We start from the raw sequence: 404,101 nt of genomic DNA on the forward strand, positions 1-404,101 counted from the left end.
CTCCCTGGCCTTCTACCGCGACGCCCTCGGCTTCGAGGTCCGTAGCGACGTCGGTCAGGGCGCGATGCGTTGGATCACGGTCGGCCCCGCCGACCAGCCCGGCACGTCCATCCTCCTGGCACCGCCGGCCGCTGACCCCGGGGCCACCGAGGACGAGCGCCGCACCATCACCGAGATGATGGCCAAGGGCACCTACGGCTGGATCCTGCTGGCCACGCGGGACCTCGACACCACCTTCGAGAAGGTGCAGGCCGGCGACGCCGAGGTCGTCCAGGAGCCGACCGAGCAGCCGTACGGCATCCGCGACTGCGCCTTCCGCGATCCCGCCGGCAACCTGGTCCGCATCCAAGAGCTTCGTTGAGCCGTCCGTCCTCGATCGGCGCCGTTCGGGACAGCTGACGAGACCGGTCAGGAATCAAGAAGCACCGGTCGCCCGGCCGCAAATAGCGTCATCGCCATGACATCGATCGCATCCGTCACCCTCGACGTGGCCGACCCCGCGGCCAGCCAGCGCTTTCACACCGCCGCCTTCGGTCTGGACGGGCAAATTCGCCTGCGGGCCTCGGACGCGCCGACAAGCGGCTTCCGTGGGTTCACGCTGGCGCTCACGGTGTCCCAGCCGGCCACCGTCAACAGCCTCATCGGCACCGCCCTGGACGCCGGCGCCACGTCGCTGAAGCCTGCCGCGAAGTCGCTCTGGGGCTACGGCGGTGTCGTGCAAGCCCCGGACGGGACGATCTGGAAGATCGCGACCTCGGCGAAGAAGGACAGCGGCCCGGCTACCCGGCAGATCGACGAGATCGTGCTCCTGCTCGGAGTCGCGGACGTGGCTGCGAGCAAGCGGTTCTACGTCGAGCGCGGCCTTGCCGTGGCGAGGAGCTTCGGCCGCATGTACGTCGAGTTCGTTGCTGGGTCCAGCCCCGTGAAGCTGGCGCTGTACCGCCGTCGTGCCCTCGCCAAGGACGTCGGCGTCGCCCCCGGCGGCACCGGGTCGCATCGACTCACGATCGGCGGCGACGGCGGGCATTTCACCGACCCGGACGGGTTCGCCTGGGAAGCCTCATCGCTGGCGAGCGCGAAGTGACCGGGGGAGACATGCCGGAAGTTCCGCCGCGTGAGCTTGGGCAGAGGCTCCGGGACACTCGCGCCAGACTGGAGAGCGACATCGACCTCTGGGTCGCGACGGCGGGCTCCCCCGGGGGCGTACACCTCATCCCACTGTCGTTCCTCTGGGACGGGGCCGCGTTCCTCGTCTCAACGCCGCGCCACTCGATCACCGGCCGCAACCTGGTGGCGGATGGCCGGGTACGACTCAGCCTCGGGCCGACACGCGACGTCGTCATCGTCGACGGCACCGCCGAGCCGGTGGACATCGCCGACCTCGGCCCGCAGACGGGTGCTGCCTTCGCGACGAAGACGGGCTTCGACCCGAGCGGTCTCGACGAGCCCTACCAGTACTTTCTGATCCGACCGCAGCGCATCCAGGCCTGGCGGGAGGCGAACGAGCTGAAGGGACGCGTCCTCATGCGGGACGGCCGCTGGCTCGGCTGACCGCGCGTTGTACCTGTAGCACCATGATCGGGGCGGGCGGGTGCGTAACGTGCAGGGGTAAACGTTGTCGCGACGAGGAGACTTCATGTCCAAGCCCCCGCTTCCCGAGGCCGCGGTCGCCATGCTCCAGAAGCCGAACCCCGCCGTCATGACCACCCTGCGCAACGGTGGCCAGCCGGTGTCCGCCGCCACCTGGTACCTGTGGGAGGACGGCCGGATCCTGGTGAACATGGACGAGAGCCGCCGCCGGCTGGAGCATGTCCGCAACGACCCCCGGGTGTCCCTCACAGTGCTCGACGAGGCCGGCTGGTACACCCACGTCAGCATCATCGGGCACGTCGCCGAGCTGCGCCCCGACGAGGGCCTGGCGGACATCGACCGGTTGTCGAAGCACTACACGGGCAACGCGTACCCACGCCGGGAGCGGGCCCGGGTCAGTGCCCTGATCGAGATCGACCGCTGGCACGGTTGGGGCGCGCAGAAGGACAACAACCAGGTCGGCTGAGCGTTTCCGCGCCCTGGCACCCTCGACGGTGCCAGGGCGTCGTCAGCCGTCAGGGCGTCACCGCGGTGGCGGACCGGGCGCCGACGCGGGTCACCAGGACGCCGAAGGCCGCCGCGGTGAAGAACATGACGATGCCGTAGACGGCGCCCGGGATCGCCATCTGGGCGCTGTTGAGCAGCGCCGGGCTGAGCGCGATGGTGATGGCCAGGGTGCTGTTGTGGATGCCGATCTCGAAGCCGGCGGCCGTCGCGGCGCTCCGGTCGACACCGGCCAGGCGCGGCACCCCGTACCCGATGGCGAGGCTGAGCAGGTTGAAGGCGAGCACCGCCAGGCCGACCGAGACGAAGTAGTCGGCGATGTTCTCGCGCTCGCCGAGCACCGCGCCGGCGATCACCGCGACGAGGACGACGACGGAGAGGATCCGGACCGGGCGGTTCAACCGCTCGGCCACCTGCGGCTTCCGTGCCCGGATGAGCATGCCGATCGCGACCGGGACGAGCACGATGGCGAAGACCTGGAGCACCTTGTCGAACTGGAGGCCGATGCTTTTCCCGTCGGGCAGGAAGTACGCCGCCGACAGGTTGACCAGGATCGGCAGGGTGAGCACGGCGAGCACCGAGTTGATGGCGGTCAGGGTGATGTTCAGGGCCACGTGCCCGCCGAACAGGTGGCTGTAGAGGTTGGCGGTGGTGCCGCCCGGTGACGCGGCCAGCAGCATCATGCCGACGGCCAGCTCGGGTGCCAGGTCGAACGCGAGGACGAGGCAGAAGCAGAGCGCCGGCAGCACCAGCACCTGGCAGACCAGGGCGATGACGGCGGCTCGTGGATGCTGGGCCACCCGACGGAAGTCCGCAATTGTCAGTCCGAGACCCAGACCGAGCATGATGATGCCGAGGGCGACGGGTAGTCCGATCAGAGTCACGGCGGAGTCCATGGCACAACATCGTTACCACCCGGTAACGCCGCAACAATCCCCCATGCGGCTGGACGCTCTTGACCCCGGACGGTGACCGGCTTAACTTCATCAATCAGATAAGTGTCTTTACTAATTCTGCTTGATACCTCGTGGGAGTGTGCCGATGCGACCATTCCGCCACCGCCGTCTCACCGCCGTGGTCACCCTGGCGGCCCTGCTGTTCACCGCCGCCCCGCCCAGCGCCGCCAGCGCGGGCGACAATCAGCAGCGCCGCACCGGTTACCACCGGGTCGGCTACTTCACCCAGTGGGGCATCTACGGTCGGGCCTTCCCGGTCAAGAAGCTCGAAACCTCCGGGGCGGCGAGCCGCCTCACCCACCTCAACTACGCCTTCGGCAACGTCAGCGAGGACGGTCGGTGCTACCTGGACGGTGGGCCGGGCGAGGGCGACGCCTGGGCCGACTACCAGCGCCCCGTCCCGGCCGAGGAGAGCGTCGACGGCGTCGCGGACGCACCGGGCCAGGCGCTCAACGGCAACTTCGGCCAGCTCGCCAAGCTCAAGGCCAAGCACCCCGAACTGAAGGTGCTGATCTCGCTGGGCGGCTGGAGCTGGTCGACGTACTTCTCGAACGCGGCCCGCACCGACGCCTCCCGCAAGACGTTCGTCACGTCCTGCATCGACCTCTACCTCAGGGGGAACCTGCCGGGCACTGCCCCGGGCGCCGGGGCCGGCGTCTTCGACGGCATCGACCTCGACTGGGAGTGGCCCAACTGGGAGGGTGAGCCCGGCAACGTCATCCGCCCGGAGGACCGGGAGAACTTCACCAAACTGCTCGCCGAGTTCCGCCGGCAGCTCGACGCGTACGGGCGCACGACCCGCGCGCACCACCCGCTGACCGCGTTCCTGCCGGCCAGCCCGGCCACCATGGACGCCGGCTACGAGGGTCGTAAGATCTTCAAGTACCTGGACTTCGCCACGGTGCAGGGGTACGACTTCCACGGCGGCTGGGATGCGCGGGCCAACCAGCAGTCGGCGCTGCGCGTCCCGACGGGCGCGCCGGACAACCCGGACTTCTCCGTCGAGGTGGCCATCGACGGGTGGATCGCCCGTGGCGCTCCACGGGACAAGCTCGTGCTCGGCATCCCCTACTACGGTCGCGGCTGGACCGGCGTCACCGGCGGCGGCAACGGTCTGTTCCAGCCGGCCACCGGGCCCGCGCCGGCCACCTTCGAGGCCGGGTACGAGGACTACAAGAAGCTCAAGACCCTGGCCGGTAACGGCTACACGGTGCACCGCGACCTGCGCGCCGGACACGCCTGGTTGTTCGACGGTACGACGTTGTGGACGTACGACGATCCGGCGGTCGTGTTGCAGAAGACGCTCTACATCCGACGGGCCGGTCTGGCCGGCGCGATGATCTGGTCGCTCGACGGCGACGACGACAACGCCACGCTGACCAAGACGATCGGCCTCGGCCTGACCACCTGGTAGCCGCACGTGCGCCATCCGGCCCGCCGCTGGCCGACCTCTCGGCCGGCGGCGGGCCGGTTACGGCTGCGCGGGTGTCACAGCGCGCACCGCGGCCTCGATGAGCGCCGTCACCTGGTCCATGTCACGAGCCCGGTGAACGTCCACCTCGGCCGACCATCCGTCGGGCCTGGTGAGTGTCACAGTCACATCGTCGCGGCGGTGGGTCAGCCAGCCGGCGATCGCCTGCACCAGCACCATTGCGGTGCCCGCATCGCTGGCCGCCACCCGCAGGACGTCAGTTCGGCCCGCCGACATCTCGTCGGGGGACGTCGCGCTCACCCCTTCCCGCAGCCGATCCTCAGCGCGCAGCCAGGACGCCAGCGAACGCCGAGCATCGGCGGACGGAAGATCCGGATGGACCGAGAGAGTGATCATCTCTGGCACGTCTCCTCCTCCCGAACGACGACAAGCCCATGCCGCCATCCTGCCAGTCCGCGTCGGTACCGGCACGCCGAGTAGTCAGCGATATCGATCAACCCTTGACCGCCGTATCGGTGCTTCATAGGCTCCGGCCACTGCGCTGTTGTTCCCGAGAAGGGAAACACGACTGATGGCCCCATCGACACGTCCGTTCCGGATGGTCCCCGCCAGGCGGCTGGCAGGTGCCGCCACCATCGCGCTCGTGCTCGGCATGGTTCCCCTGCTCGGCGGTACACCGGCCGCGAGCGCCGCCCAGCCCTCCCGATGCAGCGACGACCCGACCGCCCGGTTGGGCACTGTGCCCACTCCGGAGCGCGTACTCGGCTTCCCGCTCGGCGTCGGGCAGGAGCGGGTCGTCACCAACGACGAGGTCCGGACCTACCTCGGTGCCGTCGATCGCGCCTCGAACCGGGTCGTCACCGGCGTGATGACCACCAGCGTGCTCGGCCAGCCGTTGCCGTACGCGGTGGTGTCCAACGAGCGCCACGTGCGGCCCGCCGCGCTACGCGAGATCGCCGACGACATCCGGGACTTGCGTGACCCGCGCCGGACCAGCGCACGAACGGCCAGCCGGACGGCGAAGGACAGCCCGGCCATCGTCTGGGTCACAGCCAACGTGCACGGTGGCGAGAAGAGCGGCGCCGACGCGGCGCTCAAGACGCTGTACGAGTTGGCGGCGGGCCTGTCCTGCGCCGTCGCCCAGCGCAACGACAACCTGGTCACCATCATCGTCCCCACCCAGAACCCGGACGGCCGCGACGCGACCCGCCGGCAGAACGAGTTCGGCTTCGACCTGAACCGGGACTGGTTCGCCCGCACCCAGCAGGAGACCGACGGCAAGCTCGAACTGCTGCGCCGCTACCCGCCGCAGGTGTTCGTCGACGCCCACGAGATGGGCGGCCGGCAGTACTTCTTCCCGCCCAACGCCGACCCGATCCACCACGAGATCGCCGGTGAGGCGGTGGACTGGATCAACCGTATCGGCGAGGCCAACAAGGCCGGCTTCGGCTTCAACGGGGCCTGCGACGAGACCGTCACCACCGAGTGCTACTTCAACTACGACACGTACGACATGTTCTTCATGGGCTACGGCGACACGGTGCCGACCACCGGGTTCGGCGCGGCCGGCATGACCTACGAGAAGGGCAGCGCGTCGGCCGTGGCCGACCGGGTCCAGCAGCAGTTCCACACCCAGTGGTCGACGCTCGGCTGGGCCGCCGCGAACAAGCGCGAGGTGCTCAACAGCTACTTCGACATCTGGACCGAGGCGCTCGCCCAGGGCAGGGCGGGCGCACTGGAGCCGAACGAGGTGGTGCAGCCCACCAACGAGGTCCAGTTCCCGGTGCCGGACCTCACCATCCGCTCGTACTTCCTGCTGCCCGACCGGCAACTCGCCGACGTCCGCCAACTCGTCGAGCGGCTGCGCCGGATGGACGTCGAGGTGTACGAGGTGCAGAAGGCGACCCGGGTGCCCACCGCGCGGGTCTTCGGCGGGCGCAGCGCCACCAACGTGACAGTGCCCGCTGGCGCGTACTGGATCCCGATGGACCAGCCGCAGAAGCACTGGATCCAGGCCATCATGGGCGAGGACCCGTACGTCCCGTTCCCGTACTTCTACGACGTGTCGTCCTGGAGCAACCCGCTGCTGATGGGCATCAACACCATCTACACCGGAGACACCGTCCGGCCGAGGGCCGAACTGGTGCGCAAGGTCTCCGGCGGTCGCACCGGCGCGGCGTGGCCCTGGGGCTCGTACACGTACCCGCTCGACTCGGCCGCCGCCGCGGAGTTCACCTTCAGCCTGCTCGGCCGTGGCGTACCCCTGGTCCGTGACCTCACCACCAGCCGGGTCGCCATCCCGGCCGCCTCTGTGAACCGGAGCGTGGACGAGCTGGCCGAATCCCTCGGGGTCAGCCTCACCCCGGGCGGTCGGCCCTCCGGCACCCGCCTCGATCTGCCCGACGTGGGGCTGTTCCAGGGCACCGGCATCTCCACCACCTCCGGCTCGCACGGCGAGGCCCGCTACGTGCTCGGCAAGCGGTGGGGCCTCGACCTGAAGCCGGTCAGCACCGCCGACATCAACGACAACACCGAGGCGTTCACCGGACGGACGGTGCTGCTGGTGCCGGACGGCAGCAGCGCCACCGGCGGTCTGACCGCCACCGGGCAGGCCAACCTGCGCGACTGGATCGGCCAGGGCCACACCTACCTCGGGCTGCGCAACGAGGGCACCCGGGTGGCCCGGGCCGCCGGGCTCACCTCGACCACCGAGAAGACCAAGCCGGCGGACTACCTGGTGATCGGCTCGCACCTGCGCGTCGACGTCGACCAGGACAGCCCGGTGGCGCTGGGTCGCCCGGCGGAGGACTTCGAGTTCAACAACAGCGACCCGATCCTCACCCCGAGCACCACCGGGACGAACGTGCTCACGTACCCGACGGGTGACACCTTCTGGGCCAATGGTTACACCGTCGCGGCGGAGACGCTGAAGGGCACCGCAGCCGTCGTCGACGAGCCGACCGGCGCCGGTCGAGCGGTGCTGTTCGCGTTCAATCCGCTCTTTCGCGCGTACAACGAAAATGGCCTGCACCTGGTCGCCAACGCGCTGCTCTACCCGGCGACCGCCGCGCCCGACGCCCGGCGCCCGGCCGGCGTCGACGCGGCGCGCGCCAGCGCCGCCGCCGCGCCGGTGCCGCCGGACCTGGGCGGCGGGTGGCGGCCGATCACCATCCAGGTGGCGGCCGGCGACCTGCCCCGCGCCCGGGCGATCGTCGAACGTTTCACCGCCGACGCGCAGGCGTCCGAGAAGAACGGCTCGGCGTACGTCGTGATCCCGAACCCGCGGGGACTCCAGGTGGACGAACACCCGTTCGCGAGGGATCTGGTACGCGCGTTGCGCGACGCGAAGGTGCCGCTGCGGTCGGTGGTCGGCTGACGGAGCCCGCACCACAACCTTCGCGCCGGGGCCTGTGCAGATCTTGGACAGTTTCCGTTACGTCGTAACGGAAACTGTCCAAGATCTGGTGGTGATACGGCGGACGCCGGATGTGGCAGTGCCCGCCCTTTGTCCGAGCGACAACGGGCGGGCCTACGGCTTGCGGGCGACGCCGCTGTAGCCGGTGCGGGCGACCTGCGGGTCGTCGGTGGCCGGCGGCTCGGCGTACGGCCACATGTTGACCAGCCCGGGCGGCTCCAGGACGAAGTCACCGAAGAACCGGAAGACATCGGCGTGGCCACGCGGCACGAAGGGGCTGTTCGCCCGGGCGTAGATCGCGGAGATCCGGGCCATCAGGTCGGGGTGCACGTCGGTGCTGGCGTGCGACAGCGCCAGGTAGCTGCCGGGGGCGAGAGCGTCGCGGTAGGTGGCGACGATCCGCTGCGGATCCTGCTCGTCGGGCACCAGATGCAGTACGAACATCATCAACACAGCGACCGGGCGCCCGACGTCGATCGCGGCGCTGATGTCCGGGTGGCCGAGCACCTGCGCGGGGTCGCGCAGGTCGGCCTGCACCACCGACACCGACGGCGAGTCGGCGAGCAGGGCGCGGCCGTGCGCGCAGACCACCGGATCATTGTCGACGTAGACGACCCGCACCGCCGGGTCGATGCGGTGCGCGATCTCGTGGACGTTGTCGCGGGTGGGCAGCCCGGACCCGAGGTCGATGATCTGTCGGATGCCCCGCTCCTGCACGAGGTGCCGGACCGCCCGGGCGATCAGGTCGCGGCCCTGCCGGGCAGCTTCGGGCATCCACGGCGCCACCTGCAACACCATCTCGGCGGCGGCCCGGTCGGCGGCGAAGTTGTCCTTGCCGCCGAGGTAGTAGTCGAACATCCGCGCCGCGTTCGGCCTGTCTGGTTGCAGGGCGACCTCCGGTTGCGACTGCGTCATGATCGCCCACCTCTCCCCCGCCTGTCCGATCCCGCAGCATAACGCCCACGATGATCGATTTCTGGCCCCCCGGGTCGGCTAGCGGACATCCACCGGGCCGGATCACGACAGCGTTCCCGGCACCCGTCGGCGCAGGCTTGCCGGGATCTGTGCCGAGCGTCGACACCCGGAGGAGGCTCGCGGCCCATGGGTGCACCCCGAGCACTGACGGCGGCGCTCGCCGGCGGTCTCGCCCTACTGCTGACTGTCACCACCGTCGGGTGCAGACGGTCGCGTCCGTCAACGGCCCCGAGTGGCGCCACGGCGACGGTCGGCCTGACCGTCAGCGCCGGGCAACCGTCGTACCGGGTGGGTGAGCAGATCAGCCTACGGCTGAAGCTCGTCAACAACCGCGACGCCGAGTGCCACCTCAGTCGGGTGCCCGACGCGGCGGTGACTGTCATGTCGTTGACCCGCGACGGCGCGGCTGTGGCACCCGCGCTCGGCGGTGCCGCCTACTACCGGGACTTCACCGCGTACCTGGTCGAGAACCTGGTACGGGTGCCGCCGCGTGGGTCGGTGGAGCTGACGGTGGGCAGCGACCCGCAGAGCCCGGTCGGCGCGGCGCTGACCACCTCCGCGCCGGACGGGCGGGGTGGGGCCACCGTCACCTGGTGGCCGGTCGACCAACCGGGGGCGTACCGGCTGGTGCTGGGCTACCTGCGAGCGCCGCTGCGCGGTGTGCCGGCGGACGCCTGCGCCGCGACGGCCGAGCAGGGCGCTGTCGCGTTCGAGGTGAAGGGCGGATGATCACGATGCGACGCCGAACGCGGCTCTGTCTCGTGTTGGCGGGCGTGCTGGTGCTCGTCGCCCCCCAGGCGGCGTCCGCCGTGGTCAGCGTCAACAGCGACCTGCAGGCAGAGTACGCGGGCTGCGTCGGACAGATCCGCAGCTCCGGCAACGGCGCCGTGCTCGACGAACTGGAACGCTCCGGCAAGCAGATCAAGGTGCGTAGGCCCGTCTTCGGCTCGGAGAGCAGCACCACCACGTACGTCCCGGGCAGTGACGTGCAGATCAACTGGGTGCCGGAGAACGACGGGCGGAAGCTTGACGACGAGGGTCCCGGCTTCACCGAGGACCAGTGCGCCACCCTGATCCACGAGATGAACCACGCCCTCGATGAGGTGAACGACACCGACCGGGGCCAGTTCTGCACGCAGGGCGGCCAACAGGCGAGCACTGTGGATCCGGCCGAGGTGCACGCGGTGCTGGCGGAAAACGCGTACCGCAAGGCGGTCGGTGTGCCGCTGCGCCCGTCGTACGGTGGGATGAAGCTGCCGTCGAACGGCAGGGACTGCGACCGGCCCACGCCCCGACCACCGGGTGGTGGTGGCTGTTCGATCTCGGTGATCGGCAAGGGTTACCGGTGCGCGAACAGCAACGGCGACCCGCACCTGCTCACCTACGACGGTCTGCGGTACGACTTCCAGGCCGCCGGCGAGTTCGTGCTGACCCGCTCGACGACCGACGACTTCGAGGTCCAGGTACGACAGACGATGTTCCCGGCCAGCTCGGTGGTGGCAGTCAACTCGGCGGTCGCGGTTCGGGTGGCCGGCGACCGGGTCGGCGTGTACGTCACCCCCGACGGCCCGGCGGTCCGGGTGAACGGCGCCGCGCCGGTGGCCGCGCCCGACGGGGTGAAGCTGCCGCGCGGTGGCACCGTCACCTCCTGGGGAGACGGCACGGTGACAGTGGAGTGGCCGGACGGCGCCCGACTGACCGCGCAGCCGATCGGGGTGTGGGGGCTGAGCGTGAGCGTCGGCGCGCCCACCACCCGGGCCGGGACGCTGGAGGGCCTGCTCGGCGACCACGACGGTGACCCCGGCGACGACCTGACAGTGCGGGGCGGGAAACGGGTGGCGCAGCCGCCCACGTTCGAGGCGCTGTACCCGGGCTTCGCCGACAGTTGGCGCGTCGAGGCGCAACGGTCGCTGTTCGACTACGAGCCGGGGCAGAACACCGGCACGTTCACCGACCGGCGATTCCCGGACCGACTGCTCACCGTCGGGGACCTGCCCAACCGGGCCACCGCCGAACTCGTCTGCCGGCGTGCCGGTGTCACCGATCCGCAGATCCTGGCCGGCTGTGTGCTCGACGTCGGCCTCACCGGGCAGGTGGCGTTCGCCGAGGACGCCGCCCGCGCGCAGCGCGGCGCTCCCGCTGCCGGTGACGTCGACCTGGCGGTGACCCGGGCCGGTGCCACTGCCGCGATGAAGGTGCCGGGCCAGGCCGGTCAGAAGATCTTCGTGGAGGTGCCGGCCGCCACCGTGCCGGATCGCTGCGGGGTGTTGCTGCTGCTCGACCCGCGGGGCCGTCAACTGGCGACCGGCTGCGTCATCTCCGGTGTCGGCTTCATCGACACGACCACCTTGACCGCCACCGGCGACCATCAGGTGGTGCTCGACCCGTGGGATGCCGACCTCGGTCGGGCGACGGTACGGGTCGTTGCGGTGGCCGACGAGGAGAAGACGCTCACGTTGGACGGGCCGCCGGTCCGGGCGACGCTCGCCCAACCGGGCGCGGTCAGCCGCCTGTCCTTCGACGGCCGCGCCGGTCAGAAGGTCTTCCTCCAGGTCACCGACGCCACACTGCCGGACCGGTGCAACCTGCTGCGCCTGCGCGACCCGGCCGGTGAACAGGTGACCAGCGGCTGCGTCATCGGCGGCACCGGATACGTCGACGGGTTCGTCCTGCCGGCCAGCGGCCGGTACGTGCTGGAGGTCGACGGGACCTCGACCGACACCGGCTCGGGGGACGTGCGGCTGCGCGACGCTCACGACGAGGAGGCCGACACCGTCGCGGACGGCAGGGCCGCCACCCTGACGGTCAGTCGACCGGGTGCGGTGAGCCGGCTGAGGTTTCCCGCCGACGCCGGTCGTCGCGTCACAGTCGAGGTGACCGGCGGGAGCCTGCCCGACCGGTGCGGCGTCCTGCTCCTGACCGGCCCGGACGGCGACCCGGTGGGCAGCGGCTGCGTCATCGGCGGGACCGGCCGGTTCGAGACGGGCCCGCTGCCGAAGCGCGGGACGTACACGTTCGTGCTGGACCCGTGGGCCGCCGACACCGGCTCGGCGACACTCACCGTCCGTCAGGTCGGTTGAACCTGCCGTCCGCCGGCCACCCACGGGAGCCCGCCCCCGACCGAGGCGCCGGTCGTGGGCGGGCAGTTGTGCGTCCTTCGCGCGGGGCAGCGACCTGTTGCTGTGGTCGGCGTCCAGGTCACCCGGCGCTAGGCGACCCCGCTCCGCCACCGGTCACAGGTGTCAGTGGCCCAGGCGGGTTGGTCCACACAGGAGCGAAAGCGGACGGTGCGCCCCTCGCCGAAGTTGTGGTCCCACTGCGAGCAGTCACCGCTGCTGCCCGGGTTGTAGTGCGACCCGGTCTGCAGGGAGCCGTCGATGCGGACGTACTCGAACGCGACGTACGAGATGAGGCCGTCCGAGGACGTGTCGCAGTTCTCGAACTTGTCTCCGTAGCTGATGAACCGCGACGACGAGCCGGTCACCGAGGACGACGCGTCGGTCCCGGCGTACGCGCTGGTCCCGGTCGCGAGGATCGCCGCCGTCGCGGCGGCGGCTACCACGCCGAACTTCCCGACCCTGTTCATGCGACACCCACCGCCCAGTTGCTGCAGGGATCCGGGATGATTCCCGGCATGTCAGCGCAGGCACGGAAGGTGACGCTGCGGCCCTCGCCGAAGTTGTGGTCGTACGAGGCGCAGGTCCCGCTGCCGAGGCCGTTGTACTCGATGTCGTGCTGGAGACTCCCGTCCTTGCGGATGTACTTGTACTCGTTGTAGACGTTCAACCCGTCGGTCGCGGTGTCGCAGACCGAGAATGAGTCGCCGTAACTGGTGAACGTCACCTTCGCACCGGACATCGTGGCCACCCGGTCGGTGCCGGCGTGGGCGATGCCGCCCGTGCCGAGCAGGATTGCCGCTGTCGTCGCGGTGACGACGAGTGGTCGTCTGAGCCATCCCATGTCGTTCTCCTCAATCTGGTTGCCAGCCCGCCCTGGGCTGTCCCGAACGACTATCGGCGTCGGGTCTGGGGTCGGTCTGGGACGTACCTGGTATCCGCTGGCGGAACCGGGGTAAGGCATAGACGGCGCCTCGGTGAGGAGATTCGGGTGGCAGTGCGATTCGGCTTGCTCGGGGACGTCGTGGCGACCGTCGACGACCGTCCGGTCGCCCTCGGGCATGCCCGGCAGCAATGCGTTCTGGCCGCGCTGCTGGTCGACGTCAACCGGGCGGTCTCCGTCGACCAGCTCATCGACCGGGTCTGGGGCGAGAGCCCACCGCAACGCGCCCGCGACACCCTCTACGGCTACCTGTACCGCTTGCGCCGCAGCCTGGCCGACGTTCCGGACGCGACGATCACGCGCCGGTCCGGTGGCTACCTGATGGCCGCCGACGAGATGGCGGTGGACCTGCACCGCTTTCGCCAACTGCGTGACGAGGCCCGCGCCGAGCAGTCTGAGGACGACCGCCTCGCCCTGTTCGATGAGGCGCTCGGGCTCTGGCGCGGCGACCCGTTCTCCGGGCTGGACGCGTGCTGGCTTGACTCGGTGCGAACGGATCTGGAGCAGGAGAGGCTGACAGCGGAGCTGGAACGCGTCGATGCGGCGCTGCGGGTCGGCCATCACGACGAGGTTCTGGCGGACCTGCCGCGGCTGGTGTCCGGGCAACCGCTCAACGAGCGCCTGGCCGGCCAGCTGATGCTCGCGCTCTCCGGTGCCGGCCGCTGCGCCGAGGCGCTGGAGCACTACCGGCGTTTTCGGGACCTGTTGGTCGAGGAACTCGGCGTGGAGCCGAGCCCGCATCTCCAGCAGTTGCACCGGTCGATCCTGGCGCCGGATGTCGCGGCGAGCCTGCCGCAGGCCGGGTCACCTGTCCCCCGACAACTGCCCATGCCGTCCGGGTCGTTCACCGGCCGGTCCGACGATCTGGCGCAGCTCGACGCTGCCCTGTTGACGAACTGCGCGACGACCGGTGCCGCAGTGGCCGTGAGCGGCACCGGCGGGATCGGCAAGACCTGGCTCGCGCTGCACTGGGCGGCCACCCACCTCGACCGGTACCCGGATGGTCAGCTCTTCGTCAACCTCAGTGGCTTTCACCCCACCGAACCGCCGATGACCCCGGCCGGCGCGGTACGCGCGATTCTGGACGCGCTCGACGTGGCCCCGAACGCCGTGCCCACGGATCTCGACTCCCAGATCGGCCTGTATCGGAGCCTGGTGGCCGACCGGCGGATGCTGATTGTGCTCGACGACGCCCGGGACCCCGATCAGGTCCGCCCGCTGCTGCCCGGCTCGGCCAGTTGTGCGGTCCTGGTGACCAGCCGGAATCAGATGTCGGGCCTGGTGGCGACCGAGGGGCTCCGTCCTCTGCCGCTCGGCTGTCTGAGCCGGGACGAGGCCCTTCACCTGCTCGCCGGCCGGCTCGGCCGGGACCGGCTCTCGACGGAGGCCGACGCGGCGGGCAGCATCGTCGGGGCGTGCGCCGGCCTGCCGCTCGCCCTGTCGATCGTGGCGGCCCGGGCCGCCACGAATCCGGCCCTGTCACTTAAGGATCTGGCCGACGAACTCGCCGACCAACACCACGGGTTGAACGCTCTGGCCGACCGCGACGCCGTTGCCGACGTGCGGTCGGTCATCGCCACGTCCTATCGGGCGCTGAGCGCGCCAGCGGCCGCGCTGTTCCGCCTGTTCGCGCTGTACGCCGGCCCGGACGTCAGCCTGCCGGCGGTGGCCAGCCTCGTCGGGCTTCCCGTCCAGCAGGTACGTGAACCGCTCGACGAGCTACTCGGGGCCCACCTGGTCGAGCTGACCGGTCCGGATCGTTACGCGTGCCACGACCTGCTGCGGGCGTACGCCGGCGAGCTGCTGGACGACAGCGACCGGGCCTGCGCGCTGCGCCGGTTGCACGACCACTGGCTGCACGGGGCTCACGCTGCCGCGTTGACGATCGAGCCGCATCGGGACCGCGTCGAACTGCCGCCGCCGGCTGCCGGGACGGCCGTCGCGTCGTTCGCCGACAGCGAGCAGGCACAGCACTGGCTCGACGCCGAACGGCTCGTGCTCCTCGCCGCGATCGACCAGGCAGCCGAATCCGGCTTGGACGGTCACGCCTGGCGACTGGCCTGGGCTGTCGCCACCTATCTCAGCAGGCTGTCCCGATGGACGGATCTGGCCTCGGCCCAGCGCACCGCGGTGCGCGCGGCGCGGCGGGCCGGTGACCTCGTCGGGGAGGCACACGGCCACCGTGATCTCGGCCTGGCCCTGCACCAGCTCGGCGAGTTGACCGACGCGCTGGAGCACCTCCGGCGCGCCGGTGAACTGTTCGGGCGGCTTGGCGACGGTGCCGGCGAGGCGTACGTCGCGCTCTACCTGGGCTGGGTGCACGAGGGGCAGGGGCAGCACCGGGAGGCGCTGGAGTGCGACGAGCGGGCCCTAAAGCTCTTCGGCGAGGTCGGCCACCTGGTCGGGCGCGCGAAGGCCCTCAACGCCATCGGCTGGGACCACGCCCGCCTCGGCGACCATCACCGGGCCGTCGACCACTGCCGTCGCGCCCTCGCTCTGCACGAGGAGGTCGGCAACCTGACCGGGGCGGCCAAGACCTGGGACAGCCTCGGCTACGTCCACCATCAGCGGGGTGACTCCGACGATGCCTGCGCCTGCTATCGGAGGGCACTGGAACTCTACGAGCAGTCGGATGACCGGTGGGGCGTGGCCGAGACGTTGACCCGACTGGGCGACGTCCTGCACGACGCGGGTGACGTCGCGGCGGCCCGGAGCAGCTGGCTGCGGGCGTTGCGCCAGCTCAACGAGGACAATCCGGTGGAGATCGCCGAGCTGCGCGGACGACTCGACAACGCCGGCTCGCCGTGACACCCCGCCCGCAGGTCGGGATGCGGCACGTGGTGGTCCGGTCGACCAGACGAGCGGGTCGGCCGGACCACCACTGTGATGTCAGCCGGTGCCGCAGACGGTGCCGTTGAGAGTGAACGTCGTGGGCAGCACGTTCGGTCCGCCGTACGCGCCGACGAAGCCGGCGCTCACGGTGCCGCCGGCGGCGATCTGCCGGTTGTCGGCGGTGGGCGTGACCCGCACCGCGGTGCCGACCTGCTCCCAGGTGGCGCTCCAACCACTGCTCACCTGCTGCCAACCGGTCGGCCAGGTCCAGGTGAGCGTCCAGCCGTTGATCGGGCGGGACCCGTTGTTGACGATCTCGACGCCACCGATGTAACCGTTGCCCCAGTCGTTGTTGGCGCTGAAGCGGACGGTGCACGCACTGGCGGCCGGGCTGCCGGTGGCGAAGGTGAGCGGGGGTGAGGCCCAGGAGACCCGCCCGGCGGTGTCGCGGGCCAGCACGTTGACTGTGTACCGGCTGCCCGGCACGAGGTTGCCGACAGTGAACGAGGTGGTCGTCGTCTCGCCGAGCTGCTCGCTCACCGCGCCGTTCTGCCGGTGCACCTCGTACTTGGCGATCGGGCTGCCGCCCGGGGTGGCCGCCGGCCAGGTGATCGTGGCGGCGCGGTCGGTGACACCGCTAGCGGTCGGCTGGCCTGGTGCGGCCGGCCGTCCGGCGGTCGCACCGGCCGGGCGCAGCACGAGCGTGGTCAACGAGTACGCCGGCAGCGTCCGGCTGGTCGCCGAGCCGGACTGGTTGGTGACGATGCCGGTGGCGCCGTTGGTGAGGGTGGACACCGTCGGCGCGACGGCCGACGGGGTGAACCCGGCGTAGTCGATGGTGACCGGGTGGTCGTTTTCCGGGTCCTTGTTCACCAGCAGCACGGCGAGATCTCCGTTGCTGCGGCGGACGGCGTGGGCGGTCACCAGGGGCTCGTCGGTGCCGGCGCGGACGAACTGGTCGCCGGTCTTCGCGAAGAGCGTCATCATGCTCAGCCCGTGGTACGGCGCGAACGGTGTGTTCAGCGGCGGTTGGCAGACCGAGCCGTCCTCGGTGCAGCCTCCGCTGGAGAGCATCCCGAAGTCGCCGTAGTCGGTCTGACCGGCGACCTGCGTCACGGTGCCCATGCCGTTGTGCACGTTCCACCAGTGGGCGGTGAAGACGCCGTTCTCCAGCAGAGCGCTGTAGACGTCGGCCAGGAACAGCGCGGCCGGTTGAGTGTTGCGGCCGGCGTCGACGTTCAGCTCGGTGAAGCTGACGCCGATGCGGTCAGCGTTCGGGCCGGCGTACCGGGCGAGCTGCTGCCGCAGCAGGTAGGTGGCGTCGGGGAGGTGGTTGACGCGGGCCAGCGACTCGGCGGCGGTGCCGCCCGGGTACCAGTGCACGTCCACGAAGTCGATCTTCGGGCCGGCGATGGAGAGCACTGTCTGGTTCCACGGGCCCGGATCGCTGCCGGCGGTGATTCCGTCCGGCCAGTTGCCCGGCATGGTCAGCACCGCTCCGACCTTGATGCTCGGGTCGACGGCCTTCATCGCGTCGGCGTACTCGACGACCAGCCCGGCGTACTGTGTCGCGCTCTTGTCGGGGTGGTCGTCGGCCTCCCACGCGGACCCGTAGTGGCCGTTGCCGTAGTTCTCGTTGCCAATGGTCCAGTAACGCGCGTCGTAGTCCTTTGTCACGTTGGCGTACCGCACCCAGTCGGCGGCCTCGGCCGGCGTGCCGGTGCCATAGTTCGCGATGATCATCGGCTGCGCGCCCACCCGTCGGACCGCCGCCATGAAGGTGTCGAAGTCGGTCCCCGGCGCGACGTAACCCCCAGGCGCGGTGTGGTCCTTCCAGTGGTAGATGTCGGCGTACGAGCCGCCGGGATAGCGCATCATCTGCACGCCGGCATCTCTGAGCAGGTCCGACGTCTCGGCGGTGCCGAGGTTCGAGTCCCAGATGGCGTGGTTGACGCCGAAAGCGGTGTCCGGCACTGTCGCCAGTCCCGCACGGGTGTTGACTGTCACGGTGACCGGGTCGGCCGCCGCGCTGGCGGTCGGCGGGTTGACGCCCGCGAGCACGCTCGCGACGAGCAGCAGGCCCGCCAGGAGTGCTGTTCGGGTCTTCGGTTTACGCATGGGCGGGGTTCCTTCGCGCAGATGAGCCGCCCTACCGGTCACTGTGCGACGCGGTGACGGGCGATCTCGTGGACGGCAGACCCTGATTGGTCCATCGCTCGTGTCACCGTCCCCCGGAGATCACATCTGGATCCCGGCTGCCCAGTGGACGGATGTCAGCCCGCGCGCGGCTCTTCATCGACGTATCACAATGGCACTGTCTGTTCGACAATCTCAAGGCGCGTCAGGTGTCCTCTTCGCCGCGCTCGCCGCGCCCGGAACGACGCCGCCGGACCTGCGCGGCAGCCAGCAGGGTGACGACCGCGGCGGCCAGTTGCAGCACGCCGACGAGCAGATCGACCACGCCGGAGATGGCAGTGGTGTCTGGCAGATGGGTCATGAGACGGCCTCCGGGTTCGTGCCCACCGTCCGCTTCCTGCGGAAGGCCCTCCCCCGGGCCCAGCGGTGACCGCTTGAGCGCCGGCCTCATTGTGGCACCCACTCTCCACCTGTGGAAGACGTGAACGCTCGACATGAGATCGACAGACGTCATACGTTACGGCTTGACGAACGGCATGTTATCGCTCACAGTCGATGCGGGGCGATCAGCGTCCGTGGCTCACCGGGAGGCCCTTCGCTGGTCCGACCTCAGTGGTCAGGACGTCCCTGGGCAGGTGAACGTCCCATCAGGATCTGTCCGCAGCCGCCGGCGACGCGCGGCGGACGTCGCGCGCCCCGGGACCGCCCAGGCGCCGCCGTCGACCGCCCGCGCCGGACCGTCGTGCTGCCGCCGGGTCCCCGACTCACGACAAGAGGAACCGCCGATGAGATCAAGGATCGCACTGCTGGCCGCCGCGCTGGCGACGGCCCTGGCGACGATGACAGCCGTGGTCACTGTCGCCACCCCGGCGTCGGCCGCGACGCTCACCCAGGTGACCAACTTCGGCACCAACCCGACGAACCTCCAGATGCACCTGTACGTGCCGGACCGGGTCGCGGCCCAGCCGGCCCTGCTCCTCGCCCTGCACTACTGCACCGGCAGTGGTCCGGCGGTGCACAGCGGCTTCGGGCTCAGCACCCTCGCCGACCGCTACGGCTTCATCGTGATCTACCCGTCGGTCACCCGCAGCAGCAAGTGTTGGGACGTCTCGTCGCCGCAGGCCCTGCGGCGCGACGGCGGCAGCGATCCGGTCGGGCTCAAGTCCATGGTCGACTTCGTCCGGAACCGCTACCCGGTCGACGCCAACCGGATCGGCGTTGGTGGGTTCTCCTCCGGCGCCATGATGACCAACGTCATGGTCGGCCTCTACCCGGACCTGTTCCACGCCGGGTTCAGCTCCTCCGGGGTTCCGTTCGGGTGCTTCGCCACCACGAACGGCGCGGAGTGGAACAGCGAGTGCTCCGGCGGGCGGATCGTCAGGACCGCGCAGCAGTGGGGTGACCTGGTCCGCAACGCCTACCCCGGCTACTCCGGCAAGCGTCCCCGGTTCCAGATCTGGCACGGCACCACTGACACCACGCTGAGCTACGTCAACTTCGGCGAGCAGATCAAGCAGTGGACAAACGTGCAGGGCGTGTCGCAGACCCCCAGCTTCACCGACTCCCCGCAGACCAGCGCCACCCGTACCCGATACGGAGGCACCGGCGGCACGGCGCCCGTCGAAGCGATCAGCTTCCAGGGGTACGGCCATTCCATCCCGTTCGACGCCGCGCAGGCCATCCGGTTCCTCGGCTTCGACAGCACGAGCCCCACCACACCACCACCCGGCGGCACGTCGGCACCGCTGCGCAACGCCGGCGCCAACCGCTGCCTGGACGTCCCGTCGCGGTCGCAGACCAACGGCACGCAGCTGGCGTTGTGGGACTGCAACGGTGGCACCAACCAGCAGTGGACGTCGACCGCCGCGAAACAACTCCAGGTGTACGGCGCCAAGTGCCTGGACGCCGAGGGCGCCGGGACATCGCCGGGTACCCGGGTGATCATCTGGGACTGCAATGGCGGCACCAACCAGCAGTGGAACGTCAACACCGACGGCACCGTGACCGGGGTGCAGTCCGGCCTCTGCCTGACGCCCAACGCCGCCGGAACCGCCAACGGCACCCCAGCGGTCCTGTCGAGCTGCAACGGCACCAACAGCCAGCGGTGGACCCGAAGCTGACGCGGTGACCGACGACGGCGTGCCCCGTCGGTTGCTCGTGCGGCGGGTGGCCCGGCTCGGGATCATTCCGAGCCGGGCCGCCGGTCTGCTGGTGGCCGTCGCCCGGCGCAGGTCGGCCGGTGGGCGCGCTCAGCGGTAGCCGGTGGCGGTGATGTCGCGCCGCCGAGGATGACGGCGCCCCCGGCTCGGGCCAGGGTGGCGTCCCGCTGCTCGGGCCCGGACTCCGAACAGCGGGACGCGACCCGGCGGCCAGGGCTGGGGGCCGACGGTCGTCATCAGAGCGGCCCAGGTGCGGGCTCCTGCCCATCGACGCCCGCTGGGCAGGTGAGCGAACCGGTTGTCGTCGCACGACTGTCCGGCTGCTGCGGTGCCCTGGAATCCCGGTGGCCGTTCATGCCTCGGCCGCGTGGCGCGCGGGTCGCCCGGGGTGGTCTCGGGCCGTCTCGCGCCGGCCAACGTGCCACCCGCCCCACGCCACGATCGTCGTTCAACCGCCCCGGGCCAATGGCGACAGCTCCGTCACAGCGGCCCGAACTCGGTCGAGGATCGACGACTGTCCGTCACGTTAACGCTAACAGTGAGCGATTGTCCATAGACAACTGCCTTCGTTTGCTGGTCGGAATGGTCAGCGGGTACGCCGACGACAGTCGTGGGCGCGGCCGGAATAGCCTTGCGGCATGCGGGGACGATTCGGCGCGGCCAGACGGTGGTACGGGGAGCACCGGCGGTTCGTCCGCGGTACGGTCCTCGCACTCGCGGTGGGGATCGTGGTGCTGACCGGCGGCACTGTGGCCAGCGTGACGTGGATCCGCGACATCGCCGAGGGCCACCTCTACGGCGAGGCCGAGGTGCCGGACGCCCCCGTCGCCCTGGTCCTGGGCACCAAGGTGGACGCCGACGGCACGCCCTCACCCGTCCTCACCGCCCGGTTGGAGATCGCGCGGCGGCTGTTCGACGCCGGCAAGGTGCGGGCGATCCTGGTGTCGGGCGACAACATGAACGCCGACTACAACGAGCCCGCCGCGATGCGGAACTGGCTGGTGCAGCGGGGTGTACCAGCGCACAAGGTGGTGCCGGACTACGCCGGCTTCGACACGTACGACTCGTGTGCGCGCGCTGAGCGGATCTTCGGTGTACGGCAGGCCACAGTGGTGACCCAGAGCTTCCACCTTCCGCGTGCCGTGGCGCTGTGCCGGCGCCTCGGCATCAACGCCAACGGCGTGGGCGACGACAGCGCGAAGCGGTACGCCCAGACGTGGTGGTTCAGTTCGTCCCGGGAGAACGGCGCGTGCCTGAAGGCCGCGCTGGAGCTGCTCTCCGGTCGGGACCCGGCACACCTCGGCCGCCGGGAGACCGGCATCGACGACGCTCTGCGGGACGCCTGACGTCAGCACCGAACGCGTTCGCGCCAACCGCGCCGTTCAGCGGGGCGGGCGGGCGCTGTCGCGGACGATGAGTTCCGTGGCGAGTTCGACCCGAGGACTCTCGGTCCTCTCGCCACCGGCGAGGCGCAGCACGGTCCGCGCGGCCAGCATGCCCATCTCGGCCAGGGGTTGCCGGACGGTGGTCAGCGGTGGCGAGCACCATCGCACCTCCGGCAGATCGTCGAAGCCGACCACGCTGACGTCGTCGGGCACCCGCAGACCCCGTTTGCGGACCGCCTCGTACACGCCGAGGGCCATCTGATCGCTGGAGGCGCAGATGGCGGTGGGCGGGTCGGGCAGGGCCAGCAGCTGCGTACCGGCTGTGAAGCCGGCCTCGTGGTAGAAGTTGCCGGGGCGGATCAGGGCGTCGTCGACGGGGATGCCGGCGGCGCCGAGGGCGGCCCGGTAGCCGTCCATCCGGGCCCGGCTGCACATCAGGTGCGGCGGGCCGGCGATGAAGCCGATGCGGCGGTGCCCGAGGCTGATCAGGTACTGGTTGGCGCTGAGGCTGCCCGCCCAGTTGGTGGCGCCGATGGTGGGTGACTCCTGCGGGTCGACCCCGGCCGGGTCGATGATGACGACCGGCAGGTGCAGCCGCCGCAGCTCGGCCTGCAACGGTGGGTTCACCATCGAGGTCACGAAGATGATTCCCTCAGTGGAGCGCGTACGCATGTTGTCGAGCCACTGCTTGGCCGAGGAGATGCGCCAGTGGATGGCCGACACGACGGTGCCGACGCCGTTGGTCTGGCCGACGTCCTCCACCCCACGGATGATCTCCACGGCCCACGGGCTGTCCAGGTCGTTGAAGACCAGGTCGATGAGGGCGGCGTCGGTACGCCGGGACGGTGAGCGGCGTCGGTAACCGTGCCGGTTGAGGAGCGCCTCGACGCGCTCCCGGGTGTCGGGGGCGACGTCAGAACGGCCGTTGATGACCCGGGAGACGGTGGGCACGGAGACTCCGGCCAACCGCGCGATCATGGCGATGGTGACGTTTCGGCCGTTCTCAGTGCCCACGGTCCCCCCTGCGTCCTGCTGGAAACTTCAGGTCTGCTCGCGCTGGCGCGTCGTCATCCGGCTGAACGGGCGGGGTGGGGAGCTATGGATCTCCGAAACTTTCATTGCTTCGCCGGTAATGTCGATCGATGGCCGGCACGCTACGAGCTGTTGTCTCAGCGGTCAAGACCTCTGTCCTATTGCGAAAAGACCGGCTAGCGTAAGCAGAGCTTCCAGCGATCCGGAGTGCGATTTTCCGGAAGTTTCAGACAGCCGTCCAGAGGAGTGCTCGTGTCGACCGACATCGCTAACGTGGCGACCGCTACCCGGTCGATCCGCAACCCCGTCCTCGCCGGGTTCCACCCGGACCCGTCGATCCTGCGCGTCGGCGACGACTACTACCTGGCCACCTCAACCTTCGAGTGGTATCCGGGCGTGCTCGTGCACCACTCGCGCGATCTGGTCAACTGGCGCAGCCTGGGTGGCATCATCACCGACCGACGCCTGCTCGATCTGCGCGGATGCGGCGACTCGAACGGGGTGTGGGCGCCAGACCTGACGTACCACGACGGTCAGTTCCACCTCGTCTACAGCGACGTGGCAAGCTTCGCCAGCGGCTACTGGGATCCGCAGAACTTCCTGGTCACCGCCGAGGACATCACCGGCCCCTGGTCCGATCCGGTGAAACTGCACGGGCGCGGGTTCGACGCGTCGCTGTTCCACGACGACGACGGCACCACCTGGCTGCTGGGCATGAGCGCGGACTGGCGGCCCGGCCGCGACCGCTTCGGCGGCATCGAGATCCAGCAGTACGACAGGGCCGCGCGCCGTCTGGTCGGCAGCCCCCGCATCCTGTTCACCGGCTCCCCGGCCGGGGTCACCGAGGGTCCGCACCTGTACCGCCACGACGGCTGGTACTGGCTGATCACCGCCGAGGGCGGCACCAGCTGGGAGCACCAGGTCACCGTGGCGCGGTCCCGGGAACTGTTCGGACCGTACGAGGTGGCCCCGGACGGGCCACTGCTCACCTCCTTCGGGCGGCCCGACCTGCGGTTGCAGAAGGCGGGTCACGGCAGCCTGGTGCACACGCAGAACGGCGAGTGGTACCTGGCCCACCTGGTGGGCCGCCCGTACTCTCCGCTGGGCAACTGCGTGCTGGGTCGGGAGACAGCCATCCAGCGGGTCGAGTGGCCGTCGGGCGGCTGGCCACGGATCGCCGGAGGGGTGCCCGCTGACGACGTCGTCGCGCCCGACCTACCCGCGCACCAGTGGCCGGCGGAGCCCGAGACGGACCACTTCGACGCCCCCGAGCTGGGCCCGTGCTGGTCGACGCTGCGTCGACCGGCCACCCCGGACTGGATCGACCTGCACACCCGCCCGTCCTACCTGCGTGTCCACGGTGGACAGTCGCCGGTCGGTCGACAGGCACCCAGCCTGGTCGGGCGACGGGTCGGCGCAAGGGAGTGCTCGCTGGAGACCGTTGTGGAGTTCGAACCGGCCGACCACCGTCAGCTCGCCGGGATCACCGCCTACTACAACACGCTCAACTGGTACCACCTCTACCTGACCCGGGCCGACGACGGCCGGACGGTGCTGGAACTGCTCAGCTCCGACAACGGGCGGCGCACCGCGTACCCCGAGCTGACAGTCGACGTCGACGGCGCCACCCGGGTCGGTCTGCGGGCCGTCTTCGAAGGGCCGGCGGTGCGCTTCGACTACGACCTCGGTGCCGGTTGGCAGCGGCTACCTGTCGAGCTGGACGCGACCATCCTGTCCGACGAGCACGCCGCGTTGATCATCGACGGTGAGCCGGCGGCGTGGGGCTTCACCGGGGCGTTTCTCGGCCTGTGGGTGCAGGACCTGGGCTGCGACGGCGTGCACGCCGACTTCGACCTCGCCACCTACCGGGAACAGTGACCACGCGGGCGGCACTCGGCGGGTGCCGCCCGCGTGCCCACTCGTCCTACTTCGTCTGAGCGGCGACGGCCCGCAGCTGGCCGAGAGTGGTGCGGAACCCGTGGCCGGACGCGGCCGGGTCCTCGGCGTTCAGACCGCTGACGGCCATCGTCTGCGAGCGGGTGGTGGCGACGGCCCCCGCGCCGGACCCGCTCAGGTCGAACACGCCGAAGTCGCCACTGAGCGTCCGGAACGTCGGGGCCGCCGGGTCCGCCGGGTCCTGGGCGAGGTAGAGCACCACGACCTGGCCGGCCTCGAGCTTCGACATGTGCGCCATGTCCGGCACGCCGGAGGGCAGCGGGGCGAGCGTGATCCGCGCCCCGGCCCGCACCGTCGATCCGGTCGTCGCGCGCAACACCTCGTCGACCCGGAATCCGGCCGCCTCGACCTCACCGCGTACCACCAGGTCCGCGGTGTCGCTGAGCTGCCGCACGGTGGCGTACCCACGTAGCTTGCCCTTGATCGGCGGGAGCGCGACGTCGGTCGGTGGGGCGGCGCTGCTCGGGGCGGCGCTGCTCGGGGCGGGCGCGGTGGCCGGGGCGGCGCCACCGCCGCTGCCACAGGCGGCCAGGGCCGCGGTGGACAGCACGGCGGCGGCCGTGGCCCACAGCGGCCGGGCACGGCGAAGGTCGACTGCCATGGAACGCTCCTCGCGTCTCGGTGCCGTCCCGGGCCGTCTCGCGCGGAACGCGGCACTGCTCACGCCTTCTATCTGTGCGTCCCGGGCACCGAGTTCCATTTTTTTTCGGGCTCAGCTTTCCGGGGTCACTGCCGCTCGCGCGCGAGCTGACGAAGCTCGGCCACCGTGGTGACGAACGCACGACCCGTGGCGGTGGCGTCCGCGGTACGCAGGCCGGTCACCGACATCGCCGGTGACCGGCTGGTGGCCGTCTCCCCGGCGACGTCGAAGATCCCGAACTCGCCGCCGAGCGGGTGGTAGACGCGCGTACCCGGGTCAACGAGGCCCAGGTAGAGGACTGTCGGCCGGCCGGCTGTCCCGGCCAGCTCCGCGGCCACCATGATCTCGGCGGGCACCGAGGCACCCGGGGCGCGGTAGAGCACCTCCGTCACCCGGTAGACCGCCCGTCCGTCCATCACCGACGCCACCTCGCCGCGGACCACCAGGTCGGCCGCGTCGGTGAGTTGGCGCACGGTGGCGTACCCACGGTTCTTGGCGGCCGGGCCCGGCGGTGCCGGCCGAGCGGCCGGACGGGTGGCCTCGGGTGACGGGAGCGCGGCCGGGGGCGCGTCGCCGGACCGGGTCGCGAGCCCGCCGCCGATCCCCGCCACGGCCAGCACCAGCGCGGCCGCCGCGAGCGCGGGCCGCATCGACACGAAGGCCCTTCTTCGGGTACGCGGCTCCTGCGTGATCGCCGCCAGCAGGCGGCTGCGGTGCAGGTCGTGCCGGCCCGGTGGCAGGTCGTGGTCACCGGGGTGGGGGGCGAACCTCGCCCACTCGGCCGGGTCCGGCGCGCTCACTGGCTGCCCTCCCCCACGAGCGAAACGTCCGCGACCGGCGGCCGTGCGGCGTGCGGCGGGGCGTCGACGAGGGTACGGAGTCGGGCGCGGGCCCGCGACAGCCGGGAGCGCACAGTGCCGACCGGAACGCCCAGCGCCTCCGCCGCCGACTCGTAGTCGAGGCCCTCCCACAGGCACAGGGTCAGCACCTCGCGTTCGGGTCGGCGCAGCCGGGCCAGCGCGTCGATGGCGGCGGCGATGCGTCGGCTGTCGTCGAGTCGGCCGGCGACCTCGTCGGCGTGGTCGGGCAGTGTGAAGTCGGAGGCGAGCAGCGCGGCGGCGACCCTGCGGTAGCGACGGTTGCTGCGGGCGTGGTTGCGGGCCTCGTTCGTGGCGATGCCGAGCAGCCAGGGCCGCAGCGAACCGCCCTCCTCGGTGACCCGCTCCCGGGAACGCCAGGCCTGTAGGTACGTGGCGGCCATGACGTCCTCCGCCGTGGCCCAGTGGGCGGTCAGCCGGAACGCGTGGTTGTACACCGAACGCGCGTACGTGTCGAACAGCTCGGCGAACGCGCCAGGGTCACCGGCTCGCACCCGAGCGCGCAGACTCGACTCCATGACCATCTTCTGTCCGTCGGACGGTGCTGGTTCCGATGGACCGGCCCGTAGATCAGTTACGGCCCGACGATAGCCACCGGCAGGTACGTGCCGCCAACGACGGGATGAACAGACGCCGTCACGCCTCGCTGTCGTCGATTGACGAAGAATCGACGTACTGGTATCTGTTAATACAGTTTCCTGATGCTCGCGGTGCCCGCCGGGGCTGAACCGTCGCGCCGGGCCACCGACCGGCTGGCGGCACGCCGCCCCTTCCCCGAGGAACACCAATGGTTCACAAGAGAACAGCCGCCTACGTCGTGGGCACCCTGCTGATCGGCGTCGCCGCCGTCGGCTACGGCCTGCCGTCGGCGAGCGCCGCGACCGCCGGCCCGATCACCGGCCTCGGCGGTAAGTGCATCGACGTGGCCGCCGCCAGCTCGGCCAACGGCACGGCCGTCCAGCTCTACGACTGCAACGGCAGCGCGGCCCAGACGTGGACCGTCGGCAACACCGACAACTCGATCCGAGCACTCGGCAAGTGCCTCGACGTGACCGCCGCGTCAACCGCCAACGGCGCCAAGGTCCAGCTGTACGACTGCAACAACACCGGCGCGCAGAAGTGGACCGCCAGCAACGGCGCGCTCGTCAACTCCGGCTCCGGCAAGTGCCTCGACGTCACCGACCGGAGCACCGCGAACGGCGCCCGGTTGCAGATCTGGACCTGCGGCGGCACCACGAACCAGCTGTGGACCCTGCCGGGCGGCGGCAGCACCCCCACGCCCACGCCCACCACCCCGAGCGGCACCAACCTCGACGACCCGACGAAGAAGAACGTCGCCATGCAGCTCGTCTCGGCCGCCGAGAACTCCTCGCTCGACTGGCGCGCGCAGTTCTCCTACATCGAGGACATCGGCGACGGGCGGGGCTACACCGCCGGCATCATCGGCTTCTGCTCCGGCACCGGCGACATGCTCGAACTGGTCGAGGCGTACACCCGCACCAAGCCGGGCAACGTGCTCGCCGGCTACCTGCCGGCGCTGCGCAACGTCAACGGCACCTCGTCGCACGCCGGGCTCGATCCCAACTTCACCCGCGACTGGCGGACCGCGGCCACCGACTCGGTGTTCCAGGCCGCCCAGGAGGCCGAACGCGACCGGGTCTACTTCAACCCATCGGTACGCGACGGCAAGAACGACCAGGTCCGGGCGCTCGGCCAGTTCGCCTACTACGACGCGGCGGTCATGCACGGGTACGAGGGCATGCGCCAGATCCGCAGCCGCGCCCTGAACCGGGCCAAGCCGCCGGCCCAGGGCGGCGACGAGCGAACCTGGCTCAACGCGTTCCTCGACGAGCGGGTCATCGAGATGAAGAAGGAGGAGGCCCACTCGGACACCTCCCGCGTCGACACCGCCCAGCGGGTGTTCCTCAACAACGGCAACTTCAACCTCAACACACCACTGGTGTTCGCCGTCTACGGCGAACAGTTCCGCATCGGCTAGGGCGGTGGTGGTGGCGGGGTCGCCGGCACGGACTTTCCGTTGACCGGCTACCCCGCACGTCACCGCCCGAGGGCTGACAAAGAGGAACTGTTCATTTTCCGTCACTCGCCGCGCTCCTATCCATAGCTGCACTGGAGCTGACCCTGGATTAGCCTTCGGTAGTGGATGGCCGCCAGAGAGTCACGCAACGGACACAGCGCTTCCGTCGCGATCTCTACTGGATCATTCCGGTCGGAGTACTGACCGCAGCGGCAACCTTCCTGCTCGCCCGAGTGCCCGAACAAGGCGCCGACATCGCCACCATCCTCGCTTTACCAGTGGCGGTGGTAGCGACAATGGCTGGGATTCTCGCGGTGCGGAGCGGCACCCCAACCGACAGCCCGGCACGTGCGGCAGGCGGTCACCGGATGCGATACTGGCCGGTCGCCACCCTGGCCGGCGTGACGCTCTGCGCGATGCTGGCCGCGATCCTCCTCCACCTCCCCTCTGACGGGGACGACGTCGCGCAGCAGCTCTCCGGTCGCTTACGGATCGGCATCACCGGCGTGATTCCAGGTTGGAGCGAGAAGAACGGCGAACGCTACGAAGGCTTCGAGATAGCACTCATCGACTACCTACAGGCCCGGCACGGGTTCAGGCCGCAGTACGTGGAACTGCATCCCGAAGAGCAGACGGCGGCCTTGGAATCGGGCCGGGTCGATATCTTGGTGGGGAACTACACGATCTGGGAAGCGCGAAATGCGACAGTCGTGTTCGCCGGTCCCTACTACATGGACAAAGTCGGGATCTACGTGTCCGCGCGCAAGGTCAAAAAGCCACCCGTGGCCGCCGATCTGACCGGTTGCGCACTCCCGATAACCTACCCTCGACCCGACGACCTGGGCGTGACCTTCGAGCACGCTTCAAGCCTGCAGGAATGCATGCTCCGACTCTTCGATCCCGAAGATCGGATCAATGCCGTCTTCATGCACCACTCCATCCTCGTCAGCCTGGCGGTCCGTCGAGGTCTGGATCCGCGCGACATCGTCCTGTTCAAGCAACACGACTACGCGCTGTACGCAATAGGGCTGGCGAAACGCAACCAGAAGCTGTGCCAGGCGCTCGGGCGGGACATCGACCTGTTCCTGAACCAGGAGTGGGATAGGGCAGCCGCCCGCCATCTGCCCTATCTCGACGGGTCGGGCAAACCGCTGTACAGCTATTCCGCCTTCTGCGACTGACCGACCTGCCACAGCGGGTCATTCTTGTCGTACACCTGTTCCGGTCTAGGGTCATGGTCGAGGAGTTGGCGCAGGCAGACGACGCAGTCGCCGCCTGTGTCGACGGCGCAGTCTGGGCCCTTCCGGAGCGCGACCTGATCACCGCGCTCGACGCCGCGCACCGCCTTCAGCAACGCCTCGCCGCCGTCACCCTCGCCCTGGTCCGCGAGCTGGACGGCCGCGGCACGGCCCGCGCCCAGGGCGCCTCCTGCACAGCGGTCTGGCTGCGCGAACGTCTGCGACTGACCGTCCCCGCCGCACGCCGCCTGGTCAACCTCGCCATCGCCGTGGAGACCGGCCACCCCGGCATCCGGCAAGCGCTTGCCCAGGGCACCATCACCCTGGACCAGGCCCGGGTCATCGCCGACACCATGGGCACCGTCGACAGGTCGGCCGACGCCGCGACCGCCGACAGGGCAGTCGGTGTCCTGGTCGGCTGGGCTGGGCAGTTCGACCCCACCCACCTGCGCAAGCTCGGCACCCGCATCCTCGACCACGTCGCCCCCGACCTGGCCGACGCCGCCGCCCGCGCCGCCCTGGAGGCCGAAGCCGCCCGCGCCGCCCGCGACCGCCACCTCGTTCTCTCCGAGCAGACCGACGAGCGCCTGCGACTCAGCGGCACCCTCGACGCCGAAGCCGCCGGCCTGCTACGGGCCGCCATCGACCTACTGACCGCCCCGTCCGGGCCGGACGACTCCCGATCCCCCGGTCAACGACGCCACGACGCCCTCGCCGACGTGTGCCGACTCGCCCTGCGGGCAGGTGAGCTGCCCGACAGCGGTGGCGACGCCGCCCAGATCGTCGTCACCACCAGCTTCGACGGGCTGGCCCAGCAGTTGTCCACCGGCGCGCTCGACGTCGGCCTCACCCTTACCCCGGGCACGGTGCGCCGACTCGCCTGCGACGCCACCATCCTGCCCGCCGTCCTCGGCGGCACCGGTGAGGTCCTCGACGTCGGCCGGCAACGCCGGCTCATCACCGGCCCCCTCCGCCGCGCCTTGGTGCTGCGCGACCGCGGCTACGCCTTCCTCGGCTGCGACCGCCCACCCCGCTGGTGCGCCGCCCACCACATCCACCACTGGGCCGACGGCGGCCCGACAAACTCGACAACGCCGTGCTGCTCTGCGGCCACCACCACCGACACGTCCACCAGAGCGACTGGGTCGTCCGGCTCGGCAACGGCGGGCACGCCGAGTTCGTCCCACCCGCCTGGCTCGACCCCGAGCAACTGCCCCGCCGCAACCACTACCACCGACGAACATAGGAGCAGCCCAACCCACCACCTCACGTCGAGGTGGCATGCCAGCGCAGGCTCAGACAGCCGACGCGGCGAGCGACATCGTCCGGCACACCTGGCGCGGCCGGGCCGAGCAGAGGCCAGCTCACAGTGGGGTCTGCTGCGACATCGCGGGCACCGCGCCGCCATCGGTGAAACGGGCGCACAGCAGCCCGCAGTGGTGCTGAAGCGCGGTACCTGTCGCCGTGGACGACACCGGTGCGCGAGTGGGCGAGGACCGGTGTGCACGATTCGTGGCCGCAGCCTCGCGCGGCGGCTTGACCTCAAGCTCGGGTGAAGTCCTAACCTGCCGTATCGGAGGTAACGAATGAGCATGGAAGTTACCGCGTGGATGTCTATGCACCACGCGATGAACGCGCAGGATGAGCGACCGCTGTCCCGCGCCACCTTGAAGCGGATCGCGCAGTTCGCGCGGCCGCACCGCGCTTTGATCATCAGATTCCTGCTGCTGAGTGTGGTGACGGCGGTCCTCACGGTGGCGGCACCCGTTCTCGCCGGGCGGGTGGTCGACGCGATAGTCGACGGCGCCGACAGCGGCGTGGTGATCCGGTTGGCCGTCCTGATCGCCGTGATCGCGCTCGCCGAAGCCGGGCTGGGTCTAGTGACGCGGTTCCTCTCCGCCAGCATCGGTGAGGGGTTGATCGTCCAACTGCGGACGGCCGTCTTCGACCACGTGCAACGGATGCCGGTGGCGTTCTTCACGCGAACCCGCACCGGAGCGCTGGTCAGCCGCCTCAACAACGACGTGATCGGCGCGCAGCGGGCCTTCAGCGACACCCTGTCGAGTGTGGTCGGCAACGCCGTCACGCTGATGCTGACGTTGGGGGTGATGCTCACCTTCTCCTGGCAGATCACGCTGCTGGCGCTCGTCCTGCTGCCCGTCTTCGTGATCCCGGCCCGCCGGATGGGTTCCAAGCTTGCCCAGTTGCAGCGTGAGGCGGCCGAGCACAACGCGGCGATGAGCACCCGGATGACCGAACGTTTCTCCGCACCCGGCGCCACGCTGGTCAAGCTGTACGGGCGGCCGGCCGAGGAGTCCGCCGAGTTCGCGGCGCGGGCACGTCGGGTCCGGGACATCGGCATCCGCTCCGCGATGCTCCAGTGGGTCTTCATCACCGCGCTCACAGTCGTCGGCTCGCTGGCGTTGGCCCTGGTCTACGGGCTGGGCGGTCTCTACGCCCTACGGGGCAGCCTGGACGCCGGGACCGTCGTCGCCCTCGCGTTGCTCCTGTCGCGGCTCTACGCGCCGTTGACCTCACTGGCCAGTGCTCGGGTCGAGGTGATGAGCGCGCTGGTGAGCTTCGAGCGGGTGTTCGAGGTCCTCGACCTCACGCCGCTGATCCTCGACCGTCCCGACGCCCGGCCCCTTCCGGACGGGCCGGTCGCTGTCGAGTTCGACGGGGTCCGGTTCGGCTACCCCTCGGCGGACAAGGTGTCGCTGGCGTCCCTGGAGGACGTGGCGAAGCTCGATACGCGCGGCGGTGAGGAAGTGCTGCACGGTGTGTCGTTCCGCGCCGAAGCGGGGCAGATGGTGGCGCTCGTCGGGTCCTCCGGGGCGGGCAAGTCGACGATCGCGCAGCTCGTGCCTCGCCTGTACGACGTCGAGGACGGCGCGGTGAAGCTGGCCGACGTCGACGTGCGTGAACTGTCGGCCGAGTCGATCCGGTCGGCGTTGGGCGTGGTGACCCAGGACGGGCACCTCTTCCACGAGAGCATCCGTGCCAACCTGGCGTTCGCCCAGCCGGACGCGACCGAGGACGAGATGTGGGAGGTGCTCCGGCGGGCCCGCCTCGACGACCTGATCCGCTCACTACCCGATGGCCTGGACACCGTCGTGGGCGAGCGCGGATACCGCCTGTCCGGCGGGGAACGGCAACGGCTCACCATCGCGCGCCTGTTGCTGGCTCGCCCGCGCGTGGTCATCCTCGACGAAGCCACAGCGCATCTCGACTCCACCTCGGAGGCCGCGGTTCAGGACGCCCTCGCCGAGGCCCTCACCGGCCGGACCAGCGTGGTCATCGCACACCGGCTCTCCACCATCCGGGCGGCCGACCAGATCCTCGTCGTCGAAGCGGGACGCATCGTCGAACGCGGGCGACACAGTGACCTGCTCGCGGCTGGCGGCCGGTATCACGAGTTGTACCGCACCCAGTTCGCCCAGGACCAACCGGCCGCCCAGGGCGGACCAGCAGTCCAGGAGCAACGCGTCGCCATCTAGACCAGCGGGCCGGCGCAACCAGCACTGACCACACCAACACTGACCGCACCAGCACCACTGACGCAACCAGCCTGACAGGCAGCACGAGGACGCCGCCCGCCACGGGTCGATCCCCGGGGCGGGCGGCGGGATCCGACGATCAGTCGTCGTCGTCCTTGTCGTCCGCGTCGTTGTCCTTGTCGTCCGCGTCGTCGTCGTTGTCGTCGGCGTCGTTGTCATCGGCGTCGACCGGCTCCTGCTCGGCCTTGACCACCGAGCCGTTCTCCCGGTCGACGTCGACCTCGTGCTCGGTGTCGCCGGCGACGATTTCGATGCTCCAGACCGGGCGGCCGTTCTCCTGCTCGGCTTCGACCTCGACGATCTGACCGCCACCGGCCTTGGCGAGCGCGATCTCACCGGCGCGCTTCTCGTCGACCGCGCTGCCCGCCGGCGCGGTGCCGGTGGTCGGCGTACCGCTCGACGGCGTACCCGATGGGGTGCCGGCCGACGACGAACCGCTGGCCGACGGCGAACCGCTGGCCTCGGGCGCGTCAGTGGGCGTCGGCGCGACGGTCGCCGCGGCGAGCGTCGTGCCGGTCCGTGCGTCGTTCGCGGCGGTGACGCCGAGGGCGACCCCGGCCGCCGCCAGCACCGCCGAACCGCCGACCGTCGCCAGGAGCAGATTGGTGCGCCTCATCGTGGTGTCCACCTTTCCTCGGTTGTCGACTTCGAGGATCGGCTGAACCGGGATAGCACCGCGCTGTCCGGACGCTAAGGGCGGGTTAAGGCGTTCGAGGGCCGGGTCAGCCGCGCCTGTTGAGTTCCGCCTCCAGCCGCTGAACGAGCGTCTTGCGGTCCTTGCTGGCGCGCTCGTTACGCAGCGCGGTATTGAGCTGTCGCGTGTCGAGGCCACGGATCAGCTTGGCCGCCTCCGCGACCGACATCTCCGTCATCCGTCCGGCCGTGGTGGCGTCCCTACGCGCCCGCTTGGCCGGCCCGGTGTTGGCCACGTACTGCCTGCCGGATCGGGACGCTTCGCGCTTCTTCGTATCGGTCGCGCGCTTCTGGCTCTCCGACATCTCCTCCCAGGCCTTCTTGGGCAGGTAGCGACTCGTCGTGGCGCCCTTGCGCGCACGGGTGTCGCCCTCCTTCGTCTGCCATTTCTCGTTGCCCCAGCGCTGGAGAGACTTCTGCCGCTCGTCCTTTTCGCCCAGGAATCCGCCGCCGCGCTTCTTGTACTCCTGAGTGACCAGCTGTGACTTGCGCGCCGACCACTGCCCCGGCCGGCCGCCCTTGTCCGAAGCCTTGATTTCTTCCTTGATCTGCTCTCTGAGCTCGGGTTTCGTATACCGCGCCATGACTGGCAGCTACCCGCCACCGCACTGCCTATGCGTCCCGCGGCGACGTCGCAGGCCCGAGCCGGAGCAGCACCTGCGCACCGCCGTGCGGGCCGGGCCGCACCTCCAGTCGACCGCCGGCGGTCTGCGCGGCACGTCGGGCGATGTCGAGGCCCAAGCCGGTGGATCCGGCCGCGCTGGCACCCCGCCGGATCGCCCCGGCGGGCATGCCCGGGCCCTCGTCGGCGACAGTGAGCACCACCTCGCCCGCCTCGCGCGCAAGCCGGACGGCGAACGGCGTCCCGTCGGGGGTGTGCGCGAAGACGTTGCCGAGCAGAGCGTCCACTGCCGCCGTCAGGTTGTCGGCGGCCACACCGACGGGAAGAGGGCCGGGCGCCAGGTCGAGGGTGACGGTCCGGCCGGTGTCCTCGGCCAGCACCGACCAGAACGCGACCCGGTCCGCGACGATCGCCGCCGCGTCCGAGCAGGCCGGTTGCGCCGGTGCGTGCCGCCACCGGGCCTGCCGGATCAGCCCGGTGACCGCGCGTTCGAGCCCGTCGGCGGCGGCGGTGATCCGGGCGGCGTCGTCCGGGTCACGCAACGACTCCGCCTCCAGCCGCAGCGCGGTCAACGGCGTACGCAGTTGGTGCGACAGGTCGGCGACCTGTTCGCGCTCCTGGACCAGGAGCACCTGGATCCGGGTGGCGAGATGGTTGAGCGCGCCGGCCACCTCGCGCAGCTCGGGTGGGCCGGCCGGGGTGACCCGGGCGTCCAGTTCGGCGTTTGCCAGCCGGTGTGAGACGGCCGAGAGGTCGCTGATCGGCCGGACCAGGGTGCGCGCCAGCCGGTCGGCGACAAGCAGCCCGATCAGCACGAGGATCACGCCGAGCAGCGCCAGCACCAGCCAGGCCCGGGTGACCCCGGCGGTCAGCTCGTGCTGCGGCACCGCGATCCGGATCACCCCGGTGCCGTCCGCCCGACCCTGCACGGCGATGACCACCTCCCGGCCGGCCGCCGACTCGCCGGTGAGGCTCTGTCCGCGCGCGGCGAGGGCCACCGCCGGCGTACGCGGTGTCTGGGCGCCGAGCACCGTCCCGTCGGGCAGGAAGACGCTCACCGGTCGCCCGGACTCCGCGGCGAGTTGCTCGACGGTGAGCCGGATGGTCGCCGCGTCGGCGGTGCCGACCACCGGCACCAGGCTCTGCGCGTCGGCGGTGGCCCGGACGGTGGCCCGGTCCTCGGCGACGGTGCGGACCAGCAGCGCCAACGGCACCAGGAACGCGATGAGGGTGAGGACGCTGACCGCGGCGACCAGCAGCGCGAGACGGGCCCTCACGGCTGCGCCGCCGGGGCTTCGAGACGCACCCCGACACCACGCACCGTGTGCAGGTAGCGAGGTTGTTGGGCGTTCTCCCCCAGCTTGCGACGCAACCAGGACAGGTGCACGTCGACGGTCTTGTCGGCACCGCCGTACGGGATCTGCCACACCTCGGTGAGCAGCTCACGTTTGGTGACCACCTGGCCCGGTCGGCCGGCGAGGTGGTGCAGCAGATCGAACTCGCGGGGCGTCAACTCGACCGCCGCCCCGTCGAGGGTCACCTGCCGTGCCCGGGGGTCGACGCGGAGCCCGCCGACGACGAGCGCCGGGTCCTGCCCGTCCGCGCCGGAGGGGCCCCGCCGCAGCACCGCCCGGACGCGGGCGTCGAGCTGCGCCGCGGTGAACGGTTTGACCACGTAGTCGTCGGCGCCGGCGTCGAGTACCCGGACGATCTCGGTCTCGTCGTCACGCGCCGTGGCCACGATGACCGGCACCGAGCTGACCGCGCGCAGCATCCGCAGCAGCTCGCGGCCGTCCAGATCGGGCAGGCCCAGGTCGAGCACGACGAGGTCGGGTCGGTCCTCCAGCGCGTCGCGGAGGCCGGCCATCGCGGTCGAGGCCGCCGCCACCGCGTGGCCGCGTTCGCGCAGGGCCCGGATCAGCGGGGTACGGATCGTCAGGTCGTCCTCGATGAGCAACAGGCGGGCCACAGCTGGCAGGCTAACCGCTGCCGCCGGCAGCACGGCGCACGTTAACCACGCCTTAGCGTTCGGATGTGCGAACGACAAGGACGGATCGTGGATAGTCAGGGGATGGGCCGTCGCTCGATCCTCGTCGCCACCGGCTGGGTGGCCACCGCCGCCGTCGCCACACTGATCGGCCTGGGCGCGATCCGCCTGGTGGGCGAGAGCCTCACCGGCACACCGGGCGGCGTGCGCAGCGAGGCCGAGATCGAGCGGGCGCTCGCCGCACCGGAGCCGCCACCCACCGGCACCGCCTCGGCCGCGCCGGGCCCGACGAGCACCGCCTCGGCCGCGCCGGGCATGACGGGGCCTGCGCCGGGCGCCAGCTCCGGGGCCCGCCGGGGTTTCGCCACCGACGGCGGCACGGCCGTCGCCGAGTGCGGCATCGGCGGCGTACGCCTCGTCTCCTGGGCGCCCGCGCAGGGTTACCGGGTCCGCGACGTGGACCGGGGCCCGGACGACGACGTCGAGGTCACGTTCCAGGGAGCGGCCCGGGAGTACGAGTTGAAGGTGCGCTGCATCGGCTCGGAGCCGGTGGCTGTCGCCGACGACTGAGCCGGGCGCCGACGCGTAGCCGCGCTGTTCACGATTGGCGGCCCATCGGGCGGACCATGGGCAGGGCTGCGCCGTGATCACGTGATGAGAAGTAGTCGTGTGGGGGCCACCGGAGCTACTGAGCATCACGTGATCGAGGCGAGTCCGCCCCCACCGCCCGATCGGACGGTGGGGGCGGACTCAGGTGGTGGTTCAGCTCGCGTACGCCTCCACCTCCCAGAGCGAGTGGCCGTATCCGGTGCCCCGGGCGGTGCCGTTGATCCGCAGGTAGCGGCCGTTGGCGCCGAGGGCTGTGTGCTCGTCCACGCCGCCGTCGGCCCCGGTCACCGTCTTCACTGTGGTCCAGGTGGTGCCGTCATTCGAGGTCTGGATCTGGTACGCGCTGCTGTACGCCGCCTCCCAGCTCAGCTTGACCCGACCGATCGCTGTGGGACTGCCGAGGTCGACGCGGATCCACTGCGGGTCGGAGAACGTGCTCGACCAGCGGGTGGTGAGGCTGCCGTCGACGGCCTGGGCGCCGGACACGTCGGCCCCCTCGTTGCTCGACGTCGACGTGGGCTTGTTCAGCAGCAGGTTGCCACCGGGCGGACCGGTTCCACCGCTGCCGCCGTACACCTCGAACTCGAACAGCGAGTAGCCCCAGGCGGTCCCCCTGGTGGTGCCGAGCAGCCGGACATACCGACCGGAGCCGCTGAGCCCGGTCAGGTCGTCCACCCCGCCGTCGCCACCGGTCACCGTACGGATCGTGGTGAAGTTGACGCCGTCCGGTGAGGTCTGGATCTGGTATCCGCTGCCGTACGCGGCCTCCCAGGTCAGCTTGACCCGGTTGATGGCGTACGTGGCGCCGAGGTCGACGTCGATCCACTGCGGGTCGCCGAAGGCGCTGCCCCACCGGGTACCGGCCACGCCGTCGAACGCGTTGGCCGCGGTGAACGCGCCCTCGAAGCTGGACGCCCGCGCCGGCTTGCCCCGGGCCAGGTTGGCACCCGGTTCGGGGTCCGGGTCCGGGTCCGGGCCGGGACCGCCGGGGCTGGTGGAGAGGGTGAACTCATCGATGTCGAAGTACGGGCCGGTGCCCTTGAAGACCAGGAACAGGGTTCGGGTGCCGGTCGGGGCGGTGACCCCACCGGTGACAGTGGCGAAGGTGGCGTACCCGCCGGTGGGCACGACGGTGGCCGAACCGACCAGCGGCCCGGTGGGTGAGTCGACCCGCAATTCCAAGGTGCCGCCACCGCCGGCCGGCGCGCCGACCCGGGCACTGAACGACTGGACGCCGGTCAGGTTGTACGGGCGGAACGAGATCCAGTCGTTGTTGTCGACGTAGCCGACCGCCGCGCCGCCGTGCCCGGCCGCCCCGGCGACGATCTGGACGCCTGACGAGTCACCGAAGTGCTCGGCCTGGCGTACCCGGGGTTGCAGCACCGCCTGGGTGTGCGTGGTCAGCGCCGGCTGGCCGCCACCACCCAGATCGGTGTACTCGGCGTCGATGATGCCGAAGATGTTCGCCGCCGTGTCGTGCTCACCGTCGGCCGAGGTCTGGATGACCCCGGTGCAACCCTGCACGCTGCCGAGCTGGTGGCCGTGCGAGTCGTGGCCGAGGACATAGTTCACCTTCACTCGGGCGCAGTTGATAGCACCGTCCTGGGCGTCGGTGACGGTGACGGAGAACGGCACCGCGTCCCCGAAGGTGAAGGTCTGCCCGTTCAACGGGGTGTTCACGGTGACCACCGGGGCGCTGTTGCCGACGGTGACGACCACGCTCGCGGTGGCCGTCTTGCCGGTGGTGTCCCGGACCGTCAGCGTCGGGCTGCGGGTCCCGTTGGTGGTGTACGTGAAGCTCGGGTTCGCCGCCGTCGAGTCGGTGGTGCCGTTGTTGTCGAAGTCCCAGGCGTAGGTGAACGGGTCGCCGTCCGGGTCGAGGGTGCCGGCCGAGGAGAAGGCCACCGTCAGCGGCGCGGTGCCACTGGTCGGCGTGGCGGACACCTTGGCGACGGGCGCTCTGCCCTCGCGGGCGTACTCGATGCGGTAGAGCGCCGAGTTGGCGTCGCCGTTGAACCAGCCGGTGCCGTAGTCGAGCACGTAGAGCGCGCCGTCCGGGCCGAACTCCATGTCCATGACCTGGGTGCCGGTCCACGGGAACGGGTTGATCTTCAGCGGTTGGCCGGACGCGTCGAGCTTGATGTTCTTGATCCAGCGGCGACCGAACTCACCGGCGAAGTAGGTCCCGTCGTAGTACTCGGGGAACGCCACTGGCGAGGTGTTGTTCGGGTCGTAGCGGTAGACAGGCCCGCCCATCGGCGACAGGCCACCGCCGGTGAACTCCGGCGGGGAGCCGGAGCCGCCGTACGGCAACCAGGCCGAGATGGCCGGCGGCAGTTGGGTGATACCGGTGTTGTTCGGCGAGTTGTTCACCGGCCCGCCGGCGCAGTTGAACTTCGCCCCGGACGGCCCGGACGGGAAGGTGTAGTCGTTGTAGGCGTCGTTGCGGGCGGTGCAGTACGGCCAGCCGTAGAAGCCGGGCCTGTCGATCCGGGCGAACTCGACGTTGCCCGCCGGCCCCCGGTTCGGGTCGGCGGTGCCCGCGTCCGGACCGTAGTCACCGAGGTAGACGATGCCGGTGGCCTTGTCCACGCTCATCCGGAACGGGTTGCGGAAGCCCATCGCGTAGACCTCCGGGCGGGTCCGCGCGGTGCCCGGGGCGAACATGTTGCCGGCCGGGATGGTGTAGCCGCCGGCCGCGCTCGGCTTGATCCTGAGCACCTTGCCGCGCAGGTCGTTGCTGTTCGCCGAGGTGCGCTGCGCGTCGAAGGCCGGGTTGCGCCCGGCCCGCTCGTCGATCGGGGTGAAGCCGGCCGAGTCGAACGGGTTGGTGTCGTCACCGGTGGACAGGTAGAGGTTGCCGGCTGCGTCGAAGTCCATGTCACCGCCGACGTGGCAGCACATGCCCCGGCTGGTCGGCACGTTGAGGATCAACGTCTCGCTGGCCAGGTTGATGGTGTTGTCCGCGTTGACGGTGAACCGGGCCAACCGGTTGACGCCGTCCCAGACGGCGAAGTCGGCCGGGGTGCCGGTGGCCGGCGCACCACCGCCGGGGGTGTTCAGCGGTGGGGCGAAGTACGCGTACACCCAGCGGTTGGTGGCGAAGTTCGGGTCGGCCTTGATGCCCTGCAATCCCTCCTCGTCGCCGGTGTAGACCGGCAGGGTCGCGGCTATCTTGGTGTTGCCGGCGGCGTCGGTGTGCCGGATCACGCCGTTGCGGGAGGTGTGCAGCACGCCCCGGTCGGGCAGGACGGTGAGGCTCATCGGCTCACCGGTCTCGGCCGCGCCCTTCGCCAGCTCGACCTGCTGGAAGCTGCTGGTGACGGTGGGGCCGCAGTCGGCGTCGACAGCGCCGGCGGCCGTCCGGATGCCGCCGAGCAGGTGCTGGCGGAAGTTCGCCTCGCTGTACGACGCGTCGGTGTGCCCCAGGCCCGTGTACCAGGCCCGGCCTCCGGAGTAGTTCTGGCACCAGGAGATCGGGTGGTCGGCACCCATGCTCCCCCCGGTGTAGGTGCTCTCGTCCAACGTGGCCAGCACGTGCGCGTTGCCGCGGGGGTTGGTGCGGTAGTTGTACAACTCGTCGAACCGGTTCCACCGCTGCGGCAACGTCGCTGTGGACGGGTGCACCTGGTCGGCGACCTTCACCGTGACGTTCTGCTCGGCCGGGTGCGAGGCGAAGTACGCCCCGACCAGTCCCCCGTACCACTGCCAGTCGTCCTCGGTGTCGGAGGCGGAGTGCACGCCGACGTACCCGCCGCCGCCGGTGATGTAGCGCTCGAACGCGGCCTGCTGGGCGGCGTTGAGCACGTCGCCGGTGGTGGAGAGCCAGATCACCGCGGCGAACCGGTCCAGGTTGGCGTCGGTGAACTGGGCGGCGTCCTCGGTGGCCTCGACGGTGAAGCCGTTCGCCGCACCGAGTTGCTGGATCGCGGCGATGCCCGGAGCGATGGATCCGTGCCGGAATCCGGCGGTCTTGCTGAAGACCAGCACGGTGAACGGTGCGGCGCTGGCCGTAGGTGGCGAGGCGACGATGCCGCCGGCCACGAGGATCGCGCTCAGCGCGAGGCCGAGCCACGATCTCAGGGATCTGCGCACAGTGGGGTCCTTTCGCGGTGCGAGGGACGGCGTGCGCCGATCACGCCTGGCGGTGGTGGGACGAGACATGCGAATGCATCGTTGCGCCCGGATCACTGGCGCGTCAAGCACTCTCCCACCATCCGTGAGAGCGTTATCTCCGCAGGTCAGGGGCGACTGTGTGGAGCGAGATCGAATAACGGTTTTCGGGCCACCATCCGTCCCGGAGGGCTGGCTGATCCACCGCGGCATCCGGACGAACCCGGCGGCGGTTAGGCAAGGCTCGCCTATGCAAAACATCCCAAAAGAGGTGGCTGACAGGGAGTTGTCCCGTCGAGGCCGGGTATGACGGTGACCCGGCAGCACCGACGGAAGCGAGATCGCCATGACCGACATGCTGGAGATGCCGCGGGTACACGAATGCACAGTCACCGACTGCGGCTACAACCACGGCGGTTGCCACGCGTTCGCCATCACCATCGGGCAGCAGAACGCCAGCTGCGCCACGTTCATCGACACCTCGGCGAAGGGCGGGCTGGACCGCGTCATCGCCCAGGTCGGCGCCTGCAAGCGGGACGACTGCCAGCACAACGCCGAGCTGGAGTGCCACGCGCCGTCAATCCGGGTGGGTCCGGGTCAGGACATCGCGGACTGTCAGACGTACCAGCCGCGTTGATCCAGGCGCGACGCGGGTGAGGGACGGCCGCCACCGCCGCCCCTCACCCGCGTTCGAGCCGGCTACCCGGCAACGACCATCGGCGTGCCGGCGGTCGGACGCTCAGCGCCCGCCAGCGGCCAGCTCGGCGATCATCCCCTCGCAGCTACGGACCACCACCTGAGCGCCGCGCCGCTGCGCCAGCGGAAGCAGAGGATCCTCCGCCCGGTCCCGCCACCGCCACTGCGCCTCGGAGGCGACCTCCCAGAGCTGCCGCACGTCGGCCTCATGCTCGACACCGAGCCGCGCCGCGAGGCCCACCCCGTCGCCGCCAACCAGCCGCTGCGCCTCGCCGGCCAGCTCCGCGTCGAACCCCAGCCGGGTGTTGCGCAGGGCCACCAGCAGACGCAACTCCCGGAACTCGTGCGCACCGGCGAGGATCTGCTCCACCGCACCGACCAGCTCGGCGGAGCCCCTGGTGGGTTCGGCCCGCAGCAGCGCCTCCACCGCCGCCAGCGCGGACCGCGCCTTCAGCGCGTCCCGACGATCGATGAAACAACGCGTCACCGACTCGCGCAGCTCGGTGAGACCGCTACGCCGAATCAACTCAGCGGAGAGCTTCACCCGGCTGTCGAAGCCACTGCGCACCAGCGTGGCCGCCAGCCGGACACCGAAGACCCCGAACCGGCCCAGCAGCGCGGCGCGCACCTCGGTGTCCAGCCGTACCGGCAGCTCGCCGCGGAGGAAGCGGTCGGCGGAGATCAGGTGGACGTCCAGCTCCGCCCGGGGCACCTGAGCCAGTGTCGCGAGCGCGGCGAAGTCCGACTCGCCCAGCATCCGGCCGGCCAGACCGATCATGCCGCTGCACGCCACGACGTTGACGCTGAGCGCGTTCACCCTCGGGTCGCGGTAGTGCCGGCGAGCGAGCTGGCGGGCCGTGAGCAGACCATCGATCCGGCCACCGCCGGTCTCGTCGGCGCGGGACAACACCATGATCACGTTGACCGGAGCGGACTGCCCGACGGCACTGTCCCGTGCCGACTCCAGCACCCGCAGGTCGCTGTCGCGGCCGTCGCGGGTCAGGTACAGCACCGCGTCCGAATCGCGCAGCACCCGCTCCAACACCGGCGCCCGGCCCTGCTCGGCGCCGCCGCTGACCGCCGGGGTGTCGATCAAGGTGATCTGCCGTAGCGCCCGCGTCGGCCACCGCACCACGATGTCCCGCACCTCCCCCGCACCCCAGCCCAGATCCACCCGCAGCCCGGTCGCCGACTTGACCACCACCAACTCCTGTGGTGGCTGCCCGACCGGATAGGCGGTGGCGCGCGGCGCGGCCCCGTCCTCATACCAGGTGAAGGCCCCGTCCGCCCGCTCGACCGGCGCGACCTCCTCGCCCATCAACGCGTTGAGCACCGTCGACTTACCCGATCGCCACGGGCCGACGATGGCGATGCGCAGCGGCTGCTCCAACCGGGCCACCTGTTGCCGAAGCTCGGCGACGGCCCGGGGATTGTCCTGGTACAGCTCGATGGCCTGGTGCAACAACCCCCACGCCGCCTCGTCCAGGCGCACTCCCACAGTCATGCCTGCGGCTCCAGCAACAGCGGGGCGGAGCGGGCACCGGTCAACTGCTGAGACTGCTCGTACACCGCCGCCAACCGGGTCATCTTCAACCGGATCTCGCGCTGCCGCTGCTCGCGCACTGAGGCATCGGTGTCGGCCTCCTGCTTCGCGCTGCGGAACGACTGCACGATTGCCTCCTGGAGCTCCTCGGTCAACCCGGTGAAGTGGTCCCGCAGCATCCGCTGCACCTGCCGGGCGGCGTCGCGGCAGTCTCGGATGATCCGGACGAAGAAGTCGTCGACATGCCGCTGGATGGCCGTCTTGACAGTCGCCTGCCGACGACGGAGCAACTGCTTGCTCTCGTCACGGATGCTCTTGCCGCCGAAGAGCGCCCCGATGCCGACCGAGACCGGATTGATCATCGGCATGCCGGCCAGGGTGGTCGCCAGACCGAACATCAGCATGCCGCCGTACGAGCCCTTCATGCCGGTGAACAGCTTCTGGCTGGTGGTGAACCGGTCGATCGTCGGCCGTTGCAGCTCGGGCACTCGCTCGCCGATGTCGTCCGGCATCGTCATCGACCAGGGCGGCAGCACGTCGTAGCCGTACCTGTCGAAGTTGGCGGCCACCCGCCGGGCGATCCAGTCACAGCGCTGGATCAGCCACTCGTGGTTCGCCTCCGCCGCCTCCACCAGGCTCCGCTCCAGCCAGTCCTGGAAGGTGTCCCAGGCGACCAACGGGTCCGCGGTGTCGAACGCCTCGTCCACCGCGCGCAGGATCTGTCGGGTCCGGTCACGCAGGTCGTACTCAAGGTCGGCGAGCAGGTCGGTGATCTCGTCGGTCAGCGTGTTCTGCCACCGGGTGGAGCACCGGCGCAGCTCGTCGACCTCGCGCTGCGCCGCGTGCAGCCGGGAGATCGGCCCGGACTGCTCCTCGGCCTCCTGGGTCGCCAACTCGGCGCGCAGCGGCGCGGCCAACTGCTCCACCACCGTCCGGGCCACCGTCTGCACCGCCGCCCGGGCCAGGTGGTCGGCCTTGCCGGCCAGGTCACGTTGCAGGCGGGCGATCAACGCGGGGAAACCCGACTCGGCGTTGAGCCCACGGTCGTCGGCCGCTGCCGCGCGCAGTCGCAGCGCCGCCGAGACCGGGATCAGCGTCGCCGCAATCCCCGCCTCGGCCAGGTGCTGCCGGTTGCGCTCGGCGACCGTACGCCAGTCCGCCACCAGATCGGTCTTGCTCTGCACCACCACCACGTTCGAATGCGAACGCATGATGTGCAGCAGCATGTTCAGTTCGGCGACCGACAACTCCCGCGTGGAGTCGGAGACCAGCAGCACGGTGTCCGCGCGGGCCGGCGCGGCGACCGGAACAGCGGCGCCGACGCCGGCGACCTCGTCGGTGCCGGGAGTGTCCACCAGCACCAACCCGGCACCGAGCAGCGCACGGGGCAGTCCGATCTCGACGTACGCCGGGCCGCCGCCCGGCCGACGACCGACCAGGCCGGCAACGCCCGCCGCCACCTGGTTGAGCGCCACCGGGGTCCGCTCGACGGCCACCGCGTCGGCGGTGCCGGTGGGGTGCCCCGGGGCAGGTGGCGGCGCCTGCGCCACCGCCGCTGTGGGCGCCTCGGCGTGTCGCACCACGGTCGGCAGGACTGTCGTCCGGCCGTCGCCGACCGGGCAGGCCGGAGCGTTGATGATCGCGTTGATCAGCTGACTCTTACCCTGGTTCGGCTCACCGATGACCAGGACGCGCAGCGTCGGGTCCAGCAGTTGCGCGCGCTTCTGCCGGACCGTTTGAAGGAGGTCACCGCGACCGTGTGCAGTGCAGGTGCGGGCGATCTCGTCCAGCACGTCCAACCAGATCCCGGCCATCACCGCACCAAGTGTGCGGATTTCAGGTTAATTATCAAGAGGGACCGGATGTGGAACCCGGAAGGGCCGGATCGCCTGAGACGATCCGGCCCTCCACTCCGACCGGAGATCCAGGTCAGAGCAGACCGCCGGTGATACCCAGCAGCCCGTGATCGGACGAGGCGTGTGAGTCGCCGAGCACGCCGTCGGTGACCCCACCGGTCACGTCACCGACCGTGTCGGTGACACCGGGGAGGAGGCTGTCCACCTGGTGCGTCACGCCGCCCACCGTCGACGGCACGTCGAGCGGCGGGACCCCGCCGACAACACCGTCGCCGTGCCCGAGGCCCAGCCCGTTGAGGGTGTCGTCGACACCCAGCGAGCTGACGACCCCGCCGAGCTGACCGTGGGTGCCGGAGAGGACACCGCCGGTCAGGTCGCCGCCGATCAGGTTCGAGTCAGTGACGCCGAGCAGACCGCTCGGGTCGCCGACGGTGCCGGTCACGTCACCGAGCACCGGGTCGGCGATCGCGTCCACCGGCTGCACCACGTCGGCGTCGAGAGTGTGCGCCACGTCGGAGACGCCGGCCAGGTCGGTGTCGAGGCCGGACGGACCGACGCCCAGACCGATGCCCGGCAGCACGGTGACCCCGGCGGCGGCGGTCGACGGGTCGACGGCGATCGCGCCGAGCACGCCGGCCTTGACGTCCACGCCACTGGGCGCGCTGGTGACGCTGATCTGCTGCGCCACGCTCTGCAACTGACCCACCACGTCGGTGGTGTCGGTGAGCAGCGGGTCCAGGCCGAGCTGCCCGACCGGCGAGGCCAACGGCGCGAGGCCCGCACCCGGCGCGTAGTCGACGACCAGTGGCACGACGTCCTGCACGTCCGCAGCGGTGATGTCGGTGAGCCCGGCGCCCCGCAACGCACCCTCGGGGTCGAGGTCGAAGGCCGACCGCGCGTCCGGGTTCGTCAGTAGGTCGAGCACGAAGTCGTGAAGCGTCTGCTGCGAGTCCATGTGCCGGTTCTCCTCGGATGTGGCATTGGCGGGTGTCGTACGTCGACAGTGACGACGCTATTGCCGGGGGTCGCCCCCGGGCATCGGGGCTGAGCCCGCATCCGGGCCGGTTGAACTAGGGGCTCCGCCACCTCGTACGTTAGGGGGACAGGGGGAAACCGTCCCGGCGAGATTAGGGTCCCGACCAGGGACTGATCTCTGGTACGAACGTAGGAGCCCGCGGGGTTCGCCGGGGGTGGGTCGTCGGGACAGCCGACGCCATCGCCACCAACCGGCCGACTCACGGGGAGAGACAGAGACGATGCCGTACGTCCTGGGGATAGACATCGGAAGCAGCAACACGGCCGCCGCCGTCGCACGGCGACGCGGCGCGACCTGGACCCGTCCCGAGGCCGTCCCGCTGAGCGCCGGCTCACCCCTCATGCCGTCGGTGTTGTGCCTGGCCGAGGACGGTTCGCTGCGCGTCGGCGAGCCCGTGACCGACGACGGCAGCCGCACCACCCGGGACTTCGTCCACCGGATCGGTGACGACGTGCCGGTGCTGCTCGGCGGCGAGCCGTGCGCCCCGCAGACCCTGACCGCCGAGCTGGCGGCATGGGTGGTGGAGCGGGTCCACGCCCTGGAGGGCGGGGCGGCCGAGGCGATAGTGCTCAGCCACCCGGCGGGGTGGCGCCCCTACCGGCGGGAGGTGCTGCACCGGGCCCTGTCGGACCTCGGCCTACGGCACGTGACGTTGCTGCCCCGCACTGTCACCGTCGCCGAGAGCCACGCCGCTCGCGGGTTCGCGGGCAGCACCGCAGTGGTCTACGCCCTGGGCGGCAACAGTTTCGAGGCCGCTCTGGTACGCCGCACCCCGCGCGGCACGTATGAGACGTTCGGCACCCCACAGGGTCTCGACTCGATCGGCGGCGCCGACTTCGACGAGGCGCTCGCCGAGCACGCACGTACCGTGCTGGCCCGGGAGTTGGCAGCGACCGGGCGTCGCGGGGCCCAGGTCGCGCTGCGCGGACTGCGCGCGGAGTGTGACCGGGTCAAGCGGGTGCTGACCGTCGACCTCACTGCCGACGTGGTGCTGACCCTGCCGAGCGGTCCGGCGCGGGTGCCGGTGACCCGGGCACAGTTCGAGGCCATGATCCGCCCGACGGTGCAGGCCACCGTCGACCTCCTGCTCCGGGCCGTACGCAGCGCCGACCTGACTCCGGCGCAACTCGACGGCGTCCTGCTGGCCGGCGGCTCCACCCGGGTCCCGCTCGTGAACGAGCTGATCGGCGCGGCCCTCCCGGTGCCCGTCGAGGTGGAGCCCGACGCCCAGTTGACCGCCGCCACCGGGGCGGCGATGGCCGCCTGCCAGGTGGTGTCACCACGCCCTCGCCAGCCGCCGCCGGCCCGCGTTCCGGCCCCGGTCAGCGGCGCCGGGCGGCCCACGATCCCGGCCCCACGCCGAACCCATCACACCGTTCCGGGCGATCCGCCACCGCGGCCGCCGGTTCGGGTCCTCCCACTGGAACTGCCGAAGCCGTCCCGCCTGGCGCTGGCCCGTGGCCGCGGACGCGAAGGATAACCCCGATGATCATGAATGACCTCGCCGCACCAGGGTTGACCCTGGACAAGGGGTTGCAGGCGCTACTGGACACTGTCGCGCAGGATCCGACCGGCCCCCTCGCCGTCGGCGTCGCCGGCCCGGCCGGTCACGGGAAGACCGCGCTCCTGGCCGAGCTGGAACGCATACACCAGCGTGCCGGGATCACCGTCCGCACCGCCGCCCCGGAGCCGGACGAGCAGGTGGACCCCGACACCGTGCTGCTGGTCGACGACGCGCACCTGCTCGACGACGCACGGACCGAAGCGCTGCTGCGTCTCGTCGCGGGCCGGCGACACCGGGTGGTGGTCGCCCACCGCCCGTGGCCCCGGTCAGCGGCGTTCAGTGAGCTGGTCGACGCCCTGCGACGCGACGGGCAGGCCGTGCTGCTCACGCCGTTCACCCGGGAGCAGACCGCCGCCCACCTCGCCACCACACCCGAGCTGGGCCGCCCCGCCGACCTGGTGGACTTCGTCCACACGCAGACCGCCGGTGTGCCCCGGGACGTGGAACGGCTGGCCCGTGGCCTGGCCGGGGCGGAGACCCGGGCCGGCACTGTGGACCCGCCCCGCTCCGTCATCCTCGAATTCGGGCCGGACCTGGACGTTCAGCCAGCCGCGGTACGACGACTGCTGCTCGCTGTCGCGGCCGGCGGGGCGCTGCCGGTGAGCATGCTCGGCGCGCTGCTGGGCCGGGACCCGGCCGGAGTCGACGAACTGATCGCCACGACAAGGGCGGCCGGGCTGCTCGGCGCTGACGGCCGGCTCGCACCGATCGTCCGGCGGGCCGTCGCGACACTCAGCCCCACCACCGAGCGGACAGCGGTGTGGCGGCGGCTCACCGAGTTGCAGCTCGCCAGAGGTGGCGCGGTGCTGCCGTTGGTCCGCTCCCTGGTCGCGCTCGGCGCGCTCGGCGACTGCCCGGCCGCGACCCTGGCCGCCGCGGCGGACGAGGCGCTGCCCGACGAGCCGGCGTTCGCCGCCGAGCTGTTCGCGGCGGCCACGGCTGCCGGGCAGGCGCCCAACGCGCGGCAGGCGCTCGCCGCCGCGCTCGCCGGTGACCTCGACGACGCGCTGCGGCTGGCGGACCGGCTCCTGGCCACCGCCGCTGCCCCGGAGCGCTGCGAGGCGGCGGTGGTCGCCGCCACCGCCCTGGCCCACCGCGGTCACGTCGGCCGCAGCGTCGAGCTGTTCCGGTGGTCGGGCAGCGCCTCGGCGGCGGCGTTCGCCATCGTCGGCGGGCTGGCCACCGGAGACCCGGCCGCCAGCACCGAGTCACCGGCCGGTGACCCGGCGGGCGAACCCCCGACACTGCACGCCAGCGCCGCCCGACTGATGGCCAACGGCGTACGGGAGAGCGTGACCGGCTCGCCGACCGCCGCGCTCTCCGCGCTCGTGCAGGCTGCCGCGCTGCTGGAGCCGGACGGCCGGGCGGCGCTGCTGCCGGACAGTCCGGCGGCCCTCGCCGCCCTGACGGCGGTGCACTGCGGTGAGCTGGAGATCGCCGAGCGGGTGCTGCACCGCGCCCTGGGCGCCGGTGTCGGCGGCCCGCTGATGGCCCGCCGCCACCGGCTGTTGCAGGCCTGGATCCTGATGGTCCGTGGCGAGATCCACGCCGCCGGCGAACGGCTCGCCACTGTGACGCTCGACGGGCGGCCACTGGAGTCACGCGACCAGCTCTTCGCCGCCGCGATCCGGATGGGCATCGGACGGCGCAACAGTGACCTCGGGGCGCTCAAGCGGGGTTGGGGGCAGGCGCTGGAGGCCGTGGTGCGGCACCCCGTCGACCTGTTCACCCTGCTGCCGCTGGGTGAGCTGGCCATCGCCGGCGCGCGGCTGGGTGACCTGGCCCGACTGGAGCCGTACCTGCACCAGGGGCGTGCGCTGCTCGACCGCCTCGGCAACCCGCCCCTGTGGAGTGTGCCGCTGCACTGGAGCGGGCTGCACGCCGCCATCCTGACCGGCGAGCCGACGATCGCCGACGAACACGTCACGGCGTTGCTCGCCGTCGCTGGTCACAGCCGGTACGCGGCAGTGGTCGCCGCCGCCGCGGAGAGCTGGGTGGAGGTGCTGCGGGGGGTCGTCGACCCGACCCGGGTGGAGGCCGCCGCGCGCGGGCTGCACGACACCGGGTTGTGCTGGGACGGAGCCCGCCTCGCCGGGCAGGCCGCCATCCGCACCGCGGACCGGCGGGCGATGACCACCCTGCTGGAGTGCGCCCGAGCGTTGCAGGGACGGCCCTCCGGTGGGCAGAGCGGGCAGACACCGACGACCGGCGCGAGCACGGCACGGGTCGCCGGACCCACCCAGCACGGTCTCAGCGACCGCGAGTACGAGGTCGCCGAGCTGGTGCTGGCCGGGTTGACCTACCGGGAGATCGGCGATCGGCTGTTCATCTCGGCCAAGACCGTCGAACACCACGTGGCGCGAATGCGTAACCGGCTCAACTGCGCCAACCGCACCGAACTGCTGGCGCTGCTGCGCACCCTCGTCGCCGACCGGGCCAGCGACACGGCCGGGCAACCGTGGCCACAGCGGGCGACCCGATGACCCGCAACGACGTGCGGCTGATCCGGACCAGGCTGGCAGTGCTGGCCGCCGTGCTGATCACGCTCTGGTCGTACGCGGCCTACGTGTCCTGCCAGGACGCCGTCGACCTGCTGCGCGTCCGGGCGCTGGCGGACACGTTGGGCCAGCCCATCGACCGCCTGGTGCTGAGCCTCCAGACGGAACGCCGGATCACCGCCGAGACGATCGCCGGGGCGGGGCAGACGACGCCCGCGCTGGTCGGGGCCCGCGAAGGCACCGACCGGGCCGCCGCCGAGATCCGCGAGTTCACCAAGGGCCGCGACTTTCGGCTGCTCAGCGCCGGCACCGTCCGCGACCGGGCCGGCGAGCTGGTCCGACGGCTCGACGGCCTGGGCACGACCCGGTCCCAGGTGGACACCGGACGGCTCGACCACGGCGCGGCGGTCGACGGGTACGACGAGGTCATCGACGTCGCCTTCCGGGTGTACGGCCCGGAGTGGGGCGCGTACGAGAGCGGGTTGGCGGCCGACACCCGCGCGGTGATCGCGCTGGCCCGCGCCCGGGAGTTGCTCGCCCGGGAGGACACGGTGGTCAGCGCGGGCCTGACCGGCGCACCACTCGACGCTGACGAGCGGCGCCGGCTGACCGCACTGGTCAACATCCAGCGGTACGCGCGCACCGAGGCCGCGGCCGGGCTTGCGCCCGACGGCCAGGCCGAGCATCAGCGCCTCGCGGCCGGCCCCGAGTTCGCGGCTCTGCTCGCCCTGGAGGACCGGCTGCTGCTCCAGGCCGGCACCGCCAACGCCCTGGCCGGTCTCACCGTCCAGGACTGGCGGGCCGCGGCGGACGCCGCCCTCGGCGCGCTGCAGGCCCTGGTGACGAACACCGCCCGCAGCAGCGTCGAGCGGGCCACCCCCGGTGCCGCGGTGCTCATCGCGCGTACCGGGGCCGTCGTGGGGCTCGGTCTCATCGTCGTGCTCATGCTCCTGCTGAGCTGGGCGGGCACCGTCCGACGGCTGACCGACGAACTGACCAGGACCGACGCGGACCTCCCGACGCCGGTGCCGGACACGCCGGCCCTCGCCCAGGAACCGGCGACGCCGGGGGGTGACGCCGAGCGGGAGCTGTTCCTGGGGCTGACCCGACGCAACCAGGTCCTGTTACGCGACCAGCTCAGCCTGCTGGACGGGATGCAACGTCGGGAGCGGTCCACCGAGGAGACCGGCGAGCTGTTCCAACTCGACCACCTCACCACCCGGGTCCGACGCAACGTGGAGAAACTGATCACCCTGGCCGGCGCGACACCCGCCCGCCGCTGGCGACGCCCGGTGGCGCTGCTCGACGTGGCGCGCGGCGCGGTCGCCGAGGTGCCGGACTACCACCGGGTCCTGATCGCCCCGCACTGGCCGTGGTCGCTCGCGGGGCCGGCCGTCACTGACGTCATCCACCTGCTGGCGGAGCTGATCGAGAACGCGCTGGCCTTCTCCGGGGCGGACACCACAGTCCGGGTCAGCGGCGAACAGCGACCGCAGGGGTGTGCCGTCCTCGTCGTCGACGACGGGCCCGGCCTGGACGTCGCCGCGCTGGCCGAGGCGAACCACCTGTTCGGCGATCCGCCACCGGACGGCCCGCCGGCGGGCCGCGCCGGCTGGTACGCCGCCGCCGTCCTGGCTAGCCGCTGCGGCGCCCACGTCTCGCTGCGCCCCAGCCGGCGCGGCGGGACCGCCGCCGTCGTGCTCCTACCCTCCCGACTGATCACGGTCACCGGCACCGGCCGCGCACCGGCCAGCGCACCACCCGGCACCCCGTACCCACCGGCGCGCACCGGCGCCGACCTGACCGACCCCAACGGCAACGGCGCGCTGCCGACGCGGGTCCGCCACCCCGGGCCGACCGTCCCGGAACACGGCAGGACCAGCCTCGACACGGTCGAGATGCCAGTCACCAGAACAGCAAGGAGACAACAATGACGTCTGCAGTGGTCACCGAGGACGGCCTGACCGACGCCCTGAACGACCTGGTCGACCGGGTGCACGGCGCGGAGTTCGCCGTGGTGCTCTCACCGGACGGGCTGCCGCTCGGCGGCTCGCGGCGGGTGGGGGCGAAGCTGGCCGAGCAGATCTCCGGCGTGGTCGCCGGCCTGATCGCGTTGGGGTTGGCCGCCACCCGGACCTGTGACGCGGGTCGGCTGCGTCAGGTCGTGGTGCAGATGTCGCGAGCGTTCCTGTTCATCGCCACCATCCCGAACGGGACCATCCTCACCGTTCGGATCGCCGGTGACGACGTCGAGGTCGGTGACATGGCGTACGAGGTGGCGCTCTTCGTGGGGCAGGCCGAGCAGCACCTGCCGATCACGCTGGGCCCGGCCTCCTCGGTGACGATCGGGGACACTGGTGCACACCAGCGGCACCACTGACGAGGCGTGGTACGACGACGACGCGGGCCCGGTCGCCCGTCCCTACACGATGACCGGGGGGCGCACCGCGCCCGCACGCGGCCAGTTCGACCTGATCTCGCTGGTCGTCGCCCGGAGGGGGGTCACGCCCCCCACATCACTCTTCCCCGAACAGGCGCGGATCGTCGAGCTGTGTCACCATCCAGTGTCGGTGGCCGAGGTGGGTGCCGAGTTGGATCTTCCGCTGGGGACGGTCCGGGTGCTGCTCGGTGACCTGCTCGCGGCCGGGCTGATCGAGACGCACGAACCGCCGATGTTGTCGGAGCTGCCGACCGAGGATCTGCTCGAGGCGATACTCGTCGGGCTGCGCGGATTGTGACCGGGCAGGTGCCACCCGCGATCCGAACGGATCGTGGGCGCGCACCCGGCGACGAACTGAAGGAGAGACTGGTAGTGCCGGCAACACCACCCCAGCCACGCCGTACCGTGGCGATCATCCTGCTGGATCGGGTCGTGGCCCTCGTCACGGCCGCACGGCGGGTGCTCACCGGTCGGGAGGACGTCTCGCGGGCCACCTGGGTGGCCGTCGTCGCGGCGCTCGGGGTGCTGATCGCGACGTGCGTCTCCGTCGTCGGGGTGCTGCGTACGCCGGAGAAGTTGACGCCGGTGACCCTCGACCCGCCGCCGTCGGTCGGGCAGGTGGGCGCGTCGCCGTCCACCACCCCCCGCGCGCAGGCGCGACCGGCGCTCACCAGCCCGGCGGTGACCGCTCCCCCGTCCGCCTCGGCCTCGTCGGTCCCACCGGTAGTCGCGTCGTCGACCCGACCCACACCGACCGGCGCTACCACCGAACCCACCCCGGCCGCCCTGGGCGCGGACTTCGCCATCACGGACAACGCCCTGCTCAGCTACGGCGCGACGGTGACGATCAGCAATCCCGGTTCGGTCCCGGCGTCGGGGTGGACGCTGGTGCTCACACTGCCCCGGGAGTCGCTGGGCATCAGCGGCGTGGAGGGGGCGCAGGCCAGCCGGGACGGTGCGGTGTGGACGTTCGTGCCGGACCCGGACACCGGTCAGGTGCCCGGCAGCGCCTCGGTCCGGGTGACGTTCCGGGTCAATGGATCGTTGACCGGTTCCGCCCCGAAGGCGTGCACCGTCGACGGGGTCGCCTGCTCCGGCCTGCCGAGCTGACCGATCCGGGACGCCCCGATCGAGCGCGGTACACCCGACGTTCCGGCGACCGCCATGCTTGATTGATCATCAGTTCGGGCGTGCTTCGTAGCGTCGCGGCCATGACTGTCCTACCCGTATCACCGTCACGTCGCCGCGCCGGGGCGCGCCTGGGCACCCGGGCCGCCGCCGTCGTCGCCGCTCTCGCCGTCACCGGCGCTGCCGCCGCGGTCGCTGTCGCGACCTCGTCGCCCGCCACCGCGGAGCCGGGCAACGTCGTCGTCTCGGAGAACTTCTCGGCCGGGTCGCTGCCCGCCGGTTGGCACGCTGTCGACGGCACCTGGAAGGTCGAGAACGGTCGACTGTACGGAACGTCCGCCAGCTCCAGCGAGAACAACAAAATCACCTTCGGTAGGCACCTGAACGACTTCCGCCTCGAGGCGACCATGCGCTTCGAGGCGGTCTCGGCGGCCACCCGCTGGGCCTCGCTCGGCATCGACGTCCCCGCCAGTGGCGCGACCCCCTGGTGGATCGCCACCATGCGCAGCGGCACCACCGCCGCCAACGGGCTCGAATTCGCCCAGCGGACCGTTGCCGACGCCTGGGTCGTGACGAACACCGCCTCCGCCCCGTCGGCCGCCGGCACCGGCCGGGACGTGCGCGTCGCCGTCGAGGTGCACGGCAACCAGGCCCGCTGGATCTTCGACGGGCGGGAAGCGATGCGGACCAGCAGCCTCCAGCGTTCCACCGACGGCGTCCAGGGGCTCTTCGTCAACGGCGCGACAGTGTCGTACGACGACGTCACGGTCACCGAGCTGGCGCCGAACGGCTATCTCCGCCCCGAGGGCAGCCCGTTCACGGTGATCGCCCACCGGGGCGCGTCCGCCGCCGCACCGGAGAACACCCTCGTCGCCCAGGAGATCGCCCGCAGGGGCGGCGCCGACTGGATCGAGAACGACGTCCAGCCAAGCAGGGATGGCATCCCGTTCATCCTGCACGACGGCACCGTCGACCGGACCACCGACGGCGCCGGCAACATCCGGGACCTGACCGCCGCGCAGATCAAGGCCCTCGACGCCGGCTCCTGGTTCGGCCCGCAGTACGTCGGCGAGCGGGTGCCCACCCTCGCGGAGCAGCTCGCTGACCTGCGGACGCGCGGTGGCAACCTGCTCGTGGAGATCAAGGGCAAGCACACCCGCGACGAGGTCGCCACGATCATTCAGGTGATCCGGGACGAGCAGATGATGGGCCGGGTGTTCATTCAGAGCTTCGAGGTGGATGCCCTGAAGTACACCCACGCGATCGCCCCCGAGCTGCCGCTCGGTCTGCTCCGCAGCACCCTGGACGCCGATCCGGTGGCGATCGCGAAGGAGCTGCACCTGACCGCGTACAACCCGGACGGCAACGCGCTGCTGGCCAAGCCGGAGGTCGTCGCCCCACTGCACGCCGCCGGGGTCGCCGTGATGGCCTGGACGATGGACTCCGCCGGCCTGTGGCAGCGGCTGGAGCGGATCGGCACCGACGCGATCATCACCAACCGGGCGGCGGAGCTGGTCGGCTGGAACTCGGCGTTCGTCCAGCGGGCCTCCACCGACCCGACCGTGCAGATCACCTCGCCGGCCAACGGGGCTCGGCTGGACCGGGCGCAGTCCCCGGTGATCGCGGTCGCCGCGACCAACGCGGACACCGTCACCGTGACGCTGGACGGTAAGAAGTCGGCCGTCGGACGCAAGCTCGACCTGGCCAAGCTGACCGCCGGGCGGCACAGCATCACCACCGAGGCGACCGGGCCCGAGGGCATCGCCACCGCGACCAGCACCTTCACCGTGACGGTGAGCCAGGCCGGCCTCGGCTACCTGATCCTCACCTCGGGCGCGGACCCGGCCGCCTTCACGGCGCTGACCATCAAGCTGGCCCACGCCCAGTACGCCGAGCTGGCCACCTACGCCGACCGGCAGGCCGGCAAGCTGGTACCGGCGGAGATCGCCAGCGTCATCGCCGCCGACGCCCGCACCCTCGCTCTGAAGTAGCGGGCTCGAAGGGTGGCGCTGGTCCGATCGGGCCGGCGCCACCCCGAGTTTCTCAGTGGGTGGAGACCGGCGACTCGGCACGCTCGCCCTGCTGTCGCACCAGCGGCAGCGCCGGGGCCAACGCCAGCGCCATGCACAGGCCACCGATGGGAAGCAGGTCGAGGGTGAGCACCGGCAGGACGATGCCGGTGAGGAGCAGCGGCACACTCCACGGCGGCAGCCGCCGTCGGGCCGCGAGCATCCCCGCGAGGACGAGCAGACCGAGGAAGAAGAACTGGGGTACGACGTCGTAGAAGGCCACCTCCACGCCGGGAATGTCCTTGAATTCCGCGCCGAGCCTCGACATCTCCGCTCGGTCCTCGGCCAGCAGCCCCTCGACGATGTCCGCGCCGAACTGCACCATCGTCGCGGCGAGGCCGACAAACGTGCCGGTCACCACCCCGGTGCGCAACGGACTGCGGGGCAGCAGACGGGACAGCGCGAGCACACCCGGAACGAAGCACACCATGCCGGCGAGGGCGACCAGGTGGGCGGCCTGCCAGTCGAGCCCGGGGCCGTACACCCCGTCGGATCTTGCCCACAGCCGGACCAGCCCGTAGGCCACGATGCCGACCGGTCCGGCGATCACGTAGAGCGCAGCGCGTTTCATGTCAGCCAGCATGTGGCCGCCGACGCCGGCCGACCTCCGGGAGGTCCCCTCGGGTCGCCCTGGCTTTCGTCTCAGGTCTTCCACCGAGCCACCCCGAGGCCCGGACTCAGCGTTCGCTGATGAGGGGGGCGTAGTCGCCGCGGGTGAGCGGTCTGCTGGACAGGGAGCCGTCGGCCCGGGGCACGCCGAGAGCCTTGCCGTCGCGCAGGAAGGCCACTGTGGAGACATCGTCGCGGCTGGTGAGAGTGCAGACGATCTGCCCGAAGGCGAGGACCTCGTCGCTGCGACCGCCCACCTCTGCGGGTTCGTCCACCGCGACAAGGGCCTGCGTCCCGGTCACTGTCGCGCGGGCGGCGTTGACCGCCCCCGGCAAGGCGCTGGTCAGATCGCTGTCCCGTTCAGCCCCGCTGGGCCCGGCGAGCAGGTGCCGCAACTGGTTGGCGACGGTGGGTGCGCTGTCGACCCGCCGGACCACTGGGACAATGCGGTTGTCCCGGACCAGGCAGAGCGTCTCGGCGGCACTGCCGGCCGGTGCTGTGGTGTCGGCGGGAGCGGCGCTGCTCACCGGCCCTCGCGGGGGCGGCACCGTGCGCGGGGTGTCGTCGGTGGGAATGCCGCATCCGGTCAGCAGCACAGCGATCGCCAACGGGGCGAGACGACGGCGCCTCACGAGAGGCTCCCCGGCAGGGTGACCCGGAAACAGGCGCCTCCACGCGGACGGTCGGCGACCGTCACCTGCCCCGCGTGCGCTGCGGCGTGCTGGGCTACCAACGCCAGCCCCAGACCGGTGCCGTCGCCGGCGCCACGGGTGTGGGCGGCTCGTCCCCGGACGAACCGGTCGAAGATCGCCTCGCGGTCCTCGACGGGAACGCCCGGACCGTCGTCGTCGACGGCGATGACGCCGCTGTCCCCGTCCCGACCCAGGCGAACAGCCACCGGGCCACCGCCGTAGGTGACGGCGTTGTCGAGCAGGTTCGCCAGGATCTGGGCGATCCGGCGCCGCTCGACCTGCCACGTCGCGGGTACGTCCGGTGCCAGGCGGACGAGGGCGCCCGGCAGGTCGTACGCGTTGCAGGTCTCCCGGGCCAGCTCCACCACGTTCACCGGGGCACGGTGGGCCGGCTGGTCGCTGCGGGCAAGGTCGATCAGGTCGTTGACGAGCCGTTGGAAACGATCGATCTCGTCGGCGACGAGCCCGGCGGCGGTGGCCGTCCGATCGTCCTGGTGTTCCCGACGGCGGGCCAGGACGCTGGCCGCCGCGGCGAGGGTCTGCAACGGGGAACGCAGTTCGTGGCTGACGTCGGCGGCGAACCTGCGGTCCCGTTCGATGCGCAGGGCGAGGCGGTCGACCATCTGGTTGAACGACGAGGAGAGGCGGGTGAGGTCAGGGTCGGTGGCCGGGTCGAGCCGGGCGGTGAAGTCACCGGCGGCGATCTTCTCGGCCGCGTCGGCGACCGCTGTCAGCGGCCGTAGCCCGTGCCGGGTGGCGTACCAGGCGAGGGTGGCGCCGGACCCGGCGACCAGCACCGCGACGCTGGTCAGCGCGAGGGCCAGCACCCGGAAGGTCTGCTCCAGCTCGCGCAGCGAGTTGACCTCGAAGTAGGTTGCGGACGCTGACAGCGGCACCCCGACCACCAGTGCCGGTTGCCCGTCGACACGGACGCGCTGCACGGCCGGCTCCCCGGCGGAGACGACCCGCAGGAGTTCGGTGGGGATGGCGGCCGTGGTGCCGGGATCGGCGGCGCGGGCGTACCACTCGCCGTTGAGGTACAGCACCGGCCGACGGCTTCCGCCGGTGTCCAACGACCGGAGCACCGCCACCACGTCCGGGGTGTCGGTGTCGAGGCCGGCATGCACCACGGCGGCGTCGAAGTAGGCGGCCCGCAGGGCGATGCGTTCGCGGTCGTCGAGCAGGGACCGGCGGGTCAACTCGTAGGAGATCAGGGCCATCGACGCCGAGAGCAGAAGCGCGCCGACGGCGAACGCGGCGGTCACCCTGGTGCGCAGTCCGAGGCGTCTCATCGTTGCAGCTTGTAACCCAGGCCCCGCAGGGTGACCAGGTGCCGGGGGTTCGCCGGGTCCGGCTCGATCTTCTGCCGTAGGCGGCCGACGTGCACGTCGACGAGCCGTTCGTCGCCGCTGTCGTACCCCCAGACCCGTTGCAGCAACTGCTGACGGGACAGCACCCGACCGGCGTGTTCGGCCAGCTCGCAGAGCAGCCGGAACTCGGTGCGGGTGACAGTGACCTGTTGGCCGGCGCGGCGCACCTCGCCCGCCTCCGGACTTATCTCCAACTCCCCGAAGGCGACCGCCGGAACGGGCTCCGGCGCCGAGGTCGTGACCACCGGCCGGGCACGGCGGCGCAGAGCCCGCAGGCGGGCGGTCAGCTCCCGGATCGCCACGGGTTTGACCACGTAGTCGTCGGCGCCGGCCTCGAGGGCGGCGACGATGTCGTCGGTGCCGTCGCGTGCGCTGACCACCACGATCGGGACGTCGTCGTCACGACGCAGCTGCCTGATGCACTCGAAGCCGTCGAGGCCGGGCAGCATCAGGTCGACGAGCACGTAGTCGGCCGGGTGGTGGCGTTGGGCGCGCAGGCCCTCCTCGGCCGTGGCCGCGCCGAGAGCGTCGTAACCCTCGTCCTCGAGCGCGAGCAGCAGCGCGAGTCGAATGCGGTCGTCGTCCTCGATCACCAGTACGGCCGTCATTCCGGAATCATCCTCGGCCAACCGCCGAGCGGCCAACCGTGACCGCCGGCCGGCGGTTTTGTCACACAACTGTCACAGAGCCTTGCAGTGACCGCCAACCCGGTCCAGCACGGTGGGGAGGAAGCGACGGGCGACGGAGAGGGGTACGGCAATGGCGACGCCGGTGCTGCCCGCGAGGTACACGCTGCCGCTGGTCGAGGTTCGTGTCACACAACTCGATCTGGCCTGTCTGCCGGAGGCCGGCGCGGTGTTCGACCGACTGCTCGCACTGCGCCCCGCACAGGTCGTGCTCGACCTGTCCGAGTGCCAGCACCTCGACGCCGCCGCCATCGGCCTGCTGCTCGATGTGCACCGGCGGCTGACCCGCGCCGACGCGGCTCTCACCGTCCGCGACCCAAACCCCCGGGTCCGGCGCATCCTGCACATCACCCGCCTGGATCAGGTGCTCTCGATCGTGCGCGAGGAAGGACCAGCAGCATGACCGTCGTCCCGGACGAGAATCTGATGACCCTGATCTGCGACACCTGCGGCGAGACCATCCGCGGCACCGCCTGTGTGCTCCCCGACGCAGAGGTCGTCTGGACCCTGGTGGCCGAGCACGGCTGGAGCGGTTCCCCCTTCGCGACCGGGCCGCACCGCTGCCCGCACTGCAGTCTCCTGCCCGCCTCCTCCGGTGGCCACGCGTCGCGCGACGACCACGGCCCCGGCGGCGTCCTCGGCATCGACCACCTCGACGGCACGACAGTCATCGCCGCGACTGGTGACATCGACCTCGACACCGGCGACAACCTGCGCACTGCGCTGCGGCACGTGGCAGAGGTGGGCGGGCATGTCGTTGTCGACCTGAGCCGGGTGCACATCATCGACTCGACCGGCCTCGGTCTGCTCGTCCGCGCCCACCGTGACGCCCGCGAACGCGGTGTCACGCTCTGCCTCGCCGCGCCGTCGCGATTCATCCGCACCGTTCTGCACACCATGCGTCTGGACGGGGCCTTCCCGATCTTCGACAGCCGCGAGGATGCCCTCGCCCAGCTCTGCGACGGTGGCGCGAGGACCCTCCCCGAGGGCCACGCGGTGGCAGTTCCCCGTTGAGGGAACGGGGCGAGCCGACCGGGTGGCGAGCATGTTTCATGCTGGAGTAATGATTCGTTTCGTACTGAATGTACTGTGGCTCGTCTTCGGTGGTGGCCTCGTGCTGGCCGTCGGCTACGGCATCGCCGCGCTGATCTGCTTCGTCCTGGTCATCACCATCCCGTTCGGCGTCGCGTCGCTGCGCCTCGCGGTCTACTCACTGTGGCCCTTCGGCCGCACGGTGGTGCCCAAGCCGGGCGCGGGCGTCGGGTCCGGCCTGGCGAACGTCCTCTGGGTCGTGCTGGCCGGCTGGTGGCTCGCGCTGTCCCACATCCTCGCCGGCATCGCCCTCTGCATAACGATCATCGGGATCCCGTTCGGCGTCGCCAACTTCAAGCTCGTACCGGCCGCCTTCTGGCCCCTCGGCCGCGAGGTCGTCGACGTGCCCTGAACACGGAAAACGGGAGGCACTCGGCCTCCCGCCACTTCTAACTTATACCGCACTGGGGGGCTTGCGGCAAGACCCCATTTATGACGCAGAATCGTCGGCCGAGGCCAAATTCTGCCGAAATGGAAGTCATAAATTGGATTCCTTGCCCACCTCCGTGTTCGACCTTCCCGATCACCTCGCCGCCAAGGCCGACCCGGCGCTCATCACCCAGGACGAGCGGCACTTCACGACCATGGCACAGAGCCTCGCGCAGCTGAACGCCGAACTGTCCGACCGCCTGGACACCGCACGTCGGGCGCCCGGCGGCAAGGGCCGGCAGGCCGTCGACCGGGACGACGAGGTCCGCCGGCTGACCGCCCGCCTGCGCTCGCTGAGCCGTTACGGGCTGGACCTCTGCCTCGGCCACCTGGTCGAGGCCGACCACAGTGAGCCGGTGTACGTCGGGCGTCGCGGCCTCACCGACAGCACGGGACGGCGGCTGCTGCTCGACTGGCGCTCACCCGCCGCCGAGCCGTTCTTCGGCGCGACCCACGCCAACCCGATGGGCCTGGCGAGCCGCCGCCGCTACCGCTGGACCCGCGGCCGGATCAGCGACTACTGGGACGAGGTGTTCACAGCGGACGGGTTCGTCGGGCACGCTGTCGCGCTCGACGACCAGTCCGCCTTCATCGCCAGCCTGGGCAGCGCCCGGTCGGCGCGGATGCGCGACGTGCTCAGCACGATCCAGGCCGACCAGGACGCCATCATCCGGGCGGGCTCGGCCGGCGCCCTCGTGGTCGACGGCGGTCCGGGCACCGGTAAGACAGTCGTCGCCCTGCACCGCACCGCCTACCTGCTCTACTCCGACCCCCGCCTCGGTCAACGCCGGGGCGGGGTGCTCTTCGTGGGGCCGCACCAGCCCTACCTGAGCTACGTCGCCGACGTCCTGCCCAGCCTCGGCGAGGAGGACGTGCAGACCTGCACCCTGCGCGACCTCGTTCCCGAGGGGGCCACGGCAACCGTCGACACCGACCCGGACGTGGCCCGGCTGAAGTCCTCGGCCGAGCTGGTCACGGCGATCGACGCGGCAGTCCGGTTCTACGAGGACCCACCGACCGCCCCGATGACGGTCCCGGTCGGCGACTCCGACGTCCGCCTGAGCGCCATCGACTGGGCCGACGCGTTCCAGACGCCGGGTCCGGGCACCCCGCACAACGAGGCGCGCGAGGAGATCTGGGAGGGGTTGCTCACCATCCTCATCGACAGGTACGACGGCGAGGAGCCGGACGCCGTGCTCCGCGACTCGCTGCTGCGTAACCGGGAGCTGCGGGCGACGGTCAACAGGGCCTGGCCGTTGCTCGACGCGGCTGATCTCGTGGGTGACCTGTGGTCGGTGCCCGCGTACCTGCGCAGGTGCGCGCCGTGGCTCAGCCCGGCGGAGGTCCGCAAGCTGCAACGCGACGAGCCCCGGGCCTGGACCGTGTCCGACCTGCCGCTGCTCGACACGGCGCGGCAGCGGCTCGGCGACGCGGAGAGGGCGGGGCGCAGCCGTCGGCGTGACCCGGCCGCCGCTGTCGAACGCGAGCACATGGCCCGGGTCGTCGACGAGCTGCTCGCGGCCGACACCTACGACGACGGCGAGGGCCTGCTGGCGATGCTGCGCCAACCCGACCTGCGCGAGGTCCTGGTCGACGAGTCGGCGCTGTCGGACGCCGATCCGGACCTGCTGGCCGGCCCGTTCGCGCACATCGTCGTCGACGAGGCGCAGGAGCTGACCGACGCCCAGTGGCAGATGCTGCTGACGCGCTGCCCGTCGCGCAGCTTCACCATTGTCGGAGACCGCGCGCAGGCCCGGCACGGGTTCGCCGAGTCGTGGCAGGAACGCCTCAAGCGGGTCGGGCTGGACCGGATCACGATGACCTCGTTGACCATCAACTACCGGACCCCGGCGGAGGTCATGGCGCAGGCCGAGCCCGTGATCCGGGCCGTGCTCCCCGACGCCAACGTGCCGACCTCCATCCGGGGCAACGGGCTGCCCGTCGTGCACGGATCGGTCGCCGACCTGGGTTCGATCCTGGACACCTGGTTGACCGCCAACGCCGAAGGGATCGCCTGCGTGATCGGCGACCCGGCGTTCCCGCCGACGTCCCGGGTCCGGTCACTGAGCCCGGAGCAGGCCAAGGGGCTGGAGTTCGATCTGGTCGTCCTCGTCGACCCGGAGACGTTCGGCACCGGCATCGAGGGTGCTGTCGACCGCTACGTCGCGATGACCAGAGCCACCCAGCAGCTCGTGATCCTGACCAGCGGCTGAGAGACCTCAACGAGCCGGCCGGATCACTGTGGCGTGTCGCCGACCCATCCGGTAGCGTCGCGCTCTTCGGCCGCCGCGCCGCCGGAGTCCACGAAGGCGCATCCCCGTGACGCAACCCACTTCCCCACGGCGTCGACTCGACGCCGCCCTGGCCCATCTCGCCACCACCTTCCGTGGCATGACCGCCCACCCCGACGACGGCAACTGCGAGTGCCACTGGGGCAGCGCCGAGGAACTCGCCCGACTCAAGACCCCGGACATCGAGCTGGACCCGGATCTGCTGCGCCGAACCTACTCGGCCGGGGACTGGGACTTCCCTGCGGCGATGCTGCGCCGGATCCTGCCCCAACTCGCCAGGGCGTTGGTCAGCGGCGAGTCGGAGCGTCTCGCCAGCATGGACTACGCGGGGCGGGCGTTCGCGCTCGGTCGCTGGCAGCAGTGGCCTGCCGAGCAGTCGACGGCGATCCGCGAGTTCCTGGACGCCTGGTGGGTCGTCACGCTCACCGACCCGGACGCCGAGGTGCCGGCGCACGCGGTGCTGGCCACGCTCGTCGAAGCCTCTGGCGTGCTCGACAACTGGCTCGGCGCCTGGGCGACGACGGACAGTCCGGTGGCGGACCAACGGCTCGCCGAGGCTTTCGCAGAGTGGGACTACGACCTGCTCAACGACGAACTGCCGTGGAGCACCTGGACGCTGACGGACGACGACAAGGAGGTCCTCCGCGCGGCACTCACCGCATGGCTGCTGCGGAACGCGCCGGCCCGGTTGCAGAGGATCGGCGCTGACCCGCAGATGCTGCACCGGATCAGGCTGCTCGGTCTCACCGGCCCGGCCCGCTGGGACGACCCGCACTGGCCGAGCCCTGCCTACTGACCGGGGTTCCGGCACAGGCGGCCTGGGCCAGCGGGTGCTGGACCACCCGCCCGTGCGGAGGCGCAGGGCCCCCGCACGGACGGATTCACCGATGGTCAGTTGCCCAGCGTGACGTGGAGAATTCTCTCGTTGCTGTTGTTCGGGGTGCTGTCCTTGTCCCCCTGGTTGGTGGTGGTCAGCCACAGGCCGCCGTCGGGAGCCGGCTCCACAGTCCGCAGCCGACCGTAGGTGCCACTGAAGTAGGTCTGCACGTTCGTCAGGCTGCTGCCGCTGATCACCGCGCGGTACATCCGAGCCCCCCGGGCGCAGGCCACGTAGAGCGCGTCGCGCACGATCGTGATGCCGGAACAGGACCCTTCGGCAGTGGGATAGGTGCGCGCCGGCGCGATGAACCCGGCCGTACCGCAGGCGCCACTGGTGCCCTCGCACGCCGGCCAGCCATAGTTTCCGCCCTTGGTGATCAGGTTGGTCTCGTCCATCACCGAGTTGCCGAACTCCTGCTCCCACAGCCGGCCCTGCGAGTCGAACGCCAGCCCCTGCGGGTTGCGGTGGCCGTAGCTCCACACGTAGTTGCCGAACGGGTTGTCCGAGGGGACGGTGCCGTCCGGGTTGAGTCGCAGGATCTTGCCTTCGAGGCTGGAGCGGTCCTGGGCGTAGTTGCCGTTCTGGGCGTCACCGGTGCTCGCGTACAGCTTGCCGTCCGGGCCGAACCGCAGGCGGCCACCGTCGTGGTACTTGTTCCGCCGGATGCCGCTGAGCAGGACCTGCTCGCTGGCGGTGTTGAGTCGCCCGTTCTCCAGCCTGATCCGGACGATGCGGTTGTCGCTCGGTGAGGTGTGCATGATGTACAGCCAGCGGTCGCTGGAGTAACCGGCCGAGATGGCGAGCCCCAACAGGCCACCCTCACCGTCGGTGCTCTGCACGTTCGGCACCGTGCCCAGGTTCGTCTTGGCCCCGGTGGTCGGGTTGAGCTGGATGACGTCGTGCGCGTCGCGGCGGTTGTAGAGCACGCTGCCGTCGGGCAACGTCACCAGACCCCACGGGATGTCGGTGTCGGTGGTGACCTGCCGCACCCCGCACACCGGGCTGGCGCACGCCGCGCCGGTGGTCACCGTCGCGGTGCCGCTGCGCGACGAGGCGTTGTCCTGCGCGTCCCGAGCCACCACGTAGTACTGGTAAGGGGTGTTCGCCGTCAGACCGCTGTCGGTGAACGTGGTCGCGGGCGGCGCGCCGGTGACCGTTCCCACCTTCGCCCCGGCCCGGTAGATGTCGTACGCCCGTACCCCGATGTTGTCGGTCGACGCGGCCCAGCGCAGCGTCACAGTGGTGCCCGACGCGGTGCCGGTGAGCTGTTGCGGCGCCGTCGGTGGCTGGCTGTCGGCCTGACAGGGCGGCGGAGTGATCGACACGGTCGCGCTCGCCTGCGACACGTTGCCGGCGGCGTCGCGGGCGTTGACGTACAGGCCCCAGGTAGCCCCGGGCACCACTGTCAGGTTGGCGGCGAGCGTCGTGCCGCTCACCGACGTCATCAACTGGCCGTCGTGGTAGATGTCGTAGAAGGCCACCGCGACGTCGTCAGTCGAGGCGTTCCACGCGAACGTGACCGAGTTGCAGGTCAGGCCGCTGACCCGTGGGCTACCCGGTGCCGTCGGCGGCTGGCTGTCGGCGCTGCCGAAGGACGTCGTCCACCGCTGGTTGGACTGCCCGTTGCAGGTCCAGAGGCCGACCGTGGTGCTGTTGGCGGTGCCCGCGCCGGACACGTCCAGGCACAGGCCGGACTGGACCCCGACGATGGTCCCGGAACTGGTGATCCGCCAGCGTTGGTTGGTGCCGCCGGTGCAGCCGTTGATCTGCACGGCGGCCGGGGCGGTGGTGTCCTGGCCGACCACGTCCAGGCACATCGTGTCGTCGTAGACCCGCAGCTCACCGCCGGAGGTGAAGGTCCACGCCTGGTTGGCCTGACCGTTGCAGTCGTAGATGTTGATGCCGGCGCCGGCGGTTCTGACGTTGCCGACCACGTCCAGGCAACGACCGCTGGCCACACCGACGACTGTCGACGGTGCCGCGGCGGCCGCCGGCACACCGACGGCCAGGCTCAGCAGCGTCACCGCCGCCATGGCCACCGGCATCAGCCGCCGTCGTGGGCGTAGTGGGCTTCTCCGCGCGATGACTCGCATCCGTCCTCCAGGCTCCGGGCATCGACCGGCCCGACCAGACGAGAAGCGCCCGACCACGCCGAACAGACACATCGACCATCAAAGATGCGTTGGGCGTACATGTCAAACGATGTCCCCCGATCGGGGGCAAACCCACGGATCGACGTACGCATCGCTCAACTACCCCGCAACGCCTCCCTGACGTACCGACGGGCGTGGTGGATCCGGGACTTCAGCGTGCCGATCGGAATGCCCAACTGCCCGGCGATCTCCTGATAGTCGAGCTGACACAGGTCGCGCAGCACGAGGGCCGTCGCCAGGTCCGGCCGGTGCGCCTCCAGCCGGTCCAACGCGTCCAGCAGGTCCAGGCGCGATCCGGCGATGACGCTCGTCGTACGGGGGTCGGCCACCTCGACGGGCAGCAGCGCGCTGGGCCGCTCGGCCGCTCGTCGCCGCAGTGACCGGTAGGTCTGGCGGGCGCAGTTGGCGACCACCGTGTGCAACCAGGTGGCGAAGAGCGACCGCCCCTCAAACCGTTGGATGTGCAGGGCCACCTGCAACAACGCGTCCTGCGCCGCCTCCTCCGCGTCCTGCCGACAGGGCAGGAACCGCCCGCACTGCTCCAGCACCCGGGGACCGATCGCGGCCAGCAGCGCGTCGAGTGCGGTGCTGTCGCCGGCCGCCGCCCGCCTCGCCAACTCCTCGGTGTCAGATTCCTTCGCCACCCGCGCTCCCCCGCTCGTGGGCGTCACCGGAGTCCCGGTCGCCGGATAATACGATCGTGTCCATCCCGCCGCAGGTAGGCCGATACCGCATCGCGCGCCCCGTCGGGGCCGGCGCGTTCGCCACCGTGTGGCTGGCCTACGACGACGAGCTGCACTCGCCGGTGGCCGTCAAGGTGCTCGCCGACAACTGGTCCCAGCGGGCCGACATCCGGGGGCGCTTTCGCCAGGAGGCCCGGTTCATGCGGCAGGTCGACTCCGATCACCTGGTCCGGGTGTTGGACATCGGTGAGCTGCCCGACGGCCGGCCGTACCTGGTGATGACGTACGCCGCCGGCGGTACGCTCGCCGACCGGCTGGGTGGCGGGCCGATGCCGGTGCGCGCGGCGCTGCGGATCGCCGCCGACATCGCCAGGGCGGTGGCGGTGCTGCACGACAGCGGCGTGCTGCACCGCGACCTGAAGCCGTCCAATGTGCTGTTCGACCCCACCCCGGCGGGGGACCGGGTGTTGGTCGCCGACCTCGGGCTGGCCAAGACCCTCGCGCACGCGTCCGGGTTCACGGTGGTGGCCGGCACACCCGCCTACATGGCGCCCGAACAGCTCGTCCCCGGCGCAGGGATCGACGTGCGTGCCGACGTCTATGCGATCGGCGCGCTGACGCAGCACATGTTGACCGGCTCGCCGCCCGGGCAGCCGGTGGCGGCGGCACCCCGCGCACCCGCCGCCGTCGAGCGCGCCGTCCGCCGGGCGCTGCACCGCGATCCGGAGCGCCGCTGGCCCACAGCGGCCGCGTACGCCGCCGCGTTGGAGGGTCTGCTCGCCAGGCGGCAACTGGCGGCCCGCCCGCCGTCGCGGCGCATCCGCCGGTTCCTCGCCGCCGTCGGCACCGTGACCGCGACGCTGGTCATGGCAGGGTCTGCCACCGCCGCCACCGCGCCGCACGGCTGGACCCGGGTGGGTGACTCGACCGGTGCTGTCTCGGTGGCCGTTCCCGACGGCTGGGCACGGCAACTGCGCGACGGCGGCTGGGCCCCGACGGTGATCGGCCTCGCCGACGGGCGCGGCCCCGGTCTGCTCGTCGGGGCCGACCTCACCCAGTGGTCCGATGTCGACAGCACCACACCGGGGGTCTTCGTGGGGGTGAGCCCCGGTCTGCGCGCAGCGGAGCAGCCGGCGCTGCCCGATCACGGCGGGTGCGCACCCGCCGCCGGCCGGGCGGTCACCGTCGCCGAGTTCAGTGGGACCGTTCGGCACTGGGCGCGATGCGGTGGCGCGCAGACGTCGTTCAGCGAGGTCACCCTTGTCGCGGCCGCCGGCACCTTCGGCGTGTACGTCCAGATCAAGCAGACCGACGGCGTCGACCGCACCGACGAGATCCTCGGTACGCTGCGGGTGAACGGCTCGATGGTCGAACAACGCTAGTACCGTTCCCAGTTCCCGGCGTGGTCGACAGTGCGCCACCGGCGTGTCTCGGTGCCACCATCGAGCTTGCGGACGGTGGCCTGCACGGCGTTGTCACGCACGACGCGATACGAGACGAACGTCATGACCCGGTCGCCGCTCGGACTGGGAGCGTCCCCCAGAATGACCGGCCGCGCCCACCGCACCCGGCCGGTGTAGTCGAGCTGAACCGGCACGAGGGCCTGCCGCCGCGCGGCGCCGGAGTTGCCCAACTCGACGAGGACGAGCGCGTCCTCGGTCGACGGCGAATTCGCCGGCTCCTCGGTGATGAAGTCGGCGTACACCGGCCGCGCGCCGCCCGGCAGGATTCGGCAGGGCACGTCGAGGCCGTTGGACCCGTTGCGGAACACCACAACGTCGTCGGACTCACCGCAGAACTTCAGACTGCGGATCACCGCATTCGGCCAGTCGGTCCGCCTGATCTCGCTCACCGGAGCGGCCGGCCGGGAGGTGCTGTTGGCCGGGGCGTCCGGGGTGGCGCTGCGGGTGGTCGGAGCACTCGGGCCGGCGCTGCCGGTCGCCGGAGCGCTCGACGCCGACGGGCTCGGCGGGCTCGCGCTGGTGAACGGAGAACCGGCAGGCCCGGCGTCGCCGTCGACCCGTTTCAGAGGTGACGTGCAACCGGCGACGAACGTGAGGGTGAGCATCGCACCGACGAGCAGGTTGCCGCGCATGGGTGCTCCTTCCTTCGCGGGTCTGTCACAGGGTTTGATGCACCGGTACGGGCCGTGGTTCACGCGACCGGAGCGGCACCTCTGTCCACCATCGGTGCACCCGCCCTCCTCCTCAAGTCGTAAGCGCATTGCCGTCTCGCGCCAGATGGCTCGGGGCGATCACTCGAACAGGCTTGTCCCAAGGCATCGGGTGACGCCGTACGGACCTGCTCCGGACACCCGTTCGCCAGGAAAGGCACTGGCAGACGATGCGCTCTCTCTCCCTTCTCGCCCCCGGCTCACCCCGACCCGCCCGGCCTGTCGTCCGGCTCGGCGCGGTGCTGGCGACCGCTGTCGTCATCGCCGTGGGCGCCGCCGGCTGCGGCGCGCCCCCACACAATCCCGCACCGCACATCGACGCTCCGGCGGCACCCGCGACCGGGACGGCTTCCGCCCTGACCGACGCCGACGTCAACGCCTGGCTCGACGGCCTGCTGCCGGCCGCGCTCGACCGCACCGGCATCGCGGGAGCCACCGTCGCCGTCGTGAACAACGGCAAGATCCTCACAACCCGGGGGTACGGGTACGCCGACACCGGCACCGGCGGCAACGGGGCCGTACCGGTCGACCCGGACCGGCATCTGTTCCGGATGGGTTCGGTGTCGAAGCTCGTCACCGCCACCGCGGTGCTGCAACTCGTGCAGAGCGGGAAGCTCGACCTCGACGCCGACGTCAAGGCGTACCTCGACTTCGAACTGCCCCTCCGCTACGAGCGGGCCGTCACACTGCGGCACCTGCTCACGCACACCGCCGGCTTCGAGGAGCGCATCGCCGGCCTCATCGGCTCCGACGCCGGCGATCTCAACCTGCGGAGGGCGCTGATGACCGACCCACCGGAGCAGATCTACCGGCCCGGCACGGTCCCCGCCTACTCGAACTACAGCAACGCGCTCGCCGGCTACATCGTCGAACGTGTCAGCGGGACGCGCTTCGAGGAGTACGTCCAACGCAACATCCTGGACCGTGCGGGCATGCCGTCGTCGACCTTCGAGCAGCCCCTCCCGCAGGCGCTACGCGACCGGATGTCCAACGGGTACGAGACGTCCGCCGCGCCCGCCGCGCCGTTCGAGATCGTCGGCACGCCCCCGCCCGGTGCGCTGAGCGCCCCGGCCACCGACATGGGGCGATTCATGCTCGCCCAGCTCGGCGAACCGGTCGGCTTCGCGCCCCTGCTGGACCAACCGACCCGCGAGCTGATGCAGCGGCCGGCACTCGACGCGACGTCGCTGGGCACGCTGGCCGACGGGCCCCGGATGACCCTCGGCTTCTTCACCGAGGACCGCAACGGTCACCGGATCCTCGGCCACGGCGGCGACACCAAGTACTTCCACTCGCACCTGCAGATCTACCCCGACGACCGGGCCGGCATCTTCGTCTCCCTCAACAGCAACGGCACCGGCGCGCTGGACAGTCACGAGCTTCGCGAGTCGATCGTGAACGGCTTCGCCGACCGCTACTTCCCCGCCCCCGGTGACCAACCGACCGCCGGCGTGGACCCGGCGACCACCGCCAGGCACGCCGCGCTCGCCGCCGGCACGTACGAGTCCTCGCGGGCGATTGGGAGCAACTTCCTGACGGCGATCGGCCTGCTCGGTCGGACCACTGTCAGCGTCACCGACGGCGACCGGTTGCTGGTGGAGCCGGGCCCGCTGTCGGACTCCCCCGCCCGCTACGAGGAGGTGGCCCCCTGGGTCTGGCGCGAGGTCGGCGGGCAGCGCACGATCGCCATGCGGGCGACCGACGACCGGGTCGAGGCGATCAGCTTCGACTCCGCGTTCGCGTTGCTGCCCGTCGAGCCGGCCCGCGCCTCTACCGTGGCCATTCCGGTGCTGGCACTGTCCACAGTCGTGCTGCTGCTCACCGTGCTGTCCTGGCCGGTCGGCGCGATCGTCCGCCGTCGGCTCGGCCGCGCCCCCCGGGAGCGGGCGGGGCGTACCGCGCGGATCCTGAGCCGCCTCGCCGTCGCCGGCACACTGCTCGCGTTCGCCGGTTGGGTGCTGAGCATCGGCAGCATCATGAACCTCCAGGACGTTCCCGGGCCCGTCCTGCGCACCACCCAGGTGCTGCAACTGGTCGGTTTGCTCGGAGTGCTGCCCGCCGCGGTCCGACTCGTCGACGACGTGCGACGCCACATCGGCTGGCGGCGGATCACCGGCAGTGCCCTGATCCTGTTCGCCCTCGCCGGCGCGGGCTGGTTCGCCGTGGAGTTCCACCTGCTCGCGCCTAGCATCTCCTACTGACCCGCCCGACCCGGGACGATCCGGAGCAAGGATGCGCACCGCATGAGGGACCACGCCGACACCGAACCCGGCACACCGCGACTGACGAAGTGGCTCGACGGACGGCTCACCCGGATCGGGGTGACCGGCGTGTTCCCCCGGGACTGCCTGCTGGCCGCGGCGCTGACCGTCCTGACGTTCGTCCTGTTCACCGTGCTCTTCTGGTTCGTGGCACCGGAGGACGGGGTGTCGTTCGACCCGACGCGGGCCTGGCTGCTCGTCGCCATCTGCTGCGCGCAGGCGATGCTGCTGTGCCTGCGTCGGGTCCGGCCGCTGCTCTGCCTCACGCTCATCGTCGGCCTTCAACTGCCCATCATCGGCTTCTCCCTGCCCGAGGCGACCATCCGGGGTCTCGCACCGTTCGTCGTGGCGTACACCGTCGGGTCGTTGCTGCCGGTCCGCCGTGCGCTGTTGGCCGTCAGCGCTGTCGTGCTGGTGGAGTCGATCGGGGCGGCCGTCGTGGTGATCCCGGATCTGCTGACTGCCGTCGCGTACGTCTCGGCGAGCGCCCTGACCTACGCCAGCGCGACGTTCGTCGGCGGCTACGTGGCCACCTACCGGCGCTACGTGGAGTTGGTCCGGGTGCGGGCGGACGAGGCGATCCGGGAGCAGCACACGAAGGTCCAGGCGGCGATCGGGGCGGAGCGTTCTCGGATGGCCCGGGAGTTGCACGACGTGGCGGCGCACCACCTCTCCGGCATGGTCGTGCAGGCGGCGGCGGTCGAGCGACTGATCGACCGGGACCCGACGGCCGCGAAGGCCGGTGTGGCCTGGATCCGTAGCCAGGGCAAGGAGACCCTTGACAACCTGCGGCTGATAGTCGGCGTGCTGCGCGGCAGGCCGGGGCACGAGGGCGGCGACGGCGCCGCCCCGGTGCCGGGGCTGGGCATGCTCGACGACCTCGTTCGCACGGCGGGCAGCCTCGCCGGCCCGGTGGAGTTCGTCCGGGAGGGCGAGCAGCGCGAGGTGCCGCCGATCGCCGACGTCGCGCTCTACCGGATCGCGCAGGAGTCGCTCAGCAACGCCCGCCAGCACGCCCCGGGCGCTGCGGCGCGGGTGGTGCTCCGCTTCGAGCCCCGCTCGGTGTCGCTGGAGGTGGTGAACGAACCCGCCGCGCCGCGACGCGTACCGGCGGCACGGACCGGTGGTGTCGGACTGGTGGGCATGCGTGAACGCGCCCAACTGATCGGGGCGACGTTCACCGCCGGCCCGACGGCGACCGGCGGCTGGTCGGTCGCCGCGACGCTCCCGACGAACGGTCCCGCCACATCCCGGTCGAAGGAAGAGGCCCCCGCATGATCAGAGTGATGCTCGTCGACGACCAGGCCGTCGTCCGCGCCGGCTTCCGCGTCATCCTGGAGCAGTCCGGCGAGATCGAGGTCGTGGCGGAGGCGTCGAACGGGTCCGCCGCCGTCGAGCTGGCCCGCCGGCTGCAACCGGACGTCATCTGCATGGACGTCCGGATGCCGCACGGCGACGGGATCACCGCGACCCGGCAGATCGTCGCCGAGGCGACCGGTACGCCACCGGCGGTGCTGGTCGTGACGACCTTCGACCTCGACGAGTACGTCTTCGGCGCGTTGGAGTCCGGTGCCAGCGGGTTCATCCTCAAGGACTGTGAGCCCGAGGAGCTGATCGAGGCGATCCGTCGCCTCGCGAGCGGGTACGGGCTCGTCGACCAGGCCGTCACCCGCCGGGTGATCTCGGAATTCGCCAGGCGGACGCCCGCTCCCCGCTCGGACGCGGCGGCGGCACACCAGCTCACCGCGCGGGAGACCGAGATCGTGGAGTTGCTCGCGCAGGGCCTGTCGAACGTCGAGATCGCCGAGCAGCTCTTCATCGAGACCAGCACCGTCAAGTCGCACCTCGGTCGCGCCATGGCGAAGATCGGCGCGCGGGATCGGCTGCAGACCGTCGTGTGGGCGTACCAGAACGGGGTGGTCCACCGGTGACAGCGACAGTGATCCCGAGCCCGGCGGCGGTGGGTCCACCGCCGGTCGAGAGTGGACATTGTCGGAGTACGATCCCGGGCGTACCGCTGTGGTGACCCCCAGCTGACGACCCCTCGATAGGAGCCAGGCATGGCCGGCCCGGACCCCGAACTCGCCGCGAAGCTTCAGCCCGACGTGCCGCACGCGGCACGGATCTGGAACTACTGGATGGGTGGCAAGGACAACTTCCAGTCCGACCGGGCGGCCGGCGACGCTGTCGCCGAGGTCTACCCGGAGATCGTCCTCATGGCGCAGCAGTCGCGGGTGTTCCTGGTGCGAGCCGTGCGTCACCTCGCGGCCGAGGCGGGCATCCGGCAGTTCCTGGACATCGGCACCGGCCTGCCCAGCATGCAGAACACGCACGCGGTCGCCCAGGGCATCACACCTGACGCGCGGATCGTCTACGTGGACAACGACCCGATGGTGCTGGTGCACGCACGGGCGCTGCTGGCCAGCACGACGTCGGAGGGTGTCACCACCTACGTACCGGCCGACTACCACGACCCGGAGAAGATCCTCGCCGAGGCGGCGCAGACGCTCGACTTCGACCAGCCCATCGCCGTGATGTACATGGGCGTGATGGGCTACGAGCCCGACCTGGACGTGGTGCGCTCGATCGTCGGGCGCACCATGGACGCGGTGCCGTCCGGCTCGCACCTGGTGCTCTGGGACGGCACCAACACCAGCCCGGCGGTGGTCTCCGGCGCCGAGCGGCTGGCGCAGAGCGGCGGGGCCCCGTACATCCTGCGCAGCCCGGAGGAGCTGAAGAGCTGCTTCGACGGGTTGACGATGGTGGAGCCGGGCCTGGTGCCGATCCCGCTGTGGCGACCGGAGGATCCCGACGCCGTCGGGATCGACGCCTATGGCGCGGTGGCCCGCAAGCCCTGATCGAGACGACGTCCGCCCCGCCCCCGCCATCGCGCCGGAGCGGGGCGGACGTCGTTCACCGCGCGCAGGTCAGGGTCAGGCCGTCGGGCACCGCGCTGGTCGTCACGAGCAGGCCGAACGTGGTCGCCCCGTCCATCGCCAGCGTCCCGTTGTAGGAGGCGTTGCGAACTGTGACATCGGCCCCTGCCGTCTCGGCCACCCCACCCCAGGCCGTCTGGACCTGCTCGTCACCGGACCACCGCCAGGAGACGCGCCACTGGTCCAGCGGCAGCGTCCCGGTGTTGCGGACCGTGACCGTCGCGACGAAGCCGCTCCCCCAACGGGCGTCGATGGTGGCCGTGGCGCGGCACGAGGTCAGCGACGCGGTGCGGGCCGAGGCGATGACGTACGGGTCGCGTCGGCCCTCGGCGTCGGTGAACCGGTACCAGTACTCCGTGTCGGGTGTCAGCCGGTCGATGGTCACCGAACCGTTGAGCTCCGGCCCGGAGACACCCTCGGCGACAGCGGCCCGCCACTGTTGGGCGTCCTCCCGGCTGCTGAAGAGGCTGACGGTCATCGGCGGGTTGTAGCCGCAGGGTGGGCGGAAGAAGATGACGTACGAGATGGTCAGGCTCGTGGTGGTGGTCCCGGCCACTCTCGCGCTGATCGGCAACGCTGGTGGACAGGTCGGTGTCGGTGTCGGCGTGACCGACGGCGTCGGCGCTGGTGTCGCTTCGGCAGCGTCGGTCGTCCCGGTCCAGGCGGCCAACGCCATGGTGGTGACAGCGAGGAACATGCGAAGCATCGGTACCTCCGTGGGTTACCGGCACCGATGACCGAGGTGGTAGCCGGTGCCGCGCTCGGGTGCCGGTCGCCGATGAGGGCTGCCCGGCACGGGTGACATGGTCACCTCGCGCGCCCCGTGGACCGGAGGAGATCTGGTGCGCGCTGGCTCCCCGAGCACGACCGAACCACAGCATGGCAGTCGACGAACATCGATACAACCAGATCCCAGTCCCGTCGAACACCGTCCGTCTTCTCGTCGCCACAGGGACACCCGCAGGGCGCCCGAGGCCCGAATGATCTATCACGGTCTATTCATTCGGACACGGGAGCACACCATGCTCGACGCAAGCAGCACGTCCCGGCGACCCCGGATGGTGAGGGCACTCATCGCGGCAGGCGCTGCGGCAGCGCTGGCGGCTGCCGCACTGGCCGCGCCGACCCCCGCCAACGCCGCCGTCAGCCGGGCCGAGCTGGCCCGCCGCTGGGCGCCCATCCACTACCAGGACGTCGATGCCACCGGTAGCCACGCCCTGAGCGGCCAGTCGGACTACCTCACCCGGGTCGACCTCGACGGCGACCTGGACGGACGCAACAACTGGGACCAGGCTGGCCAGGCAGGCACCGCCCTCGCCGCGCACGTGTACTACTCCGTCGTGGAGACGAGCACCCATTGGTACATCACGTACTTCTTCTTCCACCCTCGCGACTGGACCGACCACCCGTTCTTCGAGACCGAGCACGAGAACGACGGTGAGGGCGCGCTGTTCGCGATCGAGCGCGACGGCTCCACCTACGGCGTCCTCCGCTCGGCCGTCACGGTCGCGCACAGTGATTTCTTCTCGTACACGCCCACCGGCAGCACCTGGACCAACGGCGGGGAGAGCATCGACGGCACCCTGCGGTTCCAGGCGTCACCGCACGACACGTTCCAGCACCCGGTGACGGCGCAGGAGGCGCAGGGCCACGGCCTCAAGGCACACCCGCAGTACGACATCAACGGCGACGGCCTGGTCTACTACCCGTCCATCGTCGCCGAGACCCCGAGCAGCAGCAACGACCGCGACGTGCGGTATCAACTGATCGACATCTTCGCCGCCGACGGCCTGTGGGCGCAGCGATCCAACGGGAGCCTGTTCGCCAGCCTGGGCACGTTCGCCGGTGACACGTCCGGCGACTGCGGCGTCGGCACCTGGAGCTGTTCGACCAACTCGGCCAACGCACCCTGGGGCTGGGACGACGGCAACGACACTCCCGCGCGTGGCGAGATCGCCAGCGACCCGGCACGACTGTCGGCCGCCTACTTCACGGTGCCGACCGGCCTGGCCCGCACCTACAGCTACAACCCGTACGCCGGTGCGGCGGCGGCGCTCGCCGAGGCGGCGAGGACGGCTCCGCCGACCGTCGACTGATCTCTTCGTCTCCCCGGGGTCGGGCCGTCCCGGTCCGTCACCGGGGAGACGAACCGACCCGTGCCCGGTCGCTGTCGTTGTCGGAGAGGAAGGACGCCAGTGCCTGCCCCTGCTCGGTCACGGCGGCCCGCTCCGATCGGGAGAAGGGGCGCAGTGGGCTGACGGTCACCGTGCCCGACTCGACGCTCCAGGTCGCCGCGACCCGGCCGTCGACGAGCACCACACGCTCGCCGGCCACCGAGAGGAGACGGTGCGCGTCGTCGATGATCCGGCTGCGGTCGTCGTAGCCGAGGATCGCGTTGTCGAACGCCGGCAGAAACCGCACCGGGGCGGGTGTCTCCGGGTCCGGACGCGGCGCGTCGGCGAGGTCGATCAGCTTCCGACCACGCTCGTCCCGGAAGGTGACCAGCTCGTCGCGCAGAGCGGTCACCGCCGCCGGCAGCCCGGCGAGGCCACACCAGGCACGCAGATCGGCCGTGGCCGCCGGGCCGAACGCGGCCAGATAGCGCCGTACGAGCAGTTGGCCGACGGAATCGGTGCCCGCCGCGGTCGGCGGGGCGATCTCGCGGCCGAGCCACGTGCAGAGCAGGACGTAGCGCGCGCCGCCCTTCGCGCGCCACAACCCGCGGGGCGGCAGTTGCGTCACCGGGAGCAGCGCGACGGCCATCTCGCCCAGCGCCCGCGGGTCTGACGCCGGCCATCGTCCGCCAAGTGCCCGACCGATCTTGGACATCGCGCGGGGCACACCGTCGGCCAGCAGGGCGAGGGCGGCAGCGGCGAGGTCGTCGAGGTCCACCCCGTCGAGCTCGCCGCGGTAGACCCCGAGCACCCGCTGTCGCAGCATGGCGTCGTGGCGGGGGCGCCAGGCCACGGCGTCGTCGGCGGTGAGCAGGTGGACGGTGCGGCGCATGAGGTGCATCCGCACCACGTGTCGCTCGGTCAGCAGGGTCGAGAGCGCGGCCGGGTCGAAGGCGCGCAGCCGCGACCAGAGCCCGATGAACGGCTCCTGCGGCTCCTGGGCCTGGAGGCCACCGAGGTGGGCGACGGCGTCCATTGTCGACAGGTCGGCACGGTCGAGCAGCAACTGTCGGGCGAGCGTCGCGCGGTTGAGCGCTCGGGTGTCGAGAACGGTCATCGGGTCCCTTCGGTCGGCGTCATTATCCGAACCGGGGCCGACAGTCCGGGTGCCCGGCGTCCCGGGTACGCGAATTCGCCCCGTCCGCTGGCACCGGGCGGGGCGAATTCGGACGGTGCACCGATCAGTGTCTGCCCACGAAGATCCCGATGCCGTTGGCGACCAGACGCTCCGTACCGTCGGATGGGCTGTTGCGGGCGGTGGCCACGGCCTGGCCCGGCTCGCGGACGGCGACGGTGCTCGACCCGCCGCCGTCGAGGTTCACGGCGGCGTCCGCGCCCAGCGAGCGCATCAGGTCGGCCAGTTCGGCGATCGTGAACCCGGCGCTGGCCGGGGCGCGGCCGGCCAGCGCGACCAGGAACACGGTCCGACCGTCGGGGCTGACACCGGCCGCGCTGCGTACCGCTGCGGTCTTGGTGTCCAGGCCGGCCAGCGGCGCGCCGTCGCGCAGGATCGGCGCGCCACCGACCGCGAAGGTCAGCTTCGGCTTGCCGGCGGAGACGAGCTTCTCGCGCACCTGCACCCGGTCACCGACGGCGAGGTCGTCGAGCGCGTCCGCGCCACCCTCGCGGCCGACCAGCACCTGGGTGTCGGCCGGGATCGCGCCCGCACCGGGCGTCGGGCTGACCGCGGTCACCACACCGTCGCGTACGGTCACCTCGTAGGTGTGGGTGCTGCACGGGTCGCTGCGGCTCGTGTCGGTGCCGCAGGTGGACCGGACCCGGGAGGCGGTCCCCCAGTCGGCGGTGAACAGGCCGACGCCGTCGACCGGGAGCGCGTACTGGTTGAGGCCGCCCAGCGCGATCGTGCCCTTCGCGCTGCGCACCTCGCCGTCGAGGCTCAGGGTGTCGACGCGCGCCTGACCGTTCACGCCGACGCCGAACACGTCCCGGGTCGAGGTACCCGGGGCCAGGCCGGGGCCGAAACGCTGCGCGGTCGGCACCGCGAACTTCAACTCCTCGCCGTCGGCGATCTCCGGACCGGACGACGAGTAGGTCGGGGTGACGCCGGCGTGCGTCTCACTGTTGTTGAAGAAGTCGCCGTTGACGCCGGCGACCGCGCCCTGCTCGTTCGTCATCGCCGAGACCACAGTGCGCTGCGCCACCGCGTCGGGGTGCAGCAGGTCGAGGGAGACCTTGTTCTTCTTCAGGTCGGCGGTGAGCAGGTAACCGACGGTGACGCCCCGGGGCGTGCTCACCTGGAACGAGCCGTACGTGACGCCGGGGGCGAGCTGCACGGTCGAGGTGATGGTGATCGGGGCGCCTGTCGCGGGTACCGTGGCGGTCGCGGCATGGGCGACGCCGGCCGGCGTGACGAGCGCGGTGAGTCCCGCCGCGAGCAGCAGCGCCAGACGTGGGCGTACGAGGTGCGGTGCCCTCATTGCCGCTCCTTTCCTGGTGCGTTCCTGGCCGGGGCCGGGATGGTCGAGCCGGGCCGGCGGTTGACCGGACCGGCGATGATCTTCCTGGTCAGCCGATCACCCGGGGGTGAACGCGGGAGGCTGCGGACGTGAACCGCCCGCAGCGTCTTGATCAACTGCCGGAGCGGCCGGATCGGGCCGGCGTCCCCGGGGGTGCCAAAAAGTTTTGTGCACTTCCTACAACTGAGCGACGGTGGGTTCGGTGGTTGCGCCATAGCGCTGGCCGCCGCCACCCGGAAAGGTGATCACTGCTGGGAGCCGTCGTCTCCCGGCACGCAGGTCGAGGTCTAGCTAAGGGGTTCTTCGGGTGTTCAACCGTGTCGCCATCGTCAACCGTGGTGAAGCCGCCATGCGGCTCATCCACGCGGTCCGCGAGCTGGCCGCGGAGACCGGCATCCCGCTCGAAACCGTGGCTCTTTACACCGATGTCGACCGCAACGCCACGTTCGTCCGCGAAGCGGACATCGCCTACGATCTCGGCCCGGCCTCCGCTCGCCCGTACCTCAACCTGACGGTGCTGGAGCGCGCGCTGACCGAGACCGGGGCCGACGCCGCATGGGTCGGCTGGGGTTTCGTCGCCGAGGATCCGGCGTTCGCCGAGCTGTGCGAGAAGATCGGCGTCACCTTCGTCGGGCCGAGCGCGGACGCCATGCGCCAACTCGGCGACAAGATCGGCTCGAAGCTGATCGCCGAGAAGGTCGGCGTGCCGGTCGCGCCATGGAGCCGTGGCGCCGTCGAGACCCTGGACGCCGCACGTGCCTCCGCGGCCGAGGTCGGCTACCCGCTGATGCTCAAGGCGACCGCCGGCGGCGGCGGGCGCGGCATCCGCGTGATCAGGAACGAGGCCGAACTGGTCGACGCGTACGAGCGCACCAGCCAGGAGGCGGCACGGGCGTTCGGCAGCGGCATCGTGTTCCTGGAGCGCCTGGTCACCGGGGCTCGGCACGTCGAGGTCCAGGTGATCGCCGACGGGCAGGGCACCGCGTGGGCGCTCGGCGTCCGCGACTGCTCGGTGCAACGACGCAACCAGAAGGTCATCGAGGAGTCGGCGTCACCGGTGCTCGACCCGGCACAGGCCGCCGAGCTGAAGACGTCTGCCGAGCGGCTGGCAGTGGCCGTCGGATACCGGGGCGCGGCGACAGTCGAGTTCCTCTACCACCCCGGGGACCGGTTGTTCGCGTTCCTCGAGGTCAACACCCGCCTCCAGGTCGAGCACCCGATCACCGAGCTGACCACCGGGTTCGACCTGGTCAAGGCGCAGCTGCACGTCGCCTCCGGCGGGCGACTCGAAGGTGCGCCGCCGGCCGAGCGCGGGCACGCCATCGAGGCGCGGCTCAACGCCGAGGACCCCGACCGCGACTTCGCCCCGTCCCCCGGGCGCATCGCCCGGCTGGACCTGCCCAGCGGCCCCGGCATCCGGGTGGACACCGGCGTCAGCGAGGGTGACACCATTCCGGCCGACTTCGACTCGATGATCGCGAAGATCATCGCGTACGGCCGGGACCGCGACGAGGCGCTCGGCAAGCTACGCCGGGCGATGGCGAACACCACCGTGATAATCGAGGGTGGGGCGACGAACAAGAGCTTCGTGCTCGACCTGCTCGACCAACCCGAAGTGATCGACGCCAGCGCGGACACCGGCTGGATCGACCGCGTCCGCGGCGAGGGCCGCCTCGTCACCCACCGCCACTCCGCTGTCGCCCTGGCCGCCGCCGCCATCGAGGCGTACGAGGAGGAGGAGCGCGTCGAACGGCAGCGGCTGCTGTCGACGGCGGCCGGCGGACGCCCACAGGTGCAGCACGCCAGCGGCCGACCGTTGGACCTCAAGCTGCGCGGCGTCGGCTACCGCACCCGAGTGGCGCGGGTCGGCGCGCACCGGTTCCGGGTCGGCATCGAAGCCGGCCCGGTGATGCGCACCGCCGACGTCGAGCTCGACCGCTTCGACCGGCACACCGGTCAGATCGTCGTCAACGGCATCCGCTACCGCCTGCTCACCGGCACGTACGGGCCGACCCACCTGGTCGAGGTGGACGGCGTGACCCACCGGGTCAGCCGGGACGAGGGTGGCGTCCTGCGCTCCCCGATGCCCGCGCTGGTCGTCGCCACGCCGCTGGAGGTCGGCGCGGAGGTCGAGGCGGGCGCGCCGGTGCTGGTGCTGGAAGCGATGAAGATGGAGACGGTGCTGCGGGCGCCGTTCAAGGCGCGACTCAAGGAGTGCGCCGTGTCCGTGGGCAGCCAGGTGGAGGCGGGTGCGCCGCTGCTGCGCCTGGAGCCGCTCGCGGACGACGCCGAGCAGGCCGCCGACGACCCGAGCACCGAGACCGTCGAACTGGACCTGCCCACCGCCGACGCGGACATCCCGGCGTACGAGCGCAGCAGGCGCGGCCAGGAGGACCTGCGGGGTCTGCTGCTCGGCTTCGACGTCGACCCGCACGACGACCGTCGGGTGCTCGACGACTACCTCAGCGCGCGGCGGGCGGCCGCCGAAGCCGGTCAGCGGCCCCTGGCCGCCGAACTCGACCTCATCGAGGTGTTCGCCGATCTCGCCGAACTGAGCCGCAACCGGCCGACGGGCGAGGACGGCGGCGCCGCGCACGTGCACAGCGCCCGGGAGTACTTCCACACCTACCTGCAGAGCCTCGACGTCGAGCGGGCCGGGCTGCCGGACGCCTTCCAGACCAGGCTCGGCAAGGCGCTCGGCCGGTACGGCGTCACCGACCTGGACCGCACCCCGGCCCTCGAAGCCGCCGTCTTCCGGATCTTCCTCGCCCAGCAGCGCGCCTCCGCGGACGCGCAGGTCATCGCGGCGCTGCTGCGCGCGTGGCTGCGGGAGACCCCGCCGGACGAGACGCTGCGCGAGCCGGCCGGCCTCGCGCTGGAACGGCTGATCGCCGCGACGCAGGTCCGCTTCCCGGTGGTTGCGGACCTCGCCCGCGGCGTGGTGTTCGCCTGGTTCGCCCAGCCGCTGCTGCGCCGCAACCGCGCCCGCGTCTACGCCGAGGTCCGTGGGCACCTGCGGCACCTCGACGCGCACCCGGACGCCCCGGACCGCGCCGAGCGCATCGCCGAGATGGTGCGCAGCACCGAGCCGCTGGTCCGGCTGCTCGGCCAGCGACTCGTCCGCGACCACCTCGACAACGCGGTCATGTTGGAGGTGCTGACCCGGCGGTACTACGGCAACCGGTCGCTCACCAGCGTGCGCACCCGCGAGGTCGCCGGCTGCACGTTCGTGGTCGCCGAGCGCGGCGACTCGAGCGTGGTCTCCGCCGCGGTCAGCTTCGACGCGCTGGGCAGCGCCCTGCGCGGGCTGACCGAGCTGGCCACCGGCGAGGACGCCGTGGACGCCGACATCTACCTCGGCTGGGAGAACCAGCCGGAGGACTTCGACGCGATGGCGGGCGCGCTGGCCGAGGTCATCGCCGCGCACCCGCTGCCGCCCCAGGTCCGTCGGGTCACCACCACCGTCGCGGGTCGCGGCGGGGCGGTCATGCACCACCACTTCACCTTCCGCCCGTCCGGCGCCCAGTTGACCGAGGACCGGCTGATCCGCGGGCTGCACCCGTACATCGCGCAGCGGATGCAGCTGGAACGGCTGCACAAGTTCGACCTGACCCGGCTGCCGTCGTCGGACGAGGAGGTCTACCTCTTCCAGTGCGTGGCCCGGAAGAACCGGGCCGACGAGCGCCTCGTCGCGTTCGCGCAGGTGCGTGACCTGACCGAGCTTCGCGAGCAGGACGGCCGCCTGGTCGCGCTGCCGACGACAGAGGACGCCATCGCCGCCTGCCTCGACTCGATCCGCCGCGCCCAGTCGCGGCGACCGTCGAAGACGCGCTTCAACACCAACCGCATCGTGGTCTACGTGTGGCCGCCGAGCGAGCTGACCCGCGAGGAGATGGAGATGATCGCCGGGCGGGTCCGCCCGACGACCGCGGGCGCCGGCCTGGAGGAGATCCTGTTCATCGCGCGCCAGCGCGACCGCCGCACCGGCGAGCTGACCAAGATCGCCGTACGGATCTCGTTCGACGCCGCGGGCGGCGCCGAACTGGTCGTCGGGGAGCCGCCGGTCGAGCCGATCGAGCCGCTCGACGAGTACCGGCTCAAGGTGCTGCGGGCCAGCAGCCGCAACACCGTGTACCCGTACGAGCTGACCGGTCGGCTCGGCGACTTCGTCGAGCACGACCTCGACGACGACCATGTGTTGGTGCCGGTGCACCGGGCGAAGGGGCGCAACAGCGCCGCCATCGTCGCCGGGGTGGTCACGACGCCGACCGAGCGCTACCCCCAGGGTGTCACCCGGGTGGTGCTGCTCGGCGACCCGACGAAGTCGCTGGGCGCCCTGTCGGAGCCGGAGTGCCGGCGCGTGATCGCCGCACTGGATCTGGCCGAGCGGATGCAGGTGCCGCTGGAGTGGTGGGCGCTGTCCGCCGGGGCCCGGATCTCGATGACCTCCGGCACGGAGAACATGGACTGGGTGGCGGCGGCGCTCAAGCGGATCGTCGAGTTCACCCAGGCCGGCGGTGAGATCAACATCGTGGTCGCGGGCATCAACGTCGGCGCGCAGCCGTACTGGAACGCCGAGGCGACGATGCTCATGCACACCAAGGGCATCCTGGTGATGACGCCCGACTCGGCGATGGTGCTCACCGGCAAGCAGTCGCTCGACTTCTCCGGTGGCGTGTCGGCTGAGGACAACTTCGGCATCGGCGGCTACGACCGGGTGATGGGGCCGAACGGGCAGGCGCAGTACTGGGCGCCGAACCTGACGGCCGCGCGGGACGTCGTGATGGCGCACTACGACCACACGTACGTCGCGCCCGGCGAGGACGCGCCCCGGCGGGCGGTCACCACCGACCCGGCCGACCGCGACATCTCCAGCTTCCCGCACGACGTGGCGGGCAGCGCCTTCGCCACCGTCGGGGAGATCTTCTCCGTCGAGTCCAACCCGGACCGCAAGAAGCCGTTCGACATCCGTACGGTGATGCGGGCCCTCTCCGACCAGGACCACCCGGTGCTGGAGCGCTGGGCCGGCATGGCGGACGCGGACACCGCCGTCGTGCAGGACGTCCACCTCGGTGGCATCCCGGTCTGCCTGCTCGGCATCGAGTCCCGGTCGGTGCCCCGGCACGGCTTCCCGCCCACCGACGGCCCGGACACCTACACGGCGGGCACGCTGTTCCCCCGCTCGTCGAAGAAGGCCGCGCGGGCGATCAACGCGGCCAGCGGCAACCGGCCGCTCGTCGTGCTGGCGAACCTGTCCGGCTTCGACGGCTCACCGGAGTCGATGCGCAAGCTGCAACTGGAGTACGGCGCCGAGATCGGCCGGGCGATCGTGAACTTCCAGGGGCCCATCGTCTTCTGCGTGATCTCGCGCTACCACGGCGGCGCGTTCGTGGTGTTCTCGAAGGCGCTGAACCCGAACATGACGGTGCTGGCGCTGGAGGGCTCGTTCGCCTCGGTGCTCGGTGGCGCACCCGCCGCCGCTGTGGTGTTCTCCGCCGACGTCAACGCTCGTACGGCTGCCGACCCGCGGGTGCGGGACCTGGAGGCCCGCACCGCCGCCTCGGCTGGCACCGAACGCGCCGCGCTGACCGCGGAGCTCGACGAGCTGCGCTCGTCGGTGCGCGCGGAGAAACTCAGCGAGGTGGCAGCGGAGTTCGACCGGGTGCACAACATCCACCGGGCCGTCGAGGTCGGCTCGGTGGACGCCGTCATCCGCGCCGCGGAGCTGCGTCCGCGCATCATCGAGACCATCGAGGCCCGCCTGGGGTAGAGCGGCCGCAATGCCCGCACCAGGTCAGCACCACCGGTCGTCGGCCGGTGGTGCTGACCGGATGGGGTCTAGCTGAGCGCCGCGGCCAGCGCGACGGCGACGGCGAGCCAGACGATGACAGTGCCGACACCGACGCCGACCATGGCGAGCGCCTTGACCGCGGGTGCCATCCGGGTGTGGGCGACCGTCAGGTTCCCCCAGACGCCCACTGCTCCGACCAGCGCGCCCAGGATGCCGCCGACGGTGAACAGCAGGATCGGCAGCAGAACCAGGATGCGCAGGAGGATCGGCATGGGGGGCCCGGTGCGGTGCTGCACACCGTTGACCTCCACGGTCGGGTGAGGGTCGGCGAGCACTGTGCGTACCGTGGCCTGGACGACACCACCATCCACAGTTGGCAACGCGTAACGTCTGCCCGTCCTGGGGGCCGGCACTCCGCCGACGGTGACGGCAGGGTGGCCGAAGAATGCCTTGGTGGCGACGACGATCGGGCCAGCCACGCCGGCGACGTTGAGCGGTTCGGTGTTCACCGGCGTGATCTTAGGAAGCGGGGCACGCCCCGTCCATCTCGTTGACCGAGCGGGGGTTGCGCCCGCAGCTCTCGGGTCACCTCAGCCGGTTCGTCGCCCGTGGTTCGGGTCGGTGTCGGCCTGCCAGGCGGCGACGAGATCCTCGCGCGCCCGGGCGACCCGGGAACGGATCGTGCCGACCGGGCACTGGCAGACGTCCGCCGCCTCGGCGTAGGACAGGCCGAGCACCTGGGTGGCGACGAACGCCTCACGGCGCTCCGGGGTCAGTCCGGCGATCAACTGGTGCAGGGTCACGCCCTCGTCGGCACCGGCGGTGATCGCACCGGCGGTCTCGGCCGCCGCCTGCCAGTCCGGCACCGATGCCAGCCTCGGCCGGGCCACCGCCGTCCGGACGTGATCCACCGCAACGCGCCGGGCGATGGTGAACACCCAGGTGCGGGCCGACGAGCGGCCGGCGAAGCCGGGCAGGTTGCGAATTGCCCGTAGGAACGTCTCCTGGGTCAGGTCGTCGGCCTCTCCCGGCCCGGCCAGGTGCGACAGGAATCGCCAGACCTGGTCCTGTAGTGCCCGGATGAACGCCGTGGCGGCCTGCCGGTCACCCTGGCCCGCCTCCCGCGCCCACCGGGTCACCTGGTCGTCGTCAGCGACGCCGTTCCGCACAGACCACCGTCCTGTGTGCCACGGGCGCTCCTTCATGCCGAGATGCCGTCGTCGGAACGCCGCCGGTCGGCCGCGCACTCTGGTGGTCGCCGGCCGGTCCGGAAAAGTTCCCGAGGTTCCCAGGTTCGGCTGATCTCGGGATGTCCGAGGTGGCCGGGACCCGGGCCGCTCAGCGCGGGACGGGCTGGTCCGCGCTCTCCCGTTCACGCGGGACCGCCGGGTCGGGCATGCTCCACGAGCGCCACAGCTTGCTGTACCCGCCCCCGGCCCTGAGCAGTTCGGCGTGCGTGCCGTGCTCGGCGACGCGCCCCTGGTCGAGGACGACGATGCGGTCCGCGGTGGCGGCCTGACTGAGTCGGTGGGCGACGATCAGCGTGGTACGGCCCTCGGTGGCCGCCACGGCGGCGCGGTCGAGGTCGCGTGCGCCAGCGCTGCCCGCCTCGGCGGTGGCCTCGTCGAGGACCGCCACTGCCGGGTCGGCGAGGATGAGGCGGGCCAGCGCGAGTTGCTGGGCCTGGGCCGAGGTGAGCTGCCGCCCGCCCTCCCCCACCGCTGTGGCGAGGCCGTCCGGCAGGGTCCGCACCCACTCGGTGGCGCCGACGAGGTCGAGGGCGGTGGCGATCTCGGCGTCGGTGGCGTCCGGGTCGGCGAGGCGCAGGTCGTCGCCGAGCGGCCCGGCGAAGACGTGCACCTCCTGGCTGATCAGGGCGATCTCGCGGCGGAGGCGGTGCTCGTCGAGCTGTGTCAGCGGCACGCCGCGCAGGGTCGCCGCGCCGTCGGTGGGCGCGATGATGCCGGCGATGATGCCGGCGAGGGTGCTCTTGCCCGCGCCGCTCGCGCCGACCAGGGCGACGCGCTCCCCGGGGGCGAGACGCAGGGCGATGTCCCGCAGCACCACCGGCCCGTCGTCGTAGCGGTGCTGCCGGACGGTCACCTCCAGTGCCGCCGGTGCGCCCCGGTCGTGGCGGTTGGGCTCGGTGCCGGCGGAGGCCCCGGTGTCCGGCAGGGTGGTGACCCCGACGAGTCGGGCCAGGCTGGCCCCGGCCTGCAACACCGAGTCCGACTCGAACAGCAGCAGGCCGATGGGGTTGAAGAGGCGGTGGAAGTAGAGGGCGGCAGTGGTGGCGGCGCCGACGGTGGCCAGCTCACCGCGGACCAGCAGGAAGCCGGCGAGCAGCACGGCGGCGAGCCCCACGAACTCGGAGCGGTTGATGCGCAGCCCGAAGCGGGTGTAGAGACCGAAGATCTCCAGCGACAGGTCGCGGGCGACGCCGGAGCGCTGCGCGATCCGCGCGACGTGGGCGTCCTCCATCCGGTAGGCGCGCACCGTGGCCGCGCCCCGCAGCGCCTCGGCCGTCGCCTGCGCGCGCTCGCCCGTCGCCACCCGCTCGCGGGCGTAGTACGGCACCGAACGCTTGAGATACCAGCGCAGCGCCACCGCGTACGCCGGGGCGGCGACCAACCCGGCGATGCCGAGCCGCCAGTCGAGGGCGAAGAGCCCCGCCGCGGTCAGTACGACGGACAGCAGCGCGCCGAGGAAGGCGGGGCCGCTGGTGGCGATCACGTTCGTCACCACTGCCACATCGTCGCCGGCGCGGGCCACCAGGTCCCCGGTCCCGGCCCGCTCCAGAGTGGCCGAGGGCAGGTGCAGGGCCCGGTCGAGGACCCGCTCCCGGAGTCGGGCCAGCACTGTCTCGCCGAGACGCGCGGCGACCGCCGCTCCGACTGCGGTGAGGAGCCCGGCGAGCACTGCGGCGCCCGCGATCACGGCGGCCCAGGCGATCACCCGGGGCGTGTCGGTCCCGGCGATGACGTCGTCGACGAGGCGCCCGAGGACCCAGGGGGCGACCAGCCCGGTCGCGGCGGCGGCGATGAGCAACGTGCCGGCGACGGCGCTGAGCCTCGGCAGGAGCGCCAGCTCGCCACGGAGGGCGGCCCAGGTCTGCCGGCCGGTGGCCGTCGGCAGCAGGTGCCGGGTGGTCGGCTCGGACGTCATCGCAGGGTTTCCTCCCGGTAGCGGGCGTCGCTGGCGAGCAACCGCTCGTGCGGACCCTCGACGACGACCCGTCCCCGGTCGATCACCGTGACCCGGTCGGTGATCCGCAGCAGCGCCGGGCTGGTGGTGATCAGCACCGTGCCACGGGTGCCCGCCCCGCGAGCCTCGGCCAGCCTGGTGGCGAGCAACCCCTCGGTCACCGCGTCGATCGCCGTGGTGGGGTTGTGCAGCACCAGCACCGGCGGGTCGGCTACGAGGGCCCTCGCCAGCCCGATCCGCTGCCGCTGCCCACCGGAGAGGTTCGCCCCGCGTTCGGTGAGCAGACGGTCGAATCCGTGCGGGTGCGCGGCGAGCACGTCCTCGGCTGCGGCAGCCCGCACTGCGGCACGCAGCACCTCGTCGTCGACGGAGGCCCCGGCGCTGAGGTTGGCGCGCAGCGTCCCCTCGAACAGCGCCACGTCGTGCTGCTCGACCAGGACCACCGCGCGCGCGGCGTCGATGTGCAGCTCGTCGGCGGGCACGCCGTCGACGCGGACCGTACCCCGGTGGTCCGCGCGGGGCACCCGACCGGCCAGCAGCGCGACCAGCCCCTCGGCCTCGCTCGGGTCGTAGGCGAGCACGCCAAGGATCTCACCGGCGCGGACGCGCAGGTTGACGTCGTCGAGGCCCGCGTACGAGACGCCGTCGAGGGCGAGCCGGGACGGAGTCGGGGTGGGCGGCCCGGCGTCGCCCGGTTGGACGACCGGCGCGGCGCCGAGGACCCGGGCGACCCGCCCCGCGGAGGCTCGGGCCATGGCGAACAACTGGACGCAGTACCCGAGCGTCTGCACCGGCTCGGCGATGAACTGGGCCAGCCCGACCACGGCGACGAGCTCGCCGATGGTGAGCCGGCCCTGTAGCGCGAGCCAACCGGCGAATCCGGCGACCGTCGCGAGGAACAGGCCGTTGACACCGGTGGTGAGTCCGAGGTGCAGTCCCTTGGTGGTGGCGGCACGCAGGGTGACGTCGAGCGCGTGGCGGCTGGCTCCCGCGTACCGGCGGGCGGCGTGGTCCTGTGCGCCGATGCCGCGCAGCACGCGCAGACCGCTGACGAGGTCTACGGCGAGGGCGGTCGTGGCGGCGAGCGCCTCCTGCTGCGACGTGCTGCGCCGGGTGAGCAGCGGCGCCATCCGCTGCAGGGCGACGACCAGCAGGGGTACGCCGATGAGCACCCCGAGGCCGAGCGGGACGTCGACGACGAGCAGCGCGACGGCCGCGACCACGATGGCGGTGAGCGCCGCGGCGGTGAGTCCCGCGACCCGTACGACGAGCGCGGACAGCTCGGCATCGGAGGCCGTCACTGACAGCAGTTCGCCGTCACGCATGCCTGACCGGCGTCCACGTGGGTCGAGGGCGCTGCGGACGATCTCGACCCGGGTGGCGTGCGCCTCGTGTTCGACGGCGGCGAACGCCAGTCGCGCGCCGGCCCGGTAGGCGAAGGCGAGCACCGTGAACAGGGCGGCCAGGCCGCCCAGCGAGAGCAGCAGGGCGCTGACGTCCCCGGTGGCCACCGCGCTGTCGATGACCACGCCGATGGCCACCGGGACGAGGGCTTCGGTGGCCTGGTGGGTGCAGAGCAGCGCGATGCCGCCGGCCACCCGGGCGCGCTGCCGACGCAGCGCGCGACGGAGCACCACCCCACCGGTGGTCTCGGCGACTGTCATGCTCGGATCGATGAGGGCACGGCGACAGACTCCACTTATGCTTAGGGCAGGCTAACCTAACATGCCCCGGGAGTGGGATCGGACGCACGGTCCCGCTGCTCCCCCACCGGCACCGAAGCGGGCAGACCAAGACCCTTGACGGCCGCCGCGACCAGGGCCTCCGGCGCCAACGACACATCGAGTACGAGCACCGACTCGTCCGGCTCGGCCGGCTCCAGCGTGGCGAGCTGCGACTCCAGCAGACTGGCCGGCATGTAGTGCCCCTCGCGCCGGGCCAATCGGGCGCGGATGACCTCCGCCGGCCCGTCCAGGTGCACGAAGTCCACCCGGAGCGGGCCCTGGCGGAGCACGTCCCGGTACGACCGCTTCAACGCCGAGCAGGCCAGCACCGTCGAGCGGCCCTCCGCGCCGCGATCGGCGATCCACCCGGCGATGTCCCGCAGCCAGGGCCACCGGGTGGCGTCGTCCAGCGGTACGCCGGAGCGCATCCGCGCCACGTTCTGCGGGGAGTGGAACTCGTCCGCCTCGGCGAACGTCAGCCCGGTCGCCGCGCCGATCCCCCGCGCCACAGTGGTCTTGCCGGCCCCGGAGACGCCCATCACCACGACATGCCGGGTGGGCCGGGCGCCGCGCCGTTCACCAGTCATGGACCGTGCCGTCCTTGAGCCGGTTGAACGGCAGGTACGCCGGCTCGTACGGGAACCGGGCCGCCGCCTCCTCGTCGAGCTCCACCCCGAGCCCGGGCTGGTCGCCCGGGTGCAGGTAGCCGTCGGTGAAGGTGAACGACTGCCGGAACACCTCGTTGGCCAGCGGGGTGTGCTTCATGTACTCCTGGATCCCGAAGTTGTGGATGGCCAGGTCCAGGTGCAGGGCCGCGGCCATGCCCACCGGGGAGATGTCGGTGGGGCCGTGGATGCCGGACTTGATCTGGTACTGGGCGGCGAAGTCGAGCAGCTTGCGCATGGCGGTGATGCCGCCGGTGTGGGTGACGGCGGACCGGACGTAGTCGATCAGCTGCTCCCGGATCAGGGTCTGGTAGTCCCAGACCGTGTTGAAGACCTCGCCGATCGCCAGCGGGGTGGTGGTGTGCTGGCGGACCAGCCGCAGCGCCTCCTGGTTCTCGGCCGGGGTGCAGTCCTCCAGCCAGAACAGGTCGTACGGTTCGAGGGCCTTGCCGAGCTTGGCGGCCTGGATCGGGGTCATCCGGTGGTGACCGTCGTGCAGCAGCGGCAACTCCGGGCCGAACTCGCCACGCACCGCCTCGAAGACCGACGGCAGGTGGCGCAGGTACGCGCGGGTGTCCCAGTCCTCCTCGGCGGGCAGCGGGGTGCGCTGCGCGGGCTCGTAGTCGTAGCGTTGGCCGGTGGAACTGGGTTGCGCGGCCACGCCGTAGACCGCGTTGATCCCCGGCACCGAGGTCTGCACCCGGATCGACCGGAAGCCCTCGTCGAGGTGGCGGCGGATCGAGTCGAACAGCTCGGGGATGTCGCGTCCCGACGCGTGCCCGTAGGCCATGATGCCGGTGCGCGACGCGCCGCCCAGCAGTTGGTACAGCGGCATGCCGGCGGCCTTGGCCTTGATGTCCCAGAGCGCGACGTCCACCGCGGCGATGGCCGCCATGGTGACCGGGCCCCGCCGCCAGTACGCCGACCGGTACAGGAACTGCCAGGTGTCCTCGATCCGGTGCGGGTCCCGCCCCATCAGCAGCGGGGCGACGTGGTCACGCAGGTACGAGGCGACGGAGAGCTCGCGGCCGTTGAGCGTGGCGTCGCCCAGACCGGTGATGCCCTCATCAGTGGTGATCTTGAGGGTGACGAAGTTCCGGTCGGGGCTGGTCACGATGATGTCTGCTGCGACGATCTTCACGGGGTGCCTTTCGTTCTCGCCGGTCGGGGTCTCACCACTCCGCGTAGGAGCCGTCGGGGTGCCGCCAGGTCGGGCTGCGCCAGGCGTGCCCGCGCTTGTCAGCGGTCCGCACGGCGTGTTCGTCGATCTCGATGCCGAGACCGGGCGCGGTCAGCCGCTGCACGTACCCGTCGACGAAGGTCAGCGGAGTCTGGTCGAGGCAGTAGTCGAGCACCTCGGCGCCCTGGTTGTAGTGGATGCCGATGCTCTGCTCCTGGATCAGGAAGTTGGGTGTGGCGAAGCCGACCTGGAGGCAGGCGGCGAGGGCGATCGGCCCGAGCGGGCAGTGCGGGGCGAGCTGCACGTCGTACAGCTCGGCCAACGTGGCGATCTTGCGAACCTCGGTGATGCCGCCGGCGTGCGCGAGGTCCGGCTGAGCCACGGCGATGCCGGCCTGCAGCACGGGCAGGAACTCCTGCCGGCTGTAGAGCCGCTCCCCCGTCGAGATGGGGGTGGTGGTGCAGCGGACGACCTCACCGATCAGGTGCGAGTTCTCCGGCACCACCGGTTCTTCCAGGAAGAACGGCCGGTACGGCTCCAGGAGCGGGGCGATCCGGCGGACGTTGGCGACTGTGAACCGACCGTGGAAGTCGACAGCGACGTCGCGGTCGTCGCCGAGGACCTCGCGGGCGACGGCCACCCGCCGCACCACCGCGTCGAGGTCGGCAACCGAGGCGAGCGCGCCCATCCGCCCGGACGCGTTCATCTTCACCGCGGTCAGGCCCGCCTCGATCCGGGCGCTGATCTGGTCGCGGATCTCGGCGGGCTCGTCACCACCGATCCAGCCGTAGACCCGGATCCGGTCCCGGACCGGCCCGCCGAGGAGCTGGTGCACGGGGGCGCCGTAGTGCTTACCGGCGATGTCCCAGAGCGCCTGGTCCAGACCGGACACCGCGCTGGCCAGGATCGGCCCGCCCCGGTAGAAGGAGCCCTTGGTCAGCACCTGCCAGTGGTCCTCGATCCGCAGCGCGTCCCGTCCGGTGAGCAGCTCGCTGAGCTGGTGGACGGCCGTGCGCACGGTCTCGGAGCTGCCCTCGCAGGTCGCCTCGCCCCAGCCGACGATGCCGGACTGCGTCTCGATCCGGACGAACAGCCAGCGGGGCGCGACCAGGAACGTCTCCACCTTCGCGATCGTCGTCATGTCCGGTCAGCCCTTCGTGGCACCGGCGGTGAGGCCGGAGACGACGTACTTCTGCACGAACAGGGCGATCAGCATGATCGGCAGGGTGACCACTGTCGCGGCGGCCATCAGGCCGCCCCAGTCGATGCTGGCGTAGCCGACGAAGTCGAAGATCGCGACGGGAAGGGTCTTGGTGTCGGAGCCGGAGAGCACCAGGGCGAACATGAAGTTGTTCCAGGAGAAGATGAAGGAGAGGATGCCGGCGGTCGCGACGCCGGGCACCGACAGCGGCAGTGTGATCCGTCGGAACGCGCCGATGTGGGTCAGCCCGTCGACCAGCGCGGCCTCCTCCAACTCGGCCGGCAGGCCGTCGAAGTACCCCATCATGATGTAGACGATCAGCGGCAGCGACACGAACATGTGGCTCAGGATCAGCACTGTGAATCCGCCGACCATCTTCAGGTTCGAGAAGACGTAGTACCAGGGCACCAGGAGCGAGACGCCGGGGATGACCCGGGCCATGAGCACGACGAGCGCGGACTTCTTCATGCTGAACCGGCTCATCGAGTACGCGGCGGGCACCCCCAGCACCAGCGAGAGCGTGGTGGCCGCGAACGCCACCCAGAGGCTGTTGCCGATGAACTCCAGGTAGTTCGCCTGCTGGAGAACCGTCTCGTAGTTCTTCAGACTGGGTGAGAAGACGAACGCCTTGGCCGTGTCGTAGATGTCCACGTTGGTCTTGAACGATGCGGCGATCATCCACAGCAGGGGCGCCATCAGCGCGAACACCACGACGACGAGGGCCGAGTTGCGGAACACCAGGTACGGCTTGCTCGGCTTCATCGGCCCAGCCCCTTCTTGCGATAGGTGAGGGCCCACATCACCCCGATGATGATCAGGAAGAAGATGATGAGGACTGTCGACGAGACGCCGTAGTCGTTGTAGTCGAAGCTGAGGCCGTACGCGTAGACGTTGAGGGTCTCGACCTCGTGGAAGGAACCGCCGCCGCGCCCCTTTGTGGCATAGAGGATGTCGAACGTTTTCAGCGCGTCGATGCCGCGCAGCAGGATGGCGACGATCACCGTGGGCATCAGCAGCGGGAGGGTGACGTGCCGGAACCGCTGCCAGCTGCTGGCGCCATCGATCCGGGCCGCCTCCTGGGGTTCGTCGGAGAGCGAGGTGAGCCCGGCGAGCAGGATCAGCACCACCATCGGCGTCCACTGCCAGATGTCGATGAACATCGTCGTCGGCAGGGCCGAGTGCTGCCCGGCCAGCCAGGGTTGGGGGCCGATGCCGATCCAGCCGAGCAGTTGGTTCGCCATCCCGATGTTGGGGTCGAAGATCAGGCGCCACATCATGCCGACCGCCACCGGAGTGGCCACCAGCGGCAGCAGGATCGCGACGCGGACCCACTTCTCGCCGCGGAAGGGCCGCCACAGCAGCAGGGCGATCGCCATGCCGAGGACGACCTCGAAGAACAACACGACGCCGGTGAAGAGGACCGTACGCCACACCGCCGGCCAGAACCGGTCGGTGTCGGTGAGCACGTCGAGGTAGTTCTGGAAGCCGATGAACTCGGACTCGGCGCGTACCGAGCCCTCGGCGTCGGTCAGGCTCAGGTAGCCGGTCCACGCCACCGGAAAGATGATCAGCACGGCGACGAACGCCATGGCGGGTGCCGCGAAGAGCCACTTGCGGTGTTCGTTCGCCCACCGTGACAAGGCGGAGTCTTCCGGGGCCGCCGCAGGGGCCTCGGGCGTGTCGGTGCGGGGGGTGATGACGGCTGACATGAGGGGTCTCCGGGTTCGGGGGCCAGGTCCCGGCGGGGCGGCGGAGCGTGTCGGCTCCGCCGCCCTGCGCGTGGGTTACTTCGCCTCGTCGTCGAGGAACTTCTGGAACGCGGCGTTCGCCGTGTCCGCCGAACTGGCGGCGTCCTTGCCGGTGATCGCGTCGACGATCGGCTGGCCGACGATCTCCCGCGCCTGGGCCACCTTGACCACCAGCGGACGGTCGTGACCCACCCCGTTGGCGGTGCTGACCGTGTTGGCCTCGGCGAGGTCCTTCGGGTAGGAGGCGGTACCCGCCGGGTTCGCCCAGACCGAGGTGCGGGCACCGGGTACGCCGGCCGTCTGCTGCGCCAGCGCCTGCTCCTTGCCGGCCGCCCACTGGATGAACTTCCAGGCGTTGTCCTTGTTCTCCGAGCTGTCGTTCACACCGAGCGCCCAGGACGGGATGTTGTACGGCTTCGATCCGGCCGGGCCGGCCGGGAACGCGGCGAAGCCGACGGAGTCGACGACCTTGGACTTGGCCGGGTCGGTGGCGTTCTTGTAGAGCGAGTTGGCCTCGGTGTAGAAGGCGGCCTTGCCCTGCGTGAAGATCGCCATCGCCTCCGACCAGCTCATGTCGGTGCTGATGTTCTCCGGGCCGTGGTCCCTGAGAAGACCGCCGTAGTAGGCGTACGCCTGCTTGGCCTGCTCGGTGTTGACAGTGGCCTTCCCGCTGGCGTCCACGAAGTCGCCGCCGAAGCTGAAGAGGAAGCTGGAGAACTGTGTGACCGCTGCGGCCTTGCCGGTACGAGCGACGAAGCCGGCGACGCCCGGGTTGTCGGCCTCGATCTTCGCGGCCTGCGCCTTGAGTTCGTCGAGGGTCTTGGGCGGCGCTGTGAAGCCGGACTTCGTCAGCAGGTCCTTGCGGTAGTAGAGGACCTCCTGCTCGGTGATGATCGGCAGCCCGACGACCTTGTCCTCATAGGTCGTCGCCTGTAGCGGCCCGGCCTGGAAGTCACCGAACTCGAAGGCGCTGTCGGACTTGACCTTCTCGCTCAGGTCGGCGAGGTACTTGTTCTTACCGAACAGCTTTCCCTCCTGTAGGGGCCGGTACATCATCACGTCGAGGTCGTCGGACCCGGCGTTCAGCTTGACGTTGTACTGGTCGGAGAGCTGGTCCTCACCGAGCTGGGTGACTTCGACAGTGAGCCCGGACTGCTTCTCGAACTCCGGCAAGACCTTCTTGATGTTCTCTGTCCACACGTGGTTGACCAGTGTCACGCGGAGGGTCTTCGAGCCCTCGCCGCCGCCGTCGCCGCCACAGGCGGTCAGGCTCATGGCGGCGACCACAGCCAGAGAAGTGCCGATTATCGATCGACGTCGCACGCTTGTCTCTCCTTCTGTCGTGGCCGCTGCCCTTGTGAGAGCCGCTACCTCGGCGTTACATCCGCTTAACAACCGGATGCTAGGCCGAAAAAGCTGATTACCTCAAGAGGTAGATGCAAATGATATGATCTTTGAGTGGAACCGTCCTCACCAGAGGTTGCAGCCGCTCCGGCCCTCCCCGCCGAGTCCGGGCTGCACGCGCGCGTCCTCGACCACCTCGGCACCGCCATCTGCGGCGGCGAGCTGGCACCCGGATCGGTTCTCAACATCGACGAGCTGGTCGATCGGTACGCCGTGTCCCGCTCGGTCGTCCGCGAGGTGCTGCGGGTGCTGGCCTCGATCGGATTCATCGAGGCGCGCCGCCGGGTAGGTGTGATGATCCGGCCGGCGAGCGCGTGGAACGTCTTCGACCCGCAGGTGATCCGCTGGCGTCTCGCCTCGGCCGGTCGGATGGCCCAGCTCCGCTCCATCACCGAGCTGCGCACCGCCGTCGAGCCGCACGCGGCCTACCTGGCGGCCAGCCGGATCGGCCGGGACGAGGCCAGCGACCTCGTCGGGTTGGCGGCGAAGATGTGGGCGGCCGGCGAGGCCGGCGACGAGGAGCGCTTCCTGCACCTCGACATCGAGTTTCACCGGCGCGTCCTGCTCGCCTCCGGCAACGAGATGTTCGTCCGGCTCCAGGAGCTGGTCGCGGAGGTGCTCACCGGCCGGCACAAGCACCACCTCATGCCGCACCACCCGCATGAGCAGGCCCTCCAGATGCACGCCGACGTCGCCCAGGCGATCCAGCGACGCGACGGGGAGCGTGCCCGGCAGGCGATGGTGCGGCTGATGGAGCAGGCCTTCGACGAGATGAAGTCGCTGTGGGAGCAGACCGGGGCGCCCGACCGCGAGGCGACCACTCGCTGACCAGGCGCCCCTATGATCGACTCGGCTATCCGGAAGTCGCGGTATCGGAGCACCCCGGAGACCCCGACATCAGTGAAGCCAAGTCGATCACGCAGCCCGAGCCCACTGGACACGCCTCAGCGGACCACGCCAATACCCGTGAACGACCTGTCGTACTCGGTGAACGACCGGTTGGTGTACGGCGCGTAGATCCAGGTCCGCAGCGAGTTGGCGGCGGTGTCGACCTCGACCAGACGTACCGGGTTGGTGCTGTTGGAGTGGAACGTCTGGAGGAACGAATAGATCTTGTTCCCGTTGACTCCGGTGTCGACCCGGTTGGCGGCGATGCCGGTGTGACCGGAGAAGACGAACCGGATGTTGGCGTACCGCTTGACCAGGTTGTCGAAGAGGTACTGCGGGCTCGTCGCGCCGTACCCGGCGCTCTGCTCGATGGCGCCGTTGCCGTCGATGTAGTCGTGGGTGACCACGATGACGTTGTGCCGGGGGTTGGCGGCGACGACGCTCCTGGCCCAGTTCAACGCCGCGACCCGGGGCCAGAGTTCCAGGGTCAGCACCATCCACTGCACGCCACCGGCCGTGAAGGTCGAATACGAGTTGTCGACCTTGCCGGCTTCGAACTGCCCCCGGACCGCACGGTACTGGCTGACTGTGAAGTACTGGTTGAACACGCTGGTGTCGCGGATGAGTTCGCGGGTGCGGGCGGGGTCGCGGGCCGACCCGCCGACGCCGGTCGCCTGGGTGTCGTGGTTGCCGAGCGCCAGCGCGTACGGGATGGCCGCGTTCTCGATCGGTCGCATCGCGTTACGGGCGATGACGTACTGCGCGTGGTCCGGGGTGTCCCAGTTGACCACGTCACCGGAGGAGGTCACGAAGCGCAGGTCCAGCGCCGACCGGTTCTGCACCAACCAGTTCGTGCGGTTGAGGAACCGGGTGTCCGAGCTGTTGAGCACCTCCTGCTGGGTGTCCGGCAGGACGGCGAAGCTGAACTTCGGGTCGGTGCTGCCCGCGGTCTCCATCCGCGCGTACCCGACATGAACGTTGCGGTCGCAGGAGTCGGCCCTGAAGTCGTTGACGAACTGGATCCGCACTGTGTGCTGACCGCCGCCGACCGCCGTGCCGACCGGATAGGTGCCGTAGCTGGTCGCGCTGACGATTGTGGTCTGGCCGACGTTGACGCCGTCGACAGTCACCCGGACGGTCGGCCAGCCCTGGCAGTTGTCGCCGATGGCCCCGATCAGCACTCGACCGGAGCCACTGATGCTGGTGCTGGCGTAGCTGGAGTTGCCCCAGAGCGAGGCGTGCGTGCCGGACGCGGGCACCGGGGTGCCGGTCGCCGTACGGATCGCACCCTCCACGACGGTGAACGGGGAGGGCTCGGCGGCGCTCGCTGTGCTGCCGGCGAACACTCCCCCCGCGATGACGACCACGGTCGCTACTGCCATCGCGACGATCGTGGACCCTGATCTCCTGATTCGCACAGCTGATCCTCCCTTGACGACGTACGCCCAGAAGCTGGGCATTCCTAGCCTAGGAGGAATCGGGACGACACATGTGAATACATCACGACCATCCTGCGTCCCCGAGTTGCACTCTCCGGGCCGACAGTGCGGACGAGACGCGCACCACCATCGTCGCCGGGCGGGCGGCCACCGGAGTGACGCCCACCCGCGCAATCGAGACTGTCGGCGTCAATTGGTCCGGGTGCGGAGGCTCCGGGCCAGGACGGGGATCATCACCGCCGCGGCGACGAGGTGCAGCCCGAGCAGAGCGGTGATGGTGGCCGCGTTCGCCCCCGAGATGGGAGCCGGGACCAGCGAGAGCGCGGTCAGCGCCACGGCGGTCCAGACGAACCGGTCGGCGGGCCGAGCACTCCACCGGAGCAGAGCCACGGCGATGACGACGCCCACGACCGAGAAGAAGCCGGTCACCACGGCGAACCCGGACAACGGAATCGTCTCGCCGCCGTCGGGGATCTCGAAGTCGACGCCGGCGGCCCGGGCCAGCGCGGCGGCGACGGTGGTGGTCACCATCGCCGCGAGCGTGGCAATCACGCCGGTGCCGATGAGCCAGCGGAGTCGGTGGGGGAAGCTGGGGCGACCCGATGTCGGGCCGGCGACGGTCCCGGTGTCCTTCGTGCTGTTCATGTCGTCTCCCTGATGATGAGGCCGGCGTACAGGATGTGTCGACTGGCGTGTGACGGCCCCGGGCGTGAAGACACGCACCCTCGCCCTGCGGCGGCCGGGGTTGCGCAGCGCGCGGACGCCGGTGCCGCGCAGCCAGAACCCGGCGTCGCGGCCGAGGACCGGCCCGGGTTCGCCGTCGCGCAACTCCAGCTGCACCCGCCCACTGGTGACGACACCGAACGCGTCGTACCACTCCGCCGTGACCACCGCGGCACGCGCGCCGCGGCGCAGCGTGAGCGTCCACACGGGACTACTCCGTGCCGTCCGCCGGCAGGCGCTCCGGCAACCCGAGCCGTGGGAACTGGTCGTCGTGGAAGGTGACGATCTCGGTGATCGCGCCGCCGGTGATGCGCAGCACGTCGATCGTCAACGGCAGGTACGCGCCGTCCTGCTTCCGCCAGTGGTAGAAGGCGACGGCGGGCTGGCGGTTCACCGAGGTGGGGACCGCGCGCAGACCCGTCATGCCATCGAAGCCATCCTCGACCCAGTTGTGCACCACCGCTTCGCGGCCGACGTACAGGCCCGGCGTGGGCGGCATCGAGCAGCGGACGTCGTCGCGCAGCATGGTGGCGAGCGCGTCGATGTTCGTGGCCACGCTGGCGTCGGTGAAGCGGCGCACCAGCTCGCGCGTCCCGGCGTCCTCCTCGCCACCGGTCCAGTCCTGCCGCTCCGCGGGCAGGTGCTCCCGCATGCCGGCGCGAGCCCGCTGCAGGGCGCTGTTGACCGAGTTGACCGAGTCTCCGAGCAGCTCCGCGACGTCCTTCGCCGGCCAGCCCAGCACGTCGCGCAGGATCAGCACGGCCCGCGGACGCGGCGCGAGGTGCTGGACCGCTACCAGGTACGCCAGCTCGATCGTCTCCCGCGCGACGGCGACGGTCTCCGGCTCGTCCGCGTCGGCTGCGGGCAGCTCGTCGAGCAGCCGGTCCGGGTAGGGCTGCAACCACCGCACCTCACCGCCGGTCGCCGGTTCCGGGCGGCGCCTGGCGAGCAGGTCCAGGCAGGCGTTGGTGGCGATCCGGTACAGCCAGGCCCGGAACGTCGACCGCCCCTCGAACGTCTCCCGTCGCCGCCAGGCTCGCAGGAACGTCTCCTGCACTGTGTCCTCGGCGTCCTCGAACGACCCGAGCATCCGGTAGCAGTGCACGTGCAGCTCCCGCCGGTGCCGCTGCGCCAGCCCCACGAACGCCGGCTCGTCGACCTCGCCCAGACCGCTCACGCCCAGCTCCTCCAGCCGCGTGTCCGCACTCATCACGTCATCCTTCCGCCTCGTCATGTCCTGTCGTAGGTATGACGGGCGCGGACGCGACAACTCATCACTCGGGTCTGATCGAGATGGTGAGTACCTGCGAGTCATGACGCTCGCTGGTGCATCCGCCGCTTGCAGCGGCGGCGCGGCGGGGCGGGGCGGTCCTACCGGGCGGTGCCGCCACCCGATCGGCCCGCACCGGCGGAGGGCCGGTGCGCGATGCGGGGCGCCCGCACGGCGGAGGCGTTGCCCGACCCCGGGCGGTGGTCCCGTGCCGCGCTGGCCACCATCTCGTCGGCGTCGCGGGCGAGCGCCTCCCGGATGTGCGGTGGGACGAACTCGGACGTCGCCATCGCCAGTCGGACCTGCACCGCGCGGTCGTCGACCAGGCGGGTCAGGTCCGCCTCGTCCAGCTCGACGGCCCGCACCAGCGCGGCACGGACGTCGACCACCGGGTCCGCGGCGAGCGCGCTGCGCTGCTCGGCGGTGGTGCGCGGGTTGCGGGCAACCCCCTTGCGGACGCGTGCGGTGCGATCGGCCAGCAGCGCGTTGATCACGTCGGGGTCGTGGGTGTGCGTGGCGAGTCGTTCCCGTACCTCGGGTGACACGTCGCCGATCAGCTTGGCGGCCAGCTCCGGCTCGAGGTCACGGCTCTCCGCGAGGAGACCGCGAAGCTCCTTGTCCGAGGTCTGCGACATGACCTGGCGGATCGACTCGTCACAGGCCGGGTTGCCGGCGACCGCCCAGCGGACCCACCGATCGGCGTCCTTCACCAGGCGCATGAGGTTGGCGATCGAGGTGGAGGGGTTCCTCGCCACTGCCTCCCGGACCTGACGATCATGGTCGCGGGTGAGCGGTCGCAGGGCCTGCGCGGGTGCGTCGGCCCGAGAGGCAACCGCCTTGCGGACCAGGACCGACGGATCGGACGCCAGGTCGATAAGGGTCATTTGTGGCGTTGTGGGGTCCTGCGCGAGGGCGAGCCGAGCGTCAGCGCCGCCACCGATCGGACGGTGGGCGGTGGTGCCGGACCCGCTGTGACTGTCGGCTGCGCCGACGTCCTGCTGTTTCCCCATCCCGCAATCATGTCACGCGCCCGGTTCGGCAGTGCCGGCCGCGGGCGCAACCCGGGCGGGCAGGCGCAGGCCGGACATGCCGCCGTCCACCGGCAGCGACGAACCGGTCACCGACCCGGTCGCGGGTGAGGCGAGGTAGACGACGGCGGCAGCAACCTCGTCGGCTGTCACCAGGCGGCCGGTCGGCTGCCGGGACGCCAGTTGCCGCTTCTCGGCCGTCGGGTCGGGCGCGCCGGCGAGCAGGCGGGCCACCCAGGGAGTGTCCACGGTGCCGGGGGCCACACAGTTGACCCGGACGCCCTCAGTCACCAGGTCGGCGGCCATGGCGAGGGTGAGGGCGTGCACAGCGCCCTTCGACGCCGAGTACAGGGCGCGTCGGGGCAGGCCGACGGTCGCCGCGATCGAGGAGATGTTGACGATCGCCGCGGACGACGACCGACGCAGGTACGGCAGGGCGACGGCGCTCGTTCGGGCCACGCCGGAGACGTTGACGTCGAGCACCCGGCTCCACTGCTCGTCGTCGTCGTCCTCCACAGTGCCCACGGCCGAGATGCCGGCGTTGTTCACCAGGATGTCGATGCCGCCGAATGCCTCCGCGACCGAGGCGACGGCCGTGCTGAGAGAGGACCGGTCGGCCACGTCCGCCCGGACGCCGAGGACGCCGGGATCCTCCGGCAGACCGGACAGCTCCAGGTCCAGCACACCCACCCGGGCACCGGCGGCGACGAACGCCCGCACGCAGGCAAGGCCGATCCCCGAGCCACCTCCGGTCACCACCGCCACGAGACCGTCGCAGCGCATCAGGCGTCCCGGAGCGTGTTGCGCTGCCGACCGAGGCCGTCGATCTCGACCTCCATCACATCGCCGGCGGCCAGGTACGGAAAGCGACCGGAGAGTGCCACTCCCTGCGGGGTGCCCGTGTTGATGACGTCGCCCGGGTCCAGGACCGTGTACTGGGACAGGTGCCAGACCAGGTGCGCCACGTCGAAGATCATGTCCTTGGTGCTGGAGTCCTGGCGGGGCTCGCCGTTGACCCAGGAGCGCAGCCGCAGCGCCTGCGGGTCGCCGATCTCGTCGGTGGTGACCAGCCACGGGCCGAGCGGCTGGAACGTCTCGCAGGACTTGCCCTTCGACCACTGGCCGCCGGCGACCGCGAGCTGGAAGTCCCGCTCGGAGACGTCGTTGGACAGCACGTACCCGGCGATGTGCCCGAGGGCGTCGGCCGGCGAGGCGAGGTAGCGGGTTGGTCGGCCGATCACCACCGCCAGCTCCACCTCCCAGTCGGTCTTGGTCGATCCGCGCGGGATCAGAACCTCGTCGTACGGGCCGACGACAGTGTTGGGCGCCTTGTAGAAGATGATCGGGTCGGTCGGTGGCGCGGCACCGGACTCGGCGGCGTGCGCCGCGTAGTTCTGCCCCACGCAGAGCACCACCCCCGGCCGGGCGATCGGCGCGCCGACCCGCTGACCGGCGACGTCGATCTCGGGCAGGTCGGTGGCCTCGCGGGCCCGCCGGACGCCGTCGCCGGCAAGGAACTCGCCGTCGATGTCGACGGTGAGCGACGAGAGGTCGAAGTGCCGCCCGTCGACGTACAGCACCGGGCGTTCCCGCCCCACGGGCCCGACGCGCATGAATCTCACGAACCGACCTCCAGCGCATGGGTCGCAAAGGACCCAATTTCCTATAGGATGTTGCTTGGCTCGTGTGTACTCGCTCACACCGGCACAGTCAAGGGCTTGCTGAGGAGACGAGATGGCCCAGCAGGAACCTCGCGAGGGTCGACTTCGTCCCGCCCGTCGACTCACCCTCGCCGAGGACGTCTACGAGTCGATAAAGACGCTGGTCATGGACCACATCCTTCCCCCCGGCGAGCGGGTCAACATCGACGCGCTGGCCCGGGAGCTGGACGTCTCCCCCACCCCGGTCCGCGAGGCCCTCGCTCGGCTGGAGGCCGACGGCCTGGTCCGGAAACGCCCACTCTCCGGCTACACCACCACGCCGCTGCTGAGCCGTGCCGAGTTCGACGACCTGTTCGACGTGCGTCAACTGCTGGAGGGCGCCACCGCCGGGCGGGCCGCCACCCACGCCTCCGCCGAGGCCCGCGAACGGATCAGCGCCGAGGCGGCGGCGAGCATCGACGTGGAGGCCGGCGACGGCTACCGCCGACACGCCGCGTTCACCGCGCTGGACGCGAGATTTCACGACCTGATCGCCGAGGTCTGCGGCAGCCCGCTGCTGCGCGACACCGTCACGCGGCTGCACTCACACCTGCACCTGCACCGGCTGTACTTCCCGGTCGCCGGCGCGGCCGACACCAACACCGAGCACCAGCGCATCGCCGCCGCCATCGTCGCCGGTGACGCGGCGGCCGCCACCGGGGCGATGCGCGCCCACCTCAGCGCCGCCCGGGAGCGTCACCTGCCTGCCTTCGACCAGGTCCCCGTCCCCGCGAGACCGCGCGACTCGGCGTGACCCACCCCCACCCATCCGAGGAGCCGCCGTGCGGATCGCCCTCTTCATCACCTGCGTCAACGACCTCGCGTTCCCGGCCACCGGCATCGCGGTCACCCGCATCCTGCGGCGACTCGGCCACACAGTCGACTTCCCCGCCGAGCAGACCTGCTGCGGGCAGATGCACGCCAACACTGGTTACCGGGCCGAGGCCATGCCGATGGTGCGTAACTACGTCGACGTCTTCGACTCCTACGACGCCATCGTCGCGCCGTCCGGGTCGTGCACCGCGATGATCCGCGACCAGTACCCGCGCCTGCACCCGCCCGCCACCTCGGTGGCCGCCCGCACGTACGAGCTGTCCGAGTTGCTCGTCGACGTTCTCGGCGTCACCGACGTCGGCGCGGAGTTCCCGGAGACGGTCACCTACCACCCGACCTGCCACGGCCTGCGCATGTTGCGCCTCGGCGACCGGCCGCTGACCCTGCTGCGCCAGGTGCGCGGGATCAAGCTGGTCGAGCTGGTCGACGCCGAGGAGTGCTGCGGTTTCGGCGGCACGTTCGCACTGAAGAACCCGGACGTCTCCACAGCGATGCTCACCGACAAGTGCGCCCGGGTCCGCGACACCGGCGCGCGGGTGCTCGCCGCTGCCGACAACTCCTGCCTGGCGCACATCGGCGGCGGCCTCGACCGCCACCGCTCGGGCGTACGGGCCGTGCACTACGCCGAGATTCTCGCCGAGACGGGAGCCCTCTCATGAACCATCCGGTCGCACCCGCCACCGGGGGCGGGCGGATCCGCACCCCGCTGCCGTTCCCCACCGCCGCCAAGCCGGCCGTCGCCGACACGCAACTCCGGGCCAACCTGCACCGGGCCACCCGCACCATCCGGGCCAAGCGAGCACGGGTCGTCGACGAGGTACCCGACTGGGAGGCCCTGCGCGCCGCCGGCTCGGCGATCAAGGCGGAGGTCCAACGTCGCCTGCCCGAGTTGCTGGAGCAGTTCGAGGCGTCCGCCACCGCTGCCGGCGCCACAGTGCACTGGGCCCGCGACGCCGCCGAGGCGTGCCGGATCGTCGTCGCCCTGACCAAGGCCGCCGGGGCCGACGAGGTCGTGAAGGTCAAGTCGATGGCGACCCAGGAGATCGAGCTCAACGAGGCGCTGGAGGCCGCCGGGATCGCCGCGTACGAGACCGACCTGGCGGAACTGATCGTGCAGCTCGGCGACGACACCCCCTCGCACATCCTGGTGCCGGCGATCCACTACAACCGGGCCCAGATCCGGGAGATCTTCCAACGTCGCATGGCCGACGCGCCGGCCGACCTGAGCGACGAACCGGCCGCGCTGGCCGAGGCGGCCCGCGCCCACCTGCGACGGCGCTTCCTCTCGGCCCGGGTCGCCGTCTCCGGCGCGAACTTCGCCGTCGCCGACACCGGCACACTCGTGGTGGTGGAATCCGAGGGCAACGGCCGCATGTGCCTCACCCTCCCCGAGACGCTGATCAGCGTCGTCGGCGTCGAGAAGCTGCTGCCGACCTTCACCGACCTGGAGGTCTTCCTGCAACTGCTGCCGCGATCCTCGACCGGCGAGCGGATGAACCCGTACACCTCGATGTGGACCGGCGTCACCCCCGGCGACGGCCCGCAGGACGTGCACATCGTGCTCGTCGACAATGGCCGGTCCGCGGTGCTCGCCGACCCGGTCGGGCGGCCGGCGTTGTCGTGCATCCGCTGCTCCGCGTGCCTCAACGTCTGCCCGGTGTACGAACGGGCCGGCGGGCACGCGTACGGCTCGGTGTATCCGGGGCCGATCGGGGCGATCCTGTCGCCGCAGCTGACCGGTGTGGCCGACAATGCCTCGTTGCCGTACGCGTCTACCCTCTGCGGCGCCTGCTACGACGTCTGTCCCGTAAAGATCAACATCCCGGAGATCCTGGTTCATCTCCGCCAGCAGGCACCGCACCCGCCCGTCGAACGGGCCGCCATGCGCGTGCTGTCCTGGGTGATGCGCAGCCCCCGACGGTGGGCCGCCGCCCTGCGCCTGGCTCGGGCCGGCGCGGGGCCGCTCGGGGCGTACCGTGAGCGGCGCACCGGCGCTCGAACGCTGCGGCGACTGCCCTGGCCCGCCTCGGCGTGGACCCGGTCGCGCGACCTGCCGCTGCCCGCGCCGCAGACCTTCAGGGAATGGTGGGGAAAGCAGTGAGCGCCCGTGACGAGATCCTGGCGCGGCTCCGGACCGCGCTGGCCGACAGCCCGCCGCCGGTGCAGGTGCCCCGCGGGTACCGCCGGGTCGACCACCGCTCCGACGTGATCGAAACCCTGGTCGACCGCCTGGAGGACTACCGGGCCGTCGTCCACAGGGGCATCGACGCCCTACCCCGACTGCTCGGCGATGTCGACCGGCTCGCCGTCCCCACTGACGTCCCCGCGAACTGGCTGGAAGGTTACGCCGGAGAGGTGCACCGCGACGCGCCCCCACTGTCACCGGCAGCGCTCGACGACCTGGACGCGGTCCTGACCGGCTGCGCCGTCGTGGTCGCCGACACGGGCACCATCATCCTGGACGCCGGCGCGGCGCAGGGGCGGCGCGCGCTCACCCTGGTGCCCGACCGGCACATCTGCGTCGTCCGCACCGACCAGGTCGTCGGTCTGCTGCCGGAGGCGCTCACCCGACTGGACCCGCGCGCCCCGCTGACCTGGATCTCCGGCCCGTCCGCGACGAGCGACATCGAACTCAACCGGGTGGAGGGAGTGCACGGCCCGCGCCGGCTGGAGGTCGTCCTGATCAGTCCGGATGAGGAAGTCGTCAGAGCGGGCGGCTCAGGCGTCTGACGAGGACCGCTGCTCGTCGCTGCGGCTCTCGTCGGGGGTGGCGGTCGCGCGCAGCGGAATGCCGCGCACGTTGAGCAGCATGACGATGCCCACGCCGACCACCAGGGCGATGTCGGCGACGTTGCCGACGAAGAACCCGGCGTAGTCGATGAAGTCCACCACGTGCCCGCGGGCGAACCCCGGCTCCCGGAAGAGGCGGTCCAGCAGGTGTGTCGCCGCGCCGCCGAGCACCAGGCCCAACGCCGCCGCCCAGGCGCGTGACGTGACCCGCCACGCCACGACCGTCACCGCGACCACCGCCGCCGCCGCGACCACCGCGAAGATCCAGGTGTACGCGGACCCGATCGAGAAGGCGGCGCCCGGGTTGTACAGGAGTCGCAGTTGCAGCAGGTCACCGAGGACGCTGATGGTCTGCCCGCCGGAGAGCGCGGACTCGGCCCAGTACTTGGTGAGCTGATCCGCGGCGAGCACCACAGCAGCGATCAACACGACGGCGCGGAACATTCCGGAACCCTAGCCGGTCGCCGATGACCGTCACCACCGACGAATGGTTCCCGATCAACCAGAAGATGCACACAGTTGGTAATTGCCAAAGACTGGCAACTGTGTCACCGTGATGATCAACGGGGTCGGCGTCGCGCCCACCCGACAAACGATTCCTCCCCACACCACAGGAGCCCTCTGTGACCCGGATGCGTCCGACCTTCCGACGCCTCACGGCGTCGACCGCGGCGGCGGGGATGCTCGTCCTCGCCGGATGTTCGGCCCCGGCCAACCCCGACGGCTCATCCGGCGGCACCACGCTGGTCGTCGCCACCTCCGACGAGCCGGACGCGTTGAACCCGGTGCTCAACTACGGCGTCGACGGCGCCTCACTGATCTTCGACGGCCTCGTCAGCCGCGACGACGACAACCGCCTCGTCGCCGGCCTGTCCACGGCGTTGCCGCAGCTGTCACCCGACGGCCGCACAGTGACCGCGAAGCTGCGCGACGGCGTGCAGTTCCACGACGGCACCCCGCTGACCGCCCAGGACGTCGTCTTCACGTACCAGGCCGTGCTGGATCCGAGCGTCGACTCGACGCTCCGCTCCGACCTGGACATGGTGGAGTCGGTGACCGCGCCCGACGCGGCCACCGTCGTGTTCCGGCTGCGCTACCCGTACGCGCCGTTCCTGCAGCGGCTCACCCTCGGCATCGTGCCGGCGAAGCTGCTCAGCGGGCGGGACATCAACACCGCACTGTTCAACCGCAAGCCGATCGGGACCGGGCCGTACCGGGTCGACTCCTGGACGCCGGGCGACCGCCTGGTGCTCACCGCCAACGAGCGCTACTTCGGTGGCCGGCCGAAGAACAACCGGGTGGTGGTCGCGTTCGTCGCCGACGACAACGTCCGCGCCCAGCGGATGCGCGCCGGCGAGTTCGACGCCGCCGAACTGCCGCCGAAGCTGGCCACCGGTTTCGACGCCGACACCACGTACCGGGTGCAGCGGGTGCCGACCGCCGACTACCGCGGCGTGATGCTGCCGACGGGCAACCCGGTCCTCGCCGACCCGGCGATCCGCCGGGCGCTCAACCTGGCCGTCGACCGGGCCGCGATGGTGACCGGGCTCCTCGGTGGCGCCGGCGAGCCGGCGTTCGGGCCGATCCCGCCGACCTCCGAGTTCGCCGACCCGTCGATCATCGGCAAACCCACCGCCGACCCGACCTCAGCCGGAGCGCTGCTCGACGCGGCCGGCTGGACCCCCGGCCCCGGCGGGGTACGCGCCAAGGACGGCCGAGCGGCCCGGTTCACGCTGATGTACCCGGCGAGCGACACGCTGCGCAAGGACCTGGCCCTCGCCGTCACCGCCGACGCGAAGAAGGTCGGCATCGAGGTCACCCCCGCGGGGCTCACCTGGGACGCCATCGACCCGCGGATGAAGTCCGACGCCCTGCTGATGGGCTACGGCACGCCGTACGACCCGGACTTCGTCTCGTACAAGCTGTTCGGCTCGACGTTTGCGGGGCAGGGCTACTTCAACCCCGGCTCGTACCGCTCCGACGTCGCCGACCGGGCCCTACAGGAGGGCCGGGACCAGATCGACCCCGCCCGTCGCAAGGCCGCGTACGCGCAGTTCCAGAAGCAGTTGGCCGCCGACGTACCGTGGCTGTTCCTCACCTACCTGCGGCACACCTACGTGCTGAAGTCCTCGGTCCAGGGTGTGGCGGCGCGGGTCGAGGCGCACGAGCACGGGGTGGCGAACAGCCTCTGGTGGAACATCGACACCTGGACGCGGTCGTGACCCGCTCCGGCCGACTGGCCGGGGCCGGCGCGGTCGTCCGGCGTCGGCTCCTGGTCGCCGTGCCGGTGCTCGCCGCGACCAGCGTAGGGATGTTCGCCCTCGGTGCCGCCTCGCCGGTCGACCCGGCGAAGCAGTACGCGGGCGCTGCGGCCTTCACCGCCAGCGAGGAGAACCTGGCCCAACTGCGCGCGAACTGGGGCGTCGACGATCCCCTGCCGGTGCAGTACCTGCGTTGGATCAGCAACCTGGTCCAGGGCGACCTGGGTTGGTCGACCAGCCGCCACGAACCGGTCGCCTCGGTACTCGCCGCCCGGGCCGGCTGGACGCTGCTCCTGATCGGTGTGGCCCTCGCCCTGGTCATGGTCGCGAGCCTGCTGCTGGGCGCGCTGGCGGCGTACCGGCGCGGTGGTGTGTTCGACCGCGCGTTGCGGGCTGCCGCGTACGCGGTGCAGTCGATGCCGGTCTTCTGGCTGGGCCTGGCCGCGATCGCCGTGTTCGCGCTGGCCCTGGGCTGGTTACCGGCGGGCGGGCTCACCGACGTCACAGCGACCAGCACGTCCCGGTCCGATGTGGCCCACCATCTGATCCTGCCGGTCGGGGTGTTGGCCGTGTCGCAGGCGCCGTGGTTCGTGCTGTTCGTCCGGGACGCTGTCGCGGACAGCATGCGCGACGACCACGTGCTCGCGGCGCGGGCCCGCGGGTTGCCCGGTCGGACGGTGCTGTTCGGACACGCGCTGCGGACCGCGCTGCTGCCGTTCCTCACCCTGGTCGGCACCCACCTGCCCGAACTTGTCGGCGGGGCGGTGCTGGTCGAGACGGTCTTCTCGCTGCCGGGTCTCGGCGCCGTCACTGTCGCCGCCGCGCTGGGCAGCGACTTTCCGCTGCTGGCGGCGATCACGCTGGTCACCACCGCGGTGGTGCTGGCCGCGAACCTCGCGACCGACCTCGCCTACGCCGCCGCCGACCCGAGGGTACGACTCGATGGCTGACCTCGCTGCCCGACCGCCGCTGCTCCGGGTGGCCCGGTCCCGGCTGCGGCTGCGACCCGGCCAGACCGGTGTCATCATCGCCGGTCTGGTCCTGCTGGTGGCCGTCGCCGGCCCGCTGCTCGCTCCGCTCGTCTGGCCGCTGGACCAGAGCGCTGTCGCACTGGACCAGACCCGGTTGGCGCCGTCCTGGACCCACCTCGCCGGCACTGACGACCTGGGCCGCGACGTGGCGCACCGCGCCGTCTACGGACTGCGGGTCTCGCTGCTCGTCGGCGCGGTCGCCGCGCTCGTCGCCACAGTCCTCGGCGGCGTGGTGGGCGGGATCGCCGGTACGCTCGGCGGCCGGGTCGACCGGATCCTGATGCGGATCGTGGACACCATCGCCGCGATGCCGCACCTGCTGCTGGGCATCTTCATCGTCGCCATGCTGCGTCCCAGCCTCGGTGCCGTGATCGCCTCCGTCGGGCTCACCCACTGGCTCTCCACCGCCCGCATCGTCCGGTCCGAGTTGTTGAGCCTGCGGACCCGGCCGTTCGTCGACGCCGCCATCAGCGGCGGAGCCGGCCGGCTCCGGGTCCTCACCCGGCACCTGCTGCCGCACGTCCTGCCCCGGCTGGCCCTCGCGACCACCCTGATGATCCCGCACGCGGTGTGGCACGAGACCGCCCTGTCGTTCCTCGGCCTCGGCCTGCCACCACACCTCGCCTCGCTGGGCAACATGATCAACGACGGTCAGGGGTCGCTGCTGACCGGCGCCTGGTGGGCCAGCCTGGCACCGGGCGCTGTCATCGTCGTCGTCACCCTCGCCATCGCGGTCCTCGCCGCCCGCTGGCGTGACCGCCTCGATCCCCGGGTCCGAGCGGAGCTGCACCTGTGACCACCACCGAGTCCGTTCCGGCCCCGGCGTCGCCGCGCGCCGTCGCGGGTCAGCCGCTGCTCACCGTGGACGCTCTGGGCGTCGAGTTCCGGCTCCGCGACACGACAGTGCGTGCCGTCAGCGACCTCAGCCTCACCGTGCGGCCCGGCGAACTGCTGGCCGTCGTCGGCGAGTCCGGCTGCGGCAAGTCCGTCCTGGCCCACGCCCTGCTCGGCCTCCTGCCCGGCAACGCCACGACCACCGGTCACGCCGTGCTGCACCACCCCGGCGCCGACCCGGTCGACCTGCTCACCTGCGGCCAACGCCAGCTGGCCCGAAAGGTACGCGGACGCCGGGTCGGACTGGTCCCGCAGAGCCCCGCCACCGCCCTGAACCCGGTCCGCACCGGGCGGCGGCTGCTCGCCGAGACGCTGCGGGCGCACGGCCGCGACCGCGCCGACGCCGACCGCCTCGCTGTCGATGTCGGGCTCGACCCGGCGGACCTGGACCGCTACCCCCATGAGCTGTCCGGTGGCATGGCTCAGCGTCTGGTCACCGCGCTCGCGCTGGCACCCGACCCGTCGCTGCTCATCGCCGACGAGCCCACCACCGGGCTGGACCGGCCGCTGGTGGACCACACCCTCGACCTGCTGCGCCGTCGCTGCGACAACGGCGCGGCAGTCGTGCTCATCACGCACGACCTGGCCGCCGCACGCCGGGTCGCCGACACCGTCGCAGTGATGTACGCCAGTCGCATCGTGGAACACCGCGACACCGACCACCTCTTCACCGCGCCGACCCACCCGTACGCCTCGGCGCTGCTCGACGCCCTGCCGGACCGGGCCTTCCGGCCGGTGCCGGGTGACCCGCCGATGCTCACCGCGCTGCCCCCCGGCTGCGCGTTCGCGCCCCGCTGCCCACGCCGCACCGACACCTGCGCGCATCGACCACTGTCGACGCCGGTCACCGTTGGCGGCACTGTGGCCTGCCACTACCCGATCCCCTCCGGAGCCACCACGTGACCAGCGCGCAACACCTGCTCGCCGACGAGGTGAGCGTCTCCTACGGCCGCCAGGTCGTCCTCGACGGCGTCACACTGCGGATCGGCCGGGGAGAGACGGTCGGACTGCGCGGGCCGTCCGGCTGCGGAAAGTCCACACTGGTCCGGGTCCTGGCCCTGCTGCACCGCCCCGATCAGGGCCAGGTCAGCATCGACGGCACCGCTGTCGACGCCGTCCGGTACGCAGTGCCGGTCGCCCTACGGACCCGCGTCGCCGCCCTCTTCCAGAGCCCGCGCGCCGCCGCTGATCCTCGACTGAGCCTCACCGACCTGATCGCCGAACCGCTGCGCGCCACCCGGACGCCCGAGTCGGCGGTCCGGGAACGGGTGACCGAACTCGCCGACCTCGTCGGCCTCACAGCGGATCTGCGCAGCCGGCGTCCCCACGCGGTGTCCGACGGGCAACTACAACGCGCCTGCCTCGCCCGCGCCCTCGTACACCGCCCCGACTATCTGCTCTGCGACGAGGCCACCGCGATGCTCGACGCCTCAACCCAGGCGCACGTCGCCGCCGTCATCCGCGACTACCAGCGGACCCAGCAGGCCGGGGTTCTGGTCATCACCCACGACCAGACCCTGCTGGCCCGCTGGAGCGACCGCATCGTCGACCTCGCCAGCACAGCGGGGGCACGGTCCTGAACCTCGGTGCCGTGCGGTGCGAATGCCGGGGCAACGGGCGATCGGCATCGGAGGTCCGCCTCCGCCACTCGGGCGCGGCAACGTCAGCCGACGTCGAGGGGCACCCGCCGAGCGCGGGAGTCGGGGCGGCCGCCGAGGATGCCGGCGAGGATCTCCGCGCCGTCGACGACCCTCGGGCCGGGGCGGTTGAAGTAGGAAGGCCCGTCGACCACCCACACCTGCCCGTTACGCACCGCGGGTAGGTCCGCCCAGCCGGGTTGCGCGGTCGCCACGGACAACTCGCCGACGGTCCGCTCCGGCGTGAACCCGCACGGCCCGAACACCACCACGTCGGGAGCCAGGTCGGCGACCACCGACCACGGCTGCGGGGTGCTGTGCGCGCCCGGCCCGAGCAGCAGAGACCGCCCGCCCGCGTAGGCGATTTGCTCCGGCACCCAGTGCCCACCAGGCATCAACGGGTCGAGCCACTCGACGAACAACACCGTCGGCGCGCCGGGCGCCGACCCCGGCAACGCGGCGAGGCGACGCTCGGCGTCGGCCCGGATCTCCGCCGCCCTGCCTTCGGCGCCGGTCAGCGCGGCCACGGCGTCGACAGTGTCCAGGATCCCGTCGATGGTCCCCGCCTCCAGGGACATCACGCTGGTGCCGAGATCGATCAGACCAACCGCGTCGTTGACCCGCTCGTAGGAGACCGCACACACGTCGCACAGATCCTGGGTCAGGATCAGATCCGGCTTCAACCCCTCCAGCATGGCGACGTCGAGCTGGTACAACGACGAGCCTCGGTGCGCGTCACCGGCGATCGCCGCCGAGATCTCCCGGCTCGTCAAGGTCTCCGGCAGGGAAGTCGCGGTCACCGCCGGGACGTCGACCAGGGCCTCCGGCGGCCAGTCACACTCGTGGGTACGCCCGACCAGGTGCCCGGTCAGGCCAAGCATGGCCACGATGTCCGTGGCTGCCGGCAACAGGGAGACGATTCGCACACCCGCCTGCCTACCAGGCGCGGCCGAGCCACGTCCACTCCCCGACAGTGAGACCACGCTTGTGCTGGCGGACCTGCTCGTCCCAGACCTTTTGGTCGTAGTCCGGGTTCGGCCGGACCCACTTGTGCGAGCCGTCGCTGTAGTGGAACTTCTCGTCGCCAGGCCGCAGGATGCTCATCGGAGCCAGCCGGGAAGCGTCTGTGCAGCGCACCCGCCGGCACCCAGGTCAGGTCCTCGGAGGCCCGCACCAGCTGGGCACCCAGGTAGAGAGCCAGGGAGATCGGAGCGTCGTCGAACTCGGCGCGTCGCTCGCGCTGCCGCGTGCGGCAGGGCCACGGCGCATCGCAGCCGCCGCAGCTCCAAATCGGCAGCACCGGACCGTGCGTGGTCATGCGCGGCCTCCGAGCAGCGCCGTTGTCATCGACCGCGCCTGCCGGCTGGTCGCCCAGTCCACCCGCCAGCACGGGTACGGCGTGAGCCGCGACCACCACGCCCGGCACACGGACGGACAGATGACCGACGACCACGACGCCGCCGTCACCGCTGACCAGGTCGCCGCCTGCCCCCAGCCGTCGCCGACGTCATCACCGCCGCCGTCGCCGAATACGAAGCCGGCGAGACACTGGAAGCTGTCGTCGCCCGCGACGCTGACAAACTGGAATGCCTCGTCCAAGCCGTCGAGTACCGCCACCAAGGGGTCGACAACGTACAGCGCTGGATCGGCAGCTCACGAGCCGCCCTCAAGACCGCCAGCGCCCACCGTCTTGCCGACGCCGCCCTCAGCGGACAACCCCTGGCCTGGCTCACTCCCCCGCCGCGGGAGTAAGCGTTCAACACTGGCGTTGTTTTGATCCTGCTGCAGGGCACAGCGTCCGAACCGTACAAGATGCGCTTTGACGCTGCTGAGCTAGCCACCCGTGGCCTCTTGGCCCTCAGGCAACCCCAAGCCCTTCTCAGCGACCTTTACGCGTCGCTGATCTGGGTCCAGACATCCCTCGACGTCCGTGATTGTCCGTGATCGTCCGCAAGAGTGCGGCCCGATCGTCATCCAGGTTGCCGATTGCCGGAGCCAGGGCTGACCAAGGTTGATGCAATCAGCCTGCATCAACCTGATTGGACCGCCTACGATGAATTTCTGTTCTGATCTCCAACGCCCGCCGACGCAACGGCAGCGCCTCTTCCGCCTGCCCCAGAGCCACCAACGTATACGCCAAGTTTTCCAAGCGGATTGCGATGCTGGGGTGTCCCGCCGGCAACGCCGCCTCACTGATCTCCAGCGCCCGCCGCCGTAACGGCAGCGCCTCCTCCGCCTGCCCCAGAGCCACCAACGTATACGCCAGGTTGTCCAACCGGAGCGCGATGTCGGGGTGCCCCGCCGGCAACGCCGCCTCACTGATCTCCACCGCCCGCCGCCGTAACGGCAGCGCCTCCTCCGCCTGCCCCAGAGCCCCCAACGTGCCCGCCAGGTTGTTCAACCGCGTAGCGATGCTGGGGTGCCCCGCCGGCAACGCCGCCTCACTGATCTCCAACGCCCGCCGCCGTAACGGCAGCGCCTCCTCCGCTTGCCCCAGATCCTGCAAAGTGCCCGCCAGGTTGTCCAACCGGAGCGCGATGTCGGGGTGCCCCGCCGGCAACGCCGCCTCACTGATCTCCAACGCCCGCCGCTGCAACGGCAGCGCCTCCTCCGCCTGCCCCAGAACCCCCAACGTGTACGCCAAGTTGTCCAACCGGATTGCGATGCTGCGGTGCCCCGCCGGCAACGCCGCCTCACTGATCTCCACAGCCCGCCGCCGCAACGACAGCGCCTCCTCCGCCTCCCCCAGAGCTCCCAACGTGGCCGCCAGGTTGTCCAACCGGAGCGCGACGTCGGGATGCCCCACCGGCAACGCCGCCTCACTGATCTCCAACGCCCGCCGCTGCAACGGCAGCGCCTCCTCCGCCTGCCCCAGGGCCCTCAATGTGCCGGCCAGGTTGTCCAACCGGAGCGCGACGTCGCGATGCCCCACCGGCAACGCCGCCTCGCTAATCTCCAACACCCGCCTTTCGGCCTTCACGGCCTGGCGGTACCTGGCCTGCGTGTAGTGATAGAACCCCAGTTGGCCCAGCAGGTACGCGAAGGTCAGATCCAGGGTGTCCTCTGGCATGAGCGGGACGAACGCGTCGACGTGTGGGGCGAACACCCTCCATTGCGGCCAGGTGTCGACATCTTCTGATGGGTTGCCCGATGGACGGGCGCGTTCGAGCAGAGCCAATGCGTGGTCGAGGACCCGCTGCCACAACGAATCGGGTGGGTTGCTCTGCTCATCGTGGTAGTCAGCCTCGGCCTGCGTTTGCGCCTGGCTGCGGACCACCGTCTGGAGAAGTCGGTGAGTGCTGACAGTCGTCTGCGTGAGCGTGACCAGGTTGTACGACGCCAACGCCGACAGCGCCTGGTCCACAGCACCGGCCTGATCGGCATATCCAGCCAAGATCGAACGCGGCACGTCGTCGGGCGCGTAGCACGACAGAATACGCAGCAGGTCGATCGCTGCCGGCCGGACTTCACGCAGCCGGTCGAGGGTAAGGAGCCATACCTGGGCCACCGCCCGCTCGGCCTGGTCTCCCTCCGCGATCGTGTTCAACACCTCGGCGGGCTGGTCCCGCAGCCGATCCAGATAGACCGACACCGGCAGGCGGGTCTGCCTCAGATAGCCGGCCGCCTGCTGCAACGCCAACGGCAGATACCCCAACTCGTCGGCCAACACCGCCGCCGCCAACAGATCCTGCTGTCCCGCATGCTCCAGCAACAGCCGCACGGCGGACTCACGATCCAGCATGTCCAGTCGAAGACACCCGTCGGCCAGCGTCTCCCAATTCACATCACGCCGCGTCGTGATCAGGAGGTGCCCGGTGTCCAACTGCGCCAACAGTGGCTCGACATCCGAGCGCTGCTCTACATTGTCCAGCACCAGCAACCAACCCGACTGGTTCTGCAACCAGCCGACCGCCCACCCCGCAGCCTCCGCTGCCGTAGCCGTCAGCACCAGATCCGGGTTCAACCGGGCCGTCAACGCCGCCAAACCGCTCTCGATCGCCGCCGGACTGTCAGCAGTCACCCACCACCGCACCAGATACCGGTCGCGCCACCGGTGGGCGTACTGCAACGCCAACTCGGTCTTACCCACCCCACCCAGGCCATGCACCGCCTGACAGATCACCCCGCTACCAGCGGACATCACCTCCTCCAACGCAGCGAACTCGTCCCGACGGCCCACAAACAACCGCGTCGCCGGCTTGGGCAGGTTGTGCAACCGCTTCCCGGTATCGGGTGCCGTCGACGCCCGATGCAGCTCGATCCGCCGCGCGTCAACCTTCGCGTCGTCCCCCGTGATGGCAAGCCCGCTGATCTCACGCGCCGAGACCGACCGGTCGCCCTCAGCGCTTACTCCACCAGGCTCCCCGTCAGGGCCGGCAGAATACCGGTCGCTCATCGAGTCACCTGGCCGTCATCCCCGGTGATCACCACCCCACTGATCGTCTGGCTGGCGACAGACCGCTCGCCCGATGCCGTGATCGTCACCCCCGCTGACGCAAGCATCTGCGACAACTCGGCAGCCAACTCCGCATCAGCAGCCACCGCCTTCCGGATCTGCAACCGCAACGCCGCCAACCGATCATCATCAGCCGGGTCCTCGGCCACATCCAACACCGCCGCCTCCACCAACGGCGCTGACTCCTCCCGCCGCAGCAACCGACGCAAGAGCCGCCCACCCAGGCCAACCGTCGCGTCCGCCGCTACCTCCTGCACCCGCGCCACCACGCCCGCCCCGTACGCTCCGGCAGCCGCCGCCACGTACGGCACCACCGCACCCGCCAACGAAGTCACATCCGGATCCATCAACCCTCACCCTCGACGCCAGCAATCAGCGACCTCGATCAGTACCACACCAACGCACACAACGTCACGCTGCAACCACACCCAGCGCCATCCCGTCAGCCGTCGGCCTGCCCTGCTGAGTACGGGCCGCCGAACCGCTCCTGCACCATGTCCAGCAGCACGCCGCATACCCGGCGAAGGTCTTGAACCTTCAGCACGTCCGTCACGTTCACGGCCCTCCCGGCTGCGCCGCGCACCGACCAACGATCGCGGCTGCTCTACTTACCTGCTGTACAGGCAGCAAAAGGCCATCCCCGATGAATGGGAATGACCTTTGATCTGCGCAAACTGAGAGCTGGCGATACTCGGATCATCGGCATGTGAATCACCGGCGTGAGCTGTGTGGACACCGCACGGGTGAGCGGCCACAGCCGGCGCCCGGGCGCCGCAGCATGCGCACGTATTCGGACCGGATGAAACCAGCCACATCGGCGACGATGATCTTCACGCTCCGGGGGTTTATGTGATCTTGTTGCGTGAGACGGGGGTGACGTACTTCGATCGACTACGGATACGATCCTTACGTGTGCGAGATCCTTCAGGCCGGCGGCGCCCCGGAGAGCAGCGCTCCGGGGGAACCGTCGGTCGATCCCGCCCGGGTGACTGTGCTGACCAAGGTGGCCCCACCGTGGTGATCACCACGAGATAGACCACTGTGGACGCCGCGCAGCCACTCGCAGCCACGTTCCGAGACGCCGCAAGGCGCCGTATCGACCTGCCGACTTCAGCACTTCGTCGATAAGGGAGCAATTCATGCAGCGTTCGATTGATTGGGAACCCGGCTGCGTCGTCGCTGTCGATCAGACGACACTCCCTCACGAGATGACGGTTCTGCACATGACCGGCATCGATCAGATCATCACAGCGATTCAGCGCCTGGCCATCCGGGGCGCTCCGACCCTCGGACTGGCGGGTGGGCTCGGTGTCGCTCTGTCGGCGCACCTACGATCCGTCGCCGGCGAGGTCGATCATGCTGCCGTACGGGCGGACGCCGAACTGCTCGCGGCCGCCCGACCAACCGCCGTGAACCTGCGGTGGGGGGTCCAGCGGGCGCTCGGCCGGCTCGCGGACGGCCCGGACGCCGTTCTGCAAGAGGCCCTCGACATGATCACCGAGGACGAGCGGACGAACCGTGCCGCAGCGACACGTGCCGCGACCCTCATCCGTGAGGTGTCCCCGCGGCGGCCGATGCACGTCCTCACCCACTGCAACACCGGCCGATTGGCGACCAGTGGCTGGGGGACCGCCCTGGGCGCGATCCGAGAGCTGGCGGCCAGCCGTGATCTGGGTTCGGTGCTCGCGACCGAGACCCGGCCGCTGCTGCAGGGCGCCCGACTCACCGTGTGGGAGCTGGCCGAGGCGGACATCCCGCACCGGCTGTGTATCGACTCGGCCGCCGCGGCGGCCATGGCCGGTGGTTCAGTCGATTGCGTCATCGTCGGCGCGGACCGCATCGCCGCAAACGGCGACACCGCCAACAAGATCGGTACCTATGCGTTGGCTTTGGCCGCAGCGCGCCACGGCATCCCGTTCATCGTTGTCGCACCGGAATCCTCGGTCGACGTCACCACGCCGCACGGCGACGACATCCTCATCGAGGACCGGCCCGCCGACGAGGTACTGGAGATCGCGGGTGCACAGATCGCGCAGCCCGGGACGGCGGTGTACAACCCCGCGTTCGACGTCACACCGATCGACTTGATCACCGCCATTGTCACCGAGGACCGGGTCATCCGGCCCACCCGCATCGGCGACACGTCGCTTATCCGCCACGTAGCCGACGTCCCACAGCCAGACGTGACCTTCCGCGATCTCGCTGGCGTATACACGGACCCGCATGCTCTTGCGGCCCTCGCCCGCCGTTTGGCGGATACCTTCCGCGGACGGTGCGACCATGTCCTCGCCATCGAGCCCCGGGGCCTACCCGTCGGAACACTTGTCGCGCAACTGCTCGGCTGCCCGCTGGCGTTCGCCCATAAGGCCGGCAAGCTGCCCGGCGCGGTACACAGCGTCCAGTACGGCCTCGAGTACGGCGCTGACACGCTGCAGGTGCAGAAGGACGCCCTTGCTCCCGGCGCCAGGGTGCTGATCGTCGACGACGTCCTTGCCACCGGAGGAACCCTCGCCGCCGCAGCCGAATTGGTTTCTGCCAGCCATGCCCGTACCGCGGGCTTCGGTGTGCTGCTCGAGGTCGCCGGGCTCGGCGGTGTCGAGCGCCTCAACGGACGTCGCCTGGTCGTTGCCCTTGCTGACGAAGGAGCCACCGCGTGACAGGCGTCATCGACACCCGCGGCGCCGCTCACCTGGTGGGGGAAGCCCGGGAGCTGTACCTGCGGGGATGGCTCGAGGGAACGTCCGGCAACCTCTCCACCCGGCTCGACGACGCCAGCGACACGATACTCATCACCACGAGCGGACGCAGCAAGGGACGGCTGACGGAGAGCGACACCGTACCCGTCAGCGTGCGGACCGGGTTGCCCGTGCAGCCCATCGGGCCGAAGCCGTCCGCCGAGACCAGCATCCACACCGCCATATACGCCGCCGATCCGCGCTGTGGCGCGGTCATCCACGTGCATTCCCCGCACGCCACCGCTGTCGCCGTGTTGGCGGCCCGAGCCAGCCGGACGTCGGTACGGTTCGCCGATCTTGAACTGATCAAGGGCCTCGGCGTCGTCGACCCGGCCAGCGTCCACGTCCCGGTTTTTCCCAACTGGCCGGACGTCGCACGCATCGGTACCGACGTAACGAACCACCTGGCGCAGTCCGCGGCGACCCCGCCGGTGTTCCTGATCGCCTGGCACGGCGTCACTGCCTGGGGTCCGTCGCTCGAGGTGGCCCGCAATCGCCTCGAATGCCTTGAGGCGATGTGCCAGTTGACACTGCTCGCCGCAAGTGCCTCACCGAACACTGATCTATTTCAGGAGGGTCTGCTATGACACTGCTTCAGGTGATGCCGGCTACCGACGGCAACGACATTCGACTGCGCACTACCGACGAGGACCGCATCCGGGTCGAACTGTCCCGCTGGAATATCGTGTTCGAACGATGGGCCGCGACCCGGCCGCTCGATGCTGCCGCCGACTCCGCTCAGGTGCTCGAAGCCTACCGCGATGACGTACGCAGGATCAGCGAGGCCGGCGGCTACCGGCTGGTGGACGTCGTACGCATGCGGCCCAACGACGCCGACCCGGACTGGCCCGCCACGGCCCGAGCGGCACGGGAGAAGTTTCTCGAGGAACACGTGCACGACGAGGACGAGGTCCGGTTCTTCGTCGAGGGACGCGGGTGCTTCTATCTGAATCTGGACGGCATGGTGCACGCCGTCGTGTGCGAGGCTGGTGACCTGCTCTCGGTGCCGCGCGGCACCCGGCACTGGTTCGACATGGGCCGGCAGCCCCAATTCACGGCGATCCGGTTCTTCCAGGAGGAGGACGGGTGGATCGCCGACTTCACCGGCGAGCCGACCGCCCGTCAGATCCCTTACCTCGACGAGTTGATCGGCGCCAATTGGTGAGCCGTGCCGACGCGGTCGTCCTGGACGTCGAGGGCACGTTAGGTTCCCTCGCCTTCGTCCGTGATGTTCTTTATCCCTACTCTCGTGAGCGCGTCGCCACGTATCTCGACCGCGACACGACGGATGTCCAGGACATACTCCGGGCCACCGCGGCTCTGGCGGGCAAGCCGACGGCAACACGCGCGGAACTGGTCGTCGTCATCAACGGCTGGATCGACCAGGATGTCAAAGCGCCACCGCTCAAGGCGCTGCAGGGGATGATCTGGGCGGACGGGTACGCGAGCGGAGCGCTCACCGCACACGTCTTCGACGACGTCCCCACCGCGCTGCGGACGTGGCGTGCCGACGGCCTCGGCGTGCACCTGTTCTCCTCCGGGTCCGTTCAGGCGCAACACGACTGGCTGCGCCACACCGAGCTGGGTGATCTGCGACCGCTGGTCGACCGGCTCTTCGACGCGCAGGGCATGGGCGCCAAGACCGATCCCGCGGCGTACCAACGGATCAGCCGGGAGATCGGCGTAGCCGCGGACCGGATCCTGTTCGCCTCGGACCGGCCCGTCGAACTGGCCGCCGCCCGCGCCGCCGGCTGGCATACCCTGGGTGTGCACCGACCCGGGAACCCGCCAACTGACTTCGGCGCCCACGCCTGGGTCACTGATTTCTCGTCTGTGCGCCCGCAGCCGGTCGGCAGGCCGACGTGAGCCGGTCGCGGCATCAGAGTTCGACGATCTTCAGCGGGATGCAGCGATGCTGGCGGCACAGCACACGATCGGCTCTGCCCTCAACCAGTACGGGTGCCCTCTGGTCGCCACTGCGGCACAGGCACTCTTCGACGACATCGATGTGGGCCGGCAGTTCGTCCGCTTCGCGTTCTGCACAAGCGACGCGGCCATCGACGGGACAATCCATCGACTCACGAAATTCCATCCATGAGGAGAGAGATCATGTCAGCGCTACAAGCGTCGTTGGCGGTCATCGGCGGAAGCGGCTTCTATTCGCTGCTGGACGAAGCCCGCGAAGTGCATGTCAGCACCCCGTACGGCGAACCGTCGGACGCCGTCCTTGTCGGTCGCGTCGGCGACCGTGATGTGGCGTTCCTCCCCCGGCACGGCCGCGACCACCGTTACCCGCCGCACCGGATCAACTATCGCGCGAACCTCTGGGCACTGCACTCGATCGGCGTCCGCCAGATCATCGCCCCGTGCGCCGTCGGCTCACTGCGACCCGAACTCGGGCCGGGAAGCCTCGTGATCCCGGACCAACTCGTCGACCGCACCAGCGGCCGCCAGCAGACCTACTACGACTCCGGCGCGGCACATGTACCGTTCGCCGACCCGTACTGCTCGCAGGGGCGTGAGGTAGTCGTCGCGGCATCGCGTCGCGAGGGGATGCCCGTGACGGATGGAGGCACCATGGTCGTCGTCGAGGGACCCCGATTTTCGACCCGGGCCGAGTCACAGTGGTACGCGGCTCAGGGCTGGTCCGTGGTCAACATGACCGGCCTCCCGGAAGCAGTTCTGGCTCGCGAACTCGCGATGTGCTACACGGCGGTCGCGCTGGTCACTGACCTCGACGCCGGTCTGGACAGCGCTTCCGCCGTGAATCAGAGCGAGGTGTTCGACGTCTTCGCGAAGAACACCGACCGCCTCCGGTCGATTGTTCTGAATGCCTTGGCCGACCTGCCTGCCGATCGAACCTGCCCGTGCCGGGAAAGCCTCGACGGCATCGCAGTCGCCCGGGATGCCGTGCCCAGCTGACACGATCAAGGGCCGCACCCGGCCGGCACCTGCCCACGGCAGGGACACTGGACAGCCTTACCGCTGCTTCTCACACGATCGTCAGTCGAGGGGCGACTTCACCACGCTCCTACGTGGACCGAGCCCCTGCGGGCGTTGACCCATCCGTAGGCTCGACCTCTAGCCGGAAGGCACGCCGCAGCGCCGCCATCGTGGGAGCGATCTCTGCCTCGTCGCGGGCGCGGAAAAAGACGACCCCTGGCGTCGACGACGAGTTGAGGTCCGACGTGACCACGTCGCCAGCGCTCATGGTCATCCGCACGTCGATCAGTCCGGGTACCGCCGCGCGGATCTCCTCCTCGGAGGACATCTCGACGATCCGGCCCGGACGGATCGGAAGGTTCACGTTGACGACAATGCCGTCGGTCGACATGACGTCCAGCGCCGGCGTGTACCCGAGCCCCAAGGACCAGAATGCCTCCCACAGATCGACTCCGTGCTGGTGCCTGATGGCTTCGACGATGCCGCCGCCCGCGGGTCGGCACGCCGCCTCGCCGACCCGGAAGCCGTCGCGGGACCGGTAGAGCTCCACGTGGGCGACCCCGTCGCGGAGCCCCAACTCGATCGTGGCCCGGCTGGCGACCTCCAGCGCCTCGTCATGGTCAGGGTGGTCGGGGGGAACGATCCACGATCCGTCGAAGTCGTCGATCCGGCCGAGCAGCGGGTCGAAGTAGATCGACACGGCGGCGAACAGCACCTTGCCCTCGTGAAGAACGGCGTCGACGTGGAACTCGCGGTCCATCGCCACGTACTGCTCCACGGCCACCGGCATCTCCTCGGCGCGCAGACGCGCTCCGGTCGGCCCGGTCGCCCAGGCCCTCGCTGCCTCCGGCCCGTCGATCCGGGTCACGTCCATGCAGAGGGCGCCGAACGTCGGCTTGACGACGACCGGCCATCCCAGGCTGTCGCCCGCCTTCAGGACGTCTGTCGGTTCGAAAACTCGCTGGACCTGAGCTGTCTTCAGGCCTGCCTCGATCAGGCGTCGCTTCATGAGGAACTTGTCGGAGAAGGCGAGTGCGACGTCGTACGAATCTCCGGGGATCCCGAGCGAGGACCGCAGGAACCCGGCGGTCGGTACCCCGAACTCGACCGGCGAAATGATGCGATCCACAGGACGTGACGCGGCCACCCGACGGACGGCGACGAGCACCTGGGTCGTGTCGCGGATGTCGTCGACCTCGACGACCTGCATGGTGGGTAGACGGGACGCGCCGCCGCCGTCGGGGAAGTGGTGGGGGTGGCCCGCCTCCGCCACGATGGTCACGTGGTCGACGGATGCGGGGTCGAGCAGACGGAACGGGAAGGCGCGGCGCACGGTGGTCAGGACCACGGCGTGGGCGGTCACTACGGCACCATCCTTTCGATCAGATCTGGGAAGTAACGTCCTGTCGGAACTCGGCGAGGATCAGCAGATGGCTTGTGGCGGTCGCCCTTCGGGGGCCTGCCGTGGTCACTCAACATCGACGAGGTTCGGTTCTTCGTCGACACGTCCGCCGGTAACAGCCGCCACGAAGGCGACTGGGCAGCCGAGGGAGTGTCATGCCTGACCACTCTCGACGAGGAGCGAGGCCAGGACCGCGTCGATCTCCGAGCGGAACGCCGCAGCATCCACGGCGGGGAGCTGGGCCAGGACCGACCCGGCGAGCTCCTCGATCTTCTTCTTCGACGTGGTGGTTCCGGGTGCCACCGCCCACAGGCCGCGGACCCGCGCGCCCCGCCGACATTTAGCCTCGTAGCTGCGGGTGCCGAGGTGCAGGGATTCGATGCCGTTCTCCTGGGCGAACCGTACGGGCCCGTGCACTAGGAGCACCGCGTACTCCGCGGCATTGCGCAGCTCCCCGTAGTTCAGGCCGATCGAACGAAGCGCGAGTTGCCTGCCCGACCGGTAGCCGAGCGAGTACCCGGTCATGCGCGAGCCGTCGAAGACGGCGTGCGCCACGGCCTCCTCGCGGAGGATGCGGGCCTGGCGGCCGAGGGTTGCCCGCAGGTTCTCCTCCTCGTGCTCGTTGCCGTACTTGAGCTCGACCTGTTGCAGCAGCGGAGCCCCGTACGCGACGATCTCGTCGATCGACACCTGCCGGAGCTCGAGGCCGCTCTTGACGAAGCGCTGCCACTCGCGGCGCCAGTGTCGATGTTGCGACTTCGTCAGCTTCGACTCGAAGGGTCCATCCGCAGGAATTTGCTGCACGGTGCAGTCGGCGTCGACGAGGTGCACCCCGGGGGTCTCTCCGGTGAGCGAACGCGCGGCCGCCACGACGTGCGGCACGTCCTTCGACGGCAGGTATGGCCACCACCAGGCGCCGTGTACCTCGGGGAACGCCTCGAGGGCCGCGTCGATGAGCTCCGCCAGCGCTGCGGGCGACCGACGAGTCCCGATCACCGGGGAGCAGAATCCCCGGCGTCCACCGAGCAGCAGCCGCGCACGGTCGTCCTCGCTGTCGAGCAGGGTCTCGAAGCGATAGTCCGGATGACCTTCGTCCGGCGCGTGGTGGGCGACGAGCCCGGCACCGTCCTTCATCAGGTAGGCGGGACGGCCGACGCCGTCGGAGTCGACGAAGCGCAGCCAGTTCGGCGAAGAGTAGAAGCTCCCTGGTTGGGGCCAGGCTGATGGGACAGTGGAGCTGATCATTCCCCCCGGCTTTCGTCTGTCGCACACACATGCGTCGACGTCGTCACGGCGCGCCTTCTGACATCGACCAGTATAACGGTGATCTCCGTGCTACTCGGGCCCCGCGTGCCTGGCCAGCGAGGGGCCCACGAGCCGGGCGGCCAGCGCGCCGACCGCAGCGATCACGACGAGAAGCACCACGGCGACATCGACCTGATCGGCGAAGGGGGCAACGACGAGTGCACCCATGGCGAAGCCCAGCGCGAGGCTCGTGTTGACCCAGGACTGCGCCTCGGTCCGCTGCCCCGGGGGGGTGGTCGCCGCCGAGAGCGAGAAGACAGTGGCCAGGCAGGGTGCCGTGGTGGCGCCGACCAGGGGAGCGATGACGATGAAGCTCCATGGCGCGGCCTGACCCAGGAGCAGCATCAGGATGCCGCCGGCCGTCAGCAGCAGCATGATCGGCAACCAGCTCTGCGGAGTACGTCCACTGCCGTACGCGCCGAAGACAAGTCCTCCGACGAGGCTGCCCACGGCCATTCCGGCCAGCAGCAGTCCTCCCGCCCACTCGTAGCCGCCGGAGTGGCTGATCGTCAGCAGCAGCACCTCGACGGCGGCGCTGACCAGGGACGGGACCAGCGCGAGTAGCAGGGTCGTCCTGAACGGCGAAGAGGCAACCGGTCCCCATCCGCCCTTGCTCCGGGAGGCGGGCACCTGATCGGCCGGTTCCGACCGGATCACCAAGACCGCGGACAGGACCAGCAGGGCGATGACGGGCAGGACCGCGACGGCCGGATCCGTCCAAGTCGCCAGCAGGCCCGCTGCCGCGGGGCCGACGACGAAGGCCACCTCGAGCAGGACAGCGTCGAGAGCCATCGCTGTGTGCCGGCCCTTTCCCGGGAGGGTGAGGGCGATCCAGAGTCCACGGATCGTGGCAGCGACCGGCGGCATGAAAGCGCCGCTCAGCACGGCGACTCCTGCGATCACCGGCATCGACGAACCCTCGATAACGGCGACCAGGACGGCCACCATCAGGATGTAGAGGCTGGTGGTGACGAGGAGCACGGGTTGCACGCCCCGGCGGTCGATCCATCGGCCTCGTACGGGGGCCGTGAGTGCCTGGCCCACCGTATAGGCGGCCAACGCCAGGGCGGCCGACGCCTCGTCGCGCCGGTCGGCCACGAGCAGGAACAGCACGACCGACCACATGCTCATCGTCAGGCGCGCTACCAGGGCCGCGACGGCCAACCGGCGCATGTCCCGCTCGCCGAGCAGGGCCCTGTATGCCTGCACCCCCGTGCTGGATTCCTTGTTCACGCGCGCATTAACCCACGGCGGCACAAAGTCGACCCCGCAATGTCCACGGTGCAGTGTCGAGCGCGCAGCGCGTGGTCATGTTTGAGGTCGTCGCACCGGCACGACGTGGAGTGCTTCATGCGGACAACGTAACCGGTGGCGCGTGCCATGGGATGATCGGCGGGAGCCTCACCCAGGTCGATGGGCAGGATCCGGAGAAAAGGCCGCGACCCTGAACGACGACGAGAGCATCGCGGTCATCCGCATCTTGGTCGAGGCGGCGGAGGGCCGCGTGGTGATCACCGCCGGCGTCGGATCCAGCTCCCCCGCTCACAGCATCGACCTGGCTTCGCGGTCCGCCGAGATCGGCGCGCGGGCTCTGCTGCTCGTCATGCCCCACTACCGCAAGCCGATCCAGCCGGTGTCGCCGCGCACTCCCGCGCGGCAGCCGACTCGACCGACGTGCCTTACGACATCCCGCGGCGGGCGGGCGATCTCGCCGGAGTCCGGGAGATCCACGCGGCTCATCCCCCTGCCGGACGCCCTGTGACGACGCCCCAGGGGTGCCCTCAGGGTCAAGGCCATCCTCGTGGAGCTGGGCGTCATCGGGTCGGCCGGCCGCCGCAGGCAGACCCCCTCGCCGCGGACGATCGAAGCTCACGTGCGACGAGCCGGGCTCCAAAATGGAGGGGTTGACCCCCTGCAGTCACAATGCGATGATCCGTTTTCTTGTTCTCACTTCGGGGGTCTGATCAAGTTGCGATTCCGATTTCAGTATCCGAGACGTCCGATCGGGTGGCGTCGATGAGCGAGATCTATTTCGCACAGATCCGCGAGGACTCACGCATCGAACGTCGACTACAGGCCTGCTACGGGGCCCGAAGGGTCCTCACCATCGGCTCGGGCGGCTGCACGGCATTCTCGCTGCTCGACGACGAGCTGGAGAGCCTCGTCGTCGTGGACGCGAACCCGGCCCAGTGCGCGCTCATCGAGCTCAAGAAGGCCGCCCTGATCGCTCTCGAGCGGGAGGACTACCTCGCCTTCGTCGGCGAGCGGCCTGCCGTGAACCGCCTCGGCACCTACCGCGAGTTGGAAGAAGCCCTGCCCGACGGAGCCCGCGCGTACTGGCGGAGCCACCAGGCGCGGATCGCGTCGGGGATCAACGGCTGTGGCGTGACGGATCGCCACTACAGGCTGGTCGGAGAGAACCTGACGCAGCTCATCCTCGGCACCGAGAACGTCGACCTCCTCTTCGCGTGCTCGACCATGGACGAGCAGCGTGCCTTCTTCGCCGAGCACCTCGACAACGACCGCTGGGACACCGCCGTGCGGGTGTTGTTCAGCCGTTGGACCCAGTCACACTTCTACCCACCGCTGTGGTCCGCACGTAGTCCGGAGTCCAAGTTCGGCGAGTTCTACGCGGCGCAAATCAAGGACGCCATCGTGGGCAAGCCGGTCGCCAACAATTACTTCTTGCATCAGCTGCTCACCGGTCGCTACCTCCACGACCGGGTCGACGGCACACCCGCCTATCTCTCCGACGACGGATACGCGACCGCACGCCGCAACATCGACAAAATGCGACTGGTTAACAGCACGGTCGACCAGTGCCTCGACACCGTGACGGACGTGGACGCCTTCTACCTGTCCAACATCTTCGACTGGGGCAGCCCCTCGCAGCACGAGGCCCTCGCGGGCAAGGCTCGGAAGGCTTCGTCAGCCGGCGGAGCAATCGTCCTGCACCGGAGCATGTATGGCGAGGGGCAGCTGGCACCGGTGTTCGGTGACCACCTCGAGATCCGTCAGGAGCTGTCGAAAGAGCTGACAGAGCAGGAGCGCTCGATGCTCTATCGCGAGGTCACCGTCGGCGAGCTCGTGCGAGGAGCTGGCGGCACCCGGTGAGTGGCGCGAGGCAGACCGCATGGTCGAACAACTTCAAAATGGACGAAGGGTAAAGCCCGGCATGACTGGAAGCAACGACGATTTTCTCGGCGCGGTGCTGGAGTTTCTGCGCAGCCTCAATACTTCGACAGAGGCTCAGCGCTCGACGACGGGAACCGAGCTCGACGCGGACACGGACCTGATTCAGGCAGGCATCGTCGACAGCCTGTCCATCATGGAGTTGATCGTGTTCCTGGAGAAGGAGACTGGCGCGCACGTCCCGCTGGAGGACCTGATGCTCGACAGCATCCGCACTGCCCGGACAATCGCTGCCGTCTACGGTTCGCATACGACACCAATTGCCCGATGAGTCCGGTCGACGCGCAACTGGGCTTGAGCGACGTCGAGGCCCAGATCGACAGGATGCTGATCGGAATCCCCTCGTTCTCGGGTGCCGAGGAGCTCAAGCTCTCCCCGCTGCTCCCCAGGAGCTCCGTCCTGGCAACGCACTACGTGCGCAGCTTTCCCCAACATGCATTGGTGGTGTCGGGCGCGATGGGCTCGGACGCCGAGTTCCTCCTGGCGCCGACGACCTGCTACGCGGTGTTCGACCATCTGAGAGGACGCCAGCTTTCCAGTCCTTCCTTGTTCACACACAAGAATCTCTGCTTCCGGAACGAGGAGACCTACCGTCCGGGCGAACGCCAGTCCTCGTTCCTCATGCGAGAGTTCATCTTCCTCTCGACGGACGTGGGCCTGGTGCACGAGTGGATCGGGCACATCGTGCGTGACGTGCCGTCGTCACTCGCCGAGGAGTTCTGGGTGGACGCGGTCGTGAAGAAGGCGAGCGACCCGTTCTTCGACCCCAAGGACCTGCACCTGAAGTTCCAGGAGTCGGAGAACCTGAAGTCCGAGTTCGTCGTCGACGGCCTCGCCGTGGCGTCGGTCAACCTGCACCTCGGGGCGTTCGCTCGAAGCTGCAACCTGCGCTCGAACGACGGGCAGCCCCTGTACAGCGCCTGCTTCGGCCTCGGGTACGACCGGCTCGTCGCCAAGAGCACCGCGGCACGGGCGGATGTCCGGTCCACAGCCGGTGACGGCCGGGAAACGAGCGGATAAACCCATGAAGGAACGTCTCAGGCTGGGCGACCCGGCAGACGTCGGCCGGCTGCTTCGCGAGGAGAAGTTCCGGGTCGATCACCCGTTCCGGGTGTCGCGCCGGGTCTTCGGAGCATCCACGCTGGATCTGGAGGGAAGCGAGCACCTCAAGAGGAAACGCGGGTGGTGGGCCGGCTTCGGGAAGCAATGGGCCGGCAGCGTCACGGTCCAGGAAATGGTTGACTCCGCCGTCGCTGACGGATTCGCGCGTGCGCGCGACAGCAACGACCTATTGCAGGGCTGCGTCTACATCCCCAACCGCATCGTCCTGGACCTCCTGGACCTCCCTGAGGTCGACCCCATCGAGCACTACGAGAGCCTCAAGCCGGTGCTGCGGATCCTCGGCGGGCTTCCTGAGACCGACGACTCCGTAGCGCAGGCGAAGGACTACATCCAACGCCTCGTCCGAGACGTGACGGTGCCGTGGTTCTCGGACCTGCCGAACGAGGCCCGGTCGGCAGAGCTGGCCCTCTTCCTGGTGGCCGGCGCGGAGACTACCGTGGTCGCCCTGGAGGTCCTGACCTCCGCGTGGTGGAACGACGCGGATGCCGTAACGGACGCCGTGCGCAGTGCGGGTTCCGCGAGTGTCGTCATGCGCCTGTTGACGCAGGACGCCCCGTTGGGCCTGACGACACGCTATGCCTCCCGAGATGTGTTCATCGACACGGTCGGCCAGATACCACGAAACACCTTGATCGAAGTGGATTTGGCCAGTGCGAGCCTGCAATTGGGCATCGGTGAGACTGACGATCGCCGCAAGGTTCAGAGCTACGTCTTCGGGGCGGGAGCGCATCGCTGCCCTGGGGACCGCCTGGCGATGCTGGAGGCGCAGGCCTACCTGGAAGGGCTGCTCACCCTGGACGCTTCCGCGTACGCGCCTGTCGCCGCAGCCGAACCGCGGCCGTCGACGTTCCGGCATTTGCCATGGCAAGCACTGGAACGGACGACGAACTCGCGTGCCGGCGCTCCAGCTGAGAGAAGCGTCGGTGATGCATAGAATTCTGGTCGGTACCGCCGGACCAGCACATTTTCCGAACTTCCAGTATGTGATTGGGGACCCTGAGACCCGCCATGCTGTGGTCGTGGACCCTGCGTGGGACAGCGAGGGCATCGCCCGAAGAATTCAACGTGAAGGCTGGAGCCTGCAGGCGGTAGTGCTGACGCACGCGCATTCGGACCACGTCAACGGAGTTGCCGAACTGGTAAGACTCCTGCCGGCTCCCGTGTACCTGTCGGGTGTGGAAGCCGCCTACTACGGCTTCGACGAACCGGGGACGGTGCACTGCCGGGACGGCGAGACGTTGAAGGCTGGCTCCATCGAGGTAGGTGTGCTGGAGACACCCGGCCATACGGTGGGGTCGTGTTGCTTTCTTGTAGGCGACGCCCTCTTTGCTGGCGACACGCTGTTTCCTGAAGGCATAGGTTTCACGCACTTCGAGGGCGGCTCTGCCTCAGCCCTCTACGACAGCGTGCGGCGGTTGGATAACGAGATCTCCGAGGACGCTCGGCTCTATTCCGGACATCGGTACCGACGCGGACCCGGGCTAACCTTCGCAGAGCTTCGGCGACTCAATGTCTATTTCCACTTGTCCAACCGCAAGGAGTTTGTCGAGTTCGCCGATAGGCGGACGGTGGCGACGTCCCACGATCGGCTCCTGGCCAAGACGTCAACGACACTCCCCGATATTCATGGGTTGACTTGGGGTGATGGTGTGCTCCCCAACGCTTGACACCATCGGGCTCGCGGTAGATCGCCCAGTCCAAGCCGATCGCCCCGTAGGACCGCCGAGCACTCCGCGGGAACGAACGGCTCGGCTCAACCGGCGACGTCCACGACGACCTTGCCCTCGGCGGTGCCGCCGGCGACCAGGTGGTGGGCGTCCATGACCGTGTCGAGCGTGAACCTGCGCTTGTCCAGTCGGGGGCGCAGCGCGCCGGCATCGGCGAGCGTCGCGATCTCGCGCAGAATGGCGCCGTGGTGTTCGCGGCCCCGCCCGGTGAGCATCGGCAGCAGAGTGAACACGCCGGAGTAGGTCGCGCCACGGAACGACAGCGGGGCGAGCGAGTGTGAGCCCCAGCCCAGCGCGCTGACGACGTGCCCGTGATAGGTGCGCACCGCCGCGAACGACGCGTCGAGTGTCGCGCCGCCGACGTTGTCCACGACGATGTCGAATCCCTCGCCGCCGGTGTACCTCTCGACGTACTCCTCGACAGTGCTCGTGGTGTAGTCGATCGGCACGGCGCCCAGGCTCTCGATCACCCGTACGCTCGCCGGCCCGCCGGTGGCGTACGCCTCGGCGCCGCGGGCCTGGGCAAGCTGCACGCCCACGTATCCGACCCCGCCGGCACCGCCGTGCACCAGCACCTTCTGCCCGGCGTGGACCCCAGCCCGGTCGACCAGCCCCTCCCAGGAGGTGACCGCCGCCAGTGGCAACGCGGCGGCCTCCCGCATCGAGAGGCTCCTCGGCTTGTGGGCCAGCATCCGGGCGTCCACTGCGGCGTACTCGGCCAGCGAACCCTGGAGGTCGCCCACGCCCCCGCACAGCCCGTACACCTCGTCCCCCGACTCGAAGCCGGTCACGTCCGCGCCCACCGCCGCGACGACACCGGCAAGGTCCAGGCCGAGCACCGCAGGCAGCTCGACACGCGCGTGCGCGGCCTTTCCCGCCTGGATCTTCGTGTCGAGCGGGTTGACTCCACTGGCGACGACCCGCACCAGCACCTGCCCGCGCCCGGGGGTGGGTTGATCGATCTCCTCGACCGTCAGTGGAACGTCGAACTCCCGCAACAACGCGGCGCGCATAACCATCCACACTCTCCGTGATCGAGGCTTCAGGTGGACGCTATCCGACCGGATAGGTGCCGGGGCTGGTTCCTCGCGGACCGCGCCGGTGTCCGCCGGAACTTTCCGCCGATCCGGCCGACCACCCGGATACCGGCCGTGATGGCTGGTCAGCTTTTGTCATCTGAGGAAGAAGATCGCCACCTCTTGAAAAAAGTCTCGCGAGGGTGAGGATATCCAGATGCGTCGTCTCCCTCAGACTTGCGGGCGGGTGGTCTCGGGCCTCCTCGCGTTCCTCCTCGCCTCGGCGGTCGCCCTCCTCGCGTCCGGCCAACCCGCCGCAGCGCACGGGACCCTCGCCGAGTCCACACCGGCGAGCGGCGCCACCGTTCGCGAGCCGTTGACGTCGGTGCGGCTGTTCTTCACCGAGAAGGCCGCCGCCAACGCGTTCTTCACGATCACCGCCCCGGGCGGCACCCGTGTCGACAACGGCTGGTCGCAGGGGGAGCCGAAGCCACTCGACAAGCCGGTACGCGAGTACTTCCTGGTCAACGGGCAGTTCGAGCCACGGGAGTACACGACGGGGTTCCCCGCGGTGGTGTCCGTCGCCCACCTGCCCGCCAAGGGTCAGTATTCGGTGAGCTACCTGTCGGTCGCCTCGGACGGCGACACCGTGCGGGGCACCCTGACCTTCCGCTACGACGGGCGGGTGACGGCGGCGCCGAAGGGTTGGAGCCCGCCGTCGACTCAACCGGACCCGGCGCTGGTGGCCGCCACCGAGCAGCACAACACGTCCGGGCAGGCCTCGGCGGTGCCGACCACCGCGGACGATCCGACGACCCCGCCGGCTGCGGCCGCCCCGTCGACCGGGTCGACGAAGGAGAGCGGTCCCGGGGCGCTGGCCTGGGCCGGCTGGGCGGCGGCGGTCGCGGCGGTCGGGGCGGCGGTCGGGTTCATCATCCGGCGTCGCCGATCCGCCGGCACTCCCACCGGCCGGGGCCGTGCCTCGGCGGTGACCTCCGGTCGACGCGGCGGTGGCGCCCGTACCACGAACAGGGCCGGCACTGGCAAAACCGTTGGCGGCAAGGCTGCCGGGGACAAGACCGTCGGCAAAGCCGGCGCTGGCAAGGTCGGCGCGGCGAGCGGCGTCGTCGCGCGTACCGCGAGCGACAAGCGGCGTCCCACCACCGTGCCGGCGGCGCGCAAGGGCAACACGGTCGTCACGGCCCGCACGGGCGTCGCGGTCGATCCGACGCCCACCGATCAGGTGACCAAGGCCCTCGCCAGCACGGACGGCGAGCTGACGGTCGACCCCGGTCAACGGCCCGACACGGACCTCGCCGCCGCGACGCCTGGGTCCCGGTTGAGCAACACCCACCTGGCGTTGTTCGTCGGTGGGCTGATGCTGGCCCTGCTGGCCGGGTTCGGGTTGGCCCGTATCGGCAGCGCCGACGAGAGTCCGGCGACCGGCAGTTCACGACCGTCAGCCGGTGGAGCGCCCGACTCGGGCCAGGTGGGCTCCGCGACCGACGGGCACCAACATTCGGCCGGCACGGGGCCGCACACGCATCGGGGTGACGACGCGACGGGCGCGACGCTGGCGACCGGCACGACGGTCAGCGCCGGTGGGTACACCCTGCAACCGCTGGAGCGGTCCCAACCCTCTGGTGTACGCGCCGATTACCGGTTCCGCATCGTCGGGACCGACCGGCAGCCGGCAACGACCTTCGCGGTCGTCCACGACAAGCCGTTGCACCTGATCGTGGTGGGCCGCGACCTGTCCGGCTACCAGCACCTGCACCCGACGATGGCGCCCGACGGCACCTGGAGCGTCCCCCTGACGCTGGCCCGACCCGGCGGCTACCGCGTCTACGCCGACTTCTCCGTCACCGCGGCCGACGGCACGCAGCAGCCTCTGGTGCTGGGCGTCGACCACACTGTGCCCGGCGCGCACACCCCGACCGCGCTGCCGCCGGCGCAGGCGCAGGCGACGGCTGGTCCGTACACGGTGTCGATGACCGGCACCCCGACTGTGGGGGTGACGGCGCCGATGCACTTCCAGGTCAACGGCGCCGACACTGCCACGCCCGCCCTGGAGCGGTACCTGGGCGCGTACGGGCACCTGGTGGTGGTTCGTGAGGGTGACCTCGGCTACGTGCATGTCCACCCCGAGCCGGAACTGGTCGACGGGACCGTCAAGTTCTGGCTGACCGCGCCGAGTTCAGGCCGGTACCGGGCCTTCTTCGACTTCCAGGTCGCCGGCAAGGTGCACACCGGGGAGTTCACGATCAACGTTCAGTGAGCCCGGAACTTTCTCCCAGCTGCGGCCGACCACCCTCCCAGCCGCAACCTTCGGAGGAAGAACACATGCGCACCACCAGCCCGAACGCTTCACGCCGCCGCTCGGCAGCCATCCTCGCCGCCGCGATCCTGACGGTGGGCCTCGCCGGTTGCGGCTCGTCCGACTCTCCGTCGACAGCGCAGGCGGGACCGCCGGCACCGACCTCGGCCAACCCGGACGCTGGTGTGCTCGGCATTCGTGACCCGTGGGTGAAGGCGGCCGACAAGGGCATGACGGCCGCCTTCGGGACCCTCGTCAACGACGGCGACATCGATGTCACTCTGACGAGTGCCACGACGTCGGAGTCGCCGATGGAGCTGCACGAGATGGCCATGAAGGACGGCAAGATGGTCATGCGGCAGAAACAGGGCGGCATCGTGATCAAGGCCAGGAGCACGCACGCCCTGGAGCCCGGGGGTGATCACCTGATGCTGATGAACCTCACCAAACCCGTTCAGGCGGGCGACGAGCTGACCTTCACACTGACCTTCGCCGACGGCAGGACCCAGCAGTTCCGCGCCATGGCCAAGCCGTTCACCGGCGCGCAGGAGAGCTACGCCCCCGGGCACGGCGAGCCGATGCCCGGCATGAGCGCCACGCCGGAGATGAGCATGAGCCCGGCATCGTGACGCGGATACCACCTGTCCGACCGCTGAGCAGGCGTGGCCTGCTCACCGGCGGAGCACTGGCCGCCGGCGGAGCCCTGGCCGGCGGTGCCGCCATCGCCGCCACCAGTGTGGGGAGGGCCGGGCCACCGCCCGCGGCGGTTGCCGACACGACGCCGGTGGCGTCCGTCGGCGGCCTGGTCGAGCCGTTCCACGGCGCTCGGCAGGCCGGGGTGGCCACCGAACCGCAGGCGCACGCGTCGTTCGTGGCGCTCACAGTGCGGGCCGGCGTCGACCGGGCCGCGCTGGGTCGGATGCTGCGGTTGCTCACCGACGACGCCGCCCGGCTCACCCAGGGCCGACCTGCGCTGGCCGACACCGAGGCCGAACTCGGGCTGCTGCCGGCACGGTTGACGGTGACCTTCGGCTTCGGGCCGGGCCTCTACCGGGCGGCCGGCGTCGACGACCGCCGGCCGGCATCGGTCACCGAACTGCCGTCGTTCCGCATCGACAGGCTTCAGCCAGCCTGGTCCGGTGGTGACCTGCTGCTGCAGATCTGCGCGGACGACGCGATCTCCGTCGCCCACGCCCAGCGAGTCCTGATCAAGGACAGCCGACCGTTCGCCACAGTGCGGTGGGTCCAGCAGGGCTTCCGGCGCGGCCCCGGTGTCGAGCCGGGTGGCCACACCCAACGCAACCTGTTCGGTCAGCTCGACGGCACCGCCAACCCCCGACCCGGCGCACCCATGGACACCGCTCTCTGGGTCGCGGACGGCCCGGTGTGGCTGCGCGACAGCACCACAGTGGTGCTCCGACGGATCAGCATGAACCTGGAAACCTGGGACCTGCTCGGCCGGACCGACCGTGAGCTCGCCGTCGGGCGACGGCTCGACACCGGCGCCCCGCTCACCGGCACCGCGGAACACGACGAACCCGACTTCGCCGCCACCGACGCCGACGGCCTCACCGTCATCCCCGACTTCTCCCACCTGACCCGCGCCCACGTCACCGACGATCGGCTGAAGATCCTGCGCCGGCCCTACAACTACGACGGGGTGCCGACGGCGGAGGGCCACGCGGACAGCGGACTGATCTTCACCTCGTACCAGGCCGACATCGCCCGACAGTTCCTGCCCATCCAGCGCCGGCTGGCCGACCGGGACCTGCTCAACGAGTGGACCACGCCGATCGGGTCCGCTGTCTTCGCCATCCCGCCCGGCTGTCAACCGGGCGGGTGGATCGGCGAGCAGGTGCTCGGATGACCACGCCCACCGTCATCGCCGTACCCTCGTCCCGCCGCACCGCCGTCCGGCTCGGCGCGGCGGTGCTCGCCGTCCTCGTGGCGGTGCTCATCCCGGCCGGCCCGGCCTGGGCGCACAACTCGCTCAAGACGGCCACGCCCGCTCGGGACGCGACAGTGCCGAGCGCACCGACCGAGGTCACGCTCGAATTCATGCAGCGACTCGACCCGGCGTTCACCACCATCGTGCTCACCGACACCGCCAAGCGGAAGCTTCCCACCAGCGAACCGGTGGTCACCGGAGCGAAGAGCACGGTCCAGGTGACCGACAGCCTGCCGAACGGGACGTACACGGTCGCCTACCGGGTCGTCTCCGTGGACGGGCACCCGGTGCAGGGGTCCTACCCGTTCACTGTGGCCGATCCGACGTCCAGCGCAGCGCCGGTTGCCAACGTCAGCGCGTCAGCGCCCACCCCGTCCGCCGCCGCACAGTCCGGCGGTGGTCCGAGCGCCGGTGTCCTCGTCGCGGTTGCCGCGCTGGCCCTCCTCGTCCTGCTGACCTCCGGGCTGCTGTGGCGGCGGGCGGCCCGGCGCTGATCCGACCCGCCCTCGCGCGGTCCGCCCGCCGCCCGGGTCATCGGGAACCGACCCTCGGGAACCGCCGGCGTCTCTCCCCCGACTATCAGTCAGGGCCGACGCGACACCTCACCGGGCGACCAGACCAGTACGGGAAACAGCCTCGGGCGCTTCCCGACTCTTCGATCGGATCACCATGTCTCTCACCGAACTGTCCGGCACGCCGACGCCGGAGCCCGCCACCACCACCGAGAAGCCGGCCCGGCCCGCCCGGCGCACGTCACCGTTCGGCGCGCTGCTGCTGCGGCTGCACTTCTACGCCGGCATCCTCGTCGGCCCGTTCCTGGTGGTCGCCGCACTGACCGGCCTGGCCTACACCACGACCCCGCAACTCGACGCGATCCTCTACGGCGACCAGCTGACTGTCGCCCAGGTGGGTGACCGTCAGCTCCCGCTGGCCGAGCAGATCGGGGCCGCGCGCAACGCGCACCCCGACGGCAGCATCACCACAGTGCAACCCGGCGACGGCGACCGGACCACCACTGTGGTGTTCTCCCTGCCCGAGCTGGGCGAGAACCAGCACACCGTCTACATCAATCCGTACACCGGCGAGTCCCAGGGGCAGCTCACCACCTGGTTCGGGTCCACGCCGGTCACCACCTGGCTGGACGACCTGCACCGTCACCTGCACCTGGGCACTGTGGGCGAGCACTACTCCGAACTGGCCGCGAGCTGGCTGTGGGTGATGGCGCTCGGCGGGGTCATCCTCTGGTGGCGTCGACGCGGCGCCGCCCGAGCCGCCGCCCGGCACCTGCTCGTGCCGGACCTGTCCACCGGTAAGGGGGTCCGCCGTACCCGGGGATGGCACGCCACCACCGGCATCTGGCTCACCGTCGGACTTCTCTTCCTCTCGGTCACCGGCCTGACCTGGTCCCGCTACGCCGGCGCGAACTTCGCCGCCGGCCTCGACGCGCTCAGCGCCCGCACCCCGGAGATCTCCACCAGCCTCACCGCCGCTCCGCCCGCCCCTGCCGAGACCGGCGGGGGCCACGAGCACGGTGCCGCCGGGGCGGGCGGGGTCGTCGAGTCGGCCGCCTTCGACCGGGTCCTGGCGGTCGCTCGCGGCGCGGGCCTCTCCGGGCCGGTCGAGATCAGCCCCGCGCAGGAGCCGGGCTCCGCCTGGACCGTCACGCAGGTCGACAACACCTGGCCGGTAAGGAAGGACCGCATCGCCGTCGACCCGGCCTCGGACACGGTGACTGCGCGCAGCGACTTCGCCGACTGGCCAGTGCTGGCCAAACTGAGCGGCCTCGGCATCCAGGCCCACATGGGGATCCTCTTCGGCCTGGTCAACCAGATCCTGCTCGCCGCGCTCGCCCTCGGCCTGCTCTGCGTCATCTTCTGGGGCTACCGCATGTGGTGGCAACGCCGACCCACCCGCGCCGACCGCCGCGCGTTCGCCGGCACGCCGCCAGCCCGCGGCAACGTACGCGGCCTGCCGCTCTGGGCGCTGCTGATCGGGGTGCCGGTGACCGTGGCGATCGGCTGGACGCTGCCCCTGTTCGGGCTCACACTGCTCGCTTTCCTCGCCATCGACGTGGTGGTGGGTGCGGTGTCCCGACGCCGACGGCCCGCCGCGGCTCCCACCTCCCCGGCACCCGCGGGGAGCTGAGTCCACCGATCCGGCCGTCCGTCCTCGGACGGACGGCCGGACGCTTCGCTCAGATCACCACCTGTTTGGTGTTCGGCAGGCTGTCGACGATCGACTTCTGCACGTTGATCGTGTCGGCGATGACCTCGTGCGGCGTGTTTGCCATCCACTGCATCACCGAGATGTCCTCGAACCGGGGATGGCGGAACATTTCCAGGAACACCAGTGGCTCGTCGCCGGTGTTCTCGATGTAGTGGCCGTACGCGAACGGGACGTAGCCCACGTCGCCGGCCTGGAAGTCGAACGTCCGGGCCGCGGCCTGCGAGGCGAAGACACCCATCCGCCCGGTTCCGGAGATGTAGTACTGCCACTCGTCGGTGGTGGGATGCCAGTGCAACTCGCGCATCCCTCCCGGCTCGACCTCCACCAGGGCCGCGGCGGTGGTCACGGAGGCGGCGAAGTTGGTCGAGTCGGTGATCCGGACCGTTCCGCCGCGGAATCGCTGCGGGGTCTGCGCGAGCATCCGGTGCTTGAAGCTTCGTGGGATGTCGCCGGTCGGGCTGACCACCCGGTCCTGTTGCAACGGTGGTGGGACGTCGCCCTGGAAGATGTACTTCTCCCGCTCGGGCAGGTTTTCCATCTGTTCCAGCGTCCAGCCGAAGTTCTTGGCCAGCACGTGTCGCGGCGTGTGGGCGAAGAAGTCGCTGAGCAGGAAGGTGTTGTTCTCCGAGAACGCCCCGTCGTCGAAGACCAGCAGAAACTGCGCGCCGTCTTCCAACGCCTGGATGTTGTGCGGCACGCCCTGCGGAAAGAACCACAGGTCGCCCGCCTTCACGTCCTCGATGAAGTTGCGGCCCTCGTGGTCGACGGCGCTGATCCGGCAGCTGCCGCTGAGCATGTACGCCCACTCCGACTGCTGGTGCCAGTGGATCTCCCGGTACGCGCCCGGCTCGAGACCGAACTGGACGCCGGACAGCTGACTGGCGATCGGCAGGTCGCGGTTGGTGACCTCCCGGGTCCAGCCGCCCTTCTCCACCCGGGTGTGCGCCTGCGAGAACGAGAACTTGAGGTTGGGCACCAGCCGGCTGTCGGTCGTCGGTGGAACCAGCAGGTCCGGGTTCTGCCGCTCGAGCTCGACGTTGCGGCCTGCGAGGGGCGGGGCGCCCTGGTCGCCGCGCCGCGGCTCGGGATCGCTGTTCGCCATGATCGCTGTCTCCTCACTCGGGTTGGATCGGATGGGGCGCGGGAACGGACCCGCCCCGCAGCCGTAGCCGCGACGAGATCCCCAGCAGGGCACGCAGCCCGGGCCAGCCGTACTGGACCGCGATCGCGACCGGGATCGCCACGGCGGTCGCCACCAGCACCAGGCGGGTCCACGCCGGAGCGTGACCACCCACCCCGGTGCTGGCGTAGAGAACGAACATCAGCAGTACGACCCGAAGCCGACGCAGACCGGGAAGTTCGGTGAGTTGGGCCATGATTCGATGATCGGCGGCGGACGTCGCCCGTCGCATCCCGTGATCGCGCCATTACCAACTGCGGAATCCCGGACGGTGCTGGCCATTCGGCGCAATCGGCGTCGGTTCGTCGATCTGGTCGCCCGTACCTGCCGCCGTGGCTAGGCTCGGTCGCAGGACGGCCTTTCGACGCGCCTGGTAACAACCGGGGAGAACGCCATTGTCCGAATCACCCTTCACCTGTGGAACGCCTCCGGCCGACGACATCGCCGCCGACGCCGAGCAACGCCGGCACCGGCTGTTTGCCACGGCGGACCAGCTCCGGCTCGCCGGACGCGGGATGGAGGCGCTGCACGTCCTGGCCGCGGAGATCGCCACGAGTCGCAGCGGCGAGCGCCACCGCGCCCTCCTGCTGGGTCGCCTGGCGCAGATCGTGGCACTGGAGCAGCCGACCATCGCCATCGCCGGCCTGCGGGAGGCGTTGAACCTCCGACTGGACGCTCCCAGCCGCGGCACAGTGCTCGCCCTGGTCGCCACGGTCGCGGCCCGCACGGGACATCCGGACACCGATGCCCTGCTGCGCTACGCGGGCACCGCGCACGCCGCTTCGGGTGATCAGGCGTCCGCTCGCCATCTCGCCCTCGCCCGGGCCGCACGCTCGCTCGCGCACGGTGATCTGCCGGGTGCCCAGGCGGTGCTGGCGGCCCTGGACCCGGACTCCTGGGCGGCACGCGCCGACGCCCAGTCCATCCGGGCGGAGCGGATCCTCGTGCAGCTGGGTCTGGGCCGGTACCAGGACGCGCAGGCTGCGACCCGCCAGCCGCCCGAGGCGACGGATGTTTCACTCACTCGGCTGACCGCGCTGGACTGCCTGCGCATGGTGGCCGTGGGAGAGCTGCCCGAGGCGGCCGCGCTGGCCGTCACGACGCTCAGCTCCGGCTCTGCGGATCTCAGCAGGGAGGTGCGTGCTCTGTTGGTGGCGGTGATCGGCGAGGTCCGCTACCGCCGGGGCGAACACGACGATGCCCGGGCCATCCTCCGCGCCTGCCTCGCCGAGGACCGATGGCCGGACCGTTCGATGTGGACGTTGGCGTTCTGTGTGGCGGTGCGCGACCCCGCCCTCAGCGCGTCGGCCGACCTGCTCAGCACTGTCGTCGCCGACCTGCACCGGTCGGTCCGGTCACTGGTGCCGGTGCCGCACTTCGGCCCCCGACTGGTACGCGCGGCGGTGGTGGCCGACGACACCCGGGCCGCCCACCGGGTCACCGAGCTGGTGGAGCTGGTCTCCACCCGTACTCCGGTGCCGCTGTGGCACGCGCTGGCCGATCAGAGCCGAGGGTTGCGCGACGACGACCCGGATGCCCTCCGGTCGGCGGTGGACCGGCTGCGCACCACCGCCGCGCGGCCGGCGCTGGCCGACGCGTTGCTCGACCTCGCGAACAGTTCCCGGACGCGGTCCGGGGAGGCACGCGATGCCGCGCACGAGGCGGCTGCCCTCTACGCCCGGATCGGCGCTCCCGGCGATCAGGCGATCGCGGACCGGCGCTGCGCCGATCTCGCCGCCACACCGCGGCACCGGCGGTCGATCGACGAGCCGCCAAGCCGGGGCATCGGCGCGCTCACCCCCGCCGAGGAGCGGGTGGCCGAGATGCTCGCCGCGGGTGCCACGAAGAAGGAGGCGGCCAGGAGTCTCTTCGTCTCCTTCCACACCGTGGACACCCAACTCCGCTCCATATACCACAAGCTGGGCATTCACAATCGGATGCAGTTGGTACGGGCCTGGGAACGGACCAGACGATAATCAGCCGATGACCGCGCCAGCCGACCTGACCCCGCTCGCCGAAGCCGTGGAGTGCGAATTCATGCACTCCTACGAGTCCCAGGCGCCCGGGCCCACGTACACCGATCTCGGGATCGCGACCACCCGCATCGGCGGCGGTGTCGCCCTCGCCATGCGCAACGATCCCTCCGGCGGGTACTGGAACAAGGCCCTCGGCTTCGGCACCACCGAGCCGTTCACAGTGCAGACCCTGGATCGCGTCCTCGACTTCTACCGGGAGCAGGGCGTCGACCAGGCAGTCCTTCAGCTCGTGCCGTCGGTGCTGCCGGCGGGCTTCGACGAGGTCGCCGCCGCGCGCGGGCTTGAGCCGGGAAGCACCTGGGTCAAGCTCGCCGCCCGCCCGGGCGACGTCGCCGCGACGCAGACCCGTCTGCGCGTCGCCCCGGTGCCGGCCGCCGAGGCGCGGCGTTGGGCCGACGTGCTGCTCACCGGGTTCGGCATGCCGACCGGTGGGCTCACCGACATGCTGGCCGCGACTGTCGGCCAGCCGGCGTGGCGACCGTACGCGGCCTGGGACGGCGGCGAACTGGTCGCGGGCGGCAACCTGTTCCTGCACGGCGAGGCCGCCTCGCTCAACGCCGCCGCGACGGCCACCGGGCACCGCGGCCTCGGGGCGCAGTCGGCGTTGATCGCGGCCCGCGCCCGAGCCGCGACCGAGGCGGGATGCCGGTGGCTGTTCGCCGAGACCGGCAAGCCCGCGCCCGGTCAGCAGAACCCGTCGCTGAACAACATGCGCCGGGCCGGGCTGGTGCCGCTCTACGAACGTCGCAACTGGGTCTGGCGAGCAGCTAGCTGAACCCGCCCCGCCGCTGTCACTTCTCGCTGTCGAGCAGCGCCATCATGGCGGTCGCGTACCGCTGGCCGGAGGCGGCGCCGGCCGGCACGGCACGCTCGATCTCGTCCAGCGCGTCCTGGTCGAGCACCAGGTCCACCGCTGCCAGCGACTCGGTCAGCCGGTCGCGCCGCCGCGCCCCGACCAGCGGCACGATCTGTTCGTCCTGTGCTGCCACCCAGGCGATCGCCGCCTGGCTGGTGGTCGCCCCCAGCCGCTGTGCGACCCGGCCGAGCGCGTCCACCAGGCGCAGGTTGGCGGCCAGGTGCTCGCCCTGGAACCGTGGGCTGTTGGCCCGGAAGTCCGTGCCGGTCAGCGCACGGTCGGCGGACCAGTGGCCGCTGAGCAGACCTCGGGACAGCACCCCGTAGGCGGTCAACCCGATGCCCAGCTCGCGCAGCGCCGGCAGGATGGTGGCCTCCGGGCCCCGGGAGAGCAGCGAGTACTCGATCTGGACGTCGCTGATCGGCGCCACCGCCGCGGCCCTGCGGATGCTGTCCGCGCCCACCTCGGAGAGCCCGATGTGCCGGATGTGGCCGGCCTGCTGCATCTCCAGCAGCGCGCCCACTGTCTCCTCGACCGGCACCTGCGGGTTCAGCCGCGACGGCCGGTAGATGTCGATGTAATCGGTCCCCAACCGTCGCAGTGAGTACGCCAGCCGGTCCTTCACCGCCGCCGCCGACACGTCGTACGGTGCCGCCTGGAAGCCGCCGTCGGGTGTCCGGCGTGCGCCGAACTTGACGCTGAGCACCACCTCGTCCCGGCGGCGCTCCCGCAGCGCGCGGCCGATCAGCATCTCGTTGTGACCCGACCCGTAGAAGTCCGCGGTGTCGATCAGGTTCACACCGGCGTCGATCGCCGCGTGCAGCGTCGCGATGCTCTCCGCCTCGTCGGCCGGCCCGTACAGGTCGGACATGCCCATCGCGCCGAGCCCGATGATCGACACCTCCGGCCCGGAGGTACCCAACCGTCGCCGTCGTAGACCCGTCATGTCCCTCGTCCCCTTCGGTCGTCGTCGCGGTGCGTCGTGGTTTCCGGGCACCGCTGTGTACGCTGTGTCCATATAACCAGCAAGTAGACAACGTGTCCATATAACCGGGAGGACCAGTGGCCGAGCTCACGCCGGACGCCCAGAGGCCAGCGCGCCGTGGTCGCGGCCGCCGCCCCGCCGATCAGGTACGCGCGGAGATCCTCACGGCCGCGGGTGAACTCCTGCTGGCCGAGGGCATGGCCGGCTTCACCATCGAGAGGGTCGCGGCCCACGCCGGGGCCAGCCGGATGACCATCTACAAGTGGTGGCCCTCCAAGGGAGCGCTCGCCCTGGACGGCTACTTCACCGTCGTCGCGCCCACCCTGGCCTTCACCGACACCGCCGACATCGTCGCCGACCTGACCAACCAGCTCGTCGCCTTCGTCCATCTGGTGCGGGACACCACCGCGGGGCGGGTCGTCAGCCAACTCATCGGGCAGGCGCAGACCGATCCGGAACTGGCCGCCGCCTACCGCGAGCGCTACTCCGGACCCCGTCGGGCCCTCGCCGTCGAAATCCTCACCAGGGCCATGGCCCGGGGGCAGCTACGCGCCGACATCGACCCCGAATCCGTCGTCGACCAACTCTGGGGCGCCTGCTACCACCGGCTCCTCATCGCCGACCTGCCGCTCACCGAGGAGTTCGCCCGCACCCTGGTCGACAACCTCATCCGCGGACTGCGTTGACCGCCGTAGCTCACGCCCGGCGATGCCAGTCGTCAATGGCTCACCGGCCCGCGCCGGCCACAGGGAGCTCCGGAGCCTGGCCGGCCCGACGCGGTCGCCGTGGCTCACTCGGGCGGCTTGGCCCCCGACTGCTCGCTGACCATGTACGCCGCGTACCAGTCGGGCCAGTTGTCGTCGTGCTCGCCCGTACGCTTCTCGTGCTCCCCGTGCGCGGCGGCCGCGCGCCGAAGCGCGCTCGCCAGGTCGCTCGTGGAACCGAACGACGTGAGGCCACCCTCGATGCGTCCGGGAAGCCTGGTGGTGATCTCCTGCATCAGCCAGGTGTTGCCGTCCGGGTCGCGCAGCGTGGCGCGCGAGACGTAGCTGCGCCGCTGCGGGTCCGGCCCGTCGACCGGGCCGCTCGGGCTGACGTGGAAGACGTCGCCGACCTCGACACCGGCGGCGGCGACCGCGTCGTGGGCCGCCTCGATGTCGGACACGATCAGGTACGCCATCGCCGAGCCGGGGGCCGCCGAGGTGAGCCCGGCGCCGAACTGTACGGAACACGCGGAGCCGTGCGGCGTCAACTGGACGATGCCGGGCGGGGTCTGGTCGAGCCGCCACCCGAGCCGTTCGTAGAACGCCTTCGCCCGGTCGACATCGGAGACCGGGATGACAATCACCTCAAGCTTGACGTCCAGGCTTTCGATGCGCGACGTCGCACTCGCGTCACCCTGGGCCACCTTCGGGCTCATCGCCGCCCCCTTCCTGATCACCACGCTACTGCTTGCATCAGTGCTCGGCGCCGGCTTCCCGGCATCAGCCCGGCGCCATCCGGGTGGCCCTGCGCACCCCCAACAGGGCGACCAGGGCGAGGAGAATGACGGCGACGGAGTACTCGTCGGCGGTCCTCGGCAAGCCGCCGGCGTAGACCACGAGGAAGCCGGCGATCACCGTGGGCAGACCGAAGCCGACGTAGCAGACGACGTAGAGCACGGACAGCACGCTGGCGCGTTGGTGCGCCTCGACCAGCGGCATGACCGTCTTGAGGCTGCCCTGGAAGCCGCTGCCGAAGCCGACGCCCCCGAGCCCGAGACCGACGAAGAAGATCGGGACCGACTGCGCCATGACCGCCACCAACGTGACGACCATGCCCAGGATGAGCGCGACGATTCCGGTCAGGATCACGGTCCGCGCGGCGGTGTTGCGCTGTACCAGCACGGCGATCGACCCGAAGACGGCGAAAACGAAGAGGACCAGACCACCGACCACGATCGACGTGTTCATGAGGCTGCGGATCAACGCCGGGCCGAGCGCGCCGAAGAACCCGGCCAGCGCCCACACCGCGAAGAGCACCGGGATGACGACCAGGACGGGTTGGCGCACCGAGCGGGGCAGCGTGATGTCCGGCCGCAGGCTGCCTCGGGCCCCGGCCATCGGGGTGACGGTCTCCGGCATCAGCGCGACTCCAACGGCCTGGATCAGCAGGATCACGAGCAGCACGAGGTACACCAGTCGCGTCGGCGCGGGCAGGAACTGGATGAGCAGCGCCGAGAGCAGCGCGCCGCTTCCGGTGCCGATGCCGGGGGCGATCGAGTTCGCGAGCGTGCCCCGGGCCCTGTCGATGTCGAGCATGGCGGCGCCCACGGCGCCGGTGGCGGCGCCGGCCGCCAGCCCCTGCACGAGGCGGGCGACCAACAGGGCAGCAACGCCGTTGGCGACGATGAAGACGACCAACGCGAGCATCTGCACCGCGATCGCGACGGCCAGCACCGGCCGTCGACCGACGTGGTCGGAGAGCCTGCCGAACGTGAGCAGCGACGCCAGCACCGCGAGGGCGTAGACGGCGAACACCACCGTGGTCGTGACCGGCGAGAAGTGCCAACGTTCCTGGTAGACACCGTAGAGCGGGGTCGGGGCCGCCGACGCGGCCAGGAAGGACACCAGGATCGACGCCAGCAGCACCAGGGAGACCGTCGGTGTGAGTCGGGCCCGCCCCGCGATAGGCATGTCGGTGCTCCTCGGCTGCGTGAAGGACGGTCAGCCGGGGCGTTCCGCCGGCCCTGAGGGCCACGGGGGCGTACCCACTTGGCGCCGGCACATGCCCGCTCAGCCCTCGGTGTCCTGGCCCGTCGCCGGGAGACTCGCCACGCCGCGGGCCAGCGCGTCCCTGAAGTCGCGGTACCGGTCGGGGCCGAGCGTGTCGGCGAGCTTCTGCTCGATCAGGTGCACGAAGCCGTCGGAGGCCGCGATGAAGCTGAGACCCCGATCCGTCGGCACGATCAATTTTGCCCGGCGGTCGGCCGGGTCGGGCGTACGCCGGACGTAGCCCAGCCGTTCCAACTCGTCGAGAATCGCGCCCATCGTCTGCTTGTTGCGACCGGCCAGCCGGGCCAGCTCGCCGGGGCGGGTGCCCTCGGCGTCCAGGTACGCCAGGACCGCGCCGTGGCGCGGACGGACGTCGTCGAACCCCTGCTCCGCCGAGCGGCGGAAAATATCCCGCTGGACGCGTGCGGAGAGCTGCACGGCCAGGATCCCGAGGTCGGGGTCCTGCTCCTTCAGTGTGCTGCGCTTCATAATTTGGTCCAATCATTGGATGGTACAAGTTATGGACTATATCGTCGTCGGCGACCGGTGGGCCGACCTCGGTCCGCCTGACCGAGAGGATGACCATGACCATTCTGATAACCGGGGCAAACGGCACGGTGTCGCGGGAGATGCTGCGGGAACTGGCCGGCAAGCAGCCGGTCCGCGCTCTCGTCCGGGACGCGTCGCGCACACCGGGGCTGGACGGGGTCGAGTACGTCGTCGGCGACCTGGACCGCCCCACCACGCTGACCCCGGCGTTCGAGGGGGTGACGACGCTGTGGCTGCTGATGCCGATGGGCCCGCTGGCACCGAGCCAGAGCATGAACGCGGTGTGGGCGGCCCGACAGGCCGGCGTGCGGCACATCGTCCGGCTCTCCGCGATCGGGGCCGCGCACGACGCGCCCACCCGCAACGGCCGACTGCACGCGCTCTCCGACGCGGAGCTACAGCAGTCGGGTATCCCCTGGACCATCCTGCGACCGAGTCACTTCATGCAGAACCTGCTCGGCGCCAAGGCCGGTGAGCACCTCTACGGCCTCTTCGGTGACGCGCGGGTCGGTCTGATCGACGCCCGGGACATCGCCGCCGCGGGAGCGGCGATCCTCGCCGCACCGCAGCAGCACGAGGGCATGATCTACACGCCCACCGGCCCGGAGAGCATCACCCTCGACCAGGCCGCCGACGAGATCGCCCGCACCCTCGGCCAGCCGGTGCGCTACGTGCCGCAGAGCCCGGAGCAGGCACGCGACGGCCTGCTCCAGGCCGGCCTCGACCAGTGGTCGGCCGAGGTCCTCGCCGAGTACCGGGTCGCCTACGGTTCCGGATGGGGCGACTTCACCAACGACCATGTCGAGCGGATCGTCGGCCGGCAGCCGCGGACCTTCGCCGAGTTCGCCAGTGATCACCGCGAGCAGTTCGCCAGCGTCTGATCCGTCGACGGTTCGGCGCGGTGCCCTCCGGCGCGACTCCGCCGGAGGGCACCGCCGCGCGGTTCACTGGTCCGGCGGGCCCTCGTCGTCCGGCATCATCGTCGAGTCCCGCTCCGTCGTTCGAAATCGCTGCTGATAGGCGCGCGGCGGCACCCCCACCCGGGCGAGAAACATCCGGCGCAACGTCTCCGGGCTACCAATGCCGACCTGTTGGGCGCAGGCGGTGACGGATTTCCCGGCGTGCAGCAACCGGATGGCCGCGTCGACCCGCACGCCCTCCACGTACTTGCTGGGGCTGCTGCCGACCTCCTGCCGGAACATCCGGGAGAGGTGGCGGGGGCTGACGTGCGCCCGGGCGGCGAGGGCCGTCACCGAGTGGTCGTCGGCCGGGTCGGCAGCCACCGCGTCGATGACCCGCCGCAGCACCGGAGTGCGCGGTCGGGGCAGAGCAAGCGACGGCGAGAACTGCGACTGGCCACCGGGCCGTTGCAGGAAGACCACGAGCGACTGGGCCACCGACCGGGCGACCTCCGGACCGTGGTCGCGCTCCACGAGGGCCAGCGCGAGGTCGATGCCCGCGGACACGCCGGCGGAGGTGAAGATCGTCCCATCCCGCACGAAGATCGCGTCGCTCTCGACGCTGACCTGCGGAAATGCGGCGCCAAGCAACCGCGCGTGCTGCCAGTGCGTCGTCGCCCGCCGACCGTCCAGCAGGCCGGCGGCGGCCAGGACGAACGCGCCGGTGCAGACCGCGGCGGTGCGATCGGCGCCGCCCGACAGCGCTGCGGCGGCGGCGGTGAGTTCGGCACTGATCGGGCGCAGCGCCAGCACGTCGCCGCCGACCACGAGGGCGGTCCCGACGTCGGTCGCCGCATCGGCCGCGCCATCCACGTGGACGCGCAGGCCCGTCGAGGCACGGACGGCGGCACCATCGCTGGAGCGCACCTCCAGCTCGTACCGGGCGCCGAACTTGGCGGCCTCGGCGAAGACCTCGAACGGTCCGGCAAGGTCCAGCAACGTCATGCCGTCGAAGACGAGGGCCGTGACCCGGTGTACCCCCGCCGCCCGGCTGCCCACCGCGTCAACCCCTTCCGTTGTTGTCCTGATCTGAGGGAAGCATGGCAGATAGGACGGGGCAGGCGGCGGGTCAGGCGGGTGACGCTGGACGCATCGGAGCCCAGCTGAGCTCCCCAACCGACAGGACCGTGATGAGCCAGACAACGATCGCCGGCATCGAGATCCCCGACTCGCAGCTCGCCACCGACGCCACCGAACTGGTCCGCCAGGCCACCGACGACCTGCTGTTCCATCACTCGCGGCGGGTCTTCCTCTTCGGCACGCTCCAGGGTCGGCGGCTCGGCCTGAAGGCCGACCCCGAGCTGCTCTACGTGGGAGCAATGTTCCACGATCTGGGACTGACCGAGCGCTACCGCCGCGACGATCAGCGCTTCGAACTCGACGGCGCCGACGAGGCACGCCGCTTCCTCCGATCCAACGGCATCGGCGAACACGAGGCCCGACTCGTCTGGGAAGGGATCGCCCTGCACACCACGCCCGAGGTTCCGTACCGCCTGGAGCCCGAGGTCGCCCTGGTCACCGCAGGTGTCGAAACGGACGTGCTCGGGATCGGCTACCACGAGTTGTCGCCGGCCGACATCGCGGCGGTCACCACGGCACACCCGCGGCCGAACTTCAAGCGGGCCATCGTCGACGCCTTCGCCGCTGGTTTCCGGCACCGGCCGGACACCACCTTCGGGACCGTCAACGGCGACGTGCTGGAGCACCGGGTGCCCGGCTACCGCCACATCGACTTCGTCCGGGTCATCGAGGGCTCCGCCTGGCCCGAATGAACCCCCTACAGCTCGGGGTGGCCGAAGAGTCCCGGCAGACCGCCGCTGTGCAGAAAGACGACCCGGTCGCCGTGCGGGAAGCTGCCAGCCAGCAGCGCCGCCATCGCCCGACCGGTGTACGTCGGGTCCAGAAAGACTCCCTCCGTACGCGCGGTCACCTCCAGCGCCGCCCGGACGGCGTCGGTGAACGTGCGGTATCCCGCACCCACCTGGGTGCCGTCGATCCGCAGCGCGTCCGGTTCGACCTCGCCGACGAGCAGCCCGGCGACTGTCGCCCGTGGGTCCGGCACGGCACCGACGTCCACGCCGATCACCCGCTGCACGCCCAACTCCCGCACCAGGCCGGCCATCGTCCCGCCGGAGCCGAGCGCCGCCACCACCTCTACCCCGTCGGCGTCCGGCAACTGGGTCCGCAGCTCCCGAGCGCAGTCCACATAACCCTGGATCGACAGGGGTGAGGTGCCGCCGAACGGAATGACGTACGCCGATCGTCGCTCCGCCTCGGTCGCCACCACCTCGGCGAGCGGACGGTCGCCGCTCCAGACGATCTCCGCGCCGGCGAGCCCGTCGAGCAGCAGGTTGCCTCGTCGACGCTCCGGGGGCGAGCCGGCGAGCACCAGCACACAGGAGAGGCCGAGCCGCGCGGCTACGGCAGCGGTGAGCCGGGCGTGGTTGCTCTGCGGCGCCCCGGAGGTGATGACAGCGGTGGCACCGACGGCGATCGCCTCGGCGCAGGTGTACTGGAGCTTGCGGATCTTGTTGCCGCCCCCGCCGAGGCCGTTGAGATCGTCACGCTTGAGCCAGAGCTCGGCCAGCCCCAGCCGGGCGGCGAGCCGGGGCGCGGCCTCCAACGGCGTCGGCCAGGTACCGAGGGGAACCGGTGTGATCATCCGTGCAGCTAAACACTCTCCGGCTCCGCACGCAGCTTCCTGAGCGTGGGCGCTCTTCGGCGGCTATGCCCGACCTGCTGCTGCCCGGGGCAACGGACCGACGTCCGCGTGGCGACCGGGACGGAGCGCCGCGTGCCGCTGCCCGGGACCCGCGCCGTCGCGGGCGGCGAGCACGTCGGCCACCGCTCCGGTGGCGAACGCGTAGATGGACTTGTGCAACACGTCGATGGCGAGCTCGGGACGGGGCCAGGTCAGCGGAGGCGCCCCGACGCCGGTGGCGTTCTCCAGGATCTGGTCGTTGCTCAGGCGCGCCGCCGTGAACATCGTTGAAGCCCAGACACCACGCAGCCCGGCCTGCGCCATGACGCTGCGCAGCACGCCGACCAGCGCACCCTGGCCGTAGTGCATCGCCAGGTTCTGCCAGCGGGGCTGTTGCCCGGAGGATTCCGGCAGGCCGGTCAGCCTGGCCAGAACCCGGGCCGGCACGTAGGAGTCGGGCCGACCGGTCACCCGCTGTTCGATCTTCTCGGCGGCGGTCATCACCACCGCCCCGGCCAGGCCCGCCACCAGTCCCTGCCACACCGCTCGCTTCAGCATGATGCAGCCCTACCCACCGACCAGGCACCCACACCCACGAGCGGGCACCGGACCTGGAGCCCTGAGTCTCAGCCCACCGCCTGGGCGACCAGGGCCTCGGCGACCTCGCGCACCTTTCGGTTGGAGTCCTGGGAGATCTTCGACAGCAGCGCGAACGCCTCTTCCGACGAGCACCGCCGGCTCCCCATGATGATCCCCTTGGCCTGCTCGATCACGGCCCGATTCCGCATCGCCTCCTGCATCTGCGCCGCCAGCGTGGCGGCGTTCTCGTACAGGTGCGCGTTGGCCAGTGCGACCGCCGCGTACGCGGCGAAGCCCTCCGCGTTGGCGATCGAGGCTGGGTCGAACGCGTTCGCCGAATCGCTGTAGACGTTGAGCGCGCCGACCACCGACCCCTGGATGGGAAGCCCGATGGAGAGGGAACTCTGTACGCCGGTGGCGCGAGCCCTCTCCGCCCATGCCGGCCAGCGCTCTTCGGTGGCCATGTCCGGAACCGAGATGGTGTCGCCGCTGGCGGAGGCGTCCAGGCACGGGCCTCGGTGCTGCTCGTACTGCCACTCGTCCAGCTGACGGGCCAGCTCGCCGGTGGATGCCACGGTCCAACCGACCCGACCCCGCACCAGAGTGACAGTCACCTCTCTCGTCCCAGGAATGCTCCCCTTGGCGAGTTCGGCGATCCGGAGAAGCATGTCGTCGAGGCTGACCTCGTCGAGTCTGACCCGGCCCAGCTCGGCCAACGCGTCGGTGGGATCCATCGTCGGCTGCGTCATCGCAGTACGCCCTCCTCGATCGGCGTCCGCCGGAATGAAATTCCGGCACGGCCGGCACCACGTCGGATGTCGGCGCCTCCGCCCCCGGGCGGTCGTCAGCAGGCGTGGTCCTACCCCCTGAACCACCCACTCACACCCAACTGTTCGCCTGGTGGCCGGTGCTCCCGCCGATCAGCTCAACCGGGCCGGGGTCGCGAATGTCCGGCCACGACGGCTGTCGTTCGGTGGCCCCGTCACACCGAGCCGGTGAACTGGCTGACGTGGTGGGCGGAATGCTCGCACGCCTTCGCCGCGCCGGGTGAGCCCCGGTAGCGTCGACGGTCATGGCCACCAGCGTCGACGTGTCTCGGGCACTCGCCAGCCTCGCCGATCCACGTCGCGCCGAGGCGACGAGCCGGTTCCTCCAGATGGTGCCCGGTGGGTACGGCGAGGGCGACCGGGCCCTCGGTGTCTCAGTGCCCGACCAGCGCACTGTTGCCGGCAGGTTCTGGCGCGACCTCTCGCTGGCCGAGACGACGAAGTTGCTCACCGGCGGCGCGCACGAGGAACGGTTGACAGCGCTGCTCATCCTGGTCCGAAAGTTCGGCACTGGCGACGAGCCGCAACGGGGTCAGATCTTCGACGTCGTCCTGGCCAACACCGGCCGGATCAACAACTGGGACCTGGTGGACTCGTCCGCGCCGTACATCGTCGGCCCCTGGCTGATGGACCGGGACCGGAGCGTCCTGGACCGGTTGGCCGGGTCGAGCCTCGTGTGGGAGCGGCGCATCGCCATCATGGCGACCTTCGCCTTCATCAAGGCCGGTGACTTCGAGTGGACCTTCCGACTCGGCGACCGGCTCCTGCACGACCCGCACGACCTCGTCCGCAAGGCGGTGGGCTGGATGCTGCGCGAGGTGGGCAACCGGGACAGGGCGGCGGAGGAGGAGTTCCTCTCCCGCCGCTACCGGGTCATGCCCCGGGTCATGCTGCGGTACGCGATCGAGAAGTTCGAACCGCAGCGTCGCCGCGATTACCTGTCCGGTGCCCTCTAGGCGACCGGCCCCGCCGGTGGGATCGGGAAGTTCCGGTTGAAGACGTTGTCCGGGTCGTAGCTGGCCTTGATGGCGCGCAGCCGGCCGAGGGTGGGCTCGGGCCAGGCGTCCAGCAGTCGAGCCGGATCGGTGTCGCTCTCGAAGCTGAGATACAGGCCGTCGAGGTGCGGGTACAGCTCGGCCCACAGTTTGTCGAGTTGGGGCCGGCGGTCCGGGACCGTGGCGGCGAGTACCGAGAAGTTCTGCTCCCGGTGCGGGTAGGCGGTCGCGTCGCGGGCCACGTCGTTGACCGCCCCGCCGACGGATCGCAACTGCATGATCATCACGTCGCCGGAGTGGATCATGTTCTCCATGAGGTCGGCGGCCTGCGGTGTGACGTGGTGCAGCAGACCGCTGCGGGTGTCCTTGAGCCCCTGCCCCCGATGCTGGTTGCCCGGCGGCGCGACGATCGCCGGGTACGGCACGAGCTGCGCCTGCTGGTCGAGAATCGGTCCGATCTCCAGGAACGGGCTCAGGGCGGACTGTGCCGCCTCGACGTCCGCACCGGCGTAGACGAGGGTGACCTGGGCAGCCGGGGGGTTGCCACGGCGGCCGGGAAAGAGGGAGAGGAAGCTCGTCAACTCCCGTGGCGCGTCCTCGACCAGTTGGCCCCACCGGCGCAGCAGTCGGGCGGTGTCTGTCGCGTCCGCGACGAGCTGGGCGTAGACGACCTTGTCGACCTCGTACGCCTCCAGCTCAAGCGCGGTGACCACCCCGAAGTTCCCACCGGCGCCGCGGACGGCCCAGAACAGGTCGGGGTGATGCGCGTCGTCGACGCGGAGCAGCCGGCCATCCGCTGTGACGATCTCGGCGGCGACGACGTGGTCGATGGTCAGGCCGTGTTTGCGCGCCAGGTATCCGACGCCGGCGGTGGTGGCAAGACCACCGACGCCCACGTCTCCGTAGTCGCCCGAGCTCATGGCCAGGCCGTACGGGGCAAGCGCCTGGGCCACGTCGCCCCACCGGGCACCCGGCTCCAGCCGCACCCGACGTGTCGCCCGGTCGAGCACCTCGACCTTCTTCATCCTCGACATGTCGATGACGACTCCCCCGTCGTTCGTCGACCGGCCGCTGATGCCGTGTCCGCCGCTGCGCACCGACAGCGGGACATCCTGCGTCCGGGCGTACGACACGGCGTCGACCACCTCGGCGGCGTTCCGCGGACGGATCACCAGGGCCGGCGAGCCGTGCCAGCTGTAGGTGTGGCGTACCCGCTCGTACTCCTGGTCACCCGGCTCGACGGACCTGTCGGCCAGCGACGGGGGCAGCGCGTCGTAGTCGAGGCCGGGGTGCCGCTCGGCCAGCGCGACGGTCGTGCGGACCGGCCCGACGCCGACCTCACCCCCGGTGCGCTCCCTGGCGACCGCCTCCCGCAGCGCCGGGGCGATCTCCTGCCCGAGGGTCTGGATGAGGCGTGGGTCGTCGCGCCCGATCAGGAAGGTGCTGAACCCCTCCTCCAGGACCAGCGAAAGCAGTTGGTCGACCCACTGCTCGACGGGCCCCTGGAGAAAGCCGCTGCTGCGCGACGAGACGTCGACAGTGAACAGGTTGAGCAGCCGCCTGATCTCCCTGGGCTCGCGGCCCGCGGCGACGGCCGCCTCGTCGATGAGCCGGTTGGCGGTAACCCGGTCCGGAGATCGCAGGTATTCCAGCGTCGGCAGCCAGCCGTTGGCCTTCTGGCCGGTCAGGGCCAGCATCTTCGGCTGGTACGCGCCGAGCCAGATGTCGATGTCGTGTGCCGGCTTCGGACCGCGCTGCATTCCGGGTACGGGGTAGAACTCCCCGTCCAGCCGCAGCGGTCCGGTGGCGGTGTCGTCCCACACGCCGCGCAGGACGTCGATAGCCTCCCGCAGGGCCGCGACTCCCTGCCCAGCGGTCAGCCGACGTGCTCCCATGCCCTCGATCCCGTCCCAGAACGCGCCGGCGCCGAGGCCCAGTTCGAAACGGCCGTGCGACAACCGGTCCAGGCTCGCCGCGGCCCGGGCCAGCACGGCCGGCGGGCGCAGCGGCAGGCTGAGGACGTTCCCCGAGATCCGGAGCCGTTCCGTGCGGGCGGCGACCCAGTTCAGCAGGGTCCAGGTGTCGAGGAACTCCGCGTTGTACGGGTGGTCCTGGAAGGTGACCAGGTCCAGCCCTGCGGCCTCGGTCAGCTCGGCCAGCGTCACCACCTGATCCGGGTCGTGCACGCTGGGTGTCAGGAACGACCCAAACCGGAGTTCGTGCCCGTAGTCCGACATTGTCTCACCATCCATGCGATCGTTTGATCAGCCCATGATGTTCTGCGCCTATCGTTTGTCAGACAACCTATCTTGGTGGCCGATCATTCCTGGGCTGCGGTGATGTCGGATGATGATCAACGCGCCGGCCACTAGCATCGGGACATGTCCGTGACCGATCCGTGCGAGCTGCCGGCCGACCGCAAGCGCGGCTCGAACTTCGGTTGGTCGCTGGGCATGGTGCTGCGCCGCTGGCAGGAGCGCGTCGAGGAGCTACTGAAGGACCTGCCGCACGGCAGTCGGGGGTACCACATCCTGGCCGTCGTCGTGCACGAGGAGGTGCCCACGCAGGGTGCCCTGGCCGCTCGCCTGGCCATCGACCGCAGCGTGCTGACCTACGTCATCGACGACCTGGCGAACGCCGGCCTCATCGAGCGCAGGCCCGACCCCCAGGACCGACGGGCCCGACGGGTGGTGGCCACCGAACGCGGACGCCGGACGCTCGCCGAGGCCGAGCGGCGGGTCGCCCACGTCGAGGACCACGTCCTGGGCGGGTTACCCGAGCAGCAGCGCGAGGTCTTTCGTGACCTCGCCGCCCGGGCCGCCGAGGCGATCCACGTCGCCGCACCCGCCACGGACCCCTGCGTGGCGGTGCAGAGCGTCCTCCCGCCAGCCGACCAGACCGGCTGACCGGCAGTACCGCGCGGCGGCGTCAGCGCTTGCGGCCCACCCCGCCGAAGGCATCGATGTCGGCAGGCGTGTCGACGGCGTCGTCCGGTCGCCACTGCGGGCACGGCACGACGCCGGGCTCGACCAGCTCCAGGCCGTCGAAGAAACCGGCGATCTCGTCGGGCGAGCGCAGAGTGTACGGAGTCGCGCCACTGTCGTTGTAGTCGTCCTGCGCCTGCTGCATCTCGGCGCTGATCAGGCTCGTGCCGTCGTTCAGCGAGAGGTAACTGCCGCTCGGCAGCGCCGCCACCAGCCGCCGGGTGACCGAACGGGCCGCCTCGTAGTCGGGCACGTGACCCATGACACCACTGAGGATGAGACCGATCGGCTGCGCGAAGTCGAGCGTCTTGCCGGCCTCGGAGATGACAGCGGCCGGGTCGCGCAGGTCGCCGTCGATGTAGGCGGTCCTGCCCTCGGGCGTGCCCACCAGCAACGCGCGCGCGTGCACCAGCACCAGCGGGTCGCTGTCGACGTAGACGATCCGCGCGTCCGGGGCGATCCGTTGGGCCACCTCGTGCGTGTTGTTGGCGGTCGGCAGCCCGGTGCCGACGTCGAGGAACTGGCGGATGCCCGCGTCGGCAGCGAGGAACATGATCGAGCGGACCAGGAACTGCCGGGAGGCCCGGGCCACGTCGACGACGCCGGGAAAGACCTGGCGATACTGGTCCCCGGCCTCACGGTCGACAGCGAAGTTGTCCTTGCCACCGAGCCAGTAGTTCCAGATCCGCGCCGAATGCGGCACCGACGTGTCGATCTTCTGTTGCGCGCCAGCCTCACCGGCCTCGGCCCGGCCGGTCGTCGGTGATTCCATGGTCATGACGAACTCCCCCGTGTCGAACGCGTACCGGGACGGCCCAGTCGAGGAAGTGGCCACCCGTGACCGTGCCACGGTATAGAAGGCCGAGGATTCACACCACACCCCGTCACTCCACAAGTGACACGAGTGTTTGACGCACCCGCCACGCTGGAATCGCGTGCCCGTGTCCGGCTCTGTTCGGCGCACCCACGGTCCGGCCGGTCCCTCCCGCGAGGGAACGCCTTCCCCCGTCAGCGGGGTCCGCCCGCCGCGCGACGCCAGCAGGATCGGTGCATGACGACATCGAGGCAGATTGTCGGACGGAGCCTCCATGGCCTGACGTACGCGGTGCTCGGCTGGGCCGTGGCATACGGGGGCGTGCGTCTGGCCTGGACGGTCGGCGAGGCTCCGGAGTTCGGGCGGCTCGGGTTCGACCTGCTCGGCTTCACCGGCTGGTGGTCGGTGGCGTTGTGCGCGGCCGCGGGCGGGCTGGCGGTTGCCCTGGACCGGGTGGCGACCTGGCGGCCAGCGCTTGCCGGGCTCGCCTGGGCTGTCGCCGGAGCGCTGGTCGCGGCAGCCGCGATCCTGCTGCCGGAGCTGGTGGGCTTCCTGCTGTTCACCGTCGGCCCGTTCTTCGACCCGCTGGCGTTCGTCAGCCGGCTCGGTTGTGTCACCGGAGCGGTGCTGCTCGCTCTGGCCACCGCGCGTTATCAGCGGCGCACCCGGGGCGACTGTCCAGTCTGCTGCCGGACGGTCCGACCGGGTACGCGTCGCTCGGCGCCCGCGCGGTGGGCGCGCTGGGCCGCGTGGGCCGCTGTGGGCGGTCTGGTGACCCGCTTCGCGGCCCAGTTCGTGGTGGGGTTCGACCGCGTCGATCAGAGCGCCTCCCTGCTCGGGTTGGAGATCGGCCTGGTGCTGGCCGGAGTGCTGTTGCCACTGGCGCTGGCACACCACTGGGGTGAGGTCTGGCCGGAGTGGGTTCCGCTGCTCGCGGGGCGCACCATTCCTCGTCTGCTGCTGCTGGTGCCCGGCTTCGGGCTCGGCACCGGCATCGTGGCCTACTTCGGGATGGGGATGGCGCAGGTGATGTCGGGCTCGTACAGCGAGTTCTCCGATGCGTTCCTGTGGGTGGCGATGTCGGCGTACCTCGTCATGGGGGTGGGCCTGGTGATCGCGTCCACCGACTACCACCTGCGCACCCGCCGGCAGTGCGGCGCCTGCGGCCGGTGACGGCGCCGTCGCGCTCAGGCCGATTGCATTGACAGGATTCGTTATACGAATTAACTTTCTGAATCAAGCACCTGGGAGCGCTCCCAACCCCCACCGCACCACCACCGCTGATCTCGCCGCAGACGAGCCCTCCCGAGGCGTGGATGCCACCACCATCTCAGGAGGAGTTTCGTGAGAAGAAGAGCGAAGAACGCCGCCCTGGTGTCGGCCGGCGCCGTCCTGCTGGCATCGGCAGCGGTCGCCGTGGCGATGCCAGCGGGGGCCGCCGCCGCCGGCTGTTCGGTCAAGTACAGCGTGTCGTCGCAGTGGCAGGGCGGCTTCGGCGCCAACGTCACCATCACCAATCTCGGCGACGCGCTGACGAGTTGGACGCTGACCTGGAACTACAACGCCGGACAGACCATCACGCAGGCGTGGAACACAACGTTGACGCAGAGCGGCGCCGCCGTCACCGCCAAGAATGTCAGCTACAACGGGGCCATCGCGACCAACGGGACCGTCTCGTTCGGTTTCAACGGCTCGTGGACCGGCAGCAACCCCGATCCGACGACCTTCGCGTTGAACGGGGTGGGCTGCACCGGTGGCACCGAGACGACCCCGCCACCGACCGACCCGCCGCCGACCGATCCGCCGCCCACCACCCCGCCGCCGACCGGGCCGGCGGACATCACGGTCAACAGCGCGACCAGGTACCAGACGGTCGACGGCTTCGGGGCCGCGCAGTCCATCTGGGGTAGCGCCTGGTCGACGACGGACACCCAGACACTGGTCGGGATGGGTGCCAACCAGCTGGGGCTCTCCATCGTGCGGACCGGCCTGTCGCCGGAATCCAGCGAGTGGGCGACGCACGTGAACTCGTTGAAGACGGCGAAGTCGTACGGATCCAACGTGAAGATCCTCGCCTCACCGTGGACCGCGCCGGCGGCGTGGAAGACCAACAACAGTCGGGTCAACGGCGGCAAGCTGAAGACCGACTACTACGACGACTACGCGAACCATCTGAACAGCTACGTGCAGTACATGCGCGGCCAGGGCGTATCCATCGACGTCACGTCCGTGCAGAACGAGCCGGACTGGCACCCGGACTACGACTCGATGGACTGGAGCGGCACCGAGCTGCGCACCTTCGTGCGCGACCAGGGCACCAAGGTGCAGAACACCAAGCTGATGGTGGCCGAGGCGGTGAACATGAACTACAACTTCACCGATCCGACCCTCAACGACGCGACCGCCCGCAACAACATCGGCTACATCGGCGGACACCTGTACGGCACCGAGGAGTCGGGCCGACTGCGGCCGTACTCGCTGGCGGAGCAGCACAACAAGCCGGTGTGGATGACCGAGTGGAACCTGCACGCCGCCGACGGCGGCGGCTCCAACATCTGGGGCAACCCCGCCAACACGGCGGTCTGGAACGAGACCCTCGACGACATCATGCGCACCGTGCACAAGTCGATGGAGGCCAACTGGAACGCCTACATCTGGTGGTACGGCAAGCGCTACTACTCGTTCATCGGCGACGGTGAGTCGGCGTTCGGCACCGTCGCTGGTGCTCCGCTCAAGCGCGGGTACGCCTTCTCGCAGTACGCGAAGTACGTCCGCCCCGGCTACCAGCGGGTCGCTCTGTCGAAGAGTTCGAAGGCCTCGCCGCTGGAGGTGACCGCCTACCAGGGCGACGGGAAGATCACCCTGGTGATCCTCAACCGCTCGAACAGCGCGGTCAACAACGCCGTGATCCAGGCCCCGCAGAACGTCAGCCGGGCCGAGCACTACCTCACCTCGCAGAACGCCAACGCGGCCAGCCAGCCGACCAGCGTGAACGGCGGTCAGGCCACCATCAACGTCGGCGCCCGCAGCATCTCCACCCTCGTGTTCACGCTCTGAACACCTCGTTCGACCCACGCACGATCGGTGTCGCGGGAGCCCCGGCCACACGCCCGGGCTCCCGCCCGTCGGCGGGCATCCGGTGGAGGTTCTGGCTGTTCAGGTGGCGGTCGGCGGCGCCGTGCTCTGCCGCACCACGAGCTTGGGGACGACCAGCGGCAGACGCTGCGGCACCGTGTCGTCGATGGCCTGGGTGACGGCGGTGATGGCCCGCCGACCGACCGCGTCGAAGTCCTGCTGGATCGTCGTCAACGGCGGGATGAGGTAGGGCGCCTCGGGCACGTCGTCGAATCCGACGACGGAGACGTCGTGTGGCACCCGTCGCCCACACTCGTGCAACCCGCGCAGCACCCCGATGGCCATCTGGTCATTGGCGGCGAACACCGCAGTGGTTGCGCGCATCACACCGATCCGCAGCCCGGCGACGTAGCCGCTGTGCGCTCTCCAGTCCCCCTCGACCGGCTCCGGCGGGCGTAGGCCCGCGGAACTCATCGCCTGACGCCACCCTTCGAGGCGAGCGCGCGCCTCCGCCCAGTTGAGCGGACCACTCACATGCACGATCTCTCGATGCCCGAGGTCGAGGAGGTGCTCGGTGGCCATCCGGGCGCCGAGCACCTGGTCGACGCCGACCGTCACGCTGGCCCTGGACAGATCGCCCTCCACGACGACGAAGGGGACACCCGAGCGCGTCATCCGCACCACCTCGAGGGCCTCATCGTTGCCGGCGATCATCACGACGCCCTCCACGCCGACGCGCATGAGGTGTTCGGTGGCGTCGCTGAGCGCCCGTACCGTCACCTCGGAGAGGCTCACCGAGGTGGCGAAGTAGCCGGCCGCGCGGGCGGCGTCCTCGACGCTGCGGTGGATGCTCGTCGGACCGAACAGCGTCCTGGCCGTGCCGATGATGCCGATCATTCCGGACCGTCCGCGCACCAGCGCCCGGGCGGCGGTGTTGGGACGGTAGTCGAGTCGCCGGATGGCCTCCAGGACCCGCTCCCGCGTCTCGCGCCTGATGCTGGGTGCCCCGTTGATGACCCGGGACACCGTTTGGTGTGACACGCCCGCCAGGCGAGCGACGTCGGCCATGACCGGGGGCCGGTCGGCCGCTGTCACAGCGGCCTTTGCGTGAACTCGCACTGGCGGGCCGTCCGTTCTTCCATGGAATCAGTTCCTCGTGGGCCTCGTCCGGTCGTGGCCGTCAGTGTGAGTGACGGGGCACCGCGCTGCCGCTGCCACCGACGAGAAAGTCGAGGTCCGCACCGCTGTCCGCCTGTAGGACGTGCTCGCTGTAGAGCCGTACCCAACCCCGGTCGGCCACCGGACCCGGAGGCTGCCAGGCGGCACGGCGCTGGGCGAGTTCGGCGTCGTCGACCAGGAGATCCAGGCGGCGCGTCGAAACGTCGACGGAGACCAGGTCGCCGGTGCGTACCAGTGCGAGCGGGCCGCCCACTGACGCCTCCGGCGCCACGTGCAGGATGCAGGTGCCGTAACCGGTGCCGCTCATCCGGGCGTCGGAGATCCGCACCATGTCCGTGATGCCGTCGGCGAGCAACCGTCGTGGCATGGGCACGTTGCCCACCTCCGGGAACCCGGGGTAGCCCCGTGGTCCGGCGTTGCGGACGACGATCACCGTGTCCGGGGTGACGTCGAGGTCCGGGTCGTCGGCGGCGACCACGTACTCCTCGATTCGGTCGAAGACGAGCGCCGGGCCGGTGTGCGTGAGGAGGTGGGCGGAGGCGGCGGAGACCTTCAACACCGCCCCGGACGGCGCGAGCGAGCCGCGCAGCACGACCGTGCCCGAGCCGGCGGGCTGGAACGGCTCCTCCATGGTGCCGATGACGTCCCGGTTCCAGCACTGGGCGCCGTCGACGTTCTCCGCCACGCTCCTGCCGCTGACCGTGACGTGGTCCATGTGCAGCAGCGGGGCGAGTTCCTTCATCACCACCGGCAGGCCGCCGGCGTAGGCGAAGTCCTCCATCAGGTACTTCCCGGACGGCATGAGGTTGACGAGCATCGGCACCTCGGCGGTGAGGATGTCGAAGTCCTCCAGCGACAGGGGGACGCCGAGGCGTCCGGCGATCGCGAGCAGGTGTACGACGGCGTTGGTGGAGCCGCCGATGGCGGCGTTGACCCGGACGGCGTTCTCGAACGCCTGCCTGGTGAGCACCGAGGACAACCGCTGGTCCTGTTCGACCATGGCGACGATCCGGCGTCCGGCGGCGTGCGCGAGCGCGTACCGCCGGGAGTCGACCGCCGGCACGGCGGCCGCTCCCGGCAGTTGCACGCCCAGCGCCTCGGTCACACAGGCCATCGTGGACGCGGTGCCCATTGTCATGCAGTGGCCTCGGCTGCGGGACATGCCGACCTCCGCCTCGGAGCAGTCGGCCGCGGTCATCCGGCCGGCCCGCATCTCCTCGGTGAAGCGCCAAACGACGGTGCCGGAGCCGATGTCCTGGCCGCGGAACTTGCCGTTGAGCATCGGGCCGCCGGTCAGCATCAGGGTCGGCAGGTCGACGCTCGCCGCTCCCATCAGCAGGCCGGGGGTGGTCTTGTCACAGCCGGAGAGCAGTACCACCCCGTCGAGCGGGTTGGCGCGGACCGACTCTTCCAGCTCCATCGCCAGCAGGTTGCGGTAGAGCATGGTCGTGGGTCGCATCAGCGGCTCGCCCAGGCTCATCGCCGGGAACTCCAGCGGCAGGCCCCCGCTCTCCCACACGCCCCGCTTCACCGACTCGGCGAGGTCGCGCAGGTGGGCGTTGCAGGGTGTCAGCTCCGACCAGGTGGTGGCGATGCCGATCACCGGGCGACCGTCGAAGACGTCGTCGGCGAACCCCTGGTTGCGCATCCAGGATCGATGGATGAACCCGTTGCGGCCTTCCGCACCGAACCACTGCGCGCTGCGCAGCGGTCGATTCGTCGTCGACATCAGCACACCTCTCTGTCATCCGTCCGGCCGCGGTCTGTGCGGCGATCAATGCGTGTGGTGGGTTGGCAGCGGCCTACCGGAGACCTCCGACGGACAGTCCGCCGCGCCAGTGTCGTTGCAGGCTGAAGAACGCGATGATCAGCGGGATCACGGACACCAGGGAGCCGAGGATGATGAGGCTCCACAGCGAGGTGGTTCCCGCGTTGTTCGCGGACGCGATTCCCTGCCAGAGGCCAAGACCGACGGTGACCGGGAAGAGCCTGTTGTCGGAGAGCATGGCCAGCGGCAGGAAGTAGTTGTTCCAGGACGCCACCGCCGACAGCAGCAGCACTGTGACCACCGCGGGACGCATCAGCGGAAGAGCGATCTGGAAGAACGTCCGCAGCTCCCCCGCGCCGTCGACCCGCGCCGCGTCCAGGAGTTCGTCGGGCACCGCGTCGCGCGCGTACACGTGCATCAGGTAGACCCCGAACGGGTTGAGCAGCGACGGGAGGATCACCGCCCAGACCGTGTTCGTCAGGCCGAGCCGGGAGAACAGGATGAAGGTAGGGATGACCAGAGCGGTGGCGGGCACCATCAGCGCGCCGAGCACGACAGCGAAGCTGAAGCGTCGGGCGGCGAACCGGTACTTGGCGAAACCGTAGCCGGCCATCACCGCCAGGACGGTGGCGCCGACGCCACCGGCGATGGCGTAGAGCGTGGAGTTGAGCATCCACCGCAGATAGATGCCACCGTCGTAGGTGAAGAGCTGCCTGAGGTTGCCCAGGTAGTCGATCTGGTCGGTGAACCAGAGGGTGTTGCCACCGCCGAACAGGCCCGGTGCGTCCTTGGAGCTGTTGACGATGACCCACCAGAACGGCACGAGGAAGTAGATCACCAGGAAGCCGAGCAGGATCTGCATCGGGAGATAGCGCTGCGGTCGGCGGGCGCCGGCGCGGACGCTGCTGTGGTCGGTCATCTACAGGAAGCTCCTCCGCTTGCGGGTGAAGAACAGGAAGGCGTACACGCAGATGAACACGACCCCGCCGAGGGCGAAGGAGATCGCCGACCCGTAGTTGAAGTTGGCGAGCGAGAACGCCTGTTGGTACGCGTACATGTTCGGGGTGAAGTCCGAGCCGATGGTGCCCGCGGCGAGGTATCGCAGGATCTGCGGTTCGTTGAAGAACTGCAGGGTGCCGATGAGCGAGAAGACCAGGATGAGGATCAGGGCGGGCGCGATCAGCGGGATCTTGATCCGGGTCGCGATCTGCCACCGTCCGGCGCCGTCCATCCGGGCCGCCTCGTAGAGCGTCGGGTCGACGCCCTGCAACGCCGCGTACAGGATGATCATGTAGTAGCCGGCCCACTGCCAGGTGACGACGTTGAGCAGCCCGTAGAAGATCAGGTCGCTGCTCAGGAAGTCGGGTGCGGTGGCGCCGAACAGCCCGAAGATGTCGGTGAGCGGGCCGAAGCCCCTGCTGTAGAGGAAGCCCCACATCACGGCCCCGATGACGGTGGGGATCGCGTACGGAAGGAAGATCATGAGGCGGGAGAAGCGAGCGAACGCCGTGGTCACCGCGTCCAGGATGAGGGCCAGCGCGAGCGCGATGAGGATCTGCACCGGGATCGAGACCAGCGAGAAGCGGATGACGAACCACACCCCGGACAGGAAGCTCGGGTCGGTGAACGCCTTCACGTAGTTGTCGAAGAGAACGAAGCTGGTGCCGCCGATCAGCTTCTTCTGAAAGAGACTGAGGTACAGCGCGTACGCCAGCGGCGCGATGAGGAACGCCAGGAACACGACCCCGAACGGCCCGACGAAGAGCCATCCCATCAGGTGCTCGCGAAGGTGTACCTTGCCACGGATCGTGCGCGTCGCAGGCTGTGTACGCGCTGCGCGCTTCTCGGTCAGGGATGTCATCTTGGTCTCCGGGACGTGGACGCTGAGGGGGGAGGGTGGGCCGGCCGGCCAGTGCCGGCGCGGCCCACCCAGCCGGTCACTGAACGGTGAAGCCTTGTTCCTTGGCGTACTTCGCCACGTCTTCCTGGAGCCGGTCGGCAGCCTGCGAACCGGTGACGGAGCCCTTGATGATCTCGCTGACCTGTTTCTCCATGGCGTCGAGGTAGTACTGACCGAAGGGGGCGTACGCGACGCCCTTGTATGCCTCGGCGGCGGGAAGGTAGACCTCCTTGTTCGCCTGCTGGCCGTTGAAGAACGCCACCTTCAGGTCGACGAACGCGGGATCCTTGAGCGCCGTGAGGTTCAGCGGGAAGATGATCTGGTTGGTCCAGCCGTCGGTGAGCGACTCCTTGTCGGCGTAGAGCCCGTAGGCGACCTTCGCGGCCAGCTCCGGCTTCTTCGCCTGCTTGGTCACCGAGAACGCCGACCCGCCCCAGTTCACCTGCACCGGGTTGGCCGGGTCCCACTGCGGCAGCGGCGCCACAGCGAACTTGCCGGTGTCCTGGCCCTTGCCGACGCCCGCGCCGGTGAGGTAGCCGGGTGCCCACGCCGCCGAGATGTACGTCGCGTAGTTGCCGTTGATCACGCCGGTGATGTACTCCGGGGTGAACTGGTTCTGCGTGCCGACCAGGCCCTTCTTGGCCAGGCCGCCCCAGTAGTCCAGCACGTCCTTGGACGCCTGGTCGTTGAGCTTCACACCGATCGCCTTCGGCTGCGCCGGATCGAAGGTGAAGGGCGTGGCGCCCTTCTGGATCTGGAGCGCCATCAGGACCGCCGGGACGTTCGCGCCGAAGTCCCCGAAGAGCGGACCGCCGGCGTCCTTGACCTTCTGCGCGGCCTGCTCGTACTCGGCCCAGGTCTTCGGCGGGGTGACCTTGTACTTGTCGAAGATGTCCTTGCGGTAGATCATCGCCACCGGGCCGCCGTCGACAGGGACGCCGTAGACCGCGTCGCCGACCGACACGTCCTTCCAGGCGCCCTCGCCGTAGTTGGCCTTGACCGCGTCGTAGCCGTACTGCTTGATGTCGACGAGCGCGCCCTGGATCTGGAACGTCGGGATCCGGTCCGCCTCGACCATGATCACGTCGGGCGCCCCGGTGCCCGCCGAGATGGCGGTCTGGAACTTGTCGTACTCGTCGCTGCCCTGGCCGACGTTGGTCCAGCAGACCTGCACATCGTCGTGCTGCTTGTTGAAGTTGTCGACGACGAGTTGAGTGTTGGGGTACCAGCCCCACATCGTCACGACCGGCACGTTCTGCTTGGTGATGGTGTTCGTGCAATTGCTCGCGTCGCTGCCGCCCTCGTCGGAGGAGCAGGCGACGAGGCCGGTCCCCGCCGCGAGCATGGCTACCGTGGCGAGTATTCGTCTTCTCTTCATTGAGATGGTTCCCTTCGGCGATGGCGGTGCACTGCATCCATGCGCTGGCGGGCGCCACCGGGGGCAGGAAGCCCTGCCGCCGGTGGCGTCGCCGGCGATGGCTCCTAGCGCTTGAACAGACGGGGCGCCAGGTCGATGAGGTTCTTCTGCCACACGTCCCAGCCGTGCGGCCCGGGGGTGACCCCGTCGAACTCGTAGCGGATACCGAGGTTGTCCAACGTGGTCAGCGATGTCATGAAGCTCGGGTACACGAAGTCGGTCTGGTCACCGACGTAGAGGCGCAGCATCTTGGTGCCGTTGTTGATCGCCGCCACGTCGACGCCGGTGCCGCTGCCGAAACCGGCCGAGAACGCGGCGACGTAGGCGAACTCGCCCGGGTAGGCCCGCAGCACCCCGAACGCCTGCCCGCCGCCCATCGACAGGCCAGCGAGGGCCTGCTGCGACGGATCGCTGGAGATGTTGTAGCGGGCACGGGCCGTCGGAACGATGTTCTCCCGCAGCTCGCTGTTGAAGTTCGACGAGTTGCCGTTGCCCATCACGACAACCATCGGCGTGAGGTCGCCGTCGAGGAACTGGTTGTCGAGGATCTGCTTGGCACGGCCCATCTCGACCCAGTCCGTGTAGTTCTGCCCGCCGCCGTGCTGAAGGTAGAGGACGGGGTACGGCTGCGCCCGGTCCGGGTCATACCCGGGCGGGGTCCAGACCAGCGCGGTCCGGTCCTGGCCGGCCACCGTGCTGGTGTAGGTCATGCTCTCGACAGTTCCGCCCCGACCGGCGGGCACGTCCGACAGCAGTCGGGCGCCCGGCCCGGGAATGAGGAAGGTGCTCCACATCGGCTCGGTGGTGACCTTCGTCGGGTTCGAGGCGTCCTTGACCGCGACCCGGTCCACGATCAGCCGGTAGTAGTAAAACCAGGGCTTCAGCGGGCCCACTGTTGCCCGCCACCGGTCACCGTCGCGGGTCAGTGGCAGTCGCAGCCAGCTGCCGCCCGGCGCGACGTTCGCCCAGACCGTGACGTGCTGAGCGTCAGCGAAGTCCGTGGTGGTCTCGAAGGTGACGAACCCGTCCTCGCTGACGAAGGGCGTCGGGGTGGTGCCGGCCGGTGGCGGGTTGAACTCGCCCTTGAACTGCGTGTGACCCGGGCTCGGCCCGTGGTCGGCCACGTGCCGGAACAACCGCGGCGCGAAGTCGACGAGGTTCTCCTGCCAGGTGGTCCAGGTCGCGCCGCCGTCCGGGTTGACCCCGTCGAACTCGAACCGGACGTCGGCGCGGCCCAGCGCCTTCGTCAGCCGGTAGGTGGGGTTGTGAGCGGGATCGGTGACGTTGCCGGTGTACAGGCGGAGCAGCTTGACGCCGCGGTTGATCGCCTTGGCGTCCTTCCGGTCGAGCTGTGGAGCCGACGTGCCGGAGAACCAACCGACGTAACCGAACTGGCCCGGCCTGGTGAGCGCGGACCGCAACGCCTGCGTGGCGCCGTCGGACACACCCGCGATCGCCTGATGCGCCGGATCGCGAAGGACCCGGAAGTTGTCGGTGACCGCCTTCCGGAGGTCCCTCAACTCCTTGTCGTCCGAGGCGTCGGCGTTGTTGATCACCACCACCATCGGGCTCATGGCGCCCGCGGCCGAGAGGTTGTCGAGGATCTGCTTGGATCGACCGAGGTCGAGCCAGTCGGTGGCGGCCACACCGTCACCGGACTGCAGGAAGAGCGCCGGATATCCCTTCGGGCCCTTGGCCGCGTAACCCGGTGGCGTCCAGACCACCGCGGAGCGCTGCGCGTTCCTGGTCCGGTAGGTCAGCGTCTCGATCTTCCCGCCGGTGCCGGCCGGCGCGTCGAGCAGCCACCGGGCCGAGTCACCCGCGACGAGGAAGGTGCTCAGAAGCGGGTTGGACGCGACACCAGTGCTGTTCGTCGGGTCCTTGATGGTCTTGGTGTCGTCGGCCGTGAACTGGTAGTTGTACAGCCCGGGCTCCAGGGCGCCGAGAACACCCGACCACACGTCACCCCGGCGGGTCAGACCGAACTCCGCCCAACTGGCCGACGGCCCGAAGTTTCCCTCCACGACCACCTGCGAGACGGTGCCCAGGTTCTCCTGGACGTACGCAGCCGGGACGGCAAACGTGGCGTAACGGTCCGCGGACACGTCGAGCCACGGCGTGTCCGCCGCGGCCGGTTGCGGCGCGACGAGCACCACCGCGGTGGCGATGACCCCGGCGGTGAACGCCGCCGAGAGCCGCCGGCGTACGCCCAGACGGCGTAAGCGCCCGTGATACTGTTCGGTAGTCACACTCCACTCCTTTCATGTGCCGGCAGCGGATGCGACCCGACTGACCGGCTCAACTCACCTGTGGATCTGGGCGTGTGTGCTGCGTGCACCTCCTTCGGGCTGCTGCCACTGGCACACCTGACCTGATCGCTCTGTCGGGAGCGACCAGGCTCGTGCGCCAGTGGGCTGATGTCATGGTCGTGGCGCGCTCTTCGGTGGTGCGGTGGAGTCGCGCACGACGAGGCTGGTCGGAAGCACTATCTGGCCCGGCTCGTCCCACTCGCCGGTCACCAGTGACTTCAGCATCCGCGCGGCTTCGTACCCGAGCTGATACATCGACTGGTCCACTGTGGTCAGACCCGGCCGGGTCAACGCCGACTCGGGGATGTTGTCGAACCCCACGACGGACAGGTCCCCCGGCACCGAGAACCCCAGCTCCCTGGCGACCTCCAGAACCTTGAAGGCCATTCCGTCGCTCGCCGCGAAGATCGCCGATGGCGGGTCCGGTCGTTGCAGCAGGACGCGCGCCAGCGGGGTCGCCGACTCGGGGTTGAAATCTCCTCGGCCGATCAGTGTCGGGTCGACCGGAACCCCGGCGGTGGTCAGCGCGGCGCGGTATCCCTCCTCCCGCGACCAGGCCGAGGCCAGGCTGTCGCGGCCGGCGATGAACCCGATGCGCCGATGACCCAGGCCGAGCAGGTGCTCGACCGCCGTGGTGGCGCCAGCGAGGTTGTCGGAAATCACCGAGGGTGCCGTCGAGCCCCGCACCGGGTCGATGGCCACGACCGGCGTGCGGCTCCGGACCTCACCCCAGGGCGTGACGACGATGCACCCGTCGGTGAGGGTGCCCGACAGCCGGGTCAGGTGCCGCTGCTCCCAGCCCTCCGAATACGACCCGTAGAGGTCGCTGTTGGCGTAGATGATCAGATCGAAGCCCGAGCGGCTCAGCGCCTTCATCACGCCCTTGAGCACTTCCGCCGTGTACGACTGGAAGCTGTGCGCCACCAGGCCCAGAACATTGGTGCGGCTGCGCCGAAGGCTGGTGGCCACCAGGCTCGACTCGTAGCCGAGCTGCTCGATGGCGGAGCGCACCTGAGCGACCGTGCGAGCGCTGACGCCGTAATGCCCGTTGACGACGCGCGAGACCGTGGCGGTGGAAACGCCAGCAGCTCGGGCGACATCACTCATTGTCACCGGTGCATTGACTTCAATCATGCCGCTCTCTCTGGACTGCAATCGTTATCGGTTACGTTTCCAGGATGTTGCCAACGTAACTGAGAACGATTACGAACACAAGACCTCTTCGTCCTTACCCGACCATCGAGAAGAACGTCCCAACTGGACACTCCCGAGGGCGGGATTGACGCTCGGACGCCGTTGCGGATAACGCAATCAGCATCCTCTGCCGGGGTTCGGAGTGGGGCCCGATTTCCGCGGTGGTGCTACCCGTTGACAACAGGACGGCACACTCCGTCAAGAACCATTCCCCGACCCGGGTGAACGATCACAGTTGCCGAACTTCAACGGTCCCGGTAAAGACCTTCGACGTTGGCCGGTCCGGGTCCGCACTGATGACAAAGGTGCCGGCATGGGTATGGTCGACAGCCGAGAAGCCGACGTACACCTCGATCTGCCCCGCCTCCACCGCGTACGCCATGCTCCGGTCGTAGAAGCCGAGCTGGCCGGTGGGGAGCGCGAACCGTACCGCCAGCCGCTGGCCGGCGGCGGCCTCGACGCGAACGAAGGCCTTCAGCTCCAGCACCGGCCGGGTGATCGTGGCCTGCGGGTCGCGGACGTAGAGCTGCACCACCTGCTCCCCCGCCCGATGTCCGGTGTTGGTGACAGTGACCTCGACACCGACGCTGTCCCCGGCGCGGACCTCGGCGCTCTCCACCGTGGCGTCCTCGATCACGAACGAGGTGTACCCGAGGCCGTGGCCGAAGGCGTATCGCGGGGCGACCGGCGAGTCCACGTAGTCGCCGTGCCAGTATGACCGCCCGCCGGACACCTTGTGGCCGTAGAAGACGGGGATCTGGCCCACGCCGCGGGGGTACGAGATCGGCAGCCTTCCGCTCGGGTTCACCGCACCGAGGAGCACCTCGGCGATCGCCTGCGCCCCGGTCTCCCCCGGCAACCAGGCCATCAGCACGGCGGCGCACTTCTCGTGCAGGAAGTCACTGCCGACGGGTCGGCCGGCGACGAGCACCGCAACGACGGGCGTGCCGGTGGCGACGACGGCGCGCAGCAGCTCTTCCTGCACGCCCGGCAGGTCCAGACTGGACCGGTCCCGCGACTCCCCGGTGGTTGCTTCGCGCGTCACTCCCGAGCGGTCCCCCAGCACCAGCACCGCGACGTCTGCCGCCGCGGCGACCGCTACCGCTTCGGCGAACCCCTCGGTCGACGCATCGAGCACGTCGCAGCCCGGGGCGAAGCGCAGCCGGTCGCCCAGCCGCGCCGCGAGTTCGTCGCGCACCGTCGGCACACCGTCGGTGCTCTCGTCGATCTCCAGATCCTCCGGGATCGTCATCATCTCGCCGAGCAGGCCACGCCGCTCACGCGCCGCGGCCAACGCCTCGATGTGGGCCGCGAACGAGTAGTCACCGAGCAGGTGTCGGGCGTCGTCGGCGTTCGGGCCGACAAGCGCGACAGTTCCGGCCTCCCCGAGCAGCGGCAGGACGCCGTCGTTCTTGAGCAGGACGAGGCTGCGGCGGGCGATCTCCAGCGCCACGTCCCGGTGCCGCTCGGCGTTGGCCGTCGCAGCGGCCGCGTCCTCGTCGACGTACGGGTTCTCGAAGAGCCCGAGTTCGACCTTGTGCCGAAGGATCCGTGCGACAGCCTCGTCGAGCTGGGCCTGGCTGACCTCGCCGGCGTCCAGGGCGCGGGTGAGGGCGTCCGCGTACGCGTCCGTCGCCGGAAGCTCGACGTCCACGCCCGCGCCGAGGCCCACCGTCGCGGCCTGCTGCTTGTCCTGCGCGAAGTGGTGGTACGAGTGGAGGTCGTTGACGGCGAAGTAGTCGGAGACCACGCTGCCCGTGAAGCCCCACTGCCCACGCAGGACGTCGGCGAGGAGCTCCTGGTTGGCATGGCACGGGACGCCGTCGAGTTCGTGGTAGCCGGCCATCACCGACTGGAGCCCGCCGTCGCGGACCGCCGCCTCGAACGGGTACAGGTACACCTCGCGCAGCAGACGCGGCGGCAGGTGGGCCGGCGCCCAGTTCAGCCCACCCTCGGACGCCCCGTAGCCGACGAAGTGCTTGGCGGTGGCGAGGACGCCGTCGGTCAGGTCGGCGCCCTGCAGGCCCCGGACGAACGCCACGCCCATCCGGGACACCAGGTACGGGTCCTCGCCGTAGGTCTCCTCCGTCCGGCCCCACCGTGGGTCGCGCACCACGTCCAGCACCGGCGAGAGCCCCTGGTGGCTTCCCATGGCGCGCATCTGCGCGCGAACGGTGTCCGCCAGTTGCCGGTTGAGCTCGGGCGCCCAGGTGCTCGCGACGCCGATCGCCTGCGGGAAGATTGTCGCCTCGCGGGCCATCACCCCCGAGCAGACCTCCTCGTGCACTATGGCCGGGATCCCCAGCCGGGTCTCGCTGACCAGGAAGCGCTGGATCGCGTTGGCGGCCCGCGCCACCTGCGCCGCCTTCAGGCTGGTCGCGCCCGCGACGCGGGTCACGTGCCCCAGGCCGTGTCGAAGGATCGGCCGGGCCCGCTCCGCCGCGAACCGTCCGCCCTGCAGCACTGTGAACGCCCACGTGCTGCCGAGTTGCGCGAGCTTCTCCTCGCGGGTCATCCGGGCCAGCAGATCCGACACCCGTTCGTCGACGGGCGCTGTCGCATCCGTGTAGGTCGCCTCGATCTCCGGCTCAACAGTTGTCACCCGGTCACCCCTATCACCGCGACGAGCTGGTCTTTCGGCCTCGTCGGCCACCACGACGGCGGCGTCTGGACGCGCGCTGCGGACGACGCCAGGGAAGCGGTGGCGGCGAGGCGGGTGGGAGCGGACACCCGGTCAGCCGGGGCGGCATGGCTGTGGGGGCCGTGCCAGCCGGACATTGATCCAGGTGCCGTGTTCCCTTACGTAAACGTAATCGGTAACGTTTACATAGATCGAGAACGTAATCGAAGACGATCACGTTGTCCAGAGCTCACACCGCCTCCACCACCCCTCGGTCCCGGCGCTCGGGCAGAGACCTTCGCGTCGGACCCGCACGAAGGGAGCCAGCCCTGAACACCCACCACGACAGCGCGCCGGAGAACGTCGTGAACACGGCACGCCTGACCCTGGACCCCCGCAGACGCGTCGCACCGGTGCCGCGTCGGCTCTTCGGCTCGTTCGTGGAGCACCTGGGTCGCTGCGTCTACAACGGGATCTACGAGCCGGGACACCCGACGGCCGACGCCGACGGCTTCCGGGGCGACGTCCTTGAGCTGGTGCGCGAGCTGGGCGTCACCACGGTCCGCTATCCCGGCGGCAACTTCGTCTCCTCCTACCGCTGGGAGGACGGCGTTGGCCCGGTCGACAAACGACCGGCGAGGCTCGACCTTGCCTGGCACAGCCTGGAGACCAACGCATTCGGGCTCGACGAGTTCATGCGATGGGTCGGCAAGGCCGGCGTGGATCCGATCATGGCGGTCAACCTCGGCACCCGTGGCACCGCCGAGGCCGTCGACCTGCTCGAGTACGCCAATCACCGCGGTGGGAGCCACCTCGCCGACCAGCGCCGCGACAACGGCGCTGTCGATCCGTACGGGATCAAGCTGTGGTGTCTGGGCAACGAGATGGACGGCCCGTGGCAGGTGGGCCAGCGCAGCGCGACCGAGTACGGGCGGCTCGCGGCGCAGACCGCGAAGGCCATGCGCCGCTTCGATCCCGATCTCGAACTCGTCGCCTGCGGCTCCTCACACCTCGGAATGCCGACCTTCGGCAGCTGGGAACGCGACGTGCTCACCGAGGCGTACGACGACGTCGACCTGATCTCGCTGCACGCGTACTACCAGCCGGTCGACGACGACCTGGCCAGCTTCCTCGCCTCGGCCGAGGACATGGACAGGTACATCGACGCCGTCACCGCCATCGCCGACTCGGTCGGGGCGATCCGCCGGTCCACCAAGAAGATCATGATCGCGTTCGACGAGTGGAACGTCTGGTACCAGTCCGCCGCCCCGTCCACGCCCCCGAGCGGCGAGGACTGGCCGGTCGCGCCGCCCCTGCTGGAGGACCACTACAGCGTGGCCGACGCTGTCGTCGTCGGCGGACTGCTCATCAGCCTGCTCCGGCACAGCGACCGGGTGAGCGCGGCCTGCCAGGCCCAACTGGTGAACGTCATCGCACCGATCATGACCGAGACGGGCGGCTCGGCCTGGCGGCAGACCATCTTCCACCCCTTCGCCCGCACCGCCCGGCACGCTCAGGGCGCAGTGTTGGACATGCTGCGCGAGGGCAGCACGACGACCACCGACCGCTACGGTGAGGTCGACGCGGTCGACGCGGTCTCCACCTGGGATGACACCACCGGGGAGATGACCGTCTTCCTCGTCAACCGGGCCCTCGACACTCCGGCCGAGGTGACAATCGACGTCGCCGGCGCGCAGGTCAGCGACATCATCGAGTGCGTCACCGTCGGCGGCGCCGACCTGCACGCCAAGAACACGGCCGACGGTCCGGACCACGCCGCGCCGCGCCCCAACGGCACGGCACGCGGCACCGACGCCAGCGTCCAGCTCACTCTTGCGCCGGCCTCCTGGACCATGCTGCGACTGAGCGCCACCGACACGACGCGGTGACCGGCTGACGAACCGCCGGCCCTACGGACCGGGACGTGCCCCGGCCACGCACACCCTGGCAATCACCAGGGGTGCGCGGCCGGGGCTTCCCCACCACAGGGAGTACGGCGTCGAGCCCGTTGCTACCGGGCGTCGACAGGGGAGCTGTGGGAGCCGTTGAAGAGCTTGTCGCCCTGGTAGCGGGCCACCACCGGCGCGTTCAGCTCACCGTGGACGGTCTTCTTCAGCCGGGCGACGCCGTGGTGCACCGGGGCCGACCCGAGGTGCGTGTCACCCGCGTAGAAGTCGACAGTGCCGGAGGGTGTCGAGGTGCTGGTGCTGACCGTGCCGACCGTCGCGGTGGCGGCGACCAACGCGTGGTGCGATCCGCCCGCCGGTGACGTGGTGACGTCGAGATCGGTGGTGGTGGCCCGGAACGTCAGGGTGCGCAGGTAGTGGTTCAGCAGCGGACGCCACACGTGCCACGTGTGCACGCCCGGCACGTTGTACTCGTCCAGCTCGACGCCGGCGGCCCGCAGTGCGGCGGCGTTGCGCTGCGAGTTCTCGGCGATGTTGCCGAGCCGGTCCTGCAGCCCGGTGCCGATCATGATGCCGCCGGCCACCGCCTTCATGCTGTCGACCTGGGCCTGGGTGGCGGCCGGGCCGCCCGCGCTCCAGGCCGCGTGGTAGCCGAACAGGTCGGTGTGGTTGTACATGATGGTGTACGCCCGGCTGCCGCCTGCGGAGAAGCCGGCGAACGCGCGGTCCTGCGCCCGGGTCGAGACGCGGTAGTTCTGCTCGACGAACGGGAAGATGTTGTTCCGCAGCTCGTTGACGTAGCCCTCGTTGCCACCGGGGAGGCCGTTGAAGTCGGTGGACACGATCACCATGGGCTGCGCCGCCCGGTCCTTGATCGCGTTCTCCAGGATGAGATGGGCCACGCCCTGCATCGTCCAGGCGGTCGAGTGGTCACCGCTGCCGTGGCTCAGGTAGAGGGTCGGGTACGGCGTGGCCCGGTGGGGGTCGTAGCCGTGCGGCAGGTAGACGACGATGTCGTGGACTCCCGCCGGGTTGGTCGACAGCGGTGAGGTGTACCGCCGCGACTCCAGCCGGCCGACAGTGGCCAGCGGCGCCTGGTAACCGGTGTCGTACGTCGGGAACTTCCGGCTGGCCGGGACGTAGAGCGTGCTGCGTACCGCGCCGGGCGCCCCGGGGTACTGCGGCTGGATCTGCCACCGGTTGGCGGGGTCGTCGTGCAGGGCACAGCCGGTGGCGAGTTCGTTGGCGCAGTCGTGGGTGAACGCGTAGCGGAAGGTGCCCGCCGGCAGCGGGGTGGTGAAGGTCCAGACCCCGTCCGGGCCCTTCCGCATGGCCTGGATGTGCCACGGGGTGGCGGCGACGTCGCCGGGTCGCCACTCGGCGGGCGGTCGCGCGTCGCCGCAGTCCTGGCAGGCGATGCTCTCCGGTCGGGAGTAGAACCAGTCGCCGTAGACGTGGACCTGCTGGACGTCCGCGGGCGCCCGGTACCGGAAGGTGACTGTGTATCCGGTCGGGGGCTTGTCGGTGCGGGTGACGGTCGGGCCCAGCGGCGCGGGCGGTGCCGCCGAGGCCGCCGGGGCGGCGAGCGTTGCGGCCGTCACGGTGACGGCGGCGAGCAGCGCGAGCATCAGCCGGCGTGTCCGTGCCGGCAGCGGGGGACGGGGAGGTGCGACGGGCATGTTCCTGCTCCCTCTTCGGCGTGTGGTCAGACCGCACCGAGCGGCCGACCGACCATTCGATGGTGAGGTGAAGGGATACCAGTAACGAGCGATGCAGCCGTGCGAGCGCTAACATCGTTCCCTGTCGAAAACAGAACCATGAATTGCATTGACGGTCAAGACGGAAATTGGAGCGGAGAATCGCGTCCAAACAATTCGGGCGCGCTTCAGCGGCACCAGGAAAACTGGCGCGCGAATTCTCTGTCGGGTCAATGTCGTCAAGGAATTCGCGCGCCAGTCCCCGGTGGCCCGGAAACGCGCCCGGAAGAGACCGGCAGACGCAGTTACTCGACCGCTGGCTGCAACCTCCCGTCGACTCGCCGGGAGATGACGGTGTACTCGTCGCGCAACTCCTCGGGGAGAACCCAGGCCGGGGCGTCCTGCCACGCCAGCGGGCGCAGGAACCGCCGGATCGACGTGGCGCCGACCGATGTGTGCACGGCGTTTGTCGACGGCCACGGTCCACCGTGGTGCTGGGCCCACGACACCCGGACGCCGGTGGGGTAGCCGTCGAAGACGATGCGACCCGCGCGGGCGGCGAGCACGTCGACCAGTCGGCGTACCACGTCGGCGTCGTCGCCCGGCCCGCTGTGAAGCGAGCCGGTCAGCGACGGCGGGACGGTGGCCAACGCGGCGTCGAGGTCAGCGGCGTCGTCGTAGCGGACCACGACCAAAAGCGGGCCGAAGCACTCGTCGGCGATCTCGGCGGTCAGGCCGGCGAGGCCGACCTCCAGGAGGGTCGGGGCCACTGTGAAGCCCGCCCCGGGCTCGACAGTGGGCCGCGCGGACACCCGGGCGCCGGCCCGCTCGAACTCGGCGGACCGGTTCTGGTACGCGTCCCGGATGCGCTCGTTGAGCAGGACCGTGCCGCCCGAGGCGTCGACTCTCGCCCGCAGCGCCTCGACCAGGCCGTCACCACCCGGGTCCGACGCAACGAACGCCAGGCCGGGCTTGGTGCACAACTGACCGCCCGAGTTCGTGAAGGAGCCGAACAGTCCCTCGGCGATCTGGTCCGCCCGGGCGGCGGCCGCGTCGGGCAGGACGACGATCGGGTTCACACTGCTCAGTTCGGCGTACAGCGGAATGGGGTCCGGTCGTTCGTCGATGGCCGCCTGGATGGCACGGGCGGCGTTGACCGAGCCGGTCAGGGCGGCCGCGCGGATCGCCGGGTGACGCACCAGCGCGCGACCGGCCTGCTCCCCGTACACGGTCGCGACGACACCCTCGGGTCCGCCGAGGTCGCGGACGGCCGACTCGATCGCAGCGGCGGAGGCGTGCGAGGTCAGCGGGTGGGACGGGTGGGCCTTCAGGATCGTCGGACACCCGGCGGCGAGCGCCGCGGCCGTGTCACCGCCGGCGACCGAGAAGGCGAACGGGAAGTTGCTGGCCCCGAAGACCGCGACCGGCCCGAGGGGCACCAGCATCCGCCGCAGATCCGGGCCGCGGCCGAGCGGTGTGTCGGCGGCGTGGTCGATGGTGGCCTCGATGTACGCCCCGTCGCGCAGCACCTCGCCGAACATCCGGAACTGCAGGGCCGCCCGGGTGAGTTCCCCGTCGAGCCGCGCATGACTCAGCCCGGTCTCCGCCTCGGCGGCAGCCACCAGATCCACCCGACGGAACTCCAGCGACGCGGCGATCGCGTCCAGCAACTCCGCGCGGCCGAGCCTCCCGCGCGCGGCCAGCCACTGCGCCGCCGGGGACGCCTGACCGGCGATCACCTCCAGCCGAGACTCGTCGGTCTCGGTGAGCTCCGTCGCGCGACGCTCACCGTCGCGCGGATCGACAGTCATGACCACGTTCACAGCAGTCCTCTCCTCACCAGATTGCCCATCAGATCGCGGACGCCGAAGTGCCAGGGCTCGCACTCCTCCGCGTGCCGCACCCTGTTGACCAGGGTGCCGAGCGCCGGGCAGCTGATCCGTACCACGTCGTCGACCTTGTGGGTGAAACCCTCGCCGGGGCGGTCCCGGTCCTGGATGGGCGCGAACATGGTGCCGAGCATCAGCGCGGCGCCGTCGGGATAGTGGTGGTGCGGGCCGATCAGCTGCCGGACCAGTTCCTCGGGATCGCGCGACATCTGGGTCATCTCCGAGACCGCCTCCAGATGGAAGCCGTCGACGCCGCGAACCTCCAGGCGCACCTCGAGTTCGCGTACCCGATCCATGCCGAACCGGTCGTCGAAGAGCCGGATCAGGGGGCCGAGGGCACAGGAGGCGTTGTTGTCCTTCGCCAGGGGCAGCAGGAGCGCCGAGCGGCCCTCGATGTCGCGCAGGTTCACGTCGTTGCCGAGGGTGGCGCCGACGATCCGGCCACTGGACTGGATGATGAGCGTGACCTCGGGTTCCGGGTTGTTCCAGGTCGACGCGGCAAGCACGCCGACCGGAACGGCGGTGCCGACGGCGGAGAGGATCTGCCCCTTGGTGAAGATCTCGGCGTCCGGGCCGATGCCCACCTCCAGGTACTGGCTCCACATGCCCTCGGCGACCAGCAGGCTCTTGAGCCGATCCGCCTCCGGCGAGCCCGCCTGCAGACTGTGCAGGTCGACACCGACGTCGGCGAGCATGCGGTGCCGGATGTCCGCCGCCAGTGCCAGGTCTCCCCGCGCCCGTTCCTCGATCACCCGCTCGATCATGGAGACGGGGAAGGTCACGCCCGCGGCCTTGAGCGCCTGAAGGTCGACCGGAGCGAGCAACCAGGGCCGGCCGTGGTCCCGGGTCGCGGCCCCCGTGTTGGCCAGTATCTCCGCGAAGTCACCCACCCTCGGCCCGTCGAGCCCGGCCACCGTCACGGCGGGATCGGGCAGCTCGCAGATGTCGCGGACGGTCGGAATCCGGTGGCTGATGTCGATGACCTCGCCGTCGCGGACGGTCACCGGGGAGGGGCCGCCGCCGGACGGGTCCCAGATCCGGCCGATGAGGACGCTGTCGGCATCGTCCGGCAACGCTTCGGCGGCGGTGCCTACCCAGTCCGCGGCCGCGGCCGACCCCCGGGGCCGTGGCAGCGTCATGAGTCGCTCTCCAGGTTGAAGAAGGACCGCTCGTCGCGGGGACGGATGTCGAAGACGGCGTCCTGGAACATCCGCAGCGGGTGCGGTGTGAACGGATGCTGCTCGATCGCCGTGAGGTCCACCTCGATGCCCAGGCCGATCCCGGTCGGGATGAGGATGTCGCCGTCGTCGGTCAGCACCAGCCGCTCGTTGGTGATCTCGGGACGCCAGGGCACGTCGGTCGCCATGATCTCCAGGTACCGGAAGTTGGGCAACGTCGCACCGAGTTGCAGCGTCGCGGCGGTGCTGAGTGGACCACTCGGGTTGTGCGGCGCGAAGCCCACGTAGCTGGTCGCGGCGAGCGTGGAGATGAAGGCCAGCTCGGCGATCCCACCGGCGTGCGTCACATCGGGCTGGACGAAGTCGACCGCCTGGCGGGCCAGCGCCGGCGCGAAGCCCTGCCGCCCGTACCACCGCTCCCCCGCGGCGATCGGCACCGGCGACGCGCGGCGGATGTCGACGAGCGCATCGAGGTTGTCCGGTGGGCAGGGCTCCTCGAACCACACCGGGTCGAACTGGGCGATCTCCTTCGCCACCTTGATGGCGTGGCGGACGTCGAAGCGGCCGTGCCCCTCGACGAACAGCTCCACCTCGCGGCCCACCGCCTGACGCACGGCGTCGATCTGGGCCAGCACCCGGTCCAACTGGGCGGTGGTGATGGTCATGTCGTAGTTCTCGAACGGGTCCCACTTGAGGCCCCGGAAGCCCGCCTGCACCGTCCGGCGCGCGGCGGCCGCGTAGTCCTCCGGCGTGACGGCACCGGAGAACCAACCATTTGCGTACGCGCGGACCCGGTCGCGGGTCGCGCCGCCGAGGAGCCGGGATACCGGTACGCCGAGCTCACGCGCGGAGATGTCCCAGAGGGCCATCTCCAGCGAACTCAACGCCGTCATGATCACCGGCCCGCCGCGCCAGTACCAGTCCCGCGCGGTCTCGTAGAGGATCTTCGAAATGCTGGTGGGGTCCAGGCCCACCACGGCCTCGGCCAGTTCGGCGATGGCACCCTGGACGGCACGTTCCTTGCCCTCCAGGGTGGCCTCACCGAGCCCGATGATCCCCTCGTCGGTGTGGACCCGCACGATGACGAGGTTCGTACGGTAGAAGTCGACGACCAGTGTGTCGACAGAGACGATCTTCATCTTCCGGCTCAACCCTTCACCGCACCGGCGGTCATGCCGGACACCACGTACTTCTGCACCAACAGGTAGAAGGCGACGGCCGGCAGCGTGAACAGGAAGGCGACAGCCATCACCGTCTGGATCGGTGTACCCAGTTCGCCGATGAAGTTCGCGATGCCGACGGAGGCGGGCTGCAGGTCGGGGTTGAAGATGAACGTCACAGCGAACACGTACTCGTTCCAGGCGTGGAAGAAGGCGATGACCGCGGTGGCCGCGATCGACGGCGCGATGAGCGGCACGTTGATGCGGGTCAGGGTGGTGAAGGGCCGGGCGCCGTCGGCGCGGGCGGCCTCCTCCAACTCCTTCGGGATTCCGTCGATGGCGCCCTTGAGGATCAGCGCGACGATCGGCAGGACGAACGCGGAGTTCACCAGGACGAGGCCGGTCAGCGAGTCGAGCAGTTCGAAGCGGCGGAACAGCGCGAACAGCGGGACGACCATGAGTGCCTCGGGCAGCATCTGCGTGAACAGCAGCACGACGGTCAGCACGGCCTTGCCCCAGAACGAGAACCGGGACAGCGCGTAGCCGAGCGGGATGCCCAGGCCGACGGAGAGCACCATGGTGCCGACGGCGATGATCAGGCTGTTCAGCAGCCACCCGGCCGCCTTGCCCTCGGCGAGCGCGTCCACGAAGACCCCGAACTGGCCGAGGTCGGGCGTGAGCCGGGGTTGATCGGCGAAGAGATCGCTGTTGCTGGACAGTGCCGTGACGAACATCCAGTACAGCGGGAACACCGCGACGCCCAGCACAACGAGCACGGCGACGATCCGTGCGGTGACACCGAATCGGAAGCGTCTCATCGGACGTCCCCCTTCTCCACGGCACGGGCGACCAGGCGGCTGCCGATGATGACGATGAGCGAGATGACGACGCCGACCATTCCGATGGCCGCCGCCGATCCGAGTTCCTTCGAGTCGAACGCCTGCGAGTAGAGGTCGATGACCAGCGTCTCGGTGGCGCCGACCGGCCCGCCCTTGGTCATCAGCCAGATCAGCTCGAACCGCCGCAGCGACCAGATGGTCATCAGCAGGGCCAGCAGGCCCACCGTCGGCTTGATGACCTGCCAGGTCACCGCCCGGAAGGTGGCCCACCGCCCGGCGCCGTCCACCGTCGCGGCCTCGTTGAGATCCTGCGGAACGGACTGCAGGGCGGAGAGCAGCACCACGGAGGTGAACGGGAACAGCTGCCAGATGGTCGTGGCGAGCACCGCCGGGAGCGCGTAGCGCGAGCTGTCCAGGATGGCGCCCCCGGGGACGCCGAGCCCTACCGCGTCGAGGAAGCGGTTCACGATGCCGTACTGCGCGTTGAGCATCCAGGTGGCGATGAGCGCGACCGCGATGCCCGGAGCGGCCCAGGGGACCGTCACCAGCGCCCGTGCCACGCCACGGCCGCGAAACTTCTTGTTGAGCAGGAGCGCGACGGCAAGCCCGGCGCCGATCGCGACGACCACACAGGTGATCACGTAGACGACGGTGATCAGCAGAGTGCTGTGGAACTCGGGGTCACCGAAGATCCGTTTGAAGTTGTCGAGCCCGACCCACTCGCTGCGGGTGGGGTTGAGCAGCCTCGTCCTGGTGAAGCTGAGGTACACCTCCTGAACGAGGGGTACCGCCTGGAAGACGAGGATGAACAGGGCGGCGGGAGCCAGGAAGAGATACGGCGTCCACTTGCTACCCAACGGGCTGGGCCGCCGCCGGGGCCGGCCTGGGGATGTTGTCTTCGGTGCTCCGGTCTGCTCGACCACAGTCATCGGGTTCGATCCTTCTGGGGGAAGGACGCTGCCGGCGCACGGATCGTTGCGCCGGCAGCGTCGCCGTGTCGAGCGGTCAGCGGACCAGTTCGCTCGCCTGCTGCTGGGCGCGATCCAGTGCCGACTTGAGGTCGGCCTTGCCCTGCAGCGCCGCGACCACGTTCTGCACGACCACCTTGCGGATGTCCGGCGTCTTGGCCTCGAATCCCAGCACGATCTGCGGCAGGCTGGTCTCGGTGAGTCCGTCGAAGACGGGCAGGAACGGGGTCGCCTTGAGCGCCTCCGCGCTGCGCTGCGTGGTGGTTGCCACGCTGCTCGCGCCGAGGATCTCCTGCAGCTTGACCTGGTTCTGCGGCTCCAGCGCCCACTTGATGAAGGTGCCGGCCTCGTCCTTGCCCTCGCTCGCCTCGTTGATCACGATCGGTGCGAGGATCGCGCCCTGCTTGCGGACCGGGAACGGGATGGGCGCGACGTTGAAGTTCAGCTTGGCGTTCTGACCGCGGGTGGCGGTCACGTAGCCGCCGTTGTTGAGCTCCATCCCGACCTTGCCCTCGGCGAACATCCGCCGGAAGGTGGCCGCGTCCGCTCCGCGCGGAATCACGTTCGCGTCGTACAGGTCCTTGAACGCCTGCAGGCCCTTGAGGTTCTCCGCGGAGTTGATGGTCAGGTTCTTGCCGTCGGACCAGGCCCCGCCGAAGCCGTACACGTAGTTGAAGATGTCCTGCCAGACGCCGGCTTCCTCGGCCTCCGTCTGACGGAACGCCAGGCCGAAGACGTCGCCCTTGGTCAGCGACTTCGCGGTGGAGGTGAACTGCTCGTAGGTGCTCGGCGGCGTCGGGATCAGGTCGGCGTTGTAGAACATCGCGTAGTTCGACGCTTCGAAGATGACTCCGTGCCGGACACCGTCGTGGACCATGAACTGGTCCGGCTGCTTGAGCAGGTCGTACTTGCTGGCGTCGATCACCTTGTCCAGCGGCGCGATGAGGCCGGCGTCGGAGGCCGCCTCGAACTCGGGCATGTCGAAGCGGACCAGGTCGGGGCCCTTGCCGCTGCCCATCTGCGTGAGCACGGTCTGGCCGAAGGTCGGGTACGGCACCGCGGCGGCGGACACCTGGACCTTGCTCTGGCTCTGGTTGAACTCGTCGAGCCACTTCGTCAACAGGGGCCCGCGGCCCGGGTCGCCGAAGGTCGAGGCGGCGAAGGTCAGTTTGGTGACGCCGTCGCCGGAATCGCCGTCCGAGCCGCAACCGGTCAGGAGGGTGGCGACCAAACCGAGGGCACAGGTCGCACTGGCGATGCCGAAATGAGCGCGCTTATTACCCATCGTTACTCCACTGTTACGAGTTGGCGTCAAGCCGATGAAATTGCAACGATCGTAGCGTCATGTGCAACGGTGTCAAGTGGCGATTGCGCATCGCGTCATCTATGTTGCATCATGTGCAATGACAGCGACGGCAGGCCCGTCGCGCGAGGGGAGACAGAGCCTTGGCGCAATCAATCCGCCGCGCGATCGACCTCATCCGTCGATCCGCGGAGCACCCGCTGTCCCTTACGGAGGCTGCGGACGTGCTCGGCGTCCACAAATCCACAGCCCTGCGCATCCTGCAGACACTGGAGTCCGCGCGCTTCGTCCGCCGGACCGGCGCGGGCACCTACGTGCTCGGCAGCGGCCTGATCGAGTTGTCCGAGCTCGCGCTCGGCTCGATGGACCTCCGCCAGCCCGCGGCCGCACACCTGCGTGCGCTGCAACGCGCGACCGGCCACACCGTACACCTGGCACAACTGACCGGCGACGAGATCATCTATATCGACAAGGTGGACAGCCCGGCCTTCGACGCCGTCAAGCTGCCCTCGCGGGTGGGACGCGCGGTGTCCATCTACGCGAGCGCTGTGGGCAAGACAATCCTGGCCTACCTTCCCCGGCAGGAACGCGACCGCCTTCTCTCCCACGTCGTCTTCGAGAAATTCACCGACACCACCTTCACCGACCACGACTCCCTGGAAGCCGAACTAGCCCGCATCAACGGGTGCGGCTGGGCCGTGGACAACGGCGAGCACGACGCGTACGTGATGTGCGTGGCCGCCCCGATCAGGGATTCGCGGGGGCAGGTCATCGCCGCCGCCTCGATCACGGCGATCGAGGTCATCGCAAGCCTCGACCAGCTCAAGAGCAATCTTCCGCTGCTCCTGGAGACCGCCGACAAGATCTCGTACGAGCTCGGCTACGCGCCGACCACCTTGGCGAGCGCGGACGGTGGGAGCCGCCCCGCTGTCTGAACGCACACGTCCCGGGTGATCACCGCGCCGTCGGCGGCGACCCGCCGGTGAGGCGGTGGTGCTCGTCGGTCTCCATGTCGATGAAGGCCTGGATCATGCTTCGGTAGATCCGCTCGATCAGATCCGGGTCCGCGCCGGCCTCGCTGGCCACCGTGCGGACCCGGGCCACCACCTGCGCCACCCGGTCCGGCGCACGGACCGCCTGGGCGTCGCTCTTGAGCGGGGCGGCCCGCCGGACCAGCGCCTCCCGTCGGGCGAGCAGGCCGACCAGTTCCCGATCCAGCTCGTCGATCCGGGCACGGATCTCGGTCAACGTCGCCGCAGTCTCTGCCACGCGGAAATCGTCGCACGACCGCGACACGATCAGGCGACCCGTTCGCCGGCCATCGCGTCGAACGCCGGCTATCGCCCTAATCTCGACACGTTCATGTTCGCCTCGGCACGGCAAGCACGGAGGGTGACGATGGGCGGAATGCCACGGCGTCAGTTCGTCAGACTCTCCGGGACCGCCGGCGCCACGGGACTGCTGGGACTGGTCGGTACGGACCGGGCGTTGGCCGACGGCGGCCCGACCCCCGCGCCGTCCCCCTCGACACCCGGCGACCCCGGCGCAGCGGTCTGCCCCACACCCTCGGCCCTGTGCGGCTACCCCACCGACACCGGCGGCAGGTACGACCTGTGGGACCGGGTCCAGGTCTGCGAGGGCACGAAGACGGGCCCGCCATTCCCCCAGTGCCTGCGGACCACTCCCACGTACGTCATCCTCAATGGCGGGTCGGGCTCGAACCACGACTTCCTGCTCGTGCCCAGTTGCCGGATCAGCGGCATCGAGTGTCCGTTCATCACCACCGCCAACGCGCCGAACTACTGGCTGGACGCCTGGAACAACGCCCAGCCGGGGCAGCCGGGGCACGTCGTCTATCCCCACCTCGGGCTGGGCGTCAACTCGGCCGACCCGACGATCCGTCAGCAGGACCAGCTCCACATCCACCTGGCCGGGATCCACTCGGGGATCCAGACGCAGCTGAACAACCACGACAGCGCGATCAGCAACGACCCGGCCCGGTGGCGCAACCAGATCGTGCCGATCTGGGGCCTGACGAGCACCGGCCTACCCGCCCCGCGCTCGTACCGGGTTCTGCACGTCGCGAACCTGAACGGAAACCTCTTCCGGCTCCTGCTGGACAGCGTCGTGCGGCCGACCGGAGCGGCCATGGCGGCGCAGATGCTGGCCGTGACGCCCCGCCTGATCGGCGGCGGCGGGTTCTACGTCCTGAACAGCGAGCCGGGCCTGCCCGTCCCAGCCGGTCAACCCGGCGGTACGGGCACCGTCGACTTCCTGCTGGCGTACGCCTGAGCCGGCCGCTGAGCGCAGCAGCGCCATCCGGTCGATGATGGAGTCGCGCAGCCCCGGCGGCCAGGGGAACAACGGCGCCGCCATTTGGAGCCGGGCGGATCCGTGCAGCCCGAAGCAGAGCGCCATCGCGTCGACCGCCTGTTCATCGAGGGCTGGCGAGTCTCCAGCTTCGGCATCTTCGCCGCGCTCGTCGCCCTGCTCGCGGTCAGGCCGCGTCGAGCGGCCGGCGTCTGGGACATCGCGCGATGAGTTGGCGCACCGCCGGGCTCACTCGCTCGGGAGCCGGCCGACGTACGGTCGGCCGACGGCGGCCGCCAGCTCGCCCAGATGGCGGCGTTCCGCGTCGTCGAGTCGCAGTGCCCGGGCAAGCGCGTCGAGAACCTCCGGTGAGGCGTTCACGGCCTGCCCCTGCTCCAACCGGGTGTAGTACGAAACGCTCACCTCGGCCAGCAGCGCCAACTCCTCCCGGCGCAGCCCTCGAACGCGGCGCCGCTCACCGTACGTCGCCACGCCGGTGTCCTCCGGCCGCAGCTGGGAGCGCCGGGCCCGGAGGAATTCGCCGAGCTGTCCTCTCGCGTTCATGACTCGAAGTCGGGGTGCCGGCGCGAAGGCCCTGATCGATGAAGTTGATCAGCCAGGTGAAGCTGTCGTCGACGGACGCGTCGATCTGGAATCCACCGGCCACCTCCAGGGTGGCGAAGCCGTGCAGGACGCTGCGCAGCGTCCGCATGGCGTGGATCTCCTGGTCGGGGTCCAGCCCGTACCCGCTCAGCATGGCCGCCCAGGAGGCGAGCACCCGCTCGCTGGCCGGGATGAACGGGTCGTCGGGGCCGGTCGGACGGGTGGCGTTGGCGGCCGCGTACCGGCCGGGGTGTTCCCGCACGTAGGTCCGCATCGCCTGCGCGCCGGCGGCGAGGGCGTCGCTGCCGGACCGGCCCTGAATGGCGTCGCGGATGGTGTCGCCGGCCTCGGTCATGGCCAGGACGGCGATCCGGTGCGCCAGCTCGGCCTGGCTGGTGACGTGCTTGTAGAGCGAGGGGGTCTTGACCCCGAGCCGTTCGGCGAGCAGACCCATGCTGAGGTTGTCGAAACCGACCTCGTCGACCAGCGCGGCCGCGGCTTCGGTGACCGATGCCGGGGTGAGCCGGGCCTTAGGCACTGGTCAGCGTCCGGGTGAGGAAGGGCAGGGCCAGGGCGAGGACCTCGTCGGGCGTCTCGACGTGCGGGTAGTGGCCGGCGCCCTCGATGACAGCCAGGTCGCCGAGGCCTCGCGGCAGGTCGGCGATGATGCGCTCGCCCTCGGCTCGCGGGTCGGCCCAGTCGGGGTCGGCGCTGCCCTGGATCACCAGGACCGGAGAGGTGACGTTGGGCAGTTGCCGACCGGCGTCGGCCGGACTGGTCTTGGCCATGGCCTGGAGGACCTTCATCCGGCCTGGCTCACTCATCTTGGCCTCGATGCGCGCCAGCTCGCTGTGCCAGTCGGCGGGCTTTGTGGGGATCGCCAGGTCGAGGTACCTGCGCCAGTTCGCCAGGCTGCCCCGCAGGAGGACCTGCGCCAGTTGGGTGAAGCCGGCCCGGAAACGCTTCACCCGCAGCAACCCGCCAAGGTCGAAGGACTGCGCGCGGGTGAACGGCGCCAGCTCGATGACGCCGACGATCAGCTCGGGCGCGGTGGCGGCCGCGATGGTCGCCGCGCCGCCGCTGATCGACTGGCCGATGATCACGGCCGGTCCGCCGAGGTGGCGCACGACGGCGACGAGATCCCCCGCGATGTCGGTGCGGCTGTAGCCGTCCCAGCCGAGGCTGGAGTCGCCGCAGCCGCGGATGTCGACGTTGGCCACCCGGTATCCGGCGGCGGCCAGGGCCGGCGCGACGAACCGGTAGGAGTGGCGGCTGTCGCCCATGCCGTGCGCCAGCACGACAAGTGGGCCCTGCCCGGTGACCTCGTAGGCGATGGTGTTGCCGGCAATGCTCAGGTGTTCGGTCATGACGCCCTCCAACAAAGCTAACGTGATTAGCTATAGGCTAACCGCATTAGCCGAAGAGTGCAAATGACGTCCCTGCACGAAGGCCGAGCTGGGACAGCGGCGGCGGAGGCGGCGTTCCGTATAGTGCCGCGATGGAAACGGACACGGTGCGGCAGGCTTACACGTCCGTCGCGAAGCTCTACATCGAGATGTTCGGCACGGGCCAGCAGGTGGACACCGGCGACCTCGCCCTCATCAGACGACACCTGGGCAGCCGGCCCGGCCGGGTGCTCGATCTGGGGTGTGGGCCTGGCCACCTCACCGGTTACCTGTGCGAGCTGGGCGTCGACGCGATGGGGATCGACCTGGTCCCCGAGTTCATTGCGCATGCGCGGGCGTCCCACCCGGGCGTCGAGTTCCACATCGCTTCGATGGAATCCCTCGACGTGGCCGAGGGCTCCATCCACGGCATCCTGGCCTGGTACTCGTTGATTCATCTTCCGCCGCCGGAGTTCGACGGCATGCTCGAGGAGTTCCGGCGGGTGCTGGTTCCGGCCGGACGGTTGGTCCTGGGCCTCTTCGACGCCGATGAGGTCGGCGCCTTCGACCACAAGGTCCTGACCGCCTACCGCTGGCCGGTCGACGAGATTTCCGAGCGACTCGGCCGGGCCGGCTTCCGGGAGGTCGAACGCCTCCGGCGGCCCGGCACCGACGAGCATCGACCGCTTGCCGCCATCGCGGCGATCGCGGTGTGAGGACGCCGAGGGCCGGCCTCCCCTCGCGGGAGACCGACCCTCGCCCGGCTGAGCACCGCGTCGACGCGGTGCTCAGTTTCGGCGCCAGCGCGATCAGGCGCTGAGCTTCCCGGCGATCTTGACGACCCGCTCGGCCATGTGGTCGAGGGCAGCGAACTGGGCATCGCCCAGCGGGGCGTCGTTGCTTCCGCCGGTGACGTGCGAGACGCCGTACGGGTTGCCGTCGGCGAACTTCAGCGGGTCGGTGTAACCCGGGGCGACGACCAGACCGCCGAAGTGGTGGACGGTGTTGTAGAGCGCCAGCAGGGTGGACTCCTGGCCGCCGTGGGCGGTCATGGACGCGGTGAAGCCGGCGTACACCTTGTCGGCGAGCAGCCCCTGCGCCCACTGCGGGCCGAGGGTGTCGATGAACTGCTTGAGCTGGCTGGCGACGTTGCCGTAACGGGTGGGCGTGCCGAACAGCACCGCGTCCGCCCAGACGACGTCGTCGGCGGTCGCCTTCGGCTCGTTCTTGGTGGCGTCGAAGTGCTGGCTCCAGGCGGCGTTGGAGGCGATGGCCTCGGCCGGGGCGAGCTCCGGAACCTGACGCAGCCGCACCTCGGCGCCCGCCTTCTCGCCAGCCTCGGCGAGGCGCTTGGCCATGGCGTGGAGGGTTCCGGTGGACGAGTAGTAGATGACGGAGAGCTTGGTCATCGGGGGCATCCTTCCCAAAGTATTTGCCGCTGATAAATTTGCGGCCGCAACAATCTCGACTGTAGCAGCCACCCCCGCGGCACCCAACGTCCTGACCATGCCCACCTGCGTGACGGAGCACACCAGGAGACGGGCCTGGGCCAGCGGCCGTCCAGCCGATGAGCCGGACTCACTCGGGCCCCTACGATGAGGCGATGGATCCCGCGGGGACGCCACCGGCGGCGCGCTACCAACTGCTCGGGCCGGTCGAGGTCCGGTCGGCCCGCGGGGAACGGCTGGCCCTCGGCACGCCGATGCAGGTGCGCCTCCTGGCCGTGCTCATGTCGCAGCCGGGCACCGGATGGTCCATCGACCAGCTCGTCGACGAGCTGTGGCAGGGACGCCCACCGAAGACGGCAGCCGGCAACGTGAAGACCTACGTCTGGGCGCTGCGCCGGGCGCTGCGCTCACCGGGCTTCCCCGACCCCGCCATCCTCGCCGGGCCCACCGGCTACCGCCTCGCCCTGAACGGGCTGGCGGTCGACAGCCTGGCCTTCGACGATCTGTCCCAGCGCGGGTATTCCGCGCTGCGGCAGGGTCACTGGTCAGCCGCCCAGGAGTCGTTCGAGGCCGCGTTGGCGCTCTGGCGTGGGGAGCCGTTCGCGGGCCTCCCCGGCTGGGGGGTGTTGCTCTCCGTCCGAGCGCGGCTGCAGGAGCAGCGGTCGAGCCTGGTGGAAGAGGTGGCGGACCTTCAACTGCGCGCCGGACGCCATCACGAGCTGATCGAACCGCTGCGGAGCCAGGTCGACGACGATCCGCTGCGCGAGCGCCCATGGGGGCAACTGATGGTGGCCCTGGCGCGGACCGGCCGACGGGCCGACGCGCTGGCGACGTACCGGCAGCTCCGCCACCTCCTCGCCGAGGAGGTGGGAGTCGAGCCCGGTCCCGATCTCCAACACCTGCACACCCGCATCCTGCGGGCGGAGCCGGAGCTGTTGACACCCGATCCGCCGCCACCGGAAAGAACCCCGCCCCGACTCGTCCCCCGGCAACTGCCGGCCCCGCCGGCGTTGTTCACCGGTCGGGCCGGGGAGCTGGCCCGGCTCACCACGCTGCTGCTCGGTGACTCCAGCTCGGCCAGCACCGCCGTCATCACCGGTACGGGCGGCGTCGGGAAAAGCTGGCTGGCGCTGCGTTGGGCGCACGACAACCTGCATCACTTCCCCGACGGGCAGCTCCACGTCGACCTGGGTGGATTCGGCACCGCGACGAAGGAGGCGTCACCCTCAGCTGTCGTCGTACGCTCGCTTCTGCCCGCCCTGGGTGTGAAACCCCTGGAGATCCCCGCGGAGCCGGCGGCCCAGTTCGCCCTGTACCGCAGCCTGACCGCGGACCGGCGGCTGCTCGTGCTGCTCGACAACGCCCGCGACGCGGAACAGGTGCGGCCGCTGCTTCCGGGGTCGACCCGCTGCGGCGTGCTCGTGACGAGTCGCCACACCCTGCCCGGCCTGGTCGCCACCGATGGCGCCCATCCCCTCGCGCTGGAACTGCCCAGCGACGACGAAGCGCGCCAACTGCTCGTCCGTCGACTGGGTGCGCAGCGGGCCGCCGCCCAGCCGGCAGCGGTGGACGAGCTGGTCAGACGTACCGCGCGGCTGCCCCTGGCACTGTCCATCGTGGCCGCGCGAGCCGCCGCCCGGCCCACGTTTCCGCTCCAGGCCATCGCCGACGATCTGGCGGCGAGCCGGGGCGGGCTCGCCGCCCTGACCACCGACGATGCCGCCACCGACGTGCGCACCGTACTCTCCTGGTCGTACCGACTGCTCAGCGCGGACGCGGCCCGACTGTTCCGGCAGATCAGCCTGCACCCCGCCCCGGACGTCAGCGCGGCGGCGGCAGCCAGCCTCGCCGGGGCGCCACCGCACCTGATCCGGCCGGCCCTCGACGAGTTGACCCGCGCGAACCTGCTCGCCGAGCCGTCCCCCAACCGCTTCCGCTGTCACGATCTGCTCCGCGCCTACGGGGACGAGCTGACGCACGCGCTCGACCGCCCGGCCGACCGTAGCGCCGCCCGCCGGCGGGTGCTCGACCATTACCTGGTTGTCGCCCGGGACGCGGCGAGGCTGGTCGACCCCGGTTGGCAGCCGCTCGATCCGCCGCCCCGGCCCGCCGACGCGTCACCGTCGGCGTTCGCCGACCACCGGGCCGCGCTGGCCTGGTTCACCATCGAACAGCGGGTGCTACTGGCCGCCGTCGACGACGCGGTCACGCACCGCTTCGACGCCCACGCCGGGCAGCTCGCCCAGGCCCTCGCTCCCCTGCTCAGCCGGCTCTCCCAGTGGCACGACCTGGCCACCGTGCAGGCCATCGCTGTCACTGTCGCCCAGCGCCGCGGTGATCCACGGGCCGAGGCGCTGGCCCGCCGGAACCTCGCGCTGGCCCACATCCAGCACCGCCAGTTCGGTGCGGCCCACCATCACCTCCAGCGCGCCATGGCCCGGTACGACCAGGCCGGCGACCGACCGGGGCAGGCCAGCACCCACCTGCACCTCGCCTGGCTGTCGGACATCGAGGGCGACGCCGGGGCGGCACTGCCGCACGCCAGGCAGGCGCTGGCGCTGGCCAGCAGCACCGACGACCGGCTCGGTGAGGCGGCGGCGCTCAACGCGCTCGGCTGGAGTTACGCGCGGCTGGACGAGCACGCCCGCGCCGTCACCTACTGCGAGCGGGCACTCGCGCTCTACGAGGAGGCCGAGGACCGGCTCGGCGCGGCCCACACCTGGGACAGTCTGGGATTCGCCTATCACGGCCTCGGAAAACTCCCGAACGCTGCGGACTGCTACCGGCGCGCGCTCACGCTCTACTCCGACGTCCAGGACCCGTGCGGCAGCGCTGACACACTCGTCCGCCTCGGCGACACCCATCAGGCGGTGGGCGACAACGACACCTCGGTCGACCTGTGGCGGCAGGCCTTGGCGATCCTCGACCGGGTCGGCCATCCACAGGCCGCGGTGCTGTCCCAGCGGCTTGAGGCGTACCGGTGAACGCCCTGCGCCGAGCGGCCGCGGACCGGCGTGGATCCGACGTGGACCGGGCGTCGGCAGGCTGGACGAATGTTCACCACGAAGAGAACCACCTTCCGGCCTCCCCGCGGGGTTGACAGTCGACGACGGAGACTCCTCGGCGGCGTCTCGGCCGCCGTCGCGGTCCTCGTCGCCCTGTCACTCAACGCCCCACCGTCGCTCGCGGACACCACGCCGCCGGCCGGCGGCACCGGGCCGGCCGGCGCAGACACCACCGGCGGTTGGAACGGGCGGATCGAGTGGCAGGCGTGCCCGGAGCGACCCGACGATCCGGGCACGCGGTGCGGCACTCTGCGCCTGCCGGTCGACTGGGCCCGCCCGGGAGGGGAAACCTTCCCGCTGGCGCTGGCCCGGCGCACCGCCACCGACCCGGCCGCCCGCATCGGCGCCCTGGTCTTCAACCCCGGCGGTCCGGGCCTGTCCGGTGTGGACGTGGCGCTGACGGCCGACAGCCAGCTCGGCCCGGACGTGCTGCGCCGCTTCGACATCATCGGCTTCGACCCCCGGGGCACTGTCCGCAGCGCACCGGTGCGCTGCTCATCCGCGCTGCTGGCCCGGCATCCCGCACTGACACCCGCCAACGCGGCGGAGTACGAGCGGCTTCGCACCTACAACCGCCAGTTGCGCGACGACTGCCGCGCCAACAGTGGCCCACTGTTCGACCACCTGGACAGTGTGAGCGTCGCGCGCGACACGGACGCCATCCGGGCCGCACTCGGTGAACGGCAGCTGAGCTTCTATCAGTGGTCCTACGGGACCCTGATCGGGCAGTCCTACGCCGAGCTGTTCCCCGACCGTGTCCGCGCACTGGTGATGGACAGCGTGATGGACCACAGCCAGGGGGTCAGGGAGATTTTCCGCAGCGGGGCGGCCAGTAACGAGGCGCTGTTCCACGAGTTCGTGACCTGGTGCGAGCGAAGCACCGGTTGCGCCCTGCACGGACGCGACGTGCCGGCGCTCTACGACCGGCTGATCCGCCGGGCCGATGCCGGCACACTTGTCGACGCGGCCACCGGCACTCCGCTGACGTGGTTCGAGCTTGGGTTCGCGACATTCGTCAACTTCTTCGACGCGACCTGGGCCGATCTCGCGAACATGCTGCTCGCGCTGGAGCGGGGCGAGCCCGCCGCGCTCGCGTCCCCGATGGTGCCGGTCGACGGCGACGAGGACCTGACCGAGTACGCACTACCGGCGTTCTGCCAGGACTGGTCGCTGCCGGTCGACGGGTTCGCCGAGTGGAACCGGTATCTCGAACTGTCCCGCGCCGCCGCGCCGCACCTGCGGGCCTCCCCGTTGGCGGTCCGCTTCGGCGCGATCTGCCTGGGCTGGACGGCGACCAACCCACAACGTCAACTGCGGGTCCGGACGAGCGCGCCGCTGCTGGTGCTCAACGGGCGGTACGACCCGGCCACCCCGTACGACGGGGCGCAGCGGGTGGTGCGCCAGCTCGGCAGCCAGGGCCATCTCCTCACCTACGAGGGGTCGGGCCACGCCAGCTACCCACGAACCGAGTGCACCCGTCGTCGGGTGGAGCGGTACCTCATCACCAGAACCACACCGCCGACAGGCGCGAGCTGCCCGGCCGCGCCGGTCTGACGGGTCGACGTCGTCACTGGGACGCCCCAGCTCACTGTAGGTAGCGCGACCGGTCCGACGGCGTGTCGGCCAGCTCTCCTACCCCCGGTGGCTGGGGCGTCGCCGCCGCAACCGGTTCCGTCAGGCACCGTCGGGCGGGTCGGCGGGCTGCTGTCCCGGCCAGAACGGCCACTCCTCGAATGAGCGGCACCGTCCGTCGTCAGCGAACCGCATGACCCACAGGTCGCGGTACTCCTTGTCGACCGGGTCCCCGTAGCGGACCTCGTGGCGTGACACGGCGGTGTCACTGTCGACCGCGACGATCTCAGTGGTCAGCTGGAACACCTCGTCGGGGCCCTTGCGCTGCTTCTCCCACATCCGAGCGATGGCCGGCAGGCCGACGACGGGCGTCCAGTACGGCCCCTGCTGATAGCTCGCGTCCTCGGTGAAGAGCGTGACCAGTGCGTCAGTGCCCGGGGTCCGCCAGAGCCGCTCGTAGGTGGCAAGCCAGTCCTCGACGTGCTTCCTGTCCATGGGCCTCACCTTGCCATCCGAGCGGCGCTCAGCGGGCAGAACCCGCAGGCCACGGGTGGCGCAACCGTGGAGGCGCTGGCCGGCCTCGGCCCTGGGCACCCTTGACATCGAAAGGAGCACCCAGTCACACTCCCGATGCTAATTCGATTTAGCTGCCATCAGAGCCCTCAACTCCCCGCACCGGACCAGACCGCGACGAGCGACCACCACAAAGGAGTCTTCGCGCATGAGGGAAACGACCGGAAGACGCAGGCTCCGGCTTGCGATCTCGATCCTCGCGCTCACAGCACTCGGCGCGGGGGCCGTCCTCCCCGCGCCGGCTGCCGCCGCCGGCAGGCCCACGCCCGTGCCGGGCGCGACGGTCAACGCGGACCGCAACTCACCGACCGGATACACGGTCACGTTCGTCTACCGCAATCCCCACGCCACCCAGGTCCGCCTCGCCGGGGATCTGACAGTGCTCGACGTCAACACCGGCAGCACGCGGTACCAGCCGGAAGAGTGGCAGCCGGGGCGCTACCACGCGGGCGGCACCGAGTTCCTCCGGGACATGACCAGGGACCCGAAGGGAAACTGGTCGATCTCGGTCCCGCTGCACGCCGGAGGCCTCAGCTACTGGTACCGGGTCTGGGACCCGACCCAGGGCTGGGAGAACAAGCGCATCTGGGACCCCGCCTCGAAGAACCCACGCCCGCCGGGCGAGTCCTCGTTCCGGGTCAGGAACAACGACGTGCTCGATGCCGTGCACGTGCCGTACGCCAAGAAGCAGAACGACCCGGTGCTGAAGGCGCGGGCGGACTACGAGTTGCCGGTGGCCGACCGCGCGAAGCGAGGAACCGTCCGGTACGTCCCGTACACCACGATCCTCGGCGACAGCGGCCACTACCTGGGCGTCTACCTGCCGGCGAACTACGACGCCAACCGCGCGGAGCCGTACAAGGTCGCGTATCTCGCCCACGGCATCTTCGGCGACGAGACCGACTTCATGGTCCCCGCGAACGTCCCGAACATCCTGGACAACATGACGGCCAGGGGCGAGATCGAGCCGACGGTGGTCGTCACCATGGGCAACCACTTCACCGGCACCAGCCTCGGCTTCGCGTCCTACAACCAGACCAACGCGGCCAACAACCTGGTCCAGACGATCCTGCCCCTCATCGAGAGCAGCTACAACGTCTCGACCGAGCGCTCCGGGCGGGCCTACGCCGGGTTCTCGTACGGCGGGATGACGGGCGGCGTCGTCATCAGGAACTACCCGACCACCTTCGCGTTCTACGGACACTTCTCCGGCAACCCGTCGCTCACCACCCAGGACTACGACACCTTCGCGAACGCGGTCGGGGACGACGACCTCACCGTCTTCCTCGGCAACGGCGTCTTCGAGGGCAACCTCAACGCCCAGAACGCCATCGCTGACAACTTCCGGGCCCGGGGATACGCCGCCGCGACGACCCAGGTCCCCGGCGCGCACGACGGGATGACGGCGGGCCAGCTGTTCACGATCTTCGCCCGGGACCACCTGTGGTCGGGGGTCGACTCCGTGTCGGTGACGCCCGCGACGGTGAACCTGACGAAGGGCTGGAACTGGGAAAGACAGTTCACCGCCCAGGTGGCCACCAACGAGGGTGTGAGCCCGGCGGTGACGTGGTCGGTGCAGGGTGCGACCTCCACCGGCACCAGCATCTCCGCGACGGGTCTGCTCACGGTCGCCGCCGCGGAGACCGCGTCCGCGCTCACCGTCGTCGCGACGTCGGTCGTCGATCCCACCAAGTTTCGCTCGGCTCAGGTCACCCTGACGCCTGCGGGCCCGGCACGGGTCGCGGTGAAGGCGAAGGCCACGCCGGCCTCGGTAGTGCACGGTGGCACGTTCACGCTGACCGTCGACGTACGGGCACAGTCTGCGCACCGCAAGGCTCCGAAGGTGACCGGCGAGATCGCTGTCACCTTCGGCGGCACCACCCAGGTGGTTCCGCTGCGTGGTGGCGCGGCCGTCGTCGAGCTGCCGACCGACGGGCTGCCCGCGGGGGTGTACCCGGTGCACGTCGCCTACTCCGGTGACCCGGCCCACGCCCCCAGCGCAGCGGTCCACCAGCAACTACGGGTCCGGTAGGCCGGCAGGCAGCGGTGGGCCGGCGACCTCCCGTCGTCGGCCCACCGCCAACCGGCCGTCCGGACCGTCAGCTCACGCCCCGAACCGCCTCGATGATCGTCTCGGCGACCTCGCTCGGCCGGGCCACCGCCATCGCGTGCGAGCCGCCGACCACCTCGCGCTGCCCCCGAGGGTTGGCCCGCTCGGCCATGAAGCGGTGCGCTTCGGCGGGAATGTTCTTGTCAGCGTCGCCGAACACGAACCAACTCGGCAGCGACCGCCAGGCGGGGTCGCCGGTGAGCTTGCCACCCAGGCCCTCTTCCACGATGATCGGCCGCTGGGTCCGGGCCATCAGCGCGGCCATGTCGTCCGACACGTCCGCGCAGAACTGCGCGTGGTACTGGTCCTGGCCGATCGCCACCTCGTTGCCGCCGGTGGACACCGGGTACTGCACCAGCGTGTCGGCGAGGGTGCTGCCGGGGTACTTCGCGGACAGCGTCATCGCCGACTCGCCGGTGTCCGGTGCGAAGGCGTTGACGTACACGAGGGCCCGCACCGAGGTGTCGCCGGCTGCGGCCTGGGTGATCACCATGCCCCCGTACGAGTGGCCGACGAGCACGACAGGACCGCCGATCCCCCGGACGACATCCCGCACGTAAGCGGCGTCGCCCGCCACGCTCCGCAGCGGGTTCGCAACGGCCACCGAGTCGTACCCGGCACCCAGCCGCTCGAGCACACCGTTCCAGCTCGCCGACTCGGCGAACGCGCCGTGCACGAGCACGATGGTGGGCTGTGGATCAGGCATGATAGGTGCCCCCTCACTCCGTGAAGCTGTTCACCGCCGGTCGCACTGGTACGCCTGGATACCCGTCACGCGAGGGTGAAACGTCCGGCCCGACGAGCAGGAGGCTGCGATGGCTACCACGACGCTGACCGAGGTGACGGCCGAACTGGGCGTGCTGGAGGACCCGAAGGTGCGGGAGGTGAACGCCCGACACGGCGACGCTCATGGTGTGCACCTCGGCGCGCTTCGGGCGCTGGCGAAGCGGCTGAAGACGCAGCACGATCTCGCACGCCAACTCTGGGCGACGGGTGATGCCTCGGCGCGGCTGCTGGCGATCCTGATCTGCCGTCCCAGGGCGTTCGAGCGGGACGAGTTGGACGTCATGTTGCGCGAGGCGCGCGCCCCGAAGGTGCACGACTGGCTCCTGAACTACGTGGTGAAGAAGAGCCCGCACTCCGAGGAACTGCGGCTGGCGTGGTTTGCCGACCCGGATCCCGTGGTCGCGAGTGCCGGCTGGGCGCTGACCACCGACCGCGTGACGAAGAAACCCGAGAGTCTCGACCTTGCGGGACTGCTCACTGTGATCGAGACCGGGATGAGGGACGCGCCGGATCGCCTGCAGTGGGCGATGAACCACTGCCTGGCGCAGATCGGCATCGCGCACGCCGAGCACCGCGCCCGGGCGATCGACATCGGCGAACGCCTCCAGGTGCTCAAGGACTACCCCACCTCCCCCGGCTGCACGTCTCCGTTCGCGCCCACCTGGATCAGCGAAATGGTGCGCCGAGCGGGATAGGCGGCACGTTCTCGGTCGATCTCCGCATCGGCGGGGTCGACGCCGTCTCCCGTACGCCCCTATAGTGAGTTCCATTATGGGACTTACTGCATTCTGGCGGTGGTGGGTCGCCGGCACGACCAGCCAAATCGGCTCGGCGGTCGGCACACTGGCGCTACCGCTGACCGCGCTGACAGTGCTCCACGCGTCGGCCTTCGAGATGGGTCTGATCACGGCGGCGGGCTATCTGGCCTACCTGCTGATCAGCCTGCCGGCGGGCGTGATCGTGCAGCGCCTGCCACTGCGCGGCATGCAGGTCGCCCTGGATCTGGTCCGGGCCCTCGCCATCGCGTCGGTCCCGCTGGCCTGGTGGTTCGACATGCTGACGGTTGCCCAGCTGATCGCTGTCGCCCTGGTGGTGAGCTTCGCCAACGTGCTGTTCGACGTGGCGAACCAGACCTTCCTGCCGGAGATCGTCCCGGCCGCACAGTTGCAGGCCCGCAACAGCCTCACCTCCGGCACGCATGCCGCCACCGCGCTGGGCGGGCCGTCCCTGGGCGGTCTCGCGGTGCAGGTGCTGGGTGCGGTGCCGACGCTGTTCGTGGACGCCGTCAGCTACCTGCTCTCGGCCACGTTGCTGCGCACCCTGCCGGCCGGGCGGGTGCAGCGACCGGCCGAGCGGCCGCCGATGGTCACGATGATCCGCGAGGGCTGGCACTTCGTGCTCCGGCACCCGATCATCAGACCGGCCATGTGGGACGCCACCGCGACGAACTTCGTCAGCGGCGCCATGCTCGCCCTGTTCCCGTTCTACCTGGCGCGTGAGCTGCACGCCCCGCCGCTCATGATCGGGCTGTTGATCGCCGCCGACGGCCTCGGCTCGCTCATCGGCGCCGCGCTGACGACCCGCTTCACCGATCGTTTCGGCACCGCCCGTGGCCTGATCATCGCGGCCGTCGTCGGCGTGGGCGGCGCGCTAATCATCCCGCTGGGCACCGGCGCCGCCGCATTCCTGGCCTTCGCCATCGGAAACGTCATCCTGGCCAGCTCCACTGTGGTGCTCAGCGTGACCACCCGTACGTACCGGATGCTCGCCAGCCCACCGGAGCTGCTGTCCCGGGTGATCGCCACTGTCAAGTTCGTCTCCTGGGGCGCCATCCCGGTCGGCGCCCTGCTCGCCGGCATCCTGGCCGGGTCACTCGGCGCCCGGACCACCCTGCTGATCTTCGGGGCGCTCACGGCGCTGTCCCCGATCATCTACCTGTCGACGCCGATCCGCCGAATGCGTGACCTGCCGCTCGACCCCACCCCGACACCCACCGTGGCCCGGGTGTGAACCGATCAGCTTCCCTCCCGGTAGGTCCACATCGGTCACCGGAGATATCGACAGAAGGTGTAGCCCACGGTTCCCCGGGGCAAGAACCCGCGCATGGAGGTAACGGCAGGGTGCGAGGGGCAACAGCTCGGCCGGTGGCACCGCACCGGTGAGTCGGGCCGGGCAGGCCTGGCGACCCCACTGCCGCCGGCCTCCGTCTGATGCGGCTGAGGCACAGCCTCCCGCCGGTGGCGCTCGGCGCGGTGGCGCTCGGCGCGGCACTGGGTGCCAACCCCGCCCACGCGGACACCCCGTCGCCGCCGCGTCTCCCGCTGGTGGAGATCGCCACCTCGCCGGAGGCCATCAGGGTTTCGGTGGCCGACGTGGTCGAGGTGGAACTGCCCGTCCCCCCGCCCCTGCCGACAGTGGTCGTCTCCCTGCCGCTGCCGCTGCCGCTGCCGCTGCCGTCGACGGACCCGCTGCCGCTGCCGACGGCCGTCCCGCTGCCGACGGCGTCGGCCACCCCCTCCACCGCGAGGACAAGTCGGCCGGCCCGTACCCCATCGCCGCGGGCCACACCCGCGCCGTCGACCTCGGCGTCCCCAGCGGCACGCGGTGCCGCGCGTCCGTCGCCGGCATCGTCGGCGCGGGTGCCGGCACCCCGGGACGCCGGCCACGGCACCTCCGATGGCCGGGCGTCGATGCGGCCGCGGGCGACGATGACCGCCGTCACCGGACAGCCGCCCAACCCGCCTGCCCGTCCCGCGCCGGGGCCACCGGCGTTCGTGCTGGCGCTCGCGTCCGCACCGACCGGCGGCGGCGCCGGTGGCGCTGATTCGCCCACGTCAACAGCCGAAGCGTCGCCGCCCAACTCTCCGCTGCGGCCAGGACTCACCGTCACCGCCGTCGACATGCGCGCTACCAGCCGTCCCGTCGAGCGGGGTCCTCCCCCGCCCCGAGAACTCCTGATCACCCACTCGCGTCCACGACGTTGATCAGGAGAGGTTCATGGAAATCGCCGTTATCTGGATCCCCGCCCACATCGAGCCGTCGGAGCCCGCCGTCGCGAGGTGTCTCAGCCACCTTCACCGACACTCCTACCGATTCGCAGGAATCATGCGGGCCCCGTGGGAAACCGTCGAGCAGACGATGATCGACGGTGAGGTGGATGTCGTCGTCATCGCCGACTTCGCCCACCTCCCGCCGGATCGGTCCCCCCGGATCGAGCTGGCCAGCTCCCCCGACGGCGACGCGGACGAGGACCGAACGGTTCCGGACACACAGCCCAACTGACAGCACGAAGCGCCCCGTCCGCACTGGACGGGGCGCTTCGTCGATCTGGCTAAGAGGTGCGGCAGCGAACCCCTTGGTCAGGCCGCGACGGCCGCCCGGACGTCGTCGTCAGCGGCGCGCAACCGGGCTGCTGCCTCCTCGGCCGTGCAGTTCGCCAGCAGCAGCACGATGGCCGTCTTGGCGTGCCCGTGCGCCGCCGCGAGCGCCCGCGCGGCCGTGTCCAGGTCGGTGTCGGCGGCCTCGGCGACGATTCGACGCGCCCGGTCGACGAGCTTCTCGTTGGTGGCGTTCATGTCCACCATCAGATTGCCGTACACCTTGCCGAGCCTGGCCATCGTGGCGGTCGAGAGCATGTTGCAGACCAGCTTCTCGGCGGTGCCGGCCTTGAGCCGGGTGGAGCCGGTGAGCACCTCGGGGCCGGTAGGCACCTCGATGGCGACGTCGGCGTGCCGGCTGGTCACCGCGTCGGTGTTGCAGGCCACCGAGACGGTCGCCGCGCCAAGCGCGCGGGCGTGATCCAGCCCACCCACCACGTACGGGGTACGGCCACTCGCGGCGAGCCCGACCACTGTGTCGCGGGCGGTCAGGCCGACGGCGTCGAGGTCGGCGACGGCGCGGCTCGGGTCGTCCTCCGCGCCCTCGACGGCGACACCGAAGGCTCGTGCCCCGCCCGCGAGCAGGCCGACGACCCGCTCGGGCGTCGTACCGAACGTGGGCGGAATCTCGACGGCGTCGAGCATGCCGATCCGGCCGCTGGTGCCCGCGCCGAGGTAGATCAGCCGTCCGCCCTGACGAAGCGACGACACTATGACGTCGACGGCGGCGGCGATGTCCGGCACTGCCCGGCGGACTGCGTCGGCGACCGTCTGGTCCTCGTCGTTCATCGCGAGAAGCAGCTCGGTGGGAGACATCCGGTCGAGGTCGCCGGTCTTGTCGTTGCGGGTCTCGGTGCCGAGGGTGCTGAGGTCCACGGGGTGCTCGTTCCTCTCGCTGGTGTGCAGTCGCCGGCCGGCGGGGAGAGGTCCTCCGGTCGCCTGGCGGTTCGCCGCTGAGCGCGTCCTCGCGACCCGCCGCCGCGGCCAGGCCGAGGGCGCAGCTGCGAACAGTCCCCGTATCAGCAGGCTGAAACCACAGCGTAACCAGCCCGGACGGGCGGTGGCAAAAAGTTTCGCGTTAGGGTGGGTCAACGTCACTTATTGACAACCGCTGGTTGGGAGCGAGCCGTGCGTCAACTCGACCTCGTCGTGATCGTGCTGTACCTCGTGGTGATCGCCTTCGTCGGACTGCGCCTGTCCGGTAAACAGAAGTCCGCCAAGGACTACTTCGTGGGCGAGGGTCGACTGCCCTGGTGGACCGTCTCGTTCTCAGTGGTTGCCACCGAGACAAGCGTTCTGACCGTGATCAGTGTTCCCGGCGGCGCGTACAGCGGTCAGGGCTTCGGCAACGTCGAGCTGGCCCTGGGCTACGTCATCGGTCGGGTCGTCGTGGCCGCGGTGCTCATCCCGCTCTACAAGCGGGGTGGGTTCGTCAGCGCCTACCAGTACCTCGGTGAGCGGTTTGGCCTGAAACTTCAAGGGCTGGCGTCGGTGACGTTCGTCTTCACCCGCCTGCTTGCCGAGGGTGTACGGCTGTTCGCCTCGGCCATCCCGATCAAGCTCCTTCTCGACGAGTTCGGGCTGAATGTCGGCTATAAGGCCATCATCATCGTCCTGACGCTCATCACAGTGGTCTACACCTACCTCGGTGGCATCAAGGCGGTCATCTGGACCGATGCCATCCAGATGGGGCTGTACCTGGGCGGGGCGATCCTGGCCATCGCGGTGCTCAGCCACGCCGTCGGCTTCGACGGCTACTCGCAGGCGCTGGACGCCGGCAAGTTCCAGCTCTTCGACACCAACTTCGCCCTCTCGCACGTGCTCACCAGCCCGTTCGCCCTGCCGACCGCGATCATCGGTGGCGCGATCTTCGCGATGGCCAGCCACGGGTCGGACCAGCTGATCGTGCAGCGCATCCTGTCCACCCGCACGCTGCGCGAGGGGCAGCAGGCGATGATCTCCTCGGGCATCTTCGTGGTGATCCAGTTCGCGGCGTTCTCCCTGGTCGGCGCGCTGCTGTGGTCGTACAACAAGGGTCAGACCTTCAAGGAACTCGGCCTGGCGAGCAGCGACAACCTCTACCCGAGCTTCATCCTGCACGCCCTGCCGGTGGGCATCTCGGGTCTGCTGGTGGCGGGCATCCTCGGCGCCGCGATGGGTTCGCTGTCGTCGGCGCTGAACTCGATGTCGAACTCCACAGTCGCCGACTTCATCCACAGCTTCTTCCGCAAGGTCCCGTCCGACGACGCGATGCTCCGCCTCGCCCGGGTGATGACACTGGTCTGGGCGGTGCTGATGGCGGTCTTCGCCTGCGCGTTCAGCTCCAGCACCGGAAACGTCTACCTGACCGGTCTGACAATCGCCGGCTACACCTATGGGGCATTGCTCGGCGCCTTCCTGCTCGGCCGCCTGGTGAAGCGGGCCAACCAGGTCGACGCGGTGATCGCCTTCCTGGTCACGGTGGCGGTGATGACCTACATCGTCCGCTACGTCAAGATCGACGTGACGACCGCCGGGACGACCACGGCCACCGCCATCGCCGCGCAGTGGCTGGTCCCGATCGGCGTCCTGATCACCCTGGTCGTCGGCGCGGTGTCCAGCCGGTTCCACCCGGCCCCGGAGACTCCGTACGACCATGGACGTACCGACGAGGTCGACGACGACGCGGCGGCGCCAGCCGGCCGGGCGTGAAGGAGGACGTGATGCGCGTGATCGGCCTGATGTCCGGAACCTCCTACGACGGCATCGAAGCCGCCGCGGCCGAGTTCGAGGTGAGCGGCGACGCTGTGCGGATGCGACCGCTGGGCCGGCTCGGGCACCCGTACTCCGACGAGTTGCGCAGGCAGATCGCCGCGGCCCTGCCTCCCGCGGCGACCACCACCGAGGCGATCTGCGTGCTGGACACCGGCATCGGCCAGGCCTTCGCCGAGGCCGGCGTGCGGGCCCTCGCCCACCTCTGCGACGGCACTGCCGACCTGGTCGTCTCGCACGGGCAGACCATGCACCACTGGGTCGAGGATGGCACGGTCCGGGGCACTCTCCAGCTGGGTCAGCCGGCCTGGATAGCGGAGGCCAGCGGCCTCCCGGTCGTGGCCGACCTGCGCAGCCGCGACGTGGCAGCCGGCGGCCAGGGCGCTCCCCTGGTCGCCCTCTTCGACGCGCTGCTGCTGGGTGGCCTGCCCGGCGTGCCGGCCGCGCTGAACCTGGGCGGCATCGCCAACATCACCGTCGTCGCGCCGGACACGGACCCGCTCGCCTTCGACACCGGTCCGGCGAACGCGCTCCTCGACGCCGCGGCCCGCCACTTCAGCGGAGGCACCGAGGAGTACGACCGGGACGGGCGCGGGGCGGCCGCCGGGCAGGTGAATCCGGACCTGCTGCGGCGGCTGCTCGACGAGCCGTACTACCGGCTGCCCGGCCCGAAGAGCACCGGGAAAGAGCTGTTCCATCTGCCCTACCTGCTCGCCGCCCTCACCGACGCGCCCACACCGGACCCGCAGGACGTGTTGGCCACGCTCACCCGGCTGACGGCTGTCACTGTGGCCGGCGCCTGCCGCGACCACGGCGTCACCCGGCTCGTCGTCTCCGGCGGCGGCGCACACAACCCGACGCTGATGCGCATGCTCGCCGACGAGCTGCCCGGCGTACAGCTGTCCTCCAGCGACGACCTGGGCGTCGCGTCGGACGCCAAGGAGGCGCTGGCCTTCGCGCTGCTGGGCTACCTGACAGTGCACGGGCTGCCGGGCACCCTGCGCTCGGGCACCGGCGCGCGGCACGCCTCGGTGCTCGGCAGCATCACCCCTGGCCGGCAGCCGCTGCGGCTGCCGGCTCCGGCCAGCACCGCCCCTACTCGGTTGCTGGTCGTCGCGTCTCCGGTGGCCGACTGACACCCCTCCCGGGAGGACCCGTCCATGAGACCCGTCGTAGGAGTACCCGCACCGGCCGCGGCCGGCGCCCGCGCCCGTGCGGTCGCCGAGCTGCTGCGCTCGCACCTCGATGACCCGAGTCGGGCCAGCGCCGAGCTGCCCCGGCGGCTGGCGGCGGCGCACGATGCCTCGCCGTACCTCTTCGAGCCGCAGGCGGTGGTTCGCGCCGTCTCGGCCGCCGAGGTGGGGGCGCTGATGGCCGGCGCCCGGGAGGCCGGCGTGCCGCTGACCCTGCGCGGCGGCGGCACCAGCCTCGCCGGGCAGGCCGGCGGCGCGGGCGTGCTCGTCGACGTCCGCACCGACTGGCGGCACGCCGAGGTCCTCGACGACGGCCGCCGCATCCGGCTCCAGCCGGGCCTGACGATCCGACAGGCCAACGCCCGGCTGGCCCGCTACCGACGCCGCCTCGGCCCGGATCCGGCCAGCGAGGCCGCCTGCACCGTGGGCGGCATGGTGGCCAACAATTCCAGCGGGATGACCTGCGGCACCACCGACAACGCGTACCGCACCATGGAGTCGCTGCGTTTCGTGCTGCCGTCCGGCACCGTCGTCGACTCCGGCGCCCGCGACGCCGACGACCGGCTGCGGGCCGACGAGCCCGAGCTGCACGCCGGGCTGCTGCGCCTGCGCGACCGGGTGCGATCGACACCCGGGTCGCGCGCCACCATCGAGCGGCTGTTCGCGATGAAGAACACCATGGGGTACGGGCTGAACTCGCTGCTCGACCACAGCACCCCGGTCGAGATGCTCGCCCACCTCATGATCGGCAGCGAGGGCACGCTCGGTTTCGTGGCCGAGGCCGTCTTCCGCACCGTCGAGATCCACGACCACGCCGCCACCGGCCTGCTGATCCTGCCCGGTCTCACCGAGGCCACCGACGCGCTGCCGGCTCTGCTCGCCGCCGGCGCCCGTACCGCCGAGCTGCTCGACGCGGCCGCGCTGCGGGTCAGTCAGCGCGACCCGGGTGCGACTCCGGCCCTGCGCGGGCTGACGGTCACCGGGCACGCCGCGCTGCTGGTGGAGTTCGCCGAGGACAGCGCCGAGCTGTTGGCAGCGACGCTTGCCGACGCCCGGCCCGTGCTCGACCGGCTGCCGGCCGTCACCGGCACCGAGCTGACCCACGACCCGCGCGAACGGGCCAACCTCTGGCACCTGCGCAAGGGCCTCTACACAGCCGTCGCCGGGGCCCGCCCGCCCGGCACCACGGCCCTGCTGGAGGACGTCGCGGTGCCGATGCCACGCCTGACCGGCACCTGCGACGGGCTGATCCGCCTGTTCGACAGGCACGGCTACCCGGACGCGGTGATCTTCGGACACGCCCGGGACGGCAACCTGCACTTCATGCTGACCCAGTCCTTCGACAGTCCGGCCGAGATCGACCGCTACGCCCGGTTCACCGACGACATGGTCGACCTGGTGCTCGCCGAGGGCGGGACACTCAAGGCGGAGCACGGCACCGGTCGGGCCATGGCACCCTTCGTCCGCCGGCAGTACGGCGACGAGCTGTACGACGTGATGCGCGAACTCAAGCGGTTGTGCGACCCGAGCGGCCTGCTCAACCCCGGTGTGCTGCTCAACGACGACCCGACAGTGCACCTGCGGCAGCTCAAGGCCGTCCCGACTGTCGACCCCGAGCTGGACGCCTGCGTCGAGTGCGGCTACTGCGAGCCGGTCTGCCCCACCGCCGACGTCACCACCACGCCGCGCCAGCGCATCGTCCTGCAACGGCAGATCGCCCTCGCCACCGCCGCCGGTGACGAGGAGCGCCGCCGGGAGCTGACCGCCGACTACGAGTACGCCGCGGTGGACAGCTGCGCCGCGGACAGCCTCTGCGTCACCGCCTGCCCGGTCGGCATCGACACCGGGGCGGCGATGAAACGGCTGCGCGCCGAGCGGCACAGCCCTCGCGCCCAGCGGACCGCCCGCACCGCCGCCCGGCACTGGAAGGCCGCCGTGACGGGCGTCCGGGTGGGACTGACCGCCGCGCACGCCGTACCGGCGCCGGTGACCCGCGCCGCCACCGGGGTGATCCGTGGGCTGGGCGGCACCGAACTCGTGCCGTTGTGGAGCGACGACATGCCGCGCGCCGGCACGCCCCGCCCCACCCCGCGCAGCGCCCCGGACGCCCGGGCGGTGTTCTTCGCGGCCTGCGTCGGCAGTCTCTTCGCACCCGAGGAAGGCTCGTCCGGCGGAACGGCTGCGGCGTTCCTGCGCCTCTGCGAACTGGCGGGGGTGCCGCTCGTCGTGCCGACCGGCACGGCGGGCCTGTGCTGCGGAACGCCGTGGCAGTCCAAGGGCTACCCCGCCGGTCACCGCGAGATGGCCGAGCGGACCCTGGCCGCGCTCTGGACCGCCAGCGACGCGGGCCGGCTGCCCGTCGTGTGCGACGCGTCGTCCTGCACCCACGGGCTGACGCAGCTCACCGCCGCGCTGGCCGAGGAGGATCGGGCACGGTACGCCGCGCTGCGCTTCGTCGACAGCGTGACGTTCACCGCCGAGCACCTCCTGCCGGCGCTGCCGCAGCCCCGGCGACTGGGCTCGCTGGCGCTGCACCCCACCTGCTCCACTGTGCATCTGGGCGGCATCGACGACCTGCGCACTGTGGCCGGGGCGGTCGCCGACACCGTCACAGTGCCGGACAGTTGGGGGTGCTGTGCCTTCGCCGGTGACCGGGGGCTGCTGCACCCCGAGGTCACGGCCGGCGCCACCGCGGCGCAGGCCGCCGAGATCAATGAACGCGACCACGACGCGTACGCCTCCTGCAACCGCACCTGCGAGATGGGCATGAGCCGGGCCACCGGCCAGCCGTACCGGCACGTGCTCGAGGTTCTCGTCGAGGCGGTCGAGCCGCCGGCGTAGCCGGTGTCGTACCCACGAGCGCGCCGCCCGCCGCGATCTGCGGCGGGCGGCGCTGTTGGTGCATGACCTCAGGAGAGCGCGATGTCGCGGTAGTAGTAGCGAAGGATCGCCTGGTAGTTCTTGCCCGCGTTCGCCTGGTCACGCGAGCCGTACTGCGACATCCAGTCGCCGTCCACCCAGCCACCGCACGCGGTTGTCGTCGCGCAGTAGTGCGCCCGCAGGATGTTGCCGCTGCGGGTCATCCGGGTCGACCAGGTCCGGTCCACCGCGGCGGACGTGGACGAGACTGCCGTCGACGGCCGGTACACCTGGTCGCCGGTGTCGTCCCGGACGTCGTAGCACTGTCCGCCGGACGTCTTCCGGGTCGAGTGCAACGCCCAGTACCAGGCGTAGCTCTTCACGGCCATCGCACCGGCGTCCAGCGAGGCGGCCGGCCAGCTCGTGATCCACTCGTTCGGGAGGACGTTCTTGACGTACGTCTTGAAGTCGACCCGGTCGACCTGGCCGAGACTGACCCGGTAGACGAGGATGGTGCTCGGCAGCTTGCTGTTGGTGCCGTCGGTGCTACAGCCCGTCGGCCCGCTCAGCAGTTCGTGCGAGGCGTTGTTGTTCTTCAGCGTGGCGTTGAGGTTGCCCTTCGCGCCGGCCGCGAAGTCCTGGTAAGAGCCGGCGAAGTTGCTGTTGAAGTAGACCCGCACCGTCTTGCCGGTGCGGTTCCACACCGACGCGGCGTTGTTCTTCACGCACAGGCCCTTGCCGCTGCCCGCGCCCTTGAAGTCGTAGCAGGTCGGTTGGGTCGTGCCGTAGTCGTCAAGTGAGTCGGTGAAGTCGGAGACCGAGCCGGCCTGGTTGCTGTTGTAGTAGTAGCAGAACTCACCGCTGTCGCAGGCGCCGTCCCGTGCGGCCGCCGCTGCCGGCGAGGCGACACTCAGGATGGAGGTGGACATGGCGAGGACGGCGCCGACGACGGCGAGGCTCTTGCGGATATTCACGACGCCCTACTTCTCGTTGTAGCCCTGGGAGTTCCAGAACGCGGTCGGGTCGGCGTTGTCAAGGGTGGGGTCGCCGACGCTGACGGCCGCGTGGGTCTGCCGGCCGGCTCGGACCTCGACGTGGGTGTGCGCGCCCGAGCTGGAGGACACCCCGTGCCACGACTCATCGGCGATGATCTCGCCCTTGCTGATGGCGTCACCCACGCTCACTCCGGACTTCGGCGCGGTGTGCAGGTAGATCACCGACTTGTTGAGCGAGGAGTTGTAGACGGAGATCGTGGACAGGCCGCCGCTGCCGGTGGTGCCCCGCGCGACGTAGATGACCGTTCCGGAGACCAGGGCGCGCACGTCCGAGCCGACGCTGCGGGCGATGTCGATGCCCTCGTGCCGGCCCGGCGTGGTGGTGTAACCGTCGAAGCCGCACGTGACAGTGCCGCCGCTGGCCTGGTACAGGGCGTACGACAGGTTCGTGCGCGTCGACGGCGAGAACTGGTGCGAGGCGTTGTTGTTCTTCAGCGTGGCGTTGAGGTTGCCCTTCGCGCCGGCCGCGAAGTCCTGGTAGGAACCGGCGTAGCCGCTGTTGTAGTAGACGCGCACGGTCTTGGTGCTGCGGTTCCAGACCGAGGCGGCCTCGTTCTTGATGCACAGGCCCTTGCCGGCGCCAGCGCCCTTGAAGTCGTAGCACGAGGGCTGCTCGGTGCCGTAGTCGTCGAGCGAACCGGTGAAGTCCGAGAGCGATCCGGCGTTGTCGCTGTTGTAGTAGTAGCAGAATTCGCCGCTCTCGCAGACCCCGTCCCGGGCCGCCGCCGACGCGGGCGATGCGACGCTGAGGATCGAGGTGGTCGCGGCCAGCGCGACGCCGACGGCGGCGAGACTCTTACGGATGTTCATGGTGTCCTTTCAGAAACGGTGAGGGGGTGCGGGTCACTGCCCGCGCTGGTACTGCTCCCAGGTCTTGATCAGGACCTGGGGGCCGTCGTCCGGTCCCTGGTTGGCCAGGCCGTTCATGCCGAGGTAGTAGTCGCCGACCTGGTGCTGCGCCTGGCTGGACAGGTCCGTGTCGTTGATCGCGTTGGCGTGGATGTGCCACGGCCAGTCGCCCTGGTTCGGGTTGCGGACCCAGGCGGCGAAGCCGACCTGACGCAGGGCCCGGGCGACGGCGGTGCGCCTGGTCGCTGTCATGCCGGTGACCGCGATGTCCACCACGCCCCCGCCGTCGTGCGTACCGGCCGAGGTGGGGTCGCCGCCGGGGTTGTAGGAACCCTGGTCGAGCACCAGGGGGTAGCCGAGCAGACGCTGCGCCTCGGCCAGCATCGCCTGGGTACGGGCGTTGACGACGTACCCGTCCCGCGGGACCTTCGCGCCCGGACCGATCGTGTTGGCGACTGTGTAGCGGTTCAGCCCGAGCTTCGTCAGCGACGCCGTACCGGGCAGCCCGTTCGCGGCCAGCCCGGTGTAGCCGAGTGAGCGTTGGTACGCCGCGTACGCCGAGACGGTGACGGTGCCGAAGTAGCCGTCGACCCACTGCGCGTTCAGCAGGCCCTTCGCCTGCAGCGCCTGCTCGACGGCGAGCACGGAGCTCTTCGCACCCGGGGTCAGTGTGTTGTCGGCCCGGCGTGGGTCGATCTGGGCGGCCAGCACGGTGGCCTCCATGTCCACCACCGGCCGCGCGGCAGTGGTGACGGTTCGCTGCGCTGTGGCGCCGGATGTCGCGGCCCAGGCGTGGGCCGGGACGCCGACGGCCACACAGAGCGCGGCGATCCCGACGGATAACCAGGGACGGCGCACTGTCGATCCTCCTCGCAGTTGGTGAGTCGTTCGGAACGGACATCACCTTGCGAGAATCGACCTGCTGTTCGGTACCCCTGCGGCGCTGTCAGATCAGTCAGAACGGCGGCGACCTCGATGGATGTGGTGTTGTCAGCTTTGGTGGCACCCGGGAGCTGACATCGAGCGTTCGCACCCTGACACCGCGCCGGGCGACCGGAAGCGCGCGCTCAGGCGGTCACGGTGACCATGAAGTACACCGGCCGGCGGGTGGGAAAGTACTCCTGCCCGTTCTCGTCGACCATCTTCCAGCTGACCCAGCACTTCCCGGGACGGCTCGGCGCGGTGACCTCGACACTGATCATCACCTGCTCGTCGGGCGGTGTGTCACCGATGGCCACCCGGTCCGGCACCCGGCAACCGTCGGCGTCGGCGGCGGGGTTGGTGCGGGCGAGAAAACGGTTGTGCCAGGCGACCTTCCCCACGTTCTTGAGGGCCCACACCTTGACGAACTGGCTGTTCACCCGCACCCGGGTGCCGTCGGGGATGGTGACGTCGGAGATGAACTTGCTGGAGTCGCCGGGAATCAGCGAATCCGAGAACGCCGACGCTGACGGCGACACCGACGGTGTGGACGACGCCGCCACGGTGCCGGGGTCGTCCCGGGACGACCTGCCCCGGACGATGACACCCAGGACGGCGACCATGGCCACCACCAGGACCACCGCGGCAGCGGCGAGCCACGGCAGTCGGTGCCGCCGCGCACCCGCGGCGTCCTCGTCGGTCGGCGGATAGTCAGTGCTCCGCAGCGTGTTCTGCTCCTCCGGCGACGGGGCCGGAACGACGGACACGACGGGCCCGTGGGTCTGCGAGGCGTCGGTCCCGGTCTCGGGCTCCATTCCACCGGTGGTGATCGGGGTGTCGGCGCCGGGCGGCGAATCGGCGCCGACCGGCGCGACAGCACCGTCCGCGCTGCCGTGAACCGAGCCGGGGCGCTGCGCGTCCTCCCATCGACGTCGCCACTGGGCCTCGTCGGCCTCGCAGGCCCGGACGAACTCCCGGACCGTCTCCCAGGAGGGGAACCTGGTTCCGGCGGCGGCCTCGTGCAGCGTGGTGTGCGAGATCCGGCCCGAGCGCCCAGCCATCTTCCGGAACGACGGATCACCCACGCTGGTCCGCAGGGCCCGTAGCTGTTCGGCGAACCTCTCGGCGGCCTGTCTGTCCTGAGTCGGCTCGGCGGCGGAACGCTGTTCCTTCATCACTCCCCCATGTCAGACGACGTTGTCAGGCGTTGTCAGAGCGTGTCAGAGGGTACCGAACGGGCCACGGCGACCATCAATGTGGTGCATCGACGACACCGGGGGCGACGGTCCCCGGTGCATTGAAGGAGGTCACCGATGAAGAAGCTTTCCCGTCGCGGCGTCCGCGTCCTCGCGGCCGCCGGTCTGGCCGTGCCCGCGACGCTGGCGTTCGCCGGACCAGCGCACGCCGAGACCAACCCGCGCTGCGTCGACTCGGTGCAGATCGGCGCGACCGCGTACGTCACCGTCGGTGGTCAGACCGCGGCATCGGTCAAGCAGTACAAGGGCTGCGGCAAGAACTACGCCTACACGTACGTGTGGCAGCAGTATCGGGCCAGCCACGGCTCGTACCAGGTCTGCACCTCCATCGTGACCGGTAGCACGCTGCGCGACCTGCAGTGTTCCAGCGGCCCGGAGGTCTGGTCCTCGGGCGCCAACACGCTGTCGGTGTGCACCAGGGCCCTCGGCGGCATCTCGGACGTGGCGCAGAAGGAGACCGAGGTGCGCTGCTGACCTCTGGCGAGTTCGACGTGCACCCCGGCGGGGCGCTGGCGCCGCCAGCGCCCCGCCGGGCGTTTCAGGCGACCTTGGGCGTGGCGCGCATGCCCACGTAGCAGACCTGAGTGCCGTTGGTGAGGGTCGCGAAGACCACAGGCATGTAGTCCTCGCTGAAGGACGGTCCCGCGCCGGAGGCGGCGAAGACCGTCGCGGTGACCGGTTCCAGGTCCATCTCCAGGGGCGGTGACATGTCCGCCATGTCGTCGACGAATTCGTACCGCAGGTGCGGCGAGCCGTCGTCGCTGCGCGAGACGGTGAGGACGACGCCCTCGCGCCGGTACGTGCCGAGCAGCGGTTCGAGGTCGATCGTCTGTGGCACGGGGGCCGGGGCGAACGGCGCGGGCATCGTGACGTCGGCGAGTTCGGCGAGCAGGTCGCGGAACAGGTCGGCGTAGAGCAGTCGGGCGGCGCCGCCGTTGGTCATCAGGACCAGGGCGAGGTTCGCGTGCGGGACGACACGCAGGTAGGCGTACTGACCGATGGCCGCGCCGTCGTGGCCGTAGCCGGGGACGCCGTCCCAGTCGTAGAGCGTCCAACCCAGACCCCACCCGTCGGCGCTCACCGTCCACTTGTCGGGCACGTCGACAGCCCGGTCCCGCATGGCGGCGACAGCATCGGTGGACAGCACCCGGGTGCCGTCGGGCGCGAGGCCGGCGTCGAGGTGCATCCGGGCGAAGCGGGCCATGTCGCCGGCGGAGACGATGACCCGGCCCGCCGGACCCATGGAGCGGGGCATCAGGTCCCAGGACGGAGCCGGCTCGGGATAACCGCCCGCCTCGCCGAGGTGGCTCATGGCGACCCGGAAGCGCAGGGCCTCCTCCGGCAGCGTCATTGAGCGTTCCAGGCCGAGCGGCTCGAACAGGAGGCTCTTGAGCGCCTGGTCCCAGGTGAGGCCGGTGAGCTTCTCAATGACGCGGCCCAGGACGATGTAACCGAGCCCGCCGTACGAGATGGCCGTGCCGGGCGGGCAGTCCAGCGCCACCCGTCGGGCGGCGCTGACGTATCGGGCGAGGCAGTCGTCACCCCGACCGCCGTCGAAGTTGAAGTCGTTGGTCACGCCGCCGGTGTGGGACAACAACTGGCGAATGGTGATCGTCCTGGTCGCCTCGGGATCCGGGGTGGCGAACTCGGGCAGCACGTCCACCACCGGCGCGTGCAGGTCCAGCTTCCCCTCGTCGGCGAGCCGCATGATGAGCGTTGCGGTGTAGACCTTCGCGATCGAGCCGGACAGGAACACCGAGTCCGGGGTGACCGCCACGCCGGTGCCGCGGTGCAGCAGGCCACTTGCCAGCTCGTGGACCTTCCCGTCGAGGAGCACGGCCAGACTCGCGCCGGGGACGTGGTGGGTGTGGCGCAGCTCGTCGAATCGCCGCTGCCAGCGGTCGACGTCGAACGGCCGGCTGGGCGACCTCCGCACGGACGGGGGGCGCAGGTCGCTGTCGGCGTTCCGGCTCAGCGTCTCGGTCATGGTTCTTCCCCTTCGGTCGGGTCAGGTGTCCACGGCTCGCGTGGAGCCGGGGAGGCGGCGGCCGCGTGTCAAGGCGTGCGCGATGACCTCGGCGTCGAACAATGGCACGGCACGTGCCGTGCCGTCAGGTAGATCGCGCTCAGTCTGTTCACGCATCCGCACAATGTCAACGGCACGTGCCGTGCCGTTACAGTGACGGCATGAGCGACGAGCGCCGCACCACTGCCGCCGACCGGACCCGAGCGATCATGCGTACGACGCTGGAGCTGGCGCAGGAGGTCGGTTACGCCAAACTCAGCATCGAGGGGGTCGCGGCCCGCTCCGGCGTCGGCAAGCACACGATCTACCGGCGCTGGCCTTCCAAGGGCTCGCTGTTCCTGGACGCGGTGCTCACCTCCGGCGAACCCGCGCTCGACTACCCCGACACCGGCGACATCGTGGCCGACCTGCGCCAACAGATCCACGCGGCGGTCGACCTCCTGGGCCAGCCGCCACTGGGCCCCCTCTACCGGGCCCTGGTCGGCGAGGCCCAGCACGATCCGATGGTCGCCGCGGCGCTCAACGAACGCTTCATCCGCCCGCAGGCGGACCGGACCGTGGCCCGGCTGCGCAGCGCCCAGCAGCAGGGGCAGATCTCACCCGACTTCGACCTGGACGTGGCCATGGCGATCCTGTCCGGCCCGCTCTACTTCCGGTTCCTCATCACCCAGGAGCCGTTGACTCACCAGTACGTCGATCGCGTACTCAAGGCTCTGCTCATGGGGATGACGCCACTGTCGTAGCGCGCGCCGGCCCGCCGGGATGGTCGTCCCGGCGGGCCCGGCGTCACGGGCAGGGTGTCCGCGCGCAGACGTCGACGACCTTGCCGGTGAGCAGGAAGACCGCCTTCTGCTTCTGGGCTCCGGCCTGGGCGCGGGGGAACTCGTGCGGATCGTCGCCGAACTCCGGCCCGACCGGCGCGAGGTTGGTCGGCGGTGGCGCGTGGGCCGCGCCGCTGTTCCAGATCACGATCGCCGAGCCGGCGTACGGATAGCGGCGGATCGGTGTGATGCCCCAGTACGGGCGCACGTCCAGTGACCAGCCGTCGGCGAGCGCGGGGGTGTGCAGGCGCGCGCCGATGGTGCGCGCCTGCACCTCCGCCGCGGCGGGCGAGACCTGGTGGTCGCCGAAGGCCACGTGCATCAGCACCTGGTGCGCCGGGGTACGCGGTAGTGGCCGGTCGGTCATGTGCTGGGCGTACCCGTTGGCCTCGGACCGGTCCCACAACATTTGCAGCAGCGCGAGGATCAGTTGTTGGTCGACGGTGTCCGGGTAGTAGCCGTCCAGCACGCTCTGGAACGGTGCGAAGTCGACGCTGCGTTGCAGCAGCGTGGAGTAGTTCATCGCCGGTACGCCGAGCACCGACCGGGTCCAGTCCTGGGCGATGGCGGTGAGCGCGCCCCCGTTGATGCCGCCCTGGCTGTTGCCGTCGTAGTGCAGCCCACCGGCGCGGTTGATCAGCGGCCGTGCGGTGGCGTCCCGGAACGCCGGGTGGGCGGCGAACCCGTCCGGGTGGATCATCGCGCGGCCCAGGAAGAGGAAGTTCAGGAAGCTCTGCTGCAACCGGTCCGCCACCGCGGGGAAGACGCTGAGGTCGGTGAAGGCGCCGGCCACGAAGGGGACGTCGGCGGCGGCCATGCCGATCCAACTGGTGGCGCAGAAGGTGAAGTTGTGGGTGTTCGACATCGTCTTGACGTTGCCGGCGTTGATCTCGGTCGGTCGGCCGAGCAGTCCGTGGCCGTAGAGCGAGAGGTGCGCCGGCCGCGCGGCCGAGGCACTGCGCGGGATGTTGCAGACGAAGTCCGCCGCCACGGTCGCGCCGGACGGCGTGGGCAGGGCGTTCGGCGTGGGCGGCGTCCCGGCGCCGCCGGCCGGGCCGTAGTGCAGCCGGGAGCCGGGCCCGCCGTCGCCGGTCAGATAGGACGGAACGCCGATGGTGCCGGTCACCTGCCGAGCGATCAGCGGATCCTGCGCCGGCGCATAGTCGGTCACCTGGGTGACCGTGACCGACGGCGCGGCCCGGCCGAGGTCGGCGAACGCGTCGTCCCGGACCGCCAGCATCCGGCCGGTCAGCCCGTGCCGGCTGGCCACGGTGAAGTCCCAGGCCAGGTAGAGGCTGTGCCGTTTGACGCCGGTCCGAATCAGGTCGGTGACGATGCGCCTCACCTGCGGTCCCCGAGCGTCCCGCTGCTTGCGGCCGGCACCGGTCAGGTACGCGGTGAACGCCTTCGGCGCCGGGATCAACGCCCGGTTGCCGTCCCGTAGGCCGCGCAGCCCCACGACGTAGCGGGTGCCCTCGGTCAGCGCCACCGCCGGCCGGATGATCAGCAGCTGCCGGTCGGGCTGACCGGTGGCGTGCGCGTCCAGCTCGGCCCAGTACGGTGTGCGCTCACCGGTCCGGGTGTTGAGCAGCACGATCGGCGCGTCCGGCGCCAGCGAGCGGCCGATGTCGGTGACCGGGGCGATCCCGGTCGCCGCGGCGTCGAGGCCGGGCACCCGCAGCAGGATCGGCGAGCCGGGACTGAACCCGTCCTGCCGGTTCCACTCCGTCGGGTCGATCGGGGTTCCCTGCACGTTTGCGGGCATCGCTTCGGCGGCGAACCGCACCCGCTTGCCGGTGGGGCTGCTCCGGTCCGGCACGGTGAAGTAGTCGTTCGGGAACGGCAGCAGACAGGCGGTCGGGTCGATCGGGTCGCAGGACGGCTGCCCGACCGAGGCGGAAGTCGGTGGCGGTGCGGCGGGGGCTGCCGTGCCGAGCAGGACGGTGCCCGCTGTCACCAGCACGGACACGGCGAGGCGGAGCCCTCTGGAGGTGGTCACACGCATCTCCTTCGACGCTGGACGGCGGATCGATGCAGGGGCCGACGGTGGTGGTGTTCTTCCTACGCTCGTGAAAGAAGCTCAGCAAGCGTCGATGCGTCCGTCCGCGCCCGAGCACGGGTGCCGCCGCAACAGCAGGCCGCCCGCGATTCCCGCGACGATCGGGAAGGCGGCGACCAGCAGCAGTTGAGCGCTCGCCGACAGGGGGGCGGCGAGGCCCAGCAGCCCGGCGCCGATGGCCGAGGCCGCCACCTTCAATCCGGCGCCGATGGTGAAGACCTGGGTACGGATCGCCTCGGCGGCCAGCTGATTCCGGGCCAGGAACAGCGCCGCGGCAAGCGGCCCGGTGCAGAGGCCCGACAGCGCGAACAGCGCTACGGCCAGTGCCAGGGAGTGCACCGCGGCGGCCAGCGCGAGCGGTACGCCGACCGCGGCCATGGCCCAGACCGTCACCCGGGGCGCGCGGGACGCCGGCAACGGCCGCCATGCCCAGAGCAGCGATCCCACGAAGGCGCCACCGGCGGTCACGCTGAGGAGCAGCCCCGCTCGGCTGGGTTCGTGCGCGGCGGCAGCGAGGGTGGTGGCGACGACGGCCAGACCGCCGAGGCCCAGTTGACCGAAGCTGGTGGTGAGGGTGATCGTTCGCAGGGCTGGGATCCGGGTGATCGCGCGGGCGCCCTCGAACAGGCCGACCGTTCGTGTCTGCCCCACCGTGGTGGAGGCGACCAGACGCAGGGATGCGACGCCGAGGGCGCCGAGCACTGCGGCCACCGCAAGCGCGAGGATGCCGGCGCCCGGACTGGCGGCCGCCGCCACCAGGCCCACCGCCGCCGGCCCGAGCATGCCGGCGACGCTGTAGGACAACGAGTCCAGCGCGAACGCGCGAGCCTCCTGCCCGGGGCCGGCCAGTGCGGCCAGTCGGCTGGTCAGCCCACCGGTCAGCGCGGGCCCGCAGCACCCCGCCAGCGCGAGGACGAGGCAGGTCTGCCATAGCGGCGCGTGACCGAGCAGGGCGACCGGGGCGGCGAGAGCGGCGGCGAAGACGGCGATCGCGCCGGCCAACACTGCCGCCGGCCGTCGCGACCGGTCGACCAGCGCACCGACCAGGGGCGCGGCGACGACGTGTGGGAGGAGCAGGGTGGCGACCAACGTTCCGCCAACGGCGGCACTGTCGGTCCGGTCCAGGGCGAGGATCACCAGCGCGACCCGGGCGCCTTCGTCGGCGGTACGCGCCAGCAGCGCCGCGGCCAGGTAGTGGGTCAGTCGCCCGTCGCGGCGGGTACCGGGATCCGCGCCCGTCACCTGTTCAACCAGTGATGCCATCGCATCACTCTTGCATCGCATCACGTCACCGGTCAATATGGTGACGTGACGTTCGAGTTCATCGCCGACCGGCCGGTACTGGACTTCCTCCCCACGCTCGCCGAGCGCGGCCACACCGATGTCGAGCAGCTGACCGCACCGAGAGATGTCGCCGACTGGGCCGTCCAGGCCGGCATCGTGGAACGTCCACCCACTGTGGACGCCGCCGGGCTGAGCCACGCCAAGGCACTCCGAGAGGCGATGTTCCGCCTGGTCCAAGCCCTGATCAACGACACCGAGGCGATCCCGGCAGACCGTGAGCTGGTCAATGCGGCCGCGGCGGAGCCGCTACCCTCGCTACGGCTTGAGGCCGACGGGGTGCACCGCGACGGCGACCTGGCCGCCGTCCTGGCCGTGCTGGCGCGCGACTGTCTGGAGTTGCACGCCGGTGACGACCGTCTGGTCCTCCGCTGGTGCGCCGACGAGCACTGCACCCGGGCGTTCGTCGACCGGTCGCGCGGCGCGCGGCGGCGCTGGTGCGGCATGCGCGGCTGTGGAGACCGCGCCAAGGCGGCCGCGTACCGCCAGCGACGGCGCACTCCGACCCCCTGAGGGGCGACAGGCTCACGGTCGGTGGCCGACAGCCCGATCGTGCTCAGGCTGCCGGCCACCGACCGCACCAACGATGACTCACGGAAAGGTCACGCGGTGATCACCGGCCAGGCGTAGGCGAGCAGGGCGCAGGCGGCACCCAGAAGCGCGAGCGAGACACCCCTCGTGGGCAGCGGCAGGGCGGCGAGCACGATCAGGATGACGGCGATGACGTACAGAACTGCCTGGGCCGACATGTTGTTCTCCTCGATCAGGGGGGCGGGCGGCTGCCCGTCACCCGCCGAGATGCCCCCGGGCGTGAACGCGGAAACGTCCCGCCGATCACGGTTCGGCCCACAGTGCTACGACCGGCTCGTCCGGCACAGCGCCTACGTCTGGAGAAGGAGCGCCTCAGCGCCCACCGGCCGGAACCCCGCCGCCTGGAAGGCGCGCACGCTGCGCGCGTTGCCGGCGGCCTGCTGGGCCCAGACCGGCTGACCATCGGGCACCAGATGTCGGGCGGCCGTCGCCAACGCCCGCCCCAGGCCCCGGTGGCGACGCTCGTCGTCGACCTCAATCGCCGCCTCCCACCGGCCGGCCACCCCTCGACCGAGCACGACCACCCCGCCCTCGGCGGCCCAGACGCGAACGTCGTCACGGCGCCGACGGGCCCGCACCTCGCGGGGATGATCGCCGTCCGCAAGCTCGGTCAGCCGCAGCGGCGCCGGCCCGGCAAGGCAACTCGCGACGGTCAGCAGGTCGATCGTGTCCATGGACCGCCGGGTCCGGTCGAGCAGCGCACCCAGAAAGCGCGGATTCATCGTGGCCGCCAGGGAGTCACAATCGAGGATGGCCAGCGTACGACGTACCCACTGGGGATCTTCGTCGGTGAACACCACCGAGTGCCCGGTGAAGGCGATGACTCCGGCGTCGCGGCGGCTCGGCTGCGACACCACTGTCGTCCCGCCGTCAGGCGGCGGGAAGTGGCCGCGCGCCGCCGCGTCCAGGATGTCGGTCAACGTACGGTCCATTGTCGTCTCTCCTCGGCCCTTGACCGCACGGCTGCCGAGGGCGGACACGGCAACGCGCACCCCGCCCTTGCCGCAGTGCGGACCAAACAGTGTTCAGACATCCTCGCGTGTGAAGTACGGATCTGTGCGCCGCGGCGGCTCGACCCGCGCTCCGTCGGCGCCTACGTCGCCTGGCTGCGGTACCAGATCCGGGGTCGGCCGTCAGCGGCGATGGCAACGTCCGTCCGTACCTGGTACACCTGCTCGATCCGGCCGGTGGTGAGAACCTCGACGGGCGTACCCGCCGCGACCACTCGTCCGCCGTGCAACAGCACCAGCCGGTCGCAGTGCTGCGCGGCCAGATTGAGATCATGCAGGGTCACCACGACGGTGCTGGCCGACTTGGCGAGGAATCGCAGCAACTCCAGCTGATGCCGGATGTCCAGGTGGTTTGTCGGCTCGTCGAGCAGCAGCAGATCCGGTTCCTGTACCAGAGCGCGGGCCAGGTCCACCCGCTGCCGCTCACCGCCGGAGAGGCTGGACCAGCGCCGCTGCTCGAACCCGGCCAGGCCCGCCTCGGCGAGCGCGCGCCGCGCCAGGTCCACATCCGCGGCGCCGACCCCGGCGAGGCGTGGCCGGTACGGGGTCCGGCCCAGCAGGACCACCTCCAGTGCGGACATCTCCACGTCGGTGGCCACCTGTTGGGTGACCACCGCGATCCGCCGAGCCAGCGCACGCCGGGGTACCGCGTTGACCGCGACGTCGTCGAGCAGCACCCGCCCGGACTCCGGCCGGGTCAGACCGGCAAGTAGTCGCAGCAGGCTCGACTTGCCGGAGCCGTTCGGCCCGAGCAGCCCGACAGTGGCGCCCGGTTCGGCGGTGAGCGCCACCCCGGCCAGGATCCGCACGCCGGCCACGCCCCATCCGATCCCGTCCGCGTCCAGCCGCGCCGGCAACGCTGCCTCCGGGTACTGGTCACCGCCGGTCGCCCGACCACTGTCGCCCACTGCCCGACCGGCAGCGCCCGCCGCGATCACGGCGTACCCGTCCGGCGTCGCATGACCAGCGCGAACACCGGCACCCCGAGCAGCGCGGTGAGCACGCCCACCGGCAGCTCCTGTGGTGCGTAGACCGTCCGCGCCACGGTGTCCGCCCCGATCAGGAAGATCGCGCCGATCACCGCGCAGGCGGGCAGCAACGTCCGATGCCCGGAGCCGAACAGGAACCGTACGGCGTGCGGCACTGTCAGCCCGACGAAACCGATGGCACCGCTCGCCGCGACCAACGCGGCCGCCATCAGGGCGGTGACTGTGAACAGCAGCAGCCGGGTGCGTCCGGGAGAGAAGCCGAGCGAGCGGGCGGTATCGGTGCCGAACGCGAACGCGTCCAGCGCCGTGGCACTGGCCCAGCAGACCAGCAGGCCGACGCCGACAACCACGGCGCTCAGCGCCACCGATGCCCAGGAGGCCGCCGTCAGCGAGCCGAGCAGCCAGAACGTCACGCTACGGGTGTCCTGGGTGTGCGCGTCGGAGATCACGATCAGGCTTGTCACCGCGCTGAAGAGCTGCGAGACGGCCACCCCGGCGAGAACGATCCGGGTCGGCTCGCCGGCCCGCCGGCCGGCCAGCAGGAGCACCGCGCCGAACGCGGCCATGCTGCCGACGAACGCGCCGGTGGTCAGGTCGACCGGGCCGGCGCCGATCCGGATGCCGAGTACCAGCACCGCCACCGCTCCGGTGGAGGCGCCGGACGAGACACCGAGCAGGAACGGGTCGGCCAGCGGGTTGCGGGTGAGCGCCTGTAGCACCGCCCCGCACACCGCCAGACCGGCACCGACCAACGCGGCCAACAGCACCCGGGGTAACCGGAGATCCCACACGATGCTGTCCGGCAGCGGCGGTAGCGGCTGGACCGGGAGGCCCACATGGCTGGCCACCGCGCGCAGGACGGTGCCGATCGGCAGATCGGCCGAGCCCACGCTGACCGCCGCGGCGGTGGTGACCAGCAGCAGGAGCACTGCCAACGGAAGGACGTACCGGCCGTTTCTCGAGATGCCAGCGAGGGGTGGCGGGTCTCGTCGCGTCGACCCGTGCGGGCCGCTCGCCGGGATGAGGGATCGTGCGACTCGCGGGTTCATCGGCGGGCGAACACCACGTAGTCGTCAAGGTACTGCCAGACGGTGCCGACCTCGGCGAACCCGGCCGTGCGCAGGGCAGCCAGGTGGAACCCCAGTGCGGCCGGGGCCTGCGGCGGGCGGTCGGCGAACCTCCGTTCCCGCTGGGCTGCCAGGCCGGCCAGTTCCGGGTGTCGGGCCGCCTCGGCGTACCAGGCGGAGTAGGTGAGCGCTCCGGCAGCGAATGTCTCCTGCTGCACCTGCGCGTCGTGCCGACTGGCGATGTCGCGCAGGGTGGGCGCCGACTCGTCGTAGCGGAGGTGGTCGGCGTTGAGCAGCACACCACCGGCGGGCAGCAACCGCGCCGCGGTGGTGTAGACCCGCAGCAGTTGCTCCGGCGCGAGCCAGTGCAGTGCCGTCGAGGTGAGCACGGCGTCGATCCGCTGTCCGGTCAGCGTCTGCTCCCAGCCGTCGGCCACCAGGTCGACGTCGTGGACCTCGACCCGCCGGGTGTACCGGTCCAGGGCACGCCGCGCCACCGTCAGCAGAATCGGGTCGTAGTCGACCGCGACGGCGGTGGAGCGGGGGAACCGGGCCAGGATCCGGTCGCTGATCGCACCGGGACCGCAGGCCAGATCGAGGATCGCGAGATCGTCCGGGCAGTGCAGCCGCAGCACGTCGGCCATCGCGTCGAACCGCAGGTCGCGGTGGGCCACGTAGGCGGACTGCTGGTCGTTCCAGAGTTCGAGCAGGCGGCGGGCGGCCGACTGGTCGAGCGCGGCGACACCGGTGCCGGCCGGCCGGGTCATCGGACGGTCCCGTGCAGGTTGGCGCCGACGAGTTCCGCCGCCTGAACGCTGCGGATCGACGGATCCATCGACGAGCCGGGCACTGTGACGAACCGTCCGGCGACCACCGCGTCCAGCTTCGACGTCACCGGGTTGCGGCGCAGGAAGTCGATCTTCGATTGAGCACTGTCGCCGTCTCCACCCCTGGTCAGATCGGCCAGCACGATCACCGCCGGGTTGCGTTTGGCGATCTCCTCCCAGTTGCCGGCCGGCCACTTCTGGCTGGCATCGGTGAACGTGTTGCGGGCGCCCAGCAGTGAGCTGATCGCGTCCGGAACCCCGCCGTGCCCTGCCACGTACGGGGTGCTCGTTCCGGAGTAGTACCAGAGGAGTGACGGTCCGGCGCTCGGCGCGGCCGTCGGCATCGCACCTCGGGCGGCGTCCAACCGACTCCGCTGCTCGTGGATCAGCTTGTCGGCCCGCTCCGGCACGCCGAAGACGCCGGCGATGTCGCGGATCTCATCGAAGATCCCGTCGAAGGTGACCGTCCGGGTCGCGTCCGCCGGCTTCTCGCAGGCGAACCCGGAGAGGTACGCCGGTACGCCGAGGGTGGCCAGCTCAGCGCGCGAACCAGCGGCGTCCGGCGCGTACGCGGAGGTGTAGGTCGAGTAGACGAAGTCCGGGTTCGCCGCCCGGACCGCCTCTCGTGAGGGGTAGAGCTTGGCCAGCACCGGCACCTTCTCGTACGCGGGGCGCAGGTCGGGCAGCACCGGGTCGGTCTGGTAGCTGGTGCCGACCATCCGATCGGCGAGACCAAGGCTGAGCATGATCTCGGTGGCGTTCTGTTCCAGTGCGATCGCGCGCCGGGGTGGCGCGGGGACGCTGACCGGCAGTCCGCAGTTGGTCAGGTGGATCGGGGTGGCCGGGTGGTCCTGCGCGGCCGGCTCGGCGGCTCCACCATCGGAGCAGCCGGCCGCGGCCAGCACCAGGCACAGACCCGCCTTAATGAAAACGGTTTTCATAGCCGCGAACATATCAACAGCACCTCCGCGGCCTGGCAGGCGGGGGTGCGGTACGCCAGCCGGCGGCGGACGCCAGCCCACGTTCCGGCCGCCCACTCACGCCGACGCAGTCGAGGGTGTGACCCAGGTTCCGGGTCACACCCTCGACACATTCATCACCATTGCGGGCGCCGCTGACGGGCCCGTCCACGACCCCGAAGGGTCAGCAGCCGATCCGGCTGGACCCCAGCGCGACGTCGTCGTACCAGAGGGTGTCGGCTCCGCCGCCGTAGCTCTCCCAGCCCAGCTTCAGGTCGGTGAGCTGCGGCCGCCAGGTGCGGTTGTACCACTGGCCGTCGATGTCGTGCGTCGGTGCGCCGTCCGCGGTCAGCCCGGGGATGGCGGTGCCGTCCACCCAGGTACGCAGCTGACCGGCCGCGCCGTCCACCATGAACTCGACGCAGGTCCACCGGTTGGTGGGTAGCGGCAGGCTCTGCGCCACCCCGGCCGGGCTCTGCTCGGGCAGTGTCGCGTCGTCGGAGGCGCGGTTCCACTGCAGGGCGCCGTTCTGGCCACCCAACCGCAGGTCCTTGTTGCCGTCGGCGGCGTCGGCCATCGCCATCATCGTGGTGTGTTCGGTGGGCTGGGCGGTGGTGTGCCGGACCCAGATCCGGCCGTACCGCACGTTGCCCACGCTGCCGAGGTTCTTCGTGGATCTGATGAAGACGTGGTTACAGTACCCGGCGGCGCCATTGATCCGGACCGACCGGCTGCCGCTGTGCGTGGTCGCCGTGTCGATGGCGGCGCTACCCGCGCCGGAACAGTCCGGGCTCACCACGGCCCAGTCACCGGACGGCGTCGACCCGGTCTGGCCCTCGAAGCCGTCGCAGAGCACCGCGCCGGCGCACCCGGTCGGCGGCTCGGTGGTGGGCGGCGGGGTGGTCGGTGGAGGTGTCGTTGGCGGCGGGGTGGTCGGCGGCGGGGTGGTCGGCGGAGGGGTCGTCGGCGGCGGCGTGGCGCCGTTGCACGGCACGCCGTTCAGGCTGAACCCGGTCGGCGCGCCACCGCTGGAGCCGTACGTGCCCTGCAACCCGAACTCGGTGGAGCCACCGGCCGGGATGCTGCCGTTGTACGACGCGTTGCGGGCGGTCACCGTCGATCCTGACTGGCTGACCGTGGCGTTCCAGCCGCTGGTGACCCGCTCGTCCCCGGCGTACGTCCAGGTGACGGTCCAACTGGAGACGGCCGCGTCCCCCGGGGAGACCTTGACGGTGGCGGTGAATCCGCCGGGCCACTGATTGGGCGTGTAGTCGACCCGGCAACCCTGGGCGGCTGTGGCCGGGCCGCTGAGCACCGCCGCTCCGGTTGTGGTCGCGGCGGCGGCCAGCGCGGCTACGACCACCAGGGTCGCGGCGGGGCGGGCACGGAAAATCGTCATGAAGGGTCCTTCTGCCATCGAGCTGAGCGGAGGCGGCACGGCGGCGCGTCCTGGACGGACACGGCGCGACATCGTGCCCTGGATGTGGCGCGGCGGTGCGCCACAGCGACCGGTCGCGCGTACGACCGAAATGCCCGGCTCGGGGTGGACCTGTCAGCCGCCGACGGCCCGGTCCCCCGGACCCCGGCGGCGCCCACCCTCAATCTATTGACGATTGCCTATTGAATCAAGCGGCGGCGACGCTCCCCGCCACGTCGATCATGCAGTTTCAGCTGTCGACATGGGTGAGATGCTCCGTATGTCGGGACAGCAAGTGCAAGATCGCGGAGCCGGGACAGGGAAAGAATGTTCCGGGACCCGTGTCGATCCGCGGGCCGCCCGTTCGACGTGGGGATGCTGGAGCCGGGAGACGGCCCCGTCGGACGAGGAGAACGCGATGTCGAAATACATGTTGATCATGCGGGGCACCGATGAGACGAACGCGGCCATGATGGCCAACATCGACGAGATGATGGCCAGCACCCGCCAGTTCATCGAGGACATGATGAAGGCGGACGTCCTCGTCGCGGCCGAAGGGCTCGACGACCCACGCCAGGGCGTCGTGGTCGACTTCGGCAGTGAGGCACCGGTGGTCACCGACGGTCCGTACGGCGAGACCAGGGAGTTGTTCGGGGGCTACTTCCTGCTCGACGTCGCCACGAAACAGGAGGCGGTCGAGTGGGCCAGGCGGGTCCCGGCGGTCCGCGGGTCCACGATCGAGGTCCGGCGGGTGGCCGAGGCCGACGAGGTCCCGCAGGGTGGCGAGAGCAACGGCCAGGCCTGATGGGTACGGCCGACGTCGAGGCCGTCTGGCGGATCGAGTCGGCGCGGATCGTGGCCGCGCTGACCCGGCTCACCGGTGACTTCGGGCTGGCCGAGGACGCCGCCCAGGAGGCGGTGGCCGAGGCGCTGGTGTCCTGGCCGCGTGCCTCTCCGGCCAATCCGGCCGGGTGGCTGATGGCTGCGGCCCGGCGGCGGGCGATCGACGCCATCCGCCGCCGGGTCGCCCTCCACAAGCGATACGCCCTGTTGGCGGCCGATCCCGCCCTCGACCAGGAGATCGACACCGACGCGATCGTCGACGACGTGCTGGCGCTGATGTTCGTCAGCTGCCACCCGGTGCTCACCCGCGAGGCGCGGGTGGCGCTGACCCTGCGGGTGGTCGGCGGGCTGTCCACCGAGGAGATCGCCCGCGCGTTCCTGGTGCCGGTACCGACCGTGCAGGCCCGCATCACCCGGGGCAAGAAGGCGATCGCGGCGGCCGGGGTGCCGTTCGAACTGCCGCCCGCCGATGAGCGCCGGGAGCGGCTGGGCGGTGTGCTCAGCGTCCTCTACGTGATCTTCACGGAGGGGTCGACGGCCACCTCGGGCGACCGGCTGCTGCGCCCCGACCTGGCGTACGAGGCGATCCGGCTGGCCCGCACACTTGCCGCGCTACAGCCGGACGAGCCGGAGGTGCACGGCCTGCTCGCCCTGTGCGAGCTGACGGCCGCGCGCTTCCCGGCCCGGACCGGCCCGGACGGCACCCCGATCCTCCTTGAGGACCAGGACCGCCGGCTGTGGGACTTGCGCGCGATCCGCCGTGGGCTGGCCGCGCTGGCCAGGGCATCGCAGCGCGGCCTCGGCCCCTACGGTCTACAGGCCGCGATCGCGGCCACGCACGCGTCGGCACCGTCGGTCGAGGAGACCTACTGGGCCCGGATCGTCCGGCTCTACGAGATGCTCGGCCGGGTCGCGCCCTCGCCGGTGGTCGACCTCAACCGGGCCGTCGCCGTCGCCATGGCCTCGGATCCGGCGCCAGCCCTGGCCATCGTGGACGAGCTGATCGCCGCCAACCGGCTCCCCGGGTCACACCTCGTCCCGACCGTACGCGGCGAGCTGCTGACCCGCCTCGGCCGGCTTCCGGAGGCGCGCACCGAGCTGGAGCTGGCCGCCCGGCTCTGCGCCAATCAGCGCGAACGCTCGGTGCTGCTCGCCAAGGCGGAAAGGCCGTCGCGGTACGGGTTGCCGGCCGGATCAGGGCCTGACGGTCGGCATAATCAGGGGGCATCGATTGCCTGAGCTGGAGGCCCCCATGCGCGTCATCCGCATTCTGCCCAACCTTCCGGTGGCTGACGTCAGCGCCGCCAAGGGCTTCTACACCGACTTTCTCGGCTTGAGCACCGAGGCGTTCAACCTGGGTTGGGTGGCCCGGTACACCTCGCCCGACCCCGACGTGGCTGTGCAGCTCGTCTCCGGCGACGCGACCGCGCCCGAGGACTCGATCATCAGCGTGCAGGTGGACGACGTGGACGGCGCCTGCGCCGAGGCACAGCGGCTCGGCTACGAGATTGTGCACCCGCTGACCACCGAGCCGTGGGGCGTGCGCAGGTTCTTCGTCCGCGCTCCGGACGGCAACGTCATCAACGTGGCGGCGCACCACGCCTGAGGTCATCTCGACAATCCCGAGGGATTGACCGTCGCAGACGCCCAAGGTTAACTGCACATCAGCGATGTGGATCGATGTCATCCGGATGCCGGCAACCCGGCACTGTGGCACCGCTCCGCGTCGTCTCGACATCGCCCTCGTTTCGGCGGACGTGGGCACACCGGGGAAGTTCCCGGGGTGCGAGACCCGCATCCGCACGACGATCCAGAGGAGATCGTGTCGATGAAGATGACGCCGCCGCTACGAATCGCGCTCGCTGTCCTGCTCGCCGTTGGCGTCGCCGCCGTCGGGCCGGCCGGGCCAGCGACCGCGGCCCCCGAGGCCGCACCGCTGGGCAAGGTCCTGGTTTTCTCCAAGACCGCCGGCTTCCGGCACTCCTCCATCCCCAACGGCATCGCCGCCATTCAGCAGCTCGGTGCGACGAACGGCTTCACCGTCACCGCCACCGAGGACGCGGCTGCCTTCACCACTGCCAACCTCGCCCAGTACCAGGCGGTGGTCTTCCTCAGCACCACCGGTGACGTGCTCAACGCCGGCCAGCAGGGCGCCTTCGAGGCGTACGTGGCCGCCGGTGGCGGGTTCGTCGGCGTGCACGCCGCCGCCGACACGGAATACGACTGGCAGTGGTACGGCGGGCTGGTCGGCGGGTACTTCGCCTCGCACCCGGCCACCCAGCAGGCGACAGTGCGGGTCGAGGACCGGGCCAACGCCTCGACCGCGCACCTGCCGTCGACCTGGACCCGCACCGACGAGTGGTACAACTACCGGACCAACCCCCGCTCGGCGGTCAAGGTGCTGGCCAGCCTCGACGAGTCGTCGTACACCGGCGGGTCGATGGGTGGTGACCACCCGATCACCTGGTGCCACAGCTATGGCGGTGGACGTTCCTGGTACACCGGCCTCGGCCACACCGAGCAGAGCTACGCCGACCCGAACTTCACCCGCATGCTGCTGGGCGGCATCCAGGTGGCGGCCGGGGCGGTGGCGGCCGACTGCCGGCCGGAGCCCGGCTACACCCCGCTGTTCGACGGCACCCAGGCCAGCCTCGGGCAGTGGCGGCAGGCGGGGCCGGGCGGCTTCACGCTGGCCGACGGCACCCTCACGTCAAACGGTGGCATGGGGTTGCTCTGGTACCCGGTGCGCACCTTCGCCAACTACTCGGTCAAGGTCGACTGGATGATGCCGGGCGACGACAACGGCGGGGTCTTCATCGGCTTCCCCGATCCGCAGGGCGACCCCTGGGCCCCGGTCGCCGCCGGTCACGAGATCCAGATCGACGCCACCGACGGCGACCCGACGCGCACCACCGGCAGCGTCTACAGCTTCCAGGCACCCAACCAGGCCGCCCGCGCGGCGGCGCTCAACCCACCCGGCTCCTGGAACACCTACGAGATCGGGGTGCACGGACAGCGGGTCGAGATCTGGCTCAACGGCGTCAAAATCAACGACTACGTCAGCAGCCGGGCCATCGCCAACGGCTACATCGGGTTGCAGAACGACGGCGCCGGCATGGACATCAACTACCGCAACGTGCGGATCAAGACCGACGGCCCGAGTGAGCCACCCGCCACCGACCTGGCCCAGGGCCGGCCGGTGACAGCGTCCAGCGTCGAGCCGGGCAGTGCGCACGCGGCGGCCAACGCCGTGGACGGCAACACGACCACCCGCTGGGGCAGCGCGTACGCCGACCCGCAGTGGATCACCGTCGACCTGGGTGCCGCGTACGCGATCAACCGGGTGCGGTTGGCCTGGGAGGCGGCGTACGCGCGGGCGTACCAGGTCCAGGTGTCGCCGGACAACGTCACCTGGTCGACGGTGCACACCACGACCACCGGAGACGGCGGCGTCGACGACCTCACTGTCACCGGCACCGGCCGTTACCTGCGGGTGTACGGCACCCAGCGCGCCACCCAGTGGGGCTACTCGCTGTGGGACCTCAACGTCCACGGCATCGCCGCCGGTGGCACGGTGCTCTCCCGGGGCAAGCCGGTCACCGCGTCCAGCGTGGAGCCGGGCAGCGCGCACACGGCGGCCAACGCCGTGGACGGCAACACGACCACCCGCTGGGGCAGCGCGTACGCCGACCCGCAGTGGATCTCGGTGGACCTCGGCGCGTCCCGCACCCTCGACCGGGTCCGGCTGACCTGGGAGGCGGCGTACGCGCGGGCGTACCAGATCCAGATCTCCCCGGACAATGTCACCTGGTCGCCGGTGTATACCACGACCACTGGCGACGGCGGTGTGGACGACATCGCCATCTCGGCCACCGGCCGCTACCTGCGCGTCCAGGGCACCCAGCGGGCCCTGCCCGCGTACGGCTACTCGCTGTGGGAGCTGGAGGTGCACGGCAGCTGAGGAATCCTTTGCCTACCTGCAACTCCGCGGCGGAGACGGCGGTGCCGAACTCGACGCCACCGCCACCGCCACCGCCATCGACCAGACCGTTGCCGCCCCGCAATTCACCAAGACGTTCCTCCTCGAGGCTCAGACAGGCAGCTGACGGGTAGGTAAGTCGGGCGGTTGCCGAGGCCGTAGAGCCCGACCATGTCGGTGGCTCAACTGCGTCCGCAAGATGGTTCGCCAGTAGCCAGCGGACTCCAACTGCCAGTGCGCGAGTTCGACCGTCCGAGCACTCAGCCGCGACACCCCGGGCCTGGCTCACGTACGGGTAGTGAGCGGACCAGGCCCGCGTCTGTCCGGTTCGGTAGCTCTCGTCCTCGCCGTGATTGGATCGCGCCGACTCGGGGGCACAAACCGTGCCCCCGAGTCGGCGCGACATTCGGCAGCCCGTTACCGGCGGCCGAACTTGACACCCACCTCTGCCACTGGTCAGGCGGGTACGAACTGCCATTGCTGGTTGGTCCCGCCGTTGGCGGCCCACTGCACGACCTGCGCCCCGTCGCTGGTCGAGGCGGCGTAGACGTCGGCTGCGAGTCCGCTGCTGCGGCTGACGACGGTGTAGTAGCCGTCACCGGTGGGCCGCAGGTACCACATCTGGTTGGTGCCGCCGTTTGCCGACCACTGCTGCAGTTGCAGGCCCTGCGTGGTGCTGCCGGCGTTGACGTCGAGCATCTTCCCGGAGGCGGTGTAGCGCAGGGTGTAGGCATCCTGGGCGGTGCTGATCGTCCAGGTGGGGGTGCCGCTCTGCTGGGCCGCCTTGGCGCCGTCGGCGGTGGAGTTGCCGGCGATGGCGAGGGGCTTGCCGCTGTTCCGGTTGACGATGCGGTAGGTGCCGGGTGCGGGCCCGGTTCCGCCGCTTCCGCCAAGGTTGAGGTACTCGACCGCGTCGGTGAAGACGGTGCTGCCGGACTTCGTGGTCGACAGTTGCAGGTACACGCGGCTACCGGTGGCGGGGGCGGTGAAGGACACCGGTTGGGTGACCCGTGAGCCGAGCGGGATGGTCAGGTTGCTGCTGCCGGAGGCGACGACCGCGCCGGTCGGGCTGTCTAGCCGGGCGGTCCAGGCGAAGTTCACCGAGGTGTTGGTGAAGTCGTCGTTGAACACGGTGATGTTGCGGGTCACCGTGGCGTTGCGGGCGTAGCTGGGCACGGCCTGCGGCAGCGGGAAGGTGCCGTTGGAGTCCGAATTGCCGGAGGCGGACCAGTACGGGAGGTCGACCGCAGCCACCGGGTTGAACGCCGCCTGCACGCGCTGGATCTGCGGGTTGCTCCACGGGTCGGGCAGGTTGTCGGCGCCGTAGATGGGGTGGCCGCCCTCCTCCGGGGTGAAGTCGGTGGACCGCACGCCGGGCACGACGCTGGCCCAGGCGGACAGCAGCGTGTACGGGCGCAGGTCGGTGGCGCCCTTGCCTCGCTTGGCCAGGGTTGCCGTGGCGAACCACTCGAAGCCCTGCTTGTTGTTGCATGCCGGCCAGATGTACTCGCCCTCGCCGTCGGGCCGCCCATTCACGGTGATCAGGCCCTCTCCGTACCTACCGAAGCCGTCGACGTAGTGCGGGATCACCGCGAAGTTGGCGTACGTCATCCCGGGATACAGGCTGACATTCCCGCCGACGCCCACCTCGACAATGATCGGCCGGGTGCCGTCGGCACCGTTCATCGCCGCGTACAGGTCCTTTTCGAACTGTTCGGAATCCTGGCCGCTCTGGTTCGGCTCGTTGTTCTGACTCCAGCGGATGATCGCGGGGTGGTTGCGGTCGCGCAGGACCAGCGCGCGGGCGTGGTTGATCATGTTGTCGCGCCCGACGGAGTTCTGCCACTCCTGCGAGGACTGGGAGCCGCGAATCGCGACCTCGTCGATGATCATGAGGCCCATCTCGTCGGCGACATCCAACATGTACGGGCTTCCGGGCTCCTGGTGGATGCGCACCACGTTGTAGTTCAGCCGCTGGTAGTTGTCCACCGCCTGCGGCCAGCCGCCGTTGCCGGACGACGGGGGCAGGAAGCCGGGCAGGGTGTGGTACGCGTCGCCCTTGCCGCCGTTGTTGATCCGGTCGTAGTCGGCGCCCTGGAGGTTGTCGCCGCGGAAGTTCACGCGCACGCCGTTGAGGTAGTAGTAGTCACCGTTCTGGGTGGCCTCCCGGAACCCGAACCGGTACTTTGCGTCGCTCGTCCGGCCGTCGTCGGTGACGGCATGCACCGTCAGCCCGTGCAGTTGCGCCCGGTACCCCGACCGGTACGGCACGTTGGGCCACCAGTACGAGGTGCTGTCGAGGTTCCACGCGACCGGCCCGACGGTCACGGTCGCGGTCGAGCGGGCCGCCACGGTGACCGTACGGCTGGGCAGTGCCGGGTAGCTGAAAGCCGTTCCGTTGCTGGACGACAGCGACCCGGTCAACGTCACCGACCGGGCACTGCCCGACGTGTTCCGCACCGTCACGTCGTAGGTCAACGTCTTGTTCGCCACCGACGTACGCACGAATGCGTCGCTGACGTACACCGCCGGGTACACCCGCAGGAACGCGGACCCGAAGATCCCCTGCGGTATCGCCTCGGACCACGTGGCGGCGTCGGGCACCAGGTACCGGCCGTTGGATGCCTTCAACGCGCCGCGGCCCTTCACGTTCACTGTGATCGTGTGGGTGGTGCCGGGCGCCGCGTATGCGCTGATGTCGAAGTTCGACGGGGTGAACGCCGTCGTTTGAGTGGCGACCACGCGGCCGTCGACCGACAGTGTCGCCTGGTGGTTGACGGCGCCGAACTCGATCCAGGTCGACTGCGGCTGCCCCGAGTCCGGCACGGTGATGCTGCGCGAGTACACCGCCTCGTTCACGTCGGTGAAGCCCTGCTTGTACCACCCGCCACCGGGTACCGCGATCGTGGTCGCCGCCCGGCCCGCGGGCGTGAAGCCCCAGGTTCCGGCCAGGTCGACCGAGGCGATCGCGGCGTTCCCGGCCGCCACACCGTCAACACCAGCGGCCGCGGCACTCTGCGCCGCTACCGGCGCGGCCAGGGCCGACCCGTGGATCGCCAGGGCCACGCTCGCGGCGACCACGGCTACGGCCAGCCCTCCAGCCGCTGCCGGCAACCAGCCGCGCCACCGGGCGTTCGAACGATGCATGCCAACCTCCTGTGACTCATCCGCCAGCTCCGCGACACCGGTTCAACGCCCAGCCTCAAGGCCGATACTCGAACCGATTCGACGAATCCGCCAGCGTCGCCGACCACCGGGGAAGGGTGATTACGGCCCGATACATAGGTATGCATTAATGGGCGCATCGAGCGTGAAGTCAAGGTTTCAAGACGCTTACTTCCTGCTGCGGGACGTTTCGCAGGCTTCGATTGGCCGCCGCTGAGTACGACCCTTCCGGAGTGTTAGGACATCGCGCTCAGGCATGCTGCGTCGCCGGCTCACCGACGCGGCACCGATCGAATAGCGAATCGATTCGCCGCTGCGGCACCGGGCCGCGTGACACGTCGAAGACGTGGACAGCGACTGCGGCCCTCGGCGAAGTCGGCGGGCGGCCCCGCCTGACCTGTTCGGTTCGAAACTGCGGTTAGGGTGTTGGCAAGCGACGTGCTTCGCCAGCGTCAGGGGCGGGTTACGGGATCTTGATGGCGAGTTTCTGACTGCGTAGACATGACTGCGCAATCATACAGGACTATGGCCGGCGATGGGAGGTGCCGTGACGCGACTAGCGAGACCGGGTGGAAGCCCTCCGACGCCGCGCAGCGTGGACGTCGCGCGGCTGGCCGGCGTCTCCCAGAAGACGGTGTCCAGGGTCCTCAACGACGAGCCGTATGTCTCGGCCGACGTGCGCCGGCGGGTCCTGGACGCCGCCGCGGAGCTCGGCTACCGGCGCAACCAGGCGGCCCGGGCGCTGGCCTCCGGGCGGACCCGGTCGATCGGCGTGGTGACGCTCGGCAGCGCTCTGTACGGGCCGGCGTCGTGGCTCATGGGCATTGAGCGGACGGTCCGGGAGGTGGGCTACACGCTGCGGGTGGCCACCACGATCGAGGGCGACCCGGGCGGCATCGCCAGCGCCCTGGCGTCGCTGCTGGACCAGGGCGTGGACGGCGTCGTCATCTCCGAGCCGATCGACGAGGGCGTCGGCCTCATCAGTGTCGACGTGCCGGTCCTAGTCCTCGGCGCGCCGCCCACCTTCACCGCGCCGCAGGTGGTTACCGCCAGGGTCGGCGCCGGCCGGCTTGCGCGGGCCGTGACCGAGCACCTGCTGGAGTTGGGGCACGCGACCGTCCATCACCTGGCCGGCCCGCAGCGGTGGTATTCGGCACGGGACCGTCTCGCCGGCTGGCGCGAGGCGCTGCGAGCCCACGGCGCGCACGAGCCGCCGGTCGTCGAGGGCGACTGGTCGGCCGCGTCCGGCTACGCGGCGGGCCGGGAACTGGCGGGCGACGGCACCGTTACCGCGGTGTTCGCCGCGAACGACGACATGGCGATCGGTCTCATCCGCGCCCAGCTCGAGGCCGGGCGCCGGGTGCCCGAGGACATCAGCGTCGTCGGGTTCGACGACATCCCGGTCGCCGCCTACGTCACTCCCCCGCTCACCACCGTGCGGCAGCCGTTCGACGAGGTCGCGCGGCAGGGCCTCGCGCTGCTGGTACAGGTGATCGAGAAGCCGGACGTCGAGCTTCCACCGGCGGCCGACCAACCGGTCGAGCTCGTCGTCCGCGCCTCGACGGCGCCACCACCGCCCCAGCCGATCCCCGGACGTGGCCGCCGTGCGAGCCCTCATGCCCACGGTGGCCCGCACGGTCAGCCCGCCGGCAGCGACGTCCCATCCACCCAGCCCTGATCAGCGTCGATCTGTCCACCTACGGCGGCACGTCACCCGAGACCCGCACCAGCCGTCGCTGACGAGCGGCGCTAGCACCCGCGCGGTCGCGCACCTCTCTGATATGCCCTGTCCCCAGCACTCCTTGCTCGGCGCGCCGGCCCCCTGCCCTTTCGATGAGAGTTCGCCATGGCCACATCGTCCCCACCCTTCACGGACGCGGCAGGCAAGAGCGCAACGAGCCGCTGCCACTGGGCGTCGGTGAGGTCGTGCCGTCTCGTCACCGCCAGGGTGGTCACTAGGTCTCCGGTATGAAGTTCGAGCGTGGTCGCTGAACCGTCTACCGGAGACCTCTCCAGTTATCGATCACCACCACGCCGTGACCTCACCGGCCACCCACGACTTCTGAAACACGCCTTAGCGCAGTTCCACGATCCTGGCGCGGGTGTTGGCTGGCGCTTCGGGGTGCCCGCGCTCGACGTCGGCCCGGACGTCCGCAACGGTCTTGCCGGCCAACTCCCGCCGCCAAGCCAGGTCGGCGCCGCGCATGGCCTGAGCGAACGCGCAGGACTGTCGATAGTCGACGCCCGCGTGCTCGCCCGGGCCCTTGCGGAGGATCTGGTCGCACTGAAACAGCTCCTCTGGGCCCTCGATGGCGGCCACGATGTCCAGCAGAGAGATCGCCGCCGGGGTCCGTGCCAGTTGGAAGCCGCCACGCGGCCCCGAGGTCGACGTGAGGATCCCGGCCCGGGCCAGGGCTTGGAGCTGCTTGTTCAGGTACGCCGGTGGCAGCTCGTAGAAGGCGGCGAGGGTGCTGGTCGGCACCGGGGCGTCCAGCCAGCTCAGGTTGAGGCACGTGTGGAGGGCCCATTCGACGCCCTGGCTCATCCGCATAATCCTGGACTCTACCTGTCCAGAACTTGTGACCCGCGCCATGATCGCTGGCGTGGGCTGATTCTGGACACCTAATGTCTAGGAATCGACGGACGACGAAGGAGACGACAATGACTTTGGTACGCGCAGCCCAGGCCGAGGTTCTCGACAGCGATCCGGCCAGCGTGATCACGCTGCTCCTCGACCCCGAGCACACCGGCGGCGCCCTGACCAGCAACCGCACACTGCTCAAGCACGGCACCGACGGTGCCCCGGCACACCTGCACACCCACTCCGGTGAGCTGTTCTTCATGCTCGACGGCGCCCTCGAGATGCTCGTCGACGACGAGGTGCACACCCTGCACAAGGGAGACGCGCTCTTCGTCCCGCCGAACACCCCGCACGCCTTCGCCCCCGCCGACGGCCAGGACGCCGACTTCCTCGTCGTGATCACCCCCGGCAAGCCCCGGTTCGACTACTACCGACTGCTCGACAAGGTGCACCAGGGCGAAGCCACCTGGCAGGAAGTCGGCGAAACCCAGGACCGCTACGACAACCACTACGTAGACAGCCCGTTGTGGGCCGGCCGGCGAGGCTGACCGACGCGACCCTTACGTGCAGAGGTTGCCCCGCCGGCGCTGGTGGTCCGCACCGACGGGGCAACGATCGCCGTGAGGGCTACCTCTTGGCGATCCTGATCGTCGCGGTGCGGTAGTTGTTGCGCTTGTCGTTCTTCGTCGGGTCGTAGTTCTTCTCGATGTTGCCGGCGCTGTCGACCGAGAACCAGTTGAACGTCGTCGTCTCGGTCACGTGGAACACCTGCCCCGGCTCACGGAACTCGGTCGCCGCGTAGCGGGGCGACTCGAGCGTGGGCCGGCTGCCGTCGGTCGTGTAGTAGATGGTGGCCGGCTCGCTGGTCTCGAAGCGCACGTCGACAGGCCCGGAGTAGCGCCCAGCGCCCGGAACCAGCTGGGACGTCGGGTCCTTCTTGTCCCTGCCCCAGTCGGCCGCGACCCGGAACATCTCCATGATCCCGTTGGCGTACTCCATCGTCTCGGCGTGGCCACTGACGAGCTCGGGGTTTCCGTCCCACTCCGGCTGGAACGAACCGCCCTGCCAGTCGCCGGTGGCCGGGTTGTAGACGGAGCCCCCGACCTCCCAGCCGAACGCGTAGATGCCGTAGGTGTGGTACAGGTCCTCACGTACGTTGCCCGCCGAAGAGTAGAGGACGTCGGACGAGCCGCCGACGTTCTCCGGCGTGACGACAGTTTCCCGGTGCGCCTTGACCTGCGACAGGATCCGGGCGGCGGACTGCCAGTAGAACGCCTCGTCACCCAGCGGCGGACGCGGCGTGGTGATCCGGCCGTCCGCGATGTAGGCGCCGGGCTGCCAGAAGAGCTGGCCGCCGTTGGAGTGCACCGACATCATGAACTTGATGTTCTTGTACTTCTCGACCAGCCAGATGATGTTCTTCGACTCGGGCTCGGACAGCTCGCCCGGCCCCTGGTAGGTGCCACTGACGCAGTTGGTCGACCCGCCCGCGTAGCCGTCGTGGCCCGACCCGACCCGGTAGTTGCGGTTCAGGTCGACGCCCCAGGAGTTCCGCTGCGCCGGATCGGCGCTCGCGTCCGGGCAGTGGTTCGTCATGTTCTTACGCTGCGAGGCGAAGTTGTAGAAGCTGTAGTTCGCCCCGTCGGGATTGTTGGACAGGATGAAGAAGACGTCGGTGTTCTCGACGATCTTCTTCGTCTCCCGGTCGGACCGGTAGTTGTGCACCAGACGTTCGGCCGACTCCAGGCTGGTCGTCGCCGGCACCCACTCGCGGGCGTGGTCCTGCGCCTGGATGAGGACACCAGGCTTCTTTCCGTCACGGTGCTTGCCGATCCGCAGGACCGGGATCGTCGCGGGGCCGCGCGGCACCTCGCCCTCCGGTGCGCCGACGCGCTTCTGGTCGAGGAAGTCGGTCAGCGCGACCGGGCCGGCCGTCGGCGCGACGATGCCGGTGCCCTCGTTGGTGCGGTACGGGTGCGCCCGGTCGATGAGCCCCGCTGAGCGGGTCCGCAGCGCCTCGGCCACCTCAGCTGCCGTGCTCGCCGGCGCACCCGAGGCGTCCGTGGCGAGCAGGACAACTACGGCCTTGCCGGTGACCTGCACCGCGAGCGGAAGGTTCGCGTCGGGCCGGTCCACGAAGTCCACAGTGATGTCGTTGCCGCCCTGGTGACCCCACGCCGCTGAGGTGACGACGACAGCCGCCTGCCCCGTACCGCCGATCTGGGCCTGCGCCTTGCGTTGGTACCCGTTCGTCTGGTTCGGCAGGTAGACGATCTCGGCGATGTCCGGGTACTGACGGGCGATCTCCTTGGCACGGCTGTAGAGCTGCTGCGGGTGCCGGTAACCGTCCACGAAGTCCGACTTGTAGGACGGGTTCGCCGTCAGCGGCGGCGGGGCGTCCTCCAACCAGTTCGAGACGACGCCGGTCGCGACGCCACCGGTGGAACTCGTCAGCTTGATCTTGTTGGGGCGTACGTCGAGCTTGAAGAGGTTCCGGTGGAACATGTACTGCCCCGAGTCGACGAAGCGGCTCATCGTCCGGGCGAAGCCGAACGGCGTGCCCTTCCCCGAGTCGTTCTCCAACTGCATCCCGACGATGGGGTCGGCCTGCTGCCCCTCGGTGGTCCGCGCCTCGACGTAGAGGAAGCCCTGCCCTTTTGTGGTGAACCAGTCGGCGCGGACCACGCGTACCGTCGCGTCGTGATTCGCCGGCTGAGCCGCCCGCGCGCCGGCCGCGCCGATGCCAATGCCGCCGTCGGCCTCGTTGCTCCAGGCGAAACCCGCGTCGTCGCCGAGCACCTCGACGCCCATCGTCGTGAGTTCGGTGACCTGCTCGGCGGTCACCACCGCTTCGCCCTCGATGCCGTTCGGCACGCGCCGGAGGCCGTGTTCGAGGTCGAAGCCGGCTGCGGCCACCTTGTCCAGCATGTCGGCACCGGTCAGCCTGATGTGCACGAGGCGTACCGACTCACGATCCTCAGGCTGGGATCGGCTGGTGGTGGCGGCTGACGGCCCCATGGGATCCGCGCCCGCAGAGCCGGTCGTCACGAGGATGCTACCCACCAGGGTGGACAGCGCGAGCAGCGCGATGCGCCGTGGTGATCGCCGCATTCCCCCTCCTTCTGCCTACGACGGGTGATTGCCGGCGGACCGGTCCGGTGAGCGTATGTGGGTTGGCAGCTCCAGTGGCTCACGTCGATCGAATTTGAGCATTCCTTGAGGCGACAGTCGATCCCGCCCTGCGCCGCCGCGTCCGTACCCCGGTCAGCCTGTCCCCCGGCGGAGGGAGCGCCTCCCCATTTGTCGGGGAGGAGAATCGATCCGCAACCGGCGACCGTGGGTCCATGGCTGTCATGCAGATACCGACCCGCGCAAGACAGTGGGCGCTGGCCTGTGCCATGTTCGTCGTCGCTGCGGTGGCCCAGCGGCTCTACTGGATCGCGGGTGGCCGGTGGGGGTACACCGCCTGCGACCGCACCGATCTGGTCGATCCGGCGGGCGGGTGCGGCGCGGACCAGGTCGTGGCGTTGCCGTTCTGGTCGGGGTGGGGCGCTGTGGGAGTCGGCGTCGCCCTCGCGGTGGTGCTCGGGTGCACTGTCCGGTTTCCCGGCACCCGGGCGACCGTCGGTAGCTGGGCCGCGGCCGCGCTGCTCCTCGTCGTCGCGTTCCCGCTGCACCTGGTCTTCGAGATTCCGGCAGCGCTGGCGGGGCGGCCCTCGGACTGGCGTGACCTCGGGGCCCGGCTCGTGCTGGTGGTCGGTGGCGTCCTGTTCGCCGGGCTCGCGAGCGCATCCGGGCCTCGGCGCGCACCGGCCGCCGTCGGCTACCGACCGGTGCCGCGGTGGACGCGCCGCTGGGCGTACGTCGCCGTCGCGCTGCCCGTGGTCGGTTGGGCCGTGCCGCACGCGCTGTGGGTGCTCGGCGTTCCGATCGGCATCTCCGAGCGGGAACTGAACGACATCGAGAGAGACCTCTCCACGCCGACCGGGGTGGCGATAACCCTCGTCCCGCCGCTCGCCGGCCTGCTCGTTCTCGGGCTGGTACAGCGGTGGGGTCAGCAGTTTCCGCGCTGGGTGCCGGGACTACACGGTCGACAGGTCCCCCGACGGCTGGCGGTGATCCCGGCCGGCGTGGTGGCGCTCACGTTGGTCACCTACGGCGTGCTGAGCGTCGCGGTGCTCGTCGGCCAACTGTTCACCGGTGACGCGCGCTGGTCCGACGTATGGGAGGGGTGGGCCGCCGCCGCCACGCCGCTGGTCTTCCTCGGCTGGGGAGTGTCGTTGGCCGTCACCACCACCGGCTACGCCCTCACCACCTCGGCGGACACCGCCACGACCGCCTTCCAGGATCGGAGCGTCCATGAAACCCACTGACCCTGCCCGCGTCTGGACCGCCGACCCGTCAGCCTGGGCGGTCTGGGCCGCCTACGCCGTCCCGCTCTGCGTCCTGCCGTCCGCACTCTGGCGACTGTCGTTGGTGTTCACCGACAATGCCGTCACACAGTGGTACATGATCTTCCTGTCCGCGTTGTCGATGGGCCTGGCCCTGTTGACACTCGGGCTGGTGCACGGGTGGGGACAGCGATGTCCACGCTGGTTACCCCGCGTCGGAGGCCGGCGCATACCCGCGCGTCCGGTCGTGCGCGTCGCGCTGATCGGCGGCTGGTCGCTCGTCGCCATCTGCGTCTACTTCCTCCTGAACCACAGGTTCCACCTCGTGCAGAGCACCTGGGTTGGCATCGGCGACGACGAACCGGTGCACCCGACTCCCGGTTGGGAGGTGCTCCGCTACTACGCCCCGATGCTCGGGTGGGGACCACTCGTCATCGCTGTGGCGGCCGACTACGGCCGGCGCGCAGCCATTGGTCGAAGAATGGAGAAGCCATGACAATCCGCAGGTTGCTTGTCGCCGTACTCGCCGGAGTCGTGACGGTCGTCGGTGCCCCGGCGTCGGCGCGGGCCGACGACCAGGACCCACCGGAGGTGCCTGCCACGCCTGGTGCGTGGATCGCCGGCAGCGGCGGCTTCGTCTACGACGAGCCCGGGATAGTCGATCATCAGATTCGGTTCGGCGTCCTGGGCTGGGTCGACCGCCACGGGACAGGCCACGGCGTGCTCCACTTCCGGCACGCGAGGCCCGACGGGAGCGTGGCGAGCGAGGGGCACGCCGAGGTGACGTGCGTCAGCGTGGTGGGCGACACCGCGCTGGTAACCGCTGTCGTGCCGGAAGGCGGCAGCCCGATGGTCAACCACGTCTTCGCCCTCAAGATCATTGAGGGCGGTCCGGGTCGAGCTGACCAGATCGAGACGCTCCAGGCCGGTGGCGATCCGACGAGACCCGCCAAGCGGTACTGCATCGACACCGCGCCGTTCAACCAGTCCCGCTACCCGGTCCGACCCGGCGGCTACGCGTTTGGCACGTGACGTTTCAGCGCCTGCGGGAGCAGAACGTCAGCTCCTATTCTTGCGTGGTGTCGTACGCCGATCTCACGTATGCCCAGTGGAATGACCTCTCCGACGGCGCTGCCCGGCGCCTCGCCGAGGAGATCGCCGACCGGCACTGTCTGACAGTGCCGGTCGGCCCCCAGAACACCGTGTACGCGGGGCTGTCGCACCGGACAGCGCTGTTCGAGCGGGACGGGATGCGGTTCGCTCTGGTACCCGGTGGCCGACCGACGCTCGGCTACGACGCGGCCCGTTTCCGGCCCACGTCGGACCAACTGGCCAGCTACGCCGACAGCGCCGCGGAGTACGGCCTTCCACCGATGGCCGAGTACGTCGACGCCATGACCTCGTCGGTGCGCAGCGTCGAGTTGCCGGCGATGCTGGTCGCAGTGGAGGCGTTCGACCCCTGCGACGCCCCGCTGGCGCCGGACGACCCCCGGGTGCTCAAACTCATCGCGTCGGCGGGGGATCAGCTCGACGGGGTGAGCACGTTCCGGTCTGCCGGCGGGCTGAGCGTCGAGTTCGACCAGACCGGGCGGGTGACGAGGGCCCGAGCGAGTACTGACGTGTCCTACGACGAGGCGATGGCTCAGCTCGCGAGCACCGGCCTACGGACGACAACCGCGGATGAGTGGGAGTGGGCGTGTGGAGCGGGGGCGGCGACTCTGTTCCGCTGGGGTGACGACTGCCCCAACGACGGCTACCCGTTCGACTACACGACCGGAGTGCACAGTGAGACCAACCTGTGGGGGTTGGCGATCGGCCAGGATCCGTACAAGCACGAGGCGACCACCGAGCGCACCGTCGTGTGCGGCGGCGACGGCGGCAGCACCACCTGCGGCGGCAGCGGCTTCTTCCTGGGGTGGCTCGCCCTCGCGACCGCCTACCGGGACAAGGATTTCGGGCAGTGGCTCGCCTCCGCCGACGGGTACGCCGAGGAGATCCTGACCCGGCCCGTCCTGGAGCTGAGCTGAGCAGCGCCGAACCGGGCCGGCGTCGGGTGAAACGACGATCACAGGGGCGGCCAGGCGTTGGCCAGCAGTTGACGGAAATGCGCCGGGAACCACTCTCCGAGCGGCGGGGCGCCGGCCATCGCGCCGGTGTCGTAAACGGATCCGCGCGGCGGCAGGTAGTTCGGGTCGCACAACGGCTCGTACGGCTGGCCGACGTTCGGGCTGCCGCTGGCGCCATCGGACTCGCCGGGCGGCTTGACCCAGACGTAGGCGTCGATGCCCGGTTCCGGCTCGGCGACCGGACGCTGCCCGAGGCCGGCACCCCTCTGGTTGCACCAGTTCCCGATCGCTGCCCGCCGGTCGATCCGGCTGCCGTCGACGTACCGGTTCACGTCGCCCGAGGGCCCCGGGCCGGTGGGTCGGCTCGGGCCGCCCCACCCGTTGCGTGAGGTGTCGACGACCACGCCCGCGTTCGGGGAGAAGCCGGCCTCCGTCAACAGACCCCGCAGGTGTCGCACGTAGGGCACCTCGTCGATGAACGGGTTCCAGTCGACCCACTTGGACTGGCGCACCGGTTGGCCGTTGATGACATCGTCGGAGCGGAAGTACTCCTCGTGCAGGACGGAGTAGTTGGCGGTGTTGGCGACGAAACCATGAACGTCGGCCAGCGTGCTGCCGGCGGCGGTCGCGGCCTGCGACAGCAGCGCCGTCAGCGGACCGGAGTCCTCCGGCCAGCCGACTTCGGCGTGGTGACTGATGTCGAGATACGAGTAGACGTTGGGTACGGTGCCGAGCCGGGCCAGGGCGTAACCGATCCCGTGCTGGTAGGTGCCGCGCGCCAGCGCCTCGTCGCAGGCCGCTGTGGCCGCGTACCGGTTGCCGGTGTTGACGACAAGGTCCGGCAGCGAGTTCGGCTCGACGAAGACGACGATCCGCAGATCGGCGTAGTCGGGAGTAGCGAGGATCTCGACGATCGGGTCGACGAACTCCGCCCGGTACCGGGCCAGGTCGCCGATCGACAGCTCACCCTGCGGGGCCTGCCGGCCGCAGTCGCGGCCCGGCAGATCGTACAGGGTCAACTGGACGAGGTCGGCGTGCTGTGCGACGGCGGCGTCCAGGTGCTCGCGCAGGCCCATCCTCCCGTCGTCTCCCCCGATCCTGGCGATGCGGTCCAGCCAGACCGCTGTCGGCTGTCCGGCGACAGCGTCGCCGCCGGTCTCCGCGGTGGCGTGGTCGACCCACTCGGGATTGACGTAGACCTGGGCTCCGACATAGGGGTTGGCCGCCCGGTGCGGCGGATCGGCGGCGTTGGCTGGACCGGCGGCGGCGAGGACCCCCACGACGACGACGGAGACGGCGGCGGCGAGGACCGGCCGAACCCGGGCGGGTACGTGTTCCCGGCGTGACATGGTCATGGTGGTAGCCCTCTCAAAACCTGACCCGGCACCGCCCCGCGGCTACCGGCCCGGCCCGGTCGCTCCGACCGCGTCACAGCGCGGCCACAACCCTGCCAAGGATCCACATCCTTCTATCTACAACAGCATTATGCAGTACCGGCTGCGGACCGGGGGCCCTACGTGGGCACGATGGCCGCCATTGCTGCATGTGTGGCCCCGACTACCGATGCGGCGGCAGACGCCGCGCGGGTGGTCAGAACGTGGCGATCGGGTTGACCGGGCTGCCGGACGTGCCGGCGAAGCGGACCGGTGCGACCGCCAGCTGAAAGTCCCACTGGCCGAGCTCGGCAGCCGTCGTCGCGCAGGCCTCCAGGTCACAGTTGTCGAGCATCCACAGGCCCATCGCGACGAGGCTCACGGCGTGGACCGGCATCAACACGTCGTCGTACCCCGACGGCTGAACGTCCTGCGGGGTGTCGGCGCCGATCAGCGCCACCCCCCGCTCATGCAGCCACGGCAGGCAGGACGCGTGCCAGCCGGCCTGCGTGAAACCGCTGGCCGCGCCGTTCTCGTGCCGGAAACGGCCAGAACCGGTCCGCAGGAGTACCGCGTCGCCGGGCCGCACCTGCACCCCCTGGCGACGCTCGGCCTCCGCGAGATCATCGGGATGGACGCCCTCCCCCGGCTCCAGCCACCGCACACCGCGGGCCGCCGCGACGTCCAGCAGGACACCGCGCGTGACGATCCCGTTCGCGGCCGCCGTGACGGCAGCCCACGCCGAGCCCGTCTCGGCGTCGACAAACGAGTGCGACCGCCCGTTGTACATCGTGCCGTCCCAGAAGATGTGGCACGGCGAGTCGAGGTGGGTGAGGGTGTTGCCGTGGTACGAGATGCCGAGCCGCTCCGACGAGAAGCCCCAGCGTCGGTCGGCGTGGAAGGCGGGCGGCATGTTCTCGGCACCCGGCATGTCGGCGGTGCACGGGCACGTCGTCGTCGACCGCTCCATGTCTCCCGGCGCGGAGACCTCCCACGCGCAGGACACGCTCCTGCCGTGCCGTACGGCCCGCGCCGCCGCCAGCCGGACGTCGTCGGTGATGTGGTTCAGCGTGCCGAGTTCGTCGTCGTCGCCCCACCGTCCCCAGTTCGACAGCGTGTCGAAGTACCCGAGCACCTCGTCCTGGGTCGGCAACGGTCGTCCTGCCGTCATGTCAGCATCGACTCCTCTGGTCACGCGGTATCGAGGCACCGCAGGTCAGGGTAGCCCGCCTTTTGATCGACGGACGATGGCCTCAGGCAACGCGGGTGCGCCGCCGCGGCCGTTCTACTCACTGAACTCGGTCACGGAGAGCGCCTCGTCCAGCCGACCGGCGGCGAGGTCGTCGTGGCGGATGACGAAGCTGCCGTAGTAGAACTCCTCAGCGAGGGAGAAACGGGCGAGCGACACCCACTCGCTCGTCAGCCGATGCTGCTCCTTCTCCAGTTGGGTGTACCACTGCGCCACCGGGACGACGATCTCGCCGGCCTTCTCCCGACCGGCCAGGGTCTGCTCCGCGATACTCCTGATCACCTCGTCGTCGACATACCCGCCGATATCGGCGCTGGCAAGCCCTTCATCGGGCGGCCAGAGGTCGTCGGCCAGCGCACGAAGCTCCCCCAGATGCGGCAGGTCGCGCTCCAGGTCGCGGGTCAACTGCTGCTGAAACGGCGACAGGTCGTCCTCGTCGTCGTCGTCCTCGTCGTCATCGTCGTCCCGCGTCGCCATCCAAGGGGGCAGTCTCGCGACCAGCGTGGCGAAGACGTCGTACTGCTCGCCGACGAAGGTGGGGATGTGGGGTTGTTCCGCTACCTCGGTATCGGTGTCGGCCGGTAGATACACGACCCGCGCGTACCTCCGGTCTCCGGTGGCGCCGGCCAGGTGGTCCTCCTGGTGGGCCAGGAAGAAGAGCAGCGAGCCAGCTGCCGGCAGGCCGAAGCCGTCGACTCTCGGCAGCGCCGCACAGTCGACGGAGAAGATGAAGGGCAACGGGTTGGCTCCGGCGGTCGGCCAGTCGGTGCCCACCGGCAGTCGGGGCAACCCACCGAACTGCCCGACCGGCGCGCCGCCGGAACCCCCGCTCAACCGGATCGCCAGACGCAGGTGTGCGGTGAACTTCCCGATCTCGTCGTCCGGAATGCCCACCTCGGTCGCGGCACGGCGGAGCTGCCCTTGATGATCCATGGAGCAGCATGATGCCAGGCGGACACGACGAGAGGACGCCAGGTGAGCCTGTGGCTCGCCCTGTCGGCACCCCACCGCCGCCCGACGGTCAGAGGCCCTGCCCCACCTCGACCAGGTAGCCGTCCGGGTCGCGCAGGTAGCAGCGGATCTCCGTTCCGTGGTCCTTCGGCTCGGTGAGAAAGTCCGCGCCCCGGGACTTCCACTCCTCGTAGAGCTTCCGAATGTCCCGGACCCGGACGTTCATCGCGCAGCTCAGGGTGTTGGAGTCGGCCGGCGCCTTGGCCTGCACCGTCGGCTTGTCGTCCGTCGGACCGCCCTCGACGTTGATGATGATGTAACTGTTGAAGAACTTCATGATCAGCGGGCTGCTCTCGTGGACGCAGGTCGCCCCGAAGACCCGCTCGTAGTACTCCCGGGACCGCGCCAGATCGCGAACGATCAGCAAGGTGGCGAGGAACATCCCGTCCTCGGGCTCGAAGTAGTCGGGTGCCGGGTTGGCCAGTGCCATGACAGTCCTCCTGTCGGTGCCCGTTCAGCGCGAGAAGTCGGGCGGCGTCGTATCCCCCGCAGCTGGTGGTGAAAACACCACCGCGGCGGGTGATGTCCCGACTGACCCACCAGGCGCCGACACCGCTGGGGGATGGCATATCGCTCTGGCGAGGGAGGCCGCGGTGCCTGCGGCGATGCGATGGTCAGGCGGTGACCGGTGGCCGCCAGCGAACGAGAGCGTCGGTGATGGCGGCTGCGGCCGGGCGGGGTGAGGCGACGATGACCAAGCATGCTGTCCGGGTGGCCCGGCTGTTCGACGGCGAACGGCTCGTCGACGGCGAAGTGCTGGTCCTGCTCGCCGAGGGGCGCATCGTCGACGTGCACCGGGGTAGCGCCGAGGCGCCGGAGGGCTGGTCGGTACGTGCGGAGCCGAACGGCACTCTGCTGCCCGGTCTGGTCGACGCGCACGTGCACCTGTGCGCCGACGCCGGTCCCGACGCGCTCGGCCGGCTCGCCGATCGTCGCGAGTCGGACCTCGACGCGGTCGTCGAGGCGTCCCTGCGTACACACCTGGCGGCCGGCGTCACGACGGTCCGGGACCTGGGCGACCGGCGTGACGCGGTGCTGCGTTGGCGGGACCGGCGGGTGCCCGACGACCTACCGACCGTGGTGGGGTCCGGCGCGCCGCTCACCAGCGTCGGCGGGCACTGCTGGTCGTTGGGGGGTGGGGCGAGCGGTGTCGACGGGGTTCGTGAGGCCGTACGTCTGCGGGCGGCGGCCGGCGCAGATGTGGTGAAGGTGATGGCCAGCGGCGGGGTGTTCACCCCGGGCACCGACACCACGAGGCCGCAGTTCACCGACGAGGAGTTGACCGCCGCACTGACGCAGGCCCACGATCTGGGCCTGCCGGTGACCGCGCACGCGCACGCGCTCAGCGCTGTCGAGCAGGCGCTGCGCGTCGGCGTGGACGGCATCGAACACTGCACCTGCGTCACGGCGGCCGGCGCCGGTGTCCCCGCTGAGCTCGCGGACCGACTGGCCGCGTCCGGGGTGGCGGTCTGCGCCACGCTCGGCACCGACCCGGCCGTGGTCACGCCGCCCGAGGTGGTGGCGATGGCGGCGCGGGCCGGGCTCAGCGAGGCCGCGCTGCGCGACGGCGTTGCCACAATGCATCGGGCCGGGGTCCGCCTGGTGGCCGGTTCGGATGCGGGCCTCGGCCCCGCGAAGCCGCACGGGATCCTGCCGGAGACGCTCGTCGAGTACGTGGGCTGCGGCATTCCCGCCACCGCCGCCCTCGCCGCGGCCACCTCGGTCGGCGCCGAGGTGTGTGGTCTGGGGCGACGCAAGGGCCGGGTCCGCCCCGGGCTCGACGCCGATCTGCTGATCGTGGACGGCGATCCGACGAGCGACATCACGGTGCTGCGCCACCCGCTGGCCGTGTACCTCGCCGGTGACCTCGTGAGGTGAAGGTGTCGACCGGTCAGGACGCGCGGAGCTGCTCGCGGAACCAGGCCCGGTCGGGGTTCACGACGGCCCGATCGCCGAGCACGACGGTCGGCACCGTCTCGTTGCCGCCGGCCACCGCCCGGACGGCTGCGGCAGCGGCCGGGTCGCGCCAGATGTCCACCCAGTGCGCCCGCCGGGCGAGCCGGCCGAGAGAGAACCGGAGCCGCAGGCAGTAGTGACAGCCGGGACGCCAGTAGACGATCGGCCGGCCGTCGACCGCGCTGGCCCGCTGCGCCTCGGCGACGCCCGTCGAGCGGGGAAAGGCCCACGGGGACAGCAGCAGCGCCAACACCAGGAAGACCACCAACTCGACGACGCCGACGACGGGCAGACCATCGTCCAGTTGCGTCACCGCCACCAGCACGCCGATCGCCGCCATCAGGATCGCCAGGGCCCACCGTCGCAGCACGCCGAGGACACTACCTCCAGGTACGCAATGGCCGTTGTTCCGGCCAGGTGAGCAGCCTTCACGCCTTGACAGGTATCGATGTTAACGCCAACATGAACTCCGCCACCCGATAGCAACGCCACAGTCACATTCCCAGCCCTTCGCGCCTCCCCCGGTCCGGCCCGACGTCACCGCTCGGCGTCGACCGGATCGGCCACGGCATCGCCGCGGCGGCTAAAGGTGCTGGTCAATGGCCGTTCCCAAGCTCGCGGAGGACAGATGCCGCTGCCATCCCCTCGAACCGACCCGAACACCCGTCGGGCCGTCCACCGGGGGCCTGCCGGCCACGGTGTCCCTCGCCGTCTGCGGTCGCTGCTGGCCGCGATGATTGTGCTACTGGCCGTGTCGGCCGGCCTGCCCATGGCCGCACCGGCGCACGCCGCGCCGGCGGTCAACTACACCAACCCGTTGGTGAACCAGCGGGCCGACCCGCACATCTTCCGACACACCGACGGCTACTACTACCTGACCGCGACGGTGCCGCAGTACGACCGGATCGTGCTGCGCCGGGCGACCACCCTGCAGGGGCTGGCGACCGCCGCGGAGACGACGATCTGGAGCCGCCACACCAGCGGAGAGATGGGCGCCCACATCTGGGCGCCGGAGATCCACTTCATCAACAACCGGTGGTACGTCTACTTCGCCGCTGGCCGCACCGATGACGTGTGGCGGATCCGGATGTACGTGCTGGAGAACGCCAACGCGAATCCGTTGACCGGCTCGTGGACGGAACGCGGCCGGATCACGACACCCTGGGACACCTTCAGCCTGGACGCCTCGACCTTCGTCGCCAACGGGGTGCGCTATCTGACCTGGGCACAGCAGGAGCCGTCGATCGGCAACAACTCCAACGTCTACCTCGCCCGGATGGGTGCCAACCCGTGGCAGATCACCGGCACCGTGACCCGGCTCGTCGTGCCGACGTACGACTGGGAGACCCGCGGCTACCGGGTCGCCGAGGGACCGGCGGTGATCCAACGAAACGGCCGGATCTTCCTGACCTACTCGGCCAGCGCCACGGACGCCAACTACTGCCTCGGGATGCTGAGCGCCTCGGCCAGCGCGAACCTGCTCGACGCCGCCTCCTGGAGCAAGAGCCCCAGCCCGGTGTTCGCCAGCAACGCGGCCACCAGCCAGTACGGCCCCGGCCACAACTCGTTCACCGTCTCCGAGGACGGGCAGAGCGACATCCTCGTCTACCACGACCGGAACTACCGCGACATCTCCGGCGATCCGCTCAACGACCCGAACCGACGGACCCGGCTACAGAAGGTGTACTGGAACGCCGACGGCACCCCGAACTTCGGCATTCCGGTGCCCGACGGGGCCACACCGGTGCGGCTGCGCTCACATGACCAGGCCAGCAGCTACATCCGGCACTACGACTACCGGGCCCGGATCGAGCCGAACGTGGCGAACCTGGCCGACTCCCAGTTCCGCATCGTCACCGGCCTTGCCGGCGGCGGATCGGTGTCGCTGGAGTCGACCAACTTCCCCGGTTACTACCTACGCCACCGGGGCTACGCCCTGTACGTGGAGAAGAACGACGGTTCGGCGCTGTTCGGCGGCGACGCGAGCTTCCGTCGCCAAGCCGGCCTCGCCGACAGCGCCGGGATCTCCCTGGAGTCGCAGAACTTCCCGGGTCGCCACGTGCGCCACCGCGACGGACTGCTCTACATCGAGGCGGTCAGTTCGAGCGCCGAACGCGCCTCGGCCACCTTCCACCTGGAGTAGGCGCCCGCTGTCGTCGACCCCCGTCCAGGTACGCCCGGAGCCCAATCCAGCCAGGAGGAGCGATGCCCTTCACCAGCACGAGAAGACCGTCCGGCAGTGGGTCGACGCGTGGCGGCCGGCGTAAGGGCCTGGTGCTCGCCATGATCACCATGTTGGTCGGCGCGGGCGGTGCCGCCCTGGTCGGCGCGCCGCCGGCAGCGGCGGCGACCATCGACACCAACGCCTACTACGTCCTGGTCAACCGGAACAGCGGCAAGGTCCTCGACGTCCGGGACACCTCGACGGCAGACGGCGCGGTGATCCAGCAGTGGTCCCGTAACGACGGCGCCTGGCAACAGTTCCAGTTCGTCTCCTCCGGCAGCGGCTACTACCGCCTGAAGGCCCGGCACAGCGGCAAGGTCGTCGACCTGTGGGAGTGGAACACCGCCGACGGCGCCGAGTACCGCCAGTTCTCCGATGCCAACGGCGCCAACCAGCAGTTCCAGGTCCTCGACTCCGACAGCGGTTACGTCCGGCTGATCAACCGCCACTCGGCCAAGGCGCTTGAGGTCTGGGAGCGGTCCACCGCGGACGGGGGCCGGATCAGTCAGTACGCCGACCTCAACGGCCCGAACCAGCAGTGGCAGCTGGTGGCGGTGGGCGGCGGCACGCCACCGACCACCGGCTGTGGCAGCGGGTCGAGCAACGCCGAGGCCGTACTGAGCGGAGGCACCTGGACGGCCCGCAACGGCTCGTCGACGGTCTACTCGGGCGCGGACATGCTGTCGGCGATGCAGGCTGCGGTCAACTCGCTCTCGGCGGGTCGTACGTCGAAGCAGCGGGTGGTCGTTCGCGGCTCCGGCTCGATGAGCGCGGGCTCGCGGTTGTCGCTGCCGTCGTACACGACACTTGCCGTGTGCGGCACGATCAACGTGACCGGGTCGGGCTCGGGTGACCAGGCGCCGGTGTACTCGCGGGGAACCACCGACGTCGAGGTGCAGAACCTCACGCTGACCGGATCGCCGCTGTACGGGATCTTCATGCGCAACGTGAACAACCTGACCCTCGGGCAGATCGACATGCGGCTCTCCGCCGGTCTGGGTGTGCGCATCGACAACCACGGTGGAGATCGGGCGGTCAAGGTGCGCAACATCCGCATCGACAACGTCTACGTGTCGGGGACCGGTACCCACGGGGTGGAGACGTACGGCGTGGACGGTCTGACGATCGGCACTGTCACGGCCCGGAACACCCGGGACTCCGGCCTGCTGCTCAACGACACGATCAACGCCACGATCGGCACCGTCGACGCGCAGGGCGCCGGAGCCGGCACCGGGTACGCGGCGTTCCGGATGGCCAACCGCAACGGCCGGGTGGGCAACTCGTACCCGACCAACATCCGGGTCGGCACCGTGCTCGCGTCCGGCGGTGGCCGGGGGATCTTCTGCGTGTCCGAGTCCGGTGGCGCGGTCATCGACCGGGTGACGATCTCGAACACGGGCAACAACTCGATCCTGGTGGAGAACTGCTACAACGTCGTCATCGCCGGGGTCTCCGGGACGGTGACCGGCGGCGGCGAGGTGCGGATCGCGGCCCGGAGCGAGTTCCCGATCTCCTCCGGCATCCGGTTGCAGAATCTGACGGTCAGCGGCACCAACATCACCCAGAGCCCCTGCGGTGGGGCGAACAACACGATCAGCAACGTCACCCGGGTCAACTCGACACTGACCTGGTGCTGAACCGGGCGACGGGTGGCCGCCCGGGTTCGGGCGGCCACCCCGGCCCCGGGGCCCGGACAGGTCGCGGGGTTTCGTCGGCTGGCGCCTGCGGGTAGCGGATGGCGCATGAACCGCAATCTCGCCAAGGCTCTGCAGGTCGCGTGGGAGCTGCCGGAGTTCCGCTCCGGAGTGCGACACGTCGTCGATCTTGAGGAGATCGCGGGGCTGCTGGCCACCCTGTCCGTACCCGACCATGACCACGAGGTGGAGCGCAGCCTGCTGAGCCTGCTGCGGTCCGCCCTGGACACTGTCGAAATTCGGGAAGCGGTGTTGCTGCTGCTGGAGCGGGACGAGGTGCGCAGGCCGCTCGTCGCGGCGGCGGTGGAGCCGCTGGCGGACCGGCCGGGTCAGGCTGCCGCCATCGCGTCCGCGGCGGAGGATCCTGTGGTGCGGCGTGAGGTGCGGGCGGTGCTGGCCAGCGCCAAGGTGCGCGAGCTGATCTGGCAGGCGATCGAGAACCAGCTGAGCGACAACCGGCTCGGCCTGATCCGCCGGGCGGCGGTGCTGTTCGTGTGGCACCCGCGCGTCCGGCGTCTCGCGTGGGCGGTACGCCGGCACGGCGTGTTGCGGGAACTACGCCGCAAGCAGTGATCCAGACACGCCGATGCCACCGGCGTAACAAGTCTGTTAGCGTTAACAGTTATGACGATCAATCGGGGCCGGAGTGGTCGTCAGGATCACGGTCAACCCCGTGACAGCGCAGCAGACCGGTGCCGACCGGGCCTACGGCGCCGAGAAGGCGCGCACCACCACCACCCAGGAGGACGCGACAATGACGCAGGATCAGAATGAGCAGGTGACCGGCGAACGGAAAACGCTGACCCGGCGAACCGTTTTGACGACCATGGGGGCCGTACCGGTCGCAGCGGTGGCGACGGTCGTGGGGGCCACCGAAGCCGTTGCCGCACCGGCGAGCATCAACCCGTCGGCAACGCGGCAGACGATCCGAGGCTTCGGCGCCATGGCCCACGCGGCCTGGATCGGCGACCTGACAGCCGCCCAACGGGACACGGCGTTCGGCACCGGCGAGGGCCGACTGGGGTTCTCCCTGCTGCGGATCCCCGTCAACGAGAACCAGGCGGACTGGAGCCGCGATCTGGCGACTGCGCAGCGCGCTGTCGCCCTCGGAGCCACCGTCTTCGCATCTCCGTGGAACCCGCCGGCCAGCATGATCGAGACCTTCACCCGCGGCAACCAGACCAACGCGAGGCGGCTCCGATACAGCTCGTACGGCGCCTACGCCACGCACCTGAACGACTTCACCGCCCACATGCGCAACAACGGGGTGAACCTGTACGGCATATCGGTGCAGAACGAGCCGGACTACGCGGCCGAGTGGACGTGGTGGACGTCCACGGAAATGCTCCGGTTCCTGCGGGAGAACGCCGGCTCGATCAGCACCAGGGTCATCGCACCGGAGTCCTTCCAGTACGTGAAGTCGGTGTCGGACCCGATCCTCAACGACTCCGCGGCACTCGCCAACGTTGACATCATCGGCGCCCACCTCTACGGCACGTCGTACGCGAACTTCCCCTACCCACTGTTCAAGCAGAAGGGCGCGGGCAAGGAACTCTGGATGACGGAGGTCTACTACCCCAACAGCAACACCAATTCGGGTGACGCCTGGCCCGAGGCGCTCGACGTGGGGGAACACGTCCACCGCGCCATGGTGGACGCGGAGTTCCAGGCGTACGTCTGGTGGTATCTCCGGCGCAGTTACGGCCCCATGCGGGAGGACGGCCAGATCAGCAAGCGCGGTGCCATGATGGCGCACTTCGCCAGGTTCGTCCGCCCGGGCTACGTACGGATCGACGCGACGGCGAACCCCGCGTCGAACGTCTACGTCTCGGCGTACCGAGGTGGCGACACGGTCGTCATCGTCGCCATCAACAAGAACACCTCGTCGGTGAGCCAGCAGTTCACACTGTCCAACGCCACAGCGTCCGGCAGTGTCTCGAACTGGCTGACCGACGGGAGCAGGACCGTCGCGCCCCAGGGCGCGCTGAGCATGTCGAACGGCTCGCTCACCGTCACGCTGCCCGCCCGAAGCGTGATGACCTTCGTGACCAGCGTGAGCGCCACCACCCCCGGCGACACCTACAAGTTGGTGAACGTCGACACCGGCCTGGTACTCGGCGTGCAGAACATGTCCACCGCCGATGGCGGCCTGGCGGTGGTGTGGGGTGACAGCGGCACCGCCGACCACAACTGGGTCCGGATCACCGACGGCAGCGCGTTCCGGTTCCGCAACGTCAACAGCGGCAAGGTGCTCGGCGTCGAGAACATGTCGACCGCCGACAACGCCCGCGTCCTGCAGTGGAGCGACAACGGCACCGCCGACCATCGCTGGACTCTGGTGGCCAACAGCGACGGTTCCTACCGGATCCGTAACGTCAACAGCGGCAAGGTGCTCACCATCCTCAACGGCTCCAGCACCTGGGGAGCCCAGGCCGTCCAGTACGCCGACAACGGCAGCACCAGGAACAACTGGCGGCTGACCCGGATCGGCTGACAGTCACCGGCTCCGGGTCGACCTCCACGGCCGGCCCGGAGCCGAACCTCCGCCTCGCCGGTTGGCAGATCACCGACGGCGGCGGGCCATCCACTGCCAGATGTGGGTGCCGTTGAGACTCGGGTCGTTGCGGGCCACGTAGATCCAGGACCAGTGACCGGGGAACTGGTAGCCGTCCCAGACGACGTGGTCGTACAGGCTGATCAGTGACCCCGGGATGAGGTCGTGGGCGTGGATCGTGTTGGTCTCGGGTGGCACCGTGTCGTCGTCGCGCGAGGTGACCAACCAGGTCGGGGTCCGGATCTGCGCCAACTCCGCGTCGGTGATCAGCGGCGGGCCCTCCCCGCTGAGCGGCTCGACGACACCGCAGATCGGCACCGAGGCGGCGAACAGGTCGGGGTAGGTCGAGGTCATCTCGAGGGACATGTAGCCGCCGTTGCTGCAACCGACCACGTAGATCCGGTCCGGGTCGACACGCTTGCGGCGTACGAGGTCCCGAATGATCTCGCGGATCAGCGGGGCGAACCGGGGGCCGTCCTCCATCCAGTAGGAGGTGCTCTGCGGAGCGACGACGTACGCGCCGGAGAAGATCCGCTGGGCCTGTGCTGTGGCGAAGCCGAGCGCTCCCCGGTTGGCGCGCAGCGTGGTCTCGTTGTCGTAGTAGTCGTCCGGCAGCGAGGCGCCCTCGCCGCCACCGTGCAGCCAGACGATCAGCGGCCGCCGGCCGTGCCGGGGCGCGTGGTCGGGCGAGTACAGCCGGTACTTCATACCCGAGCCCGAGACGTGGTAGCTGAAGGCGTCCACCTCCGGGTTCGACAGCCCTGCCTGCACGAAGCGGCTGATTGTCACCGGCGAGCCGTGACGTCGGACGATCGGGGTGTTCTGGGTGATGGTGTAGACGAGGTCCAGCCGGACGTTGCGGCCCCTGCTCAGGATGTAGCCGAGGGTCCCGCCGCCGGGTTGGCCCTCGGCGTGGCTCAACTCCAGCACGATGTTGCCGTGCCGGTCGAGCCGGGCCGCGGTCACCGTGCGGTCCAGGTCGTACTCGCTGAAGATCTGGTCGCCGGTAGCGATCGGGATCGGGCTGGTGGCCTTGGCGTGCACCGTGAACGTGCCGGGGGTCAGCCCGGCCGGGTCGATCGACCCGAGCCGGCGAGTGTCGAGGGTGACCGAGGTGACCTGCTCACCGCCGTCGAGCGTTGTCGCGTCGAGGGTGAAGCTCACGCTGGTGGGGTGGTCTCCACCGGCGTGGGCGGCGACGCCGGGCAGGGCCAGGCCGATGGCGGCACCGGCTCCACCGGCCAGGACGGTGCGACGAGTGACGGACGTGGACATGCGGCCCCCGATACCTTGCGATGTAGAAGCTCATCGATGGCATTTCAACGTAACGTCGCGGAGATCCGCTGGCAACCGCTGCCGTCACGAGTGATCAGGGCGCAACGTCAGGGGAGCTGCCCGGGAGACGCACCGATCGGCGACCGGGCCGCCCGGCGGCCACCCGGTCGTACTTTGGGAGGATCTGGAGTCGCACCACCGTTCGTACGATGGAACCCATGCACCCTCGCCTGCGCGCGGTGTTGGCCGAGCCGCGGGTCTCCCCCACCCCGACCCGGGTGTGGCGCGACTGGGCGGTGATCGCGGTCCTCGCGCCGGCGATCGTGGTGGAAGGAATCTTCCGACCCGATCTGCCCTGGCGGGTGGGCTGCGTCGTCGTCGCGCTCGCGCTGCTGCCCACGATCCTGTGGCGGCGGACCAAACCGCTCGCGATGGTGGCGATCGCGTTCGGCTGCACGACTGTCGCCCCGTACGTGCTGCCCGGTGATCCCTGCCAGCTGTTCACGGCGAGCTTCCTGGTCCTGCTGGCCTATGCGCTGTTCCGCTGGGGTTCCGGCCGGGACGCCGTGCTCGGTTCTTTCTTCGTGGTGGCCAAGGTGACCGCCGCCGGCCTGGTCGGCTCGATCGACGGTGGCGAGCTGGTCGCCGGCTTCGCGGTGATGTTCGCCGCCGCCACGCTGGGTGTCGCGATCCGCTTCCGCGCCGCCGCCCGACTGCGCGAACTCGACCAGGTGAAGCTGTTGGAGCGGGAGCGGCTCGCCCGTGACCTGCACGACACGGTGGCCCACCACGTGTCGGCGATGGCGATCCGCGCCCAGGCCGGCATCGCCGCGTCGACGAGCCAGCCGGGTGCCGCCGTCGAGGCGCTGCACACCATCGAGGCCGAGGCGTCCCGGGCGCTTGCCGAGATGCGCGCGATGGTGCGTGTAATGCGCCGCGACCAGCCCGCCGACCTGGGGCCCAACCCGCAGGTCGCCGACATCGAGCGGCTCGCCGGCCAGTTCCGCGCCGGGCCGACCGTCGACGTGGATCTGCGCGGCGACCTCGGCGACCTGCCGCCCACTGTCGGCTCCGCGCTCTACCGGCTGGCGCAGGAGTCGGTCACCAACGCCCGTCGCCACGCTCGCCACGCCACCCGCATCGAGGTCAGCGTCGCGGCCGACGACACGTCCGTACGGCTGCGGGTCAGCGACGACGGCGAACCCGGCGCCGCCCGCCCGACCGGCCTCCCCGGTTTCGGCCTGGTGGGCATGATGGAGCGCGCCGACCTGCTCGGCGGCACCTGCGAGGCCGGCCCCAACCCCGACCGCGGGTGGACCGTCACGGCCGTGCTTCCCCGCGAGGGGGTCGGCGCGTGACGGTTCGCGTGCTGGTGGCGGACGACCAGGAGATCGTCCGCACCGGCCTCACCATCATCCTGAACACGCAGCCCGGCATCGAGGTCGTCGGTGGGGCCGGCGACGGCCGGCAGGCGGTCGAGCTCGCCCGGCGGCTCCGCCCCGACGTGTGCCTGTTCGACATCCGGATGCCGGGCCTGGACGGCATCGAAGCCACCAGGGCGCTCGCCGGGCCGACGGTCCCGGAGCCGCTCGCGGTGGTCGTCATCACGACCTTCGACCTCGACGAGTACGTGTACGCGGCGCTGCGGGCCGGCGCCCGCGGCTTCCTGCTCAAGGAGGCCGGTCCCGACCTGCTCACCCAGGCCGTGCACGCCGCCGCCAACGGGGACGCGCTGATCGCGCCGAGCGTCACCACCCGGCTGCTGAAGGCGTTCGCCGACGCCGATCCGGCCGCGCCGCGCCAGCAGCCCGTCGAGGCGCTCACCGACCGGGAGGAACAGGTCCTGGTCGCCGTCGCGCGGGGACGCACCAACCAGGAGATCGCCGACGAGCTCTACATCACGTTGAGCACTGTCAAGTCGCACGTCACCAGCCTGATGACCAAGCTGGGGGTGCGTAACCGGGTCGAGGTGGCGATGTGGGCGTACGAGACCAACCGCCGCCGACGGCACTGGTGAGCGCCGGAAGTACGACGACGGCGTGCGACCATGGGCCGACCCGATCGCGGCCCATGTGCCGATGAGCGGGGACGGGTGCGGCGTCCACCATCGATGGCATGACGATGCGCGAGTGGCGGCTACCGGCCGCGTTGATCCTGCTGGGCCTGATACCGATGCTCGCCGGCGCGGGGCGGCTCACCGAGCTGGGCAGCGGAGCTGAGGTCACCGCGGCGAACGCGCGCTTCGTCGCCGATCCGCTGCCGGTGGTGCTGCACATCGTCGGCGCGGTGGTGTACACGATCCTCGGCGCGTTCCAGTTCGTACCCCGTCTGCGCCGGCAGGGCTGGCACCGCCGGGCCGGCCGGGTGCTCGTCCCCTGTGGGCTGACTGTCGCGTTCACCGGGCTGTGGATGGCCTTCGCGTACGATCTGCCGGCCCATGACAACGACGTGCTCGCCGGTATGCGGCTCGTCTTCGGCTCGGCCATGGCCGGCTCGATCCTGGTCGGTCTCGCCGCCGTGCTCCGCCGGGACATCGCCCGGCACCGCAGGTGGATGGTGCGCGGCTACGCGATCGGCCTCGGCGCCGGCACCCAGGCGTTCACCCACGCGCCGTACCTCATCGCGACCGGCGAGCAGCCCGACGGGAACCTCCGGGCCGGGCTGGTGGTCGCCGGCTGGTTGATCAACCTTGCGGTGGCTGAGTGGTACCTGCGTCGTCCGGCGCGGGTCGTCACCGCGCCGGCCCTCAAGCCGAGCTGAGCCCGAGCCCGTCGGCAGTCGGTGACCGGCTCAGGCCGCCCCGGATGTCCTCCTCGATCCGCTTCGCGGCGGCCAGCAGCGGCGGGAGCAGCTCTCGACGGATCATCTCGAAGGACCCCCGGCTGGCGTGCGCGGAGACGTTCACCGCGGCGATCACCGACCCGTTCTCGCCGTGGATCGGCGCGGCCACCGAACGCAGCCCCTCCTCCAACTCCTGGTCCACGATGGCGTACCCCTGAACGGCGATCTTCGTCAGGACGGCGCGCAGCTTGGCCGGGTCGGTGACGGTACGCCGGGTCAGCGGCCGCAGCTGCGCGGTGGCGAGGTAGTCGTCCAGCCACTCCACCGGTTGCGCGGCGAGCAGCACCCGGCCCATGGAGGTGGCGTACGCGGGAAACCGGGTGCCGACGCTGATCCCCACGGTCATGATCCGCTTGGTGGGCACGCGGGCGACGTAGACCACCTCGTCGCCGTCGAGCACCGACACCGAGCAGGACTCGTGCACCTGCGCGACCAGCGCCTCCATGTGCCGCTGCGCGACCTCGGGCAGGCTCAGGCTGGACAGGTAGGCGTAGCCGAGTTCGAGGATCCGGGCCCGCAGCGAGAAGAGCCGGCCGTCGGTGTGCACGTAGCCCAACTCGACCAGGGTGAGCAGGAACCGGCGCGCCGCGGCCCGGGTCAACCCGGTCCGCCTGGCCACCTCGCTGAGCGTGAGCTGCGGATGTTCGCCGTCGAACGCCCTGATCACCGCGAGGCCGCGCTCCAGCGACTGAACGAACTCCGGCGACCTCGTCGCCTCCTCGCTCACGCTCACCCGCCCTCCTGCCGCAGGGTCTCCCGGGCCACAGTGAACGCCCGGTTCGCCGCCGGTACACCAGCGTAGACGCCGACCTGGAGCAGGACCTCCGCCACCTCCTCCGGGCTGAGCCCGTTGCGCAGCGCGGCCCGGACATGCATCGCCAACTCCTCGTCGTGGCGCAGGGTGGCGAGCACGGCGAGGGTGACGCAGCTACGGGTCCGTCGGTCGAGGCCCGGCCGGCTCCACACCTCCCCCCAGGCGTAGCGGGTGATGAAGTCCTGGAAGTCGGCGGTGAATTCGTCAGTGCCGGCGACCGCGCGGTCCACGTGGGCGTCACCCAGCACCTGTCGACGTACCGTCATGCCCGCCTCGTGCCGCTCGCTGTCGTTCACGCGTCACCTCGTCCCTCGTGGAAGTGCGCCAACAGGAGGCGGCACACCTGCTCGGGTTGCTCGACGTTGGCCAGGTGCGCCGCCGCGTCGACCACCGCCAGCCGGGCCCGTGGGATGCGCCCCACGATCTCGCGGGCGTGCTCCACCGGGGTGGCCGGGTCGTCCGCGCCGGCGATGACGAGCGTCGGCGCGCCCACCCGGCCGAGGTCGGGTCGGAGGTCCATCGCGGCTATCGCCTCGCAGCACGCGGCGTAGCCGGCCGACGGCGTCTCGGTCAGCATGGCGCGGTGGGTGGCGACCACCTCCGGCCGGGCGGCGGCGAAAGCCGTGGTGAACCAGCGGGCCACCACCGCGTCGGCGATCGCCGGCATTCCGTCGGCCCGGACCGTGGCGGCTCGTGCCCGCCACTGCTCGGGTGGGCCGAGCGACGCCGACGTGCAGAGCAGCGCCAGCCGCCGCACCCGCTCGGGCGCGTACGTGGCGAGCCACATGCCCACCATGCCCCCGAGGGACAACCCCGCGTAGTGCACCCACGGCACGTCGAGGTCGTCCAGCGTCCGCAGCAGCTCCCGGCCCAGCAGGTCCAGCGTGTACGGCCCGGGCGGCACCGCCGAGCGGCCGTGGCCCAGGTGGTCGTATCGGATGACCCGGAACCGTTGGGCGAGCGCCGACACCTGGGGTTCCCACATCGCGGCGACGGTGCCGAGAGAACTGCCCAGCAGCAGCACCGGCGCGGCGGCCGGGCCATCGACGCTGAGATGCAACCGGGTGGTCATCCGCCGGCTCCCCGGACGGCGGCGAGGGCACTGTCGACGAACCGGCCGGCCGAGCCGAGCCAGCGGTACGGGTCGAGCGCCTCGGCCAGCTCCGTGTCGGACAGGTGGGCACGGACCTCGGGGTCGGCGAGCAGCGCGGCGCGGAACGAGGGTTCGGCGGCGGCGCGGGTCACCAGATCGTGTGCGACGCGGCGACCGACGGCGGGTGCCAGGCGCGCGGCGACCGCCTCGGCGAGCAGGAGGCCGCCGGTCGCGTCGAGGTTCTCCCGCATCCGCTCCGGACGGACCTGGAGCCCGGTCAGCAGGCGGGCGCACCGGGCGGTGGCGCCACCGGTCACGTGCAGCAGATCAAGGAGCGGCTCCCACTCGGCGTGCCAGCCGCCCGCGGCCCGCTCGTGCTCCTGCACCGCCGTGGCGAACAGTGTGGCGACGAGACCCGGACCGCGTCGCGCCGCGGCGGTGACGAGGATCGAGTCCACCGGGTTGCGCTTGTGTGGCATCGCCGAGGAGCCGCCTCGTCCGGCGCCGCCCTCGGCGACCTCACCCACCTCGTTCTGGGCGAGCAACCCGACGTCGAGCGCGATCTTGCCGGCGGCCACCAGGAGCCCACCGAGGGCGGCGGCCAGGTCGAGCCAGGGTTGACGGCGGGTGTGCCAGGGCAGCGGGCTGGCCGGGAGGCCCAGGTGCGCGGCGAACCGCTCGGTGATCTCGACGCCGGCCGGGCCGAACGCCGCCAGGGTGCCGACCGCACCACCCAGTTGCGCGGGCTGTGCGGCGCGGACCTGACGCAGTCGGTCCCCGGCCTGGACGAGACCGGTCAACCAGCCGGCGGCCTTGAGCCCGAAGGTGCTGGGCGCCGCCTGCTGCCCGAGTGTCCGGGCGACCATCACGGTGTCCCGGTGGGCGTCGGCCAGCCGGGCCGCGGCGTCCACGGCGGCGTCGAGGTGAGCCAGCAGCGGCCCGAGCGCCCGCACGGCCACCAGGACCAGCGCGGTGTCCAGCACATCCTGGCTGGTCGCTCCGGAATGCACCCAGGCTCGCGCGTGCTCCGGCACGGCGGCGGTCAGCTCTTCCACGAGCGGGACGACCGGGTTGCCGGTGGCGTCGGCGGCCCGGCCCAGCGCGGCCGGGTCGTACCGCTCGGCGCGGCACCGCTCGGCGATCGCCTCGGCCGCCGGCACGGGCACGATGCCGGCGTCCGCCGCGGCCCGGGCGAGCGCCGCCTCCACGTCGAGCATCGCCTGGAGCACTGCCGGGTCGCTGAGTTCCGCGTCGACATCCGGGGTGCCGGAGAGGCCGCCGAGCAGTCTCTCAGAGGGCGAAGAAGACGGTCTCATTGTCGCCCTGAAGGTGGATGTCGAACCGGAACCCGTCTGCGGCGGGACTCGCCAGCAGGGTGCCCCGGCGGTCGGTGTCGACGCTGCTCAGCACGGGGTCGGCGGCGTTCGCCGTCGACTCGTCGGGGAAGTAGAGCCGGGTGACGAGGCGGTGCAGCAGCCCGCGCCCGAAGACCGACAGGGTCAGGTGGGGGGCCTCGGTGCCGCCGTCCGGCTCGGGCAGCGCACCGGGTTTGACGGTCAACAGCCGGTACCACCCCTGACCGTCGGTCTCGCTCCGCCCGAATCCGCGAAAGCCCGCGAGCGCTGGCGGCCGAGCGCCCCGAGGGTCGTCCGGATGGTCGAACCGGCCGTCCGGGTCGGCCTGCCAGCTCTCCACCATCGCGTCGACCACCGGTGTCCCGGTGCCGTCGACGATCCGACCGCTGATCCAGAACGCGCCCGGCGTGCCCTCGGGCACCACGTACGGACCGTCGGGCCAGCGCAGGCCGATGTGCAGGTACGGCCCGACGGTCTGCGCGGGCATGACGCCCAACTGCTCACTCATCGTCGTCCTCGTCCTCGAAAGGGGTGCTCTCCCGGCCGCGCAGCACGATGTCGAACTCGTACGCCAGCGCCCACTCCGGTGCGGTGCTGGCGTGGTCGTACCGGGCGATCATCCGTTCCCGGGCCTTCGGGTCGCGGACCGAGTTGAAGATCGGGTCCTGGAAGAAGAGCGGGTCGCCCGGGAAGTACATCTGCGTCACCAGCCGCTGGGTGAACGCGCGACCGAAGAGGGAGAAGTGGATGTGCGCCGGCCGCCAGGCGTTGTCGTGGTTACGCCAGGGGTAGGCGCCGGGCTGCACCGTGATGAACCGGTAGCGCCCCTGGTCGTCGGTGAGCGCCCGGCCCACCCCCTCGAAGTGGGGGTCGAGCGGCGCCGGCCAGGTGTCCCGTGCGTCGCGGTACCGACCGGCGGCGTTGGCCTGCCAGATTTCGACCAGCGTGTGGGGCACCGGTCGGCCGTCACCGTCGCGGACCCGCCCGTGCACGATGATCCGCTGTCCCTGCGGCTCACCGTCGTGCTGGCGGGTCAGGTCGTGGTCGAGCGCACCGAGCCGCCCCTCCCCCAGCAACGGCCCGGTGACCTCGGTCAGCCGCTGCGGCAGGTGGACCAGTGGGTGTCTCGGCGCTCGCGCCACTGTGGACTTGTAGCCGGGGCTGAGCAGAGGCGGGTGGGCGTCGACGTCGTCGCGCCGGTAGCGCGGCAGCACCAGCGCGCCGCCGGCCCGGGTGTTCTGGGTGGTCATTGTCGTCTCCCGTCGGACTTCGTCGCCTCCAGCGCCCGCAGCACCGCGAGTTCGCGGGCCGTCGGCGGCGCACCGGTGGCCAGGCCCTCGGCGACGGCGAGGTTCCAGCCGGTGGCCGCCCGCGCCTGCTCCCTGGTCACCCCGGGGTGCAGGTGGGTCAGTGTGAGTTCGCAGGTGACCGGGTCGGGCGCGAGGACACCGAGGTCGGTGATCACCGCTCGGGGGCCTCCGCCCCGCAGACCGAGTCGCTCCCGGTGGCCCGGGCCCGTGCCGTACCCGACCGAGGTGACGAAGTCGACCCGTTCGGTGAACGTCCGCAGGTCCTGCCGGACGATCACCACGACCTCGCCGCAGGAGGCGGCGATCTCCGGGGCGCCACCGGCGCCGGGCAGCCGGACCGTCGGGGCGTCGTAGTCGCCGCCGACGACAGTGGTGTTGATGTTGCCGTAGCGGTCGAGCTGCGCGGCGCCGAGGAAGCCCACGTCGATCCGGCCGGGCTGGAGCCAGTAGTTGAACACCTCGGGCACCGAGACGACAGCGTCAGCGGTGTCGGCGAGGATCCCGTCTCCGATGGAGAGCGGTAGCCGGTCCGGCTTCGCACCGAGGCACCCGGATTCGTAGATCAGCACCAGGTTCGGGGCGTGGCTCGCCCGGGCGAGATTCGCCGCGGTGCTGGGCAGCCCGATCCCGACGAAGCAGACGGCGCCGTCACGCAGTTGCCGCGCGGCGGCGACTGTCATCATCTCGTCAGCGGTCCAGCTGGTCATCGTGGTCTCGTCGGTCACGCCGCCGCCCCAGCCCTGTGCACGTGCTCGTCAAGCCAGGCGCGGAAGGTGTCGCGGTGCCGGCTGACGGCGTCCCAGTCCCGGTAGTAGTCGTTGTCCCGCACCGAGTAGCCGTGGGCGTAGGAGGGGTGCGCGCCTCCGGGCACCTCGGCCACCGCGGTGACCGCCCAGCCGGGCAGGACCACCTGTCCGGGTACGGGTGCCAACTCGTCCACGATCTCCTCGACGGTGACCAGTGACCGGTGGGCGGCGAGCACCGCCTCCTTCTGCACCCCGGTGATGCCCCACATCTGCACGTTGCCGTTCCGGTCGGCGCGCTGGGCGTGCACCACCGTCACGTCCGGACGCAGGGCGGGGACGGCGGTCAGCGTCTCGCCGGTGAACGGGCAGGTGATGGGCCGGATGTTGGTGGTGTGCCCGGGCAGGTCGGTGCCGGTGTAGCCGCGCAGGACGGCGAACGGCAGCCCGGACGCCCCGGCGACGTACCGGTTGGCCATGCCCGCGTGACTGTGCTCTTCCAGTTCCAGTGGACGTGGCCAGGCGTGCTGCACGGCGTCCCGGAAGCGGTGCAGCGACCCGACGCCGGGGTTGCCACCCCAGGAGAAGACGAGGCGACGGGCGCAGCCCGCCCCGATCAGCTGGTCGTAGATGACGTCGGGGGTCATCCGCACGAGGGTCAGATCCTGCCGCCCCTGGCGGATGATCTCGTGACCGGCGGCGAACGGAATGAGGTGCGTGAACCCTTCCAGGGCCACCACGTCGCCGTCGCGGACCAGGTCCGCCACGCCGTCGGTCAACGAGACGAGCTTCGCCATGGGCCTCCCCGCCTCCTGCCCGGACCGTGCTGCCGCCAGCCGTTCGCTATGCGGACTGCCGTACTCATCTCGAACGTACGACGGGGAACGACATCCGTCAACGACAGGCCGGACCGCCGTCCACAGTGCTCGACAATCACGCCGGGCGATGCGTTGACGCGAGCCGGACCACGTGCCAACGTTCATGAAGAGAACGGCCGTTCGGTACGCGAACACCTCCGGGCCCTTCGTGAGCGGAAGTCCGCCCGGTCACCCCGGGACCAGCCCACCCGGCCCCACGCTCCGAGGAGGACCGCCATGACACTGCTGGACGTCACGACCTGGCAGGGCACCCTGCACAGCGACGGCTGGGTGGAACCGGCCGGCGGCACGGCACCCGTGCGATCCCCCGCCACCGGCGAGGAGATCGGCCAGGTCGGCGTGGCGAACGCCGAGGACGTGACGCGCGCCTGCGCTCGCGCCGCCGTCGCCCAGCGCGCCTGGGCCGCCACCGGCTACGTCGAGCGGGCAGCGGTGCTGCGCCGGGCCGGGCACCTGTTCGAGCGGTACGCCGCCGAGATCGGCGACTGGATCGTGCGGGAGGCCGGGTCCGTCCCACCCAAGGCCGGCGTCGAGACCGACACCGCGGCGCAGGAGTGCTACGAGGCGGCCTCGCTGGCCTCACACCCGCTCGGCGAGATCATCCCGAGCGCGCAACAGCGGCTCAGCCTGGCTCGCCGATTGCCCGTCGGCGTCGTCGGAGTCATCGCGCCGTTCAACTTCCCACTCATCCTGGCCACCCGTTCCGTCGCCCCGGCCCTGGCGCTGGGCAACGCCGTGGTGCTCAAGCCCGACCCGCGCACCGCGGTCTGCGGCGGTGTCTCGATCGCCCGGGTCTTCGAGGAGGCCGGCCTGCCCGACGGGCTGCTGCACGTCCTTCCCGGCGGGGTCGAGGTCGGGGAGGCGCTGGTGGCCGACCCGAACATACGGGTGATCAGCTTCACCGGGTCGAGCGCTGCCGGCCGCAGGGTCGGCGAGGCGGCAGCACGCCACCTCAAACGCGCGCACCTCGAACTCGGTGGCAACTCGGCGCTGATCGTGCTCGACGACGCCGATCTGGACCTCGCGGTCTCCGCCGGCGCCTGGGGGTCGTTCCTGCACCAGGGCCAGATCTGCATGACCACCGGCCGACACCTGGTGCACGAGAGCCTGTCCGAACGGTACGTCGAGCGGCTGGCGGAGAAGGCGAACCACCTGCCGGTCGGCGACCCGGCGAAGGAGCAGGTGGCGCTCGGGCCGATCATCGACGAGCGCCAGCGCGACAAGGTCCACGCGCTGGTCACGGCGAGCGTCGACGCGGGTGCCCGACTGGCCGCCGGGGGCACGTACGAGGGGCTGTTCTATCGGCCCACGGTGCTCACCGACGTCACCCCCGCCACCCCGGCGTACGCCCAGGAGGTCTTCGGCCCGGTCGCGCCGGTGATCACCTTCGCCGACCACGACGAGGCTGTGCGGTTGGCCCGGCAGACCGAGTACGGCCTGTCGCTGGGCATCCTGGGCCGCGACGTGATGAGGGCGATGGCCCTCGCCGACCGGATCCCCAGCGGGATCGTGCACATCAACGATCAGACGGTGAGCGACGAGGCGGTGGCGCCGTTCGGTGGGGTGGGGGCGTCCGGCACCGGCTCCCGGTTCGGTGGGGCCGCGGCGAACGTCGAGGCGTTCACCGAGACCCAGTGGCTCACCGTGCAGGGCGCCATCACGCGGTATCCGTTCTGACACCGGGAGGACAGGAGCATGCCGGGAATGCGTACCCAGGTCGGCATCGTCGGTGCCGGGCCGGCCGGGCTCATGTTGTCGCACCTGCTGCACCTGCGCGGAATCGAGTCGGTGGTGCTGGAGAGCCGCAGCCGCGACCACGTCGAGCACCGGCTGCGGGCGGGCGTCCTCGAACAGGGCTCGGTCGACCTGCTCTGCCGCAGCGGTGTGGGTGAGCGGCTGCTACGGGAGGGGCTGCGCCACGAGGGCATCGAGCTGCGCTTCGCCGGGGAGTCGCACCGGGTGCCGATGGCGGATCTGACCGGACGGGCGATCACCGTCTACGGGCAGCAGGAGGTGGTCAAGGACCTGATCGCCGCCCGACTCGCGGCCGGCGGTTCGATCCTCTTCGAGGCCGACGCGGTACGCCTGGACGGCCTCGACTCGGACTCGCCGGTCGTCCACTTTCGACGCGACGGGCGTGACGAAGAGTTGCGCTGCGACTTCGTGGCCGGCTGCGACGGCTTCCACGGGGTGAGCCGGGGCGCGGTGCCCGAGGGGGAGCTGACCACCTACGAGCGGGCGTACCCGTTCGCCTGGTTGGGTGTCCTCGCCGCCGCGGCGCCGGCGGTGGACGAACTCATCTACGCCAACCACGAACGGGGCTTTGCCCTCTACAGCATGCGCTCCCCCGAGATTTCCCGGCTGTACCTACAGGTCGCGCCGGACGAGGACATCGCCGCGTGGCCGGACGAGCGGATCTGGACGGAGCTGCGGGCCCGCTTGGAGACGGTGCCGGGATGGTCGCTCAACGAGGGGCCGATCCTGGAGAAGTCCATCACCGGGATGCGCAGCTTCGTGGTCGAGCCGATGCGGTGGGAGCGGTTGTTCCTGGCCGGGGACGCCGTGCACATCGTCCCACCCACCGGCGCGAAGGGCATGAACCTCGCCCTCGCCGACGTCGCGCTGCTCGGGGACGCGTTCGCCGCGTGGTACGACGGGGGTCGCACCGATCTGCTGGATGCCTACTCGGCCACGGCGTTGCGCCGGGTCTGGCGGGCCCAGCACTTCTCCTGGTGGATGACCTCGATGCTGCACCGGCTGGAGCGCGGCGACCCGTACGAGACGAAGCTGCAGACCGCCACGCTGAGGTACGTCGCCACCTCCGAGGCGTACGCCAGGAGCCTGTCCGAGAACTATGTGGGCCTACCCGAGGTCTGAGCGCAAGCCGGTGCGACGCCTCCACAGCAGAGCGTTGTTCAACTTATTCATGACGGGCGTCAGAAATTATTGACTTTCGATGCCGGGGTGACTGACCATGGCCAACACAGCGGCGTGCGCCCCCACGCAGCGGTAGTTCACCTGCAGATCCGAGGCATCCGCCGACTTCCGACGCACCCACCACCCCGCCCAGGAAGGGCCTCGTCAATGAAGAAGGTCATGGCTCTCGGGCTGATCGCTGCTACCGCGATCGCCCTCACCGGATGTACCGACTCCGACGCGTCCAAACCGTCCGACCAGCCCTCCGGCGACCTGCGCAAGGTCCGGGTCGCGGCGCTGCCCATCACCGAGACCGCCGCGCTCTGGGCCGGCGTCAAGGCGGGCCTCTTCGCCGAGCGCGGGCTCCAGGTCGAGGTGCTGCCCGCCCAGGGCGGCGCGCAGGCCATTCCGGCACTCCTCAACGGCGACATCGACTTCGCGATCGGCCAGCCCTTCGGCCCGTTCCGGGCCGACCTGCGGGATCTCGGCGTCGTCATCATCGGCAACTACGCCTCCTCGTACGCCGACGGCGACGACATCAACGCCGTTGTCGCCTCGGCGAAATCCGGCATCAAACGACCGGCCGACCTCGCCGGCAAACGAGTCTCGGTCAACAGTCTCGGCGCGGCCGGCGACGTGACGATCATGGCGGCGGTCGAGAAGGACGGCGGTGACCCGGCGACAATCAAGTTCGTCGAGGTCGCCTTCCCGGACGCCCCGGCCCAACTCGAATCCGGCAACATCGACGCCGCCTGGGTGCCGGAGCCCTTCGTCACCCAACTGAAGACCCGCGGCGACACCTTCATCGTCGCGCCCTACCAGGCGGTGGTGCCGGGCCTGACCACGCTCACCACAATCACCACAAAGGAACGCACCGAGAAGGACGCCAAGCTGGTCGAGGACTTCACCGCGGCGATGAAGAAGACGCTGGAGTGGGCCAAGGACCCCGCCAACGAGACATCACTGCGGCAGGCCATCAAGGACAACCTGGAACTGCCGCCACCGGTGGCCGAGTCGGTGCGGCTGCCGGCCTTCGGTTGGCAGATCGACCGGTCGAGCCTGCAGACGCTCGCCGAGCTCGCGCAGAAGTACAAGGTTCTCGACAAGCAACCCAACTTCGACCGTCTCATCCAGCAGCAGTAGCTGGCGCGATCCCGCCCTCCCGACCCCCGGGACCGGGAAGGGGCCTCGCCGCCCGCCTGACGACGGGAGTGACATGCGTGTGTTCCCCACCCGACACCTGCGCGCGTTACGCAAAGCGATGCTGGGCGTCGTCGGCCTGACCGGGTTCCTCGTCGTCTGGCAGCTGATCCCGACGCTGGGCCTGGTCAACCCGCTGTATCTGCCGTATGTGACGGACGTGCTGGCGCGGCTGTTCGAACAGCTCGTCGACCTCGCGTTCTGGCGGCGGCTGGGCAGCACCATGACGTCCTGGGCGATCGGCCTGACGGTGGCGACGGTCGCCGCCGTCGTCCTCGGCGCTGTCGTCGGGTTGGTGCCGTTCCTGCGGCGCGCGACGCACACGATGGTCGAGTTCCTGCGACCGATCCCGTCGGTCGCCCTCATCCCGCTCGCCGTGCTGATGTTCGGCATCCAGCGCCAGGCCGCCCTCGTCATCATCATCTACGCGTCGTTCTGGCAGGTGTTCGTGCAGGTGATCTACGGCGTCGCGGACGTCGACGCGGTGGCCCGCGACACCGCCCGCAGTTTCGGTCTGACCCGGTGGGAACAGTTGTCGCTCCTCGTCCTGCCCACCACCCTGCCGTACCTCATGACGGGCCTGCGCCTGGCGGCGGCGGTGGCGCTCATCCTCGCCATCACCGCGGAGATGGTGATCGGTAACCCCGGCCTCGGGCGCATGATCGAGCTGTCCCGGTCCGCCGGAGACGCCGCCGGCCTGTACGCGCTGGTAGTGGTCACCGGCCTGCTCGGGCTCACTGTGAACATCGTCTTCCGGTTCATCGAGCGTCGGGTGCTGTCGTGGCACCAGTCGGTACGAGGAGAGGAGCCGTTGTGACCTCGTACACCGGGCGGATCGCCACCACGGCACGCGGCCGGACGGTCGGATCCCGGATCGCGGCGAGCCTGCTCTACCCGTTGGGGTTGCCGACGCTGCTGCTGGTGCTCTGGGGTCTGGTGGCGACGAGGACGACGAGTCGGTTCTTCCCCGACCCGTTGACGATCGCCGAGGCTTTCCGGGACACCTGGATCGGCCCGGCGTTCGTCGAGGACGTGCTGCCCAGCCTCGCCCGCCTCGGCCTCGGTGTCGCCGGATCGATAGTGCTCGGCATCGCCGCCGGCACCGTCATCGGCCTGACCCGCTGGTTGCGCGAACTCCTCGAACCGGTGCTGGAGTTCCTCCGGGCCATCCCGCCACCGGTGCTGATTCCGGTGGTGATGCTCCTGCTCGGGATCACCGACACCATGAAGGTCGTCGTGATCGTCTCCGGCGCGATCTGGCCGATCCTGCTGAACACGATCGAGGGTGTCCGGGGGACCGACAGCGTCATGACGGAGACCGCGCAATCGTTTCAGGTCACCTGGTGGGAGCGGCTCTGGTTCCTCGTGCTCCCCGCCGCCAGCCCACGGATCATGGCCGGGGTCCGACAGGCCCTCTCGGTGGCGCTGATCCTGATGGTCATCTCCGAGATGTTCGCCTCCTCCTCCGGCCTCGGCTACCGGATCGCCTACTTCCAGCGCAACTACCTGATCGCCGAGATGTGGAGTGGCATCCTCCTCCTCGGTCTCGTCGGCATCTTCCTCGCCGTAGCTTTCGGTCTCGTCGAACGGCGTGTTCTGCGCTGGTACCACGGAATCAGGGAGGTCAACCGTGCCTGACCGGAGCACGATGCTGCGGGTGGAGCACCTGCGGAAGGTCTACGAGTCGGCGACGGGCAGCGTCGAGGCGATCGGGGACATCAGCTTCACCATGGACGCCGGTGAGCTCGTCTGCATCGTCGGGCCGTCCGGTTGCGGCAAGACCACCCTGCTGAAGTGCCTCGCCGGCCTGCTGCGGCCCACCAGCGGCGTGGTCGAGATGGACGGCTCGCCGGTGACCGGGCCCAGCCCGGCCATGGCCGTCGTGTTCCAGGAGTACGGTCGCAGCCTCTACCCCTGGCTGACGGTGCGCGGGAACGTCGAGCTGCCACTGCGGCACAAGAAGCTCACCCGCGCGGCCCGGGACAAGCTGGTCGCCGACGCCCTTGAGGCGGTGGGCCTCGCGCACGCCGCGCGAAGCCACCCGTGGCAGCTCTCCGGGGGGATGCAACAGCGGGTGGCGATCGCGCGGGCGATCGCCTACCAGCCCGACGTCCTGATCATGGACGAACCGTTCGCCGCCGTCGACGCGCAGACCCGGGCCGACCTGGAAGACCTGGTCCGCGAGCTGCACGCCAGCCGCACCATCTCGGTTGTCTTCGTCACCCACGACATCGACGAGTCGGTGTATCTCGGTCAGCGGGTTCTAGTATTGTCCACGTCGCCGACCTGGGTCCAGGAGGACCTCGCGATCGACCTGCCGCCGGAGCGCGATCAGATCACGACCCGCGCTCTGCCCCGTTTCACGGAATTGCGGACGCACGTCTACGACCAGATCCAGCGGGCCAAGCGCGGGCAGGCTGCGGCCCCGCGATCCGCGCGGTGATCGTCGGCCAGGCCAACGAGTTCGCCGAAGGGAAGCACTGTGGGTAGTCGTCAGCCGAAGCAGTTGTTGCTCGCCTTCTTCGGCGAACACGTCGTCGACGCCGCCACGGGACCCATCCGGGCAAGCGCTCTGATCAACGTGTTGGAAGGCGCGGACGTCGCCGCGCCGGCCACCCGCGCGACCCTCGACCGTCTCGTGCACAGCGGCATCCTCGCCCGCAGCAGGAGCGGCCGGGAAACGCTGTTCTCACTGACCGAGCACGGGGCCGCTGTGCTGCGCGAGGCGACGTACCGGGTACGCGGGCCACGGCCGTTCGACCCGCAGGGCAGCGGATGGACCCTTGTCACCTTCTCGATCCCGGAGGGCCAGCGGATGCTGCGGCACCGCCTGCGTTCGACCCTCACCTGGGAGGGCTTCGCGCCGCTCCGGGACGGGCTCTGGCTGGCGCCCGGCGAGGTCGACCTCGCCGGGTCGTTGGAGCGGCTGCGGCAGGACCTCGCCCCCAACACCGTGGTCGCCTTCCACGCCCGCGAACTCGCCGGCTTCCCGATCGGTGAGAGCGTGCGCACGGCCTGGGACATCGAGGCGATCCGACGCGCGCACCTCGCCTTCATCGAGGTGTGGGACGACCCGTCCGCGCTGACGATGGCACCGAGTGCCCTCACCGTACGAACCATGCTGGTGGCCGACTGGCTCGCGCTGCTGCGCGCCGACCCGAGGCTGCCCGCGGAGTTCATGGACGAGGAATGGCCCGCTGCGAGATCGGTGCGGACCTACCGCCGGATGCACGGCAAGCTGGCCGAGGCGTCCGCCGCGGAATTCGCCGAACTCGTCGCGGCCCGGCCCGCGCCTAGGCGCCGAACCGGGTCCGCAGATCGGCCTTCCGCACCTTCCCCGACGCCGTCCGCGGCAGCTCGTCCACGATGACGACGTTCTTCGGGAGCTTGTAGCGGGCGATCCTGCCGTCCAGGCACGCGCGGACGGCGGCGGTGTCCACGGACGCCCCCTCCCGTACGGTCACGATCGCCCACGGCACCTCCCCCCAGCGCTCGTCCGGCACGCCGATGACCGCCGCCGAGGTCACCCCGTCGACCTCGGTGAGCAGCTGCTCGAGTTCGAGCGGGTAGATGTTCTCGCCGCCCGAAATGATCATGTCCTTGAGGCGGCCGGAGATGTAGAGGTAGCCGTCGGCGTCCAGGTGGCCGAGGTCGCCGGAGCGGAACCACCCGTCGGCAGTGAACGCCTCGGCGGTCGCCTCCGGCAACCCGTGGTAGCCGGGGAAGACGTTGGGACCGGCCACCTCGATCTCACCGACGGCGCCGACGGGCAGCACCGCACCGGCGGCATCGGTGATCCGCACGTCGGTGAAGAAGTGCGGCAGGCCGACACTGCCCTGCTTGACGCGGGTCATCGTCGGCGGCAGCGCGGTGGCGCCCGGCGCGGCCTCGGTCATTCCGTAACCCTGGGAGAACGACAGGCCCCGCGCCTCGTACGCGTTGAGGATGCGGGCCGGCACCGCCGAACCTCCGCAGGTGAGCTTCGTCAACGTCGACAGGTCGGTCGACGCCCACGCGGGGTGGTCGGCCAGCAGCTGGTAGGTGGTCGGCACACCGCTGAGCATGGTCACCCCGTGCCGCTCGATCTGCGCGAGCGCGCGGCCCGGCTCGAAGCCGTTCTCGATGACCATCGTGGCGCCCTTGAGGATGACGGGCAGGGCACCCATCCCGAGCGAGGCGACGTGGAACAGCGGCGAGATCATGAGGGCGACGTCGGCGGAGACGACGTCATAGTCGACCACACAGTTGAGCGCCACCCAGGTGAGGTTGCCGTGGGTCAGCACCGCGCCCTTGGCCCGGCCGGTCGTGCCCGAGGTGTAGACGATCGCCGCCGGATCCTCGTGGGCGGTGTCGACGTGGTCGGTGAACGGGGTGGCGGCGGCCCGGGTCAGGTGGGCCAGCCCGGGTCGGTCCGCAGTGCCCTCGCCGTTGACGATGACGTACGGGATCCGGACGGCCGGCGCGGCGGACGCCACCGGCACCTCGAAGTCCGGGTCGTGGACCAGCACCCGCGCGGCACAGTCGGCGAGGACGTAGCTGATCTCGGGTGCGGCGAGCCGGGTGTTGATCGGCACGAAGACCGCACCGACCTGCGCCGCAGCGAACATCACCTGGAGCAGTTCGGGGCTGTTCTCGCCCAGGTAGGCGACGGAGTCGCCCTTGCCGACGCCCCGCTCCCGCAGCACCGCCGAGATCCGGTCCGCGGCATCGGCGAACTGGCGGTACGTCATGGGTGGCCGGTCGCCGTGGATGATCGCGATCTGGTCCGGGGACTTGAGCCGGCGCTTGGCCAGCCAGGCGCCAATTCCGTGCTGGTGCATCATCATTCTCCCGGGGGTGGAGGTGGTGTGCTCGCCCGGCTCGACGGATGCCCCCGGGCTCAGGCGTAGAAGCGGTACAGCCCGCGCGCGACGACCGCCGGCTTGGTCCCGCCCTCGATCTCGATCGTCTGGTCGACAGCGAGCTGGTAGCCGCCGCGCACCTCGACGACCTCGACGACGGTGGCCCGCATCCGCACCCGCGCCCCGACCACCACCGGCGCGGGGAAGCGCACCTTGTCGAGGCCGTAGTTCACCTTCGTGGTCACGCCCTTGACCTCGAGCAGCTCGGTCCAGAACGGAACCGCCAGGGAGAGGGTGAGGAAGCCGTGCGCGATCGGCGCGCCGAACGGGCCGGTCCTGGCCCGTTCCGGGTCGACGTGGATCCACTGGTGGTCGTCCGTGGCGTCCGCGAACAGGTCCACCTGGTCCTGGGTGACAGTGCGGTACCCGGTGTGGCCGAGTTCGGTGCCGGCGAGGTCGCCGAGCCGGTCGTAGGTGATGGTCGTCGTCATGGCGTTCCCTCTCGTCGTCACCGGGCCAGGCCCAGCAGTCGGGCCGCGTTGTCCTTCAGGATGCCCGGGAGCACATCCGGTTTGAGGTCGGTCGCCCGCACGTCGCGAAGCCACCGGTCCGGGGTGAGCATCGGGTAGTCGGTGCCGAAGAGCACCCGTTGCTTCAGCAGCGAGTTCGCGTAGCGCACCAGCTCGGCAGGGAAGTACTTCGGGCTCCAGCCGGACAGGTCGATCCAGGTGTTGTGCTTGTGCGTGGCCACCGACAACGCCTCGTCCTGCCAGGGCACCGACGGGTGGGCCATGATGATCTGGAGGTCGGGGAAGTCGGCAGCGATCGGGTCGAGCAGGATCGGGTTCGACCGGCCGAGGCGCAGGCCGTAGCCGCCCGGCGTACCCGCGCCGATGCCGGTCTGCCCGGTGTGGAAGAGCGCCGGGACGCCGGCCCGCTCCAGCAGGCCCCACAGCGGCGCGTACTCGTCGTGGCTGGGGTCGAAGCCCTGCACAGTGGGGTGGAACTTGAAGCCGCGAACCCCCTCCTCCCGGATCAACCGGTCGGCGAGTTCGACTGCCGCTCCCCCGGTGCGCGGATCAACCGACCCGAACGGGATGAGCACGTCGGCGTGCTCGGCCGCCGCGCGGGCGATCTCGACGCTCGACAGTGGCTGGTGCTCCAGTTGGGTACGCGCGTCCACAGTGAAGACGACCGCCACCATGTGCCGCTCGCGGTAGTACCGCGCCACCGCCTCGACCGCGGGCCGTGGGCCGTCCGTCCTGAAGTACGCCGACGCCGCGGCCACGAGCGGTTCGGGCAGTGAGGTGTGACCGTGGTCGTCGACCTCGATGTGCACGTGCATGTCGATCGCCGTGACGTCGTCGAGGTCGATCGCGGGCTGGTACATGGGGCCAACCTTCGTCGGGCGGGTCGGTGCGGGCTGCTCCGCTCGGGCCGGTCAGGACGGCGCGGGCTCGAACTCCTCGGGGAGTTGCGGGAAGCGTTCGCCGACACTCTGCGCCGCACCGGCGAACGTCGTCGGCCAGGCCTCCACCAGCGCGTCGTACGTCCAGCCGCCCTCGCGGTGCGCGGTCAGCGCCGCCTCCGGGTGGGTCCAGATCTGCAGGCGGTCCCCGCCGACACCGATCACCTGCCCGGTCACCGAGGCCGCCGCGTCGGAGCCGAGGAACGCGACAAGCCCGGCCACGTCGTCCGCCGTGCCGAAGCCCAGTTCGTGTCGGAAGAACGCGGGCATCGGCTCGCCGTTCGCCTCGGCCCGCACCGCCGCCGCGAAGTAGGGAACGGTGGCGGTCATCGCGGTCGCGGCGACCGGGACGACGGTGTTGGCGGTGATGCCGGCCCGCTTCAGCTCCAGCGCCCAGGTCCGGACCATGCCGACGATGCCCGCCTTGGCGGCCGCGTAGTTGGTCTGACCGAAGTTGCCCCGCTGCCCGGTGGGTGACCCGACGCAGATGATCCGCCCGCCCTCGCCGGCCTGCCGCATGTGCTGCACCGCCTCGCGCACTGTGGTGAACGTGCCACGCAGGTGCACGTTGATGACGGTGTCGAAGTCGTCGTCGCTCATCTTCCACAGCACCGTGTCGCGCAGCACGCCGGCGTTGGTGACGAGGATGTCCAGCCGTCCGAAGTGTTCGACCGCCGTGCTGACGAGCTCCTTCGCGGTCTCGGTCGGGCCGACCGGTGCGACCACCGCGACGGCCCGACCGCCGGACGTCTCGATCGTCGCCACGGCGTCGGCGGTGGCCTCGGCGTCGACGTCGTTGACCACGACCGAGGCGCCTCGCCGCGCCAACTCCTGGGCGTAGGCGAGGCCGAGACCCCGCCCGGCGCCGGTGACGATGGCGACTTTGCCGTCCAGTGACATGGGTGCTCCCTTTCGTCGATGCCGATCTGCGCACGAAGGTGGGGAGTAACACGCGCACCGGCAACGTAATGCAGAATTTGACCGGGCGTCAACGATTCGCAGTCTGTCTACATCAGACGGCGGGGCCGGTGGAGCTGTTCAGCGCCCGGGAGACCACCCGACCGGCGGCCTGGACCAGCGGCGCCAACGCCACCGGGTCCGCCCGGTCGTGGGCGACCACCAGCGAGATCGCCGCCACCACACCCTCCGGTACGCGGATCGGCGCGGCCACCGAGAGGGCGTCCATCGTGACCTGACGGTCGCTGACCGCGTACCCGACCCGGCGTACCTCGGCGAGACAGCGACGCAGCCGCTTCGGGTCGGTGATGGTCAGTTCGGTGTACCGCTCCAGCGGCGCGGCCAGCACCTGCTCCTGAACCTCGGCGGGCGCGTGGGCGAGCAGGACCAGCCCGACGCCGGTGGCGTGCAGCGCGAAACGACCCCCCACCCGGGTGAGCACGGGCACCGCGTGTCGCCCGGCGATCCGTTCGATGAAGACGAGTTCGAGATCCTGCCGGACGGCGAGCTGGACGTTCTCGTGGGTCACCTCGTACAGGTCCTCCATCACCGGCAGGGCCAGCTCCCGCAGCCCCAGGCCCCTGGGGGCGAGCGAACCCACCTCCCACAGCCGCAGACCGATCCGGTACCGCCCGTCGTCACCGCGCTCCAGTGCGCCCCACGCGACAAGCTCCGCGGCCCGCCGGTACACGGTGGGCAGCGGCATCCCGGTGCGACGCGCCAACTCGCTCAGGGTCAACGCCGGGGTGACCGGGCTGAACGCGTCGAGCAACGCCAGCACCTTGCTCGTCACCGACCGTCCCGGCTCTGCGCGCACCCCGTCATCATCCCCGCCCACGCCGGCAGCTCACAGCTCCAGCACGAGTCGGGGCGTACGGGCCCGGGAGACGCAGATCATCATGGTGTCCCCGGCGGCCCGCTCCTCGGCGGTGAGCAGGCTGTCGCGATGCTCCGGCACACCGGCGAGCACCGGCGTCTCGCAGGTGCCGCAGGTGCCCTCCCGGCAGGACGAGAGGACCTGCACCCCGGCCTCCTCCACCGCTCGCAGGATCGGTGTGCCCGGCGGCACCGTCACCGTCCGCCGGGAGAGCGCGAGTTCGACCTCGATCGTCGTCTCCGGCGCGCCGGTGTCGCCCAGGGCGGTGAAACGCTCGACGTGCAGGCAGCCCGGTGGCCAGCCGCGGCAGTGCTCCTCGACCGCGCTGATCAGTGGTTCCGGGCCACAGCAGTAGACGAGCCCGGTGCCGGGCCGGCCCAGCAACCCGGCCAGGTCGAGCAGCCCGGTCTCGTCCTGCGGGTGCAGGCTCACCCGGTCGCCGTACCTCACCCGCAGGGTGGTGGCGAAGGCCATGGTGGCGCGGCTGCGTCCGCCGTACACCAGCCGCCAGTCGGCGCCCGCGGCGTTGGCCGCGGCGACCATCGGTGCGATGGGGGTGATACCGATGCCGCCGGCGATGAAGAGGTAGCGGCGTGCCGCGACCAGCGGGAAGGTGTTGCGCGGTCCGCTCACCCGGACGCTCGCGCCGACGGTGAGCCGCTCGTGCGCCAGCCGGGAGCCGCCGCGCCCGTCCGGTTCGCGCTGCACCGCGATCCGCAGGACGGACCGCTCCGCCGGGTCACCGCAAAGGGAGTACTGGCGGGTCAGCCCGGCGCCCAACTCCAGGTCGATGTGCGCGCCCGGCGTCCACTCGGGCAGGTCACCGCCGTCCGCGCGACAGAGGCGGACCGCCACCACCTCGGCCGCCACCTGATCGCGGCCGGCGACCACCAGCTCCGCCCCGGTCAGCACGTCCACTGTCACTCGCGCGTTGCCAGCCGTCTCGGCCGCCCGGGCAGCGGCACCGCCACGCCCTGGTGGCCCTGCGGGTGGGCGAGCAGCCACTCCCACAACTCGACCGGGTCCTCGGCGAGGCGCTCGGCCCCGCAGTGGCAGATCCCGCGCAGCGTGTCGGTGCCCGGCACCCAGTGGATCCGGTAGACCCGGTCCCCGCTGCGGGTGCCTGCCCGGGAACTCACCGCGCCGCTCCCACCGTCCCCGACCCGACCATCCGGGCCAGCAGCCGCCGGGCGGCCAGGCCACCGGTGTCGATGTTGATGCTCAGCTCCTGATACCTGTCCGGCTCCGTCGCGATCACCTGCTCCAGGATGTTGAGCGCGGTCACGTCCTGCATGACAACCGTGTGGTTGCTGTGGTGGAGGTACTCGCTGACCGACTCGTCGTCGATCGCGAAGTCGCGCGCCACCGCCCAGAAGTCATAGGTGGTGTGCTCCGTCGACGGGGTGATGGCGTACACGATCTCGGCGTGGAACGCTTCGCGGTCCTCGCCCTCCGCGGGCGGGTAGACACCCTGCGGCGCGATCCGGCTGTGCAGCAGGTAGAGGCAGGGCGGGTGGTACTCGATGTCCTGCCACCGGGTGATCCGGCCCTGGATGCCGGTGGAGCGCGCGTAGAACGGGGGGCACTCGGCGTCGTCCATGTGCCGACTGACGTAGACGATGCCCCGATCCTCGTCCACTTCGGTGGTGATCGGGGTGTTCGCCACCTCCGGCGTGCCGATGTAACCGCCGTGCAGATAGGTCTCGTGGGACAGGTCCAGGAGGTTGTCGACCAGCAGGCCGTACCGTGCGTTCAGTGGCGCCATGCCCCGCACCACCGCGTAACGCGGATCGGCCAGCCACGGTGCGCGCGGAATCGAAGCCGGGTCGGCCCGGTCCAGGTCGCCGATCCAGACCCAGATGAAGGAGTCCTGTTCGACAACCGGGAACGAGACCACCCGCGCGGTGCGCGGGATGCGCTGTTGACCGGGTACGAAGACGCGGGCGCCGGTCGGATCGTAGGTGAAGCCGTGGTAGCCGCAGACGATCGTGTCGCCGTCGAGCCGGCTCTCCGACAGCGGGAAGCGTCGGTGTACGCACCGGTCGGCGAGCGCCACCGCCTGCCCGGCGCCGGTGCGGTACAGCACCAGCGGTTCACCGAGCACCGTCCGGGCGAGCAGGTTTCGCCCCACCTCACTGCCGTAGGCGGCCACATACCACTGGTTACGCGCGAATGTCATGCGACCGGACCTCCATGCCGACGGATGTCGATGGAGCCGGATCGTCCCGTGCGGTGTCCCCGCCGGGGAACCGGAGCTTTCACTGAATGAAAGGCCGGGCTTTCGCACGTGACGGTGTGGCTGCCGTACCGGCGGCACGGCAGCCACACCCGGGCGTCACCTGTTCTGCTTCTCCTGGCAGGGCACGCAGAAGCGAGCGTGCGGAAGAACCGCGAGCCGCTCGGCCGGAATGCGCTGGTGGCACTTCTGGCAGGCACCGTAGGTGCCGTCACTGATCCGGCTCAGCGCACCGGTGATCTGCTCGATGTTCTGGCGGGTGGCCACCAGCAGCGCGGCCCGGTTGTGGGCCTCGCCGGGGTCGCCGGTGTCCGCGTTGAGTTCGGTCAGTTCCCGTAGCCGAGCCGTCTGGGTGGCGAAGTCGTCCGCCAGGGACGCTCGCAAATCAGCCAGCCAGCTCTGATCGAGGGTACGACGATGATCGACGGTCATGGTCTGCCTTTCCAGGGGATTGGGCGGGAAAAACAAAAAGGGCCGAAGCTGGATAGCTTCGCCCTGGCGGTCGTTCTGGGTATGCAACGATTCCGCAGGTGGGCCTCGGCCGGGTCGGGTGGGGCTCGACGTCTTGTGCGTGAGCGCGGTGTGCGGCGCACGGACAACCGGCACCCGCATGTCGGCCTTGAGCCGTGTCACCGTCGGCACCTGGACAGCACCGCCTACCGCCACCTCGGTGGCGGCGGGCGAGCGGAAGGTCACCGGCGGCATGCCCCCACCATAGATTGGTGTTTGCCGTAAAGCCAACGTCCGCGGTGGGACCTCACGTCGGCCACGAACTGCCACTTTTCGCCGCAACCGCGCCGTTGCCCGACCCGGCGGGCAGCCTTCGACATCCGCCGCACGATGGCGAACCGCGCGACCACCTCCGCCTGATGCTCCGCCGAGGTGGTGGCGAGGTCCACGTGCACGCGGTTCTTCACCGTCTTGGGCTCCGGGGAGACGACGAGGTCGATGCAGACGGCGACCGGGTCGGGGTAGACGAAATCCTCGGGTTCGAGGTTCGTCACGCCGGGCCCCTCGCTGGAGACCTGCCAACCGAGCGTCTGCGCCCAGAAGCCGCCCAGCGCGGCGTCGTCCCGGGCCTTCATGTTGATCTGCACAAGCCGGGTTGCCATGCCGGCGATGCTAGGGCCCGTGACGCAGTCCCGCTGCCCACCATCGCCGTCTTCGTCGGCTACCGTCCGCGCTCGTCCGGAGGCTGCTCCTTCGTCAGGTGGAGCAGCCACCCCTCGCCGGTGCGGATGAGCGCGTATCGCCGGTGGCCGGTGCGGCCGTGCAGGGTGAACAGCATCCGGCGGTCGGTGCGATCGTGCTCCTCCCAGGTGCCGATGTCGGCGATCGACTTGTCGACGTCCTCGTAGGTGAGGTGATCGAGGTCGTGGTCGGGCACGGCGATCGCGAGGCGGTTGTCGCTGGGGCTGTCCGGAAGGCCGCGAGGCACCGCCCAGGAGCGCAGCACACCGTCCTCCTCCAGCCGCAGGTCGAAGTGCGGTCGTGGTTTGCGGTGGTCGTGCAGGACGAAGGCAGGTGCCACTCCCCCATTGTCGGCGCCGGCCGGCCCTTCCGCCTGGCGACGCGGTCACCTCAGGTGGCAGGCACCCGTCATGGGGGGAGGATTTTGCGCGACACGCATATTTGCGTGTCGCGCAAATGATGCTAGCGTGGTGGCATGACGGGGCTACGGGAGCGCAAGAAGGCCGAGACGCGGGCGGCGCTCGGTTGGGCCGCGATCCACCTCACCGCCGAGCGCGGCTACGACAACGTCCGCGTCGAGGACATCGCCGATGCGGTCGGTGTCTCCCCGCGCACCTTCAACAACTACTTCTCCAGCAAGGCCGAGGCGATCGCCTCCCGCCACCTCGACCGCAGCCTGCGTACCGCCGCAGCGCTGCGCGAACGTCCCGCCGACGAACCGCTCTGGGCAGCGCTCACCCAGGCCGCGCTGGAGCAGTTCACCCGCGGCCCCGAGGTCGAGGCAATGCCCTCCCCCGACCACGCGCAGTGGGTTGCCGGCGTCCGCACCATGCTCGCCGAGCCCGCACTGCAGGGCGAACGGCTGCGCGCCACCGCCCTCGCCGAGGCCGAGCTCGCCGCCGCGGTCGCCGAGCGCACCGGCACCGACCTCGCCACCGACATGTACCCGAGGCTCGTCGCGGCCGCCGCCAGCGCCGCCGTCGGCGTCGCCATGCAGCACTATCTCGACAGCGCCGACCCACCCGCCCCGATCGAACGTCTCATCACCGACGCCTTCACCCAGATCGCCGCCGGCCTCCCGGCCCCACCCCGCTGAAGCTCCGCCCTCACGCAGGACACCACCTCACCCACGTCTCCAGCCGCGTCACACTCCCGCGGCGGGCCGGCCACGTGCCGCGCCTGCCGTGGCGATGACGCACACCCCGAAGGAACCACAGTCATGATCGATGTCGTCATCGTCGGCGCCGGCCCCAACGGCCTCATGCTCGCCTGCGAACTGGCCCTCTCCGGCGTACACCCCGTCGTCCTCGAACGCCACGCCACGCCCACCGGCGAGCCGCGCGCCAACGGCCTCGTGGGCCAGGTCGTTCGCTTGCTCGACCGACGCGGCCTCTACGCGCGGCTCAGCGGTGAGAGCACACCGCCGACCCCTCAACCGGCCTTCACCTTCGGCGCGTTCCCGCTGGATCTCACGATGCTCGCGGAGAACCCGCACTACGTGCTCGGCGTGCCGCAAGCCCAACTCGAAGCCGGTCTCGCCGTCCGAGCCGCCGAGCTGGGAGTCGACCTGCGCCGCGGCCACGAGGTCGTCGACCTCCGCCAAGGCCCCGACGGGGTCGAGGTCCACCTCGCCGACGGTACGCAGCTCACCAGTCGTTTCGTCGTCGGCGCCGACGGCGGCCGGAGCGCGGTGCGCCGCCTCGCCGGCATCGGCTTCCCCGGCGTCACAAACGACCGGTCGATCTCCCGTACCGCCACGGTGACGGTGCCTGCCTCATCCCTGGACCCCGAGACGGGCGGCCTGCGCGTCCCCGGCCTTGGCGTCGTCACGCCGTTCCAGCACACCCGCACCGCGCGTGGCCTGATCGCCTGGGCCCCGTTCCCCGGCCGCCCGGCGATCCTGAGCACGACGGAGTGGCCCGACACGCCAGCCAACGACGAGACCCCGATGAGCCTGGCGGAGTTCCGCGCCAGCGTCGCCCGGGTGCTCGGAACCGACATCCCCCTCGGCGCGCCCGACGGCCCCGGCCTGCTGAGGCGGCTGACCGGCCAAAACACCCGCATCGCCGCCCGTTACCGCGCCGGCCGGGTGCTCCTGGTTGGCGACGCCGCGCACGTGCACCCCGCAATGGGCGGCCCCGGTCTCAACCTGGGCCTACAGGACGCTGTCAACCTGGGTTGGAAGCTCGCCGCAACGGTGCGCGGCTGGGCGCCGCAGGGCCTGCTCGACACGTACGACAGCGAGCGTCGACCCGTCGCCGAACGGGTCGTCATGTCCACCCAGGCGCAGTCGGCGCTCATCGGCCCTGGCGACGAGATCACCGGCCTGCGGGAACTCTTCGCCGAACTGCTGCGCAAGCCGGAGGTGACCGGGCACGTCGCGGCGCTGATGTCCGGTGCGGACATCCGCTACCCCGCCGATCCCGCCGATCCCGCCGACCCGTTGGCCGGCCGCTGCGCGCCCGACGTGGTCGTGCACACCGACCACGGCGTGACACGTCTCGCCGAACTGACCCGCACCGCCCGGCCGCTGCTGCTGGACTCCACTGGCGCCTACGCCGGGATCGCCGCACCATGGCGGGATCGGGTCGACGTGGTCACCGGCCCGCTGGAGGGCACCACAGCGGCCGCGTTGCTCATACGCCCCGACTGCTTCATCGCCTGGTCCGCCGGGGACGCCGCCACGCTGCGCGCCTCGCTCACCCACCACTTCGGCCTCGCGCGATGACCGCGAGACATTTCCGGTCTGGCCTTCGTCAGCGTGTCTTGGCGTCGTAGACCTTCCAGTCCTCGATCGGAGTGAGCGCAACCGGTGCCGGTCGCTGTGCCGTCGTCGTCAGCTCGATCCGCTGGCCTTCGGCCGCCGACCGAAGCAGGCTGGTCATGGTTTCGAGTACGTGCAGTGCGACGTCGCCGTCAGCGCGTGGGGGACGCTCATCGTCGGCCCTGGCCAGGTCGATCAGACCGATGCCCCGGGAAGCCCCGGCGTAACCGGCACGCGGTTCGAGAGCGCGCCATTCGGTGTCGCCGAGCGCGAAGAGGCGGACCTCACCGTCGAAGTAGTTCGGATCGGGTACGGCGAGCGTGCCGGCCTCGCCGTGCACCTCGATGGGTGCGGCCGTCGTCCGGACGCCGTCGAAGCTCGTGGTAATTGTGGAGAGCGCACCATTGGTGTGCTCGAGTACGCCGGTGAGGTGGGTGTCCACCCCCACCGGGATCCGCTGGCCGGTGCGGGGACCCGAGCCGATGACGCGCTCGGCGCGCAGGCGGCTGGCGGCTCCGGTCACCGACCGGACCGGCCCGAGCAGGTGGATGAGCGCCGAGATGTAGTACGGCCCCATGTCCAGCATCGGGCCGCCGCCCGGGGCGTAGTAGAAGTCGGGGTTGGGGTGCCAGCGTTCGTGTCCCGGAGTGACCATGACTGCCGACGCGGACATCGGGCGGCCGATGAGCCCGCCGTCGATCGCCGCCCGCGCCGTCTGCGTACCAGTGCCCAGGACGGTGTCCGGCGCGCACCCGACGCGGACGCCGGCCGACGCGGCCCGATCGATGATCGAACGGCCGTCCGAGAACGTCACGGCGAGCGGCTTTTCCACGTACACGTTCTTGCCGGCGTCGATAGTGCCCAGCGAGATGTCGGCATGGGCCGCGGGGATGGTCAGGTTGAGCACTGTCTGCACGTCCGGGTGGGCGAGCAGACGCTCGACGCTCATCGCCTCGGCCCCAGGGATCGTGGCCGCGACCTCGGCTGACCGGGAGGCGTCGAGATCGGCCACCGCGACGATGTCGACCTCACCGTGGCCCGCGAGTGTGTCCAGGTACGCGCGGGAGATGACCCCGAGACCTACGACGCCGACGCGGTGCGGGTCGCCCACACCATCCCCCTTTCGATCACGGTACGGACATCCGGGTGCTCCAACACGTCGAGGCTGTGCCCAGGGGTCGTCACGACGATGCGCCCGGCACCCCACTGCCGGGTCCAGATCGCCGGTGAGGTGACCGGCCGGTGCCACGGATGCCACGCCTGCGTCGGGTGGGTGGTCACGGCCAGCACGTCGATCAGGTCGTCGTGCAGCACCCAGTACTGCTCGGTGACAAGGTCGAAGTCCTCGATGCCCGCAGTGATCGGGTGCTCCCGGCCGAGGTCGGTGACACGCACCGTGTGCGGCAGGAAATTGTCCTCCGGGCCACCGTGACGTTCACACGGCTCCCGGCCCGGATGGGTCGCGAACTGGCCGCCCACCAGGTGCAGGTATTCCGATGACGCGCGGAACGAGTCGACGATGCCGCCGTGCCAGCCGGTGAAGCCCGTGCCGGCGATGACAGCCGCGCTGAGGCCCGCCACCTGGTCCGCGGTGATCTGCGACATCGTCATGCACTGCACGACGAGGTCAATCTCGGCCATCTCGGCGGCGTCACCGTAGATCTCCGTCGACTCCTCGATGCGTACGGCATAGCCGCTGCCTTCGAGGAAGGGGAGGAACAACTCGGTCGCCTTGACCGGCTGGTGCCCCTCCCAACCGCCCCGAACCACCAGTGCTCTCCGCTGCGCCACCGTCGCTCCCTCCCACGGTCCGTCGCCACCGGGCTGGCCGATCCCGCCCCGACGACGTGCCGTCGGTGCCGGTACGTGTCGAGCATCGAAACCGTACCCTTGGTCGCCGACAAAGCCGACCTACGCCGGCCTGTGGATTCCACTGTGCACGGTCGGCTCACGCCGCAGCAAGAACACACAGGTGCCGAAACGGCGCAGAGGTTCCGGGCCGGCCGGGTCGAGATCGCGAGCGTCGCAGCGGTATCTGCTGATCAACCGCTACGGCGGTTGCCGTACTGGCGAGGGCTCTGGACCGAGCCCCGGCCGCCGAGGTGCTGACCCTTTCCGTGCGGTTGAGGCGAGGCGACCTTGCCCTTCGCGCGTCGGGCAGCCCGATTCGCGGGAACGGCAGGCTGCTCGGTCTCGGTCTCGGCCGGTGTTGAGGCGTCGGCAGCCACCGCGGGGTCGTCTTGGGCGGGTTCAGGCTCCGGCATCGGGTTCTCCCTTGGATTCTGTGGGCAGTGCGAGCCGTCGACGGCCGGCAGACGCGGACTGATCGACGCCGAGGTGCGCGCCTTGACGGTAGCGCAACGCCAGGCCCAGCCGAGCGTTCCCCCGCTGCAAACGGACAGTCGTCACCCGCTGCCTGCCGGCGCGGACCGAGCCCGAGGCCGCAACCGCATCGCCGCAACTGGATACTTCTCCTGGCCCGATCCGGCGCCCGATCCGGCGCCCGATCCGGCGTCCGTGCCGAAGCTCGCCATGGTCGCGTGGCCAGAGTTACGGCCCAGCTTGCGGAGGTGGGTGTTGGGCCGTCCGGAGAAGCCGGTGGATCCGACGGCGGGCCCGGTGCAACGGTTGGCGTGGCAGCTACGACGGTTGCGGGAGCACGCGGGCAACCCGAGCTATCGGCTCCTGGCTCGGCGCGCGCACTACTCGGCAAGCACGTTGGCGGACGCGGCGAAGGGTGGCCGGCTGCCGTCGCTGGAGGTGACGCTCGGATATGTCCAGGCCTGTGGCGGTGACCCGGCCGAGTGGCGGGCACGGTGGAAGACGATGTTGGTGGGTCCTACACCGTCGTCAGCGACCAGGCGGGTTATCAGGTGGCCGCGCCCGTCGGCAAGTACGGCGTCCTGCCATGCTCGCTGGTCTGGGGCGACGCCGGGCCGGGCACGCTGGCCCTCCAGTGGGCCCTGAACGACTGCTATCTCGCACCCGCGGGCAAGGCGCTGCTCAGCGATGACGCGGCGTTCGGCCAACTGACCTTCAACGCGCTGAAGTTCGCCCAGAGCAAGGCGGGCATCACCGCGGACGGCCAGTTCGGGCCGCAGTCACGGTCGTCCCTGAAGTTCCACCGCCTTCACGGGGCGGAACCTACGCAACCCCTACCTGTGCCCGACTCGGCCGTCCGCTGCCGTGACCGCCGCTGCGTAGGCCAGGCCGGCGGTGACAGCGCAAACGCTGTCACCGCCGGCTCAGCACGGTGCGCTGTGCCGGTGGACACGAATCCGTTGCTACACCGGCTTCGCGTTCCGGGGCCACTCCGCGGCCTCCGGGAGCAGGTCGAAGATGCGGTCCATGGAGTACGGCTGGTACGTCGTCTCGGACTCGGTGATCTTCTCCCAGTCCGAGTTGGTGAACTGGAACATCCACAGGGCGTCCAACTCGAAGTCACCGTGTCCTTCGGGAAGGTGTTCGAACTCCCGCTTCAAGGCGTCGGTATCGAGGCCGGCGCTCGTCGTGTGGCTCTCGAGGTGGGAGCGCGCTGCCTCGTCGAGCATCAGCAGCTCAGCGATGGTGTGTGGCACCGGCGTCACTCCCCTGGCCAGCAGGTCGCACAGGTCGACGCAGGTCTGCGCGAGCCGAACAAAGAATTCTGGCGGCTGCGCGATCAACGAAGCCGGAAACGCGACTGCGGGACCTTCGATCCCCCACATGAGGCCATCCGCCTGATCGACAAGGACCTCCGCCATACCGCACAACGACTGGTAGAGAGCAGCAGCCCAGCGAGGGCCGACGCCCCACGAGGGACATCCGCAAACATCTTCGTCGTCGTCCGAGCTCTCCATCAGGCAGCGGCACGATCCGCCGGGACCGCACTGGCCGCTGCCGGCGTCATCACGTCGGCGCTCGGCATACGACGGACAGCCGTCGCAGTAGTCGCACCCATCGGCGGGACACTGCGCGGCGGGAAACAACCGCGCCCAATCGATCTTGCTGCCATCCCTCGGCAGGTTGGGGGCGTCGAGTTCGCTCACGAACCAGGTGGCGAGGAACTGCCGTTCGTCGGTGACGTCGACGCGCTGTTGGGCTGCTTGCTCAAGCCCGGATCGGACGCTTGCCGGCAGACTGAGCCAGAGGCCGGAGAAGTTCTCCTGCCCCCTGTCTGGAGAGTTCAACAGGTTGCAGATGGCGACCGCCTGGTGTGGCCAGTCGAGCGTCGCGATGGCATCCAACTCGTTGCCGTTGCCTTTGTCGACGATTGCCATGACACGCGACTTGGTGGTGGTGTGTTGGGGCACGAAGGCGATGACTTCTCTGGGCACGACAGCTCCTCCCGGGCGCGCATGAGGGCACGCTGGGCTACGAGGTAGGAAAAGAGGTCCGCGCTGGTTGTCCCGGTGCTTCCGTGGACTCCGCTTCGCGGGACACCAAACTAGCATGCCGGTCAATTGCAGTACCGGTCCGCGGGCCGGAGCGGAGCCGATCGCTGAGGATCCGCGGCGGCGTACGCCCGGACGACTGGAATTGACGTGGTGCGTCCACCAGCGGCCGGGGGTGACACCGTCGGGAGCGTCGACCCCGAAAAGGTGCGGGCCGATGTACGTCAGGGAGCAGGCGCCGAAGCCGGAGGTCTGCCGCGACGCCACGAAGCGGCCCGCCGCACGGACAACGGCGGATTGCTCACAAGCAACCCGCCGTTGTCCGGCCTGGGAAGGCCACCGCTGAGCGGTCGTTACGTCCGGACGACCGTCAGACGGCGGTGCGGGACCACTGCTGGTTGGCGCCGGTGTTGCACGAATACTGCTTGAGGACGACCCCGTCCGCGGTCGCGGATGCCGGTACGTCCACGCACTTGTTGCTGTGCCGTGCCCGGAGCTGGAAGTAGCTGCCGTTGGCGACCATCTGGAACTGCTGGTTGGTGCCGGTGCCGCAGGTGTACTGGACGAGCTCGGCACCGTCGGCTGTCGATGCGCTCACCACGTCGAGGCACTTTCCGCTGTGCCGGCTGACGATGCGCCAGTAGCCGCTGCCGGCGTCCTGGAACTGCCACTGCTGCCACGCACCACCGCCGTACGTGTACTGGCCGACGCGCGCGCCGTTGTCGGTGTTCGGCTGCTGGACGTCCATGGCCTTGCCGCTGTGCCGCACGTCGATCCGGTAGAACGAGCCAGTCGATGGTGGGGGCGTGGTCGGGCCATCGCCGACGGCGTCGCCCCACGCGTACCGGATCCGGTCCGCGCCGGACGTGTTGCGGACGGTCAGGTTGAGGTCGGTGCCGCTGCCGCTGAGCGCGAACATCGAGTACCAGTCGTAGCCGATGGTGCCGGTCTTGCCACCGAGGGCGGGCCAGTAGGTGCCACCCATCTGGTTGTCGCGCATGACCTGGGCCATGGCGCGGATGTAGCGCACGAAGTTGTCGGTGCTGCCCGCGTCGGCGTAGTTGCGGCCGTCGTTCATGGGAGCGCCGAACTCGGTCGCGACCGCGCGGGAGGCGCAGTTGCCGAGGCGGGCCTGGATGTGGCTGCGGAAGGCGTCGTAGGTCATCGCGCCGTAGAAGAAGGCGTAGTAGTGGAAGGACAGCAGCGTCGAGTTGAAGCGGCTGTCGTTGCAGATGTCGCGCAGGTCCTGGCTGAAGCCGGTGCCGCCGATCAGCACCCGGCCGGGCACTGCCGAGTAGTGGTAGCTGAGCCAGTTCGCCGCGACGTTGCGCCACTCGGCCGAGCTGTAGCCGTGCGGCTCGTTCATCGGCTCGAAGTAGACGTTGGTGTTCGTGCCGTACGTGTTGGTCACGGTGGACCACATCGCGTTCCACGCGGCGAGGTTCGTGATCCTGCCGCCGGAGGCGGCGCCGTCCTCCCAGTAGGCGAGGATGACCTTGAAGCCGCGGGCGGTGGCCGCGTCGATGGCGCCTCGGTACGCCTCCCACCAGGCTGTCCCCACCGTGTGGGTGTTGATGGGCAGTCGGACGGTGTTGACCCCCATGGTGGACGCCATGTCGTCGTAGAGGGCGTTGGCCTTGGCCCGTACCGTCGCGTTGCTGTCGGACATGCTCAGGCCCTGCACGACGAGCGGACTGGTCTTGAAGTTGTCACCCAACATGGCCCAGTTCATGCCTCGGAACTGGTTGGTGGCGGCGGTGGCCGGCGACGACGCGACGGCGACGACGCCAACCATCGCCGTCATCGCGGCCACCAGGGCGGAGAGCACCCGTCGATGTAGTGCCACAGTCGGAACTCCTTGAAGAGGGACCAGGTTCAGCTGGTCACGCGGAAGGTGGCGTCGGCACGGCTCTGGGCGTCGGACACCGGATCGAGCCGGAGCAGGTAGCTGTAGTGCCGGAGGTAGCGGTCCGGGTGGCTGTAGGACTGGAACGACGTCCACGACGAGTTGGCGAGGCCGGCGACCTGCCGGAAGGTGGCGTCGGCGGCAAAGGTGGCGGTGCCGTCGTTGGCTTCCAGCCGGAAGTCGTATCCGTAGTGGCGCAGGTAGTGGCCCGGGTAGTTGACCGACTGGATGGAGACGGTGCCGGAGCCGACCAGGCCGGGCACCAGCCGCCACTGGCCGTCCTGGGCGGGGCTGACGTTCGGGTCGATGCGGGCGTCGTAGTCGTAGTGCCGCACGTACCGGTCCTGGAAGTTGTACGACTGGATCCGGTTGACCGCCGTGGCGGGCCAGCGGGCGAGCACCCGGTTCTGTTCGGCCGCGGTCAGGTTGAGGATCGAACCGTGCCGTTTCTTGGTGCCGCCCATCGCGTACGAGCCGGACGCCGGCAGTCGGTAGCTGCCCGGGCTCGACGGATCGGTGGTCAGGACCGGCAGGTAGCCGCGCCCGCTGGAGTACTGGTCAAGGTAGAGGACCCACTCGTTGCGGGCGTTCATCTTCATCCACATCGGGCCTTCGACCTGCGCGCCGGTCAGCCCGATGCCGGAGAGGTTTCCGAGGCTGGTCCAGGTGCCGAGGATGGAGTTGCTGCCTTCGATGGCGATCTGTCCGTCCCGGGAGGCCCGGACGTAGCGGTATGCGCCGACTCCGGTTGGCACCTCGACGATCTGGGTGTCGATGATCTCCTGGGTTCCCGGCCGGTTGACGAAGACCTGCGGCGTGGTGACGCTGCGGAAGTTCGCCGTGCGCGCGTAGTAGATGCGGTGCTTGGTCGCGCCGTTGAGCGGTACGTTCGTCGCCCAGTAGAGGACGTAGTCACCGGTGGCCGGGTTCCAGATCGCCTCCGGAGCCCAGGCGTTGCGTCCGTCTGGAATTGCGCCGGCGACGTTCAGCAGCCACGGCGCCGACCAGTTGACCAGGTCGGTGGACTCCCACACGACGAGGTTGCGACTGCCGTTGTTGATCGCGGTCGACCAGTCCTGACCGCAGCCGATGCACAGGTCAGTGGCGATGATCCAGTACCGGTCGCCGGCGGGCGAGCGGACCAGGGCGGGGTCGCGCACGCCGCGGGTGCCGACCGTGGACCGCAGCACGAGCCCGCCGTTGTTGAGGTCGGTCCAGCGTAGGCCGTCGGTGCTGTGGGCGAGGTAGATCTGCTGGTCGGTCGACGACTCTCCGGTGAAGTGCGCCATCAGGTAGCCGACGGTCGGGTCGAGCGCGGCCGCCTCCTTCGGTGTCGCCGCCGACCAGGTGGTGAACAGCAGGCTCGCGGCCACCGCAACCGCGCAGAGCCGGGCGAGGACTCTCGACATGTGTCTCTCTCCTTCGCGCAGGGGCTTGCCAGTCAGCTAGAGCGTCGGTACGACAGGCCGGATGGTGCCGTCGGTGCTGAACTCCATCCGGTCGATGGTGGTCTCGCGGTTGGTGCCGTTGCCGGCCGGTACGGCGAAGCGGTGGTAGGCGATGTACCAGGTGTCGCTGCCGGGTGCGCGGACCACCGAGTGGTGACCGGTGCCCTTGACGCCGATGTCGAGGCGCTTCTGCAGCACCACGCCGCGCCTTGTCCACGGCCCGAGGGGTGAGGAGCCGGTGGCGTAGGCGACCCGGTAGTCCTCACTGCGCGTGTCGTTCTCCGACCACATGAAGTAGTAGAGACCGTTGCGCTTGAACACGAACGGTGCCTCGTTGTAGCCCGAGGGGGTGACGACCCGCGTCTGCGTCGCGTCGAAGGAGACCATGTCGGTGTTCAGCCGCACCGCCCGAGCGACGCCCTGCCCCCAGTACAGGTAGGACTGCCCGTCGTCGTCGGTGAACACCATGGGGTCAATCGTCTGCCCGCCGGAGAACTGGTCGCTGCGGATCAGCGGCCGGCCCAGCGCGTCACGGAACGGCCCGATGGGGCTGTCGGCCACCGCCACGCCCAGCTGTTTGGCCGTGTTGCCGCTGGCCGCCCCACCGCTGAAGTACAGGTAGTAGCGGCCGTTGGCGCTGGCCACCGCCGGCGCCCAGGCCGAGTTGTCCGCCCAGGACACGTCCGGACCGTGGTCGAGGATCACGCCGTGGTCGGTCCAGTTGACCAGGTCGGTCGAGGAGAACGCCTTGTAGTAGGTGCCGGCCCAGCTCGCGTAGCCGTCGGTGGTCGGGTACAGGTAGTAGCGGCCGTTGAACACGGTGAGGTGCGGGTCGGCGAAGAGACCCGGGATCACCGGCCCCTTGGTGGTCCTGGGCGCCCAGGGCGCGACGAGACGAAAGGAGCTGTCCGCCCGGAACGCGGCCGTGTCCTGGTAGGCGTCGAGCCAGAGTGCGAAGTCGCGGTGCCGGATCCGCCGGTTCGGATAGTTGTACGAGACGAGTGCCACCGATCCGCCGACCGAGCCCTCCACGGCGCAGAAGGTGGCGTCGGCCCGGAATGCCGCGTCGCCGGTGTTCGGGTCGACCCGCAGCCGGTAGTCGCGGTGCCGGAGGAACAAGCCGCCCTTGGTCTGGAACGAGTAGCAGGTCGGCGACGCCAGACCGTTCACCACTGTGAAGGTGGCATCCAGCTTGGTCTGGTTGGCGCTGCTGGAGGTGACCGGGTCGAGTTGACCGAGGTAGTCGATGTGCCGCACGTACCGTCCGGCCTGGTTGACCGCCTCCAGCGAGACGGCGCCGGTCGGCAGCGTGGCGGCGTGGGCCGGTTTGTCGGCCACCACCACGACAGCCGCAGCGACCACGGCGGAGAGCACGAGGAGGGCACGCAGACGCATTGTCGATGCTCCCGACAGAATCGCCATCCCGGCCCCTCTCGTAAGATCATCTATGTTAGCGTTAACAAGAGCAGGCGGTATCCGGGCTCAGGCTTGAGTGGCCCTGGCGACGGGGTGGAGGGTTCGCACGTGGTGCCTCTGGTGCGTCACACGACCACAGACACAATGTGTTCGGTTCGTTAAGTTCGCGTTGCGGACAAGTGTTAGCGATCGCATCTATGAGTGTCAAGGGATCGACCATGGCCGCTCCCTCGCGACCCCGGTCACGCCACCCGTCATCCACGGTCCCGGTCAGACACTGCCGTCACCCTCCCGAAGCCATCGATGGACGACGGCGAAGTCCGCCTCGGTCAGGCCCGTGTACGGGTCGACGCGATGCAGCAGCGCCCGCGCCGGGTGGTGGGCCCTCACGAAGCGACGGTCGGCTTCGGTGATCTCGTCGTCGAGCCACACGAAGGGCGCTTCCTCAACTTGCCCGATCCGCATTGATCCGGACCGTGGTTTCACTGCCGGGATACTCGGCGTGAAGGTCGCCGTCGAACAGGCGCCAGCAGAAGTCGTTCATCCGGGCGGCTGCGGGGGCGTGTCTGGCGATGATCTCCCTCACGGGCGGCGGCACGTCCGGTGGGATGTCTCCGGTCGCACATCGGCGCACAAACTGGTCGCGGGCGATGGGACCGCTGTCGGCCGGCACGGGCACCCCGCACACCGAGGTGACCAGCCAGTTCACCAGCCGCATGGAAGCGTAGTCGGCATCGTGACCGGCATTGCGGGCAGCGAAGTCGCGCTCGGCGTCCGACAGGTCGAAGCGCGGTGAGGTGGCGAGCCCGAAGTCGACCAGGTAGAGCCGGTCGTCGTCGGCCCTGATGTTGCCGAAGTGTCCGTCCAAGTGCAGCAGCTCGCGGTGACACAGGAACGCCACCATCTCGAACAGCTGCCGCTCGACCGTCGCGGCTCTGCCGACCGGGTCGTCAAGCCAGCGGGGCAATCCGTCGGGGAGATATTCGAGAAACAGCACGAGGCTCGCGGTCGCGCCCGCCAGCGCTTCGAACCGGGCACGCACGGCCTGGTTACCACCGAACTGGGCGACGACGGCGTCGATGTCGAGGTGCTCGGGCGCGACCGGCGGGCGGCCGGGCAGCACCCGCCAGTGGTGCAACAGCGGGAACGATTCCGTCTCCCCGGCGAGGACGCCCTCGGTGACGCTCTGGTTTGCGGCCAGCTCGCGCCACGCGCCGAAGCCCGGACCGGCCAGGCGGTACATGCCGTATTGGCAACGGACCGGCAGGTCGAACAGGTTCGCCGTGCTGTGCGGATGATCCAGCTCCCGGTCGGTGATCGGAACCCGCTTGACGAACACGGGCGTGCCATCGACATCGGCGATCGAAGAGCCGCCTCCCACGCCTACACCCACGGGTGACGCGGCCTGCAACAACGCCGACAGTTCACCGTCGGCGCAGGCGGCCAACGACGCCGCGACGCGGTCATGAAGGGAACGGCGGGTAGGGAGCATCGCTGCATCATGCCATCGGGCGACAGCCCTCTTGGTGCAGTGCCGAGCGCCTTCCTGCGGCAGGCGTCGATGATGCGCCGAATGCGACGGTGACGGCGCCGCAAAGGTTGGAAGAGTACTGGTACAGAACGTGACGACTCACTGTCATGCGCGATCCGCGCGTCATCTCACGCCAACGATCCCTCGCCGCTGGCAACGACGGCGGGTTGCCCGGCTCACCCGGCGTCGCAATACCGATGGCCCGGGTGCCTCACGTTCCTGAGCGGGACGAGACTTCTCCGGAGGCCCCATCGGCATAACCGTGAGGTCCGCATAAGTCGCGTTATGCCGACTTCGGCATAACGGCACGAAGCCCAGCAGGTTGAGCCCTCGCCAACAGGCGGGGTCGCTCGCAGCCGGATCGTCGCGGTTCAGGCCGATGCCCCAGATCCGGTCGACCGGGCTGGCCTCCACCAGGACTCGCTGCCCGGTAGCCAGCAGAAACGCCCGGAGTGCGGGATGCTGATCGAATTTCGCGAGGTTGCCGGCCACCACGATCGCGAAGCGGTGTTCGCTCCAGGTCTGCTGATCGAAACCCGCGACGCGTCCCCCCAGCACCTTCGCGGCGTGGGGATGCGGCGCGGCGAGGATCTGTTCCGCCATCGCGCGGTCGCCGAACAGGGTGGCCTTGCGCCACATCATGTAGTGCTCCGCAGTGGCGAACCGCCTGTCGTCGGCGGTGAACGGCACCGGCCACCACTGGCTCAGGCAGCCTGCGCCGACGCCCCCGTCACGTTCAGGCTGGTGCCCCCAGAAGAACAGGAATTTGACCTCATGACCCTGCGCCTGCGCAGCGGCCAGGTCCGCGACGCTATGAACCGATGCCAGCATGATGGAGAGTCTGTGGCACCGGCGCTCCGCGTACCCCGCATTTTCGACCGCGACGACGTGTTCGCGGCCGCCGCGACGCCAGGCATGCCCACGGCGCTGTGACATATTGCCCACGTCCGGTGGCCATCGGATTCGACGGTCGATGCCTACAGTCGGACCATGAGCACCGATGACGGCGTGCGGGTCTGGCTCCGCCGGCAGGGAGCTGAGCAGATCGCCCATCCCGGAGGCAACCTGTACGCCCACCTCTGTCGAGTCAGCGAACGACTCGCCGTGCTCGGCTGCGCACGTGACGTGCAAGCAGCGGGCCTCACCCACGCCGTCTACGGGACCGACGGATTCGACCTCACCCTGCTGGATCGGGCCGATCGTGCGGTGCTGCGGGATCTCGTTGGCGCCGGCGCCGAGGAGCTCGTCTATCTGTACGGCGCCTGCGACCGTGGACGCAGCTGGCGGGAGCTGGCAAGGACCGGCGAGGTGTTCGACCGCTTCGCACGTCAGGTGCGGACGCCCGGCGAGACTCAACTTCAATCCCTGGTGGACCTGAGCATCGTCAACGAGCTGGACGTCATCGAGCACGATCCTGCGGTGGCGGACCGGCACGGGGCCTACTTCCGGAAGCTGTTCGCGTCGTGGGCCCCGATCGCCTCGGAGCAGGTCATCGGCGATGCGCAGCGGGTCTTGCGGCAGTGACACCCGAATCGTCGCGTCCGACAGCACGGGCCTCCGGCCGCGTACGGGTGCGAGCCGTCTACCCCGGCAGCTTCGATCCCTTCACTCCGGGGCATGCGAATGTGGTCAGCCGGGCACGTGCTCTCTTCGACGAAGTGGTCGTGCTCGTCGCGGTCAACAGCATCAAGCATCCTGGCAGCGACGAAGAGGCGCGGGCGGCCGCCGTCCGGGCCGTGCTGCCGGTCGAGTGGACCTCGGTCACCGTTGCGGCCTGGAGCGGGTTGACCGCCACCTACTGTCGTCTCCGGGAAGCAGGAGTGATCGTCCGTGGAGTGCGTAACACCACCGACCTCCGGGCCGAGTAACAGCTCGCAGCGATGAACCAGTCGCTGGGCGTACCCACGGTGTTTCTGCCGGCGCAGCCCGAACTGGCCGCTGTCTCGTCGACAGCGGTGCGCACGCTAGGGGCGTGGCGGGCCGAGTAGGGCGGCGATCATCGCTTCGGGCTCGATGGTGGTTGGTCGATCGCTGACCTGCCCGTCGGCGAGTTCGATGACCCGCCACACACCCGCGAGAGCGCCCAGGGCGCGGGTCGACCAGTCCGTTGTGCTGCGCATCGTCCTCCCTCCGCCTGGACCGCCGGCGGTGGCCGGCCAACGGACACTATCGATTCGAGTCGACGCGACGCCGAACACCCGGTGACGAAGCATCGACAGACCTGGGTCGACCAGTGCGGGGGTAACCAGCTCCCCAGCGGCGGTGGTGGTGGAGCTACGCGAAGGTGAGGCCGTCGGACCGGGCGCGTTTGAGCTCGGAGAAGGCCCGGCAGCCGGCGAGCAGGCGAGCGCCGTCGAAGACGCGGACGGCCTCCTCGCCACGAGGGATGGAGCTCAGCACGGGCCCGAAGAAGGCCACGTCGTCGACGACGACCGTCGGGGTGCCGAGGTCCTCGCCCACCAGTTGCTGCGCACGGGCGGTGCTGGCCCGCAGCTGTGGATCGAGGTCGCTGCGCGAGGCGGCGGCGGCCAGGTCGGCGGGGAGGCCGGCCTCGGCCAGGGCCAGCGGGACGACTGTGTCGAAGTCCTTGTCGCCGCCGTCGTGGATCCGGCGGCCGAGCGCCGGGTACAGCCGTGCGAGGGCGGCGGAGCCGTGTTGCGCCGCTGCCGCCACGCACACCCTGGCCGGGCCCCACGCCCGGTCGTTGAATTCGCGGTACCAGGGCTCCAGGTCACGATGCTCGTTGATCACCGCGAGGCTCATCACCTCGAACCGCAGAGTGAGCGGCCGCATCTTCGCCACCTCCATGAGCCAGCGGGAGGTGATCCAGGCGAACGGGCAGGACGGATCCACGTACGCCGTGACCACCGGAGCTGACGTTCGAAGGGAGTTATCTTCCACGGAAGACAACTTATCTTCCCTGGAAGGTAAGGTGCAACAGTGGCTGGAGACCGGATCGCCGACATCGTTGGGCAGTGGGGTCGCGAGCGACCCGACCTCGACCCCACCCCGCTGCTGATCATCGGTCGCATCCAACAACTGGCCGCCGTGCTCGATGAAGCCCTGCGGCCGCCGTTCGCCGCTGCGGACCTCGGCAACGGTGACTTCGACGTGCTCGCGGCGCTGCGTCGCGAGGGCGAGCCCTACACGCTCACTGCGGGCCAGCTGAGCCAACGAATGCTCGTGACCACCGGAGCCGTGACCAAGCGGGTGGACCGAATGATCGCCCGTGGCCTCGTGTCGCGCTCGGTCTCCGCGGCCGACGCGCGCGCCAGGGTGGTCGGGCTGACGCCGACCGGCGTGGTGTTGACCGACCGGCTCATCGAGCAGCATCTGGCCAACGAGGCGGCAATCCTGCGCGGCCTGACCGACAGCGACCGTCGAACCCTGGAACGCCTACTGGCGGCGATGAATCGGACCCTGGCCGACGGAGAGTTCGGACCCGGGGGCGGCGGCCACGACGGGTGACGTCTCCTCTCACGAGGGTCCAGTTCGCGGATTACCATTCGCTCATGGACGACACCACCGGCGGCGTACGCATCAGACGCGGTGGTCCGGCCGACGCACCCGCCGTACTGGACATGCTCGACTCCGCGGTGGTCTGGATGAACGACCGCGGCAACACCGAGCAGTGGGGCACGACGCCGTTCTCGGAGAAACCCGAGAGGGCCGAACAGGTCGACCGGTACCTGAGCGAGAACCTCCCGTTCATCGCGGAACTGGACGGGACGCCCGCCGCGGCCCTGGTGTTGGATTCCGGGCCCGACCCCCGGGCACCGATCGCGCCCGCGGACGAACCCGAGCGGTTCGTGCGCCTCCTGGTCTCCGACCGACGATTCGCCGGGCGAAAAATCGGGTCGACCCTGCTGGCACACGCGGTTGAGGAGACCCGGCGCGCCGGCGTGCGATTGCTACGGGTCGACTGCTGGGCGGGCGGTGGCGGCGAGTTGGTGGCGTACTACGAGCGCCAGGGGTTCACTCCCACCGAGACCTTCCTGGTGGGATCCTGGCCGGGGCAGGTGCTGGCCCAGCGGGTCGATTGAACCGTGCGCCCTCTGCCACTGAGGACGCGGCGGGGGCATCGGACTGATATCGGGGCGTCCCGCCGGGGTGCGTCCACTAGCGTCCCGCCTCATGGAGAACACCACCGTACGCACTGAACGCCTCGAGCTTCGCCCAGTGCGGGACGAGGACGTCGACCGGATCCTGGAGTACCGCAACCTGCCGCAGGTCACGCACTGGCTACTGCGCACGCAGGTCGACCCCGCATCCTTCCGCGCGGCATGGCGACGGACGGCCGCAGACCCCGACGACCACAGCATGGCGGCCACGCTCGACGGCGTGGTGATCGGAACCGTCTCGCTCGACGTCGTCGACGGCATGGGTCAACCCGGCATGCCACCACGGACCGAGGCCCAGCTCGGCTACATCTTCGATCCGGCCTACCGCGGAAATGGGTACGCGACCGAGGCGGTGACCGCTGTGGTGGCGCACGCATTCGACAGGCTGGGCATTCGCAGAATCACCGCCGGCTGCTTCGCGGACAACCTCGCCTCCGTGCGCATCCTCGAAAAGGTCGGCATGCGTCGTGAGCAGCACGGCGTCGGTGATTCCTGGCACGCCGAACTGGGCTGGGTCGACGGCTACACCTACGCTGTCCTCGCCGAGGCGTGGCATCGGGAGCCAGCACCGTCGGACCGGTCCAGCGGAGACTAAATCCTGATCTGTCCTCCTCCGGCGCAGTGCCCCGGGTGCGCCTCAGGCGGTCGCCAGCCGGACCTTGAACTGGCAACCGTCGGAGGTGTTGCGCACCTCGACCCGACCGCCGTGCGCCTCCACCAGGCCATGAACGATGGCCAGGCCGAGCCCTCCGGACGCCCCACCGTCACCGGGGCCAGGGGTCCGGGCCGGTTCACCACGGAACGCGATGTCGAACAGCCGGGGAAGGTCGGCCGGAGGGATGCCGCCACAGGTGTCGGCGACCGACAGCCAGGCGTGGTCGTCCTCCCGGCCGGCTTCGATGCGTACGGTGCCGTCGGCCGGGGTGTAGCGGACCGCGTTGAGCAGCAGGTTGGCCACGACCCGGGCCAGCTCCGGTTCACTCGCGGCGACAGTGGGCCACCCCGACTCGCTGGCAATCAGCTTGATCCGGCGAGCGTCGGCCAGCGGAATGGTGCTGGCCAGCGCGTCCGAGACCACCTCGCCGAGCGGCACCGCCGTCAACGACAACCGCAACGCTCCCGCGTTGATCCGGGACAGCTCGAACAGGTCGTCGACGAGTCGGGTCATCCGGTCGGTCTCCAGTCGGATGCGGCGGTGGTACTCGTCGACGGTGTCCGGATCACGCACCACCCGGTCCTCCAGCGCCTCCGCCATCGCCCTCAGCCCGGCGAGCGGGGTCCGCAGGTCGTGGGAGACCCAGGCGACCAGGTCGCGTCGTCCCTTCTCCAGTTGCCGTTCCCGCTCCCGAGCCTGGTCACGCCACACCGCGGCGCGGGCCAGTCGCCGGCCGAAGTGCCCGCCGACGGCGAGGCTGACCACCGCCGCCGCCGCGACGGTGATCAGGACCACCTCACTGTCGTGCGCGGAGAGGAACATCGCTTCCGCGACCGCCATCACCCCGACGGCGACGGCGACCACTGTGGTGGTGAGCAGCACGCTGAGGTGCACGGTGATCGAGCTGCGTCGGAGCGCGCGGAGCAGCACAGCGCCGGCGAGACCGATGCCGAGGGCCGCGCCGAGGGCGATCGCGAAGATCAGGAGTACGTCACGCATGGGCCGGCTCGTAGCGGTAGCCGACACCCCAGACGGTCACGATCCGCTGCGGATCGGCCGGGTTGGCCTCGATCTTCTCCCGCAGTCGGCGTACGTGCACTGTCACTGTCGAATGGTCCCCGAAGTTCCACCCCCACACCTGCTCAAGAAGTTCGGCCCGGCCGAAGACCCGGGACGGATGCCGCATGAGATGGACGAGCAGGTCGAATTCGCGCAACGTCAGGGCCAGATCAGCACCGGCGAGGCGCGCGGTTCGGGAGGCCGTGTGCACCACCAGGTCACCGTCGGTGAGCGCCTCCGGCCGCTCCGGTGGCGTCCCACCTCCGGCGCGACGGAGCACCGAACGGACCCGCAGCACCAGTTCGCGGGGTGAGAAGGGCTTGGTCAGGTAGTCGTCCGCACCGAGTTGCAGCCCGAGGATCCGGTCGGACTCGTCACCGCGCGCGGTGAGCATGACGATCGGCACGCCGTCGGGGCGTACCCGCAGCGCCCGGCACACCTCCAGACCATTGACCAGCGGCAGCATCAGGTCGAGCACCACCAGGTGCGGCGCCTGCCGCTGCACTGCCGCCAGTGCCGCCGCACCGTCCGCCGCGAGGCTCACCTGGAAGCCGTCGTTCTCGAGGTAACGACGAATGACGTCGCTCACTGTCTGATCGTCGTCGACCACCAGCACGCGCTGTGTCACGGGCATTCCCCGTTCCGCCCCGTCAACGTCTCCCCCAGATGTCCATCGGCCCAGCGTAGCCACGCACCAGCCACCGCCCGCACCAGCAAACCTTGCGAGGTTCTTACGGCTGCGTGCGGAAACCCGCCCCGGCGTACGCGGGGTCATACGGTGACCGGAATGCGGATACTTGTCACCGGTGCGGCCGGCTTCATCGGCTCACACGTCGCGGACCTGCTCACCGACGACGGGCACGAGGTGGTGGCCCTTGACGCGCTCCTGCCCGAGGCGCACAGTGCGACGGCGCCGCCCTGGACCGAGCGGCACGACCTGGTGGTCGGCGACGTGCGGAACACGGAGTTGCTGACCCGGCTACTGACCGGGGTCGAGGCGGTCTGCCATCAGGCAGCCATGGTCGGGCACGGCATCGACCCGGCCGACGCCCCCCGGTACGCCGCGCACAACGACCTCGGCACCGCCACCCTCCTCGCGGCGATGCACGCCGCCGGGGTACGCCGACTGGTGCTGGCCAGCTCGATGGTGGTCTACGGCGAGGGCCGCTATCACTGTCCCACCCATGGAATCGTCAGGCCCGCCGGCCGCCGGGTCGTCGACCTGGCCGAGGGCCGGTACGAGCCGACCTGCCCTCGCTGCGAACAGGCGCTCTCCCCCGGTCTGGTGCCCGAGGACGCGCCGTTGGAGCCGCACAGCACGTACGCCGCCACCAAGTTGGCCCAGGAACACCTCGCCGGCGCCTGGGCCCGGCAGACCGGCGGATCGGTCTGGGCCCTGCGCTACCACAACGTCTACGGTCCGAGAATGCCCCGCGACACCCCGTATTCGGGGGTGGCGTCGATCTTCCGGTCGGCCCTGGCCGCCGGACGAGCGCCCCGGGTGCTGGAGGACGGCCGGCAACGGCGCGACTTCGTGCACGTGACCGACGTGGCGGCAGCCAACCTGCTGGCCCTCACGACACCGGCGCCGGACCCCCTGACCCCAGTCAACGTCTGCTCAGGCGAGCCGCACACCGTCGGCGAGCTGGCCCACGAGCTGGCGTCGGCGATGGGTGGGCCAGCGCCGGTCACGGTCGGGGGCGGGCGGGCGGCCGACGTACGGCATGTCGTGGCCGATCCGGCGCGCGCCACCCGGCTGCTTGGTTTCACCGCCCGGGTCGGCTTCGCCGCTGGCATCGCCGACTTCACCACAGCGGTCATGCGAGACCCGGCATCGGTCACGACACCGTCCACAGTAGGTGGTTGACGGCCAGAGCCGTGGCGGCCTGGACGGCCAACCACCACCGCCGGTGACAGCGGGGCAGGTGCGCGGTGGCGACCAACAGCCAGACGGCGAACGGTAGCCAGATCCGCTCGACCTCCGCCTTGCTGAGCCCGGACAGGTCCGCCGCGAGCACCGCCACCGTCGCCGCGATGGGCAACCACACGGTGGGCCCGGCGCTGGCGATCCGCTGCCGAACGGCCGTCGCGAGCGGTGGGTGCGGCGCTCGGATCGACACGGCGGCCACCGCCCGCCGCAGCGCCGGCCCGACCACCGGGCCGGCCGAGAGCAGCAGGGCGGCGAGATTCGCCCAGACCCAGTAACCGTACGGGCGTTCCGCCGCCCAGCCCTGGTAGTACCGACGTGCCACCAGGTGGTAGCCGTCCAACCACCAGAAGCCGGCGACCGTGAACGCGGCGACGACGGCCGCGACCGCCGTCGCCGCGACCAGGAACACGCCGAGGCGGTCCCGCGCCCGGAGCAGCACCACTGCCAACGCGAGCAACCCGACCAGGACGAACCCGTACGACAGGTAGAGCGCGAAACCGAGTAACAACCCGCCCAGGACGGCCCCCGATCGGCCACCCACCGCCAGCAGCGCCAACCCGGCCGCTACCACCGCGGCGAAGATCCCGTCCGCGGACGCGCCCACCCAGACCGCCCCCGGGAGCAGCACCAGGAACGGCCACACCGCACGGGCAGCGTCCTCGGCGCCGAGTGCCCGCAGCGTCACCGGAACCGACACCGACACCGTGGCGCCGAGCAGCACGCAGGCGAGCCCGGCGGCGGTCCCACCGCCCAGGCCGATCCGCTCCAGCCAGACGAAGAACAGCAACGCTCCCGGTGGGTGAGCGGCAGCGTGGGTGGACCACGAATCGGGCTGGAAGTCGAGAATCCGGTCGGCGAAGCCGGACACCATGGTGCCGACGTCCGTCACCCGGGGCACCTCGTGCAGGTACTCGGCCTGCACGGTGAGCCGCTCGGTCAACCCCGCGGACCAGCCGTCCACCAGAGCCAGCGACAGCGTCCAGAGCAGCGAGGCGACGTAGCCGACCACCAGCAGCCGCGGCCACCGGGTGTCGGTTCCCCAGCGCGTGCCCCGCCAGACGAACAGCGCCGCGACGAGAAACGCGACGGGGGTGCCGGGCCCCAGATGGGGCTGCCAACTCGCGTAGAGCGGCGCCGCGTCGGCGTGCAGTCGTACGCCCTGATGGTTGAGCAGGGCGCCGACGGCGACGGCGACGGCGAGCAGTGCCACCTCGACGCCGAGGACGATCAGGTCGGCGGACCGGGTTCGTCCCGGCCGGGTCATCATGGTCATGGTGACGGCCGACGATACGACCTCCCACCAGGCATTCGACTGCCGCACGGTGAGACGTCAGAGAGTCGTAAGATCCGGTGCCGTGTAAGCGATTCGTAAGGAGCAACAGCGGTCCGGACGGCCGGTGGCGGGCCTAGCGTCGCCGGTATGCACACAACGATCGACGTGGTGCTGCCGTGTCTGGACGAGGCGGCCGCACTGCCTGCCGTACTGAGCGGGCTACCGCCCGGCTACCGCGCCATCGTGGTCGACAACGGCTCCACCGACGGTTCGCCGGTCGTCGCGGCGGAGCACGGGGCGCGGGTCGTCCACGAGCCGCGACGGGGGTACGGAGCGGCAGTGCACGCCGGCCTGCTGGCGGCGGAGACGGATCTGGTCTGCGTGCTCGACGCGGACGGCTCGTTCGACCCGGCCGAGTTGCCCAGGCTCGTCTCGGCGGTGCTCGACGGGCAGGCCGATCTCGCCGTCGGGCGACGTCGGCCGGTCTCGGCGGACGCCTGGCCGTGGCATGCCCGCGCCGGGAACGCGCTGGTCGCGGCCCTGCTGCGGCGTCGCGGCGTGCCGGTGTACGACATCAGCCCGATCCGGGTCGCCCGCCGGGCGGCGCTGCTCGGACTCGGTGTCGACGACCGCGCGTTCGGCTACCCCCTGGAGTTGCTGCTGCGCGCGGCCGGAGCGGGCTGGCGAATCCTCGAACTGGACGTCGCGTACGCGCCGCGGGCCGCCGGCACCAGCTCGAAGGTCTCCGGGTCGGTCCGGGGCACGCTGCGGGCGACCCGGGACTTCGCCGGAGTGCTGCGCGCCGACGCCGCCGGTGGTGGCCGGTGAACGTCCTGCTCCTGGTTGCGAAGGCACCGGTCCCCGGGCAGGCCAAGACACGCCTCTGCCCGCCCGCCGATCCCATCCAGGCGGCCCGGATCGCGGCGGCGTCGCTGTTGGACACCCTCGCGGCGGTGCGCGGCACCGCCTCGACCATTCCCGTGCTGGCCCACACCGGTCGGTTCGCCGATGCCGAGTACGGCGCGGAACTCACCGCCGCGTTGGCGGGCTGGCACCTGCTCGCGCAGCGCGGCGACACGTTCGCCGACCGTCTCGCGAACGCCCACGCCGACACCGCTGCGGCATTTCCCGGCCGACCGGTGCTGCAGATCGGCATGGACACCCCGCAGATCCGGCCGGTGGTGCTCAGCACGGCCCTGGACCGCCTCGCCGAACACCAGGCGGTGTTCGGACCGGCGCTGGATGGCGGCTGGTGGGCACTCGGGTTACGCGATCCCAGGTACGCGAGCGCGTTACGCGACGTACCCATGTCGACCGGCGACACCGGGCGCCGCACCCTCGCCGCGCTGCACGGGCGCGGCCTGCAACCGGCGATCCTGCCCGTACAGCGGGATGTCGACGACTGGTCGACGGCGCTGGCGGTAGCGGCCGACCTGCCCGGCACCCGGTTCGCGCACGCCGTCGCGGCAGTGGACCGCCATCTGCTGAGCGGGCACCCCCGGTGACTTCGACGATCAGTCTCGACGGTTTCGCCGTGGTGCTGGGCAGACTCGGCGGGTGGTCCGCCGAGTCTGACGCCTACGCCACGCCGGTCGGCCCGAGGCCCGCGACCCAACCCGACCATTGGCTGGTGCACACCGACGGGCGACGTGACCTGTTGCCGGTTCGGCGCTGGCACGGCCCGCCCGAACCGGCGATCGAGTCCGTCGCCGCGCGCTGCACCGGGCCCACAATCGATCTCGGCTGCGGCCCCGGCCGGCTGACCAGGGCACTCGCCCAGCGCGGCCTCGTCGCACTGGGGGTGGACATCTCCGCCGAGGCGGTACGTCTGACCCAGGACCGCGGGGTCATCGCGCTGCGACGCGACGTCTTCGAACCCCTTCCCGGCGAGGGGAGGTGGGCGCACGCCCTGCTCATCGACGGCAACATCGGCATCGGTGGCGACCCGGTCCGCCTGCTGCGCCGGTGCGGCACCCTGATCGCGGCGGACGGAACGCTGCTGGTCGAGGTGGAACCCCCGGGTACCGGGCTCTGGCAGGGGCAGGCGTACGTGGTGTCCGGGTCGTCCGGCGATCGGGAACTGCGCGGGCCGGTGTTCCGCTGGGCGCGGGTCGGAGCCGAGGCGGTGCCCGGTGCCGCCGCCGCTGCCGGCCTGCGGGTCGTCGACCGTTTCCGGTTCGGTCCACGCTGGTTCGCCGAGTTGGCGCGTCCATGATCCGCCGGCCACGCGTCCCCGTACCCGAGGACTTCACCGCGCCCTCGCACTCACCACAGGTCACCGCCCGGCTCGGTCTCTGGCTCGCTGTGGCGTTCGGGCTGTGTTTCGGCACCGGACTGCTCAGTCACTACATCCAGCACCCGCCGGGCTGGTTCACCTGGCCGACCCGACCGGTGAACCTGTACCGGATCACCCAGGGCGTCCACGTGCTCTCCGGTGTCGCGGCGATCCCGTTGCTGCTGGCCAAGCTGTGGAGCGTCTACCCCCGGCTGTTTGTCCGTCCGCCAGTTCGTCAGCCGATCCGGTTGTCCGCCCACGCCCTCGAACGGATCTCCGTCCTGGTGCTGGTCTGCGCGGCGTTCTTCGAACTGGTCACGGGCCTGTTCAACGTCGCCCAGTCGTACCCGTGGGGGTTCTTCTTCCCGACGGCGCACTACGCGGTCTCCTGGCTGGTGGTGGGCGCGCTGCTGCTGCACGTCGCTGTGAAGCTCCCGGTCGCCCGCGCGGCGCTGAGCACGCCACTGCGACGCAGCGGAGCAGCGCCGGCGGCGACGCCGGGGCCTGGCGATCGGGGCTCGTCCGAGCGAAGGGCGTTCCTCCGTACCTCGGCGGGCGTCGCCGGCATCGCCGTGCTGGCCACCGCCGGGGTCACAGTGCCGTGGCTACGTCGGGTGTCGCCGCTGGCGTGGCGTTCCGCGTCCGGGCCGCAGGGCGTACCGATCAACCGTACGGCGGCTGCCGCGCACATCGCCGTTCCCCCGGACTGGCGGCTGGAAATCGTCTGGGCGGGCGGGCGGAACAGCCTGTCCCTGGCCGACCTCGCCGCCCTGCCGCAACGCACAGCGGAACTGCCGATCGCCTGTGTCGAGGGCTGGAGCGCCTCGGCCCACTGGACCGGCGTGCCCGTCGTGCAGTTGCTCCGCTGGGCCGGCGCGCCGACCGGCCGACCGGTTCGAGTCACCTCACTGGAAACCGACGGCCTGTACGCGGCGAGCACACTCCCCGCGGCCCACGCCCGGGACCCGCTGACCCTGCTCGCGCTGCGGATCAACGGCGAGCAACTGTCGCCCGACCACGGTTACCCCTGCCGACTCATCGCGCCGAGCCGGCCGGGGGTCCTGCAGACCAAGTGGGTGGCCCGGCTGGAGGTGCTGCGGTGAGAGTCGCCAGACTGCTCCTGCTCGTGGTCGGCGCCGCGGCCACCGCGTACGGCTGTTGGTTGCTCCTGCCCCAGCTCGGCACCGCCCTGCCGTGGCTGATCGGCGGTCCGGTGCTGCACGACGTCCTGGTGGCGCCGCTGGTCGGACTGGTGGGGATGGCGCTGGGTCGACTGGTGACGAACCGGTTACGTCTGGCCTGGATCGTCGCCGGTCTGATGGCCAGCGCCACGTTGCTGCTGATCGCCGTACCCCTGCTGTGGCGACCACCCTCGGCGCCTCCGAACCCGGGCCTACCGGACCGCGACTACCCGCTGGGGCTCGCTGTCGGGCTGGCTGTCCTCTGGGCCGCGATCGTGGTCGTCCTGGTCGTCGCCAGCACGCTCGACCGGCGCACCGGCCGTCGGTGAATTCGCTCCACGCGTTCCCTACTCGTCGCCCAGGAGGGGCATCCATGTCAGCAGGAGAGATCAGCCCACCCGATGGCGCGCCGGTCGCCGTGATCGGCGGATCGGGGTTCTACGAGTTCCTCGACGACGTCGCCGAGGTCACCGTCGACACACCGTACGGACCGCCGAGTGACGCGCTGTCCGTCGGTAGTGTCGCCGGGCGGCCGGTGGTGTTCCTGCCCCGCCACGGACGTCGACACACCCTTCCCCCACATCGGATCAACTACCGGGCCAACCTGTGGGCACTACGCGCACTCGGCGTCCGCCAGGTGCTCGCACCGGGCGCTGTGGGCGGCCTGCGACCGGATCTGGGCCCGGGGACCCTGGTCGTACCGGACCAACTGGTCGACCGGACCAACGGCCGGGAGCAGACCTACCACGATGGGCAGCCACGCGCGGACGGGAAACCCCCACAGGTGATGCACGTGCCCTTCGCCGACCCCTACTGTCCGGTCGGACGGGCCACGGTCCTCGACGCCGCCCAGTCGGCCGGTTGGCAGCCGGTCGACGGCGGAACCATGGTCGTCATCGAAGGGCCCCGATTCTCCACCCGTGCCGAATCGTTGTGGTACGGCCGGCAGGGCTGGTCGGTCGTCGGCATGACCGGCCACCCGGAAGCGGTGTTGGCCCGCGAACTGGCGCTGTGTTACACAGCGCTGTCAGTGGTGACCGACCTCGACTCGGGGGTCGAGGCCGGTCAGGGCGTGACCCAGCAGGAGGTGTTCACGGTCTTCGCCCGGAACATCGATCGCCTGCGTCTCCTGCTCGCCGACGCAGTGAAGACGTTGCCGGAGGACCAGGGACCCTGCCCGTGCGGACGGGCGCTGGCAGATACCGAGCGGTGAGCGTCGTAAGAGTTCGGAAAGGGTTCGCGAACAGTTCGACAACGGCTGCGGCCGTACGCTGCGGGGGTGAGAGAACGGATGTTCCGGTCGCCGGTGGTCCGAACGGGTCTCGCCGCCGCTGTCGTCGTGGCGATGCTGGCCCTCTACTGGTTCCAGCCGTGGAAGCTGTTCACCGACACCTACGTGGACGAAGCGATTCCCGGCGCGGGAACGGCATCGGCCGCCCCGATCCCGGCGTCCGCGACGGCGGAGTCCTCGACGCCGGCCCCCGTGACCTCGGCGGCCATCCCGGCGGCGAACGAGATCCTGACCGCCGGCGAGTTCGTCACCCATGAGCACCGGACGACAGGCAGTGCCGAGGTTCACCGGCTCGCCGACGGGCGCCACCAGCTCGTCATCCGGGACCTGAACACGTCGAACGGCCCGGACCTGCGGGTGTGGTTGACCGACCAACCGGTCATCCGGGGCCCGGCCGGCTGGCGGGTGTTCGACGACGGCGTGTGGGTCGAGCTGGCGAAGCTCAAGGGCAACAAGGGCAACCAGGTGTACGAGCTACCGGCATCGGTGAAGCCGGGCGACTTCCGAAGCGTCTCCATCTGGTGCAAGCGGTTCGCGGTCTCCTTCGGGGCGGCAGATCTCACGAGGGCCTGACCGGCTCGACCGGGTCGCAACCCGCCGGACACGGCATTGACATATTTCACTACACGACCTAGCGTCGGAGCGAATCGATTCGACGCTGAGCCAGGTGCTCCGGCACCGTCGGGCGAACGGTCACGTGGTGTTCGGGCGCACGGTGTGGCCACCGTCGATTCGACAAGCGGCTGGTCCTGCGTGGGCGGCGAGACCAGTGGCGCAGACCTGTGCCAGACCTGTGTCGACAGCCGGCCGGGGCGCCGTCGGCACATCGCGTCTTCCGGGTTCGTCCGCGGCCAACGTGGTCGATGGGTGTGACCTGCAGCGGCGCGTCGTGGCGGCGTGCAGGTTGCCATGGACCCCTTTCAAGAAGTTCGTGCCGAGTGGCGGGAGCCCCTTCATGACAAGACGTAGACCCATCCTTGGACTGCTTGCGACGGCGGCGGCCGTCGTCGTGACAGTGAGCGCGGGGGCGCTGGCCGGTGGTCTGAACACCACCGCGTCGGCCGCGAACATCGGAGCGGCCGCGGCGACCGCCGGGTGCGGCAAGGCGCCCACGTTGACCAGCGGCCAACGGTCCATCCAGAGCAACGGCCAGAACCGTAGCTTCATCCTGAGGATTCCTGACAACTACGACAGGAACCACCCCTACCGGTTGATCTTCGGATTCCACTGGAACGGTGGCACCGCCAACGACGTCGACGGCGGCGGTTCCGACGGTGCGGCCTGGTCCTACTACGGGCTGCGGCAGCAGGCGAACAACAGCACGATCTTCGTCGCCCCCCAGGGCAACGGCAACGGCTGGGCCAACCCCGGCGGCCAGGACGTCACCTTCGTCGACAACATGATCAGTCTGATCGAAGCGGACCTCTGCGTCGACACCACCCAGCGCTTCGCGCTCGGCTTCAGCTACGGCGGCGGCATGAGCTACTCGCTGGCCTGTTCCCGGCCGGGTGTCTTCCGCGCTGTCGCTGTCTACTCCGGCGGGCAGCTCAGCGGGTGCAGCGGCGGCAACCAGCCGGTCGCGTACATGGGGATCCACGGCATCGGGGACCCGGTGCTCAACGTCTCCGCCGGGCGGTCCCTGCGTGACACGTTCGTGCGGAACAACGGGTGCACCGCACAGAACCCACCCGAGCCGAGGGCGGGCAGCCTGACCCACATCACCACCACCTACTCCGGCTGCCGTTCCGGCTACCCGGTGGTCTGGGCCGCCTTCGACGGCGGGCACACCCCCGGCCCGGTGGACGGCGGCGGAGACAGCGGCGCCAGGACCTGGACCAAGGGCGAGGTGTGGAAGTTCTTCACCCAGTTCGGTAGCACCGATCCCACGACGCCGCCGACCACCCCGCCGCCGACGACCCCGCCACCGAGCGGCACGTCGGCCCTGCGCAGCACGTCCTCCGGACGGTGCCTCGACGTCAACGGCGCCTCACAGACCAACGGCGCAGCGGCGATCATCTGGGACTGCCACGGTCAGAGCAACCAGAGCTGGACCTCGACCGCCGCTCAGGAGCTGCGCGTCTTCGGCGGCAAGTGCCTCGACGTCAACGGCGCCGGCACCGCGAACGGCAGCTCGGTGATCATCTGGGACTGCAACGGCCAGTCCAACCAGAAGTGGCGGCTCAACGCCGACGGCTCGATCACCGGAGTTGGTTCGGGCCGGTGCCTGGACATGGTCGGCAACGGCACCGCCAACGGCACGCGCGTCCAGATCTGGGACTGCACCGGCGCGGCCAACCAACGCTGGAGCCGGAGTTGAGCCCGACGAGGTTCCCGGGGAGAGGACCGGTCCAACGGATGTTCAACCACCCACAAGGAGGCTCCGCCGTGCCACTTCGCAAACTCTCCGCCCCCTGGCTGGGGGCAGCCATGGCGGTGCTGGTCCTGATCGCCGTCGGAATGTACGTCCTCACGACCGTCACACCGGCGGCCGCTGCCACCACAGCCGGCTGCGGCAAGGCTCCCGGACTGAACAGCGGCACCCACACCATCCAGAGCAGCGGGAAGAGCCGCAGCTTCATCCTTCGGCTGCCGGACAACTACAACAACACCTACGCCCACCGGCTGGCCTTCGGGTTCCACTGGTTGGGCGGCACCGCCAGTCAGGTCGCGTCGGGCGGAACCGACGGAGCCGCGTGGGCCTACTACGGCATGCAGTCGCAGGCGAACAACAGCACCATCTTCGTCGCCCCGCAGGGCCTCAACAACGGCTGGGGCAACTCCAACGGTGAAGACGTCACCTTCACCGACGACATGATCCGCGTGATCGACAACGCGCTCTGCGTCGACACCACACAACGCTTCTCGGTCGGGTTCAGCTACGGCGGCGCGATGAGCTACTCGTTGGCGTGTTCCCGGCCGACGGTGTTCCGGGCGGTCGCGGCAATCGCCGCACCGGGCGCTATCAGCGGATGCAGCGGCGGCACCCAGCCCGTGGCCTACCTGGGCATCCACGGCATCAACGACAACATCCCCAGCGGACGATCGCTGCGCGACAGGTTCGTCCGTAACAACGGATGCGCCGCGCAGAACCCGCCCGAACCGGCGGCCGGCAGCCGCACCCACATCACCACCGCGTACTCCTGCCAGCCCGGATACCCGGTGCTCTGGGCAGCCTTCGACGGCGGCCACCAACAGGGTCCGGTGGACGGGTGCGCCGGCTGCGAGAGCGGCGCGCGGAGCTGGGTCAAGCAGGAGGTGTGGCGGTTCTTCACCCAGTTCGGATCGGACGTGCCGCCCACCACTCCCCCGCCGACGACCCCGCCGCCGGGCCAGCAGAACGTGCTGATCGTGGGTAGCCAGTCCGGTCGGTGCATCGACATCCCCAACTCCAGCACCAGCAATGGCGCCCGCCCGCAGCTGTGGGACTGTCACGGTGGCACCAACCAGCGTTGGACCCACACCGCCAACCGCACCCTGACCGTCTACGGCAACAAGTGCCTGGACGCCAGCGGAGCGGGCAGCAGCAACGGCACAGCGGTCCTCATCTGGGACTGCAACGGCCAAGCCAACCAACAGTGGAACCTGAACTCCAACGGCACCATCACCAGCGCCCAGTCGGGGCTGTGCCTCGACGCCGTCGCATCCGGAACGGCCAACGGGACCCAGCTTCACCTCTGGGCCTGCCACGGTGGCGCCAACCAGCAGTGGGCCAGGCGCGCCTAGTACCACACCAGGCAACGCCCGCCTTGTCGGAGACGCGCCGCTCGGGTCCTGTCCCGGGCGGCGCGTGGCCGTCACGCGGCGGGACGGCGGAGACCGAGACGTGCGCGGAGAGGGTCGATCAGCCGGCAGCGGTAGCCACCACCGAGACGAGCGGCAGGCCGGCGAGGATCGTCATGACCCGGCACCAGCAGCCCGTCGAAGATCACGCCGACGCCGGTGACCGCATCGCGGCCGACTGTAACGGCGGGTACACCTGATCACCGACTCGCGTTTGTCGCCGGCAGGTCCAGGTCCATCCCGGCACCGGTCACTGCCAGCAGGTAGGTGACGCACGGAGCGGCAGCGTGGAGGGCCAACGTGACCTCGGCAGACTCGGCCGCGCGCTGTGTCCGCAGCAGAGCGCTGATGCCGTGGGCGCTGAAGAAGGTCACCCCGGAGAGATCGAGCACCAGACGTGCGGGTCGGCCTGTGATCACGTGTTCGGCCAGCTCGCTGATGAGATGCGCGGTGCTCATGTCGACCTCGCCGGAAACGGTGATCATTGGCGCATGCCGGTCGTTGTGCAGGTCGAGCGTCATGATCGGCTTGGCGGGCTGAGCGTGACGCCGGATGGGTTGAGCGTGCTGCCGGGTGGGTTGTTCGAGGATCGACATGACGCCTCCCGATCTGGTGCATCGGTGAGTCGGACCCTCCCGCGGCAACGAGACGCGGGCGGCGGACCTGGGCGCATGTCTTGACCCGCGAAACACCCTACCCACGACGTTCGCCGCTGACACCATTCGAGAGCGGCGGCGGAGTCTCGATCCCGGCGGCGACGTGCGGCTCCTCGAAAAGGTGCTGCCTGTCCGGTTCGGTCCGCCGGCCCCGGGTAGGGCACATGCTGAAGGCCTCGCACGCCCCAGCGGGTGCGACGACGCTGATCGTGAGCCCGGAAGGAGGACATCGTGGTGGACCGGATCGCCGACCCGTGGGGAGAGCGGACCCCGTACGGGCCGGAACAGCAGTGGCCGGTGCGGGTGGATCGGTACCTGGCCGACGGCCGGACCGATTCCGACGTGGACCGGTGGGTGCAGTCGGCGTCGGTGCTGCACTCCAACGGCGACGCGCTGGACATCGCGGTCGCCGACGGACGGATCGTCGGGGTGCGCGGACGGGCCGTGGACCGGATCAACAGGGGTCGGGTCGACCCGAAGGACCTGTACGGCTGGCAGGCCAACCACAGCCCGGACCGATTGACCCGACCGCTGGTCCGCGACGGCGGCCGCCTGGTCGAGACAGACTGGGACACGGCGATGGGCCGGATCGTGGCCCGGTCGAAGGAACTCCTCGACGGGCCGGGTGGGTGGGGGCACTTCGGCTTCTACACCAGTGGGCAACTGTTCCTGGAGGAGTACTACACGCTTGCTGTGATCGGTAAGGCCGGTCTGGGCACGCCGCACATGGACGGCAACACCCGGCTGTGCACCGCCACCGCGGCGGCGTCGATGAAGGCGAGCTTCGGCACCGACGGGCAGCCCGGCTCGTACACCGATGTGGACCACTGCGACGCGATCGCGCTGTGGGGTCACAACGTCGCCGAGACGCAGACGGTGCTGTGGATGCGGATGCTGGACCGACGCCGTGGCCCCAACCCCCCGGCGATGCTGGCGGTGGACCCGCGCGCAACCCCGGTCGCTCGGGAGGCCGATCTGCACCTGGCGGTGCGTAACGGCACCAACGTGGCCCTGATGAACGGCCTGCTCCGGGAGATCCTTCGACGCGGCTGGTACGACCATGACTACGTCGACGCGCACACAGTGGGTTTCCAGGAGCTGCGTCGGATCGTCGACGGCTACCCGCCGTCGCGGGTCGCTGACATCTGTGACGTGCGGGCCGCCGATGTGGAGCGCGCCGCCGAACTGCTCGGCACCTCGCAGCGGTTGCTGTCGACCGTGTTGCAGGGTTTCTACCAGTCGAACCAGGCCACCGCCGCCGCCTGCGCCGTCAACAACCTGCACCTGGTTCGCGGCATGATCGGTCGGCCCGGCGCCGGGATCTACCAGATGAACGGCCAGCCCACCGCCCAGAACAACCGGGAGACCGGCGCCGACGGCGACCTGCCCGGCCTGCGTAACTGGGACAATGAGCGGCACGTCGAGGAGTTGGCCCGGCTGTGGAACGTGGACGTGGACACCATTCCGCACTGGGCGCCGCCGACGCATGCCATGCAGATCTTCCGGTACGCCGAGCAGGGCTCGATCAAACTGCTCTGGATCTCCGCCACGAACCCGGCCGTCTCGCTGCCGGAGCTGCATCGGATCCGGCAGATCCTGACCAGGCCGGAGTTGTTCGTGGTGGTCCAGGACCTCTTCCTCACCGAGACCGCCGAGTTGGCCGATGTCGTGCTGCCCGCCGCCACCTGGGGCGAGAAGACCGGCACGTTCACCAGCGTCGACCGGACCGTGCACATCTCCGACAAGGCAGTCGACCCGCCTGGGGAGGCCCGTCCGGACCTGGACATCTTTCTGGACTTCGCCCGCCGGATGGACTTCCGCGACCGCGACGGCCAGCCGCTGATCGACTGGAGTGAGCCGGAGGAGGTGTTCGAGGCGTGGAAGGAGTGTTCGCGGGGTCGGCCGTGTGACTACACCGGCATCACCTACGAGAAGCTGCGCGGCGGCTCCGGCATCCAGTGGCCCTGCACTGACGAGCACCCCGACGGCACGGAGCGCCTCTACACCGACGGACAGTTCCACACCGACCCCGACTACTGCGAGACGTACGGCCAGGATCTGGCCACCGGTGCGGAGTTCACCGAGGCGGAGTACCGGGCCAAGGAACCGGACGGCCGGGCGTTCCTGCACACCGTCGACTACCAGCCCTCACCCGAGGTGCCCGACGACGGGCATCCGCTGCTGCTCACCACCGGCCGCACCGTCTACCACTTCCACACCCGCACCAAGACCGGCCGTGCCCCACAGCTCAACCAGGCGGCACCGGACGTGTGGGTGGAGCTCAACCCCGCCGACGCGGCCCGGCTCGGCATCATCGAGGGCGACCTGGTCGGCGTCTCCTCGGCGCGCGGCGCCATCCAGGCCCGCGCCCGGCTCTGCGGCATCCGCCCCGGCGTCGTCTTCCTGCCGTTCCACTACGGGTACTTCGACCAGGACCCCGCCGACCGCACCCCGCGAGCAGCGAACGAGCTGACCATCACCGCCTGGGACCCGGTGTCCAAGCAGCCCCTCTTCAAGGTCGCCGCCGTCGCGGTGACGAAACTCGCCGACGGGCGGGGCGTACCCTCGCCGGCGCCGACCGTCGGCGGCAGCGCACCACCAGCGGACGCTGACGTGCCGCCCACCGTCGGTGGGCCGGCAGCCGCGGCCACCAGCGGGAAGGAGTGAGCTGTGCACCTCGCCCACTACCTCGGTCTACTGCACCGCGCGCAGGTCAACCTGGCGGGCGCGTTCCGGCAGGTCGCCGACGCGCACGCTGAGGAACCGGACATCGAGCACCTCTGCCAGCAGCAGGCGAAGCGCTGCGACGCCCACGCCGAACAGTTGCACCCGTTCGTGGTCCGCTACTCCGAGGACGCCCCCGACGAACCCGACCGGCTGCACTCGCAGCTGTTCACCGGCACCCGCACCGGCGGCATCGGCCTCCTCCGGGACCTCCAGGACCTCTACCTGATGGCCGCCGAGTGCGACATCACCTGGACCGTCGTCGGCCAGGCCGCCTACGGTGCTCGCGATGAAGAACTGCTCGCTGTCGTGCGACGCTGCGAGGGAGAAACCGCGATCCAGCTCAAGTGGCTTCGTACCCGGATGAAGGCCGCCGCGCCCCAGGCGCTCGTCGTCGCCGACTGATGCCCCGGGTACTCTGGCGGGCCTGTAGCTCACATCCGCGTAACGGATGTGACGAATCGACGTCGAACACCTGGCGTTGGTCCCGGCTCCACCCCGTTGGGGTCCGTGCAGCGGTCCGCGGTCCGCGGGCTGCCATCCGCGCCCACGCCATTGTGATCTTCCACGTCCCGACGGGCGCGCCGGCCGTGAGGACCTGGTGCCATGACCCACTCGCCGACGGACCCCGCCGAAGCCTTCGCCGAACTCGGCCGCATCAAGCTCGGTGAGACCAGCCTCGACGACGTTCTGCAGCGCGTCGCGGAGCTGGCCAAACGGGTGCTGGCAGCGCCTGTGGAGGTGTCTGTCACGCTGGTCCGCGGCGGGACCGGGCACACCGCGGCGTTCACCGATGAGCTGGCTCTCGACATGGACGAGCGCCAGTACGCGAGGGGAAGCGGTCCATGTCTGGCCGCCGCCACCGCCGGCGACATCCTCGCCGTATCTGACCTCACCGGCGAGGATCGTTGGCCCGACTGGGCCGAACGCGGCCGCAAGGTTGGAATCGGCAGTTCCGTCTCGGTCGGCATGCCGATCCAGGAGGCGGTCGTCGGCGCGCTCAACGTCTACGCCCGCACCCCCCACGCCTTCGACGACGACACGGTCGCCGTGCTGGAGACCTTCGCCGCGTACGCCGCCGTCGCCCTGGCCAACGCCCAGCTCTACGAGAGCACCGCGAACCTCGCCCGCCAGATGCAGGACGCGATGGCCAGTCGCGCTGTCATCGAGCAGGCGAAGGGCATCATCATGGCTGAGCGCCGGTGCACCGGCACCGACGCGTTCAACATCCTGGCGAAGGTCTCGCAGGACTCCAACCGCAAACTCCGCGACGTGGCCCAGGCCCTGGTGGACCGGGCGGCGGGAGAACCTGGGCGCTGACCAGGGCCGCGGGCGCCTCGGCCCGCTGGTCTCGCGGCCACCCGCGACTATCCGGTCATCTCGTCCTCCTTGGGCGGTTCTGCCTCGCCCCGTCCCGCTACCCGGAGATGCCTCCCACGCACCCCAGCCCGCTACTCCTCCGGGACGCGCGGCCCAACCTCTCCCCGCCTCAGGTGCTCCGCGTTGCGATCGGCCTCGCTGTCGGCGTGGGCGGCCCCGGAGCCTGGATCCGTCGTTCGGCGTCCCTCGGCGTCCTGATACACAGCGCCGGTCTCGAGGTCTCTCTCCTGCTGACTCTGCTCAGGCGTGGTCATGAATTCGCACTACCCTCCGGCTCCACCAGCAAACGGTCAGGCCGGTGCTGCCCCGGTCGGCCGGCCGCAGCGCCGCCCGACCGGCAGTGATCATGGCATCAGGCGACGCAGAACTCGTTGCCCTCCGGGTCGAGCATGACGACGTGACCGAGGACGTCGCCGTACCACTCCTCGCGGACCACGGTCGCGCCCGCGGCAACCAGATGGGGCACTCGCTGCCGAATCAACCGGGCGCGCTCGGCCATGTCCCCGGAGCCCGGACCGGCCACCCGGACGTCGATGTGCATACGGTTCTTGGCGGATTTGCCCTCGGGGACCTTGAGGAAGCTGATGGCAGGGCCCTGACCGTCCGGATCGACGATGGACGCGTTGTCGGGACCATCGAAACCGGGTTCCTTGACATAGCCGAGGGCCAACGCCCAGAAGGCGGCGATCCGCTGGGGATCGTCGGCATCGCATCCGAGGGTCCAGAGAGTCGCCACAGCGCCAACGTACGTCAGGGATGACGCGCTGTCACCGACCTGACCGGGCGTTGCCGGCTGACGCCCGAGGGCAGGCCTGCCCCACGTACGGCGGTGGCCTAATGTCCCCGGAACGCCTCCTCCAACCACCAGGAGCCGCGCGCGGCGCTGACCTTGGCGTCGATCACCAGCGGCCGGGTACGGGGACCAGCGAGCCAGTCGCGTACCGGTTCGAGGTCGTCGACGGTCCGGACGGTCAACCCGTCACAGCCGTAACCACTGGCGATCGCGGCCAGGTCGGTCTCGGGGAAGGTGACCGTCTCCAACGGGTGCCCGTCCGGGCCGAAGTGGTGCACCTCGGCCCCGTACGCCGCGTCGTCGTAGATCACCACGAGCAGGGGTAGCGCGAGCCGGACGGCGGTGACCAGTTCGGTCGCCGACATGACGAAGCCACCGTCGCCGACCGCGGCGACGGTGAGCCGGTCCGGTCGGGCGACCGCCGCACCGAGCGCACTGGCCAGACCGAGCCCGACCGACTGGAACGCCTGGGTGAAACAGAATCCGGCCACGTCCGGCACGTCGAGCCACATCGACGGGTAGCCCATGAAGTTGCCGGAGTCGACCACCACCGTCCGGTCGCCCGGCAGCAGGTCGTCCAGGGCGGTCGAGAGCGTCCTCGGGTCGATCGTCGCCGGGGTTCCGGCCCGCGCCGATTCGCTCTCGTCCCGGTACGGTACGGCCCGCCAGCGGCCGTGCTCGCGGATCCGTTGTGCCAACTCCGGCGTGCGCCACAGGCCGGTGGTGGCGTCCCCGGCCCCGGTGGTGCCGACGCTCAGCCGGGCGAGCAGCGCTTCGGCGACCGCTGACACCTCGCCGGCCACTGTCAGGTCGACCGGGCGGTTCACTCCGAACGCGGCCGAGTCGCGGTCGACCTGGACGACGACGGCGGCGGGCGGAATCAGTTCGCCGTGCCGGGTGGTCCACATGTTCAGCGTGCTGCCCCAGGCGACGACCAGGTCCGCCGCGCCGATCAGCTCGGCGGCCAGCGGGGTGGCGAAACCGCCGGCCACGTCGAGGTTCCACGGGCTGCCGGTGAACAGTCCCTTCGCCGCGGCCGAGACCGCGAGCAGCGCGCCGCACGCGTCGGCGAGCCGGATCAGCGGTTCCCGGGCCGACCGGGCGCCCCGACCGGCGATGAAGACCGGTCGACGTGCGGCCTGGAGCGCGGCCAGCAACGGCTCGACGTGCGGGGCTCTTGCCGGGGCCGGCGCGGCCGCGGGGACCGGGCCGGACCACGGTTCGGTCACGGCCTGCTGCACCTCCAACGGAAGGCCCAGCACCACCGTCGCGCCCCGGGCGGCGGCCCGGTACGCCGCGCCAGTGTCCTCGGCCGCGTGCGTCGCGCGTACCCGGTGGAAGTCGGCCCCGACCGCGGCGGCGAGCGCCGGCAGGTCGATGAAGAAGTTCGACCGCGGCGCGGTCGCCTCCGGGGCCAGGACCACGATCGGGGTACGGCTCTTCGCGGCCTCGGTGAGGCCGGTCAGCGCGTTGGTGACGCCTGGGCCCTGGTGCACCGAGAGCAGTCCGACGGTTCCGGCGGTGCGGGCGTACCCGTCGGCCATGCTCGCCGCGCCGCCCTCGTGGGCCGCTGCCACGAACCGGGCGCCGGCCGCGACGAGCGCGTTCGTGACGTGGAAGTTGCCACTGCCGACCACCCCGAAGACGTGCCGTGCGCCGTGTCCGTACAGGACCCGCCCGACCACCTCGGCTACCCGCATCGGTTGTCGGCCTACCGTTCGACAAGCGCGAGGACCCGGCACGGGCTGCCCGACCCGGAGACGATCGGCAGCGGCCCGGCGATCACCACCGCGCCGGTCGCCGGCAACTGCGCGAGGTTACGGAGCTGGGTCAGGCCGTACTTGTCCTGGCCGAGCAGGAACGAGTGGCACGGGAACGGCGGGTCGAACGAGTGCGCTGCCCCCGCGTCGGTCCCGACCGTCTCCACCCCGACGCCCTGGATCGGCGACTCCTCGGCCAGCCAGCGGGCGCACTGCACGGAAATGCCCGGGGTACGCCCGGCGTTGGCGTAGCGCTGCGGGTCGTCGCCGTACGCGTCCCAGCCGGTGCGGTAGAGCAGCCAGCCGCCGCTGGGCAGGGCGCCATGTTCCGCCTCCCATGCCTTGACGTGCTCGACCTCGAGCAGGAAGTCGGGATTGTCGGCGGCGTCGGCGGCGTGGTCGATCACCACCGCCGGGGCGATCAACTGGCTCACCGGGACCTGTGACACGTCCACGCCCTGTTGACCGGTGACCCAGTGCACCGGGGCGTCGAAGTGGGTGCCGGTGTGTTCGCCGGTGGAGAAGTTGTTCCAGTACCAGGCCGGACCTCTGTCGTCGTACCGGCTGATCTCGCTGAGCTGAAACGGCCAGGTCTGGCCGAACTGCTCGGGCAGACCCAGGATCGGGGTCTGGTCGGAGAGCGGAGCGGTGAGGTCGACAACCTGGATACGGCCGTTGGAAAGAGCGGCGACGAACTCCTGCAGCACCGTCATGCGGCGACGGTACACCCGCTCAGGTTCCACGATGGAGCGCCGATCGGTGCCATTTGGCACCCTGTCATCCACGGCGTGCCGCCCCCTCCCGGTCAATCCGGGGCCGCGCCGGCGGCTGTTATCCGAAAGTACCGCCGGTGCGTGCCGCGATGCGGATGGTGGTACCCGCGGATCCGCTGTCGACGAGGAGGTAGTCGGCCATCTGCCCGACCACCCACAGGCCCATTCCTCCGGTGCCGGACAGGGGCGGTCGCTCGGCGCACGGGAAGTAGCGAGCGGTGTTGAAGCCCCGACCCTGGTCAGTGACCTCACAGGTGAGCTGACCGTCCAGGAGCAGGCGCAGGCCTCCTCTGCCGCCCCCGTGCCGAATCACGTTGATCATCAGTTCGTTGACGGCGATGACCCAGTTCTGCACCTCGTCGGGGTCGAGGCCGCACCCGCGACTGAGGGCCTCGACCTCGTGTCGGACACGGTTGAGGTCGGCGAGGGTGAACGACGTCGAGAGCAGGGGTCTCCTGGCGGTGGGGGCATGGTGGTCGAGCGGTGGGTTCACCATCGATTCCCCTCCCTGTCGGACGTGGGGCCGGTGACCTTGCCGGTGGCATGGGGATGGGTAGCTTCCCGGAACGGGTTCACCAGGCGACCATTGCAGCAATGTGACAGGGGAAGGTACCCCACGTCGGAGGCACGACACCGGTGATCTCACGCCTGATGTCCCGTCGGCGGCGTGCCGGCGTCTAGGCTGCCTGGGTGGCCGATGCCAAGGTGGTGACGAACGAGGAACGGCTGCGACGTATCGAGGCGATCACCGACGCCGCCCTGTCGGGGCTGAACATCGCCGAGTTGCTTAACGAGCTGCTCGAACGGGTCCGGGACCTACTCAAGGTCGACACCGCCACCATCCTGCTGCTGGACGACCACACCGGCGAGCTTGTCGCGACAGCCGCCAAGGGCCTGGAGGAGGAGGTACGCCGCGGGTTCCGCATCCGGGTCGGACGTGGGTTCGCCGGACGGGTGGCAGCCACCCGCGCGCCTGTCACGATCTACAACGTCGGGCCTGACGACGTGGTCAATCCCATCCTGCTCGCCACCGGGATCCGTGCCCTCCTGGGCGTGCCCATGCTCGTCAACGGCAACCTCGTCGGCGTGCTGCACGTCGGCTCCCTGGCCCTGCGCCGGTTCGGCTCCGACGACGTGCAGCTGTTACAGCTCGTTGCCGACCGTGCCAGCTTGGCAGGTCAGGCCCGCGCACAGGTCCTCGATCGGCAGGCAGCGCTGGCTCTGCAACACAGCCTGCTACCCGGCCGGCTACCCGACATCCCCGGCCTGGACCTGGCCGCCCGGTACGTGCCCGGCCACGACCTGGGCATCGGCGGTGACTGGTACGACGTGTTCACGTTGCCCTCGGGCTGGCTGGGCGCCGTCATCGGTGATGTCTCCGGCCACGGGCTGCCATCCGCCGTGGTCATGGGGCGGATCCGCAGCGCACTGCGCGCCTACGCGCTCGATTCCGATGATCCCGCGGTGGCGCTGACCTCCCTCGACCGCAAGATCCACCACTTCGAGGCAGGCACCCTCACCACCGCCGTCTACGCCCTGATCGCACCCGACCGCGCGAGAGTGCACCTCTCCTCCGCAGGCCATCTGCCACCACTGCTGGCTGTCCCCGGCCGTCCCACCCAGCCTGTCAACGTGCCGGTGGACAGGCCACTCGGCGTAGGTCGACCATCGACCAGTCGCCGCACCACAGTTCTCGACCTACCGCCGGGCTCGGCGCTCGTCTTCTACACCGACGGCCTGGTCGAACGCCGCAACGAACTGATCGACACCGGCATCGAACGCCTCGCCGACGCCGTGCAGTCCGGGCCCGCCGAGGCGTTGTGCGACCACGTCATGAGCACCACAGCAGAGGAGCGTCCAAACGACGACATCGCTCTGCTGGTCATCCGCCGCCTGAGCCGGTGAACGCCACCGTCTTCGCACGGACAGCCGGGCCGGCAAGGGCCGGTGGGCACCAGGGCCGAGCTGATCGGCAGACCTGAGCTGTTCCCCACCTACGACGGCTGCGGCGCCTGGCGGGACTGCGCACGGCCGCACATCCTCGGTCGCTGGCGGCGGACATGGCACGATGGCCGTGTCCTGCGCCGCCGGTGGCCGGGAACGACACTGATGGAGTCGGGATGTCAGAGCTGGCCGGCCCGCCGGTGCCAGGGTTGGCGAAACTGTGGACGCACGACCCGGTCGCTGCCGGCCCGTACCGGCTGCTCGGCCGGCTGGGTGCGGGTGGGCAGGGGGTCGTCTATCTCGGTGAGGACGACGCCGGTGACCGGGTCGCTGTGAAGATGGTCAACGTCGATCTGAGTGATCCACGGGCGCGGTCGCAGTTCGTGAAGGAGATCGCCGCCGCCCGCCGGGTCGCTCCGTTCTGCACCGCGCAGGTGCTCTTCGCGGAGGTGGACGGCGAGCGGCCCTACGTGGTCAGTGAGTTCATCGAGGGCCTGACCCTGCACCGGCACGTCCGCGAGCGTGGGCCGGTGACCGGTAACGCCCTGCACCGGCTCGCGGTCGGCACCGTCACGGCACTCGCCGCGATCCACAGTGCCGGAGTGGTGCACTGCGATCTGAAGCCGGACAACGTGGTGCTCGGTGAGGACGGTCCCCGGGTGATCGACTTCGGTATCGCCCGGGCGTTGGGCAACACCGAGACGGCGTCCAGCCGGGTCATGGGGACCACCGCGTACATGGCGCCCGAGCGGTTCCGCAACGACGCGATCGGTCCGCCCTGCGACGTCTTCGCCTGGGCGGCCACTATCGCCTTCGCCGCCGGTGGTCGGCCGCCCTTCGGCAACGATTCACTCTTCGCCGTGATGCACCGCGTGCTGCACGATCTGCCGGACCTGCCGGCGATGCCCCCCATTCTGGACGAGCTGATCCGGGAGTGCCTGGCCAAGGATCCGGCGGACCGGCCGGCTGCCGAACGCGTGCTGGTACGGCTGCTTCGGCAGGACGGCAGAGTCACCGAACCGCTACGTCGGGAGAGCCTGCTGGAGGTCGGCAACGAGACCGCAGGCGCGCCCACGCCGGACCATCCGCTCCCCCAGGTCACGCCGACGACGCCGCAACCGGGCGGAACGCGGCCGCAGGTGCCGGCCCGGGCGGCGGTGCCGGCCCAGGCCCGGCCGACCCAGCCGGCGTACCCGCCGGTGTCCGAGCCCGGCGTCGGTACGGCAGGCGGCGGCGCGTTGCGGCGGCTGCGTCGTGAGGCCGTCGACGCCTGGGGCATCTCGACAGCGCTCTTCCTCGGTTCGGTCGGCGCCGCCGCAGGGTACGTCGCGTCGAGCGCGCTCGGCCCGTCCGCCGCGGTCGGTGCGGTCGCCTTCGTCGTGGTCTACCTGGTTCGGTTGCTGGTCGCGACGGCCCTCGGGAGCCGGTCCGAGCACGGGTGACAGGTGCGCCGGGGTCGGGCTCGCCGACTGGCGCCGCATCGATAGGTTGACTGCCACCAGCCGCCCGCCGAGGAGGACGTCCCGATGGCCCCACCCGCTACGCGTACCCGGCAGTGGTTGCCGTACACCGCCGCCGTCACCGCCGGGCTGCTGGTCATCGCCGGGGCGTTCGTCTTCGTCCGACAGCGCGAAGCGGGCGACGACTGCGCCATCATCCTCCAGGTCAACTCCTCGACGGAGAAGGCGGCGCTGCTGGTCGACCTGGCCGAGGCGTACAACCGCAGCGACCGGTCGGTCGAGGGCGGCGGCTGCGCCCAGGTGCACGCCAGCGCGTTGAACTCGGGCAAGGCAACCGAGGCGCTGGCCACCGGCTGGACGCACACCGGCCTGCCGCAACCACAGGTCTGGCTGCCGACGTCGAGCCTGTGGACCGGCCAGCTCCGGCTGCTCGACGAGGCCGCCGGCCGGGAGTTGCAGACTCCCGACCGCTACCCGTCGATCGCCAACAGCCCGCTGGTGATCGCGATGCCGCAGCCCAAGGCCGAGCTGCTCCGCAAGCGCGGGTCGCTGGGCTGGGGAGAGATCCTGGGGCTGTCCGGGCGGGACGGGTGGGCGGACTTCGGCAAGCCGGAGTGGGGCCGCTTCACATTCGGCAAGGACAACCCGAACCTGTCCACTTCCGGGCTGGCGGCGACCATCGCCACCTACTACGCGGCGGTGCAACGGGCCAGCGACCTGACCCGGTCCGACCTGGCCGACCCGGCGGTCACCCAGTTCGTCCGCCGGATCGAGGCCAACGTGTCGCACTACAGCGACGACTCGGTGGACCTGCTGCGCAGCCTCGCCGAGGCGGACCTGGCCGGCGGGGCGGGCAGCACCGACGACATGAGTGCCATCGTCCTGCAGGAGGAGCTCGTGGACCTCTACAACACGGGTGCGCTGAGCCCTCGGCAGGAAGGGCAGGAGCGGGGCCGCCGGCCGAACGTCCCGCTGGTCGCCGTGCATCCGAAGGAGGGCACGTTCAACCTGGACCACCCGTTCGTCGTGCTGCCGTCCGCCGACGAGCGGCAACGCGCGGCGGCAACCGACTTCCAGAAATTCCTGACCGAGGACACCCAGCAGGAGAGGTTTGCCCGCCTCGGCTTTCGGGACCATGAGCGCCGCGCCTCGGCGGAGTTGCTGGCCAGCGTCGGCGCCGAACCCAGCGGTGGGTTGAGCTACTTCGAGCCGCCGGACCCGGAGGTGGTCGGCGCGATGCTGGACGGCTGGCGCACGCTCCGCAAGAAGGCCAACATCCTGATCGCCCTGGACACCTCCGGGTCCATGCTGGCGAAGGTCGGCACCCGTACCCGTTTCCAGGTGGCCTCGGCGGCGGCGGGCAAGGGCCTCGCGCTGCTCAACACCGAAGACCGGGTGGGGCTCTGGTCGTTCTCCTCGGAGACGCAACAGCGGCCGAAGAGCCCCTATCGCGAGGAGGTCCCGCTCGGCGGGTTCGACCAGAAGCGGATCAACAGCAAGATCGCCGGCTTGCCGGTCGAGGGCGGCACCGCGCTCTACGCGACGGTCCGGGCCGCACACCGAGAACTGCTCGACCGGTACGACCCGGAGCGGATCAACGCGATAGTGGTGCTGACCGACGGCAAGAACGAGTACAGCAGGGACAACGACCTGGCCCGGTTGCTCGCCGAGGTTGCCCTGGACCCGCAGCGTCCGGTGAAGGTGTTCTGCATCGCCTTCGACCGGGAGTCGGACTTCGCCACCCTGGACCGGATCGCCAAGGCGTCGTCGGGCAAGGCCTTCGACGCCACCGATCCCGCCAAGATCGACGAGGCGTTCGTGAAGCTGGTCAGCAGCTTCTGACCCTCCCTGGCGTCAGCTCGGCGTCGCGCCGCCGCCCGACCAGGCGGGCGGGTGGCGAGCGCCCTGCTGCTCTCGTCGAGCCACGTCAAGGCCCCGGACGACGACGACTTGGCGATGGGTCTCGCCGACGTCGCTACAGGCCGAGGCCGCGCAGGGTCGGTACGGTCTGGCCCACCCAGGCGAGGTCGACGTCCTCGCGAGCGCCCTGGGTGCGTTGCGTGCCGGCCAGGAACCACAGGAAGTAGGTGGTGTAGCCGGGTGCGCTGACCACTGTGTGGTAACCCTCGGGCATCATCTGCATCACATGGTCACGGATGGTGACGTTCTCCTCGTACCCGTCGTCGGTGTAGACCCGGCTGATGCCGAACCCGTTCGCCGGGTTGACGCGGTAGTAGTACATCTCCTCGTGTGCGGCCTCGGCGGGCAGGTCGTCGACAGTGTGCCGATGTGGCGGGTAGGTGCTCCAGTTGCCCGAGGGCGTGTAGGTCTCGCCGACGATGAGCCGGCGGGCGGGCAGGTCCGGCTGGGAGATCTCGGTGAGGATCTGGTGGTAGGTACGGCCGAAGTTGGCCGCTCCCCAGCGGCCGGTCGCTACCTGCTCCGGTGCGATGACGTAGGGGTCTGTGGCCAGTTCGCTGGGCGCGCTGGGTAGGGCTATCTCCACGGCGGTGACCGCCTCGACGGTCACCGGGGAGCCGGCCGGGATGTAGACCGAGTGCGGCTTGCCGGAGAAGACGTCCGGTCGTTGGCCGACCTGCGGGAAGTGGTGGCCGGCGACGGTGAAGCTGGCCGTGCCACCGAGGACGACGGCCAGGATCTCCCGGTCACCGGACTCGCCGGTCCAGGACTCGCCGGCCGACAGCCGCAGCAGTGTGAAGTCCAGCAGCCGGCAGGGATTGAAGGGCAGCGTGTTCCGGCCGTCGAGGGCGGGAATGGCGCAGTGGTAGCGGTAGTCCATGGTCACCTTTCGGGATGCGGGGTGGAGCGGGTCGGTGCAGGGTGGTCACCAGGGGCTGGTCCAGCCCGCGACGGTGGCCCGGGTGAGGGCTTCCAGGTAGAAGTAGTCGCCCCAGAGGGTTCCCTCGTCGACGCCGATGCCCTTGGGCTTGTCGTAGACGCCGTGCAGGATGAGCGCGTTGGAGACCTGCTGGCCGTCGGTGGAGTAGTGGCCGATGAGCGAGCCCAGGATCTCGGCGGCGGCCTTGCGGTACCGGTCGGCGCTGGCCGTGTCGGTGAGGCCGTCTGCCAGTTCGACCAGCCCGCAGGCGGCGATGGCCGCGGCCGAGCTGTCCCGCTCCTGACCGCTGCCGTCACCGAACTCCAGATCCCAGTACGCGACGTGGTCGTCGGGCAGGTGGGCGAGGAAGCGGTCGGCGCAGGTCCTCGCGGCGGCGAGCAGCGCCGGGTCGCCGATGTGCCGGTGGTTGAGGCTGAACCCGTAGATGCCCCATGCCTGCCCGCGCGCCCAGCAGGAGTGGTCGGAGTGGCCCTGTTCGGTTTCTCCGCGTAGCGGCGCACCGCTGTCCGCGTCCCAGTAGAAGGTGTGGAAGGTGGTGCCGTCCGGACGAAGGATGTGCTGGCGCAGCTGAGCGGTGTGCCGGCGGGCCGCGGCGGCGTAGCGGTCGTCACCGGTGGTCTGGCTGGCCCAGAAGAGCAGCGGCGTGTTCATCAGGCTGTCGATGATTGTGCGCCCGCGTTGGCGTGGGTCGTTCAGATCGCCCCAGGCCTGGATGATCCCGGCGGGCTCGAGGACGCGCGTCATCAGGTGGTCGGCGGCGGCGAGGGCCGCGTCTCGGGCCTGCGGGTCACCGGTACGGCGGGCCGGGGTGACGCAGGCGAGCGTGTAGAGGAACCCGAGGTCGTGGGTGTCCAGGTCGATGCCGTGGGTCATCCGGGCCGCGAAGCTGTCCACGTGGGAGAGCGCGGCCCGCAGGTGGCGTTCGTCGCCGGTCAGGTCGTGTGCCAGCCAGAGCATGCCGGGCCAGAAGCTGGTGGTCCAGCCGACGTTGGCGCCCTCGGGTTGGCCTCCGCTCGGTGGCCGCAGCGGGTAGCGGTTGGCGTCGGTGGTGTCCGCGGGGTAACGGTCGCCGAAGGTGGCGATGTTCGCGTCGACGGTACGTATCGCGGCGGCCACCGCGGCCGCCGTGGCCTCTGCGTCGGAGCTGGGACGGACGTCGGTCGCCGTCATGGATGCTGTTCTCCCTCGTGGGTCCGGTCCGGTGCCGGGCAGGTGTCTCGTCGGCGTCCCGGCTCGTTGGCCGGAACGTGGTGCTCAGGCGCTCCGCGGTGCGGGCGTCGGTGGGTCGAGGGCGGCGCGCAGGGTGAAGCGGCTGTTGGCCCACACGACGTAGAGCAGTGGCGCGGCGGCGAGGCCGAGCGCGATCGCGGGGCGGGCCGCCAGGATCTGTGCGAGCAGCACGAGGACGAGGAGAGACACGGCGCTGAGGTACCACCGGCGCACCGCCAGATACAGGCAGGCGCGGGCCACCTCACGCAACCGGGCGGTGGGTCGCTCGGCGACGGTCACCAGCCCCAGCAACGTGGTGGCGACGGTGAGGACGATGAGGGTCGCCAGCACCGGCAGGGCGAGTGCCCCGACCCGGTGGCCCCACGCGGCGCGGGCGTCGACGGCGAGCACCACCAGGGCAGCCATGGCTGCCGCCGTCCAGAGCATCGCCGGCCGGGCGGTGGCTCGCCAGGCACGGCCGTAGGTGCGCAGCACGCCGCCGGTGTCGCCGGCCGAATAGGCGGACATGACCGCGAACACCGCACAGAGCCCCGGCGCGCAGAGCGGGGCGGTCAGCGCGTACAGCGGCCAGGAGCGCGCCGCTTCGGTGGTGAACGCGAGCGTCACCAGTGGCAGGCAACCGAGCACCAGCAGCAGGTTGCTGACGAGCGCGACATAGAACCCGTCGAAGACGGCGGCAATGGTGTTGTGGCGCGAACGCATGGGCCTCAACCCTTCAGTCCGGTCGTGGCGATGCCCTCGATGAAGTAGCGCTGGCCGAGCAGGAAGATGACAGCGACGGGCAGCACGGACAGCACGGAGCCCGTCATGATCAGGGCGTACTCGGCGTTGTACTGGGAGATGAAGGTGTTGAGCCCCAGTTGGATGGTGCGCAGCTCCGGACTGCGCAGGTAGATCAGCGGGCCGAGGTAGTCGTTCCAGGTGGTCACGAACGTGAGCAGGGCCAGGCTGGCCAGCGCCGGTCGGGACAGCGGCAGCATGATCCGTCGGTAGATGCCGAGCTCGCTGAGCCCGTCCACCCGCGCCGACTCGCTCAGCTCCTCGGGGATCGTCTCGTAGAACTGCTTCATCAGGAACACGCCGAACGCGCCGAAGGCCTGTAGCGCGACGATCGACCACAGCGTGTTCGACAACTGCAACTTCGACATGAGGATGAACTGCGGAATCATGTACGACTGCCAGGGCACCGCGATCGTCCCGACGTACGCCAGGAAGAGCGCGTTGCGGCCGGGAAAGCGCACCCGGGCGAAGCCGTAGGCGGCGAAACTGCCGGTCACCACCTGTAGGAGGCTGACCACCACCGACAGCAGCAGCGTGTTTCCCAACCAGGTCGTCATGTCCGAGCGCTGCCAGATGTCGAGGTAGTTTCGCCACACCACGGGATCGGGGAGCCAGGTGATCGGGATGGTGAAGACGTCGCTGTTGGTCTTCAACGACGCCACCACCATCCAGTAGAACGGCAGCAGCAGCCCGGCCGCCGCGAGCAAGAGGGCGGCGTACCCGACGAGCCGCCAGCCCCGGGACTGGATCGATCGGCGGGGCGCGTTGCGGTTTCCGGGCGCGGCGACGGCCGGGGTGGGCAGGGAGAGGTCGGTAGCGGTCATCAGCTGTTCCTCCGCTTGTTGACCATGAACTGAATGACCGTGATGCTGAAGCAGATGGCGAACAGGACGATGGAGACCGCCGAGGCGTAGCCGAACTGGTTCTCCTCGAAGCCCTTCTGGTAGATGTACTGCGAGAGCACCAGTGTCGACTGGCCCGGTCCGCCGCCGGTCATCACGAGGATGAGGTCGAAGACCTTGAAGCTCTCGATGGTGAGCAGCACCGTGACGAAGAAGGTGGTGTGGCGTAACCCGGGGAGGGTCACGTGCACGAACCGCTGCCACGGTGAGGCGCCGTCGGTCTCGGCCGCCTCGTAGAGCTGGGCCGGAATGGTCTGCAGGCCGGCCAGGAACAGCAGCATGTAGTAACCCATGTACCGCCAGGTGCCGACGATGATGACCGCCGGCATCGCCCAGGTCGACGACGTGGTCCAGCCCGGGGCGTTGTCCACCCCGACGGCGCCGAGGAGAGCGTTGACCGGGCCGTACTCCGGGCTGAACAGCTGGTTCCAGACGATCGCGATCGCCACGATCGAGGTGATGTAGGGGAAGAAGGCGACGGTGCGGAAGAACCGTACGCCGCGCAGTTTGCGGTTGAGCAGCAGCGCCAGCCCGAGTGACGCAGCGAGGGTCAGCGGGATGTGGAAGACGGTGTAGTAGACGGTGTTGCGCAGAGCGGTCCAGAAGCTCGCGTCGCTCCACATGCGCCGGAAGTTGGCGGTGCCGGTCCACTCGGCCACCCCGAAGACGTTCCAGTTGGTGAAGGCCACGTAGAACAGCACGACGACGGGTAGCAGGGTGAGCACGGCGAAGCCGACGAAGTTGGGCAGGATGAACGACCAGCCGGCGACCGTGTTGCGCGACACCAGCGGCCGGTTCCTGGGTCTCGTGCGCGGCAGTGTTGCCATAGGGAGTCTCCGGAAGCGTTCGGCATGGTGGCGGGTCCGGCGTGCGACGGAGGCGCGGCGGACCCGCCATCAGCTCACTGGTTGAGGACCTCGTTCTTGGCGCGGGCCTGCGCCTTGCTCAGCTCCGCGTCGACGCCCTTGCTGTCGGAGAGGATCGCCGAGTGTGTCTCGTTGAGCAGGTTCTGCAGGCCGGCGGTGTGCTTCGACACCGGGTTCTCCGGCTTGATGGTGTGCTTGGCGTAGGCGAACTTCGACAGGTCGTCCTGCGGTACGCCGTCCAGCCCGAACAGCGTCGCGGTGACCGCGTCGGTGACCTGGGCCGGGGTGATGCCGATCCCGGCCAGCGCCTTGCCGGCTTCCGGGCCGGCCGCGTACTGGAGGAAGGCCTTGGCCGCGGCGGTCTTGGACTTACTGATCTTCGGGTTGATCCCCAAGCCGGTCGGATCACCGAAGGTGACAGGCGTGGCGGAGGTGCCGGTGGTGGACTTGTCGAACTGCGGCGCCGGGGCGATCCCCCACTGGAACTTGTCGGCGTCACCGCTCTGTCGCTGGTTGAGCAGCGTGGCCACGTACCAGGTGCCCATCAGCAGCATCGCCGACTGCTGCTTGCCGAACTGCGCCTGGTAGGTGAGTTTGTTGGTCTTCGCGGTGCCGAAGGTCGGCTGCGCGCCGGCCGCCTGCAGGTCAAGTGACCGCTCGTAGTACGGCTTCAGGTAGCTGTAGTCCCCGGAGAGCAGGTCCGCGTTGGGGGTCTGGGCGAGCGCGAATCCCTGCACTGTCGACTGGAACGTGTGCTGGTACGCGCCGGTCGCGTTCGAGCCGGCCCCCTTCAGCCCGGTGTGCAGTCGCTTCGTCGCGTCGGTGTAGTCGTCCCAGGTCCAACTGCCGTCCGGCGGTGCCACCTTCGCCTTCGCGAACAGGTCCTTGTTGTAGAACAGCACCCACGAGTCCTGCCGGTACGGCGCCGCGTACGCCTTGCCATCCACCTGGTACGACGCGAGCGCCGGGCTCGAGCCGAGACCGGAGGTGACGTCGGAGACGTCGAGCAGTTGACCACCGCTCTGGTACGTGTAGAAGTTCTTGAGGTTCTTCATCACGTAGACGTCAGGGGCGGTGCCGGCGGCCAGGTCCGTGATCATCTGGGTGTCGTAGTCGTTGCCCGGGGCGTACTCCTTGAGCTGCACCGTCACGTTCGGGTGGGTCGCCTTGAAGCCGTCGGCGAGCGTCTTGAACTCGGGCGTGGACGACAGACTCCAGCCAGCCAGGGTGATCGTCACCGGGGCGTTGGGGTCGACTGGCTCGTCTCCGCCGCCGCAACCGGCGAGAACAAGCGTCAGGGCCGTCGCAGCGCTGATGACGGCTGGTATCGCACGCTTCATCACTCTCTCCTTGGGTCAAGGGGCCCGGACGGGCCCGCACTGCTACCAGGACGCCTGGTGGGCCTGGCATGCTCCGTGCCCAGACGGGTCGACGTGCTGATCCCGTCGGGCCAGTCGACCGCCAGGTGGAGGCCGTGGCCGTCCTCGTCGAGCACGGCCCGGCATGCCTGCCCGGCCGTGGCCACCGCCACCCTGGACAGCTCGGTGAAGGCGGCGGCCCATGCGCCCGGCCGAACGGGGTGTTCCAGCCATGGCACGACCAGCCCGTCGGCCAGGGGCCCGCCGTGCGGAACGGCGGTGACGCCGGCCGTGCCGCCGCCGTGAATGCTGTCGAGCCGGCTGGTCAGGTCGGCCCGGGTCACGACCGCCACACCGCCGCCGACGGTGACCGCCGCATCCCCGGCAATGGCCCAGCCGCCGATCCGTAGCCTCAGCGCAGCCGCCTCGACGCCGTCGGCGAGGTCGTCGACGCGGGTCAGACGTAGTTCCCAGGGGCCGCGGACCAGCGAATACACAGTGAGGTGCCCGGCCGGTCGGTACCGGCCCACCCAGCCGCCGCCGTGGTCGCGCTGACCCGGATCCGGGTCGACCCAGTGAGCGAGGGCACGTGACCCGGCCACGCCCACGCCGTCGCTGTCGACGTGGACGGTGAGCAGGCGCATGCCGGCGCGGTGGGTGACCCGGCCCGCGTCGTCGACGAGTGTGACGGACTGGTCGAGCGGACTGGCCCAGCCGCTGTCGTCGAGAACCGGGGTGGTGGCCGTGGAGTAGCCCAGTCGGGCGTAGAGCGGGGAGTCTGAGACGGTGGCGCCCTCGACGGCGTGGTCGGTGCCGTGGTTGACGACGCGGACGATGCCGTCGGCACGGGTACCAGAGATCAGCCAGCCTGGCGCGCGTATCGCCCGCACCGCGTCGCGCTCCTCGACCGGTAGCGGCTCCTCGGGAGTCGTCCAGACCGGATGGTCGGCGGGTAGCGCGATGCCGAGCAGGCCCTTGCTGGCCCAGTACGGCGAGCCCGGCCCGGAGTACGACTGCGCCAGTCGCGGCCACGGCCCGTGCCAACCCAGGGTGAGCAGGCCTCGTTCGTCAAGGGCGCCGTTGGCGACGAAGTGACGCACGATGCGAGTGGCCGCGCCGCGCAACCGGCCGATGCTGACCGAGGGCACGCCGGCGATGGCACCGACCCAGAACGGCGCCGCCGCGGCGAAGCGGTAGGTCAGGCTGCGCCCCTGGATCAACGGTGATCCGTCGGCGCCCACGAGCGCGACCGCGTCGCTCAGGAAGCGGTCGAGGCCGGCCAGGTCCCGTTCGCGGCGCTGCTCGGCCAGGTCCGCTGCGCCGGCCATCCGAGCCCACAGCGTCGGGTAGAGGTGCAGGGCCCAGCCCACGTAGTGGTCGTAGGCGCGGTCCGGCCCGTCGGACATCCAGCCGTCCCCGCGGACGAAGCCGTCATGGGTGGTCAGGTCCTCGTTCATCTCGTCGAGCGAGTGCGGCCCGCCCACCGAACGCAGAAACGTCTGTACGACCAGCCGGAACCAGACCCAGTTGATCCGTGGGTACGTGTCGTCGCCGACCGCCGGGCGCAGATAGTCCACTACCCGCTCGCGCACCACGGGCGGCAGTCGATCCCAGATCCACGGGCGGGTCATGTCCAGGACCAGCGCGATGGAGGCGGCCTCCACCTTCGCCTGGGGGTGCTCGTCCAAGCGCACCCAACGGTCTGGAGAGCTCGGGTCGGTGCCAGCGGTGATGCCCGCCGTGTAGCGGGCCACGAGCTCGTCCAAGCCCACTGCCCGGGCACCCGCGATGCGGAACCCAGCCAGCAGGAAGGTGCGGGCGAAGCCCTCCAGTCCGTCGACGGCCCGCCCGTACCCGCCCTCCGAACCGGGGAGGGTGACGAGGGAGTGTCCGGGTGAGGCGAACGGTCGGGCGGCGGCGAGCATCCGGTCGGCGAGGGCCAACCAGTCATCCCGGCTCCAGGTCGCGGCGGTAGCGACATCCGAGTCCGTCGCCGGTGCCACCTGGCCGGTCGTCCCGAACGTCATCGGTGGTCCTGTCGCATCGATCGGTCTCCGTCGACTGTGGCGAGCGGGGGGGTGCCCATGAATGTGACGTGCAGGCATCCGCAGGGTTTCCGAAGTAAAACGCTCACAAAGGAGCAAGTCAATGCCCTTCCCAAACCGATGTGAACACACTCGATCAAAAGGACGCACGATGCGCCTCGGAGCACGTGCGAACTGGGCTTACTGCTAGCGGCTGAGAACGGAGATGAACAGACGAAACGTCCAAATAGGGCGGACGGGCCACCGCCTGCTGTCCAGCCCGGCGGCACTTGCTGCGCTCCCGCCCGCACCTCGACCGCCACAACTGCTCTGATACGATCAGAAACGTTCACAGCCGCTCTATCAGTCCGAGGAGCCATGACCGGCGCAGACCGCTTCGCAGGCCCTCTGGCCGCGACGCGGCCGGGGCGGGCTCGGTTGGCAGCCGGCATCGGCGGCCTGCGCCGCGACACACCGGCGGATCACGGATCCTCCACCTCCCGACGTGTGGAAAGAACTGCTGATCCGGCTCACGATCGACGTCACCGCGTTCGGCCCGGCCGGCGCGGTGGCCCGCACCAGGTAAGAGCTTTCGCCGCACGAAGCGTTCCTCGGAGGTCCCCATGACCAAGGACAGCCCCGTCGTCGCCACGGCGGAGGCCTCCCGAGGGCCGCTTCAGGTCGCCCGCCGCCAGCAACTGTTGGCAGCCCTGCAACGCGACGGCTCGATGCGCATCTCTGACCTGTCCCACGTGCTCGGTGCCGCGCCGGTCACCATCCGGCGCGACATTGCCGACCTCGCCGCCGAAGGGTTGGTTCGCCGGGTCCACGGTGGGGTCGCCCTGATCCTGCCGGACGACGTCCCGGCAGCCGAAGAGCCATCCGCCGCCGGGCCGGACCCGCTGGTCGGGCGCGCCCTCGGCATGCTCGTGCCGTCCTTGGACTACTACTGGCCGGACGTGGCTCGCGGCGTCGAGGGGGCCGCCCGCGAGCTGGACATGCGGGTGGTTCTGCGCGGCTCCTCCTACGACAGTGAGGACGACCAGCCACAACTGGCCCGCATGGTGGGGCGGATGGGCGTCGACGCGCTGATCATCGCGCCGAGCATGGACGCACCGACCGCCGAACGCACCATCGAGTGGCTCGACCAGGTCGGCGTCCCGGTTGTCCTGCTGGAACGCACCGCCACCGTCGGCAGCCACCACGCGGTCCTGGAGTCGGTGGTCACCGACCACGCGCTCGGTGCGGCAATGGCGGTGCGTCACCTCACCTCGCTCGGACACCGCAAGGTCGGCCTGGTGCTCGACGCCAACAGCCCCACCAGCCAGCACGTGCGGCGCGGCTGGCTCGACGCCGCTACCGAGTGCGGCCTCGACCCGGACGCCACGGTGCTGGCTGTGGTACCCGGCACGCGGTCGTCCGAGCGAGACACGGTACTCAACGGCATCCTCGACCAGTGCCAGGTGACCGGAACGACGGCGCTGCTGGTGCACGCTGACGCCGAGGCGATAGCGCTGGTGCAGCACTGCGAGGAGCGGCACCTGTCAGTTCCCGGCGACCTCTCCATCGTGGCGTACGACGACGAGGTCGCCGGGCTCTTCAGCCCGCCGCTGACAGCGGTCCGACCGCCGCGACGCTCGATCGGGCGAGCCGCCGTGCGTCTCGTCGCCGACCGGCTCGCCGATCCCGAGCGTCCCACCCACCGGATCGTCATCAGCCCATCGCTGCGGATCCGAGGGTCGACCGCGCCGCCACCCGCGTAGGGGGTCTTCCCCGGCCCGAAACCTTCGGCCGAGCAGGCCGGAGTGATCCCGGCCGTTCACCTGACCCGGGCGGGTCGGCCTAGGAGCGCTCCCATCACCGGATGCGATTACGTGAGCACATCGCTACGATGGGTCAGCAATCCAGAGGGAAGGGGTCGTGCTCGCGTGCGAAGTCCCGTCACCGAGACCGCGTCGGCGTCTGCGCCGGGCCGATCCGCGCCGCTTGTGGCCGGCCGGCTGCGCAGTTTCGCCCGGCGGCTGGTGCTGATCGCGGCCGCCGTCGGGGCCGGTTTCGTCGTGGCTACCCTGTTCCAGGGGCCGGCCGCCGCCGACGGGACGCGCAGCGGGTCCGGTGACGAGCCTCATCGGAGGATCGGTGCGCTGGTCGAGTCGGTCGCGCGGCTCACGGTCACCGAGCGCCCCGACCAGGACCGCCAACAAGCCGTGACTGCCGACGACAGTCGCCGCCACAGGCCCCGTACCCCGCTGGCAGAGCCCAGCGACCCCGGCGAAAATCCACTCTCGACGAAGCCTCGACTGTCGACGGCTGCGTCGAGGCTCGGCGCACCCTTTTCACCCGGCTCGGCGGCGGAGCGCGAAAAGCTCCGGCCGACCTCCGTACGCCGTGCGGCTCATCGTGTCGGGCTGTCGCAGCCGGCCCCCGATCCACCACGAAAGCCAGCCACCGTCGCACCCAGGCCACCCACGCCGCACGGACCAGGCGATCTACCGGTGCTGGGCCTGATCACCGCTCCCCTGCCGCACGTCGTCGACATCGTGAGCACGGTGCCGATCAGGCCCGTCGTCATGGGCCTCCTCCGGGTCGCCGACGCCGTTCTACCACCCCCTCCCTGCCCGGTGATCGTTCCGGCGGTGACACCTGTACTGCCCGCTCCCCCAGCGCTCGGGCCGACCGCCGTGCCGGTGACCGAGCCAGCTCCCGTGCTGACGGGTCCGAGGCCTCCGGCAGGCCCGGCGCTGACCCCCGTACGCGTCGCTGCGCCGCCGATCCCGGCCGCGCCACCCCCGATGTCCGTCGTCCGCCCCGCGTGGGCCACGGCACCGACGGGGCACCTCGCCGCACGCCCGGCACCGGTGCTCCCGCCGGGTGTGCTTCCCGGTGAGCCCGTCGCACCCGCCGACCAGGACGCCGCCGGCATTGACAACGGATCGGCGCCTGCGCCAGGGCTGGTCCGGCCGCTCGACCGGCAGTCGCACCTCGATGCCGGGCAATCCTGCGATCTCGTGCCGCTTCTGGTCGAGAGCCGAACTCCGTCTGCGATCGCCCGCCCAGGCTGAGGCCTGTCGACCGACAGCGGTTGCTGGCCCGAGCGGCCTGCTCCACCCGCTGGTCGGTCGATCAGTGCCCGCGCCCGTCCGCCGCGACGATGCCGCGGGCCGATGCCCACACGTCTGTAGCGCACGACCCCGCACCAACCCGTGGACGTTCCGGGATCGGTGGCCGTCGTGGCGCATACCGGAGATCGGAGAAAACGTGGTGATCCACGTTGTTGTCGCCGAGGACATGGGTTTGCTCCGCGGGGCGCTCTGCGCCGCGCTGTCCCGTGAGGAGGACATGGAGGTGGTCGCCGACGTCGATGGTGTCGGTGAACTGTTGACTGTGGTCCGGCGGTGCCGACCACAGGTGGTGGTGCTGGCGCTGACACCGGAGCTGCCCGACCCGGTGGAGGTGGTCGCCCGGATCGACGTCGAGGCGCCGCACGCCGCCGTGCTGGCGATGAGCCCTCGGTGGAGTCCGGCGCTGGTGGAGGCGGCGCTGGCAGCCGGCGCGCGCGGCCTGGTCGGCAAGGACAGCTCGCTGGCCGAGTTGGTGCGCGCGATCCGCGCGCTCGCGGCCGGGGAACGGGCGATCGACCCGGCCGCGGCGATCGCGGTGCTGAGTCCCCCGGAGATGCCGTTGACACCTCGGGAGATGGACGTGCTGCGGATGGCAGCCGAAGGGCTGCCACTGAAGGAGATTGCCGTCCGTCTCTACCTGGCGCACGGAACGGTGCGCAATCACCTGTCGGTGATTCTGCGCAAGACGGGGGCCCGCAACCGGTTGGAGGCGGTGTCGCGCGCACGGCGTAACGGCTGGCTGTGATCGTCGAGGGCGGGTCCGGTGGAGATGACCGACCCGCCCTCGTCGCCGTGCGGCCCCACCGGATGCGTGTTTGAATGTTGACGTTGTGTGATCACCATCGGAGTGCGGGAAGGTTCATCGTGATCCGTACCTTGCTCGCCTTGGACGGTGCCCTGATTCTGGGCGCGCTGTCGTTCGTCCTCGCCGCCGAGGAGGACATCCGCGTCGTGGCGGAGGTGGATCGCGGCGACGCGGTCTCCGCGGCCGTCCACGCTCAACGCCCCGACGTCGTGGTGGCCGACCTCGATCTCGTCGAGCAGGTCGATCCCGACCGCCTCGGCCGGTGCCCCGTCCTGGTGCTGGCTGACGCCCATCGGGCCCGGCGGCTGCGAGGCATGCTGTGCCCGAGCAGGGCGGTCGGCATCCTGCGCAGTGACGCCGCCCCCCAGCGGGTCATCGACGGGATCCGCCGGCTCGCCCGCCGGGAGCCAGTACTCGACGCGGATCTCGTCGTCGCGGCGCTGCACTCGGACGGCCCACTGACCAGCCGCGAGACGGAGGTGTTGAGGCTGACGGCGGCGGGTGCGCCGGTCGCGGAGGTGGCGGTGTCACTCGGGCTCACCCGTGGCACTGTCCGCAATCACCTCGGGCGCATCGCCCGCAAGGTGGGCGCGCGTACCCGGGTGGAGGCCGTACGGATGGCCGGCGAGGCGGGCTGGATCTGACCGGCGCCGTCGGCGCGGCTGCGCGGGGGTCAGCCCGGCCGCGCCGACGCCGCCGGGGACGACACCATCTTGTCGTCCCAGCAGCCGACGAGCGCCCGGTAGGTGGCCGAGCGGGTCAGCAACTGTTCGTGCGTCCCCATTACGGGCTGATCGCCGTCGAGGACCAGCACCCGGTCGGCCCGCAGCGCGGAGCTGATCCGGTGCGCGACCACCACGAGGGTGCCGGGCCGCCGGGCGAAGGCGGCCTCGACCGTCGCTTCCAGCACCGGGTCCAGGTGACAGGTCGCCTCGTCGAGGACCACCAGCGGGGCGGGTGCCAGCCAGGCCCGGACCGCCGCGATGAGCTGCCGCTCGCCGGCGGAGAGCAGGGCCGGCGCGACCGGCGCGCCCAGGCCGCCCAGGCGGGTCGCCAGCGGACGCGCACCGAGCGCGTCGAGGGCGACCTCCAGCGTGTCAGCGTCGGCGTCCGGCCGGAGGTAGCGGAGGTTGTCGGCGAGACTGCCGGTGAAGACGTACGCCTCCTGGGGCACCAGCACTCGCATCCGGGCGAGAACGGCCGGCTCAACCTCGGCGACCGGCGTGCCGGCCAGGTGGACCGTGCCTGCCTGCGGCGGCACCAGACCGGCCATCACTGCGGCCAGTGTGGACTTTCCCGCACCGCTCGGGCCCACCACGGCGAGATGGTCGCGGTCGGCCAGTGTCAGCGAGAAGTTCTGCAGGACGGGCCGGGCGCGCGGGCCGTAGCCGAAGGTCAGTGCCCGTACCTCGATGGCTGGCGGACGATCGGCGGGACCGGCGACTGGTCGGCGGTGGGGCGTCCCGGCGGTGCGGGCTGGCGGGCGCCGGTCGTCGGAGACCGCACAGGTGCGCAGGATGTTCTCCAGGGTTACCGCGTAACGGAGCCCGCCGCCGCCGAGGCCCTGCACCAATGTGTGCAGCGCGGGTTGCAGCCCGGTGGAGACGTAGATCAGCGCCCCCAGCACCGCGCCGGCGGTGAGACCACGCTCGACCAGCCACGGGGCGGTCACCATCAACAGCAGCAGTGGCAGCCAGCCGCCGATGCCGAGGCTGAGGCTGCGGATCGCCGCCATCCGGGCGAGCATGCGTTCGGCGGCGGCCTGCTCCGACACCCACAGTGCCACCTCCGCCGTCACGCGTGTCTGTGCGCCGCACGCCAGCACGTCGCGGTGACCGGCCAGTGCGGTCGCCGCCGACTGGCCGAGCTGTTCACCGGCCCGGACGTAGGCGCGCTGGTGCGTGACCATCGCCGGCAGCGCGGCGAGAAACACGACCAGACCGGCGACCAGCGGCGCGACCGCCAGCGCCGCCACCACCGGTGCCAGGGCGAGCAGGCCGAGCAGGGCCGCGCCAGCGGAGAAGAGGAAACCGCGGGTCACCATCAGCAGCCCGGCGAAGGTGTCGCGGATGATCTCCATCTGGTGGGTCAGCCGGGTCACGGCGGCGCTGTCCGGACGGCCACCCGCAGTGGTGGCGTCGCGTAGCGCGCCCCGGATCACCTGAGCGGCCACCTCGTCGCGGAACGGCTCGACCACGGCACCGAGGCTCCGGTACGTCCGACCGGTGGCCGCCGCGCCGACCAGTACTGCCACCGCGAGGACCCCCAACCAGGCCAGGCCGTTGAGCAGACGTCCGGCCAGAAAACCCTCGTCGACGGCACGGGCCACCAGGTAGCCGGCGAGCAGCGCGGGCAGCGACTCGACAAGCGACCAGCCGCCGAGCCCGGCGAGCTCCCGCCGCCGGGCCCGCAGCGCATGCCAGGTCACCCGGCGTACGCCGGTACCGCTCACGACCCACCGCCGGCCGGCTGGAAGACGGCACGGTAGTCCGGGTCGGCCCACAGGTGCCGGTGCGGCGCCAGGCCGCGCAGCCGACCCCCGTCCAGCCAGGCGACGAGATCGGCCGCCGCGGCCGCCGCGCTCCGGTGGGTGACCACCAGTCGGGTACGCCCCCCGGCGTGCCCGAGAAGCGCCTCGGTGATCCGGTGCTCGGTGGCGGTGTCGAGGCTGGACGTCGCGTCGTCCAGGATGAGCAGCCGTTCGGCGGCGAACGCGCGGGCCAGGCCGAGGCGTTGGGTCTCGCCGCCGGAGAGCGGTGTGTCCACCAGCGGGGTGCGGTAACCGCCGGGCAGACGGTCGATCACGTCGGCGACCGCCGCCATCCGCGCCGCCCGCAGAACGGCCGGTGTGGCCGGGCTCCGATCGGCCGGCGGCGCCGCCGCGTCGACAGGCAGTGCCAGGCCGATCGCGTCGTGGACGGTAGCGCCGATCAGCACCGGCCGGTCGAAGGCGTAGCCGACGGCCCGGCGCAGCGCCACCGTGTCGAGGTCCCGCAGCGGCACCCCGTCCAGTCGCACCTCACCGCCGTCGGGGTCGTACAACCGTCCCGCCACGGCCGCCACCGTCGACTTGCCGGCACCGGACGCTCCGACGACGGCCACCGTCGCGCCGGCGGGCACGTCCAGGTCGACACCGTCCAGGATGGGCCGGCCGTCGTCGGCGTACACGCACACCCCGCGCAGCCGCAAAGCGCCGCCGCCGGGGGGAAGGGGCCGATCACCTGCCGGCGTGGCGGGCTGCGTCAGCACCTCGGCGACCCGGTGTGCTCCCGCGCGGCTGCGGACCAGGTGGTTCAGGGTGGCGAGCACCGCACCGAGCCCGGCGCCCATTGCCGCGTACCGGACTGCCGCAACCAGTTCACCCGGTGTGAGCCAGCCTGCGGTCAAGGCGTACCCGCCGACCGCGATGACGCTCAGGTTCAGCAGCGGCGCCACGGCCGAGGTGCGCGCACTCGCCCGGGCCAGCAGTCCCCAGGTACGCCGGCCGTGCCGGTCCAGCTCCGGTAGGGCCGCCAGCACCCGGTCCTCCTCGCGACGGGTGGTGCCGGCGGCGGCGATGGTCCGGGCACCGGTCAACGACTCCAACAGTCGGCCGGCGATGCTGCCGAGCACCCGTTGGTACCCGGCGGTCGCGGCAGAGGCGTCGGCCACGAAGGCGCGCATGAGGACGGCGAGCAGGCCGAGACCGGCGAGCAGGGTGACCCCGAGGACCGGTTCCATGATGGTGAGCGCGACGACGCTGCCGAGCGGCGGAAGCACCGCCACGATGGTCAGGACCATGGCGTTGCCGGCCTGTCCCGCGTCGGCGGCCTGGCCGACCAACCGGCCGACGAGATCACCCACCGGGTGCCGGCGGGTGGCGCGGACGTCCATGGCGAACAGGTGACGCAGTAGGCGCCGGCGCAGTCCGGCGGTGGCACGCGCCGCACCGAAGCCGCTGGCCAGGTCCGTCAGGGTGTCAACGCAGATGAGGACGACGACAAGGGCGCAGGCGGACACCGCCCACCAGCCGGAGCCGCCGGCGAGGGCGGCGTCGACGGCGCGGCCGAGGGCCGCGGGTAGCAACAGTTCGGCGGCCGCGCCGAGCAAGGCGACCGCCGCGAGTCCGGCGGTCCAGCCGCCGCCCGCCAGGACCGTCTGCCGCAGCAGCCTGTCCCCCACGGCGAACGTCGGCATCGGTCCTCCCGTTGGTACGCGGTTGCCCTGGGTAGGCACGTCTACCCACCCAGGGCCCCACGTGTGCGTGGATCAGTTGCAGGTCGTGACGGAGAGCGAGCTGTCGCCGCAGAGCAGCAGGCTCGCCCGGCTACCGCCACCGGTGCGGTCGGCCGGAGCCATCTCCAGGCCCTGGAGGTCCAGAAGTGCCATGTCGTTCACCTCCCTTCCATCCGTTCGCCGAACTGGTCGCCCCCGCTGTCGCGAGGGAGTCTGTTCGCGCCCGGCAGGGGCGCGAGGAAGGGCAGCGCCGGCGGCTGGTCGTGCTGCGCGCTGGCCAGCGCGTACAGCACGCCGGCGGTGCCGGTGCCGAAGTCCATGGAGAGCCGCAGCAACTGCTCACCGGGGAATGCGGTCCCCTCCCGGTACGGCAGCGCGTGCCAGGCCAGCCGGTCCACCTGCGCGCGGAGTTCGCCGCGGTCGGCGTCGTCGGTCGAGGCGGCGAGGTAGGCGATGATGCCGGCCCGGCCGGTGAAGAGCCCGGACTGTGCGTAGAACGGTGAGCGCGCCGCGCGGCGGACCCCCGCGCTCGCCTCGGCGAACCGTTCGTCGGCCCGGTGGCGCAGGTACTGGTCGAGGACCAGCCCGATACCGACACTGCCGTGGGCCAGATAGGGCATGGTGCGCCAGCCCTCATTGACCTCCAGGGCACCGTCCGGACGCAGCACACAGCGGCGCAGATCCTGACGCAGTGCCGTGGCGGCGGGCCCCAACAGCTCGGCGTCGCCGCTGAGCTCGTAGAGCCGCAACAGCATCAGCGCCGGTCCGGTCCGGCCGCGCAACAGCCCGGCGTACGGGTTACGTCCGCCGCTGACGTCCGGGCCCGGATCGTCGGCGAGCTGCCCGATCACCCGCTCGGCGGCCCGCCAGGCGGCGTCGCGCAGCGACACCTCCCCGGTGCGTGCGGCCAGCTCGGCCAGGTTGAGCGCGATCCCGGACAGCCCGCTGGCCAGGCTGTGGTCGAGCCCGTCCAGGGGTTCCCGCAGGCAGATGTCGAGAACGTCCAGCGCGTCCTGCCGGCGTCCGAGGTGCTCGAGTGCGTACGCGACACCGTGCAGCCCGTCGTAGAAGCCGCAGCGGGTGCCGGACGGGGGCGCTGTCGCCCGCCGCACCAGCCAGTCCTCGTGTTCGGGCCACCGCCCGGCGCCGCTCTTGTCGAGCGCGTACAGCACCCCCGCCGCCCCGTGGGCGAGGTTGAGGCCGCCGCTGCGGAACTGCTCGATGTCGCCGGGAAAGAGCCGGTCGTCGCGCTCGGGGGTGGCGCTGGCCACGATCGCCGTCGTCAGCCGGTCCCGCGTGGTGCGCCAGTCGTCCGCGTCGAGATTCCCTCGCGGTTCCGCGGTGACGCGCGGCTCACCGGTGATCTCCTCGACCGCCGGATCGAGGAAGGACCTCGGCACCGGGAAGTTCGCGGCGATGATGTCGGCCAGGTGAGTGACCTTCGCCGGGGCGAGCCGGACCAGCTGGGTCAGTGGCAGGAACAGGGCCAGCCGCAGGCACGCCAGGGCGTACCGGTCGACCGCCGGCCCGCTGCGGTCCCGCGGTGCCGCGAAGCCCTGATTGCGCAGCCCGGGTCGGCGGTGCCCGGCGATCGGGGCGGCCACCTCGAAGTCCACCAGAGCGACCCGGTCGTCCGGCCGGATCATGATATTGAACAGGTGCAGGTCCCCGTAGACCAGGCCGCGCTCGTGGATCGCCGTCACGACGGATTCGACCTGCTCGTAGACCTGGCGGGCCCACTGGGCGTACGCCGCCCGGTCGCCGTCTGTCGCGTCGGCGTCGATCAGCGGGTACCTGTCGACCAGCACCTTGTTCAGCGGTCGGCCCTCAATGAACTCGAGGGCGAGGAACCGGTGCTCGCCGAGGGCGAACTCGTCGTGTACCCGGGGCACCTGCGGAAGGTCGGCGAGTTGCCGTAGGGCCTGCGCCTCGCGGGCCAGCCGGGCGACGGCGTCGGTGCCGTCGGCGTCCAGGCCGGCGTGCGGCCGGGCCTCCTTCAGCACCACCTCGGTGTCGGTACGCAGGTCCCTGCCCACGTACAGGCCGCCGCCGTTCGAGAAGTGGATCACCCGCTCGATCCGGTACGGCACCTCGTTGGTGCTGGTGTCGTTGCGGGCGGCCAGGTGCGGGCCGAGGAAGTCGGGCAGGGTGACCCAGGACGGCACGTGGAAGACGGGCTCCCGGCGGTCCGGCACCAGCGTGCCGGAGTCGTCCTCGATCGCCGGCACCACCTGGCCGTCGGCTGAGTGGCAGTAGCGGGCGGCGAAGCCGCCATAGCGCACGTAGACCGGGCCGGTGCCGTAGCGGAGATCACTGAGGATGTACGGCCCGGTCTCGCCGGCGAGCAGTTCGTCGAGTTCCTTGCAGGCCAGCTCCAGCTCCGCGTCGTCGCGCGGATAGACAGTGATGAACTTGCCGCTGGCGGCCCGGGCGGCGTACTTGGAATTGCGCAGCAGCAGCGTGCGCGGCCCGCGCAGGAACTTGAAGGACAGGCCGCGGGGGACGCAGTAGTTCCAGACCGCGTCCAGCACCCGCTCGGCGTTCGCCAGACCGGCCGAAACGTGGATCTTCCAGCCCTGCTGCGGCAGCGAACCGCCGTCGGGGCCGTAGATCAGCCAGTCGTCGAGGGGCTCGCGGCGCCAGCCGGTCGGCGTCGGCCGGTCGGCGGCCGGGAAGGCGGGCTGGGCGACGGCGCTGCCGAGCGAGTCGTAGAACAGCCGATCCGCGGCGCAGTAGCTGTCGTAGCGTTCGTCCACCGTCTCGCCGCCCCTCGAACTCGGCCGGCTGTTGTTCCGGCGTTGAATCGAGTCTCATCGACGGGACGTGGTGGGCTCCAGTGCGCTTAGTCATGACCTTCGATGCAGGGCGCACAGGTACTCATGACATTAGTCAGGGCCGCGCACCGTAAACGGCGGCGCCCATCGGCTTGTCGACCTCCAGGTCGGTTACCGCGGCGACCCGGGCGATCATCATGTACTGCCCGATCACCATCAGGAGTTCGACCACCTCACGCGGGGAGAGCAGTCCGATCAGCGCGGCGGTGGTGTCGTCGGGCGGGCGGACGTCGCGGACGACTTCGGTCGTGAAACGCAGGACGATCCGCTGGTCTGGCGTGAAACAGTCGTCCCCGATCTCGTCGCGCCCGAGCGCGTGGATCATCTCGTCCGTGACGCCGACGGAGCGGGCGATGGGCTCGTGCTGAGCCCACTCGTATGTCACGTCGCTCAGCTGGGCAACTCGCAGGATCGCGATTTCGCGGAGCAGTGGGTCGAGGGCCAGGTCGTTGAGCAGCGTTCCGCCCCAGCGCATCCACTCGGGAAACGCCGTCTCGGCGTGGGCCATGACGCGGAAGAAGCTCAGGGGAAGCGCGGCCTGCAGCGCCTCGCGGACCGGAGCCGGGGCCTGGGCCGGGTTCACGTACGGCAAGCGACTCATGTTTCCCCCTAGAAGCGGCAAATCGGGTGATCCGGACCATATCCCGATCCGCGCTGGGCCCGCCGCCGATCCGTTCGGATGCCGCTGCCGAGACCCGGTGACGGTGGTCATCGGGCGAGCGATGTCAGCATTTCCCGCAGCCAGGCGATCTCCGTGCGGCTGGTGGCGGTGGCGATGCGGAACAGCCCCTGACGAAAGGGGGCGTCGGGGAGGTCGTTGGCGCGTAGTGGCCGCAGCAACTCCGCCGGCCCGGCCGGACTCAGGGTCAGCACGTGTCGTGGTGCCGCCATCTGTCCAGCCTGCACGTCACGGCGCGGCAGGCCCGCACGTTCCAGGCGTTTGATCGTCGGATACAGCGTCCCGTCCGCGATCGGCCGGACATCCGCACCTTGTCTCCGCACTGGTCCTCGTCGACGAGCCGAGAGGCGCGCGCGCCCTGACCGGTGCCGGCGTGCGGGTGGTCGCCGTGCCAGAGGCTGGCCACAACATTCTGCTGGACAACCCCGACGGCTTCGTCGCGGCCGCAGAGGCGGCGTTGCGGGGGCGGCGATCCTTCAGCCAGTGGAGCGGCTGACCGGGCCGAATACACGCTGATGCCCGTCGATGTTGCCAAAGCCGATCCAGACGTGCTGGAATGGCTCATATCGCCGCAGCGCGGGGGCAACCGCGCTGGGAACGGCCAGCACGGGAGCATCGCAGCGCCGGCAGCGCGCCGCCTTGGCGGACGCTCGCCTGGCGGATCGCCGGGCCATCTCTACGACGGCGGGCACCTTGCCGGGCAATCATTCTCGCCCGCCGTCGGTAAACCCCGACACGTGTCCCCGACGGTTGACGCGCTCGACGCCTGACCCGCCGGGGGCGTCCGATTCGGCCTGCCAGCACCAGAACCGGCGACGAGGTGAGAAGCAACAATGATTTCCCGAGAGATTTTCGCGGGTTGGTACCGGAACCGCTTCGTGTGGGTAGCGGTGATTCTGCTGGTGGTGTCGGCCGGCACCGTCGTACTGGTCAACCGGGCCGACCCGGAGGCGAAGCCGGCGGATCTGCAGTCGCAGGTCATCGCCCGGATGCGTACCACGCTCGAACAGGCGGACCCGGGGCAGCACAACCACGCCGGACACGGTGCCCAGCAGGCGGCCAGCACGGCGAAGCCGGCGGTGATCTGCGGGGTCCGCGTCTACGGCTACGAGCCGACCGGGGCCACCGCGCTCGCCGACGTGCAGACGGTCTACGGCTTCCACCTCTGCGGGGTCGCCGAACAGAAGCGCCCCTGGGACGTGGCGGTCAAACTGGCCGGTCCCGTGATCATGGACATGTCCACCGAGCCTCCGGGCATCCAGGTGGTCGAGGCGACCGCCGAGGTCATGTTCACCGACCGGGTGCGGCAGATGCTCCCGCCCAAGTACGCGGATCTGGCGCTCAAGGAGGCGCTGTCCGAGTCGGAGATGGCCGACCAGCGCCGCCGATACGACGCCGCAGCCGGCCTGTGACCATGCTGGCCAGCCGGTGGCGTGGTCATCGCCCCACCGGATCCGAACCGGGGCGGCTGCGGACAGCACGGTCAGCTCGATCCACATCCGACCATAGATAGATAACGATTGATATTTACGGCGATAGATGCAACAGTTGGTTTGGGAGCGTTCCCATTCTGATCTGTAGTCCCGATGAGCGGAGGATGAACAGTGCGTTCACTCAAGTCCGATCGATCCGGCGGACGATCCCGGTCACCAGTCCGTCGGTCGCTGCGAGCATTCGTCATGGTGTTCGCCATCGTGGCCGGCATGCTGCCCTTCACCGGGGCAGCCCAGGCCCACGGCACCATCATCAACCCGATGAGTCGCGCCTATCAGTGCTGGAAGGCCTGGGGCAACCAGCACATGAACCCCGCCATGCAGACGCAGGACCCCATGTGTTGGCGGGCGTTCCAGGCCAACCCCGACACCATGTGGAACTGGATGAGCCAGCTGCGCGACGGCCTCGGCGGCCAGTACCAGGCTCGTACCCCGGACGGGCAGCTGTGCAGCAACGCCCTGTCCAGGAACGACAGCGTCAACCAGCCCGGAGCGTGGAAGACGACCACCGTCAGCCGCAACCTCACGGTCCAGCTGTACGACCAGGCCAGCCACGGCGCTGACTACTTCCAGGTCTACGTCACCAAGCAGGGGTTCAACCCATCCACCCAGAAGCTCGGGTGGGGCAACCTCGACCTGGTCACGACGACGGGGCGCTACGCGCCGGCGCAGAACATCTCGTTCAACGTCTCGCTGCCGTCGCGCAGCGGGAACCACATCCTGTTCGTGCTCTGGAGGGCGTCGCACCTGGACCAGACCTACATGTGGTGCAGCGACATCAACGTCACCTGATGGGCACGACCGACAGCTAGAGAATCGATCCGGCTCAGGGCGTTCGCCCTGAGCCGGATCGCTGTTCCGGTCTGGCCTCATCCGCACCCCCGCGCACTCGTCCACCCTCCGGTTTCCACCGCGATGTCGACCGGTGTGACCGGCCACCGCCGCGTCAGTCGAGGCGGATGCTCGCGAGGGCCAGTCGTTGGAGAGGTTCGCTCTGGTGCCACTGACTGTCCTCAGTGATCCAGGACAGGCTGTAAGCGCGGGTCCCGCTCTCGTTGACCAGCAACCGGCGGGCGTGCAGCCGCGTGCCGCCGGCCTGGTCGCAGGTGTACTCCCACTCCGCCGCGCCGCCCGGGCGGATGACCGGCCCAATACTGATCTTCTGGTAGCCGGCCAGCGCCCTGGTGGTCAACGCGTCGCGCTCGGCGGCCTCCCACCGCTTCGACGGTACGGAGGAAGCTGTGGCTGCGGGGTCGACGGCGATGGCCCGCACCTCGGCGGGGTCACGGAAGCACACCAGTGCGCCCTCGGTGTGCCGGGTCCATCCCGCGGGCACCGCCAGCAGAAAGCCGGCGGTGTCCCGGTGCCACGCCCACCCGTTCGGCAGGGCGTACGGCACCGGTGCGCCGAACGCCTGCAGAGGCTCGGCCTCGCTGGCGGCGGCATCGTCCAGGCACGGATGGGCTGGCGGTGCCGTCGCGGTCGGCTCCACCAGGCCGGCGGCCCCGCCGCCCGGTCCGGCCGCCGGAAGGCTGTCCTGGCCACGCCAGCCGCCGACCACGGCTCCGGTTGCCGTGATGACGACCGCCACGACCGCCAGCAGGCCCACCACGGCGCCAGCGAACGCCCAGCCGGTGGTCCGATCGCGGGTGGGGGGTGCCAGGACCGGAATGACCATTGTGGTGATCGCGTCCGCAGCCGTCGGGCCCGTCGGCGTGCCGGCTGGCGGCCGACGGCGCGACGTGGCGCGCAGACCAGGCCAGCGGCGCGCTCGCGGTGCCGGCACGGGCGTCGCCGCGGCAACCTGCTCCAACTGGTCGCGGGCCTCCTGCGCGGAGAGGCGTTGGCGGGGGTTACGCAGCAGAAGGCCGGTGATCGCTGGTTCGAGTGGCCGGACGGTCATCCGGTCCGGCGCCTCGGTGGCCAGCGCGGCGAGCATGGCCAGTGTCGACTGCCGAGTCCACGGGAGGCGGCCCTCCGCGGCCAGGTAGAGCGTCGCGCCGAGGGCCCACAGGTCGGTGGCGGGGCTGGACCTGCCGTCGCGGGCACGCTCCGGTGCGGAGTACTGGACCGTCGACAGGCTCGCCGCGGTCACTGTCGCCGGATCCCGGATGTCGAAGATCGACAGACCGAATCCGCCGAGCATGACCCGCCCGTCGTCGGCGAGCAGCACGTTCTGCGGCCGGACCTCCCGATGCGTCACTTCCCTCGCGTGGGCGGCACCCAGTGCGGAGATCAGGTGCAGACCGACCCGCGCCACCTCGGCCGGTGCCAGCGGACCATCGGTGGCAACCACCTCGGACAGAGGCCGGGAGGCTACGTGCTCCATGACGAGCCACAGATATCCGTCGGTGCTCAGCACGTCCCACATCCCGACCACGCTCGGATGGTCCAGACCGGCCAGGCCGCGTACCTCCCCGAGCGTTTTGTCCCGCAACCGGGCCCGCTCGGCGTCGCTCACCCAACCCGGCAGGGTGATCTGCTTGAGCGCGACGTGCCGGTCCAGCAGTTCGTCGCGTGCCAGCCAGACGCGCCCCGGGGTCGCGGTGTCCCCGCTCAGCAGGAGCCTGCGGTACCGGCCGGCGAGCAACTCGTCATCCATGCGAATGATTCGGAGCGGTCCGCTGTCCGGATGGGTGGGGTGACCAGAAGCACCAGGGCTCGGGCCGCGGCCGGGGTTGGGCCGGCCGCCGGTGTGCCGGCAGCCGGCCCGGCTCAGCTCAGCTCAGCTCAGCTCAGCTCAGCTTGACGGTACCCACGATCCGCGTGGGGGCAACGGAACCACCGACGGGCTCGTTGGAAACCCCGAACACGCCCGCCTCGCCGACCGGGCCGATGACGGTGGTCGAACCCCTGTCCCCCTCGGCGAGCTGTCCCACCTTGCGGGGCTCGCTGCCCCGGATGAGCCAGAGCTCGTAGATCCGCCCGGCACCGGGGGCGGGCAGGTCACGCAGCAGCACCACACCCCGGTCGCGGTCACGGGAGAGCACCACCGTGGCGGCGCCGCCGGGCGGCAGCGACCGCTCGAACACCCGGGCGTCCGGGGCGTCCAGAACGGCGGTGATCTGCCGGGCCTGGTCGCTGCTGGCCTGCTCGTCGCTGATCCGATCGTTGCTGACGGTCCAGGTGACGGCGCTCGCGCCACCGGCCACGAGGACGGCTGCGGCGGCGGCCACTGTGAGCTGTCGCCACCTGCCCGCCTGCCGTCTGCCGCCGACGCCCGCGGCGCTGACGTGCAGTTGCGGGGTCCGGGCCGCCTGGGCGAGGGTCCGCTCCCGCAGATTCGGCGGAGTCGCCTCGATGACGGTGTCGTCGGCGAGGCGGGCGACGGTCTCCCGCAACTCGGCCACCTCGACGCGGCACGGCTCGCACTCGGTCAGGTGCCGCTCGAACGCGGCCCGCTCGACGTCGTCGACCGCGTCCAGGACGTACGCACCAGCGAGGGTGTGAACATCGGCGCTCATGCCCGTCCCTCCATCTCGATGCCCAGGCAGTCGCGCATCCGGATCAGTCCGTCGCGCATCCGCGTCTTCACCGTCGGCAGCGGCGTCTGCAACTTCTCGGCGACCTCTCGGTAGGTGTGACCGCCGTAGTAGGCCAGGGTCACCGACTCCCGCTGCACCGGCGTCAACCGGCCCAGGCACCGGCGGACCTGCTCCCGTTCCAACCGGGCCGTGACGTCCTCGACCACCTCGTCGTAGGGGACGTGTGTCTCGGTCGCGGCGACCTGCAGGGCACGGTTGGTGTGGGCCTGTTCGGAGCGCACCCGGTCCACAGCGCGGCGATGCGCCATGGTCAGAATCCACGCCGAGGCGGAGCCCCGGCCGGCGTCGAAGCGGCCGGCGGTGCGCCACACCTCGACCATCACCTCCTGCGTCACCTCCTCCGCCTGCGCCGGATCGCGGACGACCCGCCGGGCCAGCCCGAGGACCCGGCCCGCCACTGCGTCGTACAGCGTGGCGAATGCCACCTCGTCGCCCCGCGCCACCCGCTGCAGCAACTCGTCGGCGTTCGGCGGGGTCGCGGTGTCCGGCGGCACCGAACGCAACCGCCGCCCCTGTTCCGGGTCACCGCTCATTCTCGGCATGTCCTCTCCCTGTGCTGTCGACGGCTCGGTGTGCCGCCGCACTCGTGTCTAGGCGGGATGAGCGTGGGCGAGGCGCGCGTAGACGATGACATTGTCGCGGTAGTGCTGGGTGGTGTCGTCGAACTCGCCGCCACAGGTGATCAGGCGTAACGCCGCGTGGTCGGTCGCCCCGTACACCTCGACGGTGGGGAAGCGGTCCTTGGGATGCTGCTCCACAGCGGTGACTGTGAACGTCGCGGTGCTGCCGTCCTGACGGTCGACGGTGATCCCCGCGCCGACAGACAGCTTGCCCAGGTCGAAGAACGTCCCGCGGCGGCCCTTCCAGTTGACGTGCCCGGCCAGCACTGCCGGGCCGAGAGCGCCGGGCGTCGGCGCCTTGGTGAACCAGCCCACGTCGGTGGCGCTGTCCGGCACCTGCATCGCGCCGTCGGCCCGCAGGCCGAGGGCGACGATGGCGGCGGTGGCCTTCAGCGACGGGATCGACACCCGCGTCGGCGGTGAGCCGGCCATCAGCGGCCCCGTGGTCAACTCACCTGGCCTGGTCGCCGGGGCGGGCGACGCGTTCGCGGCCGGTGCCGCAGCGGACGCGTCAGGTCGGGGTGGATCGCCGCCCCGGTTGGCGACTGCGACACCGATCGTCAGGGCCGCCGTCACGGTGAGGACGCCGGCCGCCGCCAGGAGCGCGTGGCGCCCCCGGCGACGGCCGACCGGCACTGGTGTGTCACCGGTGTCCATCACTGTCGCCGCCGGCTCAACGCTCGCCGGCGAGCCGGCGTCGCGCAGCCACCGCACCGGCGGCACCGAGCAGCGCGAAGCCGCCCACTGCGTAGATCATCATCGGCGATCCGCCTGAGGTGCTGCCGTCGCCGGTGGCGACGCCCCCGGCGGGTACGGAGCCGGCGGCCGCGCCGCTGACCATGCCGCACGTCGCGGGGTCGGTGGCCTCGGCGGGGATGCCGTTGACGCCGACGGACTTGGCGAACGTCGACTCGCCGAGCGCTTCCATGTCGTACTTGCCGTTCTTGTTGGCGTCGATGCCGTGCTGCACGAGGTGCAGGTCCTTCAGGTGCGCGATAGTGCCCTTGGGCAGTTCCGCGGCGGGGATGGTGCGCTCGTAACTGAGGTTGCCCTTGGCGTCGGCCGTCGGCATCCGGTCCACCGCCAGGCCGCTGGCCTTGGTGGTGTCTCCGGTGGTGGTCAGCGAGATGAAGATGTCGCCGTACATCTTGAGGCCCTCTTCGGTGCTGACGTAGCCGTTGCCGTTGGCGTCGGCGGACTTGTCCGGGCAGTGGAAGTCCATGCCGTTCGCCGCGCCGTGCACGTGCTGGGCGTGCGGCGAGTTCGGCGTCATGCCCTTCGACCGGATCATGACTTTCAGGTCACCGCCGCCCGTGGCGGTCAACGTGGCGGTACCGGTCGCGCCGGTCTCGTTGAGGTCCTGCAACTGGACCTGCACGCTCTCGTCGGCGTGCGCGACGCCCGGAAAGGCGAGGATCAGGGCTGCTGCCGGCACGGCGAGCAGGGCTCGGGACAATCTCACAACAAATCTCCGTCTCCGCCTGGGTGCGGCGTCGATGCTCAGGTGCTGTCGTGAGGGATTCGTCGCCCCTCGCGCACCGGATTGGTCCCGGCCCGGACTTCTTTTCCGGCCCGGACGGTGACCGTCGGACGCACCAGCTCAGGTGATGGTGACCGTGGTGCTGTGCCAGCCGGTCGCGCCGTCCGGGAAGGGCGCGGCCCGTTCGTCGGTCTGGGCGACGCCGGTGGCATCGGTGGCCCGTACCCGCAGGGTGTGGCTGCCGGAGGTGGCGTCCCAGCGGTAGGTCCACTGCCGCCACAGGTCTGGTGACGGGCCGTCGGCGAGGCGGGCCTGCCGCCACGGCCCGTCGTCGATCTGCACCTCGACGGCGGTGATCCCGCGACGTTGCGCCCAGGCGACACCGGCGATCATGACGGGGCCGGCGCGTCGGCTGGCGAAGGGTTTCGGGGTGTCGATGCGGGATGCGGTCTTGACGGGCGCCTCGGCGGCCCACCCGCGTTGCACCCAGTACGGATCGAACGCGTCGAAGGTGGTCACCTGCATTGAGGTGAGCCACTTGCAGGCGCCGACGTAGCCGTAGAGGCCGGGGACGAGCATGCGGACGGGAAAGCCGTGCTCCAGGGGCAGGGGTTCACCGTTCATGGCCACGGCCAGGAGCGCGTCGCGGCCGTCGAGGATCGCCTCGAGCGGGGTGCCGATGGTCATGCCCTCCACGGAACGGCTGACGAGCTGGTTCTGCCCGGCCCGGATGCCCGCCTCGCGCAGCAGCGGCGCCAGCGGGATCCCCGTCCAGCGGGCGGTGCCGACGTAGGGCCCGCCGACCTCGTTGGAGACACAGTTGAGGGTGATGTCGCGCTCCACCAGACCGCGGCCGAGGAGGTCGTCGAATGTCCAGCTACGGGGCCGGTCGACAGCACCATCCAGAGTCAGCCGCCAGGTCTCCACGTCGACCTGCGGAACGGTGAGGGCGGTGTCGACCCGGTAGAAGTCCCGGTTGGGGGTGAGAAACGCCGACACCCCGTCCACGCCAGCGGAGACGCCGCCGGGTAGCGGCGGCGCGGGTTGCGCCGGCGGCGGTATGCGAACCGCAGCGCGGGAACGGGCGCCTGCGGCGTTGCGGCCACCGACGGTCTGGCCGATGGTTGCCGTGGCGCCGGCGGTGAGCGCCGCGCCGGCCGTCGTGGCCAGAAACTGACGGCGGTTGAGCAGCCGCGGCCGACCCGAGCCAGGAACCGGGGACGTCCGAGCGGCGCGCGCCACCACAAGCATCGCGGCCATCCCGATGCCGGTGCCCGCCACTACCGGCAGGACGTCCACCAGCGTGGCCGTCGGGCGGGACAGGGCGGCTGCGACACCGACGGCAGCGAACGCGGCTAGGCCCGCCAGACCGTAACGGCGTCGTCGTAACGTCGCCGCGCCGAGCAGGACCGCGCTCAGGGCCAACAGTGCGTAGACGCCGCCGAGGAGGACGATCTTGTCGTTGGTGCCGAAGGTGCGGATGGCGAATGCCTTTACCGGCTGCGGTGCCAGGTCCACAGCGGCACTGCCGACCGCCAGCACCGGGTCGGCGGCCGGATCGACCAGTGCCGCCACGAGGTGGGCCACGCCGAGGGCAACCCCGGCGCTCAGCACACCGACGACGAGGCCGCGCGCGGCGGTGATGCTTCGGGGCGGCCCCGGCCGGCGAGTCGCCGGCCGGGGCTCGATGGGGGTGGACACCCTCAGCTCCTGGGCATCAGGACGCTGTCAACGATGTACACGGTGGCGTTGGCCGTCGAGACGTTCCCGCAGACCACCATCGAGGTGCCGTTGACGGTGAACGAGCTGCCACCACCGGTCACCGTGACGTCGTCACCCTGCAACGTCTTGTGGGTGCCGGCCAGGGTGTCCGGGGACAACTGGGTCGGCACCACGTGGTAGGTGAGGATCTTCTTGAGCATGGCGTCGTCGGCCAGGACCTTGTCCAGGTCCGCCTTCGGGATCTTGGCGAACGCGTCGTTTGTCGGCGCGAACACCGTCACGCCCTGCGCGCCGTTGAGCGAGTCCACCAGGTTGGCCTTCTTCACCGCCGTCACCAGCGTCGACAACAGTGGGTTGCCGGACGCCGCGGTGGCCACCGGCACCTTCGCCATCGCCTCGAAACTTTCCGGGTTGGACGGATCGGTCGGCACGGCCGCGCACCCCGAGCCGAACTGACCCGACATCATCATCGACGGCGAGGCAGAGGCCATCGGCGCGCTGGCCGACGTGCTCGGCGTGCCGCTGGCGGTGTCCTCGCCGTCAGTGCCGCCGCAGGCGGACAGGGCCAGCACGGCGATCACGCCGACCGTGGCAAACAGGCGCCGCTTCATAGGAACTCCTCAGATGCTTGTACTCGATTGCTGCTGTCATGAGGCATTCGAGGCCGACCCGCAGACGGATGGGTACAAGATCGGGAATTGTTTGTCGCCGACGATGACGAGCGCCCGGCCGGGCAGGCGACCGGCCCACTGTCGGCCTCGGCGGACGCGGGGCCTACCCCTGCGACAGCCCGTCGTGCGCGGTGGCGGCGCGCAGCTCCGTGAGCACGTACGTGGCGGCCCTCTCGACGACGCGGATGCCCTCTTTCCGGCTCACGTGATGGTCGGAGAGCACGGCGATCAGCCAGTCATGACGGGCCTCGACGATCCGTCCGATGCTGTTGACCAGCCAGCGGCCGCCGTCGGCATCGGCGGTGTCCCAGCCGTTCTTGACGTAGTCGGAACGACTGGCCGCCTCCCGTGCGGCGGGGACTCCCCATCGCTGCTCGGGGATCACCTTCTTCATCAGGCCCATGATGAAGGTACGGTCCTGCGGGGTCAGCGGTCCCGTCGGTGACGTCACCGCCGTCAGCAGGCGAAGCTGGTCGGCGACAGTGGTGGTGGTGAGCCCCCAGTGCGAGTTGGGCTTGGTTTCGCGCAGACCGAGCGCGCGGTTCGCGGCGTTGAGGCCGCGCGAGCCCCCGATCCGCTGCCACAGGGCGACGGCCGCATCGTTGTCACTGGACACGATCATGGCCTCGGCCAATCGCCGGATCTCAGTTCCCAGGGCCTTGCCCGGCGGGTTCTGGCGCAGCAGCAGAGCCGCGAGGATGTTGACCTTGACGATGCTGGCGGTCTCGAACCGTTTGGCGCCGACAGTCACCTCAGCCGTTCCCAGTCGGTCCACGGCCGCGACCGCCAGGTGGCCGTCGTACCGCTTTACATAGGCAGTGATGCGCGTTCTCGCCTGGCCGATCCAGTCGATGGCCGGCGTCGTGGGGATCGGACTGGCAGGGGAGGAACCGAGCGATGGTCCGCCTCCGCCTCCCCCTCCGTCGCCGTCGCGGGTGGCACCGAAGGCGGCCGTCGCAGCGCCGGCCAGCGACATGGTGACCGCGGAGATGACCCAGCGTCGCGGCAGCTGCCGCCCTTTCCGCTCAGCCAAGGCGGGCCACCGCCCTCGCCGCGATCGAGTCCACCACGGCCCGGCTGCCCGGATCGGGCAGGCGGACCGTCGAGACCGTATCGCCTCGTTTCACCACCACGAAGTACGTGATGGTGTTCGGGGTGTCCGGATGCGCGATACGACCTCGAACGAGGATCCCGGCGCCCGCCAGATAATGCGGATCGACGACATCGAACGAGACATGCGATCCGAGGACCGGGTAGCTCGCGCACCGCAGAAGGACCCGACGGACGTCATCGACGTTCCGCTCGGCCCAGCCAGGTTCGTACGTCTCCACGACGTGGTGGGCCGGCGACGAGCCGTCAGACAGCCGGTAGTAGCGCTCCACGGCGGCGCGCCGATGCGACTTGGCCAGGTAGTCGCTGCTCCGGTAGTTGGGGCAGCTGTCCTGCTCCCACGGCCAGGACGCCAGACCGGTTCGCGCGTCGTCCTCATGCCACTCCGCTCCCAGATCGCCCGCCCCCAGCAGCGGGCTCGGATCGCCCCGTTCCGCGTTCACGGTGTGCGGCTCGTCGGGGCCGACACCGGACTCCCCCCGATGGCACCCCGCGGCCATCACCATCAACGCCGACACGACCACCGGCACGACCGCGAGCGAACCTCGGCCTCTGCCGCGAATCCGGCCTCGGCTCGTCCTGCTGCTCGATACGGACACCGAAAACCTCCCCAACGCAGGTACTTGCCACCGCAGGTGGCGCTTCAGGCGACGACGCCTGGCGGCACGTTCGTCGCCTCCGCAGCACCGACGCTGCGGTTGCCGGCCGCCGGGCCGACACCATCGGGACCCGCCACACCCCGGCGGCGGACGGCACCGGTCAATGGCGTTCCTCGGCGAACAGCTCGGAACGGGTCGCGCCGAGCAACTCACGCAGGCGGTTGAGGGAGCGCATGCTCTGGCTCTTGACGACGGCGGTGGAGACGCCCACGACCTCGGCGGTCGTCTCCACGCTCAGGTCGTCCCAGTAGCGCAGGACGATGATCGCCCGGTCCCGCAACGGCAGGGTGGCGACCGCGTCCAGCAACGTCATGCGCAGCTCGGCCGGATGTTCCTCGCCCCGCTCCGGCGGCGCCGACATCGCCAACTCGCGGCTGGAGCGACGCCGCTGCTGGTCGATCATGCAGCGCAGCAGTATCTTGCGGGCGTACGCGTGGGGGTCGTCGGCCCGGCGGACCCGCCTCCAGTTGGCGTAAACCTTGGCCAGCGTCGTCTGGGTGAGGTCCTGGGCGAGATGCCAGTCGCGGCACATCAGGAACGCCGCGTCGCGCAACCGGCCGGCGGCCGCCTGCGCGAAGTCCACGAAGTCCTCGTCAGCCATTCGACCGGGCCAGCTTCGGGAACCTCTTGGTCCCGTTGCGGACGTACTCGGCCGGCAGTTTCGTCCCCCACATCGGGTTGGCGGCGATCACGGTCGCCTCCTTCACGGAGAGCACGGGCGGTGCCGGCGAGGTTCCCTTGGGGTCCCAGGCCAGACAGGTAGCGATCATGAGATCGACCTGGAGGCCAGCGTTGTGGTGCACGGTGACCGTCTGGCTCTGCACGCAGTCGCCGGGTACTTCGGTCAACTCCACCGTCCCCGGGACAGGGTCGCCGCCGAGGCGGTCGCGGTAGATCGAGAGCCGCACCATTCCCGCTCCATCGCCTCGGTCCAGGTAGAGCTGGACGTACGGCATGCCGGCGCCTGCCCCGCGGCTCGGCAGACTTGCATAGCCGCCGGTCTTCCCCTGGGGCAGCAGCCGGGTCAGCAGTTCCAAGGCGCCCTGCGGCGTGGTGGTCAGCAGTTCGCCGTCCGGCCCCGGCCCCATCCTCACGGTGTCGATCACGGTGGTCGAGGGAGTCGGCGGGACCAGCCCTCCCCGCTCCTCCTCGCCGGCGCCCTCCTCCAACCGGACCGGGGCGCCAGCCGAGGGCGCGGCCGGGGACGGCGAGGTGGTGTCGACCGACCCGCCCGGCAGACTCAGGTTCGGCCCCGCGGGCTGACCGGCGTCATCCGCACCGACGCCGAGCGGCCCGGCGGCCAGGCCGATCACGAGCAGCATCGCCAACGCCGATCCGCCGGCGCCGAACTGCGCCAGGCGGCGTTGGTGACGAAGTCGGCGGCCCTGCACCACCGACTGCTGGACCAGGTCACCCAGTGGCGGTGCGGGATGTTGGGCCAGTTCGTCAGTGAAACGCCCACGCACGTCGCCCATGTCCCTTGTTCCTCCTCGGCTGACCGCCTCGGTGGCGATCCGTCATTGACCTGACGGGTTGGCCAGCCGATTTGGTTACCGAGTTTGGGCGCGAATTTTTCAATCACCCGCGTCCGCGCGGGTGGTCTCCGCAGAGGTGACGATGGCCCGCAACTATGCCCTAAAGCCGGACGAACTGGCCGCCGGGTACGTGCTGACCTGCCAGTCGAGCCCGGTCACCGACAATCTGGTCATCGACTACGACGGTTGAGCCCGCGAGCACCGGGGTTCCGCGTCAGCGGTCGGTCGATCACCGGGCGCTTAGGCAGCGGACCCGGGTGATCAGCGCGTCCGGCCCACCGGTGCCTCCGCGCACATCCACCACCATCAGCTCGACCTTGGCCCCTTCGGAGAGCGGAGCCAGGCAGACGGGTGTTCCTTCGTGGTGGGTCTGACCGGCGTAGTCGACCCACTCCACCGGGCCCAGTTGATAGCCATGGCCGCCGTCGTCGGCCTTGTTCGCCGACGGTTGCCGCCCATCGGGCCGGATCACGAACGCGTTGGCGTCGGCGTCGACCGCCACGACGGTGCCCGTGACCGCGTGCGGTACTCCCCAGCGGGGCGTCAACAGGGAGTAACAGGCGAAGGCCCCGAGTACGGCGCCGGTCAATCCGGCGACGGCGACCAGTAACCACTGTCGTGCCGACAGGCGCGAGGCGGACGGACGCGGATCCGGATGAAGGGTCGTCGCCATATCATCGACTGTATCCCAGGTCTGGTTTTGTGGCGGTACCCGTGGGGTCGGACAGCGTGGTGGTGTGGCATCGCAAGTGGCGCCGTTGCCGAAAGTCGGCAACGGCGCCACTTCATGCGGGCGGTCGTGTCATTCGATAGCCGGATCTCCGGCCACCGGGTCGATCAATTGAGGACCACCTTCAGGCATTCGGTCAGCCCTTGAAATGAACCGTGTGACCGCTCGGTCGAGTCGACGAACCTGGTTTTCGTCGTGCCGAAATGCTCCCGGACCAGGCGATACGGTGTGACGGCATCGCTTGGTGAAGCCGCGATGCAGCTCTTCTTGGCGACTGTTGCCCGCTGGGCGGGCGCCGGGGCCGCCGGGCATGGCGCGAATTGCGCGGTCAGCAGATCCGTGACCGTGCGGATTGCTTTCAGCGGTGGGCCCGTGCCTACGAGCGGACACATCTCGTCCAACTGAGCCAGCATTCCGGGCGACAGAGAGGACTCGCCATACCGTTTCCAGAGCTGGTCGGAAAGGCTTCCGATCAGGGCCTTGTCCTGGCCGGAACCGACCGCCGCCGCATCCTGCCCGAGCGAGGCATCTGAGACGTAGCCCAGTGCCACCGTGGCCGACAGGCGATCGAACTCGGTGACCTTCTGCGACCGCCGCTCGTCGGTCGTCGCCTGGGTGGCGCCGTTCGGCTTTATCGTGGCGAGGGTCCGAGCGCGCTCCGCGATCAGCGAGGCTGCGTCGGTGCCGACCGGAAACGGCCTGACCAGGACCGAGAAGTCGAGGGAGGGAACATCCAGGTACGTCAGGCGAGCGGAGCCCCAGGAATGGCCGACGAACCCCTTCAGTTGCAGGTTGTGCTGAGTCGATATCGCGCTGACGAGATGGGCGTACGACGTCGGGGTGAATCCCCAGTCGCCCTCGCCGAGCCTGCACTCCCGGTCCAATTCATTCGTGAAGCGAGCGGCGCCCTCGGCATCTCCGCCGTGGAGACGTAGATAGTAGGAGCTGAGTGCCGAGGAGCAGGCATCGCTCACCGGCCGTGTCACCCAGGGTTCTTCCACCACGAGGATGTTGAATTTGCCGGAGATCTCCGGAAAGGATTCCTGGAACGAGGACAGGCTCTTCGTGCCGGACAGTGCCGCCTCACCCGGCCCACCCAGGTCGACGAGGACGGTGTCGCGGGTGGGTGACTTGGGCGACAGCAGGGCGTAACGACGCACCATGCCATCCACAGAGATGTCCTGGCAGGGCTCCCGTACCGGTTGCTCCTTGCAGGTGGAGCCGACGAAGGGTTTCTCGGACGGGGCTTCCGGTGTCGCTTTCGGGCGACCGGCTTCCGGCGTGGAATCGGTACAGCCGGTCAGGCCGGCGGTGAGCGTGACGACTGTGGTGAGGACGAGACCGGCGGCGCGGGCGCCAAAGAACCTTGGCGCCCGCACCTCCCGGACATGTCGTCCGGCTAGCCAATTCACCAACCACTGTCCTTCGCGACCCACTGCTCCGAGCCACACACGCTGGGGCTGCAGAGCCTGAGCTCGACCCAGTTGTAGTCGGCCCAGAGCAAGGCCGTGGTGGCGTTGATAGCACTGAAGTCGCCCGCCACGTCCATGTACATCTGACCGGACCGCGACCCGTCAAAGTCGATGCCGATCTTCTTCGCGCTTGCCGTGATGTCCATCCGGTACTGCTGACAGACGTTGATCGGGATCGCGACGCTGCCGTTGACGCCAGCGAAGGTGCCGCCCAGGGTGAACGTCGCCTTCGTGTCGCAGGCCGAGGTGGGCGCCCGGGGGGCCCAGTCGTTGAGTGAGCGGAACCTCGACGCGTATCCGCTCCACGGCCGTGCCGCGACGTAGAAGTCCACCGTGTTGGCGCTCAGTCCGAACGGCGGCGGCGCGGGGCTCCAGAGTGCCCAGCGGTTGTAGACGAAGTGCACCGTAGCGTTCTGTTCCCACTGCTCGAAGCAAGAGGTGATCTTGTGATCCCGGCTGCTCGAGTACGAGGGGACAAACCAGGTGTCGGTGCAGTAGTTGTCCGTACGTATCATGTTCGAGCTGTTGAACCCGGCCGCGTAACCCGAGCCACCCGAACTACCCGCAGTCGCCTTCCGGGGGCGCTCCTTGACGGCCTCATTCCCGCCAACCTGCACACCCATGGCGACGTCGGCGGTGCCTTCGGCGTTGTCGCGTCGGGCGTATCTCACCGACTCCGGCGCCTTGTCCCCGTCCCAGGCCAACTGGATGGTCGCGCCGGGGGTGAAGGGGTCCGCAACCGTGGACAGGTGGGTGTCCAGCGTGTCAACCAGGCGGCCGTTGCGGGCGGCGTCGTCGAGGTGCTCCTTGAGACGCTGTCCGCTCTTCACGTCGGCGGTCGAGTTGATTGACTTCGCTGCCACCGTGCCCTGCCGCAGTGTCGCGCCGTCGATCTGCGCGGTACGGACCGAGGCGGGCCGCGCCTCGGCGGAGGCGACCGGCGCCGCGAACGCGGCCGGCTGAACAGCGATGACGGTGGTCGCGGCCATTGCGGCGATGGCGAGAGACGCCACCACCGTTCGGCGGCCGGGCGACCATCCCTGGGGCGGATCGGCGGTTAATCTGGTCTTTGGCAGCATGGGTCCCCGCTTTCGGTCGGTGATTTGCGGTCGTCTACGTGACCGCCATCAATACGTTAAACGACCTATCGATTACCTCGAACCCGATAAACGGTTTCGTTACCTAAGCGTTACCAAGCTATCGGCGGCTTCGACGGCGCTTTTTCTGAGATTGATCACCGTCTGTGAGTAAGCCAGTCCGAATACCGCCGTCTGGCGGCGGTTGATATTACGGAAAGCGATCTCACCCCGTTCGACCTAACGTTCGCTGGCGCGATGGCGATCGGACCGGAAAAGTCGTCCTGCTGCACTCGCCTCAATGCGCCAATTGGGGCACCGGCGCGAACCAGTGGCGCCGGACCTGGGGCGGAACGCCTCTGGACCGTCGCTTGGGACGTCGCTGCCCCAGCCTCCATGAATGCGCCGCCGAGTCCCGTAACGGTATTATCGGCAGCCTGAACCGCAGATTATGGTTGGATCGTCGATCAGCTTCCCGAGACGGTTTTACCGGCGACCTGCACCTCGCTCTCCAGGCGATCCTTGACCGCCTTCAGCCGCTCGAGGTTCTGCTGAATCAGGCCGCTCTGGTAAGCAACCTCGACGGCGAATGACACACCGATCAAATTCGTTTGGTTCTTGCAATCTATGTCCGTCAGTGCCGTCCTGATCGAGCTGGCCGAGGACGGATTCGTGGACCTGTCCGCTGCGTCGAGTGGATTAGGGAAGTCGTAGCCCTCCTTCTTCATGCACTCCGACCAGGATTTCTGGACGGCCACGACGCGGTCGTCGGCCGAGGACTGGTGGTAGGCGTTCGCGTCCAGCTGTCGCACGATCTCCGGCGTGTCATATTTCTCGTCCTCGCCAACGAGTGCCCTTGATGCCTCGCTCTCGCATCCGCCGGGCGGCACGTCCGCTCCGCTGGCGGTCTTCACGGAGGGCCGCTCCGCGTTAGCGGGAACCTGGCCGTCGGGCCAGCCGGTCAGCACGAGCAGGAGAGCGGGGTTCCGGTCATCGGCGCGCCTGGGGCGCACTGCCGGTGTGGCGCGTGGCGCCGTCGCGTACCCCCACTGGGCGGCCACCGCACGGTCGGTGATCCCGTATCGCCGGCCCAGCGGGTTGCGGTCCTCCTGCGCCACCGGGACTGGGAAGTCGTACACGAATCCGAATCTTGCCAGGCACTTCTCGATCAGTAGCGCGCGCGCCTGCAGCACGACCTGCAGCTTCTCCTCGCTCAGTGCGTACGCGTCAAGCGGCAGGGACAGGCCGTCGGTCGTCGACAACGTCGTGATGTGTGGCACCGCTGGTGGTGCGGTCAGCGTGAGGTTGCTCTCCGCGGCATCACTGGCCGGCTCCTGTTCGGTGCAGGCGGCGACCCCCACGCAACTCGCCAGCATCATCAGGACCACCGCTGTTGATCTGACAACAAATGGCATCTGTTACTCCCGCTGTTCGAATAATCGAGCGAGGTGGCGCCGCGTCCGATCACAACGCGGCGCCATCGAACACAATGGTCGAGCCGCTCCGGCCGGCGACAATGAATCAGTCGCAGAGGTGGGACCGGTTGTTGTTGCGGGTCACGAAATTCGAGTTTCCGCTGCCCGCGCCGGGGGCCCAATGATCGGATCGACCCGTCCAGTTGGCATGCTCGTACACTCGAAAGCCGGTGGCCAGGTCATCATTGCGGAAGGACCCGGCGTTGTTGCCGACGGCGTTGTATTGGCCGTCACCAGCACTCTGGAAGCCCACCCACGGGTTGAGATAATCCGCGTTCCCGCACTCCCAGAAGCCGGTCCGCGAGCCACCATAATTGATGCGGTAGAAGGCACAGAGGTCCCCGTACGCGGCCCTGGTGCAGGTCGAACCGCTGGCTTGGGCTGGAGTCGCCGTGAGCGCGACCGCGGTGGTGGCCACGCCAACCATAGTGAGCAGCATTGACATCGTGCGTCGACCATTCATGGTTACTCCTAATGCTGGGCTTCGCTTCTGCGGGCGGTTGTCCGACTTCCTGCGGTCGTGACGGACTGCTGGCACGGCGACTGGCCAAAGAGGGCGCGACCGTGCCTCCCACACCTCCCTCCGTATCCCGTGAAATGGTTCGGGAACAACATCGGTCGGCGTCGCGATGCGCGTCTCCTCGCAACGGTTGTCTCGTCGGCGAATGTCCGAGGTGATCCCTGCGCGCACTTCTCGTCGACGCTGTCTTCGACGGGCGCGAGTCGTCCACGCAAGGTCGGACGATCCGTTGCGGCGGGGCCGGAACCCAGCCGCGATCAGCAGGGCCGGGTCGGCACAACGGGCATCCACGCGCACCGCCGAATCGGCGATGACGCAGGGCCGGGCGCCGCACGGTCAATCCCTGGAGAACGCATGGCACGCCTGAACGAGCGGAATGGAGACGGCGCACAGCCGCTGCTCAGCCAGCCACTCAGCGTCACATCCGCGAATACCTCGCGGCGTTACCGACGCCTCAGCTCCGCGACGGAGTCCTGCACCCGGCTCGTTGCCCTGCCGACCCGAGGTCGCCACCGAAGGCCGGTGGTACGCGCCGACGGGGCCGGGCGGGGCTGACTGGCGTTGCCATTGCCGACGGCTAGACGGTGACGAGGGCCCTCTCGCCGGCGCGAGAGACGGCGACGGTCGGCGACACGGGTCGGTGCCCCCTCGCCCAGCCGTCGGGAGGGTCGGTCGTTGACCTGGATTTCGATAGCATGGATCCCCCGTTTTCGGCTGCGACTGCCTGCGCAGCTGCTTCGAATACCATCGATACGCTAGGCGCTCGGACAATCACCACGCCCGCCGCGCGCCGGTTCGTTATCCAAGCGTTACCATCCGGTCCCGTGGAGACGTTGCATTCTCCGCGATCGATTACAGGCGGTGATCCAGGATGTCCGGAAGATGAATTTTTGGCCGCCCCAGCTCTCACGGAAAGCCACCGCCGGGCCTCCGTGCAACGTTCGCTCCAGCGATGGCGAGCAGGTTGGCGAATGATGCCCCTACCGTTACTCGTGGTCCGGTCTCCCGATCCGATACCGACGGGAACCGGTCGCGGGGGCCGCCGCGGCGAGCCCGTATGTGCCATGCTTTCAGAACGCTGGCGCGGCTGCCTCCGGCGGTGTGGTTGACCGTCATCGGACGGCGTCGCATGATGTTTTCGCGCCCCAAAAGGGTGGGCGTCCAGCCGGGCTTCGGCAATTCACTGTGTCGCGAGAGCTAGGGAATCGGATGCGCCTTCCGTGGTCTGCCAAGGCCGTCGCCGATCGCGGGGTCGAGGGCGGTGGCGTTTCTTCGCCAATGGCGCGCAGGCAACGGCTGGTGGTCCGCGCATCCGTGGCGTGCGCCGTTCTCTCGCTCGCCGGATTGGCAGCGTCCACGATAATCAAATCGCCAGAACAGCTCGCTTCGGAGTCGCGTGCCCCGGTCGCTTCGGTGATTACCGCGCCAGTTCAGGAACGCATATTGAAGCAGACAGTGGTGGTACGTGGAACAGTTGCTGCCGCCACGACACTCGACGTGACGCCGGTCATCGGCGTCGACGGTGCCACGAAACAGATCGTCACATCGGTACGTGCGAAGGTCGGCAAGTCAGTCTCACCCGGCGACGTGTTGTTAGAGGTGTCGGGTAGGCCCCTGATCGCCCTGAAGGGACAGATACCGCCCTACCGAGATCTCAAGCCGGGCATGAAGGGGCAGGATGTCAGCCAGCTTCAGCAGGCGTTGCGGGGGCTCGGCCACTATCACGGCGGCGACGCCGCTGGCACGTACGCGTCCTCGACCAAGGCAGCGGTTCTTCGCTTCTACGACGACCTCGGGTACAACGCGCCCATGACCGACGGGGTCGGCGGTGCCACGGACCGGGCGGCGCTGGACAACGCACAGGAGGCCGTCGAGCAGGCTCGCCGCCAGGTGGACCTGCTGAAGTCGCAGCTCGACGGAGGATTGGTCCAGGAGCGGGCCGGGGCGGAGTCGCTACCGACGCAGCTGAAGTACCTACAGAGGTCCCTCGACAAAGCCGAGCGCACATACGCCGATTTGGCGGCGCGCACGGGCGCCGTCGTCCCGATGGGGGAGGTGGTCTTTCTTCCCCGCTTTCCCGCGCTGGTGGCCAAGTCGTCGGCAACGGTCGGCGGGCTGGTCAAAGAACCACTGATCTCGCTGTCCACCGGTGCCCTCGGAGTGGTCGCGAAGCTCAGGCCGGATCAGGCGGAGACCGTCACGAAGGGCATGACGGCCCAGATCGTCGCGGAGGCGTTCGGCAGCGAGATGGCGGGCACCGTCGAGGGCGTGGCCCCCGTACAGACGGATTCGGAGCGGGTGGGCGTTGGCTCGCCCGAGGGCACCGGGACCGCGGCGCCCTACGCTCCGCTCACGATCAGCCCGAGTAGCGCCCTGCCCACGTCCTGGGCCGGCACTGACGTGCGCGTGGAGGTGACGGCGGCACAGAGCCCCGGTGCGGTTGAGGTGGTGCCGCTGGCCGCAGTTTCGACAGGAACCGATGGACGGACGGTGGTGAGCAAGGTGGATTCGACCGGCGGCCAGATCATCGTCGAGGTGCGCCCCGGGATGTCGGCGGATGGTTTCGTCGAGGTCACCGCCACGGCGGGGCAACTCGGCCCGGGAGATGAAGTGGTCGTCGGGCGATGAACCTTGCCGTGCCACCCGTCGTCCTCTTCGAGGACGTCGCCAGGTCGCACTCCGGACCGCCGGTCGTGCATGCCCTGCGCGCTTGTAGCGTCCGGGTGTCGGCCGGGGAATATGTGGCAATCGTCGGACCGTCCGGCTCCGGCAAGTCGACTTTCCTGAACATCGTCGGCCTGCTCGATCGGCCCACCGCCGGCAGGTACGAGCTGGATGGTCTGGACGTCGGTTCGCTGAAGGAGTCCACCCGTACGAGCCTGCGTGGACGCGCCATCGGTTTCGTGTTCCAGGAATTCCATCTGCTGCCGTACCGGACCGCGGTGGAGAATGTCGCCATCGGGCAGCTCTACCTCGGTGTCACCCGGTCGGATCGGCTGGAAGCGGCGGAGTTCGCGCTGGCCCAGGTTGGGCTCGCTCACCGTCGAGACGCGTTGCCGACGACGCTGTCCGGCGGTGAGCGGCAACGCGTGGCGATCGCTCGTGCCCTGATCGCCCGGCCCCGCCTGCTGCTCTGCGACGAGCCGACCGGGAACCTGGACACCGAGAACGCCGCCCGGATCCTCGCCCTCCTTGACGCGCTCAACCAGGAGGGCATGACGATCCTGATGATCACTCACGACCTGGCTGTCGCGGCCGGTGCCCAGCGTGTACTGCGGCTCAAGGACGGCAGCCTTGATCCGTCCTAGCGGAGCCTTTCGTCGTCGTCGGAAGGGTTCGTCGACCGGCGGCTCTGCCGCCGCGCCCGAAGACCAGCTCAATCGACCGTCGACGCTGTCGTTGAACGACCTGATGACGGAGGCTCTGGCCGGCATCCTCCAGCGCCCGGGACGGTCGTTCCTCACGATGCTCGGTACCGTCCTGGGACTGGGTGGGTTCATTGCGGTGCTCGGCCTGACCGCGACTGCGGGGGGTCATGTCAGCCAGCGGTTCGACATGCTCGCCGCGACCGAGGTCACGGTTCGCGACGTGGGCACCGGCGATCCGTTGGACACGGAGATCTCGTTCCGGGAGGACGCAACCGCACGGGTCAGTGCGCTGAACGGGGTCGTACATGCCGGAGTGTGGTGGACGGCGCCGCTGCGCGACCCGTCGATATCCTCTCATCCCGGTCAGCTGGACGACGGCACGAACCCGGGTTCGGGACTTCCGCTGTACGCGGCCGAGCCGTCCGCGTTGGCGGCGATGCGGCCGGGACTCCAGTCGGGGCGACTGTACGACTCTTTTCACCAGTCCAGGAAAGAGCGGGTGGCCGTGCTGGGCAGACTCGCGGCAGACCGCCTCGGTATCCGGCGACTCGACACGCAGCCCGCAGTGTTCGTGAACGGGTCGCCCTACACGGTAGTGGGCGTCATCGAGAGCATGGCCCGCGAATCGGAGATGCTGCTGTCGGTCATCATCCCCACGTCGACCGCCCTACAGCTCTACGGTCCACCGGTCGAGGCGAGGGCGAAGATGATTATCGAGACCCGTGTCGGTGCCGCCGGGCTCATCGCCTCCCAGGCGCCGATCGCACTGCGGCCGGACGCACCCACGCGGTTCAAGGTTGACGCGCCGGCTGATCCCGAACTGCTGCGGCGTGAGGTCTCCGGCGACCTGGATCAACTCCTCCTGCTCCTCGCGCTGGTGTCGCTGTTGATCGGTGCTGTCGGTATCGCCAACTCAACACTCGTGTCCGTGCTGGAGCGGACCCCCGAGATCGGCCTGAGACGCTCGGTCGGCGCGCGGCGGGGTCACGTCGCAGCGCAGTTTCTGACCGAATCCACGACGCTGGGACTGCTCGGCGGACTCCTTGGCACCGCCGCCGCGGTGTCCGTTGTCCTCGTGGTGGCGGTGACGAACCGTTGGACGGCGGTGCTCCCGTCGTGGACCGTGTTCGCAGGTCCGATCATCGGGGGCTTGATCGGGCTGCTCGCCGGCCTGTATCCGGCGTGGCGTGCGGCGGGAATCGAGCCGGTCCAGGCACTGCGCCGCTGAATTACCGGAGCCGCCTGGCGTTCCTCTCGGTCGAGCCCGGCCACGGTCCTCTCATGCCGCTCGGTTCAGGCAGAACTCGTTCCTGCATTACCACGCTGTACTGATCCATCTCTGAATCCTCCAGGGGACGCAGCCGGGTCGCCCCGGCCAGGACCAGCCGGTCGAGGCAGCGGAAGCTGCTGGCCGGCGCTCGGCACCTGTCGCACGGGTGTGTCCGAATCGGTTGCGGCACAACGCGTAGAGCATCCTAGGAGGTTAGGGTGCAGGGGTCCCCCTTCGTCGAGCCAGTTCCATTAGCATGACCATCGATGAGGATCGCAGGTTGGAGTCGCGCCACACCAGCCGAGGCAGCAGCGCTCGCGGCACTCTTTCAGCACGCCGAGGCGGTCGCCCCCGTCGGCATGGAGCAGTGCGCTGAGGACGTCCGGAATCGACTGGCCACTCTCGGGCCGGACAGTGCCGGGCGCACCCGAGTTGGCCGCGATGAGACCGGCAGCGTCGTCGCATACGGTGAGGTCGCCGACATGGGAACAGCGGATGACGTGCTCCGCATTCGCCTGACCAACGTGTTTCATCCCGACATCGCGGACGACGTCCGCGCAGAGCTGCACCACTGGCTCATCGACCAGGCGAAGCGGTTGCGGGACGACAGAGGATCGGCACAGGCCGTCCTCGGCATCCGGTCCGCCGAGAACGATCGGGCTGGCCGCGAGCTGCTGATCCGTGGCGGCTTCGCGCTGGCCCGGCACGAACGGGACCTCGTCCTGGCGGTGCCTGACGAGCCCCCGGCTCCCGCGCTGCCGCCCGGTCTGGTGCTGACGCCTGTCGACGAGCGCTACGACGAACTGGCTCGGCTGGCCCACAATGAGGCCTACGCCGACAGTCCGACGGCGGTTCGACCAGACCAGCGCACCTGGCCGCAGCACGCGACCGGACATCCGCGGTTCCTGCCCGACCTCTCCTGCCTGGTGCTCGCCGAGGCCGGCCGAAGCGACAACCCGGTGGTTGGCTTCCTCTTCGCGCTCGCCGACGGCAGCACTGGCACGCCGACGGCGCTTCTGCACTGTCTGGGCACCCGAGCATCCTGGCGCCGCAGTGGCGTGGCCACGGCGATGATCTCGCGGGTCCTGCACCGGGCGCGCTCAGCCGGCGTCAGACACCTACGACTCAAGGTCACCGACAGCAACCACCCCGCTCTGGCGCTGTACCGGAAACTGGGTTTCGTGGAGTCGGGGCAAGGGTTCGCGGTGCTGATGCGGCAGCTCACCCCTGAGGCCGACACGCAGCCGTAGATCCGGCGTCTCGTCGACTCGCGCTCAACGCCGCGTACGCGACATGTTCCGGGCGTTACGCGCCACGGAACAGCACCAGGCCGGCGACCGCCTGGAGCAGCGCCTTCCGCCAGTCCCACAGCGCCGTCCGCCCAGGCAACGGCGCGATGCCAGGCACCACCGCGTAGCGCGTGTCGACCAGCCACGGTGCGGCAAGGCTCCAACCCGTCCGCCCTCATCCGTAACAGGCCCGAAACTACCGGTTGAAAACTCTGGAATTTTCTGCCAGCCTGAGAGCCATCGACAAGTGTGAACGTTAACAAGATCCGTTAGCACTGGAGGCGCTCCACGCAACCGTCGGGCCCACCCACCTGCCAGGTGACCACGTCCACCACCGAACGAGCCCAGCGCCCGCAACCACTCCCCCACGGGCGACCGGGCCTGCCTGTCACCACCCTATATCCGCTGGCCAGGTAGCCCCGAGCCGACTCGCATCCGGGCGGACGCCTGACCTGAGTCCCGCCCTCGCTCGGGCGCGCTCACCATCGCGTCCGCCGCCATCCGAGCGGGGCCTGCCAATGGAACAGCGACAGGAATTCCCTACCCCACCACTGGAGGATCAGCATGGTTTCCCGGACCCGTCCCCTCGGGCGCACCCGACTACGAACACTCACTCTTTCCGGAATGGCCGCGATAATTCTGGCCCTGATCGTGTCGCTGCTGCCCAATCTGGCCCAGGCCGCCGAGACGACCCTCGGTGCCGCCGCGGCCCAGTCCGGCAGGTACTTCGGTGCCGCCGTCGCCGCGAACAAGCTTGGCGACAGCGCCTACACGACGATCCTGAACCGCGAGTTCAACGCTGTCACTCCCGAAAACGAAATGAAGATCGACGCGACCGAGCCGCAGCAGAACAACTTCACCTTCGGCAACGCGGACCGGATCGTGAACCACGCCATCTCCCGGGGTTGGAAGGTCCGGGGGCACACCCTGGCCTGGTACTCGCAGCAGCCGGGCTGGATGCAGAGCATGGAGGGCACCGCGCTCCGCAACGCGATGCTCAACCACATCAACCGGGTCGCGGGCTACTACAAGGGCAAGATCTACTCGTGGGACGTGGTGAACGAGGCGTTCGAGGACGGCAACAGCGGCGCCCGTCGTAACTCGAACCTGCAGCGCACCGGCAACGACTGGATCGAGGCGGCGTTCCGCGCCGCCGACACGGCGGACCCGGGCGCGAAGCTCTGCTACAACGACTACAACACCGACAACTGGACCTGGGCCAAGACCCAGGCCGTGTACAACATGGTGCGCGACTTCAAGTCCCGTGGCGTGCCGATCGACTGCGTCGGGTTCCAGTCGCACTTCAACGCCAACTCGCCCTACAACAGCAACTACCGCACGACGCTGTCCAGCTTCGCCGCCCTCGGGGTGGACGTGCAGATCACCGAGCTGGACATCGAGGGCTCCGGCACAACGCAGGCCAACACCTACCGCAGCGTGGTCAACGACTGCCTTGCCGTGGCTCGCTGCAACGGGCTCACCGTGTGGGGTGTGCGCGACTGCGACTCGTGGCGCTCCAGCGGTACTCCGCTGCTCTTCGACTGCAACGGCAACAAGAAGGCCGCCTACACGGCCACCCTCGAAGCGCTGAACAGCGCGGGCCCCGGGACCACTCCCACGCCCACCACGCCGGGGCCGACTCCCACCGTCCCGCCGGGCTCCGCCAGTGAGATCGTCGGCGCCCAATCTGGCAGGTGCATCGACGTACCCAACGCCTCGACCACCAACGGCACCCGGGTCCAGCTCTACGACTGCAACAAGCAGACCAACCAGGCCTGGACCTACACCTCCAACAAACAACTACAGGTGTACGGCAGCATGTGCCTCGACGCGGCCGGCACCGGCAACGGCGCGGCAGTGCAGATCTACAGCTGCCACAGCCAGACCAACCAACAGTGGAACGTCAACTCCAACGGCACCATCAGCAACGTCCAGTCCGGACGATGCCTGGACGCCTGGAGCACCGCCAACGGCGCCCAGATCCAGCTCTACGACTGCCACGGACAAACCAACCAGCAGTTCCGGCTCGCCACCTCGGGCGGCGGCACCCAGACGCCCACGCCGACGCCCACCACGCCCCCGCCGACCGGCGACACGTGTGACCTTCCCTCGTCGTACCGCTGGTCGTCGACCGGCGCGCTGGCGCAGCCGAGGTCGGGGTGGGTGTCGCTGAAGGACTTCACCGTCGCCCCGTACAACGGCCAGCAGCTCGTCTACGCCACCACGCACGACACCGGCACCACGTGGGGCTCGATGAACTTCGGTCTCTTCAGCAACTACTCGCAGATGGGCTCGGCCAGCCAGAACGCGATGAACTCGGCGACCGTCGCGCCGTCGCTGTTCTACTTCGCGCCGCGCAACATCTGGGTGCTGGCCTACCAGTGGGGCGGCACGGCGTTCTCGTACCGGACCTCCAGCGACCCGACCAACCCGAACGGGTGGTCCTCGGCCCAGACGCTGTTCACCGGCAGCATCTCCAACTCCTCGACCGGCCCGATCGACCAGGCGATCATCGGCGATGACCAGAACATGTACCTGTTCTTCGCCGGCGACAACGGTCGGATCTACCGGGCGAGCATGCCGATCGGGAACTTCCCGGGCAGCTTCGGCTCCAACTACACGACGATCATGACCGACTCGACCAACAACCTCTTCGAGGCCGTTCAGGTCTACAAGCTCCAGGGCCTGAACAAGTACCTCATGATCGTCGAAGCGATCGGCGCGAACGGGCGTTACTTCCGCTCGTTCACGGCCACCAGTCTGGGTGGTTCGTGGACGCCGCAGGCCACCAGCGAGAGCAACCCGTTCGCGGGCAAGGCCAACAGCGGCGCGACCTGGACCAACGACATCAGCCACGGTGAGCTGCTGCGCACCAACGCGGACCAGACGATGACCGTCAACGCCTGCAACCTGCAACTGCTCTACCAGGGTCGTTCCCCCAGCTCCGGCGGCGACTACGGCCTCCTGCCGTACCGGCCGGGTCTGCTGACCCTGCAACGCTGACCATCGGACGACACCGGGGGCGGGTGGGCTCGGCACACGACGAGCCCACCCGCCCCCCGCTCCACCACCAGGAGGTACCGACAGTGCAAGGACCCGCGCACCACCCCCCGCCCTCGGGGAACACCCCCGCCGACCACGTGGCGCCCCGCATCCGTGGCCGGCTGCTCAAACTCGCTGCGGCCGGAATCGCCGCAGCGGTCGGCCTGCTGACCGTCAGCCTGGCCACCGGGTCGGCGTCGGCCGCCGACAACCCGTACCAGCGGGGCCCGGACCCCACCCGGACGAGCGTCACCGCAGTGAACGGCCCCTTCGCGAACACGTCGGTCAGCGTCCCGACCGGATACGGCTTCAACGGCGGCCGAATCTACTACCCGACCGACACCAGCCAGGGCACCTTCGGGGCCATCGCGATCTCGCCGGGTTACACGGCGTTGTTCTCCGCCGAACTGGCCTGGATGGGACCGTGGCTGGCCTCCCACGGCTTCGTCGTGATCGGCATCGAAACCAACAGCCGCAACGACTTCGACACGGCCCGAGGCACCCAGTTGCTCGCCGCACTGGACTACCTCACCCAGCAGAGCCCCGTACGCGACCGGGTCGACCCCAACCGGTTGGCTGTCGCCGGTCACTCGATGGGCGGCGGTGGCGCGCTGAGCGCAGCCACCCGACGCCCGTCCTTGAAGGCAGTGGTCGGCATCGCGCCCTACTCGCCGTCGTCGAACCTGGCCAACGACCGGGTGCCCACCATGATCTTCGCCGGGCAGGCGGACACGGTGGTCACCCCGTCCTACGCCACCGGCCTGTACAACAGCCTTCCGGCCACGACGGAGAGCGTCTACCTGGAGGTCGCCGGCGCGGATCACGGCTTCATGGTCGGACGGTCGAACCCGGTGATGGTCCGGACCATGCTGCCGTTCGTCAAGATGTTCATCGACAACGACGCCCGGTACAGCCAGTTCCTCTGCCCACTGCTGGACTCCAGCGGCGTGGTCACCTACCGCAGCACCTGCCCGTTGCTGCCCTCCACGCCGACCCCCACCGATCCACCGACCCCCACCGATCCGCCCACCCCCACCGATCCACCGACCGTCCCGCCGGGCTCGGCCAGCGAGATCGTCGGCACGCAGTCCGGCAGGTGTATCGACGTACCCAACGCCTCACGTACCAACGGCACCCGGGTCCAGCTCTACGGCTGCAACAAGCAGACCAACCAGGCCTGGACCTACACCTCCAACAAACAACTACAGGTGTACGGCACCATGTGCCTCGACGCGGCCGGCACCGGCAACGGCGCGGCAGTGCAGATCTACAGCTGCCACAGCCAAACCAACCAACAATGGAACGTCAACTCCAACGGCACCATCAGCAACGTCCAGTCCGGACGATGCCTGGACGCCTGGAGCACCGCCAACGGCGCCCAGATCCAGCTCTACGACTGCCACGGACAAACCAACCAGCAGTTCCGGCTGGCCGCGCTCGCACGATGATCGCCGCGGACCCCCCGCACAACCGAAACACCTGAGACGGGCGGGCTCGGCGTCACGCCGGGTCCGCCCGCATCACCAGACGGTCGGTGGCACCCGGACCGGCGACTATTTGGCGAGTTGGGCTTCCCCGTTACCAAAGGACCAGTTCTCCGCGCCGGTCTCGACCACCGCGATCAGCACGTCCTCGGGACGCACACCCGGATCGCGGCCGAGTCGCTCAACGATCGCCCGGTACATCGCCAGCTTGGCCTCGGCGGACTTCCCGGATGTCCAGAAGATCTGGATCTGGACCAGGTCGTCCGACCGCTGGATACCGAGAAAGTCGCCGTGGGCGAAAGTGCTCTCGTCGTGCTCGGTGATGGCCATGAAACGGTCGCCGTCCTTGATCTTGACGGTCTCCCGCATGGCCTCGTAGATTTGGTCGAGGAGCGCCTTCTTGTATGTCCCGGGCTTGCCCGCGCGGATCGCGATACGCGTGATTGGCATTGCTCTCCCTCTCTGGTGCACGACCTGAGCTCAGGTACGTTCATGGCTCAGGCTGGCCGTAAGGACCTTGGAGACACAGCTCGTCGCCGACCAAATGGAGATCAGTGTCAGCGTCAGTGCTCTGCGTCAGGAAGTCCAGGAGCTGGCGGGTGGTTCCGTCGGCGGCCTCCTGCGGGATGAAGTGCCCGACCGGGACCGGCTCGCGTACCTCGTCGGCCCGGTCCCACCAGATCGCGAGCGGATCGTCGTAGCTTCGCGACCTGGTCACGTTGGGTTCAGATTAACCACGGCAGGTCGGGATCTTCGGATAATCGCACGTTCCCGCGCAGCTTCGCGGCGACGGCCCCCGCCGGCCGTGCCGGTGACGGTTACCGAAGCGCGCCGCGGGTGCGTGCCGCGACGCCGATGGTGGTACCCGCGGATCCGCGTCGGAGGCACGACACCGTTGATCTCGCTGCTGGCGCGCTGTCGGCGGCGTGCCCGGGTCTAGGCTGCCTGGCTGGCCGATGCCAAGGTGGTGACGAACGAGGAACGGCTGCGACGTATCGAGGCGATCACCGATGCCGCCCTGTCGGGGCTGAACATCGCCGGGTTGCTCGAACGGGTCCGGGACCTACTCAAGGTCGACACCGCCACCATCCTGCTGCTGGACGACCACACCGGCGAGCTTGTCACGACAGCGGCCAAGGGCCCGTTGAAGAATGCGCTTCATGGCGAACACCGACGAACGACGCCACCGGCGCGAGCAGCCGATAGCGGAGCGGCGTGGACTACTCCAGCCGGATGTCGCCCAGGGCGACCTTGAGGGATCCGCGTTGGTGCGTCCGAACGGATCACTGACTGCGGAGGTCGTCCACGTGCAATGGATGGACAACCACCCAGCAGGTCCCGACACTCACGTGATGGTCTCGTTCGCGGACGGGTCGAACGTGGAGTTCGCCTTCGATGTGCCAGTCGTGACGGTCCGAGCGGCCGACCTGCAGGTGGTGAGCCGCGACGACGTACGCCGGGCGGCGCCGTCCGGGTGGGGAGCCGACGCCGAACGCTGGGACGAAGCCTGACCCGTCGGCATCGGGGCCTCCGACGACACGTCGGGCGGCAGGAGAGCGCATGTCCCAGGCACACGGAGCGCCTCGGTCGCGCACCGCTGATTAGATGTGCTGATGGATCCGTGGGAAGCAACACTGCTCGTCATCGCCACGATCGGCTCGGTCGGGTTTGCAGTCGGAGCCTGGTTGCAGGACAGGCGCGGTTCGGCGACCCGGCTTGCGGCCGTCGAGCGGAAGCTCGATCTGGTGATGGATCACCTCGGCATCGCCGTGCCCGTGGAACCAGAAGTGATCCGCCACCTGGAGAGCGGACGGACGATCGAGGCTGTTCGCGCCTACCGCGAGCAGACTGGCACGAGCCTGCTCGAGGCGAAGCAGGCCGTGGACCGCATCGCCAGCGGACGCCATCTCAAGCGGTAGCGGTCGACGGGTCCGATCGGGAGGCGGTCAGCTCCCAGAGCAGGATCTGGCGGTCGTGTCTGAAGCCGTTGCGCAGGTAGAAGTCGACCGCGCGACGGCTGGAGTGGACCGTCACGTGCAGCAGCCCCCGTACCCGGGCCTCGGCCAGGATCGCGGCCATCAGCGCACTGCCGACGCCGCGGTTGCGGTAGTCCTCGCGGACCTCGACCGACTGGATGTCGCCGTACCATCGGTCCAGCGAGTCGTTACTGGGCACCCGCCGCGCGACGTGCAGCCAGGCGGCGCCCACCACTCGCCCGTCCATCTCCGCGACGAACGGCAGGTGCGTCTCCGCGTGGGCGGCCACCCACTCGGTGTAGGCGCTGAGCCTGCCCCCGTCGACGCCGCGTAGCCCCGCGAGGACCGCCACGTCTGCCCCGCTGGCCCTCCGCACGATCACCCGCCGGAGTCTAGGCGAGCCGGTACCTGCGGTGTGCCCACAACCGCCGCTGTCGCGCAGGGCTGGGCGGATGCCCTGTGGACCCCGATCCGCTGCCGGGCGTCGTTTACGGCGAATCTCCCCGGACCGGTCTCGCTTGTGGGGAGGATGAGTGGTATTCGCGCGGGGACGCGGTGAGCGGGGGTCGGTCGTGAACGACGGATTGGTGACCAGGCGCAGCGCCCGGGGTGTCGGAGAGACGATCTCCGCGCTGAGGGCTGAGGCGGAACGCGTAGGCGCCGCGGTGGTGGCGGTGGTCGACCATGCGGCCGCCGCCGGCAGGGCCGGGCTGAGCATGCCCGACACCCAGGTGATCATCTTCGGGAACCCACAGGCGGGCACTCCGCTCATGCAGGCCCGCCCCGAGATCGCGATCGACCTGCCGATGCGAATGATGGTGCGAGACGACGGCCAGCCCGGTTCGCTGATCACCTGGCAGGACCCCGCGTACCTCGCCCAACGCTACGGACTGGGCGAGGACCAGCTTGCGCCCCTGAACACCCCAGCCAAGATCGCCTCCGCGATCGACAGCCGCTGAGCACGGCCCGGATCGGCCGCACACATTCCGCACGAGGTGCCCTCGGCGCTGCCGCTCGCGGGCCGGCGGTCACAGTCGGCACCGTTCAGGCTGGGCCGGAGCAGGAAGGGTCCCGATGGCCGTCCGTGTCCCGCTGAACCTCCTCGGCATCCCGTTCGGGCTGGCCGGCCTGGCCGGCACATGGGCTGTCGCGGCCGACGGCGGCACCGCGCCGACCTGGGTCGGCAACGCCCTGCTCGTGGTCGCGGCGGTGGTCTGGCTGGCCACCACGGCGGGCTACGCCGCCTCCACCAGGTCGGTCCGGACGCTCGTCGCTGACCTGATCGACCCGGTACTCGCCCCGTTCGCGTCGCTCGCGGTGATCACGCCAATGCTGCTCGCCGCGCAGGGCCTCACACCGCACCACAGTGGCGCCGCCCGGATCGTCGTCGACGTGTTCCTCGTCCTCACCGTGCTGTTCGGTGGCTGGATAACCGGCCAATGGATCTACGGCAGGCTCGACCTCGACCGAACGCACCCCGGCTACCTCCTGCCCACCGTGGCCGGTGGACTTGTCGCCTCCGCCAGCAGCGCCGTCGTCGGGCAGCGGTCGCTCTCCGTACTCATGCTGGGACTCGGGCTCGTCTGCTGGCTCGTCATCGGCTCGCTGACGCTCAACCGGCTGCTCTTCCGACCGCCGCTGCCGCCAGCGCTGTTTCCGGCGCTGGCCATCGAGGTGGCGCCCCCTGCACTGGCCGGCGTGGCGCTGTTCGCGCTCAACGGGGGGCGGATCGATGTCGCGGTCTCGTTGGTCTCCGGGTACGGGCTGTTGATGGTCCTCGCACAGGTCCGGCTCCTTCCCGCGTACCTGCGTTTGTCGTTCGTCCCCATGTTCTGGGCATTCACGTTCTCGTTCGCGGCCGTGGCGACGACCACGCTGCGCTGGATCGCCGCCACCCAGCCTTTCGGGCACCGGGTCTACGCGTACCTGTTGCTGACCGCGATCACCGTGCTGATCGGCGGCATCGCGGTCCGAACGGTGATCGCCGCGGCCCGCGGGCAACTGCTGCCAACGACTTCGGCACTCGCTCGGCCGGACCGCTGAACACCGGGCGCCGGGCCGGCTCAGCCGCCCCTCGATCCGACCCCCGGCGCCCCGGCGGCGCGGGTCGGTCGCCCCGGGCGCGGTCATCTGCCGCCGGCCGGTCATCCGTTGGCGACAGCGCCCCGACGGCGGCGCCCGGAGTCGCGGATGAGCGTCAGGGCGATGACGAGAAGGCCGAGCAGGGCGACGACGGCATTGGCGGTCGTGAGGAAGACCGCCTCGCCGAGGCTGGCGTCGTCGAGGTGGGTCAGGTGGAAGAAGAAGTGGGGTATGGCGTAGGTGGAGAAGGCCGCTGCCGCGGGGATGGTGAATGCGGCTCGAGGTGCGACGAGCGCTATGCCGAGGACGACGGCCAGCCCGAGGGTAGCTCCGCCGAAGTCTCGCGCGTAGTGCTCGCTGAGCGGAGGGGTAAGGGTGACGGTCGGGAAGTTGTTGTAGAAGCTTTCGGGGAAGACCTGGTTCCAGAACCCGACAACGAGTTCGTCGAGGAAGAGGACGGCCAGGGCGATCCGGATCAGCGCGGTCAGTGCGGCGCCTCGTCCGTCCGTCGACGCCACCTGCGCTGAGGCGGGGATGGGTGATGTCACTGCTGGTCCTACCTCTCCCAGACTTCTCAGGTGGGACGCTAACCGCTCACCTCGCCCCATCGGGCGGAACCCTCATCTGGAGGCGGACGCGGACGCGAGCAGGCACCGGGCGGCCGGCGTGACCACCTGCGGCGCGTCGTGCGCGAACGCGGAACCTGCCGGCGCTGCTCGCGCGAATGGGATCGTTACCGGGTGACGAAGTCGCTTGACCTGCATCTGGAGTTCGATCGGAGTGCGGGTTTCCCGGGTCGCTCGCTGGAGAGCGCGTTACGGGAGAGCATTCGGACCGGCCGGCTGCCGGCCGGGTCGCGCCTACCTGGAAGCCGGAGCCTGGCCGCCGACCTGGGCCTGGCCCGGGGCACTGTGGTGCAGGCGTACGCGCAACTGGTGGCGGAAGGCTGGCTGCTGACGGCACCGGGCTCGGGAACCCGCGTCGCGGACGTACTCCATGATCCGCCCGACTCGCGCGGGCAACCGCGGCCGTCGCCGCCGGCCGGGCCGTTGATCGAGTTGCGGCCGGGGATTCCCGACCTCGCGTCGTTCCCCCGAACGGCCTGGGCGGACAGTGTCCGCCGAGCGCTGACAACGGCGTCGCGCGGCACGCTGGACTACTCCGCGCCGACCGGGCTACCCGCATTGCGGGCGGCGGTGGCCGGCTATCTCGCGCGCACCCGCGGAGTGCTCTGCCACCCGGACGCGGTGGTGATCACGGCGGGCTTCACCCAGGGCCTCTCCCTTCTGGCGCGAACGCTGCACCGGCGCGGCGTACGCGCCATCGCCACCGAGAACCCCGGTCTGGCCCATCACCGTATGGTGCTGCGTGCCGCGGGCCTGACAGTCACCCCGCTCACCGTCGGCCCCGGCGGGGCCGACCCGGACGACGCGGCGGGCCAGGCCGCGCTGCTCACCCCGGCGCACCAGCATCCGACCGGAGTGGTGCTCGCCCCACGGCACCGTTACCGGCTCATCGCATGGGCCCGGAAGCACGACGCGTTACTGATCGAGGACGACTACGACGGCGAGTTCCGCTACGACCAGCGGCCGGTGGGCGCCATGCAGGCGCTGGCGCCAGAGCGGATCGTGTACGCCGGCAGCACGAGCAAGTCGCTGGCGCCGGGGGTCCGCCTGGGCTGGTTCGTCGTCCCCGAGCCACTGCGTCGTGAACTGACGACGACGATCGTGGAGGCCGGGGCCGCGGTCTCCACGATCGACCAGCTCACCATGGCCGACCTGCTCACGCACGGCGACTACGACAGGCACATCCGCCGCATGCGCCTGACCTACCGGCGTCGCCGGGCCGAGCTGGCCGGCCGCCTGGCCGAGGTGACCACCACTGCGCTGCAGGGCGTCGCTGCCGGCGTGCACGCGCTGCTACCGCTGGCCTCCGTGGCGCAGGAGCGCTGGCTGATCCAGGCCGGACGCCGCGAAGGGCTGCACCTGATCGGCCTGCACAGCAACGGGTACTGGCACGATCCCGCAGATGAGCGGCAGGCGGCCGCCCTGGTCCTCGGATACGCGGCGCCGCCGGCTCATGCCTGGCAGGAGGCGCTGTCCGGACTCTGCCAACTGGTCCATCAGACCGGCCGGCAACTGGTCCATCCTGTTGGTCCGGTCGGGGATACGTTCGATTCATGCAGACCATGAAGATCGGAAACAACGAGATCGTGCTGCTGGGCACGGCCATGCCGCCGGAGTTGCCGGCGGGCTCCCAGGTGATGACAGCGACCATCGAACTGCCACCGGGCGACCCGGGCACGCCGCCACACCGGCACTCCGGCCCGGTCTTCGGCTACCTGCTCGAGGGCGAGATGATCTTCGAGCTGGAGGGCGAGCCCGAACGGGTGATCAAGGCCGGTGAGGCGTTCTGGGAGCCCGGCGGCGACGTCATCCACTACCGGTCCGCCAACAACCTGTCCGATCGGGTGACCACATTCCTGGTCGTGATGGTGTGCGCGCCCGGTCAGGAAATGCTGGTGCTGGTGAGCCCCGAGGAGCTCGAACAGCGTAAGGACCGCCGCTCAACCCGGCCGAACTGACGGAGAGGCACGTCATGCGTATCGTTCTCGCCGGTTCGACGGGCGTCATCGGCCGCCGTCTCGAACCGATCCTGACCGCCCAGGGCCACGAGGTCATCGGGCTGGCTCGCAACGGCCCGGTCGCCGTCGACGTGCTCGACCGGGACGCGGTGGCGGCCGCCGTCCGCGACGCCCGGCCCGACGTGGTCATGCACCAGCTGACCAGCCTGAGCACCGGTGACTTCGCCGCCAATTCGCGGCTGCGTCGGACCGGGACCCGCAACCTTGTCGACGCGGCGCTCGCCGTCGGGGTACGCCGGATCGTGGCACAGAGCATCTCCTGGGCGTACGAGCCGGGCGCTGAGCCGGCGACCGAGGAGACCCCACTCGACCTCAGCGCCCCGGAGCCACGCCAGACCAGTGTGGCTGGTGCCGCAGCGCTCGAATCCGCCGTCCAGGAGGCGCCCGAGTGGGTCGTGCTGAGATACGGCACCCTCTACGGTCCGGGCACCTGGTACGCCCGCGACGGTCTGATGGCCCAGTTCGCCGCCGCCGGCAAGGTCCCCGCCGACGCGGACGTGAGTAGCCTGCTGCACATCGACGACGCCGTCGCCGCCGCGGTCGCGGCTCTGGAGTGGCCCGTCGGCGTCGTCAACGTCTGCGACGACGAGCCAGCCGCCGCCTCGCAGTGGGTGCCCGCGTTCTGCGCGGCCGCCGACGTGCCAGCGCCAGCGGTGACCGGGGGCGAGCGGCACGGCTGGGCAAGGGGAGCGAGCAACAACCACGCCCGCACGCACCTTGGCTGGAGACCGGCCTATCCGTCCTGGGGAGCGGGATTCGCCAGCCTGTGAATCCGTGCCACTGCCGACCGTCTGGGAGTTCACGTACTTCGAGCGCGCCCGCGTCACTGCCACGGATCCGTCAGTGCCCGGTCGCCGGGTCGCCCGCAAGCGGTAGTGGGTCCACCGGCTGGCGGAGGCGCTCGATCAACTCTTGGGCCGCCTCGGCGTACCGCTGCTCCGATCCGCGGGGCCGGTGTCCCTGGATCGGCGGCGGGACGCTGTCGCCAGGTAGCGGCACCACGTCGGCGGGATCCTGTAACCGGCGGTCCACCGTTGCCGCCGTCCTGTCGACGGTTAGCGGCGTGGTCGCCCGGTGGGCGGTGAATATCCAGCCGCCGATCGAGTCGGTGTCGCGCCACAGATTCACCCACCGCCAGTCGACGCGAGCGCCGATCTCGTGCAGCACCTCGTCGTCGACGAAGGCGGGGAACAGTCGCGCGTAGAGTCGGCTCAGTGGTGACCCATGAGTGAGCAGAGCGACTCGACTGCTGACCTGGGGCGGTAACTGGAGCACTGTCGCGGCGGCCAGGACCGTGCCGTGGCTGTGTGCGCTGAGCAGCACGAGGTTGCCGCGTCCGACCAGGTACGTGATTCGTCGGGTCAGCTCCGGCACAGCTCGTTCGGCGTAGCAGGGTGGCGCGAAGGGGTGGGCGGCCCGGGGCCAGAACGTGCCCAGGTCCCACAGGACACCAACGTGGCGCCTGAATTCGACTGTCCGGTAGGCGAAGATTCCGCCGATGGTCAGGCCGAGGATGATCGCGGCGATCCCCCAACTGCCGAACGCGATGGAGAAGGTGATCAGGTCGCCGGGCACCCGTGCGTACCGCTGCACGGACTCGCTCGGCAGCAAGTCCAGCAGGCCGAGGGTGGTGGTGGCCGTGCCGATCCCGGCCAGGCAGGCGTAGACCACCGCCAACGGAATCAGTCTCTCCGTGAAGCGGGCCCTGGCTATCGCCTTCTGCACCTGCCGCAGTCGGGTCGCGGCTGCGGGCGGGCGGTCCGGGTAGTCGCAGGCGACAATCGCCGCCGCGGCACGAAGTCGACGGCGATGCGAGATGAGGATGACCGGAACCGCTACCACCAGCGTGAACAGCACTGTCCGAAGAAAGCCGAAGATCGCCCAGGTGAACGCCGGCGGCAGACCGGAGGCCAGGCCCTCTCCGGTCGGCGCGTCGCGGTCCAGGAAATCCGCCACCCGGTAGACCAGCTCGGCGGACACCGCCACCGCCAGACTGACCGCGCTGGCCGCCATCACCAGTGCGCCCAGCCCGAGCAGCGGGGTGGCGTCGCGCCGCCGATCCCGGCGCCAGAGCAGCACGGCGCCGAGGGCGGTCAGCAGGGTCGTCTGGGCAACGAACAGCGAGGTGAGAATTCCGCCGTAGCCGGGTAGGCCGCCCCCCTCGTGCCACGGCGCTGGGCTGGCGAGGACGTGGGCCGTCACCACGATGGTCAGCGCCACGGCCACCGTCCGCACCGTGCGGGTGATCCGGTCCAGTCGCCGATCCGAGGCGGCCCGGTCGAGCAGCGCGGGCATGCAGAGCAGGACCAGGCAACTGGCCAGCACCGTCCCGGTGGCCACGGCCAACGCGGTCGTGCTGGCCGAGGCGCCGTTCGCGGCTCGGGCGGCGAGCAGGGCGACGTCCAGTGTCGCGAACGCCGCCGCGACGTGAACCGAGCGCAGCCGACCCACCAGCGACCCGGCGTCCCACTGACCGATCCCGCCGAGTCGATGCTCGCAGACCTCGTGCGCGGGAGCACGGAACGCGTCGAACATCCTTCCCGGCCGGGTACTGGCCCGCCAGAGCAGACCGATGGCGGCGGCCGGAACCACAGCGAGCACCGCGAGGCGCAGACCCACGGGTTGCCCACCCAACCAGGACATCCAGGTGCGCCCGGCCAGGCATCGTGGCGAGCCCATGCACTTCCACGCGATCAGATCCAGCGTGACGCCGACGAAGGCAAGCACGTACAGCACAGTGAGGGTGAGCGCCAGCAACCGGCACAAGGCCCTGACCATCACGTCGGAGCCAGGGCTCGCCGGTCGCATCCAGATCGCCAGGTTGGCCAGCATGAACGGCAGGAGGAACACCAGCCTCAATGTTCGGACCACGGTGCCGGCGGGCAGGTCGCCCCAGCGGTACGCCTCCGTCACCCGTTCGCCGTTGCGGCACGAACACGGGCGGTGGGGTCGGTAGAAGCCCCCACTGCGGTCGCCCGCGACCTGCTCGACCTGCGCCACGTTCAACACCTGGGCGGCGCTCGCGCTGGCGGCCCCGTGTACCCGCAGCTCCACCACGTCATCGGACATCCCGGCCCCGCTTGACCGCGTTGACGCACCCGACATCGGCCCCTCCGAAGCACCTTCGGTGGCCAAGCCGGGTGAACCCAGTCCCCGCGCCACTCGCGGCGGTGTACCCCGCCCGACCGGGACCAACCGTGGGCCCGCCCGCACTGTTGTTTCGGCGCTTACAGGTCCTCCGCCGTACGAAATTCCCGTGTCGATGTGGTAGCCGGTGGCTAGCGTACGCGGATGAACATTGTCCCGGGGACCGGATTGCGGCTGCGGTTCCTCAGCGATCCGGGCGAGTTCCTGGCCACTGCGGGCGGCTACCTGGGCGCCGATCCGGTCGTCAGCACGGTCGTGACCACCATCGCGCACCGGCTGCTGTCGCAGCGGGCCGAGGGGATCCCGCAGCCCGACCGCAACTGGTGGCTGGTGGTCAGCGACCACTCCGGCACCGTGGTCGGTGCCGGGATGCGCTCGGCGCCGTATGCCCCCTATCCGCCATTCCTGCTGCCCATGCCCGACGAGGCGGCCGTTGCGCTGGCCCACGCGTTGCACGATCGCGGGGAGGAGGTCCTCGCGGTGAACGGGGCCCTGCCCGCGGTCGACCTGTGCGCCACCGCGCTGGCCCGGCTCGGTGGGGGCGACGTCCAGGTCTCCCAGCACACCCGGCTGCACGCGCTCGGCGAGCTGACGTGGCCACCGCCGGTGCCTGGCGGCTTGGTGGCCGCGACCGAGAACGACGCGGGGCTGGTCACGGAGTGGCTCGCCGCGTTCATGGGCGACGCCGACGAACAGGCGGGCCGCCCACGCGGTACGAGTGCGCACGAAGCGCCCGACCACGCTGAGGTGCTGCGTCGGCTCCACGCCGGACGGCTGTGGTTCTGGATCGACGAGACCGGCGAGCCGGTGCACCTCACCGGTGCCAACCCGCCCTCGTTCGGGGTGGCCCGCGTGGGCCCGGTGTACACACCGCCGGCCCAGCGGGGGCGCGGTTGGGCCAGCAACGCGGTCGCGGAGGTTTCCCGCCGAATCCAGGCCGAGGGTGCGCGGGTCTGCCTGTTCACCGACCAAGCCAACCCGACGTCGAACAGGATCTACGCCGCCCTCGGCTACCGGCCGGTCGTCGACATGGCCAACCTGGTCATCGTCAGTCTCGCTGATCGGCAGCGGCCATGCGCCCGCACTGCTCAGAAGCTCCGTTACGGGTAGCGGACAGCCGACACCAGCGCACAAGGTAGCTGACTGCGACCATGAAATCACTGCGCGCACACTCCTCTCCGACATGTTCCCGTCGACTGGAGGACAGATGCGTCTCCGATCGTTCGTCACCGCAACACTGGCCGCCGTCCTGGCCGCCGGCGCGCTCACGCCGCCCGCACCGGCCGTGGCGGCCACCGCCGACCGCTGGGGCTTCGCGTACGTCAAGGACCCCACGGTGGCGGCCTGGACCGTGCTGGACACCAGCCGGCAGTGGGGTAGCTGGAAGACCGCGTTCCCGGCCGCCTGGGCCGACGGCATCAAGCTCGCGCCCGGCCGGTTCCAGGTCCGCTTCCCGCAGATAGGTGCCAGCTCACGGGGCGTGCCGCACGTGACCCCGGTGAACCGGACCGGTCACTACTGCGAGGTGGTCCGCTGGTTCCAGTCCGGCGCCGACGAGATCGTCGACGTGCAGTGCCACAAGCCGGGCGGCACGCGCGACGACACCCCGTTCACAGTGCTCTGGACGACCAGCTCGGGCGTGCTGCCGGCCGGCACCTCCCACGCGTTCGTGCAGTGGACCAGCGGCCTGGTGGCTCAGTCGTACAACTCCACCGGTGTCGTGAACACGGTCGGGCCGTTGGGCGTCGGGCAGTACCTGGTGCGGCTGCCCGGGGTGGGACTAGCCGGGGTGCTCGCCGGCAACGTGCAGGTCACCGCCGTGCAGCCGAACGCCGGCCCCCGCCGCTGCAAGGTCTACTCCTGGAGCGCTGTCGGCACCGGTGTGCAGGTGTACGTCTTCTGCTACGACCAGGCCGGCGCGTTCATCAACACCGACTTCGTCCTCTCGTACCACCGTCGGCGGCCGGTGATCGGCTCCCTCGGCCCGCCCTCGTACTTCGGCTACCTGGGTACCGCCGTCGGCGGGCCGACAAACGACAACTCGGTGCTCGGTGTCGGTGCGAACACGGTGGCGCCGTTGGCGCCCGCCGGCCGCTACCTGGCGACCTTCCCGCAGGTCGGCATCAAGGAGACGCACGCCCAGGTGGTGGCGCAGGGCGCTGGGAGCAACTACTGCCACCTCACCCAACCCTGGACGTACACCATTAACGCCGACGTCGACGTCATCTGCTTCGACAACACCGGCGCAGTCATTCCGCACCGCTTCCTGGCCACCTTCACCTCCCGGCTCTGACGTCGGGCCGCGCCGGCGGTGGCGGACCCGCTGCTGCCGGCGCGGTAAAGGCCCCGCGTTCGTGGTAAATCCGCCAAGTCTCCGAGTTCCGGCGGACCCGAGCATCTAGAGCCGGGCGCCTCGCGTAGCCCGCCTGGTTGTCCATCGAAGCGTCGCGATGCTGAGGCCACAGTTCATTCGAGGCCACCGGCTCATCGTCCCGCCAACTCACGACAGCCGCGACAATCTTCCCGTTCGGACCAACTTCGTCGCTTCAGGTCGGCCGGCTCCAACCGGGCCTGGTCGAACTCTGTGCGCACCGCCATCCGGAACTGCCAGATCGCCTCGGCGAACTCGTGGTACGCGTGGTGGTATTCCCCGGACGAGAGCGTCACGCCCGACCGGATCCTGTTCCGCACCCCGACCAAGCCGTGGTATGCCATCTCCCCGGCCTCGACGATTTCTTTGGTACCGGCGACGAGTAGACGTTCTCGCGCGGTAAACACGTTGGCCTCGTGGACAACGCGGCTGGCGGAACGGAGGCAATGCGACGCGTCCTCGTCGCTTTGGGCGATTTCGCGGAGGGCGTTGTGGGCCTTGTCGAGCGCCACGGCAAAGTCCAGGTAATAGCCGATGCGCTCCCCCTCACGGCTGCGTCGACGCTCGGCACGGTTGTGCTGTACCTCCACGCTCACCGCACTGGCGAGGGCAATAGCGGCTCCACAGATCGCACCGACGAACGCTATCCATTCCACGTCTTCAGTCTCCGCCGGTGATGCCCAGCCCGCGATCCGTTCCTGTCTCCAGTATGGCTGGAGTCAGGAAACACCGGCGGAGCGTGTTACCGGAACACCGGCCGGATTACCGACTGATCCAGACGACACAGAGGCCAGCCTCACTGCCGTCTCTGCGCGTCGCGCAATGTGTCGCCGCCGGGCCTTACTCGAAAGGAAATCCTTGCTTCTCACAGTCGCGGCACCGTTCACGGTCCGACCAGTCTCGCCGGCCAAGGGCATCCGGGGTCAACGGCGGCTGTCCCAGGTCGGCCCGCAAAGCCATCCGGAAGGTCCACAGCGCCTCGGCAAACGGGTGGTAGACCTGATGGTAGGCCGCCTCCTCTAAATGCGCCCCGGTCCGGATCGCGTCCCGAACCGCGACGAGCCGCAGGAACGCCGCTTCGGCCGCGCCCACCAACGGCACGGCACCCAGCACCAGGAGCCGCTCACGGAGCGCGTACACCCGTGCGCCATGGAGCGCCTCGTTGGCCGGGTCACGTCGGGCCGAGGGCGGCAGGTCGGCACGGGCGACGGCGCGCAGGGCGTTGTGCGCCTCGTCGAGAGCGAGCATGAACGCGACGGCAGTGGCCGACGAGACCGGCAGCTCAGCCTCGGCGAATGGCTCGTCTGTGCGGTGCTGAAACATCGCCACGTCGCGGCGACGCTGGCGAGGCCACTCGAGCGGCGCATCCCGCGCGGGATCGCGTGATTCCGTCCGTTCGGACGGGTGCGGGTCACGTAGCTGCGCCCGCGCAAGCTTGGCCAACGCGCCGCCGGTCGCCAGCGCCTCGTCGCAACGCTCTGCCAACTGGATGTTGCCCGGTGCGCGGCCTGTCTCCACCTTGCTGAGATAGCCACGGCTGTAGTTGACTTTTCGGGCGAGCCCGGAGAGAGACAACCCGGCCGCCTTCCGGCGTCGGCGGAGGCACTCTCCCAGCCTTTCCACGGTGTCGTTAAGCGATTCGCGTCCCTCGTCACGCGCGGCCATCATGTCGCAGCGTCGCCTTGGCAGAACACATCGTAACTTTATCAAGGTCAACCTTCGTACGGCGGTGGTCCAGCGGCCGGAGGTGACCGCCGGACCACCGTCACGATCAGCACACGGGCGTCGACACCTGGGCCGCGACCAACGAGGAGTGGATGAAGCCGCCCGTCGGGGCACTCACCCTGAACCAGCGGTTGGACGCGTAGTTGGAGCTCGGCGGGTAGACCCACTGGGTATCGGTCCAGCAGACCATCGTGACGGATGTGCCGTTGCCGTAGTACCCGTTGGACGAGCACCCGGTGCTGGCGCAGCTTCGGATGTTGGCGCCTCCGGAGTTCGAGCTGATGTACGGACCGGCGGCGGATGCCGGCACGCTCGTCGCCGCCACGAGAGCCCCTGCCGCGCCGAAGATCGCTGTCATCCGCCCGAGACGGCGGCGGAAGGCAACACTGGTTTCTGACATCGCGCACTCTCCTCTGCACCTTGGACTGGCAGGAGAACCAGCCACCTGCCAATGAGCGTCAACCGTCCTAACCTCTTTCCGGAACGTGTTTCCTGTTGCATCCGACAGGAGGAGACAGCGCACGTTCATCCCCGCTGGAACCTGATCAGAGGCCTCCTATGTGCGGCCGCACGCTAGAACAGACAACGGTGGTCAAGCTTCAGCCCTTGTCTGGCATCTGTGCTCGGATCGCCGATCCGAGCGTCGCGACCGTCGCTGACCAGGTGAAGCGTTGGAGCAGCAGCTCGCGCAGGCGGTGGACCTCGGCGAAGGCGGTGGGCAGGTCGTCCAAAACTCGCTGCACCGCCTTCGACCACATCCGGATGTCACGGTCGCGGTCATCGGTGATGTCTACAATCAAGCTGTCCGCAGAGGTGCCCAGTTGTTCCCGAAGCAACTCCGCCAGCCCGCTCTGGGCGCTGGCGAGGATCGGAGTGCCGACCGCGAGCGCCTCCCACGCCGCCAGACCGAAGCCTTCAGCCCGGGACGGCATCAGTAGCAGCGCCGCACGGCGAAGGTCCCGGCGCACCGCCTCGCCGTCTTCCGAAAACGGGCGTACGTCGACTCGACCTCGGGCCAGGTCGGTAAGGCCGACGAGCGTGGCGCGCACCTGCTCGCACTGCTCGGCTGGGGCGCCGCGAACGTACAGCAGCGGAGCCGGGCGGTCGGGCCTGTCCGGCAGTGTGGCGACAGCGCCAGCCGCGATGTCGAGGCCCTTGAGTTCTATGTCTCCGGTACGTCCGAGGACCATCACATTCGCGCGTACCGGAATCCGGCGTGCTCGGTCGAGGGAGCCCGGATCGAGACCTGGGTCGAGGCGGAGCACAGCGCGACCACCGTAGCCGTCGTCGAGGAGATGTGTGGCGTACCGGGTCAGGCGGGGGCCCACACCGACGACGACATCAGCCTGTCCCGCCAGATCCACTGTGTATGCCTCGCGCGCCTCAACCCGGGCGGAGACCTCGCCGCTATCCTTATACGGTTCGATCTCAGCGGGGGCGGTGTGCACTACGTGGACCATCGCGGCGACACCGAACTTACGGGCGTAGAGCCAGCCGATGTGCCCAGTCACGCGGTCATGCCCTACAACGACGTCGGGTCGCCGCGCGACGATCTCAGCAACTGGCAGGTGGAGGTCCGGACCCGCAGGCGTACGGTCGGCGACGAACAGCCGGACGCCACATCGGGCGGCGTCCGCGCGCTCGGCATCCGTGGCCTGCGCAACAAGGCACAGCACAGCGTCACCGCACCCGGCGAACGCGACGGCCAGAGCTCGGTTGAGCACGGAGATGCCACCTTTTGCAGGCGACCACTCGTCGCACACGAACAACATGGTCAGCGGTGACTCGGTCATGGCGGCAGCCGACCAGCACAAAAGAATGAATTCAACACCGATCGAATGAAGATCGTTTGGAGTCACTGATGCCGGATGAGGCAGCGTGGCGGACCATGGCCACCGGGCTGGTGACCATCCGGGACGTCATTCGCAAGGTCAACCGCGGTTGCACCCGGTCGGTCGAGCGCGCGGCGCTGACCAAGGTCGCCGACAGCGTCGCGTTCGTGGGGCTCGGCCCATCCTCACCGAACCGCGCGAGCTGGATCGTCGGACGCATCCGAGGTCGCCTTCTCGACCTCGAACGAGCCGCGGCCGAGTCAGCCGCGGACCGGGCGATCCGCTGCTGGTCCCGATACATCGACGAGGGCCTGACCCCTGTTGAGTTGTACCGCGCGCATCCCCACCTCATCCTGAACGACACACCCACAGACCGGGCTACTGCCCAGCGGCAACGGGTGCAGAGCCTCATGTGGGCTGGCGGCGCACGGGGTGACAAGGATTCCCTCCCGGGCGTCCTGAAACTCGCCGCCGAGCTGCGCACCGCGCTCTCCACGGATCTACCCGACGGACCCCGAATGGACGCCACGACCTTCGGATACGAGTGGGAGCGCCTATCCACCGCGGCACCGGCTGGCCGTGACCTACTCCAGGTGCTGGCTCGGCTGGCTCCGGGTCACCCGTTTCCGAACTCCCTGCTGCGCGAGGCTGGTGACTGTTTGCCCGGTCTCGCCGAGGTCGCATGCGCTTCCCCAACCGCGCTACGAGAGACGTGCACAGCGCTGCGGACCCGGGGCTTGCTGGACATAGACGGCGATCGCGTATCAGTGCCGACGACTGTCGCCGTCCACGTGAGAGACCAGGTGACGCCTAAGCAGGATGCTCACTGGACCGCTGCCGTGCTGCGCTTCCTCACCCATGCACTGCGGCCCGACACCCACCACAGCGACTCATGGACCGAGTGGGAGTCCGGGCACCCCCATGTACTGGCCGTATGCCGGGCGGCGGAGCGGCACCAGGTGCAGCTGAATGATGTTGCCTACCTGCTCGACCGTGCATCGGTGTACGTGCGCGAGGGTGTCGAGGACCCGGACGAGGCGACCGTGCTCGCGGATCGGGCCGTCGCGATCGCCCGAGCCGTGCAGGATCGCGAGCTGATTGGCGACAGCCTCGGAAACCTGGCGCTGGCACACCGCGCTGCCAATCGGCTAGCAGATGCCGTCCGTACCTCGACGGAATCGCTGGACCAGGTCGCTGCGGCGTACGGCACCGACCACGAGACATACGCCGAGAGCCTCACGGTGCATGCCAACATCCTCGCCGCAGCAGGACGCGCTGCAGATGCCGGCGGGGCTCACGAGCAGGCGGTCGGAATCCTACGGACGTTGTACGAGACACGTGCGACGGACCACATTCGGGGTCTGCTGCTCGACGCCCTCAACGACCACGCGGGACACCTGCTCTCCGGCGGTACGCCTACCGCTGCGGGTCGGGAACTGCTGGAGGAGGCGAACGAGCTGGTGCGACGTGGCGACTACGGCTGGACGCAGATCACGATGAACCTCGCCCGGGCGTGCCGCGCGGCCGGTGAGCTGACTGAGGCACGCGACTACCTTGAATCCCTGCGGGAATACTGCGTCAAGACCAAACTCAGTGGATCAACCACCCATGTGTGCGCCGTGGTGGACCTGGCCGAGGTTTACAGCGATCTGGGCGACCCCCGCGCCGGCCCCACGCTGCGCGAAGCACACCGCCTCGACAACGCGCTGGCAAACGCCCTGGATCGGCCGCTGCGCCACGGCCGGAGTAGGTGAGACACACCAGCGACCCTGCGTCCAATCACCAGGTGTCCCATGACCAACCGCCGAGCCCTCGACCATCGCCGCCAGACCCGGGCGGCATTACCGGCGAAGTTTCGTCAGGTGTCGACAGCGGGAGGGCCCGGCGATCGCCGGCCTCCGCAGAGGGGTTGATCGCCGGGCCGCCCCGAAGACGAGCCGCTCGCGGCGGCCCGCTGGTCAGCCGGTCAGAGGCCTGCGGCGTGCGCGGCGGCGGTGCCGCCGACCACAGGTAGGACGATGTTGCTGCTCTTCAGGGCGACCTGAAGATTCGCGGCGGTGGTGTCCGCCTGGCTGGAGTACTGCGGGTAGCTGGCCACGATGATCACGCCGATCCGGTGGCCGGGCTTGAAGACGTAGTCCTCCGGCAGCAGCTGGAAGCTGAAGTTGTACGACTCCCCCTGCACCAGCGGCACGGCGACGCGGATGGACTGCCGGTTCTGGGCGTCCATGATGCCCTTGGTGACCAGCTCGTAGTCGGCCGTGGCCACCCGCTTGGTGGTCTGCTTGTAGCAGCCGTCGTCGGTCGGGCTGCTCTGGCCCCAGCAGTCCTCAGTGGTCAGGGTGATGATTCCCTCGCCGGAGGCCCGGTGCGCGACCCGCTCGTCGGTGCCGTAGTCGACCAGGATCGCCCCGAGGTTGGTGTCGGTCTGGTCGGCGGAGGCCCGCAGTTGCACTGTGGGTGTGCCGGAGATGTGCAGTGGCGCGGAGAGCGGCGCGGAGAGGAAGGCCAGCCGGTTGGGCTGCACCACGTCCGGGTTGAGGATCATGGTGTTCTGGCTCTGCGTCCGGCTGTCCTGGAACGCCCCGGTCGCCGGCTTCGCGGTGGGCACCAGCCCGAGACCGCCCGCGCCGGTGGTGCCGGGCTGCAGGAACACCTCGGTGTCGGCCTTGCCGGGGATCGGCCAGTCGGCGTGGGTCTCCCACACGTCGGCGGCACGCTCCAGGTCCACCCGGGGCTCGTCCATGATGCCGTTGGCGACGCCCTGCAGCCAGAAGTCGAACCACCGGTGCAGCGTCGACACCCACACCGCGCGGCGCGAGTCGAACGGGTCGACGTGGCCCTCCTGCGACAGCCACAGCTTGCGCGGCACGTTGTTCTCCGCCAGGGCGTACCAGAACTTGCTGAAGTGGTCCGGCCGGACGTTGTCGTCGTTGAGGCCGTGGTAGAGCAGCACGCTGGCGGTGACGTTGGGGACCTTCTTGACGTAGCTGCGCTCGTTCCAGAAGGACGTGTAGTCGCCGTGCTCGTCGCCGTCGGCGGCACCTATCGCGTCGCGTACCGGCTTGCAGTAGTCCCGGCGCTCCGGGTTGGTGACCGTGTTGGCCAGCGACGACACGTAGCTGTTGCCACGGGTGACCACGCCGTTGCTGCGCACGTAGTCGTAGTACTCGGTCGGCCCGCTGATGGGCACGACGGTGGTCAGGCCCTTCACGCCGGTCACCGCCGTGGCCATGGCCAGCGAGCCGTCGTACGACTTGCCGATCATCCCCGTCTTGCCGTTGTGCCAGTCGGCCTTGACGACCTCGCCGGCGGCGTTACGGGCGGTGGCCCGGCCGTTGAGCCAGTTGATGGCCTGCTTGGCGCTCAGGTTGTCCTGGTTGGCGTTGGTGGTGGGGCAGCCGGTGGAGTTGTTGGTGCCGACCATGTCCAGCAGGATGACCGCGTAGCCGCGCGGCACGAAGTAGTTGTCGTAGAACAGCGGCCACTTGTCGAGCAGCCCGTCGCCGTCGAGGTCCGCCTTGCATTCGGACTCGTTGCCTCGGCAGACGGTCGAGTAGTAGGGGCTCGCGTCCATCACCACGGGGGCCTTGAGCCCCTGCGCGGTGGCCGCCGGCCGCATCAGGTCGAACGCGATGATGTCGCGCAGACCGTCGTTGTCGCTGTCGAAGGTGGAGTCGATGAACAGGCGTTCCCGGATGGCGTCGGCGTAGCCGAACACCGGCTGGGTGACACCGTCCTGGACGACTATCGACGGCGGGCCGTCCGCCGCCAGCGCCTGCGGCGCCGCGCCGAGGGCGGCGAGCACAGTCGCGGACAGTACGGCCACGCCTGTGCGCCAGCGCGTTCCCACTGTAGGCATGCAGTCTCCTTGATGTGTCCGAGGCTGCGTACGCTACGAGCCGGTCGTCTGCGCCACCACCTGCACGTGTAGGAACTTCGCCGGGTCTGGTTCGACGGGCTGCGTCCCTCGCCCGGCGGGCAGGCGCGCGCCGGGCGGGGGAAGACCTCGGTGCGACGCCGACCGGTGCCGGGTCGGCGTCGCACCGAGGTGTCTGGGTGACGGAACTACGACTGGCCGGCCAGCACCAGCTCCCGCAGCCGCCGGTCGAGCGTCGGGGCGTCCAGGCCGCCCGGCCAGCCCCGGAGCAGGGCGCCACCCTTGGCCACCAGCACGACGGTCGGCGGTTCCCGCACGGCGTACGAACGCCAGATCGTCTGCTGGTCGTCCAGGACGACCGGGTACTCCACCCGGTGCTCGCGGAGGTAGTCCTGGACCTCGTCGGCCTGGTCCGCGCCGGCCACGCCGACGAAGACCACCCGGTCCCGGTAGCTGCGGGCCAGCTCACTGAGGGCGGCCTGGTTGCTGGCGCAGGTGGTGCACCAGGAGTTGAAGAAGGTGAGCACGACGGGACGCTGCGCCCACAGCTCGGCGGCGACGAACGGTGTGCCGTCGGTCAGCGCGCCGGTGAACGCCGGGGCGGCCGGGGCGGTGCCGGGCGCCGGGCGCAACGCCAGGTCGGCGGGGACCGGCCCGGGCAGCGCCGCCGCCCCTCCGGCGGGCGTCGGCGCGGGAGCGGGCTCTGGCGTGCTGCACCCGCCCAGCAGCGCCGCCGCCAGCAACAGCGGCAGAAGTGCCCGCCTCATGACGGGACCACCGCCACCAGCGCCGGGCCCTCACTGTTGTCCGGCGTCAGGTCGAGCGCCGGCCGGCCGTCCACCTCCAACCGGTAGGAGGTTCGCTGCGGCACGCGCACGCCGACGGCGAACTCGCAGTAGGTGGGCAGGCGTTCGACCCCCAGGTCCTCGGCGAACGCGGCCACCGCGGTCCCCGCCGGCAGCTGCCCGCTGGCCAGCGCCGCTCCGTCCGGGTCGAGCACACGGAACGGCGCCCGGTTGTGAAAGTGCTGGTACGGACCGGTGCCGGCGCAGTCCACGCCAGCGGCCCGGATGTTGATGTCGCGAACCAGGACCCGGACGGTCGTCGGATCGACAGCCTCCTGGGCGGCGCCGACGGTGCCGCAGCCACTCGCGCCGGCCAACAGCAGGGGCAGCAGAGTCGTGATGCTTCGCCGCACGTCATCCTCCTTCCGTCCGCCTGCCGGGTCCGTGGCGGCGTGGGGCCGCGGACCCGGCAGGCACGGGGTCAACCTCGGGCGTCGGTCAGGACTTCTCGACCCGGCACTGCTTGGTCACCGTCTTCGTCGGGTCGCTCTCCGAGGTCGCGGTGAGCTTCACGAAACCGGTGTTCGCGGCGGCGGCGGTGGCACCCACCGACACCGTGACGGTGGTGGCCTTGCCGAACTGCGCGGTGGCGAGCTGGTTGGGCAGCCAGGTCCGCCAGCCCTTGCCGGCCACCTCCGCCGACAGGCGGTAGACGTCCGACTTCAGGTACGCGCTGACGTTCTCCGGGTGCTGCTGCCCGCCGGCCGAGTAGGTACCGGTGTTGGTCAGCTCGAACGAGCAGGTCACGCCGCGGTTGGTCGGCTTGCCGCCGCTGCTCACCTCACCCTTGCCCAGCAGCACGCCGTGGCTGCTCGGCCCACCGGTGCCGTCCAGCGAACGCACCGCGACGGTGTAGGAGAGCGAGCCGGACGAGTCCCGCTTGAGGTCGATGATGTAGAAGTGCAGTCGGTTGGCCTCGTCGACGTACTCGTACTGGCTGCCGGTGTCCGCGCCGGCGTGGAACAGCGCGTCGGAGAGCTGCCGGTAGTCGCCCATGGTGATCTTCTGCGGGGTGCCGTCGGGCCGGTAGAAGTCGATCATGTCGATGTCCTGCGGGTTGGCGTCCACCACCCACTGGAACGGCGCGCTGTCGGCGTTCTTCGTCTTGCTCACCAGCACGCCGCTGTCCGGGGTGAAGGAGTCCGCGCCCATCCGGTCGACGACCTCGACCGTGTAGTTGTTGAAGTTGCCACCGTCGCACAACGGGTCGGTGGTGACCCCACAGGTCGGCGACAGGTCCTTGTTCAGCGCGATGTTCACGCCGCTCAGACCCTTCGGGCCGGCGTCGACCGCCCGGGCCGTGACCTGCGCGACCACCAGGCCCGAGGAAGCCAGCGACTCCCGCGACAGCCGCAGCACGTGCTCCTCACCGAGCAGGCCGATCTTGAGCTTGTCCCGCACTGTGTGCAGCGAGCCCATCGAGCCGCCGTTGGTCGGCGGGATCTGCCAGCGGGTGTGCGGACCGCCCGGGCCGTTGAACGACCCGCGCGACATCATGCTCCAGATCCCGGTGTACGCCCTGCGCAGCGGCTCGCCGTACGGGTTGTTGTAGTTGTCGCCGATGCCCAGCAGGTGGGTCAGCTCGTGGGCGTAGACGCCCATGCCGGAGCTCTCCCCCTGCGTCGAGGAACCGCCGCCGGCGTTCGGCCACAGGGTCGCCGCCGCCTTCCACGAGGTCCAGTCCACGTAGCGGGTCTTCGCCCAGTTCGGCAGGTTGGGGTCCGGCGGGCCCCAGGCGTCCGGCACGTCCTCCTTGTTCTGGAAGATCATCTGCCCGAACTCCTGCCAGGTCGACGACTCGTCCTGGCCGGCGCTGAGGATGAACACCAGCTCGTACTGGTTGGCGACCTCCTCGCCAACGGCGGCCCGCCAGGCGCCCAGCCCGTCGGTGCGGATGTTCTTGCCGCACACGTCCCCGCTCGGGCAGGCGCCCGGGTTGAAACCGTTGTCCAGCCCGTACTGGTAGGACTTGGCCGGCATCTGGTACGGCCCGAACCCGGTGAGGTCGACGCCGTAGCGGCCGTTGGAGTCCTGCATCCAGTACTCATGCAGCGTGTGGCCCTTGTTGAGGGTGTTCGGAGTGTTCAGGAAGTCCTGGTAGAACTTCGGCACGTCCGCCCGGGGAATGTTCGTCGCGACGGACTGCGGGTTGCCGAAGACCGTCGAGCGGGCCCGCTGGGAGACCGCGAACGTCTCGTCCGGATAGTCGAGCGCCACCAGGGCGATCTTGAAGTTGCGGACCGAGCCGGACACGCTCGGGTCGGCCCAGTTCTTGCCGGGCACGGCCTTGTAGTCATTCCAGGTCATCGTGTCCGGGTTCTGCCAGACCTGCGGGTCGAGGACCTGGAACGGCGCGGTGCCGCCGGCCGGGTTGGCCGGGGCCGCGGCGGCCTGCGCCGCACCGGTCGCCACGAGCGTGGTCACCACGGCTGCGGCCAGCACGGCCCGCCTCAGCCGGGTGCGGTGGGGGGTAGCACGGTGCACGGAACCACCTCTCGTCGGAGGGAACGCGGCGCTGGCGTCCCGGTGGGGGTGCCGTGGAACATCTGTCAGCAGGCCGCGCAGCGAATCTAGGAGTACGGGCCGGTGCCGGTCACTGTGCAGATGTCGGCAGGTGGGCCTGCGACTTCCGACACCTGAATGACCGACGCCCACCCGCAGATCAGTCACTGCCGGCCCCGAAAGTCGGATCGGCCGCTGTCGCGAGGGCCCGCAGCACGTCACGGCGCACCCGGTCGACGGCAGACCCGGACAGCGGTCCGCGCGGTGGGCGGCACCGCCCACCGAACCGTCCGGCGCACTCCATGGCGAGCTTGACGGCCTGCACGGCTTCCGGTCGAGAGGCCCAACCGAGGATCGGGTGCAGCTCGGCGTAGAGCGGCAGCGCCCGGCCCAGGTCGCGGGCGACGCACAGCTCGTACAGGCGCGCGGCCTGGCGGGGCAGCGCGTTGGGCAGGGTGGCGACCCATCCGGTGGCACCACACAGCACCAGTTCGAGCACCACGTCGTCGGCGCCGACCAGCACGTCGATGTGCGGGCAGAGGTCCCGCAGGCGATGCAACCTGCGTACGTCGCCGGTGACCTCCTTCACCGCGACGATCCCGTCGATCTCGGCGACGGTTGCCAGCAGGTCCGGCGTGAGGTCCAACCCGGTGTCGTACGGGTCGTTGTGGGCGACCACCGGCAGGCCGACCGCCGCCACCTCCCGGTAGTGGGCGACCACGTCGGCGGCGCGAGCCGCGGGTGCGTCGGGTGGCAGCGCGAGCACGCCGTGGGCGCCGACCGCGGCGGCCTGCTCCGCCCAGCGACGGGCCTGCCTGCTGCCGTAGCCACCGACGCCCGGCACCACCACGCAGCCGGGTGGTGCGGCCTGCACCGTAGCGCTCACCACGGCGGCCCGCTCGTCGTCGGAGAGGGCCCGGTACTCCCCCATCGACGTGCACGGCGCGACCCCGTGGCACCCCTCGGCGGCGAGCCAACGGACGTGTTCCTGAAGCTTGTCGAAGTCGACCGACAGGTCAGCGCGAAACGGCGTGGTGATGGCGACCAGCACGCCCTGCCAGGGCCTACCAGATCCCACTCGGCAATCCCCTCCCCACCGGCGCCGCCCGTCATCCCACCCGCACCGTGCGCGGCGGCGCTGGTGCGATCCGTACCGGAACCCTAGGAACGTCTGTCGTCCCCGGTCTTCGGACAGATGCCGGAACCGTCGCGACGCCGCCCGTCTTTTTGTCGTGACTTCGACAGTGGACCTTGCGCGATGACCCACCCGCACCGGAGGGTAAGGACTGGCGGTCGCGCGATCCCTGTCACGCAGCGCAACCTGGGGAGTTACATGCACGGTGAGCTCCAGCGAATCGTCGACGCCGTCGCCGCCCGGGTGGGACGACCCGCCCTCATCGAGGACCGGCGACAGCGGGTGGTCGCCTACAGCGAGCACGACGGCCCGATGGACGACGTCCGCCGGACGTCGATCCTGCGCCGGCAGACGACGCCGGAGGTGATCGCCTGGTTCCGGGGCATGGGGGTGCTCACGGCGCACGCGCCGGTCCGCACCCCCGCGTGCGCCGAGCTGGACCTGCTGGCGAGGGTCTGCGTGCCGATCCGACACGACGACCTGCTGCTCGGGTTCGTCTGGTTCATCGATGCCGACGGTTCGATGACCGACGCCGACATCGCCACCGCGACCGGCCCTTTCACCGACCTGTCGCTGGCCCTGTACCGGGAGAACCTGCTCGGTGAGCTCGCCGCGCAGCGGGAGACCGAGGCCACCCGCACCCTGCTGGTGGAGAGCCGACAGGCGCGCGAGCACGCGGCGCGGGCGCTGCTGGAGGAGGGCGTGGTGGTCGCCGACGGGCTGACAGTCGCGCTCGTCGCCCAGCTCGTGCCGGCCGCCGGACGCCAGCCCGACGAGGTGGCCCGGATCGCCCTGGAACAGGCCCTGGTCACCACCCGCCGGTGGATCGGGGTGCGGGAGACGCTGCACCTGGTCTGGCACGACCACGGGGTGCTGCTGGTCTGCGGCGACCGGATCGCCGGCCGCCCCTCACCGGAGGCCTCCGCGGGGCACCTCAGCGACGCGTTGCGCACCGCGACCCGGGGCCTGGCCTCGGTGGAGCGGACGGTCACCGGGATCGGTCAGCCGCGCGCCGGGCTGGCCAGCGCGGTGGAGTCCTATCAGGAGGCCGCACACGCCGCCCGGGTCGGTACGCAACTGCCCGCGCTGGGCGGGGTGGTCTCCTGGGCCGGCCTGGGCATCTACCGGGTGCTGTCCCAACTGGACAGCCAGCACCTCGACGTCGCTGGCGTCCATCCCGGGCTGGAGCGGCTGCTGCGCGACGACGCCCACCAGGTGTTGCTGGAGACCCTGGAGGCCTACCTCGACCTGGCGGGCAACGCGCACGCCACCGCCGAGAAGCTCCGACTGCACCGGACGACCCTCTACTACCGGTTGCAACGGGTGGAGCAGCTCGCCGGGACCGACCTCAAGGACGGCAACGAACGGCTGTGCCTGCACCTGGCCATGAAGCTCGGTCGGCTCACCGGCCATTACCGCACGTCGTGACGTCGCCGCTCGGCCCCGGCTGCCATGTGGACGGCAGCGTCATCCGGGCGCCCGTGGGGAGGTCTTCGACGGTCCTCGTCACACGAGGCGGGTCATCCAGCCGTACGGGTCGGCGGCCCGGCCGTACTGGATGTCGAGCAGGTGGCGGCGCAGCCGCATGGTCACCGAGTCCTCCGCGCCGGCCTTCGCGGCCGTCACCTCGCCGCCCTCCCAGACCAGGCGCCCGACCGGAGTGACGACGGCGCCGGTGCCACAGGCGAACACCTCGGTGATCGCGCCGGAGGCCACACCCTCCTGCCATTCCCGGATCTCCACCGGGCGCTCCTCGACCTCCAAGCCCAGACCCTTGGCGAGGACGAGGATCGAGCCCCGGGTGACGCCCTCGAGGATCGTGCCGAGTTCCGGGGTGATGATCCGGCCGTCGGCCGTGATGAAGTAGAGGTTCATGCCACCGAGCTCCTCCACGTAGCGGCCCTCGGCGGCGTCCAGGAAACAGACCTGCTCACATCCGTGCTCGGCGGCCTCGACCATCGGCGCCAGGCTGGAGGCGTAGTTGCCGCCGCACTTCGCCTCGCCAGTGCCGCCCCGGGCCGCCCGGGTGTACTCGGTGGAGAGCCAGATGGAGACCGGCTTGACGCCACCGGAGAAGTACGCGCCGACCGGGCAGGCGATCACCATGTAGGTGATCTCCTGCGCCGGGCGGACCCCCAGGAACGGCTCGGACGCGAACATGAACGGCCGCAGGTAGACGCTGTATTCGTCCTCGTCCGGCACCCACAGCTGATCGGCGCGGACCAGCCCTTCGACCGAGGCCATGAAGTCCGGCACCGGCAGTTCGGGCAGTGCCAGCCGCCGGGCGGACCGGGCGAAGCGCTCGCCGTTGGCTTGCGGTCGGAACGACCAGATCGAGCCGTCGCGGTGCCGGTACGCCTTCATCCCCTCGAAGATCTCCTGGGCGTAGTGCAGGACGGCCGCCGCCGGGTGCATGAGGATCGGACCGAAGGGGATGATCTCGGAGTCCTGCCAGCCGCCGTCCGGCCTCCACACCGCCCGTGCCATGTGGTCGGTGAAGTACCTGCCGAACCCCGGATTCGCCATGATCTCGGCTCGCCGCTGCGCGCTCGCCGGGCTCGGATTCTGGTGCAACGGGAACGACAGGCTCATCGCCGGGTCCTCTCCATGGCCGCATCCCTGGGCGCTCAGGTCACCGAGAACGATCACGCAGGGGACGATTGTCGGGTGACAGGGTGCAGAATACCGACCGTGTCGTCGCCGGTCGTGGACAGACTGAAGCCGGTCCCGGCGCGGCCGGCGCAGCAGCCTGCGGCTGGCCCGCGGCGCCGGGACCGGCACCTCGACGGTCAGGGCCGGAGCCACCAGGGGCTGGTGTAGGCCACCGCGAAGTCGTTACACGGGTGGCCGGCCGGGCCGGGGGTGCCGTTGGGCACTGACGGGTCGGAGATCCGGAGCACCACCCAGTCGCCGTCGGTGACGTTGAGCGGCACTGTGAAGTCGCTGACCTGGCCGTTGACGGTGTCGATGACGTCGACGACGGTCGGCGCCGAGGTGCCGGGACGGAGGACCTGGATCCGCAGGGGTTTGCCGTCCCAGGCCGAGCCGCGGTCCAGATCCAGCAGGAACCGTACGTCGCCGGAGGCCACGTTCAGCACCCCACCCATGCGTACGCCGTTGGCGGTGGCGTCCACCCGTAGGCCCGAGACCCGCGTGGCGAAGGAACGGCGGGCGGCCATCGCCTCGAACACCGCCGCTCGGGTGTTCTCGGCGACCCACAGGCCGCTGCGGCCCTTGCCCTCGTGGAAACCCCAACTGGTGCCGTGTTCGTCGGTGACACCGGTCAGAGCCGGCCGCCAACCGGCGTTCAGGCAGGCCACCAGCGGTGACGTCACACCCGACGACCAGCCCTCGAAGAGGAAGTCGTCGGTCCGGTTGAACATCTCCAGCCCCACGAGCTGATCGCGGACCGAGGCGTTGAAGGAGAAGTTGTTGAACCGGCCCGCCTCCCGACCGGGGTGGTTGAAGCTCGCCAGACCCCCGGGACGGCCGGCGAGCCAGTTGTACAGGCTGCCGGGGCTGCCGGCCCGCAACAGGTCGGCGAAGTCGGAGGTGTTCCAGACGTTGATGTGCCCTTGCAACGGATGTGACCACTCGAACCCGCGGATCGCTGTGAACTGACCCGGGTCGTTGGCCGCGTTGGCGAGATCACCGGTGGTCCGCCACTCGGACGAGCTGAGCCCGTCGATGGCGAAGAGGGTGGCGTGATCGGTCAACGCGGCGACGTCCAGACCGGCCTCACGCATCGAGGCGAACGCGGTCTCGGCGCTGCCGTCACCGTCCGACATGACCGTGTGGTTGTGCATGTCGGCGTGGACCAGCGTCGTGCCCTGGGTGATCAGGGATGACCGGCCGGCGCCGACCGCGGCGGTCGGGGCGCCGGCCATCGTCGTGTTGGTAGCCCTGGCAGCGGTCGGCAGCGCGGCCAGCATCAACGTTCCGCCGGCACCGGCCAGGAGCGCCCGTCGGCCGAGGCCTGCGGGGATCTCGACCTGGCCGTACGGCACGTCGTCGTCGGATCCGTGGTCGTGGTGGCAGTGGTGTGGGTGATGTCCCGTCATGCCTTAATGGATGTGGATGGATCTGTCCGAGACGTCAAGCCGAGTCGTCGGTCAGGCGAACACTGCGGTACGCGGAGTGAGCCAGGGAGATGGAGACGCCCATGGCCGCTACTCGTGTGGCACAGAGCTGCCCACGCCGTCCGCGTTTCTCGTCAATGCCGTGAGGTGGGTCGCTGACCGACATGGTGGACAGCGTTCGACGGGCGGGCCGGGCGATCCACTAGCGGCACCCCGAGCACACGTTCCACCGGCACCAGGCCGATGTGCCGCGAGTCGAAGCTGGCCCGCTGGTTGTCCCCGAAAACAACCAGATGCCCAGACGGCACGGCCCCACCGACGCCACTGGCGACGGGTATCGGGGTCGGCGGCAGTGGATCGCCCGGTACGGCGGCCACCCGTTTGATCATCCACCGTCGCAGGGCCACGGCCCGCGCCGGCGCCGTTCCGATCACCGGACCCCGCGCCCATCCCCCGGCTGCGTCCGGTTGCTCCACCACAACCACCTGCCCCACCCTGACGCCGCCGAGGCGACGGACGAGGATGCGTTCGCCCGAGGCGTAGGTGGGATACATGCTGTGACCGTGGATCGTCACCGGGACCAACCCTCGTCCCAGGTGGATGATTGCCAGACCCACCGCCGCCAGGGCCCCGAGCAGGGAGCCGATCCACCACACGATGGTCACGACAGCCTCCCGACGTTCGGGGCACCAACCGCGGTCTCTGCCCCTGACAACAGCGACGACCTCTCCGCCGGCTGGTAACCGGCGGCCTGCAGTGCGAAGAGCTGGGCGTACGCGCCGCCGGCAGCCACGAGTTCCTGATGAGTTCCCTGCTCGACGACCCGGCCGTCGTCGAGCACGGCGATGACGTCGGCGTCTCGCACCGCCCCGAGCCGGTGCGAGATCAGCACGCTCGTCCGCCCGGCCCGCTGACGGCGCAACGAGCTGTGGATGTGATGTTCGGCCTCCGGGTCCAGCCCGGCCGACGGTTCGTCGAGGATCAGCAGGTCCCGATCACCACGGAGGAAGGCCCGGGCCAGGGCCAACCGTTGCCACTGCCCACCGGACAACACCACGCCGGTATCCGGATCGCTCTTCTCGGACTCCATGAAGAAGATCCGTGACAGCAGCGTGTCGTACCCCCGCGGCAACCGATCCAGCCGCTCGTGTATCCCGGCCCGGCGGGCCGCCGCCTCGACTCTCGCCGGGTCATCGAGGGCCGCCAGGTCGCCGAGCGCGATGTTCTCGCCGGCGGTCAGGTCGTACTCCATGTAGTCCTGGAAGACCGCGCTCACCCGCCGCCGCAGCTCCCCCGGGTCCAGTTCGCGGATGTCTCGGCCGTCCCAACGGACGCTGCCTCGCGTCGGGTCGTAGAACCGGCAGAGGAGCTTGACCAGTGTCGACTTTCCCGCGCCGTTGAGGCCCACCAGTGCGAGGGAACACCCGGCCGGTATGCGCAGCGTGAGCCCACGCAGCACCCACGGATGGTCGTCGGAGTAGCGGAACCACACGTCGCGCAGGTCGATGCCGTACGTGAGCGCGGGGAGCGCGGGCGGGCCAACGGCCACCGGCAGGTCGGGCCCCGCCGTGGTGACCGCGAGGTAGTGGTCGAACATCAGTGCCGCGTGATGGGTACGGGAGACCTCGGCCGCGAGGGTGCCGAGCGCCCCCTGCACGCCCGCCACCGCGGCGACGAAGACGGTGATGTCCCCGACCGACAGGCGGCCCTGCCGGGCAGCGTCAACGGCCCACAGCAGGCCACCACCGGACACGACGGCGGCCAGCAGACCCAACCCGGCCTGAGTGACCAGTTCGCGCCGGTCCATCGACCGCTTGACGGCGTTGCCGGTACGGCGGTCGGCGAGCATGCGTCGAAGCAGGAATGTCCCCGTATCGAAGAGGCGGATCTCCTTGGCCGCCTCCAGGCTGGAGAGCATCCCGCTGTAGAACATCTCCCGTCGTTCGACCGGTCCGATCTCCCAGTGCATCCGCGCCCGCCTTCGCGCGAGCGCCAGCTCACCAAGCAGCGTCGGCGCTCCGGCCACCAGCACCAGCCCCGTCATCAACGGGCTGATCAGAAACATGGTGCCGAGGAAGCCGGTGATGGTGACGGCGGACCGTCCGGCGCCGAGAACCCCGTCGACGGCCTGGGTCGGCATCATCGCGGCTGACTGTTGGGCCAGCCGAAGACGATCCAGGAACACCGGATTCTCGAACGGTCCGAGCCCGACGAAGCGACCCACCGCCTCGAACAGCCGCCTCTGGGCGGCGAGCCCGGCGGCGCGGTCGAGTTCGGCGCGAAGGTACTGGCCCAGTTGCGGCAGCACCGCCGAGACCACTCCCGCAGCGGCCAGGCCCGCAGCGAGCGCGACCAGTCGGCCTTGGGTGCTGCCCTGGACCACACCGTCGAGCACCAGCTTCGCCAGCCAGGCCAACACCACGGGCACCGCTCCGGCGATGAGCGTCATCCCGACGTATCCGGCGAAGGTAACGGGTGCGGCCGATGCCGGGAGCGCGCACGCGGCCAAGAGGTTCCGCACTCCGACCGGCCCGCCGCGGGTACCCCGCCTCTTGAGGCCCGCACCCCGGGACGACAGTGGATTCATGCCGGTACGGACGCGGGCTGGTCGAGCCGGATCCGGTCGGCGGTGATCATGACCCGCCCGTCCCGCTCAGGTGCCACCATCACGACCGTCGGAAACGCGGTCACCTGGAACGCCCTGCACAACGCCCCGTCAGAGTCCTGCACGAACACCCGGGCGACCGGTCGCAGGGCCTCGACGTAGGCGTCGGCGTCGCTCAGCTCCGCGGCGACGACGACCGCAATCGCCCGATCACGCCTGCCCAACGAACTGCCGGCGTACGAGACGAACTCCGGAAGGCGCTTCTCACAAGGCCCGCAGCCGGGCGTGAAGAAGGCGACGAGGGTGTCGCCGGTGATCGAGTCCCGCTCCACCGGCTCGCCGTCGACAGTGACCGCACTGAACTCGCCCACCTCGTCGCCGACACCGAGGGACGCGGGTGACTGTGAGAGGCCAGCCAGCGCGGCCGTGTGCTCGCGAAGCCGTCTGATCACCCCGATGGTGAGGAGCAACTGCAACGCGCAGACCGCCGCGAGCAGGACGACGACCGCAGTGAGGACTGACATGGACCACTCCCTTGATGAGCCGGGGCGGTGTGTGCGCCCGGGTGCTGAATCAGCCTTGGGCCCTGCTCCCCGTGCCGGCGGAACGCCAAGGGCGTACCGGCGACGGCCGGAGCAGGTCGAGAATGTCGTCGAGGGTCACGACGACCACTCCGGCGAGGAGGCCCGCGAGCATCGCGACCGCCGTTCCGCCGGTGCTGCCGCGGGCGGCGGTCTGCGTACCGAATGCCGCGACCAGCGCCGCCGCCGCGAGGGCCCCGTTGCGGACGATGTGGCGACGCCCGAACGGGACTGCGGAAGCGCCAAAACAGCGACAGGTCGCGGAGACGCCGCGACGCCGGGTCAGCGCAACCACGATCGCGAACGCGACCAACAAGAACACCGCGAGGGCGTATGCCGACTCAACCGCGCGCACCAGGAGCAGGCCACAGACTCCAAGCTCGCCAGCGACGACCAGCCACGCCATCGGTCGAACCCAGCGGCTTGGCAACAGGCCGAGATCGCCCACCGACGTGACGAATTCGCGGAACGAATGCCGACCGACCAGTTTCGTCCACGACGACACGACGAAGATCGTTCCGAGGAGGCACTGAACTCCGATTGCGAGATAGACCACAGTTGCTCCCTCTGCTGAATTGTTCGCGAAGCGGGGCGTGGGGCGTGCCCGGGGCGAACTTGTCGTCGAACGCCTCGCCCTGGGCGAACGCGTGGTGGATCTCCTGCTCGCGTTCGGCCATCCCGACCCGGACGTCCTCCACGAAAC

359 protein-coding genes and 6 pseudogenes (1 of these 365 only partly in view) are annotated in these 404,101 nt (G+C 70.3%); 165 read left to right on the plus strand and 200 right to left on the minus strand.

All coding sequences use genetic code 11. The annotated features are described in order from the left end of the window. The 4 genes from AB0B94_RS06010 to AB0B94_RS06025 form a co-directional block, all read left to right on the plus strand. On the plus strand, window positions 1-361 hold the 3' portion of the coding sequence (locus tag AB0B94_RS06010) for a VOC family protein (RefSeq protein WP_238667655.1). Its footprint begins 50 nt before the window's first position; 361 of the gene's 411 nt are visible here — the last part of the coding sequence; its start codon lies off the left edge, out of view; its stop codon occupies window positions 359-361. A 96-nt stretch (window positions 362-457) separates the two neighbouring features. Further along, window positions 458-1,084, plus strand: coding sequence for a glyoxalase (locus AB0B94_RS06015; protein WP_357268882.1), 627 nt, complete (start codon window positions 458-460; stop codon window positions 1,082-1,084). Window positions 1,085-1,095: 11 nt separating this feature from the next. After that, the gene (locus AB0B94_RS06020) at window positions 1,096-1,551 is read left to right on the plus strand and encodes a pyridoxamine 5'-phosphate oxidase family protein (protein WP_357268885.1); all 456 of its coding nucleotides are present in this window, start codon (window positions 1,096-1,098) and stop codon (window positions 1,549-1,551) included. Window positions 1,552-1,636: 85 nt separating this feature from the next. Next, window positions 1,637-2,056, plus strand: coding sequence for a PPOX class F420-dependent oxidoreductase (locus AB0B94_RS06025; RefSeq protein ID WP_196926210.1), 420 nt, complete (start codon window positions 1,637-1,639; stop codon window positions 2,054-2,056). Window positions 2,057-2,105: 49 nt separating this feature from the next. Here the strand turns inward: AB0B94_RS06025 and AB0B94_RS06030 are convergent, their stop codons facing one another. Then, window positions 2,106-2,990, minus strand: coding sequence for a bile acid:sodium symporter family protein (locus AB0B94_RS06030; RefSeq protein ID WP_357268889.1), 885 nt, complete (start codon window positions 2,988-2,990; stop codon window positions 2,106-2,108). Window positions 2,991-3,135: 145 nt separating this feature from the next. On the opposite strand from AB0B94_RS06030, the gene AB0B94_RS06035 reads away from it, so the two are divergent. After that, complete coding sequence (locus tag AB0B94_RS06035) at window positions 3,136-4,464, plus strand: glycoside hydrolase family 18 protein (RefSeq protein WP_357268894.1); 1,329 nt, start codon at window positions 3,136-3,138, stop codon at window positions 4,462-4,464. A gap of 57 nt (window positions 4,465-4,521) precedes the next feature. Here AB0B94_RS06035 and AB0B94_RS06040 read toward each other — a convergent pair whose 3' ends face one another. Beyond that, window positions 4,522-4,878 (minus strand): hypothetical protein, encoded by a 357-nt coding sequence (locus AB0B94_RS06040; RefSeq protein ID WP_357268897.1) that lies wholly within the window; start codon window positions 4,876-4,878, stop codon window positions 4,522-4,524. A 175-nt stretch (window positions 4,879-5,053) separates the two neighbouring features. Here AB0B94_RS06040 and AB0B94_RS06045 point away from each other — a divergent pair, with 175 nt between their 5' ends. Continuing rightward, window positions 5,054-7,858, plus strand: coding sequence for a M14 family zinc carboxypeptidase (locus AB0B94_RS06045; RefSeq protein ID WP_357268900.1), 2,805 nt, complete (start codon window positions 5,054-5,056; stop codon window positions 7,856-7,858). A gap of 153 nt (window positions 7,859-8,011) precedes the next feature. On the opposite strand, the gene AB0B94_RS06050 is transcribed toward AB0B94_RS06045, so the two are convergent. Continuing rightward, window positions 8,012-8,812 (minus strand): SAM-dependent methyltransferase, encoded by an 801-nt coding sequence (locus AB0B94_RS06050; protein ID WP_357268903.1) that lies wholly within the window; start codon window positions 8,810-8,812, stop codon window positions 8,012-8,014. 186 nt (window positions 8,813-8,998) lie between these two features. On the opposite strand from AB0B94_RS06050, the gene AB0B94_RS06055 reads away from it, so the two are divergent. Together AB0B94_RS06055 and AB0B94_RS06060 are read left to right on the plus strand one after the other, a co-directional pair. Next, window positions 8,999-9,601: a hypothetical protein gene (locus AB0B94_RS06055; protein WP_357268906.1), complete on the plus strand. Its 603-nt coding sequence runs from the start codon at window positions 8,999-9,001 to the stop codon at window positions 9,599-9,601. Next, window positions 9,598-11,952 (plus strand): VWD domain-containing protein, encoded by a 2,355-nt coding sequence (locus AB0B94_RS06060; RefSeq protein ID WP_357268909.1) that lies wholly within the window; start codon window positions 9,598-9,600, stop codon window positions 11,950-11,952. Before AB0B94_RS06055 ends, AB0B94_RS06060 begins: the two co-directional genes overlap by 4 nt. Window positions 11,953-12,080: 128 nt before the next feature. On the opposite strand, the gene AB0B94_RS06065 is transcribed toward AB0B94_RS06060, so the two are convergent. Beyond that, window positions 12,081-12,458, minus strand: a complete 378-nt coding sequence (locus tag AB0B94_RS06065; RefSeq protein WP_357268912.1) for a hypothetical protein — start codon at window positions 12,456-12,458, stop codon at window positions 12,081-12,083. Continuing rightward, entirely contained in the window at window positions 12,455-12,832 is a 378-nt protein-coding gene (locus AB0B94_RS06070) for a hypothetical protein (RefSeq protein WP_357268915.1), read from the minus strand. The genes AB0B94_RS06065 and AB0B94_RS06070 overlap by 4 nt, the downstream gene beginning before the upstream one ends. A 147-nt stretch (window positions 12,833-12,979) precedes the next feature. On the opposite strand from AB0B94_RS06070, the gene AB0B94_RS06075 reads away from it, so the two are divergent. Beyond that, a complete protein-coding gene (locus tag AB0B94_RS06075; RefSeq protein WP_357268918.1) occupies window positions 12,980-15,739 on the plus strand; it encodes a BTAD domain-containing putative transcriptional regulator in 2,760 nt (919 codons plus the stop codon). Between the two features lie 81 nt (window positions 15,740-15,820). Here AB0B94_RS06075 and AB0B94_RS06080 read toward each other — a convergent pair whose 3' ends face one another. Both AB0B94_RS06080 and AB0B94_RS06085 read right to left on the minus strand, forming a co-directional pair. Next, window positions 15,821-17,881, minus strand: a complete 2,061-nt coding sequence (locus AB0B94_RS06080) for a cellulose binding domain-containing protein (RefSeq protein ID WP_357268921.1) — start codon at window positions 17,879-17,881, stop codon at window positions 15,821-15,823. Between the two features lie 223 nt (window positions 17,882-18,104). After that, complete coding sequence (locus AB0B94_RS06085; protein WP_357268924.1) at window positions 18,105-18,260, minus strand: hypothetical protein; 156 nt, start codon at window positions 18,258-18,260, stop codon at window positions 18,105-18,107. A gap of 424 nt (window positions 18,261-18,684) precedes the next feature. On the opposite strand from AB0B94_RS06085, the gene AB0B94_RS06090 reads away from it, so the two are divergent. The 3 genes from AB0B94_RS06090 (at window position 18,685) to AB0B94_RS06100 (ending at window position 21,404) form a co-directional block, all read left to right on the plus strand. Next, window positions 18,685-20,019 carry a PHB depolymerase family esterase gene (locus tag AB0B94_RS06090; protein WP_357268927.1) on the plus strand — a complete coding sequence of 445 codons (1,335 nt, stop codon included), beginning with the start codon at window positions 18,685-18,687 and terminating at the stop codon, window positions 20,017-20,019. A gap of 4 nt (window positions 20,020-20,023) precedes the next feature. Continuing rightward, window positions 20,024-20,158 (plus strand): hypothetical protein, encoded by a 135-nt coding sequence (locus AB0B94_RS06095; protein ID WP_357268930.1) that lies wholly within the window; start codon window positions 20,024-20,026, stop codon window positions 20,156-20,158. A gap of 538 nt (window positions 20,159-20,696) precedes the next feature. Further along, the gene (locus AB0B94_RS06100) at window positions 20,697-21,404 is read left to right on the plus strand and encodes an ElyC/SanA/YdcF family protein (RefSeq protein ID WP_357268933.1); all 708 of its coding nucleotides are present in this window, start codon (window positions 20,697-20,699) and stop codon (window positions 21,402-21,404) included. A 36-nt stretch (window positions 21,405-21,440) separates the two neighbouring features. On the opposite strand, the gene AB0B94_RS06105 is transcribed toward AB0B94_RS06100, so the two are convergent. Then, complete coding sequence (locus tag AB0B94_RS06105) at window positions 21,441-22,457, minus strand: LacI family DNA-binding transcriptional regulator (RefSeq protein WP_357268935.1); 1,017 nt, start codon at window positions 22,455-22,457, stop codon at window positions 21,441-21,443. 270 nt (window positions 22,458-22,727) lie between these two features. Here AB0B94_RS06105 and AB0B94_RS06110 point away from each other — a divergent pair, with 270 nt between their 5' ends. Continuing rightward, window positions 22,728-24,353, plus strand: coding sequence for a glycoside hydrolase family 43 protein (locus AB0B94_RS06110; protein ID WP_357268938.1), 1,626 nt, complete (start codon window positions 22,728-22,730; stop codon window positions 24,351-24,353). Between the two features lie 46 nt (window positions 24,354-24,399). Here the strand turns inward: AB0B94_RS06110 and AB0B94_RS06115 are convergent, their stop codons facing one another. The 3 genes from AB0B94_RS06115 to AB0B94_RS06125 form a co-directional block, all read right to left on the minus strand. Then, entirely contained in the window at window positions 24,400-25,032 is a 633-nt protein-coding gene (locus AB0B94_RS06115; protein ID WP_357268941.1) for a hypothetical protein, read from the minus strand. Window positions 25,033-25,157: 125 nt separating this feature from the next. Beyond that, window positions 25,158-25,871 (minus strand): hypothetical protein, encoded by a 714-nt coding sequence (locus tag AB0B94_RS06120; RefSeq protein WP_357268944.1) that lies wholly within the window; start codon window positions 25,869-25,871, stop codon window positions 25,158-25,160. After that, complete coding sequence (locus AB0B94_RS06125; protein WP_357268948.1) at window positions 25,868-26,467, minus strand: sigma-70 family RNA polymerase sigma factor; 600 nt, start codon at window positions 26,465-26,467, stop codon at window positions 25,868-25,870. Before AB0B94_RS06125 ends, AB0B94_RS06120 begins: the two co-directional genes overlap by 4 nt. Before the next feature lie 269 nt (window positions 26,468-26,736). On the opposite strand from AB0B94_RS06125, the gene AB0B94_RS06130 reads away from it, so the two are divergent. The 4 genes and pseudogenes from AB0B94_RS06130 to AB0B94_RS06145 all read left to right on the plus strand — a co-directional run bounded on the left by AB0B94_RS06130 (window position 26,737) and on the right by AB0B94_RS06145 (window position 32,722). Further along, window positions 26,737-27,948, plus strand: coding sequence for a chitosanase (locus tag AB0B94_RS06130; RefSeq protein WP_357268951.1), 1,212 nt, complete (start codon window positions 26,737-26,739; stop codon window positions 27,946-27,948). A 161-nt stretch (window positions 27,949-28,109) separates the two neighbouring features. Beyond that, the gene (locus tag AB0B94_RS06135) at window positions 28,110-29,168 is read left to right on the plus strand and encodes a transporter substrate-binding domain-containing protein (RefSeq protein ID WP_357268955.1); all 1,059 of its coding nucleotides are present in this window, start codon (window positions 28,110-28,112) and stop codon (window positions 29,166-29,168) included. A gap of 53 nt (window positions 29,169-29,221) precedes the next feature. Then, window positions 29,222-30,471: pseudogene (locus tag AB0B94_RS06140) on the plus strand (DUF222 domain-containing protein). A 382-nt stretch (window positions 30,472-30,853) separates the two neighbouring features. Further along, entirely contained in the window at window positions 30,854-32,722 is a 1,869-nt protein-coding gene (locus AB0B94_RS06145) for an ABC transporter ATP-binding protein (protein WP_357268958.1), read from the plus strand. A gap of 139 nt (window positions 32,723-32,861) precedes the next feature. Here the strand turns inward: AB0B94_RS06145 and AB0B94_RS06150 are convergent, their stop codons facing one another. The 4 genes from AB0B94_RS06150 to AB0B94_RS06165 form a co-directional block, all read right to left on the minus strand. Next, the gene (locus AB0B94_RS06150) at window positions 32,862-33,398 is read right to left on the minus strand and encodes a PepSY domain-containing protein (protein WP_357268962.1); all 537 of its coding nucleotides are present in this window, start codon (window positions 33,396-33,398) and stop codon (window positions 32,862-32,864) included. A 106-nt stretch (window positions 33,399-33,504) separates the two neighbouring features. Beyond that, window positions 33,505-34,059: a DUF5872 domain-containing protein gene (locus tag AB0B94_RS06155; protein WP_238667677.1), complete on the minus strand. Its 555-nt coding sequence runs from the start codon at window positions 34,057-34,059 to the stop codon at window positions 33,505-33,507. A gap of 28 nt (window positions 34,060-34,087) precedes the next feature. Next, the gene (locus AB0B94_RS06160) at window positions 34,088-35,374 is read right to left on the minus strand and encodes a HAMP domain-containing sensor histidine kinase (protein WP_357268965.1); all 1,287 of its coding nucleotides are present in this window, start codon (window positions 35,372-35,374) and stop codon (window positions 34,088-34,090) included. After that, window positions 35,371-36,066 carry a response regulator transcription factor gene (locus AB0B94_RS06165; RefSeq protein WP_357268968.1) on the minus strand — a complete coding sequence of 232 codons (696 nt, stop codon included), beginning with the start codon at window positions 36,064-36,066 and terminating at the stop codon, window positions 35,371-35,373. Before AB0B94_RS06165 ends, AB0B94_RS06160 begins: the two co-directional genes overlap by 4 nt. An 87-nt stretch (window positions 36,067-36,153) precedes the next feature. Between AB0B94_RS06165 and AB0B94_RS06170 the strand changes: the two genes are divergently transcribed. Continuing rightward, window positions 36,154-36,654 carry a septum formation initiator gene (locus AB0B94_RS06170; protein ID WP_357268971.1) on the plus strand — a complete coding sequence of 167 codons (501 nt, stop codon included), beginning with the start codon at window positions 36,154-36,156 and terminating at the stop codon, window positions 36,652-36,654. A gap of 192 nt (window positions 36,655-36,846) precedes the next feature. Here the strand turns inward: AB0B94_RS06170 and AB0B94_RS06175 are convergent, their stop codons facing one another. Beyond that, a complete protein-coding gene (locus AB0B94_RS06175) occupies window positions 36,847-40,788 on the minus strand; it encodes a ThuA domain-containing protein (RefSeq protein WP_357268973.1) in 3,942 nt (1,313 codons plus the stop codon). 364 nt (window positions 40,789-41,152) lie between these two features. Here AB0B94_RS06175 and AB0B94_RS06180 point away from each other — a divergent pair, with 364 nt between their 5' ends. Beyond that, window positions 41,153-41,443, plus strand: coding sequence for a DUF1540 domain-containing protein (locus AB0B94_RS06180; protein WP_357268976.1), 291 nt, complete (start codon window positions 41,153-41,155; stop codon window positions 41,441-41,443). A gap of 102 nt (window positions 41,444-41,545) precedes the next feature. On the opposite strand, the gene AB0B94_RS06185 is transcribed toward AB0B94_RS06180, so the two are convergent. The 3 genes from AB0B94_RS06185 to AB0B94_RS06195 form a co-directional block, all read right to left on the minus strand. Continuing rightward, window positions 41,546-43,006 (minus strand): hypothetical protein, encoded by a 1,461-nt coding sequence (locus AB0B94_RS06185; protein ID WP_357268979.1) that lies wholly within the window; start codon window positions 43,004-43,006, stop codon window positions 41,546-41,548. Beyond that, window positions 43,003-44,859, minus strand: coding sequence for a dynamin family protein (locus tag AB0B94_RS06190; RefSeq protein ID WP_357269880.1), 1,857 nt, complete (start codon window positions 44,857-44,859; stop codon window positions 43,003-43,005). The genes AB0B94_RS06185 and AB0B94_RS06190 overlap by 4 nt, the downstream gene beginning before the upstream one ends. Before the next feature lie 115 nt (window positions 44,860-44,974). Beyond that, a complete protein-coding gene (locus AB0B94_RS06195) occupies window positions 44,975-45,856 on the minus strand; it encodes an IniB N-terminal domain-containing protein (RefSeq protein WP_357268982.1) in 882 nt (293 codons plus the stop codon). A 301-nt stretch (window positions 45,857-46,157) separates the two neighbouring features. Here AB0B94_RS06195 and AB0B94_RS06200 point away from each other — a divergent pair, with 301 nt between their 5' ends. The 7 genes from AB0B94_RS06200 (at window position 46,158) to AB0B94_RS06230 (ending at window position 55,558) form a co-directional block, all read left to right on the plus strand. Then, complete coding sequence (locus AB0B94_RS06200; RefSeq protein ID WP_357268985.1) at window positions 46,158-47,417, plus strand: Hsp70 family protein; 1,260 nt, start codon at window positions 46,158-46,160, stop codon at window positions 47,415-47,417. 5 nt (window positions 47,418-47,422) lie between these two features. Further along, complete coding sequence (locus AB0B94_RS06205; protein WP_357268988.1) at window positions 47,423-49,984, plus strand: LuxR C-terminal-related transcriptional regulator; 2,562 nt, start codon at window positions 47,423-47,425, stop codon at window positions 49,982-49,984. Further along, window positions 49,981-51,933, plus strand: a complete 1,953-nt coding sequence (locus tag AB0B94_RS06210) for a nitrate- and nitrite sensing domain-containing protein (RefSeq protein ID WP_357268991.1) — start codon at window positions 49,981-49,983, stop codon at window positions 51,931-51,933. The genes AB0B94_RS06205 and AB0B94_RS06210 overlap by 4 nt, the downstream gene beginning before the upstream one ends. Continuing rightward, window positions 51,930-52,379, plus strand: a complete 450-nt coding sequence (locus tag AB0B94_RS06215; protein WP_145795838.1) for a roadblock/LC7 domain-containing protein — start codon at window positions 51,930-51,932, stop codon at window positions 52,377-52,379. The genes AB0B94_RS06210 and AB0B94_RS06215 overlap by 4 nt, the downstream gene beginning before the upstream one ends. After that, entirely contained in the window at window positions 52,357-52,737 is a 381-nt protein-coding gene (locus AB0B94_RS06220; RefSeq protein ID WP_124773772.1) for a DUF742 domain-containing protein, read from the plus strand. The genes AB0B94_RS06215 and AB0B94_RS06220 overlap by 23 nt, the downstream gene beginning before the upstream one ends. 74 nt (window positions 52,738-52,811) lie before the next feature. Further along, window positions 52,812-53,549 (plus strand): cellulose binding domain-containing protein, encoded by a 738-nt coding sequence (locus tag AB0B94_RS06225; RefSeq protein WP_357268995.1) that lies wholly within the window; start codon window positions 52,812-52,814, stop codon window positions 53,547-53,549. Window positions 53,550-53,650: 101 nt separating this feature from the next. Then, window positions 53,651-55,558 (plus strand): glycerophosphodiester phosphodiesterase family protein, encoded by a 1,908-nt coding sequence (locus tag AB0B94_RS06230; protein ID WP_357268999.1) that lies wholly within the window; start codon window positions 53,651-53,653, stop codon window positions 55,556-55,558. A 52-nt stretch (window positions 55,559-55,610) separates the two neighbouring features. Here the strand turns inward: AB0B94_RS06230 and AB0B94_RS06235 are convergent, their stop codons facing one another. The 4 genes from AB0B94_RS06235 to AB0B94_RS06250 all read right to left on the minus strand — a co-directional run bounded on the left by AB0B94_RS06235 (window position 55,611) and on the right by AB0B94_RS06250 (window position 58,915). Continuing rightward, entirely contained in the window at window positions 55,611-56,207 is a 597-nt protein-coding gene (locus tag AB0B94_RS06235) for a hypothetical protein (protein ID WP_357269002.1), read from the minus strand. 106 nt (window positions 56,208-56,313) lie between these two features. After that, a complete protein-coding gene (locus AB0B94_RS06240) occupies window positions 56,314-56,877 on the minus strand; it encodes a GerMN domain-containing protein (protein ID WP_357269005.1) in 564 nt (187 codons plus the stop codon). Next, window positions 56,874-58,229 carry a HAMP domain-containing sensor histidine kinase gene (locus AB0B94_RS06245; protein ID WP_357269008.1) on the minus strand — a complete coding sequence of 452 codons (1,356 nt, stop codon included), beginning with the start codon at window positions 58,227-58,229 and terminating at the stop codon, window positions 56,874-56,876. The genes AB0B94_RS06240 and AB0B94_RS06245 overlap by 4 nt, the downstream gene beginning before the upstream one ends. Beyond that, the gene (locus AB0B94_RS06250; protein ID WP_112678279.1) at window positions 58,226-58,915 is read right to left on the minus strand and encodes a response regulator transcription factor; all 690 of its coding nucleotides are present in this window, start codon (window positions 58,913-58,915) and stop codon (window positions 58,226-58,228) included. Before AB0B94_RS06250 ends, AB0B94_RS06245 begins: the two co-directional genes overlap by 4 nt. A gap of 151 nt (window positions 58,916-59,066) precedes the next feature. Between AB0B94_RS06250 and AB0B94_RS06255 the strand changes: the two genes are divergently transcribed. From AB0B94_RS06255 to AB0B94_RS06275, 5 genes are all read left to right on the plus strand, one after another. Continuing rightward, window positions 59,067-59,396 (plus strand): STAS domain-containing protein, encoded by a 330-nt coding sequence (locus AB0B94_RS06255; protein WP_357269011.1) that lies wholly within the window; start codon window positions 59,067-59,069, stop codon window positions 59,394-59,396. Then, entirely contained in the window at window positions 59,393-60,007 is a 615-nt protein-coding gene (locus tag AB0B94_RS06260; RefSeq protein ID WP_357269016.1) for an STAS domain-containing protein, read from the plus strand. The genes AB0B94_RS06255 and AB0B94_RS06260 overlap by 4 nt, the downstream gene beginning before the upstream one ends. 49 nt (window positions 60,008-60,056) lie before the next feature. Beyond that, window positions 60,057-60,437: a YccF domain-containing protein gene (locus AB0B94_RS06265; RefSeq protein ID WP_357269020.1), complete on the plus strand. Its 381-nt coding sequence runs from the start codon at window positions 60,057-60,059 to the stop codon at window positions 60,435-60,437. 142 nt (window positions 60,438-60,579) lie between these two features. Then, window positions 60,580-62,727 (plus strand): RNA polymerase recycling motor ATPase HelR, encoded by a 2,148-nt coding sequence (gene helR, locus AB0B94_RS06270; RefSeq protein ID WP_357269024.1) that lies wholly within the window; start codon window positions 60,580-60,582, stop codon window positions 62,725-62,727. A 106-nt stretch (window positions 62,728-62,833) separates the two neighbouring features. After that, entirely contained in the window at window positions 62,834-63,601 is a 768-nt protein-coding gene (locus AB0B94_RS06275; RefSeq protein ID WP_357269029.1) for a hypothetical protein, read from the plus strand. Window positions 63,602-63,696: 95 nt separating this feature from the next. Here AB0B94_RS06275 and AB0B94_RS06280 read toward each other — a convergent pair whose 3' ends face one another. Further along, window positions 63,697-65,778 carry a PQQ-dependent sugar dehydrogenase gene (locus AB0B94_RS06280; protein WP_357269032.1) on the minus strand — a complete coding sequence of 694 codons (2,082 nt, stop codon included), beginning with the start codon at window positions 65,776-65,778 and terminating at the stop codon, window positions 63,697-63,699. Between the two features lie 155 nt (window positions 65,779-65,933). Next, window positions 65,934-66,482 carry an RNA polymerase sigma factor gene (locus tag AB0B94_RS06285; protein WP_357269035.1) on the minus strand — a complete coding sequence of 183 codons (549 nt, stop codon included), beginning with the start codon at window positions 66,480-66,482 and terminating at the stop codon, window positions 65,934-65,936. Window positions 66,483-66,538: 56 nt separating this feature from the next. On the opposite strand from AB0B94_RS06285, the gene AB0B94_RS06290 reads away from it, so the two are divergent. Then, the gene (locus AB0B94_RS06290; RefSeq protein ID WP_357269038.1) at window positions 66,539-67,903 is read left to right on the plus strand and encodes a serine/threonine-protein kinase; all 1,365 of its coding nucleotides are present in this window, start codon (window positions 66,539-66,541) and stop codon (window positions 67,901-67,903) included. Here the strand turns inward: AB0B94_RS06290 and AB0B94_RS06295 are convergent. Then, window positions 67,900-68,616 carry a hypothetical protein gene (locus tag AB0B94_RS06295; RefSeq protein ID WP_357269041.1) on the minus strand — a complete coding sequence of 239 codons (717 nt, stop codon included), beginning with the start codon at window positions 68,614-68,616 and terminating at the stop codon, window positions 67,900-67,902. The two genes, AB0B94_RS06290 and AB0B94_RS06295, sit on opposite strands and share 4 nt — an antisense overlap. Window positions 68,617-68,864: 248 nt before the next feature. Between AB0B94_RS06295 and AB0B94_RS06300 the strand changes: the two genes are divergently transcribed. From AB0B94_RS06300 to AB0B94_RS06315, 4 genes are all read left to right on the plus strand, one after another. Then, entirely contained in the window at window positions 68,865-70,895 is a 2,031-nt protein-coding gene (locus AB0B94_RS06300) for a serine hydrolase domain-containing protein (RefSeq protein WP_357269044.1), read from the plus strand. Between the two features lie 42 nt (window positions 70,896-70,937). Then, window positions 70,938-72,233 (plus strand): histidine kinase, encoded by a 1,296-nt coding sequence (locus AB0B94_RS06305; protein ID WP_357269047.1) that lies wholly within the window; start codon window positions 70,938-70,940, stop codon window positions 72,231-72,233. Continuing rightward, complete coding sequence (locus tag AB0B94_RS06310) at window positions 72,230-72,886, plus strand: response regulator transcription factor (protein ID WP_357269050.1); 657 nt, start codon at window positions 72,230-72,232, stop codon at window positions 72,884-72,886. Before AB0B94_RS06305 ends, AB0B94_RS06310 begins: the two co-directional genes overlap by 4 nt. A gap of 129 nt (window positions 72,887-73,015) precedes the next feature. Further along, window positions 73,016-73,813, plus strand: coding sequence for an SAM-dependent methyltransferase (locus AB0B94_RS06315; RefSeq protein WP_357269053.1), 798 nt, complete (start codon window positions 73,016-73,018; stop codon window positions 73,811-73,813). Window positions 73,814-73,868: 55 nt separating this feature from the next. On the opposite strand, the gene AB0B94_RS06320 is transcribed toward AB0B94_RS06315, so the two are convergent. Beyond that, a complete protein-coding gene (locus AB0B94_RS06320) occupies window positions 73,869-74,597 on the minus strand; it encodes a cellulose binding domain-containing protein (protein WP_357269058.1) in 729 nt (242 codons plus the stop codon). A gap of 316 nt (window positions 74,598-74,913) precedes the next feature. Between AB0B94_RS06320 and AB0B94_RS06325 the strand changes: the two genes are divergently transcribed. Then, window positions 74,914-75,987, plus strand: coding sequence for a hypothetical protein (locus AB0B94_RS06325; RefSeq protein WP_357269061.1), 1,074 nt, complete (start codon window positions 74,914-74,916; stop codon window positions 75,985-75,987). A gap of 37 nt (window positions 75,988-76,024) precedes the next feature. Here AB0B94_RS06325 and AB0B94_RS06330 read toward each other — a convergent pair whose 3' ends face one another. Then, window positions 76,025-77,122: a winged helix DNA-binding domain-containing protein gene (locus AB0B94_RS06330; RefSeq protein ID WP_357269064.1), complete on the minus strand. Its 1,098-nt coding sequence runs from the start codon at window positions 77,120-77,122 to the stop codon at window positions 76,025-76,027. A gap of 124 nt (window positions 77,123-77,246) precedes the next feature. Beyond that, a complete protein-coding gene (locus AB0B94_RS06335; protein ID WP_357269067.1) occupies window positions 77,247-78,503 on the minus strand; it encodes a phosphodiester glycosidase family protein in 1,257 nt (418 codons plus the stop codon). Window positions 78,504-78,849: 346 nt separating this feature from the next. On the opposite strand from AB0B94_RS06335, the gene AB0B94_RS06340 reads away from it, so the two are divergent. Beyond that, the gene (locus AB0B94_RS06340) at window positions 78,850-84,312 is read left to right on the plus strand and encodes a carboxyl transferase domain-containing protein (protein ID WP_357269070.1); all 5,463 of its coding nucleotides are present in this window, start codon (window positions 78,850-78,852) and stop codon (window positions 84,310-84,312) included. 68 nt (window positions 84,313-84,380) lie between these two features. On the opposite strand, the gene AB0B94_RS06345 is transcribed toward AB0B94_RS06340, so the two are convergent. The 10 genes from AB0B94_RS06345 to AB0B94_RS06390 all read right to left on the minus strand — a co-directional run bounded on the left by AB0B94_RS06345 (window position 84,381) and on the right by AB0B94_RS06390 (window position 95,330). Beyond that, a complete protein-coding gene (locus tag AB0B94_RS06345) occupies window positions 84,381-84,842 on the minus strand; it encodes a hypothetical protein (RefSeq protein ID WP_357269072.1) in 462 nt (153 codons plus the stop codon). Window positions 84,843-84,923: 81 nt separating this feature from the next. Next, complete coding sequence (locus AB0B94_RS06350) at window positions 84,924-85,502, minus strand: sigma-70 family RNA polymerase sigma factor (RefSeq protein WP_357269075.1); 579 nt, start codon at window positions 85,500-85,502, stop codon at window positions 84,924-84,926. A 169-nt stretch (window positions 85,503-85,671) separates the two neighbouring features. Then, complete coding sequence (locus AB0B94_RS06355) at window positions 85,672-87,498, minus strand: ABC transporter ATP-binding protein (RefSeq protein ID WP_357269078.1); 1,827 nt, start codon at window positions 87,496-87,498, stop codon at window positions 85,672-85,674. Beyond that, window positions 87,495-89,201 carry an ABC transporter ATP-binding protein gene (locus tag AB0B94_RS06360; RefSeq protein ID WP_357269081.1) on the minus strand — a complete coding sequence of 569 codons (1,707 nt, stop codon included), beginning with the start codon at window positions 89,199-89,201 and terminating at the stop codon, window positions 87,495-87,497. Before AB0B94_RS06360 ends, AB0B94_RS06355 begins: the two co-directional genes overlap by 4 nt. 56 nt (window positions 89,202-89,257) lie before the next feature. Next, window positions 89,258-89,848, minus strand: coding sequence for a gluconokinase (locus tag AB0B94_RS06365; protein WP_357269084.1), 591 nt, complete (start codon window positions 89,846-89,848; stop codon window positions 89,258-89,260). Then, window positions 89,838-91,067, minus strand: coding sequence for a D-mannonate dehydratase ManD (gene manD, locus AB0B94_RS06370; RefSeq protein WP_112619703.1), 1,230 nt, complete (start codon window positions 91,065-91,067; stop codon window positions 89,838-89,840). The genes AB0B94_RS06365 and manD overlap by 11 nt, the downstream gene beginning before the upstream one ends. Window positions 91,068-91,098: 31 nt before the next feature. After that, window positions 91,099-92,247, minus strand: a complete 1,149-nt coding sequence (gene dgoD / locus AB0B94_RS06375) for a galactonate dehydratase (protein WP_357269087.1) — start codon at window positions 92,245-92,247, stop codon at window positions 91,099-91,101. A gap of 6 nt (window positions 92,248-92,253) precedes the next feature. Further along, window positions 92,254-93,069, minus strand: a complete 816-nt coding sequence (locus AB0B94_RS06380) for a carbohydrate ABC transporter permease (protein WP_357269090.1) — start codon at window positions 93,067-93,069, stop codon at window positions 92,254-92,256. Beyond that, on the minus strand, window positions 93,066-94,016 hold the full coding sequence (locus tag AB0B94_RS06385; RefSeq protein WP_357269093.1) for a sugar ABC transporter permease: 951 nt from the start codon (window positions 94,014-94,016) through the stop codon (window positions 93,066-93,068). Before AB0B94_RS06385 ends, AB0B94_RS06380 begins: the two co-directional genes overlap by 4 nt. Before the next feature lie 75 nt (window positions 94,017-94,091). Beyond that, window positions 94,092-95,330 (minus strand): sugar ABC transporter substrate-binding protein, encoded by a 1,239-nt coding sequence (locus AB0B94_RS06390; RefSeq protein ID WP_357269097.1) that lies wholly within the window; start codon window positions 95,328-95,330, stop codon window positions 94,092-94,094. Between the two features lie 183 nt (window positions 95,331-95,513). On the opposite strand from AB0B94_RS06390, the gene AB0B94_RS06395 reads away from it, so the two are divergent. After that, window positions 95,514-96,287, plus strand: coding sequence for an FCD domain-containing protein (locus AB0B94_RS06395; protein WP_357269099.1), 774 nt, complete (start codon window positions 95,514-95,516; stop codon window positions 96,285-96,287). Between the two features lie 116 nt (window positions 96,288-96,403). On the opposite strand, the gene AB0B94_RS06400 is transcribed toward AB0B94_RS06395, so the two are convergent. The 6 genes from AB0B94_RS06400 to AB0B94_RS06425 all read right to left on the minus strand — a co-directional run bounded on the left by AB0B94_RS06400 (window position 96,404) and on the right by AB0B94_RS06425 (window position 102,429). Next, window positions 96,404-97,729, minus strand: a complete 1,326-nt coding sequence (locus AB0B94_RS06400) for a carbohydrate-binding domain-containing protein (protein WP_357269102.1) — start codon at window positions 97,727-97,729, stop codon at window positions 96,404-96,406. 246 nt (window positions 97,730-97,975) lie between these two features. Continuing rightward, the gene (locus AB0B94_RS06405; RefSeq protein ID WP_357269105.1) at window positions 97,976-98,716 is read right to left on the minus strand and encodes a DUF6069 family protein; all 741 of its coding nucleotides are present in this window, start codon (window positions 98,714-98,716) and stop codon (window positions 97,976-97,978) included. A gap of 4 nt (window positions 98,717-98,720) precedes the next feature. Continuing rightward, window positions 98,721-99,719 carry an RNA polymerase subunit sigma-70 gene (locus AB0B94_RS06410; RefSeq protein ID WP_357269108.1) on the minus strand — a complete coding sequence of 333 codons (999 nt, stop codon included), beginning with the start codon at window positions 99,717-99,719 and terminating at the stop codon, window positions 98,721-98,723. A 161-nt stretch (window positions 99,720-99,880) separates the two neighbouring features. Further along, window positions 99,881-100,789, minus strand: coding sequence for a hypothetical protein (locus AB0B94_RS06415; RefSeq protein WP_357269111.1), 909 nt, complete (start codon window positions 100,787-100,789; stop codon window positions 99,881-99,883). A gap of 12 nt (window positions 100,790-100,801) precedes the next feature. Beyond that, window positions 100,802-101,590, minus strand: coding sequence for an SDR family oxidoreductase (locus tag AB0B94_RS06420; RefSeq protein ID WP_357269114.1), 789 nt, complete (start codon window positions 101,588-101,590; stop codon window positions 100,802-100,804). Continuing rightward, window positions 101,590-102,429 (minus strand): fumarylacetoacetate hydrolase family protein, encoded by an 840-nt coding sequence (locus AB0B94_RS06425; protein ID WP_357269118.1) that lies wholly within the window; start codon window positions 102,427-102,429, stop codon window positions 101,590-101,592. The genes AB0B94_RS06420 and AB0B94_RS06425 overlap by 1 nt, the downstream gene beginning before the upstream one ends. A gap of 112 nt (window positions 102,430-102,541) precedes the next feature. Between AB0B94_RS06425 and AB0B94_RS06430 the strand changes: the two genes are divergently transcribed. The 4 genes from AB0B94_RS06430 to AB0B94_RS06445 are packed head-to-tail and all read left to right on the plus strand — an operon-like array spanning window position 102,542 to window position 106,071. Then, entirely contained in the window at window positions 102,542-103,261 is a 720-nt protein-coding gene (locus tag AB0B94_RS06430; protein WP_357269121.1) for a GntR family transcriptional regulator, read from the plus strand. Window positions 103,262-103,289: 28 nt separating this feature from the next. After that, complete coding sequence (locus AB0B94_RS06435; protein WP_357269124.1) at window positions 103,290-104,000, plus strand: (Fe-S)-binding protein; 711 nt, start codon at window positions 103,290-103,292, stop codon at window positions 103,998-104,000. After that, a complete protein-coding gene (locus AB0B94_RS06440) occupies window positions 103,997-105,442 on the plus strand; it encodes a LutB/LldF family L-lactate oxidation iron-sulfur protein (protein ID WP_357269126.1) in 1,446 nt (481 codons plus the stop codon). Before AB0B94_RS06435 ends, AB0B94_RS06440 begins: the two co-directional genes overlap by 4 nt. Next, window positions 105,439-106,071, plus strand: coding sequence for an LUD domain-containing protein (locus AB0B94_RS06445; RefSeq protein ID WP_357269129.1), 633 nt, complete (start codon window positions 105,439-105,441; stop codon window positions 106,069-106,071). The genes AB0B94_RS06440 and AB0B94_RS06445 overlap by 4 nt, the downstream gene beginning before the upstream one ends. Here AB0B94_RS06445 and AB0B94_RS06450 read toward each other — a convergent pair. Next, window positions 106,060-106,575, minus strand: coding sequence for a signal peptidase II (locus tag AB0B94_RS06450; protein WP_357269132.1), 516 nt, complete (start codon window positions 106,573-106,575; stop codon window positions 106,060-106,062). The genes AB0B94_RS06445 and AB0B94_RS06450 overlap by 12 nt on opposite strands. Before the next feature lie 188 nt (window positions 106,576-106,763). Here AB0B94_RS06450 and AB0B94_RS06455 point away from each other — a divergent pair, with 188 nt between their 5' ends. From AB0B94_RS06455 to AB0B94_RS06475, 5 genes are read left to right on the plus strand one after another with little or no spacing between them, the layout of a single operon-like run. Continuing rightward, window positions 106,764-108,353 carry an ABC transporter substrate-binding protein gene (locus AB0B94_RS06455; protein ID WP_357269883.1) on the plus strand — a complete coding sequence of 530 codons (1,590 nt, stop codon included), beginning with the start codon at window positions 106,764-106,766 and terminating at the stop codon, window positions 108,351-108,353. Next, window positions 108,323-109,342 carry an ABC transporter permease gene (locus AB0B94_RS06460; RefSeq protein WP_357269134.1) on the plus strand — a complete coding sequence of 340 codons (1,020 nt, stop codon included), beginning with the start codon at window positions 108,323-108,325 and terminating at the stop codon, window positions 109,340-109,342. Before AB0B94_RS06455 ends, AB0B94_RS06460 begins: the two co-directional genes overlap by 31 nt. Continuing rightward, entirely contained in the window at window positions 109,335-110,219 is an 885-nt protein-coding gene (locus AB0B94_RS06465) for an ABC transporter permease (protein ID WP_357269137.1), read from the plus strand. Before AB0B94_RS06460 ends, AB0B94_RS06465 begins: the two co-directional genes overlap by 8 nt. Continuing rightward, complete coding sequence (locus tag AB0B94_RS06470) at window positions 110,216-111,220, plus strand: ABC transporter ATP-binding protein (protein WP_357269141.1); 1,005 nt, start codon at window positions 110,216-110,218, stop codon at window positions 111,218-111,220. The genes AB0B94_RS06465 and AB0B94_RS06470 overlap by 4 nt, the downstream gene beginning before the upstream one ends. Further along, a complete protein-coding gene (locus AB0B94_RS06475; RefSeq protein ID WP_357269144.1) occupies window positions 111,217-111,897 on the plus strand; it encodes an ATP-binding cassette domain-containing protein in 681 nt (226 codons plus the stop codon). The genes AB0B94_RS06470 and AB0B94_RS06475 overlap by 4 nt, the downstream gene beginning before the upstream one ends. Before the next feature lie 83 nt (window positions 111,898-111,980). Here the strand turns inward: AB0B94_RS06475 and AB0B94_RS06480 are convergent, their stop codons facing one another. After that, the gene (locus tag AB0B94_RS06480) at window positions 111,981-112,880 is read right to left on the minus strand and encodes a cobalamin-binding protein (RefSeq protein ID WP_357269146.1); all 900 of its coding nucleotides are present in this window, start codon (window positions 112,878-112,880) and stop codon (window positions 111,981-111,983) included. A gap of 10 nt (window positions 112,881-112,890) precedes the next feature. Further along, window positions 112,891-113,058: a hypothetical protein gene (locus AB0B94_RS06485; RefSeq protein WP_357269149.1), complete on the minus strand. Its 168-nt coding sequence runs from the start codon at window positions 113,056-113,058 to the stop codon at window positions 112,891-112,893. A gap of 358 nt (window positions 113,059-113,416) precedes the next feature. On the opposite strand from AB0B94_RS06485, the pseudogene AB0B94_RS06490 reads away from it, so the two are divergent. Then, window positions 113,417-113,706, plus strand: a pseudogene (locus tag AB0B94_RS06490) (HD domain-containing protein); the annotation flags it as partial. A gap of 268 nt (window positions 113,707-113,974) precedes the next feature. Here the strand turns inward: AB0B94_RS06490 and fxsT are convergent. After that, window positions 113,975-116,170, minus strand: a complete 2,196-nt coding sequence (fxsT, locus tag AB0B94_RS06495) for an FxSxx-COOH system tetratricopeptide repeat protein (RefSeq protein ID WP_357269152.1) — start codon at window positions 116,168-116,170, stop codon at window positions 113,975-113,977. 176 nt (window positions 116,171-116,346) lie between these two features. Next, window positions 116,347-116,757 carry a hypothetical protein gene (locus tag AB0B94_RS06500; protein ID WP_357269155.1) on the minus strand — a complete coding sequence of 137 codons (411 nt, stop codon included), beginning with the start codon at window positions 116,755-116,757 and terminating at the stop codon, window positions 116,347-116,349. 792 nt (window positions 116,758-117,549) lie between these two features. Between AB0B94_RS06500 and mtnA the strand changes: the two genes are divergently transcribed. From mtnA to mtnC, 4 genes are read left to right on the plus strand one after another with little or no spacing between them, the layout of a single operon-like run. Beyond that, window positions 117,550-119,067 carry an S-methyl-5-thioribose-1-phosphate isomerase gene (gene mtnA, locus AB0B94_RS06505; RefSeq protein WP_357269158.1) on the plus strand — a complete coding sequence of 506 codons (1,518 nt, stop codon included), beginning with the start codon at window positions 117,550-117,552 and terminating at the stop codon, window positions 119,065-119,067. Continuing rightward, a complete protein-coding gene (gene mtnB / locus AB0B94_RS06510; RefSeq protein WP_357269161.1) occupies window positions 119,064-119,732 on the plus strand; it encodes a methylthioribulose 1-phosphate dehydratase in 669 nt (222 codons plus the stop codon). The genes mtnA and mtnB overlap by 4 nt, the downstream gene beginning before the upstream one ends. Then, window positions 119,729-120,310, plus strand: coding sequence for a cupin domain-containing protein (locus AB0B94_RS06515; protein WP_357269164.1), 582 nt, complete (start codon window positions 119,729-119,731; stop codon window positions 120,308-120,310). The genes mtnB and AB0B94_RS06515 overlap by 4 nt, the downstream gene beginning before the upstream one ends. Continuing rightward, on the plus strand, window positions 120,307-121,011 hold the full coding sequence (mtnC, locus tag AB0B94_RS06520) for an acireductone synthase (RefSeq protein ID WP_357269167.1): 705 nt from the start codon (window positions 120,307-120,309) through the stop codon (window positions 121,009-121,011). Before AB0B94_RS06515 ends, mtnC begins: the two co-directional genes overlap by 4 nt. A gap of 13 nt (window positions 121,012-121,024) precedes the next feature. Here mtnC and AB0B94_RS06525 read toward each other — a convergent pair whose 3' ends face one another. Further along, a complete protein-coding gene (locus AB0B94_RS06525; RefSeq protein WP_357269171.1) occupies window positions 121,025-121,237 on the minus strand; it encodes a hypothetical protein in 213 nt (70 codons plus the stop codon). A gap of 17 nt (window positions 121,238-121,254) precedes the next feature. Here AB0B94_RS06525 and AB0B94_RS06530 point away from each other — a divergent pair, with 17 nt between their 5' ends. After that, window positions 121,255-122,067, plus strand: coding sequence for an S-methyl-5'-thioadenosine phosphorylase (locus tag AB0B94_RS06530; protein ID WP_357269174.1), 813 nt, complete (start codon window positions 121,255-121,257; stop codon window positions 122,065-122,067). A gap of 109 nt (window positions 122,068-122,176) precedes the next feature. Here AB0B94_RS06530 and AB0B94_RS06535 read toward each other — a convergent pair whose 3' ends face one another. The 3 genes from AB0B94_RS06535 to AB0B94_RS06545 all read right to left on the minus strand — a co-directional run bounded on the left by AB0B94_RS06535 (window position 122,177) and on the right by AB0B94_RS06545 (window position 126,004). Next, window positions 122,177-123,451 carry a hypothetical protein gene (locus AB0B94_RS06535; RefSeq protein ID WP_357269177.1) on the minus strand — a complete coding sequence of 425 codons (1,275 nt, stop codon included), beginning with the start codon at window positions 123,449-123,451 and terminating at the stop codon, window positions 122,177-122,179. A 192-nt stretch (window positions 123,452-123,643) separates the two neighbouring features. Then, window positions 123,644-124,624 carry a hypothetical protein gene (locus AB0B94_RS06540; RefSeq protein ID WP_357269180.1) on the minus strand — a complete coding sequence of 327 codons (981 nt, stop codon included), beginning with the start codon at window positions 124,622-124,624 and terminating at the stop codon, window positions 123,644-123,646. Between the two features lie 201 nt (window positions 124,625-124,825). Continuing rightward, window positions 124,826-126,004, minus strand: a complete 1,179-nt coding sequence (locus AB0B94_RS06545) for an MFS transporter (RefSeq protein ID WP_357269183.1) — start codon at window positions 126,002-126,004, stop codon at window positions 124,826-124,828. A 166-nt stretch (window positions 126,005-126,170) separates the two neighbouring features. Between AB0B94_RS06545 and AB0B94_RS06550 the strand changes: the two genes are divergently transcribed. The 6 genes from AB0B94_RS06550 to AB0B94_RS06575 all read left to right on the plus strand — a co-directional run bounded on the left by AB0B94_RS06550 (window position 126,171) and on the right by AB0B94_RS06575 (window position 130,776). Next, window positions 126,171-126,557: a dihydrodipicolinate synthase family protein gene (locus tag AB0B94_RS06550; protein WP_357269186.1), complete on the plus strand. Its 387-nt coding sequence runs from the start codon at window positions 126,171-126,173 to the stop codon at window positions 126,555-126,557. A gap of 254 nt (window positions 126,558-126,811) precedes the next feature. After that, window positions 126,812-127,909 (plus strand): DUF3419 family protein, encoded by a 1,098-nt coding sequence (locus tag AB0B94_RS06555; RefSeq protein ID WP_357269189.1) that lies wholly within the window; start codon window positions 126,812-126,814, stop codon window positions 127,907-127,909. Window positions 127,910-127,970: 61 nt separating this feature from the next. After that, window positions 127,971-128,258 carry an acyl carrier protein gene (locus AB0B94_RS06560; RefSeq protein ID WP_357269192.1) on the plus strand — a complete coding sequence of 96 codons (288 nt, stop codon included), beginning with the start codon at window positions 127,971-127,973 and terminating at the stop codon, window positions 128,256-128,258. Further along, window positions 128,255-129,007 carry a hypothetical protein gene (locus tag AB0B94_RS06565; protein ID WP_357269195.1) on the plus strand — a complete coding sequence of 251 codons (753 nt, stop codon included), beginning with the start codon at window positions 128,255-128,257 and terminating at the stop codon, window positions 129,005-129,007. The genes AB0B94_RS06560 and AB0B94_RS06565 overlap by 4 nt, the downstream gene beginning before the upstream one ends. Window positions 129,008-129,011: 4 nt before the next feature. Then, the gene (locus AB0B94_RS06570) at window positions 129,012-130,043 is read left to right on the plus strand and encodes a hypothetical protein (RefSeq protein ID WP_357269198.1); all 1,032 of its coding nucleotides are present in this window, start codon (window positions 129,012-129,014) and stop codon (window positions 130,041-130,043) included. Further along, complete coding sequence (locus AB0B94_RS06575) at window positions 130,036-130,776, plus strand: MBL fold metallo-hydrolase (RefSeq protein WP_357269886.1); 741 nt, start codon at window positions 130,036-130,038, stop codon at window positions 130,774-130,776. The genes AB0B94_RS06570 and AB0B94_RS06575 overlap by 8 nt, the downstream gene beginning before the upstream one ends. An 86-nt stretch (window positions 130,777-130,862) precedes the next feature. Here AB0B94_RS06575 and AB0B94_RS06580 read toward each other — a convergent pair whose 3' ends face one another. Beyond that, the gene (locus AB0B94_RS06580; RefSeq protein ID WP_357269201.1) at window positions 130,863-131,855 is read right to left on the minus strand and encodes a zinc-dependent alcohol dehydrogenase family protein; all 993 of its coding nucleotides are present in this window, start codon (window positions 131,853-131,855) and stop codon (window positions 130,863-130,865) included. Between the two features lie 244 nt (window positions 131,856-132,099). Here AB0B94_RS06580 and AB0B94_RS06585 point away from each other — a divergent pair, with 244 nt between their 5' ends. The 5 genes from AB0B94_RS06585 to AB0B94_RS06605 all read left to right on the plus strand — a co-directional run bounded on the left by AB0B94_RS06585 (window position 132,100) and on the right by AB0B94_RS06605 (window position 138,262). Next, window positions 132,100-134,130, plus strand: a complete 2,031-nt coding sequence (locus tag AB0B94_RS06585) for a copper resistance protein CopC (RefSeq protein ID WP_357269204.1) — start codon at window positions 132,100-132,102, stop codon at window positions 134,128-134,130. 65 nt (window positions 134,131-134,195) lie between these two features. Next, window positions 134,196-134,798 (plus strand): copper chaperone PCu(A)C, encoded by a 603-nt coding sequence (locus AB0B94_RS06590; protein WP_357269207.1) that lies wholly within the window; start codon window positions 134,196-134,198, stop codon window positions 134,796-134,798. Window positions 134,799-134,821: 23 nt separating this feature from the next. Further along, the gene (locus AB0B94_RS06595) at window positions 134,822-136,036 is read left to right on the plus strand and encodes a Dyp-type peroxidase (protein ID WP_357269889.1); all 1,215 of its coding nucleotides are present in this window, start codon (window positions 134,822-134,824) and stop codon (window positions 136,034-136,036) included. Continuing rightward, complete coding sequence (locus tag AB0B94_RS06600) at window positions 136,033-136,611, plus strand: copper resistance protein CopC (RefSeq protein WP_357269210.1); 579 nt, start codon at window positions 136,033-136,035, stop codon at window positions 136,609-136,611. Before AB0B94_RS06595 ends, AB0B94_RS06600 begins: the two co-directional genes overlap by 4 nt. 175 nt (window positions 136,612-136,786) lie before the next feature. Continuing rightward, window positions 136,787-138,262, plus strand: a complete 1,476-nt coding sequence (locus AB0B94_RS06605) for a PepSY domain-containing protein (protein ID WP_357269213.1) — start codon at window positions 136,787-136,789, stop codon at window positions 138,260-138,262. Window positions 138,263-138,311: 49 nt separating this feature from the next. Here the strand turns inward: AB0B94_RS06605 and AB0B94_RS06610 are convergent, their stop codons facing one another. Both AB0B94_RS06610 and AB0B94_RS06615 read right to left on the minus strand, forming a co-directional pair. Next, window positions 138,312-139,445: an oxalate decarboxylase family bicupin gene (locus tag AB0B94_RS06610; RefSeq protein ID WP_238667792.1), complete on the minus strand. Its 1,134-nt coding sequence runs from the start codon at window positions 139,443-139,445 to the stop codon at window positions 138,312-138,314. Window positions 139,446-139,458: 13 nt separating this feature from the next. Then, the gene (locus AB0B94_RS06615; RefSeq protein WP_357269217.1) at window positions 139,459-139,719 is read right to left on the minus strand and encodes a hypothetical protein; all 261 of its coding nucleotides are present in this window, start codon (window positions 139,717-139,719) and stop codon (window positions 139,459-139,461) included. A gap of 199 nt (window positions 139,720-139,918) precedes the next feature. Between AB0B94_RS06615 and AB0B94_RS06620 the strand changes: the two genes are divergently transcribed. Together AB0B94_RS06620 and AB0B94_RS06625 are read left to right on the plus strand one after the other, a co-directional pair. Beyond that, window positions 139,919-141,499 (plus strand): helix-turn-helix transcriptional regulator, encoded by a 1,581-nt coding sequence (locus AB0B94_RS06620; RefSeq protein ID WP_357269220.1) that lies wholly within the window; start codon window positions 139,919-139,921, stop codon window positions 141,497-141,499. Between the two features lie 7 nt (window positions 141,500-141,506). Next, window positions 141,507-142,334: a hypothetical protein gene (locus AB0B94_RS06625; protein ID WP_357269223.1), complete on the plus strand. Its 828-nt coding sequence runs from the start codon at window positions 141,507-141,509 to the stop codon at window positions 142,332-142,334. A gap of 16 nt (window positions 142,335-142,350) precedes the next feature. Here AB0B94_RS06625 and AB0B94_RS06630 read toward each other — a convergent pair whose 3' ends face one another. Beyond that, a complete protein-coding gene (locus AB0B94_RS06630) occupies window positions 142,351-143,361 on the minus strand; it encodes an aldo/keto reductase (RefSeq protein ID WP_357269226.1) in 1,011 nt (336 codons plus the stop codon). Window positions 143,362-143,477: 116 nt separating this feature from the next. Between AB0B94_RS06630 and AB0B94_RS06635 the strand changes: the two genes are divergently transcribed. Beyond that, window positions 143,478-144,086, plus strand: a complete 609-nt coding sequence (locus AB0B94_RS06635) for a TetR/AcrR family transcriptional regulator (RefSeq protein ID WP_357269229.1) — start codon at window positions 143,478-143,480, stop codon at window positions 144,084-144,086. A gap of 104 nt (window positions 144,087-144,190) precedes the next feature. Here AB0B94_RS06635 and AB0B94_RS06640 read toward each other — a convergent pair whose 3' ends face one another. The 3 genes from AB0B94_RS06640 to AB0B94_RS06650 form a co-directional block, all read right to left on the minus strand. Then, complete coding sequence (locus tag AB0B94_RS06640; protein ID WP_357269232.1) at window positions 144,191-144,820, minus strand: VOC family protein; 630 nt, start codon at window positions 144,818-144,820, stop codon at window positions 144,191-144,193. 64 nt (window positions 144,821-144,884) lie between these two features. Then, a complete protein-coding gene (locus AB0B94_RS06645) occupies window positions 144,885-146,075 on the minus strand; it encodes an MFS transporter (protein ID WP_357269235.1) in 1,191 nt (396 codons plus the stop codon). A 99-nt stretch (window positions 146,076-146,174) separates the two neighbouring features. Then, window positions 146,175-146,654 (minus strand): MarR family transcriptional regulator, encoded by a 480-nt coding sequence (locus tag AB0B94_RS06650; protein WP_357269238.1) that lies wholly within the window; start codon window positions 146,652-146,654, stop codon window positions 146,175-146,177. A gap of 83 nt (window positions 146,655-146,737) precedes the next feature. Between AB0B94_RS06650 and AB0B94_RS06655 the strand changes: the two genes are divergently transcribed. Next, a complete protein-coding gene (locus AB0B94_RS06655; RefSeq protein WP_357269242.1) occupies window positions 146,738-147,583 on the plus strand; it encodes an NAD(P)H-binding protein in 846 nt (281 codons plus the stop codon). Between the two features lie 63 nt (window positions 147,584-147,646). Here the strand turns inward: AB0B94_RS06655 and AB0B94_RS06660 are convergent, their stop codons facing one another. Further along, window positions 147,647-148,660, minus strand: coding sequence for a DJ-1/PfpI family protein (locus AB0B94_RS06660; protein ID WP_357269245.1), 1,014 nt, complete (start codon window positions 148,658-148,660; stop codon window positions 147,647-147,649). Between the two features lie 131 nt (window positions 148,661-148,791). Here AB0B94_RS06660 and AB0B94_RS06665 point away from each other — a divergent pair, with 131 nt between their 5' ends. Next, on the plus strand, window positions 148,792-149,433 hold the full coding sequence (locus tag AB0B94_RS06665) for an HD domain-containing protein (protein WP_357269248.1): 642 nt from the start codon (window positions 148,792-148,794) through the stop codon (window positions 149,431-149,433). A gap of 5 nt (window positions 149,434-149,438) precedes the next feature. On the opposite strand, the gene AB0B94_RS06670 is transcribed toward AB0B94_RS06665, so the two are convergent. The 3 genes from AB0B94_RS06670 to AB0B94_RS06680 all read right to left on the minus strand — a co-directional run bounded on the left by AB0B94_RS06670 (window position 149,439) and on the right by AB0B94_RS06680 (window position 151,690). Then, window positions 149,439-150,323: a pyridoxal-phosphate dependent enzyme gene (locus AB0B94_RS06670; RefSeq protein ID WP_357269250.1), complete on the minus strand. Its 885-nt coding sequence runs from the start codon at window positions 150,321-150,323 to the stop codon at window positions 149,439-149,441. A gap of 63 nt (window positions 150,324-150,386) precedes the next feature. Further along, entirely contained in the window at window positions 150,387-150,920 is a 534-nt protein-coding gene (locus tag AB0B94_RS06675) for a hypothetical protein (RefSeq protein ID WP_357269252.1), read from the minus strand. Window positions 150,921-150,988: 68 nt separating this feature from the next. Continuing rightward, window positions 150,989-151,690 (minus strand): GAF and ANTAR domain-containing protein, encoded by a 702-nt coding sequence (locus tag AB0B94_RS06680; protein WP_357269255.1) that lies wholly within the window; start codon window positions 151,688-151,690, stop codon window positions 150,989-150,991. A 323-nt stretch (window positions 151,691-152,013) separates the two neighbouring features. Between AB0B94_RS06680 and AB0B94_RS06685 the strand changes: the two genes are divergently transcribed. Beyond that, window positions 152,014-152,724, plus strand: coding sequence for a DNA alkylation repair protein (locus AB0B94_RS06685; RefSeq protein ID WP_357269258.1), 711 nt, complete (start codon window positions 152,014-152,016; stop codon window positions 152,722-152,724). Here the strand turns inward: AB0B94_RS06685 and AB0B94_RS06690 are convergent. Further along, a complete protein-coding gene (locus AB0B94_RS06690) occupies window positions 152,721-155,000 on the minus strand; it encodes an LLM class flavin-dependent oxidoreductase (protein WP_357269262.1) in 2,280 nt (759 codons plus the stop codon). The two genes, AB0B94_RS06685 and AB0B94_RS06690, sit on opposite strands and share 4 nt — an antisense overlap. A gap of 144 nt (window positions 155,001-155,144) precedes the next feature. Between AB0B94_RS06690 and AB0B94_RS06695 the strand changes: the two genes are divergently transcribed. Next, the gene (locus tag AB0B94_RS06695; protein WP_357269265.1) at window positions 155,145-155,669 is read left to right on the plus strand and encodes a MarR family winged helix-turn-helix transcriptional regulator; all 525 of its coding nucleotides are present in this window, start codon (window positions 155,145-155,147) and stop codon (window positions 155,667-155,669) included. Window positions 155,670-155,691: 22 nt separating this feature from the next. On the opposite strand, the gene AB0B94_RS06700 is transcribed toward AB0B94_RS06695, so the two are convergent. Next, window positions 155,692-156,519, minus strand: a complete 828-nt coding sequence (locus AB0B94_RS06700) for an SAM-dependent methyltransferase (protein ID WP_357269892.1) — start codon at window positions 156,517-156,519, stop codon at window positions 155,692-155,694. A gap of 279 nt (window positions 156,520-156,798) precedes the next feature. Here AB0B94_RS06700 and AB0B94_RS06705 point away from each other — a divergent pair, with 279 nt between their 5' ends. Continuing rightward, window positions 156,799-157,734: a hypothetical protein gene (locus AB0B94_RS06705; RefSeq protein WP_357269268.1), complete on the plus strand. Its 936-nt coding sequence runs from the start codon at window positions 156,799-156,801 to the stop codon at window positions 157,732-157,734. A 249-nt stretch (window positions 157,735-157,983) separates the two neighbouring features. After that, complete coding sequence (locus AB0B94_RS06710) at window positions 157,984-159,618, plus strand: cellulose binding domain-containing protein (RefSeq protein ID WP_357269895.1); 1,635 nt, start codon at window positions 157,984-157,986, stop codon at window positions 159,616-159,618. A 99-nt stretch (window positions 159,619-159,717) separates the two neighbouring features. Here the strand turns inward: AB0B94_RS06710 and AB0B94_RS06715 are convergent, their stop codons facing one another. The 8 genes from AB0B94_RS06715 to AB0B94_RS06750 all read right to left on the minus strand — a co-directional run bounded on the left by AB0B94_RS06715 (window position 159,718) and on the right by AB0B94_RS06750 (window position 172,005). Continuing rightward, the gene (locus tag AB0B94_RS06715) at window positions 159,718-160,704 is read right to left on the minus strand and encodes a LacI family DNA-binding transcriptional regulator (protein WP_357269898.1); all 987 of its coding nucleotides are present in this window, start codon (window positions 160,702-160,704) and stop codon (window positions 159,718-159,720) included. Between the two features lie 112 nt (window positions 160,705-160,816). Next, window positions 160,817-162,544 carry an IlvD/Edd family dehydratase gene (locus AB0B94_RS06720; protein WP_357269271.1) on the minus strand — a complete coding sequence of 576 codons (1,728 nt, stop codon included), beginning with the start codon at window positions 162,542-162,544 and terminating at the stop codon, window positions 160,817-160,819. Between the two features lie 73 nt (window positions 162,545-162,617). Continuing rightward, window positions 162,618-163,502: a carbohydrate ABC transporter permease gene (locus tag AB0B94_RS06725; protein ID WP_357269274.1), complete on the minus strand. Its 885-nt coding sequence runs from the start codon at window positions 163,500-163,502 to the stop codon at window positions 162,618-162,620. After that, on the minus strand, window positions 163,503-164,444 hold the full coding sequence (locus tag AB0B94_RS06730; protein WP_357269277.1) for a sugar ABC transporter permease: 942 nt from the start codon (window positions 164,442-164,444) through the stop codon (window positions 163,503-163,505). A 76-nt stretch (window positions 164,445-164,520) separates the two neighbouring features. Then, window positions 164,521-165,861, minus strand: coding sequence for an extracellular solute-binding protein (locus AB0B94_RS06735; protein ID WP_357269280.1), 1,341 nt, complete (start codon window positions 165,859-165,861; stop codon window positions 164,521-164,523). Window positions 165,862-165,965: 104 nt separating this feature from the next. Continuing rightward, window positions 165,966-168,149: an alpha/beta hydrolase-fold protein gene (locus AB0B94_RS06740; RefSeq protein ID WP_357269283.1), complete on the minus strand. Its 2,184-nt coding sequence runs from the start codon at window positions 168,147-168,149 to the stop codon at window positions 165,966-165,968. A 171-nt stretch (window positions 168,150-168,320) separates the two neighbouring features. Then, complete coding sequence (locus AB0B94_RS06745; RefSeq protein WP_357269286.1) at window positions 168,321-169,364, minus strand: LacI family DNA-binding transcriptional regulator; 1,044 nt, start codon at window positions 169,362-169,364, stop codon at window positions 168,321-168,323. A gap of 268 nt (window positions 169,365-169,632) precedes the next feature. Next, entirely contained in the window at window positions 169,633-172,005 is a 2,373-nt protein-coding gene (locus AB0B94_RS06750) for a glycoside hydrolase family 3 N-terminal domain-containing protein (protein ID WP_357269289.1), read from the minus strand. A gap of 383 nt (window positions 172,006-172,388) precedes the next feature. Between AB0B94_RS06750 and AB0B94_RS06755 the strand changes: the two genes are divergently transcribed. Then, on the plus strand, window positions 172,389-173,912 hold the full coding sequence (locus AB0B94_RS06755) for an alpha-N-arabinofuranosidase (RefSeq protein WP_357269292.1): 1,524 nt from the start codon (window positions 172,389-172,391) through the stop codon (window positions 173,910-173,912). A gap of 122 nt (window positions 173,913-174,034) precedes the next feature. Here the strand turns inward: AB0B94_RS06755 and AB0B94_RS06760 are convergent, their stop codons facing one another. From AB0B94_RS06760 to AB0B94_RS06790, 7 genes are all read right to left on the minus strand, one after another. After that, the gene (locus AB0B94_RS06760; RefSeq protein WP_357269295.1) at window positions 174,035-175,609 is read right to left on the minus strand and encodes an alpha/beta hydrolase-fold protein; all 1,575 of its coding nucleotides are present in this window, start codon (window positions 175,607-175,609) and stop codon (window positions 174,035-174,037) included. Window positions 175,610-175,932: 323 nt separating this feature from the next. Next, window positions 175,933-177,450, minus strand: a complete 1,518-nt coding sequence (locus tag AB0B94_RS06765) for an aldehyde dehydrogenase family protein (protein ID WP_357269298.1) — start codon at window positions 177,448-177,450, stop codon at window positions 175,933-175,935. Further along, window positions 177,447-178,655 (minus strand): fumarylacetoacetate hydrolase family protein, encoded by a 1,209-nt coding sequence (locus AB0B94_RS06770; RefSeq protein ID WP_357269301.1) that lies wholly within the window; start codon window positions 178,653-178,655, stop codon window positions 177,447-177,449. The genes AB0B94_RS06765 and AB0B94_RS06770 overlap by 4 nt, the downstream gene beginning before the upstream one ends. Then, complete coding sequence (locus tag AB0B94_RS06775; RefSeq protein ID WP_357269304.1) at window positions 178,652-179,833, minus strand: mandelate racemase/muconate lactonizing enzyme family protein; 1,182 nt, start codon at window positions 179,831-179,833, stop codon at window positions 178,652-178,654. Before AB0B94_RS06775 ends, AB0B94_RS06770 begins: the two co-directional genes overlap by 4 nt. A gap of 8 nt (window positions 179,834-179,841) precedes the next feature. After that, the gene (locus AB0B94_RS06780) at window positions 179,842-180,672 is read right to left on the minus strand and encodes a carbohydrate ABC transporter permease (RefSeq protein WP_091399805.1); all 831 of its coding nucleotides are present in this window, start codon (window positions 180,670-180,672) and stop codon (window positions 179,842-179,844) included. After that, entirely contained in the window at window positions 180,669-181,622 is a 954-nt protein-coding gene (locus AB0B94_RS06785) for a sugar ABC transporter permease (protein ID WP_238667835.1), read from the minus strand. Before AB0B94_RS06785 ends, AB0B94_RS06780 begins: the two co-directional genes overlap by 4 nt. 76 nt (window positions 181,623-181,698) lie before the next feature. Continuing rightward, window positions 181,699-182,946, minus strand: coding sequence for a sugar ABC transporter substrate-binding protein (locus tag AB0B94_RS06790; RefSeq protein ID WP_357269308.1), 1,248 nt, complete (start codon window positions 182,944-182,946; stop codon window positions 181,699-181,701). 161 nt (window positions 182,947-183,107) lie between these two features. Between AB0B94_RS06790 and AB0B94_RS06795 the strand changes: the two genes are divergently transcribed. Continuing rightward, window positions 183,108-183,899, plus strand: coding sequence for an IclR family transcriptional regulator (locus tag AB0B94_RS06795; RefSeq protein ID WP_357269311.1), 792 nt, complete (start codon window positions 183,108-183,110; stop codon window positions 183,897-183,899). Window positions 183,900-183,918: 19 nt separating this feature from the next. Here AB0B94_RS06795 and AB0B94_RS06800 read toward each other — a convergent pair whose 3' ends face one another. Continuing rightward, complete coding sequence (locus AB0B94_RS06800; protein WP_357269314.1) at window positions 183,919-184,233, minus strand: chorismate mutase; 315 nt, start codon at window positions 184,231-184,233, stop codon at window positions 183,919-183,921. A gap of 138 nt (window positions 184,234-184,371) precedes the next feature. Between AB0B94_RS06800 and AB0B94_RS06805 the strand changes: the two genes are divergently transcribed. Both AB0B94_RS06805 and AB0B94_RS06810 read left to right on the plus strand, forming a co-directional pair. Next, a complete protein-coding gene (locus AB0B94_RS06805) occupies window positions 184,372-185,256 on the plus strand; it encodes a CDP-diacylglycerol diphosphatase (RefSeq protein ID WP_357269317.1) in 885 nt (294 codons plus the stop codon). 102 nt (window positions 185,257-185,358) lie between these two features. Further along, a complete protein-coding gene (locus AB0B94_RS06810; RefSeq protein WP_357269320.1) occupies window positions 185,359-185,505 on the plus strand; it encodes a hypothetical protein in 147 nt (48 codons plus the stop codon). 96 nt (window positions 185,506-185,601) lie between these two features. Here the strand turns inward: AB0B94_RS06810 and AB0B94_RS06815 are convergent. The 3 genes and pseudogenes from AB0B94_RS06815 to AB0B94_RS06825 all read right to left on the minus strand — a co-directional run. After that, a pseudogene (locus tag AB0B94_RS06815) lies at window positions 185,602-185,838 on the minus strand (helix-turn-helix transcriptional regulator); the annotation flags it as partial. Next, complete coding sequence (locus tag AB0B94_RS06820; protein ID WP_357269323.1) at window positions 185,750-186,415, minus strand: WHG domain-containing protein; 666 nt, start codon at window positions 186,413-186,415, stop codon at window positions 185,750-185,752. The pseudogene AB0B94_RS06815 and the gene AB0B94_RS06820, both read right to left, overlap by 89 nt. Next, complete coding sequence (locus tag AB0B94_RS06825; protein ID WP_357269326.1) at window positions 186,408-187,244, minus strand: alpha/beta hydrolase; 837 nt, start codon at window positions 187,242-187,244, stop codon at window positions 186,408-186,410. The genes AB0B94_RS06820 and AB0B94_RS06825 overlap by 8 nt, the downstream gene beginning before the upstream one ends. 131 nt (window positions 187,245-187,375) lie before the next feature. Between AB0B94_RS06825 and AB0B94_RS06830 the strand changes: the two genes are divergently transcribed. After that, window positions 187,376-187,978, plus strand: a complete 603-nt coding sequence (locus tag AB0B94_RS06830) for a class I SAM-dependent methyltransferase (protein WP_357269329.1) — start codon at window positions 187,376-187,378, stop codon at window positions 187,976-187,978. A 93-nt stretch (window positions 187,979-188,071) separates the two neighbouring features. Here AB0B94_RS06830 and wrbA read toward each other — a convergent pair whose 3' ends face one another. After that, complete coding sequence (gene wrbA, locus AB0B94_RS06835; RefSeq protein WP_196923813.1) at window positions 188,072-188,671, minus strand: NAD(P)H:quinone oxidoreductase; 600 nt, start codon at window positions 188,669-188,671, stop codon at window positions 188,072-188,074. A gap of 194 nt (window positions 188,672-188,865) precedes the next feature. Here wrbA and AB0B94_RS06840 point away from each other — a divergent pair, with 194 nt between their 5' ends. Further along, window positions 188,866-191,694: a BTAD domain-containing putative transcriptional regulator gene (locus AB0B94_RS06840; RefSeq protein ID WP_357269332.1), complete on the plus strand. Its 2,829-nt coding sequence runs from the start codon at window positions 188,866-188,868 to the stop codon at window positions 191,692-191,694. Between the two features lie 69 nt (window positions 191,695-191,763). After that, the gene (locus AB0B94_RS06845; RefSeq protein ID WP_357269335.1) at window positions 191,764-193,329 is read left to right on the plus strand and encodes an alpha/beta hydrolase; all 1,566 of its coding nucleotides are present in this window, start codon (window positions 191,764-191,766) and stop codon (window positions 193,327-193,329) included. 120 nt (window positions 193,330-193,449) lie between these two features. Here AB0B94_RS06845 and AB0B94_RS06850 read toward each other — a convergent pair whose 3' ends face one another. Further along, a complete protein-coding gene (locus tag AB0B94_RS06850) occupies window positions 193,450-193,842 on the minus strand; it encodes a nuclear transport factor 2 family protein (protein WP_357269338.1) in 393 nt (130 codons plus the stop codon). A gap of 226 nt (window positions 193,843-194,068) precedes the next feature. On the opposite strand from AB0B94_RS06850, the gene AB0B94_RS06855 reads away from it, so the two are divergent. Further along, window positions 194,069-195,952 carry an alpha/beta hydrolase-fold protein gene (locus AB0B94_RS06855; RefSeq protein ID WP_357269340.1) on the plus strand — a complete coding sequence of 628 codons (1,884 nt, stop codon included), beginning with the start codon at window positions 194,069-194,071 and terminating at the stop codon, window positions 195,950-195,952. A gap of 67 nt (window positions 195,953-196,019) precedes the next feature. Here AB0B94_RS06855 and AB0B94_RS06860 read toward each other — a convergent pair whose 3' ends face one another. Continuing rightward, window positions 196,020-196,736 (minus strand): alpha/beta hydrolase, encoded by a 717-nt coding sequence (locus AB0B94_RS06860; protein ID WP_357269343.1) that lies wholly within the window; start codon window positions 196,734-196,736, stop codon window positions 196,020-196,022. Between the two features lie 109 nt (window positions 196,737-196,845). Here AB0B94_RS06860 and AB0B94_RS06865 point away from each other — a divergent pair, with 109 nt between their 5' ends. The 4 genes from AB0B94_RS06865 to AB0B94_RS06880 all read left to right on the plus strand — a co-directional run bounded on the left by AB0B94_RS06865 (window position 196,846) and on the right by AB0B94_RS06880 (window position 200,098). Further along, on the plus strand, window positions 196,846-197,511 hold the full coding sequence (locus AB0B94_RS06865; RefSeq protein WP_357269346.1) for a DNA alkylation repair protein: 666 nt from the start codon (window positions 196,846-196,848) through the stop codon (window positions 197,509-197,511). Window positions 197,512-197,587: 76 nt separating this feature from the next. Continuing rightward, a complete protein-coding gene (locus AB0B94_RS06870) occupies window positions 197,588-198,826 on the plus strand; it encodes an MFS transporter (RefSeq protein ID WP_357269349.1) in 1,239 nt (412 codons plus the stop codon). Window positions 198,827-199,053: 227 nt separating this feature from the next. Beyond that, a complete protein-coding gene (locus tag AB0B94_RS06875; RefSeq protein ID WP_357269352.1) occupies window positions 199,054-199,800 on the plus strand; it encodes a hypothetical protein in 747 nt (248 codons plus the stop codon). 121 nt (window positions 199,801-199,921) lie between these two features. After that, the gene (locus AB0B94_RS06880; RefSeq protein WP_357269354.1) at window positions 199,922-200,098 is read left to right on the plus strand and encodes a hypothetical protein; all 177 of its coding nucleotides are present in this window, start codon (window positions 199,922-199,924) and stop codon (window positions 200,096-200,098) included. A 77-nt stretch (window positions 200,099-200,175) separates the two neighbouring features. Here the strand turns inward: AB0B94_RS06880 and murQ are convergent, their stop codons facing one another. After that, a complete protein-coding gene (gene murQ, locus AB0B94_RS06885) occupies window positions 200,176-201,069 on the minus strand; it encodes an N-acetylmuramic acid 6-phosphate etherase (protein WP_357269357.1) in 894 nt (297 codons plus the stop codon). Window positions 201,070-201,321: 252 nt separating this feature from the next. On the opposite strand from murQ, the gene AB0B94_RS06890 reads away from it, so the two are divergent. From AB0B94_RS06890 to AB0B94_RS06900, 3 genes are read left to right on the plus strand one after another with little or no spacing between them, the layout of a single operon-like run. After that, entirely contained in the window at window positions 201,322-202,884 is a 1,563-nt protein-coding gene (locus tag AB0B94_RS06890) for a sodium:solute symporter (RefSeq protein WP_357269360.1), read from the plus strand. Window positions 202,885-202,895: 11 nt separating this feature from the next. Continuing rightward, complete coding sequence (locus tag AB0B94_RS06895) at window positions 202,896-204,080, plus strand: anhydro-N-acetylmuramic acid kinase (RefSeq protein WP_357269363.1); 1,185 nt, start codon at window positions 202,896-202,898, stop codon at window positions 204,078-204,080. Window positions 204,081-204,104: 24 nt separating this feature from the next. Beyond that, entirely contained in the window at window positions 204,105-206,978 is a 2,874-nt protein-coding gene (locus AB0B94_RS06900; RefSeq protein WP_357269366.1) for an FAD-binding and (Fe-S)-binding domain-containing protein, read from the plus strand. Window positions 206,979-207,046: 68 nt separating this feature from the next. Here AB0B94_RS06900 and AB0B94_RS06905 read toward each other — a convergent pair whose 3' ends face one another. The 4 genes from AB0B94_RS06905 to AB0B94_RS06920 all read right to left on the minus strand — a co-directional run bounded on the left by AB0B94_RS06905 (window position 207,047) and on the right by AB0B94_RS06920 (window position 210,996). Next, window positions 207,047-207,970 carry a SpoIID/LytB domain-containing protein gene (locus AB0B94_RS06905; protein WP_357269369.1) on the minus strand — a complete coding sequence of 308 codons (924 nt, stop codon included), beginning with the start codon at window positions 207,968-207,970 and terminating at the stop codon, window positions 207,047-207,049. 6 nt (window positions 207,971-207,976) lie between these two features. After that, on the minus strand, window positions 207,977-208,861 hold the full coding sequence (locus tag AB0B94_RS06910) for a peptidase inhibitor family I36 protein (RefSeq protein ID WP_357269372.1): 885 nt from the start codon (window positions 208,859-208,861) through the stop codon (window positions 207,977-207,979). Between the two features lie 33 nt (window positions 208,862-208,894). Further along, window positions 208,895-209,758 carry a peptidoglycan-binding domain-containing protein gene (locus tag AB0B94_RS06915; protein WP_357269375.1) on the minus strand — a complete coding sequence of 288 codons (864 nt, stop codon included), beginning with the start codon at window positions 209,756-209,758 and terminating at the stop codon, window positions 208,895-208,897. A gap of 209 nt (window positions 209,759-209,967) precedes the next feature. Further along, a complete protein-coding gene (locus tag AB0B94_RS06920) occupies window positions 209,968-210,996 on the minus strand; it encodes an NBR1-Ig-like domain-containing protein (RefSeq protein WP_357269378.1) in 1,029 nt (342 codons plus the stop codon). Window positions 210,997-211,134: 138 nt separating this feature from the next. On the opposite strand from AB0B94_RS06920, the gene AB0B94_RS06925 reads away from it, so the two are divergent. Then, complete coding sequence (locus AB0B94_RS06925) at window positions 211,135-211,551, plus strand: hypothetical protein (protein ID WP_357269381.1); 417 nt, start codon at window positions 211,135-211,137, stop codon at window positions 211,549-211,551. A 64-nt stretch (window positions 211,552-211,615) separates the two neighbouring features. On the opposite strand, the gene AB0B94_RS06930 is transcribed toward AB0B94_RS06925, so the two are convergent. After that, window positions 211,616-213,064, minus strand: coding sequence for a serine hydrolase domain-containing protein (locus tag AB0B94_RS06930; protein ID WP_357269383.1), 1,449 nt, complete (start codon window positions 213,062-213,064; stop codon window positions 211,616-211,618). Between the two features lie 200 nt (window positions 213,065-213,264). Between AB0B94_RS06930 and AB0B94_RS06935 the strand changes: the two genes are divergently transcribed. Next, window positions 213,265-213,846, plus strand: coding sequence for a TetR/AcrR family transcriptional regulator (locus AB0B94_RS06935; protein ID WP_357269386.1), 582 nt, complete (start codon window positions 213,265-213,267; stop codon window positions 213,844-213,846). A gap of 43 nt (window positions 213,847-213,889) precedes the next feature. On the opposite strand, the gene AB0B94_RS06940 is transcribed toward AB0B94_RS06935, so the two are convergent. Together AB0B94_RS06940 and AB0B94_RS06945 are read right to left on the minus strand one after the other, a co-directional pair. Then, window positions 213,890-215,923: a hypothetical protein gene (locus AB0B94_RS06940; protein WP_357269389.1), complete on the minus strand. Its 2,034-nt coding sequence runs from the start codon at window positions 215,921-215,923 to the stop codon at window positions 213,890-213,892. A gap of 81 nt (window positions 215,924-216,004) precedes the next feature. Then, window positions 216,005-217,246, minus strand: coding sequence for an MFS transporter (locus AB0B94_RS06945; RefSeq protein ID WP_357269392.1), 1,242 nt, complete (start codon window positions 217,244-217,246; stop codon window positions 216,005-216,007). A 45-nt stretch (window positions 217,247-217,291) separates the two neighbouring features. Here AB0B94_RS06945 and AB0B94_RS06950 point away from each other — a divergent pair, with 45 nt between their 5' ends. Then, on the plus strand, window positions 217,292-217,837 hold the full coding sequence (locus AB0B94_RS06950) for an ABATE domain-containing protein (protein ID WP_357269395.1): 546 nt from the start codon (window positions 217,292-217,294) through the stop codon (window positions 217,835-217,837). An 89-nt stretch (window positions 217,838-217,926) separates the two neighbouring features. Here the strand turns inward: AB0B94_RS06950 and AB0B94_RS06955 are convergent, their stop codons facing one another. The 7 genes from AB0B94_RS06955 to AB0B94_RS06985 all read right to left on the minus strand — a co-directional run bounded on the left by AB0B94_RS06955 (window position 217,927) and on the right by AB0B94_RS06985 (window position 224,166). Further along, window positions 217,927-218,073 carry a hypothetical protein gene (locus tag AB0B94_RS06955; protein WP_238667867.1) on the minus strand — a complete coding sequence of 49 codons (147 nt, stop codon included), beginning with the start codon at window positions 218,071-218,073 and terminating at the stop codon, window positions 217,927-217,929. Between the two features lie 132 nt (window positions 218,074-218,205). Next, the gene (locus AB0B94_RS06960; RefSeq protein WP_357269398.1) at window positions 218,206-218,847 is read right to left on the minus strand and encodes a GNAT family N-acetyltransferase; all 642 of its coding nucleotides are present in this window, start codon (window positions 218,845-218,847) and stop codon (window positions 218,206-218,208) included. Window positions 218,848-219,008: 161 nt separating this feature from the next. Beyond that, window positions 219,009-219,863 (minus strand): ABC transporter ATP-binding protein, encoded by an 855-nt coding sequence (locus tag AB0B94_RS06965; protein WP_357269401.1) that lies wholly within the window; start codon window positions 219,861-219,863, stop codon window positions 219,009-219,011. Beyond that, window positions 219,860-220,843 carry an iron chelate uptake ABC transporter family permease subunit gene (locus tag AB0B94_RS06970; RefSeq protein WP_357269901.1) on the minus strand — a complete coding sequence of 328 codons (984 nt, stop codon included), beginning with the start codon at window positions 220,841-220,843 and terminating at the stop codon, window positions 219,860-219,862. Before AB0B94_RS06970 ends, AB0B94_RS06965 begins: the two co-directional genes overlap by 4 nt. Before the next feature lie 116 nt (window positions 220,844-220,959). Further along, a complete protein-coding gene (locus AB0B94_RS06975) occupies window positions 220,960-221,748 on the minus strand; it encodes a class I SAM-dependent methyltransferase (protein WP_357269404.1) in 789 nt (262 codons plus the stop codon). Then, window positions 221,745-222,749 (minus strand): ABC transporter substrate-binding protein, encoded by a 1,005-nt coding sequence (locus tag AB0B94_RS06980; RefSeq protein WP_357269407.1) that lies wholly within the window; start codon window positions 222,747-222,749, stop codon window positions 221,745-221,747. Before AB0B94_RS06980 ends, AB0B94_RS06975 begins: the two co-directional genes overlap by 4 nt. 202 nt (window positions 222,750-222,951) lie before the next feature. Further along, window positions 222,952-224,166 (minus strand): cellulose-binding domain-containing protein, encoded by a 1,215-nt coding sequence (locus tag AB0B94_RS06985; protein ID WP_357269410.1) that lies wholly within the window; start codon window positions 224,164-224,166, stop codon window positions 222,952-222,954. Window positions 224,167-224,602: 436 nt separating this feature from the next. Between AB0B94_RS06985 and AB0B94_RS06990 the strand changes: the two genes are divergently transcribed. From AB0B94_RS06990 to AB0B94_RS07005, 4 genes are all read left to right on the plus strand, one after another. Continuing rightward, complete coding sequence (locus tag AB0B94_RS06990; protein WP_357269413.1) at window positions 224,603-224,989, plus strand: YciI family protein; 387 nt, start codon at window positions 224,603-224,605, stop codon at window positions 224,987-224,989. Then, a complete protein-coding gene (locus AB0B94_RS06995; protein ID WP_357269416.1) occupies window positions 224,989-226,266 on the plus strand; it encodes a DUF6596 domain-containing protein in 1,278 nt (425 codons plus the stop codon). Before AB0B94_RS06990 ends, AB0B94_RS06995 begins: the two co-directional genes overlap by 1 nt. Window positions 226,267-226,279: 13 nt before the next feature. Continuing rightward, complete coding sequence (locus AB0B94_RS07000) at window positions 226,280-226,633, plus strand: VOC family protein (RefSeq protein WP_357269419.1); 354 nt, start codon at window positions 226,280-226,282, stop codon at window positions 226,631-226,633. 222 nt (window positions 226,634-226,855) lie between these two features. Next, window positions 226,856-228,988: a ThuA domain-containing protein gene (locus tag AB0B94_RS07005; protein ID WP_357269422.1), complete on the plus strand. Its 2,133-nt coding sequence runs from the start codon at window positions 226,856-226,858 to the stop codon at window positions 228,986-228,988. Window positions 228,989-229,462: 474 nt separating this feature from the next. On the opposite strand, the gene AB0B94_RS07010 is transcribed toward AB0B94_RS07005, so the two are convergent. Further along, the gene (locus tag AB0B94_RS07010) at window positions 229,463-232,153 is read right to left on the minus strand and encodes an RICIN domain-containing protein (protein WP_357269425.1); all 2,691 of its coding nucleotides are present in this window, start codon (window positions 232,151-232,153) and stop codon (window positions 229,463-229,465) included. A gap of 613 nt (window positions 232,154-232,766) precedes the next feature. On the opposite strand from AB0B94_RS07010, the gene AB0B94_RS07015 reads away from it, so the two are divergent. Beyond that, window positions 232,767-233,849, plus strand: coding sequence for a LacI family DNA-binding transcriptional regulator (locus tag AB0B94_RS07015; RefSeq protein WP_357269428.1), 1,083 nt, complete (start codon window positions 232,767-232,769; stop codon window positions 233,847-233,849). Between the two features lie 396 nt (window positions 233,850-234,245). Here AB0B94_RS07015 and AB0B94_RS07020 read toward each other — a convergent pair whose 3' ends face one another. After that, window positions 234,246-234,716, minus strand: a complete 471-nt coding sequence (locus tag AB0B94_RS07020; protein ID WP_112678499.1) for an Rrf2 family transcriptional regulator — start codon at window positions 234,714-234,716, stop codon at window positions 234,246-234,248. Window positions 234,717-234,832: 116 nt separating this feature from the next. Here AB0B94_RS07020 and AB0B94_RS07025 point away from each other — a divergent pair, with 116 nt between their 5' ends. Continuing rightward, on the plus strand, window positions 234,833-235,300 hold the full coding sequence (locus AB0B94_RS07025; protein ID WP_357269432.1) for a cupin domain-containing protein: 468 nt from the start codon (window positions 234,833-234,835) through the stop codon (window positions 235,298-235,300). Window positions 235,301-235,379: 79 nt separating this feature from the next. Here AB0B94_RS07025 and AB0B94_RS07030 read toward each other — a convergent pair whose 3' ends face one another. Next, window positions 235,380-237,863 carry a M14 family zinc carboxypeptidase gene (locus tag AB0B94_RS07030; protein WP_357269435.1) on the minus strand — a complete coding sequence of 828 codons (2,484 nt, stop codon included), beginning with the start codon at window positions 237,861-237,863 and terminating at the stop codon, window positions 235,380-235,382. Between the two features lie 233 nt (window positions 237,864-238,096). Between AB0B94_RS07030 and AB0B94_RS07035 the strand changes: the two genes are divergently transcribed. Genes AB0B94_RS07035 through AB0B94_RS07050 form a run of 4 tightly spaced genes read left to right on the plus strand, consistent with a single transcriptional unit; the run spans window position 238,097 to window position 241,170 of the window. Further along, window positions 238,097-239,125 (plus strand): hypothetical protein, encoded by a 1,029-nt coding sequence (locus AB0B94_RS07035; protein WP_357269438.1) that lies wholly within the window; start codon window positions 238,097-238,099, stop codon window positions 239,123-239,125. Then, window positions 239,112-239,639 (plus strand): hypothetical protein, encoded by a 528-nt coding sequence (locus AB0B94_RS07040; RefSeq protein ID WP_357269441.1) that lies wholly within the window; start codon window positions 239,112-239,114, stop codon window positions 239,637-239,639. The genes AB0B94_RS07035 and AB0B94_RS07040 overlap by 14 nt, the downstream gene beginning before the upstream one ends. Next, on the plus strand, window positions 239,636-240,175 hold the full coding sequence (locus AB0B94_RS07045) for a hypothetical protein (protein ID WP_357269444.1): 540 nt from the start codon (window positions 239,636-239,638) through the stop codon (window positions 240,173-240,175). The genes AB0B94_RS07040 and AB0B94_RS07045 overlap by 4 nt, the downstream gene beginning before the upstream one ends. A 47-nt stretch (window positions 240,176-240,222) precedes the next feature. Further along, window positions 240,223-241,170 (plus strand): hypothetical protein, encoded by a 948-nt coding sequence (locus tag AB0B94_RS07050; protein WP_357269447.1) that lies wholly within the window; start codon window positions 240,223-240,225, stop codon window positions 241,168-241,170. Window positions 241,171-241,208: 38 nt separating this feature from the next. Here AB0B94_RS07050 and AB0B94_RS07055 read toward each other — a convergent pair whose 3' ends face one another. The 4 genes from AB0B94_RS07055 to AB0B94_RS07070 all read right to left on the minus strand — a co-directional run bounded on the left by AB0B94_RS07055 (window position 241,209) and on the right by AB0B94_RS07070 (window position 245,272). Next, window positions 241,209-242,564: a glycoside hydrolase family 6 protein gene (locus AB0B94_RS07055; protein WP_357269450.1), complete on the minus strand. Its 1,356-nt coding sequence runs from the start codon at window positions 242,562-242,564 to the stop codon at window positions 241,209-241,211. Window positions 242,565-242,799: 235 nt separating this feature from the next. Continuing rightward, complete coding sequence (locus AB0B94_RS07060) at window positions 242,800-243,753, minus strand: cyclase family protein (protein WP_357269453.1); 954 nt, start codon at window positions 243,751-243,753, stop codon at window positions 242,800-242,802. Between the two features lie 114 nt (window positions 243,754-243,867). After that, window positions 243,868-244,764, minus strand: a complete 897-nt coding sequence (locus tag AB0B94_RS07065) for a DUF1963 domain-containing protein (protein ID WP_357269457.1) — start codon at window positions 244,762-244,764, stop codon at window positions 243,868-243,870. Window positions 244,765-244,852: 88 nt separating this feature from the next. Continuing rightward, window positions 244,853-245,272 (minus strand): VOC family protein, encoded by a 420-nt coding sequence (locus tag AB0B94_RS07070; protein ID WP_112583511.1) that lies wholly within the window; start codon window positions 245,270-245,272, stop codon window positions 244,853-244,855. A gap of 260 nt (window positions 245,273-245,532) precedes the next feature. Between AB0B94_RS07070 and AB0B94_RS07075 the strand changes: the two genes are divergently transcribed. Then, the gene (locus tag AB0B94_RS07075; RefSeq protein ID WP_357269460.1) at window positions 245,533-246,720 is read left to right on the plus strand and encodes an amidohydrolase family protein; all 1,188 of its coding nucleotides are present in this window, start codon (window positions 245,533-245,535) and stop codon (window positions 246,718-246,720) included. Window positions 246,721-246,733: 13 nt separating this feature from the next. On the opposite strand, the gene AB0B94_RS07080 is transcribed toward AB0B94_RS07075, so the two are convergent. After that, entirely contained in the window at window positions 246,734-247,168 is a 435-nt protein-coding gene (locus AB0B94_RS07080; RefSeq protein ID WP_357269463.1) for a glutaredoxin domain-containing protein, read from the minus strand. A gap of 363 nt (window positions 247,169-247,531) precedes the next feature. Here AB0B94_RS07080 and AB0B94_RS07085 point away from each other — a divergent pair, with 363 nt between their 5' ends. The 4 genes from AB0B94_RS07085 to AB0B94_RS07100 all read left to right on the plus strand — a co-directional run bounded on the left by AB0B94_RS07085 (window position 247,532) and on the right by AB0B94_RS07100 (window position 253,210). Then, window positions 247,532-248,941, plus strand: coding sequence for a family 43 glycosylhydrolase (locus AB0B94_RS07085; RefSeq protein ID WP_357269466.1), 1,410 nt, complete (start codon window positions 247,532-247,534; stop codon window positions 248,939-248,941). Window positions 248,942-249,081: 140 nt separating this feature from the next. After that, complete coding sequence (locus tag AB0B94_RS07090; RefSeq protein WP_357269904.1) at window positions 249,082-250,659, plus strand: RICIN domain-containing protein; 1,578 nt, start codon at window positions 249,082-249,084, stop codon at window positions 250,657-250,659. A 105-nt stretch (window positions 250,660-250,764) separates the two neighbouring features. After that, window positions 250,765-251,289, plus strand: a complete 525-nt coding sequence (locus AB0B94_RS07095) for a hypothetical protein (protein WP_357269469.1) — start codon at window positions 250,765-250,767, stop codon at window positions 251,287-251,289. A gap of 100 nt (window positions 251,290-251,389) precedes the next feature. Then, complete coding sequence (locus AB0B94_RS07100; RefSeq protein WP_357269473.1) at window positions 251,390-253,210, plus strand: RICIN domain-containing protein; 1,821 nt, start codon at window positions 251,390-251,392, stop codon at window positions 253,208-253,210. Between the two features lie 69 nt (window positions 253,211-253,279). Here AB0B94_RS07100 and AB0B94_RS07105 read toward each other — a convergent pair whose 3' ends face one another. Further along, window positions 253,280-254,545, minus strand: a complete 1,266-nt coding sequence (locus tag AB0B94_RS07105) for a PHB depolymerase family esterase (protein WP_357269476.1) — start codon at window positions 254,543-254,545, stop codon at window positions 253,280-253,282. A 218-nt stretch (window positions 254,546-254,763) separates the two neighbouring features. Between AB0B94_RS07105 and AB0B94_RS07110 the strand changes: the two genes are divergently transcribed. From AB0B94_RS07110 to AB0B94_RS07120, 3 genes are all read left to right on the plus strand, one after another. Continuing rightward, the gene (locus AB0B94_RS07110; protein WP_357269479.1) at window positions 254,764-255,903 is read left to right on the plus strand and encodes a sensor histidine kinase; all 1,140 of its coding nucleotides are present in this window, start codon (window positions 254,764-254,766) and stop codon (window positions 255,901-255,903) included. Continuing rightward, window positions 255,900-256,562 (plus strand): response regulator transcription factor, encoded by a 663-nt coding sequence (locus tag AB0B94_RS07115; protein ID WP_357269482.1) that lies wholly within the window; start codon window positions 255,900-255,902, stop codon window positions 256,560-256,562. Before AB0B94_RS07110 ends, AB0B94_RS07115 begins: the two co-directional genes overlap by 4 nt. 98 nt (window positions 256,563-256,660) lie before the next feature. After that, the gene (locus AB0B94_RS07120) at window positions 256,661-257,305 is read left to right on the plus strand and encodes a DUF2306 domain-containing protein (RefSeq protein ID WP_357269485.1); all 645 of its coding nucleotides are present in this window, start codon (window positions 256,661-256,663) and stop codon (window positions 257,303-257,305) included. Here AB0B94_RS07120 and AB0B94_RS07125 read toward each other — a convergent pair. From AB0B94_RS07125 to AB0B94_RS07160, 8 genes are read right to left on the minus strand one after another with little or no spacing between them, the layout of a single operon-like run. Beyond that, window positions 257,292-258,119 carry an IclR family transcriptional regulator gene (locus tag AB0B94_RS07125; protein ID WP_357269489.1) on the minus strand — a complete coding sequence of 276 codons (828 nt, stop codon included), beginning with the start codon at window positions 258,117-258,119 and terminating at the stop codon, window positions 257,292-257,294. The genes AB0B94_RS07120 and AB0B94_RS07125 overlap by 14 nt on opposite strands. Continuing rightward, window positions 258,116-258,496, minus strand: coding sequence for a 4-carboxymuconolactone decarboxylase (pcaC, locus tag AB0B94_RS07130; RefSeq protein WP_238667896.1), 381 nt, complete (start codon window positions 258,494-258,496; stop codon window positions 258,116-258,118). Before pcaC ends, AB0B94_RS07125 begins: the two co-directional genes overlap by 4 nt. Next, window positions 258,493-259,272, minus strand: coding sequence for a 3-oxoadipate enol-lactonase (gene pcaD / locus AB0B94_RS07135; protein ID WP_357269492.1), 780 nt, complete (start codon window positions 259,270-259,272; stop codon window positions 258,493-258,495). The genes pcaC and pcaD overlap by 4 nt, the downstream gene beginning before the upstream one ends. Continuing rightward, complete coding sequence (pcaB, locus tag AB0B94_RS07140) at window positions 259,269-260,609, minus strand: 3-carboxy-cis,cis-muconate cycloisomerase (RefSeq protein ID WP_357269495.1); 1,341 nt, start codon at window positions 260,607-260,609, stop codon at window positions 259,269-259,271. Before pcaB ends, pcaD begins: the two co-directional genes overlap by 4 nt. Next, the gene (gene pcaG, locus AB0B94_RS07145) at window positions 260,584-261,156 is read right to left on the minus strand and encodes a protocatechuate 3,4-dioxygenase subunit alpha (RefSeq protein WP_357269498.1); all 573 of its coding nucleotides are present in this window, start codon (window positions 261,154-261,156) and stop codon (window positions 260,584-260,586) included. The genes pcaB and pcaG overlap by 26 nt, the downstream gene beginning before the upstream one ends. Further along, window positions 261,149-261,898, minus strand: a complete 750-nt coding sequence (pcaH, locus tag AB0B94_RS07150; RefSeq protein WP_357269501.1) for a protocatechuate 3,4-dioxygenase subunit beta — start codon at window positions 261,896-261,898, stop codon at window positions 261,149-261,151. The genes pcaG and pcaH overlap by 8 nt, the downstream gene beginning before the upstream one ends. After that, the gene (locus AB0B94_RS07155; RefSeq protein ID WP_357269907.1) at window positions 261,895-262,665 is read right to left on the minus strand and encodes a CoA-transferase; all 771 of its coding nucleotides are present in this window, start codon (window positions 262,663-262,665) and stop codon (window positions 261,895-261,897) included. The genes pcaH and AB0B94_RS07155 overlap by 4 nt, the downstream gene beginning before the upstream one ends. Window positions 262,666-262,679: 14 nt before the next feature. After that, the gene (locus AB0B94_RS07160; protein WP_357269504.1) at window positions 262,680-263,498 is read right to left on the minus strand and encodes a CoA-transferase; all 819 of its coding nucleotides are present in this window, start codon (window positions 263,496-263,498) and stop codon (window positions 262,680-262,682) included. 297 nt (window positions 263,499-263,795) lie between these two features. Between AB0B94_RS07160 and AB0B94_RS07165 the strand changes: the two genes are divergently transcribed. From AB0B94_RS07165 to AB0B94_RS07195, 7 genes are all read left to right on the plus strand, one after another. Beyond that, complete coding sequence (locus tag AB0B94_RS07165) at window positions 263,796-265,256, plus strand: benzaldehyde dehydrogenase (RefSeq protein WP_357269507.1); 1,461 nt, start codon at window positions 263,796-263,798, stop codon at window positions 265,254-265,256. 18 nt (window positions 265,257-265,274) lie between these two features. After that, a complete protein-coding gene (locus AB0B94_RS07170) occupies window positions 265,275-266,456 on the plus strand; it encodes a 4-hydroxybenzoate 3-monooxygenase (protein ID WP_357269510.1) in 1,182 nt (393 codons plus the stop codon). A gap of 207 nt (window positions 266,457-266,663) precedes the next feature. Next, a complete protein-coding gene (locus tag AB0B94_RS07175; protein ID WP_357269513.1) occupies window positions 266,664-267,638 on the plus strand; it encodes an ABC transporter substrate-binding protein in 975 nt (324 codons plus the stop codon). A gap of 73 nt (window positions 267,639-267,711) precedes the next feature. Further along, the gene (locus AB0B94_RS07180; protein WP_357269516.1) at window positions 267,712-268,512 is read left to right on the plus strand and encodes an ABC transporter permease subunit; all 801 of its coding nucleotides are present in this window, start codon (window positions 267,712-267,714) and stop codon (window positions 268,510-268,512) included. Beyond that, window positions 268,509-269,333, plus strand: a complete 825-nt coding sequence (locus tag AB0B94_RS07185) for an ABC transporter permease (RefSeq protein WP_357269519.1) — start codon at window positions 268,509-268,511, stop codon at window positions 269,331-269,333. The genes AB0B94_RS07180 and AB0B94_RS07185 overlap by 4 nt, the downstream gene beginning before the upstream one ends. Beyond that, on the plus strand, window positions 269,326-270,138 hold the full coding sequence (locus tag AB0B94_RS07190) for an ABC transporter ATP-binding protein (RefSeq protein ID WP_357269522.1): 813 nt from the start codon (window positions 269,326-269,328) through the stop codon (window positions 270,136-270,138). Before AB0B94_RS07185 ends, AB0B94_RS07190 begins: the two co-directional genes overlap by 8 nt. Window positions 270,139-270,177: 39 nt before the next feature. Further along, window positions 270,178-271,065, plus strand: a complete 888-nt coding sequence (locus tag AB0B94_RS07195) for a PaaX family transcriptional regulator C-terminal domain-containing protein (protein WP_357269525.1) — start codon at window positions 270,178-270,180, stop codon at window positions 271,063-271,065. Here AB0B94_RS07195 and AB0B94_RS07200 read toward each other — a convergent pair. The 11 genes and pseudogenes from AB0B94_RS07200 to AB0B94_RS07250 form a co-directional block, all read right to left on the minus strand. Further along, window positions 270,989-272,515, minus strand: coding sequence for a long-chain fatty acid--CoA ligase (locus tag AB0B94_RS07200; protein WP_357269528.1), 1,527 nt, complete (start codon window positions 272,513-272,515; stop codon window positions 270,989-270,991). The two genes, AB0B94_RS07195 and AB0B94_RS07200, sit on opposite strands and share 77 nt — an antisense overlap. A 59-nt stretch (window positions 272,516-272,574) precedes the next feature. Continuing rightward, on the minus strand, window positions 272,575-273,027 hold the full coding sequence (locus AB0B94_RS07205; RefSeq protein WP_357269531.1) for a MaoC family dehydratase: 453 nt from the start codon (window positions 273,025-273,027) through the stop codon (window positions 272,575-272,577). Between the two features lie 17 nt (window positions 273,028-273,044). Then, window positions 273,045-273,926 (minus strand): amidohydrolase family protein, encoded by an 882-nt coding sequence (locus AB0B94_RS07210; protein ID WP_357269534.1) that lies wholly within the window; start codon window positions 273,924-273,926, stop codon window positions 273,045-273,047. 51 nt (window positions 273,927-273,977) lie between these two features. Further along, complete coding sequence (locus AB0B94_RS07215) at window positions 273,978-274,904, minus strand: SDR family NAD(P)-dependent oxidoreductase (protein ID WP_357269537.1); 927 nt, start codon at window positions 274,902-274,904, stop codon at window positions 273,978-273,980. A gap of 112 nt (window positions 274,905-275,016) precedes the next feature. After that, window positions 275,017-275,778 (minus strand): IclR family transcriptional regulator, encoded by a 762-nt coding sequence (locus AB0B94_RS07220; RefSeq protein WP_357269540.1) that lies wholly within the window; start codon window positions 275,776-275,778, stop codon window positions 275,017-275,019. 30 nt (window positions 275,779-275,808) lie between these two features. Next, the gene (locus tag AB0B94_RS07225; RefSeq protein WP_357269543.1) at window positions 275,809-276,762 is read right to left on the minus strand and encodes a PDR/VanB family oxidoreductase; all 954 of its coding nucleotides are present in this window, start codon (window positions 276,760-276,762) and stop codon (window positions 275,809-275,811) included. Next, window positions 276,759-276,977, minus strand: a complete 219-nt coding sequence (locus AB0B94_RS07230) for a hypothetical protein (protein WP_357269545.1) — start codon at window positions 276,975-276,977, stop codon at window positions 276,759-276,761. Before AB0B94_RS07230 ends, AB0B94_RS07225 begins: the two co-directional genes overlap by 4 nt. After that, window positions 276,974-278,017: an aromatic ring-hydroxylating dioxygenase subunit alpha gene (locus tag AB0B94_RS07235; protein ID WP_357269548.1), complete on the minus strand. Its 1,044-nt coding sequence runs from the start codon at window positions 278,015-278,017 to the stop codon at window positions 276,974-276,976. Before AB0B94_RS07235 ends, AB0B94_RS07230 begins: the two co-directional genes overlap by 4 nt. Before the next feature lie 156 nt (window positions 278,018-278,173). Further along, complete coding sequence (locus AB0B94_RS07240) at window positions 278,174-278,779, minus strand: TraR/DksA C4-type zinc finger protein (protein WP_357269551.1); 606 nt, start codon at window positions 278,777-278,779, stop codon at window positions 278,174-278,176. Window positions 278,780-278,922: 143 nt separating this feature from the next. Beyond that, window positions 278,923-279,186: pseudogene (locus AB0B94_RS07245) on the minus strand (VOC family protein); the annotation flags it as partial. 59 nt (window positions 279,187-279,245) lie between these two features. Beyond that, a complete protein-coding gene (locus tag AB0B94_RS07250) occupies window positions 279,246-279,605 on the minus strand; it encodes a DNA polymerase ligase N-terminal domain-containing protein (protein ID WP_357269553.1) in 360 nt (119 codons plus the stop codon). 135 nt (window positions 279,606-279,740) lie between these two features. Here AB0B94_RS07250 and AB0B94_RS07255 point away from each other — a divergent pair, with 135 nt between their 5' ends. Next, complete coding sequence (locus AB0B94_RS07255) at window positions 279,741-280,361, plus strand: TetR family transcriptional regulator (RefSeq protein ID WP_357269556.1); 621 nt, start codon at window positions 279,741-279,743, stop codon at window positions 280,359-280,361. A gap of 123 nt (window positions 280,362-280,484) precedes the next feature. Next, entirely contained in the window at window positions 280,485-281,993 is a 1,509-nt protein-coding gene (locus tag AB0B94_RS07260) for an FAD-dependent monooxygenase (protein WP_357269559.1), read from the plus strand. A 28-nt stretch (window positions 281,994-282,021) separates the two neighbouring features. Here AB0B94_RS07260 and AB0B94_RS07265 read toward each other — a convergent pair whose 3' ends face one another. After that, entirely contained in the window at window positions 282,022-283,140 is a 1,119-nt protein-coding gene (locus AB0B94_RS07265; protein WP_357269562.1) for a Gfo/Idh/MocA family oxidoreductase, read from the minus strand. After that, window positions 283,110-283,820, minus strand: coding sequence for a ThuA domain-containing protein (locus AB0B94_RS07270; RefSeq protein ID WP_357269565.1), 711 nt, complete (start codon window positions 283,818-283,820; stop codon window positions 283,110-283,112). The genes AB0B94_RS07265 and AB0B94_RS07270 overlap by 31 nt, the downstream gene beginning before the upstream one ends. Before the next feature lie 741 nt (window positions 283,821-284,561). Between AB0B94_RS07270 and AB0B94_RS07275 the strand changes: the two genes are divergently transcribed. Beyond that, complete coding sequence (locus tag AB0B94_RS07275; RefSeq protein WP_357269569.1) at window positions 284,562-284,996, plus strand: helix-turn-helix transcriptional regulator; 435 nt, start codon at window positions 284,562-284,564, stop codon at window positions 284,994-284,996. A 317-nt stretch (window positions 284,997-285,313) separates the two neighbouring features. Here the strand turns inward: AB0B94_RS07275 and AB0B94_RS07280 are convergent, their stop codons facing one another. The 7 genes and pseudogenes from AB0B94_RS07280 to AB0B94_RS07310 form a co-directional block, all read right to left on the minus strand. After that, window positions 285,314-286,345 carry a hypothetical protein gene (locus tag AB0B94_RS07280; protein ID WP_357269572.1) on the minus strand — a complete coding sequence of 344 codons (1,032 nt, stop codon included), beginning with the start codon at window positions 286,343-286,345 and terminating at the stop codon, window positions 285,314-285,316. Between the two features lie 427 nt (window positions 286,346-286,772). After that, window positions 286,773-288,248 carry an RICIN domain-containing protein gene (locus tag AB0B94_RS07285; RefSeq protein ID WP_357269575.1) on the minus strand — a complete coding sequence of 492 codons (1,476 nt, stop codon included), beginning with the start codon at window positions 288,246-288,248 and terminating at the stop codon, window positions 286,773-286,775. A gap of 29 nt (window positions 288,249-288,277) precedes the next feature. Further along, entirely contained in the window at window positions 288,278-289,717 is a 1,440-nt protein-coding gene (locus AB0B94_RS07290; protein ID WP_357269578.1) for a glycoside hydrolase family 43 protein, read from the minus strand. A gap of 36 nt (window positions 289,718-289,753) precedes the next feature. Then, the gene (locus AB0B94_RS07295; protein WP_357269581.1) at window positions 289,754-291,151 is read right to left on the minus strand and encodes a family 43 glycosylhydrolase; all 1,398 of its coding nucleotides are present in this window, start codon (window positions 291,149-291,151) and stop codon (window positions 289,754-289,756) included. A 291-nt stretch (window positions 291,152-291,442) separates the two neighbouring features. Next, on the minus strand, window positions 291,443-291,604 hold the full coding sequence (locus AB0B94_RS07300; protein ID WP_357269925.1) for a hypothetical protein: 162 nt from the start codon (window positions 291,602-291,604) through the stop codon (window positions 291,443-291,445). A 13-nt stretch (window positions 291,605-291,617) separates the two neighbouring features. Continuing rightward, window positions 291,618-292,664: a serine/threonine protein phosphatase gene (locus AB0B94_RS07305; protein WP_357269584.1), complete on the minus strand. Its 1,047-nt coding sequence runs from the start codon at window positions 292,662-292,664 to the stop codon at window positions 291,618-291,620. A gap of 348 nt (window positions 292,665-293,012) precedes the next feature. Then, window positions 293,013-293,534 (minus strand): annotated as a pseudogene (locus tag AB0B94_RS07310) (NADAR family protein); the annotation flags it as partial. A 159-nt stretch (window positions 293,535-293,693) separates the two neighbouring features. Here AB0B94_RS07310 and AB0B94_RS07315 point away from each other — a divergent pair. Continuing rightward, window positions 293,694-294,227: a DUF6817 domain-containing protein gene (locus tag AB0B94_RS07315; RefSeq protein ID WP_357269587.1), complete on the plus strand. Its 534-nt coding sequence runs from the start codon at window positions 293,694-293,696 to the stop codon at window positions 294,225-294,227. Window positions 294,228-294,274: 47 nt separating this feature from the next. Beyond that, window positions 294,275-294,571 (plus strand): adenylyltransferase/cytidyltransferase family protein, encoded by a 297-nt coding sequence (locus AB0B94_RS07320; protein ID WP_357269590.1) that lies wholly within the window; start codon window positions 294,275-294,277, stop codon window positions 294,569-294,571. Window positions 294,572-294,667: 96 nt separating this feature from the next. Here the strand turns inward: AB0B94_RS07320 and AB0B94_RS07325 are convergent, their stop codons facing one another. Together AB0B94_RS07325 and AB0B94_RS07330 are read right to left on the minus strand one after the other, a co-directional pair. Next, window positions 294,668-294,823 carry a hypothetical protein gene (locus AB0B94_RS07325; RefSeq protein WP_357269593.1) on the minus strand — a complete coding sequence of 52 codons (156 nt, stop codon included), beginning with the start codon at window positions 294,821-294,823 and terminating at the stop codon, window positions 294,668-294,670. Window positions 294,824-294,977: 154 nt separating this feature from the next. After that, a complete protein-coding gene (locus tag AB0B94_RS07330) occupies window positions 294,978-295,604 on the minus strand; it encodes a disulfide bond formation protein DsbA (protein ID WP_357269596.1) in 627 nt (208 codons plus the stop codon). 39 nt (window positions 295,605-295,643) lie between these two features. Here AB0B94_RS07330 and AB0B94_RS07335 point away from each other — a divergent pair, with 39 nt between their 5' ends. The 3 genes from AB0B94_RS07335 to AB0B94_RS07345 all read left to right on the plus strand — a co-directional run bounded on the left by AB0B94_RS07335 (window position 295,644) and on the right by AB0B94_RS07345 (window position 297,419). Further along, window positions 295,644-296,171, plus strand: a complete 528-nt coding sequence (locus AB0B94_RS07335) for a MarR family transcriptional regulator (RefSeq protein ID WP_357269599.1) — start codon at window positions 295,644-295,646, stop codon at window positions 296,169-296,171. Window positions 296,172-296,215: 44 nt separating this feature from the next. Continuing rightward, entirely contained in the window at window positions 296,216-296,746 is a 531-nt protein-coding gene (locus tag AB0B94_RS07340; protein WP_357269602.1) for a GNAT family N-acetyltransferase, read from the plus strand. Between the two features lie 91 nt (window positions 296,747-296,837). Then, window positions 296,838-297,419, plus strand: coding sequence for a GNAT family protein (locus AB0B94_RS07345; RefSeq protein ID WP_357269605.1), 582 nt, complete (start codon window positions 296,838-296,840; stop codon window positions 297,417-297,419). A 42-nt stretch (window positions 297,420-297,461) separates the two neighbouring features. On the opposite strand, the gene AB0B94_RS07350 is transcribed toward AB0B94_RS07345, so the two are convergent. After that, entirely contained in the window at window positions 297,462-298,478 is a 1,017-nt protein-coding gene (locus AB0B94_RS07350) for an ATP-binding protein (RefSeq protein WP_357269608.1), read from the minus strand. Then, the gene (locus tag AB0B94_RS07355) at window positions 298,471-299,166 is read right to left on the minus strand and encodes a response regulator transcription factor (RefSeq protein ID WP_357269612.1); all 696 of its coding nucleotides are present in this window, start codon (window positions 299,164-299,166) and stop codon (window positions 298,471-298,473) included. The genes AB0B94_RS07350 and AB0B94_RS07355 overlap by 8 nt, the downstream gene beginning before the upstream one ends. A gap of 159 nt (window positions 299,167-299,325) precedes the next feature. Here AB0B94_RS07355 and AB0B94_RS07360 point away from each other — a divergent pair, with 159 nt between their 5' ends. Continuing rightward, window positions 299,326-300,405 (plus strand): NAD-dependent epimerase/dehydratase family protein, encoded by a 1,080-nt coding sequence (locus AB0B94_RS07360; RefSeq protein WP_357269615.1) that lies wholly within the window; start codon window positions 299,326-299,328, stop codon window positions 300,403-300,405. On the opposite strand, the gene AB0B94_RS07365 is transcribed toward AB0B94_RS07360, so the two are convergent. Beyond that, a complete protein-coding gene (locus AB0B94_RS07365; protein WP_357269618.1) occupies window positions 300,377-301,741 on the minus strand; it encodes a hypothetical protein in 1,365 nt (454 codons plus the stop codon). The genes AB0B94_RS07360 and AB0B94_RS07365 overlap by 29 nt on opposite strands. Window positions 301,742-301,888: 147 nt before the next feature. On the opposite strand from AB0B94_RS07365, the gene AB0B94_RS07370 reads away from it, so the two are divergent. The 9 genes from AB0B94_RS07370 (at window position 301,889) to AB0B94_RS07410 (ending at window position 310,211) form a co-directional block, all read left to right on the plus strand. Then, window positions 301,889-302,569 (plus strand): glycosyltransferase family 2 protein, encoded by a 681-nt coding sequence (locus AB0B94_RS07370; RefSeq protein WP_357269621.1) that lies wholly within the window; start codon window positions 301,889-301,891, stop codon window positions 302,567-302,569. Further along, the gene (locus AB0B94_RS07375) at window positions 302,566-303,246 is read left to right on the plus strand and encodes a DUF2064 domain-containing protein (RefSeq protein WP_357269624.1); all 681 of its coding nucleotides are present in this window, start codon (window positions 302,566-302,568) and stop codon (window positions 303,244-303,246) included. Before AB0B94_RS07370 ends, AB0B94_RS07375 begins: the two co-directional genes overlap by 4 nt. A gap of 122 nt (window positions 303,247-303,368) precedes the next feature. After that, complete coding sequence (locus AB0B94_RS07380) at window positions 303,369-303,956, plus strand: class I SAM-dependent methyltransferase (RefSeq protein ID WP_357269910.1); 588 nt, start codon at window positions 303,369-303,371, stop codon at window positions 303,954-303,956. After that, window positions 303,953-305,119, plus strand: a complete 1,167-nt coding sequence (locus tag AB0B94_RS07385; RefSeq protein WP_357269627.1) for a molybdopterin-dependent oxidoreductase — start codon at window positions 303,953-303,955, stop codon at window positions 305,117-305,119. The genes AB0B94_RS07380 and AB0B94_RS07385 overlap by 4 nt, the downstream gene beginning before the upstream one ends. Next, window positions 305,116-305,526, plus strand: a complete 411-nt coding sequence (locus tag AB0B94_RS07390; protein ID WP_357269630.1) for a hypothetical protein — start codon at window positions 305,116-305,118, stop codon at window positions 305,524-305,526. The genes AB0B94_RS07385 and AB0B94_RS07390 overlap by 4 nt, the downstream gene beginning before the upstream one ends. Before the next feature lie 59 nt (window positions 305,527-305,585). Next, window positions 305,586-306,410: an S-methyl-5'-thioadenosine phosphorylase gene (locus tag AB0B94_RS07395; RefSeq protein ID WP_357269913.1), complete on the plus strand. Its 825-nt coding sequence runs from the start codon at window positions 305,586-305,588 to the stop codon at window positions 306,408-306,410. Window positions 306,411-306,542: 132 nt separating this feature from the next. After that, the gene (locus tag AB0B94_RS07400) at window positions 306,543-307,061 is read left to right on the plus strand and encodes a DM13 domain-containing protein (RefSeq protein ID WP_357269916.1); all 519 of its coding nucleotides are present in this window, start codon (window positions 306,543-306,545) and stop codon (window positions 307,059-307,061) included. Window positions 307,062-307,443: 382 nt separating this feature from the next. Further along, complete coding sequence (locus tag AB0B94_RS07405) at window positions 307,444-308,805, plus strand: ricin-type beta-trefoil lectin domain protein (RefSeq protein WP_357269633.1); 1,362 nt, start codon at window positions 307,444-307,446, stop codon at window positions 308,803-308,805. Window positions 308,806-308,873: 68 nt separating this feature from the next. Continuing rightward, on the plus strand, window positions 308,874-310,211 hold the full coding sequence (locus AB0B94_RS07410; protein WP_357269636.1) for an RICIN domain-containing protein: 1,338 nt from the start codon (window positions 308,874-308,876) through the stop codon (window positions 310,209-310,211). Between the two features lie 257 nt (window positions 310,212-310,468). Here AB0B94_RS07410 and AB0B94_RS07415 read toward each other — a convergent pair whose 3' ends face one another. Next, window positions 310,469-310,864 carry an STAS domain-containing protein gene (locus AB0B94_RS07415; RefSeq protein ID WP_357269638.1) on the minus strand — a complete coding sequence of 132 codons (396 nt, stop codon included), beginning with the start codon at window positions 310,862-310,864 and terminating at the stop codon, window positions 310,469-310,471. Between the two features lie 291 nt (window positions 310,865-311,155). On the opposite strand from AB0B94_RS07415, the gene AB0B94_RS07420 reads away from it, so the two are divergent. From AB0B94_RS07420 to AB0B94_RS07430, 3 genes are all read left to right on the plus strand, one after another. Further along, the gene (locus AB0B94_RS07420) at window positions 311,156-313,591 is read left to right on the plus strand and encodes a nitrate reductase (protein ID WP_357269641.1); all 2,436 of its coding nucleotides are present in this window, start codon (window positions 311,156-311,158) and stop codon (window positions 313,589-313,591) included. A gap of 3 nt (window positions 313,592-313,594) precedes the next feature. Continuing rightward, entirely contained in the window at window positions 313,595-314,053 is a 459-nt protein-coding gene (locus AB0B94_RS07425) for a hypothetical protein (protein ID WP_357269644.1), read from the plus strand. 201 nt (window positions 314,054-314,254) lie between these two features. Further along, entirely contained in the window at window positions 314,255-314,968 is a 714-nt protein-coding gene (locus tag AB0B94_RS07430; RefSeq protein WP_357269647.1) for a GAF and ANTAR domain-containing protein, read from the plus strand. A 412-nt stretch (window positions 314,969-315,380) separates the two neighbouring features. Here the strand turns inward: AB0B94_RS07430 and AB0B94_RS07435 are convergent, their stop codons facing one another. The 4 genes from AB0B94_RS07435 to AB0B94_RS07450 all read right to left on the minus strand — a co-directional run bounded on the left by AB0B94_RS07435 (window position 315,381) and on the right by AB0B94_RS07450 (window position 318,850). Next, window positions 315,381-315,764: a VOC family protein gene (locus AB0B94_RS07435; RefSeq protein ID WP_357269650.1), complete on the minus strand. Its 384-nt coding sequence runs from the start codon at window positions 315,762-315,764 to the stop codon at window positions 315,381-315,383. 98 nt (window positions 315,765-315,862) lie between these two features. Next, window positions 315,863-317,521 (minus strand): thiamine pyrophosphate-dependent enzyme, encoded by a 1,659-nt coding sequence (locus tag AB0B94_RS07440; protein WP_357269653.1) that lies wholly within the window; start codon window positions 317,519-317,521, stop codon window positions 315,863-315,865. Window positions 317,522-317,532: 11 nt separating this feature from the next. After that, window positions 317,533-318,294, minus strand: coding sequence for a cyclase family protein (locus AB0B94_RS07445; protein WP_357269655.1), 762 nt, complete (start codon window positions 318,292-318,294; stop codon window positions 317,533-317,535). Window positions 318,295-318,412: 118 nt separating this feature from the next. Next, entirely contained in the window at window positions 318,413-318,850 is a 438-nt protein-coding gene (locus tag AB0B94_RS07450; RefSeq protein WP_357269658.1) for an ATP-binding protein, read from the minus strand. A 194-nt stretch (window positions 318,851-319,044) separates the two neighbouring features. Between AB0B94_RS07450 and AB0B94_RS07455 the strand changes: the two genes are divergently transcribed. From AB0B94_RS07455 to AB0B94_RS07465, 3 genes are all read left to right on the plus strand, one after another. Then, entirely contained in the window at window positions 319,045-320,259 is a 1,215-nt protein-coding gene (locus tag AB0B94_RS07455) for a GAF domain-containing SpoIIE family protein phosphatase (RefSeq protein WP_357269661.1), read from the plus strand. Window positions 320,260-320,474: 215 nt separating this feature from the next. Beyond that, complete coding sequence (locus AB0B94_RS07460) at window positions 320,475-321,740, plus strand: protein kinase (protein ID WP_357269664.1); 1,266 nt, start codon at window positions 320,475-320,477, stop codon at window positions 321,738-321,740. Window positions 321,741-321,824: 84 nt separating this feature from the next. After that, entirely contained in the window at window positions 321,825-323,600 is a 1,776-nt protein-coding gene (locus AB0B94_RS07465; protein ID WP_357269667.1) for an extracellular solute-binding protein, read from the plus strand. A gap of 133 nt (window positions 323,601-323,733) precedes the next feature. On the opposite strand, the gene iolB is transcribed toward AB0B94_RS07465, so the two are convergent. The 7 genes from iolB to AB0B94_RS07500 all read right to left on the minus strand — a co-directional run bounded on the left by iolB (window position 323,734) and on the right by AB0B94_RS07500 (window position 331,781). Continuing rightward, window positions 323,734-324,558 (minus strand): 5-deoxy-glucuronate isomerase, encoded by an 825-nt coding sequence (gene iolB, locus AB0B94_RS07470; protein WP_357269919.1) that lies wholly within the window; start codon window positions 324,556-324,558, stop codon window positions 323,734-323,736. A 45-nt stretch (window positions 324,559-324,603) separates the two neighbouring features. Next, window positions 324,604-325,788, minus strand: a complete 1,185-nt coding sequence (locus AB0B94_RS07475; RefSeq protein ID WP_357269670.1) for a glycoside hydrolase family 88 protein — start codon at window positions 325,786-325,788, stop codon at window positions 324,604-324,606. A gap of 84 nt (window positions 325,789-325,872) precedes the next feature. Continuing rightward, the gene (locus AB0B94_RS07480) at window positions 325,873-326,550 is read right to left on the minus strand and encodes a hypothetical protein (RefSeq protein WP_357269673.1); all 678 of its coding nucleotides are present in this window, start codon (window positions 326,548-326,550) and stop codon (window positions 325,873-325,875) included. 5 nt (window positions 326,551-326,555) lie between these two features. Continuing rightward, window positions 326,556-327,452 carry a carbohydrate ABC transporter permease gene (locus AB0B94_RS07485; protein ID WP_357269676.1) on the minus strand — a complete coding sequence of 299 codons (897 nt, stop codon included), beginning with the start codon at window positions 327,450-327,452 and terminating at the stop codon, window positions 326,556-326,558. Beyond that, the gene (locus AB0B94_RS07490; protein ID WP_357269679.1) at window positions 327,452-328,315 is read right to left on the minus strand and encodes a sugar ABC transporter permease; all 864 of its coding nucleotides are present in this window, start codon (window positions 328,313-328,315) and stop codon (window positions 327,452-327,454) included. The genes AB0B94_RS07485 and AB0B94_RS07490 overlap by 1 nt, the downstream gene beginning before the upstream one ends. A gap of 116 nt (window positions 328,316-328,431) precedes the next feature. Then, entirely contained in the window at window positions 328,432-329,736 is a 1,305-nt protein-coding gene (locus AB0B94_RS07495) for an extracellular solute-binding protein (protein ID WP_357269682.1), read from the minus strand. Further along, window positions 329,736-331,781, minus strand: a complete 2,046-nt coding sequence (locus AB0B94_RS07500; protein ID WP_357269685.1) for a DUF2264 domain-containing protein — start codon at window positions 331,779-331,781, stop codon at window positions 329,736-329,738. The genes AB0B94_RS07495 and AB0B94_RS07500 overlap by 1 nt, the downstream gene beginning before the upstream one ends. Window positions 331,782-332,401: 620 nt before the next feature. Here AB0B94_RS07500 and AB0B94_RS07505 point away from each other — a divergent pair. From AB0B94_RS07505 to AB0B94_RS07515, 3 genes are all read left to right on the plus strand, one after another. Next, window positions 332,402-333,541: a substrate-binding domain-containing protein gene (locus AB0B94_RS07505; RefSeq protein WP_357269688.1), complete on the plus strand. Its 1,140-nt coding sequence runs from the start codon at window positions 332,402-332,404 to the stop codon at window positions 333,539-333,541. 1,495 nt (window positions 333,542-335,036) lie between these two features. Then, entirely contained in the window at window positions 335,037-335,645 is a 609-nt protein-coding gene (locus tag AB0B94_RS07510) for a response regulator transcription factor (RefSeq protein WP_357269691.1), read from the plus strand. Between the two features lie 119 nt (window positions 335,646-335,764). After that, window positions 335,765-336,349: a response regulator transcription factor gene (locus tag AB0B94_RS07515; protein ID WP_357269694.1), complete on the plus strand. Its 585-nt coding sequence runs from the start codon at window positions 335,765-335,767 to the stop codon at window positions 336,347-336,349. 29 nt (window positions 336,350-336,378) lie between these two features. On the opposite strand, the gene AB0B94_RS07520 is transcribed toward AB0B94_RS07515, so the two are convergent. The 6 genes from AB0B94_RS07520 to AB0B94_RS07545 form a co-directional block, all read right to left on the minus strand. Then, window positions 336,379-338,157 (minus strand): ATP-binding cassette domain-containing protein, encoded by a 1,779-nt coding sequence (locus AB0B94_RS07520; RefSeq protein WP_357269697.1) that lies wholly within the window; start codon window positions 338,155-338,157, stop codon window positions 336,379-336,381. Continuing rightward, a complete protein-coding gene (locus AB0B94_RS07525) occupies window positions 338,154-339,881 on the minus strand; it encodes an ABC transporter ATP-binding protein (protein ID WP_357269700.1) in 1,728 nt (575 codons plus the stop codon). Before AB0B94_RS07525 ends, AB0B94_RS07520 begins: the two co-directional genes overlap by 4 nt. 72 nt (window positions 339,882-339,953) lie before the next feature. Next, complete coding sequence (locus AB0B94_RS07530; RefSeq protein ID WP_013734295.1) at window positions 339,954-340,073, minus strand: SapB/AmfS family lanthipeptide; 120 nt, start codon at window positions 340,071-340,073, stop codon at window positions 339,954-339,956. A 5-nt stretch (window positions 340,074-340,078) separates the two neighbouring features. After that, a complete protein-coding gene (gene lanKC / locus AB0B94_RS07535; RefSeq protein WP_357269703.1) occupies window positions 340,079-342,676 on the minus strand; it encodes a class III lanthionine synthetase LanKC in 2,598 nt (865 codons plus the stop codon). A gap of 133 nt (window positions 342,677-342,809) precedes the next feature. Then, entirely contained in the window at window positions 342,810-343,466 is a 657-nt protein-coding gene (locus tag AB0B94_RS07540) for a carboxymuconolactone decarboxylase family protein (protein WP_357269706.1), read from the minus strand. After that, window positions 343,463-343,645, minus strand: a complete 183-nt coding sequence (locus AB0B94_RS07545) for a hypothetical protein (RefSeq protein ID WP_357269709.1) — start codon at window positions 343,643-343,645, stop codon at window positions 343,463-343,465. Before AB0B94_RS07545 ends, AB0B94_RS07540 begins: the two co-directional genes overlap by 4 nt. Before the next feature lie 621 nt (window positions 343,646-344,266). Here AB0B94_RS07545 and AB0B94_RS07550 point away from each other — a divergent pair. Together AB0B94_RS07550 and AB0B94_RS07555 are read left to right on the plus strand one after the other, a co-directional pair. Next, the gene (locus AB0B94_RS07550; protein WP_357269712.1) at window positions 344,267-344,845 is read left to right on the plus strand and encodes a hypothetical protein; all 579 of its coding nucleotides are present in this window, start codon (window positions 344,267-344,269) and stop codon (window positions 344,843-344,845) included. 267 nt (window positions 344,846-345,112) lie between these two features. Then, window positions 345,113-345,718 (plus strand): lytic polysaccharide monooxygenase, encoded by a 606-nt coding sequence (locus tag AB0B94_RS07555; RefSeq protein WP_357269715.1) that lies wholly within the window; start codon window positions 345,113-345,115, stop codon window positions 345,716-345,718. Window positions 345,719-345,872: 154 nt separating this feature from the next. Here the strand turns inward: AB0B94_RS07555 and AB0B94_RS07560 are convergent, their stop codons facing one another. The 11 genes from AB0B94_RS07560 to AB0B94_RS07610 all read right to left on the minus strand — a co-directional run bounded on the left by AB0B94_RS07560 (window position 345,873) and on the right by AB0B94_RS07610 (window position 356,208). Beyond that, window positions 345,873-347,528 (minus strand): serine/threonine-protein kinase, encoded by a 1,656-nt coding sequence (locus AB0B94_RS07560; protein WP_357269718.1) that lies wholly within the window; start codon window positions 347,526-347,528, stop codon window positions 345,873-345,875. Between the two features lie 133 nt (window positions 347,529-347,661). Beyond that, entirely contained in the window at window positions 347,662-348,390 is a 729-nt protein-coding gene (locus AB0B94_RS07565) for an anti-sigma factor (protein WP_357269721.1), read from the minus strand. Beyond that, the gene (locus AB0B94_RS07570; protein WP_357269724.1) at window positions 348,387-349,013 is read right to left on the minus strand and encodes a sigma-70 family RNA polymerase sigma factor; all 627 of its coding nucleotides are present in this window, start codon (window positions 349,011-349,013) and stop codon (window positions 348,387-348,389) included. Before AB0B94_RS07570 ends, AB0B94_RS07565 begins: the two co-directional genes overlap by 4 nt. 48 nt (window positions 349,014-349,061) lie before the next feature. Then, entirely contained in the window at window positions 349,062-349,805 is a 744-nt protein-coding gene (locus AB0B94_RS07575) for a class F sortase (RefSeq protein ID WP_357269728.1), read from the minus strand. Then, window positions 349,765-350,553 (minus strand): hypothetical protein, encoded by a 789-nt coding sequence (locus AB0B94_RS07580; RefSeq protein WP_357269731.1) that lies wholly within the window; start codon window positions 350,551-350,553, stop codon window positions 349,765-349,767. Before AB0B94_RS07580 ends, AB0B94_RS07575 begins: the two co-directional genes overlap by 41 nt. Before the next feature lie 138 nt (window positions 350,554-350,691). After that, entirely contained in the window at window positions 350,692-352,215 is a 1,524-nt protein-coding gene (locus AB0B94_RS07585; protein ID WP_357269922.1) for a molybdopterin-dependent oxidoreductase, read from the minus strand. A gap of 59 nt (window positions 352,216-352,274) precedes the next feature. Further along, window positions 352,275-352,904, minus strand: a complete 630-nt coding sequence (locus AB0B94_RS07590; protein WP_357269734.1) for a fasciclin domain-containing protein — start codon at window positions 352,902-352,904, stop codon at window positions 352,275-352,277. A 163-nt stretch (window positions 352,905-353,067) separates the two neighbouring features. Continuing rightward, complete coding sequence (locus AB0B94_RS07595) at window positions 353,068-353,940, minus strand: serine hydrolase (protein ID WP_357269737.1); 873 nt, start codon at window positions 353,938-353,940, stop codon at window positions 353,068-353,070. Window positions 353,941-353,989: 49 nt separating this feature from the next. Beyond that, window positions 353,990-354,604 carry a hypothetical protein gene (locus tag AB0B94_RS07600; RefSeq protein WP_357269740.1) on the minus strand — a complete coding sequence of 205 codons (615 nt, stop codon included), beginning with the start codon at window positions 354,602-354,604 and terminating at the stop codon, window positions 353,990-353,992. Between the two features lie 229 nt (window positions 354,605-354,833). Continuing rightward, complete coding sequence (locus AB0B94_RS07605; RefSeq protein ID WP_357269743.1) at window positions 354,834-355,334, minus strand: SigE family RNA polymerase sigma factor; 501 nt, start codon at window positions 355,332-355,334, stop codon at window positions 354,834-354,836. Continuing rightward, entirely contained in the window at window positions 355,327-356,208 is an 882-nt protein-coding gene (locus tag AB0B94_RS07610; protein WP_357269746.1) for a hypothetical protein, read from the minus strand. Before AB0B94_RS07610 ends, AB0B94_RS07605 begins: the two co-directional genes overlap by 8 nt. 115 nt (window positions 356,209-356,323) lie before the next feature. Here AB0B94_RS07610 and AB0B94_RS07615 point away from each other — a divergent pair. Further along, window positions 356,324-356,458, plus strand: a pseudogene (locus AB0B94_RS07615) (phenylacetic acid degradation protein); the annotation flags it as partial. A 39-nt stretch (window positions 356,459-356,497) separates the two neighbouring features. Here AB0B94_RS07615 and AB0B94_RS07620 read toward each other — a convergent pair. The 5 genes from AB0B94_RS07620 to AB0B94_RS07640 all read right to left on the minus strand — a co-directional run bounded on the left by AB0B94_RS07620 (window position 356,498) and on the right by AB0B94_RS07640 (window position 361,439). Further along, the gene (locus AB0B94_RS07620) at window positions 356,498-356,941 is read right to left on the minus strand and encodes a hypothetical protein (protein WP_357269749.1); all 444 of its coding nucleotides are present in this window, start codon (window positions 356,939-356,941) and stop codon (window positions 356,498-356,500) included. Between the two features lie 164 nt (window positions 356,942-357,105). Beyond that, window positions 357,106-358,410 carry an alpha/beta hydrolase gene (locus tag AB0B94_RS07625; protein ID WP_357269752.1) on the minus strand — a complete coding sequence of 435 codons (1,305 nt, stop codon included), beginning with the start codon at window positions 358,408-358,410 and terminating at the stop codon, window positions 357,106-357,108. Next, entirely contained in the window at window positions 358,407-359,549 is a 1,143-nt protein-coding gene (locus AB0B94_RS07630; RefSeq protein ID WP_357269755.1) for a hypothetical protein, read from the minus strand. Before AB0B94_RS07630 ends, AB0B94_RS07625 begins: the two co-directional genes overlap by 4 nt. Before the next feature lie 464 nt (window positions 359,550-360,013). Continuing rightward, window positions 360,014-360,961: a hypothetical protein gene (locus AB0B94_RS07635; RefSeq protein WP_357269758.1), complete on the minus strand. Its 948-nt coding sequence runs from the start codon at window positions 360,959-360,961 to the stop codon at window positions 360,014-360,016. A gap of 106 nt (window positions 360,962-361,067) precedes the next feature. Further along, a complete protein-coding gene (locus tag AB0B94_RS07640; protein WP_357269761.1) occupies window positions 361,068-361,439 on the minus strand; it encodes a hypothetical protein in 372 nt (123 codons plus the stop codon). 1,311 nt (window positions 361,440-362,750) lie between these two features. On the opposite strand from AB0B94_RS07640, the gene AB0B94_RS07645 reads away from it, so the two are divergent. From AB0B94_RS07645 to AB0B94_RS07670, 6 genes are all read left to right on the plus strand, one after another. Continuing rightward, entirely contained in the window at window positions 362,751-364,169 is a 1,419-nt protein-coding gene (locus AB0B94_RS07645) for a peptidoglycan-binding protein (RefSeq protein ID WP_357269764.1), read from the plus strand. Next, a complete protein-coding gene (locus tag AB0B94_RS07650; RefSeq protein ID WP_357269767.1) occupies window positions 364,166-364,849 on the plus strand; it encodes an ABC transporter ATP-binding protein in 684 nt (227 codons plus the stop codon). The genes AB0B94_RS07645 and AB0B94_RS07650 overlap by 4 nt, the downstream gene beginning before the upstream one ends. Next, entirely contained in the window at window positions 364,836-366,137 is a 1,302-nt protein-coding gene (locus tag AB0B94_RS07655) for an ABC transporter permease (RefSeq protein WP_357269770.1), read from the plus strand. Before AB0B94_RS07650 ends, AB0B94_RS07655 begins: the two co-directional genes overlap by 14 nt. A gap of 308 nt (window positions 366,138-366,445) precedes the next feature. After that, window positions 366,446-367,429, plus strand: a complete 984-nt coding sequence (locus AB0B94_RS07660) for a GNAT family N-acetyltransferase (protein WP_357269773.1) — start codon at window positions 366,446-366,448, stop codon at window positions 367,427-367,429. Between the two features lie 663 nt (window positions 367,430-368,092). After that, window positions 368,093-370,471, plus strand: coding sequence for a non-reducing end alpha-L-arabinofuranosidase family hydrolase (locus tag AB0B94_RS07665; RefSeq protein WP_357269776.1), 2,379 nt, complete (start codon window positions 368,093-368,095; stop codon window positions 370,469-370,471). 83 nt (window positions 370,472-370,554) lie between these two features. Continuing rightward, window positions 370,555-371,958, plus strand: a complete 1,404-nt coding sequence (locus AB0B94_RS07670) for a ricin-type beta-trefoil lectin domain protein (RefSeq protein WP_357269779.1) — start codon at window positions 370,555-370,557, stop codon at window positions 371,956-371,958. Window positions 371,959-372,063: 105 nt separating this feature from the next. Here the strand turns inward: AB0B94_RS07670 and AB0B94_RS07675 are convergent, their stop codons facing one another. Continuing rightward, window positions 372,064-372,444 (minus strand): tautomerase family protein, encoded by a 381-nt coding sequence (locus tag AB0B94_RS07675; protein WP_357269782.1) that lies wholly within the window; start codon window positions 372,442-372,444, stop codon window positions 372,064-372,066. Between the two features lie 40 nt (window positions 372,445-372,484). Next, a complete protein-coding gene (locus AB0B94_RS07680) occupies window positions 372,485-372,712 on the minus strand; it encodes a hypothetical protein (protein WP_357269785.1) in 228 nt (75 codons plus the stop codon). Between the two features lie 249 nt (window positions 372,713-372,961). Between AB0B94_RS07680 and AB0B94_RS07685 the strand changes: the two genes are divergently transcribed. The 3 genes from AB0B94_RS07685 to AB0B94_RS07695 all read left to right on the plus strand — a co-directional run bounded on the left by AB0B94_RS07685 (window position 372,962) and on the right by AB0B94_RS07695 (window position 373,913). Continuing rightward, window positions 372,962-373,249 carry a hypothetical protein gene (locus AB0B94_RS07685; RefSeq protein ID WP_357269788.1) on the plus strand — a complete coding sequence of 96 codons (288 nt, stop codon included), beginning with the start codon at window positions 372,962-372,964 and terminating at the stop codon, window positions 373,247-373,249. Window positions 373,250-373,346: 97 nt separating this feature from the next. After that, on the plus strand, window positions 373,347-373,505 hold the full coding sequence (locus AB0B94_RS07690) for a hypothetical protein (protein WP_357269791.1): 159 nt from the start codon (window positions 373,347-373,349) through the stop codon (window positions 373,503-373,505). Between the two features lie 102 nt (window positions 373,506-373,607). Continuing rightward, window positions 373,608-373,913 carry a hypothetical protein gene (locus tag AB0B94_RS07695; RefSeq protein WP_357269794.1) on the plus strand — a complete coding sequence of 102 codons (306 nt, stop codon included), beginning with the start codon at window positions 373,608-373,610 and terminating at the stop codon, window positions 373,911-373,913. Here AB0B94_RS07695 and AB0B94_RS07700 read toward each other — a convergent pair. After that, window positions 373,903-374,352 carry a GNAT family N-acetyltransferase gene (locus AB0B94_RS07700; protein ID WP_357269797.1) on the minus strand — a complete coding sequence of 150 codons (450 nt, stop codon included), beginning with the start codon at window positions 374,350-374,352 and terminating at the stop codon, window positions 373,903-373,905. The two genes, AB0B94_RS07695 and AB0B94_RS07700, sit on opposite strands and share 11 nt — an antisense overlap. A gap of 283 nt (window positions 374,353-374,635) precedes the next feature. On the opposite strand from AB0B94_RS07700, the gene AB0B94_RS07705 reads away from it, so the two are divergent. After that, window positions 374,636-374,929: a DUF302 domain-containing protein gene (locus AB0B94_RS07705; RefSeq protein ID WP_357269800.1), complete on the plus strand. Its 294-nt coding sequence runs from the start codon at window positions 374,636-374,638 to the stop codon at window positions 374,927-374,929. Window positions 374,930-375,044: 115 nt separating this feature from the next. Then, a complete protein-coding gene (locus AB0B94_RS07710; protein WP_357269803.1) occupies window positions 375,045-376,013 on the plus strand; it encodes a hypothetical protein in 969 nt (322 codons plus the stop codon). A gap of 101 nt (window positions 376,014-376,114) precedes the next feature. On the opposite strand, the gene AB0B94_RS07715 is transcribed toward AB0B94_RS07710, so the two are convergent. Beyond that, complete coding sequence (locus tag AB0B94_RS07715; protein ID WP_357269805.1) at window positions 376,115-376,600, minus strand: hypothetical protein; 486 nt, start codon at window positions 376,598-376,600, stop codon at window positions 376,115-376,117. Between the two features lie 192 nt (window positions 376,601-376,792). Between AB0B94_RS07715 and AB0B94_RS07720 the strand changes: the two genes are divergently transcribed. Genes AB0B94_RS07720 through AB0B94_RS07730 form a run of 3 tightly spaced genes read left to right on the plus strand, consistent with a single transcriptional unit; the run spans window position 376,793 to window position 379,466 of the window. Further along, window positions 376,793-378,244: a PLP-dependent aminotransferase family protein gene (locus tag AB0B94_RS07720; protein ID WP_357269808.1), complete on the plus strand. Its 1,452-nt coding sequence runs from the start codon at window positions 376,793-376,795 to the stop codon at window positions 378,242-378,244. Next, the gene (locus AB0B94_RS07725; protein ID WP_357269811.1) at window positions 378,232-378,636 is read left to right on the plus strand and encodes a cupin domain-containing protein; all 405 of its coding nucleotides are present in this window, start codon (window positions 378,232-378,234) and stop codon (window positions 378,634-378,636) included. Before AB0B94_RS07720 ends, AB0B94_RS07725 begins: the two co-directional genes overlap by 13 nt. Before the next feature lie 14 nt (window positions 378,637-378,650). Then, window positions 378,651-379,466 carry an NAD(P)-dependent oxidoreductase gene (locus AB0B94_RS07730; RefSeq protein ID WP_357269814.1) on the plus strand — a complete coding sequence of 272 codons (816 nt, stop codon included), beginning with the start codon at window positions 378,651-378,653 and terminating at the stop codon, window positions 379,464-379,466. Between the two features lie 70 nt (window positions 379,467-379,536). Here the strand turns inward: AB0B94_RS07730 and AB0B94_RS07735 are convergent, their stop codons facing one another. Further along, entirely contained in the window at window positions 379,537-381,765 is a 2,229-nt protein-coding gene (locus AB0B94_RS07735; RefSeq protein WP_357269817.1) for a hypothetical protein, read from the minus strand. Window positions 381,766-381,987: 222 nt separating this feature from the next. Between AB0B94_RS07735 and AB0B94_RS07740 the strand changes: the two genes are divergently transcribed. Next, entirely contained in the window at window positions 381,988-382,953 is a 966-nt protein-coding gene (locus AB0B94_RS07740) for a GNAT family N-acetyltransferase (RefSeq protein ID WP_357269820.1), read from the plus strand. A 97-nt stretch (window positions 382,954-383,050) separates the two neighbouring features. Next, window positions 383,051-384,136 carry a hypothetical protein gene (locus AB0B94_RS07745; protein WP_357269823.1) on the plus strand — a complete coding sequence of 362 codons (1,086 nt, stop codon included), beginning with the start codon at window positions 383,051-383,053 and terminating at the stop codon, window positions 384,134-384,136. Between the two features lie 191 nt (window positions 384,137-384,327). Here AB0B94_RS07745 and AB0B94_RS07750 read toward each other — a convergent pair whose 3' ends face one another. The 4 genes from AB0B94_RS07750 to AB0B94_RS07765 form a co-directional block, all read right to left on the minus strand. Then, a complete protein-coding gene (locus AB0B94_RS07750; protein ID WP_357269826.1) occupies window positions 384,328-384,870 on the minus strand; it encodes a hypothetical protein in 543 nt (180 codons plus the stop codon). A 184-nt stretch (window positions 384,871-385,054) separates the two neighbouring features. Continuing rightward, window positions 385,055-385,879 carry a helix-turn-helix transcriptional regulator gene (locus AB0B94_RS07755; RefSeq protein WP_357269829.1) on the minus strand — a complete coding sequence of 275 codons (825 nt, stop codon included), beginning with the start codon at window positions 385,877-385,879 and terminating at the stop codon, window positions 385,055-385,057. Window positions 385,880-385,985: 106 nt separating this feature from the next. Beyond that, the gene (locus tag AB0B94_RS07760) at window positions 385,986-386,339 is read right to left on the minus strand and encodes a hypothetical protein (protein ID WP_357269832.1); all 354 of its coding nucleotides are present in this window, start codon (window positions 386,337-386,339) and stop codon (window positions 385,986-385,988) included. Window positions 386,340-386,538: 199 nt separating this feature from the next. Further along, window positions 386,539-387,798: a glycosyltransferase family 4 protein gene (locus AB0B94_RS07765; protein ID WP_357269835.1), complete on the minus strand. Its 1,260-nt coding sequence runs from the start codon at window positions 387,796-387,798 to the stop codon at window positions 386,539-386,541. A 29-nt stretch (window positions 387,799-387,827) separates the two neighbouring features. Here AB0B94_RS07765 and AB0B94_RS07770 point away from each other — a divergent pair, with 29 nt between their 5' ends. Further along, window positions 387,828-389,525: a tetratricopeptide repeat protein gene (locus AB0B94_RS07770; protein WP_357269838.1), complete on the plus strand. Its 1,698-nt coding sequence runs from the start codon at window positions 387,828-387,830 to the stop codon at window positions 389,523-389,525. Between the two features lie 212 nt (window positions 389,526-389,737). On the opposite strand, the gene AB0B94_RS07775 is transcribed toward AB0B94_RS07770, so the two are convergent. The 5 genes from AB0B94_RS07775 to AB0B94_RS07795 all read right to left on the minus strand — a co-directional run bounded on the left by AB0B94_RS07775 (window position 389,738) and on the right by AB0B94_RS07795 (window position 396,076). Next, window positions 389,738-391,633, minus strand: a complete 1,896-nt coding sequence (locus tag AB0B94_RS07775; protein ID WP_357269841.1) for a CocE/NonD family hydrolase — start codon at window positions 391,631-391,633, stop codon at window positions 389,738-389,740. Window positions 391,634-391,839: 206 nt separating this feature from the next. Then, on the minus strand, window positions 391,840-392,418 hold the full coding sequence (locus tag AB0B94_RS07780) for a TlpA disulfide reductase family protein (protein ID WP_357269844.1): 579 nt from the start codon (window positions 392,416-392,418) through the stop codon (window positions 391,840-391,842). Then, window positions 392,415-392,849 (minus strand): hypothetical protein, encoded by a 435-nt coding sequence (locus AB0B94_RS07785; RefSeq protein WP_357269847.1) that lies wholly within the window; start codon window positions 392,847-392,849, stop codon window positions 392,415-392,417. The genes AB0B94_RS07780 and AB0B94_RS07785 overlap by 4 nt, the downstream gene beginning before the upstream one ends. Before the next feature lie 85 nt (window positions 392,850-392,934). Further along, window positions 392,935-394,980: a M6 family metalloprotease domain-containing protein gene (locus tag AB0B94_RS07790; RefSeq protein ID WP_357269850.1), complete on the minus strand. Its 2,046-nt coding sequence runs from the start codon at window positions 394,978-394,980 to the stop codon at window positions 392,935-392,937. Between the two features lie 178 nt (window positions 394,981-395,158). Then, window positions 395,159-396,076: a dihydrodipicolinate synthase family protein gene (locus AB0B94_RS07795; protein WP_357269853.1), complete on the minus strand. Its 918-nt coding sequence runs from the start codon at window positions 396,074-396,076 to the stop codon at window positions 395,159-395,161. Window positions 396,077-396,331: 255 nt separating this feature from the next. Between AB0B94_RS07795 and AB0B94_RS07800 the strand changes: the two genes are divergently transcribed. Then, window positions 396,332-397,561, plus strand: coding sequence for a helix-turn-helix domain-containing protein (locus AB0B94_RS07800; RefSeq protein WP_357269856.1), 1,230 nt, complete (start codon window positions 396,332-396,334; stop codon window positions 397,559-397,561). Window positions 397,562-397,639: 78 nt separating this feature from the next. Here the strand turns inward: AB0B94_RS07800 and AB0B94_RS07805 are convergent, their stop codons facing one another. From AB0B94_RS07805 to AB0B94_RS07830, 6 genes are all read right to left on the minus strand, one after another. Continuing rightward, window positions 397,640-398,725, minus strand: coding sequence for a branched-chain amino acid aminotransferase (locus AB0B94_RS07805; RefSeq protein ID WP_357269859.1), 1,086 nt, complete (start codon window positions 398,723-398,725; stop codon window positions 397,640-397,642). A gap of 197 nt (window positions 398,726-398,922) precedes the next feature. Next, window positions 398,923-400,194 (minus strand): CehA/McbA family metallohydrolase, encoded by a 1,272-nt coding sequence (locus AB0B94_RS07810; RefSeq protein WP_357269862.1) that lies wholly within the window; start codon window positions 400,192-400,194, stop codon window positions 398,923-398,925. Window positions 400,195-400,346: 152 nt separating this feature from the next. Then, window positions 400,347-400,877, minus strand: a complete 531-nt coding sequence (locus AB0B94_RS07815; RefSeq protein WP_357269865.1) for a S26 family signal peptidase — start codon at window positions 400,875-400,877, stop codon at window positions 400,347-400,349. Further along, a complete protein-coding gene (locus AB0B94_RS07820) occupies window positions 400,874-402,661 on the minus strand; it encodes an ABC transporter ATP-binding protein (protein ID WP_357269868.1) in 1,788 nt (595 codons plus the stop codon). Before AB0B94_RS07820 ends, AB0B94_RS07815 begins: the two co-directional genes overlap by 4 nt. A 134-nt stretch (window positions 402,662-402,795) precedes the next feature. Then, window positions 402,796-403,341, minus strand: coding sequence for a TlpA disulfide reductase family protein (locus tag AB0B94_RS07825; RefSeq protein WP_357269871.1), 546 nt, complete (start codon window positions 403,339-403,341; stop codon window positions 402,796-402,798). 49 nt (window positions 403,342-403,390) lie between these two features. Next, complete coding sequence (locus AB0B94_RS07830) at window positions 403,391-403,954, minus strand: MauE/DoxX family redox-associated membrane protein (protein WP_357269874.1); 564 nt, start codon at window positions 403,952-403,954, stop codon at window positions 403,391-403,393. Window positions 403,955-404,101 lie beyond the last annotated feature (147 nt).

Source organism: Micromonospora sp. NPDC048986 (assembly GCF_040649335.1).
GTDB classification, from domain to species: domain Bacteria; phylum Actinomycetota; class Actinomycetes; order Mycobacteriales; family Micromonosporaceae; genus Micromonospora; species Micromonospora alfalfae.

Bases quoted from the DNA above. Each gene is read 5' to 3' on its own strand.
- AB0B94_RS06440 (WP_357269126.1), top strand. From the start codon at position 103,997: ATGAACCATCCGGTCGCACCCGCCACCGGGGGCGGGCGGATCCGCACC.
- AB0B94_RS07360 (WP_357269615.1), top strand. From the start codon at position 299,326: ATGCGGATACTTGTCACCGGTGCGGCCGGCTTCATCGGCTCACACGTC.
- AB0B94_RS07545 (WP_357269709.1), bottom strand. From the start codon at position 343,645: ATGGCGGCACCACGACACGTGCTGACCCTGAGTCCGGCCGGGCCGGCG.
- AB0B94_RS07260 (WP_357269559.1), top strand. From the start codon at position 280,485: ATGATCGATGTCGTCATCGTCGGCGCCGGCCCCAACGGCCTCATGCTC.
- AB0B94_RS06640 (WP_357269232.1), bottom strand. From the start codon at position 144,820: ATGAGCCCGAAGGTGGCCCAGGGTGACGCGAGTGCGACGTCGCGCATC.
- AB0B94_RS06900 (WP_357269366.1), top strand. From the start codon at position 204,105: ATGAGACCCGTCGTAGGAGTACCCGCACCGGCCGCGGCCGGCGCCCGC.
- wrbA (WP_196923813.1), bottom strand. From the start codon at position 188,671: ATGACCAAGCTCTCCGTCATCTACTACTCGTCCACCGGAACCCTCCAC.
- AB0B94_RS06995 (WP_357269416.1), top strand. From the start codon at position 224,989: ATGGGTACGGCCGACGTCGAGGCCGTCTGGCGGATCGAGTCGGCGCGG.
- pcaB (WP_357269495.1), bottom strand. From the start codon at position 260,609: ATGAGACCGTCTTCTTCGCCCTCTGAGAGACTGCTCGGCGGCCTCTCC.
- AB0B94_RS06555 (WP_357269189.1), top strand. From the start codon at position 126,812: ATGAGCGAGATCTATTTCGCACAGATCCGCGAGGACTCACGCATCGAA.
- AB0B94_RS06920 (WP_357269378.1), bottom strand. From the start codon at position 210,996: ATGAAGGAACAGCGTTCCGCCGCCGAGCCGACTCAGGACAGACAGGCC.
- AB0B94_RS06255 (WP_357269011.1), top strand. From the start codon at position 59,067: ATGGCGACGCCGGTGCTGCCCGCGAGGTACACGCTGCCGCTGGTCGAG.
- AB0B94_RS07760 (WP_357269832.1), bottom strand. From the start codon at position 386,339: ATGTCAGAAACCAGTGTTGCCTTCCGCCGCCGTCTCGGGCGGATGACA.
- AB0B94_RS06600 (WP_357269210.1), top strand. From the start codon at position 136,033: ATGACCACGCCCACCGTCATCGCCGTACCCTCGTCCCGCCGCACCGCC.
- AB0B94_RS06975 (WP_357269404.1), bottom strand. From the start codon at position 221,748: ATGACCCGGCCGGCCGGCACCGGTGTCGCCGCGCTCGACCAGTCGGCC.
- AB0B94_RS07500 (WP_357269685.1), bottom strand. From the start codon at position 331,781: ATGACGTTCGGGACGACCGGCCAGGTGGCACCGGCGACGGACTCGGAT.
- AB0B94_RS07805 (WP_357269859.1), bottom strand. From the start codon at position 398,725: ATGAGCCTGTCGTTCCCGTTGCACCAGAATCCGAGCCCGGCGAGCGCG.
- AB0B94_RS07775 (WP_357269841.1), bottom strand. From the start codon at position 391,633: ATGCCTACAGTGGGAACGCGCTGGCGCACAGGCGTGGCCGTACTGTCC.
- AB0B94_RS06865 (WP_357269346.1), top strand. From the start codon at position 196,846: ATGGCTACCACGACGCTGACCGAGGTGACGGCCGAACTGGGCGTGCTG.
- AB0B94_RS07165 (WP_357269507.1), top strand. From the start codon at position 263,796: ATGACACTGCTGGACGTCACGACCTGGCAGGGCACCCTGCACAGCGAC.
- AB0B94_RS06130 (WP_357268951.1), top strand. From the start codon at position 26,737: ATGGTTCACAAGAGAACAGCCGCCTACGTCGTGGGCACCCTGCTGATC.
- AB0B94_RS06380 (WP_357269090.1), bottom strand. From the start codon at position 93,069: ATGAAGCCGAGCAAGCCGTACCTGGTGTTCCGCAACTCGGCCCTCGTC.
- AB0B94_RS06485 (WP_357269149.1), bottom strand. From the start codon at position 113,058: ATGAGCATCCTGCGGCCTGGCGACGAGAAGTTCCACTACAGCGACGGC.
- AB0B94_RS06430 (WP_357269121.1), top strand. From the start codon at position 102,542: ATGGCCCAGCAGGAACCTCGCGAGGGTCGACTTCGTCCCGCCCGTCGA.
- AB0B94_RS07555 (WP_357269715.1), top strand. From the start codon at position 345,113: ATGGTGTTCGCCATCGTGGCCGGCATGCTGCCCTTCACCGGGGCAGCC.
- AB0B94_RS06190 (WP_357269880.1), bottom strand. From the start codon at position 44,859: ATGGCCGGGATCTGGTTGGACGTGCTGGACGAGATCGCCCGCACCTGC.
- AB0B94_RS07630 (WP_357269755.1), bottom strand. From the start codon at position 359,549: ATGCTGCCAAAGACCAGATTAACCGCCGATCCGCCCCAGGGATGGTCG.
- AB0B94_RS07560 (WP_357269718.1), bottom strand. From the start codon at position 347,528: ATGGATGACGAGTTGCTCGCCGGCCGGTACCGCAGGCTCCTGCTGAGC.
- AB0B94_RS07770 (WP_357269838.1), top strand. From the start codon at position 387,828: ATGGCCACCGGGCTGGTGACCATCCGGGACGTCATTCGCAAGGTCAAC.
- AB0B94_RS07235 (WP_357269548.1), bottom strand. From the start codon at position 278,017: ATGACATTCGCGCGTAACCAGTGGTATGTGGCCGCCTACGGCAGTGAG.
- AB0B94_RS07325 (WP_357269593.1), bottom strand. From the start codon at position 294,823: ATGCGCAGCACAACGGACTGGTCGACCCGCGCCCTGGGCGCTCTCGCG.
- AB0B94_RS07400 (WP_357269916.1), top strand. From the start codon at position 306,543: ATGCTGGCCCTCTACTGGTTCCAGCCGTGGAAGCTGTTCACCGACACC.
- AB0B94_RS07570 (WP_357269724.1), bottom strand. From the start codon at position 349,013: ATGCCGAGAATGAGCGGTGACCCGGAACAGGGGCGGCGGTTGCGTTCG.
- AB0B94_RS07255 (WP_357269556.1), top strand. From the start codon at position 279,741: ATGACGGGGCTACGGGAGCGCAAGAAGGCCGAGACGCGGGCGGCGCTC.
- AB0B94_RS06320 (WP_357269058.1), bottom strand. From the start codon at position 74,597: ATGCTTCGCATGTTCCTCGCTGTCACCACCATGGCGTTGGCCGCCTGG.
- AB0B94_RS06845 (WP_357269335.1), top strand. From the start codon at position 191,764: ATGTTCACCACGAAGAGAACCACCTTCCGGCCTCCCCGCGGGGTTGAC.
- AB0B94_RS06025 (WP_196926210.1), top strand. From the start codon at position 1,637: ATGTCCAAGCCCCCGCTTCCCGAGGCCGCGGTCGCCATGCTCCAGAAG.
- AB0B94_RS07340 (WP_357269602.1), top strand. From the start codon at position 296,216: ATGGACGACACCACCGGCGGCGTACGCATCAGACGCGGTGGTCCGGCC.
- AB0B94_RS07275 (WP_357269569.1), top strand. From the start codon at position 284,562: ATGGTCGCGTGGCCAGAGTTACGGCCCAGCTTGCGGAGGTGGGTGTTG.
- AB0B94_RS06540 (WP_357269180.1), bottom strand. From the start codon at position 124,624: ATGAAGGACGGTGCCGGGCTCGTCGCCCACCACGCGCCGGACGAAGGT.
- AB0B94_RS06155 (WP_238667677.1), bottom strand. From the start codon at position 34,059: ATGGCGCGGTATACGAAACCCGAGCTCAGAGAGCAGATCAAGGAAGAA.
- AB0B94_RS07505 (WP_357269688.1), top strand. From the start codon at position 332,402: ATGACCAAGGACAGCCCCGTCGTCGCCACGGCGGAGGCCTCCCGAGGG.
- AB0B94_RS07415 (WP_357269638.1), bottom strand. From the start codon at position 310,864: ATGTCGATCCTCGAACAACCCACCCGGCAGCACGCTCAACCCATCCGG.
- AB0B94_RS06870 (WP_357269349.1), top strand. From the start codon at position 197,588: ATGGGACTTACTGCATTCTGGCGGTGGTGGGTCGCCGGCACGACCAGC.
- AB0B94_RS07000 (WP_357269419.1), top strand. From the start codon at position 226,280: ATGCGCGTCATCCGCATTCTGCCCAACCTTCCGGTGGCTGACGTCAGC.
- AB0B94_RS07695 (WP_357269794.1), top strand. From the start codon at position 373,608: ATGGATCCGTGGGAAGCAACACTGCTCGTCATCGCCACGATCGGCTCG.
- AB0B94_RS07620 (WP_357269749.1), bottom strand. From the start codon at position 356,941: ATGGCGACGACCCTTCATCCGGATCCGCGTCCGTCCGCCTCGCGCCTG.
- AB0B94_RS07060 (WP_357269453.1), bottom strand. From the start codon at position 243,753: ATGACGGCAGGACGACCGTTGCCGACCCAGGACGAGGTGCTCGGGTAC.
- AB0B94_RS07205 (WP_357269531.1), bottom strand. From the start codon at position 273,027: ATGACGACGACCATCACCTACGACCGGCTCGGCGACCTCGCCGGCACC.
- AB0B94_RS06310 (WP_357269050.1), top strand. From the start codon at position 72,230: ATGATCAGAGTGATGCTCGTCGACGACCAGGCCGTCGTCCGCGCCGGC.
- pcaG (WP_357269498.1), bottom strand. From the start codon at position 261,156: ATGAGTGAGCAGTTGGGCGTCATGCCCGCGCAGACCGTCGGGCCGTAC.
- AB0B94_RS06365 (WP_357269084.1), bottom strand. From the start codon at position 89,848: ATGACTGGTGAACGGCGCGGCGCCCGGCCCACCCGGCATGTCGTGGTG.
- AB0B94_RS06200 (WP_357268985.1), top strand. From the start codon at position 46,158: ATGCCGTACGTCCTGGGGATAGACATCGGAAGCAGCAACACGGCCGCC.
- AB0B94_RS06235 (WP_357269002.1), bottom strand. From the start codon at position 56,207: ATGAAACGCGCTGCGCTCTACGTGATCGCCGGACCGGTCGGCATCGTG.
- AB0B94_RS07105 (WP_357269476.1), bottom strand. From the start codon at position 254,545: ATGTCCACGTCCGTCACTCGTCGCACCGTCCTGGCCGGTGGAGCCGGT.
- AB0B94_RS06880 (WP_357269354.1), top strand. From the start codon at position 199,922: ATGCGGGCCCCGTGGGAAACCGTCGAGCAGACGATGATCGACGGTGAG.
- AB0B94_RS06515 (WP_357269164.1), top strand. From the start codon at position 119,729: ATGACACTGCTTCAGGTGATGCCGGCTACCGACGGCAACGACATTCGA.
- AB0B94_RS06410 (WP_357269108.1), bottom strand. From the start codon at position 99,719: ATGAGTGCGGACACGCGGCTGGAGGAGCTGGGCGTGAGCGGTCTGGGC.
- AB0B94_RS07645 (WP_357269764.1), top strand. From the start codon at position 362,751: ATGCGCCTTCCGTGGTCTGCCAAGGCCGTCGCCGATCGCGGGGTCGAG.
- AB0B94_RS06360 (WP_357269081.1), bottom strand. From the start codon at position 89,201: ATGACAGTCGCCGAGACCACCGGTGGGGTGGTGCTCCGTCGCGCGCTG.
- AB0B94_RS07345 (WP_357269605.1), top strand. From the start codon at position 296,838: ATGGAGAACACCACCGTACGCACTGAACGCCTCGAGCTTCGCCCAGTG.
- AB0B94_RS06400 (WP_357269102.1), bottom strand. From the start codon at position 97,729: ATGGCAGTAGCGACCGTGGTCGTCATCGCGGGGGGAGTGTTCGCCGGC.
- AB0B94_RS07730 (WP_357269814.1), top strand. From the start codon at position 378,651: ATGCGTATCGTTCTCGCCGGTTCGACGGGCGTCATCGGCCGCCGTCTC.
- AB0B94_RS06730 (WP_357269277.1), bottom strand. From the start codon at position 164,444: ATGACATCCCTGACCGAGAAGCGCGCAGCGCGTACACAGCCTGCGACG.
- AB0B94_RS07215 (WP_357269537.1), bottom strand. From the start codon at position 274,904: ATGTCACTGGACGGCAAAGTCGCCATCGTCACCGGCGCCGGGCGGGGT.
- AB0B94_RS06630 (WP_357269226.1), bottom strand. From the start codon at position 143,361: ATGACGGGTCTACGACGGCGACGGTTGGGTACCTCCGGGCCGGAGGTG.
- AB0B94_RS06625 (WP_357269223.1), top strand. From the start codon at position 141,507: ATGACCGCGCCAGCCGACCTGACCCCGCTCGCCGAAGCCGTGGAGTGC.
- AB0B94_RS06960 (WP_357269398.1), bottom strand. From the start codon at position 218,847: ATGGACCGTACGTTGACCGACATCCTGGACGCGGCGGCGCGCGGCCAC.
- AB0B94_RS06330 (WP_357269064.1), bottom strand. From the start codon at position 77,122: ATGACCGTTCTCGACACCCGAGCGCTCAACCGCGCGACGCTCGCCCGA.
- AB0B94_RS06710 (WP_357269895.1), top strand. From the start codon at position 157,984: ATGCCAGCGGGGGCCGCCGCCGCCGGCTGTTCGGTCAAGTACAGCGTG.
- AB0B94_RS06580 (WP_357269201.1), bottom strand. From the start codon at position 131,855: ATGGTTATGCGCGCCGCGTTGTTGCGGGAGTTCGACGTTCCACTGACG.
- AB0B94_RS06335 (WP_357269067.1), bottom strand. From the start codon at position 78,503: ATGAGGGCACCGCACCTCGTACGCCCACGTCTGGCGCTGCTGCTCGCG.
- AB0B94_RS07155 (WP_357269907.1), bottom strand. From the start codon at position 262,665: ATGACCAGCTGGACCGCTGACGAGATGATGACAGTCGCCGCCGCGCGG.
- AB0B94_RS06455 (WP_357269883.1), top strand. From the start codon at position 106,764: ATGCGTCCGACCTTCCGACGCCTCACGGCGTCGACCGCGGCGGCGGGG.
- AB0B94_RS06420 (WP_357269114.1), bottom strand. From the start codon at position 101,590: ATGCGCTGCGACGGTCTCGTGGCGGTGGTGACCGGAGGTGGCTCGGGG.
- AB0B94_RS07550 (WP_357269712.1), top strand. From the start codon at position 344,267: ATGATTTCCCGAGAGATTTTCGCGGGTTGGTACCGGAACCGCTTCGTG.
- AB0B94_RS07610 (WP_357269746.1), bottom strand. From the start codon at position 356,208: ATGGGCGACGTGCGTGGGCGTTTCACTGACGAACTGGCCCAACATCCC.
- AB0B94_RS07005 (WP_357269422.1), top strand. From the start codon at position 226,856: ATGAAGATGACGCCGCCGCTACGAATCGCGCTCGCTGTCCTGCTCGCC.
- pcaD (WP_357269492.1), bottom strand. From the start codon at position 259,272: ATGACCACCCGGTTGCATCTCAGCGTCGATGGCCCGGCCGCCGCGCCG.
- AB0B94_RS06680 (WP_357269255.1), bottom strand. From the start codon at position 151,690: ATGACGCAGCCGACGATGGATCCCACCGACGCGTTGGCCGAGCTGGGC.
- AB0B94_RS06185 (WP_357268979.1), bottom strand. From the start codon at position 43,006: ATGACTGTGGGAGTGCGCCTGGACGAGGCGGCGTGGGGGTTGTTGCAC.
- AB0B94_RS07590 (WP_357269734.1), bottom strand. From the start codon at position 352,904: ATGAAGCGGCGCCTGTTTGCCACGGTCGGCGTGATCGCCGTGCTGGCC.
- AB0B94_RS07460 (WP_357269664.1), top strand. From the start codon at position 320,475: ATGTCAGAGCTGGCCGGCCCGCCGGTGCCAGGGTTGGCGAAACTGTGG.
- AB0B94_RS06305 (WP_357269047.1), top strand. From the start codon at position 70,938: ATGAGGGACCACGCCGACACCGAACCCGGCACACCGCGACTGACGAAG.
- pcaH (WP_357269501.1), bottom strand. From the start codon at position 261,898: ATGACCACCCAGAACACCCGGGCCGGCGGCGCGCTGGTGCTGCCGCGC.
- AB0B94_RS07090 (WP_357269904.1), top strand. From the start codon at position 249,082: ATGATCACCATGTTGGTCGGCGCGGGCGGTGCCGCCCTGGTCGGCGCG.
- AB0B94_RS06780 (WP_091399805.1), bottom strand. From the start codon at position 180,672: ATGAGACGCTTCCGATTCGGTGTCACCGCACGGATCGTCGCCGTGCTC.
- AB0B94_RS06790 (WP_357269308.1), bottom strand. From the start codon at position 182,946: ATGGGTAATAAGCGCGCTCATTTCGGCATCGCCAGTGCGACCTGTGCC.
- AB0B94_RS06910 (WP_357269372.1), bottom strand. From the start codon at position 208,861: ATGAACATCCGTAAGAGTCTCGCCGCCGTCGGCGTCGCGCTGGCCGCG.
- AB0B94_RS06050 (WP_357268903.1), bottom strand. From the start codon at position 8,812: ATGACGCAGTCGCAACCGGAGGTCGCCCTGCAACCAGACAGGCCGAAC.
- AB0B94_RS06925 (WP_357269381.1), top strand. From the start codon at position 211,135: ATGAAGAAGCTTTCCCGTCGCGGCGTCCGCGTCCTCGCGGCCGCCGGT.
- AB0B94_RS06065 (WP_357268912.1), bottom strand. From the start codon at position 12,458: ATGAACAGGGTCGGGAAGTTCGGCGTGGTAGCCGCCGCCGCGACGGCG.
- AB0B94_RS06015 (WP_357268882.1), top strand. From the start codon at position 458: ATGACATCGATCGCATCCGTCACCCTCGACGTGGCCGACCCCGCGGCC.
- AB0B94_RS07650 (WP_357269767.1), top strand. From the start codon at position 364,166: ATGAACCTTGCCGTGCCACCCGTCGTCCTCTTCGAGGACGTCGCCAGG.
- AB0B94_RS07020 (WP_112678499.1), bottom strand. From the start codon at position 234,716: ATGAGCCAGGGCGTCGAATGGGCCCTCCACACGTGCCTCAACCTGAGC.
- AB0B94_RS06250 (WP_112678279.1), bottom strand. From the start codon at position 58,915: ATGACGGCCGTACTGGTGATCGAGGACGACGACCGCATTCGACTCGCG.
- AB0B94_RS06675 (WP_357269252.1), bottom strand. From the start codon at position 150,920: ATGCTGAAGCGAGCGGTGTGGCAGGGACTGGTGGCGGGCCTGGCCGGG.
- AB0B94_RS06560 (WP_357269192.1), top strand. From the start codon at position 127,971: ATGACTGGAAGCAACGACGATTTTCTCGGCGCGGTGCTGGAGTTTCTG.
- AB0B94_RS06770 (WP_357269301.1), bottom strand. From the start codon at position 178,655: ATGACGCTGCCACGGCCCCGGGGGTCGGCCGCGGCCGCGGACTGGGTA.
- AB0B94_RS06045 (WP_357268900.1), top strand. From the start codon at position 5,054: ATGGCCCCATCGACACGTCCGTTCCGGATGGTCCCCGCCAGGCGGCTG.
- AB0B94_RS06260 (WP_357269016.1), top strand. From the start codon at position 59,393: ATGACCGTCGTCCCGGACGAGAATCTGATGACCCTGATCTGCGACACC.
- AB0B94_RS06385 (WP_357269093.1), bottom strand. From the start codon at position 94,016: ATGTCAGCCGTCATCACCCCCCGCACCGACACGCCCGAGGCCCCTGCG.
- AB0B94_RS06610 (WP_238667792.1), bottom strand. From the start codon at position 139,445: ATGGCGAACAGCGATCCCGAGCCGCGGCGCGGCGACCAGGGCGCCCCG.
- AB0B94_RS07160 (WP_357269504.1), bottom strand. From the start codon at position 263,498: ATGGCGAAGCTCGTCTCGTTGACCGACGGCGTGGCGGACCTGGTCCGC.
- AB0B94_RS06115 (WP_357268941.1), bottom strand. From the start codon at position 25,032: ATGGCAGTCGACCTTCGCCGTGCCCGGCCGCTGTGGGCCACGGCCGCC.
- AB0B94_RS07295 (WP_357269581.1), bottom strand. From the start codon at position 291,151: ATGCGTCTGCGTGCCCTCCTCGTGCTCTCCGCCGTGGTCGCTGCGGCT.
- AB0B94_RS06720 (WP_357269271.1), bottom strand. From the start codon at position 162,544: ATGTCGACGACGAATCGACCGCTGCGCAGCGCGCAGTGGTTCGGTGCG.
- AB0B94_RS06125 (WP_357268948.1), bottom strand. From the start codon at position 26,467: ATGGAGTCGAGTCTGCGCGCTCGGGTGCGAGCCGGTGACCCTGGCGCG.
- AB0B94_RS06645 (WP_357269235.1), bottom strand. From the start codon at position 146,075: ATGCCTATCGCGGGGCGGGCCCGACTCACACCGACGGTCTCCCTGGTG.
- AB0B94_RS06035 (WP_357268894.1), top strand. From the start codon at position 3,136: ATGCGACCATTCCGCCACCGCCGTCTCACCGCCGTGGTCACCCTGGCG.
- AB0B94_RS07735 (WP_357269817.1), bottom strand. From the start codon at position 381,765: ATGTCCGATGACGTGGTGGAGCTGCGGGTACACGGGGCCGCCAGCGCG.
- AB0B94_RS07405 (WP_357269633.1), top strand. From the start codon at position 307,444: ATGACAAGACGTAGACCCATCCTTGGACTGCTTGCGACGGCGGCGGCC.
- AB0B94_RS07085 (WP_357269466.1), top strand. From the start codon at position 247,532: ATGATTGTGCTACTGGCCGTGTCGGCCGGCCTGCCCATGGCCGCACCG.
- AB0B94_RS06955 (WP_238667867.1), bottom strand. From the start codon at position 218,073: ATGTCGGCCCAGGCAGTTCTGTACGTCATCGCCGTCATCCTGATCGTG.
- AB0B94_RS06195 (WP_357268982.1), bottom strand. From the start codon at position 45,856: ATGGACTCGCAGCAGACGCTTCACGACTTCGTGCTCGACCTACTGACG.
- AB0B94_RS06265 (WP_357269020.1), top strand. From the start codon at position 60,057: ATGATTCGTTTCGTACTGAATGTACTGTGGCTCGTCTTCGGTGGTGGC.
- AB0B94_RS07210 (WP_357269534.1), bottom strand. From the start codon at position 273,926: ATGTACCAGCCCGCGATCGACCTCGACGACGTCACGGCGATCGACATG.
- AB0B94_RS06390 (WP_357269097.1), bottom strand. From the start codon at position 95,330: ATGAGCCTGACCGCCTGTGGCGGCGACGGCGGCGGCGAGGGCTCGAAG.
- AB0B94_RS07480 (WP_357269673.1), bottom strand. From the start codon at position 326,550: ATGCGTTCGCGCCACAACACCATTGCCGCCGTCTTCGACGGGTTCTAT.
- AB0B94_RS06315 (WP_357269053.1), top strand. From the start codon at position 73,016: ATGGCCGGCCCGGACCCCGAACTCGCCGCGAAGCTTCAGCCCGACGTG.
- AB0B94_RS07170 (WP_357269510.1), top strand. From the start codon at position 265,275: ATGCCGGGAATGCGTACCCAGGTCGGCATCGTCGGTGCCGGGCCGGCC.
- AB0B94_RS07200 (WP_357269528.1), bottom strand. From the start codon at position 272,515: ATGCACCAGCACGGAATTGGCGCCTGGCTGGCCAAGCGCCGGCTCAAG.
- AB0B94_RS07240 (WP_357269551.1), bottom strand. From the start codon at position 278,779: ATGCCGCCGGTGACCTTCCGCTCGCCCGCCGCCACCGAGGTGGCGGTA.
- AB0B94_RS07055 (WP_357269450.1), bottom strand. From the start codon at position 242,564: ATGACCATGTCACGCCGGGAACACGTACCCGCCCGGGTTCGGCCGGTC.
- AB0B94_RS07040 (WP_357269441.1), top strand. From the start codon at position 239,112: ATGAAACCCACTGACCCTGCCCGCGTCTGGACCGCCGACCCGTCAGCC.
- AB0B94_RS07010 (WP_357269425.1), bottom strand. From the start codon at position 232,153: ATGCATCGTTCGAACGCCCGGTGGCGCGGCTGGTTGCCGGCAGCGGCT.
- AB0B94_RS06725 (WP_357269274.1), bottom strand. From the start codon at position 163,502: ATGACCGACCACAGCAGCGTCCGCGCCGGCGCCCGCCGACCGCAGCGC.
- AB0B94_RS07465 (WP_357269667.1), top strand. From the start codon at position 321,825: ATGGCCCCACCCGCTACGCGTACCCGGCAGTGGTTGCCGTACACCGCC.
- AB0B94_RS06775 (WP_357269304.1), bottom strand. From the start codon at position 179,833: ATGAAGATCGTCTCTGTCGACACACTGGTCGTCGACTTCTACCGTACG.
- AB0B94_RS07745 (WP_357269823.1), top strand. From the start codon at position 383,051: ATGCGTCTCCGATCGTTCGTCACCGCAACACTGGCCGCCGTCCTGGCC.
- AB0B94_RS07780 (WP_357269844.1), bottom strand. From the start codon at position 392,418: ATGAGGCGGGCACTTCTGCCGCTGTTGCTGGCGGCGGCGCTGCTGGGC.
- AB0B94_RS06735 (WP_357269280.1), bottom strand. From the start codon at position 165,861: ATGAAGAGAAGACGAATACTCGCCACGGTAGCCATGCTCGCGGCGGGG.
- AB0B94_RS06840 (WP_357269332.1), top strand. From the start codon at position 188,866: ATGGATCCCGCGGGGACGCCACCGGCGGCGCGCTACCAACTGCTCGGG.
- AB0B94_RS07740 (WP_357269820.1), top strand. From the start codon at position 381,988: ATGAACATTGTCCCGGGGACCGGATTGCGGCTGCGGTTCCTCAGCGAT.
- AB0B94_RS06525 (WP_357269171.1), bottom strand. From the start codon at position 121,237: ATGGAATTTCGTGAGTCGATGGATTGTCCCGTCGATGGCCGCGTCGCT.
- AB0B94_RS07180 (WP_357269516.1), top strand. From the start codon at position 267,712: ATGCGTGTGTTCCCCACCCGACACCTGCGCGCGTTACGCAAAGCGATG.
- AB0B94_RS07370 (WP_357269621.1), top strand. From the start codon at position 301,889: ATGCACACAACGATCGACGTGGTGCTGCCGTGTCTGGACGAGGCGGCC.
- AB0B94_RS07290 (WP_357269578.1), bottom strand. From the start codon at position 289,717: ATGTCGAGAGTCCTCGCCCGGCTCTGCGCGGTTGCGGTGGCCGCGAGC.
- AB0B94_RS07305 (WP_357269584.1), bottom strand. From the start codon at position 292,664: ATGCTCCCTACCCGCCGTTCCCTTCATGACCGCGTCGCGGCGTCGTTG.
- AB0B94_RS06615 (WP_357269217.1), bottom strand. From the start codon at position 139,719: ATGGCCCAACTCACCGAACTTCCCGGTCTGCGTCGGCTTCGGGTCGTA.
- AB0B94_RS06655 (WP_357269242.1), top strand. From the start codon at position 146,738: ATGACCATTCTGATAACCGGGGCAAACGGCACGGTGTCGCGGGAGATG.
- AB0B94_RS06705 (WP_357269268.1), top strand. From the start codon at position 156,799: ATGACGACATCGAGGCAGATTGTCGGACGGAGCCTCCATGGCCTGACG.
- mtnA (WP_357269158.1), top strand. From the start codon at position 117,550: ATGCAGCGTTCGATTGATTGGGAACCCGGCTGCGTCGTCGCTGTCGAT.
- dgoD (WP_357269087.1), bottom strand. From the start codon at position 92,247: ATGACGACGATCGCGAAGGTGGAGACGTTCCTGGTCGCGCCCCGCTGG.
- AB0B94_RS06945 (WP_357269392.1), bottom strand. From the start codon at position 217,246: ATGGCATCACTGGTTGAACAGGTGACGGGCGCGGATCCCGGTACCCGC.
- AB0B94_RS07605 (WP_357269743.1), bottom strand. From the start codon at position 355,334: ATGGCTGACGAGGACTTCGTGGACTTCGCGCAGGCGGCCGCCGGCCGG.
- AB0B94_RS07810 (WP_357269862.1), bottom strand. From the start codon at position 400,194: ATGACGGGACATCACCCACACCACTGCCACCACGACCACGGATCCGAC.
- AB0B94_RS06040 (WP_357268897.1), bottom strand. From the start codon at position 4,878: ATGATCACTCTCTCGGTCCATCCGGATCTTCCGTCCGCCGATGCTCGG.
- AB0B94_RS06805 (WP_357269317.1), top strand. From the start codon at position 184,372: ATGCCACGGCGTCAGTTCGTCAGACTCTCCGGGACCGCCGGCGCCACG.
- AB0B94_RS06295 (WP_357269041.1), bottom strand. From the start codon at position 68,616: ATGCGCGGCAACCTGCTCGTCGGTGCGATGCTCACCCTCACGTTCGTC.
- AB0B94_RS06855 (WP_357269340.1), top strand. From the start codon at position 194,069: ATGAGGGAAACGACCGGAAGACGCAGGCTCCGGCTTGCGATCTCGATC.
- AB0B94_RS06575 (WP_357269886.1), top strand. From the start codon at position 130,036: ATGCATAGAATTCTGGTCGGTACCGCCGGACCAGCACATTTTCCGAAC.
- AB0B94_RS06280 (WP_357269032.1), bottom strand. From the start codon at position 65,778: ATGCGAGTCATCGCGCGGAGAAGCCCACTACGCCCACGACGGCGGCTG.
- AB0B94_RS07690 (WP_357269791.1), top strand. From the start codon at position 373,347: ATGGTCTCGTTCGCGGACGGGTCGAACGTGGAGTTCGCCTTCGATGTG.
- AB0B94_RS06760 (WP_357269295.1), bottom strand. From the start codon at position 175,609: ATGCCCGTCGCACCTCCCCGTCCCCCGCTGCCGGCACGGACACGCCGG.
- AB0B94_RS07725 (WP_357269811.1), top strand. From the start codon at position 378,232: ATGCAGACCATGAAGATCGGAAACAACGAGATCGTGCTGCTGGGCACG.
- AB0B94_RS06690 (WP_357269262.1), bottom strand. From the start codon at position 155,000: ATGTCGGACTACGGGCACGAACTCCGGTTTGGGTCGTTCCTGACACCC.
- AB0B94_RS06785 (WP_238667835.1), bottom strand. From the start codon at position 181,622: ATGACTGTGGTCGAGCAGACCGGAGCACCGAAGACAACATCCCCAGGC.
- AB0B94_RS06665 (WP_357269248.1), top strand. From the start codon at position 148,792: ATGAGCCAGACAACGATCGCCGGCATCGAGATCCCCGACTCGCAGCTC.
- AB0B94_RS07175 (WP_357269513.1), top strand. From the start codon at position 266,664: ATGAAGAAGGTCATGGCTCTCGGGCTGATCGCTGCTACCGCGATCGCC.
- AB0B94_RS06415 (WP_357269111.1), bottom strand. From the start codon at position 100,789: ATGGGGAAACAGCAGGACGTCGGCGCAGCCGACAGTCACAGCGGGTCC.
- AB0B94_RS07440 (WP_357269653.1), bottom strand. From the start codon at position 317,521: ATGCGGGTAGCCGAGGTGGTCGGGCGGGTCCTGTACGGACACGGCGCA.
- AB0B94_RS06685 (WP_357269258.1), top strand. From the start codon at position 152,014: ATGGCCACCAGCGTCGACGTGTCTCGGGCACTCGCCAGCCTCGCCGAT.
- AB0B94_RS06180 (WP_357268976.1), top strand. From the start codon at position 41,153: ATGACCGACATGCTGGAGATGCCGCGGGTACACGAATGCACAGTCACC.
- AB0B94_RS07595 (WP_357269737.1), bottom strand. From the start codon at position 353,940: ATGTCGCTGGCCGGCGCTGCGACGGCCGCCTTCGGTGCCACCCGCGAC.
- AB0B94_RS07110 (WP_357269479.1), top strand. From the start codon at position 254,764: ATGCACCCTCGCCTGCGCGCGGTGTTGGCCGAGCCGCGGGTCTCCCCC.
- AB0B94_RS06605 (WP_357269213.1), top strand. From the start codon at position 136,787: ATGTCTCTCACCGAACTGTCCGGCACGCCGACGCCGGAGCCCGCCACC.
- AB0B94_RS06090 (WP_357268927.1), top strand. From the start codon at position 18,685: ATGAGATCAAGGATCGCACTGCTGGCCGCCGCGCTGGCGACGGCCCTG.
- AB0B94_RS07565 (WP_357269721.1), bottom strand. From the start codon at position 348,390: ATGAGCGCCGATGTTCACACCCTCGCTGGTGCGTACGTCCTGGACGCG.
- AB0B94_RS06465 (WP_357269137.1), top strand. From the start codon at position 109,335: ATGGCTGACCTCGCTGCCCGACCGCCGCTGCTCCGGGTGGCCCGGTCC.
- AB0B94_RS07035 (WP_357269438.1), top strand. From the start codon at position 238,097: ATGGCTGTCATGCAGATACCGACCCGCGCAAGACAGTGGGCGCTGGCC.
- AB0B94_RS07315 (WP_357269587.1), top strand. From the start codon at position 293,694: ATGAGCACCGATGACGGCGTGCGGGTCTGGCTCCGCCGGCAGGGAGCT.
- AB0B94_RS06985 (WP_357269410.1), bottom strand. From the start codon at position 224,166: ATGACGATTTTCCGTGCCCGCCCCGCCGCGACCCTGGTGGTCGTAGCC.
- AB0B94_RS06145 (WP_357268958.1), top strand. From the start codon at position 30,854: ATGAACGCGCAGGATGAGCGACCGCTGTCCCGCGCCACCTTGAAGCGG.
- AB0B94_RS06565 (WP_357269195.1), top strand. From the start codon at position 128,255: ATGAGTCCGGTCGACGCGCAACTGGGCTTGAGCGACGTCGAGGCCCAG.
- AB0B94_RS06150 (WP_357268962.1), bottom strand. From the start codon at position 33,398: ATGAGGCGCACCAATCTGCTCCTGGCGACGGTCGGCGGTTCGGCGGTG.
- AB0B94_RS06530 (WP_357269174.1), top strand. From the start codon at position 121,255: ATGTCAGCGCTACAAGCGTCGTTGGCGGTCATCGGCGGAAGCGGCTTC.
- AB0B94_RS07660 (WP_357269773.1), top strand. From the start codon at position 366,446: ATGAGGATCGCAGGTTGGAGTCGCGCCACACCAGCCGAGGCAGCAGCG.
- AB0B94_RS06825 (WP_357269326.1), bottom strand. From the start codon at position 187,244: ATGACCGAACACCTGAGCATTGCCGGCAACACCATCGCCTACGAGGTC.
- AB0B94_RS06085 (WP_357268924.1), bottom strand. From the start codon at position 18,260: ATGACCCATCTGCCAGACACCACTGCCATCTCCGGCGTGGTCGATCTG.
- AB0B94_RS07365 (WP_357269618.1), bottom strand. From the start codon at position 301,741: ATGACCATGATGACCCGGCCGGGACGAACCCGGTCCGCCGACCTGATC.
- AB0B94_RS07530 (WP_013734295.1), bottom strand. From the start codon at position 340,073: ATGGCACTTCTGGACCTCCAGGGCCTGGAGATGGCTCCGGCCGACCGC.
- AB0B94_RS06850 (WP_357269338.1), bottom strand. From the start codon at position 193,842: ATGGACAGGAAGCACGTCGAGGACTGGCTTGCCACCTACGAGCGGCTC.
- AB0B94_RS06935 (WP_357269386.1), top strand. From the start codon at position 213,265: ATGAGCGACGAGCGCCGCACCACTGCCGCCGACCGGACCCGAGCGATC.
- AB0B94_RS07825 (WP_357269871.1), bottom strand. From the start codon at position 403,341: ATGTCAGTCCTCACTGCGGTCGTCGTCCTGCTCGCGGCGGTCTGCGCG.
- AB0B94_RS06070 (WP_357268915.1), bottom strand. From the start codon at position 12,832: ATGGGATGGCTCAGACGACCACTCGTCGTCACCGCGACGACAGCGGCA.
- AB0B94_RS06895 (WP_357269363.1), top strand. From the start codon at position 202,896: ATGCGCGTGATCGGCCTGATGTCCGGAACCTCCTACGACGGCATCGAA.
- AB0B94_RS07755 (WP_357269829.1), bottom strand. From the start codon at position 385,879: ATGGCCGCGCGTGACGAGGGACGCGAATCGCTTAACGACACCGTGGAA.
- AB0B94_RS06080 (WP_357268921.1), bottom strand. From the start codon at position 17,881: ATGCGTAAACCGAAGACCCGAACAGCACTCCTGGCGGGCCTGCTGCTC.
- AB0B94_RS06210 (WP_357268991.1), top strand. From the start codon at position 49,981: ATGACCCGCAACGACGTGCGGCTGATCCGGACCAGGCTGGCAGTGCTG.
- AB0B94_RS07075 (WP_357269460.1), top strand. From the start codon at position 245,533: ATGACCAAGCATGCTGTCCGGGTGGCCCGGCTGTTCGACGGCGAACGG.
- AB0B94_RS06980 (WP_357269407.1), bottom strand. From the start codon at position 222,749: ATGAAAACCGTTTTCATTAAGGCGGGTCTGTGCCTGGTGCTGGCCGCG.
- AB0B94_RS07540 (WP_357269706.1), bottom strand. From the start codon at position 343,466: ATGACCACCGTCACCGGGTCTCGGCAGCGGCATCCGAACGGATCGGCG.
- AB0B94_RS06230 (WP_357268999.1), top strand. From the start codon at position 53,651: ATGACTGTCCTACCCGTATCACCGTCACGTCGCCGCGCCGGGGCGCGC.
- AB0B94_RS07665 (WP_357269776.1), top strand. From the start codon at position 368,093: ATGGCCGCGATAATTCTGGCCCTGATCGTGTCGCTGCTGCCCAATCTG.
- AB0B94_RS06930 (WP_357269383.1), bottom strand. From the start codon at position 213,064: ATGACCGAGACGCTGAGCCGGAACGCCGACAGCGACCTGCGCCCCCCG.
- AB0B94_RS06300 (WP_357269044.1), top strand. From the start codon at position 68,865: ATGCGCTCTCTCTCCCTTCTCGCCCCCGGCTCACCCCGACCCGCCCGG.
- AB0B94_RS07350 (WP_357269608.1), bottom strand. From the start codon at position 298,478: ATGCGTGACGTACTCCTGATCTTCGCGATCGCCCTCGGCGCGGCCCTC.
- AB0B94_RS07025 (WP_357269432.1), top strand. From the start codon at position 234,833: ATGACTTTGGTACGCGCAGCCCAGGCCGAGGTTCTCGACAGCGATCCG.
- AB0B94_RS07430 (WP_357269647.1), top strand. From the start codon at position 314,255: ATGACCCACTCGCCGACGGACCCCGCCGAAGCCTTCGCCGAACTCGGC.
- AB0B94_RS06860 (WP_357269343.1), bottom strand. From the start codon at position 196,736: ATGCCTGATCCACAGCCCACCATCGTGCTCGTGCACGGCGCGTTCGCC.
- AB0B94_RS06100 (WP_357268933.1), top strand. From the start codon at position 20,697: ATGCGGGGACGATTCGGCGCGGCCAGACGGTGGTACGGGGAGCACCGG.
- AB0B94_RS06355 (WP_357269078.1), bottom strand. From the start codon at position 87,498: ATGACGTCCGAGCCGACCACCCGGCACCTGCTGCCGACGGCCACCGGC.
- AB0B94_RS06695 (WP_357269265.1), top strand. From the start codon at position 155,145: ATGTCCGTGACCGATCCGTGCGAGCTGCCGGCCGACCGCAAGCGCGGC.
- AB0B94_RS07070 (WP_112583511.1), bottom strand. From the start codon at position 245,272: ATGGCACTGGCCAACCCGGCACCCGACTACTTCGAGCCCGAGGACGGG.
- AB0B94_RS06500 (WP_357269155.1), bottom strand. From the start codon at position 116,757: ATGGATCCGGATGTGACTTCGTTGGCGGGTGCGGTGGTGCCGTACGTG.
- AB0B94_RS06590 (WP_357269207.1), top strand. From the start codon at position 134,196: ATGCGCACCACCAGCCCGAACGCTTCACGCCGCCGCTCGGCAGCCATC.
- iolB (WP_357269919.1), bottom strand. From the start codon at position 324,558: ATGGACTACCGCTACCACTGCGCCATTCCCGCCCTCGACGGCCGGAAC.
- AB0B94_RS07495 (WP_357269682.1), bottom strand. From the start codon at position 329,736: ATGAAGCGTGCGATACCAGCCGTCATCAGCGCTGCGACGGCCCTGACG.
- AB0B94_RS06020 (WP_357268885.1), top strand. From the start codon at position 1,096: ATGCCGGAAGTTCCGCCGCGTGAGCTTGGGCAGAGGCTCCGGGACACT.
- AB0B94_RS06715 (WP_357269898.1), bottom strand. From the start codon at position 160,704: ATGGCCGACGTCGCTCGCCTGGCGGGCGTGTCACACCAAACGGTGTCC.
- AB0B94_RS07485 (WP_357269676.1), bottom strand. From the start codon at position 327,452: ATGACCGCTACCGACCTCTCCCTGCCCACCCCGGCCGTCGCCGCGCCC.
- AB0B94_RS07475 (WP_357269670.1), bottom strand. From the start codon at position 325,788: ATGACGGCGACCGACGTCCGTCCCAGCTCCGACGCAGAGGCCACGGCG.
- AB0B94_RS07065 (WP_357269457.1), bottom strand. From the start codon at position 244,764: ATGGATCATCAAGGGCAGCTCCGCCGTGCCGCGACCGAGGTGGGCATT.
- AB0B94_RS06700 (WP_357269892.1), bottom strand. From the start codon at position 156,519: ATGGAATCACCGACGACCGGCCGGGCCGAGGCCGGTGAGGCTGGCGCG.
- AB0B94_RS07450 (WP_357269658.1), bottom strand. From the start codon at position 318,850: ATGGTGAACCCACCGCTCGACCACCATGCCCCCACCGCCAGGAGACCC.
- AB0B94_RS06245 (WP_357269008.1), bottom strand. From the start codon at position 58,229: ATGAGACGCCTCGGACTGCGCACCAGGGTGACCGCCGCGTTCGCCGTC.
- AB0B94_RS06990 (WP_357269413.1), top strand. From the start codon at position 224,603: ATGTCGAAATACATGTTGATCATGCGGGGCACCGATGAGACGAACGCG.
- AB0B94_RS06215 (WP_145795838.1), top strand. From the start codon at position 51,930: ATGACGTCTGCAGTGGTCACCGAGGACGGCCTGACCGACGCCCTGAAC.
- AB0B94_RS07030 (WP_357269435.1), bottom strand. From the start codon at position 237,863: ATGCGGCGATCACCACGGCGCATCGCGCTGCTCGCGCTGTCCACCCTG.
- AB0B94_RS07635 (WP_357269758.1), bottom strand. From the start codon at position 360,961: ATGCCATTTGTTGTCAGATCAACAGCGGTGGTCCTGATGATGCTGGCG.
- AB0B94_RS06030 (WP_357268889.1), bottom strand. From the start codon at position 2,990: ATGGACTCCGCCGTGACTCTGATCGGACTACCCGTCGCCCTCGGCATC.
- AB0B94_RS07675 (WP_357269782.1), bottom strand. From the start codon at position 372,444: ATGCCAATCACGCGTATCGCGATCCGCGCGGGCAAGCCCGGGACATAC.
- AB0B94_RS06060 (WP_357268909.1), top strand. From the start codon at position 9,598: ATGATCACGATGCGACGCCGAACGCGGCTCTGTCTCGTGTTGGCGGGC.
- AB0B94_RS06670 (WP_357269250.1), bottom strand. From the start codon at position 150,323: ATGATCACACCGGTTCCCCTCGGTACCTGGCCGACGCCGTTGGAGGCC.
- AB0B94_RS07385 (WP_357269627.1), top strand. From the start codon at position 303,953: ATGATCCGCCGGCCACGCGTCCCCGTACCCGAGGACTTCACCGCGCCC.
- AB0B94_RS06830 (WP_357269329.1), top strand. From the start codon at position 187,376: ATGGAAACGGACACGGTGCGGCAGGCTTACACGTCCGTCGCGAAGCTC.
- AB0B94_RS07045 (WP_357269444.1), top strand. From the start codon at position 239,636: ATGACAATCCGCAGGTTGCTTGTCGCCGTACTCGCCGGAGTCGTGACG.
- AB0B94_RS07525 (WP_357269700.1), bottom strand. From the start codon at position 339,881: ATGCCGACGTTCGCCGTGGGGGACAGGCTGCTGCGGCAGACGGTCCTG.
- AB0B94_RS06570 (WP_357269198.1), top strand. From the start codon at position 129,012: ATGAAGGAACGTCTCAGGCTGGGCGACCCGGCAGACGTCGGCCGGCTG.
- AB0B94_RS07710 (WP_357269803.1), top strand. From the start codon at position 375,045: ATGGCCGTCCGTGTCCCGCTGAACCTCCTCGGCATCCCGTTCGGGCTG.
- AB0B94_RS06205 (WP_357268988.1), top strand. From the start codon at position 47,423: ATGATCATGAATGACCTCGCCGCACCAGGGTTGACCCTGGACAAGGGG.
- AB0B94_RS07800 (WP_357269856.1), top strand. From the start codon at position 396,332: ATGCACGGTGAGCTCCAGCGAATCGTCGACGCCGTCGCCGCCCGGGTG.
- AB0B94_RS07095 (WP_357269469.1), top strand. From the start codon at position 250,765: ATGAACCGCAATCTCGCCAAGGCTCTGCAGGTCGCGTGGGAGCTGCCG.
- AB0B94_RS06450 (WP_357269132.1), bottom strand. From the start codon at position 106,575: ATGTTCCGCGCCGTCGTGTTGATCGCTGCTGTGGTGCTCGCCGCGGAT.
- AB0B94_RS07445 (WP_357269655.1), bottom strand. From the start codon at position 318,294: ATGACGGTGCTGCAGGAGTTCGTCGCCGCTCTTTCCAACGGCCGTATC.
- AB0B94_RS07120 (WP_357269485.1), top strand. From the start codon at position 256,661: ATGACGATGCGCGAGTGGCGGCTACCGGCCGCGTTGATCCTGCTGGGC.
- AB0B94_RS06325 (WP_357269061.1), top strand. From the start codon at position 74,914: ATGCTCGACGCAAGCAGCACGTCCCGGCGACCCCGGATGGTGAGGGCA.
- AB0B94_RS06055 (WP_357268906.1), top strand. From the start codon at position 8,999: ATGGGTGCACCCCGAGCACTGACGGCGGCGCTCGCCGGCGGTCTCGCC.
- AB0B94_RS07820 (WP_357269868.1), bottom strand. From the start codon at position 402,661: ATGACGCTCATCGCCGGAGCGGTGCCCGTGGTGTTGGCCTGGCTGGCG.